Annotated in this window: 378 protein-coding genes, 1 tRNA gene, 2 other RNA genes and 10 pseudogenes; 206 read left to right on the top strand and 185 right to left on the bottom strand. The window is 59.5% G+C overall.

Translation table 11 applies throughout. The annotated features are described in order from the left end of the window. Positions 1–99 precede the first annotated feature (99 nt). On the top strand, positions 100–546 hold the full coding sequence (locus KVG88_RS17615) for a GNAT family N-acetyltransferase (RefSeq protein WP_217872138.1): 447 nt from the start codon (positions 100–102) through the stop codon (positions 544–546). A 323-nt stretch (positions 547–869) separates the two neighbouring features. Here the strand turns inward: KVG88_RS17615 and KVG88_RS17620 are convergent, their stop codons facing one another. After that, positions 870–1763: a LysR family transcriptional regulator gene (locus KVG88_RS17620; protein WP_217872139.1), complete on the bottom strand. Its 894-nt coding sequence runs from the start codon at positions 1761–1763 to the stop codon at positions 870–872. 94 nt (positions 1764–1857) lie between these two features. On the opposite strand from KVG88_RS17620, the gene KVG88_RS17625 reads away from it, so the two are divergent. Together KVG88_RS17625 and KVG88_RS31100 are read left to right on the top strand one after the other, a co-directional pair. After that, complete coding sequence (locus KVG88_RS17625; protein ID WP_217872140.1) at positions 1858–3024, top strand: MFS transporter; 1167 nt, start codon at positions 1858–1860, stop codon at positions 3022–3024. 55 nt (positions 3025–3079) lie between these two features. Continuing rightward, positions 3080–3187 (top strand): annotated as a pseudogene (locus tag KVG88_RS31100) (magnesium chelatase subunit ChlI family protein); the annotation flags it as partial. A 20-nt stretch (positions 3188–3207) separates the two neighbouring features. On the opposite strand, the gene KVG88_RS17635 reads toward KVG88_RS31100, so the two are convergent. Then, the gene (locus KVG88_RS17635) at positions 3208–4422 is read right to left on the bottom strand and encodes an aldose 1-epimerase family protein (protein ID WP_217872141.1); all 1215 of its coding nucleotides are present in this window, start codon (positions 4420–4422) and stop codon (positions 3208–3210) included. Between the two features lie 219 nt (positions 4423–4641). Between KVG88_RS17635 and KVG88_RS17640 the strand changes: the two genes are divergently transcribed. Further along, on the top strand, positions 4642–5016 hold the full coding sequence (locus tag KVG88_RS17640; protein ID WP_217872142.1) for a cytochrome c: 375 nt from the start codon (positions 4642–4644) through the stop codon (positions 5014–5016). 156 nt (positions 5017–5172) lie between these two features. On the opposite strand, the gene KVG88_RS17645 is transcribed toward KVG88_RS17640, so the two are convergent. Further along, on the bottom strand, positions 5173–5394 hold the full coding sequence (locus tag KVG88_RS17645) for a hypothetical protein (protein WP_217872143.1): 222 nt from the start codon (positions 5392–5394) through the stop codon (positions 5173–5175). Between the two features lie 384 nt (positions 5395–5778). Here KVG88_RS17645 and KVG88_RS17650 point away from each other — a divergent pair, with 384 nt between their 5' ends. Beyond that, positions 5779–7095 (top strand): MFS transporter, encoded by a 1317-nt coding sequence (locus KVG88_RS17650; RefSeq protein ID WP_217872144.1) that lies wholly within the window; start codon positions 5779–5781, stop codon positions 7093–7095. Between the two features lie 38 nt (positions 7096–7133). On the opposite strand, the gene KVG88_RS17655 is transcribed toward KVG88_RS17650, so the two are convergent. After that, entirely contained in the window at positions 7134–7433 is a 300-nt protein-coding gene (locus tag KVG88_RS17655; RefSeq protein WP_032894820.1) for a metal-sensing transcriptional repressor, read from the bottom strand. A 513-nt stretch (positions 7434–7946) separates the two neighbouring features. On the opposite strand from KVG88_RS17655, the gene KVG88_RS17660 reads away from it, so the two are divergent. The 4 genes from KVG88_RS17660 to KVG88_RS17675 all read left to right on the top strand — a co-directional run bounded on the left by KVG88_RS17660 (position 7947) and on the right by KVG88_RS17675 (position 19563). Beyond that, a complete protein-coding gene (locus KVG88_RS17660) occupies positions 7947–8684 on the top strand; it encodes a HupE/UreJ family protein (RefSeq protein ID WP_217872145.1) in 738 nt (245 codons plus the stop codon). Between the two features lie 12 nt (positions 8685–8696). Beyond that, complete coding sequence (locus KVG88_RS17665; RefSeq protein ID WP_217872146.1) at positions 8697–9392, top strand: transmembrane anchor protein; 696 nt, start codon at positions 8697–8699, stop codon at positions 9390–9392. Between the two features lie 716 nt (positions 9393–10108). After that, the gene (locus KVG88_RS17670) at positions 10109–18763 is read left to right on the top strand and encodes a glycoside hydrolase family 94 protein (RefSeq protein ID WP_217872147.1); all 8655 of its coding nucleotides are present in this window, start codon (positions 10109–10111) and stop codon (positions 18761–18763) included. A gap of 74 nt (positions 18764–18837) precedes the next feature. After that, on the top strand, positions 18838–19563 hold the full coding sequence (locus tag KVG88_RS17675) for a Crp/Fnr family transcriptional regulator (RefSeq protein WP_217872148.1): 726 nt from the start codon (positions 18838–18840) through the stop codon (positions 19561–19563). 396 nt (positions 19564–19959) lie between these two features. On the opposite strand, the gene KVG88_RS17680 is transcribed toward KVG88_RS17675, so the two are convergent. Genes KVG88_RS17680 through KVG88_RS17700 form a run of 5 tightly spaced genes read right to left on the bottom strand, consistent with a single transcriptional unit; the run spans position 19960 to position 24196 of the window. Beyond that, positions 19960–20496, bottom strand: a complete 537-nt coding sequence (locus KVG88_RS17680) for a carboxymuconolactone decarboxylase family protein (protein ID WP_217872149.1) — start codon at positions 20494–20496, stop codon at positions 19960–19962. Between the two features lie 35 nt (positions 20497–20531). Continuing rightward, complete coding sequence (locus KVG88_RS17685; protein WP_217872150.1) at positions 20532–21539, bottom strand: zinc-binding alcohol dehydrogenase family protein; 1008 nt, start codon at positions 21537–21539, stop codon at positions 20532–20534. 32 nt (positions 21540–21571) lie between these two features. Continuing rightward, positions 21572–22606 carry an alcohol dehydrogenase catalytic domain-containing protein gene (locus KVG88_RS17690; RefSeq protein WP_217872151.1) on the bottom strand — a complete coding sequence of 345 codons (1035 nt, stop codon included), beginning with the start codon at positions 22604–22606 and terminating at the stop codon, positions 21572–21574. A gap of 10 nt (positions 22607–22616) precedes the next feature. Next, a complete protein-coding gene (locus KVG88_RS17695) occupies positions 22617–23336 on the bottom strand; it encodes a hypothetical protein (RefSeq protein ID WP_217872152.1) in 720 nt (239 codons plus the stop codon). Beyond that, positions 23333–24196, bottom strand: a complete 864-nt coding sequence (locus KVG88_RS17700; protein ID WP_217872153.1) for an alpha/beta fold hydrolase — start codon at positions 24194–24196, stop codon at positions 23333–23335. The genes KVG88_RS17695 and KVG88_RS17700 overlap by 4 nt, the downstream gene beginning before the upstream one ends. A 377-nt stretch (positions 24197–24573) precedes the next feature. Between KVG88_RS17700 and KVG88_RS17705 the strand changes: the two genes are divergently transcribed. Then, positions 24574–25512, top strand: coding sequence for a GlxA family transcriptional regulator (locus tag KVG88_RS17705; protein WP_217872155.1), 939 nt, complete (start codon positions 24574–24576; stop codon positions 25510–25512). A 77-nt stretch (positions 25513–25589) separates the two neighbouring features. Here the strand turns inward: KVG88_RS17705 and KVG88_RS17710 are convergent. Both KVG88_RS17710 and KVG88_RS17715 read right to left on the bottom strand, forming a co-directional pair. Further along, positions 25590–25879: pseudogene (locus KVG88_RS17710) on the bottom strand (IS30 family transposase); the annotation flags it as partial. Positions 25880–25884: 5 nt separating this feature from the next. Beyond that, positions 25885–26859, bottom strand: coding sequence for a 2-hydroxyacid dehydrogenase (locus tag KVG88_RS17715; protein WP_217872156.1), 975 nt, complete (start codon positions 26857–26859; stop codon positions 25885–25887). Between the two features lie 35 nt (positions 26860–26894). Here KVG88_RS17715 and KVG88_RS17720 point away from each other — a divergent pair. Both KVG88_RS17720 and KVG88_RS17725 read left to right on the top strand, forming a co-directional pair. After that, positions 26895–27185, top strand: a pseudogene (locus tag KVG88_RS17720) (xanthine dehydrogenase family protein molybdopterin-binding subunit); the annotation flags it as partial. Between the two features lie 29 nt (positions 27186–27214). Beyond that, entirely contained in the window at positions 27215–28129 is a 915-nt protein-coding gene (locus KVG88_RS17725) for a LysR family transcriptional regulator (protein ID WP_217872157.1), read from the top strand. Between the two features lie 5 nt (positions 28130–28134). Here KVG88_RS17725 and KVG88_RS17730 read toward each other — a convergent pair whose 3' ends face one another. Both KVG88_RS17730 and KVG88_RS17735 read right to left on the bottom strand, forming a co-directional pair. Further along, a complete protein-coding gene (locus KVG88_RS17730) occupies positions 28135–28923 on the bottom strand; it encodes a carboxymuconolactone decarboxylase family protein (protein ID WP_217872159.1) in 789 nt (262 codons plus the stop codon). Beyond that, a complete protein-coding gene (locus tag KVG88_RS17735) occupies positions 28920–29411 on the bottom strand; it encodes a (R)-mandelonitrile lyase (RefSeq protein WP_217872160.1) in 492 nt (163 codons plus the stop codon). Before KVG88_RS17735 ends, KVG88_RS17730 begins: the two co-directional genes overlap by 4 nt. 342 nt (positions 29412–29753) lie before the next feature. Between KVG88_RS17735 and proP the strand changes: the two genes are divergently transcribed. Next, a complete protein-coding gene (gene proP / locus KVG88_RS17740) occupies positions 29754–31256 on the top strand; it encodes a glycine betaine/L-proline transporter ProP (protein ID WP_150700736.1) in 1503 nt (500 codons plus the stop codon). 252 nt (positions 31257–31508) lie between these two features. On the opposite strand, the gene KVG88_RS17745 is transcribed toward proP, so the two are convergent. Together KVG88_RS17745 and KVG88_RS17750 are read right to left on the bottom strand one after the other, a co-directional pair. Next, positions 31509–32891: an amidohydrolase family protein gene (locus KVG88_RS17745; RefSeq protein WP_217872161.1), complete on the bottom strand. Its 1383-nt coding sequence runs from the start codon at positions 32889–32891 to the stop codon at positions 31509–31511. A 42-nt stretch (positions 32892–32933) separates the two neighbouring features. After that, a complete protein-coding gene (locus tag KVG88_RS17750; RefSeq protein ID WP_217872163.1) occupies positions 32934–34307 on the bottom strand; it encodes a nucleobase:cation symporter-2 family protein in 1374 nt (457 codons plus the stop codon). Positions 34308–34384: 77 nt separating this feature from the next. On the opposite strand from KVG88_RS17750, the gene KVG88_RS17755 reads away from it, so the two are divergent. Together KVG88_RS17755 and KVG88_RS17760 are read left to right on the top strand one after the other, a co-directional pair. Further along, on the top strand, positions 34385–35380 hold the full coding sequence (locus tag KVG88_RS17755; RefSeq protein WP_224792325.1) for a LysR family transcriptional regulator: 996 nt from the start codon (positions 34385–34387) through the stop codon (positions 35378–35380). A gap of 82 nt (positions 35381–35462) precedes the next feature. Beyond that, positions 35463–35711: a hypothetical protein gene (locus tag KVG88_RS17760; protein WP_217872490.1), complete on the top strand. Its 249-nt coding sequence runs from the start codon at positions 35463–35465 to the stop codon at positions 35709–35711. A gap of 225 nt (positions 35712–35936) precedes the next feature. On the opposite strand, the gene KVG88_RS31355 is transcribed toward KVG88_RS17760, so the two are convergent. From KVG88_RS31355 to KVG88_RS17775, 3 genes are all read right to left on the bottom strand, one after another. Beyond that, a complete protein-coding gene (locus tag KVG88_RS31355) occupies positions 35937–36335 on the bottom strand; it encodes a hypothetical protein (RefSeq protein ID WP_225934057.1) in 399 nt (132 codons plus the stop codon). Between the two features lie 360 nt (positions 36336–36695). After that, positions 36696–37478 carry an SDR family NAD(P)-dependent oxidoreductase gene (locus KVG88_RS17770; RefSeq protein ID WP_217872167.1) on the bottom strand — a complete coding sequence of 261 codons (783 nt, stop codon included), beginning with the start codon at positions 37476–37478 and terminating at the stop codon, positions 36696–36698. A gap of 121 nt (positions 37479–37599) precedes the next feature. After that, positions 37600–38520 (bottom strand): LysR family transcriptional regulator, encoded by a 921-nt coding sequence (locus KVG88_RS17775; RefSeq protein WP_217872168.1) that lies wholly within the window; start codon positions 38518–38520, stop codon positions 37600–37602. 148 nt (positions 38521–38668) lie between these two features. Between KVG88_RS17775 and KVG88_RS17780 the strand changes: the two genes are divergently transcribed. Beyond that, entirely contained in the window at positions 38669–39574 is a 906-nt protein-coding gene (locus tag KVG88_RS17780) for an NAD-dependent epimerase/dehydratase family protein (RefSeq protein WP_217872169.1), read from the top strand. 221 nt (positions 39575–39795) lie between these two features. On the opposite strand, the gene KVG88_RS17785 is transcribed toward KVG88_RS17780, so the two are convergent. From KVG88_RS17785 to KVG88_RS17820, 8 genes are all read right to left on the bottom strand, one after another. Next, positions 39796–40776 (bottom strand): transketolase family protein, encoded by a 981-nt coding sequence (locus KVG88_RS17785; protein ID WP_217872170.1) that lies wholly within the window; start codon positions 40774–40776, stop codon positions 39796–39798. Between the two features lie 3 nt (positions 40777–40779). Next, positions 40780–41664, bottom strand: coding sequence for a transketolase (locus KVG88_RS17790; protein WP_217872172.1), 885 nt, complete (start codon positions 41662–41664; stop codon positions 40780–40782). A gap of 79 nt (positions 41665–41743) precedes the next feature. After that, positions 41744–42847 (bottom strand): LLM class flavin-dependent oxidoreductase, encoded by a 1104-nt coding sequence (locus KVG88_RS17795; RefSeq protein ID WP_217872174.1) that lies wholly within the window; start codon positions 42845–42847, stop codon positions 41744–41746. Positions 42848–43049: 202 nt separating this feature from the next. Further along, positions 43050–43847, bottom strand: coding sequence for an SDR family NAD(P)-dependent oxidoreductase (locus KVG88_RS17800; RefSeq protein WP_217872175.1), 798 nt, complete (start codon positions 43845–43847; stop codon positions 43050–43052). A gap of 29 nt (positions 43848–43876) precedes the next feature. Next, on the bottom strand, positions 43877–45376 hold the full coding sequence (locus KVG88_RS17805) for a sugar ABC transporter ATP-binding protein (protein ID WP_217872176.1): 1500 nt from the start codon (positions 45374–45376) through the stop codon (positions 43877–43879). 23 nt (positions 45377–45399) lie between these two features. After that, positions 45400–46350: a sugar ABC transporter substrate-binding protein gene (locus tag KVG88_RS17810; protein ID WP_217872177.1), complete on the bottom strand. Its 951-nt coding sequence runs from the start codon at positions 46348–46350 to the stop codon at positions 45400–45402. 58 nt (positions 46351–46408) lie between these two features. Beyond that, the gene (locus KVG88_RS17815; RefSeq protein WP_217872179.1) at positions 46409–47395 is read right to left on the bottom strand and encodes an ABC transporter permease; all 987 of its coding nucleotides are present in this window, start codon (positions 47393–47395) and stop codon (positions 46409–46411) included. Between the two features lie 59 nt (positions 47396–47454). After that, positions 47455–47970 (bottom strand): flavin reductase family protein, encoded by a 516-nt coding sequence (locus KVG88_RS17820; protein WP_217872180.1) that lies wholly within the window; start codon positions 47968–47970, stop codon positions 47455–47457. Positions 47971–48243: 273 nt separating this feature from the next. On the opposite strand from KVG88_RS17820, the gene KVG88_RS17825 reads away from it, so the two are divergent. The 9 genes from KVG88_RS17825 to KVG88_RS17865 all read left to right on the top strand — a co-directional run bounded on the left by KVG88_RS17825 (position 48244) and on the right by KVG88_RS17865 (position 56821). Further along, on the top strand, positions 48244–49185 hold the full coding sequence (locus KVG88_RS17825; RefSeq protein ID WP_225934058.1) for a LysR family transcriptional regulator: 942 nt from the start codon (positions 48244–48246) through the stop codon (positions 49183–49185). Positions 49186–49337: 152 nt separating this feature from the next. Next, positions 49338–49697, top strand: coding sequence for a hypothetical protein (locus KVG88_RS17830; protein WP_217872181.1), 360 nt, complete (start codon positions 49338–49340; stop codon positions 49695–49697). Positions 49698–49699: 2 nt separating this feature from the next. After that, the gene (locus tag KVG88_RS17835; protein ID WP_217872185.1) at positions 49700–49879 is read left to right on the top strand and encodes a DUF1289 domain-containing protein; all 180 of its coding nucleotides are present in this window, start codon (positions 49700–49702) and stop codon (positions 49877–49879) included. Further along, complete coding sequence (locus KVG88_RS31360; protein ID WP_217872505.1) at positions 49795–50031, top strand: hypothetical protein; 237 nt, start codon at positions 49795–49797, stop codon at positions 50029–50031. Before KVG88_RS17835 ends, KVG88_RS31360 begins: the two co-directional genes overlap by 85 nt. Before the next feature lie 212 nt (positions 50032–50243). Beyond that, positions 50244–50681: a nuclear transport factor 2 family protein gene (locus KVG88_RS17845; RefSeq protein WP_217872186.1), complete on the top strand. Its 438-nt coding sequence runs from the start codon at positions 50244–50246 to the stop codon at positions 50679–50681. Between the two features lie 358 nt (positions 50682–51039). Beyond that, positions 51040–52233: an ABC transporter substrate-binding protein gene (locus KVG88_RS17850; protein WP_217872187.1), complete on the top strand. Its 1194-nt coding sequence runs from the start codon at positions 51040–51042 to the stop codon at positions 52231–52233. A 3-nt stretch (positions 52234–52236) separates the two neighbouring features. Next, the gene (locus KVG88_RS17855) at positions 52237–53106 is read left to right on the top strand and encodes a branched-chain amino acid ABC transporter permease (RefSeq protein ID WP_217872188.1); all 870 of its coding nucleotides are present in this window, start codon (positions 52237–52239) and stop codon (positions 53104–53106) included. Continuing rightward, positions 53103–55595, top strand: a complete 2493-nt coding sequence (locus KVG88_RS17860) for a branched-chain amino acid ABC transporter ATP-binding protein/permease (RefSeq protein ID WP_217872190.1) — start codon at positions 53103–53105, stop codon at positions 55593–55595. The genes KVG88_RS17855 and KVG88_RS17860 overlap by 4 nt, the downstream gene beginning before the upstream one ends. Further along, complete coding sequence (locus tag KVG88_RS17865) at positions 55592–56821, top strand: amidohydrolase family protein (RefSeq protein WP_217872191.1); 1230 nt, start codon at positions 55592–55594, stop codon at positions 56819–56821. The genes KVG88_RS17860 and KVG88_RS17865 overlap by 4 nt, the downstream gene beginning before the upstream one ends. On the opposite strand, the gene KVG88_RS17870 is transcribed toward KVG88_RS17865, so the two are convergent. The 3 genes from KVG88_RS17870 to KVG88_RS17880 form a co-directional block, all read right to left on the bottom strand. After that, positions 56818–57510 (bottom strand): GntR family transcriptional regulator, encoded by a 693-nt coding sequence (locus tag KVG88_RS17870; RefSeq protein ID WP_150700756.1) that lies wholly within the window; start codon positions 57508–57510, stop codon positions 56818–56820. The two genes, KVG88_RS17865 and KVG88_RS17870, sit on opposite strands and share 4 nt — an antisense overlap. A gap of 114 nt (positions 57511–57624) precedes the next feature. Then, positions 57625–59196: a gamma-glutamyltransferase family protein gene (locus KVG88_RS17875; RefSeq protein ID WP_217872192.1), complete on the bottom strand. Its 1572-nt coding sequence runs from the start codon at positions 59194–59196 to the stop codon at positions 57625–57627. A gap of 66 nt (positions 59197–59262) precedes the next feature. Beyond that, positions 59263–60477, bottom strand: a complete 1215-nt coding sequence (locus KVG88_RS17880) for an MFS transporter (RefSeq protein WP_217872193.1) — start codon at positions 60475–60477, stop codon at positions 59263–59265. Between the two features lie 155 nt (positions 60478–60632). Between KVG88_RS17880 and KVG88_RS31365 the strand changes: the two are divergent. Together KVG88_RS31365 and KVG88_RS17890 are read left to right on the top strand one after the other, a co-directional pair. After that, a pseudogene (locus KVG88_RS31365) lies at positions 60633–60716 on the top strand (LysR family transcriptional regulator); the annotation flags it as partial. A 238-nt stretch (positions 60717–60954) separates the two neighbouring features. Then, complete coding sequence (locus tag KVG88_RS17890; protein WP_217872194.1) at positions 60955–61989, top strand: sensor domain-containing diguanylate cyclase; 1035 nt, start codon at positions 60955–60957, stop codon at positions 61987–61989. A 66-nt stretch (positions 61990–62055) separates the two neighbouring features. Here KVG88_RS17890 and KVG88_RS17895 read toward each other — a convergent pair whose 3' ends face one another. The 4 genes from KVG88_RS17895 to KVG88_RS17910 all read right to left on the bottom strand — a co-directional run bounded on the left by KVG88_RS17895 (position 62056) and on the right by KVG88_RS17910 (position 67976). Further along, positions 62056–63678 (bottom strand): acyl-CoA synthetase, encoded by a 1623-nt coding sequence (locus tag KVG88_RS17895; RefSeq protein WP_217872195.1) that lies wholly within the window; start codon positions 63676–63678, stop codon positions 62056–62058. Positions 63679–63815: 137 nt separating this feature from the next. Continuing rightward, a complete protein-coding gene (gene gcvPB / locus KVG88_RS17900; RefSeq protein WP_217872196.1) occupies positions 63816–65372 on the bottom strand; it encodes an aminomethyl-transferring glycine dehydrogenase subunit GcvPB in 1557 nt (518 codons plus the stop codon). Then, the gene (gcvPA, locus tag KVG88_RS17905; protein WP_217872197.1) at positions 65369–66772 is read right to left on the bottom strand and encodes an aminomethyl-transferring glycine dehydrogenase subunit GcvPA; all 1404 of its coding nucleotides are present in this window, start codon (positions 66770–66772) and stop codon (positions 65369–65371) included. The genes gcvPB and gcvPA overlap by 4 nt, the downstream gene beginning before the upstream one ends. 37 nt (positions 66773–66809) lie before the next feature. Beyond that, entirely contained in the window at positions 66810–67976 is a 1167-nt protein-coding gene (locus KVG88_RS17910; RefSeq protein WP_217872198.1) for an ATP-NAD kinase family protein, read from the bottom strand. A 160-nt stretch (positions 67977–68136) separates the two neighbouring features. Between KVG88_RS17910 and KVG88_RS17915 the strand changes: the two genes are divergently transcribed. Continuing rightward, positions 68137–68721, top strand: coding sequence for a TetR/AcrR family transcriptional regulator (locus tag KVG88_RS17915; RefSeq protein WP_150700764.1), 585 nt, complete (start codon positions 68137–68139; stop codon positions 68719–68721). Between the two features lie 98 nt (positions 68722–68819). Here the strand turns inward: KVG88_RS17915 and KVG88_RS17920 are convergent, their stop codons facing one another. From KVG88_RS17920 to KVG88_RS17930, 3 genes are all read right to left on the bottom strand, one after another. After that, on the bottom strand, positions 68820–70598 hold the full coding sequence (locus KVG88_RS17920) for a SulP family inorganic anion transporter (RefSeq protein WP_217872199.1): 1779 nt from the start codon (positions 70596–70598) through the stop codon (positions 68820–68822). A 48-nt stretch (positions 70599–70646) separates the two neighbouring features. Then, positions 70647–71465, bottom strand: coding sequence for a polyphosphate kinase 2 (gene ppk2 / locus KVG88_RS17925; RefSeq protein WP_150700766.1), 819 nt, complete (start codon positions 71463–71465; stop codon positions 70647–70649). A 117-nt stretch (positions 71466–71582) separates the two neighbouring features. Continuing rightward, positions 71583–72356: an AraC family transcriptional regulator gene (locus tag KVG88_RS17930; protein WP_217872200.1), complete on the bottom strand. Its 774-nt coding sequence runs from the start codon at positions 72354–72356 to the stop codon at positions 71583–71585. 259 nt (positions 72357–72615) lie between these two features. Between KVG88_RS17930 and KVG88_RS17935 the strand changes: the two genes are divergently transcribed. From KVG88_RS17935 to KVG88_RS17955, 5 genes are all read left to right on the top strand, one after another. Beyond that, entirely contained in the window at positions 72616–74262 is a 1647-nt protein-coding gene (locus KVG88_RS17935; protein ID WP_217872201.1) for an APC family permease, read from the top strand. Positions 74263–74306: 44 nt separating this feature from the next. Then, positions 74307–75233, top strand: a complete 927-nt coding sequence (locus tag KVG88_RS17940; protein ID WP_217872203.1) for a 4-hydroxyproline epimerase — start codon at positions 74307–74309, stop codon at positions 75231–75233. Between the two features lie 55 nt (positions 75234–75288). Beyond that, complete coding sequence (locus KVG88_RS17945; RefSeq protein WP_217872205.1) at positions 75289–76236, top strand: dihydrodipicolinate synthase family protein; 948 nt, start codon at positions 75289–75291, stop codon at positions 76234–76236. 73 nt (positions 76237–76309) lie between these two features. Further along, entirely contained in the window at positions 76310–77887 is a 1578-nt protein-coding gene (locus KVG88_RS17950; protein WP_217872206.1) for an aldehyde dehydrogenase (NADP(+)), read from the top strand. 3 nt (positions 77888–77890) lie between these two features. Continuing rightward, complete coding sequence (locus tag KVG88_RS17955) at positions 77891–79168, top strand: FAD-dependent oxidoreductase (protein ID WP_217872207.1); 1278 nt, start codon at positions 77891–77893, stop codon at positions 79166–79168. A 60-nt stretch (positions 79169–79228) separates the two neighbouring features. Here KVG88_RS17955 and KVG88_RS17960 read toward each other — a convergent pair whose 3' ends face one another. Then, positions 79229–79852, bottom strand: a complete 624-nt coding sequence (locus KVG88_RS17960) for an NIPSNAP family protein (RefSeq protein ID WP_217872208.1) — start codon at positions 79850–79852, stop codon at positions 79229–79231. Between the two features lie 266 nt (positions 79853–80118). On the opposite strand from KVG88_RS17960, the gene KVG88_RS17965 reads away from it, so the two are divergent. Together KVG88_RS17965 and KVG88_RS17970 are read left to right on the top strand one after the other, a co-directional pair. After that, a complete protein-coding gene (locus KVG88_RS17965) occupies positions 80119–80562 on the top strand; it encodes a hypothetical protein (protein ID WP_224792326.1) in 444 nt (147 codons plus the stop codon). An 89-nt stretch (positions 80563–80651) separates the two neighbouring features. Then, on the top strand, positions 80652–80918 hold the full coding sequence (locus KVG88_RS17970) for a hypothetical protein (RefSeq protein WP_150700774.1): 267 nt from the start codon (positions 80652–80654) through the stop codon (positions 80916–80918). Between the two features lie 196 nt (positions 80919–81114). On the opposite strand, the gene KVG88_RS17975 is transcribed toward KVG88_RS17970, so the two are convergent. The 5 genes from KVG88_RS17975 to KVG88_RS17995 form a co-directional block, all read right to left on the bottom strand. After that, positions 81115–82089, bottom strand: a complete 975-nt coding sequence (locus KVG88_RS17975) for a 5-oxoprolinase subunit C family protein (protein WP_150700775.1) — start codon at positions 82087–82089, stop codon at positions 81115–81117. After that, the gene (locus KVG88_RS17980; RefSeq protein ID WP_217872209.1) at positions 82086–82958 is read right to left on the bottom strand and encodes a 5-oxoprolinase subunit B family protein; all 873 of its coding nucleotides are present in this window, start codon (positions 82956–82958) and stop codon (positions 82086–82088) included. The genes KVG88_RS17975 and KVG88_RS17980 overlap by 4 nt, the downstream gene beginning before the upstream one ends. Beyond that, positions 82955–84328, bottom strand: coding sequence for an acetyl-CoA carboxylase biotin carboxylase subunit (locus KVG88_RS17985; protein ID WP_217872210.1), 1374 nt, complete (start codon positions 84326–84328; stop codon positions 82955–82957). The genes KVG88_RS17980 and KVG88_RS17985 overlap by 4 nt, the downstream gene beginning before the upstream one ends. Positions 84329–84338: 10 nt before the next feature. Beyond that, positions 84339–84584, bottom strand: a complete 246-nt coding sequence (locus KVG88_RS17990) for an acetyl-CoA carboxylase (RefSeq protein ID WP_217872211.1) — start codon at positions 84582–84584, stop codon at positions 84339–84341. A gap of 93 nt (positions 84585–84677) precedes the next feature. Further along, complete coding sequence (locus KVG88_RS17995) at positions 84678–85436, bottom strand: 5-oxoprolinase subunit PxpA (RefSeq protein WP_217872212.1); 759 nt, start codon at positions 85434–85436, stop codon at positions 84678–84680. A 125-nt stretch (positions 85437–85561) separates the two neighbouring features. Between KVG88_RS17995 and KVG88_RS18000 the strand changes: the two genes are divergently transcribed. From KVG88_RS18000 to phnX, 5 genes are all read left to right on the top strand, one after another. Continuing rightward, positions 85562–86479, top strand: coding sequence for a LysR family transcriptional regulator (locus tag KVG88_RS18000; protein ID WP_217872213.1), 918 nt, complete (start codon positions 85562–85564; stop codon positions 86477–86479). A 145-nt stretch (positions 86480–86624) separates the two neighbouring features. Then, a complete protein-coding gene (gene psrA / locus KVG88_RS18005) occupies positions 86625–87716 on the top strand; it encodes an iron-containing alcohol dehydrogenase PsrA (RefSeq protein WP_217872215.1) in 1092 nt (363 codons plus the stop codon). A 127-nt stretch (positions 87717–87843) separates the two neighbouring features. Continuing rightward, positions 87844–89139: an MFS transporter gene (locus KVG88_RS18010; protein ID WP_150700781.1), complete on the top strand. Its 1296-nt coding sequence runs from the start codon at positions 87844–87846 to the stop codon at positions 89137–89139. Between the two features lie 54 nt (positions 89140–89193). Then, positions 89194–90066 (top strand): LysR substrate-binding domain-containing protein, encoded by an 873-nt coding sequence (locus tag KVG88_RS18015; RefSeq protein WP_150700782.1) that lies wholly within the window; start codon positions 89194–89196, stop codon positions 90064–90066. 87 nt (positions 90067–90153) lie between these two features. Next, entirely contained in the window at positions 90154–90981 is an 828-nt protein-coding gene (gene phnX, locus KVG88_RS18020) for a phosphonoacetaldehyde hydrolase (protein WP_217872216.1), read from the top strand. Positions 90982–91065: 84 nt separating this feature from the next. Here the strand turns inward: phnX and KVG88_RS18025 are convergent, their stop codons facing one another. Beyond that, positions 91066–91989, bottom strand: coding sequence for a LysR family transcriptional regulator (locus KVG88_RS18025; RefSeq protein ID WP_217872217.1), 924 nt, complete (start codon positions 91987–91989; stop codon positions 91066–91068). A gap of 184 nt (positions 91990–92173) precedes the next feature. On the opposite strand from KVG88_RS18025, the gene KVG88_RS18030 reads away from it, so the two are divergent. From KVG88_RS18030 to KVG88_RS18040, 3 genes are all read left to right on the top strand, one after another. Further along, entirely contained in the window at positions 92174–92842 is a 669-nt protein-coding gene (locus KVG88_RS18030; RefSeq protein ID WP_150700785.1) for a type 1 glutamine amidotransferase domain-containing protein, read from the top strand. A gap of 115 nt (positions 92843–92957) precedes the next feature. After that, the gene (locus KVG88_RS18035; RefSeq protein WP_217872218.1) at positions 92958–93260 is read left to right on the top strand and encodes a DUF1330 domain-containing protein; all 303 of its coding nucleotides are present in this window, start codon (positions 92958–92960) and stop codon (positions 93258–93260) included. 92 nt (positions 93261–93352) lie between these two features. Further along, positions 93353–95479, top strand: coding sequence for a TonB-dependent receptor family protein (locus KVG88_RS18040; protein ID WP_217872220.1), 2127 nt, complete (start codon positions 93353–93355; stop codon positions 95477–95479). Between the two features lie 23 nt (positions 95480–95502). On the opposite strand, the gene KVG88_RS18045 is transcribed toward KVG88_RS18040, so the two are convergent. From KVG88_RS18045 to galB, 5 genes are all read right to left on the bottom strand, one after another. Continuing rightward, positions 95503–95739: a hypothetical protein gene (locus KVG88_RS18045; protein WP_217872221.1), complete on the bottom strand. Its 237-nt coding sequence runs from the start codon at positions 95737–95739 to the stop codon at positions 95503–95505. Positions 95740–95930: 191 nt separating this feature from the next. Then, positions 95931–96179 (bottom strand): hypothetical protein, encoded by a 249-nt coding sequence (locus tag KVG88_RS18050; RefSeq protein WP_150700789.1) that lies wholly within the window; start codon positions 96177–96179, stop codon positions 95931–95933. Between the two features lie 155 nt (positions 96180–96334). Further along, positions 96335–97441 (bottom strand): 4-oxalomesaconate tautomerase, encoded by a 1107-nt coding sequence (locus KVG88_RS18055; protein WP_217872223.1) that lies wholly within the window; start codon positions 97439–97441, stop codon positions 96335–96337. Positions 97442–97443: 2 nt separating this feature from the next. Further along, positions 97444–98160, bottom strand: a complete 717-nt coding sequence (locus tag KVG88_RS18060; RefSeq protein WP_217872225.1) for a 4-carboxy-4-hydroxy-2-oxoadipate aldolase/oxaloacetate decarboxylase — start codon at positions 98158–98160, stop codon at positions 97444–97446. After that, positions 98157–98891: a 4-oxalmesaconate hydratase gene (galB, locus tag KVG88_RS18065; protein ID WP_217872227.1), complete on the bottom strand. Its 735-nt coding sequence runs from the start codon at positions 98889–98891 to the stop codon at positions 98157–98159. The genes KVG88_RS18060 and galB overlap by 4 nt, the downstream gene beginning before the upstream one ends. A 157-nt stretch (positions 98892–99048) precedes the next feature. Between galB and KVG88_RS18070 the strand changes: the two genes are divergently transcribed. Next, entirely contained in the window at positions 99049–100287 is a 1239-nt protein-coding gene (locus KVG88_RS18070; protein ID WP_217872228.1) for a LysR family transcriptional regulator, read from the top strand. An 89-nt stretch (positions 100288–100376) separates the two neighbouring features. Here the strand turns inward: KVG88_RS18070 and KVG88_RS18075 are convergent, their stop codons facing one another. The 3 genes from KVG88_RS18075 to KVG88_RS18085 form a co-directional block, all read right to left on the bottom strand. Next, entirely contained in the window at positions 100377–101624 is a 1248-nt protein-coding gene (locus KVG88_RS18075; protein ID WP_217872229.1) for an OprD family porin, read from the bottom strand. Positions 101625–101745: 121 nt separating this feature from the next. After that, on the bottom strand, positions 101746–103008 hold the full coding sequence (locus KVG88_RS18080) for a gallate dioxygenase (RefSeq protein WP_217872233.1): 1263 nt from the start codon (positions 103006–103008) through the stop codon (positions 101746–101748). Positions 103009–103033: 25 nt separating this feature from the next. After that, positions 103034–104371, bottom strand: coding sequence for an MFS transporter (locus KVG88_RS18085; protein ID WP_217872234.1), 1338 nt, complete (start codon positions 104369–104371; stop codon positions 103034–103036). Positions 104372–104759: 388 nt separating this feature from the next. Here KVG88_RS18085 and KVG88_RS18090 point away from each other — a divergent pair, with 388 nt between their 5' ends. The 6 genes from KVG88_RS18090 (at position 104760) to KVG88_RS18115 (ending at position 110448) form a co-directional block, all read left to right on the top strand. Continuing rightward, complete coding sequence (locus KVG88_RS18090; protein WP_217872235.1) at positions 104760–105776, top strand: amidohydrolase family protein; 1017 nt, start codon at positions 104760–104762, stop codon at positions 105774–105776. A gap of 210 nt (positions 105777–105986) precedes the next feature. Then, positions 105987–106976, top strand: a complete 990-nt coding sequence (locus KVG88_RS18095; RefSeq protein ID WP_217872237.1) for an aldo/keto reductase — start codon at positions 105987–105989, stop codon at positions 106974–106976. Next, complete coding sequence (locus KVG88_RS18100; RefSeq protein WP_217872238.1) at positions 106973–107464, top strand: (R)-mandelonitrile lyase; 492 nt, start codon at positions 106973–106975, stop codon at positions 107462–107464. The genes KVG88_RS18095 and KVG88_RS18100 overlap by 4 nt, the downstream gene beginning before the upstream one ends. 20 nt (positions 107465–107484) lie before the next feature. Further along, a complete protein-coding gene (locus tag KVG88_RS18105; protein ID WP_217872240.1) occupies positions 107485–108276 on the top strand; it encodes a carboxymuconolactone decarboxylase family protein in 792 nt (263 codons plus the stop codon). A 141-nt stretch (positions 108277–108417) separates the two neighbouring features. Further along, positions 108418–109473, top strand: a complete 1056-nt coding sequence (locus tag KVG88_RS18110; RefSeq protein ID WP_217872241.1) for an alpha/beta hydrolase — start codon at positions 108418–108420, stop codon at positions 109471–109473. Positions 109474–109554: 81 nt separating this feature from the next. After that, on the top strand, positions 109555–110448 hold the full coding sequence (locus KVG88_RS18115) for a LysR family transcriptional regulator (RefSeq protein ID WP_217872243.1): 894 nt from the start codon (positions 109555–109557) through the stop codon (positions 110446–110448). Between the two features lie 7 nt (positions 110449–110455). Here KVG88_RS18115 and KVG88_RS18120 read toward each other — a convergent pair whose 3' ends face one another. After that, a complete protein-coding gene (locus KVG88_RS18120) occupies positions 110456–111229 on the bottom strand; it encodes a ParA family protein (protein WP_217872244.1) in 774 nt (257 codons plus the stop codon). Positions 111230–111354: 125 nt separating this feature from the next. On the opposite strand from KVG88_RS18120, the pseudogene KVG88_RS18125 reads away from it, so the two are divergent. After that, positions 111355–112305, top strand: a pseudogene (locus KVG88_RS18125) (DUF1214 domain-containing protein); the annotation flags it as partial. Between the two features lie 19 nt (positions 112306–112324). Further along, complete coding sequence (locus tag KVG88_RS18130; RefSeq protein ID WP_217872250.1) at positions 112325–113815, top strand: DUF1254 domain-containing protein; 1491 nt, start codon at positions 112325–112327, stop codon at positions 113813–113815. A 92-nt stretch (positions 113816–113907) separates the two neighbouring features. Here the strand turns inward: KVG88_RS18130 and KVG88_RS18135 are convergent, their stop codons facing one another. The 6 genes from KVG88_RS18135 to KVG88_RS18160 form a co-directional block, all read right to left on the bottom strand. Beyond that, the gene (locus KVG88_RS18135; protein WP_217872252.1) at positions 113908–114339 is read right to left on the bottom strand and encodes a bleomycin resistance protein; all 432 of its coding nucleotides are present in this window, start codon (positions 114337–114339) and stop codon (positions 113908–113910) included. A 45-nt stretch (positions 114340–114384) separates the two neighbouring features. Then, entirely contained in the window at positions 114385–114711 is a 327-nt protein-coding gene (locus KVG88_RS18140) for an AzlD domain-containing protein (protein WP_217872253.1), read from the bottom strand. Beyond that, on the bottom strand, positions 114708–115448 hold the full coding sequence (locus tag KVG88_RS18145; protein WP_150700792.1) for an AzlC family ABC transporter permease: 741 nt from the start codon (positions 115446–115448) through the stop codon (positions 114708–114710). Before KVG88_RS18145 ends, KVG88_RS18140 begins: the two co-directional genes overlap by 4 nt. A gap of 121 nt (positions 115449–115569) precedes the next feature. Next, a complete protein-coding gene (locus KVG88_RS18150) occupies positions 115570–116100 on the bottom strand; it encodes a glyoxalase superfamily protein (protein WP_217872254.1) in 531 nt (176 codons plus the stop codon). Between the two features lie 188 nt (positions 116101–116288). Next, a complete protein-coding gene (locus KVG88_RS18155) occupies positions 116289–116996 on the bottom strand; it encodes an SDR family NAD(P)-dependent oxidoreductase (RefSeq protein WP_217872255.1) in 708 nt (235 codons plus the stop codon). Positions 116997–117336: 340 nt separating this feature from the next. Next, complete coding sequence (locus KVG88_RS18160) at positions 117337–117792, bottom strand: winged helix-turn-helix transcriptional regulator (RefSeq protein ID WP_217872256.1); 456 nt, start codon at positions 117790–117792, stop codon at positions 117337–117339. A gap of 116 nt (positions 117793–117908) precedes the next feature. Here KVG88_RS18160 and KVG88_RS18165 point away from each other — a divergent pair, with 116 nt between their 5' ends. Next, entirely contained in the window at positions 117909–119126 is a 1218-nt protein-coding gene (locus KVG88_RS18165) for an MFS transporter (protein WP_217872257.1), read from the top strand. A 12-nt stretch (positions 119127–119138) separates the two neighbouring features. Here KVG88_RS18165 and KVG88_RS18170 read toward each other — a convergent pair whose 3' ends face one another. The 6 genes from KVG88_RS18170 to KVG88_RS18195 all read right to left on the bottom strand — a co-directional run bounded on the left by KVG88_RS18170 (position 119139) and on the right by KVG88_RS18195 (position 126047). Continuing rightward, positions 119139–119705: an eCIS core domain-containing protein gene (locus tag KVG88_RS18170; protein ID WP_217872258.1), complete on the bottom strand. Its 567-nt coding sequence runs from the start codon at positions 119703–119705 to the stop codon at positions 119139–119141. A 178-nt stretch (positions 119706–119883) separates the two neighbouring features. Beyond that, the gene (locus KVG88_RS18175; protein WP_217872259.1) at positions 119884–122364 is read right to left on the bottom strand and encodes a TonB-dependent siderophore receptor; all 2481 of its coding nucleotides are present in this window, start codon (positions 122362–122364) and stop codon (positions 119884–119886) included. A 157-nt stretch (positions 122365–122521) separates the two neighbouring features. After that, the gene (locus tag KVG88_RS18180) at positions 122522–123478 is read right to left on the bottom strand and encodes a FecR domain-containing protein (RefSeq protein ID WP_150700798.1); all 957 of its coding nucleotides are present in this window, start codon (positions 123476–123478) and stop codon (positions 122522–122524) included. Next, positions 123475–123996: a sigma-70 family RNA polymerase sigma factor gene (locus tag KVG88_RS18185; protein ID WP_150700799.1), complete on the bottom strand. Its 522-nt coding sequence runs from the start codon at positions 123994–123996 to the stop codon at positions 123475–123477. The genes KVG88_RS18180 and KVG88_RS18185 overlap by 4 nt, the downstream gene beginning before the upstream one ends. A 164-nt stretch (positions 123997–124160) precedes the next feature. After that, a complete protein-coding gene (locus KVG88_RS18190) occupies positions 124161–124673 on the bottom strand; it encodes a nucleoside deaminase (RefSeq protein ID WP_150700800.1) in 513 nt (170 codons plus the stop codon). 42 nt (positions 124674–124715) lie between these two features. Beyond that, positions 124716–126047, bottom strand: coding sequence for a nucleobase:cation symporter-2 family protein (locus KVG88_RS18195; RefSeq protein ID WP_150700801.1), 1332 nt, complete (start codon positions 126045–126047; stop codon positions 124716–124718). Between the two features lie 208 nt (positions 126048–126255). Here KVG88_RS18195 and KVG88_RS18200 point away from each other — a divergent pair, with 208 nt between their 5' ends. Continuing rightward, positions 126256–127170 carry a LysR family transcriptional regulator gene (locus tag KVG88_RS18200; protein WP_217872260.1) on the top strand — a complete coding sequence of 305 codons (915 nt, stop codon included), beginning with the start codon at positions 126256–126258 and terminating at the stop codon, positions 127168–127170. Positions 127171–127285: 115 nt separating this feature from the next. On the opposite strand, the gene KVG88_RS18205 is transcribed toward KVG88_RS18200, so the two are convergent. The 5 genes from KVG88_RS18205 to KVG88_RS18225 are packed head-to-tail and all read right to left on the bottom strand — an operon-like array spanning position 127286 to position 133140. Further along, a complete protein-coding gene (locus KVG88_RS18205; RefSeq protein WP_217872261.1) occupies positions 127286–128470 on the bottom strand; it encodes an acetyl-CoA C-acyltransferase in 1185 nt (394 codons plus the stop codon). Continuing rightward, a complete protein-coding gene (locus tag KVG88_RS18210; RefSeq protein ID WP_217872262.1) occupies positions 128467–128931 on the bottom strand; it encodes an acyl-CoA thioesterase in 465 nt (154 codons plus the stop codon). The genes KVG88_RS18205 and KVG88_RS18210 overlap by 4 nt, the downstream gene beginning before the upstream one ends. After that, a complete protein-coding gene (locus tag KVG88_RS18215; protein WP_217872263.1) occupies positions 128931–130094 on the bottom strand; it encodes an iron-containing alcohol dehydrogenase in 1164 nt (387 codons plus the stop codon). Before KVG88_RS18215 ends, KVG88_RS18210 begins: the two co-directional genes overlap by 1 nt. Before the next feature lie 35 nt (positions 130095–130129). Beyond that, positions 130130–131905 carry an acyl-CoA dehydrogenase C-terminal domain-containing protein gene (locus tag KVG88_RS18220; RefSeq protein ID WP_217872264.1) on the bottom strand — a complete coding sequence of 592 codons (1776 nt, stop codon included), beginning with the start codon at positions 131903–131905 and terminating at the stop codon, positions 130130–130132. Further along, positions 131902–133140, bottom strand: a complete 1239-nt coding sequence (locus KVG88_RS18225; RefSeq protein WP_217872265.1) for a 3-hydroxyacyl-CoA dehydrogenase — start codon at positions 133138–133140, stop codon at positions 131902–131904. The genes KVG88_RS18220 and KVG88_RS18225 overlap by 4 nt, the downstream gene beginning before the upstream one ends. Before the next feature lie 80 nt (positions 133141–133220). On the opposite strand from KVG88_RS18225, the gene KVG88_RS18230 reads away from it, so the two are divergent. Then, a complete protein-coding gene (locus KVG88_RS18230; RefSeq protein ID WP_217872266.1) occupies positions 133221–134138 on the top strand; it encodes a LysR family transcriptional regulator in 918 nt (305 codons plus the stop codon). 100 nt (positions 134139–134238) lie between these two features. Then, entirely contained in the window at positions 134239–136200 is a 1962-nt protein-coding gene (locus tag KVG88_RS18235) for an alkyl/aryl-sulfatase (protein WP_217872267.1), read from the top strand. 18 nt (positions 136201–136218) lie between these two features. On the opposite strand, the gene KVG88_RS18240 is transcribed toward KVG88_RS18235, so the two are convergent. The 3 genes from KVG88_RS18240 to KVG88_RS18250 are packed head-to-tail and all read right to left on the bottom strand — an operon-like array spanning position 136219 to position 138186. After that, positions 136219–136512, bottom strand: a complete 294-nt coding sequence (locus tag KVG88_RS18240) for a DUF202 domain-containing protein (RefSeq protein ID WP_150700810.1) — start codon at positions 136510–136512, stop codon at positions 136219–136221. Beyond that, entirely contained in the window at positions 136505–136891 is a 387-nt protein-coding gene (locus tag KVG88_RS18245) for a YidH family protein (protein ID WP_217872268.1), read from the bottom strand. The genes KVG88_RS18240 and KVG88_RS18245 overlap by 8 nt, the downstream gene beginning before the upstream one ends. Beyond that, entirely contained in the window at positions 136891–138186 is a 1296-nt protein-coding gene (locus KVG88_RS18250) for a DUF1329 domain-containing protein (RefSeq protein ID WP_225934059.1), read from the bottom strand. The genes KVG88_RS18245 and KVG88_RS18250 overlap by 1 nt, the downstream gene beginning before the upstream one ends. 289 nt (positions 138187–138475) lie before the next feature. Between KVG88_RS18250 and KVG88_RS18255 the strand changes: the two genes are divergently transcribed. Further along, complete coding sequence (locus KVG88_RS18255) at positions 138476–139405, top strand: LysR family transcriptional regulator (protein ID WP_150700812.1); 930 nt, start codon at positions 138476–138478, stop codon at positions 139403–139405. Between the two features lie 60 nt (positions 139406–139465). Here KVG88_RS18255 and KVG88_RS18260 read toward each other — a convergent pair whose 3' ends face one another. The 3 genes from KVG88_RS18260 to KVG88_RS18270 form a co-directional block, all read right to left on the bottom strand. Then, positions 139466–140722 (bottom strand): MFS transporter, encoded by a 1257-nt coding sequence (locus KVG88_RS18260; RefSeq protein ID WP_217872493.1) that lies wholly within the window; start codon positions 140720–140722, stop codon positions 139466–139468. Positions 140723–140832: 110 nt separating this feature from the next. Continuing rightward, on the bottom strand, positions 140833–141996 hold the full coding sequence (locus KVG88_RS18265) for an acyl-CoA dehydrogenase family protein (RefSeq protein ID WP_217872494.1): 1164 nt from the start codon (positions 141994–141996) through the stop codon (positions 140833–140835). Positions 141997–142009: 13 nt separating this feature from the next. Continuing rightward, entirely contained in the window at positions 142010–143557 is a 1548-nt protein-coding gene (locus KVG88_RS18270; RefSeq protein ID WP_217872269.1) for an AMP-binding protein, read from the bottom strand. A 307-nt stretch (positions 143558–143864) separates the two neighbouring features. On the opposite strand from KVG88_RS18270, the gene KVG88_RS18275 reads away from it, so the two are divergent. The 8 genes from KVG88_RS18275 (at position 143865) to KVG88_RS18310 (ending at position 153708) form a co-directional block, all read left to right on the top strand. Continuing rightward, positions 143865–145718: a DUF1302 domain-containing protein gene (locus tag KVG88_RS18275; RefSeq protein WP_437179950.1), complete on the top strand. Its 1854-nt coding sequence runs from the start codon at positions 143865–143867 to the stop codon at positions 145716–145718. A 180-nt stretch (positions 145719–145898) separates the two neighbouring features. Next, positions 145899–147062, top strand: a complete 1164-nt coding sequence (locus KVG88_RS18280; RefSeq protein ID WP_367616844.1) for a serine hydrolase domain-containing protein — start codon at positions 145899–145901, stop codon at positions 147060–147062. Positions 147063–147227: 165 nt separating this feature from the next. After that, positions 147228–148361: an aminotransferase class V-fold PLP-dependent enzyme gene (locus KVG88_RS18285; protein WP_217872272.1), complete on the top strand. Its 1134-nt coding sequence runs from the start codon at positions 147228–147230 to the stop codon at positions 148359–148361. An 85-nt stretch (positions 148362–148446) separates the two neighbouring features. After that, entirely contained in the window at positions 148447–149001 is a 555-nt protein-coding gene (locus KVG88_RS18290; protein ID WP_217872273.1) for a YdeI/OmpD-associated family protein, read from the top strand. Between the two features lie 135 nt (positions 149002–149136). After that, positions 149137–149964, top strand: coding sequence for an EamA family transporter (locus KVG88_RS18295; protein ID WP_217872274.1), 828 nt, complete (start codon positions 149137–149139; stop codon positions 149962–149964). A 251-nt stretch (positions 149965–150215) separates the two neighbouring features. After that, a complete protein-coding gene (locus KVG88_RS18300) occupies positions 150216–152246 on the top strand; it encodes an alkyl/aryl-sulfatase (protein ID WP_150700819.1) in 2031 nt (676 codons plus the stop codon). A gap of 97 nt (positions 152247–152343) precedes the next feature. Next, positions 152344–153009, top strand: coding sequence for a DUF3313 domain-containing protein (locus KVG88_RS18305; RefSeq protein WP_217872275.1), 666 nt, complete (start codon positions 152344–152346; stop codon positions 153007–153009). A gap of 96 nt (positions 153010–153105) precedes the next feature. Continuing rightward, entirely contained in the window at positions 153106–153708 is a 603-nt protein-coding gene (locus KVG88_RS18310) for a hypothetical protein (RefSeq protein WP_367616845.1), read from the top strand. Positions 153709–153959: 251 nt separating this feature from the next. On the opposite strand, the gene KVG88_RS18315 is transcribed toward KVG88_RS18310, so the two are convergent. Then, on the bottom strand, positions 153960–155294 hold the full coding sequence (locus KVG88_RS18315) for an OprD family outer membrane porin (RefSeq protein WP_217872276.1): 1335 nt from the start codon (positions 155292–155294) through the stop codon (positions 153960–153962). A 347-nt stretch (positions 155295–155641) separates the two neighbouring features. Here KVG88_RS18315 and KVG88_RS18320 point away from each other — a divergent pair, with 347 nt between their 5' ends. From KVG88_RS18320 to pcaG, 6 genes are all read left to right on the top strand, one after another. Beyond that, positions 155642–156538, top strand: coding sequence for a LysR family transcriptional regulator (locus KVG88_RS18320; protein ID WP_217872277.1), 897 nt, complete (start codon positions 155642–155644; stop codon positions 156536–156538). 92 nt (positions 156539–156630) lie between these two features. Further along, entirely contained in the window at positions 156631–157815 is a 1185-nt protein-coding gene (locus KVG88_RS18325; protein WP_217872278.1) for a M20 aminoacylase family protein, read from the top strand. A gap of 27 nt (positions 157816–157842) precedes the next feature. Continuing rightward, positions 157843–159117: an MFS transporter gene (locus KVG88_RS18330; RefSeq protein WP_217872279.1), complete on the top strand. Its 1275-nt coding sequence runs from the start codon at positions 157843–157845 to the stop codon at positions 159115–159117. 478 nt (positions 159118–159595) lie between these two features. Further along, positions 159596–160525, top strand: a complete 930-nt coding sequence (gene pcaQ, locus KVG88_RS18335; protein WP_150700821.1) for a pca operon transcription factor PcaQ — start codon at positions 159596–159598, stop codon at positions 160523–160525. A gap of 126 nt (positions 160526–160651) precedes the next feature. Then, positions 160652–161371, top strand: coding sequence for a protocatechuate 3,4-dioxygenase subunit beta (pcaH, locus tag KVG88_RS18340; RefSeq protein WP_150700822.1), 720 nt, complete (start codon positions 160652–160654; stop codon positions 161369–161371). 12 nt (positions 161372–161383) lie between these two features. Continuing rightward, positions 161384–161986: a protocatechuate 3,4-dioxygenase subunit alpha gene (pcaG, locus tag KVG88_RS18345; protein ID WP_217872280.1), complete on the top strand. Its 603-nt coding sequence runs from the start codon at positions 161384–161386 to the stop codon at positions 161984–161986. Between the two features lie 54 nt (positions 161987–162040). On the opposite strand, the gene KVG88_RS18350 is transcribed toward pcaG, so the two are convergent. Further along, positions 162041–163432 carry an MFS transporter gene (locus KVG88_RS18350; protein ID WP_217872281.1) on the bottom strand — a complete coding sequence of 464 codons (1392 nt, stop codon included), beginning with the start codon at positions 163430–163432 and terminating at the stop codon, positions 162041–162043. 77 nt (positions 163433–163509) lie between these two features. After that, positions 163510–164394 carry a LysR family transcriptional regulator gene (locus KVG88_RS18355; RefSeq protein WP_217872282.1) on the bottom strand — a complete coding sequence of 295 codons (885 nt, stop codon included), beginning with the start codon at positions 164392–164394 and terminating at the stop codon, positions 163510–163512. 166 nt (positions 164395–164560) lie between these two features. On the opposite strand from KVG88_RS18355, the gene KVG88_RS18360 reads away from it, so the two are divergent. From KVG88_RS18360 to KVG88_RS18370, 3 genes are all read left to right on the top strand, one after another. Continuing rightward, positions 164561–165916, top strand: a complete 1356-nt coding sequence (locus tag KVG88_RS18360) for an MFS transporter (RefSeq protein ID WP_150700826.1) — start codon at positions 164561–164563, stop codon at positions 165914–165916. 15 nt (positions 165917–165931) lie between these two features. Then, complete coding sequence (locus KVG88_RS18365; protein ID WP_150700827.1) at positions 165932–166387, top strand: type II 3-dehydroquinate dehydratase; 456 nt, start codon at positions 165932–165934, stop codon at positions 166385–166387. Positions 166388–166517: 130 nt separating this feature from the next. After that, on the top strand, positions 166518–167813 hold the full coding sequence (locus KVG88_RS18370) for an OprD family porin (RefSeq protein ID WP_150700828.1): 1296 nt from the start codon (positions 166518–166520) through the stop codon (positions 167811–167813). Positions 167814–167986: 173 nt separating this feature from the next. On the opposite strand, the gene KVG88_RS18375 is transcribed toward KVG88_RS18370, so the two are convergent. The 13 genes from KVG88_RS18375 to KVG88_RS18435 all read right to left on the bottom strand — a co-directional run bounded on the left by KVG88_RS18375 (position 167987) and on the right by KVG88_RS18435 (position 183658). Further along, a complete protein-coding gene (locus tag KVG88_RS18375) occupies positions 167987–169636 on the bottom strand; it encodes an arylsulfatase (protein WP_217872283.1) in 1650 nt (549 codons plus the stop codon). A 56-nt stretch (positions 169637–169692) separates the two neighbouring features. After that, a complete protein-coding gene (locus KVG88_RS18380; RefSeq protein ID WP_150700830.1) occupies positions 169693–170487 on the bottom strand; it encodes a cyclase family protein in 795 nt (264 codons plus the stop codon). Further along, positions 170471–171469 carry an NAD-dependent epimerase/dehydratase family protein gene (locus KVG88_RS18385; protein WP_217872284.1) on the bottom strand — a complete coding sequence of 333 codons (999 nt, stop codon included), beginning with the start codon at positions 171467–171469 and terminating at the stop codon, positions 170471–170473. The genes KVG88_RS18380 and KVG88_RS18385 overlap by 17 nt, the downstream gene beginning before the upstream one ends. 10 nt (positions 171470–171479) lie before the next feature. After that, positions 171480–172463, bottom strand: a complete 984-nt coding sequence (locus tag KVG88_RS18390; RefSeq protein ID WP_217872285.1) for a fumarylacetoacetate hydrolase family protein — start codon at positions 172461–172463, stop codon at positions 171480–171482. Beyond that, positions 172460–173041, bottom strand: a complete 582-nt coding sequence (locus KVG88_RS18395) for a cupin domain-containing protein (protein WP_150700833.1) — start codon at positions 173039–173041, stop codon at positions 172460–172462. Before KVG88_RS18395 ends, KVG88_RS18390 begins: the two co-directional genes overlap by 4 nt. Before the next feature lie 13 nt (positions 173042–173054). After that, positions 173055–174302, bottom strand: a complete 1248-nt coding sequence (locus KVG88_RS18400; RefSeq protein WP_217872286.1) for an MFS transporter — start codon at positions 174300–174302, stop codon at positions 173055–173057. Continuing rightward, positions 174292–176763, bottom strand: a complete 2472-nt coding sequence (locus tag KVG88_RS18405; RefSeq protein ID WP_217872287.1) for an efflux RND transporter permease subunit — start codon at positions 176761–176763, stop codon at positions 174292–174294. Before KVG88_RS18405 ends, KVG88_RS18400 begins: the two co-directional genes overlap by 11 nt. A 4-nt stretch (positions 176764–176767) precedes the next feature. Continuing rightward, entirely contained in the window at positions 176768–177871 is a 1104-nt protein-coding gene (locus tag KVG88_RS18410) for a YCF48-related protein (RefSeq protein ID WP_150700836.1), read from the bottom strand. A gap of 61 nt (positions 177872–177932) precedes the next feature. Continuing rightward, positions 177933–179321, bottom strand: coding sequence for a DUF1329 domain-containing protein (locus KVG88_RS18415; protein WP_217872288.1), 1389 nt, complete (start codon positions 179319–179321; stop codon positions 177933–177935). Between the two features lie 12 nt (positions 179322–179333). Continuing rightward, on the bottom strand, positions 179334–181031 hold the full coding sequence (locus tag KVG88_RS18420; protein WP_150700838.1) for a DUF1302 domain-containing protein: 1698 nt from the start codon (positions 181029–181031) through the stop codon (positions 179334–179336). Between the two features lie 56 nt (positions 181032–181087). Then, on the bottom strand, positions 181088–182212 hold the full coding sequence (locus KVG88_RS18425) for an FAD-dependent oxidoreductase (protein ID WP_150700839.1): 1125 nt from the start codon (positions 182210–182212) through the stop codon (positions 181088–181090). Between the two features lie 87 nt (positions 182213–182299). Beyond that, entirely contained in the window at positions 182300–182710 is a 411-nt protein-coding gene (locus tag KVG88_RS18430; RefSeq protein ID WP_217872289.1) for a Rieske (2Fe-2S) protein, read from the bottom strand. A 9-nt stretch (positions 182711–182719) separates the two neighbouring features. After that, positions 182720–183658: a VOC family protein gene (locus tag KVG88_RS18435; RefSeq protein ID WP_217872290.1), complete on the bottom strand. Its 939-nt coding sequence runs from the start codon at positions 183656–183658 to the stop codon at positions 182720–182722. A gap of 277 nt (positions 183659–183935) precedes the next feature. On the opposite strand from KVG88_RS18435, the gene KVG88_RS18440 reads away from it, so the two are divergent. Both KVG88_RS18440 and KVG88_RS18445 read left to right on the top strand, forming a co-directional pair. Next, entirely contained in the window at positions 183936–184898 is a 963-nt protein-coding gene (locus tag KVG88_RS18440) for a LysR family transcriptional regulator (RefSeq protein ID WP_217872291.1), read from the top strand. A 59-nt stretch (positions 184899–184957) separates the two neighbouring features. After that, positions 184958–186115: an alpha/beta hydrolase family protein gene (locus tag KVG88_RS18445; RefSeq protein ID WP_150700843.1), complete on the top strand. Its 1158-nt coding sequence runs from the start codon at positions 184958–184960 to the stop codon at positions 186113–186115. A gap of 78 nt (positions 186116–186193) precedes the next feature. On the opposite strand, the gene KVG88_RS18450 is transcribed toward KVG88_RS18445, so the two are convergent. Next, positions 186194–186580 (bottom strand): nuclear transport factor 2 family protein, encoded by a 387-nt coding sequence (locus tag KVG88_RS18450; RefSeq protein ID WP_217872292.1) that lies wholly within the window; start codon positions 186578–186580, stop codon positions 186194–186196. Between the two features lie 259 nt (positions 186581–186839). Here KVG88_RS18450 and KVG88_RS18455 point away from each other — a divergent pair, with 259 nt between their 5' ends. Continuing rightward, positions 186840–188189, top strand: a complete 1350-nt coding sequence (locus KVG88_RS18455) for a metal-dependent hydrolase family protein (protein WP_217872293.1) — start codon at positions 186840–186842, stop codon at positions 188187–188189. 11 nt (positions 188190–188200) lie between these two features. Beyond that, complete coding sequence (locus KVG88_RS18460) at positions 188201–188647, top strand: GlcG/HbpS family heme-binding protein (RefSeq protein ID WP_217872294.1); 447 nt, start codon at positions 188201–188203, stop codon at positions 188645–188647. Here KVG88_RS18460 and KVG88_RS18465 read toward each other — a convergent pair. Both KVG88_RS18465 and KVG88_RS18470 read right to left on the bottom strand, forming a co-directional pair. Continuing rightward, complete coding sequence (locus KVG88_RS18465; protein WP_150700847.1) at positions 188632–189567, bottom strand: LysR family transcriptional regulator; 936 nt, start codon at positions 189565–189567, stop codon at positions 188632–188634. The genes KVG88_RS18460 and KVG88_RS18465 overlap by 16 nt on opposite strands. A gap of 134 nt (positions 189568–189701) precedes the next feature. Beyond that, on the bottom strand, positions 189702–190172 hold the full coding sequence (locus KVG88_RS18470) for a MarR family winged helix-turn-helix transcriptional regulator (RefSeq protein WP_150700848.1): 471 nt from the start codon (positions 190170–190172) through the stop codon (positions 189702–189704). Between the two features lie 272 nt (positions 190173–190444). On the opposite strand from KVG88_RS18470, the gene KVG88_RS18475 reads away from it, so the two are divergent. Together KVG88_RS18475 and KVG88_RS18480 are read left to right on the top strand one after the other, a co-directional pair. After that, on the top strand, positions 190445–191398 hold the full coding sequence (locus KVG88_RS18475; protein ID WP_217872295.1) for a PDR/VanB family oxidoreductase: 954 nt from the start codon (positions 190445–190447) through the stop codon (positions 191396–191398). Positions 191399–191435: 37 nt separating this feature from the next. Further along, on the top strand, positions 191436–192512 hold the full coding sequence (locus tag KVG88_RS18480; protein ID WP_217872296.1) for a Rieske 2Fe-2S domain-containing protein: 1077 nt from the start codon (positions 191436–191438) through the stop codon (positions 192510–192512). A 98-nt stretch (positions 192513–192610) separates the two neighbouring features. Here KVG88_RS18480 and KVG88_RS18485 read toward each other — a convergent pair whose 3' ends face one another. Further along, positions 192611–194647, bottom strand: a complete 2037-nt coding sequence (locus KVG88_RS18485) for an alkyl/aryl-sulfatase (RefSeq protein ID WP_217872297.1) — start codon at positions 194645–194647, stop codon at positions 192611–192613. 161 nt (positions 194648–194808) lie between these two features. Here KVG88_RS18485 and KVG88_RS18490 point away from each other — a divergent pair, with 161 nt between their 5' ends. The 5 genes from KVG88_RS18490 to KVG88_RS18510 all read left to right on the top strand — a co-directional run bounded on the left by KVG88_RS18490 (position 194809) and on the right by KVG88_RS18510 (position 200255). Then, positions 194809–195768, top strand: a complete 960-nt coding sequence (locus tag KVG88_RS18490; RefSeq protein WP_217872298.1) for a LysR family transcriptional regulator — start codon at positions 194809–194811, stop codon at positions 195766–195768. A gap of 102 nt (positions 195769–195870) precedes the next feature. Then, positions 195871–196653, top strand: coding sequence for a PaaX family transcriptional regulator C-terminal domain-containing protein (locus KVG88_RS18495; RefSeq protein ID WP_217872299.1), 783 nt, complete (start codon positions 195871–195873; stop codon positions 196651–196653). A gap of 56 nt (positions 196654–196709) precedes the next feature. Continuing rightward, entirely contained in the window at positions 196710–197699 is a 990-nt protein-coding gene (locus tag KVG88_RS18500; RefSeq protein ID WP_217872300.1) for a fatty acid desaturase family protein, read from the top strand. Positions 197700–197828: 129 nt separating this feature from the next. Beyond that, a complete protein-coding gene (locus KVG88_RS18505; RefSeq protein WP_217872301.1) occupies positions 197829–198281 on the top strand; it encodes a hypothetical protein in 453 nt (150 codons plus the stop codon). Between the two features lie 315 nt (positions 198282–198596). Continuing rightward, positions 198597–200255 carry an arylsulfatase gene (locus tag KVG88_RS18510; protein WP_150700856.1) on the top strand — a complete coding sequence of 553 codons (1659 nt, stop codon included), beginning with the start codon at positions 198597–198599 and terminating at the stop codon, positions 200253–200255. A 63-nt stretch (positions 200256–200318) separates the two neighbouring features. Here the strand turns inward: KVG88_RS18510 and KVG88_RS18515 are convergent, their stop codons facing one another. Beyond that, positions 200319–201113: a transporter gene (locus KVG88_RS18515; protein ID WP_225934073.1), complete on the bottom strand. Its 795-nt coding sequence runs from the start codon at positions 201111–201113 to the stop codon at positions 200319–200321. A 324-nt stretch (positions 201114–201437) separates the two neighbouring features. Here KVG88_RS18515 and KVG88_RS18520 point away from each other — a divergent pair, with 324 nt between their 5' ends. Both KVG88_RS18520 and KVG88_RS18525 read left to right on the top strand, forming a co-directional pair. Then, a complete protein-coding gene (locus KVG88_RS18520; RefSeq protein ID WP_217872303.1) occupies positions 201438–201866 on the top strand; it encodes a hypothetical protein in 429 nt (142 codons plus the stop codon). A 14-nt stretch (positions 201867–201880) separates the two neighbouring features. Next, positions 201881–202339, top strand: coding sequence for a glycine zipper 2TM domain-containing protein (locus tag KVG88_RS18525; protein WP_217872304.1), 459 nt, complete (start codon positions 201881–201883; stop codon positions 202337–202339). 22 nt (positions 202340–202361) lie between these two features. Here KVG88_RS18525 and KVG88_RS18530 read toward each other — a convergent pair whose 3' ends face one another. Beyond that, positions 202362–203447: an AraC family transcriptional regulator gene (locus KVG88_RS18530; protein ID WP_367616846.1), complete on the bottom strand. Its 1086-nt coding sequence runs from the start codon at positions 203445–203447 to the stop codon at positions 202362–202364. Between the two features lie 53 nt (positions 203448–203500). Between KVG88_RS18530 and KVG88_RS18535 the strand changes: the two genes are divergently transcribed. Next, positions 203501–205087, top strand: a complete 1587-nt coding sequence (locus tag KVG88_RS18535) for a GMC family oxidoreductase (protein WP_217872305.1) — start codon at positions 203501–203503, stop codon at positions 205085–205087. Between the two features lie 18 nt (positions 205088–205105). Here KVG88_RS18535 and KVG88_RS18540 read toward each other — a convergent pair whose 3' ends face one another. Beyond that, entirely contained in the window at positions 205106–205786 is a 681-nt protein-coding gene (locus KVG88_RS18540; protein ID WP_217872306.1) for a nitroreductase, read from the bottom strand. Between the two features lie 375 nt (positions 205787–206161). Between KVG88_RS18540 and KVG88_RS18545 the strand changes: the two genes are divergently transcribed. Further along, on the top strand, positions 206162–208417 hold the full coding sequence (locus KVG88_RS18545; protein WP_217872307.1) for a TonB-dependent siderophore receptor: 2256 nt from the start codon (positions 206162–206164) through the stop codon (positions 208415–208417). 264 nt (positions 208418–208681) lie between these two features. Here the strand turns inward: KVG88_RS18545 and KVG88_RS18550 are convergent, their stop codons facing one another. Then, positions 208682–210229, bottom strand: coding sequence for a phospholipase D family protein (locus tag KVG88_RS18550; RefSeq protein WP_217872308.1), 1548 nt, complete (start codon positions 210227–210229; stop codon positions 208682–208684). 264 nt (positions 210230–210493) lie between these two features. Between KVG88_RS18550 and KVG88_RS18555 the strand changes: the two genes are divergently transcribed. Continuing rightward, positions 210494–211000 carry a DMT family transporter gene (locus KVG88_RS18555; RefSeq protein ID WP_217872309.1) on the top strand — a complete coding sequence of 169 codons (507 nt, stop codon included), beginning with the start codon at positions 210494–210496 and terminating at the stop codon, positions 210998–211000. A gap of 87 nt (positions 211001–211087) precedes the next feature. After that, a complete protein-coding gene (locus KVG88_RS18560) occupies positions 211088–211504 on the top strand; it encodes a VOC family protein (RefSeq protein WP_217872310.1) in 417 nt (138 codons plus the stop codon). A gap of 7 nt (positions 211505–211511) precedes the next feature. On the opposite strand, the gene KVG88_RS18565 is transcribed toward KVG88_RS18560, so the two are convergent. Beyond that, positions 211512–212417, bottom strand: a complete 906-nt coding sequence (locus KVG88_RS18565) for a LysR family transcriptional regulator (RefSeq protein WP_217872311.1) — start codon at positions 212415–212417, stop codon at positions 211512–211514. 419 nt (positions 212418–212836) lie between these two features. On the opposite strand from KVG88_RS18565, the gene gabP reads away from it, so the two are divergent. Further along, positions 212837–214237: a GABA permease gene (gene gabP, locus KVG88_RS18570; protein ID WP_217872312.1), complete on the top strand. Its 1401-nt coding sequence runs from the start codon at positions 212837–212839 to the stop codon at positions 214235–214237. A gap of 278 nt (positions 214238–214515) precedes the next feature. Beyond that, entirely contained in the window at positions 214516–215076 is a 561-nt protein-coding gene (locus KVG88_RS18575; RefSeq protein WP_150700867.1) for a lipid-binding SYLF domain-containing protein, read from the top strand. A 30-nt stretch (positions 215077–215106) separates the two neighbouring features. On the opposite strand, the pseudogene KVG88_RS18580 reads toward KVG88_RS18575, so the two are convergent. From KVG88_RS18580 to KVG88_RS18590, 3 genes and pseudogenes are all read right to left on the bottom strand, one after another. Continuing rightward, positions 215107–215802, bottom strand: a pseudogene (locus tag KVG88_RS18580) (tRNA (adenine(22)-N(1))-methyltransferase). A gap of 185 nt (positions 215803–215987) precedes the next feature. After that, positions 215988–216491: a GNAT family N-acetyltransferase gene (locus KVG88_RS18585; RefSeq protein ID WP_217872313.1), complete on the bottom strand. Its 504-nt coding sequence runs from the start codon at positions 216489–216491 to the stop codon at positions 215988–215990. Between the two features lie 57 nt (positions 216492–216548). After that, complete coding sequence (locus tag KVG88_RS18590; protein ID WP_150700870.1) at positions 216549–216710, bottom strand: DUF2986 domain-containing protein; 162 nt, start codon at positions 216708–216710, stop codon at positions 216549–216551. Between the two features lie 227 nt (positions 216711–216937). Between KVG88_RS18590 and KVG88_RS18595 the strand changes: the two genes are divergently transcribed. Beyond that, complete coding sequence (locus KVG88_RS18595) at positions 216938–220771, top strand: autotransporter outer membrane beta-barrel domain-containing protein (RefSeq protein WP_217872314.1); 3834 nt, start codon at positions 216938–216940, stop codon at positions 220769–220771. A 54-nt stretch (positions 220772–220825) separates the two neighbouring features. Here the strand turns inward: KVG88_RS18595 and KVG88_RS18600 are convergent, their stop codons facing one another. Beyond that, positions 220826–221752 (bottom strand): Gfo/Idh/MocA family protein, encoded by a 927-nt coding sequence (locus KVG88_RS18600; protein WP_217872315.1) that lies wholly within the window; start codon positions 221750–221752, stop codon positions 220826–220828. A gap of 299 nt (positions 221753–222051) precedes the next feature. Here KVG88_RS18600 and KVG88_RS18605 point away from each other — a divergent pair, with 299 nt between their 5' ends. Continuing rightward, positions 222052–223119 (top strand): alpha/beta fold hydrolase, encoded by a 1068-nt coding sequence (locus tag KVG88_RS18605; protein ID WP_217872316.1) that lies wholly within the window; start codon positions 222052–222054, stop codon positions 223117–223119. A gap of 42 nt (positions 223120–223161) precedes the next feature. On the opposite strand, the gene KVG88_RS18610 is transcribed toward KVG88_RS18605, so the two are convergent. Then, positions 223162–223557, bottom strand: a complete 396-nt coding sequence (locus KVG88_RS18610) for a GFA family protein (protein ID WP_217872317.1) — start codon at positions 223555–223557, stop codon at positions 223162–223164. Positions 223558–223720: 163 nt separating this feature from the next. Here KVG88_RS18610 and KVG88_RS18615 point away from each other — a divergent pair, with 163 nt between their 5' ends. After that, entirely contained in the window at positions 223721–224662 is a 942-nt protein-coding gene (locus KVG88_RS18615; RefSeq protein WP_224792331.1) for an AraC family transcriptional regulator, read from the top strand. A gap of 70 nt (positions 224663–224732) precedes the next feature. On the opposite strand, the gene KVG88_RS18620 is transcribed toward KVG88_RS18615, so the two are convergent. Both KVG88_RS18620 and KVG88_RS18625 read right to left on the bottom strand, forming a co-directional pair. After that, positions 224733–226652 (bottom strand): tyrosine-protein phosphatase, encoded by a 1920-nt coding sequence (locus KVG88_RS18620; protein ID WP_217872318.1) that lies wholly within the window; start codon positions 226650–226652, stop codon positions 224733–224735. Between the two features lie 261 nt (positions 226653–226913). After that, positions 226914–226988, bottom strand: a tRNA-Gln gene (locus KVG88_RS18625). Between the two features lie 359 nt (positions 226989–227347). Here KVG88_RS18625 and KVG88_RS18630 point away from each other — a divergent pair. The 17 genes from KVG88_RS18630 to KVG88_RS18710 all read left to right on the top strand — a co-directional run bounded on the left by KVG88_RS18630 (position 227348) and on the right by KVG88_RS18710 (position 249823). After that, complete coding sequence (locus KVG88_RS18630) at positions 227348–228754, top strand: aldehyde dehydrogenase family protein (RefSeq protein ID WP_217872319.1); 1407 nt, start codon at positions 227348–227350, stop codon at positions 228752–228754. 378 nt (positions 228755–229132) lie between these two features. Further along, positions 229133–229951 (top strand): alpha/beta fold hydrolase, encoded by an 819-nt coding sequence (locus KVG88_RS18635; RefSeq protein WP_150700979.1) that lies wholly within the window; start codon positions 229133–229135, stop codon positions 229949–229951. 37 nt (positions 229952–229988) lie between these two features. Beyond that, positions 229989–231113 carry a sensor histidine kinase gene (locus KVG88_RS18640; protein WP_225934061.1) on the top strand — a complete coding sequence of 375 codons (1125 nt, stop codon included), beginning with the start codon at positions 229989–229991 and terminating at the stop codon, positions 231111–231113. Positions 231114–231340: 227 nt separating this feature from the next. After that, positions 231341–232312, top strand: a complete 972-nt coding sequence (locus tag KVG88_RS18645) for an MBL fold metallo-hydrolase (RefSeq protein ID WP_217872320.1) — start codon at positions 231341–231343, stop codon at positions 232310–232312. 132 nt (positions 232313–232444) lie between these two features. Then, positions 232445–232744, top strand: coding sequence for a hypothetical protein (locus tag KVG88_RS18650; protein WP_217872321.1), 300 nt, complete (start codon positions 232445–232447; stop codon positions 232742–232744). A gap of 161 nt (positions 232745–232905) precedes the next feature. Beyond that, positions 232906–234645, top strand: a complete 1740-nt coding sequence (locus KVG88_RS18655) for a dipeptidase (protein WP_217872322.1) — start codon at positions 232906–232908, stop codon at positions 234643–234645. A gap of 925 nt (positions 234646–235570) precedes the next feature. After that, the gene (locus tag KVG88_RS18660; protein ID WP_217872323.1) at positions 235571–237067 is read left to right on the top strand and encodes a DUF3300 domain-containing protein; all 1497 of its coding nucleotides are present in this window, start codon (positions 235571–235573) and stop codon (positions 237065–237067) included. Positions 237068–237093: 26 nt separating this feature from the next. Beyond that, entirely contained in the window at positions 237094–237981 is an 888-nt protein-coding gene (locus KVG88_RS18665) for a DUF2950 domain-containing protein (RefSeq protein ID WP_150700981.1), read from the top strand. Between the two features lie 148 nt (positions 237982–238129). Beyond that, positions 238130–238573 (top strand): tryptophan-rich sensory protein TspO, encoded by a 444-nt coding sequence (gene tspO, locus KVG88_RS18670; protein ID WP_150700882.1) that lies wholly within the window; start codon positions 238130–238132, stop codon positions 238571–238573. 130 nt (positions 238574–238703) lie between these two features. Beyond that, the gene (locus KVG88_RS18675) at positions 238704–240002 is read left to right on the top strand and encodes a sialidase family protein (RefSeq protein WP_217872498.1); all 1299 of its coding nucleotides are present in this window, start codon (positions 238704–238706) and stop codon (positions 240000–240002) included. Next, a complete protein-coding gene (locus KVG88_RS18680) occupies positions 239999–240616 on the top strand; it encodes a hypothetical protein (RefSeq protein WP_150700883.1) in 618 nt (205 codons plus the stop codon). The genes KVG88_RS18675 and KVG88_RS18680 overlap by 4 nt, the downstream gene beginning before the upstream one ends. Before the next feature lie 32 nt (positions 240617–240648). Then, entirely contained in the window at positions 240649–242685 is a 2037-nt protein-coding gene (locus tag KVG88_RS18685) for an LTA synthase family protein (protein WP_217872324.1), read from the top strand. Positions 242686–242796: 111 nt separating this feature from the next. Beyond that, positions 242797–243969 carry a GGDEF domain-containing protein gene (locus tag KVG88_RS18690; RefSeq protein ID WP_217872325.1) on the top strand — a complete coding sequence of 391 codons (1173 nt, stop codon included), beginning with the start codon at positions 242797–242799 and terminating at the stop codon, positions 243967–243969. Between the two features lie 194 nt (positions 243970–244163). Continuing rightward, positions 244164–245537, top strand: a complete 1374-nt coding sequence (locus KVG88_RS18695) for a glutamine synthetase family protein (protein WP_150700886.1) — start codon at positions 244164–244166, stop codon at positions 245535–245537. Positions 245538–245559: 22 nt separating this feature from the next. After that, entirely contained in the window at positions 245560–246951 is a 1392-nt protein-coding gene (locus tag KVG88_RS18700; protein ID WP_217872326.1) for an aldehyde dehydrogenase family protein, read from the top strand. 3 nt (positions 246952–246954) lie between these two features. Continuing rightward, entirely contained in the window at positions 246955–248115 is a 1161-nt protein-coding gene (locus KVG88_RS18705) for an iron-containing alcohol dehydrogenase (protein WP_217872327.1), read from the top strand. Positions 248116–248257: 142 nt separating this feature from the next. After that, on the top strand, positions 248258–249823 hold the full coding sequence (locus KVG88_RS18710; protein WP_150700889.1) for an amino acid permease: 1566 nt from the start codon (positions 248258–248260) through the stop codon (positions 249821–249823). Positions 249824–249903: 80 nt separating this feature from the next. On the opposite strand, the gene KVG88_RS18715 is transcribed toward KVG88_RS18710, so the two are convergent. After that, positions 249904–250392, bottom strand: a complete 489-nt coding sequence (locus KVG88_RS18715) for an Lrp/AsnC family transcriptional regulator (RefSeq protein ID WP_217872328.1) — start codon at positions 250390–250392, stop codon at positions 249904–249906. 131 nt (positions 250393–250523) lie between these two features. Here KVG88_RS18715 and KVG88_RS18720 point away from each other — a divergent pair, with 131 nt between their 5' ends. Together KVG88_RS18720 and KVG88_RS18725 are read left to right on the top strand one after the other, a co-directional pair. Further along, the gene (locus tag KVG88_RS18720) at positions 250524–251978 is read left to right on the top strand and encodes an L-lactate permease (protein WP_217872329.1); all 1455 of its coding nucleotides are present in this window, start codon (positions 250524–250526) and stop codon (positions 251976–251978) included. A gap of 180 nt (positions 251979–252158) precedes the next feature. Next, entirely contained in the window at positions 252159–252809 is a 651-nt protein-coding gene (locus KVG88_RS18725; RefSeq protein ID WP_217872330.1) for a glycosyltransferase family 2 protein, read from the top strand. On the opposite strand, the gene KVG88_RS18730 is transcribed toward KVG88_RS18725, so the two are convergent. The 7 genes and pseudogenes from KVG88_RS18730 to KVG88_RS31370 form a co-directional block, all read right to left on the bottom strand. Then, on the bottom strand, positions 252810–253409 hold the full coding sequence (locus KVG88_RS18730; protein WP_217872331.1) for a class I SAM-dependent methyltransferase: 600 nt from the start codon (positions 253407–253409) through the stop codon (positions 252810–252812). It abuts the gene before it with no gap. Then, the gene (locus KVG88_RS18735) at positions 253406–254179 is read right to left on the bottom strand and encodes a PIG-L deacetylase family protein (RefSeq protein WP_437179951.1); all 774 of its coding nucleotides are present in this window, start codon (positions 254177–254179) and stop codon (positions 253406–253408) included. Before KVG88_RS18735 ends, KVG88_RS18730 begins: the two co-directional genes overlap by 4 nt. Next, entirely contained in the window at positions 254176–255204 is a 1029-nt protein-coding gene (locus tag KVG88_RS18740) for an acyl-CoA dehydrogenase (protein ID WP_217872332.1), read from the bottom strand. The genes KVG88_RS18735 and KVG88_RS18740 overlap by 4 nt, the downstream gene beginning before the upstream one ends. A gap of 192 nt (positions 255205–255396) precedes the next feature. Continuing rightward, positions 255397–256176, bottom strand: coding sequence for a DUF72 domain-containing protein (locus KVG88_RS18745; protein WP_217872333.1), 780 nt, complete (start codon positions 256174–256176; stop codon positions 255397–255399). Between the two features lie 20 nt (positions 256177–256196). Continuing rightward, on the bottom strand, positions 256197–256439 hold the full coding sequence (locus KVG88_RS31270) for a cytochrome d ubiquinol oxidase subunit II (RefSeq protein ID WP_367616849.1): 243 nt from the start codon (positions 256437–256439) through the stop codon (positions 256197–256199). Further along, a pseudogene (locus tag KVG88_RS18755) lies at positions 256396–256827 on the bottom strand (cytochrome ubiquinol oxidase subunit I); the annotation flags it as partial. The gene KVG88_RS31270 and the pseudogene KVG88_RS18755, both read right to left, overlap by 44 nt. A gap of 341 nt (positions 256828–257168) precedes the next feature. Beyond that, positions 257169–257330, bottom strand: a pseudogene (locus KVG88_RS31370) (con-10 family general stress protein); the annotation flags it as partial. A gap of 239 nt (positions 257331–257569) precedes the next feature. Between KVG88_RS31370 and KVG88_RS18765 the strand changes: the two are divergent. Beyond that, the gene (locus KVG88_RS18765; protein WP_150700898.1) at positions 257570–258127 is read left to right on the top strand and encodes an ATP-dependent Clp protease proteolytic subunit; all 558 of its coding nucleotides are present in this window, start codon (positions 257570–257572) and stop codon (positions 258125–258127) included. Between the two features lie 98 nt (positions 258128–258225). Here the strand turns inward: KVG88_RS18765 and KVG88_RS18770 are convergent, their stop codons facing one another. The 3 genes from KVG88_RS18770 to KVG88_RS18780 are packed head-to-tail and all read right to left on the bottom strand — an operon-like array spanning position 258226 to position 260119. Beyond that, complete coding sequence (locus tag KVG88_RS18770) at positions 258226–259044, bottom strand: DUF3618 domain-containing protein (RefSeq protein WP_217872336.1); 819 nt, start codon at positions 259042–259044, stop codon at positions 258226–258228. Beyond that, positions 259041–259469: a phage holin family protein gene (locus KVG88_RS18775; protein ID WP_217872337.1), complete on the bottom strand. Its 429-nt coding sequence runs from the start codon at positions 259467–259469 to the stop codon at positions 259041–259043. Before KVG88_RS18775 ends, KVG88_RS18770 begins: the two co-directional genes overlap by 4 nt. Next, positions 259469–260119, bottom strand: coding sequence for a hypothetical protein (locus tag KVG88_RS18780; RefSeq protein WP_217872338.1), 651 nt, complete (start codon positions 260117–260119; stop codon positions 259469–259471). The genes KVG88_RS18775 and KVG88_RS18780 overlap by 1 nt, the downstream gene beginning before the upstream one ends. Before the next feature lie 368 nt (positions 260120–260487). Between KVG88_RS18780 and KVG88_RS18785 the strand changes: the two genes are divergently transcribed. Next, positions 260488–261159, top strand: a complete 672-nt coding sequence (locus KVG88_RS18785; protein ID WP_217872339.1) for a class I SAM-dependent methyltransferase — start codon at positions 260488–260490, stop codon at positions 261157–261159. 10 nt (positions 261160–261169) lie between these two features. Here KVG88_RS18785 and KVG88_RS18790 read toward each other — a convergent pair whose 3' ends face one another. After that, positions 261170–261943: an AraC family transcriptional regulator gene (locus KVG88_RS18790; RefSeq protein ID WP_150700985.1), complete on the bottom strand. Its 774-nt coding sequence runs from the start codon at positions 261941–261943 to the stop codon at positions 261170–261172. A gap of 147 nt (positions 261944–262090) precedes the next feature. Here KVG88_RS18790 and KVG88_RS18795 point away from each other — a divergent pair, with 147 nt between their 5' ends. Both KVG88_RS18795 and KVG88_RS18800 read left to right on the top strand, forming a co-directional pair. Beyond that, positions 262091–263308, top strand: coding sequence for an MFS transporter (locus KVG88_RS18795; RefSeq protein ID WP_150700902.1), 1218 nt, complete (start codon positions 262091–262093; stop codon positions 263306–263308). A gap of 90 nt (positions 263309–263398) precedes the next feature. Then, a complete protein-coding gene (locus tag KVG88_RS18800) occupies positions 263399–263539 on the top strand; it encodes a hypothetical protein (protein ID WP_191630436.1) in 141 nt (46 codons plus the stop codon). A gap of 5 nt (positions 263540–263544) precedes the next feature. On the opposite strand, the gene KVG88_RS18805 is transcribed toward KVG88_RS18800, so the two are convergent. From KVG88_RS18805 to KVG88_RS18935, 27 genes are all read right to left on the bottom strand, one after another. Next, positions 263545–264666: a carboxylate-amine ligase gene (locus KVG88_RS18805; RefSeq protein WP_217872340.1), complete on the bottom strand. Its 1122-nt coding sequence runs from the start codon at positions 264664–264666 to the stop codon at positions 263545–263547. Between the two features lie 14 nt (positions 264667–264680). Beyond that, positions 264681–265625: a methyltransferase gene (locus KVG88_RS18810; RefSeq protein WP_217872341.1), complete on the bottom strand. Its 945-nt coding sequence runs from the start codon at positions 265623–265625 to the stop codon at positions 264681–264683. A gap of 17 nt (positions 265626–265642) precedes the next feature. After that, positions 265643–267022, bottom strand: a complete 1380-nt coding sequence (locus KVG88_RS18815; protein ID WP_217872342.1) for an iron-containing redox enzyme family protein — start codon at positions 267020–267022, stop codon at positions 265643–265645. 187 nt (positions 267023–267209) lie between these two features. Next, on the bottom strand, positions 267210–267422 hold the full coding sequence (locus tag KVG88_RS18820) for a hypothetical protein (protein ID WP_217872506.1): 213 nt from the start codon (positions 267420–267422) through the stop codon (positions 267210–267212). Positions 267423–267557: 135 nt separating this feature from the next. Beyond that, positions 267558–268268: a GntR family transcriptional regulator gene (locus KVG88_RS18825; protein WP_217872343.1), complete on the bottom strand. Its 711-nt coding sequence runs from the start codon at positions 268266–268268 to the stop codon at positions 267558–267560. Positions 268269–268339: 71 nt separating this feature from the next. Beyond that, positions 268340–269362 (bottom strand): proline racemase family protein, encoded by a 1023-nt coding sequence (locus KVG88_RS18830; RefSeq protein WP_217872345.1) that lies wholly within the window; start codon positions 269360–269362, stop codon positions 268340–268342. A gap of 11 nt (positions 269363–269373) precedes the next feature. After that, positions 269374–270855, bottom strand: coding sequence for an aldehyde dehydrogenase family protein (locus KVG88_RS18835; RefSeq protein ID WP_217872347.1), 1482 nt, complete (start codon positions 270853–270855; stop codon positions 269374–269376). Next, complete coding sequence (locus tag KVG88_RS18840; RefSeq protein ID WP_217872348.1) at positions 270852–272147, bottom strand: NAD(P)/FAD-dependent oxidoreductase; 1296 nt, start codon at positions 272145–272147, stop codon at positions 270852–270854. The genes KVG88_RS18835 and KVG88_RS18840 overlap by 4 nt, the downstream gene beginning before the upstream one ends. Next, entirely contained in the window at positions 272144–273187 is a 1044-nt protein-coding gene (locus tag KVG88_RS18845; protein ID WP_217872349.1) for a 4-hydroxyproline epimerase, read from the bottom strand. Before KVG88_RS18845 ends, KVG88_RS18840 begins: the two co-directional genes overlap by 4 nt. A 58-nt stretch (positions 273188–273245) precedes the next feature. Beyond that, complete coding sequence (locus tag KVG88_RS18850; RefSeq protein WP_217872350.1) at positions 273246–274127, bottom strand: dihydrodipicolinate synthase family protein; 882 nt, start codon at positions 274125–274127, stop codon at positions 273246–273248. Positions 274128–274164: 37 nt separating this feature from the next. Next, positions 274165–274830 carry an amino acid ABC transporter permease gene (locus tag KVG88_RS18855; protein ID WP_217872352.1) on the bottom strand — a complete coding sequence of 222 codons (666 nt, stop codon included), beginning with the start codon at positions 274828–274830 and terminating at the stop codon, positions 274165–274167. A gap of 10 nt (positions 274831–274840) precedes the next feature. Beyond that, the gene (locus tag KVG88_RS18860) at positions 274841–275512 is read right to left on the bottom strand and encodes an amino acid ABC transporter permease (protein ID WP_217872353.1); all 672 of its coding nucleotides are present in this window, start codon (positions 275510–275512) and stop codon (positions 274841–274843) included. Positions 275513–275523: 11 nt separating this feature from the next. After that, entirely contained in the window at positions 275524–276345 is an 822-nt protein-coding gene (locus KVG88_RS18865) for an amino acid ABC transporter ATP-binding protein (protein WP_276530183.1), read from the bottom strand. A 52-nt stretch (positions 276346–276397) separates the two neighbouring features. Then, on the bottom strand, positions 276398–277240 hold the full coding sequence (locus KVG88_RS18870) for a transporter substrate-binding domain-containing protein (protein ID WP_217872354.1): 843 nt from the start codon (positions 277238–277240) through the stop codon (positions 276398–276400). Between the two features lie 307 nt (positions 277241–277547). Further along, complete coding sequence (locus KVG88_RS18875) at positions 277548–278690, bottom strand: acyl-CoA dehydrogenase family protein (RefSeq protein ID WP_217872355.1); 1143 nt, start codon at positions 278688–278690, stop codon at positions 277548–277550. Positions 278691–278701: 11 nt separating this feature from the next. Then, complete coding sequence (locus KVG88_RS18880; RefSeq protein ID WP_217872361.1) at positions 278702–279895, bottom strand: acyl-CoA dehydrogenase family protein; 1194 nt, start codon at positions 279893–279895, stop codon at positions 278702–278704. Between the two features lie 138 nt (positions 279896–280033). Continuing rightward, the gene (locus tag KVG88_RS18885; protein ID WP_217872362.1) at positions 280034–281116 is read right to left on the bottom strand and encodes a Zn-dependent alcohol dehydrogenase; all 1083 of its coding nucleotides are present in this window, start codon (positions 281114–281116) and stop codon (positions 280034–280036) included. Between the two features lie 28 nt (positions 281117–281144). Further along, a complete protein-coding gene (locus tag KVG88_RS18890; protein WP_225934064.1) occupies positions 281145–282575 on the bottom strand; it encodes a coniferyl aldehyde dehydrogenase in 1431 nt (476 codons plus the stop codon). 54 nt (positions 282576–282629) lie between these two features. Beyond that, positions 282630–284819 carry a LuxR C-terminal-related transcriptional regulator gene (locus KVG88_RS18895; protein ID WP_217872365.1) on the bottom strand — a complete coding sequence of 730 codons (2190 nt, stop codon included), beginning with the start codon at positions 284817–284819 and terminating at the stop codon, positions 282630–282632. Between the two features lie 129 nt (positions 284820–284948). Beyond that, positions 284949–286316 (bottom strand): DUF1329 domain-containing protein, encoded by a 1368-nt coding sequence (locus tag KVG88_RS18900; RefSeq protein WP_217872366.1) that lies wholly within the window; start codon positions 286314–286316, stop codon positions 284949–284951. A gap of 26 nt (positions 286317–286342) precedes the next feature. Then, positions 286343–288175, bottom strand: coding sequence for a DUF1302 domain-containing protein (locus tag KVG88_RS18905; RefSeq protein ID WP_217872367.1), 1833 nt, complete (start codon positions 288173–288175; stop codon positions 286343–286345). Between the two features lie 186 nt (positions 288176–288361). Next, a complete protein-coding gene (locus tag KVG88_RS18910) occupies positions 288362–289570 on the bottom strand; it encodes a lipid-transfer protein (RefSeq protein ID WP_217872369.1) in 1209 nt (402 codons plus the stop codon). 28 nt (positions 289571–289598) lie between these two features. Next, the gene (locus KVG88_RS18915; RefSeq protein WP_217872371.1) at positions 289599–290738 is read right to left on the bottom strand and encodes an acyl-CoA dehydrogenase family protein; all 1140 of its coding nucleotides are present in this window, start codon (positions 290736–290738) and stop codon (positions 289599–289601) included. Positions 290739–290968: 230 nt separating this feature from the next. After that, positions 290969–292492 carry an acyl-CoA synthetase gene (locus tag KVG88_RS18920; protein WP_217872373.1) on the bottom strand — a complete coding sequence of 508 codons (1524 nt, stop codon included), beginning with the start codon at positions 292490–292492 and terminating at the stop codon, positions 290969–290971. Between the two features lie 4 nt (positions 292493–292496). Further along, positions 292497–294053: an acyl-CoA synthetase gene (locus KVG88_RS18925; protein ID WP_217872374.1), complete on the bottom strand. Its 1557-nt coding sequence runs from the start codon at positions 294051–294053 to the stop codon at positions 292497–292499. A gap of 55 nt (positions 294054–294108) precedes the next feature. Further along, positions 294109–294912 carry an enoyl-CoA hydratase/isomerase family protein gene (locus tag KVG88_RS18930; protein WP_217872375.1) on the bottom strand — a complete coding sequence of 268 codons (804 nt, stop codon included), beginning with the start codon at positions 294910–294912 and terminating at the stop codon, positions 294109–294111. A gap of 38 nt (positions 294913–294950) precedes the next feature. Further along, entirely contained in the window at positions 294951–296105 is a 1155-nt protein-coding gene (locus KVG88_RS18935; RefSeq protein ID WP_217872377.1) for a CaiB/BaiF CoA transferase family protein, read from the bottom strand. Positions 296106–296302: 197 nt separating this feature from the next. Here KVG88_RS18935 and KVG88_RS18940 point away from each other — a divergent pair, with 197 nt between their 5' ends. The 9 genes from KVG88_RS18940 (at position 296303) to KVG88_RS18980 (ending at position 306640) form a co-directional block, all read left to right on the top strand. After that, positions 296303–299122 carry a winged helix-turn-helix domain-containing protein gene (locus tag KVG88_RS18940; RefSeq protein ID WP_217872378.1) on the top strand — a complete coding sequence of 940 codons (2820 nt, stop codon included), beginning with the start codon at positions 296303–296305 and terminating at the stop codon, positions 299120–299122. 300 nt (positions 299123–299422) lie between these two features. Then, the gene (locus KVG88_RS18945; RefSeq protein WP_225934076.1) at positions 299423–300523 is read left to right on the top strand and encodes an acyl-CoA dehydrogenase family protein; all 1101 of its coding nucleotides are present in this window, start codon (positions 299423–299425) and stop codon (positions 300521–300523) included. 27 nt (positions 300524–300550) lie between these two features. Next, positions 300551–301735, top strand: coding sequence for a lipid-transfer protein (locus KVG88_RS18950; RefSeq protein WP_217872382.1), 1185 nt, complete (start codon positions 300551–300553; stop codon positions 301733–301735). Positions 301736–301765: 30 nt separating this feature from the next. Then, complete coding sequence (locus tag KVG88_RS18955) at positions 301766–302206, top strand: MaoC family dehydratase N-terminal domain-containing protein (protein WP_217872384.1); 441 nt, start codon at positions 301766–301768, stop codon at positions 302204–302206. Between the two features lie 14 nt (positions 302207–302220). Continuing rightward, positions 302221–302637 carry a MaoC family dehydratase gene (locus tag KVG88_RS18960; RefSeq protein ID WP_217872386.1) on the top strand — a complete coding sequence of 139 codons (417 nt, stop codon included), beginning with the start codon at positions 302221–302223 and terminating at the stop codon, positions 302635–302637. A gap of 30 nt (positions 302638–302667) precedes the next feature. Continuing rightward, complete coding sequence (locus KVG88_RS18965; RefSeq protein ID WP_217872388.1) at positions 302668–303492, top strand: SDR family NAD(P)-dependent oxidoreductase; 825 nt, start codon at positions 302668–302670, stop codon at positions 303490–303492. A gap of 127 nt (positions 303493–303619) precedes the next feature. Then, positions 303620–304234 carry a TetR/AcrR family transcriptional regulator gene (locus tag KVG88_RS18970; RefSeq protein ID WP_217872389.1) on the top strand — a complete coding sequence of 205 codons (615 nt, stop codon included), beginning with the start codon at positions 303620–303622 and terminating at the stop codon, positions 304232–304234. Next, on the top strand, positions 304231–304863 hold the full coding sequence (locus KVG88_RS18975) for an SDR family NAD(P)-dependent oxidoreductase (protein WP_217872390.1): 633 nt from the start codon (positions 304231–304233) through the stop codon (positions 304861–304863). Before KVG88_RS18970 ends, KVG88_RS18975 begins: the two co-directional genes overlap by 4 nt. Positions 304864–305059: 196 nt before the next feature. Continuing rightward, a complete protein-coding gene (locus KVG88_RS18980) occupies positions 305060–306640 on the top strand; it encodes an arylsulfatase (protein WP_217872391.1) in 1581 nt (526 codons plus the stop codon). 48 nt (positions 306641–306688) lie between these two features. Here the strand turns inward: KVG88_RS18980 and KVG88_RS18985 are convergent, their stop codons facing one another. Together KVG88_RS18985 and cynS are read right to left on the bottom strand one after the other, a co-directional pair. Beyond that, complete coding sequence (locus tag KVG88_RS18985; protein WP_217872392.1) at positions 306689–307501, bottom strand: formate/nitrite transporter family protein; 813 nt, start codon at positions 307499–307501, stop codon at positions 306689–306691. A gap of 93 nt (positions 307502–307594) precedes the next feature. Continuing rightward, positions 307595–308035, bottom strand: a complete 441-nt coding sequence (gene cynS / locus KVG88_RS18990; RefSeq protein ID WP_150700908.1) for a cyanase — start codon at positions 308033–308035, stop codon at positions 307595–307597. A 227-nt stretch (positions 308036–308262) separates the two neighbouring features. Here cynS and KVG88_RS18995 point away from each other — a divergent pair, with 227 nt between their 5' ends. Continuing rightward, a complete protein-coding gene (locus KVG88_RS18995) occupies positions 308263–310164 on the top strand; it encodes a sigma 54-interacting transcriptional regulator (protein WP_217872393.1) in 1902 nt (633 codons plus the stop codon). A gap of 9 nt (positions 310165–310173) precedes the next feature. Here KVG88_RS18995 and KVG88_RS19000 read toward each other — a convergent pair whose 3' ends face one another. The 4 genes from KVG88_RS19000 to KVG88_RS19015 all read right to left on the bottom strand — a co-directional run bounded on the left by KVG88_RS19000 (position 310174) and on the right by KVG88_RS19015 (position 314622). Next, the gene (locus tag KVG88_RS19000; protein WP_217872394.1) at positions 310174–311220 is read right to left on the bottom strand and encodes an NAD(P)H-dependent flavin oxidoreductase; all 1047 of its coding nucleotides are present in this window, start codon (positions 311218–311220) and stop codon (positions 310174–310176) included. Between the two features lie 28 nt (positions 311221–311248). After that, positions 311249–311638, bottom strand: a complete 390-nt coding sequence (locus tag KVG88_RS19005; RefSeq protein ID WP_150700911.1) for a tautomerase family protein — start codon at positions 311636–311638, stop codon at positions 311249–311251. Between the two features lie 109 nt (positions 311639–311747). Further along, on the bottom strand, positions 311748–313265 hold the full coding sequence (locus KVG88_RS19010) for a CoA-acylating methylmalonate-semialdehyde dehydrogenase (protein ID WP_217872395.1): 1518 nt from the start codon (positions 313263–313265) through the stop codon (positions 311748–311750). 595 nt (positions 313266–313860) lie between these two features. Further along, on the bottom strand, positions 313861–314622 hold the full coding sequence (locus KVG88_RS19015) for an XRE family transcriptional regulator (protein WP_437179952.1): 762 nt from the start codon (positions 314620–314622) through the stop codon (positions 313861–313863). 137 nt (positions 314623–314759) lie between these two features. Between KVG88_RS19015 and KVG88_RS19020 the strand changes: the two genes are divergently transcribed. The 28 genes from KVG88_RS19020 (at position 314760) to KVG88_RS19155 (ending at position 331589) form a co-directional block, all read left to right on the top strand. Further along, complete coding sequence (locus KVG88_RS19020) at positions 314760–315098, top strand: helix-turn-helix domain-containing protein (protein ID WP_217872396.1); 339 nt, start codon at positions 314760–314762, stop codon at positions 315096–315098. Positions 315099–315100: 2 nt separating this feature from the next. After that, positions 315101–315547: a hypothetical protein gene (locus KVG88_RS19025; RefSeq protein ID WP_217872397.1), complete on the top strand. Its 447-nt coding sequence runs from the start codon at positions 315101–315103 to the stop codon at positions 315545–315547. Continuing rightward, a complete protein-coding gene (locus tag KVG88_RS19030; protein WP_217872398.1) occupies positions 315540–317570 on the top strand; it encodes a DNA-binding protein in 2031 nt (676 codons plus the stop codon). The genes KVG88_RS19025 and KVG88_RS19030 overlap by 8 nt, the downstream gene beginning before the upstream one ends. A 19-nt stretch (positions 317571–317589) precedes the next feature. Beyond that, positions 317590–318309, top strand: a complete 720-nt coding sequence (locus KVG88_RS19035; RefSeq protein WP_217872399.1) for an AAA family ATPase — start codon at positions 317590–317592, stop codon at positions 318307–318309. Positions 318310–318339: 30 nt separating this feature from the next. Beyond that, positions 318340–318924, top strand: a complete 585-nt coding sequence (locus tag KVG88_RS19040) for a hypothetical protein (protein ID WP_217872400.1) — start codon at positions 318340–318342, stop codon at positions 318922–318924. Then, complete coding sequence (locus KVG88_RS19045) at positions 318921–319301, top strand: hypothetical protein (protein WP_217872401.1); 381 nt, start codon at positions 318921–318923, stop codon at positions 319299–319301. Before KVG88_RS19040 ends, KVG88_RS19045 begins: the two co-directional genes overlap by 4 nt. After that, a complete protein-coding gene (locus KVG88_RS19050; RefSeq protein ID WP_217872402.1) occupies positions 319285–319608 on the top strand; it encodes a hypothetical protein in 324 nt (107 codons plus the stop codon). The genes KVG88_RS19045 and KVG88_RS19050 overlap by 17 nt, the downstream gene beginning before the upstream one ends. 11 nt (positions 319609–319619) lie before the next feature. Further along, entirely contained in the window at positions 319620–320243 is a 624-nt protein-coding gene (locus tag KVG88_RS19055; RefSeq protein ID WP_217872403.1) for a DUF3164 family protein, read from the top strand. A gap of 1 nt (position 320244) precedes the next feature. After that, positions 320245–320523: a host nuclease inhibitor protein gene (locus KVG88_RS19060; protein ID WP_217872404.1), complete on the top strand. Its 279-nt coding sequence runs from the start codon at positions 320245–320247 to the stop codon at positions 320521–320523. Between the two features lie 2 nt (positions 320524–320525). Next, a complete protein-coding gene (locus tag KVG88_RS19065) occupies positions 320526–320942 on the top strand; it encodes a hypothetical protein (protein ID WP_217872405.1) in 417 nt (138 codons plus the stop codon). Positions 320943–320950: 8 nt separating this feature from the next. After that, on the top strand, positions 320951–321172 hold the full coding sequence (locus tag KVG88_RS19070) for a hypothetical protein (RefSeq protein ID WP_217872406.1): 222 nt from the start codon (positions 320951–320953) through the stop codon (positions 321170–321172). After that, an RNA gene (locus KVG88_RS19075) (hammerhead ribozyme type II) lies at positions 321171–321241 on the top strand. The genes KVG88_RS19070 and KVG88_RS19075 overlap by 2 nt, the downstream gene beginning before the upstream one ends. Before the next feature lie 260 nt (positions 321242–321501). Further along, entirely contained in the window at positions 321502–322173 is a 672-nt protein-coding gene (locus KVG88_RS19080) for a DUF2786 domain-containing protein (protein ID WP_217872407.1), read from the top strand. Next, positions 322172–322242, top strand: an RNA gene (locus KVG88_RS19085) — hammerhead ribozyme type II. The genes KVG88_RS19080 and KVG88_RS19085 overlap by 2 nt, the downstream gene beginning before the upstream one ends. 1 nt (position 322243) lies before the next feature. Continuing rightward, positions 322244–322522 carry a hypothetical protein gene (locus KVG88_RS19090; protein WP_217872408.1) on the top strand — a complete coding sequence of 93 codons (279 nt, stop codon included), beginning with the start codon at positions 322244–322246 and terminating at the stop codon, positions 322520–322522. Continuing rightward, entirely contained in the window at positions 322519–322932 is a 414-nt protein-coding gene (locus KVG88_RS19095; RefSeq protein ID WP_217872409.1) for a gp16 family protein, read from the top strand. The genes KVG88_RS19090 and KVG88_RS19095 overlap by 4 nt, the downstream gene beginning before the upstream one ends. Further along, positions 322929–323366 (top strand): Mor transcription activator family protein, encoded by a 438-nt coding sequence (locus KVG88_RS19100; protein ID WP_217872410.1) that lies wholly within the window; start codon positions 322929–322931, stop codon positions 323364–323366. The genes KVG88_RS19095 and KVG88_RS19100 overlap by 4 nt, the downstream gene beginning before the upstream one ends. Next, entirely contained in the window at positions 323366–323836 is a 471-nt protein-coding gene (locus tag KVG88_RS19105) for a hypothetical protein (RefSeq protein ID WP_217872411.1), read from the top strand. The genes KVG88_RS19100 and KVG88_RS19105 overlap by 1 nt, the downstream gene beginning before the upstream one ends. Before the next feature lie 509 nt (positions 323837–324345). Then, complete coding sequence (locus KVG88_RS19110) at positions 324346–324597, top strand: putative holin (protein WP_217872412.1); 252 nt, start codon at positions 324346–324348, stop codon at positions 324595–324597. 56 nt (positions 324598–324653) lie between these two features. After that, on the top strand, positions 324654–325232 hold the full coding sequence (locus KVG88_RS19115) for a transglycosylase SLT domain-containing protein (protein WP_437179953.1): 579 nt from the start codon (positions 324654–324656) through the stop codon (positions 325230–325232). Beyond that, entirely contained in the window at positions 325229–325873 is a 645-nt protein-coding gene (locus tag KVG88_RS19120) for a DNA-packaging protein (RefSeq protein WP_217872414.1), read from the top strand. Before KVG88_RS19115 ends, KVG88_RS19120 begins: the two co-directional genes overlap by 4 nt. A gap of 115 nt (positions 325874–325988) precedes the next feature. Beyond that, complete coding sequence (locus KVG88_RS31275) at positions 325989–326081, top strand: TraR/DksA C4-type zinc finger protein (RefSeq protein WP_225934077.1); 93 nt, start codon at positions 325989–325991, stop codon at positions 326079–326081. Beyond that, positions 326078–326395 carry a hypothetical protein gene (locus KVG88_RS19130; RefSeq protein WP_217872416.1) on the top strand — a complete coding sequence of 106 codons (318 nt, stop codon included), beginning with the start codon at positions 326078–326080 and terminating at the stop codon, positions 326393–326395. Before KVG88_RS31275 ends, KVG88_RS19130 begins: the two co-directional genes overlap by 4 nt. Further along, the gene (locus KVG88_RS19135; RefSeq protein WP_217872417.1) at positions 326385–326696 is read left to right on the top strand and encodes a hypothetical protein; all 312 of its coding nucleotides are present in this window, start codon (positions 326385–326387) and stop codon (positions 326694–326696) included. The genes KVG88_RS19130 and KVG88_RS19135 overlap by 11 nt, the downstream gene beginning before the upstream one ends. A gap of 3 nt (positions 326697–326699) precedes the next feature. After that, the gene (locus tag KVG88_RS19140; RefSeq protein WP_217872418.1) at positions 326700–327212 is read left to right on the top strand and encodes a DUF3486 family protein; all 513 of its coding nucleotides are present in this window, start codon (positions 326700–326702) and stop codon (positions 327210–327212) included. After that, the gene (locus KVG88_RS19145; protein WP_217872419.1) at positions 327212–328765 is read left to right on the top strand and encodes a hypothetical protein; all 1554 of its coding nucleotides are present in this window, start codon (positions 327212–327214) and stop codon (positions 328763–328765) included. The genes KVG88_RS19140 and KVG88_RS19145 overlap by 1 nt, the downstream gene beginning before the upstream one ends. Next, the gene (locus KVG88_RS19150) at positions 328765–330321 is read left to right on the top strand and encodes a DUF935 domain-containing protein (protein ID WP_217872420.1); all 1557 of its coding nucleotides are present in this window, start codon (positions 328765–328767) and stop codon (positions 330319–330321) included. The genes KVG88_RS19145 and KVG88_RS19150 overlap by 1 nt, the downstream gene beginning before the upstream one ends. Continuing rightward, a complete protein-coding gene (locus tag KVG88_RS19155) occupies positions 330321–331589 on the top strand; it encodes a PBECR2 nuclease fold domain-containing protein (protein WP_217872421.1) in 1269 nt (422 codons plus the stop codon). The genes KVG88_RS19150 and KVG88_RS19155 overlap by 1 nt, the downstream gene beginning before the upstream one ends. Positions 331590–331713: 124 nt before the next feature. Here the strand turns inward: KVG88_RS19155 and KVG88_RS19160 are convergent, their stop codons facing one another. Further along, a complete protein-coding gene (locus KVG88_RS19160) occupies positions 331714–331953 on the bottom strand; it encodes a hypothetical protein (RefSeq protein ID WP_217872422.1) in 240 nt (79 codons plus the stop codon). A 44-nt stretch (positions 331954–331997) separates the two neighbouring features. Between KVG88_RS19160 and KVG88_RS19165 the strand changes: the two genes are divergently transcribed. The 20 genes from KVG88_RS19165 (at position 331998) to KVG88_RS19260 (ending at position 348208) form a co-directional block, all read left to right on the top strand. After that, positions 331998–332561, top strand: a complete 564-nt coding sequence (locus KVG88_RS19165; protein ID WP_217872423.1) for a phage virion morphogenesis protein — start codon at positions 331998–332000, stop codon at positions 332559–332561. Between the two features lie 251 nt (positions 332562–332812). Then, the gene (locus KVG88_RS19170) at positions 332813–333787 is read left to right on the top strand and encodes a phage protease (protein WP_217872424.1); all 975 of its coding nucleotides are present in this window, start codon (positions 332813–332815) and stop codon (positions 333785–333787) included. Positions 333788–333816: 29 nt separating this feature from the next. Further along, positions 333817–334710 carry a Mu-like prophage major head subunit gpT family protein gene (locus KVG88_RS19175; RefSeq protein WP_217872425.1) on the top strand — a complete coding sequence of 298 codons (894 nt, stop codon included), beginning with the start codon at positions 333817–333819 and terminating at the stop codon, positions 334708–334710. A gap of 10 nt (positions 334711–334720) precedes the next feature. Then, the gene (locus KVG88_RS19180; RefSeq protein WP_217872426.1) at positions 334721–335260 is read left to right on the top strand and encodes an HI1506-related protein; all 540 of its coding nucleotides are present in this window, start codon (positions 334721–334723) and stop codon (positions 335258–335260) included. Continuing rightward, entirely contained in the window at positions 335257–335748 is a 492-nt protein-coding gene (locus KVG88_RS19185; RefSeq protein WP_217872427.1) for a phage protein Gp36 family protein, read from the top strand. The genes KVG88_RS19180 and KVG88_RS19185 overlap by 4 nt, the downstream gene beginning before the upstream one ends. Then, positions 335748–336314, top strand: coding sequence for a phage protein Gp37 (locus KVG88_RS19190; protein ID WP_217872428.1), 567 nt, complete (start codon positions 335748–335750; stop codon positions 336312–336314). The genes KVG88_RS19185 and KVG88_RS19190 overlap by 1 nt, the downstream gene beginning before the upstream one ends. After that, on the top strand, positions 336314–336505 hold the full coding sequence (locus tag KVG88_RS19195) for a hypothetical protein (RefSeq protein ID WP_217872429.1): 192 nt from the start codon (positions 336314–336316) through the stop codon (positions 336503–336505). Before KVG88_RS19190 ends, KVG88_RS19195 begins: the two co-directional genes overlap by 1 nt. Then, positions 336502–337602 (top strand): phage tail sheath subtilisin-like domain-containing protein, encoded by a 1101-nt coding sequence (locus KVG88_RS19200; RefSeq protein ID WP_217872430.1) that lies wholly within the window; start codon positions 336502–336504, stop codon positions 337600–337602. Before KVG88_RS19195 ends, KVG88_RS19200 begins: the two co-directional genes overlap by 4 nt. A gap of 13 nt (positions 337603–337615) precedes the next feature. Further along, complete coding sequence (locus KVG88_RS19205; protein ID WP_217872431.1) at positions 337616–337987, top strand: phage tail protein; 372 nt, start codon at positions 337616–337618, stop codon at positions 337985–337987. A gap of 4 nt (positions 337988–337991) precedes the next feature. After that, complete coding sequence (locus KVG88_RS19210; RefSeq protein WP_217872432.1) at positions 337992–338345, top strand: hypothetical protein; 354 nt, start codon at positions 337992–337994, stop codon at positions 338343–338345. A 210-nt stretch (positions 338346–338555) separates the two neighbouring features. Then, complete coding sequence (locus KVG88_RS19215) at positions 338556–340784, top strand: phage tail tape measure protein (protein ID WP_217872433.1); 2229 nt, start codon at positions 338556–338558, stop codon at positions 340782–340784. Then, positions 340781–342106, top strand: coding sequence for a DNA circularization protein (locus KVG88_RS19220; RefSeq protein WP_217872434.1), 1326 nt, complete (start codon positions 340781–340783; stop codon positions 342104–342106). Before KVG88_RS19215 ends, KVG88_RS19220 begins: the two co-directional genes overlap by 4 nt. Continuing rightward, positions 342096–343217, top strand: coding sequence for a phage baseplate assembly protein (locus KVG88_RS19225; protein ID WP_217872502.1), 1122 nt, complete (start codon positions 342096–342098; stop codon positions 343215–343217). Before KVG88_RS19220 ends, KVG88_RS19225 begins: the two co-directional genes overlap by 11 nt. Further along, the gene (locus KVG88_RS19230) at positions 343217–343777 is read left to right on the top strand and encodes a phage baseplate assembly protein domain-containing protein (RefSeq protein ID WP_217872435.1); all 561 of its coding nucleotides are present in this window, start codon (positions 343217–343219) and stop codon (positions 343775–343777) included. The genes KVG88_RS19225 and KVG88_RS19230 overlap by 1 nt, the downstream gene beginning before the upstream one ends. Positions 343778–343823: 46 nt before the next feature. Then, on the top strand, positions 343824–344552 hold the full coding sequence (locus KVG88_RS19235; protein WP_217872436.1) for a hypothetical protein: 729 nt from the start codon (positions 343824–343826) through the stop codon (positions 344550–344552). A 49-nt stretch (positions 344553–344601) separates the two neighbouring features. Then, the gene (locus KVG88_RS19240) at positions 344602–344952 is read left to right on the top strand and encodes a phage GP46 family protein (RefSeq protein WP_217872437.1); all 351 of its coding nucleotides are present in this window, start codon (positions 344602–344604) and stop codon (positions 344950–344952) included. A gap of 1 nt (position 344953) precedes the next feature. Further along, on the top strand, positions 344954–346024 hold the full coding sequence (locus tag KVG88_RS19245; RefSeq protein WP_217872438.1) for a baseplate J/gp47 family protein: 1071 nt from the start codon (positions 344954–344956) through the stop codon (positions 346022–346024). Further along, a complete protein-coding gene (locus tag KVG88_RS19250; RefSeq protein WP_217872439.1) occupies positions 346021–346596 on the top strand; it encodes a YmfQ family protein in 576 nt (191 codons plus the stop codon). The genes KVG88_RS19245 and KVG88_RS19250 overlap by 4 nt, the downstream gene beginning before the upstream one ends. Then, on the top strand, positions 346596–347786 hold the full coding sequence (locus KVG88_RS19255) for a gp53-like domain-containing protein (protein WP_217872440.1): 1191 nt from the start codon (positions 346596–346598) through the stop codon (positions 347784–347786). The genes KVG88_RS19250 and KVG88_RS19255 overlap by 1 nt, the downstream gene beginning before the upstream one ends. Positions 347787–347791: 5 nt before the next feature. Then, positions 347792–348208, top strand: coding sequence for a tail fiber assembly protein (locus tag KVG88_RS19260; RefSeq protein ID WP_217872441.1), 417 nt, complete (start codon positions 347792–347794; stop codon positions 348206–348208). Positions 348209–349573: 1365 nt separating this feature from the next. On the opposite strand, the gene KVG88_RS19265 is transcribed toward KVG88_RS19260, so the two are convergent. Continuing rightward, a complete protein-coding gene (locus tag KVG88_RS19265) occupies positions 349574–350251 on the bottom strand; it encodes an MOSC domain-containing protein (RefSeq protein ID WP_217872442.1) in 678 nt (225 codons plus the stop codon). Between the two features lie 121 nt (positions 350252–350372). Here KVG88_RS19265 and KVG88_RS19270 point away from each other — a divergent pair, with 121 nt between their 5' ends. After that, complete coding sequence (locus KVG88_RS19270; protein ID WP_224792335.1) at positions 350373–351254, top strand: LysR family transcriptional regulator; 882 nt, start codon at positions 350373–350375, stop codon at positions 351252–351254. A 225-nt stretch (positions 351255–351479) separates the two neighbouring features. On the opposite strand, the gene KVG88_RS19275 is transcribed toward KVG88_RS19270, so the two are convergent. From KVG88_RS19275 to KVG88_RS19290, 4 genes are read right to left on the bottom strand one after another with little or no spacing between them, the layout of a single operon-like run. Next, positions 351480–352499, bottom strand: coding sequence for an NAD(P)H-dependent flavin oxidoreductase (locus tag KVG88_RS19275; RefSeq protein ID WP_217872443.1), 1020 nt, complete (start codon positions 352497–352499; stop codon positions 351480–351482). Positions 352500–352502: 3 nt separating this feature from the next. Continuing rightward, positions 352503–353057: a cytochrome b gene (locus tag KVG88_RS19280; protein ID WP_217872444.1), complete on the bottom strand. Its 555-nt coding sequence runs from the start codon at positions 353055–353057 to the stop codon at positions 352503–352505. 30 nt (positions 353058–353087) lie between these two features. Next, on the bottom strand, positions 353088–354761 hold the full coding sequence (locus tag KVG88_RS19285) for a cation acetate symporter (RefSeq protein ID WP_217872445.1): 1674 nt from the start codon (positions 354759–354761) through the stop codon (positions 353088–353090). Further along, positions 354758–355072, bottom strand: coding sequence for a DUF485 domain-containing protein (locus tag KVG88_RS19290; protein ID WP_150700919.1), 315 nt, complete (start codon positions 355070–355072; stop codon positions 354758–354760). Before KVG88_RS19290 ends, KVG88_RS19285 begins: the two co-directional genes overlap by 4 nt. Positions 355073–355332: 260 nt before the next feature. Here KVG88_RS19290 and KVG88_RS19295 point away from each other — a divergent pair, with 260 nt between their 5' ends. Continuing rightward, positions 355333–356214: a LysR family transcriptional regulator gene (locus KVG88_RS19295; RefSeq protein ID WP_217872446.1), complete on the top strand. Its 882-nt coding sequence runs from the start codon at positions 355333–355335 to the stop codon at positions 356212–356214. On the opposite strand, the gene KVG88_RS19300 is transcribed toward KVG88_RS19295, so the two are convergent. Further along, a complete protein-coding gene (locus KVG88_RS19300; protein WP_217872447.1) occupies positions 356198–357433 on the bottom strand; it encodes an MFS transporter in 1236 nt (411 codons plus the stop codon). The two genes, KVG88_RS19295 and KVG88_RS19300, sit on opposite strands and share 17 nt — an antisense overlap. Next, the gene (locus KVG88_RS19305) at positions 357430–358653 is read right to left on the bottom strand and encodes a YbfB/YjiJ family MFS transporter (RefSeq protein WP_217872448.1); all 1224 of its coding nucleotides are present in this window, start codon (positions 358651–358653) and stop codon (positions 357430–357432) included. Before KVG88_RS19305 ends, KVG88_RS19300 begins: the two co-directional genes overlap by 4 nt. Before the next feature lie 323 nt (positions 358654–358976). On the opposite strand from KVG88_RS19305, the gene KVG88_RS19310 reads away from it, so the two are divergent. Then, positions 358977–360005: a D-cysteine desulfhydrase family protein gene (locus tag KVG88_RS19310; protein ID WP_217872449.1), complete on the top strand. Its 1029-nt coding sequence runs from the start codon at positions 358977–358979 to the stop codon at positions 360003–360005. Positions 360006–360080: 75 nt separating this feature from the next. Here KVG88_RS19310 and KVG88_RS19315 read toward each other — a convergent pair whose 3' ends face one another. Beyond that, positions 360081–360542: an HvfA family oxazolone/thioamide-modified RiPP metallophore gene (locus KVG88_RS19315; protein WP_217872450.1), complete on the bottom strand. Its 462-nt coding sequence runs from the start codon at positions 360540–360542 to the stop codon at positions 360081–360083. A 643-nt stretch (positions 360543–361185) separates the two neighbouring features. Between KVG88_RS19315 and KVG88_RS19320 the strand changes: the two genes are divergently transcribed. From KVG88_RS19320 to KVG88_RS19405, 18 genes are all read left to right on the top strand, one after another. Beyond that, positions 361186–362022 carry an ABC transporter ATP-binding protein gene (locus KVG88_RS19320; protein WP_225934080.1) on the top strand — a complete coding sequence of 279 codons (837 nt, stop codon included), beginning with the start codon at positions 361186–361188 and terminating at the stop codon, positions 362020–362022. Between the two features lie 39 nt (positions 362023–362061). Beyond that, a complete protein-coding gene (locus KVG88_RS19325; protein WP_217872452.1) occupies positions 362062–363063 on the top strand; it encodes an ABC transporter substrate-binding protein in 1002 nt (333 codons plus the stop codon). A gap of 28 nt (positions 363064–363091) precedes the next feature. Next, positions 363092–363868, top strand: coding sequence for an ABC transporter permease (locus KVG88_RS19330; RefSeq protein WP_217872453.1), 777 nt, complete (start codon positions 363092–363094; stop codon positions 363866–363868). Continuing rightward, a complete protein-coding gene (locus KVG88_RS19335) occupies positions 363865–364632 on the top strand; it encodes an SDR family oxidoreductase (RefSeq protein ID WP_217872454.1) in 768 nt (255 codons plus the stop codon). Before KVG88_RS19330 ends, KVG88_RS19335 begins: the two co-directional genes overlap by 4 nt. Before the next feature lie 14 nt (positions 364633–364646). After that, positions 364647–365198 carry a cupin domain-containing protein gene (locus KVG88_RS19340; RefSeq protein WP_217872455.1) on the top strand — a complete coding sequence of 184 codons (552 nt, stop codon included), beginning with the start codon at positions 364647–364649 and terminating at the stop codon, positions 365196–365198. Positions 365199–365202: 4 nt separating this feature from the next. Next, positions 365203–366087, top strand: a complete 885-nt coding sequence (locus KVG88_RS19345) for an alpha/beta fold hydrolase (protein ID WP_217872456.1) — start codon at positions 365203–365205, stop codon at positions 366085–366087. Further along, positions 366084–366920, top strand: a complete 837-nt coding sequence (locus KVG88_RS19350; protein ID WP_217872457.1) for an IclR family transcriptional regulator — start codon at positions 366084–366086, stop codon at positions 366918–366920. The genes KVG88_RS19345 and KVG88_RS19350 overlap by 4 nt, the downstream gene beginning before the upstream one ends. 1 nt (position 366921) lies before the next feature. After that, the gene (locus KVG88_RS19355) at positions 366922–367719 is read left to right on the top strand and encodes an SDR family oxidoreductase (RefSeq protein WP_217872458.1); all 798 of its coding nucleotides are present in this window, start codon (positions 366922–366924) and stop codon (positions 367717–367719) included. Next, complete coding sequence (locus tag KVG88_RS19360) at positions 367712–369394, top strand: thiamine pyrophosphate-binding protein (protein ID WP_217872459.1); 1683 nt, start codon at positions 367712–367714, stop codon at positions 369392–369394. The genes KVG88_RS19355 and KVG88_RS19360 overlap by 8 nt, the downstream gene beginning before the upstream one ends. A 10-nt stretch (positions 369395–369404) precedes the next feature. Next, the gene (locus KVG88_RS19365) at positions 369405–370208 is read left to right on the top strand and encodes an aspartate dehydrogenase (protein WP_217872460.1); all 804 of its coding nucleotides are present in this window, start codon (positions 369405–369407) and stop codon (positions 370206–370208) included. A gap of 9 nt (positions 370209–370217) precedes the next feature. Further along, on the top strand, positions 370218–371714 hold the full coding sequence (locus KVG88_RS19370) for an aldehyde dehydrogenase (RefSeq protein ID WP_217872461.1): 1497 nt from the start codon (positions 370218–370220) through the stop codon (positions 371712–371714). Further along, positions 371711–372676, top strand: a complete 966-nt coding sequence (locus KVG88_RS19375) for a VOC family protein (protein WP_217872462.1) — start codon at positions 371711–371713, stop codon at positions 372674–372676. The genes KVG88_RS19370 and KVG88_RS19375 overlap by 4 nt, the downstream gene beginning before the upstream one ends. A gap of 13 nt (positions 372677–372689) precedes the next feature. Continuing rightward, complete coding sequence (locus KVG88_RS19380) at positions 372690–373007, top strand: hypothetical protein (protein WP_217872463.1); 318 nt, start codon at positions 372690–372692, stop codon at positions 373005–373007. A 1-nt stretch (position 373008) separates the two neighbouring features. Next, positions 373009–373236 carry a recombinase-like helix-turn-helix domain-containing protein gene (locus tag KVG88_RS19385; protein ID WP_150725541.1) on the top strand — a complete coding sequence of 76 codons (228 nt, stop codon included), beginning with the start codon at positions 373009–373011 and terminating at the stop codon, positions 373234–373236. 21 nt (positions 373237–373257) lie between these two features. Next, positions 373258–374292, top strand: coding sequence for a Rieske 2Fe-2S domain-containing protein (locus tag KVG88_RS19390; protein WP_217872464.1), 1035 nt, complete (start codon positions 373258–373260; stop codon positions 374290–374292). Then, positions 374289–374726, top strand: coding sequence for a RidA family protein (locus tag KVG88_RS19395; protein ID WP_217872465.1), 438 nt, complete (start codon positions 374289–374291; stop codon positions 374724–374726). Before KVG88_RS19390 ends, KVG88_RS19395 begins: the two co-directional genes overlap by 4 nt. Positions 374727–374729: 3 nt before the next feature. Further along, the gene (locus tag KVG88_RS19400) at positions 374730–375689 is read left to right on the top strand and encodes a PDR/VanB family oxidoreductase (RefSeq protein ID WP_217872466.1); all 960 of its coding nucleotides are present in this window, start codon (positions 374730–374732) and stop codon (positions 375687–375689) included. 389 nt (positions 375690–376078) lie between these two features. After that, positions 376079–377308, top strand: coding sequence for a putative porin (locus KVG88_RS19405; protein ID WP_217872467.1), 1230 nt, complete (start codon positions 376079–376081; stop codon positions 377306–377308). A gap of 86 nt (positions 377309–377394) precedes the next feature. On the opposite strand, the gene KVG88_RS19410 is transcribed toward KVG88_RS19405, so the two are convergent. Beyond that, a complete protein-coding gene (locus KVG88_RS19410; RefSeq protein ID WP_217872468.1) occupies positions 377395–378351 on the bottom strand; it encodes a threonine dehydratase in 957 nt (318 codons plus the stop codon). Positions 378352–378448: 97 nt separating this feature from the next. On the opposite strand from KVG88_RS19410, the gene KVG88_RS19415 reads away from it, so the two are divergent. After that, positions 378449–379315 carry a helix-turn-helix transcriptional regulator gene (locus KVG88_RS19415; RefSeq protein WP_217872503.1) on the top strand — a complete coding sequence of 289 codons (867 nt, stop codon included), beginning with the start codon at positions 378449–378451 and terminating at the stop codon, positions 379313–379315. On the opposite strand, the gene KVG88_RS19420 is transcribed toward KVG88_RS19415, so the two are convergent. The 14 genes and pseudogenes from KVG88_RS19420 to KVG88_RS19485 form a co-directional block, all read right to left on the bottom strand. Further along, the gene (locus KVG88_RS19420) at positions 379310–379762 is read right to left on the bottom strand and encodes a VOC family protein (protein ID WP_217872469.1); all 453 of its coding nucleotides are present in this window, start codon (positions 379760–379762) and stop codon (positions 379310–379312) included. The genes KVG88_RS19415 and KVG88_RS19420 overlap by 6 nt on opposite strands. A gap of 137 nt (positions 379763–379899) precedes the next feature. Further along, complete coding sequence (locus tag KVG88_RS19425) at positions 379900–380898, bottom strand: 3-hydroxybutyryl-CoA dehydrogenase (RefSeq protein WP_217872470.1); 999 nt, start codon at positions 380896–380898, stop codon at positions 379900–379902. Continuing rightward, positions 380898–382004, bottom strand: a complete 1107-nt coding sequence (locus KVG88_RS19430; protein WP_217872471.1) for an NAD/NADP-dependent octopine/nopaline dehydrogenase family protein — start codon at positions 382002–382004, stop codon at positions 380898–380900. Before KVG88_RS19430 ends, KVG88_RS19425 begins: the two co-directional genes overlap by 1 nt. Positions 382005–382099: 95 nt before the next feature. Continuing rightward, positions 382100–383074: an AraC family transcriptional regulator gene (locus KVG88_RS19435; RefSeq protein ID WP_217872472.1), complete on the bottom strand. Its 975-nt coding sequence runs from the start codon at positions 383072–383074 to the stop codon at positions 382100–382102. An 85-nt stretch (positions 383075–383159) separates the two neighbouring features. Beyond that, on the bottom strand, positions 383160–384515 hold the full coding sequence (locus KVG88_RS19440) for a spinster family MFS transporter (RefSeq protein WP_150700936.1): 1356 nt from the start codon (positions 384513–384515) through the stop codon (positions 383160–383162). Positions 384516–384674: 159 nt separating this feature from the next. Further along, positions 384675–385925 (bottom strand): OprD family outer membrane porin, encoded by a 1251-nt coding sequence (locus KVG88_RS19445; RefSeq protein ID WP_217872473.1) that lies wholly within the window; start codon positions 385923–385925, stop codon positions 384675–384677. 400 nt (positions 385926–386325) lie between these two features. Further along, positions 386326–390717 carry a response regulator gene (locus KVG88_RS19450; RefSeq protein WP_217872474.1) on the bottom strand — a complete coding sequence of 1464 codons (4392 nt, stop codon included), beginning with the start codon at positions 390715–390717 and terminating at the stop codon, positions 386326–386328. Positions 390718–390751: 34 nt separating this feature from the next. Next, positions 390752–391888: a response regulator gene (locus tag KVG88_RS19455; protein WP_217872475.1), complete on the bottom strand. Its 1137-nt coding sequence runs from the start codon at positions 391886–391888 to the stop codon at positions 390752–390754. A 415-nt stretch (positions 391889–392303) separates the two neighbouring features. Beyond that, complete coding sequence (locus KVG88_RS19460; RefSeq protein WP_217872476.1) at positions 392304–394508, bottom strand: OsmC domain/YcaO domain-containing protein; 2205 nt, start codon at positions 394506–394508, stop codon at positions 392304–392306. A 140-nt stretch (positions 394509–394648) separates the two neighbouring features. After that, entirely contained in the window at positions 394649–396067 is a 1419-nt protein-coding gene (locus KVG88_RS19465) for an efflux transporter outer membrane subunit (protein WP_217872477.1), read from the bottom strand. Continuing rightward, positions 396064–397350, bottom strand: a pseudogene (locus KVG88_RS19470) (efflux RND transporter permease subunit); the annotation flags it as partial. The gene KVG88_RS19465 and the pseudogene KVG88_RS19470, both read right to left, overlap by 4 nt. Then, positions 397263–398288 (bottom strand): MFS transporter, encoded by a 1026-nt coding sequence (locus tag KVG88_RS19475; protein WP_225934065.1) that lies wholly within the window; start codon positions 398286–398288, stop codon positions 397263–397265. The gene KVG88_RS19475 and the pseudogene KVG88_RS19470, both read right to left, overlap by 88 nt. A gap of 46 nt (positions 398289–398334) precedes the next feature. After that, positions 398335–399435 carry a sugar phosphate isomerase/epimerase family protein gene (locus KVG88_RS19480; RefSeq protein WP_217872478.1) on the bottom strand — a complete coding sequence of 367 codons (1101 nt, stop codon included), beginning with the start codon at positions 399433–399435 and terminating at the stop codon, positions 398335–398337. Further along, complete coding sequence (locus KVG88_RS19485) at positions 399432–400598, bottom strand: Gfo/Idh/MocA family protein (RefSeq protein WP_217872479.1); 1167 nt, start codon at positions 400596–400598, stop codon at positions 399432–399434. Before KVG88_RS19485 ends, KVG88_RS19480 begins: the two co-directional genes overlap by 4 nt. Before the next feature lie 177 nt (positions 400599–400775). Here KVG88_RS19485 and KVG88_RS19490 point away from each other — a divergent pair, with 177 nt between their 5' ends. Continuing rightward, positions 400776–401774, top strand: coding sequence for a LacI family DNA-binding transcriptional regulator (locus KVG88_RS19490; protein WP_217872480.1), 999 nt, complete (start codon positions 400776–400778; stop codon positions 401772–401774). Positions 401775–401861: 87 nt separating this feature from the next. Here the strand turns inward: KVG88_RS19490 and KVG88_RS19495 are convergent, their stop codons facing one another. The 3 genes from KVG88_RS19495 to KVG88_RS19505 form a co-directional block, all read right to left on the bottom strand. Continuing rightward, on the bottom strand, positions 401862–403844 hold the full coding sequence (locus tag KVG88_RS19495) for a methyl-accepting chemotaxis protein (RefSeq protein WP_150700948.1): 1983 nt from the start codon (positions 403842–403844) through the stop codon (positions 401862–401864). 253 nt (positions 403845–404097) lie between these two features. Beyond that, on the bottom strand, positions 404098–404424 hold the full coding sequence (locus KVG88_RS19500; protein ID WP_150700949.1) for a hypothetical protein: 327 nt from the start codon (positions 404422–404424) through the stop codon (positions 404098–404100). Positions 404425–404597: 173 nt separating this feature from the next. After that, positions 404598–405125 (bottom strand): winged helix-turn-helix transcriptional regulator, encoded by a 528-nt coding sequence (locus KVG88_RS19505; RefSeq protein ID WP_217872481.1) that lies wholly within the window; start codon positions 405123–405125, stop codon positions 404598–404600. 99 nt (positions 405126–405224) lie between these two features. On the opposite strand from KVG88_RS19505, the gene KVG88_RS19510 reads away from it, so the two are divergent. After that, positions 405225–405848 carry a cysteine hydrolase family protein gene (locus tag KVG88_RS19510; RefSeq protein ID WP_217872482.1) on the top strand — a complete coding sequence of 208 codons (624 nt, stop codon included), beginning with the start codon at positions 405225–405227 and terminating at the stop codon, positions 405846–405848. A 7-nt stretch (positions 405849–405855) separates the two neighbouring features. Next, positions 405856–407421, top strand: coding sequence for an aldehyde dehydrogenase (NADP(+)) (locus tag KVG88_RS19515; protein ID WP_217872483.1), 1566 nt, complete (start codon positions 405856–405858; stop codon positions 407419–407421). Positions 407422–407457: 36 nt separating this feature from the next. On the opposite strand, the gene KVG88_RS19520 is transcribed toward KVG88_RS19515, so the two are convergent. Continuing rightward, a complete protein-coding gene (locus KVG88_RS19520; RefSeq protein ID WP_217872484.1) occupies positions 407458–408525 on the bottom strand; it encodes a GGDEF domain-containing protein in 1068 nt (355 codons plus the stop codon). A gap of 242 nt (positions 408526–408767) precedes the next feature. Between KVG88_RS19520 and KVG88_RS19525 the strand changes: the two genes are divergently transcribed. Next, positions 408768–408965 carry a hypothetical protein gene (locus tag KVG88_RS19525; RefSeq protein ID WP_217872485.1) on the top strand — a complete coding sequence of 66 codons (198 nt, stop codon included), beginning with the start codon at positions 408768–408770 and terminating at the stop codon, positions 408963–408965. A 64-nt stretch (positions 408966–409029) separates the two neighbouring features. Here the strand turns inward: KVG88_RS19525 and KVG88_RS19530 are convergent, their stop codons facing one another. After that, on the bottom strand, positions 409030–409227 hold the full coding sequence (locus KVG88_RS19530) for a YbdD/YjiX family protein (protein ID WP_034150399.1): 198 nt from the start codon (positions 409225–409227) through the stop codon (positions 409030–409032). A 2-nt stretch (positions 409228–409229) separates the two neighbouring features. Continuing rightward, positions 409230–411287: a carbon starvation CstA family protein gene (locus KVG88_RS19535; RefSeq protein ID WP_150700957.1), complete on the bottom strand. Its 2058-nt coding sequence runs from the start codon at positions 411285–411287 to the stop codon at positions 409230–409232. Positions 411288–411626: 339 nt separating this feature from the next. On the opposite strand from KVG88_RS19535, the gene KVG88_RS19540 reads away from it, so the two are divergent. From KVG88_RS19540 to KVG88_RS19550, 3 genes are all read left to right on the top strand, one after another. Next, positions 411627–412994, top strand: a complete 1368-nt coding sequence (locus KVG88_RS19540; RefSeq protein ID WP_217872486.1) for a cache domain-containing protein — start codon at positions 411627–411629, stop codon at positions 412992–412994. A 28-nt stretch (positions 412995–413022) separates the two neighbouring features. Then, entirely contained in the window at positions 413023–413655 is a 633-nt protein-coding gene (locus KVG88_RS19545) for a response regulator (RefSeq protein WP_217872487.1), read from the top strand. A 168-nt stretch (positions 413656–413823) separates the two neighbouring features. Next, entirely contained in the window at positions 413824–414264 is a 441-nt protein-coding gene (locus tag KVG88_RS19550; protein ID WP_217872488.1) for a hypothetical protein, read from the top strand. An 86-nt stretch (positions 414265–414350) separates the two neighbouring features. Here KVG88_RS19550 and KVG88_RS19555 read toward each other — a convergent pair whose 3' ends face one another. The 3 genes and pseudogenes from KVG88_RS19555 to KVG88_RS19565 form a co-directional block, all read right to left on the bottom strand. Next, positions 414351–415370: an ABC transporter substrate-binding protein gene (locus KVG88_RS19555; RefSeq protein WP_217872489.1), complete on the bottom strand. Its 1020-nt coding sequence runs from the start codon at positions 415368–415370 to the stop codon at positions 414351–414353. A 137-nt stretch (positions 415371–415507) separates the two neighbouring features. Beyond that, positions 415508–415723 (bottom strand): TOBE domain-containing protein, encoded by a 216-nt coding sequence (locus KVG88_RS19560; RefSeq protein ID WP_007904463.1) that lies wholly within the window; start codon positions 415721–415723, stop codon positions 415508–415510. A gap of 96 nt (positions 415724–415819) precedes the next feature. Continuing rightward, positions 415820–416236: pseudogene (locus KVG88_RS19565) on the bottom strand (RHS repeat domain-containing protein); the annotation flags it as partial.

A 416236-nucleotide genomic window follows, 5' to 3' on the forward strand; every position in this document is an offset into this window, starting at 1 on the left:
TCCGCTATGGGTCGATAACCGCCACTTGCATATTTCATAGAGTGCACACGAAGATTCTCGACCAGCCAAAGCGGCTTAACACCGAATCAAGGACGATGCATGAAACAAGTCGAGATTCATCACATCACGCACCTGCCGCCACAGATTCTGGCTTTGGAAAAAGAGGCAGTTAAAGAGGGTTTTAGATTTCTCACTCGGCTGATTTCCGAATGGCACTCCGGAGCGAATCACTTCGATGCACCCGGAGAATGTCTCATAGCGGCGTATTTCAACCAGCAACTGATAGCCATCGGAGGCCTTTCAGTTGATCCATATGTCGAGACTAATACGGCAAGGCTGCGACGGGTTTACGTCGCAGCTTCTTCAAGGGGTCAACACGTGGGTGAAACGCTAATAAAAGCGCTGGTCGCACATGCCACTCTTCGCTTTAGGAGCGTGCGTCTTTTCACCGATACGCCCGAAGGAGACGCGTTTTACCTGCACTGCGGTTTCATGCGAACAGAGGATGCCCATGCCACTCACATCATGCTGCTAGGCGACACCTGAATCACTCTATCGACCAGCAGCACCCTGACTCGAACGTCTGCAATGGGTCGTTTTCAGTCGCTCGCGACAGACAGGAAACGCCCCATAGCTACCGGTCGTTTTGAAGGCGGCGGTGATCAAGAGCAGATTTCAAGCCAGGCTGAAACTGCCGGTCTCCCCAGTCGCCATGTACGACGTGCAGACGAGGCACCAATGCCATGGCATCCGATTGTTCCAGTCAGGCAGACCACCCCACTGATAGCGCGCCCAACGATGTGTTGATCACTACTTGCCTAATGCGAACAGCATCACGAGCTTCCGGCAGGACCAAGTGACGCCACTGCTTACATTTGGTGATGTTCCAACAAGAAGTCCACGAACAACCGCACCCGCACCGGCATTGCCGAGCCACCTACGAACACCGCATGAATCGGTTCCTGGTCGCCGGGGTTCCAGGCTTCCAGCAGCGGTATAAGGTCACCGCGTAGAAGATCCTCGCGCACGCTGAACTCGCCGATACGCGCAATGCCGGCACCTACTCGCGCGAGTTGTGCCAGCGCTTCACCACTGCTGCATTCGATGTTGCCGCTGACCTTCAAAGAAAACGCTTTTGCGTCGCGAATGAACGGCCAGTTGGTTTCGGCACGCCGGAAGTTAAAGCGCAGGCAGTTGTGCCGTAGCAGGTCTTCCGGTTCCTGGGGAATGCCGTTGCGCTGCAGATAATCGGGCGATGCCACCACTACCTGGCCGCTGTCGCCGATCCTGCGCGCGGTCAGCGGGCTGTCGGGAAGATGGCCAAAACGTACCGCGACGTCGGCCTGGCCGCCGAGAATGTCGACCACTTCGTCGCCGAGGGCGAGGTCGACGACGATGTTCGGGTAACGGGCGCTGAATGCTGCCACCAAGGGAACGATGGCCAGCCGCCCATGGCCAAGAGCGGCGCTGACGCGCAATCGGCCCTTCGGTACGCCCTGGTCGGCAATAGCTTCTTCAACCTCGTCCATGTCGGCCAAGATACGCCGGGCACCCCGCAGGAAAGCTTCACCCTCGGCGGTGAAGGTGATAGCTCGTGTGGTGCGCAACAGCAGGCGGGTGCCAAGACGTTGTTCGGCACGTGCGATGATCCGACTGACCGCGGAGGGTGTCAGCCCCAATGCACGCGCGGCGGCTGACAGGCTGCCTTCCTGCGCCACCGTGACGAATACGCTCATTTCACCTGACCTGCCATTGAAGTCCACTTGTGCCCCTTACGCAAAGGTGATTGCCGAAAATGCTATCTACCGCCTCTAAAAGTTGAATCGTAGCATTGGCGGCATAGATAAGGAGCCTTCCATGAGTATCAATCCACCTCTTGTAGCACTCGCCATTGGTGCCTTTGGCATCGGCGTTACCGAGTTCGCCCCCATGGGCATGTTGCCGGGCATTGCCGCGGATCTCGGCGTTTCCATCCCCGCCGCGGGTCTGTTGGTCAGTGCTTACGCGATGGGAGTATTGCTCGGCGCGCCGCTGATGACCCTGACCACTGGCAAGATTCCCCGGCGCTATCTGCTGATCGGTCTCATGGCGATTTTCACCTTGGGTAATCTGATGTCAGCCCTCGCCACCGATTACTACAGCCTCATGGTCGCCAGGGTGGTGACTTCACTGAACCACGGCGCGTTCTTTGGCGTTGGCTCCGTCGTCGCCGCCAGCGTTGTCGCCCCGGAGAAACGTGCCGGGGCGGTCGCGGCGATGTTCATGGGCCTGACCCTGGCAACCATCGGCGGTGTGCCGCTGGCCGCCTGGTTTGGCGAACTGTTCGGCTGGCGCACCGCATTCTGGGGTATCACCGGTCTCGGTGTGGTAGCTATGGCCTCGTTGTGGTTCGCCCTCCCCAACCTGCCGGCGCCGAAAAGCGTCGGTGTGCTGGCAGAAATTCGGGTGCTGGGCCGTGGCCCGGTACTGGGAGCGCTGGCCCTGACCGTAGTCGGGTCGGGGGCAATGTTTACCGTCTTCACCTACATCGCGCCAATCCTCAGCAGCGAGACACACGCTTCCACCGCTTACATCACCGCCATGCTGGTGCTGTTCGGTGTGGGGTTGACGCTGGGCAACATGTGGGGCGGCAAGGCCGCCGACCGATCGATAGATCGCACCCTGATCGTTTCGCTGAGCGTGCTGATTCTCGTCTTGCTGGCGTTCACCGTACTGATGCGTTGGCCGCTGCCGGCCGCCGTTGCCATCCTGATATGGGGTATCGCCAGCTTCGCCCTGGTTCCACCGCTGCAGATGCGCGTCATGGAGGCTGCCAAGGACGCTCCCAATCTGGCCTCAGCGGTAAACATCGGTGCCTTCAACTTCGGCAACGCGATTGGTGCGGCGCTGGGTGGAGCGGTGATCAATACCGGGCTGGGTTATCCGGCTATTTCCCTGGCCGGAGCGGCAATGGCGGGTCTGGGGCTGCTGATGGTGCTGGCCTTTGCTTGGCGCTCCAGAACAATTGCAGCTGCGGTGGTGTGAGGATGATGTAAGGGGGCTGTTAGTCACCATTGATGAGTGATGACTAGCGGCCAAATCGTTGCGAGCAGCCCATCGACTGCTGAAGGTCGCGCGCTCGCTGGCGGACCTTCAACAAGCCGACGGGATCAGACGCGAACATTTGGCCGAGGGGCGGCAATATCGACGGATAATATCCAGCCGGTATCACCCCTTGGTCAGATCAACCAACGGCGCCTGCCGCACCTCAGTCTCCCTCCCATCCTGAATCTCGCTGACCTGCTTCAAGGCCTTATCCACCGCCGCCTTGTCCGCCAACAAGCTGTAGCTGATGCGGAACTGCTTGTGTTCCTTGGGCCCAATTGTTGGTACCAGGTTCAGTGGACGTTGATAACGGCGGTTGTAGGAAAAACTTGTCCCCGGTTCCAGCCCCGTGACATAGCCCTGGCCTTGGGTATCGGTGTTTTTCCACAAGGAAAACACGGGCAGTGTCTGCGTATTGAAGCCGACCGAAACGCCCAGGCTGCCGGCCTTGTTATGCAACACGGTCAACGTATCGCCCTTGGCATCGGCATACGGCACCACGTTGTAAACCGTTTCGTCGTAGTCCCTGGTCGGTGCACGGTAGGTTTGCCAGTCGGACAGTTCGCCCTTGGCCTTGTCGTTGAACGGTGACACCTGTTTCACCGGCGCGGCGAAACGAGCGCCCTGCTCCAGGAACGGGGTACTGAAGTTGCTGTGATACAGCGCCTGGTATTCCTTCGGATAGTCGCCGTTGTTGGTCAGGGTGTCGTTGAGGACGAACACGACGCTGCCGGGTGCGGTGACCAGTTCGGTCGCAACCGAGAAGTCGACCTTCTTGAACGCCTGCTCTTTCAGTTCGCCGCGCAGGGTGATGGCGTACGGTGGTATTTCATCGACATGCAGGGTGACTTTGTTTGCAGGAATGTTGGCGGCTCGACCGTGCAGCGTCAGCAGTTCGCCGTTGTCGACGCCGGGGTGGCCGACCCATTCGTATCCGCAGCGAGTGACCAGCTCATTGAAACCTTCCAACCAACCCAGACCACCGCGGCCATTGAGTTCGATGAAGGATGGATTGACCACTTCTTTGACTGGCGAATCCCAGCCCATGCGCACATTGCCGACCGAGGCCTGCAAGACGTTCATTCCGCGAGTCGGCACTACCGAGAGTTTCATCGTGCCGTTATCGATGTCGACGATGCTGACGCCCTCCTGCCGACCACCGTGCAAGGTGCGCAGGGTAACGCTGAAGGGTTTGTCGGTTTTTATGCCGAGTTGCTGGCTGGTTATCTGCCAATTCTGCGCGGCTTTATCGTTATCGAGCAGAACGTAATCCCAGGCCATGGCGTGGGAGCCAGCGGACATTGCGCTAAGGGCAACAATGAGTTTGAGCGGAGTCATGGAAGCAGCCTTTCTTGGAGTTGTGCCATTTTTATAAACTTGATGAAACGGTTCAGCAAGCTAAAAAAAGCGGTCCAGCGCTGGCAATGTTGAGCTGATCGATCAAAAACGAGTCGAGCTTCAGAAATGGCTGTGAGGGCCGACGGGATGGCTGATATCTTTCCCGTGCTTCAAATCGCGTCCAATCGACGCTGATCTCATCAAGGAAGATAAAAAACAATGAAATTATTATTCATCGCTTCGCTAGGAATTTTATCGCTGACCCATCCGTTACTCTCCTTCGCGGATAACGCTAATGGAAAAAACCTCTATCAAGCGCGATGCAGCATGTGCCACGGAGTGGATCTCAAGGCAACAGGACCACTGGCCAATAAAAGTAATCCTCCAACACCTGATCTAACAACATCCGCTTTCAAAAAACGATTGAGTGATTATCCGGGCGTGATTGTATCTTCGATAATACTTCGCCCAAATGGAGACTTGATACCAAGAACCTTGCGTGAGAATGGTGTGAAGCTATCGCCACACTCGTGGAGCATCAAAGATCTGCGCGATTTGAATCAATACATAAGTGGTGTGATTTCAGTTAAATAATGACCTTTAAGGTGCTTGGTCCAATGCTGCCACCTTCGATTAGTCTGACGCCAGCGCTTGACTCTGACCCTGGGGGCAACGCGTACCCTGCCTTGTCTCCTTCATAAGCAGACTTTCACCAAATCATCTTTTTGATCGGCATCACGCAAATTCGCCCTACTTCGGCCCGGCCATGCACTCTGCTGTGCTAGAGAACAACGTCCCGGCTTGCTGAGCGAGCTTGAGCCACTCAGCGCTGGTGATCAGGCCTTCGCGCTCCATGTCATCAGCAGACCTCAACAATCTGTAGTACCTGGCCTCCGCGTCGATGCGGTTTTCGGACAGAGTAAAGAGCTGTCGCCAAGCGGTAATGGCCAGCTTTCTTTGCACCTCTTTCATCAGGCCACCCACAATTTATATGGGGGGGTAGATATCCCCGGCGCCCATACGTTCCATTTAACACACGCATAAACGCTGACAACTTAAGCAGCGATCAAAATGGCGGATTGTTTCATCAGGGCTTGTATCCGTGAGATATCTCACGTTTCGCAGCCTATGGCTCATCGCCTTCATTGGGCAAGCGACTTTCTCACTCTCTGCATGACTTTCGATGAAAGGCCGAGCGCCTATTTCTTGAGCTGTCCCTGCCTCTGGTTTAGGATGGTGGCGTATCCCCCTAGGGGGGATGTAAAAAACACCTGTAAACGAGAAACTCGTCGCTCTCTTTCTTCGAGAACTGCTCGACAACCTGATGGGCGCACGCCTCTCCATGTGAGATTTCTCATGCTGAAAATCCTGGCCAACCGAACCTACCGCCAGCTCTTTCTAGCCCAGGTTATTGCGCTCATAGGAACAGGTCTTGCCACTGTCGCGCTGGGCCTACTGGCATTCGATCTTGCAGGTGCCCAAGCGGGTGCCGTCCTTGGTACAGCGTTGGCGATTAAGATGACGGCCTACATCGGCGTTGCGCCTATTGCAGCGGCTTTTGCAGAGCGTCTCCCCCGTCGGGCAATGCTGGTTTCGCTGGATTTAGTGCGAGCCTTGGTTGCGCTGGCTCTGCCGTTCGTGACCGAGGTCTGGCAAATCTACGTACTGATTTTCGTCCTTCAGTCAGCCTCAGCAGCGTTCACTCCGACATTCCAGGCGACCATTCCAGACATACTTCCGGATGAAGAAGACTACACCCGTGCCTTGTCGCTATCGCGTCTGGCCTACGATCTCGAAAGCGTCGCCAGCCCTATGCTCGCCGCAGCACTGCTGACAGTGATCAGCTTCCACAACCTGTTCGCCGGCACTGTCATTGGGTTCCTTGCCTCAGCGGCCTTGGTCGGCAAAGTGCTGCTGCCTCAACCGAAGCAAACACCACGACGCAGCATCTATGAGCGAACCACCCGTGGCATGCGCATATTCCTGGCGACGCCGCGCCTGCGAGGGCTGCTGGCTCTAAACCTGACAGTAGCTGCTGCCAGTGCCATGGTTATCGTCAATACGGTAGTGCTGGTGCAGTCGCGCTTCGCTCTGCCGCAGAGTTCTACGGCATTGGCGCTGGCCGCGTTTGGCGGCGGCTCCATGATCGCTGCTATGGTCTTACCTCGGCTTTTGAAAGACATCAAAGACCGAACGGCCATGCTGCTTGGCGGAGGGATTTTGGTAGTAGGCTTGGCCGTTGGCATCAACCTGACCACCTACAGTTTCCTGTTGCCGTTGTGGATGTTGCTCGGTGTGGGCTATTCCCTGGCGCAAACCCCGAGCGGTCGGCTGTTGCGTCGCTCGGCGCATGCCGAAGATCGCCCGGCATTGTTCGCCGCCCAATTTGCGTTGTCCCATGCCTGCTGGTTGATTACCTACCCACTTGCGGGGTGGCTGGGTGCCAACATCAGCCTTACGGCGTCGTTTGTTGGGCTAGCTATTGTGGCCGGTGGCGCACTGGTGGTCAGTATTGTGATCTGGCGTCCGGCGCATGACCAAGAGTCGATCAAACACACCCATGAGAATTTGCCGGACGATCACACTCACTTCGACGGCCAAGAGGGTTCCGATCATGAACACCCTTATGTGATCGACGACCAGCATCGTCGATGGCCAGATAGACGACCGTAGTCCCTAAGATTTGCCAAGACTGGTTGGTCATGTCAGACCTAGAGGTACTTGGTGATTTGCTTGAAAGCTTCCAGTGGTGCGCGCTCGCCATTGCCTAGCGCCGAAACGGTGTCCTCCAGGCAGTGATCAATGTGATCCTGGATGAGCGTACGTTTGGCCTGGCACACTGCTTTTTCAACCGCATGCAGCTGCTGGGCGATGTCCACGCACTCACGACCCTCTTCGATCATGGTGATGATGCCGCGTAAATGCCCATCCGCCCGTTTGAGACGTTTGATGATCGCCTCATGACTTTGGTGGGTGTGGGGATGGCTGTGTTCGTGTTCGTGCTCACTCATGACTTGAGCCTCAGGCCTCAATGAATTACGCTGGCATCCTATCCCCCCTAGGGGGATGTGGTCAAACGCGTAAAAGCCCTATAAACCGAGTTGAAACCCTAACGCCATGTTCAGCAGAACACTGACAACGACGGTGGTAATCGCACTTGCTCTCGCCATGTTGGTGGCTTGGGCCGGGCATACCTATTCGTTATCAGTGACGTCGAAACAGCCAACCTGGGAGATCACTCAAGATGCCCATCACTCCCATGGCGAAGAGGCTTCATCCAGCTACTCAAGTCTTTCAGATCACTATCACTCGCCATTGACCCCTGACCACCAGCACGAGACACCGCAACTCTCAGCCGCATTGATGCTGGCGACATCCCCAATGCTATCCATCCGGGTCGATGCGCTTCGAGACTCTGTTCCCCTGCCGCCGATATTCTTGATCGAGCGTCCACCCCGTCCTTCGTTTGCATCCTGACCATGGCCGCACTGCGGCCTTCGATCTCTGCAACGTAGGATTGATCTATGCATTCGTACTCGATGAGCGGTGTCGGCGCGTTTACTGCGACTTCGCACCGCCCCGCTTTGCTGTTGTTTTTACTTGTCGCTGCACTTTTCCTCGGAATGCCCGAGGCGATGGCTCACGCCGTCGCGGAAGGTGACAAGGGCTTCATCCAGGAAAGCACCGGCGTCATGTTGCTGCCCTTCATCTACATGGGCGCCAAGCACATGATGACGGGCTACGACCATCTGCTGTTTTTGTTCGGGGTGATCTTCTTCCTCTATCGCCTGAAGGATGTTGGACTTTACGTCACGCTATTCGCCGTGGGCCACTCGGTCACGCTGCTGCTGGGCGTGCTGAATGAGATCAGCATCAGCGCCTACATCATCGACGCCATCATCGGTTTCTCGGTGGTTTACAAGTCGCTCGACAACCTGGGCGCGTTCCAGCGCTGGTTCGGTTTCCAACCCAACACCAAAGTGGCCACGCTGATATTTGGCTTGCTGCACGGGTTTGGTCTGGCGACGAAGATCCAGGAATACGAGATCTCACCTGATGGCCTGATTCCGAACCTGATCGCCTTCAACGTTGGTGTTGAGATCGGCCAGCTGCTGGCCCTCAGCGCGATTCTCATTCTGATGGGGTATTGGCGGCGCACCGGCAGTTTCTGGCGCCACGCCTATACCGCCAACGTCGCCATGATGAGTGCTGGTTTCCTCCTGATGGGCTACCAGATAACCGGCCTGTTTGTCTCCGCGTAAGGAATTCTGACCATGTTCAATACCCCGCTTCCAACTGTTAATGAATTGCCAAGCACTCGCAAACTGGTGCGCTCCACTGTTATTGCCCTGCTGACTGCGGTCGGATTGCTGGTGACAGTGGTCATGCCTTCGGAATATGCCGTTGACCCTACGGGTCTGGGCCGCGCGCTGGGACTGACCCAAATGGGCGAACTGAAGATCATCCTTGCTCAGGAAGCTTTGGCGGATGCCGCGCCACCTCAACCAGTTGCCCCGGCTCCAGCTCCAGCTCCAGCTCCAGCTCCAGCTCCAGCTCCAGCTCCAGCTCCAGCTCCAGCTCCGCAGGTTGCGCAACTCCAGCCTATTGCGAAAGCGGTTGTTCAGCCGGCGCCCACACCCACTCCAGCTCTGAAGACGAATCAAATGAGCGTCACGCTAAAGCCAGGTGAAGGGACGGAAATAAAGCTCGAAGTCTTGAAGGGCAAGTCTGTCAGCTATGAATGGACTGCGGTGGGTGGGCCTGTGAACTTCGACACCCATGGTGAGCCCTACAACGGTGAAAAGGGTTACTTCCACAGCTACAACAAGGGCAAGCAAGTCAAAGGGGATAAAGGTGAATTCACCGCCATTTTTGACGGCACCCATGGTTGGTTCTGGCGTAATCGCAGCAACAACGATGTGACCATCGCACTGAAAACGACCGGCGATTACTTGAACGTCAAACAGTAATCCGAAGCAGCGAGGGCTGGTCTACTGCCGAAAATTCGGCGATCAGCATGACGACGGACCATTTATCTCACCCATTTCTTGAAGAGTCTTTCCTATGAAAACCCCAACCACGATGATTCGCTCGATGCTCCTGATCTGCTTCCTGGGCCTGATGACGGCCTGCGGCGGTAGTGAGAAAGGCACAACGTCCGAGAGCGCTGAGCACGGACATTCACACGAGTAACCCCCTAAGGCCTGAATGCAGCTTCGCTACATTCGGGCCACACCTTCGATCACAGCGCCCAGTTGAATCCACAGCCGTTTTTTGCCCCTCGTGAAAAGCAGAAATCGGCCAGAAGCTGTCGTTCACAATTCCAATCGATTCGCCTTGGCTCCGAGGCGAAGCTGATGAACAATTTAAAATGTCGATCCGTCAGTACCTACCGGCGCACCACCCAAAGCCCATCTCGATGCATCCAAAAAATATGAACCGCTTTTAGCCGCGCGCGCCTAATGACCAGCTTGCGGACAGCAGCGGTCATTGCGAATGCAAGGCGTGAGCTGAGGCGCTGCGGTCCGGCTATGTTCGCCAGCGAACAGACGGGCAGCCCTCCTGGTCCTCAAACTCCAGTCTGAAAAGCTACGTCCAAAAGGCGCTGCTCGGTGCTGGCGCAATGCGTTGGCGCACTTCTCAAAATGCGCGCAATTGTATTCGTGCGTTTCAGGCGCAGGACTTTATGAACAGCATATGGACACGCATACAGAGGGCGCTTTCCCGCTCGTCCGGCTTTTGGCGAACCGGTCGCTATTCCCGTACCCGATTCGAGTACGAACCGATCTTGCGTTCGGAGCTTTTCAGCGCCGATCAGATGGCGACTCACGGCATCGCCCTTGCCGGGCAGCATCGCCTGACGGCGTTATCCGCACGGGACTCGATGCTGAGCAGACTCGATGATAACGAGCAACTGCTCAAACGCAGTTGTACCGCGCTGACCAACGCGCAAATGTCCAGTAGAAGGGTAACGCCCGCAGCAGAATGGTTGCTGGATAACTTTTTTCTGGTCGAGGATCACATCCGCACCGCCAGAACGCATCTACCCAAGGGCTACAGTCGTGAATTGCCACGTCTGCTCAATGGCCCATCTGCCGGGCTGCCGCGCGTTTATGACATTGCGCAGGAGACCATCTCCCATGGGGATGGCCGAGTCGATGAGCAAAGCCTGAGCCGCTTCATTTTTTCCTATCAGACCGTGATGCCACTGGCGCTTGGGGAGCTGTGGGCGATACCGATCATGTTGCGTCTGGCGCTGATCGAAAACCTGCGGCGAGTGGCCTCGCGGGTCATGGCCAACGCCGACGATCGCAATCTGGCCGATGACTGGGCCGAGCGTCTGATCGAAACCTCGGAGCGTGACAACAAGAATGTGGTGTTGACCGTTGCCGACATGGCCCGCTCCACGCCGCCCATGACCCCGGCCTTCGTCGCCGAATTCACCCGCCGCCTGCAGGGTCAGAGCGCTGCCCTGGCCCTACCGCTGAACTGGATTGAGCAGATGCTCAGTGAGACCGGTTCCAGCATCGAACGCCAGGTGCAACTGGATGCGCAACAACAGGCAGCAGATCAGGTGTCCATCAGCAACAGCATCGGCAGCTTGCGCTTGCTGTCGGCCACAGACTGGCGCGAGTTCGTAGAATCGATGAGTCATGTGGAACAGATCCTCAGTGAAGATCCGGCGGCGGTCTACCGGGCGATGGATTTTGGTACCCGTGACAGCTACCGACATGTCATTGAACGCCTTGCCCGAAGAAGCCCCCAGCACTCGGAAATCCAGGTCGCCCGGGTGGCGATCAATCTCGCCAGCGCCTCTACCACTTCGGTCTCCTGCAAACTGCTGGCTCGTCACGTCGGCTATTACCTGATCGGCGCAGGGCTGCCGACGCTGGAACGACGTATCAACGCCCGGGTGCCGCTGCATGAGCGCTGGAAGCGCTTATTGCAGCAGTCGCCGCTGATTTTTTATCTGTCACCCGTGGCTTTTCTGACGTTCATCTTCGCCTGGCCGCTGTTGGCCTCTGCACAACGCGACGGGATGCCGCCGATGGCGCTTCTGGTGTTGGCGATACCCTGCCTGATCATGACCAGTCGACTGGCGATCGGGCTGATCAACTGGTTGGTGACGTTCAGCCTGGTGCCGGCAGTGTTGCCGAAAATGGATTACGCCAGCGGTATTCCCGATGCCGCGAGAAGCCTGGTGGCGATCCCGACGCTGATCGCCAGCCTGGCCGATGTGGACGAGTTGGTGGAAGGCCTGGAAGTGCGCTTTCTCGCCAACCGCGACAGCAACCTGTATTTCGCCTTGCTCAGCGATTTCCTGGATGCCGCGCAAGCGTCGGAGCCTCAGGACGCCGAGCTGCTGACCCAGGCTACCCGTGCAATCACCCTGCTCAACCAAAAGTACGCAGACGGCTTGGGCGACCGGTTCTTCCTGTTGCACCGGCCGCGTCGCTGGAACGCAAGTGAACGGGTGTGGATGGGCCATGAGCGCAAACGCGGCAAGTTGATCGAGCTCAATGCCTTGTTGCGCGGCCAGGGAAAGGAACGTTTCGATGCCATTATCGGCGACATCACGCCGTTGAGCGGGGTGCGTTACGTGATCACCCTGGACACCGACACCCTGTTACCGCGCGATGTCGCCCGCCAATGCGTCGCGGCGATGATGCACCCATTGAATCGTCCGTTATTCGATAGCGCTGGCGAGCAGATCATGTCCGGCTACGCCGTGTTGCAACCCCGAGTCGGTATCAGCTTGACCAGTGCCACGCGCTCGATCTACGCCCGGCTGTTCGGTAGCGATGCCGGGGTCGATCCGTACACCCGGGCGGTGTCGGACGTTTATCAGGATCTGTTCCAACAAGGCTCGTTCATCGGCAAGGGCATCTACGATGTGGATGCGTTTACCTGCGCGTTGGAAGGTTGCTTGCCGGATAACCAGATTCTCAGCCACGACTTGATCGAAGGCTGTTACGCCCGATCCGGGCTGCTCAGCGATGTGCAACTTTACGAGCAATACCCCTCGCGCTTCGGTGCCGATGTCAAACGACGGCATCGCTGGGTTCGCGGCGACTGGCAGTTGCTGCCGTGGACACTGCCCTGGGTGCGCAACGCCGAGGGGGACTGGGTGCACAACCGGCTGAGCGTCATGGCACGCTGGAAGATTCTGGACAATCTGCGACGCAGTCTGGAACCGTTGGCGCTATTGCTGATGCTTTCATGGGGATGGTTCGCCAGCAGCGCGCCCCTCGTCTGGACGCTTACAGTCGTCGGGTTGCTGGTGATTCAGCCGTTGCTCCGTGCGGTGACCGACCTGATGCAGCCCCCCGCGAATGTGCCCTATGGGCAGTACTTGCAGGCGCTGCTGGGTGATCTGGGACAGGACCTTGTCAGGGCTGGCCTGGCGCTCGCCTGGCTGCCCTTCGAGATGTTCTATAGCGCCGATGCAGTCTTGCGTTCCCTCTGGCGAATCGTCTTCAGCCGCCGCCGGCTGTTGCAATGGCAGCCCTCGCGCGAGGTGGAGCGCAGCACTGAAAACCGGCTGTCCGGCCTCTACCGCCAGATGTGGATCGAGCCGGTATCGGCCCTGGTCTCGCTGGCCTTGCTGGCGGACCACCCGCAGACGCTGGCCATTGCCAGTCCCCTGCTGTTGTCGTGGTTCGCCGGGCCCTGGATCGCCTGGCGACTCAGCTCGGCCCCCAAACAGTCGGTGTTCGAACCCTCGGCAGAGCAATTGCGCTTCCTGCGGTTGCTGGCGCGCAAAACCTGGGCATTCTTCGATCAATACGTCGGGCCCGAGGATCACTGGTTACCACCGGACAACGTGCAGGAAGAACCCAGACCCGCCATTGCCCATCGCACCTCGCCCACCAATATGGGCATGTCTTTGCTCGCTCACTTGGCCGCTCATGACTTCGCTTACTTGAGCACCGAACGGCTGCTGACACGGTTGGCGGCGTCGCTGGACAGCATGGACGGTCTGGAGCGTTATCGGCAGCACTTCTACAACTGGTACGACACGCAGACCCTGAAGCCCCTGCACCCACTTTACGTGTCCACCGTAGACAGCGGAAATCTGGCCGGTCTGCTGCTAACCCTGAGCGCCGGCCTGACGCAGCTGGCAGACGCTCCGTTGTTCGGCCCAGCGGTGATCAAGGGCCTGCGCGACACGCTGGATATTCTTGCAGAGGCCCAGCGTGCTGCGGGCGCTGATGAAGCATCGCTCAATGAACTGCGAAAAATGCTTGAGCAGGCCCCGACAGCGATCCCCCCCGAGGCGCTGGAAGACTTGTTGCACGCGGCTTGCAAGAAGCTGGCGGACACACCCGCGGGCGTTGACGAAGAAAGTCTCTACTGGAGCGAAGTGTTCAGCCGTCAATGCATCGACTGGTCAGAAGAACTGCAGCGCTATCGACTCCCTGCCCCCTTGCTTGGCACTCACGCAGCACTGCGCAGCTTGCGACAACTGGCAGACCTGAACCTCGCCGACTGGGCAGCGGAACATCAGCTTCAAGTCGAGCGAGTGCAAAGTGCAGCCAGGAAGAGTCTGCAAACCCTGGAGCGTCTGACACAGTTATCGACCTCACTGGCGCAAATGGACTTCTCGTTGCTGTTCGACCACCAGCGTGACCTGTTCGTCATCGGTTACAACGCCGATGACCGCAGGCTCGATAGCGGTTATTACGACCTGCTGGCTTCCGAGGTACGGCTGACCAATTACGTGGCCATCGCTCAAGGGCAAATCCCCCAACGCGCCTGGTTCACCCTGGGAAGGCTGCTGGGAGAAAACGCTGGCGTACCGACGTTACTGTCCTGGTCAGGTTCAATGTTCGAATACCTGATGCCCATGCTCGTCATGCCCAACTATGACGGCAGCCTGCTGGACCAGACGTGCCGCGCCGCCGTGGCGGTGCAGATCGAACACGGCAACCTGCTGGGCATTCCCTGGGGTGTTTCAGAGTCGGGTTATTACACCCTCGATGCCCATTTCAATTATCAATATCGCGCCTTCGGTGTACAGGCCCTGGGACTCCAGCGCGGGCTGAGCAATGACGTCGTGATAGCGCCTTACGCCAGCGCCCTGGCGTTAATGGTCGATGCCGATGCGGCCTGCAAAAACCTGCAGCGACTCGCCCTGCAAGGCTCTTCGGGGCGGTTTGGGTTGTATGAGGCGGTCGACTACACCGAGGCCCGCTTGCCACGTGGCCAAAACGCCGCCGTGGTCCGCTCGTTCATGGCGCATCACCAGGGCATGAGTTTTCTGGCCTTGACCAGCCTTTTGCTCGATCAACCCATGCAACGACGCTTCGAGGCGGACCCCGCGCTGCAATCGGCGCTGCTGCTGTTGCAGGAACGCGTGCCCAAATCCGCCGCGCCGTATTTGCAAACCGCACAGTCGCCGGTGCTCGGCGATGGCGGCCAGAGCCAGGACGCCGGGCTTCGGGTGTTCGCTGACCCGGGCCGTAAACGTCCTGCCGTGCAACTGCTCTCCAACGGTCGCTTCCATGTCATGTTGACCAGCGGGGGCGGTGGATACAGCCGCCGCCACGACATGGCCGTCACCCGTTGGCAGGAGGATATTTCCCAGGACAATTGGGGGATGTTCTGTTACCTGCGCGACGTGCAGTCCAATGCGTTCTGGTCGGCCGCACATCAACCCACGTTGCGTCAGACCGAGAGCCACGAAGCGATCTTCAGCGACTCCCGGGCAGAGTTCCGGGCGCGTAACCTGGATTTCGACACGCACATGGAGATTGTCGTTTCGCCTGAAGACGACATCGAACTGCGCCGCCTGCATGTCACCAATCGAGCGTCATCATCCAAGACACTTGAAATCACCACGTATGCCGAAGTTGTGCTGACGTCCCCCGCCAGTGACGCCATGCACCCGGCGTTCAGCAAGCTGTTCGTGCAGACCGAACTGCTGCCGGAGCTCCAGGCCATTGTCTGCAGCCGCCGTCCCCGGGCCAGCGATGAACCCACGCCCTGGATGTGCCATTTGCTGGCGGCACACGGCGTGGACATCGATGCGATCTCGTATGAAACCGATCGTGCCCGCTTCATCGGTCGAGGGCGCAGCCTGGTGTCACCTGCCGCTCTCGATGCCGATTGCCTGCACTTGTCAGGCAGCGCAGGCCCGGTGCTGGACCCGGTAGTCGCGATTCGCTGCAGGATTACCTTGCAACCCGGCCAACAGGCCACCATCGACCTGGTCACCGGCGTCGCCGACAGCCGTGATGACTGCCTCTACCTGATCAACAAATACCGCGACCGCCACCTCGCCGACCGGGTGTTCGACCTGTCCTGGACCCATAGCCAGGTGTTGCTGCGCCAGCTCAACATCTCGCTGACCGACGCCCGCCTGTTCGAACAGATGGCCTCGTCGCTGCTGTATGCGAACACCTCGATGCGCGCCGACAACGCCGTGCTGATCGCCAATCGGCGCAATCAGTCGGGGCTGTGGGGTCAGGCGATCTCCGGCGACCTGCCCATTGTTTTGCTACAAATCCAGAGCCTGGACAACATCGCCCTGGTGCGGCAGTTGATTCAGGCCCACGCCTATTGGCGGCAAAAAGGACTGGTGGTCGACCTGTTGATCTGGAACGAGGACCAGGCCGGTTATCGCCAGCAACTGCAGGACGCCATCATGGGTTTGATCACTTCCGGCAGTGAAGCCACCCTGCTGGATCGTCCGGGCGGGATTTTTGTACGTGCAGTGCAACAGCTGTCGAACGAAGATCGCGTGCTGGTGCTCTCAGTTGCCAGGTTGGTGTTGAACGAAGGTTCGGGCAGCCTGGCGGAGCAGATTCATCGTCGCAAAGTATCGCCGGTACACGCGCCATTCATTGCAACGCGGCAATATCAGACGCGGCCGGCCCTCACTCAGCCCAAACCTTCGGCGCTACTTCTGGACAACGCGTATGGCGGGTTCAGCGCCGATGGCAGTGAATACATCATCAGCGGGCTGGCGGCCAATCCGACACCGGCCCCATGGGTCAACGTGATCGCTAACGCACACTTCGGTACGGTGGTCTCCGAAACCGGCAGCGCCTACACCTGGGCCGAAAATGCGCATGAGTTTCGCCTGACGCCCTGGCACAACGACCCGGTCACCGATCGAGGTGGTGAAGCCATTTATCTGCGGGATGAAGAGACCGGGCACTTCTGGTCTGCCGCACCTCAACCCTGCCCTGGAAAAGGCGCTTACCAGACGCGCCACGGTTTCGGTTACAGCGTGTTCGAACATGAAGAGGACGGTATTCACAGCGAGTTGTGGATCTATGTGGCGCTGGATGCACCGATCAAATTCTCACGGCTTTTGTTGAGCAACCGCTCGGGACGCACCCGATCACTGTCGGTCACTGGCTATGCAGAGTGGGTTTTGGGCGATCTGCGCAGCAAAGCGGCGATGCATGTGGTCACCCAGTCCGACCCGGCCACCGGCGCCCTCTTCGCCCGCAACGCCTACTCTGTGGAGTTTTCCGAGCGGGTGGCGTTTTTCGACACCGATACCGTCGATCACGGTGTGAGCGGTGATCGAACGGAATTCGTTGGCCGCAGCGGCACCCTGGCCTCCCCGGCAGCGATGCAACACGCCGGGTTGTCCGGGCGCATGGGGGGCGGCCTGGACCCTTGTGCGGCCCTGCAAGTGTCGGTCGATCTCACCGATGGCGAGACCAGGGAAGTCATCCTGCGCCTGGGGGCAGCCACTTCGAGCAACGACGCCACCCGGCTGGTGCAGCGATATCGGGGCAGCGTAACCGCCGCCGAACAGTTACAAAAGGTTCGGGAACACTGGCGCTCGTTGCTCGGGGTCATTCGTATCGAAACCGACGCTCCCGCGGTCGATGTCATGGTCAACGGCTGGCTGATGTATCAGATCATCGCCTGCCGTTTCCAGGCCCGAAGCGGCTATTACCAATCGGGAGGTGCCATCGGTTTTCGCGACCAGTTGCAGGACAGCATGGCAATGATCCACGCCGATCCGGCGGCTGTGCGCGCGCATCTGTTGCTGTGTGCCGGCCATCAGTATGTGGAGGGCGACGTGCAGCATTGGTGGCATCCGCCGATGAATCGAGGTGTTCGTACCGCCTGCTCCGATGACTTTCTATGGCTGGTAGCCGCCACCAACCGCTATGTTGAAATGACCGCGGACGTGGCTGTGCTCGAAGAGCCGGTCGGGTATCTGGAAGGACGCCAACTGGCGGCCGGAGAAGAGTCTTACTATGACCTGCCGGTGAGCTCGTCACTGCAAGAGTCGTTGTATCAGCACTGCGTACGCGCCATCGAACACAGCTTGCGCCGCGGTCATCATGGTTTGCCGTTGATGGGTTCCGGGGACTGGAACGACGGCATGAATCGCGTCGGCCAATTGGGTGAAGGTGAAAGTGTCTGGCTGGGTTTCTTCAGCTATCAGGTGTTGGAGCAATTTGCCGTGACTGCTCGCCTGTACGGTGATCACCCCTTCGCCCAACGCTGCAGCGACAGCGCAGCAACACTGCAACGCAACCTTGAACACAGTGCCTGGGATGGCGCCTGGTACCGCCGCGCCTGGTTCGATGACGGGCAACTGCTCGGCTCGGCGAGCAACGATGAGTGTCGCATTGATTCCATTGCCCAAAGCTGGTCGGTTCTGTCCACTGCCGGCTCAGCCAATCGCCAGATCAAGGCCATGCAGTCACTGGACGAACATTTGATCAAGCGCGAAATCCGCGCCGTATTGCTACTTGACCCACCCTTTGACAAGGGTGCACTGGACCCGGGCTATATCAAGGGCTACGTACCTGGCGTGCGCGAAAATGGCGGGCAGTACACCCATGCTGCCGTTTGGGCGGGCATGGCGTTCGCGCAATTGGGGGATGCCGGCAAAGCGTGGGAGGTGCTGAATCTTATCAACCCGGCTGACCCTGCCAACGTCGCTCGAATAGACACCTACAGGGTCGAGCCGTATGTCATGGCCGCCGACGTCTACGGCGCCCCACCCCATGCCGGACGAGGTGGCTGGACCTGGTACACCGGTTCGGCCGGCTGGATGTACCGGCTGATTGTCGAGTCATTGTTGGGCGTACAACGCAGCGGTCACACGCTTAGTCTCGATCCGCTGATCCCCGTCGACTGGTCGGGCTTCAAGCTGCATTACCGCTTCGGTACAACCCTGTATCACTTCGATGTGCGTCAGGGCAGTTCGCCCCTCACCTTGATGACCCTCGACGGCCAGCCGTTGAGCGGCACGGCGCTGACATTGAAAGACGACGGCCTGCAGCGCTGGATCCGAGTGGATTGTCGCGCCCGATTACCCAGGCCACAGACGCTGGAGTTCGCGCAGGCCGTCGATGAGTAGACATTGATCACCGGCGTTGGCGTGGATGGGAGTACCCTGAGGCAGTACACCCCTTCCGCCACGGTGCTCTGCTCATGTCCGCCTCACCCCAGCCAAGCCACAATCACCTGCTGGCGGCCCTCCCGGCCGACGACCTTCAGCGCCTTGTTCCGCATCTGGAGCAGGTCACCCTGGGGCTGGGGGATGTGCTGTATGAACCGGGGGATACGCTGCGGCACGTTTACTTCCCGACCGACGCCATCGTTTCGCTGCTGCATGTCACGGAAAACGGCTCATCCGCGGAAATCGCCGTGGTCGGCAACGAAGGTTTGATTGGCATCGCCCTGTTTATGGGGGGTGAAAGCACCTCCAGTCGTGCGGTGGTGCAGAGTGCCGGTATTGCGTTTCGTCTGCCCGGGCAAAAGCTCAAGAAAGAGTTCAACCGTCACGGCGATCTGCTCCTGCTGATGCTGCGTTACACCCAGGCACTGATCACGCAAATGTCACAGACCGCCCTGTGCAATCGCCATCATTCGATCGATCAGCAACTATGTCGATGGCTACTATTGTCGCTGGACCGCCTACACAGTAACCGTCTGAACATGACCCAGGAACTGATTGCAAACATGCTGGGCGTACGCCGCGAAGGCGTCACCGAAGCGGCCGGTAAACTACAGCGCCAAGGTGTCATCGAGTACAGCCGGGGACAGATCACGGTACTGGACAGGGCCAGCCTCGAAAGGCTCAGCTGCGAGTGCTACCTGGTGGTCAAGACAGAGACAGACCGGCTGTTGCATTACACCCGCCGTCAGGATGAGTGATGCGCTGACGGCGCAGGGCTTTCAGAAAAACTGCAATATCCGCGAGTGGCCGTGGCGTCGGCGTATGAGCGCTCGGCCGTTGCGATTGTGGGTCGCTCGAACTGGCGCGCTACGGTACCAGAAGCACTGTTCTGGCCGCTCAACAGCAAGTCTGTGAAGGTAGCCGCGCAATTGCTTTCACCCGCCGTTCCATGGAAATTTTCCAGCAAGTGGGGGGTAACTGCACCGACTTGCCCCCCATTTGCATTCGACCTGACCAGTCATGTGCACCGTAATTGACCAGCAAGATTCGTGGAGACATGACCGGCAGAGATCGGCCAAAAGCAGTCGTTCGAGAACAACCGCTTTAGACCCCGAACAATAGATGCCCCGGTCATCTCTGAAACGGCTTAAACCTCACGCTGGCTCAGGAAAATCGACAACAGTCTCGTTGATGCGATTGAAGACGTTGGTAAAAGTAATCACGGAGATTGCCAGGCCAATGTGAACGATCTCCTCACCACCGTATCCAGCCTCCTGAAGCGACTGCACCTGCGACTGCGCAACGGTTCCAGGATTGAGTGTCAGGCTGCGCGTGAAAGCAACCAACGTGTCTCTCCGGGTATCCCCGGTGGACTGGCCGGCACGTATCTGACGCATTGTGCTGGCGGACAGTCCCACCATTTTTCCGACCATGCTATGGGCCGCAACGCAGTAGTCACAGCCGGACAGTTCACTGAGCACCAGCTTGATCGTTTCCTGATCGGGTTTGCTCAGTGGTCCGCCCGCCAAAACTCTATCGGCGGCCAGCATCGACTTCAGCGCTTCAGGCGCAAGGGTTGCCAGTGTTGCGTAAGCGTTAGGGATTCTGCCCAACGCCTGCTTGATATTCGTGTAGACCTCAGCGGTAGCGCCGCTGGCCTGATCCGTCGGAATTGCAGTGAAGTGTGTCATTGATCAATCTCTTGGGTAACCGGTGACCGGTTGGATTAGAAGCCTTCCAGAACGATCTTGCCTTTGGATTTGCCGCTTTCGATCAGGGCATGAGCGCGTCGAAGGTTTTCAGCATTGATGGTTCCGAAGTTTTCGCCCAACGTGGTTTTCAACACCCCGCTGTCGAGCAGTTCAGCCACTCGATTCAGCAACTGATGCTGTTTGAACATCGCTTTCGTACGGTACATCGAGCGCGTGAACATGAACTCCCAATGAAGCGAGATCGACTTGCGCTTGAGCGGCATTGCATCCAATGACGCCGGATCGTCGATCAGCGCGAGATTGCCTTCTGGCTTGATCAAACCGATGAGTTGCTCGTAGTAGGTCTCGGTATGGGTCAGGCTGATCACATGATCGACCTCGCCCAGCCCCAGCGCATTTAGTTGAGGATGCAGCGGCTCGCGGTGATCAATCACGAAATGCGCGCCCAGTTCGCTGACCCACTCTTTGGTGGCCTGTCGCGAGGCGGTGCCGATAATGGTCAGTGCTGTCAGTTGGCGTGCCAGTTGCACGAGAATCGAACCCACCCCACCACCGGCCCCGATCACCAGCAGGCTTTGCCCGTTGCCAGTGCCTTGTTCGATCTTCAGGCGATCAAACAACAGCTCCCAAGCGGTGATGCTGGTCAGTGGCAAAGCAGCCGCGTGAGCCGCAGGAATCGATGATGGGCGGTGGCCGACGATACGCTCATCGACCAGACCGTATTCGGCATAACTGCCTGCACGTGTGATGTCGCCGGCGTACCAGACTTCATCGCCGACCTTGAACAGACTGACTTCAGCGCCGACTGCCTCGACTTTTCCGACGGCGTCCCAGCCCAATACGCGTGGTCCGTCGGTCGGCATGCTCAGGCGCAATTTGCTATCGACAGGATTCACCGAAATGGCCTGGATTTTTACCAGCAAGTCATGCGCCCCCGGCTGAGGTACGGGCAGTTCGATATCGTAGAGGGATTGCGGATCGTTAATGGACAATCCCGCCTGATCGTAGGCTATCGCTTTCATGGCTGTTCTCCTTAATAACGGGAATCGGACGATTACGCTTTATCCGGGGACATGACTAAAACCGCACGCAAACGCACATCGGCTCGCATCATCCGGTCATAAGCTTCTTGCGCCTGATCGAGGGAGAAGGTTTCGATCAATGGGCGGATGTTCTGCAGGCTGGCGAAAGCCAGCGTCTGCTCGTTGTCTGGCACACTGCCGGTCAGGGCACCGACCACAGAGCGAGCACCGAAGATCAGGTCGGTTGCATTCAGGGTGATGGGGTCACCCGGCACCGCGACGACAATCAACTGTCCGCGAGGCGTCAACCCTGGTACGGTCTGCGCCATTCCTTGCCCCGTGGGTGCGGTGCCCAGTACCACTTTGGCGCCACCGAGGGAGCGCAGCACGTCGGTGACATTTTCTTCGGTAGCGTCGATGTACCGATGAGCGCCCAAGGCCAGGGCTTGCTCGGCCTTGTCGGCGCCGCGTGCGATCGCCACGGTATAGAAGCCCATTTTTCGGGCGAACTGCACCCCCAGATGACCCAAACCACCGAGCCCATGGATGGCCACCACGTCGCCGGCTCGAGCGTTGGAGTTGCGTAACGCATTGAAGGTGGTCAACCCGGCGCAAAGCAACGGGGCGGCCTCGGCAGCCTCCAGTTCTTCCGGTATCCGCACCAGACCCCGGGCCTCGGCCAGCATGATTTCGGCATAACCGCCGTCGACGTTCATGCCCGTGATCACCGGGTTATGACAGTTGATCCCGTCACCCTGACGGCAGGACGGGCAACTGCCGTCTTCGCCGCCGAGAAAGCCAACCCCGACACGCTGCCCGATCTGCCAGCCGTCGACGCCTGCACCCAACGCCTCGATTCGCCCGACGACTTCGTGGCCAGGAACGCGGGGGTAGCTGATTGCGCCGGTCAAATTCTCTACCGTCGCGCTGTCGGAATGACAGACACCACAAGCCTCGACCCGGATGCGCACCTGTCCGGGAGTCGGCGTGGGGATCTGACGTTCAATCAGTTGCAGTTGTCCGGGGGCGGTTGCTACTACGGCACGGTATGTTGTACGAGTTGTCATGAATCACCTGTTATTCGAATCGGAAATCGGAGAGATCCACGCCAACGATGAGGGGCTCGGCGACGGCGAGGTTATCGCCGGTGCGTGGATAGATGCGAAAGCGCGTCGGCATGCGCAGGCCTTGCACTTCGGTGTAGTCACTGAGGTAACGGACCGCAGCGTTGCGCCCCTGAATGTCGACCTCATAGTCATGACGGCGGAGCAACCCATCGCTATCGAAATAGAACGTCTGCACCGCGCTGTGGCTGGCGATCTCGGGAGCGAATTCGACACGCAGACGACGCCATGGCAATCCGTCGACGTACCAAGGCTCAATCTCTTCGGCGCGAACACCCGCGTGGCGAAGCAAGAAGGGCGAAGTCAGGTAGGTCCACATGGTGTAGCCGGCGAAGTAAGCCAGTTGGGTGCGCGACCAAGGTGTCTCCATCTCGAAACTGTCGAAGGACGCACGCGGTTCTTCGAGCGCTTCGGCAAGACTGCCATCCTCGTGAAGGACCTCGACACGCGACGGTGTGTAAACCGAATAATCGCTGCTGGGTGCGAACGGTCCGTGGGAGACCCGCTGTTGGTGAAGTTGGACGGTCACACGCGAATGGCTGAGTACACCGTCGCACTGCTTGAGCGCCCAAAGGCCTCCGCTGTGGTGCAAGGTGGCTGAAAGGCGCTGGAAAGACTTGAATCGCTCCAGACCGCCGGCGGCACGGATGGCCAGATCGATCAGATCGCTCATTGGTCTTCCTCGACGCTGGTGCTGACGAACGCAGCGATGTGCCGTGCGGCTGCACTCGGGTGCTGCAAGTGTGGACCGTGACCGGCACTCGGGAAGGTGACGAGATGCAACGTTGGAAGTTGATCGCTGAGGCTGTACCAGTTTTCAACCGGGAAGACGATGTCGTGATCCGCGCCCAAGTGCAATACCGGGATGGGGGTGGACTTCAGCACCTGCAGCACCGCGTCTGCCGGGAACATGGGATTCTTTGGAGCGTCGCCGAGTTGTTCTCCGGCCCACGAAGGGGGCACCTCGGGGCTTGCATCCTCCCTGACGATGCTCAAACGCTGCCAAGAGCGTTCGGCGCTGGCTCTTGACGACGCGGAGTCGGGCTCGAAAAACAGCCTGGTGAAGTCCTCAAAGTCGTTTTCGCGCTTCGCCATTTCATAGAACATGGCCTCACCAGGCTTGACCAGACTCCCCGGCGGCGTCGTTGCGAGCAGCACGACATGGCTGACCAATTGCGGCGCTTGTGCCAAAACGATCTGCGCAGCAATACCCCCAAGTGACCAACCCCCGATGATCACCTTCCCCAGCTTCAAGGCAGTGATGAGTTCAATGGCGTCTTTGGCCAGCGAAGCAGGGTTGTAAGTGCGTTCGCCAGTGGACTTTCCCAAACCGCTGTAGTCAAAAATCGTGACCTGGAAACCCTGTTCAACAAGGCTGTTGAGGAAGAGCGGGTCCCAAGACTCCATCGTGCCCCGGAATCTCACGCACAGAACCAGAGGTGTGCCGCTGCCAAAGGTGCGATAAGCGAGATGTCTGCCATTGATGTCTATGAATTGTGTGACGGCTTGTGCACTGAGGAATTGTTTATTCATGTCGTAACTTTCCAATGGAGTTGCTTTAGAGTTCTGGTGACTTCAGAAGACGCTCAACAACTTGGCCAACTATTGATTATGGCGATATAGGGTTCTCACAACACTATTGGTGTGGGGGGGGGGTGATTTATTTAAATTAAATAGGCGAGCGCGGACAAGATTGGACCAATACTCCAACTAAATAACCTGGCAACAGTTAAATAAGTTCGAAGAAAATCCGTGCCATTGGTCCGGATGAATTAGCATCCAGAATATTGGATTTAACATCATTACATCCGGCTTTATGCGCTACAGGTGTCACCAATATTGCATTGCGTTGACTTGAATTGAAACGACATTTATGGTCGTGTTTTCGGACATGGTGCGGGGAAACAGACATGCATCGGATCGGCTATTTCTTGACGGATGGTTTCCAGGTGATGGCGCTTGGAACTCAGTCTGTATTCGAATTCGCTAACGTGGTGGCCAAGGAAGAAATCTACCAGATCACCAACTATTCCATACTCGGCGGCGAGATCAGGTCGTCTGTCGGCGCTACGGTCAAAACGCAGCAGGCCAGCTCAGAAACACTAGCTGATACCTGGATGGTCTCCGGCATCGTCGATCCGTCGGCTCACAAGACCTCTGATGATGAATTGAAGTTCGTCAAAGCCACCGCCGGTGGAGCGCGACGCACTGCTGGTCTTTGTACCGGGGCATTCGTATTGGCCCAGGCAGGCCTGCTCGAAGGCCGTCGTGTCACGACACATTGGGCCTATGCCGAGCTCCTCAAGGCGCAATTTCCGAACACTCGGGTAGAGTCAGATCATATTTTCATCAACGACGGTTCGATCTGGACGTCAGCCGGGCTTTCAGCGGCGATGGATTTGGCTTTGGGTATCATCGAGAAAGACCTAGGGGAGGCAATAGCCAACAAGGTGGCTCGCGTTCTGGTCATGTATCACCGTAGATCAGGCGGTCAGTCGCAACATTCCCAGATGCTCGAAATTGCGCCAAGATCGGATCGCATACAAGTCACGCTGGATTACGCTCGTTCGAACCTTTCCGGTGCCTTGACCGTAGAAAATCTGGCCAAAGTCGCGCATCTCAGTGAGCGACAGTTCAGTCGCATCTTCTATTCGGAAACCGGCCTGTCTCCGGCCAAGGCCGTCGAAAAGCTTCGAATTGAGACCGCAAGGAACATGGTGGAGCGAGGACATCACTCGCTGGAAATTATCGCAAGGGAGACAGGCTTTCGCGACAGGCGCCATTTGCGTGAAGTCTTCATTCGTAAGCTGGGAGTAACTCCACAGTCGTTGAGGAGGGAAGCAAAGTAACTTGTTATCGAGTGATTAGCGTCTACATGACCTGGCCGAAAGCATGCATTCACAAATGGCCGCTTTCGGCTGTGGATTCAACCGGTCGATGCAACAGAATGGCTAAATCGTTCAGCGGGTGTTTCGTAGTCTAGTGTTTTCCGAGGGCGGCTATTTAGCTGCCTTGCGACTTCATTGAGCGTGGCTTGCGAGTGATCCGCAAGGTCGGTCCCTTTCGGGAAGTACTGCCTTAACAACCCGTTGGTGTTCTCGTTCGATCCCCGTTGCCAAGGACGATGAGGATCGCAAAATAGACCTTTATGTCGGTAGCCACCGTAAAGCGCTTAAGGTCAGCCATCTCTTTGCCGCGATCCCACGTCAGCGATTCGGTAATCACTGACGTAACGCTTGCGAATTAACGAGATCGCGAGGCCACTGACCTTCGAGCCCCATCAGCAAGTTGTCCAAGGCACGCTTGGCCATTGCGTCGCGGGTATCACTTGTTGCCGAGCCAATGTGAGGGACCGTAACGACGTTTTTCAGCTTAAAAAGCCTGGAATCTGTTAATGGCTCTTTTACGTAGACATCCAGGCCAGCCCCCCGAATCGTCTTTTCCTCAAGCGCTTGGATGAGCGCGTCCTGATCAACCACCGGACCACGAGAAACGTTGATCAAAATGCCCTCTGCCCCGATCAGCGCCAGCTCTTTTTGGCCGATGAGGTTTCTCGTCTCTGCGGTCAATGGCACGACCGGACAGACGAAATCAGACTCGCTTAATAGCTGTTCCTGCGGGACAAATCTTGCACCGAGCTCTTCCTCCAGCTGTGGTTTACGAGTTTTGCCGCTGTACAAGATATTCATGCCGAAGCCGAAACGTCCCCTGCGGGCGATGGCCTCTCCGATTTTGCCCAGGCCGATAATGCCCAAGGTCTTTCCATGCACATCACATCCAAAATGGGAGGCGTCGATTGTTTTTGACCAATTCCCATCTTTTGTCCAATCATCAAGCTCTGGGATACGTCTCGCTGTCGCGAGGATCAGGGCAAAAGCGAGATCAGCAGTGGTTTCGTTCAGCACATCTGGTGTATTGGTCAACATGATCCCTCTGCTATTGAGATAGCTGAGGTCATAGTTATCGTAACCCACCGAAATGCTGGAGATGATCTCAAGGTTTTTAGCCGACGCCAGCTCAACTTCACCCAGACGACGATTCCCACCGATCAGTCCATGAGCGTTGGGAAGGGCCGCTTCAAACTGAGCATCCATGTCACCCATCTCTGGGCTCATGATGACGATGTCGTACTTATCTGCGTAAGGCTCTAGCATGCTGGGTGAGACTCGGCTGAAGGCCAAGATTGTCTTTTTCATGACGCTTTATTACACCTGCCTCAAGTTCAATTGGCGCCGTTATGGAAGAAATGATTGTGGATCATCGCCTGGGTTTTTTCGTCAATCACGATCTGGCCGGCTACGAAGTACCGGTGCATGCCGATATCCCTCATCAGGAGGTCATTTTCCTCGATGAAGTAGACCCCTATGCAACGCCGCTTAAAGCTAAAGGTGTCGGCGAGCTTGGTATTTCCGGAGCAGCAGCGGCGATTGCCAACGCTGTCTATAACGCTACCGGCATAAGGGTTCGCGATTATCCCATTACGCTCGATAAGCTGATTGACCACTTGCCCGCCGTGGGCTGACCTTACCGCTCTTAGCTTCGGAGTCATCAATGCAACTCAGCCGCACGAACCTGGCAGATATTGTTTATTTCCTCGCCATCGCTCGGCATCAAAGCTTCAGAAAGGCGGGTCTTGAAGTGGGAATCAGTGCGTCCGCGCTGAGCCACGCCATGAAAGGACTGGAGGCGCGGCTTGGCGTTCGACTGCTCAATCGCACCACCCGAAGTGTGACGCTCACGGCCGCTGGCGAGGAGTTGCAAGGCCTCATCAGCGCTCCGGTGAATGACATCGGGCAAGCGCTGGAGACCCTTAACCGGTTACGTGATGAGCCCGCCGGGCGTATCCGCCTGAACGTCTTGAGCGACGGTGCAAAACTGCTGCTGGGCCCCGTGCTGCCGGTTTTTGTTGATCGCTATCCGGACATTGAGGTCGACCTCACCGTCACCAATCGAATGGTCGATGTTATCGGCGACGGGCATGATGCGGGAATTCGTTTCGGTGGGACGATTCCCGAAGACATGATCGCTCAGCGGCTCTCTCCCGATGTGGCCTGGGCAGTCGTCGGAACGACTGATTACCTTGAGCGATTCGGTACCCCGAAACATCCAGAAGATCTATACCAACATCGTTGCTTGCGCGTGCGGCTGGGTAATGCCCGCATCTACCATTGGCAATTCACGAAAGAGGGTCAACAGCTGGAGTTAGATGCACCTGGCCCCATCACGATCGATGAGACCCGCGTCGGTGTAGCGATGGCGATGCGCGGTGCCGGTTTAATGTATGTTCCGGCGTGGGTAGTCGAGCGCCAGATCGCGGAAGGCTCCCTGCGGCGAGTCCTCGAGGACTGGACTCACCACGACCCCGGTTTTCACATCTACTACTCAAGCTTCAGACAGGTTCCTGTGGGCCTTCGCCTCCTCATTGACCTCATCCGCGAACTGGAACCCCTGGGGCCACTTCCCTAACAACTTCAGCTCTCCTGCCGCTTGCTGAAGACATCGCCAAATACCGGCACCGCCGAAAATGCGTTAGGCCAGCCCGCATAAAAAGCGAGGTGTGACAGCAATTCGGAGGCCTCGGTTTGCGTCAGGCCATTGTCCATCGCACGGTTGAGGTGGTAACCGATCTGGGCAACCTGACCGTTTGCCACTAGCGTCGTGACCGTAATCAGGCTGCGGTCTCGGGGCGCAAGACCCGGTCGCAGCCACAGATCGTTGAATAACGCGCTGGTGGTGTATTGCACCAAACCGGGCGAAACCGGGCCAACGGATTTGTCGACAGCCGCAACGCGTGCGTCTTCAGCAGCCTGATTGATCGGCAGCAGGACGGGCGACACCGGCGCCAGTTGATCAGACCCTATCCCGTGCTTGTTAAAGACCTCTTTGGCAATCGGAGCCGCTCCAGCGGCATTACCCCAACCTGAATAAAACGCGAGATGGTTGATTGCTTCGGATAACTCCAAAGGCGTCACACCATTCTCCAGCGCCAGATCCAGGTGAGCGGCCAGCTCGGCTGTCTGACCTCTTGCAATCAGGACGGCCACCGTCGCCAGGCTTCGATCGCGGGGAGACAACTCTGAACGTTTCCACACCTCACCAAGAAGCAGGTGGTCGGCGTTGTGAGCCATTACGGGTGAAGTAGCACGAATATCGGCTGAAGTTGCCATGTGAGGAATTTCCTTGGTCATTGCCCCTTTCGGGGCAGCGCAGGCAGACAAGCAGATGGCTAAGCTTGCTACTGCAAATTTGCGAATAATCATAAAGAAGCGCCGTACTGCGCTTCGGTGACAGGCTCAAGCCACTCGACGTTCTTGCCGTCAAGCGCCTCTTGAATGGCCATGTGAGTCACGCCGGTTGTACTCGTTGCGCCATGCCAATGCTTGACGCCCGGGGGAGTCCAGATCACGTCTCCAGGCTTGATAACCTGTTTGTCGGCGCCCTCTTGTTGAACCCATCCGGTTCCCGTCGTGACCACCAACATTTGACCCAGCGGGTGGGTATGCCACATCGATCGCGCCCCTGGTTGAAAGGTCACATACCCTGCCGAGACTTTCGACGGTGTCCGTGCGGCGAAGAGAGGGTCAATTCGTACATTGCCCACGAAATTAGTGGGAGCACCGATGACTGATGCCTGCTCACCATTTCTCACGATAGTCATGGATTGCGCAGAGGAGGCATCGGCAGCGCAGGCGTTGAATGCGACGGCGGCCATCAGGGCAACTGCGGGCATGGATGCTCTTTGGCGCATCGGTAGCTCCTTACTGAATGAATAGAGTTGTGACCAACCTAATTCATGTCTCTACATTCAACTACCGGCTTTGCGGTTGATGCACCGATGAGTGTGACTCAACAATGCTGACCAAGCGCACCGGCATCCGGGGGTTTGTTGCGGTTCGAGCAGTCGCGTTGACAGCCGTTACTGCTAGAAATAAAACGCCGAGATGTGAATTTTTTCGTGCGCTCCTGTATCTGATCAAGAAAGAAGCCGTGCTATCAAAAAGATGGCATCGGTAAAGCAGGCTCGTCTGGCCTCCGCCACATCGCAGCTCAATGGGGTGCATCCGGACAGATCAGTTATAGAGTGGCTCGCATGAAATCAGCTGAGAAAGCCGTCAATCCGATCGGATTGGAAGACATCACCATCGTCGACGACGCAAAAATGCGTAAGGCGATCACCGCCGCTGCACTCGGCAACGCGATGGAGTGGTTCGATTTCGGCGTCTATGGTTTTGTTGCCTACGTTCTCGGCAAGGTATTTTTCCCCGGCGCCGATCCCGGCGTGCAGATGATTGCGGCGTTGGCCACCTTCTCCGTTCCCTTCCTGATCAGGCCTCTAGGCGGTTTGTTTTTCGGTACGTTGGGCGATAAGTATGGTCGGCAGAAAGTTCTGGCTGCCACCATCGTCATCATGTCTCTAAGCACCTTCGCCATCGGGCTGATTCCGTCGTATGCCTCGATTGGCATCTGGGCGCCGATTCTTCTATTGCTCGCAAAAATGGCCCAAGGTTTTTCAGTGGGGGGTGAATACACCGGCGCCTCGATCTTCGTCGCCGAATATGCTCCAGATCGCAAGCGCGGTTTCCTTGGCAGCTGGCTGGATTTTGGTTCTATCGCCGGCTTCGTCTTCGGCGCAGGTCTTGTCGTGCTGATTTCCACCATTCTCGGCGAAGAGCAGTTTGAGGCATGGGGCTGGCGCCTGCCGTTCTTCCTCGCTCTGCCCCTGGGCATGATCGGGCTCTACCTGCGTCACGCACTGGAGGAGACACCGGCGTTCCAACAGCATGTCGAGCAACTGGAACAGGGTGATCGCGAAGGCCTTGCCACAGGCCCGAAAGTCTCTTTCAAGGAGGTGGCCACCCAGCATTGGCGCAGTCTGATGACCTGCATTGGCGTAGTGGTGGCCACTAACGTCACCTACTACATGCTGCTCACCTACATGCCGAGCTACCTGACACACAACTTGCATTACAGCGAAAATCACGGCGTGTTGATCATCATCGCGATCATGGTCGGCATGTTGTTCGTCCAGCCGGTAATCGGGCTCATTAGCGACAAGATTGGCCGCCGCCCCTTCATTATCTTCGGCAGCGTCGGTTTGTTCTTCCTCGCCATCCCAGCCTTCATGTTGATCACCAGTGGCAAGATCGGCCTGATCTTTTCCGGTTTACTTGTGTTGGCAGTGCTGCTCAACTTTTTCATCGGCGTAATGGCTTCCACACTTCCGGCGATGTTCCCCACACACATCCGCTACAGCGCCCTGGCCAGCGCCTTCAATGTCTCGGTGTTGATCGCGGGTCTTACCCCCGCCGCCGTAGCCTGGCTGGTGGAAAGCACGGAAGATCTGTACATGCCGGCCTACTACCTGATGGTGATAGCCGTGGTGGGGCTGATTACCGGCGTGACGATGAAAGAAACAGCGAACAAACCATTGCGTGGTGCAGCGCCGGCGGCTTCCGACATTGAGGAAGCCCACGAATTGCTTCAGGAACATCACGACAACATCGAGCAGAAGATAGAGGACATCGACAAAGAAATTGCCGAGCTGGAAGCTAAACGCGAGCATCTCGTGCAGCAGCATCCGCGAATCGAATAGCGCGGCAGTGTTGGTTACGCCCTCTCATTTCCAGCGGCTGCAAAACAAAAGATCATTCGCCATACCCAAACCCTGTTGTTTCGAGGGGATGTGGATGTAAGCGAGCTGATCGTTCGGCCCACGGCGAGCCCTTTCTGCCAGGCGGTCCAAGCCACCAACCGAGCGTGCCAGCGCCTACAGAAATGCTTCCCACGGTCAGGAAATGGGCGGAGTCTGTGGACCCGCCCCTTCCCTGCATCGCAGAGATACGCCTTATGAAGCAGCCACTCGACCAAGCTCATTGACTGATACGCCGGCTTGCTCCAGCCAGATTTTACGTCGGGCAAACAAGGCGGGAGCACTGACGTTGACCTCTGTAATCAACATGTCCAATTCGGCGTTTTTCAGTTGGCCGTTTTCAACCAGCACTCGCCCCGCCACCATGGTCATGTCGACATCGCCACCCTGAACGGCATGGACCAGGTTGTGATGAAGGTTGGCCAGCGGCCCCTTGGTGATCAGCGGGGTCATTCTTGGCGTGTCGACGCGTACCGCGATGATGTCCGCTGCCTTGCCCTTTTCCAAAGAGCCTATCTGCTTGTCCATGCCCAGGGCGCGAGCGCCGTCGATGGTTGCCATCCGGCACACCGACCAGGCGTCGAGGGCGGCGGCGTTGAGGCTGGCGAATTTGGCGAGCAGGGATGAGACTTTCATTTCCTCGAACATGTCCAGGTTGTTGTTTTCCTTTTCGCCGTCGGTGCCCAGGCCCACGGCGACACCCGCCGCCAGCAGTTTTTCCACCGGGGCGGCACCGGACGCCAGCTTCATGTTGCTGACCGGGTTGTGAGCCACGCCCACGTTGCGCTCGGCCATCAATGCGATTTCGCCGTCGTCGACCCAGACGCAGTGGGCCAGCAACACCTTTCTGGCGTCGAGCAGGCCAAATTTTTCCAGGGCCTGCACCGGTCTGATGCCGTAACGTCGCAAGGTTTCTTCGACGTCGAAGCGGCTTTCATTGCTGTGGGTATGGAAGCCCACCTGATTGGCCTTGCAGATATCGGCGATGCGCTTCCAGGCCTTGGGCACGGCATAGAACAGGTGCTCCAGGCCGACCCACACGTTGATGCGACCATTGGCTGCGCCGTGCCAGCTTTCGATCAAGGCTTCGTTGCTATCCAGGGTCTCGAAATAGTCGTGGTCCGGGTGCTCGGCCACATAGGGCACCAGCACGGCGCGTATCCCTAGCTCATTGGCCGCTTCGGCGCTGCCGTGCATGTAGCGCCACATATCGACGATGGTCGTGGTGCCGGATAACAGGGCTTCGCTATAGCAAAGCATGGACGCCAGGCGCGCTTCGGCAGGGAGCAGGACGCGGTGCATGGGGTCGATGTACTGCTGCAGCCAGTCCCACACCGGTAGCCCTTCCGCGGTGCCGCGAAGGATGCCGGAGTGGCAATGCGTGTTGACCAGGCCGGGCATCAGCAGCCGGTCGGTCAGGCGCCGGACCTTGGTCAGGGGATGCCGGGCGAGCAGTTCGCTCGCCGATCCGACCTCGGCAATCACGCCGTCGGTGATCAATACGGCGCCATCTTCGATGACGGTGTTGTGGGCGTCCATGGTGAGCACTACGTCTGCTCGCAGGAGTTCGCTGATCATCATGCTTTGACCTTTTATTGAGTGTTGTTTGAAGGATGGGTATCAGCTTTCGCCCAGTACCGCGGAACGGGCTGCATCGGCCTCGGCTTCTTCAAGCGGGGTCGGGCCGTTGAACACGAGGTTGAGGATCAGCGCCGTGACGACGGTGAGGATGATTCCGCTTTCGGTGAACACCCGGCTCCATTGGGGCAGGTGGTGAAAGTACAGCGGGGAGACCATAGGGATCATGCCGATGCCGACGCTGGTGGCGGCGATCAGCAGGTTGTAACGCGACTGCTCGAAGTCGACGGTAGCGAGAATGCGTACGCCCATCAGCGTGACCATGCCGAACATCACCATGCCGGCGGCGCCGAGCACATATTGCGGTGTGGAGGCGACGACATAGGCCAGCTTGGGGAAGAGCCCGAGGCCGATGAGGATCAGCGCACCGGCCATACACACGTAGCGGCTCTTGACCCCGGTCATGGTGATCAGGCCGATGTTCTGGGAGAACGAGGTGTAGGGAAATGCGTTGAATACGCCGCCGACGACGGCGCCCATGCCATCGGCCCGCAGGCCGCGCACCAGGCGCTCCCGAGTAGTCGGCCGGCCAACCATGTTGCCCAGCGCCAGGAACATTCCGGTCGACTCGACCATGGTCACCAGCATCACCATGCACATGGAAATCACTGCCACGGCATCGAACGTTGGCAGGCCAAAGGCAAAGGGGGTGATGGTGGAGAACCAGGGGGTTTGCGCAATGCCATCAAGAACGATATCGCCGCGAATGAAGGCAATGACGAAGCCGACCAAGACACCCAGTAAAACCGCGATATTGGCAATGAAGCCTTTGGCAAAACGGTTGAGTCCCAGGATCAACAGCAACTGGGCCAAAGAGATCGCCAGGTAGACCGGATTGCCGTAATCCGGGTTGGGTCCGCCATTAGCCAAGGTCGGTTGGCCCCCTGCGGACCAGTCGATGCCGACGCGCATCAGGCTGATGCCGATCACCAGCAGGACAGTGCCGGTCACCACCGGCGGGAAATAGCGCATGAGCCGGCCCATAACCGGCGCGAACAGCAGACCGAACAGCCCCGACGCGATGATCGCGCCATACACACCCGGCAGGCCGATGCCGGGGGTCAGGGCGATGGCAATCATCGGCGTGACTGAGGCGAAGGTCACGCCCATCATGATCGGTAGCTTGATGCCGAAGAATCGGTTACCCGCGCACTGCAAGAGCGTGGCCAGGCCCGCCGCAAACAGGTCGGCATTGATGATGAGGGTCAACTGGTCTTTGGGAAGCCTGAGTGCCGCGCCGAGAATCAGTGGCACGATGATGCACGCCGAATACATCACCAGCACATGCTGGAAACCGAGTACCGCCGTTTGTATCAATGGCAAGCGCTGATCGACTGGGTGCACGCTATGGGTCATGTGTCCTCTCCTGAAAGTGTTGTCGAGGCAGTGATGAGTTAAATAGTTATTGTGGTTATGGGTAGCGCGCAGCCAACATGCGCCTGACCGTACCCGTTGTAAAAATGGGTCCTATTGATTTTTTTAATGGAGCAGCGATGAGGTTGTCCCTCGAGCAATTGGCGGCATTTTCAGCGGTGGTCAGCGAGCGCTCGTTTTCGGCGGCGGCACGCAAACTGGGCAAGTCGCAATCCGCGGTGAGCATTTCCGTGGGCAATCTGGAAATCGATCTTGGGATCACCCTGTTCGACCGCAGCCAGCGCTATCCGCAACTGACCAATGAAGGCCGGGCTTTATTGCGTGATGCCGAGGCCATCCTGGGCCAGTGTTTCAACATGGAAAATCGTGCCAGCAGCCTGGCGGAGGAGTTAGAGACCGAGTTGGTAATCAGCATCGACGAGGCGATTCCCTATGCATCTCTCGCGCCTGTGCTGGAAGAATTTTCCCGGCGCTTCACCCATGTTGATCTGACCGTGCTTCACCCTTCCGGGCAGGACGCCCTGGCGATGATTGAAGAAAAAAAGGTCTTGTTTGGGGTGATGTGCACGCGCACCCATTACCCGAGGAACCTGCAGTTCATACGCCTGGGCAGTATCACTTTTAGCAACGTCGCCTGCCGCGACCATCCGCTGGCCGGTATGCCCACGGTCAGCTTCAACCAGTTAAGCAACTACCGTCAGTTGATCTACCTGCCCTTCCAGGACCGATTGCCCACCAGCGAATACCTCAACTCGCCCAACCATTGGCGCGTCGAAAGCTATTTGACCTTGATGGACATGCTGCGCGCTGGCATGGGCTGGGCGACAGTGCCCAGGCAATTAATGCAGGCATTGGGTCGCAATGGGGAGTTTGTGGAACTGCAGCTGGAGGCTTACCCGTGCACTGACTGGAAAGTGGGCGTCGACCTGGTCTGGTCTTCAAGTTTGCGCTCGGGTAAAGCGGGTACCTGGCTGCGTGATGCACTGGGCCGAACGTCGATAAAAATGCAAAAAATGAAGTTCATTCAAGCCATCTCCACGCATCAAAAAATTTGAACCGCTCTTGGATGCGTTCGCCTAATGATCAGCTGTTGGATAATTCCACAGGCTTGTGGCCTATACAGGCGTACTCCGAGAGGTGGTCAACGTGGCTAAAGACGACAAAAAAAGCAAAGGTGAGTCTTCAAAGACCGGCAAGGATTTGAAAGACAAAAAGTCATCATCGACGAAGAAATCAGCCGCGGCGTCGGCTCTTTCGAAATCTCCCGATAAGAAAGACAAGAAAAAAGATGCCGAACCAAAAAAATCTGCAAAAAAAGCTGATAGCAAGCCAGAGAAGGCCAAGAAATCAGACAAGGCAGAAAAGCCGGCGAAAAAGAAGAAGTGACAACTGCGACTTGCTAGGGCTTTACGCCCTAGCTTTGTCACGCTGGGTAGCTTCATTTGGCAGGCTTGTCGTTGCCGCTTGCCCGACACCAGTGCGTTTGCGCAGATTATAACCAACGTACTACAGGCCTTATGGCCTGTGCCTCCTGGCGTACTATCCACAGGAATACCCACGCCTTTTGTGGATAGCTTTTCGGCTTACGCAAGGTACTTCAGACTGCCGTGCTTATCGACGATAGTAACGGCGATCATCCTCGTAACGATGACGCATCGCTCGATCATGATGGCGCTCCCAATCACGATGGCGTTCCGCTTCTCGGCGGGCCTGCTCTCTACGCCACTGCTCTCTACGCCAATCGTCACGTCGCCAATCATCCCTGCGGTCGTGCCAACGGCCGTCACGCCAGTAGCGATCGTCATGGGCAAGCAAGGTTTCGGTTGGTGTGCCAGTCATGCCGGCAACGGTTGGCCAAGGACTCTCAGCGACCTGGACAGGAGTCTGAACGGCTGAAACTTCAGCTGCTAAATCAGGGGCTGAGGTTTTCATTTGTGTGGCGGATGCCGTGCCCACTGTTGCGAACGCGAACAGGCCGAAGAGTACCATCCGGGGGTAATGGAATCTCATGAGCGAAGACAACCTCTGATTGACTATTTGTCGTGTTGCCAACTGGCTGCAGGATGTCTGCAATGTCGCGTTTACCAGTCGGATGTGCCTATCCACATAGACCGGTAAATTGAGAAAAGTTCTAGGGATCAGTTGTTTAAAATGAGGACAACACTGGTGCTCGATTGTTCTGAAGATTGCTATCTGGTTGCGTACTGTCGGCCGAAAAGCACACCAGCTTACGCCCTTGTCTCACTCTGATACTGCCGCGGGCAGATGTTGAACCGGGCGCAAAACTCGCGGGAGAAATGCCATATCTTCACGACCGCTCCCCGATGGCAGCGGCCTCCCGCGATGATGGCGATGTTCGAGGCCCGGGGCTTAGAGAATCGAACGTATGGTGCCACCCTCAATACGCATGGCCATGCCGTTGAGCGCCGGTGAGGCGGCCAGGTGCAAAACGCTGCAGGCCACCTCGTCGGGCTCGATCATGCGTCTGATCAGGGAGGTGGGTTCGGTTTCGTCAAAATAATCGTGCACCACCTGTTGCGCCGAGATGCCCTTCTCTTGCGCTATTTCCTGGTGGTAGCGCTTGACCGCATCGGTGTAGGTCGGCCCGGGGAGTATCGAGTTGACGCGCACAGCGGTGCCCTTGGTCAACTCAGCCAAAGCTCTTGAAACACCCAGCAGGCAGGTTTTCATCGCACCGTAATGCACCATCCACGGCTGTGGCTTGACGGCGGATTCACTGCTGATAAAGACGATCGACCCATGACCGCGATCGAGCATGTCCTTCATGACGAGACGCGTCATGCGCACACCGCTCATGACATTGACGTTGAAGTAATGAAACCACTGGGCATCGTCCGTTTCGAAGAAATCCCTGACCTCGAATATCCCGACATTGTTGATCAGGAAGTCGATTGGGCCGGACTCAAGGGCCATGCTGACCAGGCGCTGCGCCGCGCCCTCTTCCGTCAGATCGGCCACCAGGCCCTTACTGCGATCGCCCAGTTCTTCAACAGCCGCTTTCACTTCGTCTGCCACAAGCCCGCTGATGACGACATTTGCACCTTCGAGGACGAAGCGTTGGGCGATGGCCTTGCCAATGCCTGTCGCCCCGCCTGTGATGAGTGCGGTTTTTCCAGCCAATTGATAATCCATGAAAGCCGCCTTGTTTGTTGTTATGCGCGAAATCATGCCCCAGGCTCGGGATGATGTCTTTCAAGGGTTGGTGAACACAGTTTCAGGGTAAATTTGAAAGTGAACACTTGACCTGCTGCGATCAAGAGGTGAGATGAGGTCCGATCCGCTCCAGCAGAAAATCGATAAATACTCGGACGCGATGGGGCAGTTGTTGTCCCGGGCCGATAAACACCGCATGAATCGCCTCGGTTTCACCACTGTTGTATTCCTCCAGCAGGGGTACCAGGCGTCCAGACTCGATATCGGCATTGATGTGAAAGCTCGCCAGCCTGGCGATCCCCAATCCAGCCAGCGCGGATTGGCGCATGCTCTCGCCATCACTGAGCAACACGTTGCCCATGGGCTCAATTTCGATGCGGCGGCCATCCGCATCAGAAAAAACCCAGGCTTGCGAATGACGATGGAAACCAAAACTGAGCCGGTTGTGTCGCTTCAGGTCATCCAGGCTTTTCGGTTGACCGAATCGTGCGATGTACGCTGGTGAAGCCACCGTGATCATCCGGCTTTCACCGAGTCGACGCTGAACCAGGCTCGACTCCCTCATCGGCCCGGTACGGATGGCGACATCGGCGCGCCGCTCCATCAGGTCCACAACCGTGTCGGTCAGCTCCACGTTCAGACTGATGTCCGGGTAAGCCGCGAGAAAATCAGGCAGTTGCGGTAGCAGGCAATGCAGACCAAAAGGCAGGTTGGCATTCACCTGAATCAACCCGCTAGGTTTGGTCACATTGGCGATGTCACGCTCGGCGGAGTCGATCAGTTCAAGAATCCGCAGGCATTCATTGTTGAATCGCTCACCTTCAGCCGTGAGTTCCAGGCGCCGTGTTGAACGATGAAGTAAACGCGCCCCCAGGCGCGTCTCCAGACGGGCGATCAACTTGCTCACCGCCGAGGGCGACATGTCCAGGCGCCGGGCGGCTTCGGAAAAGGTGCCCGCATTGACGACACGGGTGAAAACTTCCATCTCGCCAGAGCGATTAATGTCCTTGAGGTTTAGCATGAACTGTATTCACAGATACTTGTAGTTAGAGCAGTCTAGCTCATAAAGGGACCCCGTCGTATCGTGAATGGATTCCTTGACCAGGAATGGCTGCGTCTTTTTTCGAGTAAAGACCCGGCGAACTCACGATAAGAAAGGAGACAGAGCATTGAAAATTTTCGTTACTGGCGTGACGGGTTACATCGGCGGTTCCATTGCCAAATACCTGGTGGATGCGGGCCATGAAGTCAGCGGTTTGCTGCGTAACCCGGAACAGCGCGCAGCGTTGCAGGCATTGGGCATTACCCCGGTACTCGGCACCCTGGACGACGCTTTTATCCTGACCGAACAGGCACGTGCTGCCGACGCCGTTGTGAACGCGGCCAATTCGGATCACCTGGCCTCCGTCCAGACCTTTATCACAGCCCTGAGCGGCACCGGCAAAGTGCTGCTGCATACCTCCGGTTCCAGCGTGGTAGGTGATGATGCACGCGGTGCCTATGAGCGCGCCGAGATCTTCACCGACGAGACCCCCTTCACGCCCATGGACATCCGCAAGGATCGGGTCGAGATCAATCAGATTGTGCGTCGTGCCGGTGTTGAACAAGGTATTCGCAGCATCGTGTTCTGCCCGACCATGATTTACGGTGAGTCATTGGGGTTACCGGCAAAAAGCGATCAATTGCCCAAACTGTTTGCGCAATCACGCAAGTATCATGCAGGCGCCTACATGGGGGCCGGCGTGCATCGCTGGTCCAACGTGCACATTGAAGATCTGGCTGAGCTGTATCGGCTGGCAATCGAAAAGGCCCCATCGGCCTCGATTTTCTTCGCCGAAAACGGTGAGGCATCGTTCCTCGAAATCGCTGCATCAATCAGCAAATCCCTTGGCTATGGCGGCGAAGTCAAGAGCTGGCCGGCCGATGAAGCCATTGCCTTGCTCGGAGATTGGGCGCGTTTCGCCATTGGCTCCAACAGCCGTGTTCGCGCGGTTAATGCCCGGGCGCTGCTGGGCTGGAAGCCAAAGCGCGAATCGATTTTGCAATGGATCGAAAACAGCGGCGTGCAATGGTAATAACCGCTGAGTGTAGAGAGATTGAAAGCTCACTTCGGTGAGCTTTTTTTATGCCCTGGGCAATGCCCCTCGCGGAAAAATCACTCCCATAAAAAAACGTGCAACCAGGGTTTTCGTCATGAAAACCCTCGTTGCACGTCAGGCTCAAAAAGCCTAAAGGGAACAATCGTTGTTGCGTGATTGTCGGTCGCTCAAATCGGCAGCGACCCAGATATCAAGGCTTAACCCAACACCTCAAGCGCTACACTTTCGATACCCGGTCCATCCAGCCGATAGTGTCGATAGAGGTGAGTCGGCGGCGCGATGAGGCTGTATTCGTCGTAGATGCCATGACGCCGCACTTTGACGCCTATGCCTTCCTCTGCGATCACTTCACACACAGCCCCGCCCAGACCGCCAATGATGTTGTGTTCTTCAACGGTCAGAATGGCCCGGCTGTTGCGCGCGGCGGTCAATACCGCCTCGCGGTCCAACGGTTTGATGGTGGTCATGTCGATCACGCCCACCGAACGCCCCGCTGCATTCAAGGCCCTTGCCGCTTCGAGGGCCGGATGAACCGTAGAGCCAGTGGCGATGATGGTCAGTTCTTCACCCGTCAGGTGCACGGTTGCCTTGCCGAAGACAAAATCGGGAACGGTCTCGTACACCACCGGATCGCGCCCACGCTGAATGCGGAAGTAGATTGGTTGCGGGTAGTTGGCCGACGCCAGAATCGCCGCCTTGAGTTGATTGCCATCGGCGGGAGCAACCACCGTGATGTCGGCAATCGAACGCATGATCGCCAGGTCTTCGGTGGCGTGGTGCGACGTGCCGTAGAACCCTAGCGAGATCCCGGCGTGGTGGCCGATCAAACGCACTGGCAGCGCCGAATACGCCACGTCCATGCGGATCTGTTCACAGCACAGCAACGGCAGGAAAGAAGCGAAGGTCGCCACGAACGGCTTCATGCCCACCGCCGCCATACCGGCTGCGGCAGACACCATGTTCTGCTCGGAAATGCCGAACTGCACGAATCGCTCAGGGTGCAGACCCGCGAATTTTGACAGGCCGTTGGAGTACTGCAGGTCGGCGGTACCGGCAACGACCGGTTCGCCCCGCTCGACCAGTTCGATCAAGGCATCCGACAAGGCATTCAAGCTCGGTGTCTGACTGTTCAGTTCCCGGTACTGCCAGGAGTTGTTCGACAGAGGTGCAGTATTCATGAGTTAAATCACCTTGCTTTTGATTTCGTCGATAGCACGTTGCGCATCTTCGGGGTCGAGATAACCCAGGTGCCAACCCGGCTCGGTTTCCATATAGGAAACCCCTTTGCCTTTGACGGTATTGGCGATGATGCACACCGGTTGCGTGCGGGCAGTGTCGGCCTTGAGTCGGCGCAACAGACGGGTGACTGCCGCGAGATCATGGCCATCCACCACATGGGTCTCCCAACCGAAGGCAACCCACTTGTCCGCCAACGGCTCGATACCGATGACGTCGTCGACATTGCCGTCGAGCTGAAAGCCATTGCGATCGATGATCGCCACCAGGTTGGCGGTTTTATGGTGAGCGGCCGACAGCGCGGCTTCCCACACTTGCCCTTCCTGCATTTCCCCGTCGCCGAGCATCACGTAAGTGGTGAACGACTTGCCCAGCATCCGCCCGGCCAGGGCCATGCCCAGTCCGCCGGATAGCGCATGTCCAATGGAGCCGGAGGAGAAATCCACACCCGGCACTTTGCGCATATCCGGATGATCGCCCAGCGGATTGCCCAGGCGCGTGTAATTGTCGAGGATCTCTTTCGCAAAGAAGCCCCACTCCACCAACACTGGAAACAGCCCGACGGCCGCGTGCCCCTTGCCCATCATGAAGCGGTCGCGGTCGGGCCATTTGGGCTCGGCGAATCGCAGGTCCATCACGTCGTAGTACAACGCCGCGAACAGCTCGGCGGCGGAAAATACCGAGGTGTAGTGGCCGACTTTGGCGATCTCGATCAGTCGGATGGTTTCCAGGCGAATGAACTGGGCTTTCTCCCGCAGCCGAGCCAACTCTTTGTCAGTCAGTTCAAACCCGCGATCCGCGCTTTCGCGCAAGTCTGTCAAATCAGTCATATGTCGTATCCAGGCGCATTACCAAAGTTTCGGCCGCATCCGCGATGCGGCCGCACACAAGCCCAACGCAATCGGGCGATTACTGCGCTTTCAATCGTGGGGTCATGTAGTCGTTGAGGCGCGGCATGACCTGCTGCGCGGTGAGTTGCATCGAGCGCCGCCACAGCGCCTCGTCGTCCCACTCATGGAAGGTGGTCATCAAGGTGCCGAACGGCCCGGTCTGCTCACTGAACGCGACCAGTTGCTCGGTGACGGAGTTCACGTCGCCGTAAATCACCATTTCCTTGATGCAGTGATCGACCGTCACTTCCTCGTCCGTCATGTCGGGACGGGTCTTGAAGATCTTGGTGTAATGGTTGGTGGCCAAGTTATCGATCATGTAGTCGAAATAGCGCCGCAACGTGCAGCTCTCTTGTGCCAGATAGTCCTCGGCCTGAGCCTGAGAGTCGGCGACAAATACCGAGCGAGCCACGCGCCAGTTGTTGGCATCGGCCTTGATCCCGGCACTCTCTGCGCCCTGAAGATAAGCTTGCCAATGGGAAGCCACGGTGGCCGTCGGGTTGAAGTTGGCCGACATCAGATCCCAATCCTTGGCACCCGCCAGCTTCGCGGTGCCGGAAAACGGACTCATGGCCGTGGTTGCCACCCTTGGAAACGGCTTCTGGAATGGCGTCGGCATGTAGCCGATTTCCAGCTCATGATGCACTGCGTCCTTGAGGCTGACCTGGTAGTGCGGCGAGGTAAAATCATAGGGTGCGCCCGAGTTCCAGATCGCGCGGATCATCTCGTAGCACTCCACCATCATCTGCCCACGGTCCTTACCGTTGCTGCCATACACCTCAAAGTCGGAAGCCAGCCCACCCGGGCCGATGCCCATGATGAAACGCCCCTTGGACATGTGGTCGAACATCGCGGCATCTGCGGCGATACGGGCCGGGAAATGATGCGGAAGATTCAGCACGCCGGTGCACAATTTCATGCGCTGGGTCAGCGGAATCAGCGTGGAAAGAAATTGCAGCGCGTTGGTGATCGGCTCGGTGCGCTGTGACGTATGTTCACCGACCCAAAGCTCATCAAAACCGACGCTATCGGCATGGACAGCACAAGCAATGTCCTGATCGTACATCTCGTGATAGTCCCAGCCCTTGTGATGAAGTGGCTGCATGAACATGGCGAGTTTCATGTCGTTCTCCTGCTGTTTTCAATGACCGGTGCGCCGCTAATGGTTTTTCGCAACACACCGTTTTCATGACGAGCGCTCGTTTCGCAGGCGTGCCAGTGCCGGCGCTGCAAGTCGCAACGATCAAGGAATGGTTTAAATATCCGGGGCCAGTGACGCGTTACATCCGCGCGAACAACAAACCCTCAAACGTTTTATTTACGCTTCAACTTCCGTGCAGCAACCAACCGCCGTCCACCAGCAGATCGACGCCGGTCACATAGGACGAGAGCGGCGAAACCAGGAACAACACCGCATTGGCGATCTCCCAGGGCTCCGCTGCCCGGCCCAGGGCGATGTTGCCCAGCACGTTGTTCTGCCGGTGTTGCTCAAGCAGTTCCGGCGCCAGGTTGCCCGGCGTCGCGGTCAAGCCGGGTGAGATCGAATTCACCCGAATATTGAAGCTGCTCAAATCCTTTGCCAGGCTTCGGGTCATCGCCAATACCGCGCCCTTCGAGGCGTCGTAGGTGCAATGATTGGCCATGGGCCGATGACCGCAAATCGATGACAGATTGACGATCGCCCCGGCGCTGTTCAGCCGGCGCATGTGCCGCTGTGCCGCCTGAGCCCCCAGGAACACTGCGCGCACATTGATCGCATGGAGCGCATCCCAAAAATTCGCCTCGATCTCATCAATCGCCTTGAGCGGATAGACGCCAGCGTTGTTGACCCAGATGTCCAGGCCACCGAAACGCTCGATCGCGGCATTCGCCAGCCGCTCAATGTCACCCGGCTGGCTGACATCGGTGGCTTCAAAGGCCACGGCGTAACCGGCTTCGATCAATTCATCGCTGCGCTCCGGCGCCAGGCTGCCGATCAGTACATTGGCCCCGGCTTCGGCCAGGCGCCGACTGATGGCAAGGCCAATGCCGCTGCTGCCACCGGTGACGACTGCGGTTTTTCCGGACAAATCCAGCAGTTCCGCAAAGGGTCGATACGGCAGGGCCTGGTAGGGATTCGACATGTTTGAGCCTCCTCGATTAGCGCCCGTCATCAAGCGGTTGCCAGGGTCATGATGCTGTCGGGGGCGATCTGTGGCCGATGCAAGATGCCTTGGGAGCAGCCCCGCGCCATCACCATCACGCGATGAGAAAGGCCAATGACTTCCTCAAGGTCGGAACTGACTACGATCACCGACACCCCGGTTTTAGCCAGATTGATGATCAACTCGTAAATCGCCGCGCGTGCGCCCATGTCGATACCTCGGGTCGGCTCGTCGAGAATGATGACCTTCGGGTTGCGCGCGATCCATTTGGCGATCACCACTTTCTGTTGGTTGCCACCGGACAGTTTGTCGAGCATCTGCCCTGCCACGCCCTTGATGCCCAACGTTGCAATGCGCTCGCGCGCAAACGCCGCAACCCGGTGGTTGGCCATCACACCGCACGAGCTCAGGCTATCCAGGTTGCAGTAGGCCAGGTTCTCGGCAATCGTCTGGCTCAGCACCACGCCTTCCGATTTGCGGTCCTCGGGAATCAGCACGACACCCGCATTGATTGCCGCCAGTACGTTATTGGCTGGCAGTGATCGGTCCCCGAGCATCACCCTGCCCTGGCTCAACGCACTCAATCCGGCAATCGCCTGAACCAGCTCCGTACGACCCGCGCCGACGATGCCGGCAATGCCGAAAATCTCCCCGGCCTTCACGGCAAATGACACATCGTGAAAGCGCCCTGCCTTGTCCGACAGTTGCTCGACGCTCAAAACCACGGCCTCCCCAGGTGCCGGCAACTCCGGAAACAGACGGTCGATCGGGCGCCCCACCATCTGCGATACCAGAACGCTGACCTCGGCTTTTCCGCTGTCGTGACGCGCGATCAGATGGCCATCGCGCATGACCACGACCTTGTCGGCGATCCGCGCGATCTCGTCCATGCGATGACTGATGTAGATGAAGGACACGCCCTCCTTTTTCAGTTCCTCTATCTGTTTGAACAACAGGTCGGTTTCGTCCTTGCCGAGGGCCGCGGTCGGCTCGTCGAGAATCAACAGGCGCGAATTGAGCGTCAGCGCCCGGGCTATTTCCACCAACTGCTGGGCGGCGATTTTCAGTTGCCGCACCGGGGTATCCGGTGAGATGTCCAGCCCCAGTCGCCGTAGCTGTTTCTCTGTTTCACGGAACATCTTCTTGCGATCGATGATGCCGTCACGGGTCGGCAGGTGACCGAGGAAAACGTTCTCCGCCACACTCAAATCCGCCAGCAGGTGAATTTCCTGATGGATCATGTTGATCCCCAGCGCCATGGCCGCCCCCGGTCCAGTCGGTGCATACGGCTCACCGGCCAGAAACATCGTGCCTTTGGACGGTGTCAGTGCGCCGGCAACGATGGAGGAAAAAGTCGATTTACCCGCGCCGTTTTCCCCCAGCAACGCCACCACTTCTCCATAGCCGATATCCAGGCTGATATCTTCCAGCACCCTGACCGAATTGAATGACTTGCCGATGTTGCTCGCCCGGAACAGCGGCTCCTGGGGACGACTGTTCGCCTTCATGATGTGCCCTCCGTCTACCGTTCTCACGGATGCTTCTCAAGGAACGCGGCAGCGTTTTCCCGAGTCGTGACGAAGGCCGGCAACAGCTGAGTCTTGGTGACTTGCCTTCCTTGCTGCAGATCGACTGCGGTGCGCAATGCCGTACGCCCCATTTCCACCGCTTGCTGAGTAATGGTCATGTCCAGTTTGCCGTCGCGGATCGCTTCAAGGGCGGAGGGCAAACCGTCATAACCGAACACCCAAACCTTGTGATCGGTGTTCGCTACCTTTACCGCCTGGGCCGCACCGAGTGCCGGCGCATCGGATCGGCCGATGAACACGTTGATCTGCGGATTTTTTTGCAGCATGTCCTGCGCGACCTTGAAACCGTTGTCTTGCAGCCAGTCAGTCGGTTTGCGGTCGACGATCTTCATGTCCGGCGCCTCGGACAGCACTGCATCCAGGCCTTTGGCACGAGCCACTTCCGTGGAATCGCCGAGGGTGCCCTGGAGCAAGCCGATCTCTGCCTTGCCACCGGTCAACTTGATCATTTGCCGGGCGAGTTCCCCCGCCGCCGCCAGATTGTCGGTGGAGACATAGGCATCGCATTCGACGTTTTTCGGGAAGTTGTCAATGCAGATCACCGGCACACCTTGCTGCCGTGCCAAGCGCACCGGCACGGCCGAAGCGGCGCTGCCAGTGGCGGTGTACAACAACACATCGATGCCTTTACTCAACATGTCCTGAATCTGACTGACCTGGCGCGCCGGGTCGGCCTGGGCATCGGCCACCAGCACATTCTTGATACCGAGGCTCTTGGCCTGCTCCATGACGCCATCACGAACCATCAGGTAGAACACCCATTGCAAGCTGGGGATCGACATCCCTACGGTCATCTCATCCGCAGGTTTGCCTTGGGCAAAAGCACCGGCCGACATCAAGCAACCCAACAGCGGCAACCCAAAAAAACGTAGCGAAAACGTGGACAGGCTCATGTTGTTATCCTTCTTATTGTGCATAGGAGCGATGGTGAGTTTCGGCAGCCATTCGAATTCAATCAGCCTTGCGCTTGAGCAGATCGAGCATTACCGCGAAGGCGATCACCGCGCCTATAACCACTTGCTGGACGAAGGGTGAAATGCCCGCCAGGTTCAGGCCGTTTCGCAAGACACCGATGATCAACACGCCGATGATGGTGCCAACCACACTTCCCGCACCGCCCTTGAGGCTGCCTCCACCAATGACCACGGCGGCGATCACGTCCAGCTCATAGCCGACACCCGCACCGGCGCCGGCGGTGTCCAGACGGGAAGTCATGATGATGCCGCCCAGCGCCGCGCAGATGCCCGAGATGATGTACACCGCACTGGTGTAACCCTTGACCCGGATACCCGCGAGCTTGGCCACTTTGCTGCTGCCACCAATCGCATACAGGCTGCGGCCGGGAACGGTGAATTTGAGTACGAACCAAAACACCAGCGCCAGCACGACGAAGCAGCTGACAGTCAGCGACAGCACGCCGCCGTAGCGAATGACCGAGAGGTTGCTGAACCATTCCGGGAAGCCACTGACCTGCGCTCCGTCGGTGACCATATAGGCCAGGCCGCGGGCGATGGACATCATTGCCAGTGTTGCGATGAACGATGGAAGGCCTGCCCTGACAACCAGCAATGCCGTGGTCGAACCACACGCTGCGCCGACGGCCAATGCTCCAAGCATGGCCGTCCACATCGGCAAGCCGAGTACCTGTTCGAGCCAGCTCATGACCATGATCGCTACTGCCAGCACAGCCCCCACGGAGAGGTCGATGCCACCGATCAGAATCACCAGTGTCATGCCCAGCGCCATGATGCCGAGCACCGTCACCTGATCCAGCACATTGAGCAGGTTACTCAGGGTCAGGAAGCTATCGGTAAACACGGTTAATACTGCACATAACAACAACAACCCGACCATCGGGCCTGCCACGCTGGTGTCCAGGCCGATCCACTTTGGAATCGACCCGGGCAATCTTGCTTTTGCCAACAACTGATTGTTCATACCCACATCCACTTCTTATGTAATTGTTATAAGATCGAGCACTACGCGATGACTACGGCTTAACAACCCAACTCCCGATAACGTCCTCCCATATAGAGAAGTGGCTCAACCAATGGTCGTGTAATGACATCGATCACGTTGCCGATAATCACCGTGTGTGTACCGTGTTCAATCTCTTGCACAACTTCGCAAAAGATCGCCGCCTGAGCGTCGGCCAGGTAACGAATACCGTGAACACCGATGCGCCAGTCACCATCGACAAAGCGCCGTTCGCGCAGATCGGGCTGACTGAAAATCTTGCAGATGGGTTCATGTTGGCTCTGCAGCATGTTCACGCAGAAAAGCCCTGAACGCTTGATGATCGGCGAGGCGCTGGCTGTTCGGTTAACACAGATCAGCGCCGAGGCGGGCTCCATCGACACCGAGGAAAAAGCAGTCGCTGCCAGACCGTGGGGCTGCCCCTCGTCATCAAGTGTGGTGATCAGGGTTAAAGAAGAGGCAAAGCGGCCCATTGCCGATTTGAACTGGCCGACCACGTCTATCGAAGAGGCGGCCTCTTGATATTGAACGCACATAACATAAACCCTCTTTTTATTGTGACTCACAGGCACTGGATTTCATTATTAACATTCACCCCAACTTTTCTATTCGATTTTAGAAAATTCACTTTTCACCTTCTCTGAAAGATGAACTCAACAACAAACACATTTGAATTACCTTCACAGAGGCGCCGAAACACCGATTCCAAAGCGGTTTCACTTCTATTTCACACTTTGCAAACGGTTTTGATTAGATGGTTTTTGCTGAATAATTGGCTGATACTTTGTGAATAATAAAAAGCAACTTAAATGAGGCAAACCATCATGGTCGATCGATTACAAGACATGCGCCTGTTTCGTCTTGTCGTTCAGACAGGATCGCTTTCAACGGCGGGCCGCCAAATGGGTCTGTCGCCCGCTGCCATGAGCGGGCGCCTCAAGGCGATGGAGGAGTTCTATGGTCTGCGGCTGCTCAAGCGCAACACTCGAAGCTTGAGCCCCACCGCCGAAGGGCAGTTGCTTTTTGAAAACGCCCAGAAGATCCTCGAAGAGGTCGACGCACTCGACAGCATCATAAAAAACGGCCACAGCGATCTGCTCGGCACGATCGGTCTGACGTGCCCCATCGATCTGGGGCGACAGTGGATCAGCCAACTGGTCGATAGCTTCATCAGCGAAAATCCGCAGATCCGTATCCGCCTGTTTTTCACCGACCGCGTACTCGATTTTGTTGAGTCTGGCTCGGACATCGCGATCCGCTTTGGCGACCTTCCGGACAGTTCCCTTATCGCCCGCTCCCTGGGCGTTGACCGACAAATAGTTTGCTGCTCTCCCGAGTATCTTGAGCAGCACGGTGCACCGCTGAAGCCGGAAGACCTGCTGCAGCACAACTGCCTGGTGCACACGCGTGCAGATTTCACCCTGGACCGCTGGAAATTCATGAGCAAGGGTGTGGCAACCACAATTCAGGTCAAGGGCAATCGACTGGCCAATGACGGTTACACCTTGCGTCAATGGGGGGTGCAAGGCTTGGGGATTATCTGGAAATCACATTGGGAGGTGGCGGACGACATACAGGCTAAACGGCTGATTCCGCTACTCGAAGACTTTCAATGCCCGAGCACCGGGTTTCACCTTCTCACCGAGGGCGGCAAAAAGTTGCCATTACGGGTAAAGACCTTCGTCGATTTTGCGGTGCAATACTTCAAAAAACTCGACACACCTCCCCAGCACAACCTGCCATTACCGTAACAACCGATGCTCAGACGATCGATCGTAATATTCGCAGCGCGGGGTATCATCGTCGGCAAGCCTCGAAATGCCCAAGGCCATTGTGTTTGCCGTAACCAATGGCGCTTGAGTTTCGACTGGCCTTCCCTACTTTGTCTCCAAAGGAACCCGCAATGCCCCCAGGCAAACGTGAATTGGCACGGATCGAACGCCGGTTGATTACCACGCTCACCGAAGCGTGCGAAATCGCGAAAGGTGAAATCAAAGGCTTTACCTGGCTCACCCACACCGCTGACCTGAATGCGCTGGCTCAAACCCTGAAGGTAATCTGGGTGTTCGAAACCCTGGCTGACCGAAAGCTTGCCCAAGTCGACGCGAGGGCGCGCATCTTTGAGCTGACGGCCATTGCATTGAATGAGGCCAACATCGATCTGGTGCCTTCAGACCTCACTGTGCGCTTCGACTCTGAGCAAGAGTGCCAAAGCACGCACGGTGGCAATTGGCAAAAGCGCCTCGCGGCCAAAGGTGTCTGACGATGGCTAAAGAAATCGAAAACCCCTGCATTTCTGTTTGCCAACTGAGTGGTGATCTGTGTGTGAGTTGCGGGCGCAGCAAGGAAGACATCAGGAAGTGGAAACGCATGAAGCGGCCGGAAAAAATGGCCGCTGTGCAAAGGGCATCGGTGCGCTTGAAAGCGCTGAAAAAAACAAAATAGTTCGCCCCTTTTCAGCGTCATGTTTCTCGACAGTTGGCAGCAAAATGGGGAATCACGTACTCGCCCAGCTCCTGAACGACTTCGTGCGCTGGGCGGCGGCCTTATTTGAGGTTCAAGCCGACGTGCTTGACGCCGATCTCCTGTCACCATGACGGGGATGCTGCCCAATCGACGCATTTGCCCCTCCCCTCAATATCCCTCCTCCGCCTTTCGAAAAGACATACGGAATGTACGCCACTTGACATACGAAGCGAATGTTAAATAGCATGCCTGACATACGACGCGTATGGCACATCCTGTCGCACCGACACACCTGCGCGTCACCCGCAGAAAAGCCCAACCATGCAAACCAACAGGAGTACTTATGATCGACAGTCTCGCTGGGTATCAGTCGCCCTCCATGATTTCCGACACGGAGACCCGGGAATCCCTCAATGCCTTTATCACGAAAGTCCTGCAGGGCTTTTCCACGCCCGGCTCGGACGTAGCCCAGTACTTCGCTGACCCGGACGTCGCGATTGCCGGTTCCGGCCTCGACGAGTTCTTCATGGGAACCGAGGCGGTACAAAATGGCGTGACGTGGGTGACCACCCTGAACATCCGATGGGAACCCCGACTGGTGGTGTCCTGGATGCGCGGTGACATTGCCTGGGCGCAGATCCGCATCGACGGCCACACGATTGAAAACGCTGAGCCAACGGTCGTCCAGTACGTCGCGACAGGGGTCTTCCAGCGCAACGGCGACAGTTGGACCTGGCTTTACTGGGGTGGCGGCGAACCGCAAAAAGTCGCCCGGCTGTAACCCGCCACTGCTGCACGTTCGAGCAGAAACGAAGCCGGTAGCTCAAACCTGCAAACGACAGAACGTCGCTGCTCGTGTGCCAAAAGATTCGGCGGGGGCTGTACTGAATCTGGAGCCATTGATGCCTCAGTAAAATTGCTAACAATCGCTTCATCATCATTGATTTCCAAGGTCGAAAGACCGCTGATCCAGAGGATATCCCGCCGAACCAAACGCCTCCACATGGTGCGAGCCGCCTTCATTTGGAGCGTAAAAGGTAACAAGATCCCGCAAAACCTGCTGTTTGAAGCGTTGTGACGACTGGCACCCTCCTTGCTAGCAATGATTGTGTAACTGCTAGCAATCAGGAGAATCATCTATGGCCATCCGGCTTCCAAACTTGCAACGTCTGCTGTTTCCCGTGGCTGCGGCAGTCACGCTCAACATGGCCATGTTCGGTGGCGCGCAAGCGGCCGAGCCGCCGATCAAAGTCGGTCTGGTCGCCGCCCTTTCCGGGCAGTCGGCCAAATCCGGTGAAGCCCTTACCCGGGGTTTGACCATGGCCATCAATGAGGTCAACGCCGGTGGCGGCGTGCTTGGGCGTCAGCTGGAGCTGGTGCGTCGTGACGACGAAAGTAACCCGTCCAAGGGCATACTTGCTGCCCGCGAGCTGGTCCAGCGTGAAAAAGTCGCCGTGCTGTTTGGAGGTCTGGATACACCGGTTTCGCTAGCCATTGTGCCGCTGGCCAATCAGATGAAAGTGCCGTTCATGGGCATCTGGGCTGCAGGTACGAAAATCACCGAAAACGGCGCAGCCGACAATTACGTGTTCCGGGTGTCCGCTGTCGATGAACTGGTCGATGAAGCACTGGTGAAGTACGGCGTAGACCACGGCATGAAGAAGCCGGGGATGATCCTCATCAACAATCCGTGGGGCGAGTCCAATGAGGCTGGCTTCAAGCGCGCGCTGGAAAAACGTGGCATGGCCAACGCCGGTGTCGAGCGTATTCAAGACAGCGATCTCGATGTAGTGCCGCAACTGACCCGGTTGAAAAACGCCGGCGCGGACACCCTGCTGATGGTTGGTAACGTCGGCCCTTCGGCACAGGTCGTCAAGTCATTGGACCGCATGGGCTGGGACGTGCCGGTGGTCTCTCACTGGGGTCCGGCCGGTGGTCGCTTTGGCGAGCTGGCGGGTCCCAACGCATCGCGCGTGCATTTCATTCAGACCTACGTGTTCACTGAGCACAACAGTGCCAAGGGCGATGCGTTGTTGGCCGCGCTGAAAACGGCTTACCCGCAAATCAAGTCGCTGGCTGACGTGACGCCGGCAGTGGGCATTGCCAATGCTTACGACGCACTGCACCTCGCCACTTTGGCCATCGAGAAAGCGGGCAGCACCGACGGCAAGGCAGTGCGTGACGGGTTTTACGCCATCAACGAATACGACGGCTTGATCAAGCACTACAAGCAGCCGTTTACCGCTTCAAAGCATGACGCCCTGGGGCCGGACGACTATCTGTTCACGCACTTCGTCAACGACCAAATCGTGCCGCTCAAGCCTAAGGAGTAAGCCATGTTCACCGCAGCCATCGTCACCGGCCTAGGGCTCGGCAGCATGTACGCGTTGCTGGCATTGGGGTTTCACCTGACCTACGTCGTCTCGCGCACCGTCAACTTTGCCCAAGGCAGCGCCATGATGGTCGGCGCCGTGCTCGGCTACACCTTTTGCATCACGTGGGGGTGGTCGCTGTGGCTGGCCCTGCCACTGACGCTGATCCTCTGTGCGTTGTATGGCCTGGTGATCGAACGCTGGCTGGTGCGGCCCTTCCACAGTCGCGGCTCACAGGCCTGGCTGATGGCAACGGTGGCGGGCGGTATTCTGGTGGATAACCTGGCGCTGTTTACCTTCGGCAAGGAACCTCGCCAGTTTGAAAGCAGCCTGCTCAGCCTGAATGTCGAATTGTTCGGCAGTCACGTTGGCGCACTGCAATTGCTGATTCCGCTGGCAGGCGCGGCCATTGCTCTGGTGCTGTATGGGGTGCGGCGTTACACACGCCTGGGCAAGGTGCTGGAAGCCTGCGTGCAGAACCCTCGTGCGGCAATGTTGATGGGGATCAACGTCAATCGTGTGGTCGCCATCGCCTTTGCTGTCTCCACGGTATTCGCTGCCGTGGCCGGTTTGTTGATTGCGCCGCTGTTCAGCGTCAATGCGGAAATGGGCATGTTGTTCGGCCTGAAAGCGTTTGCGGTGGCCATTCTCGGCGGCATCACCAGCGCCGGCGGCGTATTCACGGCCGGGCTGCTGTTCGGTCTGACTGAAGCGCTGATTACGTTGTACTTCGGCTCCGCATTCACCCAGATCTTCACGTTTGCGCTGGTGATTCTCGCGCTGGCGATTCGTCCTAACGGTCTGTTCGGCAGCCAGGCATTGGTGAAAGTATGAAAAACATCAATTCCCTGGCCGCTCCGGCCTTCATCACCCTGCTCGCTATCGTCTGCGGCGTCGCGGCTTTCACCCTGGATAGCTACTCACTGCTGGTGTTCACCCTCTGCGCTTTGGCGACGGTGGTCGGTGTGAGCCTCAATATCCTGATTGGCCTGAGTGGGCAGATGTCCTTCGGTCATATCGCCTTCTACGCGATCGGCGCCTATGTATCGGCGCTGCTGACCATGGCGGGCTGGCCGTTGTGGCTGGCCCTGCCAATCGCCGGTACGGCCGCCGGGTTGATTGGCGCGCTGTTGGCGATCCCCGCACTTCGAGTCAGCGGCCCGTATCTGGCGATGATCACCATCGCCTTCGCCTTTGTCGTGCATCACAGCCTGATCGAATGGCGCGACGTCACGGGCGGTTCCAACGGCCTGATGGGTATCCCGATGCCGGAGTTTGCCGGCCTTGACCCGGCGATTTTCCTCGCCCTGCTGGCCGCCGCACTGATGATTGGCGCCTTGCTGTTTTATCAACGCCTGAGCCACAGCAGCTGGGGCAAGGCCATGCGCGCGGTGAAAGCCTCGGAAATTGCCGCCCGTTCGCTGGGTTTCAATCCGGTCATCAGCAAAACGCTGGCGTTTGCCTTGTCGGCGGCATTGACCGGGCTGGCCGGCGGTTTGCTCGCGCCCCTGCTGATGTTCATCAACCCTGAATCCTTCCCGTTCTCCCAGTCCATTTTGTTTGTTCTGGCCGTGATCGTCGGTGGCAGCGGCATGTTGTTCGGGCCGCTCATTGGCGCACTGCTGATTGTTTTGGTGCCGGAATTGCTGGCGGATTTCGCCGAATATCGCTTGCTGATCTTCTCCGTGCTCCTGCTGTTGGTGCTCTGGATCGCGCCCAACGGTCTGCTGGGCGCCCTCGCCCGACGCTGGATAAAACCGGTCCGCTTGTTGCCACCCACGCGCATCAATCAGGAACGCATCGCCGCACATTTGCGCAGCCGTGGTCCGTCTTTAGGCTTGCGTGTCACTGACATCGGCATCCGCTTCGGCGGCGTGCAGGCGGCGCAACACGTCAGCCTGCATGCACCTGCCGGCAGCATTACCAGCATCATCGGCCCTAACGGTGCGGGTAAAACCACCGTGCTGAATATGATCAGCGGGTTTTATGTGCCGGACAGCGGCCAGATCGAACTGCAACAGCCACTGGCCGGCCTGCCCGCCTGGAAAAGTGCCCGGGCCGGCATCGCCCGCACGTATCAGACCACCCTGCTGTTCGGCGAAATGTCGGTGCTGGACAACCTGCTGGTAGCGATGCAGAAGGGTCGACTGGGTCTGCCGTTCAGCCTGGCCACTGCCGAACAGCGAAGCCTGGCGCTGGATCTGCTGGCACTGGTGGGCTACCGCGGCGAAGTGAACATTGCCGCTGAGGACTTGCCCCATGTCGATCGCCGCCTGGTGGAAATCGCACGGGCACTGGCCACCGCGCCAGCGGTGCTGTTGCTGGATGAACCGGCCGCCGGCCTCAGTCGTCGCGACACGGATGAGCTGGCCGTGCTGCTGCGCAAACTGGCGGACTTTGGCCTCACGGTGATTCTGGTCGAGCACGACATGGCGCTGGTCATGTCGGTGTCCGAACACCTGCTGGTGCTCGACGCCGGCAAGCCGATCGCGTCAGGTCCTCCGGCTGAAGTCCGTCGCAATCAAAAAGTGATCGCCGCGTATCTGGGCGGCACCGATTATCAGGCCACGCCTCGCGAACAGGCCTGGAATGGCAGCCGCGATGCGCGGCTGTACGTCAAGGATCTGGTCATCGACTACGGCGCGTCGCCGGTGGTCGACAAGGTCAATCTGCTGGTCAATCCCGGCGAGCTGGTGGCGATTCTCGGCGCCAACGGCGCGGGTAAATCGAGCATCCTGCAATGCCTGGCAGGCCTGCATCGCGCCAGCAGCGGCAGTATCCTGCTGGACGACGAAAGCATCGAACAGGCCAACGCCAGCACGATCGCGGCGAAAGGCCTGGCGCTGGTGCCGGAAGGCCGTCAGGTATTCCCTTATCTGAGTGTGCGCGACAACCTGTTGCTAGGCGCTTACTCGCGTCGCGAGGCCTTCGATGCCGATGCTGAAATCGAGGCGATCCTCAAGCGCTTTCCGCGCCTTCGCGACCGTATCGACAACCCGGCCGGACTGCTTTCCGGTGGCGAACAACAAATGGTCGCCGTGGGTCGCGGCCTGATGGCCAAGCCAAAAATCCTCCTGCTCGATGAACCGTCACTGGGCTTGTCGCCTGCGATGATCGGCGAGCTGTACGACGCACTGGCCGCGCTGCGCGACGAAGGCGTGACCATCCTGCTGGTGGATCAAATGGCCAACCTCGCGCTGCAAGTGGCGGATCGCGCTTATGTGCTGGAAACCGGGATCATTGTCAAAGCCGCCGGCTCCGCAGAGTTGCGCGACGATAAAGAACTGGCGGCCGCGTACCTGGGTGAAGGAGTCGTCGCATGAGCGCCTTGAAAATCATCAATGCACGGCTGGGCGATGGTAACCGCTGTACCGAGCTTTATGTCGAGAACGGCCATTTCGTCGCATCCTTCAGTTCGTACACAAGCCATTGGGAAACCCTCGACCTGCACGGCCAGCTTGTGCTGCCGGGGCTGATCGAAACCCACATTCACCTGGACAAGGCTTGCATCATGCAACGCTGCCATCTGCATGAAGGCACGCTGGCCGAAGCCGTGGCCCAGACCCGGGCAGCGAAAGCCGAGTTCACCGAAGACGATGTTTATCGGCGCGGCGCTCAGGTGCTGGACAAGGCGATCGTTCAAGGCACGACGCACATGCGTACCCACGTTGAGCTGGACCCGCAGATTGGCCTGACCGGATTTAATGCCATTCGCCGCCTGCAAGCTGATTACGCCTGGGCCGTCAGCCTGGAAATCTGCGTATTCCCCCAGGAGGGCCTGCTGAACAATACGGGGACTGAAGCGCTGCTGTGCCAGGCACTGGAAAGCGGCGCAACCGTACTCGGCGGCTGCCCCTACATGGACAGTGACCCGCAGGGACAGATCCAGCGCCTGTTCGAGTTGGCGGTGCGGTACGACTGCGACCTGGACCTGCACCTGGACTTCGACCTGAACCCCGAAGGCATGACCGTCATGGAAGTGGCTCGCTGTACGCAGCTGCATGGCTGGGGTGGACGCGTGACCATCGGGCATGTGACCAAGCTGTCGACCTTGCCCAGGGAACCGCTGACGGTGCTTGGCCGGCATCTTGCCAAAGTGGGCGTACAGGTGACCTGCCTGCCCAGCACCGACCTGTTCCTGATGGGCCGCGAGGCGTTTCACAACAAGCCCAGAGGACTGGCGCCGCTGGCGCACCTGCATGCTTGCGGCGTGACCTGTTCGGTGTCGACCAACAACATCGGCAACCCGTTTACACCCTATGGCGATGCTTCGTTGGTCCGTCAGGCCAACCTGTTCGCCAACGTCAGCCAGATGGGCACGGTGGCGGAACTGCTGCAATGCCTGGCCTGGGTATCGAGCGAGTCGGCACGACTGCTGAGGTTGCCGGATTACGGCCTTCAGCCAGGCTGCCGCGCCGATTTCATTGTGTTCGATGCGCCCTCACCCGCGGCGGTCATCGCCGAAATAAGCGCACCGCTGATGGGCTTCAAGGGTGGGCGGCAGACCTTTAGCCGGCCAGCTGGAACATTGATGAAGCCGCGTGATTAATCCATCAACGCCTGTTTGAGGTTGAACTCTTCAGGCGCACTTTCTTCCAGGGCCAACTGATCTTCCAGTTCATCCAGATGTTCGAGCATGACCGCCACGGCTTTTTCGTTATCGCCATTTTCCAGCGCAGTAATGATCTCCTGATGTTCATCCGACGCACAGGATGGCACGTCGTTGCGCTGATACAGCGCAACGATCAATGAACTGCGCACCATCAGGTTGGCGAGGATGTCGCTCAGCACGGCATTGCCACTGATTTCACCGAGCATCAGGTGGAACTCGCTCAGCTCGCGGACGATGGCCCGTCGATCGGTGTCGTTGGTGGCTTTGCGTTCGCTCTTCATATGGCTGGCGACACGCTGGCGATGCTTACGCATCGCTGCCGGCGTGATGGCCTCGACAATCGCCCGTTCAATGGCGCGACGCGCGCTGAAAATATCTCGCGCTTCCCTTGCCGTCGGCTGGGCAACCATGGCGCCGCGATTGGCTTCGATGGTCACCACTTTTTGCATCGCCAGACGCTGCAACGCCACCTGCACATGATTGCGGTTGGCCTGCAGGGTTTCGACGATATGCGCTTCGATCAATCGAGTGCCGGGCGGCAGGCGATGCTGGGCGATAGCCTTGAACAGCGCATCGACGATACGTTGCACCTCAAGCTGTTTGGCGGTGACAGTGCTCAAGCCCATCCTTTCCTCTGCTGTCCAGAAAGCCTCATGCCAACACACAAGACTGCGGATGGCGGGCAATCGGCGGCATTATCCGCCAGCAGGCCCGACCCCGGCAAATGCTCGGTTCAACGATCAATCCGCCTGACCAAGGCCGGTGCCCTCGCCCCGTGGATCATGCATGGCGCTGCGCCGATCATCGGCATCAATGGCGATGATTCCGGCGTGGCCCGTCATGGGGCTGCGCACGGGGATGATTTCCACCTCATGCCCGAGCATCGCAAGGCCTTCAATCGTCTCGGCACGCATGTCGCCTTCCAGCTTGAGGTTGTCGGTGCTGTCGAAAAAGCTGCGGCCCAATAGAAAGCGCGGGGCATACAGAGCCTGATCAATGGGCTGCTGATAGTCGATCAGTTGAGTCGCCAGGACCATCTGCGTCTGCGGTTGACCATCACCGCCCTGCGTGCCGAAGAACCAGCGTCGGCCATCGTCAGCCAGATAGCAGGACGGGTTGAGCGTGTGCGCCGGACGCTTGCCGGGTGCCCAGCCGTTGACGTGCCCGGGGTTCGCGTTGAACCCGGCAGCGCGGTTCTGCCACAACACGCCGGTGTCGCCGAGAATGCAGCCCGAGCCGAAGTCATGAAACAGGCTCTGGATCAGGCAGGCCGTACGGCCCTGGGCATCGGTCGCGGCCATCCAGACGGTATCGGCGGGCCGCCCCGGCTCGTTCCACGGTGCCGCGCGCTGATCGTCGATGGCATCGGCATAGGCTTGAACCTGCACATCATCGAGACTGGCCGCAAAATCCCAAGGCTTGCTCAGCGGATCGCACAACTGTGCATTGCGCCGCAGCAGGCCCTGTTTAATGGCTTCGACCAGATAGTGATAGTAAAGCGCGCTGCCGTTGCCGACTTGCGCAAGCGGCTTGTGTTGCAGTGCAGCCATGGCCTGCAACGTGTACACGCCCTGGCATGGCGGCGCGACGTTGTAGAGTCGGCCATCGCGATAACGTACCGAAATCGGAGCGACTTCGGGGGCGCGGGTCGCGGCCAGATCGGCCGCCGTCAAGCCGCAACCGAGGCGATCAAACGCAGCCCCGAAAGCCTCGGCCAGTTCGCCGTGATAGAAATCCTCGACGCCGTGTTTCGCCAAGTGCCGAAGGGTGTTGGCCAGCTCGGGCTGGCGCAGGGTATCGCCCTCGCGAAGCCAGCGCCCGTCGGTCTTGCACAAGCGGTGCAGGTCCGGCAATTGCTCGATCAGAGGCTGACGCAGGGTTTGCCAGAACAGCTGCGATTGCGAAACCACGGTACCGGCATCGGCCATGCTCGCGGCGTCTGCCAACAGATCAGCCCAGCCCAGCCGGGAGCCCCACTCTTGGCGACTGATGTTCGCAGCGGTCTGCCAACTCGCCATCGCGCCCGCCGTGCTGGCCACCGAAGCCGGACCGCGCACGCTGATGGCTGCGCCTTCAGGCAAACGTTGCCCGGCCTGGCCGATCCCCACGATGGTGCGCACCTTGCTGTCGTGGATCATCCATAGGGCATCCCCGCCCAGACCGGTCATGTGCGGGAAAACCGCTGCAAGCATGGCACTGGCCGCCAGCATGGCGTCGATGGCCGTCCCGCCTGCATCAAGAATGCGCAGGCCTGCGGCACTGGCTTCGGCATGAGGCGTACAGATCACAGCGCGACGGGAGTTAGCGATCATGGTTGAAAGGCCCTATTTTGCTAGCTATCAATGTTTTGATTGTTAGCAAAGCAAGATGTATGCCTTCTATTGAACCCGGTTTCGCGATGTGAAAAAGGTCAAGGCTGCAGCGAGCATCAGCAAGACAGCGCTTGCGAGAAAGGTCATGCGGTAGCCGCTCGCGTCGAACAGCACCCCGCCAAGGGTCGAGCCCAGTGCAATGGATAGCTGAATGACTGCCACCATCAGGCCACCTCCGGCTTCGGCATCCTTGGGTAACGCTTTGGCCAACCACGACCACCAGCCCACGGGTGCCGCCGTCGCGATCAGGCCCCACAGCCCCAGCAATACAAACGCTGCCACCACGCCGCCGCCAAGAACGATCAAGGAAAGTGCAATGGCGGCCATCAACAGTGGAATGCCAACCAGGACCCGGTACATGCCGACTTTCAGGAAAGTGCCGATCAGGAGGGTTCCGACAAAACCCGCCACGCCGATGACCAGCAGGATCAGCGACAACCGGGAGACATCGACACCCGTGACAGTCTCCAGGAACGGGCGCAGGTAGGTGAACAATACAAACTGCCCCATGAAGAAAGTGCCCACACTCAACAGGCCAAAACGGATCAATGGGCTCTTGAACAATCGAAAGACATTGCCAGTGCCTTCTTTGCGCGGTGCCGCTTTCATGCTTGGCAGGCTGATCCATTGCCAGATCAACGCGATGATCGCTACCGGAATCAGGCAGAAAAAAGCACCGCGCCAACCGATGACACTCCCCAGATAGCTTCCCAGTGGCGCGGCCACAACGGTTGCCAAAGCATTGCCGCTGTTGAAGATGGCCAGAGCCTTGGGCACGCTGCGGGAAGGCACCAGGCGCATGGCCATGGCCGCCGACATCGACCAGAACCCACCGATCACCACGCCGATCAGCGCACGGCCAATCATGTACACCGGATAGTTTGGCGCCAGACCGATCACCAGCCCCGACACGCACATGATCGCGGTCAAAAGAAGCAACAGCGTCTTGCGGTCCATCGAGCCCGCAAGCCTGGAAATCGACAGGCTTGTCAGCACCGCGAAGGCACCGGAAATGGCGATCCCGTAGCCGGCCAGCCCTTCACTGATTTGCAGATCCAACGCAATCGGCGTAAGCAAACTGACCGGCATGAACTCCGAAGCGATCAGCGCGAATACGCACAGTGTCATCGCAAAGATGCCACTCCAGTACGCCGGCTGCTTCTGCGTCCCCGGCATGCCAAGGGCATCACTTGCCGGGGTATCGAAAACTTGAGCCGTCATCAAAAATCTCTCATCAAGCGGAACGAGGCTTCATCACTCTGGCGAATGACTTGTCTTTCTGGGACAGAGCTTGACTGATTCGTGACGACTTGATTAGTAGCCATAATCTTTATGAAGTATTGAGAAAAACTCAGCAATGACCAATACCAAAGTCAACGATCCGCGCACTTGAAGAAAAGCTGGGGATACGTTTGCTGGCCCGCACGACACGCAATGTGTCGCCCACGGAGGCGGGAGAATGACAGATGCTCTCGATCGCCCCGCTGTTTGATCAGTTCACCGTCGAGCTCGAAGCGCTGGGTGACATATAGAAGCTGAACGTTTTAGGTTCGACGCGCGTTGCGCCCCGTGCGCGTGCCCAAGAAAATACCCGACCCGTCTCGCTGGCAGTCTCTTTCAGGTTTGTGAAGTCCGACCATGTTCAGTCTCGCCGATTGGTCGATAATTGAAGTACCCCTTAGCAATCGGCACGCTCTAATGGATCAGATTCTTTCTCTTCTCTCCGATACCATCCCAAAAGCCAAGACCCTGGAACAGCTGACGCGTCCGTTGCTGACCCTGCTCAGCCAGGTCACCGGAATGGAGTCGACCTACCTGACCACCATTGATACCGACGAGGGGGTCCAGCGCATCGAGTTCGCACGCAACGTCGGTGACATGGTGATTCCTGAAGGGCTGGTCGTGCCTTGGGCAGATACGCTGTGCAAGCGCGCGCTGGATGAGAACCGCATGTACTCGGATAACGTTGCCGAGTGTTGGGGTGATTCGGAGGCTGCCGCAGCCTTGGGCATCAGGACTTACGTGAGCGCGCCGATCAAAGCCCAGGATGGGCAAGTGCTGGGGACGGTGTGTGCCGCCAGCTCGGATCAAGTGGCCCGCGCGCCTGACGTGGAACCCCTGCTGATGCTTCTGTCGGGATTGCTGGGATATTCCCTTGAACGTGAGCGGCTGGTTGAGCAACTGCAGACCGCCAACGCCGAGTTGACCAGCCTGGCCCTGACGGACCCACTCACCGGCCTGTCCAACCGGCGTGCCATTCTCAACGATGCCGCGCGGCTGTTCGCCCTGGCTCAGCGGGAGCACAAATACATTCTGATCGGTGTCATCGATCTGGATGGCTTCAAACTCATCAACGATACCCGCGGCCACCAGGCAGGCGACCAGCTACTGCGCGGTGTGGCCGCCCAGTTGCAGCATGGTCTCAGGACCAGCGACATCATCGGGCGTACGGGCGGCGATGAGTTCATCGTGATCGCCCTGGGCACCCCTTCCCAACACTCGGACCCGGAAACAGATCGGCGACATGCCGCCGAGCTGCTTCAGGATCGCCTGTCCAAAGCGACAATAGGCCGATATGAACTCGGCCACGGCCTGGATGCTATTGAATACTCCGGCGCGAGTGTCGGGGTCGTGGCAGTCACTCCCGGCAGCATGACTGTGGACGAGGCCACGAAACTGGCGGACCACGAGATGTACAAGGTGAAACAGCAACGAAACCGTCAACGGTTGTAGGGCGTCCGGCGACGCTTCAGTCGCCAGACGTGATACGTGAAATGGCAGCTGATCAAGGCACTCGTTTCAGAGTGCCTTGGCCCAATCGCGCAGCAAATACTTCTGGATCTTGCCGGTCGAGGTCTTCGGCAGTTCGCTGAACACCACGGTTTTCGGCAATTTGAAACCCGCCAGATGTTCACGACAGAACAGGATGATGTCGGCTTCCAGCGTATCCTGATAATCCTCTTTGAGCTTGACGAAGGCGCAAGGGGTTTCGCCCCACTTCTCGTCCGGACGGGCAACCACGGCGGCCTCCAGCACTGCCGGGTGGCGGTAGAGAACGTCTTCGACTTCGATGGTGGAAATGTTCTCGCCGCCCGAGATGATGATGTCCTTGAGGCGATCCTTGATTTCGACATAGCCATCAGGGTGACGAACCGCCAGGTCGCCGGTGTGGAACCAGCCACCTTTGAACGCTTCACTGGTGGCTTTGGGGTTCTTCAAATACCCCTTCATCACCGTGTTGCCGCGCATGAAGATTTCGCCAACGCTGATGCCGTCCAGGGGCACCGGTTCAAGGGTTTGCGGATCGGCAACCATCAGCCCTTCCAGGGTCGGATAACGCACGCCTTGGCGCGACTTGATCCGTGCACGCTCATTCAGCGGCTGCTCATCCCACTCGTCATGCCACGCGCAAACGGTCACCGGGCCGTAGACCTCGGTCAGCCCATAAACGTGAGTCACCTTGATGCCCATCTCCTCCACCGCGCCGATGACCTTGGCCGGTGGCGCGGCGCCTGCGAGCATGGCGTCGACCGGATGATCGAAAGTGACTTTGGCCGAGTCGGGCAAGTTGACCAGCCCATTGAGAACAATCGGCGCGCCACACAGGTGACTGACACGGTGCTCGTGAATCAACGCGAGAATTTTGTACGGGTCGACTCGGCGCAGAAACACGTGAGTCCCGGCCAGCGCCGTCACCGTCCACGGATAGCACCAGCCGTTGCAATGGAACATCGGCAAGGTCCACAGATACACCGGGTGGTGCCCCATGGCCCAGGTCATCTGATTGCCCAGTGAATTGAGATAGGCCCCGCGGTGGTGGTAAATGACACCCTTGGGATTGCCCGTGGTGCCAGAGGTGTAGTTGAGCGAGATGGCTTGCCATTCATCTTCAGGCCATTGCCAGGCGAACTGCGGGTCACCTTCAGCGAGGAAGGCTTCATAGTCCAGCGCACTCACCGCGCTGCCTTCGCCGTATTCCGGGTCGTCCACATCGACCACCAGTGGCGGATCGGAGAGCAGGCTCAAGGCCTCACGAATGACCGCGTGGAACTCACGATCAGTGATCAACACTTTGGCTTCACCATGCTCAAGCATGAAGGCAATGGCTTGCGCATCCAGGCGTACGTTCAGGGTATTGAGCACTGCGCCGATCATTGGCACGCCAAAGTGAACTTCAAGCATCGCCGGGATATTCGGCAGCATTACCGCCACGGTGTCGCCCTTGCCGATGCCTTGCTGGCTCAGTGCGCTGGCCAGGCGCCGGCAGCGCCCATAGGTCTCTTGCCAGTTGCGCCGGATGGCGCCGTGAATCACGGCAGGATACTCACCGTAGACCGAGGCCGTGCGCTCGATGAAGCTCAGCGGAGAAAGGGCGATATGGTTGACTGCCGAGGGCGCCAGGCCTGTTTCGAAAATCGACATGAGGTTTTCCTGTGGGGAGATCACCAGCCTGTTTTGCTGTGCTGGAAACCTCCGATGGCTGATTGTTAGCTCTGTTCAGGTTTCAAAACGGCCCCGCCTGATCGGTGGGGCCGCTGCAACGGTTCAAGCGTTTGGTTTCAAGCAGTTTGTTGCCTGGTTTTGCGCAAGTGCGCACGCCAGGTCATGGCCCAGTGTGCCGGGTCTTCGAGCGGCGCGCTCTTCAATCGGTGGATCGCCTGGTTATGCGGTGAAGTCTTGACGATTTCCGGGTTCGAGTAGGCCTCGTCGGAGATGTGCGCAAGCACCGCGATCCAGGTGTCCAGCGCCTCCTTGCCATACATCTCGCCCGGCTCGGGGGTAAACGGCTCCGGCACCAGCCAGGGGTGATGGCTGCTCCACATCGGGTCAATACCGAAATCGCTCATGCGATTCTGCACATCGTGCACATCGACCCCGGTGTCTTCCTTGAGCTGCTCAAGGCTGTAGCGGGTCATCTCCATTCGGTGGCTCTTGGCATCGGGGTGTGAACGGGTGACGCCACGTATCGCCAACAAGCCTTTTTCCATGTAGTTGTTGGCCAGCACCGAAATATCCGACGCCTCTGCCATGCCTTCGGCGCCCATGGAACGCGACCAGGCGTAGGCCTTGAGGATGACCGGTACGTTGCCCCAGAACTCGCGGATCTTGCCGGAGCTCTGCGGACGGTCGTAATCAAGACTGTAGCGTTCACCGTCAAAGGCCACGACCGGTGCCGGGAGGAACGGTGCCAGTTCCGCCGAGCATCCGTAGGCGCCCACTGCCGGGCCCCCTACTCCACTTTTCGGTGCGCCGAACGTCTTGTGCAGCATGAACATGCACGCATCGAAACCCAGTTCCCGCGCACGAATCTTGGTCATCGCGCCGTTGAAGTTGGCGTGGTCGTAAAAGCACAGGCCGCCCGCCTCATGCACCACGCGCACCCACTGGCGAATTTCCGGGTTGTACACACCCATGTCGTCGGGGTTGTTCACCATCAGCGCTGCCGTGCGGTTGGAAACCGCGGCCTTGAGCGATTCGAGCGACGGATAACCGTTCTCTTCGATCATCAGCGTGATGACCTTGAACCCGGCGGCAGCGGCCGTTGCGGCGCTGCTGGGGTGCGTCTGGATGGTGGTGATGATCTCGTTACGCTGCTCCAGTTCGCCACGGGAAGCATGGTAGGCACGGGTCACCGCGCAACTGGTGTACGCCGCGTCGGCGCCGCCACCTGGCTGGAAGATAAACTGATCCATCCCGGACAACTCGCGCAGGATCGTGTCCATGCCATGTACGACTTCGAGCGCGCCTTGCAGGGTGTCCTCGTCCTGATACGGATGCACATGGGTGATTTCCGGGCGCCAGGCCATCGCCTCGTTGATCTGCGCGTTGTACTTCATGGTGCAGGTGCCGAACAGGCTGATATTCATCATGCCCAACGTCTGCTGCGACAGGCGCAAGTAGTGATACAACACCTCGGGCTCGGACATTTCCGGCAACGCCGGTTTACTGGAGCGGCGCATGCTCGCGGGGATCAAGCCGTCGGCGCTGCCGACCGCCGCTTGCACGTCCGCCTCAACGTCGGAAAAGATCACACCGCGACGGCCGGGATAGCCCATCTGCAAAATGAGGGGTTCGCTCCAGACGGGAGCGTGATATTCCTTGAGTGGTGTGCTCATTGTGCGATTACCTTTTTGAGTGCAGCGGTCAGGCGTTGAATGTCGGCTTGAGTGTGAATCTCGGTGACGCAGTACAGGGCGCTGGCGCCAAGCGCTGGAAAGTCCTGTGTCAGGTCTTTGCCGCCGAAGATTCCGAGCGCCAGTAGCCGCTTGTTGATGTCCTTCACGCTCAGCCCGGTGGCGTCGAAATTCACTACGAATTCCTTGAAGAAACCGGAAGGGAACGTCACGGCCACGCCCGGAATTTCGCCCAGCAACTTCGCCGCGTAGTGAGCGCGTTGCAAGATCAGATTGCCGACATCCTCGAAACCTTTTGGCCCCATCATCGCCATGTAGACGGCGTTGGCGATGGCCCACATGTAGACCGAGTGCCCGGTCCAGTCATTGCCCTTATCGCGCAAGCCGTAGGACGATTGCTCGAACAGGCTCAGGCCAAAACCGTATTCACCGGGCTGGGTGGTTTCGGCGATGCTGATGAACAGTGTCGGGTATTGGTGGGCGTACAGTTCTTCGTCGCGGGTGGCGATGAAGCCGCTGACCCCACCACCGCAGTTCATGTGCACGCCCAGCGGCTGCGTGGTGCCGACCACGATGTCGGCGCCGAAATCAATCGGTGCGGCCAGCACGCCGAGGGAGATCGGATCGACGCCGACGATGACTTCGGCCCCCACGGCATGGGCAATGGCGGCTATCTCGGCGCCTTGTTGTTCGATCACACCGAAATACGACGGTGTTTCGAAATAGACCGCGGCCGTTTGCGCACCGATCGAGGCACGCAGGTGATCAAGATCGAGCAAGCCGGTTTTCGGGTCGAAGTCGACGAGTCGCACGACGATGTGGCCCGGCATTTCTACGGGTTCGCAGTAGTTGCGGATGATGGACAGGCGCTCCGGGTCGATGGCGCGCACCACCGCCACTTCGCTGCGCCCGGTAATGCGGGTGGCCATGCGAATGGCGTGGCCCGCCGCGCAGCCCCAACTGCGCACCGGCAGGCCGACCAGGTCCATGTTCAGCAACTCGCCAAGTTGGCTGCAGAACTCGAACCAGGCTTGATTGCGACCGTGGTCGGAGCTCGGCTCACCAAACACCGAAGTCAGCCATTCGTTGCGGCGCACGACCTCGTCGCACGCGGCTGGAACGTGATGTTGCCAACAGCCGGCGCCCAGGAAGTTAAGGTTTTGCTCGCAGGTCCTGTTCTTCGACAGCGTGCTGACCAGGTGCCGACGCAACTCGCTTTCGTTGAGCGCGGGCGGCAAATCAATCGGACGTTGCAGGCGGTGCGCATTGGGAATCTGCTGGAACAATTCCTCGATGCTGTCGACACCGATCGAGTCGAGCATCTCTCGTTTGAGCGCAGGAACAGAGTTCGCCATGTAGGGGTGGGCGACATGATTACTCATGGGGTTATCCTCGTTTTTTTTCGGATGAAACAATTGATCAGGATCGAACCCTGAAGAAGACGGACCGGTCAGGCCCGGTGTGCACGCGTATGTGGCCGCTGAGCAGGGCGTCGACTTCGGCGTCGCCCGTGTCGACGCGCAGGCAGCCGGTATCCAGGGAAAGGAGCTTGTCCAGCGAGGTGATCACGATGATGTGGTCGCGCCCTGCACGGCGGATGACCTCGGCGCTGATCTGCTGGTTACCACGGCCGAACAAGCTGCCGTGACCGCCCAGAACGCCGACGATGATTCGGGTCTCCTGCCCTTCCATCAGGCGGATCAACTCGTGTTCATTGAGGTCGGCGCCCACCAGCGCGCCGTCCATGACCGCGTCGACGCCCAGCAGCGTCGACGGCAGGCCGAGCTCGGTCATGACCCGTCGCGTGGTGGTGCCTGGTCCCAGCAGGTACAGGCAGCCGGGTTGCATTTCCCTGACAACCTGTCGGGACACGGCGTCGAGCGCCATGTTTTCGTTGCCCACGGAACCGGCCTTGGCGTTTTGCGTCAGGTGGCGTTCGTGCGGGCTGCGGGCGTAGCCATACAGCCGCGCCGACACCTGATCGCTGCGCATGGCCGCCTCGTCGATGTCCATGACCTCGGCTTCGCGAAAGCGCACCGACGATTCACCGGCAACGAAGCGCGCCGCAAGGTTTCCGGCGTTCTGCGGATTGGTGCCGAACACGGCGGAATACATCTTCACGCCCGTCGGAATACCCAGAATCGGTACGCGATCGCTGACCATTGCCAGCACGTCACGTGCAGTGCCATCGCCACCGGCGAACAAAAGCAGATCGACCGCGGCAAACGCCATCACGAGCGCGGCATTGCGGGTGTCATCGGGCCGGCTCGCTCCCGGCGACGACGTATAGACAACAATCGGGTCGAGACCGGCGGCGCGCGCGATATTTTCACCCAGCTCACCCGAGCCGGTGAGCAACCGGAATGGCGTCGTCGAAGCCGCCAGACGCTTGAGCGCGATCAAGGCCCGATCGCTGGAAACGGCTTGCGCGCCACGACGCTTTGCTTCCTGCAAAACCTCGGCACCGTCGGTGCCCTTTAACCCCACACGCCCGCCCATCCCGGCGACCGGGTTGAGGATAAATCCCAGGGTTTTTCCCTGACCTGCGGAGTGCAGTGAAATATCGGAATCGCGCTGTTCACGCATTGCTCGGTATCCTGTGCGAAATGGCGAGGCCCCAGAGGCTGAGAGCACACTACTCAGGTTCATTGCATACGACCCGTATGTGAGACACAATACGACATACGCAAAGTATGTCAACTCACATACGCAACGAATGTTAAATTCTTTATAGGGAACACGATCGATGGCGCAGAAGCGTGCGGACATGATTGCGGAGACTCGCGGAAAACTGATCAAGGCTGCGCGAGACGCCTTTGCTACGAAGGGATATGCAGAGAGTTCGATGGACGATTTCACCGCTCAAGCGGGCCTGACCCGGGGTGCGCTGTACCATCACTTCGGCGACAAAAAGGGTTTGCTGCAGGCCGTCATCGCCCAGATCGATGGAGAAATGGGCGCACGCCTGGCGGTGATTATCGAAGAGGCCAGCACCACCTGGGACGGCTTCATCGACGAGTCCATCGCCTACATCAAGATGTCCCTGGAACCGGAAATCCAGCGCATCGTGTTCTTCGACGGTCCAGCGGTACTCGGCGACCCGTCACAGTGGCCGAGCCAGAACGCGTGCATCCGCAGCACGCAACGCAGCATTCAAAAGCTGATCGACGAAGGAACGATCCGCGCGGTCGACCCCGAAGCGACGGCCCGCCTGATCATGGGCGCCCTGCTCGGCGCATCCTTGTGGATTGCACATGCTGAAGATCCTCAGGCCGCTTCTGAAAAAGCTGTCGAAAGTTTCCGGACCTTGGCGTCCGGATTGCTACTGTAAAGGCCAGCGACAGGCGTAGCGGTGTCGCACGATGCAGTTCCAATTTGCACAATGCTTAGAGAGCCGGGGCCAACGGCCCCGAGATTGCGCCGCCTCACTCACCGCCCCTCTGCCTCCCCGCCCACCGGATGGCTCTGCAGGTAACTACCGACGGCATCATCGATCGTGGGAAAGAACGCCCCTTCCCCCAGCAAGCTGTACAGCCCGAAACGCTTGAGTTTGTCCTTGACCGGGTCTTTCATTTCGGCCACGCACAAGGTGATGCCCGCTGCGCGCAGGGTTTCGTCCAATTCGGCGAGCATGTCGGCCGAGGTCACGTCCACGCTGGTGATCGGTTCGGCGGCGATGACCAGCCAGCGCACTGGCGTTGGCGACGCGGCGAGCGCGTCGATGACCCGATCATGGAACAATTCGGCGTTGGCGAAAAACAATGAGGCGTCCCAACGGAACAGCACCAGGCCTGGGATCAGGCGGGCATCGGGGTAGCGCTGGGTATCGTGAAAACCCTTGACCCCTTGCGCCTGCCCCAGCACCGCTGAATACGGGCGCCAGCCATCCCACAGAAACTCAATCACCGCGATCAGGATGGCCAGCCCGATACCTTCGATCGCGCCCAATACCGCCACCCCGACGGTGCAGACAATCGACAGCCAGAATTCCCAGCGCTGGATGCGATAGATGCGTTTGAGGTCAGTGATTTCGATCAGGCCAATGGCCGATGCGATGACCACCGCAGCCAGTGCGCTATTGGGCAGGTCGCGCAAAAGGTCAGGTGCCAGCACCAGCAACAGCGCCACGGCCACCGCGCCGACCACACCGGTCATCTGGGTTTTGGCACCCGCAGCTTCGGCCACGGGCGTGCGCGACGAACTGCTGCTGATCGCAAAACCCTGGAAAAAACCGGCGGCCAGGTTGGCCACGCCCAGGCCGACCATTTCCTGGTTCGGGTCAACGTAGGTTCGGGTCCGTGCCGCGTAGACGCGAGACAGCACGCTGGTGTCGGCGAATGAAACCAGAGCCACGGCGCAACCGCCGAGCAGCACGGGGACGATATCGGCCTGGGTAATCCAGGGGATGGCAAAACCCGGCAAGCCTTGTGGCAACGAGCCGAGGACCGACACCCCGGCGCTCGCAAGGTCCAGCGCAGCCACGGCAAGGGTTGCTGCCACCACGGCGATCAAGATGCCGGGGATGCGTTTATGGCCTTTGAGCAACAGGATGACCACCAGCGTGGCGGCGCCGACCGCAAAGGTGATCCAGTTGGTTTTGCCGTCCATGATCGACGTCACGATCGCCCACAGGTTGCGCAGCGGCCCCTCGGATTCGATTTTGAAACCAAAGAGCTTGGGCAACTGGCTGATCAGGACTGTCAGGGCGATACCGTTCATGTAGCCGTAGCGGATCGGTTTCGACAGAAGCTCGGTTACAAAGCCCAACCGAGCAATACCGGCCAGCACACACACCGCGCCCGATACGATGGCCATTGCCCCTGCCAGCGCGATGGCTCGCTGCGGATCACCGCCAGACAGTGGCAAGACCACGGCGAGAATCACCGCAGCCAGTGACGAGTCGGGACCGAGCACCAGGATCCGGCTCGGGCCGAACAGCGCATAAGCCAGCAGCGGAATGATGGTCGCGTACAGGCCATAAATGCCCGGCACCCCCGACGCCACGGCGTAGGCAATGCCGACGGGCACCAGCATCGTAGTCAGTACCAAACCGGCGACCAGGTCGTGGCGAAACCAGGCTAGTCGGTAGCCACGCAGCGTGCGCAACCCCGGTAGCCAGCGACTCCAGCCAGCCTGATCGCCTCCCGCATCCCGACGTGCAATCCGACCCGGTTCCGGGAGGGGAGACGAAGCATCCGAATCGCTCATGGGACAGTGGCCCTTCCGTATAAGACGCTGGTTCGCTGACGATTCCGATCAGAATTTCTCGGGGATTTTCTTCAGCGGGTAATCCGGCTCGCGATAACCACCGGGCTTCTGGCGCTTGGGCAACACCACCTTGTCGCGCGGCACGTCTTTGTAGGGAATGCGACTGAGCAAATCGCTGATGATGTTGAGCCGCGCCCGGCGCTTGTCGTTGGAATTGGCCACCAGCCACGGCGCGTGATCGGTGTCGGTCGCTTCGAACATGTCGTCACGTGCCCGGGAGTAGTCATACCAGCGGCTATAGGACTTGAGGTCCATGGGCGTCAGTTTCCAGATTTTCCGCCCGTCCTTGATCCGCGCTTGCAGTCGCCGGGTCTGTTCTTCAGGGCTGACTTCCAGCCAATACTTCACCAGGATCACGCCGGAGTCGACGATTGCGCGCTCCACATGCGGGACAGACTTGAGGAACGTGTCCACCTGTTCCTGGGTGCAGAAGTTCATCACGCGCTCGACGCCTGCGCGGTTGTACCAACTGCGGTCGAAGATCACCACTTCGCCCGCCGCCGGCAGGTGTGGCAGGTAGCGCTGGACATACATCTGGCTTTTTTCACGCTCGGTCGGTGCCGGCAACGCCACGACCCGAAAGACCCGTGGGCTGACCCGCTCGGTGAGTGCCTTGATGGTCCCGCCCTTGCCCGCGCCGTCGCGCCCCTCGAAAACAATGCAGATCTTGATGCCGTTGGTTTTCACCCATTCCTGCAACTTGACCAGCTCGACGTGCAATCGGCGCAGCTGTTCCAGATAGTCCTTGTTCTTCAGCTTCGGGTCTTCAACGGAACCCTTAGCGGCGTTTTTCTTACCCTTTGCCATGACCAAGACCTCGCAAATGCCCGTGCCTGGAGACTCGACGCTGTGACTGACCGCGTGAGTCTAGTCCATGGTCAATCACTCGACATGGCGGGTCCGGGGAGAAATGTCGGGCTGGTTTCAGCCTCCCGTCGCCTGCCGATACTGGCGCGGGGTAAACCCGGTCGACGCCTTGAACTGGCGGGTAAAGGCGCTGTGGTCCGTGTAGCCGCACTGCAAGGCAACCTCGGTGATTGGCATCTCGGTGTGCAGCAATCGATGGGCATGCTCCAGGCGCACTTTCTGGATCATCTGCCGGGGCGTCAGGTGGAACACACGCTTGCAGTACCTTTCCAGTTGCGCCACCGAAATGCCGGCGATGCGTGTCAGTTCGCCAAGGCTGACGCGACGATGAAAATGCGTGCGGATGTGCTCGTCCACCGCCGCCAGGCGCTGGTACGCCGGATGGGTGTCACTGGCCGATTGCAGGTCGACCGAAATGCCCACCAGGCCAATGATTTCTCCCTTGCGGTTGTACAGCGGCCGTTTGTGCGTGAGGCACCAACCGGGCTCGCGGCTCCCGTACAGGTGCAGCTCCAGTTGATCTTCCAGGACAAAGCCCTGCTCCAGCACCCGTCGATCCTGCTCGGTATAGCCAGGCCCCAGTTGTTCGGGAAAAACCTCGGCGCTGGTTCTGCCCAACAGCGGTTGCAACTGCTTGAGACCGCAGCGCTGGACCAGCGTGTGATTGGCCATGACATAGCGCGCCTGAACATCCTTGATGAAGATCGCGGCATTGGGAATTACGTCCAGCATCGGTAGTAGCAACGCGACGCCTGCGAGCAATTGCTCCATGGTTTCAGGACGATGCTGCTCGTTCCCCTGGCACAGGATCGCAAAGGCGTTCTGCGTCATGAGTCTCACTCTCCCACGGTGCGGATCGGCGAAAGCCCAGCAGCTTGCATCAAGGCCGGGACGCTGTCGAGACGAGATCCTGACTTCAAAGCGGCAATCCAGATTGTGCTGATTTCGTCATCGCGGCCCACACAAACCATCAATCGCAGCAGCCACGGCGAGTGCAATCTATCGCCATTGCTGCCTTCGGCGACACCGACGACAGCGTTATCAGTGACATCACACCTGCCTATCCAATAACCCACAAGAAGGCGACGCTATGTCAGGCAAAGGCAAGTTCAAAAAACAACTTTCGTTGATAGACCTTACGTTTATCGGACTGGGGGCCATCTTCGGTTCCGGTTGGCTGTTTGCGGCCAGCCACGTTTCCGCAATTGCGGGGCCGGCGGGGATTTTTTCCTGGCTGCTGGGCGGCTTCGCCGTGTTGCTGCTGGGCATCGTTTACTGTGAATTGGGCGCGGCGTTGCCCCGTGCCGGTGGCGTGGTTCGCTACCCGGTTTACTCCCACGGCCCTTTGCTCGGCTACTTGATGGGTTTCATCACCCTGATCGCCTTCTCCAGCCTGGTGGCGATTGAAGTGGTCGCCGCGCGCCAATACGCCGCCGCGTGGTTTCCCTCATTGACCCGGGCCGGTTCCAGCAATCCAACAGCGCTTGGCTGGCTGCTTCAATTCGGCCTGCTGTGCCTGTTCTTCATGCTCAATTACTACAGCGTGAAAACGTTCGCCAAGGCCAACAACCTGATCAGCATGTTCAAGTTCATCGTGCCGTTGCTGGTGATCGGCGTGCTGTTCACCTTTTTCAAACCGGAGAACTTCCAGTCCCAGGGTTTCATGCCGTTCGGCCTGTCCGGTGTCGAGATGGCGGTGTCTGCCGGCGGCATTATCTTCGCTTATCTGGGGCTGACGCCGATCATCTCGGTGGCCAGCGAAGTGAAGAACCCGCAACGCACCATTCCGATTGCGCTGATCCTTTCGGTGCTGCTCTCGACTGCAATTTATGTGCTGCTGCAAGTGGCATTCCTCGGTGGCGTCCCCACTGAGATGCTCGCCAACGGCTGGGCCGGCGTCACCAAGGAACTGGCATTGCCTTACCGCGACATCGCCCTGGCGCTGGGTGTGGGTTGGCTGGCGTACCTGGTCGTCGCTGACGCGGTGATCTCCCCAAGCGGTTGCGGCAACATCTACATGAACGCCACGCCCCGCGTGATCTATGGCTGGGCGCAAACCGGCACGTTCTTCAAAGTCTTCACGCGCATTGACGAAAAGTCCGGTATCCCGCGTCCGGCGCTGTGGCTGACCTTCGCGCTGTCAGTGTTCTGGACCCTGCCCTTCCCGTCCTGGGAAGCCCTGATCAACGTGGTGTCCGCCGCGCTGGTGTTGAGCTACGCCGTGGCACCAGTCTCCGTTGCCGCACTGCGCCGCAACGCGCCGGACATGCCACGCCCGTTCCGGGTCAAGCACATGGGTATCCTCGGCCCGGTCTCGTTCATCATCGCCGCGCTGATCGTCTACTGGTCTGGCTGGAACACCGTGTCCTGGCTGCTCGGCCTGCAAATCCTGATGTTCGTGATCTACCTGCTGTGCGGTCGCTTCGTGCCGACCCAACACCTGAGCCTGGCCCAACAGGTGCGTTCTTCGGCATGGCTGATCGGCTTCTACGCCGTGACCATCGTGCTCTCCTGGCTCGGCAGCTTCGGCGGCATGGGCGTCCTCACCCATCCGTTCGACACCCTGGTCGTGGCGGCCTGTGCTTTGGGCATTTACTACTGGGGCGCGGCCACCGGGGTACCGGCGCATCTGGTTCGCCTGGAAGAAGAGGATGCTGAAAGCGAAGCCGATCCTGTTCACACCAGCACGACCAAGGGCCAACGCCCTATCGGTGTATCCGCCCAGACCTCTCGCTGAAATTCAGGCCAACCCGCCTGCAGGTTCCTCAAAAGGAAAGGTTTATGAAAAAAGTACATGTCATTGATTCCCACACCGGCGGCGAGCCGACTCGCCTGGTGATGTCGGGCCTGCCCCCGTTGTCCGGCCAGACCATGGTCGAGAAGCGCGATGCCCTGCGCGACCAGCATGACCAATGGCGTCGCGCGTGCCTGCTGGAGCCCCGGGGCAACGACGTGCTGGTCGGCGCGTTGTACTGCGAACCGGTATCGTCGGACGCCACCTGCGGGGTGATTTTCTTCAACAACACGGGCTACCTCGGCATGTGCGGTCACGGCACCATCGGCCTGGTGAATTCTTTGCATTACCTGGGGCATATCCAGCCCGGTGAGCACAAGATCGACACGCCGGTCGGCCCGGTCAGCGCCACGCTGCATGAAGACGGCAACGTCACGCTGCGCAATGTGCCCGCTTACCGCTATCGCCAACAGGTGCCGGTCGAAGTGCCTGGCCACGGCCGTGTGTATGGCGACATTGCCTGGGGTGGCAACTGGTTTTTCCTGGTGTCCGACCACGGCAAGACGTTGCAGATGGACAACGTCGAAGCCCTGACTGAATACACCTGGGCGATGCTCAAGGCACTCGAAACCCAAGGCATTCACGGCGCAGACGGCGCGCTCATCGACCATGTCGAGCTGTTCGCCGAAGACGCTGAGGCCGACAGCCGCAACTTCGTCATGTGCCCCGGCAAAGCCTACGACCGCTCGCCCTGCGGCACCGGCACCAGCGCCAAATTAGCCTGCCTGGCGGCTGACGAAAAACTCGCCGCCGGTGAGCGTTGGGTCCAGTCCAGCATCACCGGCAGCCAGTTTGTCGGCAGCTACGAATGGGAAGGCGAACGCATCCGCCCTTCCATCACTGGCCGCGCCTACATGACCGCCGACGCCACGCTGCTGATCGACGAAAAGGATCCCTTTGCGTGGGGCATTTGAGCCCCTCGCCTTTTCCTTCAACACCTCTGAATGAACGCTTCAAGGAGTTACAACAATGAGCGACAACATCTTCACTGGCTGCATTCCTGCGCTGATGACCCCGTGCACCGCTGACCGCAAACCGGATTTCGACGCACTGGTGGCCAAGGGTCGCGAGCTGATCGACATTGGCATGAGCGCCGTCGTGTATTGCGGTTCCATGGGTGACTGGCCGTTGCTGACCGAAGCCGAACGCCAGGAAGGCGTGGCGCGTCTGGTGGCCGCCGGTGTTCCAACCATCGTCGGCACCGGTGCGGTCAACAGCCGTGAAGCCGTATCTCACGCGGCACATGCTGCAAAAGTCGGCGCCCATGGCCTGATGGTGATTCCTCGGGTGCTGTCCCGTGGCGCGTCGGCGACGGCGCAGAAGGCTCACTTCGCCGCGATCCTCAAGGCTGCGCCGAGTCTGCCGGCAGTGATCTACAACAGCCCCTACTACGGCTTCGCCACCCGTGCAGACCTGTTCTTTGAATTGCGCCGCGAGTACCCGAACCTGATCGGCTTCAAGGAATTCGGCGGTGCCGCCGACCTGCGCTACGCCGCTGAGCACATCACCTCCCAGGATGACGACGTGACCTTGATGGTCGGTGTCGACACCCAAGTGGTGCATGGCTTCGTCAATTGCAACGCCACCGGCGCCATCACCGGCATCGGCAACGCCTTGCCGCGCGAAGTGCTGCAATTGGTGGCCCTGAGCAAGCAAGCCGCCAAAGGGGACGCCAAGGCTCGCCGTCAGGCACGGGAATTGGAAGCGGCGCTGGCGGTGCTGTCGTCCTTCGACGAGGGCTGCGACCTGGTGTTGTATTACAAACACCTGATGGTGCTCAACGGCGACAAGGAGTACGCCCTGCACTTCAACGAAACCGATGTGCTCAGCGATGCCCAGCGTCGTTACGCCGAGAACCAGTACGCGTTGTTCCGCCAGTGGTACGAGCACTGGTCGGCCGAACAGAACGTCGCCTGACGCTCTGTACAGCGGCGCGCCAGTTCGCGCCGCTTTTGTTTTTGTCCTCATTTGTTTTTTTCAGGAAATGACCATGACTCTGACAGGCAACATGCTGATCGGTCAGCAAGCCATCACCGGCCACCGCGAAGCGATTCGGGCGATCAATCCAGCCACTGACCTGCCGCTGGAGCCGGCCTACCTCGGCGGCAGCGGCGAGCATGTCGAGCAGGCGTGCACGCTGGCATGGACGGCCTTCGACCGTTATCGCGAAACCTCACTGGCGACACGCGCCGACTTCCTCGAAACCATCGCCATTGAAATCGAAGCCCTGGGCGATGAGTTGATCGATCGGGCCGTGGCCGAAACAGGCCTGCCGCGTGCGCGCATCCAAGGCGAACGTGGCCGCACCTGCCAGCAGCTGCGCACCTTCGCCCGCACCGTGCGCGCCGGTGAATGGCTGGACGTACGGGTCGATTCGGCATTGCCGGAACGCCAGCCGCTGCCCCGCGCGGATCTGCGTCAGCGCCAGGTAGCGCTGGGGCCGGTGGCAGTGTTTGGCGCGAGCAATTTTCCGCTGGCATTCTCCGTTGCCGGGGGTGACACCGCCTCGGCGTTGGCCGCCGGTTGCCCGGTGGTGGTCAAGGCCCATAGCGCACACCCCGGCACCAGCGAACTGGTGGGCCAGGCCGTGGCGCGCGCGGTGAAAAAGTCGGCGCTGCCGGAGGGCGTGTTCTCGTTACTGTTCGGCTCCGGCCGCGAAGTGGGCATCGCGCTGGTCAGCGACCCGCGGATCAAAGCCGTGGGTTTCACCGGCTCGCGCAGCGGCGGGATGGCCTTGATCAAAGCCGCCCAATCGCGCCCCGAACCGATTCCGGTGTACGCGGAAATGAGCTCGATCAATCCGGTGCTGCTGTTTCCCGCAGCGCTTGCGTCGCGTGGCGAAGCGCTGGCGCAAGGCTTCGTCGCCTCGCTGACCCAGGGCGCCGGTCAGTTCTGTACCAACCCCGGCCTGGTGATTGCCCATCAAGGCCCGGCCCTGGACGCTTTCATCAAGGCAACCGCAGCACTCGTGCAGCGCAGCCCGGCACAAACCATGCTGACACCCGGCATCTTCAGTGCCTATGAAAACGGCGTCGGCTCGCTGGTTGAACATCCCCACGCTCAAACCCTGGCCGTCGGCTTGCAAGGCGAAACGCCGAACCAGTGCCAAGCGCACCTGTTCGTCACCCAGGCCGGGGATTTTCTGACGAACGCCGCGTTGCAGGCCGAAATGTTCGGTGCGGCTTCGCTGATTGTGCAATGTGCCAGCGACGACGAAATCCGCAAGGTCACCGAGCACCTGGAAGGTCAATTGACCGCCACCCTGCACCTGGATGACGCCGACATGCCGAGCGCCCGGGCCTTGTTGCCGGTGCTTGAGCGCAAGTCCGGGCGCCTGTTGGTCAATGGCTGGCCGACCGGGGTCGAGGTGTGCGATGCCATGGTTCATGGCGGACCGTTCCCGGCGACCTCCGATGCGCGCACGACGTCCGTCGGTACGGCCGCGATCCAGCGGTTCCTGCGGCCGGTTTGCTATCAGGATTTCCCCGACAGCCTGCTACCCGCCGCCCTCCGGCACGGCAACCCTCTGCAATTGCGTCGTCTGCTCGACGGCCAGAGAGAGGCCTGAGGCATGTCCAACGAGTCCACTGCAAACAATCGCCATGACATTACCGTCATCGGCGCCGGGATCATCGGCGTTGCCTGCGCCCTGCAACTGGCTCGCCAGGGGCTGCGTGTGGTGGTCATCGACCAGCAGGAGCCGGGTCATGGCGCCTCGTTCGGCAATGCCGGGCACCTGGCGACCGAGCAGGTGTTTCCCATCGCCGACCTGTCGATCCTCAAGCGCCTGCCCGCCATGCTCATGGACCCGATGGGGCCGTTGCGCCTGGACTGGAAGTACATGCCACGCGCCCTGCCGTGGTTCGCACGGTTGCTGTTGAACCTGCGCCCGGCGCCGTTCCAGCGCACAGTGGCCGGCATTCGCGCGCTCAACGAAAGCAGCCTGGGTGCATGGCAGCGCCTGCTTCAGGTGATCACGCGCCCCGACCTGCTCAAGGAGGACGGTTCGCTGCTGGTGTTCGAACGGCCCGAGTCGCAACCGGCCATTGAGGCGCTACAGGCGCGCATGCGTCAACAACAAGTGCCGGTCGACCTCTGGCAAGCCAACGCCGTGCGCGACGCCGCGCCGCAATTGAGCGAGCACATTCAGGGAGGATTGTTCTTTGAGCGCACCGGGCATTTTCTCGACCCTTACCGGGTGGTCTGCGAATTGGTGCATGCTGCCAAGGCCAGCGGTGTGCAATTCATCAAGGGCCGCGTGGAAGGTGGACACGTGCAGGCAAACGGCGTGTCGCTGATCACCGATCAGGGACACGTCAGCAGCCGCCAGGTCTTGATCGCCTGCGGTGCCCACTCAGCCAGGCTCACCCAAGCGCTGACCGGCAAGAAAGTGCCATTGGACACCGAGCGCGGCTATCACCTGATGCTGCCCCACGAGCATGATCGGTTGCCGTTTGCCGTCACCTCGCTGGAGCGCAAGTTCATTATGACGCCCATGGCTGACGGCCTGCGGCTGGCGGGCACCGTCGAGTTCGCCGGCCTGCAAAGCCCGCCGAGCATGCAGCGCGCCTGGCAACTGCACCGCCTCAGCAAAGGGCTGTTCCGTCGCGAGCTGAACGCTGAAGCTGCCACGCCGTGGATGGGTTTTCGCCCGTCCCTGCCGGACTCCCTGCCGATCATCGACAGTGCGTGCGACGGCAAGGTCCTGCTCGCCTTCGGCCACCAGCATCTGGGCCTGACACAAGCGGCGGTCACCGCGGAAATGATTGCTCGGCTAGTCTCCCCGGCGAACATTTTCCAGAACCATGGGTTGCCGGCCATGGACGCCTACAGGCTGGATCGTTTCTAAGCCAGATCCGGTCCATGTGCGGCAGCTCGCTTGCAATCAACCGTTGAAACGGCTGCTGCCTCACTGCAACGGTGAAAACTTCGCCGGCAGGTAAATCGTCGAGCACATGTCTTGCAGTTGAGGGCCGGAGTTTTCCGGTGGCCAGACGCCGTCGGCCACGGCTTGGGTGCGCACTTGCAGGCGTTGTTCCAGAGTGGTCCACGGCCAGATGTGCAAGTAGCGCGGCAGTGAGCCGTCGGTGGCGTAGAACGCGGCATAAACCGGTGAATACTGTTCGGCGGTTCGCGCTTCGATGGCTTTGCGCCAACCGTCCAGCGTGGGTTGCAGGCCGCTGCTGATCAGGTCGTAGACCCGCAGTTCATAGAAAGGCCCGTGCTGACTGGCACTCAAAGGCTCAAGGAATGGGAACAGGGTGTAGTTTTCGATGCGCAAATCGGTAATGAACGCATTAATGCCAAAGACCTCGCCACCCAGCACAAACCGCTCGCGCTCCGCCTGCCGCAGGCTTTCGTCCGCATAACCGCGCAGCACGGCGATCTGGTTGAGTTTGCCCAGTTCCGAAGCCCAGCACCCCATCAGCGTCCCGCCAACCTCAGGCTGTGCCAACGCGAGTTCAATGCGCGCCAGGGCATCCGCGACGGTGCGGACACGCACGGTAAAAGTGATCAATTCAAAAAAACGCATAACCCACTCCGACAATTTTCAGCCATCGACGGCTTCCCATTGCGCCAGCCTATGACAGTGCCCGCGACCGCGATATTGAGGCAAATACCCCATAAGACGGCATTTGCCGCAGTACGCTAGGTAATAGCCTTAGATCAAAGCCTTCCCCAGATCTCACGAACAGGCAGCCATGAGTCCATGCTGGGTCTGCTACGCTTTTTTATCCTTGAAGGGAATCGGTCAATCAAGGCAAAAGACGGTTTGGCTTGCCGCATGCGGGGTGAAATGTGAAAAGCAAATTGCTGGGTGCCGCCCTGACCGCGTTTGTCGTGGGCGCCGGCCTCTATGGGCTCAACCGTTGGGAGCAGGTCGAAAACCAGCGCCAGGAAGCGGTGTGCAAGGCAAATCAGGACCATTTGAAAGACCTGGAAACCCAAGTACGGGCGATGACGGCCGGCTTGACCGTTGAGGCCTATGCCGAAGCGGAAAAAGCCGAAGCCGGCAAACTGGTTCGGGCGCTCGATACTGCCAGGAATGAAGCGGAGGTCAATGCGGTGATCGACGAACACTCTGCCGCCGTTCAAGCGCAGATTGTCGCCGAAGATGCCGAGGTAAAGTCCCAGGGCGATCAGCCGTTCCTGGGCCAGGAGCTGAAGAAGCAGCGCATCACCACTGACATCAAGCAGGAACTCAAACGGGCTGAAAAAGCGGTCGCCGATGCCTGTAACTGATTGCTCATTACCGCTGGTCAGCTATTCAGCACCTTCGCGCCCTGCGCTCTTCAAACGCTGTACACCCCCTTCCCTGGAAGACGCCCATCATGAACCGTAAAGCCGCCGTGCTCCTGCTGGCGAGCCTATTGTCGACCGGCTCGCTTGTTACCTTCGCCACTGAAAAAGCCACTGAAGAGGCCACCATTCCACCGAATGCGCTGCCGGGTATCCAGGCTGAATCCAAAGAGGAAAAAGCCGACAAAATAGGCGAAGAAGCAGCGGGCTCGAATTCGGGTGCTGATTCCAAAGCCGCGGAAAAAGACGCCGCCACGTCGAGCGGCTCGCCAGACGAAGTCAAGGAGCCGAAGCCGTAGCGGCATTCGTTTGAACAGGTCGGGATGCCAATCCCGACCGTGACACAGCTTGCCCGGACTGATTCGCTTGCGATAAAGCAGCCATATGCGTGAACTCCAGAACCAGTCAAAGGTTGAAGCGCGCGCAGCCGTCACCGCACCGAAGTGCGGCGATGGCGTACCGCTTGGTATTACCCGCGCGATACGGCAGGCAGAATCAGGAAGGGAACAGCTTACTCAGGCAACTGAGTTTTTTCTTATAGGAACGACGCGCTTCCAACGCCTCTTCGAGGGTAACCGCGACAAAGCGGGCCTTCTGGTTAGGTTGCATCTGACCGATGAGGTCCAGGTCAGCACTGATCACCGTGCCGATCATGGCGTAGCCGCCGCCGGACACCGCATCACGGTGCAGCACGATGGGTTCGAGCCCCGCAGGCACCTGGATCGAGCCAATCGGGTAGCAACTGTCGACAATGTTCGACGGATCGGAGCCGGCGCCGAACGGTTGTTCACGGGGCTGAAAGCTCAGCGCGCTACCGCCCTTGAAGCGATAGCCGATACGGTCGGCTTCCGAACCGACGGTCCAGGCTTCGGCGAAAAAGCTGTCGGCCGCCGACGCCGTCAAGCGCTCGTAATACAAGCCTGGCACAACGCGCAGCGTGATTTCGCCGCCCAAGGACTGACGCAAGGCCATGGGCAGACTGGCACCGGCGCGGCTTTTGCCACTGGCGACTCCGACCGGCAATTCATCACCGGCAATCAAGCGACGGCCCTGAAAACCACCCAGCGCACCCAGCGCATAGGTCGAGCGACTGCCAAGCACCAACGGCACATCAATGCCACCGGCGACAGCCAGATAGGCCCTGGCGCCGGCCTTGGGAAAATCAAAGCGCAGCACTTGCCCGGCCTTCACGGTGAACGCGGTGTCGGGGTGCATGTCCACCCCATCGACCTTGGGCGTCATGTGCGCGCCGCACACCGCCACCAAAGCGTCTTGCTGGAACTCCAGCTCAGGGCCAAGCAACGTACACTCCAATGCCGCCGCGCCCGCCGGGTTGCCGACCAATTGGTTGGCCGCGCTCAAGGCGTATTGATCGAGTGCGCCGGAAGGCGGGATACCCAAGTGGTAATAGCCTTCGCGCCCCAGGTCCTGCACCGATGTGGCGAGACCGGGTTTGAGTACCTTGATCATGCCAGCACCTCCTGCAACGACTTGGGATAGCCAACGGGGTCGGCCAAAAATGCATCCAGCGAGAACTCCACCGGACGAATCCGCAGATCAAACCGCCCGGCTTCCACCTCGGCGACGGCCTGGTCATAAGCCTCGCGATCCATAGGCTTGAACTGCACGATGTCACCTGGACGGAAAAACACCATGTGTTCCTTGAGGTACGCCAGAGTCTGTTGCGGGTCGTAGATCGGCGCCGGCGTGACGCCGAACATCTGATAACCACCGGCACCGCGCACCGAGTAAATGCAGCCGAAACAACCGCCGTGGCCCAGGGTCAGTTTCGGTGTGTCGGTGCGTGGCCGCAGGTACTTGGGCACCTGCAACTGACGCTCGCGCTCGACCATCTGAAACATGAACGGCAGGCCTGCGACAAAACCCACCATCGAGACGAACCACGGCGCACCACTGTGGGCGGCGATGAACGCCTCGACATCCGCCAGGCCGTTGATCCGTGCGGCGTATTCCAGGTCCGTGGCGCTCGGGTCCTGATGGCGGTCGCGAAAACGCATCAGGGTTTCGTGGGTCCAGGGATCGTTGTAAAGCACTGGAATCTCGATGATCCGCGTGTGCAAGGTGCGTTCGGCGACGGCTTCGGCCTCTGCACCTTTTACCGCTTCGAGCAGTGCATAAGGGGCGATGCGGTCCGGGTCAAAACGAATCTGGAACGACGCATTGGCCAGGCACACGTCCAGTACCCCGTCGAGGGCCAGGCGTTCGACCGCGCGGGTTACTGCCATGCCCTTGAAGAACGCTTCAAGGGACATGCTGTCACTGACCTCGGCAAACAAATGTTCATCGGCGCCAAAGCTGTAGCGGATTGGATTGCTCATGCTTCACCTCCGCTACGGCGCTCGGCCAGCCAGGTTTCAAGGGTGCCGGTATGGAAATCGGCGCTGTGCAGCCATGATTGTTCCAGCAATTCGCCGTGCAGCGACAATGTGCTGGCCATACCGGTCAGCGTGGTCTGCTCCACTGCCAGCCGGGCACGGGCCAACGCTTCGGCGCGGTCGCGACCGTGGACGATCAGTTTGGCCAACAACGAGTCATAGTAAGGCGGCACGCGATAGCCTTGATAGAGATGGGTGTCGACCCGCACGCCTTCGCCTTGCGGCCAAATCAACGCATCCACTACCCCTGGGCTTGGGAAGAAATCCCTGGCCGGGTCTTCTGCGTTCAAGCGCATCTGCAAGGCAGCACCATTGAGCTGGATGTCACTTTGCTTGAGACCCAACGGCTCGCCACCGGCAATGCGCAACATCGCCTGCACCAGATCGATCCCGGTGATCAGCTCGCTAACCGGATGCTCCACCTGAATTCGCGTGTTCATTTCAATGAAGAAAAATTCGCCGGTGGCGTCGTCATACAGGTATTCCAGGGTTCCGGCGCCCTTGTAGCCCAAGGACTCGGTCAAGCGAACCGCACTGGCACAGAGTGTCTCGCGCTGCTGCTGACTGAGGACTGGCGACGGCGCTTCTTCAAAGATCTTCTGCCGCCGACGCTGTAGCGAACACTCGCGCTCGAACAGGTGCACGGCATGCTGACCATCGCCCAATACCTGCACTTCAATGTGCCGGGCCTTGCTGATAAAACGCTCCAGGTACACCGCGCCATTGCCGAATGCCGCTTGGGCATCGCGCTGGGAACGAGGGAATTCTTCGCTCAGTTGCTCGGCGTTTTCCGCCAGGCGAATTCCGCGCCCTCCACCACCGGCCGAGGCTTTGATCAACAGCGGGAAGCCAACGGATTCGGCAGCCTTGAGTGCGGACGCCAGATCAAACAGCTCACCGGGCGATCCCGGCACCACCGGTACGCCGGCCTCTTGTGCGGTACGCCGCGCTTCAGCCTTATCGCCCATGCGCCGGATTGTCTCCGGGCTCGGCCCGACAAAAATTGCCCCGGCGGCAAGAACCGCCTCGGCAAAGTCGGCGTTCTCCGACAGAAAGCCGTAACCGGGGTGAACCGCATTGGCGCCCGTGGCTTGCAGGGCGCCGAGCAAGGCTTCGACGTTCAGATAACTTTTGTCGGCGCGGGCCGGGCCGAGAATGTGGACCTCGTCAGCCAGGCGCGCCGCCTGGGAGTCAACGTCAGCCTCGCTGCACGCCGCCACCGTGGGGATCCCCAATGCCTTGGCAGCATGGATGATTCGCACGGCGATTTCGCCACGGTTGGCGATCAGTAACTTATGAATACCTTGAGTCATGATCTCGCCCTCACTCATCGTCGAGCGTTGCGATGACCTGACCCGGTTCCACCGGGTCGCCGTCTTCTACCAGAAAGGCACCAAGGCGACCCGTCGTCCCGGCGGTCAGTTCGGAAAACTGCTTCATGACTTCGATCAGTCCAATCACCGTGTCGGCAGTGACGTGCGCGCCCACTTCGACGTAGTTTGCTGATTCAGGCGTGGCTTTGCGGTAGAAGGTCCCCGGCAACGGGGTAATAACGGAGTGTTCGGCCATGTCTGTTCCTCTTGGAGTAGTTGTAGAAAGGCAGGCAAAAAATAAAACGGTGCTCAGACCCCAGCGTCTCGGGTGCCGGGTGTCCAGATGTTTTCAGCGCGGTGCGCGCACGATGATTCCGGCGTCGTCGAGGGCCTTGCGCGTGGCTTCGACCAACGCCAGCGCACCCGGCGTGTCGCTGTGCAAACAGATGGAATCGAATTCGATTGCCAGGTCCTCGCCTTCGACTGTGCGCACCACGCCTTCCTGACAGGCACGCAACACCCGAGCAGCGACTTGGGCCGGGTCGTAAGCGCGGACATTGCGGGTAAACACGATCGAGCCGCTGAGGTCGTACTCGCGGTCGGCATAGAACTCGCGGATCACCGGCTGGCCGAGCTCTTTGGCCACTCGCCAGATCACCGAATCGGGCATGCAATACAGCAGCAGTTCCGGTTCCAGACGCTGGAGGTTTTCCACCAGCAGGCGAGCCGCCTCTTCATCCCGTGCCAAGTGCATGTAGAGCGCGCCGTGGGGTTTGATGTGTTGCAGCGCTACACCTTGAACCCGGGCGAGTTCACGCAAGGCGCCCAACTGATAGAGCATGTCGTCAACCAGCTCCTGGGCCGGCGCATTGATGTGCCGGCGACCGAAACCGACCAGGTCGCGAAACCCCGGATGCGCACCGATGGCCACCCCCAGACGCTTGGCGTGTTCAACCGTGCGACGCATGGTGCCGGGATCGCCGGCATGAAAACCGGTGGCGATGTTGGCTGAACTGATGAAGCCCATCAGCTCGTTGTCGACGCCATCGCCGATGGTCCATGGACCGAAGCCTTCGCCCATGTCCGAATTGAAATCTACTGCCTGCATGACGCTTGCTCCTGACGCTTGTGACTTCATGCAGGCCACGTTAAATTCCCGCTAACCCCTTGGGAAGATCTATTAACAGATAGGGTATCTTCTGAAAATCAGATACCTCATCGACAGGAGTTTTCATGTCACTGACCCTGCGTCAGGTTCGCTATTTCGTCGCGACCGCCGAGATCGGGCAGATCTCGCAAGCGGCAATTCACCTGAACATTTCCCAATCAGCGGTGACCACCGCAATCAAGGAGCTGGAAGGCATCCTCGGCACGCTACTGTTCCAGCGCTCGGCCCAAGGCATGAGCCTGACCGATGCCGGGCGGCACTTTCTGAATCGGGCCTATGTGATTTTGCGCAGCGTCGACGACGCCCTGAACAGCCCGTTGCCCGATGTGCGTGCCAGCGGCCTGCTGCGGTTGGCGGCCAGCTACACGGTGATCGGTTACTTTCTGCCGCATCACCTGCAACGCCTGGAACACTGGCACCCTGACGTGTCCATTGAAGTGCACGAGCAAGAACGTGAGGCCATTGAACAAGGCCTGCTGGAAGGCCGATTCGACATGGCGGTGGTACTCACCGCTAACCTCACCCATCCGGACATCGGCTCGGAAACGCTGTTCAATTCCGAACGCCGGTTATGGCTGCCCAGCCATCACCCGCTGTGCGAACGTTCGGCCGTCAGCCTCGCCGATGTCGCCAGAGAACCCTACATCCTGCTGACCGTCGACGAAGCCGAACAAAGCGCGATGCGCTACTGGGAACACGCACACCAACGGCCCAACGTGAGGGTGCGCACCAGTTCCGTAGAGGCCGTTCGCAGCATGGTGGCCAACGGCAGCGGCGTGGCGATTCTCTCGGACCTTGTGCACCGTCCCTGGTCGCTGGAAGGCAAACGCATCGAAACCGTGACCATCACTGACAAAGTGACGCCCATGAGCGTCGGCCTGGCCTGGCATCGCGAGCGCGAGTTCAGCCCGGCGATGCACGCGTTTCGCAATTACTTCCACGATGCCTTTCTGGCGCCACAGCAATTGTCCGCGCGGCGCTGAAAGTAATCTAAGGAATTGAAACCAGCGCAGTTGTGGCCGATGTTATCGGTCCAGCCGATTCAAACCTGCGAATTATCGATTTGTGCAGTCGATGCCGGGCCGCGAGCATGGAGTCACTTCCAACAACAAAAACAAAGGACCCGCCATGACTGCCCGATTCCACAATCCCGTCGATACCCGTTTCGGCTGGGGTAGCCTCCAGGAACTTGTGTCGATCACCGAAAACCAGACAGTCGCCCTTGTCACTTTTCCCGAAGCCCGCGCACTGGGATTGGTCGATCGCCTCCAGGCCTTGCTCGGCGATCGGCTGGTGTATGTGATCGAAGATGTCCAGCCCAATCCGGATGTGGCTCAACTGCGCGGGACTTATGAGCGCTTTTGGCAAGAGGCTGGAGACTGCCACACCGTGCTCGCAGTCGGCGGCGGCAGTGCCATCGATACAGCCAAGGCGTTGATCGTGGGCACTGAGTCGGGGCGTTTTGATGAACTGCTCGCGTTGCTGGCCACGGGCAAGCCGTTTTCCCCGGCGCGCAGCAAGTTGCTGATCGCCGCACCGACCACGGCGGGCACCGGCAGCGAAGTCACGCCTTGGGCAACGATCTGGGACTCTGCCAGCCACAAAAAGTACTCGCTGCATCTGGAATGCACCTGGCCCAAGGTGGCAATCGTCGACCCGGAGCTGATGCTGACCGTGCCTGGCAGCGTCACGATCTCGACGGGGCTGGATGCCCTGTCCCATGCGCTGGAGTCGGTCTGGAACATCAACGCCAACCCGATTTCCGACACCTTCGCCATTTCTGCCATCTCGGACATTCTGGAGTGCTTGCCATTGCTGCGCCGTGACCTGTCCAACAAGGAACTGCGTTGCCGCATGGCCTTGGCAGCCCTGAAAGCAGGGTTGGCGTTTTCCAATACGAAGACGGCACTGGCCCATTCCATTTCCTACGAAATGACTTTGCACCACGGCCTGCCCCATGGCATCGCCTGCTCGTTTACCTTGCCGCTGGTCCTGGGTCTTGCGTGGGGGCATGACGCCGCACGTGATCGCACGCTCCAGTTCATTTTCGGCAATGACCTGCACAAAGCCCAGGACCGGCTCCGCGCATTCCTGCACAGCCTCGACGTAAAGACAGAGTTCGCCGATTACGGCGTCACGGCCGCCGAGGCGCAACAAATGATTGATTTCGCGATGCAAGGTGCGCGCGGCAAAAACTTCATCGGTTCCCAAGCGGCCTAGGGCCGCCAGCCCCACGACACAGCACTGCCAGCGGCGTAACGAGCCGCGACGATTTCCTGCAGCACCTCAAAAAGAGTGCACCCCGCGACGCAAGTTGCAGGGAACCAACAAGAATAAGGAAAAGATCATGAATCGTGCCCAAACCATGCCAGGTCTTGCCGTCCACACTTCATCGTTCCGCGTCGCCCAGTGGCGCATGCTGCTGGCCGCGATGTTCTGTTACCTGTTTTTCTACACCGGGCGGCAGACGTTCGGTTTCGCTATCCCGGGTATCCAGGCCGAATTCGGCTTTACCAAGGAACACCTCGGCTGGGTATCGGCCGCCATGCTTTGGGCGTACGCGATTGGCCAGGCCATCAACGGCAACCTGGCCGACAAATTCGGTGGCCGCCGCATCATGACCCTCGGCGCAGTGCTGTCCTGCGGCGCCAACTGGGTGACCAGCTTCGCCAGCGGCTTTGCCGGCCTGATCCTGCCCTGGGGCATCAACGGCTACTTTCAGGCATTGGGTTGGGCGCCGGGCAGTCGACTGATCTCCAATTGGTGGAGCACGGGCGAGCGCGGAAAGGTGTATGGCTTGTATGTGTTCGCGGCCGGTTGTGCGTCCGTCCTGTCCTACGTCACCTCGATCGTTGTGCTGGAAGTGATGCAACTGGAGTGGCGCTGGATCTTCCGTTTGCCGGTATTGCTGATGTTGGCCGGCGGCATCATCTTTTACCTGGTGGCCCGCGAGCGCCCGCAGGACATGGGTTTTGAACCCCTGGCCGACACGGGCGTGGCCAACGCTGATGACAAAAACCACGAAGTGGCCCACGGCGAAACCGAGACCTCGGCGCAACGTTACAAAGCGGTTCTGAAGAACTTTCGCCTGATCATCGCGGCGTTGTCCTTGGGCTTCCAGAACGCCGCCCGCTATGGCTTGATCGTTTGGGTGCCGGTGCATTTCCTGGGTGCCAACTGGAAAAGCGGCGACAGCATGATCGATCCGAAATGGATCACCGTCGCCCTGCCGGTCGGCATGGCCATCGGCGCCCTCAGCAACGGCTGGATCTCGGACAAGCTGTTCGGCTCCAAACGCTACCTGGCGATCATGCTCTATATGGTCCTCGGCGCCGCCACCAGCCTGTGGATGTGGACCCTGGCGCCGCACAGTGCAACCGGCCTTGTGGCACTGTTTCTGTGCGGGTTCTTCGTCTACGGCCCGGCTTCCAGTTTCTGGGCGCTGTGCCCCGACCTGGTGGGTGCCAAGCGCGCCGGCACAGCCACCGGTGTGATGAACTTTTCGTCCTATCTGTTCGCCGGCCTGGCGGAACCGCTGATCGGCAGTATGCTCGACACTACCGGCGATACGTCGTTGATCTTCATCGTGGTCACGACGGCTTGTTTGTGCAGCGCAGCGGTCGCGCTGTTCATCAGGCGCTGACAGCCGGCAAACCGGTTTGAACCACAAGCGACGACTCAGGAACAGGATCATTTCATGTACCAGTACCACAAGTGGCTGCGTTCCTTTCACGCGGTGGCGAAGACCGGCAGTTTTACCCTCGCCGCCGAGTACCTGAGCGTCGGCCAGCCGACCGTCAGCGAGCAGGTCAACGCGTTGGAAAAGAAGTTTTCCGTGGAGCTGTTCCATCGCCGTGGCCGCTTTATCGAAATGAGTTCGGCGGGGCATCAGCTCTACGCAATCACCCAGGGTCTGTTCGGGCAGGAGGATGAAGCCGTGCAACTGCTGCAAAGTTTCAAACAACGCAAGATCGGCATGCTGCGCCTGGGTGCGGTGTCGCCACCGATTGCGATGAACCTGACCTATGAGCTGATGCAGCGGCACCCGGACATCGAACTGGAAACCTCGTTCTCGCCTGAAAAAGAAACCTTGGACCGCCTCTTCAACTTCGATATCGACGTGGCGATTCTGGCGCTGTCCGAGTTTGATCAACGCTTCGATACCCAACTGTACCGACGCTATCCGATCATTGCCGTGGTCCGTGACGATCACCCTTGGGCACGGCAAAAGGAAGTGCACGTCGAACAGATCAGCGAAGAGAAATGGGTCATGCGCGAAAAGAGCTCACGGACCCGCCAGTTGGTTGAAGAGAGCTGCAAACAGCTTGGCGTTGCCCTGAACTGCGTCATGCAATTGAACAGCCGCGAGGCCATCGTCCATGCCATCGCCAAGGGCATCGGCATCGGTTTCGTCTCGGCGGTCGAGTACACCGAAACGCCGGGCACCAAACCGATCACCTTCGTCAATCACCCGTTTTCCATCGACTACCACCTGTGTTGCCTGGGCATTCGCCGCAACCGGCCAATGATCGCGGAACTGTTCGACTCCAGCCCAACGCCGGCCACCTGATTCCGACTCACCCTGCACCCTCTTGCAGGCTTACTTCTTGGCAACAAGAGGGACGGCCTGCCCACAACAAAAAACTGGAGAATCACCATGAACTATCAACAACCCTCACACCTGCAAGCCGTGGTCCTGGACTGGGCCGGCACCGTCGTCGATTTCGGTTCCTTTGCCCCCACGCAGATTTTCGTCGAGGCCTTTGCCGAGTTCGGTGTCGCCGTTTCGCTGGAGGAAGCACGGGGGCCGATGGGCATGGGCAAGTGGGATCACATTCGCACGCTGTGCAATCAACCGCAGATCGCCGAACGTTATCGCGCGGTGTTTGATCGCCTGCCCACCGATGACGATGTGACCGCACTCTACGAGCGGTTCATGCCGCTGCAAATCGAGAAAATCGCCCTGCACTCGGCGCTGATCCCCGGCGCCCTGGACGCCATCGGTGCCTTGCGTGAAAAAGGCCTGAAGATCGGTTCCTGCTCTGGTTACCCGGCCGTGGTGATGGCGAAAGTCGTCGAACTGGCGCGCAGCAACGGCTACGTGGCCGACCACGTTGTCGCCACCGACGAAGTTCCCAACGGACGCCCTTACCCAGCCCAGGCGTTGGCCAACGTGATTGCCCTGGGGATCAGTGACGTCGCCGCTTGCGTCAAGGTCGACGACACCTGGCCTGGCATCCTTGAAGGCCGCAGTGCCGGGATGTGGACCGTGGCGCTGACCTGCTCCGGCAACGCCTTGGGCCTGACCTACGAGCAGTACAAAGCGCTGCCTTCAGACAAACTGGCTAAAGAGCGCGAGCGCATCATCAACATGTTCGAAGGCTCGCGCCCTCACTACCTGATCGACACCATCGTCGAACTGCCGGCGGTCATCGAAGACATCAACGCCCGACTGGCGCGCGGGGAAACGCCTCAAGGTTCCTGACACCGAAACACGAGCAGGCCCGCTCTCGCAGCGGCAACGGAACAGCCGGCGTGGTCTGCTCGCCCTCCCCCCGAACAAGCGGTTTCATATCGGCGACTCATCCGGTTTCGCGATGAGCTCGGCGGCCGTTTCCACCAGCATTTGTCGAAACCACTGGTGCGCCGGATCGTTGCGGTATCGCACATGCCAGGCGATTTCCACGGGAAAGGTGCCCAGATCGACCGGCGACGACACGACTTTGAGTCGCGGGTCTTTGGCAATCTGCTTGCAAATGAGCCGCGGCAGCGTCGCGCAGTAATCGGTCACCGCGATGATTTCCGGCACTGCGAGGAAATGCGTCACGGAAATCGCCAGTTCACGCCGCAACCCCTGCCGCTCCAGCGCCTGGAAAACCCCGACCCGCAGCCGTCCCGGCGGCAAGACGTTGACATGCCGCAAGCGCTCGTATTGCTCGCGCGACATTGCCTGGTCGATATCGGGATGGTCGGCGCGCACGACACAGGCCAAGCCATCGTCCAGCAAATGTTGAACGATCACATTGTCGGGCGGATCGATGATGCGCCCCAGTGCCATGTCGGTCGTTCCGGAAATCACGCCGGTATCGGACAGGTCATTGCCGAACGGTGTGAGGGACACCTTGACCCCCGGCGCCTGCTCCCGAAGTTTGGCGATGATGCCCGGCATCAGAACGATCTCGACAAAGCTGTTCGGCGCGATGTTGAACTGGCGGGTGGACGTCGCCGGATCGAAATGCTGTCGGCCGATGATCACCTCATCAAGCCTGGCCAGGGTTTCGAGGATCACCGGGGCGATTTCCTCGGCGAACTGAGTGGGCTTGATGCCGTAGCGTTCACGGATGAACAGCGGATCGCGCAGCGTGTCACGCAGCCGGTTCAGTGCGTTCGACAACGCAGGCTGGGTGATGCCCAGGCGAACCGCCGCGCGGGTAACGCTGCGTTCCTCCATCAGCGCCATGAACACCGGCAAGAGATTGAGATCGTATCGCATGACTCATAACGCTCTGTGAATATCTAAAATCAGATAAGTAAATTTCTCGAATATCTGGGCGTGGGGCAAAGTTAGCCCATCCAAAGGGATTCGCCAAATCCCACGGAATGAGCCTTCCGGTTGAAAGCGCCCGACGCGATACGGCAGTTCGCAACAGGCGTCCCACTATTTCGAGGAGTTTTCCATGAGTATCAAACACGTTCTGTTCATCCTGACCAACACCGCTGAAATCGGCCCGAACCAGCGTCGCACCGGGTACTTCTTCCCTGAGGTCGCGCACCCTTACGAAGTGTTCGCCGAAGCAGGGGTGGCGGTGGAATACGCCTCTGTGCTGGGTGGCACGCCGCCGGAAGATGGCTACGACGAAAGCGATCCGTCACAACTGGCTTTCCGTAACAGCGCCGCGATCCGCCGTATGGCCAACAGCCGCAAATTGTCGGAAGTGGATGTGCTGGACTATGACGCGATCTTCTTCCCTGGCGGTCTTGGCCCAATGGTGGACATCGCCAACGACCCTGACGTCAAGCAAGCGGTAGAACGTGCGTGGAATGGCGGCAAGCTCGTGGCTGCGGTCTGCCATGGCCCGGCGGCCTTCCTCGGCGTCAAGCTGGAGGACGGCACGCCACTGGTTCGCGGCCGTCAGCTGACGTCTTTCTCGAACGATGAAGAGGCCGGTTATGCGCAGGCTGACGTACCGTTCAATCTGGAAGATGCGTTGCGCGCCGAGGGTGCCGAGTATTCGTCGGCCGCGGTATGGCAGGAAAAAGTCGTGGTCGACGGGCGTTTGCTGACCGGGCAGAACCCGGCGTCCGGCGGCCCATTGGCCAAAGCCATTGTTGAAGCGCTGCGCTGAACCTGTCCTGATGCGAGCCCTGTCCGATCACAGTAGCCACAGGCTGGTCGTGATCGAACAGGGCTCGAACATCACCCGCACTTGCATCGTTGTTAATTTCACAGAGGAATTCAGCATGTCCGCCTACGTCATTTTTATCCGCGAAGAAACCAAAGACGAATCCCAAATGCAGGCGTATGCGCAGAAGGCCCCCGCCGCCCGCATCGGCCACGACATCACCCGCGTGGCCTTCTACGGCCAACTCGAGGTGCTGGAAGGCCCCTCGGCGGAAGGCGTTGCGATCCTGCGTTTTCCCGACATGGCCGCAGCCCGCGCGTGGTACGAGAGCCCGGCCTATCAGGAGGCGCGTTTGCATCGCCTCAAAGGCGCCGAGTACCGGATGTTGCTGGTTGAAGGCAGCGACGTGCTACCGGTCTGACCACAATAAAAACCAATTTCCCATGTGCTCCGTTCGTTCATTGTTACGTCGCAGTGTTCACTGCCCGTATCCCTATGTCTGGAGTTCGTTCGATGCCCTCGCCCAAATCCTTCCCCGTTGCGCTGTTGGGGCTGGCCCTTGTTTGTCCGGCCATGGCTCAGGCCCAAGGCCTGGAACTGGGACAGGTGTTGATCGGGGCTGAGGATCAAAGTGGTGAAGACCTGTCGGTCGAGCAGGCTCAGGCCCGGCTTGCAGAGGTCCCCGGGGGCATTAACGTGGTCGACATGCGCCGCCCCCTGCAGGGTCGCGTAGCCAGCAATCAGGATGTGCTGGCGTACCAGCCGGGGATCTATGCCCAATCGGCGGGCAATGAAGGGGTGAAGATCTCGATTCGCGGCTCGGGGATCAACCGAGCACCGGGCGCCCACGCCTCCGGGTTGTACACCCTGCTCGACGGTCTGCCGCTGACCGGCCCGGGCGGTACGCCATACGAATTACTGGAACCGCTGTGGCTTGATCACGTGGAAGTGCTCCGCGGTGCCAACGGTTTCGACCGGGGCGCGCTGGCGTTGGGTGGCGCCATCGATTACGTCAGCCACACCGGCTACAACGCACCGAAGCTGCAAGTGCGTTATGCCACCGGCAGCCACGGTTACCAGCAACGCCAAGTCAGTTCCGGGCAGGTGTTGGGCGACTTCGATTACTACGTATCGATGACCGACTCAAATGCCGACGGCTATCAGGACCACACCGCCAGCGACAGCCAGGGTGTGATTGCCAACTTCGGTTATCGCTTCAACCCGAACCTGGAAACACGCTTCTACCTGCGCTATCGCCAGACCGACAACGACCTCGCCGGACGGGTCACCAAGCATTCCATCGAGCACGATCCACGGGCGGCCAACCCCGCCTACGTCACGCGCGACGACAGCCGCAAACAACCCGGCAGCACCTTTATCGGCAACAAGACCACCTTCTACCTCGACGATGATTCGAGCATCCAGACCGGCCTCGTGTATCACGACTACCCGATGGATTTACGCGAAGGTCCCAACCGTTTGAAAGTCGCCTACACCGACGTCAGCGGCACGTTCGACTACAAGCGTCGCGATACTCTGTGGGGCCTGCAAAGTCAAAGCACGGTGGGCCTGCGGGTGACCAAGCACCTGCCCAATGCCGGCGCAAGCGAGTTGGTGCGCATCCCCACCGGCAACACCGCCGGCTATGCGCCGGGCACGCACATGCGCAACTTCACTTATCAGGGCTCGGATAGCGTGTTGCATGTGGGCAATGATCTGGAGATCGCCGACGACTTGTGGCTGACCACCGGCCTCGCAGCCATCTACACCCGCCGCGAAAGCGCGGTGACCTACCCTGATGGCGGTGGCAAGACCAGCATGAACGATTGGGACTACGCCCCACGCATCGGGCTGCGCTATCAGCTGACACCTATCTTGCAGCTCTTCGGCAACCTCAGCCGCTCGGTTGAAGCGCCGCACCCTTGGTCGCTGATCTACAGCTCGAGCATTCGCTTCCCGCAGGGCAGCGGCCCGGCTACCGGCGCCCAGCGCGACCCGATCGAACTGAACAACCAGACCGCGACCACCCTGGAACTCGGCGGCCGTGGCGAGAGTTCATTGGGGCAATGGAGCCTGGCCTGGTACTACGCCCAGGTGCACAACGAATTGCTTTCGGTGTTGCCGGATGCCAATGCCACCACGCCCTACGAACTGAATGCCAGCCCGACCGTGCATCAGGGTGTAGAGGCCAGCCTGTTGAGCAGCCTGTGGTCAGCGGACAACGGTGGCCAGTTGAGCCTGCGCCAGAGCTACACCTTCAGCGACTTCCACTACCGCGATGACGAGCGCTTCGGCGACAACCGTTTGCCCGGCCTGCCGATGCATTATTACCAGGGCGAACTGCGCTACGACTGGCCCCAGGGTTTCTTCGCCGCAGTCAACACGCAGTGGGTGTCCAAGGTCGCCGTCGACTACGCCAACAGTTACTACGCCGACCCCTATGCGATTTTCGGTGCGACCGTAGGTTACAACGCGCCGAAGGGTGACTGGCAGACATGGCTGGACATGCGCAACCTGACAGACAAGCACTACGCCGCCACCGTCACCCCGGGCTACGACGACAACGGGCTCGACGCCGCACGCTCCACCCCAGGTGAAGGCATGGCGATGTATGTCGGGGTGTCGTGGAGCCTGCTTTGAGGCCGTGCAGCCAAACTGCCCTCTCAGCCAGGCTGGTTGGTGACTTTAATCTGTGTCAGTCCCATCAACCTTGCCTGAGCTAAAATTTCGTCAGGGGTCGATTCTGCAGAGGGCATGATCAAACTGTTTTCTGCGTCCCCAAAATGCAATTGCAGCAGGTGCATCGCTGCCTCATGAACGGGTAGCGACGACTGCTCCACCTCCAATCGTTGCGTTCGCGGTTCGCCATTGAACAGGTATTCCAGGCTGTAAATGCACATTGAGGGCCCCGACCATGAAAACCGATGATTTTCTGCACTAAGCGACTGACGACACTCACCTCTCGAAGCTCCCCGTATTGGGAGCCTGTAGTTTGGAGAGATCCTGGATTTCAAGCGTTCGATTTTTTAGCGTACCGGCTGTCGACATAAAGCCGGTCCAGGTTCTCCTCGCTACCGTGTACACAGACGCCTCAGTGATAGTCTCCTCCGGCAACTGCACGCAGGTACGCCTGATCAGCTTCGATGCGCAAATCTCGCCACTCAGTCCAGCTCACGATCCCCAGGCGATCCATCTCATCGGACTGGCGGAGCAGTTCGTCATGGTAAGCATCGGGGCAATCCATACGCAGCTGTCTGTTTTCCAGTGCGCGATGCCAGGCATCAAGCGCACGCAGTTTCATCTCTTGAACCGGTGTCAGTAGATCTTTAAAGGCATTCATCTCGGCTCGCCTACCCGAATATTTCTTGGTGGAGCGGTTGGCGCCCGAATTGGTTCATCGCTTCTGACGAGAAGCTGGTGGCGTTTTGAAGTGTTGGGTGCGTTAACGCCATTCCGACGATGGAAGAAAGTTGAGTGAGCATCCACTTTTCTTCGTTACTGGTGGTCTGAACCACGCTTAGCGGGATGACCAACCCATAGCGTCGGGGAAACACAAACGCTCCCGTCAAACAACAACCGCGCGGTTCGCATCAGGCCGCAACTGAGCAAACGGCCGTTGTCCAGACGCAACTCCACGGTGAACTCGCCCGTAGGGTGTTCAACCGAGAGTTGCTTGCTGTCGCCGTCGACCACACTCGCCACTCTCGCCGCCACACTGCCTTCGATAAGGCAGGCAACTGCCACACTGACTGCACCGAACACGCCAATGCTGGTGTGGCATCGATGCGGAATGAAAGTGCGAGTGCTGAGTGCCCCACCCGCTTGTGCCGGCGCTATCAGGCACATCTTGGGCACGTTGCGCTGGCTCACGTCGCCCAGGTTCATGCGCTGGCCGGCTTGCAGGCGGATCGATTCCAAACGGGCCTTCAACGCCTTATCGGCGTCCAGTTGCGCCGGGCTTTCATAGCCGCTCAGGCCGAGGTCTTCGGCTAGGATCAGCACCACCGGCATGCCGTTGTCGACGCAGGTGACTTCAACACCATCTAACCGATCCACAACATTGCCGGTGGGCAGCAACGCACCGCAACTGGAGCCGGCGACATCCTTGAACTCAACAACCAACGGCGCACCGCTTCCAGGCACTCCGTCAATCCGTGTGTCGCCTGAATAACTGACAGCGCCATCCGGTGTCGGTACGTGAGCAATCGCGATCTGCCCGGTGTTCTCCATGAAAATTCGCACTGGGGTGACATCACCCGTCACGGCCACCAGAGCACGTTCAATGGCGAACGCGCCGACACCGGCGAGAATGTTGCCGCAGTTCTGGCCGTAATCGACTCGCGGCTCATCCACCAGCACTTGGGCGAACAAGTAGTCGACATCGGCGTCGGCACGCGTGGAGGGTTTGATGATCGCCACCTTGCTGGTCAGCGAGTCGCCACCACCGATGCCATCGATCTGCCGCGCATCCGGCGAGCCCATGACCGCCAGCAATACGCGGTCGCGCAGTGCTTGTTCGTCAGGCAAGTCACTGGCCAGAAAGTACCCGCCTTTGGAGGTCCCGCCGCGCATCAAGAGGCAAGGAATACGTGTCTGGCCCATGTTCAGTCTCCGAGTTCATCGAGGCTGTCGACATAGCGCAGGCCTTTTTCCGCGAGCCGCTGGCGCATGTTGTAGATGTCCAGCCCCAGTTCGCCCTTGGCCAGGCGCAAGGCTTTTTGTTCCTCGAGGTCGGACCGCGCGCGACTGGCTTCGACCACCTGCGCCACTTCGCCGCGACGCACGACGACCACGCCATCGTCATCGGCCACCACCACGTCGCCCGGGTTGACCAATTGACCGCCACACACCAGCGGCAGGTTGACCGAGCCCAAGGTCTCCTTGATGGTGCCTTGGGCGCTGATGGCGCGGGACCAGACCGGGAAGCCCATCTCGCGCAGGGTGTGCGTATCGCGCACGCCGGCATCGATCACCAGCGCTCGCACGCCGTGGGCTTTCAGGGAAGTGGCGAGCAGGTCGCCGAAGTAACCGTCGGTGCACGGTGAGCTGGGCGCAACCACCAGAATATCGCCGGGGCGGCACTGCTCCACCGCCACATGGAACATCCAGTTGTCGCCCGGTGCGACCAGCACCGTGACCACTGAGCCGCTGATGGCTGTGCCCCGTTGAATGGGGGTGATCGCGGACGTCAGCAGGCCTTTGCGCCCCTGAGATTCGTGGATCGTCGCGACACCGAACCGCCCCAGCTCATCGACCAATGCCTGCTCGGCCCTGGCAATGTTGCGCACGACGATGCCGGTTTTTCCGATCAGCTCACTCATGCCAGATTCTCCGTGACGCGCGGGAAGATGCTCTGGTAGCCCTCGCCGTAAATGATGTCGCGGCTGGAGGTGATACCCACATTGCGTTTGGCCTGCACACCGCGCTGCAGAGCGACGCGCGTGTAGTACTCCCACAAGTGTTCCTGACCGGCCATGCACTGGATGGCCGCGTACTTCTTGTCCCAGACCGAGGTGATGTCCAGCAACACATCGGGGCGCCACTCGCACTGCTCGGGCTGATGCGGCTCAAAGCTGTAGACCGGTGGCGCCCCGACAATTTTCTCTCCCGGCTTGTAGCCTTCGGCCTGGGCGATGATGCGTGCCTCTTGCGTCAGGTTCATGGCCAACGGGTGATCGTAGTTGTAAGGGTCTTTCACCGAGTGGCTGAGGACGAACTCGGGCTGGACGCGACGAAACACATCCGCCAGACGAAACAGGGTTTCCTTGTCGGCACGCATCGGGTAGTCGCCGATGTCGAAGAATTCGACGCTGGCCCCCAGAATATCGGCAGCTGCCTGGGCTTCTTCACGCCGTGCGGCTTTGACTTTGTCTTCGCTCATCTCGCCCTTGCGCCACAGCTTGGCGGACTCGCCGCGTTCGCCGAAAGACAGGCAAACGATGTGCACGGCATAACCCTGTTGCGCATGCAGCGCAATGGCGCCGCCCGCGCGCCAGACGAAATCGGCAGAGTGGGCGCTGACGACCAGCGCGTTTTTCGGTGACTCGATCATTGCGGATTCTCCTCCTGCGTTTCGAACGAGGATCGCACCGCGACCCGCACCAGGAGTAATGCGTTGAGCTGTTTGAGGTATGCGTTTTTTTTATTGCCATCCCGGCAGGCCAGCGGCATAGTCCCGCTCAAGTGCCCCTTTGCAGAGCCCGTGCCCCATGGAAACCACTGAACTGCCCAGCCTGATGCACGTGCGAGCCTTCGTCCGGGTGGCCGATCACGGCAGTGTTTCCAAAGCCTCGGTGGCACTGTTTCGCGCTCAGTCCGTGGTGACCCGTTCGATTACCGAGCTCGAGGCACGGCTCGATGTACCGCTGTTCGAACGCCACGCCAACGGCATGCGCCTGACCGACTTCGGCGAGCGCTTGTTGCCTCGGGCTCGACGTGTGCTGGCTGAGCTGGACAGCGTGCCGCGGCTGCTGGGTGGCGGCGATAAACGTCCGGTCGAACCGCTTTACCTGTTCCAGGCCCGGCGCCTGCAGGTGTTCGTCAAACTCTGCGAAACCCACCACATGCAGACCGTCGCCAGCCTGCTCGGCCTCAGCCAGCCGGCCATCAGTTCGACGATCAAGGTGATGGAAAGCGGTTGCGGCCAGCCGTTGTTCGAACGCACGCCTCGCGGCTTGCAACCGACCCGTGCCAGCCATGAAATCCTTTTTCCGATCCGCCGGGCGCTGAACGAATTACGCCACATCGAGACCGACATCACCGCACTGCGCGGGACCTTGCAAGGCGTGGTGCAGGTCGGCGCCCTGCCCTTGGGCCGCACCCGAATACTGCCCGAAGCCATTGTGCGCATGATGGCCGAACACCCGGGCATTCAGGTGATCACCAACGAAAGTCCGTTTGATTTACTGGCGACAGAACTGCGTGCCGGCGATGTCGATTTCGTGTTCGGTGCCTTGCGCCCGGAGGCCTACGCCAGCGACTTGATTGGCGAATCACTGCTCACGGAAGACATGGTGGTGTTGGCGCGTCGCGGTCACCCGCTCGATTCGCAAGTTGTAGCGCACGATGAACTGAGCGCCGCCCGGTGGGTACTGCCTCGCGCTGGCTCACCCGCCCGGCAGATGCTCGAAGAATGCTTCATCCGGTTCGGCATTGCGCCGCCCCGGCCTGTAGTGGAAAGCGGCGATATGGCGATCATCCGCGGCCTGTTGTTGCGCTCGGACATGCTCGCGGCCGTGTCCGCCCATCAACTGGAACAGGAGATCGCCTCGGGCGAGCTGTGCATTTTGCCCCTGGAACTGAACCAGACCACCCGGGCTATCGGTTTGACTTATCGCAACGGCTGCCTGCACTCCCCGGTAGCCCTGGCCTTGATGAACATGATTCGCCGGGTGATCCGCGAACAGGCGACGAACGCGACGCTCAACCCCGACGCGGGAATAAGGTAGCGGCTTCAAAAAAGATCGCAGCCTGCGGCAGCTCCTACAGATACTCACATTTCCCTGTAGGAACTGCCGCAAGCTGCGATCTTTTGATGTTAGAGCAGACTGATCGGATAGCTGACGATCATCCGGTTCTCATCAAACTCATTGGTGCTGAAGCTCTTGCGAATGCTCGAATTGCGCCATTTGACGTTGAGGTTTTTCAGCGGCCCGCTCTGCACGGTGTAGCCCAGTTCACTTTCGCGGCCCCACTCCTTACCGTCGGTGATGGTCCCGGTGTGCACGTTGTCGCCGCTGATGTAGCGGTTCATCAAGGTCAGGCCGGGCACGCCGAGGGCGACGAAGTTGTAGTCGTGGCGCAACTGCCAGGATTTTTCCCGGGCGTTGTCGTAGCTGTTGTTGTAGCTGTCGTTGGCGAGGGTGCCGCCGCTGGTGCCGTTGACCCGCATCCAGGCGTCATCACCGGTGAGTTTTTGCAGACCGACGTAGAACGTGCTGCCGCCATAACGAGCCGAGAGCAGCGCTGAAACGGTACGGTTGTCGAGGTCGCCGGCACGGGCACTGCCCTCTTCACTGCCCCAGAAATAGCCGAGGTTTGCGCCCAGCGTCCAGGCGCCCAGAGGCTGGCTGTGGACCAATTGCAGGTATTGCTGCTGATAGATGTCCTTGAGCTCGGCGTTCCACAGGCCGATCATCGTGCGCTTCTCATTGAAGCTGTATTCGCCGCCAACGAAGTTGAAGCGATCGGAGGTGAACGCGGTTTTGCCCTGCATGAACATGTCTTCCATGCTCGCATCGTTGCGTGGACTGTTCTGCCGGAACTGCCCACCGTATAAGGTCAGGCCGTCGATCTCCTGCGAGGTGAGCTGGCCACCACGAAAGGTTTGCGGCAATGAGCGACCGTCGTCGGAACGCAGGATCGGCAGCACCGGCATCCACTCCCCGACCTTCAATTCGGTCTTGCTGACCTTCATTTTCCCGGCCACCGCCAGGCGACCGAAATCATCGGCGGGACGGCCATCGTCATGGATCGGCAACAGCTGTGTTCCGCCGGTGCCCTTGCCACCATCGAGCTTGACCGAGTACAGCCCCAGCGCATCCACCCCAAAACCCACCGGGCCTTGGGTAAAACCGGAGCGGATGTCGAGAATGAAGTTCTGTGTCCACTCTTCGGCCTTGCTTTGCGGATAGGCCGGGTTGGTGAAGTTGCGGTTGATGTAGAAGTTGCGCAGGTTCAGGTTGGCGCTGGCATCTTCGATGAAACCAGCAGCCGACGCGTGCAGCGGCAATGCGCAGAACGCTGCCAGCGAACAGACGGCTCGATGATTGATGACGGTTTTCATTGTTATTGTTTTCCGGTTTTTGAGGTAAAGGAAATGCCCTGCGCCCGCGCTAACCGGGCACAGCAAGATCAGAAAAAAGGGATAGCGGCCCGGGACGAGCCGCCGCATTAACCGCTGATGATCAGCGCGGGCCTTTGCCCGCCACCGAGTAGAGCACCTGCTGGTTTCGGGTTTTCATGAAGTCCTCCAGGCTCTGTCCACGCATGGCGGCGTAGACCTGCAGGTTGGGAATGCCGAGCACCGCCGCGAGCTTCTCCAGCACAAAGAAGATCGCCCCGTAGTGGATCAGCCCGCGCCAGTCACGGCGACGCAACAGATCGCGCTCTTCATCGCTCAGGCCGCCTTCCTCGAACAACGCTTCCGGCGCTTCGAGAAAACGCTGGCGCCATTGCGGCTCGATCATCCGATGCAGGAACTTGTTCAGGCGATAACCCTTGGCGCTGCGTTCCAGAGTGAACGGGTACGTGCCCTCGAGTTTTTCGATACCGGCCAACTGGTGCTGCATGTGCTGCACGTGACGCGCGTTGACGTCGGCAGGTACTGCTCGGTCCTGATTTTCCAGCAACAGGGTTGCGATGCCGGTCATGGATGGCAGGTAGTAGTCCTGGTGCAGATTCTTCACCGTGGCCGACAACGCACCCCGCATGATCAGCCAGGTGATGACCTCCGAGCCTTCCATGCCGCCCAGGGTGGCGTACTCGGCGTGGGTCAACTCGGTCAGGCGCTGCGGATCGTTAATCAGCAAATCGATGAACTGCTCATCCCACTGCGGGTTGTTGAAACCGCACCGCTCGCCATGCACCTGATGGGACACACCGCCGGTGGCGACAATGGCCACCTTCAAGTCTTCGGGATAGCTCTCAATCGCGCGGCGCAGGGCATGGCCCAACTTATAGCAGCGCAATGCGCTGGGGATCGGGAACTGCAACACCCCCACTTGTAGCGGCACAATTTGCACCGGCCACTCCGGATCACAGGGCAACAGCGCCGACATCGGCGAGAAAAACCCGTGGTCCAGCGGCTTGTCGCGGAAGAAACTCATGTCGAACTCATCGGCCATCAGGCTTTGCCCAATGTGCCGCGACAGTGCGGCATGCCCGCCGACGGCAGGCAGCGAGCGTGGATTGCCGCCTTCGTCGGCGACCTCGTAACGCTCATCGACACCGAGGGAGAACGCGCCATAGTGGTCGAAGAAGAACGACGTCACATGGTCGTTGAAGATGTAGAACAGCACATCCGGCTGTTGCTCCTTCAACCACACTTTGATCGGTTCGAAGCCTTCGAAAATCGGCGCCCACGCCGCCTCGTTCTGCTTATCGTGATCGACAGCGAAGCCGATGGTAGGTGTATGGGAGACTGCGAGGCCACCGATGATGCGTGCCATGACGAATTCCTATGTTCGAAGTAAATTATTGCGCCAGCAAGGCCCGGTTGACCCGGCGCCGTGCATGACCGTTGGCCAGGATCGCCAGTGCGGCGATGAAGGCCGGCACGCTCAACAGGGCAAACAGAAACGGCAAGCCCAACCCGAGACTGAGCACCGCACCGCCGATGAGAGAACCAAAGATACCGCCGAAACGGCCAATGCCGAGCATCCAGCTCACACCCGTTGCACGGAAATCCGTCGGGTAGTAACCCGGGGCAAACGCGTTGAGGCCAGTCTGCGCGCCGCTCATGCAGAAACCGGCGGCGATCACGCCAACCGCCAGCAGGCTCGACTCCAGGCTGAACGCCCCCAGCAGCAGGATAAACACACCACCTAATGCGTAAGAGGTGGCGATCACGCCATTCGGATTGCGTCGGTCCATGATCCAGCCCACCACGATCGCCCCGACGGTCCCGCCGATCTGGAACAGACCGGTGATGGTCGCCGCACGCTCGATGGACAAACCACCTTCGCGCAACAGGGTCGGCATCCAGCCCATGGTCAGGTAGATCACCAGCAGGCCCATGAAATAGGTCAGCCACAGCGCCAGGGTGCCGGCCCGGTAGCGTTCGGTGAACAGCATGCGCACCGGCGCTTTGTGCTGGGTCTGGGGTTCGGCGAGGATGAAGTTCGTGGCTGCGGTGAATTGACCGCCGAGCTTGTTCAGTACTTTGGCGATCTGCGCGGCGGGTGCATTGCGCGCCGCCAGGAAACGAGCGGATTCAGGCAAGAACATCCAGAGGAACGGCAGCAGCACCATGGGCAGAATCCCGCCGGCCAGCAACACCGATTTCCAGCCATACAGTGGAATCAGCCAGGCCGCCAACAAACCACCCAGCCCCGATCCCATGTTGAACCCGGTGAACATAATGGTGATGAACAGCGAGCGATTGCGCTCCGGCAGGTACTCGGCCAGCAGCGTGGTGGTGTTGGGCATCGCCGCGCCCAAGGCCACACCGGTCAATAACCGCAAGGTCGCCAGCTCATAGGGGTTACGCGCAAACGCACACGCCAGGCTCAATACACTGAACCCGGTCACCGCCAGCAGCAGCACTTTCTTGCGCCCCACGCGATCGGCGTAAGGGCCGGCGGTCAGAGCGCCGATGGCGAGCCCGACCATCCCGGCGCTCATCACCGGGCCAAACGCTGCTTTGGACAGCCCCCACTCCTGAATCAGTGAAGGCGCGATAAAACCCATGACTGCCACATCCAGCCCATCGAATAGAACAATGAAGAAGCACAGGCTCATGATGAGCCACTGGTATCCGGCAACCGGTCGGTTGTCGATCCACGCCTTGATGTCGACCGTCTCGAGACTCATGTTTTCACCTTCTTATTTTTGTAGAGATACCGACCGGCCTGGAGATTGGAGCAGGCCAAGGGCTGCCCGGTTAGCCGAACGCTGGGCGTGACTTTAAGGCTGCAGCGGCCTGCACCGCCTCTGGGAAATCCTTAATCGGGTATCTGTTTTTCTTATCGCAGGGATTTGCAGCGTAATGCCAGGATGCCCAAAGGCTTAGCTTCAAGACCCGGGCCTTATGCCCAGGTGCGGATCATGGGGAAGCCCCATAAACAAAACCGATACCTGCTTAATGAGTTCACAGACGACGCTCGGCAAGTGCTGCCTTAAGGTCGACCCACTGCCCTGACGGCGGTAGCGGTAATTGACTCTCTGTCGCTGCAAATACTAATAAAACAAGGGTTTGAACATGACCACGCGTCCCGATGACACCCGCCTGTCCCGTCGTTCACTGCTCAAAAAAAGCTCCGTTGTGCTGACAGCCAGCGCCGCGCTTGGCCTGCCGATGCTGAGCCAGGCCTCACGCAACAGCCTGCAGAACGCAGACAATCAAGGCACAGACCAATTGCCCGGTACGGTTATGGACTCCCAACTGCTCAGCCTGTTTTCGCAACCCAAGATCGATTGCCATCATCACGTGATCGATCCTGCCCAATTCCCCTATCCCGCTGACTCCACCTACCAACCGGCAGGCCCGGAGGTCGGCCCTGCGGCGTATTACGAGCAGGTGATGCAGGCCTATGGAATTCAGCACTCAGTGATCGTGCAGCCGACCTCGGCGTATGGCTACGACAACAGTTGCCTCCTGGACACGCTGGCTCGCAACAAGGGCCGCCATAAAGGGGTGGTCGTGGTGCCGAACGACGTCAGCAGCGAGACACTTGCGCAGTACAAGACGCAGGGGGTGATCGGTGTGGCGCTCAATGCTGCGCTGCTCGGTCCCGAGCGCTTTCTGAAGATCGACGCCTTGATGGGACGCCTGGCCGAGCTGGACCTGTACGCCCAGGTTCAGGTGAAGGACGATCAGTTGCTTGCGTTGTTGCCGATGCTCAAGCGCACCAACCCTCGCGTGCTGATCGACCACTCTGGCCGGCCCGATGCCAGTGCCGGCTTGCAACAGCCAGCCTTCCAGGCCTTGCTGTCTCTGGCCGGCAACGGTCGCACCTACGTCAAACTTTCCGGGCTGTCGCAATATTCCAAACAAGGCTTCCCCTACGCCGATGCCAAGCCCTTTCAACTTGCACTGCTGCAGGCGTTCACTGCCGAAAACTGTATGTGGGGCACTGACTGGCCGTTCTTGCGCGCCCGTCAAAACATGGAGTTGGGCACCGTACTGACCAATTTCGGCGAGATATTCCCGAACGCCAGCGACCGCCAGCAGATTCTTTGGGAAACCCCGAAACGCCTGTTCGGCTTTACCGCCTGACGCACAATGGCGCAGATACGCGCATAGACAAGCAATTGCTCATGACAATCATTCATGAGCAAACCTCATGAACCCTTGCCGATTTACCCGTCTAGTGAAAAAACGTTAGCGCGCTTACTGTTTTCCCAGCGGTCCCGCACCTCGACGAGCTTTAGCGACGTGCAAGTCAACCACCAGCTCCAAGCTGGAAACCAACGCCGGGAGATAGAAATGCTCAAACGCACACTGGGAAACAGCTCACTTGAAGTCTCAGCCCTGGGCCTGGGATGCATGGGCCTGAGCCACGGCTACGGTCCGGCGACCGATACCCAACAAGCCATCTCATTGATTCGCTCTGCCGTTGACCGGGGCGTCACTTTCTTCGACACCGCCGAGGTTTACGGGCCTTACCTGAATGAGCAAGTGGTCGGTGAAGCTCTGGCGCCAGTGCGCGACCAGGTGGTGATTGCCACCAAATTCGGTTTTACCTTCGGTGATGACAACAAACAGCAGATCCTCAACAGCCGTCCGGAACACATTCGGGTTGCTGTCGAGGGCTCGTTGCGCAGGCTCAAAACAGATTTCATCGATCTGCTGTACCAGCATCGAGTCGATCCGGACGTGCCCATCGAAGAGGTCGCAGGGGTGGTGAAAGCGCTCATCCAGGAAGGCAAGGTCAAGCACTTCGGCCTTTCAGAAGCAGGCGTGCAAACCATCCGTCGCGCTCATGCCGTGCAGCCTGTTACAGCGCTGCAAAGTGAGTACTCGCTATGGTGGCGTGAGCCTGAGCAGGAGATTCTTCCGACGCTGCGGGAGTTGGGCATCGGCTTCGTTCCGTTCAGTCCGTTGGGCAAGGGCTTTCTCACGGGCGCTGTTGCGGCGGATGCCTCTTTCGGCAGTGATGACTTCCGCAGCATCGTTCCCCGTTTCAGCCAAACCGCGCTGCAAACCAATCAAAACCTGGTGGTTTTGATCCGCCAGATCGCCGCGCAGAAGGAAGCCACACCGGCACAGATCGCACTGGCCTGGTTGCTCGCGCAAGCGCCGTGGATCGTGCCGATTCCGGGGACAACCAAGCTGCATCGCCTGGAAGAAAACCTCGGCGGGGCCAACATTACGCTCGATGAGGTCGAACTCCAGTCCATCGATGCGGCACTGGCGCAGATTCGCATTGAAGGCGAGCGTTACCCCGAAGCCCTCAAGGCGCGGGTCGGACGATGAACCGCATGATCGCACCACTCGTTGCTTTATCCCTCATGGCCACAGAAGCCTGCGCCCAGGCTTCCGACGAAATTCGCGTCACCCACGCGGGTTCTCAGCCGTCGATCAAGGGCGCAACAGAAAACTTCACCGGATCGGTACGAGTTGATGGCCTGTTCAAAGGCGAGCTTCCGGCCCGCATCGGCGGCGGCACTGTGACCTTCGAGCCCGGTGCTCGCACGGCCTGGCATACCCACCCGTTGGGACAAACGCTGATCGTTACCGCAGGTGTCGGCTATGTGCAGCAGGAAGGCAAATATCGTCAGGAAATCCGTCCGGGGGACATCGTCTGGATTCCACCCCACACACGCCACTGGCATGGCGCTACGTCCAGCAACGGCATGAGCCACATCGCAATCGCCGAAGCCGAAGACGGCAAGACCGTCACCTGGGCAGAACACGTCTCGGATGCGCAGTACGAAGGTCAATCGAATGGGCAAGGTTTGTAAACAGGATGGAGCCCTTCACCATGACCACCGACACACCGATCGTACATCGCAAGACTGGCGCCCTCCCCGCGCTGATTACCCTGTGTCTGAGCCTTGGGGTGATGTCTTTCGTTACCGCTCAGAAAGCTGAGGCAGCGCAACCCATGACCAGCACACCTGTCACATCAGAAACCCTGTCGACCCGGCAACAGGCGATTCCACGGATCGCCGCGTTCATGGCAACCAGTGACATGCCCAAGCTCAACACCGCCTTGAATCAAGGTCTGAACGCCGGGCTGACGGTCAGTGAGAGCAAGGAAATCCTGGTGCAGCTCTATGCCTATGTCGGCTTCCCACGCAGCCTCAATGCCCTGAATGAATTGATGTCGGTGGTGCAAGCGCGCAAACAGCGCGGCATCCACGATGAGCCCGGACGTGAGCCCGGTCATGCGATCCCGACCGGCGAGGCATTGCTCGTGGCAGGCCTGGCCAATCAAACCAGAATTTCCGGTGGCCCGGTCAAGGGGCCGGTGTTCGAGTTTGCCCCGGTCATCAACCAGTTTCTGCAAACCCACCTGTTCGGCGACATCTTCGAACGCGACAACCTCGACTGGCAGAGTCGCGAACTGGCAACCGTCGGTGCGCTGGCGGCCACACCGGGTGTGGAGTCCCAGTTGCGTTCGCACATGCTGGCGAGCATGCGGGTGGGACTGAGCTCGGCACAGTTGCGTCAAGTCATCGCGTTGCTGGCTGAGCACGGCGACGAGCAGACGGCCAAGCGTGCAAACGCGGCGCTGACGCAAGCACTGGCGGCTTCGGGGAAAGGACGATGAAAACCACCAGACTCAGGCTGGATCATGCGTGCAAATCGCAGACTTGGTGTCGAGTTTCCTAAAAGAAAAGCATCTGGACTGACCAGAGCCCACAGCCACTTTTTTTCAACTGTCCCTCTTTTGATTGTTCAGGAGCTTCACGTGAAAAACATTTTTATGAAAGCCACGCTCATGTCGGCGCTGGTTGGCCTTTCTGCGGGCGAAGCCGGTGCTGCCGACTACAAAAAAAACCCGTTCACACTGGCTTACGACGGCGCCATTACCAAGAACGAGCCCGGCAAGGTCAACATCCATCCGGTCAGCTACAAGCTCAATGGCCTGGACATCGCCGCCAACGTTTACACGCCGGCCAACTACGATGCGAAGAAGGTCTACCCGACCGTCGTGGTTGCGCATCCGAACGGTGGCGTCAAAGAGCAAGTCGCCGGCCTGTACGCCCAGCGCCTGGCCGAACAGGGCTACATCACCATCACTGCCGACGCGGCCTATCAGGGCGCCAGCGGTGGTCAGCCGCGTAGCATCGACAAGCCTGCGTATCGCATCGAAGACATCCATGGCATGGCCGACTTCATCACCCAGTATGCCGGCGTTGATGGCACGCGCCTGGGGCTGCTCGGCATCTGCGGCGGTGGTGGTTACTCGCTGGCCGCGGCGCAAACCGACAAGCGCTTCAAGTCGCTGGCAACCGTCAGCATGTTCAACTCTGGTCGGGTGCGCCGCAACGGCTACAACGATTCGCAACTGGACTCGATTCAGCAACGCCTGCAACAGGCTTCCGCTGCGCGCGCCCAGGAAGCGGCCGGCGGTGCTGTGCTTTATTCGGGTGACGCCAACCTCACCGACGAGCAAATCGCCAAGCTGCCCTTCGAACTCTATCGCCAGGGTTACGAGTACTACTGGAAAACCCACGCGCACCCGAACTCAACGTTCAAGTACACCACCAGCAGCCTGCTGGACCTGATGCGTTTCGATTCGACCAACCAGATCGAGCTGATCAATCAGCCGTTGCTGATGATCGCGGGCAGCAAAGCCGACAGCCTGTACATGACCCAGGATGCGTTTCCCAAGGCCACGGGCACCAAGGATAAGGAAATGTTCATCATCGACGGCGCCACCCACATCGAAACCTACTGGGTGCCGCGTTATGTCGACGCGGCCATTGGCAAGCTGACGGAGTTCTACGCACTCACCCTTTGATGGACGCTTCGGGGGTCGCGTCTCCAGGCGGAACCTGCTTACATGGAATAATCACGCGTCTCCCATGAGAGGTTCTCATCAATGTCTCGCGCCAATCTCAACGATCTGCAAGCCTTCGTGGTCATTACCCGCGAAGGCAGCTTCACCCGCGCGGCGGCGCAGCTGGGTGTCTCGCAGTCCGCGCTGAGCCACACCATGCGCGCACTCGAAACCCGGCTTGGGGTTCGTCTACTGACCCGTACCACACGCAGCGTCTCGCCTACCGAAGCCGGCCAGCGGCTTTATCAATCCATGGCGCCGCGCTTTGACGAGATTGAACTGGAACTGGCGGCGGTCAGCGAGTTTCGTGACACCCCGGCAGGGAACGTGCGGATTCAAGCATCAGAACATGCCGCGAACAATATCTTGTGGCCCAAGTTGCTGAAGGTGCTGCCCGACTATCCGGACATCAAGGTCGAAATCACCGTCGACTACGCCCTCTCCGACATCGTTGCGCAGCGTTACGACGCTGGCGTGCGTCTGGGGGATCAGGTGGCCAAGGACATGATCGCCATTCCTATCGGGCCGTCTTTGCGCATCGCGGTCGTGGGCTCACCCGAGTATTTCAAACAGCGCCCAGTGCCGAAGGTGCCGGGGGATCTGGCCACACATAATTGCATCAACTTGCGCCTGCCCACCCATGGCAGCCTGATGCAATGGGATTTTGAAAAAGACGGTCACGAACTCAAGGCGCGCGTCGAAGGGCAATGGACGTTCAACAGCAGCGTGCCGATTCTGCGCGCCGCCGTCGCCGGATGCGGCCTGGGTTTCCTGCCCGAAGACATGGTTGCCAAGGAGCTGGCCGAGGGCAACCTGGTGCGGGTACTGGAAGACTGGTGCCAACCCTTCGCGGGCTACCATCTTTACTACCCCAATCGCCGCGAGCAATCGTCAGCGTTTGGTGTGGTGGTGGATGCGCTGCTCTATAAGCCCTGAGTCGCAATCATCCGGCTCTTTCCAAAGCGGAAAACAGGCTGACGAATTCCAGAGAAAGCTTGTGCCGCGGCGCCAGGTGAATCATGGGCATCGAGGCTTCATGGGACTCGCGCATTTTCACCGTGCTGCTCAAATAGTCCGGCAAAACGGGCAAGCCTTCGGCCACCAGCTCGTCGATCAGTAACTGATGCAAACTGGCTCGGGCGACGAACTGGTTGACCACCACGCCCTCCACGATCAACGACTCGTTATGGTCGGCTTGCAGCTCGGCCACCTGGGCGATGACGTTGTAGAGCGCTTGACGGGAAAAGCTGTCGCAGTCGAATGGAATCAACACGCGGTCGGCGGCGATGAGTGCGCTGAACGTATAGAAATTCAGCGACGGCGGCGTATCGATATAGATGCGCTCGTAGTCTTCGGACAGCTCTACCAACAGGCGCCGCAGTTTGTTGATTTTGAATTTGGACTCAAGCTTTGGCTGCAATTCGGCCAGCTCACGGCTGGCCGTGACCAGATGCAGATTGTCGTAGCGGGTATCGGTGATCGCCACCCGGTTCATTTTGCTGGCCGGGCCACTGGATAAGGTCTGCTTGAAGAAGTCGGCGATGCCCATGGGGATGTCGTCGCCCGTCAGCCCCGTCAGATAGTGGGTCGAGTTAGCCTGTGGATCGAGATCCACCAATAACGTCCTGTAGCCCTCGGCAGCGCTGACAGCCGCCAGATTGCAGGCGATGCTGGATTTGCCAACGCCTCCTTTTTGATTGAACACAACTCGACGCATGAGAGAGAGAACCTGAAAAAGACCTCTCGAATCATAGAAGTGAAACATTTCAGTAATATTTCTACACAACAAATTTGTTTCATTTTTAAGACAGCGACTGCCAGTCACGAGCGTGCCGTTGCGCCGGCCCGGACTGGAATGGCAAGGTTCCGGCAGGCATCACCAAAGTCTTTCGCGCGCGCACCAACACCGGCTTCGTGATTCCCCGCGTGTTCCAAAACGATACCGCCGCCGACCGCGACGCTATTCAGGCGTCGCTATCGGGGGTGGACATGTATCCGCTGTCGCAATACGACGGCAAGGTCAAACAGCGCGACTGGGCGAAACTGCCGAAATTCCCGGCGCAGGCCGCGGGCACTGGCGAAACCAAATGGGTGATGCCGGAGAGGTTCTTCGACGAATTGCCAGCGCTGCTCAACGACGCCAAACCGTTGCCGGGCGAAGAAGCCCGTTACGCGCAAATGACCGCCCTCGCCGCCATCGCGAAAGCCGATCCGCAGCTAAAGGCAGCTATGATCGATGAAGCGAAAAAAGCTGACAGCGAAGTGATCGACCCGCTGCTGCAGTTCCGCAACTACGGCCTGCAACTGCTTGATCACTGGAGCACCATCAGCAACGGTGCAGCGTTTGGCACCGACTACTTCAACCGTACCGCCGTGGCGCGCTCGAACATCTTCGTCAATCAACAGAAAGAGACCAAGTACTTCTATCAGGACCTGGACAAGTCCGGCACGCGCCTCAATGGGCAGAACGGCTACACCGTAACCTTCGCCAAGGGACAACTGCCGCCGGTGAAAGGCTTCTGGTCGCTGACGCTGTACAACGAACAGCACTTCTTTTCCCCCAATGACCTCAAGCGTTACTCCATCGGCACCAAGAACAAATCACTGCAAGCCAACGCCGATGGCTCGCTGACGATTTACGTGCAGAGCGAATCGCCGGGCAAGGACAAGGAAAGCAATTGGCTGCCGACGCCCAAAGGCGCCGATTTCTCGCTGTACATCCGCGCGTACTGGCCTGAGCCGGCTGCGCTGAACGGCCAATGGATGCCGCCCGCCGTCGTAAAAGCCAATTGACCGGAACAGGATGTTCGCGATGAACAGCTTTACAAAATCACTGACTGCAACGGGCCTGGCGATTTCGATCAGCCTCAGCGCCCAGGCTGCCACGCACTATGAACAGCTGGCCGATCTGCCGTTTGCCGGCGGCTACCCGACACTGGAGGGCGTGGCGCAACTGCAACACGAATTGCTGTTCCAGCGCGCCGTGCAGTCGTACATCTGGGCATTGCCGGCGTTGAACATGTACGCCATGAAGGAAGGCTCGGAAAAAGCCTTCGGCGCCGGTTACAACGTTCTGCCGATCTGGAAGGATCGCCTTAACGCCAAGACCCGCGTCACCACGCCCAACTCCGACGTGATTTATGCCATGGGTTACCTGGATCTCAAGCAGGACGGTCCGATGGTGATCGAAGTCCCACCGGGTTTGCAGGGCATTCTCGATGACTTCTTCCATCGGCCGATCTGCTCCGAAGGCCAGATCGAAGGGCGCCAGTGGTGCGGTGATGTCGGGCTGCCGGGGCCGGACAAAGGCAAGGGCGCCAAGTATCTGGTGTTGCCGCCGGACTACCAGGGTGAAGTACCGCCGGGCTACCTGACCTACCGCTCGCGCACATATGGCGTATTCGTTTTCTGGCGCGGCTTCTTCAAAGACCCGAAACAACTGGAAGCACCGGTCGCGGTCATGGAGCAGACGCGCATCTATCCACTGGGCAAACAGGCCACGGCCAAAGCGATGTCGTTTCCCAACGCCTCGCAAACGCCGGTCAACATGCTCTATCCCACCGACGGCAGCGCGTTCGACATGTTGTCGCGGTTCATCGACCACGAATACGTTGACCCGCAAGACATGGAAATGCGCGGCATGCTCGCCGCATTGGGTATCGTCAAAGGCAAACCGTTCAATCCGGAACCGGCCACCCGCGACCTGCTCGACAAGGCCGCGAAAACCGCGAGCAAGATCGGCCATGCCATTTCCTACACGCCACAAACCATTGTCACCAACGGCACCTGGTATCCGGATCGCAAGTGGCTGAACGTCTTCCCCGGCAATGCGACGTTCACCGCCGACACCTTCAATTACATCGACCCGCGCACCGGGTTCTTCACCAATGCCTACTCGGCCAGCCCGGGCATGGCGGTGAACATGGAAAACGTCGGCGCCAAGTACCCGGCCACGTTCGTCGATGCCAACGGCCAGTTCCTGTCCGGCAGCAACAGCTACTCGCTGAGCCTGCCCAAAGGCATTCCGGCAGCGCTGTTCTGGTCGGTGACCGCGTATGACTCGATCACCGCCTCAGGCCTGGACAACGGCCAGCCCTTCCCGTCGCTGAACACCATGGATAAACCCGTCGCCAACGCCGACGGCTCAATCGACGTGCACTTCGGCCCGAACTCACCGGGCGCCGGCAAAAACTGGATCAAAACCCTGCCGGGCGAAGGCTACTTCGTGATCCTGCGGTTGTATGGCCCGACCAAGGCGTTCTTCGACAAGGCGTGGAAACCCGGGGACTTGATGAAGCAATGACTTGGTTCAGGCCTACACGCTCACCCAGCTCAGTGACCGAAAGACGGCCATCCTTCTGGTTTCTGGCAAGCTGACGGCCTGCGTGGCTCGGCTTAGACCGAACAAGCCGCCCTTTCAACCAAGCGCTGTACCAACCTGATGAGATAACCATCGGGATCCTGGACGATGAATTCGCGCTGCCCTACTTCTACATGGTCAGCGCGATACCAGGTGTCCTCGCAGGCTCGATAGAGTGGAAATCCTGCATGACCAAGGTTTTGGATGATCGGGGCGACAGCTTCCACATCAATTTGCAGATTGATGCCTCTTCCATAAGGTTTCGCCAGTGGCGCAGTCAGCCATTGGCCAGCGTCCGGATCAACCTGCTCTAACATGACTTGAGCACCCGTCAAGTCAAGGTAGGCGAACCCATCTTCCGGGCGTTGATAGGCTACTTTGAACCCCAGGCAAGAAACCCAAAAAGCCAGGCTGCCATCGAGGTCACTGACCATTAACTCTGGAACCAGTTTGTTACGTTCAAACACGAGATGACTTCCATTTCAGCAGGGTGATGTTTCGAAGGTACGCGTTCATGATCCTATCAACTTGAAAGCCCAAAGTGCTCCCATGCCTGCCGCCAATGTCAGGACAGTATTTCGAGTCTTCCAGGCGACCCAGGCAGCAACAATAGCCGCCGGGATCTGCGGATTGCCGAGCACGAATTCACTGTGCCCATTGGGATACACCACGGCTGGGAGTACCAACGCCGCCAACACACTTGCCGGGACGTATTGCAGGGCTCGACTTAGCAGGCCGGGAATTCGCCATCGGCCATAAAGCTCGACAAACGAAAGACGCATCAAAAAGGTTCCCACGCCTACCGCCAGGAACATTCCCCACAAAGACAGATCGCTCATTGTGTCTCCCTCTCGGCGTCGTCAGAACTCACCGTATTCAAAGGGCTTTTACGCATGTTCTCGATCAATACTCCTGCAAACACTCCCCCTATTGAAGCCAACACCAATCCAAGGTTGTAGGGCATATTGACGGCCAACACCGCGATCATCCCGCCGACCGCTGCGGCCCCCAGGCTGGCCGCACTCCGTAGATTGGGAACGAGAAGCGCCAGAAAAGACAAGGGAATGGCAAAGCTCAGTGACCACGATTCGGGGATACTTGCCCCCAGAAAGACCCCGGCCAAGACCGATAGCTGCCACGCCAGCCACATGGCCACAGCAGTACCGGCATAAAAGAAATGCCCGAACCGATCGGGTCCTGCAGAGGAAAACCTCAGGCTGTAAAGCGCGAAAGACTGATCGGAAAGCAGGTAGGACATTGGCCATGTCCAGCGACGACGCAAGTGATGCAGGTGAGGTGCCAACGAAGCGCTGTACATGATAAAGCGCAAATTGATGATCAGGGCTGTGACCACAATCGCCACCGGCAAGACGCCGTTATGCAGCAGCTGGAGTGCAACCATCTGAGCAGATCCAGAGTAAAACAGCAGTGTCATGCCCATCGTCATGCCTGGCGACATCCCCATTTCGATGGCCATCACACCGGTAACCAACCCGAATGGAATCACTCCGGGTGTCAATGGAAGGAGCGTTCGAACGCCGTGCATAAATGCGTCCATTCCAGTTCGATACTGCATTTGGTTTCCTTATTGCTGTGCAGCCGGTACAGGCTCTGATGAAAATTCCATCGTAAGGCTATGCGGTCATTTGTTGCTGCCGTCCAGAGCGGACTGGGATTACCCAGTCCGCAAAGTACGATCAGCTTTGGCAGAACCGGATTCGGTTGCCGAATGGGTCATACACTTCCAGAACCTGTCCCCACCCCTGCTGAACAATATCCGGACGTCCGTACCCGTAACGTTTGCCCTGCAATTCGTCCCGAAGCAATTCGATGTTTTGCATTGGGACAAACACCGTCGATCCTGGGCTCGCATCGCCATGGTGTTCGGAAAGATGGAGCTGTAGACCGTTTCGGCTGATACCCAGGTACAGCGGCAGACCGGCTTCGAATCGGTGCTCGAATTCGACGCTGAAACCGAGAAAATCAAGATAGAACTCGCGCGCCTTGGTTTCGTCAAACATCCGTAAAATCGGAATGGCTTTGTCGAATGTAATCGCGGGTTGGGTATTTTCCTGGGGGAGCATCGCTGATGCCGTGTTCCAGTCCTTGTAGCCCAACTGATGCGCTACTGTTTCCAGCGCGGTGGAATGAGTCAGCGTTTGGTTGCGCGACTCCATCGAGGCACGCAGCCTCTTCGCCATTTGCTTGGCTTGCTCGATTGAGAACATCGTTTCTCCTGCGGTCGAGGCATTCTGGTGCTCGCGTTGCCAAACCTCGACTCTCAAGAGATGCGACAGGATTTGGGAAGAGAAGAAATACTTTCACCTTTCCTTCCGGAAGCGAGCGGCAGGCAGCATCAGCCTGCGCCGATGATACACAGCGGTACCTGCCGGCGAAAGCACCTCTATCCCGTCCGTTACCGGCCGGCGCTTTGGCCGCCGTCGACGTGCAGGATTTCTCCCGTGATGAACGCTGCCGAATCCAGGAACACGATAGCACTGGCGATTTCGCTCGGTTCCCCCATACGCCCTAGCGGATGGAGTGAAGCCAACAATTCGTAGTACGCCTCAGTGTGCATGGGCGTTTTGGTGACGCCCGGTGCAACGGCGTTGACGCGGATGCCTTGCTTTGCGTACTCAATCGCCAGCGAGCGGGTAACGGCGCTCAAGCCACCTTTGGTCAGCGCGGCCAATGCCGTATGTGCGCCGCTAATGCCGTTCTCTATGCTGCCGGTCACGGTAACCACATGGCCGCTCCCATGCTTTTCCATTTCGGCGATGGCCAGTTGGGTGATATGAAAAAAGCCAGACATGTTTACATTCATGACGGCGTTGTAGTCTTCAAGGGTGTGTTCGGTGAAAGGCTTGCCGATGTAGATGCCGGCGTTGTTCACCAGCGTGTCGATCCGGCCAAATCGCGCGACAGCTTCGTTAACAATTCGCTGCGCCGTCGCCGGATCACCGATATCGCCCACCACCGTCAGGATGTCGGGATCGTCTGACGGATTGATCTTTCGGGACGTCGCGACTATCCGGTAGTTGAGCGCCCGGAATGCCTTGACTACTTCAGCACCAATACCTTGTGACGCGCCGGTAACGATGACAACTTTTTGTGGTGCGCTCATGGTTCTTCTCCAAAACATGTACCTGCTTGGCTTGGACGCCGATCAAATCGTCGACGCTGTAGCGCTCGTTTGCGCTGCCAGCGGTCATGCGACCGACCTCGAAGCGATGTAGACCCACTGTCGAAGTGTGGCCATGGCGCAAGTTTAAAGACCCGGGCGTTGGCGTCTCTCGTGCGTTGGTAAGGGCTGTAGATACATATGTATGGGTGTCTTAATACTCAAATATGAACGGCGCTGTTCAGGCAGGCATTCGAGTAGACATTGATAGGCTGTGGCGTCAGTTGCTGTAAGTATTTGAAGCCCGCTTGCAACACTCGCTGTAACGCAGGCGGGCTTCCACCTACTCACCCTCAACCACCCTCACCCTGTGACAGTCAGTCGCTTGCAGCTTTCGACCCTTTGACGAGCGAACCTCAATCGGCATCAGTGGCTGGCCGGTCTGGTTGTCCAGCAGCACAGAACGTGTCTCGTGCGGTTTGAACAGGAAGCGCTCGCCCCACTGCCGCATGCTGACCACCACCGGAAAAATCTCCCGGCCTTTGTCCGTCAGGACGTACTCCTTGTAGGCGCTTCCATCTGACGCCGGCTGGATGTCGAACACTCCGACCTCGACCAACGTTTTCAGGCGCGACGCCAGAATGTTTTTGGCCACGCCCAGGCTCTTTTGAAATTCGCTGAACCGGCGAATGTCGTCGAAAGCGTCGCGGATGATCATCAGTGACCAACGATCGCCAATGGCCTCCAGTGTTCTGGCTACCGGGCATTCGTTGCTCTGCTGAGAGGTGTCTTCGTCCATCTTTTTGACCTTCTGGAATGTAGGAGCCGCGCAACACGGTTGCATTTTGAAACCGGATGCAGCAAGAATGATATTAGGTTTTAATTTGAAACCAGTTTAGCGCCACGGAGGCGTTCATGACAGCAGATACCAGCCACTCTTTTGCCAGACAATATGAGCAAGGCCTTTCGCCGACGCTCACGTTGTTGTTTTCCGTCACCTGTGCGCTTGCGGTTGCCAACGTTTACTTCGCGCAACCGTTACTCGATTCAATGGCGCAGAGCCTCGGCGTGGCGTCATCAATGATCGGGATGGTGGTAACTGCGACTCAGGTGGGTTACGCGTTGGGGCTGCTGTTCATTGTTCCATTGGGCGATTTGTTGAACCGTAAACGGCTGGTGCTGACGCAGGTCCTGCTGTCGGCGATGGCGCTCGCGGCGATCGGTGCAGCGCAACAGTGGCTGGCCCTGTTGAGCGCGATGATCGTGATGGGTGTATTGGCCGTGGTGGTGCAGGTGCTGGTGGCCTATACCGCCACGCTGGCAACGCCATCACAACGCGGACAAGCGGTGGGGACGGTCACCAGTGGCATCGTCCTGGGCATTCTGCTGGCGCGATTTACCTCTGGCGTGATTGCGGACCTCGCGGGCTGGCGCGCCGTTTACTTTGCGTCCTCGGGGCTGATGCTGACGCTTGCAGTGGTGCTGTGGAGAGCGGTGCCCGACATCGCACTGCCAAGGCATCAGGATTCTTATCTGGCGCTCATGGGGTCGCTCTTCAAACTGTTCATCAGCGAACCCACATTGCGTGTCAGGGGACTTTTAGCCCTACTGATTTTCGCTGCTTTTTCCGTGCTATGGACAGCCATGGTGTTGCCGTTGAGCGCCCCGCCGCTGTCGCTTTCGCACACGGCCATCGGCATGTTCGGCCTGGCCGGCGTTGCGGGTGCGTTGGCGGCCAGAAGAGCCGGTCGCTGGGCCGATCAAGGTTTGGGGCAATGGGTGACCGGCATTTCGCTGGGCCTCCTGACGCTGTCCTGGTTACCCATTTCGTTTGCCGAGACGTCCCTGATCGCGCTGGTTGGCGGAGTGATCTTGCTCGACTTCGCGGTGCAGGCCGTGCACGTCACCAACCAAAGCATCATTTTTACTGCACGCCCCGACGCCCAAAGCCGCATGGTCGGTGCCTACATGTGCTTCTACTCGGTCGGCAGTGCGCTGGGCGCCGTCGCCGCGACTCAGGTTTATGCTTTATGGGGCTGGATGGCCGTCAGCTTGTTGGGCGCCTTGATCAGCGTGAGTGCCTGGGTGCTGTGGTTTGTCACGGTCCAACGCACAACGGCCGATGAAGGATGATCTGCTTCGACATCACTTAGCCGATTCCCGCATCGCCCGCCGGACCTCAGCCTGGATGGCATACGCCGGCGCCTCCACGTCGTTGAAATTGTCTGTGTAGCGCTGGGCAAATCCATCGACACCCCATTCCTGATATTGCTGCACGTGCTTCAGTTCGTGAGCCCAGAGTGCGACGTTCTGTTCTGCGTCTTGAGCGTCGCGGAAAAGGATGATGTCGATCAGCGTCACGGCGCCGACATCGGGGTTTTGCAACATGGCCGTGGCGGCGCTGAATTGGCCATTGTCGCTGACTTTATAGAGCACGGCATCGAGGACGCTGGGGGCGTACCAGCGCAGCAATGGCTCGCGGATATTCTCCGGGATGGGTTGCGTGCCGGCGATGGCGGCCTCAGCGCGGGCCTGAGTCAGCCACGCTGCCAGGGCAGGTGTCGCCATCTGGTAGAGGCCCGCAGGCACACAGATGCAGATTTCCACGCACACTTGTTTTTCACCGACCGGGCAGACGTCGGACCGGGCTGGCACGGCCAGCGTCAGGCAAAGCACAAACAGTGCAATCAGGCGCGTTGTGATCGGCGGCATGGGGCGCTCCGGAGGCGGACTCAGCGATTAACCGCATCGCTTTAGAGTACTCCCGAACCTAACGTTCCCAGAGACTACAAGCTAAATGCCCGACTCTTGCGATTCGGGCATTGCTCTCACCATCCCGACCTGGCCCCGCTATGGCCCGGACCAGCAGATTCCCGATTTTCTTTCCGAATCAGAAACTCGCTTTCACCGAAACCATGAAGTTGCGCGGATCGCCGTAGTAGCTACCGAAAGTCTCGGTGCCGATGGTGGCGTAGTAGCGCTTGTCGAACAGGTTGTTGCCATTGAGCGCGACCGACCAGGTGTCATCGATGCGGTAGCCGATGCGGCCGTTCCAGATCGCATAACCTGACTGGGTGATTTTCTCTCCACTGGCGGGAGACACACGGAAGTTATCGCTTTGCGCATTGACGCCAGCACCGAGGGTGAACCGCTCAAGCGAACCACTCAACGCATAATCGCCCCACACACGCAGCATGTGTCGCGGCACATAGGTGTTGAATGCCGCGCCGTTGAGACTGTCGTCGATGTCATCGAGGGTCTTGGTCTGGGTGTAGGTGTAGCCCGCGAGCAATTGCAGACGCTCGATAACTTCACCGCTGACCTCGGCTTCGAAGCCCTGGGCGCGCACCTTGCCGGCATTCACGTAGCAATAGCCATCGGAGGACGGGCAGGACGAGTTGTAGTCCGTCTGCGCCTGGTCTTTCTGGATCGTGCGGAACAGGTTGAAAGAGCTGTTCAAGCGACCGTCGAACCAGGCCCCCTTGATCCCCAACTCATAACTCTGCCCTACCAGTGGCTTGAGCGCTGAGCCGTCTTCTGAACGGTAGTTACCCTGCGGGGTAAAGATGTCCGAGTAGCTGGCGTAGGCCGTCAGGTTTTCGTTCAAATCCAGCAGCACGCCGGCAAATGGCGTGACCTGCCCGGTCTCCGTGGTGCTGGAGTGTTCCGAAGTGCCGGTGTTGATGAAGTCATAATCGGTGTCGGAGCTGTACCAGCTCACTCGGCTACCCGCGACAACGGTCAGCGGGTCCGCCAGTTTCAAACGAAGGATCGAGTAGATACCCTTTTGTTTGGTCACCGAATTGACCGGCCCGCCGCGAGACGAATTGGCGATGAAGTAGCTGTCGTCCGGCTCGGGAATATGTTTGTCGGGGTTGAACACATTCTGCCGCTGCGGCAGAAACGCCACCGAGTAGAAGTCGTCTTTTTTCCCGCGACTGGCATTGGCGCCCACCACCAACTCATGCTGCTGACCGAACGCGTCAAACTTGCCATCCACGTAGGCATCCAGACCGTAATCGACCTGATCGTAGTCGTACATGCTGCCCAGCATGCCGGTGGTATTGATGCCTGGCGTGACCGCGCCGGACGCAAACGCGTATTTGATGTCTTGCGTGTTCTTTGTATAAACACTGGCGATTTTCAGCGTCCAGTCTTCGTTGATCTGATGTTTCAGGTCACTGAACACGGTGGTGCGTTTGCTGCGCCAGGTGTTCCAGGACGGATCGAGACAGGTCGAACGGCTGAGCTTCAAATCACTGCGGTCCCTGTAGCGCGGCAAGCCACCCCAGCACGGATTGGCGTCCACGTCTTCATAGGCAACGCCCAGCCCGAGTGTCGTGTCGGGGCTCACATCCACATCGAGTGCGCCGTAGTACACCTGGTCCTTGCGACTCGCGTCGTCGACAAAGTAGTGCCGAGTCTGCTCGGCGACAACAGCCCGGCCGCGGATCGTGCCGGCGTCATTCAGCGGGCCGCCGGTATCGACCTGCCCACGGTAGTTGTCCCAACTGCCACCCGACAGTGTGATCTCGGTGTGCGGGGTGGCCTGGCCGCGTTTGCGCACGAAGTTGACGCCACCGGCGGTGCCCCCCGAGCCTTTCATCATGCCCGCTGCGCCACGCAGGATTTCGACCCGGTCGTAATAGGCCATGTCGCCACTGAAGCTGTCGGCCTGAACGTACAGGTTGCCCATGTCCAGCGGCACACCGTCGTATTGATACTGGCCCGACATCCGGAAACCGCGCGAGTAAAAGTACTTGCCGCCCATGGTGGAGTCATAGACGGTGATGCCCGGCGTCTTCTCCATGACTTGATCGATGGTGTTGAGGTTTTGATCATCGAGCATCTTGCGGGTCATCACCGTGATCGATTGCGGTGTTTCCTTGAGGGAGTGCTCGCCCTTATCGATGGTCACCGCGCCCGTGGTGTAGGAGCCACTGTTCTCGGTTGTTGCGCCCAGCATCTGACCGTTGATGTTGGTGGCCCCCAGCTCCAGTGCCGAGCCGAATTTAGGTGCCGGGCGCAGAACATAAGTGCCGTTGGCCTGGGGCTCCGCTTGCAGGCCGCTGCCGCCAAGAATCTGCGCGAAACCTTCAAGGACCCCAAACGCGCCTTTGAGCCCTGGGGATTTCAAGCCTTCGGTCTGACGCGCATCGAATGAAATCGCCGCACCCGCGGCACTGGCGAAATGGCTGAGCACTTCGGTCAGGCTGCCCCCGGCAATGTCGAAGGTTTGCACCGCATCCTGCTGCTGCGCCGGCACTTGTGCCGCCAGTGTTGCTGTCGACCAGGCACCCGCCGTTGCCGCGACCATCAGGCCGACCTTCACTGCAGTCGCCAGACGACCCATCTTGTACACCCGAGACATGCTTACCCTCCCCCAAAAACACGATCAATAAAAACTCATTGAGGGATGAGCCGAACGATGGGTTTAAAAAGTGCAAATGCAGGAAAACTTTTTCAGCTCGCTGCGAAAGAAAACTTGCTCGCATTGCCAAAGTGTCTGTCGACGCCCACCTGCACACTCAACTCGGATCACCGCTCGACACGTTGACCCAATAGCGGCTGTAGCGTGTCACGCGCAGGGACAGGCCACTTTCCAGCGCCGCCAACGCCCTGTCCGTATTATCGATCGGGAACGCACCGGACACTTTCAGCTGGGAAATACGCGGATCACAGCGCAGCACACCGCTGCGATAACGCGAAATGTCGGCGAGCAGTTCGCCCAACGGGCGATCAATGGCGATGATGCTGCCCTGCTGCCAGGCCCCGACCGACGCATCGTTACGCCGTAGCGTCCCCACCGAGCGAGCGTTGAAGGCCATCGATTGTCCGGCCTCCAGGCGAACCATCGCGCCACCGCCAGCCGGGCGGACCTGAACGGCTTTCTCAAGCACCGCCACCTCGCCGCCCGGTGTCTGAGACCGGACGATGAAGCGTGTCCCCAACGCCAGCACTTCGCCGTGGCGCGTGAGCACCTTGAACGGGCGCTGCAACGGATCAGCAGCGGTCGTCACCAGAATCTCACCCGACAACAACTCCAGCACCCGTTGCTTGCCGTCGAATCGCAGGTTGACGGAAGTGTCGGTGTTGAGCAGCAACGAGCTGCCATCCGCCAACCGAAACTCGCGGCGCTCACCCACGTCAGTACGAAAATCGGCCACCAGGCTCTGGGAGATTTCACTGCGCCAGCCTAACCAGCCAATCGAACTGGCGGACGCCAACAACAGCACGCTGCGAACTACCTGACGCCGGGACAGATCAGCCCCACGCAACGCGGGCGAAGCCAGGGCACCGGGCACACTCGCCATCTGCTCGCCGACGGCGGCCATGCGTTGCCAGGCTTGAAGATGGTCAGGGTCAGCGACCAGCCAGTCGTTCCAGGCGGATCGGTCAGCGTCGGTCGCGACACCGGAATGAAGCCGGGCGTACCACTGGGCCGCGACGCTGATCGCCTTCAACTCGGCGGGTGAAAGGCTCATGCCAGTTGCATCTTGATCTGCATGAGACAGCAATGCTCCATGGCCTTGGCCATGTAGTTATTGACCGTGCGCGAGCTGATACCCAGCCGCTCGGCAATCTGCGGATACGTCAGCCCCTCGAACTGAGACAAGATGAACGCCTGCTTCACCTTGGCCCCCAACCCTTGCAGCATGCGGTCGATTTCCACCAGCGCCTGCAACAGGATCGCCTGCTCTTCCAGCGACGGTTGCTGCAACTCGGGCATGGCGGCCAAGGCTTCCAGATAGGCCTGTTCCAGTGATCGACGGCGGAACAGGTCGATCAGCAAGCCCTTGGCAATCATCGACAGGTAAGGTCGCGGCTCGCGAATCTCCAACGCATTGCGCGCCTTGATGACCCGCACGAAGGTGTCCTGCGTCAGGTCAGCCGCATCGAACGCATTACCCAAACGCCTGCGCAGCCAGCTATTGAGCCAACTGTGATGGTCGCAATACAGGTCATTGACGGCGCTGCGCAGGGATAAATCGTTGGCGGGCATGACGATGGAATAATTCGCGACTGATAATGACTCTTATTGTCATGTGTTCGCCGGATGTTTTGCAAGAGCCGGTTTGAGGTGGCGAGAATTCAAGCATGAGCCACTTCATTGCTGAAGAAATGAAGCAATGGGTGGCTCATCAACCTGATAGCTGACTCCAGTTTTCAGCGTGACCAAAATCCTTTGTGCGGTTCGCAAGCCTCGGCTTCCAGCATCGGTCCCAATACGCTGACTTTGCGTTGGCCCTTGGCAAATACTTCGCGACACGGCAACGAGAACGTCGGGTTCTCGGGATGATCTCCCGTCAGCCCCAGTAACGAGTGCTCCGACAAGGCATAAACCACTCGCCCGATCCCGGTCCAATACACCGCGCCGGCACACATGCAGCAGGGTTCGGCACTGGTGTACAGGGTGCACTGTTCCAGCTCCTGCGCAGACAAAAGCTTGGCAGCGGCAGCCACCGCGACCAGCTCGGCGTGCTGCGTAGGATCGCCCTCCGGCGGCATCGAATTGTTGCCCGCTTCGACAATCACCTTGCCGTTGCGGTCAGCCACTAACGCCGCGAACGGATGACGGCCGCGCTGTTTTGATGCCTGCGACAAGGCGATGGTCTGGCGCAGCAACGCCAGATCCAGATCGCTGACGCCGGCCGGTATGAGCTGAGTGAATTGATTCATGGGGTAACTCCTGGGCAGTGGAAAAACAAAAGATCATTCGACCTATTCAGTCGCTGAGACGCCGACGCTGTCGGTCGATTTTTTTTCATTGTTGAGCAGCACGTTGAGCAGAATGGCGGTGATCGCACCGAGAAAAATGCCGCTGTCCAGCACCAGTTTCAGCGTAGGGCCGACGTGCTCGAACAACGCAGGAAAAGACATCGGCAACACGCCGACACTGACCGACACCGCGACGATGATGCCGTTACGGGTGCCTTCGAACTGCACGCGCGACAGTTCCTGAATTCCTGCCACCGTGGTCATGCCGAACATCACGATCGCGCAACCACCGAGCACGGGAGTGGGCACCGCTGCGATCAATGCACCCAGTTTGGGGAACAACCCCATCAGCACCATGATTGCCCCGGCAGCGGCCACGACGAAGCGACTCTTGACGTTCGAGAGCGCGATCAAACCGGTGTTCTGAGTGAAGGCGTTGTAGGGGAAACTGTTGAACAAGCCACCGAGCATGGTCGACAGGCCATCAGCACGGAACGCATTGCCCAGGGTTTGTTGGGTGGTTGGCTTGCCGGTCAATTTGCCGATGGCCAGGCAGTTGCCTGTGGTTTCCGCCATGATCACCAGCATCGCCAGGGTCATGATCAAAATCGGCACCAGCGAAAATTCCGGCGCACCGAACGCCATCGGAGCACTCAATTCAAACCACGCCGCTTCGCTCACTCGACTGAAATGGGTCATGCCACAGGCTGCGGCAATCAGGCTACCCACGAACAAACCGATCAGTACGCTGAGGTTGCCGATAAAGCCCTTGAATTTGGCGTAGATCACTAGCGTGACACTGACCGTGGCCAAGCCCAGCAGCAGATTGGCGGGGCTGCCGAAATCTGCCGCGTCAGGGTTGCCGCCGCCCAGCCAGATTGCGGCCGCCGGCATCAGCGAGATACCGATGATGGTGATCAGACTGCCAATCACCACTGGCGGAAAGAATCGCAACAGACGGCTGAATACCGGCGCCAGCGCAATAGTAATGAAGCCTGCGGCAATCACCGCTCCGAATATCTGACTGAGCCCAAACTCCTTGCCGATCATGATCATCGGCGCAAGGGCGATGAACGAGCAGCCTTGAATCAGCGGCAAGCGCGCACCAAATTTCCAAAACCCTATTGTCTGAATCAGCGTCGCCACGCCGGACGTCAGCAGGTTGGCGTTGATCAGCAAAATGATCTGCGCCGAGGACAACCCCATCGCACTGCCCAGAATCAGTGGCACAGCCACCGCCCCTGCGTACATCACCAGCACATGCTGCAAGCCGAAAGTGAACAGCTGGCGCAGGGGCAAAACCTCGTCCACCGGATGAATGCGTTGTGTATTCATGTCACAAGCTCCTGAAGGTGCGGCGTATGGTGTGATCGCGGACATTCCCAGGGGCATACCCTCGGATCGATTGACGCAGGGCCATATTCAAGCGCTTTTAGCGATGAAACAAATTAGCAACCATCGCTTTTTTCGATGGCGAACAAGCGGCACACTCAAGCACTCTTCTTGATATTCAAACCGCCACGTTCAACCAGGAGTTAACCGATTGCGCTTCTCACTCGATCAACTGCAGATGTTTGCCCAAGTGGTCAAAAGCGGTTCGTTCTCCGCCGCGGGACGTAAGTTGGGCAAGACGCAATCGACTATCAGCGCAGCGATCGCCAATCTCGAAACCGATTTGGGCGTTGATCTGTTCGACCGCACCAACCGCAGCCCTGCCCTCACCGCCAGCGGCCACAAACTGCTGATCCAGGCCGAAGCCGTGCTTGAGCGTTGCATGACCTTCGAGGCACACGCCGAATGCCTGTCGGATAACGTCGAACCCAGCCTGACCTTGGCCATTGAAACGCCCTACGGGCCGATCATGCCGGTGCTCAAGGCCTTCGAGCAGGCGTTTCCCTTCGTCGACCTGGTCATTCGCCATCCGGTGCACGGTGACGTCAGTGAACTGGTGAGCAGTGGAGAGGCGGAGCTTGGCGTGGCGTTTTCACAACCGGGCTATCCGAAGGAACTGGCGTTCCAGCAACTGGGCAAATTGATCATGCTGCACGTCTGCCATCCCGATCATCCGTTGGCACAACTCGACACCGTTACGTTCGAGGACCTGCACGTGCATCGACGCCTGGCATTCAGCGCGCACGCCAACAAACTGCCCAGCAGCGAATACCTGCGCTCGACCCAATTGTGGCAAGCGGAGAACTACCTGGCGTTGCTGGAAATGGTCCGCGCTGGACTCGGTTGGGCCACCCTGCCCCGGCAACTCATCCAGCGCGAGCTGGCCAGGGGCGAACTGGTAGAACTACCCCTCTCGGCCTACCCGCACACCGACTGGCAAATTGGCGTCGACCTTTTATGGGCGCGCCAACGGCCATTGGGCCAGGCTGGACGCTGGCTGAAGGAGAAACTGCAGGGCAACAAAGTGTTTGAATTGGATCGCAATGGGCAGATCACCACGTTGTGACAAATCTACTGCCGCTGCCTGACAAAGCTCACCTAAAGCACACAAAAAAGCCGATCAACTGATCGGCTTTTCTGAACGTCAGCCTTCACGCTGGCAACCCATGTTCGGGCTTCGGCTACAACACCTCGAACAATCCCGCCGCCCCCATACCGCCGCCCACGCACATCGTGATCACCACAAACTTCACCCCCCGCCGCTTTCCTTCCAGCAACGCGTGCCCAACCATTCGCGCACCGCTCATGCCATAGGGATGCCCAATGGAAATAGCGCCGCCGTTAACGTTCAGTTTCGCCGGATCGATCCCCAACTGTTCTGCGCAATACAGCACTTGGCAGGCGAAGGCTTCGTTCAATTCCCACAACCCGATATCGTCCACCTTCAACCCATGCTGACGGAGCAGCTTGGGCACTGCCAATACGGGGCCGATACCCATCTCTTCCGGTGCCAGCCCGGCGACTGCGATCCCTCGATACAGGCCCAATGGTGCAATGCCCGACCGCGCAGCCACGGCGCCCTCGAGTAAAACGCAGGCACTGGCGCCATCAGACAACTGACTGGCGTTGCCGGCCGTGACACTACCGCCTTCCACAATCGGCTTGAGCCCTTGCAGATCGGTGAGTAGCGTGGCCGGCCGGTTGCCTTCATCCTGGGAAAGCGTGACATCCTGATAGCTCACCGCCCCGCTCTCCTTGTCGACGACTCGCTTGCGTGTCGTGACCGGAACAATTTCGTCGGCGAACAAACCGGCTTCCTGCGCCGCCGCCGTGCGTAGCTGAGACTCAAGCGCATAGGCGTCCTGCGCTTCCCGACTGATGCCATACCGACGCGCAACGCGTTCGGCCGTTTGGAGCATCGGCATGTACGCATGCTCGCTCATGCGCAGCACGGTGGTATCGAACGCCTCGCTCGCCAACTGATTGTGCGCATTCTGCACCAGGCTGATCTGCTCTTGCCCGGCACCCACGGTCACCTGCATGCCATCGACGATGATCTGCTTGGCGGCGATGGCAATGGCCATCAGGCCCGATGCGCACTGACGATCGATCGTCTGCCCGCTCACCGACATCGGCAAGCCTGCCGCCAGGGCCGACAGACGCGCCGGGTTAATCGCCGCCGTGCCGCTTTGCATGGCCGTACCCAGCACCAGGTCTTCGATCTGTCCCGGCTCGATGCCTGCACGTTCCACTGCTGCGCGAATGGCAATCGCCGTCATGCTGGGCGTCTTGAGGTCATTGAATGCGCCACGCATGGCTTTGGCGATCGGCGTGCGAGCGGTGGAAACAATCACGGCGTCTTTCATGGTTCAAGGTCCTTGTTTGAAGAGGGCGGGCAGTCGCTGACCAGTTCACTCAGTGCCAGGCGCAACCGTTCGGGAATCGGCGCCGGGCGGCGTTGAAGACGGTCAACAAACACGTGCACGAAACGCCCGGTGGCACAGGCCAATGCCTGGCCTTCACGGAATACCGCAAGCTGATATTGCACGGAGCTGTTACCCAGTCTGCTGACCGCCAGCGCCACCTCGATGGGCTCCGGGAACGCAACCGGCGCGTGGTAATCGCAGCCTGAGCTCACCACCAGGCCGATCACCGGACCTACATGGATATCCAGCCCTCCATGCTCAATCAGCACGCTGTTCACGGCACTGTCGAAGAAACCGTAAAAGACGACATTGTTGACGTGTCCATACACGTCGTTGTCGTGCCATCGGGTGTTGATCGTTGTGAAGTGCCGATAGCAGGCACGCTGCCTGAGATCGGTCATCAGTACGCCGCTTCATAGATGGCCAACGCGTCGGCTTCGGTGAGTACACGCGGGTTGTTCACGAGCAGGCGCTGCTGTTGCATCGCGTCACTGGCCAGTTGGGCCAGACTTTCTTTGGGAACGCCAACAGCACGCAGCGTGATCGGTAAATCACAACGAGATCCCAATTGCGCCAACTCATGGACAAACTGATCGGCGCGAGACTGCTGATCACCTGCCTGCAGCCTTTCTCCCAGCAAAGGCTGCGCGAGTTCGGCGTAGTCCGCCATCGCTACCGGCAGGTTGAAGCGCAGCACATGAGGCAGTACCAGTGAATTCGCCAGCCCATGAGGGATGTGAAAGTGTCCGCCCAGCGGATACGCCAGCGCATGCACCGCCGCCACCGGCGCGTTGGCAAATGCCTGGCCGGCCAGACAGGCACCCAGCAACATCGCCTGGCGCGCGGCCAGGTGACTGCCGTTGTGCACGGCCTGGTCGAGGTTGGAGGCCAACAGCCGTAACGCTTCTCGCGCCAGGAGGCTGGACAGCGGATTGCGTTTGAGCTTGCTGGTGTAGGCCTCGATCGCATGCACCATGGCATCAATGCCCGTGGCCGCCGTTACGGCTGGCGGCAGGCCTAACGTGCAGACGGCGTCGAGTACGGCGAGATCCGGCAGCAACAATGGCGAGACGACGCCCATCTTGGTGGTGTCACCGGTGGTGACGATCGCGATCGGTGTCACCTCCGAGCCGGTACCGGCAGTCGTCGGCACCTGAATCAGCGGCAAACGCTGCCCCTTGGCCTTGTCAACGCCATACAACTCAGTGATCGGTTGGTCGCACTGCGGATGCGCCAGCAGCGCGACCAGTTTGGCCACGTCCATCGAGCTGCCGCCACCGAAGCCGACGATCAGGTCGGCGCCAATATGCCGTGCCCGTTCAACGGCGGCGAGCACACAGGCCTGACTCGGATCCGCCGTCACTTCACTGAAGATCGCCACGGCAACTTTGGCGAGGGTGAAACCCGGCAACACATCATCAAGCATACCCAGTCGAGCAATGCCCGGGTCGGTGACGATCAATACACGACGCGCGCCGCGTTCACTGCACAAATTGGCAAGGCGCTGCGCGGCGCCGGTTTCGCAGAGAATCTGCGCCGTAGTGGCAAAGCTGAAAGGCTGCATGACAGCGACTCCTTATTGTTGTAATACGCCTGCAATCAGCAACTGAAGTCGCTCGCTGGCATCGCCATCAAGCAATTCGCGCCACCCAACAAGGCCTCCCGGTGTGCGCTTGCACGGGGTAATACGCGTCGCCAGTAGAAGTCAGCGGTCTGCAGCTTGGCCTGATAAAAGGCGCTTTCGCCGGTCCCGTCAGTCAGGGTTTCACCCGCTCGAACCGCTGCCTGCAGCCAGAGCCCGGCGAGCAGGACGTAAGCCGAATACGCGAGGAAGTCCACAGAGACCGCGCCGATTTCCTGCGGGTCCCGCTGGCAGGCCTCGATGATGGTCTTGCCCAAAGCCCGCCATTCCTCAAGGCGCTGACTGACTGCGCCCGCCATTTCCTGCAGCCGGGGTTGATGACCAGCAGCCTCGACGTGCTGAGACAGCTCTTCGACCAGCGCGTGCAACTCGGCACCGCCATCACCCATCAGCTTGCGCCGGACCAAGTCCAGCGCCTGGATGCCATTGGTGCCTTCATAGAGCTGGGTGATGCGGCTGTCACGCATCAACTGTTCCATACCCCATTCGCGGATGTAGCCATGCCCGCCATACAGTTGCACGCCCAGGCTGGCGACCTCCTGGCCGACGTCGGTGAAGAACCCTTTGACGATCGGGATCAGTAGCGCAGCGCGGCGCATGGCTGCGCGACGGTCCTCGGGGTCTGGCGCACCGTGCTCGAGATCGAGTTGCCGAGCGGTGTAGGCGCCCAGCATCCGGCAGCCTTCGGTGAGGGATTTCTGCGTGAGCAGCATGCGCCGCACATCCGGATGGACAATGATCGGGTCGGCGACTTTATCCGGCGCTACGGCACCGGTCAGCGAACGCGATTGCAGACGCTCACGGGCGTAGGCCAGGCCACCCTGGAAAGCGGCTTCAGCGATCCCCAGTCCCTGCAAGCCGACCTGGAATCGCGCATCGTTCATCATGGTGAACATGCAGGACAGACCCTGATTCGGCTCGCCGACCAGCCAGCCCTGGGCACCGTCGAAATTCATGACGCAGGTCGACGCACCCTTGATGCCCATCTTGTGCTCCAGCGCGCCACAGCTGAGCTCGTTTCGCCGGCCATCGGTAAGGATTTTGGGTACCAGAAACAGGCTGATGCCTTTCACACCGGCCGGGGCATCGGGCAAGCGGGCCAGCACCAGATGAATGGTGTTGTCGGTCAGGTCCTGCTCGCCGCCGCTGATGAAAATCTTGTTGCCGGTGATGAGATAGCTGCCGTCGGCCTGAGGCTGCGCGCGGGTGCGCAGCAACGCCAGGTCCGTGCCGGCCTGCGGCTCGGTGAGGCACATGGTGCCGGTCCATTCGCCACTGACCATCTTGCCCAGCCAGGTTTGCCTGAGTGCTTCGCTGCCATGGCGATGCACGGCCAGGACCGCGCCTTCGGTCAACCCGGAATAGATCCGGAACGACAATGAGGCCGCCATTAACATCTCGTGGACACAGGCCGACGCCATTTGCGGCAAGCCTTGTCCCCCATAGGCCATCGGCCCGGTCATGCTCGCCCAACCGTTGTCGACGTATTGACGATAGGCCTCGCGAAAGCCATCCGGCGTGCTGACTTCAGTACCGAGCAACTGGCAGCCTTGTTCGTCGCTGTTGCGGTTGAGCGGGGCGATCACCTCTGCGGTGAAGCGCCCCGCTTCTTCCAGGATGCCGTCCAGGGTGTCGCGGTCCAGGTCCAGCCCCAAGTGCTGGCAGTGCCCGGTGACATCGAACATTTCATGCCATACGAAGCGCATATCGCGCAGCGGTGCCTGGTAGTTCATACGCGGCCCTCCACGACATCGGCAAAGCGCTTGCCGCTGGCCATCAATCGGGAGATCAGTCCGGCGGGATGCCAATGCTCGCCGAAAAGACCTTGCAGACGTTCCAGTCGAGCCAGCAGGGAATTCATGCCCTGCTCATCCGCCCAGCGCATCGGTCCTCCGGTTTCACTCGGAAAGCCATAACCGTTGAGCCAAACCTGATCGATGTCATGACTGCTGTCCGCGATGCCTTCTTCGAGGATCTTCGCGCCCTCGTTGACCAGTGCCAACAGGCAGCGATCGAGGATTTCCTGTGCGTCGATCTCGCGGCGGCGGTAGCCCAGCCCCTGAGACACCTTGAGCACCAACTCGTCGACCAACGGATCATGCTCGGCCCGGCGACTGCCGGGCGCATAACGGTAATAACCCTGGCCGGACTTCTGCCCCAGACGATTGAGTTCGCACAAGGCGTTGTCTATTTGCACCAGGGGGGCGTCCATGCCCTGCCCGGCCAGTTGACGGGCGCGCCACTCCAGGTCGATGCCGATCACGTCATACATGCGGAACGGACCCATGGCGAAACCAAATTGCTGCAGCACCTCATCCACCTGATGAGGCAGTGCGCCTTCCAGAAGTAATTTTCGCGCCTCGGCCACATAGCTGCGCAGCATGCGATTGCCGATGAAACCGGGGCAATTGCCTGCCACCACCGCTACTTTGCCGGTTCGCTGGGCGAGCCTGCGGGCCACTTCAAGCACTTGGCTGTCGGTGTCCTTGCCACGAACGATTTCCAACAGTTTCATGATGTGGGCAGGACTGAAGTAATGCAGACCCAACACCTGCCGTGAACGCCCGGTGACCGCCGCAATCGCGTCGATGTCCAGCGCCGAGGTGTTACTGGCCAGAATCGCCGTGGGCTTGAGCTGAGCATCCAGCGCGCGGAAGATTTCCTGCTTGAGCTCCAGACTTTCGTACACCGCTTCGATCACCAGGTCCGCCTCTGCCAGCGCCGCGTAATTTTGTACCGGGCGTACTCTCTGGAGATTGGCGTCAGCCTCCGCTTGCGTGATTCGCTCTTTGCCCACCTGCTGCGACCAGGTTTGCTCAAGCATCGCCAAGCCGGCGTCGAGTGTCGGGACATTGCTTTCCAGCCAAAGCACTGGCAACCCGGCGCTGGCCAGGCTGACGACAATGCCCCGGCCCATGGTGCCGGCGCCGATCACGGCGACCTGCCGGATATCAAAAGAGGTGCTCACACGCGGTGCTCCTGCATTGGGGAAAATAAACAGCCGTCACCCTAAGCAGGCCTCAAGTATTTTTGAAATTTCATTTTCATATGCCATATATTCTGAGCATGAATACATCAAACTTTGATCTGAACCTGCTGCGCGTATTCGACATGTTGCTGCGTGAGCAAAATGTCTCGCGCGCAGCGCAACGCCTGGCGTTGACCCAACCCACGGTGAGCAACGCCTTGGCACGCTTGCGCGACATGCTCGGCGACCCCCTGCTTGTGCGCGTCGGTCGGCGCATGTGCCCGACCCCTCGAGCGCTCGCGCTGGAAGGGCCTATTCGCGCCGCCTTGCAACAAATCGAGCAAACGCTGTCCACCGGTGACGCGTTCGATCCACAGCGCAGCCATCGCCAATTGAGATTTGCCCTGACCGACTTCGTTGAACAACTGTGCATGCCGTCCTTGCTGGCAAGCCTGCAGACGCAGGCGCCGAACCTGCGCATCGATGTTGCCCATCTGAGTGCCAGCTTTCCCGCTGAGGCGCTCGACAGAGGCGAACTGGACATGGTTTTGGGCCGTTTCGATCACGTACCGGCACGTTTCTCCCGCCAGCTCTGGCGCAGCGAAACACTGCGAGTGGCGGTGTGTCAGGACCATCCGCGACTGAGTGACGGCCTGGACCTGCAGCGTTTCCTGCAATTGCGCCACGTCTGGGTTCATGGTGGCCAGACCCGAGGCATGGTCGACCAATGGCTAGCGGAGCAGAACCTTGTGCGGCAGATCGTCTACACCACGCCGAATTACCTGCAAGCCGCACACTTGGTGGCCGCGACCGAACTCTGTGTCGTGTTGCCGACGCTACTGGCACAGCAATTCGCCCGGCTGCTGCCCCTGAAGCTGTATGAACTGCCGTTTGCGCTGCCGCCCTTCGATCTTGAGCTGGTACGACTGACGCATCGCCAACACGACCCGGCGCTGACCTGGCTCGAGGCGCAGGTCCTGGCGATTCAACCGGGTTGAGCCATTACCCAATGCGATGGCAGGCATGCCGCTCTGGTATTGGCTGCGACCCCAACCGCTCCCTACGATGGATCGCCCGAACAATAACAAGGACTGCTCCATGCGTTTTTCACAGCCTTTGCTCACCCTCGCCCTGCTGGTACCGCTGACGAGTCTCGCCGCCACGCCTGCCAAGGATGCGACGACCTTTACCCTGCAAAACAACCAGCAATGGCTGCAGCGACTGCCTTTCGCCGATCGTGGAGATTTCGAGGCCGCTGAGCGGGGCCTGATCGAGCGGTATGAGGGGGTCGTCAGTAATGCGGGGGGCAAAACAGTCTGGGACTTAAAGCAATACGCTTTTCTGAATCGTAAAGACGCGCCCGGAACCGTCAACCCGAGTCTGTGGCGCATCGCGCAGCTCAATACGCTTGCCGGCCTGTTCAAGGTCACCGAGGGTATCTATCAGATTCGTGGCATGGACCTGGCGAACATGACCATTGTCGAGGGCGATAACGGCCTCATCGTGCTCGACCCGCTGCTGGCGGTGGAAACCGCCAGAGCCGGCCTGGAACTGTACTTCAAACATCGTCCGCGCAAACCGGTGACTACGGTGATTTATACGCACCCGCACGTCGACCATTTCGGCGGGGTGCGCGGGGTGATCGACGAAGCGGACGTGAAGGCCGGCAAGGTTCAGGTCATCGCACCCCAAGGTTTTTTTGAACACGCCATCGGCGAGAATGTATTGGCCGGGCCGGCGATGAAACGGCGTGCCCAGTACATGTACGGAGCACCACTGCCGCGTGGTGAACGGGGCCAGGTCGACGCTGGGCTGGGCAAGGGCGTACCGGCAAACGCGACGGTCAGCCTGATCGCCCCCACCCGGGAAATCAGCAAGCCGCTGGAACGCCTGACCCTGGAGGGCATTGAAGTCGAATTCCAGCTAACGCCTGGCACCGAGGCGCCGGCAGAGATGAACATCTATTTCCCACGGTTCAAGGCGCTGTGCATGGCCGAAAACGCAACCCACGTTCAACACAACGTGCTGACCTTGCGCGGCGCGCTGGTTCGCGATCCGAAGATCTGGGCGCATTACCTTGACGAGTCCCTGGTGCGTTACGGCAATCAGGCCGAAGTGGTCTTTGCCCAGCATCACTGGCCGACCTGGGGTAGCGCGCAGATACGCGACTACCTGGCTGACCAGCGTGACATGTACGCATTCATCGACAGCCAGAGCCTGCGCCTGATCAATCAGGGCCAGACGCCAATGGAAATCGCAGAGACCCTGAGCTCATTGCCGCCACGCTTGGCCAGCAAGTGGTACAGCCGCGATTACTACGGCTCGTTGAGCCACAACGTGCGCGCCGTGTACCAGCGTTACATGGGTTTCTATGATGGCAACCCGGCGAACCTCAATCCGCTGCCGCCCCAAGCGGCTGGCAAGCGCTACGTGGCCGCCATGGGCGGGGCCGACCAGGTGCTGAGCCACGCGCGTACAGCCTTCGACGAAGGTGACTATCGCTGGGTGGCGCAACTGACCAATCATTTGGTATTTGCCGAGCCCGGCAACGCCGCTGCGCGCCAACTGCAGGCCGATGCACTGGAGCAACTGGGCTATCAGAGTGAGAACGCCACTTGGCGCAATGCCTACCTGAGCGGCGCCCAGGAACTGCGTGATGGCGTAGCCGCCGCCACTGGCAGCGGCGGCAATACCGATGACATGGTGCGGGCGCTGACACCGACGATGTTTTTCGATTATCTGGGCGTTCGAATCGATGCACTGAAAGCGGCCGACAACGACCTGACCATCAACTGGCGTTTCACCGATCTGAACGAGGATTACGCTTTGACCCTGCGCAATGGCGTACTCACCCACCGCGATCTTGCACGACATGACCAGGCCGACGTGCAAATCAGCATGAAGAAATCGACGCTGGATCGCATCGCACTCAAGCAGACGGGCTTTTTGAAAGAAGCAACGCTGGGCGATATCACGATCGAAGGTGAACGGGTTAAATTCCTGCGCTTTATGGGTGGCCTGGAGGAAGCGGACGCGCGTTTCAATATCGTCACCCCTTGAGCACGCGTGGGCGGCGCGTCAGGCGCCGCTCACCAACCCGATGATGCCGATGAGCGCGAGTAAACACACCGACGCGCCTAACGCCAGGATCGCCCGCGAGGCTGGCACTGCCCGCTCCGACTGGAGCATCGCCAATCCCTGACGATAACGGCGGCCTTGCCTTGCAAGCAACATCAGCGCAACGACACCGCCCATCCCCACCGACATCAGGTCACCGGCCCGTCCCGCCAGAACCAGCACCACCAGCAACGCCAACAACGTCCTTCGCCATGCCAACTCGGTGCGCTCCGCCTGCAGCCCCGGATCACCCATGCCAACGGGGCCAAAGCACGCTGGTGATCAGCACGACCGCCGTTAAACATCCCAATGCCAACAGCGGCGCGAGCGCCGGCAGAGGCAGCGGCTGGCGCTGACGCAGTGCTCGCTCCACCTTCAGCCAGCGCACGCATGCGCCGATGCTCACCAGCTGACTCAATACCATCAAACTGATCGCCATGACCATGCGTAGCCGAGGCTCGAAGACGTCACCGGCGAGCGCTTCGACGGCGATCCCTCCCCCCAGCAGCGCCAGTGAAGTGCGAATCCAGGCGAGAAAGGTGCGCTCATTGGCCAGAGTGAATCGCGGATCAGGCGACTCACCTGCGCCCAACAGGGTTTCCGTCAAGGTACGGCGCTTTTGCTGCATTCCCATCAGCGCACACCGAAGCTGCGCAATGCGCCCGGTGAAAAGTACGAAAGGCTGGTCGGCAAATTGAAGACGTAAGGTTTGCGCTGCTCATTGATCAAACCCGAAACGTGATAACGGCCGTTCTTCAAATCGTAGGTGACCTCCATGGCATTGACTGCGGCCTCACCGCCGGGGTGGTAAAAACTGTGCGCCCCGGACGTGCGCCACAACATTCCCCGTTGATCGTAAAGGTCAGCCTCGAGAATCGCCCAAGTGTCTTCGTCGATGTAGTAACGACGTTTGGCGTAAATGTGTTGGGCACCGGGTTTCAGGGTCGCCACGACCTCCCACACTCGGTGCAATTCGTAGCGGGTGGGTACCGGGTCGACATGCCCTGGGCGAATCAGCTCGCTGTAACGCAGGTGGGGTGAGGCCAGGCGATAGCTGTTATAGGGCACGTGCAGCAATTTCTTGCCTGCCAGGTGCCAGTCGTAACGATCCGGCGCGCCATTGAACATGTCACGACTGTCGGCCGTGCGCAGGCCCGCCGTCCCAGGCCCGGTCGTGTCATAGTCGATACCCGGAGCACGCCTGACCCGTCGCTGGCTGGAACTGTAGACCCAGGACAGTCGCGGCTCGGCGACCTGGTCGAGCGTTTCATGCACCACCATTGCGTCTCCGGCGAGCCTCGACGGCGCGGTCATGCGGTAAGTGAAGTAATAAAGAATATTGTCGCTCCCAGCGCCCGGCAGCCCCTCAGGGCGGGCGAACTCCTGACGGGCACTCATCAGGGTGAAGCGTCCGTTGCCCAATGGCGTGACGCTGTCAGAGACAAGGCTGTAACTGGCGTTGCGGTTGCGCGTCAGATGATTCCAGATGACCTCCAGGCCGTTGCGCGGAACAGGGAAAGCGATCGCCCCGCTAAAGCCGCGCAGACCATTGCCCTGATCCGCCAGTTGCGCGGACCGGGCGTTGCGAGCGGCCGATGCGGCAAGTGGCGCAGGGACGGCGACACTGCGATGGGTGGGATAGACCGGCAGTTTCATCGTCTCGGGAAAACGCTTGAGCAAAGCGATCTGCCCGGCCGACAGTTGGCTCTCATACTGCTTGTAATTGCGCGCGGTGATTTCGTACAGCGGTCGCTCGTCGGCGAAGGGGTCGACTGGCGTGCCGTTGCTTTCCAGCCGTTGCTGCGCGGCCGTGAGCCCGCCCTGCCAAGCCGGGATTCGACCGTCAGGGGAAGCAGCTCGCTGGGCGCCTATGGGCGTCAGGTCCGGGGGTAACTCGCCGGTGGCCAGCGCAGCCGTCGTCCAGGACATTCCCAGCAGCAGGCAGCAGGAAAAGGGGACCATCGACGGCCGAAAAAAACCTCGGGTGCGGGTTGTCATCACTCTTAACCTCTTATTGTGTTTATCAGAGAGTGAACAAATGTATGCCCCACCGAGTACGCGTTAATCGCATGACGGGGCGGGTGAAAGGATCAATCTTTATGGGTGTTCCGATAGCCTCTTCTTGAGTATCAATGGATACTAAGTAGGGCCTTGGGCCCCGACAAATAGCGTCTTCAGATAGTTGCCATATCAGTTCGGCATAGCCAGAGATTTGCCCATGACCTTGAAACAGCTGCGTTACTTGATCGCCATTGCAGAAGCAGGAAGTTTCTCCAATGCCGCACGCCGGGCGTTCATCGCCCAGCCTGCCCTGAGCCGCCAGATTGGTTTATTGGAAAGCGAACTGGACATGCAGTTACTGGCCCGCCAGCACGATGGCATTGAATTGACCGATGCCGGCCGACAGTTGTACGAAGTGGCTCGATCGGTGATTCAGAAGCTCGACTCGGTGAAGGACGAACTCAAATCGAGCCAGGGCAATCCGATGGGGCATGTGGCTATTTCCATCCCCGCGACAGCTTCGGCTCTGCTGCTACCCACCATCATCACGCAGGCCCAGGCCAAGTTTCCGGGGATCAAGCTAACGATTTGGGATGGCCTGAGTCGCGAAGGCGGTCAAGCGATCGAACTGGGCAAAGTGGATTTCGGCGTAGTGCCAAACGCTGAAGAACTGGAGCACGTCATTGCTGAACCGGTCTTCACCGAAGACCTGTTTTGGGTCGGCACACCTGCGCAAGAGGCTGACAACTCGCCCATTACTCTGGCTGAAGCCGCGGCGACCCGACTGGTGATGCCGCCGCGCGCCCTGCACCTGCGCCGGCGTATCGAGCAAGCGGCGATGGAAACCGGGGTGACGCTCGATTCAAGCTATGAACAACAGTCAGCTCCGGGCATTAGCAGCCTGGTGCGCGCCGGTTTGGCGGCGACCATCAGCAACTGGCCGCCGCTGACGGAACTGCTGGAACCGATATCGGCACGGCTGATCGTGGAGCCTCGGATTACCCGAACCATTTCCCTGGCTTATTCACAGCATAAGCCCCTGTCGTTTGCGGCAACGTGCATGCGCGATCTGGTGCGCGGTCTACTCATCGAAGCTGTGGTCGACGCCCGCTGGAAAGGCAGCTTGATCGAGCGCACGCCAGAGTAAGACTTGAGCCAGGTCCATGGCTGAGGGCGCTGCGCCTCAATTGCGCAGCGCCCGGCGGTGTCAACTGACCCGCGGCGCTGCGACCCCGACGACCTGATGCAGCCGCTCGCGGGTTTTCTGGGGATCCATCCGGAACAACCCGATCAGCCCCGCGACCACCAACACCGCGCCACAGACCAGGAACCCCTCCCCGTAACCGGCTGGGTGTTCGGCGCCCGCGCCCTGCACCAGTATTCCGGTGACCACTGGCGCCGACAAACCGGCCAGCGAGGCGATGCCGTTGCCAATCGCCAGGATCCCGGCGCGTTGGCTGCCTGGCGTGAACTCGGCGAGCATGGCCGGCCCCACCGAATACATCACCAGTGCCAGACCGCCGCTGAATGTCAGGCAGACGATCCGCTCAATGCTCGACAGCCCCGGCAGGAAAAGCGCGGCGCTCAGAAGACCACTGGCAATCAGGCAGAACGACACGAACGCACCTCGTGACCAGCGCGTCGCCATGCCGCCGCGCATCATGCGCTGCGATAACCAGGCCATGAACAGGCTCAGCGGCGTGGTGACCACGACGAACATCACAAATACTCGCCCGGTCATGATCGGATCGATACCCAGACCGTTCTCCAGATAGCTCGGCACCCAGGTCAGCGTCAGCGCCAACGACCAATTGGCAGCGAAATGACAGAGGTAATTACTCAGTACCGTACTGTCGGTGAGCAATCGTTTATAAGGCACGCGCGCTTCGTCCTGCGCCAGCTGGCCGGGGCGAATGCGATCAAGCGTGCCTTCCCGTCCCAGCAGCCACCACAGCACGCACCAGACCGCGCCAATTGCAGCGAGGACGATGAAGTTCATGCGCCATCCGTAATGCACACTGATCCACGGGATCATCGCGCCTGCGACCAGCAGGCCAAAGGCACTGCCGGTATGCAGCAGTGCGACTGGCAGGTTGCGACGGTCGTTGGGAAACCATTTGTACAAGGCGTGGGTGGCCACCGGTGACGCAGGCCCTTCGCCAATGCCCAGCAGCACACGACAGGCGACGATTGCCCACAAGGAGCTGACAAATAGCATCGGCAGTTGAATGAGCGCCCAGAACGCGCCCATGCCCAACAGCAGGGTGCGCGTGGGGCGGCGATTCGCCATGAAGCCGCCGATCACTGCGGAAATCGCAAAGAACCAGTGCAGTGCGCCACCTACCAGACCGAATTCGGTCGGTGACAGGCCAAGCTCTTTGGACATCGGCACGGCGACCAGGCCTATGACGACCTTGTCGAGGAAGTTGACCAGCATCAGCAGTGCCAGCAGTACCGCAACCATCCAGGCCGTGCCCAGACGTGCGGGGGTTTCAGTGTGAGTCATGGTTGTCTCTCGTTATTGTTCTTGTCAGAGCATCCGGCCATGAGCGGCCGGACGTGCGGCACGCCCTGCTAGCTCGGCATCAGGACACCCTTGGCAATGGTGTTGCGCTGAATTTCACTGGTTCCGGTGAGGATGCGCATCATACGGGTCGCGCGGAAAATCCACTCAACCGGATTGCCGCGCAGCAGCCCCGCTCCGCCATGAATCTGTACCGCGCGGTCTGCGATACGGAAAGCGGTCTCGGACACGAATAACTTGCACATGGGCGCCTGTGTACGGATATCCCCACCGGCATCATTCACCGCGGCTGTCGCATACACCATGCTGCGCGCAGCATGCAACTCGGTCGCCATGTCGGCAATCATGTGGTTGATCGACTGGAACATTGCGATCGGCTGGCCGAACTGCTTGCGCGTACGGGCGTAGTCGATCGACAGGTTCAGCGCCAAGCCTGCCAGGCCTAGCAAGGTCGGGCAATGCAGCAAGCGATTTAGGGTGATCCTCCCCATCGCCAGCTTGAATCCCTGCCCCTCTTCGCCAATGCGGTTGGCCACGGGTACCCGTACTTCGTCCAGGAAGATATCGCCATGGGCACCACCACCGGACATCACCGCATAGTCGCTCTCTATCCGCACGCCTGGCGCCTTCAGATCGATGAAGAACGCAGAAATCCCCTGGGCGCCGCCGCCGGGTCCGGTGACGGCAAGGAGCACCGCGATATCAGCATAGGGAGCACCCGAGATGAAACGCTTGCTACCGTTCAGCACATATTCTTCACCGTCGCGGCGGGCAATCGTCTTGATCGCCGTTGCATCGGAGCCGGCCTCGCTCTCGGTCAGCGCGAAGCACACGGCCTTCTCCGCACGGCACACAGGCTGCAGGAAAGTCTCGATTTGCCAAGGGCTGGCGACCTTGAACAGATGCCCGATGCGCGGCGGACCGGACAACTCACCGAGGATGTGCGGAGCCAGCATGGAACCGCTCAACACCGTGGCCTCCTTCACTGCACACAGGTCTGAAACGTTCAGCCCCGCACCTCCGATGGCCTCGGGCAGCATGATGTTGTAAAAACCCTGGTCGCAGGAACGCTGCCAGACCTGTTGCAGCACATCGCGAGGATGGGGCTCGGCCCAACTCAGACCTTCGCGCTGCTCAAGGGGCAGAATTTCGTCGCGAATGAAGCCACCGATGGCCTCGATGATTTGACTGGCTTTTTCACTTGGCTGATACATGGTGATCTCCTCGTCAGATGCGGCGGTCGCAGTTTTGCCAATAGGCATCGCGAATAAGACGGCGAACCACTTTGCCGTTGGGGTTCTTCGGTAGTTCGCTGACAAAATCCACAGCCCGGGGTTTCTTGAACCCGGCCAGTGTTTTTGCGCAGTGATCGATGACCTCGACCTCACTCAGTTCGGTGCCCGGCTTGAGTACGATGACGGCTCGCACCGCCTCGCCCCACTGCTCGTCCGGCACGCCGACGACTGCCGCCTCAAAGACTTGAGGCAAGTTGTAGAGCACCTGCTCGACTTCCGTCGGATAAATATTGAAGCCCCCGGAAATGATCATTTCCTTCTTGCGGTCGACGATGAACACATAACCCTGATCGTCGACCGTCGCCAGGTCGCCGCTCAGGTAGTAACCATCGCGCATGACCTCAGCGGTGAGCTCCGGCGCTCGCCAGTAGCCCTGCATGATGTCCGGGCCCTTGACCACGATCTCGCCGATTTCACCCGGCTTCACATCCTGGAAGTCCTCGTTGACCACGCGCAGGTCGGTCTCGAAATAACAGCGACCGCAGGAGGCGAGACGCCGATAGTCGCCGTTCTCGCACAGGTGGTCCTGCTCGGTCAGTACAGTGACCAGCGAACAGGTTTCGCCGGCGCCATATCCTTGTGCCAGGATCGGCCCGAACACTTCGATGGCGCGCTTGACCAGAGAGGGCGCCATCGGTGCAGCGCCGTACATGACCAGACGCAGGCTGCTGAGGTCGTAACGCTCCACGCCCGGGAAGTTCACCAATCGGTTGATCATCGCGGGCACCAGGAATAGCCGGGTGACACCTTCACGTTGAATGCTTTCGAGCAGCAGTTGATCGTCGTAGCGTTCCAGCAGGAAGTTGCAGGCACCGACCGCCAGCAACGGCATCAACTGCATGCCACTGGCATGGGTGATCGGGCCAACGTGGGCCATGACATCGCCCGGCGCGGCACGCCGGGTGGGGCTGGCGATGCTCTTGCGGATCAGCGCCTTGCGATTACCGACGCTGAGCATGGCGGCCTTCAGCACACCGGAGCTGCCGGAGGTGTAATGCAACACGGCCAGTGCATCGTCCGACGGATCGCAACTGACCGGCTCCTGATCGCCTTGGCGCAGCAGTGCCGAGTAGGCGACATCACCGCCCTCTTCTCCCAGCGACACTATCAGACGCAGCGCGGGGACCTGGGCCCGACGCGTGGTCAAGGCCTCGGCCAGTACCGGAGTGGTGATCAGCGCGACGCTGCAAGAGTCATTGAGGATCTGGATGACCTCTTCCAGTGACAGGCGCGCATTGACGGGCACCTTCACGAGTCCGGCCTTATAGAACGCGACTTCGGCCTCGACCAGTTCAACCCGGTTCTCGGCGAGGATGGCGACGTGCTCGCCCGTGGTGATTCCCCGGCCCAGTAACGCCGAGGCAAGCTGGTTTGTACGCTGCTCTAGCTGAGCGAAGGTCACTCGCGTGTTGCGATCAATGACGGCCATTCGCTCAGGCCAGTATTTGGCACTTCGACTGATTATTTTTCCAAGGTTCACTTTGTTGTTCTCGTCGACAGTTAAGACCGGGACGATCCTAAACAGCGGCGCAACGGCAAACGTAATATCAGTTGTTGATGCCTGGCATAGCGGTTTTAGCTGGCTCGACTTGCCGTCTCAAAACCCCGCGTCAGCCATGCCAAAGTGTTATGGCAACAATCCAAAGACGCTATTTGTGAGCGGATCCGCCGCCTACCTATTATCCCTCGCGACCGACAACGAACAAGCCAACGGCAGTCAATAGCCAGGATGTTCGCTCCGTTGTCCCATCCCCTCACTCTCTAATAAGCACAATAAGAGGTTAAGAGTGAACGCTATCTTTCCCGACCGGTTTCGGTCATCACTGCTATTGCTATCGTGCAGCCTTCTCGCTGCCCCCGTTGATGCCATGCAATTTGAACTGGGTGAGATTGAAGGCCAGTTTGATTCGGCCCTGGCATTAGGTGTCGGCGTCAGCACAGCCAATCCGGACAAGCTGCAGGTGGCGGCCGCCAACGGTAATGACGGGCGGCGTAATTATCGATCCGGGGACGTGTTCTCGACGATATTCAAAGGGACCCATGACCTGGAACTCAAACTCGACAACCTGGGCGTGTTTGTGCGCGGAACCTACTGGTACGACACCGCGCAGCGCGATCACAGCCAACGTTTCAAGGACATCGATGACAACAATCGCAAAACATCGGCAAAGACCGCTGGTTTCCAACTGCTCGATGCATTTGCCTATTACCTCTACGACATAAACGGTGAACCAGGCTCGGCACGGCTGGGTAAACAAGTGGTGAACTGGGGCGAGAGCATTTTTATCCAGGGCGGTTTGAACGTCGTAAACCCCTTTAACCAGGCCGCCCTGCGCCGCCCGGGTTCGGAGGTCAAGGATGCGCTGGTGCCGGTCAACTTGCTGTACGTGACACAGAACATCAACGAAGCATTGTCCTTTGACGCCTTCTATCAATTGGACTGGGAACAGACGCAACTGGACAACTGCGGCACATTCTTTTCGGCCAACGATTTCATACCCGAAGGTTGCGAGAGCCTCGACGTCGGCGGTCGACAGGTCAACCTCTCAACGGCAAATCGAGCCCTTGCGCCATTTGGCGTGGTCATGAACGAGGAAGGTGTACGCATCCCTCGAGCGGGCGATCAGGATGCTCGCAACAGCGGCCAGTGGGGCTTGTCCATTCGCTGGTACGTCGCGCCGCTGGATGCCGAGTTCGGTGTTTACGCCGCCAACTATCACAGCCGTTCGCCTTATCTGGGAACGGTCAGTAGCCCGTATTACAGCAATACCGGTTTCGCTCCCCAGCTATGCCGCAACCTTGGGGTGCCATCGGCCGGCTGCGGCGCCTTTCTGGCTTCCAGCTCAGGCCAGACCCTGGCAGGTGCATTGCGCATGGGCACTTCCCAGTATCTCGCGCAATACCCCGAGGATATCCGCCTGTACGGTGCGACATTTTCCACCACTCTGCGCACCGGCACGGCGCTTCAGGGCGAGCTGAGCTACCGGCCGAATATGCCCGTGCAACTCAATGGCACGGATGTGCTGCAGTCGCTGCTTAACGCCAACGGTCGCAGCCCTTTGTCCGAACCCGGGCAGCGACCCACGACCGACTCGACACTGTTCAATGGGTATCGGCGCAAGGAAGTCACCCAGGCACAGGTCTCGGCGATGCACTCTTTCGGCCAGGTCATGGGTGCGAACCAGGTGCTGTTGGTCGGTGAAGTCGGCGCCACCTATGTCGGCGGTCTGGAGGGGAACAACGGACCACGCTATGGCCGATCCGGCGCCTATAACAATGGCGAGCTGATCGACAACAGCGTCTGCCTGTCCATCTCGAACAGCCCTGAATATTGCAACGACGAAGGCTTCGTCACACCGTTCTCCTGGGGGTATCGGATGCGGGCGACCTGGAGTTATTCGGGCGTGATGCAGGGGTTGGACCTGCGACCCAACCTGTCTTGGTCGCATGACGTAAAGGGTTACTCGCCAGGCGACGGCTCGGCCTTCAACGAAGGTTCGCGCTCCGTCAGCCTCGGCCTGGACGCGACGTTCATGAGCAAGTATTCGATGAGCCTGTCTTACACCGATTACATCGATGGCACCTACGGTACGCGCGGCGATCGCGACTTCGTGTCGATCGGTGTGGGTGCCACCTTCTGAGCGTAAAGGATAACAACCATGCCTAAATGTCCCGCCCGGCCCGCATCTGGTAAGTCCACAGCCAATCTCGTACTGGGAGCCGCGCTTCTTCTCTGCAGCGCAACCTGTCCCGCCCTCGCCGCGAATGGCTCGGCTGCTAACGGCGTCATGCAAGGATTTCCCCCCACACCGGAGTTACGTGTGAACAAACTCAATGCCTTCCAACCGCCCTTCCTGCGCTGGTCAATACGTCACGCCCGTGAAGTGTCCGCGACGCGCAACATCGGTCGTGCTGCACACCCGCTGTCGTTGCTCGACGCTGCAATGCGCGATCTTGATCAAGTCACTTTCAAGGCCGGCGAGGAGGACCTGACGCTCGCCCGCTATCTGCAAGATACCTCGACCGACGGGCTGATCGTGCTCCAGCGCGGCAACGTGATCTTTGAGCGATACCTGGAAGGATTCGAACCCGGCCAGCCACACATCTGGGCGTCGATGACCAAATCGGTTACCGGCCTTTTGGCGGCGCAGTTCATCGCCGAAGGCAAGCTCGACCCGCAGGCGAAACTGGCCAGTTATGTCCCTGAGCTGAGCGGTACACCCTTCGGCGAGGCCACGGTGCAGGCCAACCTTGATATGCAGGTAGCCGTGGCATACCCCGAAGCGGTGCCACCTGACCTCGGCCTGTTCGCCGCGACCGGGTTGATCCCGCGTAACGCAACGATGCCCGGCGATATCTATGCCTTTCTGAAAATCGCGCAAATGGCCCCTGGTGAAGGCAGATTTTTTTACCAGAACGGTTCACCCGAGGCGCTGGCTTGGGCCATGCGGCGTATATCTGGATTGAATTGGGCGCAACTGGTCCAGCAACGCATCTGGTCGCGCTTCGCCCAGGAAGACGCCTATGTCCAGATCGACGAATTGGGCACCGAGATGGCCAGCGGCGGGATCAGCAGCAACCTTCGCGATACTGCGCGCTTCGCCGAACTGGTACGCCGGGAACTGGCCCAGAAGCCGAGCTCCGACAGCTTCAACCAGGCTGTGCGCAGTACCTTCCAGCCAGGCGACCCAACGATTTTCGCTCAAGGCAACCTCGCGCCAGGCCGGCCTGGTTATGCCTACCGCAACTATTGGTTTCAGCGTAATGATGGCGAAGGATCGGTGGAAGCCAGTGGTCGCTTTGGGCAAAAAATCTATATCAACCCGAAGCGCGAAGTAGTCATCGTAAAATTGTCCTCGACCGCCGATCAAGCCAGGCGTGCCACCAGCGCAGATGGCGAAGCAAAGGTTGCTGCCCGGATGATCGATTCACCGGTTACGTTCAATAACATGGTCAATGCAGTATTGGCGCAGTTGAGGGACTGAAATCCGGGTGATGGATTGGGGAGTGGCTTTTGACCGTTTTTGGCCGCCCGCAAGTGATGCCAGCCGCTCCACAGAACTCGCAATTCAATGCCTCGCAACCTTGTCATTTGCCAAGGCTTAAGGCAGGGTCGATACCACTGACATCTCTGCCAAAGGAGTCATCCCATGTCAAAGCTATACCCCAGTATCGATCCTGAGGGGCTGGTCGAGTACTCAGTGGTCTACACCGACCGCTCGCTCAACCACATGTCGCAGTCATTTCAAGCGGTGATGAAGAACATTTCCAGCACCCTGAAACAGGTCTACAACGCCCAGGCTGTGGCGGTGGTTCCGGGCAGCGGCACCTTCGGCATGGAAGCGGTGGCGCGGCAGTTTGCCACCGGCCAGCAATGCCTGGTGATACGCAACGGCTGGTTCAGTTATCGCTGGAGCCAGATCCTTGAAATGGGCAACATCCCGGCAGCCACCACGGTGCTCAAAGCCCGACCGGTCGAAACGGGTCGCCAGGCGGCCTACGCCCCGCCCCCTCTGGACGAAGTGCTGGCAGCCATTGCCGCGCAAAAGCCGCAGATTGTCTTCGCCCCCCACGTTGAAACCTCATCAGGGATTATCCTGCCCGACGATTACCTGCAGGCCGTCGGCGACGCCGTGCATGCGGTGGGTGGCTTGTTCGTGCTGGACTGCATCGCCTCAGGCACGCTTTGGGTTGATATGCACAAATGTGCCGTCGACCTGCTGATCAGCGCACCGCAGAAAGGCTGGAGCGCCTCGCCTTGCTGCGCCCTGGTGATGTTCAGTTCTTTGGCTCTTGAGCGCATCGAGCAGACGCAGAGCAGCAGCTTCGCCTGCGATCTGAAAAAGTGGCTGCAGATCATGCAGGCCTACGAACAGGGCGGACATGCCTACCATGCGACCATGCCCAGCGATTCCCTCGCGCGCTTTAATGAAGTGATGAAAGAGACGCAAGCCTACGGTTTCGACAAGGTCCGAGGTGAACAACAGGCGCTGGGCGATCGGGTGCGCGCCATGTTGACCGGCAAAGGCATCAAAAGCGTGGCCGCCGCCGGCTTTCAGGCCCCAGGCGTGGTGGTGAGCTACACCGAGGATGCCGACATCAAGAACGGCAAGAAATTTGCCGACCACGGCCTGCAGATCGCCGCCGGCGTGCCGTTGCAATGCGACGAGCCGGCCGACTTCCAGACCTTCCGTATCGGTCTGTTCGGCCTGGAAAAGCTGCGCAATATCGAGCGCACGGTCAGCACCCTCGAACAGGCACTGGACGAGGTGATGGTTAACTAAGCCCTTATCCTGGCGTCATCACTGTCGCTTTAAAACGCCACAGTGATGTCATCAGAAAGCAGGCGCATTAGTTGGAGGCGTTGCAATGACAACAGCCGATGTGAAATCCCGATTCGAAGCAAAGCTTCTTCGTCCGGCCAAGGCTGGGAACGATACGACGTGGGCGTTCGTGGTTCTGCCAAAAGACGCGAGCGAACCGCTTCCGAGGCGAGGAAGGACGACCGTTGAAGGCACAATCAATGGGCACCCTTTCCAGGCAACACTGGAGCCCGATGGTCAGCAAAGCCATTGGCTGCGGGTCAGTAGCGAGTTACTGGAAGCCGCAGGCGCGGCCGTTGGGGATATCGTTCCCATCGAACTGGCCCCTGTGAAAAAGGAACCCGAGCCTGACATCCCGGTAGACTTTGAAGAAGCACTGGCAGCCTCACCGGAAGCTCGTGAAATCTGGAACAAGACGACGACCATCGCACGCGTCGACTGGATTCACTGGATGACTTCAGCCAAGCAAGTTAAAACCCGCGCAAAACGAATAGGTGATGCCTGCGACATGCTTGCAGCCGGCAAAAAGCATGTTTGCTGTTTCGACCCGTCCGGTTACTACAGCAAGGCTTTCAGAGCGCCCGAGGCAGAAGATATTTGAATGGCCATGAGTACGCCTGGCAATGCGTTCGCCTCGTTTCCCGTGACAGGGATATCGATGAGCGACGAGGATTTTTTCTTCAAGTAATGCGAGGACTTCGCTTCAGTCGAGGCGCCCAATTGCTTAGGATGGCGCATGCCCTATCACATTATCTTGCTCGTACTTTTTGCAGCGCTCTTGCATGCCAGCTGGAATGCCGCATTGCGCGGTGGCGCCGACAGACTTTGGTCGATGACGATCATGTGCGTGGCGGTGGCCATCGCCAGCGTCGCAATCGCCTTGTTTTTGGAAGCTCCGGCCCAAACCAGCTGGTTCTACGCAGCGCTTTCAGCAGTGCTGCACGTTGGCTACAACTTGTTCCTGGTGCGCAGCTATAAGGTTGGAGACCTTGGGCAAACTTACCCTATATCTCGGGGCTCCTCGCCTATCCTGATTACCCTCGCGGCTTCGGTTTTTGCCGGAGAAACGGTTGGGCCCATCGCGATGATCGGCATTTTACTGGTGTCCGGCGGAATCATTTCGCTGGCCTTCAGAGGGCGCAAGCTTGCCGTTCCCAGTCTGCCTTACGCCCTGGGAACCGGTTGTTTCATTGCGGCTTACAGCGTGACGGATGGCATTGGCGTCCGCCTGTCCGGCGCGCCGATGGCCTACACGGTTTGGATGTGCGCCCTGTGGGGCATCCTGATGCCTCTGGTGTATATCGGCGTGCGCGACGCGAAGAGCTTATTTACCTTCCGACCCGGGTTCATGACGGCGTTCATCGGAGGGCTGATTTCACTCCTGGCCTATGGAATCGTCATCTACGCCATGTCCGCCGCGCCCATGGGAGCGGTGTCGGCATTGCGCGAAACCAGCGTGTTGTTCGCGGCAGTGATCGGATATTTGTTCTTGGGCGAAACACTGACTGTCCGAAAGATACTGGCATGCGTGGTAATTGCCATCGGCACGATCATGATTGGCTGACGGCAGGGGCGCAAAGCCGAGTCAACTATGGGGTCGGTTACTGCCCTTCGCGACAAGCAACGACCGGCCAAAAGCAGCCATTCTAATCCGGCGTCTGTACGATCGATTTACTTTGAAGTCCCCCCATTTTTTTAGCCAGTTAATCTAATTCGATCCGAATTACTCGAATTTTTTTTAATTCCTACTAGTTTTATTTGAGCCTGTCATTACCACTTTTGGTATAGCAAATTGCTACTAGAAGGAACTGGAAAATGAATCATGAGATACAGTCGAAGAGTCTCGCCCGCAATCAAGGCGAAGGGCGACCCTTCAAAGTAGCGGGAACCCTTTGCTCACTGGTTGCAGCCATTGCGCTGGCCACCCAAGCGGTTGCAGCCGATGCAGAAAAACCAAAACCAGCCTCGGAAGCGACCAAGGCCGCTAACAACGCATTGCTCCAGGAATTGCCGTTCAACGACAAGACGTCCTTTGAGCTAGCGCATAAAGGCTTCATTGCACCTCTGCCGTCGACGGTGATCAAGGGCGCGTCGGGCAACGTGATTTGGGACCCGGCGAAATATTCGTTTATCAAAGAAGGCGAAAAAGCACCGGACACCACCAACCCAAGCCTCTGGCGGCAGTCGCAGTTAATCAATATTTCCGGTCTGTTCGAGGTGACCGACGGTATCTATCAGGTTCGCAACTATGACCTGTCGAACATGACCATCGTCGAGGGTAAAGATGGGATCACCATTTTCGACCCGCTGATTTCCGCCGAAACCGCCAAGGCGGCACTCGATCTCTACTATCAGCATCGGCCGAAAAAGCCCGTTGTGGCGGTGATTTACACCCACAGTCACGTTGACCACTACGGTGGTGTGCGCGGTGTAATCAATGAAGAAGATGTGAAAGCCGGCAAGGTGAAGGTTTATGCCCCCCTTGGATTCATTGAGCATGCAGTAGCCGAAAACGTCATGGCTGGTACGGCCATGAGTCGTCGTGCCAGCTACATGTACGGCAACCTGCTGCCTCCCGCTCCGACCGGTCAGTTGGGTGCCGGCCTGGGCACCACGACCTCGGCGGGCACAGTAACGCTGATCCCACCGACCGATATCATCAAGACCACTGGCGAAACCCATGTCATTGACGGCCTGACCTACCAGTTCCTGTATGCGCCGGGCAGTGAAGCGCCGGCCGAAATGCTCTATTACATCAAGGAAAAGAAAGCGCTCAACACCGCCGAAGACTCCACCCACACCCTGCACAACACCTACTCGTTGCGCGGCGCGAAGATCCGCGAACCGTTGCCTTGGTCAAAATACCTCAACGAGGCGCTCAAGCTGTGGGGCGACGATGTCCAGGTGATGTATGCCATGCACCACTGGCCAGTCTGGGGCAACAAGGAGGTGCGCGAACAACTGTCCTCCCAGCGCGACATGTACCGCTACATCAACGATGAAACCCTGCGGATGATCAACAAGGGTTACACCATGGTCGAGATCGCCGAGCAGTTCAAACTGCCCAAGGAAATCGCCAACAAATTCTCCAACCGTGGCTATTACGGTTCGGTGAACCACAACGTCAAGGCCACCTACGTGTTGTACCTGGGCTGGTTTACCGGTAACCCGGCGCAGTTGAACGAGCTGCCACCCGAGGAAGGCGGCAAGCATTATGTGGAGATGATGGGGGGCGAAGAGGCTGTCCTGAAGAAAGCCAAGGAGTACTTCGACAAGGGCGAGTTCCGCTGGGTCGCCGAAGTAGTCAACCACGTGGTATTCGCCAACCCGAGCAACCAGGCGGCGAAAAACCTGCAGGCGGATGCCTTGGAGCAACTGGGTTACCAGGCCGAGAGCGGGCCATGGCGCAACTTCTATCTCACCGGCGCCAAGGAACTGCGCGAAGGCGTGATGAAGCTGCCGACACCCGACACTGCCAGCCCGGATACGGTGCGGGCCATGGATCTGGACTTGTTCTTTGACTTCCTGGCCATGCGTTTGAACGGGCCAAAAGCCGAGGGTAAACGTCTATCGCTCAACTTCGATTTCACCGACCTCAAGCAGAAGTACTCGGTAGAGATGGAGAATGGCGTGCTCAACCACACCGAAGGGGTTGAAGCAAAAGATGCCGATGCGAAGGTGACACTGACCCGCGACACGCTGAACAAGATCGTGTTGAAAGAGACGTCATTGAAAGATGCGCTGGCCTCGGGCGATATCAAGATCGACGGCGCGCAAGGCAAACTCGAGGAACTGGTGTCCTACATGGACAACTTCGATTTCTGGTTCAACATCGTGACGCCATAACGCGTCAATTTCAGCAGACGGCAACGTCAGAAGGCGTTGCCGTCATTCTTGATGCCGTCGAAGGTGTTTCGCTTCAAGCAATCACTCTGGAGCTTTTATGCAGATCAAACCGCTCGCAGCATGTGTATTGACCCTGGCACTCGCCGCTTGTGCCAGCCCTTATGTTGATCCTGACCACTACTCGGGGTTTCTCAAAGATTACAGCGCTCTCAAAGAGGAAAAGTCTCCGTCGGGCGAACCCGTCATGCGCTGGATCGACCAGGATGTGGACGCGAACCGCTACACCAGCGTTTTTGTCGAACATAGTCAGCTGTATCCACCACCACAACCAACCGAGAAAATCCCGCAAAGTGCCCTTAATGGCATTACGCAATTCTACGATGAAGCCTTGAAAAATGCCTTTGCCAGAGAGCTTCCCTTGGCTACCGGGCCTGGCCCGGGTGTGCTGGTCGTGCGTCCCGCCATTACGGCCGTCAGTGCCAAAACCAAAGGACTGCAACCCTACGAGATCATTCCGATTGCCTTGGTCGCCGCCGGAGTCAGTGCGGCGACCGGCATTCGCGACCAGGACACCACTCTCGCCACCGAAGCGGCATTTATCGATGGTGGTGACAATAAGGTAGTGGCCCAAGTGGTTCGCAAGGGCTCAGGGGCTGAACTGGCAAACTCCTCAGAAGTCGTGCAAGCCAAAGACTTCAGGGGAGTGCTCGATATCTGGGCGCAAGACATCGTCAAATCGTACAAAGAGCTTAAAACCAAGTAGTACCCTGAACATCCAACAGGATTGCCTTACGTAAGCTCACTGCGAGGCATGACACAGTCACGCTGAAACAAGCGCAGTCCTGTTGGTCGATTCCCCGTGGACTACCAGGCGTTTGACCTTTCCTTCGTGCCAGAGGGTCTCGTATCAGGAAGCGAAACTTTCCGCCGTACTGCTCAGGGGATCAATATGAAAGCTGTCCTGCACACGATAAAAGAAGAAGCCCTCAAGGCAATTCCGCCCACCCTTTTCTTTTTTATCATCCTGCACATAGTGGCCTTCATTCGTGCGCTGATGATCAAGGGCACAGGTATTTCGATGCCGGTGTCCGCATCGGTGCTGATAGCCTCCCTGGTGCTCGGCAAATCTGTATTGGTTGCGGACATGTTGCCCTTCATCAACCGATTTCCAGAAAAGCCTTTGATCTGGAACGTCACCTGGAAAACGCTCATGTATGCCTTGGTCGCGCTAGTCGTTCATTACCTGGAACGGCTGTACGAATACTGGAAGGAAGCACACAGCTTTCTGGATGCGAACACCCAGCTATGGACCTCCATGAACTGGCCGCAATTCTGGGCAGTGCAGATTTTGCTCATTACGTTGATTTTCATGTATTGCGTCATTTCGGAACTGTCACGCGCCATAGGAGCTGAGCGATTGAAAAAGATGTTCCTCGGTCCGCTTCCACCCTCTACACACTGAGGCCCGAAAAGAGCCGCGACCGTCCGCTTTGGGTTGAGTGCTGCCTCTCACGAAGGGTTGCAATCGGCCATTAGCAGCCATTTGTGACCGGCAGCGCTTTCATCAAACCTTTGGCACCGATGATTTCATGACCCTTTTCAAGTTGTAGCCGAGCACGGCCCGCGTACGCCGTAAATGCTCATGCGACTGCCTCTCTTGTTGTATTTCATACCCATACTTCGCACATCGAAATTTGAGCGACGCGTTAGCAATCAAAACAATTCGAAGGGCAGTGTCGTGACCAGCCGCATCTCGTCGTAGCTACCATCGACCTGACCTCCGGATGCGCGATGGTGATACCAAGTAGTACGCAAGCTACTGCCCTTCAAGACCCCTGATTGCAATACGTACCCGGCACTCAGTCCGCTCTCCCAATGGCGGGCGTCATCGAGCCCGCGCACCGCGTAACCGCGGTGCGCGCCATTGCGGTCACTGTCGTAGTGAGTGCCGTCGATATCCCACCCCCGTGCGTACCAGGCCGCGACCGTTAGCCCCGGCACGCCATACCTCGCCATGTTGAACGCGTACTTAACCATCGCCGCCTTTTCGTTGGGGCCGTTAAAATCGGAATAGAACTGCACTGGGTTGTAACTGCCCACCGTCTCTTGCGGGTAATCATAGAACTCGTTGCCGAACACCTGCTGGTAGCCCACGCTGAGTTGGTGCGGCCCATGGCTGAAGGTCTCGGCCAGGCTCGCGCTGCTGTTCTCAAGGTAACCGAGCTGCCGGGTGCCTTCATCACGAGTCCGGTAGAGGGCAATGCGGGTGCCCACGCCCCAGCTACCCAAGCTGCCGCTGTGGGCGAGCCCGGCGTACCAGCGATCCCAGACATCTTCGAAGCGGTTGAAATACAGGCTCGCGGTCATGCCGTGCCAAGGCAGGCTGTCCACACCGGCCAGGGCCATGCCGCCACCTGAATAGTCGCGATTGCCGTAGGTGCTGACGAAGCGCTGGGCATCGCTGCTTGTGCGCCCTACCACGCGCTCGAACCAGGCGGCCTGGATTGTCATGCCGGGCAGATCTGTGGTCACTAATTGGGCGCCATCAAACGTGGGCGGCAACGCACGGTTGTCCTTTGGCCTGAGCACCGGGGTATCAATGCTGAAGCGTCCGGCCTTGATCTGCGTCCCCGCTGCGCGCAGGCGCAAGTCGGCAACCCCCACATCGCTCCAGTCATCCACGGGCTCGCCATTGTTGCGCACCAGTACCCGGTCCCCGCCACCCGCCACCTGTGCCTTTCCGCGCTCCAGCACCGCGGCACCATAGAGCGAAACATCAACGCCCAAGCCGACAGCCCCTTGGGTCCACCCGCTACGCAGGTCCAGCATTGTCCCCTGCACCCAGCTTTTTCGCTGATCGACAGGATGCTTGGTATCGCCTTTGATCACACTAAACGTGCTATCTCTGCGCGCCCACTGCTGCGCGTAAAAATTGCGGAGCTTCAGCGTCAAACGCGAATCTTCGATAAACCCCGACTCACCTGCCACCACGGTCTGAATGCCAGACACGAACAAAACCAGGGATGAAACCAGCCCACGCCTTTTCATACATGCTCCTGCTGCACATACCGGAAATTGAAACTTCGGGGCAGAGCACAAGGTGTGCCTGTCAAGTACAGCTGGACGTCGTCGGACGTATTTTTGTTGTTATGACTGCGCAGTACACGGGTGGTGTGTTCTCTGAACACACCACGCTGCAGGATTGAAATATAAAGACTGAGCTGACCGCGCCAACCTTCTTATCGCCATCGCGATAACCTGTCGTTATCTCAGGAATCGACAGGTTTCTTTCGATAACCGCTGGCTATCTGGATAACCTTTTGTCATTGCGACGTCACCGTACTGCAACGTAATGTAGCGTTTCGCCTTAACTGCAGCCGGCAGGGAGCCATTTAATGAAGTTTCATCAGTTGCGTGCACTGGTTGCCGTTGCAGAGTCCGGCAGCATTCATGAAGCGGCGAAGGTGCTGCACATTTCCCAGCCCGCCCTGTCCAAGAGCGTCAAGGAACTGGAGGCCGATCTCGGCGTGCCGTTGCTGGTCCGCTCCAACCGCGGCATCACCATCACCGTCTACGGTGAGCGTCTACTGGGCCGGGCGCGGCTGATCCTCGGCGAAACCCGTCGCGCCCGTGACGACTTGGAATCGCTGCGTGGTTCACTCAATGGTCGGGTGGCCATCGGCGTCTCGCCGGTCACGCCAAGCAAAGCCTTCGTCCAGTGCATTCATCGATACCGGCGTCGGCACCCAGCGATCCAGTTGCAGATCAGCGAACTGCGCCCTGCCCATTTGCTGGCGGGCATGCGCGAGGGCACGCTCGACCTGGTGTTAACCAGCCAACCACCGCATCGCTCGATGGAAGGTTTCGAATGGCGCAAGCTCTATGATCAGGGGACCGTGCTGGCGGTTCGCCAAGGTCACCATCTGGCTGGGGCCAGGCGCCTCGAAGCACTCATGGACGAGGAGTGGCTGGTGCCAGACTCGCTTGACATTTCGCTGGCCGGGGCGATGTTCCGCAACAATGGGCTGCCGATGCCGCTGCGGGTCATCGAGTGCTCCTCGCTGATGCTCTATGCCGAAATGGCCATGACCCTCGGGGCCGTGAGTTTCTGGTCACAGCGCACGTTCGAAGTATCAATGCAGGCGCGAAACATGCAGGCACTCGAGCTTGTCGACCCCATCCCCAGCACCGATATTTCCCTGGTGTACCGGCCAAGCGCGCTGATGACGCCGCCCGCCCAAATCCTGGTCGACGACCTGCTCGACGCCTACCGCACCGCAACCGTTCGATAACCAACGGCTATCAGCATCACCAGAGGCAATTATCCAGAGCTAAATTGGCTTGGCATTCTCGGCGGAACGTCAACCGATACCTGGAAGTTGCAATGCAAACAACAGCAAAATTAGTCCCGGAGATTATCGAATTGCAGCCGGAGTTCGCTGCCCTGCGCCGTGAACTGCATCAACACCCGGAACTGGGTTTCGAAGAGCAGCGCACAAGTGAACAGGTGGCACGATTGCTGACGCTTTGGGGGTACGATGTTTGTCGTGGGCTGGGCGGTACCGGTGTGGTGGGTACACTGCGCAAGGGCACTTCGCCACGCAGTATTGGCATCCGCGCCGACATGGATGCTTTGCCGATCCACGAGGCCAGCGGCCTGCCCCACGCCAGCACCGTTGAGGGGAAAATGCATGCCTGCGGCCACGATGGCCACACCGCCACCTTGCTGTGCGCCGCCAAGTACCTGGCCGCAACCCGCCGTTTCGACGGTACCCTCAACCTGATTTTCCAGCCGGCCGAAGAACTGCTCGGCGGCGCACGCGCCATGCTGGAGGACGGCTTGTTGGAGCGTTTTCCGTGCGACAGCCTGTTCGCGCTGCACACCGCTCCGGGCCTGCCACTGGGCAATCTGCTGATCAGCGAGGGCCCGCTGACGGCATCTTCGGACCGGGTGACCATCACTCTACAAGGCAAGGGCGGCCACGGCGCGATGCCGCACAAGACCTGTGACCCGGTGGTTGCGGCCGCCGCGCTGGTGCTTTCGCTGCAGACCATCGTGTCGCGCAATGTCCCCGCCAGCGACGTCGCGGTGGTGACGGTTGGCGCTCTGCAAGCAGGCAGCGCCGCCAATGTCATCCCGGATGAAGCGCAACTACGCCTGAGCGTGCGTGCCAGCAACGCGGTCATCCGTGACTTGCTCGAAAAGCGTATCCGCCAGCTCACTGAGGGTATTGCAGCCGCTCACGGTGTGCGGGCAGAGATCCACTACGAGCGCCTGGTGCCGGTGCTGGTCAACGAAGTCGAGGCCACCCGCCGCATCGCCGCCGTAGCCGCCGATCTGATCGGCCATGAACGCATCCTCACCCGCGTGCCGGGCGGCTTCCTCGGCAGCGAGGATTTCGCCTGGATGCTCGAAGCCCGCCCAGGTTGCTATGTCGCATTGGGCAACGGTAACCAGGGAGTCCATGGCTGTTCCGTGCATAACCCCGGTTTCGACTTCAATGATCAGGCCATCGCCTATGGCGCCAGCCTATGGGCTCGGCTGGTGGAATCCGTCCTCGCCCGATAACTCACCAGACAAATAAGGACAACAGCCATGGCCAATGCTCGCCGCAACATCGTGCTGCTGCTGCTCATGTTCGTAATCATGCTCAGCATCATGGACAAAACCATCTTTGCTTTCGCCGGCCCGCAGATCATCGATGAACTTCATCTGAGCCCCTCGACCTTCGGCTTGATCGGCAGCGCTTTCTATTGTTTGTATTCGATCAGCGGCGTGCTGGTCGGCTTTCTCGCCAACCGCGTGCCCAGCCGCTGGATCCTGCTGGGCATGGCGCTGGTCTGGATGGCCTCGCAAGCCGTCACTGGCCTGAGCCAGACACTGGTTGGCCTGATCCTCGGTCGCCTGTTGCTGGGCGCCGGCACCGGTCCCGCGACAGCCATTACCCAACATGCCTGCTTCAAGTGGTTCGATGCCCGCAACCGGGTGGTGCCATCCACGTTGGTTCAAGTGTCGATAATGCTCGGTGCCTTGCTCGGCGGCATCAGCCTGCCACTGGCCGTGGACCACATCGGCTGGCGCGGCGCCTACCTTGCCTTGGGGGCGGCGAGCGTTGTGTGGATGATCGCCTGGTTGCTGTTCGGCGCCGAAGGGCAACAAGGCATGTCCGCACCGACGCAGCGTCCGGAGGAGACGCGCTACCGCAAACTGTTGCTGGACCGCACCTATGTGTGGGTTACCGTGGTCGGGTTTCTCGGCTACCTGCCCAATGCACTGGCCTATAGCTGGATTCCTGTCTACATGCAGAAAGGTCACGGCCTGACACCGCTACAAAACGGCTACCTTGCGCTCGGGGCCACCACCTTCGTGCTGCTGGTGAACGTGGCGGCATCTGTCCTGGCACGCTGGGCCGGCCGTCGCGGTGCCTCGCTGCAAACCACCATGATCCGAGTGCCGATGATTGCCGCGCTACTGGCCGGTGGCGCTTACCTGTTGCTGGCCTTGGAGCACGGTGATCGTACCCTCACCATCGCGATCTACTGTGTGGGTTGCGCTTTGGTCAACGTGGTGCCGACCTTCACCAACGCCGTGGTCGGGCACATTGCGCCACCGCAGAAGCGAGGTGCGATGCTGGCCATCCATATCGGCCTGGTCACCAGCGCAGGCATTCTGGCGCCCTGGATCGTCGGGCAGTTGATCGCCGCTCAGGGCGGCGATATAGCGCGGGGCTTCGAAACAGCCATCGCCGCCTTCGGCGTTGCCATCATGATCGCTGCCTGCCTTGCCCTGCGCTTCGTCCGCCTTGATCCGAAAGCTGCTGCTCCAGCGCCGTCGGCCGCGCACAATGGTGCGGAAACCGTGACGAGCTGAGTTGAGCGAAGAAAACTGATTCATCTACCCGTTGGCGATTGATGAAAACTCACCGCGCCGGCCCCCTGTAAGCCGGCGCTTGAGGACGTCACCATAGCGGTGCGTCGTACGTTGGTATAGCCAAATACTGCCGCCATGGCGAGGATCAGCGAGCACAGCTAGCCACTGCAACGGGATATCGCTGTATGTCTGAAGTGGCCCGTTAACGCCGATCATTGCGCGGCGCGTGGACAGCTTGGATATCTGCATCTACGCCAGTGGCGAATGCCTGCAACGTTACGGAAAACCTGCCAGCACTGACCGTTTCGGGTTGTGGATTCAACCGATCACGACAATCAGAAATCGGCCATTCGCCGTCACTCATAACGCGACGGGCAACATCAAACGCAAAAAAATCACCCACGCAGTACCCTACAACTGCCCAAACTCATCGCAATCAACAACAATAGACCCCACACCAAAAACGCAGAGCAGCCGATTGAATATCGATACCCGAATCAAATTCCGTCATCTGGTGTGTTTTCTCGAAGTGGCGCGCCAGGGCAGTCTGGCGCGTGCTTGCGACACATTGGCCATCAGCCAGCCGGCGCTTTCCAAAACGCTCAAAGAGCTGGAATCCCTGCTGCAAGCCACGCTGTTTGAACGCGGTAAAAAGGGTTCGACGCTGACCGAAGCCGGGGTGGCTTTTTTACGCTATGCAGGGCCGAGCGTGCAGTCGTTGCGCGAAGGGGTTAACAGCTTGCGCTCCGGGGCGCATGAACCGATTACTGTTCAGCTCGGGGCGCTGTCTACGGTCGAAAGCCTGTTGGTGCCTGAGGTGGTCGCTCGCCTGCACCAGCGACACCCGGCGTTGGTGGTCAGTGTTGTGACCGGGCCGAGTGCCTATTTGCTGTCCCGATTGCGGGTCGGCGAGCTGGATCTGGTGGTGGGCAGAATGACCGATAGCCCAGCGATTCTCGGGCTGGCGTTCGAACATCTCTACAGCGAATCCATGACCCTGGTGGTGCGGAACGGCCATCCCTTGCTCGCTGATCCACTGGGGCATAAAAACCTCGAAGACTATCCGCTGGTGCTGCCGTCGGCAGGAACGACGATCCGCAAATTCGCCGACAGCCTGTTTGTGCAGCACGGTATAACGCCCTCACGGCAACGCCTGGAAACCCTATCTGTGGCCCTGAGCCGACGTTACGTGCAATGCAGTCAAGCCGTCTGGGTTGCGCCTTTTGATGCGGTCAGACTGGATTTGAGGCAAGGTGATTTGGTGGAACTGGATCTGGGGATGCGTGAACCTGGCGGCTCAGTGGGGCTCTGCACCAACCCTGTGTTGCCCGTGACCACGGCGGCCCAGTGGTGCGTAGAGGCACTGCGCGAGGTCGGAGAGGAATATCGCGAGGGAACATATCCATAACCATTTGGATATGCATCAAGTCGGTTTTTTCAATTTTTGGTTGGGCGACACAAGCGGAAACTGGGTGTCACGTCGCTGCCAACGCAGCGCCCGCCTCCGTCCAACCATAAGAACAGGAAAAACGACATGTCTGATGCGCACGACAGCCGCTTCGTCATTCGTGACCGTAATTGGCATCCCAAAGCCCTGACGCCCGACTACAAGACCTCCATCCTGCGATCCCCACGTCAGGCCTTGGTCAGCATCCCCCAGTCTGTCTCGGAAAGCAGTGGCCCGGATTTTTCTCACCTGAAGATGGGCCAGTACGACAACGACTTGCTGCTGAACTTCAACCACGGCGGCCTGCCCGTCGGCGAACGCATCATCGTTGCCGGTCGTGTCTGTGATCAGTACGGCAAGCCCATTCCCCACACCCTGGTGGAGATGTGGCAGGCCAATGCCGGTGGCCGTTATCGGCATAAAAAAGACAGTTACCTGGCCCCTCTCGATCCGAATTTCGGCGGCGTCGGCCGTGCCTTGACGGACCGCGATGGCAACTACAGTTTCCGTACCGTCAAACCCGGTCCCTACCCATGGCGCAATGGTCCCAACGATTGGCGGCCGGCGCATATCCATGTGTCCATCAGTGGCCCGTCGATTGCCACGCGCTTGATTACCCAGTTGTATTTCGAAGGCGATCCGTTGATCCCCATGTGCCCGATCGTCAAGTCGATCGCCAATCAGGAAGCGGTGCAAAGCCTGATCGCCAAGCTTGATATGAGCATGGCCAATCCTATGGATTGCCTGGCGTATCGCTTTGATATCGTCCTGCGCGGTCAGCGCAAAACCCACTTCGAAAACCGCTGAGGAGGCCTGCACATGCCCGTTCAACTTCTGCCCGAAACGCCGTCGCAAACGGCCGGCCCCTATGTTCATATCGGACTGGCACTGGAGGCAGCCGGCAACGCACCACGTGAACAGGAGATCTGGAACCAGATGGCAAAACCTGGCGCGCCAGGTGAGCACATCCTATTGATGGGCCACGTTTATGACGGTAACGGCCACTTGATTCGCGATGCATTCCTGGAGTTCTGGCAGGCCAATCACGACGGTCTCTACGACAGTGGTTTCGATCTGGAAAAACCCTTCAACGGCTTCGGCCGTACCGCCACGACCGATGTTGGCGAATGGACGATCAATACCGTGAAGCCGGGCGTGGTGAAAAACGCCTCGGGCGTTCCCATGGCCGCGCACATCAACGTCTCGCTGTTTGCGCGGGGCATCAACATTCACCTGCAGACGCGACTGTATTTCGACGACGAACCCGAGGCGAATGCCGTGGATCCCGTGTTGAACCTGATCGAACAACCCCATCGGCGCGAAACTTTGGTAGCCAAGCGCTGCACCGTTGACGGCAAGTTGGCCTACCGTTTCGATATTCATGTTCAAGGCGAATCGGAAACCGTGTTCTTCGACTTCTAAGTGAGCGGGCCGGGTGTTGAGACTTTCGCGCTCAACACCCGGCCCTGCGTTTTCTCATGCCCGCTGCAAGACCGACTCGCCCGCTTTCGGCGGCAATCGCAGGTTGTCCAGCAGCGCAATCGCACCGATCGCCGCCACACACAGGAACGCCAGCTGAAAGTCCCCTGTCGCTGCTTGCCCGGCATTGCCATGGATGCTCATGGCCAGGCGCAACAGCAGCGCGCCCACGGCAACCCCCATCGCCATGCTCAGCTGGAAGAACATGCTGAACAGGGTTGAAGCATCGCTCATCTGCTCCTTGGGCACGTCCGCAAATCCCAATGTGTTGAAAGCGGTGAACTGCATCGAGCGGGACAAGCCACCGACAAACAGAATCAACAGGATAAGCGCCCTGCTCATCTGTTCATCGAGCAAGGCACAGGCCGCAATCGCCATAACGCCCAGGACGCCATTGACCATCAACACCGGGCGAAACCCCCAGCGCTGCATCACTGCCGTGGTGAACGGCTTCATGGCCAGGTTGCCTGCAAAGACTGCCAGCACCAACAGCCCCGCATCCAACGCGGAAAGACCGAAGGCTAGTTGAAACATCAGCGGCAGGAGAAACGGCAAGGCGCTGATAGCGATCCGAAAAATCGAGCCGCCGCACAGGCACACGCTGAAAGTACGGATGTCCAAAACACCCAGCGCCAGCAACGGCTGTGCATGCCGATGCATATGCCGCCACGCCAGGACACCGAGCATCAGGCCTGCACCACTGAGTAACAGTGCGTGGAGCAAATTGGCCTGGCCCTGCCCCAGCATCTCTACGCCAAACAGCAGCGCGGCACTGGCGCTGCCCGCCAGCAGGAAACCACTGAAATCGAAGGTTCGGGGAACGACGTTTTCCTTCTTGGGAATCAGGAAGAGCGCGGCCACCAATGCCAGCACACCCAACGGCAAATTGAGGTAGAAAATCCACGGCCAGGAAGCATGGGTGACGATGAAACCGCCCAAGGGCGGACCGAGCACCGGTGCCACCAGACCGGGCCAGGTAATAAAGGATATGGCCCGCACGAGGTCTTTCTTCTCGGTGGTGCGAAGCACGGCCAGGCGCCCGACCGGAACCATCATCGCGCCGCTGATCCCTTGCAGTACGCGGGCGGCGACAAAGGTTTCGAGGCTGCCACTCATTGCGCACATCAACGAGGACAGGCTGAACAGCACGATCGCCGAACTGAATACCAGGCGTGAGCCAAAGCGATCCGCCAACCAGCCGCTGATGGGGATGAACACCGCCACCGCGAGCATGTAGACGCTCATCCCGATGTTCACATCCACCACCGGCACGCCAAACGTTTTGGCCATGTCCGGCAGCGCCGTGGCGATCACCGTGGCGTCAAGGTTCTCCATGAAAAACGTGACGGCGACCAACAGGGCAATCCACATCGAACGGCGTTGAGACATAGGTCATCCCTGTTGAGTCAAGACTTCGACCGCCACTTTACTATCGACAGAGGCGCGCATCATCAGACGGATCGCGATCATCCCCATCCATGCGCCTCCTCGATGAAGTGCAGCACCGCACTGGAACGCTCATCGATGCGTGAAATCAGCGACAGTTCACTGACCATTTCCGGCTGAGCCAGCGGCACAATGCGGATGCCGGGCATGGTCAACCGGGTCATCGTTTCCGGCACGATGCTCAGGCCGATACCCGCAGCCACCAATCCTGGGATGCTCATCAGCGACGGCACATACATGATGTTCTCGGGGTGCAGCTGGTTTTGCCGGCACGCCTGGAGAGTGTGCGAGGTCAGGCCGATGCCGGCGCTGTCCTGCAAAAACACAAATTTCTCGTGACGCAGCGCCGCCAGTTCTCCGGTGAAGCTGTCCGCCAGTTCATGGTTGTCCGGGATCAGCAAAACCAGCCTCGATTGACTGAAATGATGGGTTCGCAGACGATCCGGCAGGTGATCCTTGAACACCCTGGCAAAGGCCAGGTCGAGTTTGTGGTCCAGCAACATATCGAACTGCGCGCGGATCCCCGCATCCACCAGCGACACTTTGACTTCGGGGAACGTGCTGAAGTAATGCCGCAGCAATTGCGGCAGGTTGGCTTCGAACAACGCTGAGTGGTAACCGATGTTGATCTCGCCCACTTCTCCGCGCCGAGCGCGCCGTGCGGCGGCAATCGCCAGTTCGCTGGACTCGATGGACTGCCGCGCATGGGGCAAAAACGCCTCGCCGGCTGCGGTCAACGCGACGCCCCGGTTTTCCCGACGAAACAACGCCAGCCCCAGTTCGGACTCAAGCGTACGCATCAATTGGCTCAGCGCCGGTTGCGCAATACCCAGTTGTTCCGCCGCCCGGCTGAAGTGCTGCAAGTCGGCGGCAACAACAAAGGCTTTCAGATGACGCAGCTCCATGAACCCCACCTATAAGGCTAGCTTATCTATTTATCTGGATTTCGATAATTATTCTGCGCAGGGGATGCGCTAATGTCTACTTACTTCGACGCTTCCTGCCCGCGCCGATGCCCAAACGGAACCGTATGGGTTACCCGTAACCATAAAAACAATGACGAGCACCTCAATGAGCACAACCAGTCACGAGACTCATGATTTGCGCATGCCTCGCAAAGCGGTGACCGCCGCGACCATTGGCACTGCCCTGGAATGGTTTGACTTCACCCTGTATGGCGCGGTGTCTGCGACCATTCTGCCCAAACTGTTTTTCCCGGCCATGGAGCCGACCGCCGGCCTGCTCGCCTCGCTGGCCACCTTCGGCGTGGGCCTTGCCGCTCGCCCCTTGGGCGCCATTACGTGTGGCTACCTCGGCGACAAACTGGGCCGCCGCAACCTGATGCTCGCCACCGTCACCCTGATGGGCCTGGCCTCGGTGCTGATGGGGCTGCTGCCGACTTATGGTCAGGTGGGAGTCTGGGCGCCAATCCTGTTGGTGCTGCTGCGGATTATCCAAGGCTTCGCGTTGGGCGGTGAATCCACTGGCGCACAGCTGATGGCGCTGGAGCACGCCACGCCCGATCGCCGCGGGCGTTATTCCGGCATGCTCGGCTTGTGCTCACCGCTGAGTCAGATATTGGCCAACGGTGTATTGATGGGCCTGGCAGCAACCCTTTCAAGCGAGCAGTTCGAAAGCTTTGGCTGGCGAATCCCGTTCCTGATGAGTTTCGTGCTGGTGGTGGTTGCGATCTACATCCGCCTGAAAGTCGATGAAACCCCAGCCTTCGTCGCGCTGAAAAAGACCCCGGTCAAGCAGGAAAAAAGTCCGCTTAAATCCGCCGTGGGCAGCCATTACAAAACCATCCTGCGCCTGATGTTTTTCTTCTGCTCCCCCGCTGCGCTGTTCTACCTGATCGTGATTTTCTCCCTCAGCTACCTGACCAAGCACTTGGGCTTCAGCCAGTCGACAGGCTTCATGTCGCTGATGGTGGCAAACATGTGCGCAATCTTCGGTGCACTGGCCGGTGGTTATCTGTCCGATCGTTGGGGGCGTAAAAAGGCGCTGGCGTTTGGTTCGTGCATGACCTTGCTGATCCTGTTCGTCTACTTCCCGATCCTCAACACGCTGAACGTCGCCGCCATCATGGCAATCATGGGGCTGTTCTTGGGCTTCACCCAGTTTCAAAGCGGCATCCAGCCGGTGGCATTTGCCGAAGCCTTCCCGACCCAGGTTCGTTACTCGGGCTCGGCACTGGCCTACACCGGCGCCAACCTGGTGATTGGCGGTCCGATGCCAATGATCGCGGTTTACCTGATGAGTCAGTCGAACAACTCGCCGTGGCCTCTGGTGACGTTGTGCGCTGTGATCAACCTGATCTCGCTGGCCATGATTCTCATCGGCCCAGAAACCCGCGGCATCGACCTGAACGCCGTCGCTGCACCTGACGCGGACGCAACTGCCGCTCCAGCCCTTCTTTCCAAATAACGCAACAGGACGATCATGAACCGAACCGTCTTCATCCTTAACGGCCCTAACTTGAACCTGCTGGGTCGTCGTGAGCCGCACATCTATGGCCACACAACGCTCGATCAGATTCGTCAAAGCAGTGAACGGCTGGCCGAGGAACTTGACCTGGTCTGCGACTTTCGCCAGACCAACCACGAAGGCGTGATGGTCGACTGGATTCAAGAAGCCTTCGAGCAAGGTGCAGCCTTGATCATCAACCCAGCCGGCTTGTCGTTTCATTCGATTCCGGTGCTCGATGCCCTGAAGCTGCTCAGCACACCGCTGATTGAACTGCATCTGTCGAACATCCACGCGCGGGATGAACTGCATCGCCACTCCATCATGTCTGGTGCGGTCAATGCGGTGATCTGCGGCATGGGCGCCGACGGCTATCCGCTGGCAATCAGGGCCATCGACGACTTGCTGCGTCGTCAAGTGACCAACAGCTAACCCCCTCTTCGCTCAACGCTGAAACGGCGGTCCCTCGGCAGATGCCTGCCAGGGCCGCCTGCGCCTGAAATTCAGTCGCCAACTGCAAAAAAAACGCCAAAAAAATAATAATTCACAGCGAGATCCCCTCATGCATCACTCTGTTTTTCGCCGTAACGTTCCCGCGCATTACGCATTGATTGGCCTGACAGCGGCACTCGGTGCCGGCCTGGCAACGGCCTCTCATGCTGATGAAAATAGCGGCTTTATCGAGGGCGCTACCAGCACCCTCAACCTGCGCAACGCTTACATCAACCGCAACTTCGTCAATCCCGCCTACCCTAGTCCAGCCGCCCCCCAAGGCAAAGCTGAAGAGTGGACGCAAAACTTTATCCTCGATGCCCGTTCCGGCTTTACCCAAGGCCCGATAGGGTTCGGCGTTGATGTGCTGGGGCTGTACTCGCAGAAACTCGATGGGGGCAAAGGCACGGGCGGCACGCAACTGTTGCCTATCCATGACGACGGGCGTCCAGCGGACAACTTTGGACGGCTCGGTGTTGCCGCCAAGGTCAAGGTTTCAAAAACGGTGGTGAAAGTCGGTGAATGGGTCAGCACACTGCCGATTCTCCGTTCGGATGACGGCCGCTCGTTGCCGCAGACCTTTCGTGGTGCGCAGATCACTTCCCAGGAGATCGGCGGGTTGACCTTGTACGGCGGTCAAATCCGGCAGAACAGCCCGCGCAACGATGCCAGCATGGAAGACATGTCCATGAACGGCAAAGCGGCGTTCACGTCAGACCGCTTCAACTTCGGCGGCGGTGAATACACGTTCAACGAAAAGCGCACCACGGTTGGACTCTGGTACGACGAGCTTCAAGACATCTACCAGCAACAATACTTCAGCCTCAATCACAGCCAACCGGTGGGCGACTGGACACTGGGCGCCAACATGGGCTACTTCATTGGCAAGGAAAACGGTGCCAGCCTGGCCGGCGATATGGACAACAAGACCGCTTTCGGTTTGTTCTCCGCAAAACTGGGGGGCAACACCTTTTACGTCGGCTTGCAAAAACTCACCGGCGATACCGCGTGGATGCGGGTTAACGGTGCCAGTGGCGGCACGCTGGCGAACGACAGCTACAACTCCAGTTTCGATAACGCGCAGGAACGTTCCTGGCAGGTTCGCCACGACTTCAACTTCGCAACCGTCGGTGTCCCGGGGCTGACGATGATGAACCGCTACCTGAGCGGCGATAACGTGCACACGGGCGCCATTACGGATGGCAAGGAATGGGGCCGCGAATCGGAACTGGCGTATGTGATTCAGTCTGGCACCCTGAAGAATCTGAGCGTCAAATGGCGCAACTCCAGTATCCGAAGAGACTACAGCACTAACGAGTTTGACGAGAACCGACTGTTCATCAGCTACCCGATTTCGTTGCTGTAATTCGAATCACATCGTTATCGCGATGGAACCCGCGTGATCTGAAAGTGGGGACGTAGACAAATCGCTTTGTCGAGTCCCCATACGCTACCCCTTCACGTCAACAGACAGTGCACCGCAATACATCAATGTGGAGCACAGGATCATCTGACTGTTGAGTCAGCAGTTTGGCCAAATTACTGCCCGGCAAAAACAACCCCCACCGTCTTTGCATATTTCAACCATGCCTCCTTGAGCCGTTGCACCGTCTCAGGTTGGGAGGCCGCCAGGTCTGTGGTTTCGCCGCGATCCTGTGCCACATCAAACAGTTGCCATTGCAAAGGTTGCGGGTTTTCGCCAAAGCCTGCCTGGGGTCGAAGGCCCAGCAGTTTGAGATTGCCCTCTCGATAATATGCGTTGCCAAACAGTTCGCCCGATAGGCTGTCGTCGCTGTGCGGGCTGCCACGACCGGTCAGCATTGGCAGCATTGATTTCCCGGTGATCGGGTGTTTGGCGGTAGGCGCATCGTTTGGCACTGTAATACCCGCCAGTTCCAAAAAGGTCGGCGCCAGGTCGTCTACCCGCGCGACGCCACGCTCGATACCTTGACGACGCAGTGTCTTTGGCAGTTGGAATATCGCCGGCACGCTGATGCCTCCTTCTGCGGTGGTGCCTTTGAACAATTGGAACGGGGCGGCGCTCACCTCTGCCCAGCGCAGACCATAGTCGATCTGAGAGCCCTTCTGCCCAAGGTTGGCAAGGCTGTTGTCGGTGAGCGAGCCCGGTGGATAGAACTGGGCATGGTTCTCCCCAGCTGCACCGTTGTCCGACATGAACACGATCAAGGTATTGTCGTATTGCCCGCTCTGGCGCAGATAATCGATCAATCGGCCGACGTTATGGTCGAGGTTATCGACCATGGCGGCGTAGATTTCCATCTTGCGCGCTTCAACACGCTGCTGATCAGGGCTCAACTGGTCCCAACCCGGCAGCTTGGGATTCACCGGCAGTGGCTGCGCAGGCCGGGCGTCGCTGGCCATCAGGCCGAGGGTTTTCATCCGCTCGATTCGGGCCAGGCGCACGCTGTCATAGCCCTGATCGAATCGCCCCTGGTACTTGTCGAGGTATTCCTTGGGTGCTTGCAACGGCCAGTGCGGCGAGGTGTAAGCGGCGTAAGCAAAAAACGGCTTGCCGTCCTTTTTGCTGTTTTGCAGGTAACTGATCAGCTTGTCAGTGTAGAAATCCGTGGAGTAAAAATTGTCCGGCAACGCCACGGCCTTACCGTTTTCGCGGTAATGCACCTGCTCAAGCTTGCTCGGGTTAACACTGGAAGGTTTAAAGTGCGACGCGCCGCCCTCCAGCAGGGTGAACGACTGCTCGAAGCCGCGCTGATCCGGCCCTTGATCCGCCTCCAGCCCCAAGTGCCATTTACCAACCATCAGCGTGCTGTAGCCGCCGTTCTTCAGCAACTCGGCAATCGAGTACGAGCGCTGGTTCAAATACCCCTCGTAACCCGGTTTGCCACGCTGGAACGGTTGCAATGCTTCAGCCATGGTGCCGAGGCCGGCAAGATGGTTGTCGGTGCCGGACATCAGCATCGAGCGCGTGATCGAACAGGTCGGCGCCGCGTACATGTTGGTGAACTGCAACCCGTCCCTGGCCAGTTGATCCAGGGTTGGCGTGCTGATTTCGCCGCCATAACTGCCCAGGTCGGAATAGCCCAGGTCATCGGCCATGATCAGCAAAATGTTGGGCTGTGCCGGATCAGCGCTGGCGGCCAGAACCAAGCTGCTACTCAAGGCCAGCGCAGCCGTCAGTAATGTTTGAGACAGACGCAAAAGAGGCATGTGTTTTCTCTTATTGTGTTTGATCGAGGACGTTTTCTGCTTTACCCGCAGCCGCCCTACTCTTCGAAAATCGCCACCGCCCGCACAAACCCGGCCGATGCGTGCTTGATCTTGTAAGGGAAACACGACACCACGAAGCCACTCGATGGCAGCGACTCCAGGTTGGCGAGTTTTTCCATTTGCCCATAACCGATATCGCGTCCGGCCTTGTGCCCTTCCCAGATAATCGAGGCATCGCCATCGGCAGCAAAACGTTCACGGGTGTATTTGAACGGTGCATCCCAACTCCAGGCGTCGGTGCCTACGACCCGCACCCCACGCTCAAGCAGATACAACGTGGCTTCACGACCGATGCCAACGCCCGCATCGAGATAACCCGGCTGGCCGAACAACGCGCCGGCCCGGGTGTTGATCAGCACGATGTCCAGCGGCTGCAACGTGTGGCCAATGCGTGCGAGTTCCGCTTCGATCTCGTCAGCCGTCACCACATGACCATCGGCCATGTGCCGAAAATCCAGTTTCACACCCGGTTGCAGGCACCAATCAAGCGGCAGCTCATCAATACCAAAAGCCGGCTGCCCGCCATCGGTGGTCGAAGCGTAATGCCAAGGCGCATCCATGTGCGTGCCACTGTGGGTGGTGATGTGCAGTCGTTCGGCCGCCCAGGATTCGTTGCCCGGCATCTGCTCAAGTTGCAAACCTGGAAACATCGCGGCCATTTCCGGCCAGCCCTGCTGATGATCCATGTAATCGATCTTCGGCAACAACGGTGGCGGATCGGTGTAAGGGTTATTGTCGAGCGTGACCGAGAGGTCGACGAGACGACGTTTTGGCTTAGTTGGCTGCGACATGAAAGGTGTCTCCGGTCAGCGGAAAATGTCGGGGATTGGAAGGATTGAGGGCATTGCGCACCAGCGTGGCAGCGTTGCGGTCATGGTGGAAACCGGCGGCGCGCGCCTGCGGTGTTTTCAATGGCGGCAGACGTCCGAACAATGCTTCCAGCCGGGCGTCGGGCGCATAGCTGATCAATGCGCGGCGCTGCGACCCATAACGCTCAGCCAATGCGTCGATGACTTGGGCAATCGATAAATGCAGCACCGGCAACTGCCACACCCGTTGAGCTCCAAGCACGTCGCCATCGAGCTCTGCCGCGTGGATCAGGTTGTTCACGCAACAGCGGGCGGACATCCACCACGCCGTCGCCTCTGGCGAGACCGGGCATTGATAGGGTTCACCTTCGGCGAATGCCCGCATCAGGTCGCTCATGAATGCAGAACGCAACCCGTTGGGTTCGCGAGGCCGGGCGACGATGCCTGGCAGGCGCAACACACGACCGTCCACATCTCCGCGCCGGGCCAGATCACTGATGGCGCTTTCCACCATGGCCTTGTGGGTGCCATAGGACAATTCGGGACGTAGCTCGGCAGTCTCGTTCATGCGCGGCGGAAGATCCCCGCCGTATACCGCGACGCTGCTGGCATACACCAGAACCGGCGGCCGGGTGTTGTTACGCAACTGGTTGAGCAATTCCAGGCTGGCCAGCAGGTTGACCTGGTAGCCGAGTTCGTATTGCTCTTCTGCAGCGCCACCGGGGACACTCACCAGATGGAACACCACATCAATGCCGTCGGCCAATACCCGACGCATCAAGGCCTGATCGGTCACGCTGCCGAAATGACGGCGAAGACGTGGGTCCTCCGGCAAGTCCTGCAAGTCTTTATCCAGTACCAGCAACGAACCGATGGCTCGCCCGCGCAAGCTGCCGGCCGCCAGCAGGCAACGCACCAGCTCACGTCCGACAAAACCATTGGCACCGGTAATCAACACACGCATAAGCCGTTCCTCAGCCTTGGGCCTGAACGATGCATTGATCGATTGCGCCGAACAGCGACTGGCCATCGCTGCCGGTGACATCCATGTGCACGCGATCGCCAAAGCGCATAAAGCCCGTTTGGGCGGCGCCGTGCTCAATCATCTCGATGGCGCGACGCTCGGCAATGCACGCCGAGCCCGCGCTTCTTTCGGCATTGGAGACCGTACCGGAGCCGATCAGCGTGCCCGCGCGCAACCTGCGGGTGAGCGCTGCGTGAGCGATCAACTGGCCGAAACTGAAGTTCATCTGCCCGCCATGGGGATGACCAAACCATTGGCCATTCCAGTGCACCTGCAATGGCAAATGCACTCGACCGTCGTGCCAGGCATCGCCCAGTTCGTCCGGTGTGATGGCCAGCGGCGCGAAACTGGAGGATGGCTTGGCCTGCAAGAACCCAAAACCTGTCCTCATTTCCCGAGGGGCCAGGGCGCGCAAACTGACATCGTTGATTTGCAGGATCAGCTTGATGTGTTGCAGCGCCTGCTCGGCGTCGCAGCCCATGGGCACATCATCGACCAGCACCACAAACTCGCCTTCGAAGTCGATGCCCTGGCTCTCACTCGGCAATGCAATATCGTCGCGTGCGCCAATGAAATCGTCACCGGCCCCCTGGTACATCAGCGGCGTGTGTTCGACGCCGTCGATGGGGTCAAGATTGAATGCCTTCTGCATCAGCGCACCGTGGCTGAGAAAGGCCGAGCCATCGCACCATTGATAGGCGCGGGGCAGTGGCGCCATCGCCTCGGCAGGGTCGAAGGCAAAGGCACCGGGCACCTCGCCCGCATTCAACTGATTCGACAGCTGCTGCAAGCGCGGCTCCACAAGATTCCAGTTCTCGATGGCCTCCTGCAAAGTGAGCGCCACGGAACGGGCATCCAGCGCCCAGGCAAGATCGCGCGAAACCACCACGAGCTGACCATCACGACTGCCGTTTTTCAGGGTGGCGAGTTTCATGCCGCTGCTCCCTTGCCGTTGCTCAATTCATCGGCATAGCGCCCGTCGAGCAAGATGAAAACCATGCGCGCCATCGCTTCGGTGCGATTGCTCCAGGCATGATTGGTACCGCGTTGCACCACCACGTCGCCGCGCTTGAGGTGCACTTCTTCCTCATCCAGCACCAGCCACACCTCACCTTCGGTGACGATGCCGTAATCGAGGGTTTCGGTGCGGTGCATCAATTTATGTTTGGAGTCACGTTGGCCGGTGCCTGCATGGGATTCTCCGATTTCGGCGAACACCGCCGCGGCATCTTCAGCGCTGACCTGGTTCTGCACGCTGTCCGGCGGAATATCCACCACCCGGATGACACTGCCCTGTGCCCCGGGACTGAGTTGCAGGGGTTTGCTGGTGGGGTCACTGGCGTTGTCGAGCGAAGCCGGGCTGGTCGTGCTGTTCCACAGTTCATAAAACACCGTGCCCGGCACCGCCGAAAGCGGGAACACGTTCGGCGTCGGCCCGTTGCTGGTGACGATGGCCTGGCCTTGTTGATCGTGACCGGTGACCACTCGTTTGAATTCAGGAAGCGCTTGCATGGAAAATCCTCGTTCAATTTTTCTCGGCGATGGTCGAGCCACCCGCCACAACGTTCGCGTCGTGTAACAAACCACCCAGCCTGGGCACGGCCAGACAAAACACCGCTACCAACAGTTGCAGGCCACCGACGATGGCCAATGCGTGAGGTAGTGCCGTGGCGTCACCACGGGTCATGCCGAGAACCACGAGAGGGCTGATGAATTCGCCGGCAAAAATGGCGGCGGTGAAACACCCTGCCGCCCGCCCGCGCTGATGAAAACTGACTTGCGCCATGATCCAGGTGATCAGTGTCGGCAGCATCAAGCCGATGCCCAGGCCATTGATCGTCACCGCAACCACGACCTGCGTATGGGTCGCGGCAGCCGCCATCAACAACCCGCCAATGCCAGCCAATACGTAGGCAATGAGCAGCAGGTGCTGGCCACGCATCCCGCTGAACAATCGAAAACTCAGCGCACCGACCAGCACGCCCAGTTGGTTGGCGCCCATGGTCATGCCGATTTGTTGTGGCGCATCGACGTGCAGCAGATTGAGCAGATACCCGGCCTGCACCGGCACGATGAACAGGCTCAAACCTGCCAACAACGACAACACATACAGAGGCGTGAGCGCGCGCCACGGAAATTTGCCGGTCGGCAATGCCTGTGAAGATTGCTCAGGCTGCGTACGGGCTTGCGGCTCCCACAGCTGCCAGGCCATCAGCGGCAGAAAAATCAAACCGACGGCGTACAACGCAAACGGTGTACGCCAGTCGTTCTGGCCCAGGAAGCCACCCAATGCGATGAATGCCGCCGCCGACAACGACGTCGCGACCATTTGCAAGGCAAACAGACGCTCGCGTTTGGCACCGCTGTAGTAGTCCCCCATCAGCGTGGTGCAGCAGGTCATGATGCCCGCCTCGGCCAGCCCGATGCCCGCCCGACTGAGGACGATGGCATGCAGGGAGTCGAGCCACAGCGGTAGCACGCCGCAGAGCACGTACAGCACCATGCTCGCCAGGAGTAACGGCTTGCGCCCAAGTCGATCGGCGATCAGCCCGGCGAACGGTGCCAGCAAGGCAATCACCAATGCTGGCAACGTCAATACGATGGGGACCAGCACAGCGCTGCCGTCGACGCTGGCAAAGTGCGCCTGCATCCGCGGCAGCACCGGGGCCAGCAACACGGCCCCCAGCACTGGCAAGCAACTGCCCAACAGCAGCAACAGCGATTGCGCCAATCCGGCTTGCCGCGCGGGTTTTACGAAGGTATCAGCGACCATGGCAAAGCTCCTTATTGCGCAAGTGATGAACGTCCACCACCGCGGCCTCAGCGCCAACCGTGTGGGGCACCGACGTCGCGGCTACGGCACCCTGCGGCTCTCTGCGGGCCGGTAACAGGAAGTAAGCCAACGCCGGCAGCAACACCAGGGCGCCAACCATGTTCCAGACAAACATGAACGCCAGCAGCACGCCCATGTCGGCCTGGAACTTGATCGGGGAGAACGTCCAGGTCGCCACGCCGATGGCGAGGGTGATACCGGTCAGCATCACCACCTTGCCGGTGGAAACCAGGGCGCGGTAATAGGCTTCAGACAAGCTCGCCCCTTGGCGCAGATGCCCCAGGAGAATGCTCATCACGTACAACGCATAGTCGACACCGATGCCGACACCCAAAGCGATGACCGGCAGCGTGGCGACTTTCACTCCGATGTTCAGCCAGACCATCAGCGCTTCGCAGAGGATGGAAGTCAGCATCAACGGAATCACCGCGCACAACGTCGCGCGCCAGGAGCGGAAGGTGATCAGGCACAGCAGGATCACCGCACCGTAGACCCACACCAACATCTCGCGGTTGGCTTGCTTGACCACGATATTGGTCGCGGCTTCGATGCCGGCGTTACCGGCGGCCAAAAGGAATTGCACCTCGTCGGTATTGTTCTCGGCGGCAAATTTTTCCACGTGCTCCACCAGCCGGGTCAGCGTCTCGGCCTTGTGGTCGGTGAGGTAGGCGTACAGGGTCAACAGGCTGCAATCTTCGTTGTACAACCCGCGCGGCGCGCTGGCGGTGATCATGTTGAGCATCGCCTGGTTGTTCTGCAGCTCGTACCACTTCGGGTTGCCCTCGCTGAGCCCGACCAGCATGCGCCGGTTCAGCAACGCCAGCGAGTTGGTTGAATCCACGCCCGGCAAGGCGCGCAGTTGCCAGTCCAGGGCATCGACCTTGGCCAGGATGTCGTAGCGCGCACAGCTGCTGGCCGGGGTTTTCACCATCACCGCGAACAGGTCACTGCTGGCGCCGTAATGACGGGTCAGAAAAGCATCGTCCTGGTTGTAGCGCGAGTCTGCCCGCAGTTCCGGCGCACCGGCGTCGAGGTCACCGATCTTCAATTGCAGGCTGACCACAAACCCCAGCGCGGCCAAAGCAAGGCTGATGGCGATGCACAGGCTGGCCCAGCGACGATGGGTGAACAGGTCGAGAAAGCGCCAGAAGGCATGCCTTGTCTGACCGCTTTGCTCAGCCTGTTCGCTCTTGAGGCTCAGTTGCGCAGCACGCGGTGTTACGCCGACATACGAGAGCAACACCGGCAGCAGAATCAGGTTGGTGAAGATCAACACGGCTACGCCAATGCTGGCGATCACCGCGAGGTCCTGGATGACCTGGATCCTGATCAGCATCAGCACCGCGAAACCCACGGCATCGCACAGCAGCGCCGTTAGCCCGGCGAGGAACAGCCGGCGGAAGGTGAATCGCGCAGCCACCACCCTGTGCATGCCGCGGCCGATGTCCTGCATGATGCCGTTCATTTTCTGCGCGCCATGGCTCATGCCGATGGCAAACACCAGGAACGGCACCAGCACCGAATACGGGTCCAGTTGGTAGTCCAGCAAGGGCAGCAGACCGAGCTGCCAGACCACCGCCACCAGTGAACACAGCACCACCAGCACGGTGCTGCGCAGGCAGCGGGTGTACCAGTAGAGCACGGCGGTGGTGATCAGGATCGCGACGGCGAAGAACAGCAGGATCTGCTTCAGGCCTGCAATCAAGTCACCGACTTTTTTCGCGAAACCGGTGATGCGAATATCGATGTCGGCGTTTTGATAAGTGCTGCGCAGCGTCTCCAGATGTTCGGACAGCACTGCGTAATCCAGCGGTTTGCCGTCTGGGGTGGTGGCCAGCAACGGCACATAAATGATGCTCGAGGTCTGGTCCAGAGCCACCAGTTGGCCAAGTTCGTTGGAGCGCTGCACATTGCGCCGCAGCGCTTCGAGGTTGGCGGCAGTGCCGCTGTAGTCATCGGGGATCACCGGGCCGCCGTCGAGCCCGTCTTCGGTCACGGCCACCCAGCGCGTGGCCGGTGTCCATAGCGACTTCATGTAAGCCCGGTCGACGCCCGGCAGCAGGTAGAGTTTGTCACTCAGCGCCTGCAAGGTTTTCAGGTACTCGGCGTCGTAGATATCGCCGTGTTTGTTGGCGACCACGATGCGCAGCGCGTTGCCTAACCCCGTGAGCTGCTTCTGATGCTCAAGGTAGTTCGCAATGTAGGGCTGTTGCGTGGGGATCATCTTTTCGAAGCTGGCATTGAGCTCGATACGGGTGGCCTGATAGCCGAGTACCAGAGTCGTCAGCACACACACCAGCAGCACCCACAGGCGGTGATTGAACAGCGTGCGTTCCACCACTGAACCGGAGCGTGGATCGAAATTCGCCAGGCTGGCCGTGGCGTTGTCGAAAGACTTCATAACCTCACTCCGAAGCGGTAGCGATTGACGGCGAGATGCGCGTCAACCCAGTAAAACCAGCCAGCGTCAGGCTGCCATCGGCGGCCTGGATAACACTGGCAACGGGCTTGCCGAGCGGTTTGCCGTAGGGCTGGAGCAGTGCGCCGGCCTGGCTGTTGGTGCGAAACAAGGCGCCGCTCTGATTGACCAGCAGCAACTGGCCGTCATCGGTGCGAATCGCATCGCTAAAAGACACCGGCATCGAAACCGGCGCAGGCTGGAAGGTCTCGCCAAGGTCGCTGGAGGCAAACGCATTGCCTTTCAAACCGGCCACCAGCAGCACGCCGTCATCGCGCATTTGCAGGGTGAAAAAACTGCCCGCGTAAGGACTTTCCAACTGCGTGAATGACTTGCCGGCATCCGTCGAACGCGCCAGATAACCCTGCTCGCCGGCCAGGAACCAGTGCTCGCCCTGTTGAGCGATGGCCGACAAGTGCGCGCCCATCGGGTTATCGATTTGCCCCATGATGGATTGCCAGGTGGTACCGCCATCGTCGGTGCGAAACGCCAGGCCGTACGCGCCAACAATCAGGCCGTGCCGGGCATCGACGAATTGCAGGGCGAGAAACGGTTTGTCAGCAGCCTCACCGGCAAGCCGTTCAGCCGTTTGCACGCGCGCGGCGGCGGCATCGGGATCGCTTGCAGATGGCAGTTGCTCGGTGGCGGCAGCCAACTCAAGTTGTGCCGCACGCAAACCGTCCAGTTGCACAACCCAGTGTTCACCTCCGTCGCGGGAGGCCAGCACGACGCCACCGTGTCCCACGGCCCAGCCTGTGCTGGCGTCGACAAACTGCACGGCGGTCAGGCTGACCGAAACCGGCACCGCTGCCTGACGCCAGCTCACGCCATTGTCATCGGAAAGCAGCACGATGCCCCGCTCCCCCACCGCCACCAGCCTCGCACCCGCCCTGGCCAGGTCCAGCAGCACCGCGGATTTCGCTTGCGGTGCCAGCATCGCCGGCGTATTGAGTGCGTCGCCCACCGCAGCGGCCTGCGCCAGGCTCAACGGCACCAGAGGCAGCGCCATCAACCACATCAGCCGACCAACCACCTGACAGAATCTGTTCATACCGACCTCGAAAAACCGTTTGATACCGGATCACGCTGCGCCAGCCACGACCCGGTCTGACTCAACGAACCCCGGCACCCGCCATTGCCGCAGGCGAGAACTCGGAGGCCTTGTAGCGATCCACCACGCCGTACTGTTCGGGCTGGCCGGTGTAGACGTTCTGGATAAACCAGGCGCCGGAGGTCAGGTCGTAAAAACCGGAAGACAATTGCGCTTGTGCAGGCAGGTCCGGCAGAACCGCGGGCAACGACCACAGGGTCTTGGCCAACTGGCCGTTGGCATCCCAACGGTCGCCCAACATGGCTTGCCAGGTGTCTTCATCGAGGTAATAGCGGCCCTTCGGCAACTGGTGACGCTTGCCCGGTGCCAGGTCCGCTTCCACGACCCAGACCCGGTGCAATTCCCAACGCACGTAATCCGGGTTCATGTGATGGGCGAGGAACAGATCTTCAGGTTTGGCAGCGGCTTGCACCTTGTTGGTGTTGTAGGGGATGTACATCTCCTGCTTGCCCACCAGCTTCCAGTTGAAGCGGTCCATGCGGCCCTGGAACACGCTCAACTCGTCGAACGACATCACCCCGGCAGTCGCCGGTGTCGGTGTATCGCAGCAGGCATTCGGCAGTTTGCGCACGCGACGTTGGCCGGTCAGGTAGACGTGGGCCTGGGACAGGTCGCCGTTGATGTTGGTACGGCCCATGATCTGCTCGCCGGCGCGCAACGGTGGCCCGACGTTGAGCAGGCGGAACAGCCAATAGTCACCGCCAAAAGTCTCCGGCGATCCGTCCTGGTAGTAATACGGCATCTCCTGGATGGCCTGGCCATCGGTGGTCATGACCGGTTTGCCATCGGCGGTCATCAGGTAGTGACGAAAATGCATCGACAGCGAGGTCCCGCGCCAATTCAGCACATGGTTCCACATGGCTTCGGCACCGTTTTTCGGCACCGGAAACGGAATACCGCCAAAGGCGCCTTCGGGAACGGGGCCGGCGCTGCTGTCGACCAGTTTGGCGCGGGTAGCATTTTTCAGGGTGTTGTCATACACCCACTGCGGCGCGGCGGCGGTGCGGCGGGTCTGGTACACATCGATGCGATAGGTGTCCGGGAAACGCTTGAACATTTCCTTGGTGCCATCGCTGAGTTTTCCGGCGTATTGCGCAAGGTTTTTCGAGGTGATGCTGAACAGCGGTTTGTCTGCGGCAAACGGGTCGGAACGCTTGCCGCCTTCCTTGAATGAAGGATCGACCTTGGTGTAACCACCGTCCCACGCCGGAATGGAGCCGTCGGCATTGCCGGCGCGCTCGGCGCCAAAAGGCGTCAGGTTTTTCGACAGCTTGGCCGCGTCTTCCGCCGTCGCAGCGCCCGCCATCTGGCTGCAAATGGCCAGGCTTCCCAGCAGAGCAAAGCAAAGGGTTTTGAGCTTGAAGGCTCCGGTTTTCTTGTTATGGGTCATGCGCAAGTCCTCTTAAAACGTGGTCTTGACGGAGAAAGACAGGTAGTCCCGGTCTTTCAGCGATTGCTTGTAATTGAACTGGCTGGCGGCGTTGAGGTTGGTGTCCTCGGCGCCGTAGTAATGCGTGTAGGTCAGCCCGGCGGTGACGCGATCCAGATAGGTGGCGGTGATGCCGATGTTCATATCGCCGCCGTTGTCCGGCCCGAACGAGCTGACAACCGCCGATTTGCCTAGCGGGAAATAACTGAGGCCGACCGGAATGCTGATATCGATGCCGGAGAAGAACTGGCGGTACGTCGGGGTGTAAACCACCTTGAAACCGAGGCCGTCATCGGTGGCATTGGGGTCAAGGGCGGCGCGGTTTTTAGTGACGCTCAACAGGCGGTTCCAGGCGATCTCACCGACCAGCCCGGATTCCCTGGCAAGAAAGTTCGGCCCGAACGACGCCAGGACGTTGAGGTTGACGTGGGCGGTACGACCGACGGCGTAGAGGGCGTCGTCATCGTTATCAGCGACGACGCCGGGCAGAACGGTTTGACCATTGGAAACCAACGGCATGTTCCAGCGCATCGAGGCTTCACCGGCGAAGCTGTATTCGTCGACGGTGGTGGAAAAACTGGCGCCGAAGGCACGAATGTCTTCCGGGTACACCCAGTAGTATTCGCCGATCTGGCCCGTGCCGAAGTTCGGCGCACCGGTGGAAGGTTTGAGATACAGCTTGGGTGTCTTGTCGTGATACTGGATCGCGTACAGGCCGTACTCGACCGTCTCGGCGCTGTATTTCAACTGCAGGCCGCCCTGCCCCGAACTTTTCGCTTCCTTGTCATTGCCGTGGAAGAACGCCGCCGGGCTGCCGGGATTGCCACCGAGGAAAGCAGGAAATGGCGCGCCCACGATCAAGCGTTCGTTGCCTTCACCGATGGTGTCACTGGTGGAGAAATAACTGCCGGCACCCGGCAGGCGTGTCTCTTCCCATTCCAGCTGGTAGAACGCGCCGAGCGACACGTCGTTGGTCAGTTGAAAGGTGCCCGACAGTTGATTGACCGGCCGGGTGATTTCCTTGAACTGGGTGTTGGGTACGGACTGCGCCTTCACTACGTCGACCGGCGCCATGCCACCGGCAATGCCGTTGGCCCCGAAGAACAGGCTCTCGCCCCAGATCAAGCCGTGGCGACCGGCACGCACGGACGTGGCGTGATCGGCCAGTTCGCCGTTCCAGTACACGAACGCATCGAGCAATTCGCCTTTACCGCCATGCAGATGGCGAGTGTCGTCGGTGAATTCGTCGTAGGCCACGGAACGGGCGTTGGCCCGTGCCGGGTCGTCGTTATCGTTGTCGTGCTGGTATGAGCTGTCGTACCAGGCGGCGCCACTGAGTCGCGCGCCAACGTTTTTGAACGACATGTCCAACTCGGAGAGGATGTCCGTGCGGTTGGAGATCAGGCCCTTTTTGAAAGCGCGGTCGCCGTCGTCCTGGTTGAGTGCCACTTGGCCCTCGCTCAGTTTGCTGCTGGGATTCTGCGTGCGCCAGGCGGCGCTGTACTTCACGGTGTTATCCCAACGCAGTTTGAAATCCGGATTGCCGGTGTCTACCTGAAAGGCATGGGCAGCCTGGCTGCACAGCACCAGCGCAGCGGCCAAGGTGAAACCAAAGGGTGCAGACGTGCAGACCGGGCGGCGCGCAAGCGTCGCAGTCGTGGAACTAACCATCGCGTTAACCTCTTGTTTTTATAGTGGTAACTGCTGCAGGTGACGGCCCTGTTGAATCAGATAGGCTCAGCCGTGCGCGCAAGCATTTGCTTGACCAGGCCGATGCGGTCGAACTCGCGGTCGTGCTGCATTTCCTTGTCGCCCGCCAACACCGAGCTTTCGCTGATGTACTTGCATCGCTCGAACCGGCGCGCCATGAAGCGCTGGAGAACCTGCTCAATGCTGCCGTCGCCCATCAGCTCTTCACTGAGTACGATGGCGTCTTCAATCGCCATGCCCGCGCCCTGCCCCAGATGTGGCGTGGTCGCATGGGCCGCGTCGCCGATCAACAGGACACGTCCGCGGTACCAGGGCTCGTTGACGAAGACCACCTCCATGGGCTTGTAAACCACTTGGCTGCTGTCGGTGATTTGTTCACGCAGTTGGCCGATGAGCCCGGTGAAACCTTGCAGGCGCTGACGCATTTGCTCGGCCATCGTCTGAGGGTCCATCCAGGGATTGGACGGTTCGTGGGAGGTGAGGAACAGGTACATCAAGTCACCGGCCAAGGGCACCAGGCCGGCATTGCCTTCAGCGCTCTGATAGTTGGCGAGGTGATCGATTTGAGGATCGCGAGGGAAGTTGTAGCGCCACACTGACTGGCCGGTAAACCTGGGTGTGTAGGTGTCGCCAAACAGCAGGTCGCGCACTTTGGAGAACAAACCGTCCGCTCCAACCACCAGGTCGTAACCACCGCGGCTACCATCGGTGAACAATACGTCGACGCTGTCGCCCTGGTCATTCAGGGTTTCCACACTGAGTCCAAGGCGTACTTGGGCGCCCAGCTCCAGGGCGGTTTCACTGAGGACTTTATGCAGTGCCAGACGTGAAATACCGACGTTCGCCGGGTAGGCAGGCCCCGCCAGTCGCTGACCCGGAATGCGCGCCAATTGCTGGCCGCCCGGGCCATAGATGGCGACGTCTTCGAAGGCATACGCCGCATCCAGATAACCGTCGAGCACGCCCAGTTTGGCCATCTCGCGAACAACGTTGCTTTGCTGGATGATCCCGACACCGTAAACGGTCCATTCTGACTTGAGCTCGATCAGGTCGACCTCAATACCTTTGCGACGCAATGCAATGGCCGCACACAAGCCACCAATACCACCGCCCACGATCAGAACTTTGTTCACTGCACTCATGGCTTACTCACTTTTTATTCTTGTGATTCGATGCAGCGCCGGGCACTGCGTCGTTAGGTTCAGCTTCCCGGCAAAGCAGGGATTTGACTAATCGCGAGTAGGGATGCGATGTATCGCCAAACGCGATACCTCAACTGACCCTGACATCGCCGTCGCTACAGGCATTTGCAGCACCACCCAACCCTCCTCCAGGCGCCATGGCAACGCGTCCAGCTTCTGGCCCAGACATGGGCCATAGACGCATTCGCCGGTCTGCGGAAGAAACTGCGCACCGTGGGCGTAACAGACAATCAACCGACCATCAGCCGACAAAAACCGGTCCTTGCGGTACTCCAGACGCACGTCCAGATGCGGGCAACTGTTGCGATAAATCCTTACTTGCCCCTCGTGCATCAGCGCAAAAACACTGTCCTTGCCGCGCTGCAATGGATCGAATCCACGCGCCTGTCCTTCCTTCAAATCGTCGACCCGGCACAGGGGAAAATCGCTGCGAGTCATCACCTGTGCTTAGCCCTGCTTGGGTGGCGGGCCGCCCGGTGCCCATTTTTCCTTCGAGGAAAACAGGAACAACTGCGAGTTGTCCGCCGACAGCGGCGCGCGGCGTGCCTCCCAGGCGTCATCGTGTTTGTCCATGTCGGCGTCGTATTCGATGTGGCAGCCCAGCGGACTGTTGAAGTACCAGAACCAGTTGGAGCCAAAGAGGTGACGGCCCGGGCCCCAGAAACTGGTCCAGCCTTTTTGCTCGAAGCGTGTACCGGCCAACAACACTTCAGTGCCGCTGCCCATGTGGAAGGTGAAGTGTTCGCAGCCCTTCATGTGCGGCGGGGTCTGGATCATGAACAGGCAGTGATGGTCGTCGGCCCCCGCTGGACGCATGAATGGCCCCGCCCCAATGAATGTGTCTGTGGTTCGAAAGCCCAAGCGTTCGGCGTAGAAGGCTTCGGCCTTGGCGGCATCGGGAACGAAATACACAACGTGCGACAGCGTGCGCGGCACCGCAGCCATTTCGAGGGTGATGCCCGGCTGGTTGAGCGGACGCTGTGGCGCGTGGCCGGCAGCATTGGTCAGGTCATCCGGAGCGTTGAAGGCCTTGCGAACGCTGACCTGGAAAGCAATTGCAAAACCCATGTCATCGACGCTGTGCAGCACGCCATTTTCACGGGTGACCTGACGGTCTCGCGCCAACTCATCTTCGATAGCGTCAAGGTCAGCTACGCTGGCGACGCCGTAGATGGTTTCGCGAATCGACGGCGCCGGCCCGATGGCCACCGGCAGCGTCGGATCGTCCGCACGGCGAATAATCACGGCCGTACCGTCCAATGCTTCAAAACGCCCGCCATTGTCGTCGACGTCAACCGGCGCCAGGCCGTAATCACGCAGGCAATCGGTACAGGCTTGAATGTCATCGACGCCAAAGATCAGGGCGTCAAGGCCAATGATATTCATCGCTACCACTCCATTGAAATTAGTATCCGGAAGCAGGCACCGAGGGCTCGACAGGCCCATCAGCGATGCATGGAATCCGGTGGTGGTGTCGGCAATAAGTCCGACTGCGGCGAAGATTGACTTGCGGTTTGCCAGCTGACTAATCGCAAGTGGGGATGCGACCTATCGGAAAACGCGATACCTGAATGCGCGAGACAACTGTGCATGGGCGGGGTTGACGGGACGATGAATTAACCGGAATGTATCGTGAAAATAAATACAAAAACGGACATGCCTGATGCGTTTCAACCACCTGGATTTGAATCTGCTGGTCGCACTCGACGTTTTGCTCGAAGAGCAGAACATCACCCGCGCCGCCGAACGACTGCACATGACGCAGTCCGCCACCAGCGGTGTATTGGGACGCCTGCGTACCTATTTCGAAGACGAGTTGCTGGTGCAGGTGGGGCGTAAAATGCAGCCCACGCCTTACGCGCAAGAGCTCGCCAAGCCCATCCGCGAAGTGTTGCTGACGATCCAGTCGTCGATCACTGCCAAGCCAGTGTTCGATCCCACGACCAGCAAACGTCACTTCCGCCTGGTGACTTCGGATTACTTGATCAGCGTACTGTTTGCCCAGGTGATTCAGAAGATCCATCAGGAAGCCCCCCACATCACCTTCGAAATGCTCGGCCCCGGCGACAATTCCGGTGATTTGCTGGTGCGTGGTGAGGTCGATCTGATGATCGTGCCTGAGCGTTACATCATCGAAGGCCACCCCCATAAGCTGTTGTTCGAAGAAGATCACGTCTGTGTGATCTGGCAAGGCAACACGAAGATCGGCGACAACCTGACCCTTGAGCAGTACATGGACATGGGCCACGTGTCTGTCGGCTTTGGTCGCAGCCGGCACTTGAGCATCGAAGAATGGTTCATGAACCAGTACGGTTTCAATCGCCGTATCGAAGTCATCACCAACGATTTCAACACCCTGCCGCAGCTGATCGTCGGCACCCAGCGCATCGCCACCATGCACCAGCGTCTGGCGCGGTTGTACGCCGAGCACCTGCCGCTGCGCATCCTCAATCCACCGGTGAAAATACCGGTCATGCGTGAATTCATGCTCTGGCACCGCAGCGTCGACGGCGACCCCATGCATCGCTGGCTGCGCGAACGTATCAGCGAATTCATCCAGCATGTTGAACGCGATCATATCGCCGCCCGCGATACCTCCCATCCCGAGTCACGATTGGCCAATTAGCCGGGGCGTCCTTAACGTGCCTTGTGAACGACAAGGCAACCACAAGGACAACAACAATCATGTTCCGTTACTTCCCGACCAATTACGTGTGGAATCTCTCCGTCGACCTGGCCATCGAGATGGGTGCCCGCATGGGCGAAATCGAAGAGATGTGCGCGCCGCTGCAGGAAGCCGCCCAGCAGCCAGATGCCGCTGGAACCCAGGCGTTCCGCGAAACCTGGTCGAAGATGGCCGACAAACTCTGCGGCCTGGCCGAAGAAGATGAAGGCCATGGACGCCTGCTGTCCGCCGGCGAAAAATACAATCGCGCCGCCACCTACTACCTCACCTGTGAACGTTTGCAGGCGCATGGCGCGCCGGGCCGGACAGAGCTGTACCAGCGTTTTTTGCAGACGTTCAAACGCGGCATCGAACTGTCTCGCGAGAATTGTGAGCGCGTAGAAATCCCCTACGAGGGCAAACACATTTCCGGCTTGCTGGTGCGTGCTGAAGGCGTGACCGGCCCGGCGCCAATCCTGGTGCAGGTCAATGGACTGGATTCGACCAAAGAAATGAAATATCGCGTTGGGCTACCGGCATGGTTGGCCAAGCGCGGTATTTCATCGTTGATCATCGACCAACCCGGCACGGGAGAAGCACTGCGTCTGCATAACCTGGTCGCACGTTTCGACAGCGAACATTGGGCCAGCCGGGTAGTCGACTGGCTGGAAACCCGTAGCGATGTGGATGCCAAACGTATTGGCCTGGAAGGGGTCTCGCTCGGCGGCTATTACTGCCCGCGCGCGGTGGCGTTTGAACCACGGTTTGCCTGTGGTGTGGTGTGGGGCGCCAACCATGACTGGCGCGATGTGCAAAAACGTCGCCTGGAAAAAGAAGGCAGCTTCCCCGTACCGCATTATTGGGCGCACGTGTGCTGGGTGTGGGGGGCGAAAGATATGGATGAGTTCATGGCCATCTCCGAAAACGTGCACCTCGATGGCGTGCTGGACCGTATCAAGGTTCCGTTCCTGGTGACCCACGGTGAAAAGGACTCACAGATTCCACTGAAGTGGGCGCATCGCACTTACGAGCAACTGGTCAACAGCCCAAAACGAGAACTTAAAATCTTCACCGAACGCGAAGGCGGCGTGCAACATTCCAGCTTCGACAACAGCATCAATGCGGGTCAATACATCGCCGACTGGATTGCCGAAACACTGGGCGGCCACACCGCTTAAAAAGCTTTGCGAAACACAAAAAAACGCCGGACAGCTCAAGGCTTTCCGGCGTTTTTTTTCATTGATCGCTATGCGGGTTCAGTTTGGCGCTCGGGAACCATGGAACGAGGTGATCTGCCACCCTTGCTCGCCAAACGTCCACACCTGCGTGGCAAAGCCCTCCCCGCGAATCGACTGGTCACCGCCCCGCTTACGCAACGTGTTGCACTGCGTACCGGTCATGACCGCCACGCCTTCGCCATAAAAGCGGATCAGTAATTCGCCCCGCTCGATGTCCAGATACTCTACGGCGCTTTTCGCATACTCCAGATATTGCGCCTTGCCTTGCACCAATCCCGTGGTATGCACATACACCAGATCATCGGCGAACAGCTCGGCAACACGCGAATAGTCTTCCTCTACCAATGCCCGGCGGCGCTCTTGCTCAAGTGCCAGGAGTTCAGCTGTTACAGATGCGGTGGTCATGGGGACTGCTCTCTATGGATGATGAGCGCGCACCATAGACGCGCGGTCAGGCTCATAAAAAATCGCCAATCACGATGCCTGTCATCGTCACTTGCGATACCCGGCCCTTGATCCTGACCCGCGTCGCAAAGCCCCATTTCTGCTGACGTACAGCATCTATCGACGCCATCAATACGCGAGCATTGATACAAGTTGCTGGTGGCTGCCATGGCCCTACCCTAGCTTCGCTTTGCATAACAATCAGCAAAGTGAAACTGCCATGAATGCCCTGCACCTGAAATGCCAGACCTTGTTCGACGGTACTGACCTGCAAACCCGTCAACAGCAAACCCTGATCGTGGAAAACGGACTGCTGTCCTATGTCGGGCCAACGGCCCTGGCGCCACAACCGCAACCAGGAGACACCCTGCTGGACGCCGGCGATGACTTTGTCATGCCGGGCCTGGTGGATGTGCACACCCATTTGGCTTTCGGCAACGCGCAGAGCGAAGAAGACATTGATATCTGGACCAGCGACGAATTCCGCGCACTGCGCGGCATGTTCTTCGCCCAACATGTGCTGGCGGCCGGCGTCACCAGCATGGTCTGCCCGGGCGATAGCGGCCAACTCAGCATCGCGGTGCGCAACGCAATCGCTGCGGGTTTGTTTGAAGGCCCGCGTATTGCGGCCAGCAGCCGGGTCATCACCAATCGGCAGAGCCTCAACGACTGGTTCCCAAGCCGCGTAGGCGCTCCGGAATTTTTTACTGCGCGCCTGGTTACCAGCCGCAGCGAAGCGCTGGCTGAAATTCGCAAGCAGGCCAAGGACGGCGTCGACTTGATCAAAATCGCCATGGACGGCACTCACCGACGCCCGAATGGCGAAATCATCGCCGCGTTCACCGCCGAAGAAACCCACGAGATGGTCGAAGAAGCCCATCGCCTGGGCTGCAAAGTCGCAACCCATGCCTACGGCCGCGAAGCTGTGATGTACGCCGCCCGCGCCGGTGTCGACCTGGTGTTCCATGCCTTCTACATGGACGACGCGTGCATCGAGGCCCTGCTCGACGCCGGCAGCATCCTCGCGCCGACCATGACTTTTCCGCAAAACACCGTGGACTTCTGCCAACCCCACGACCCGGCCATCACCACCGGTTACGCTGGTTACTGTGCCCGCACCCTGGAAATCGGCTCGGCGGTGCTCAAACGGGCCAAGGCCGCTGGCGTGCCTTTCGCGTGTGGCAGTGACAGCGGTTTCGCGGTAACGCCCTATGGCGAGTGGCACGCTCGGGAGCTGGAACTGCTCGTCACCCGATTGGGCTTCACCCCCGCAGAAGCGCTGTATGCCGCCACCAATGTGGGTGCGCGCTGCATGCCACGCAGTGAAACCATCGGCACCCTCGAAGTGGGCAAGCAAGCCGACTTCCTGTTGCTCGACGGTTCGCCATTGCACGACATCCGCATCCTGCAAGACCGCTCTCGCCTTAAAGCCGTGTACAAGGCTGGCCACTCCGTGCGCATGGAGCGCAGCCCCTACAACCCCAAACAGGTATCCGATTTCAACTCGTTGAAGTGGACTGACCTTTACACGCGAGACCGCGTAGCCCAATTGGGCAAGTGGGCACAATGAGGACCACCACCATGCAGCCACTCGACTTGATGACCGCCACCAACATCGCCAGTACCGCCATCCACATTGCCCGGGAAACCGGCATCAAGCCCCTGGCGGTCGCGGTGCTGGATGCTGCGGGTCATCCGCTGGCCGTCCTGCGTGATGAAGGCGCGAGTTTCCTTCGACCACAAATCGCCACCGGCAAGGCACGGGGTTGCCTGGGAATGGGTTTTGGCGGACGAGAACTTGCACGGCGAGCGCAAGCGATGCCGGCATTCTTCGACGCCATCAACAGCCTGACTGGCGGCGAAGTAATACCCGTCGCTGGCGGCGTGCTGATTCGCAACGCCGAAGGACTGATTCTGGGTGCCATTGGCGTCAGTGGCGACACCTCGGACAATGACGAACGCTGCGCCTTGCAGGCGATTGCCCAGGCTGCGCTGGTGGCGGACAACGGCGATCAGCTGTCGCGCTGATCAAGCAACGCGGCCTGCGCCGATAACAGGCCGCGAAACCACAGCATGGCCGGGTCATGGTCCTGATAAGGGTGCCATTGCAGAACCTGGACAGCGTCGGGAAATGCCAGCGGTGCCGGGTGAATACGCAACGGATAATGTTGAGCAAAGCGCTGCGCCTGTCGACGAAATACGGTGGCAATCCGCGCAGTACCGACGATGAATTCGGGCATCAACACGAAGCTTTCAAGGGCCACCGCCACTCGCCGTTGAACGCCCAACTCATGCAGGTGTGCGGCGTCCATCGCCAGGTTTCGACCATCGGCAAACTCGCGAACCACGTGCTCCGCACCGCAATAGTCGGCCAGGCTCAAGCCTTCGGCGAACCGGGGTTGCCCAGTGCAGACGATGCAACAGAGCTGGTCGGTCATCAGGGGTACATGGGGGTACGCCGGGTTCAATCGCCGTTGAGGCACAATCACACAATCACTGCGGCGATAATCGAGCGCTTCGCTGACCACGTCACCGTCACGCGGCACCGGCATATCCCGCAGACTCAAGCGCACGCCAGGTGCGACTCGGGCCAACTCAAGACTGACGGCCGGCAGCAGGACGCCAGCCACGTAGTCGGAAGCCACCAACGTGAAGTGTCGGTCGCAACTGGCCGGATCAAAGTTGACCGGTGCATCGACAATCTCACGGGTCAGTGCCAGCGCTTCACGCACCTTTGGAAGCAATTCCAGACCGAGTGCAGTCGGCTCCAGACGCCGTCCGACCTGAACCAGCAACGGATCATTGAAATGCTCACGTAAGCGTCCGAGCGCCGAACTGGTTGCCGACTGCCCCAGGCACAATCGCTCGGCAGCGCGGCTGACGCTGCATTCGCTCAACAACGCATCCAGGGCGACCAACAGGTTCAAGTCAAGACGTCGATAACGCATGGTTTGCCTGGCTTGCGTCCAGAAGGTTGTTGATGACCGACAGACTGACGTGACAGAACGAGGCTGACTAATCGCGTTCAGGGATGCGACCTATCGTCAATCGCGATACCTGGAACGTACGCGAGCGTGTGAATTCAAGCGTCCGCTGGGTCGTACTCGTTCACGTTAGCCACCTGGGAATGCAGCCGGCCCAACAACTCGATGAGGGTGTCTACTTCCGAGGCGGAAAGCCCGCTGAGCAGGCGCCGCTCTCGTTCCAGTGCAACCTTCAACACTCGCTTATGCAAGGCTTTGCCGCTGGCCGTCAGGCTCACGGTGTAGCGCCGCGCGTCGGTGGAATCCACTTGGCTGCGAATGTGCCCTGCCGCTTCCAGGGACTGGAGTGAGCGACTGACCGCGCTCTTGTCGAGGCCGATCGTCTGACAGATTCGGTTGGCAGTGATGTCATTTTCAACGGCAAGCATCGAGAGCATTCGCCACTCGACCACACCGATACCGAAGTGTTTGCGATAGCACTGCGATGCGCCTGCGGAGAGTTTGTTGGACAAAAAATTCAGCAGCGCGGGGACATAACGCGTCAGATTCAGTTGGGATTCTGCGGACATTGAATGAACACCTGGGATCGGCGGAGCCTTTTAAAATTGGTTGACACCGCAACTAAATAATCAGAGGATTTCTCCACCGAACGTCACGGGCGATTCGCTGCATGATATGCCGCCGCCCTGCCTCATAAAAATAATTATCAGGTTTTGGTCATGAACACTTTCAATCCCATCGTCTGCTCCTTTCTCGCGCCAGCGCCTGGCTGATTCGTCCCCGGCCAACGCTCGAACCAACGTTTTTTTTCAGCAGCCACTTCAGTGTGGAGGGACAAGTCATGCTTCAAGTCAACGTCACCCGCAAAGCAGACGAAGCCGACGGCATCTGCAGTTTCGAATTATGTCCCGTCGATGGCAGTACGCTGCCGGCGTTCGAGGCCGGTGCCCACATCGACACTCACATTGCCGATGGCCTCACCCGCCAATACTCCCTGTGCAACGATCCCAGGGAGCGCCACCGCTACCTGATCAGCGTGCTCAAAGACCCGAGTTCACGGGGCGGTTCCAGAGCCATGCATGAGCAGGTGCAGTCAGGGCAAACGCTCTCCATCAGCGCTCCGCGCAATCTTTTTCCGCTTGATCGCTCGGCACAACGACACCTGCTGTTTGGCGGAGGCATCGGTATCACCCCCATGCTGGCCATGGCTTGGGAGTTATCGCATCAGGGGGCCGACTTCGAATTGCACTATTGCTTTCGATCAAGCCAGCGCGCGGCGTTTGTGGAGATGCTTGCTCAAACCCGCTTCGCCGATCGCATAACGCTTCATGACGATAGCGGCCCCCAAACGCAGAAACTCGATGCGCCGGCCCTGCTGGCAGCGCCGCACGCCGACACCCATCTTTATGTGTGCGGCCCGACCGGATTCATGAACTACATCCTTGATGCCGCGCAGAACGCTGGCTGGTCACAGGACCGGGTACATAAAGAGTTCTTTGCCGCAGACCCTGTCGATCAAAGCGCCAATGTGCCCTTCGAAGTTGAACTGGCAAGCAATGGCCAGGTTTTTCGGATCCCTGCCGAACGTAGCGTATTCGAAGTGCTCGACGAGGCCGGTATCGCGATCGAGTCATCTTGCGAGCAAGGCGTCTGCGGCACCTGCGTAACCCGCGTCCTGAAGGGCATACCCGAACACCGGGACAAGTTCCTGACGGAAGCCGAACACGCGGCGAACGATCGCTTCACTCCCTGCTGCTCCCGCGCCAGGTCATCACGCCTGGTGCTCGATCTGTGAATTCAAACAACATCAACCGTGCCTTCTGGAGAACACCATGAACACCTCTACTCTCCAACAACTTGCCGAAGAAATTCCAGCGCCTGCCTTGCCCAGCTTTCCCCTCAACCAATGGTATGTCGCTGCCCTGGGTTGGGAGTTGAAGGACAAACCGGTGGGCCGGACATTGCTCAACAAACCTGTGGTGCTGTTCCGCAAAGCCAACGGCGAAGTGGCGGCACTGGAAGACCGCTGCTGTCACAGAGCATTGCCACTGTCGAATGGCACGCTCGAAGCGACGGGCATTCGTTGCGGCTATCACGGCCTGCTGTTCGATGACCATGGAAAATGCGTCGAAATTCCGGGGCAGGACAAGATTCCGAGTAAAGCCAAGGTTCCTGCGTATCACGTGCGTGAGCAGGACCAGATTGTCTGGATCTGGTTTGGCAGCGATGCTCAACCTGAGCCAAGTTGTGAGCCACCGGTTTACTCAGTTCACAGCAGCGGCAACTACCTGTTTGACGGCAACGTGTACCACTACAACGCGCCATATCAGCTGATCCACGACAATCTGATGGACTTGAGTCATTTGGGGTATGTCCACCTGCGCACCATCGGTGGCAACGCCAGCATTCACATGAATGCGCAGATGAATGTGGAAAGTGAAGACAACGTCGTACGGGTCGTGCGCCACATGCCGGACTCCGTTCCACCCCCCACCTACACCGCCGCCTACCCCTTCAAAGGCAATGTGGACCGTTGGCAGGAAATCGAATTTCACGTCAGTCATCTGCGGATCTGGACCGGTGCGGTGGATGCTGGTACCGACACACTGGACAACCCCGATCGCGGTGGCTTCCACATGCGTGGATTCCACGGCGTAACGCCAGAGACCGACACCACCAGCCACTACTTCTGGACCATTGCCACCAACCCGGCGAGCGATCCAGAAACCATCAAGGCCAAGGTCGTGGAGCAAACCATCCTGACCTTCGATGAAGACAAGGAAGTGATTGAAGCCCAGTACCGGAACATGTGCCGGTTCGGTGCACGCCCGATGATCGACATCCACGTCGATGTCGGCGCCAATCGCGCCCGCCGGATCATCGAGCAACTTCGCCAATCCAGCGTTTGATTGCTTCAATCAAACACAAGATTTACCAGCGCTTTCTCGCCCTGAGTTCCATGCCGCCGCGGAGCTGAGTCGCCGGCTCCGCGGCACTTTGTGATGAATTACTGCTGGGTGCCAGGCAGTAGTTCAAAGGTCGGGGTAAACGGGGTGATGGCGGCCATCAACCGTTCGAAAGGTTTGTGATCGCCTTCAAAGGTGGCTTTGCCGGCAGCGACGAGTTGCGCGAAGCTGGTTTTCCTTGCCATCACGCCTTCAAGATCCGATCGGTCAAGTGTGAGGGTCAGGTCAGCCTTTTTCGCTTGCTGACCCTTGATGGTAGTCAGCGTTGAATTGCTTAGCTCAACCACAAACTGCTCGCCGTTATCGGGCGTCTTGAGGTTCAGAATCAAGTGCTGATCCGCGACCTTGCTGCCATCCAAAGCGATCCCGAGGTATTCCAGCCACAACTCGGTGCTCATGGCACGAATGATGTCCGGCCCGGTGGGTTTTGGTGGCACACCCTTGGGCATGCCATGGCGTAACTCGTATGCCGCCGCGAGGAAGCTGTTGCGTACCCCGGCACTTTCCTTTTGATAGCCAACCTGCTCATAGACGTCCGCAAGCAGATCCTTGGCCTGGGTGTTCCGGGGTTCGGCGTACACCAGTTTGTTGAGGATTTCATAGGCTTCGCGGTATTTGCCCTGATCGAACAGGGATTTGCCCTTGGCCATGATCTTGTCCGCGCCCCCCATCATTTCCACGTACAACGGTGCCGAATCTTTCGGCGACAACGGCATCAGTGTCGCCGGGTTCGCATCCCAGTAACCCAGGTAGCGGTTGATCACGGCGCGGCTGTTGTGCTCTTCGGAGCCGTGGTAGCTATGAGTCGCCCAGTTGTTTTTCAAGCTTTCGGGCAACTTGTAGACGTTTTGAATTTCATTGATGGTGACGCCCTGATTGGCGGCGTGTAGTACGGCGTTGTTTAAATTGGCATAGGCATCGCGTTGCGCGCGCATGACGTCTTGAATTCGCTCATTACCCCAGCGTGGCCAACTGTGGGAGGCGAACATGACATCGGCCTGTTGTCCGTAGCGATACAAAGCATTGTTGATGTTCTTGGACCAGACCAGCGGATCTCGGACCAGAGCGCCGCGCAAGGTGTAAATGTTGTGGATGGTGCCGACAATGTTTTCGGCCGCCCAGAAAGCTTTGAATTGCGGGAACCAGGTGTTCATCTCCGCCGGCGCTTCAGTGCCGGGAGTGCTCTGGAACTCCATCTCTACGCCGTCGATGGTCAGGGTTTCGAAATCTTTCGCGATGTAGCGATTGGGTTCGATCAGGCCCATGTTGCCAATAGAGGTATTTTTTCCGATGGCCATGTCGACATGGCCATAGGGGCTGTGGGGCAACATCACGCCGTATTGGAAGAAAGCGCGTCGGGTCATGGCGTTGCCGGCGTAAACGTTTTCAGCCACGGCATGCTCCATGAAACCGGTGGGTGCGATGAGCGGGATCTTGCCGCTGCGCACATCGGCTTCATCGACCAGACCGCGGACACCACCGAAATGGTCGGCATGGGAGTGAGAGATCACTATCGCCACGACTGGGCGCTTGCCGAGTTTTTCATTGATGAAATCCAGGGCAGCCTTGGCGGTTTCCTTCGACATCAACGTGTCGAACACAATCCACCCCGTATCACCCTTGATGAACGTGATATTGGCCAGATCAAACCCACGCACTTGGTAAATTTTTTCCGGAACGACCTCATACAAACCGAAGGCCATGTTAAGGACTGCCTGGCGCTGCAAGGACGGATTGACGCTGTCGAAGTCCTTCCCATCGAGCAGGAAGTCATAGCTTCCCATGTTCCATGCGACATTCCCGGCGTCGGCCATGATCTTGTTGTAGGACGGGGCAGCGATGAAGCCTTTCCTGGCTTCTTCAAACTCGCGCTGGTCTGCGAACGGAAGTGCCTTGCGTACCGCATTCTGCGCTTCGATCGTGTAGGACGAAGGCGGTTTTCCCTTGCTGTCGAAGTGCGAATTTTGTGTCGTGGCCGAATCGGCACTTGCGCCGTTTGCATCGGCAGCAAAGAGCATGGGGCTGATGCCGCTCCCAAGGGTGATTGCCAGTGCCAGATGAAGGGTCTTGTTGTGCATGAGGGTTCCTGCGCCAGAGGCCATAAGCGTCAATGCAAAAATTGCGCTCGATTGTATTTATTGGGTACGCGTCAACTTGACCCGCCTGGCCATGAATAGCATATTCATTTCATTACGAAAAATTCCGTTTCAGCCATTTTCGATAACATAAAGGTTATGAGATGACGCCGCGTCGCTTACGTCAGTTTCTGGCATTGATAGAACATGCCCACTTTGGCCGGGCTGCAAAATCTCTGGGCGTTTCCCAGCCTGCGCTGAGCAAAAGTATCCAGTTGCTGGAGAGCGAATTGGGGGTCACGCTGTTTGATCGACGCACAGACGGCGTCGTACTGACGGCGTTTGGTCAGTTGCTTCGGGATAAAAGCCAGCGTTTGTTAGTGGCCGAAGAGGATCTGCGGCGCGACATCACCCTGTTAGCAGGAGGCGATATCGGCGCGCTGAAAGTTGCCTTGGGTCCCTATCCGAGTGTGACCAGCGGATACGCCAGCATCGCGCGCTTGCATGCCCGACATCCGCAGATCAAGGTCACTGCCCATGTCGCCGGCTGGCGCGAAGTCGCTCAACAGGTCGCCACCAGTGCCGTTGATCTGGGGATCGCTGAAATCAGCACTTTGCAAGGCCGGGAAGAGTTCACCTGTGAATTGCTGGGTGAACATGTCGGCCGCCTTTTTTGTCGCCCCGGCCATCCGTTGCTCGCGCAAAAACGCTCACCAACGATGGCGCAAACACTCGATTACCCTTGGGTGGCCTCGCGCATACCATTGCGACTGGTGACCCATTTGCTTCCGGCAACGTTGGGCTGTGCCGGCACCTACGATCCATTGACGGGTGATTTTGTACCGGCGATCGAAATAGACGTGCCCATGCAAATCGTCAAATTCGTCGAGAACAGTAATGCCCTCGCGTTAGGCAATTTATCGACTTTTGAGCAGGAAATCAGCGCAGGAACAATCGTGCCGTTGCCCGCCCATGACCCTGCCCTGCGCACCCGTTATGGCTTCATCTACCTGAAAGAGCGCTCGCTGCCACCCGCAGTAGAGATTTACATGCAGGAGGTGCGAGCTGTGGAAGCTGAAATTTGTCAGCGTGAGCGCATCCTGGCCCGGATGGGCAGTAAATGAACCGAGGGGACTTATTACCGATAAAAACGCCAATCTACATATTGTGTAATATTACTGATTAATATAGATTCCCAGTCAAATCTGTAATGACCTGGAAAGGCCATGAAACCTTGCGTAAAAAGCCTGGTGCTCGAACTCCTCGTGGCCAAGGACGGCGCTCCCTTGCAGGTCAGGGAAGCCATCGTCGCCTGTGAGCTATTCGGAATCAGTGAAAACAACGTTCGGGTGACCCTGGCGCGCCTCACCATCGAAGCATTGCTTGAAGGTGCGGGGCGCGGGAGCTATCAGCTGGGACCGCAGGCCAAGGAAATCTCCTCGCAATTGTTTGAGTGGCGCCGCGTGGAGCAGCATCTGAGGATGTGGGACGGCAGTTATCTGATGGTCGCGTGTAACGCCTTGGGACGCAGTGACCGCAACGTTTTGCGCCAGCGCGAACGCGCGCTGCACATGTTGGGCTTCGCAGAGCTGGACAAGGACTTGTACGTGCGCCCGAACAATATCGGGCCCGATACCGAGTCTTTGCGTCGACGCTTGATCGAACTTGGCCTGGAGCCCGCCGCGTTGGTTTTCCAGGCGACGGATTTCGAAGCAGCGCAGACACAGCGCATACAGGACCAATGGAACGGTGATTTGCTTAACGACAGCTATCGCCGTACTTGCCAGCAGCTGGACAGCTGGGTACTGCGCGCCGAGCAGTTGAAGCTCGATGCGGCCGCACGCGAATCATTCATCCTCGGCCGCGAAGCCATTCGCCAGATCATCTTCGATCCGCTACTGCCGGAACCGCTGGTGGACGTGGCGCTGCGCACTGAGTTCTTTGCCAGCACCAAACGTTTTGTGGACCACGGTCACCAGATCTGGCGCAGCTTTTTGCAACAGCCCTAAGACTCAACTGACTCATCACCCCAGGCCGATCAAGGCGTTTGATGTCGAGGATAACCATGCATAACAAAACCAAAATCAGCGATATTCTCAGCCGCGATGAAATCAAATCCTTTAGCGAGCGCTCAGACGCCTGGGGCGCATGGGCAGTGGGGTCAACCTGGGGCGTGCTGGCCTTGACCTTTATCGGTCTGGCCTGGGCTCGCGAACTTTTGCCGTGGTGGGGATTCAGCCTCGCCTTGATCCTGAGTGTGGTCATCATTGCCGGGCGGCAGTTGTGCTTTGGCATTTTGCAACACGACGCGGCACACGGGACGTTGTTCAAGAACAAATGGTGCAACGACGTTCTGGTCGATTGGTTGTGCGCCCGGCCCATTTGGAACGATCTGCGCAAGTACCGCCCATACCATCTGACCCATCACGCCAAAACGTCTACGGCCGACGATCCCGATCTTTGCCTGGTGGCTGGGCTACCCACGACTCGCCGCTCATTGATGCGTAAGTGTATGCGAGACCTTTCGGGTGTGACCGGACTCAAATTTTTGCTGGGCCGCCTGCTGATGGATGCCGGCGTATTACAGTGGTCGCTGACCAGCGATGTCCGACGCCTGCCGCAGGAAAGTCGTCGTTGGTGGGACTATCCACGGACGTTCTTCAGAAACGCCCGCGGCCTGTTGCTCACCAACGGTTTGCTTTTGACTGTGTTCTGGATAAGTGGAAACGGCTGGTTGTATGGCGTCTGGGTCCTGGCGTATATCACTCCGTTCCCGTTGTTCATCCGAATTCGCTCCATGGCGGAACATGCCTGCCTGGAATCAAGCCCAAACGTATTGCGCAGCACCCGCACTACACAAGCCGGTTGGATCGCTCGTGCCTGCGTGGCGCCGATACGGGTCAACTTCCACATTGAACATCATCTGATGGCCTCAGTGCCCTATTTCCGCCTGCCGAAATTACATGCACTTTTGCGGCAACGCGGCATCGTGGCACAACCACCCACCTACCTGCAGGTGCTCAAGCGTGTGAGCATGCGAACTCACGACGTCTGATTGATAGGCCGGGAAATACAGGGATTCAAGGGGCTGTAAAAAATAAGTGTCCAGGAACGCAATGTGGCGTTATTGAGCTATACCCAATAGTCCCCCCCACCGTACTTCTTCCATTATTGGAGGTTGTCAATGAAACCCTGTCTCCCCCTCTCAGCGCTATTGATCAGCGCAACTCTTTTCGGCTGTTCCAATTCTACGCACTCCCCATCAATGAATCTGCCTTTGGCAGCGACCCAGAAAAATCCTGGTCATACCGCCACGACCACACTGACCGGCGAAGGCAATCAAACCAATTTTGACTTCTACATAACTGGCGTTCCAAACGGCACCATCCTGCCGCCGCGTATCTACACCTTCATCACCAAAGGCACCTGCCAGCAGCCTGGAGCCGCCGCCTTCGCGATGAATGACAAGGTCAACACTGAACCCAATGCGGGTACCGGTGGCTGGACTTTCTACAGAAGCGCGCCGATCGCCATGCAAGAGCTGCTTTCCGGCAAGTACGCCGTTGTTGTGCGCACTTCGCCCGAGGATGGCAGCGCCGATATTTTCTGTGGCGATGTTGCGCACGCGACTCGGTGAAACGCCCGTCGTTTTCTTTATCAGCTGATGAGTACTTCAGGTAGCGATTGTGGTTAGCGCATGCAAGTGGGTGACTATCCAGTTGTAATCCTGGCGTTACATACACCAGCAACATGCTGCAATCGCCCAATCATTTTGAAAAACCGCACTAGACTCCACCTGCGCCTTAATCCGTGCACGGTCATGCAATACGGGGGAAATGATTCTGTACGCAGTACCTAGGCTAATTACTCGGTGGTCAATGCACCAAGGGGCAATGTAGATGCGCACTCGTCACCGGGTTGCCAATACCCTGATACAACGAGGAATCCTGGTATGGAACAGCTATCGGATCGTTTCAAGCTATCTATTGTGTTTGCTGCGCTTTTGTCATTAAACGGACTAGCCCAAGCGGCTCAAACGGAAAAGACCAACATTCTGTTTATCGTCTCCGACGATACCGGCTATGGCGATCTTGGCCCCTATGGCGGTGGGGTCGGTCGAGGCATGCCGACTCCCAGCATCGATGAGCTGGCGGCAGAAGGGGTCACTTTTTACTCTTTTTATGCCCAGCCAAGTTGCACACCGGGTCGGGCGGCCATGCAGACCGGACGTATCCCTAATCGTAGCGGCATGACCACCGTGGCCTTTCAGGGCCAGGGCGGCGGCTTGCCAGCCGCCGAATGGACATTGGCCTCAGTGCTGAAAACCGGCGGCTATGACACCTACTTCACCGGCAAATGGCATTTGGGCGAAGCCGATTACGCGCTACCCAATGCGCAAGGTTATGACGTGATGAAATACGTCGGCCTGTATCACCTGAACGCCTACACCTACGCTGACCCGACCTGGTTCCCGGACATGGATCCGGAAACCCGCGAGATGTTCCAGAAGGTCACCAAGGGCGCATTGTCCGGCAAGGCGGGTGAAAAACCGGTCGAAGAATTCAAGGTCAATGGTCAGTACGTCGACACGCCGGTCGTAGATGGAAAACCCGGCGTGGTCGGCATTCCGTTCTTCGATAACTACGTGGAAAAAGCCGCTCTGGAGTTTCTCGACACGGCAGCCAAATCGGACAAGCCGTTTTTCATCAACGTCAATTTCATGAAAGTGCACCAGCCGAACATGCCGGCACCGGAGTTCATTCATAAGTCCATGTCGAAGTCCAAGTACGCCGACTCTGTCGTCGAACTCGACACCCACATTGGCCGCATCATGGACAAGCTCAAGGCGCTCGGTCTGGATAAGAACACCCTGGTGGTTTACACCACTGACAACGGTGCTTGGCAAGACGTCTATCCAGACGCTGGCTACACCCCGTTCCGGGGGACCAAGGGCACCGTTCGCGAGGGCGGAAACCGGGTGCCGGCCATAGCTGTGTGGCCAGACAAGATCAAGCCGGACACGAAAAACCACGAGATACTCGGTGGCCTGGACTTGATGGCAACCTTCGCTGCTGTCGCCGGCGTGAAACTGCCGGAAAAAGATCGCGAAGGTCAGCCAATGGTCTTCGACAGTTACGACATGACTCCGGTGCTAACCGGCAGCGGACCTTCTCCACGCAAGGAATGGTTCTACTTCACCGAGAACGAACTGTCCCCGGGTGCGGCGCGTGTCGGCAACTACAAGGCTGTTTTCAACCTGCGAGGCGACAATGGCGCGCAAACAGGTGGCCTGGCAGTGGACACCAACCTGGGATGGAAAGGCGGTGAAAAGTATGTAGCGGTAGTGCCTCAGGTGTTCGACTTGTGGCAAGACCCGCAAGAGCGCTACGACCTGTTCATGAACAACTTCACCGAACGGACCTGGACCATGGTGCCGATCTCAGCCGCTATCATGAAGTTGATGAAAACCTACATCGACTACCCACCGCGCAAATTGCAAAGCATGGGCTATGACGGTCCGCTCGAATTGTCGAAGTACCAAAAATTCCAATACATACGCGACACGCTGAAAAAAGACGGCATCAATGTGCCAATGCCATCCGGCAACTGAAACAGGCGAAAAATGGCGACCTCATGGGAGGTCGCCAATTTGCCATTTAAGGTTTGCGTAGAGTTACTTGGGAAACAACAGCGTATACGCCACCCGAAACCCCCAGCCCTGCGCACCATCTTTAGGGCTGTCAGCCCAATACCGTGGGCCCACTTGCAAGCTCATGGGTTGATGACCGACTTTGAACAACTGGGTGACGAAAAGGTTGATCGGTACCGACCACTCGCGGGTCTGCCAGTCATACGTAGACTCGGTGTTGATACCGAAAGTCGTATAGGTATGGGTGGTGTAGCTGAAGAACGGTTGCAGAAAGGTCTGGTTGATTTTGTCTTTGTCGTCAGGCGGGCTGTTGTCAAGCGACCAGATGTGATTGGCCAGAATACCGCGGGTCCATCCATTGGTTTGTTTCAGGGCAACCACGGTAGGTCCAGCCCCCCATTGTTCACCACTCAATAGATCATCACTGCCGGTCGGCACAAGGATTACCGGCCCTGCACCCCAGATCCAACCACTCGCGGTTGGGTGCTTGGGTGAAAAAAAGAAGCTCTGGGTTACATCTCCGACCCCGGATTTGTCTGCCTGCCCCCCCGGTACCAGACCGTGTTGATCGATGACCGGCAAGATGGTTCGGGATATGAGATTCCACTCGTCATTGAGAGTAAAGGGCAGCACGGGCTGGATATTGGTGACGCTTTGGTAACCCTCGCCACTGGGCCCCAGCTTCTGATTCCAGTTGTACTGAATGGGCACGCTGTAAAGCGCCGCCACCGGATTCAATGATTGTTTAGCCAGCTCGGCCTGGCTATCGGCAGTTTTGCCGGTATCGGGCCAGATCATCACCAGGGCCATGACAGGCATGAGGTGGACGACTTTGCTCATCAGTAGCTCCTTCTCGATAACGAGAACATGCTCTACCACTGCGGTTGTACCGCCTCGACGCGAAGCGACCCGCAGGAGCTTAGTTCAGGTTTTCTCGACTAGGATCAATTCGACTTGAGCGCGCGGGTGGGACGCCTGCCGCTTCTCCATAGGACACGTGAAACCAGAAGATCACCACGCAGGACTTCAAGGCCGCAATCAACAAATTAAACGCTGATTTCTGGGCGTTTACCCGCAGTTGAGTGCTGTTGAATTCGCCAACCCGTTGGCGAGTGAATAAACCTGAAAAAGAGGAATACCGCCATGTGGGACCGATCATCGTTTCTGCTTTCAAGATTACAGACGCCGCTGCTCACCACAGCGCTCATCGCCAGTGTGCTCGCGCTGGCATCCTGTGCGACGGTCGATGCGCAAACAACCGCCTACGTCGGGGTCGAACACCCCGCTCCAACCCTGGCAAATGAAGTACAGATCATGCGCGTAGCACCCACTCGACCGTATGTGCGGCTCGGTGAAATCCTGATCGACGCCAGTGTTGACCCGGCGCCGCCCATCACCCAAGTCGAGGCGAAACTGCGCGAGCAAGCCGCGACGCTCGGTGCAGACGCGGTAGTCGTGGTCTACGACCAGATCCAGCCCGTGGCCGCGTACGTGTCAGGGCCGCTGTGGAGCCGCGACATAAACACGATCCAGGGACGCAAACTCAAAGGCATTGCCATCAAATATCAATAATGAGGTGCACAACAATGAAAGCTATTTTGTCCGGGCTGACGCTTATATTCGCGACTGTACTGATCAGTGCATGCTCCGCAGTGGGATCAACCGAGGGTGGCGCTGGTGAAACCGAAATTCGCGCAGGGAAGATCGAACAGATAACTCTGACGCAAATGCAGACAAATCACGACAGTGGCGTAGGCGCCGTACTCGGTGGCCTTGGCGGGCTCGGGATCGGCAGCCTGATCGGGCGCGGCACCGGGCGCGATGTTGCCATGGTCGCCGGCGCGCTTGCCGGTGCCGTCGGCGGCAATTACGCGGAGAAGAAACAGTACGACCAGCCCAAAGAGGCGCAACAGATCATTGTGCGGGTCAAGAGTGGCGTGCTGGTGTCAATCACCCAGCCTATCAATCCGTCTCTCGGTAAAGGCATGAACGTTTATATCGAAGGCTCAGGCAATGATGCTCGGGTGGTACCGCAAGGCAGTTGAAAAGGGCGAAAAAAAGCCGGTTTCATTCGAGCAACTGACGACGCCTGGCGCCCGGCGACATTAAGAACCAGCGCCGGCAAGCGCGATTGAAGACACTTTGTTCGCTATAGCCCAGAAGGCCGGCAACCTGAGACATAGGCATGTGTTTTTCCGCCAGGTAGTGGTCGGCACGCTCGCGACGCAGCGTCTCGACCACTTCGTCGAAGCTGCGCCCCTCCTCGGCCAGCCTGCGTTGCAACATACGCACGTGCATGCCGAGTTGCTCGGCAATTAAGGGCAAACGGCAGCGCTGGATCGGCATCATGCGCAGCACCAGACGCTCAACTTGTTTGACCACATCGGATGTCGCTTGCAAGTCAAACTCGTCGAAGTAGCGTTCCAGTGCGTGATGCAGGTAAGGCGCCTGCTGCTCGATCCGTTGACTCAGTTGTTTGTCACGCAGAACCAGGGCGTTGCAGGATTGGCCGGTATACACCTGCGTTTTGAAATAACGCCCGTAACGTGCCTGTGCGGGTAAGTGATGAGCTGAAAACAACACCGACTGGGCAACGAAGTTATCGCCGTACAGCACCTTCATGCCGTTATGCGCCACCCCCATCGCCAGCGCCTCCATCTGCCGCCGTGGGCTGTGTCCGGAAAGCCGGATATCGATCAGCAAACGCGGTGCCTTGGCCTCACTCAGGTCAAGATCAAGCCGAATGCCCGGACTGTGGTAACCGATAAAACGGATAATTTGCGCCAACGCTTCTCCCGCCGTCGCGCATGTTCGGGCGATCACCGCAATCGGTCCGAGTATATGCAAGTCCTGATACTCGGCCATGCGCAAACCAAAATCAGGGCATTCCAGCTCTCGCGCAGCAAACTCCAGCAGCCCTACCAACGAACGTAACGGCACACGCGCGTCTTCGTCCATCAGCAGGTCCGGGTTGAGGCGAAAGTGTTCAAGCATCAGGTCGGCATTCCCGCCGAGCTGGCTTGTCACTTCACGGAATCCGGTAAATGAGGTTGTTCTGATCAAAGATGTCATGTCATCAAAGATCAAATAAATGTCACGAAAGATCAATTTTTTTCTGAGCGTTCGAGCCAACAATCCTTGCCGGATAACCACGGTTGCTTCGTTGCGAAGTCGCCCCCTGTTCACTCGCTCGGGATCGTTCTGTGATGGAATTCGACTATGTAATCATCGGTGCCGGCTCAGCGGGCTGCGTCCTGGCTAATCGACTGAGCGCAAACCCCGATGTCACGGTGTGTTTGCTTGAGGCTGGTCCAGAAGACCGCTCGCCTCTGATCCATGCTCCCGTTGGCGTCGCTGCGATCCTGCCGAGCCGTCATGTCAACTGGGCATTCCAGACCGTACCGCAACCGGGTCTGAACGGGCGCTGCGGTTATCAACCGCGCGGCAAGGTGCTGGGTGGCAGCAGTTCTATCAATGGCATGGTTTACATCCGTGGTCATCACAGTGACTTTGATGACTGGCAGGCCATGGGAAATCCCGGATGGTCGTTTTCAGACGTCCTGCCGTACTTTCGCAAGAGTGAAATGAACCACCGCGGTGCCTGTGATTTCCATGGAGCGCAAGGCGAGTTATACGTCGGCAAGAACCCGCTACACCCAGTCACCCAAGCCTTTATCGAAGCGGGGCAGATGGCCGGACACCGGCATAATCCCGACTTCAACGGCGCCGAGCAGGAAGGCATCGGTCAGTTCGACGTAACGATCCGTGATGGTCGACGCTGGAGCACGGCCACCGCTTTCCTCAAACCCATTCGACGCACCCGCAAGAACCTCACAGTGATGACTGGCGCTGCCGCAGAGCGGATCGTGCTGGAAGGCAAGAAGGCGGTCGGCGTGGAGCTGCGTATCAGGGGGAATCGTCAGACGATCAAGGCTCGCCAGGAAGTTCTCCTCAGTGCCGGATGCTTTGGTAGTCCGCAATTGTTAATGCTCTCGGGGATTGGCCCGCAAGCCGAACTCAAGCCACAGGGAATTGCGGTGCAGCACGAACTACCCGGTGTAGGACAAAACCTGCAAGACCATCCGGATGTCGTCCTTAGCTATAAAAGTCACGATACGTCGTTGATGGGTATCTCCCTTCGCGGCAGTGCAAAAATGGGCAAGGCGTTGATTGATTACGTCCGACATCGACGCGGTCCTTTCGTCAGCAACTTCGCCGAAGGCGGCGGCTTTCTGAAAACCGACGCGAGTCTCGCGCGTCCGGATATCCAGTTGCATTCGGTCATCGCGATGATTGACGACCATAACCGCAAGTTGCACTGGGGACACGGGTTCAGTTGCCACGTCTGCGTGTTGCGCCCCAAGAGCGTCGGTAGCGTGGGTCTTCAATCGAATGACCCGAGCGCCCCACCGCGTATCGACCCCAATATATTGGGGCATGACGATGACGTGGAAACCCTGCTCACCGGTTACCGAATGACTCGGGAAATTATCCAGCAAACGCCTATGGCACGTTACGGGCTCAAGGACATGCACAGCGAAGGGATGTATGGAGATGAACAACTGATCGAGCTGTTGCGCCAGCGCACCGACACCATTTATCACCCGGTCGGCACCTGCAAGATGGGCAACGACGAGCACGCCGTGGTGGACAGCCAGTTACGGGTGCATGGTATCGAGAGGCTTCGTGTGGTGGATGCCTCTATCATGCCGACCCTCGTGGGCGGCAATACGAATGCCGCCTCGATCATGATCGCCGAACGCGCTGCTGACTGGGTTTCTGCAAGCAGGTGATCCCTGCTCTCCTGAAGATCAATTGTCGAGCCATTGCACCGTGTCTTCGGTGGATGCTCGTCTTGTGTAAAAGCCATTAGCGGGTGAATCAAGATCGGCATATCCAAAGGACACGCCGCAGACCACAAGCCGACTGTCATCGATAGCAAAATGACGTCGTACAAAAGATGAGTGGCTGGCCAGCGCAGCCTGGGCAATGGCTCCGAGACCAAAAGCCTCTGCGGCTAACAGCAGATTGGCTACATAGCCACCGCAATCAACGGCACCATAGGTGCTGAGCGCTCGATCACTGGTGATAATCGCAACATGCGGCGCACCGAATAGTGAAAAATTTCGCATTGTTTGGTGCTGGCTAGCGACTCGATCACCAGGAGCGATGCCGATACTTTCATAGAGTTGCTGTGCACACTCACGTCGGCGCTTTTGGTAAACCCCCTGATACTCGTTTGGGAACTGAAAGTCCGGGGCGGGCGTAGCCATCTTCAGCTCTTCGGCATACGCGGCACAAAAACGCTCTGTTGCTGCCCCACGCGTCACGATGACTTGCCACGGCTGAGTGTTGCACCATGAGGCAGAGCGCTGAGCCAAAGCGAATAATCGCCTGACTGATTCTTGATCGACTTGCTGCGGCAGAAAGGCGCGGCAACTCCGACGGCGCTGCATCATTTCTTCCAGAGTCTGGACAGTGATCGGGTTCATGCCTTCTCCGTTGCTTGTCGTAGGGTGCCGCTACCAACACCTATCCGACAGTTTAGGTACGAGTCACTCAATGGGTGGGCAATGAGCTGTCCACTAAGACTTGCGCCTTCCAGCACCGATATTGGTTCGGGACGCTCCTCAGCATCAACCACCGACAATGGGGGGGAAGAACGTAAAGGTGTGTGCCTGGAAGGCTGGCCGTTCAAGCGACTACTTCTGCGAAGCGGCTGATCAGCGGCCGCTTGCACTGCGCTCTTCGGGCAACCATCACATATGAGAAATTATCTCAAATAGGTACAAAACCTATTCCGCATGCAATCTCATATGCGTATGATAGTGATTCTCAAATAACACTAAATTCATATGTGAGCCCGCATGTCCGCCTCAATCCTCCTGTGTGAAGAAAACTCTGTTGCCCCGCGCTCGTCCATGGCCCTGCGGCCCCTGGCTCTCGCCGTACACATGCTCGCAGTCGGTATCGCCGTCGCGGCTCCTTCCTTGCAGGCGGCGCAAGCAACTGAGCAGAAGACGACTGAAAGCGCTCTGACCTTGAACCCCATCGCGATCACCGAGACGGCTAACGCTGAGCAAGTCGGGGTTACCGAGGGCACCAACTCTTACACCACGGATGCTGCGCGTACGGCCACGCCGTTGACCATGTCGCTGCGCGAAACACCGCAGTCAGTCAGCGTCATCACGCAACAGCGCATTCAAGATCAGGACCTGAAAACCATCCTCGATGTGGTCAACAACGCCACCGGCGTATCGGTCAATCGCTATGAAACGAGCCGCGCCCAATTCAACGCCCGTGGCTTTGAACTCAACTCGCTGATGATCGATGGCGTCCCGACCATTTATGAGCAGCCATGGAGTTCGGGGGAGATATTCAGCAGTCTGGCCATGTATGACCGCGTTGAAGTGGTACGCGGTGCCAACGGTTTGATGACCGGTGCGGGCGACCCTTCCGCGTCGCTCAATATGGTGCGCAAACGCGCCAACAGTAAGGACTTGAAGGGTTCGCTGGAGCTGAGCGCCGGCACTTGGGACACATATGGCATGGAGGCCGATGTCTCCACGGCGTTGAACGAGGAAGGTACGGTTCGTGCGCGTCTGGTTGCGGAGACCAACGAAGGCGACACCTGGATCGACATGAACTCGAACAAGCGCCAGACCCTTTACGGCACCATGGACATCGACCTGACGCCCGACACCACACTGTGGTTTGGCTTGAGTCATCAGGAAAGCAACGCCGAGTCCCCGATGTGGGGCGGCTTGCCAGTCTGGTACGCCGATGGCAGCCGCACTCACTGGAGCCGTTCGAAGACAACGTCCGCCGACTGGAGCAAGTGGGACACCACTTACAAAACCTATTTCGTCAATCTCGACCACACGTTCGCCAACGACTGGCAAGTCCACCTCAGCTACAACCGAGGCGAGCGCACCGGCGACTCTTCCCTGCTCTACCTCTCCGGCAATCCAGGCCAGAACGGGAGTTCCGGGATGTCTTCGTTCCCGGCGACCTACAAGACCGAAACCACACAAGACGACTATGGCATCCGCTTCAATGGCCCGTTCTCGCTGTTGGGCCGCGAGCATGAATTGGCCTTCGGTTATGTGGACAGCAAGCAAAAGTTCGACGCCGATGCCCTCAACGCGCAGACAGGCTTTGACGGGGTTGCCGATTTCGATAGCTACAACGGCCATTTCCCTGAGCCAATCTGGGGCCCGAGAACAGACTACGGATACAGCGAAACCCGGCAAAAAGGGCTTTACGCAGCCACCCGCCTGAATGTGACTGACGATTTGAAAGTGATTCTTGGCGCCCGTGAAAGCTGGTACGAGAAGACCGCCGATGACGTGTTCTCGGAAGTGAGCAAGACCGATGTCGATCACGAGCTGACGCCTTATGCAGGCGTGGTCTACGACCTCACCGACAACCTCTCGGCCTATGCCAGCTACACGGAAATCTTCCTGCCGCAATCGGTACGCGACCGCAGCGGCCAGGAACTGGAGCCGATCGTTGGCGAGAGCACGGAACTGGGTCTCAAGGGTGAATACTTCGGTGGCCGCTTGAACGCCTCCGCTGCGATTTTCCAGATCAAACAGGATAACCTGGGCAAGAACACCGGCGAGTTGATCGACCCTAACAACCCGGTCGGCGGCTTCGCCTACGAGGCAAGCGAAGGTGCGACCAGCAAAGGTTTCGAGCTGGAAGTTTCGGGCGAACTCGCAACCGACTGGAATGCTTCCGTGGGCTACACCCAGTTCAAGGCTGAAGATGCCAAAGGCGACGACGTCAACACCCTGTATCCGACCAAGTTGTTGCGCACCTTCACCACCTACCGTCTGCCTGGTGCATTCAACAAGCTGACCATCGGCGGCGGGGTTAACTGGCAAGACTCGATCTACACCTACGCCACCAACCCGGCCGGCGACTCGGAGAAGATCCAGCAGGATGCCTACGCGCTGGTCAACCTGATGGCTCGCTACGAGATCACCGAAAACCTCTCGGCGCAGGTGAATGCGGACAACATTACCGACGAGAAATATTTCGACATCTTCGATGCCTACGGCGCCCTGACCTACGGGGCACCACGCAGCATTACGGCTTCAGCAAAGTATCGTTTCTAAAACACAACCCGGGATGGCCAGGCACTGAGCCTGGTCTTTCTCAACCCCCATCACAATATTTTCACAACCGTCCGCGTACGGTAGATCCCACTCCTTTTGTGATTCCCAGCCCGCACTCCCCATCGCGGGCTTTTTTTTGCCTGCTATTTTGATTTCGGGGACTGGCCACTGGTGCGACCTGCGCCAACGGCTGAGCGATAGCGCCTGACTCTCATTGATCGGGGACCGTCCTGATGGCAATGCCCTCGAGGCGCCGGCCCGGATCTAGAGCATTCTCTCCAGGCCAATCGCGTCGCTGAGCCAGGCCTTGAAGCTTCGCCATTTTCCGCCGGGCTCCTTGCGCAGGGTGTACAGGCGGCCGTCGTCTTCAGCGACCCAGACGATTTCGCCGTTTTCCAGGCGAGCCTGGTAACTCAAGGCCGGCGCCATGCCCTCATGCGCCAGGCGACGCATGTAACCCGCCAATTCGGGGCTGTCGACCAGCACCCCGACTTCCGTGTTCCAAAACACTGAACGCGGGTCGAAATTGAAGGAGCCGATGAACACCTTCTGCTTGTCGAGGATCATGGCCTTGGTGTGCAAGCTGGAGTCCGAGCCACCGCTGAAGCCAAAAGAAGACCCGCCGCCGGGGTCGTCCGGCTGGCGTCGCAGTTCATACAGCTTCACGCCATGTTCGAGCAGGGTTTTGCGGTAAGGCGCATAGCCGCCATGCACCGCTGGTACGTCGGTGGCTTCCAGAGAATTGGTCAATACGCGCACGTCAACACCGGCATCGGCACGACCGAGCAGGTAGCGCATGCCCGCTTGCTGGGGAACGAAATAAGCCGAGATCAGGATCAGCTCCTTGTTGACCCTGTCGAGCTCAGGTCGCAGTTGTGTCGACATCAATAGCGCGCGGGACGGTTCATCGTCGGCAAGCACCTTGCTCGGTGCGTCCCACATCGCCTGGCCATGGGCCCAAATCAACTGCTGACGCCAGGTGGCGAGTTGCGGTTGCGTCCGGTAAGTCATCAGGTGGTCGTACAAAGCCTTGTTTTCGATACGTGTGCTTTGCAGCGATTGCTCCAGGCGTTGGCGGCTTTCGAGCAAATCTTCGGCTGTCGGCTTGTTAACCAGGAAGTCACTGATCGGCTGGCTCAGTGCGCTGTTCCAGTATTGGTCGAAGCTATGGCCCAACTGCTCAGCGACCGGGCCGATGCACAGCAGGTCCATATCGGTGAAATTGAGATCGGGCTTGGCATCGAAATACTCATCCCCCAGGTTGCGTCCGCCGACGATGGCCGCGCTGTTGTCGGCCAACCACAGTTTGTTGTGCATGCGCCGGTGTTGCTGGGAAAGATTGAGCAGACGGCCCATGGTTCGGGTCACCAGGGTGCTGCGCCCCAGATGCAAAGGGTTGAAGACACGGATATGGATGTTCGGGTGCACGGCCAGGGTCGCGATCACTTCTTCCTGGCCGTCGCTGGCAGTGTCATCGAGCAATATGCGAATTCGTACGCCGCGATCGGCAGCCAGCAGAATTTCCTGCACCAGGGCTCGGGTGCTGAGGCCGTTATGCACGATGTAGTACTGCAGATCGATGCTTTTCTGCGCATTGCGGATCAACTCGGCCCGCGCGCGGAACGCTTCGCTGCTGTTGGGCAGCAGGCGAAAACCCGAGCGCCCCTGTTGCTGGGCGGCCTGGGCCTGGATTGAGCGCCCGAAAGCCGAATCGCTAGCGGGTATTGCTTCGCTGAACTCGTGAGGCAAGCGCTTGGTGGCGCAGCCAGCCAGAAGCAGGACAAGCAACAGGACGGGGAAGGACTGGGACATGGGCAAGGACTCGTCCTCCACCTCGATGGGTGACATTTTGCAGGCTGAACGCCTTAATTCAGTAAAGTCCGTTTCAAGCGCAGCGTGTCGAAATTTTCCGGCAGCGCCACGCAGGGCGTGAAATGACGGTTCCTCCTTTACACAATCCCTGCCCCACACCATCCACCAAATGAATAGCCCACGTGCAAACATGTGATTTCCATAAAGCCAATGGATTGGAGATCATTTCCCCATCGAAAATAATTACCTCCAAAGGGGAACGTCATGTTCAGCAAGGTACTGGCTCTCGCACTCATCCCGGTGGGTACCGCATTGCTGGCAGGTGCAGTCCTGCCCTTTCAGGCAGCCAGTAACGCCGCCGTTGGCCGAGCATTAGGGCACCCGCTCTGGGGAGCGCTAACGTCGCTGCTCGTCAGTGCTGTTGTGGTGCTCGTTGCACTGTTGGTGCTGCGTGTATCGGCGCCTGATATCGGCAAGGCGTTGCAGGGTTCGTGGTGGTTATGGATCGGCGGCATTTTGGGTGCCCTGTACGTAGGCAGCGCAACGGCCATCACTCCCCTGTTAGGGGCCAGCGGTTTTCTAATGCTCGTCGTTGCGGGACAAATTGTGGCTTCTGTTCTGGTCGACCATTTTGGGCTGATGGGACTCGCCGTCAAACCGATTACCTTCACTCGTCTGGCAGGCGTCGTGCTCATCTTCGGTGGCGTGTTACTGGTACAGGGCATCGGTACGCCCACCGTTGAGAACGGCGCTACCCAAACCAGCGAGTAACCGCTCTACTTTTCCTATGTCCCGAAGGCCCTGCCGTTCGCCTAAGCTATCCAGGTGGAGTTTTCGGGTGAGTCAGGAGTGATCGTTATGCGCAGTTTTTCAATTCAACGGATCGACCATGTTGTTCTGCGGGTGCGGGACATCGAGCACAGCCTGGCCTTCTACACATCGGTGCTGGGCTGTGATGTGAAAAAACGCCGTGATGACCTTGGCATGATCCACCTGAGCGCAGGGTCATCCATGATTGACCTGGTGGATGTGAACGGGTCGATCGGGCGTCAGGGCGGGGAGCCGGCAGGCAAGCAAAGACACAACGTCGATCACTTCTGCCTACGGGTCGAGCCGTTTGATGAACAGGCCATTCTGCGCGATCTGGCTGCTGCCGGCGTAGCCGCTGAAACCGCGGCGATGCGGTACGGCGCGGAGGGAACAGGTTTGTCGATTTACCTCAGTGACCCTGATGATAATCAGATCGAGCTCAAAGGCCCTGCCCTGCAGCCCTGACGGTATGTCAGCTTGGCTGGGAGCATTCGAAAACCGCTTCTCGCAGCCAGCGATGTGCAGCATCACCCTCTTTCCTTGTGTGCCAAGCCTGCTGATAGGCGAATCGGGGGATATCAATGGGCGGTTCGAATTGCCGCAGCGATTTGTGATTTCGCATGGGGCCTACCGCGCGACTGGCAACCGTGAGAATCAAATCGGTACCGGCAAGCACGTCGACGGCAGCGCTCCAGTGGGGCAAAGCCAAGGCAATGTGACGCTTCAAACCTTGGGCGGCCAACGCCTGCTCGATCTCATCGTTCGCATCAGGGCGAAGCGCGAGCAATACGTGCGGGCGAGATAGCCATTCATCCAAGGAAAGGCCCCCGTGTGCGGGCAGTACTTTTTTATCGGCGAGACTGATGAATCCTTCGGAAAAAAGATCTTGCAGCGCAATGGCCCCCGGCACATCAGGGAAGATGCCCAATGCAAGGTCAAGTTCACCGTCCAGCAGCTGGGAAATCATCATTTCTCGACTGGCCTGGCTGATGGCCAAATCAATACCCGGCGCTTGCTGGCGGATTTTCCGGGTAAGCGGAGGCAGAAGGATCCGCGCGGCATAGTCCGACAGCGACAACCTGAAACGGCCCTTCGCCGTTGATGGCTCAAATACCGGAGCACCCAACAGCGAGTTCAAGTTGCCCAGAGCGTCCTGAAGCGGCTGAGCCAACGCTTGTGCCCTTGCCGTTAAAACCAAAGAACCGTTTCGCCGTATGAGCAAAGGATCATCGAAATGGGCTCTGAGCAAGCCGAGAGCATGGCTGACTGCCGGCTGGCTCTTATGCAACCGGACAGACGCCCGCGTGACATGTTTTTCGGCCAATAACGCATGGAGCGTGACCAACATGTTGAGGTCAATTCTGCGCAGTTCATCCATTGAATGAATACTCGTGCCGTAAACGAGGGAGTTTCATCAATCTATCACATGCGCTTTCACACCAGCAGCCATGGGCAGTGAGGGCTCTATTCCGGTCGTCACGACTTGATTAAAAAAATTTCAACGAGCCGAGATGATTGCCTTTGGCCACTTAGTGACCTATTGGTTTTAATCGAGAACACAAAGTATTCAAGTGTCGATATCAGACACGGAGGTGGCGTGATCAGGTATCTCAGTCATCGGGCAAGCCGGGTAAGGTGGCGCATCTTTTCATCGAAATAACCCCATTGCGATGATGGGTTTGATAAGAACTGCAGCGTTTGAAGGGGGCCTTTTTCGGAAAGCCCAGCAGGCAACCACGATGATCGGTTGCCCCTATCAATCCGCTTAAATGTCGATTAGCAGAGAACAAAAAACCAATGATTAGCCCGAACTCCAAGGATTCGAGTGGCCAATTGGCGCAGGGCTTCAAGCCTCGTCACGTAACAATGCTGTCAATCGCCGGTATTATCGGCGCCGGTTTGTTCGTAGGCTCAGGGCATGCCATTGCGGCGGCGGGTCCAGCGGTCCTCCTGGCCTATCTATTCTCAGGTTTGCTCGTCGTTCTGGTCATGCGCATGCTCGGTGAAATGGCGGTAGCCAATCCGGACACCGGCTCGTTCTCCACCTATGCCGACCAGGCCATCGGGCGCTGGGCCGGCTTCACCATCGGTTGGCTCTACTGGTGGTTCTGGGTCCTGGTCATTCCTATCGAAGCGCTGGCTGCCGGCCATGTGCTGAACCAATGGTTTCCCCAGATCGATGCCTGGCTGTTCGCCTTGGTGTCGATCATTGCTTTGGTAGTGACCAACCTTTTCAGTGTCTCCAAGTACGGCGAATTCGAGTTCTGGTTCGCGATGGCCAAGGTCGTGGCGATCATAGGTTTCATCGGCGTGGGTTTTGCCGTGTTGATGGGCTGGGTCCCCGACCGGGAAGTCAGTGGGTTGAGCGGCCTGATGGCGGCGCACGGCGGATTTGCGCCCAACGGCCTGTCAGCGGTAGTCGGCGCTTTCATCACCATCATGTTCAGTTTCATCGGCACCGAGGCCGTGACCATCGCGGCCGCCGAATCTGACAATCCATCGCAGAACATTGCCAAGGCCACGCGCTCGGTGATCTGGCGCATCGGCGTGTTCTACCTGCTGTCGATTTTCGTGGTCATCTCCGTGGTGCCCTGGAACGATCCGCTGCTGGCCTCGGTAGGTTCTTACCAGCGGGCCCTGGAAATCATGAACATTCCCCACGCCAAGTTCATGGTGGACGTCGTCGTACTGATTGCCGTGGCCAGTTGCATGAACTCCTCGATCTACATCGCCTCACGCATGCTGTATTCGCTGGGCCGCCGAGGCGATGCGCCCAAGGCGCTGAAGGCGACCTCCTCAGAAGGCGTGCCACGGGCAGCCGTCATCGCCAGCACCGTACTGGGCGCGGCGATCACCGTATGGAGCTACTTCATGCCCGCCGGGCTCTTTGAGTTCCTGTTGGCCAGCTCCGGTGCGATTGCCTTGCTGGTGTACCTGGCCATTGCGGTCTCGCAACTGCGCATGCGCGGCATACTGCGTCGGCAGAACGTCGAACTGACCTTTCGCATGTGGCTGTTTCCATGGCTGACGTGGCTGGTGATCGCGTTCATTTGCGCAGCGCTGGCGGTGATGATGATCACCCCGGAGCACCGCACCGAAGTGAGCACAACCATTGGGCTGGCACTGGCAATTTCCTTTATCGGCCTGGTGACGTCGCGTCATCCGGCGCAGGCTGCGCGGGTAACCTCAGCCGGGTAAACGTTCTCAGGGAGTGTTGCCCAAGCAGAGTTGAATGCTCAGCGCTGCGACACTCCTGGTTACCCTGCCCCACCCCACCCGGAACCCCGCCATCGCGCAGAGGTCACTACCCATGATGGCCTCGCATCGTTGCGCAGCCTTGAGCTGACTGCATTCAGGTGCGAAGCTGCATCTCACACACTTAGGGTGCGCCGGATAACGTTCAGTGCATTCGGTTCCTGCTTGAGGCAGGCGCTGATCGCAGTGTCCATCCAATGCTCCCTTTTCGGAGTACGGAAATGACTCAAACATCGCGATTCTTTCTGTCGTTGTTTCTCGCTGTTGCCTCACTGGCATCAGTCGGCCTCATGAACACGGCAGCAGCAGCCACCGCCGAAGACTTGAACACCGACTCTCGACAAGCGCTGCAAACGCTCTACAAAACCAACCCATTTTCCGAAACCATCTCGCATAAAGCCAAAGCCGTACTGGTCTTCCCGAAAATCATCAAGGCAGGCCTTGTATTCGGCGGCAGCTATGGCGAAGGCGTGTTGATGAAAGGCGCGAAAGTCGAGGACTATTACAACTCCGTCAGCGGCTCATGGGGCTTACAGGCAGGCGCCCAATCGTACGGGTATGTGGTGTTTCTGATGACCGACAAAGCCGTGCAATACGTGGCGGAGACCAAAGGTTGGGAAATCGGTGTAGGGCCTACGGTGGTCGTGGTCGATGAAGGGGTTTCCAAAAACCTGTCCAGCTCGACCCTCAAAGACGATGCCTACGCGTTCATCTTCGACCAGCAAGGTTTGATGGCTGGTATCAGCATTGAAGGCACGAAGATTTCCCTGATAAAACGTTGAACCGACGCCGTTCTCGCGGCCGCCCGATGATCAGGCCAGCAGCTCTGTAATCCATCGGGCTTGTCGGGTAACGTCCTGCACCTTTGCCTCGGGCACGGCTTGTCGCGCCCGGGCGAAGCTGCTGAGGGTCTTATGCTTTTGTCGCAACATTCGCTGTCATTTGCTCAGGAACACCGGGCTGCGCGCCTGCATGTGTAGCGGTCCGAAGTACAGTTCTTCGGCGGTGTACTGCACCGGCCCGGCGCGCTCGGCGACGATGATTTCGTAATAGAACCGGTTTTCTCGCAACACTTCTTCGCTGAGGATGCGATAGCCATTGTCCATCAGCCATTGGCGCAGTGGCTGCTCGCCGCCATTGGGTTGCAGGATCAGGCGCTCGCGACCACTCAGGCGTGCCTTACCGGCGTCGAGGATATCGCGGATCGTTTCACCGCCCATGCCGCAGATGCTGACGGCGGTGATGTCGTCCTGCGGCTCGATTGCCGCCAAACCATCGGCCAGTCGCACGGTGATCAATTGCTCGTGACCGTTGTCGCGCACCGTGCGCTCGGCCGCATGGAACGGCGTCAAGGCGACCTCGCCCGCCACCGCTCCCGCAATCACGCCACGACGCATCAATGCGACTGGCAAGTAGCCGTGATCCGAGCCGATATCGGCCAGTCGCGCACCTGTGGGCACTTGTGCTGCCACGCGCTCAAGACGCATGGACAATGTGTGTTCGTTCAAATGTAGCCCCTGATCGCCTCGAACGTCCGGCACCTTTGGCCGGATCGGAAGGCGATTCTGGCGAGCTATGCCGCACAATTCAAATTTATGCGACCGGAATCACTCGCGGTCCCAAAGCGCCACCAGCCCACCGAATGTGCCCACGTAGGCTGTGCCGTCCGGCGCCAGGGTGAACACAAGGGCGGTCAGAGAAGTGTAAGGACGTACCTGCACTCCGCTTCGGCTTCGCAGTGGCCAGAGGGTTGTTCAGGCAGGAATCCGCACCGGTCCAGGACTTTCTTCGAGCCCACGTTCTGCGTAAACACATAGGCCACCAGTTGCGTGAGGTCCCAGCGCGCTTGCGCCACCTGGATCAGATGCTTCAGCGCCTGGGTGGCCAGCCCCTGCCCGCAAACACGCTGATCAATCCGATAACCCACTTGCGCGGTTTTCTGCGACAAGTCGATGTCTTTCAGATTTGCCCGCCCCACTATTTCACCCTTGTCGTCTTCAATGACAAACGGATGCCAGGCGCCGACAGCAAAATCGGATAAGTAGCTTTGAATATGCTCGGCGACACCCTGCACTGAATAAAAAGAAGGCTCGCGCGCATCGATATGAGACTCGAACCAGGCGCGGTTATCGATCTCGAATGCCAGCAACAGTTCTACGTCGGTATTTTTCAGTTCGCGAACGCTAAAGGTCTTCATGGCTCACACTTCCTGTGTTTCAGCGGCGCAATAGTCGGTCTGCGGAAATCGAGCGGCTCAGCTCTCTGCGGGCGCAGATGGTTCTTGAGCGGCTTCAGCCGCCAGCTTCAAGCGGTCAGCTTTACTGATGTAGGTGTTCTTGTTTTTCGGTGCCAGTTTGGCACTGGCCTTTTTCGCCTTGGCCTTGAACAACTGCTGTAATTTCTTTTGACGATTCATGTTTTTCTACTCAGTGATACTGGGGCAACTTGATCGCCACTTTAACAAACGCGACTGATGACGGGGAAATTCAAACCGCTCACTGCACTTGTACTTCGGCGTTTCTTCTCTTCTTGGAAAATCAACTATGGTTTATGGCGAGGCGCGAAGCGACTGGTCGAGTCGGGCTGTTTTGTAAAAACCAAGCTGCATCCCTATGGATGTGGATGCAGCGACAGGGAGGTCAAATGCAAGCGGGTTACGTACTGGCACCTACGGTCAACTGTTTACACCGTCGTTGCGCTCTGTTTGTCGCCATCGCCAGTGCTGTGACGATGATGGATGCACAGGCCGCTTGCGGGCCACTGGCCGCGGGTAGCTACAACGTATCGCAGACCTGCACACCCGCGGCGGGGCTGGAAGCTTCCATCACCACCCAACCTGGCACCACCATCGATACCACCGCCGGCTCATCGATACTGGTTCGCGCCTCGAACAACAACGCGGCAGTGACGCTCAGCGGCACCACGATCAACAGCAACCCGGCCACTGCGGCCAACGCCGTGTTCTCGAACGTGATCGGGGCCGCAGGCACCGCCAGCCTGACCGTCGATGGCGGCATCAATTCGGTCAACTTGATTGGCTCGGGCCTTGACGCACTCGCCATCACCAACGCCAGCAGTGGTTCATCGGCATTCACGGTCACTGCAGGCACGACGCTGAACATTTCCAATGTGGTGGTCGGTGACGAGCACGATGGCATTGATGTCAGCGCTACGGGCGGCGGTGCGATCAGCATTAACCATAACGGCAGCGGTTCGATCTCAACGTCTGGCGGCAATGGCATCTGGGCCAAAGGGACAGGCAGCAGCAATATCAATGTCAACGTCGGCAATGGTGTAAGTATTCTCGTCGATAACACCAACGCACTGTCCGGCGGCACGCCCATCATCGACGATACATTGCCCACCGCAGGCGTAGGCAACCACGCCGGGGTCCATACGCGCGCCACCAGTGGCAACACCACCGTCGACAACGCAGCTGCCATCACTGGTCGCGGCATGAACGCCTTTGGTATTTTCACCGAAGGCGGAACCGGCACCACCCAATTGCACAACAGTGGTTCGATCAACACCAATGGGTTGAATGGCTTCGGCATACGCGCGTTCTCGACCTCCGGCAGCATCAATGTGGTCAACGACGGCACCATCACCACGACCGGGGGCGGTGGCCACGGCATCTACGCCAATGACAACGTGGGTTCGACCGGATCGATCAGCATCGAAAACAATGCCACGCTCAACGTCGGCAGCCTGAGCGACATCGTGGGCTCGCGGGCCATTTACGTGATCAAGCGCGGCATCGGCGATACCACTATCACGGGTAACGGCAACATCAATGTGCTCGGCGGGCTCACCACCACGCGCGCCTACGGCATCCTCATCAGCGCGGAAAGTGGAACCTCGACGGTGAATTACGGCGGAGATATCTCTGTCAGCGGCGCGGCTGCCGGCGGCATTCGCGTTGATTCCACGGCAGGCAATGTGCGTGTCGATTACACCGGCAACCGCATCGAGACCTTCAATGGCAACGCCAACGGCATCTTCGCGTCAACGCAGTCGACCACCGGCACGGTGGACGTCAACGCCCGCGGGACCATCACCACCCACTCCAACACCGGCGGGGGCGATGGCACAGGCATCGGCTCGTTCGGGATACAGGTCTTGAGCCAGGGCGGGAACATCAACGTGGCTTACGGTGGGCCGCGCATCGACGTCAACGGTTCCGGCGCGGCGATCGTGGCCGGCAACGCCTTCGGCTCGGGAACAGGATTGGGCAGCGTCAACATCAGCAACACCGGCGAACTCATCGCGCGGGGCAATCTACAGCAAGGCATCAGGACGTTTTCCACCACGGGACAGCAGACCGTCACCAACACCGGCGCTATTCAGACCTCGGGCGCCAGCGATAGCCAAGGGATTCGTGCCGAGGCTTCAGGCGCCGCCAGCATCGCAGTCAACAACACGGGCGCGATCACCGCCAAAGGTACCGGTTCATCAGGCATCGACGCTCAAACCCTGGGTGGCTCGGTGACTGTCAGCAACAGCGCAGCGGTTCAGGGCGGATGGGCTGACAGCAGCGGTGTCACCCTCGCCGGTGCGACACAAACGCTGAACAACACCGGCTCGATAGTTGCCCTCAGTGATTCCGCCGTTCGCGCCGATACCAATGGCCCGGGCAGTACCTTCACACTCAACAACGCCGGGCAGATGACCGGCTCGGTCACAGCCGATGGATCGGTCAGCACCGTCACCAACCAGGGCACCTGGACGCTGCGCAATTTCGCCGACAGCACCGGCAGCGGCACACGTGACACATGGGGCATTGCCGTCAGCAATCTGGGAACGGCGGTCGGCAACAGCATCGACAACACCGGTCTGATTCGTCTGGCCAATCAGCCCGCCACCGGCATCAGCAACTTCACCGCCAGCGGAGCTTATTTGCCGTTGGGTCAAACGGCCAACCAACCCACGCTCGGCGGTGCGGTGCAGGGGCAAATACTCGGTGTCAGCAGTTTTACCCACAGCGGCACGCTCGACCTGGCTGCCGGCAGTCGCACGGTCGGTAACGTCCTGGTCATCAGCGGTGCGACCACTGCCGGTGCCGATGGTGGCGGCGTTTTCGTCTCCAATGGCGGCAGCCTGCTGCTCAATACCACGTTGAATGAAGGGGCCGCGAACAGCCTCTCGGACATGTTGGTGGTGGACTCCACGTCGAGCGGCAGCGGCGGTCCGACTGCTATTGCCGTGACCAATGTCGGGGGGTTGGGTGAACTGACGCAAGGCAACGGCATCGCCGTCGTCGAGCTGACCAACAAGGCGGCAACTGCCAGCAATGCCAATGCCTTCCAACTGGCGCGCCGAGTGGTGGCCGGCCCCTACGAATACCGTCTGCAACAGGGCGCCGAGGACGGCACCGGTAAAGACACCTGGTATTTGCGCTCCGATGAGCGGCCTCCGGATGGTCCTCCCGGACCCGAACCTGGACCCGCCCCTGGACCCGCCCCTGCGCCTGTTCCGAATTATCGCCCCGAAGTGTCCCTGTACGGCGCCCTCCCGGCACTGGCGCTGGTGTATGGCCGCACGATGGTCGATACCTTGCACGAACGGGTTGGTGAAGAACGCCTCAACCCGGGCGAGCCGCTTCCGACTCAAGACCAGACAACCAATGGACCCTCGATGGGCTGGGGCCGGGTGATCTATCGCAGCGGCAAGCAGGACGGTGATCGTAAAAACGCGCTGGGTGATACGCCGCAATACAACTATGACCTGACGGCGTTTCAGGTCGGCACCGACCTCTATCGCAAGGTTCGCACCGACGGCAGCCATGAACAGGCAGGCGTGTCGCTGTCGGCCGGCACTATCGATGCGGGCGTCAGCCATTACACCGGAAGTGCCGCCGGGGAAGACACCTTGCGCGCCTACGGCATTGGCGCCTACTGGACCCATTTCGGTCCTTCCGGCTGGTACCTGGATGGCGTGCTGCAACTCAACCACTTCGACATCGAAGCCAAGCCCAACGGTCTGTCCAAACTGGAAACCAAAGGCTGGGGCTACACCGCGTCGCTGGAGAACGGCTACCCGTACGAGGTCGATAAAAACTGGTACGTCGAACCGCAGTTGCAAGCCATCTACAGCTACGTTGACCTGGACAGCAGCGATGACGTCGGCGCCAATGTCCGGTTCAAGGACGTGGAGTCATTGGTGGGTCGACTGGGCGTGCGAGTCGCCAGGGACTGGGACACCGAAGGCACTGACAAGACGGCACGGCGCACCAATGGCTGGATTCGTCCAAGCATCTGGCATGAATTCAAAGGTCAGCCGAAAACCGAGTTTTCCTCTCAGTCCGGGTACGTTCCGTTTGAGTCGGACATCCAGGGCACCTGGGGCGAAGTCAATCTGGGCGTTGATTACCAGGCCAACCAGCGCACAACATTTACAGTGTCGGCGGGCTATCGGCAGGGCTTTGACGGCGATAGCCATGGCTACGACGCCATGGTCGGGTTCAAGATCGCCTTTTAGCCGTGCACGCCAGCCATCGGGCTAACGTGCTTCGGCTTTTTTCCAAGACAGTGGTCAGTCGTAGAACGGCTCAACCGACGCTCGACTGCCGACAAAAAAACTGTCGGCAACCAGTCGCAGTGGCTGGAGGTCGAGGTCACTGGCCTTGTCGGCGATCAGCTGTTGGAAATGCCGATACACCGCCGCGTACTCGCCCTCCTCCGAGACGGTTTGCCGCACGCCGTCAATGTTCAACAGTGCGCCACCGTTGTCCAGTCGCAGGGTGCCTTCGGCGCAGACAATCTCAATGCTCCAGAGCTCGTCGTGACCGTGATCGAAATCGAACTCGGCGCGGACATCGAGCCGCTGTGCGTCAGACATTTTGATGGACGCCGCGATAGGCGACTGGCAGTTACTCGGGACGCGCAACTCGGCAGACTCGACGAACAGCGGCAACGCCAGCAAGTGGGTGACGATCGACAAGGCGTTGATACCGGGATCGAAAACCCCGAGGCCACCGGGTTGCCAGATCCATGCCTGGCCGGGGTGCCACTTGCGCACGTCTTCCTTCCAGTCGATCTGCACGCTTTGCAGGGTACGGCTGGCCAGCCAGTCACGGGCGGCTTCGATGCCGGGTGCGTAGCGTGAATGCCAGGCGAACAAGCCGCTGACGCCTTGCTCGGCAACCTGATCCACCAACGCCAGCGCTTCACCCAGCGTGGCGCAGGGTGGTTTTTCGACCAGCACGTGCTTACCCGCGGCCAACGCTTGCTGCACCAGGGCAAATCGCCCTTGTGGCGGCGTACAAAACGCAATCGCATCGACCTGCGGGCCGTTTTCAAGCAGCTCGCCAAGGGACTGGAAATTCTCTACACCGGCGCAGGGCAGGCCTTTTGTGGCGACAGACACCAACTGGAACGCGGGGTTGGCGTTGATCGCGGGAACGTGTTGGTCCTGAGCAATCTTGCCGTAGCCCACCAGACCGAGACGGATCGGTTGCATCAATGACTCCTGATGTTGTTCGTTTTATTTTGGTCAGCGAAGGGGCGAGATTACGTTTGAATCGCCAGGAAGTCATTGATGACGTGCATTGCTTGAAATCGGCCTATTCTCAAAGCCCCACGACGACGCAATCGAGCCGCTCTGTATCACTGTGTATCTGAATCCCGCTCCGATACACAGGCTTTCACCTGGCCGCCGATTCGACACAGGCCAGATACGTCAGCGCATTCAAATGCAACCAAGGTTTGAAGGGGCTCAGCCAGACCCCCTGGCCAATGGCTTGCAACGGAGACATCACCATGAAGATGGCACTGCAGAACAACACCCACGGCAAAAAAAGCCGTCGACTGGTGCGTTCGTCGATCCTCGCCTTCACCCTGCTCGGCGCTATTGGCGTAGCCCATGGGCAGACGACCGCTGCCGGGCAACCCGCTGCGGACAGTGCCGGCACCTCTTACTCGGCGCCCTCTCCGTTCGGCCCTCTCAAGCATGTCAACGCCGGGCTGCTGAGCGTGGCGTATGCCGAAACGGGTCCGGCCGATGGTCCGGTGGTGATTCTTCTGCACGGCTGGCCCTACGACATTCACAGCTATGACGACGTCGCGCCGCTGCTGGCCGCCAAGGGCTATCGCGTGTTGATGCCGTATGCACGTGGTTACGGCGACACGCACTTCCTTTCTGAAAAAACCCTGCGCAATGGCCAGCCCGCGGCCCTGGCCAGCGATGTCATCGACTTCATGGATGCCCTGCACATCAAGCAAGCCGTGCTCGGTGGCTACGATTGGGGCGCACGCTCGGCGGATATCGTCTCGGCGCTGTGGCCGGAACGGGTCAAGGCGCTGGTGTCGGTCAGCGGCTACCTGATCGGCAATCAGGCGGCGGGCAAGAATCCATTGCCCCCCCAGGCTGAACTGCAATGGTGGTATCAGTTCTACTTCGCCACCGACCGTGGCCGCGCCGGTTACGAGAAAAACACCCATGACTTCGCCAAGCTGATCTGGCAACTGGCTTCGCCGAAATGGGCGTTCGACGACGCGACCTTCGACCGCAGTGCCAAGGCCCTGGAGAACCCTGACCACGTCGACATTACCGTCTTCAACTACCGCTGGCGCCTGGGCCTGGTGCAAGGGGAAAGCCGCTACGAGGCGCTGGAGCAGAAACTGGCCACGGCGCCCTCCATCAGCGTCCCGACCATCACCCTTGAAGGCGACGCCAATGGCGCCCCGCACCCCAAGCCTGAGGACTACGCCAAACGCTTTACCGGCAAATACGAGTTCCGCCTGATCAACGGCGGCATTGGCCACAACCTGCCGCAGGAAGATCCAAAGGCCTTCGCCAAGGCGGTGATCGACGCGGATCACCTTTAACATCGAAATGGCGCGCGCAGAGATCTTGGCCTCTGCGCGGGTTCACTCGTCCTCAGTACGCCCGGTGCCGTCACGATCACGCTCGTAGCGCCGCGCGAGCGCAAACGCCGGCAACCACGACTCGCGACGAAGGGTCCAGAGCTCATAGGTGGGTTTGAATTGGTCGGGCGCATCGAGCGAACCCAGGCTCACTTCGATCTCATCGCCGGACCGACCGAAAACCGACGAGCCGCAACGCGGGCAAAAATGCCGACCGGCGTAGTCGCGCGTTTCACCCTCGACAGTCACCGCGTCCTCAGGAAAAATCGCCGCCGCGAGAAACAACGCGCCGTGGTGCTTGCGGCAGTCCAGGCAATGACAAATTCCCACCCGATAAGGGCTTCCTGCCGCCACAAACCTCACGTTGCCGCATAGGCAACCGCCGGTAAATCGTTCCATGCTGAGCCTCCTCTGACTTGCCTTGCCTTTGTCACAAACCTGTCATTCACGCCTGATAAGGTCCCGGCGCGTCCCCGCCTCCGGGGCGACGCCCTTCTTCAAGGTGACATTCCAGGTGTATTCAAGTTCGACTCGCAAACAGATCATCCTCCGATCCAGTGATATGGGCTGCGACGACTTTGGCGCGTTGTTCTCGAAAATGTTCGGCAATCTCTATTCCGATTCCCCGCCGCCACCGAAAAACATCATCATCGGTGGTGTCTACGGTCGGCACGACGGCGTCAGTTTCCGCCGCATGCACTACCGCGGCGACTTCTCGGTGGCCTTTCCCGCGCCCCTCGACGAGATCACTTTCGTCATCCCTACCGCCGGCAAGATCATCTTCAACCACGCCACCGAATCGGTCGGCATTGCCCACGTCGGCCTCGCCATCGATAAGGCCGACGTGCGCTCTGTACGCTTCGTCGACAACCATGCCCAGCACGGGGTTTCGATCAATCGCGGATTGTTGACCGAACGTCTGTCGACGTTGCTGGGCAAGCCGATCCTGAAGAAAGTGGTGTTCGAACCCGTGGTGGACTTGCAGGCTTCGGCCTTCCAGAGCATCAGGGCCTTGGTGGAACTGGCCACGGGTGCCGAGTTCGACCTGCTGATGAACACCGGTTCACTGATGCCTTCGCGCCTGAGGGAAATGTTGATTGATGCCGTGCTGGAAGCCTGGCCGCATAATTTCACGCAAGCGCTTCAGCGCCCGGCGCCACTGATTGCGCCGCGCCATGTGAAGCTTGCGGTGGAATACATTCAGGAGCATCCCGACAGCCTGGTCAGCGGTACAGAACTGGCGAGCATGACGAACGTCAGCCTGCGCGCGTTGCAGGACGGGTTTCGACATTTCGTCGGCACCTCGATCGTTGCCTACCAGCGCCAAGTGCGCCTTGAGCGCGCCTACGATGTGCTCGCCCAAGGCATCTCGCCTTCCGTGACCGATGTGGCGTTGCAGTACGGATTCAGCAATGTCGGCAGGTTTTGCCAGTACTTCCAGTCAGCTTACGGCGTCAGCCCCGCTGAGGTCCGAAAGGGTTTGCGAAGCCAACACGCGGGTTGATACCCGAACCGCCAACCCAACACACATCCCCTGTGGGAGCGAGCAGGCTCGCTCCCACATTTTTATGAGGTCAGAACTGGTAACTGGCCTTGAGCCCGCCGCTGAAACCGTGGCTGTCGCCCCCGCCACTGGCACCGACCTCGGCCCCCACGCTAAGCGCCCCGAGGTTGGCCATCAGGTTGACGCCGCCGGTGAACTGGTCGCGATTGTCGAAGGCCGCGCGCTGCTCGATATCCAGACCCAGCAGATGGCCTTCACTGTCAACCTGGTGATCGCCAAGCACATGCTCGTAACCGACCTGGACGCCCGGCACCAACTGCCAGGCCCCGACGTCCACCGCAGCAAACGAAGCGTTCAAATTAGCCACAGCACTGCGACGGGTTTCCTGAATCCCATCGACATCGAGCGCCAGGTCGCTGCCTTTTTCCTGGAAGCCCGACAGGTCCAGATGACTGATGCGCACGCCCAGGCTCGGTTCCAGAATCATGCCATTGACCGGCAAGCGATAGCCCAGCGCAAGCGTTGCGCCGGTGAGGTTGCCATGGCTGTCGCCCTTGGCCGTGCCCAGACCGCCACCGAGTTCGCGTTTGCTGTCGTAATCCAGCCAGCCGGCGCTGGCGTCCGCATCCACAAACAGGCCACGCTCCAGACCGTTCGGCGCGTAACGGGCACCCGCGCTGAAGAACGTCAGGTCGGTATCCGCCTCACCACCGGCGCCGCCGACACTGCCGCGGCTGTAGCCAAATCCGGCGTGAGCGCTGAGTTGATCGGAGAAACGCTGGGTCAGGCCTACCATCAAGCCCTGACTGTGTTCGTTGCTGCTTTGGGCATGGGATGAGCCGTCGGTGCCCAGATAACCTGCCAGGCCCGTGCTCCACAAACGGTATTGACCGACCTTGAGGTCGGTGCCGCTGGTGAACGGCGCGGCAGCTTGTTCGATCATCGCGCCCTGACGCAGCAAATAGCTGGCGGCGTCGGCGTGCACTTGGCCGCCCACGGTGGACTGCACGCCCCCGAGGTCGCCGGCATCAATGGCCGATTGCAGGTAATAGTTGTAAGCCGTGTAGCTGCCCGACAGGTTGCTGTTTTGCAATTGCTGCAGCAGCTGCGCGCCGGCGGCGGCGTTGCCCAGCAGACCTTGCTGGCCGGGCAGACTGTTGAAATACACCATCTTGCCGCGAAGTACGTAAATGGTTTCCTGGGACAAACCCAGGCCTTGCTTGAGGTAGTTGTCCATGCTGCCGTATTGCGCGGTCACTTCATCCAGGCCCGCTTGCAGGTAACTGGCCTCCACGCCGAGCAGCGGCGCATAAATGGCCGCCATGCTCGGTGGCAACGCCGCCAGGGTGGCCGCCACTCGAGCGGCGGTGTAGTCGTTGGTCGCCAGGTAATTGCTCATGATCGTCGAGCTGTCGACCCCGGCGATGCTCAGCAAGACGGCGGCGGTCCAGCCCGTGCGGTCCTTGCCGGCGGTGCAATGGAACAGCGCGGCGCCGTCCACCCCGGCCAGCTCATTGAACAGTCGGCTGAACTGGCTGCGCATTCCGGCGTCACTGACGAACGCACGGTTGGTTTCCTGCATCATCGAAATCGCTTCAGCGGCGCTGTGAAATGAAATATTGGTGATGTTCGAGCCGGACGTGGTGGCGCCAATGATGTCGATGTTGCTGTAGGTGGCGCCCGCGATCAGCGTGTCGGGGGTGGCGGCAATTTCGCTGGGCGTGCGCAGGTCGTAGATCGCTTTGATGCCCAGACCGTTGAGAGTCGCCAGGTCTGAAGCCGAGGGCGTCAGCGCATTGGAGCGATAGAACACGCCGGCGCGCATAGTGCCGTCGTTGGCCGTGGAATAAGCGCTGGTGGTGCCGGCGATATCGCGAAAGTTGTCGATGCCCTTAAGGCGCGGCGTATCGAGCGGGACGGTTTCGGCAGCCTGGGCGGCCGCGATGGAAAGGCTCAAAACCGACAGCGAACACAGTAGACGTTGAAACACGATGCTGCCTCATTCAATGCGTTGGGCTGGCCACTATCTGTGCCGAAGTGATACTGAATATGACAAATTGGCGAGCACCGGAAATCGCTGCGCGAATAGTCCGCCTGGTGCGTGTTCTGTCCTTTTACGACGCACGAACGCGCACTCCCAGCACTGACTGCCCATCACACGGAGAACGATTTGAAACCGTTTTAAAGACAATCATCCAAGACTCGCGTGCTACCTGCCGAGTGATTGAAAATCTGGATGATGAGTAGAAAATGGCAGGGGCGGCTGGATTCGAACCAACGCATGGCAGGATCAAAACCTGCTGCCTTACCGCTTGGCGACGCCCCTGTAGCTGTTGCTGTGAGTGCCTGGCACTCGTTTCTGACTTTGCAGCGTGCAAGCCCTGGGAGGGCCCCTGCGAAAGTGCGCGAAATTTAACAACTTTCGTGGCTTCTGGGAAGCCCTGCGTAAACATTTTTTGATTTAAAACAGCCAGTTATCGTCAACGGCGCGACGCCAGCCCGCTTGCAACCAGCCTGCGCACGGCATTCAACATTTTTATGCTCCCTGAGCATTCTCTAAAACAGAACAAAAGCTTCTTAATTATTCAGTTTTGCAAAAGACCACTGAAGATTACTTTGGCGTCAGGTTTGAAAGGCACACCGGCCCGCACCGGCTGCCACATTCGTTTACTTGAGGTAGGTCCCATGTCCGAACAATCCCTGGCTGTGCACTCCCCTTTTGATGGCGCTATCGTCGGCCACGTGGCCGTTTCTACCGCGGCCGATATCGAGCGGGCACTGAGCGTGGCCCATGGCATTTTCCGCGACCGCAGCCAGTGGTTGTCCAAGCCTCGGCGGATTGAAATCCTGCAGCGTGCCGCCCAATTGATCGAGTCACGCAAAGTGGCGATTGCCACCCAGGCGGCCAGCGAAGGCGGCAAGCCGTTGAAGGACTCGATCACCGAAGTCGAGCGTGGCATCGACGGCATCCTCAATTGCATTGAAGTGCTGCGCACCGAAGGCGGCCATGTGATCCCGATGGGGCTGAACGCTACGTCGGCCAACCGCGTGGCTTTTACCCAATACGAACCGATCGGTGTGGTCGCGGCTGTCTCGGCCTTCAACCACCCGTTCAACTTGATCGTCCATCAAGTGGTGCCGGCGATTGCCGTCAGTGCGCCCGTGGTCGTCAAGCCGGCGGCCAACACCCCGCTGAGCTGCCAGACTTTGCTCGATATTCTCGCCGAGGCCGGCCTGCCCAAAGGCTGGGCGCAAATGGTGCTGCCGACCGACAACGCCATCACCGGCAAACTGGTGTCGGACCCACGGGTAGGATTTTTCAGCTTCATCGGCTCGGCGGCGGTGGGCTGGATGTTGCGCTCGACCCTGGCCCCGGGCACCCGCTGCGCGCTGGAGCACGGTGGCGTGGCACCGGTGATTCTCGCGGCGGATGCCGACCTTGACGACGCCCTGCCGCGTATTGCCCGTGGCGGTTTCTGGCACGCCGGCCAGGCTTGCGTGAGCGTGCAACGGATTTTCTGCCATCGCAGCATCGCCGAGCAGGTCGCCGAGCGACTGGGCCAATCGGCCGACGCGATGTTGGTGGGTGACCCGACCGAGATGGCGACCGACGTCGGCCCGCTGATCGCCGAACGTGAAGTCAATCGTGTAGGCCAATGGGTGAACGACGCCGTTGCCGGTGGCGCCCGCTTGATCGCCGGTGGCCGCGCACTCGGCAACAACTGTTATGCGCCGACCGTGCTGCTCAATCCGGCCCTGGACTCGAACGTGATGCAAAAAGAAGTCTTCGGCCCCGTGGTAGCGGTGTACGCCTACGACGATCTGGCAGAAGCCATCCAGCTGGCCAACGCCCTGCCCTATGCCTTTCAGGCGGCGGTTTTCACTCGCGACCTGGACACTGCCATGCAGTGCTATCAGGACCTGGATGCCACGGCGGTAATGGTCAACGAAAACACTTTGTTCCGCGTCGACTGGATGCCGTTCGCCGGCGCACGCCTGTCCGGCCATGGCGTGGGCGGTATTCCTCACACCATGAAAGAGATGCAGGTCGAAAAAATGATGGTCTGGCGTTCGCGAGCGGTGCGCGGCTGAACGGCGTGCCGTTCAACTTCCACCAGTCCTTCACGCAGACCGATTGATCGGACTGCCGGCCTGGGTCGCCGGCAGATCTACATACCAAAGCGTTAGTTTCAAACACCCATGTCTGGTGGTCAGTGCCCTGCTTTGCCCATAAATTTTCCACATCCGGGGAAACATCCTCGGGCCGTGCCGGCGCTCCCTCTAGAACTCACATGAGTAATGAACATGACTGACGAGACAAGCGGAACCACACGCCGTGGTTTGATCACCACCGGAGCCATGGCTGCAGCCCTGGCGGTGACATTGCCTGCGCTGGCGGCGCAGCAGACATCGGCATCGACAACCGCCGCTGCGGGCGGCAAAAGCGACGGCAGTGCCAGTGGTTCGGGGATGATCACCGTCAAGGACGGCACGCAGATTTTCTACAAGGATTGGGGCAGCGGTCAGCCGATCGTATTCCACCACGGCTGGCCACTGTCCAGTGACGACTGGGATGCGCAAATGCTGTTCTTCCTCAGCAAGGGTTTTCGCGTCATCGCCCACGATCGCCGTGGTCATGGCCGCTCCTCCCAGACCGCTGTCGGCAACGAAATGGACACCTACGCCGCCGACGTCGCTGAACTGATGGCGCACTTGAATATCAGGAATGCCGTGCACATCGGTCACTCCACCGGTGGCGGTGAAGTGGCCCGTTATGTGGCGCGACATGGCCGTGGTCGCGTGGCCAAAGCGGTATTGATCGGTGCAGTGCCGCCGATCATGCTGCGTACCGCGAAAAATCCGGGCGGTATTCCAATGGACGTCTTCGACGGCTTGCGCAAAGCCGTGGCGGAGAATCGCACTCAGTTTTATCGCGAGTTTCCGAGCGGGCCGTTCTACGGTTTCAATCGCCCCGGCGCGAAAGTCTCCGAAGCGATCATCGACAACTGGTGGCGCCAGGGCATGACCGGCGGGATCAAGGCGCAGTACGACTGCATCAAAGCCTTCTCGGAAACCGACTTCACCGATGACCTGAAAAACATCGAGGTGCCGACCCTGGTACTGCACGGTGAAGACGACCAGATCGTACCGATCGCCGACTCGGCGCAGCTGTCGATCAAACTGCTGCGACACGGCACATTGAAAACCTACCCGGGCCTGCCCCACGGCATGTGCACGACCAATGGCGACGTGATCAACGCTGACCTCCTGGCGTTCATCAAGGCTTGATGCCCTTGGGCGGCGGCAGCACCGCAAGAGGCGGATCATGCTGAACGTCATGTCCGCCTCCCCACGCGCCACGGCAAAGTGCCTGGCGCTATGGGCAACCACGTTCGCGATATTTCTCGTCGACACCCTCACGGAACTGCATATCGCGGTGGCGGTGCTGTACGTCCTGGTCATCATGATGGCCATGGACAGCTGCTCGATTGGCGGGCTGCGCCGGGTGGCACTGACCTGCGCGGTGCTGACGGCTGCCGGGTTCTTTGTTTCCCATCACGAGCATCCGTTCAGCGCCGCACTGGCGCGCTGCCTCGTCAGCCTGACAGCTATCGGTATTGCCACCTGGCTGGCGTTGAAAAATCGGCGCACCTGCGATGAACTGCATAAGCAATTCAGTTTGTTGGCACATACCCATGATGTAGAAGCGCAGCTGCATCGCGCGCAAATCGAACTCGCCCACATCAGCCGCAATACCACGATGGGCGAACTGTCTGCGTCCATTGCCCACGAAGTGAATCAGCCTTTGGCAGCCATCACCTCCAGCGCCGAAGCCGCTCAACGCTGGCTTGACCGACCGGTTCCCGACCTCAAGGAAGCCGGCGCTGCCATCGCCAGGGCAGCCAGTAACGCGCGTCGTGCGGCCGAAGTGATAAAGCGCATTCGCGACCTGACCCGCAAAAGCGATTCGCACTACGAAGAACTGGATCTGCAATCCGTTGTTGCGGACTCACTCGCCCTGCTTGAACGGGAAATCCAGAGTCATCAGGTACGATTGTTATGCACGTTCGCGCGCCACTCCCCCAAGGTGTCAGGCGATCGCATCCAGCTCCAGCAGGTGGTGATTAACCTGATCATCAACAGCCTGCACGCCATGAGCGGCCACCGAGACTCGACGGCTGAGTTGCATGTACGCGTTCATTGGCAGAAGGACCGTGCAGTGGTGGAAGTGCACGATAACGGCCCGGGGATTGACCAACAGCACCTTGCGCTGCTGTTCGATGCGTTTTTCACCACCAAGGAAGACGGTATGGGGATCGGGTTATCCATTTGCCGCTCGATCATCGAGTTGCATGGCGGATCCATCCGGGCAGACAGTCAGCCCAATCAGGGCGCGACGTTCTCGTTCTCTCTCCCGCTTTCGACAGCGAATGGCCAACCCTCGAAATAGCGTCACGACCGGCCCTGCATGACGCTGCCCACCGGCCGTTCCGACGCGCCACGCCGCCACCTTTTGGTTGGAAACGATCACGCTAAAGCCTGAGGGTTCTATACCTGCGTATGGTATCGAACCCGGTACTTCGGGATGCACACTCTTTCTCCAGGCGATCGGTCGCTCTCGCAGCGAAACAGCCGCTTTCGCCAACGACTTTTGACCCAGGCAAACGGAGAATGAGCATGACAACGCATCTGGACTACCCCACCCAACAGGCTGGAGCACATCAGAAAGGCAACGGTCAGCAGCAGGCAACTACACTCGCCGGTGGAACGGGATTCGAGGAGTTGGTTCCTTCGCGCTATGCCGTGCGGGTCGGCGAGATTGATGTGCTGGTGATCAGCGACGGCGTGCTGCCTCTGCCAACCTCGACGATGTCCACCAACGCCGACCCGGCCGCCCGTGCGGCCTGGTTCAAGGATATGTTCCTGGGGCCGGACGCGTTCGATTGGGCCCTGAACGTCCTGGTGATACGCAGCGGCGAGCAAATCATTCTCGTCGACGCCGGGCTGGGCGGGCAATTTCCCGGCTTCCCAAGGGCCGGACAGTTTCCAAAGCGCCTGCAGGCTGCGGGTATCGATCTAGGTTCCGTGACCGACGTGGTGATCACCCACATGCACATGGACCATGTCGGCGGGCTGCTGGTCGACGAGGTGAAAAACAAGTTGCGGGCGGACGTGCGCATCCACGTTTCAGCGACCGAGGTCGCGTTCTGGGAGTCGCCCGATTTCGCCCACACCGTCATGCCAGAGCCGGTGCCGGACGTCCTGCGGGCAACCGCCAAACAGTTCATCAACGACTACCGCAGCAACGTGCGGACTTTCGAAGACGAGTATGAAGTGGCACCGGGCGTGGTCGCCAAAGTCACCGGTGGCCACACCCCTGGACACTGTGTGGTCTACGTGAACTCCGGCGGCGAACGCTTGACCTTTGCAGGTGACGCCCTGTTCCCGGTGGCCTTCGAACACCCCGACTGGCACAACGGCTTTGAACACGACCCCGAGGAGTCAGTGCGCGTTCGGGTCCGGCTGATGCAAGAAGCGGCAGCCAGCGGAGAGCTGTTTGTCGCCACGCACCTGCCGTTCCCTTCCGTTGGCCGCGTGGCCATCGATGGCAACGCGTTTCGCTGGGTCGCGGCGTTCTGGGATTTCTGACCGTTTGTAGCTGAGTCCGGCCTCTGCAACGCTCGTGCGTGGGGTGTGGAGGCCGGACGCAAACCCTGAACCCGTCTAAGCTAATCAGTACAGATTCAACACGCCTGCTGCCTCCTCTACCGGGGAAACGCGATGACGAGTAAACACACGCACTTCCGCTCGTCATGGCTGCTCCCTGCCCTGCTCGCTATCAGCCTGGTGTTGAACACCGGATGTTCAGGCAAATCGTCCACGACTCGCTATGCATCCTCAAACATCGGTTCAGCCTGCTATGCGAAAGCCCTTCCCACTGTCGGCGAAGGTGGCCTGGCCTGGGGCGACACCCTGACCATGGCGCGGCAGAAATCCCTGAGCAATTGCGCACGCTATGCCGGCCGCTCTGGCGGCACGCCAAGTACCTGCCAAGTGGTGCTGGCGGAATGCAAGCATTGAAAAAACGGATTTTTCGTTTGTGCGTCGCTTTTGCATTTCTGTGCGACACATCCCACTTGCGGGGCTCCCGTTTCACACGCTCGTGGTGTTAGTTTGGAAATGTTTCTGATTAAACGATCAGATATTTCCCACAAACTGCCTGCAAAGGAATGCCCCCAGCAATGGACTTTTCACTCAAGCAACTGGCCGCGACCACCCTGATGCTCGCCAGCCTCTCGACCTTCACCACCGCTGCCCACGCCAACATCACACCGCAACAGAGCGCGATCATCCTCAAGACGTTCAATGACGCCTCGGTCAAGGACTTCAGGCAGTTCCTTGGCAGTCTGGCCAAGAGCGACATCGCCAAGACCGACAATCTCGGCCCGGCCATCAGCGCCTTCCTCGACAACAAAACCCTGACGCCCGAGCAACAGAACGAAATCCATCGCTTGCTGGGCCTGTATGCGCGGGTGAAATACGGCAGCGCCGCCACCGAAACCCTGAAAGAACTGGTGGCCATCCCGACCATGCGCGTTGACGGTGTGGAACAGCACGAGAACCCTGAATTCATCAAGATCGCCGAGAAGATCAAGGGCCTGGCCCAAGCCTTCAACTTGAACTTCCGCAATATCGACAACCGCGTCTATGAAATCTCCCTCGAGGGCAGCGGCGCTGAAGTCGTGGGCATTCACGCCCATGCCGACGTGGTGCCGGTCACCCCGGAAAACTGGGTCCTGCAGGATGGCACCCGCCTCGATCCGTTCAAGGTCACCCTGATTGGCGACCGCATGTATGGCCGCGGCACCGAAGATGACAAGAACGGCATCGTGGTGGCGATGTACGCCATGAAAATCATCAAGGAAGAGAAGCTGCCGCTGGCGAGAAACTTCAAACTGCTGGTCGACACCACCGAAGAAACCACCGGCGACGCGATCCCCTACTACTTCGAACGCAACCCGACGCCCAACTACAACCTGGCGCTGGACGGCGGCTATCCGGTAGTGATTGCCGAGAAAGGCTACGGCACGGTCATGGCCAGTTTCGCCAAGCGTGCGGCTGAAGGCAAAGGTGCGGAAATCACGTCGATGACCGGCGGCCTGGCCACCAACCAGATTCCATCGACCTCGGTCGCCAGCCTGGTGACAGACAAACCGGAGGAACTGGCAGCGGCCCTGCAAAAGGCTGGCGCTGATTACGCCAAGCGCAACGGCGGCAACTTCGACATCGCCGCCAAAGTCGTCGGCAAGGACGTCAAACTGACGGTCACGGGCGTGTCTGCCCACTCCTCCGAGCCCGAGTCCGGCGTCAACCCGGTGGCCAGGATGCTCGACTTCATCAATGGCCTCGATGGCAAGGTTGCGCTCAAGCACAACCAGATCACCGACGCCGCCCGCTATGCTGCCGACAACTGGGGCCTGGATTACCTGGGCGGCAAACTGGGGGTTGGTTTTTCCGATGAGTTCATGGGGCCGCTGACCACGTCCCTGACCTACGTTGGGGTGGATGACAAGGCGTTCAAACTGGCCGTGAACCTGCGCGTGCCGAAGGGCAAATCTCCGGAAGCGCTCAAATCGGAAATCGCCGGAAAACTGGACGCCTGGAGCAAGAAGAGCAAGATTGCGCCGACCTTCGACCTGTCGATCGCCGAACCGATGTACCGCAACCCTGAAGGCGAATGGGTCAAGGCTCTGCTCGCTGTAGCCAGTGAAAACCTCGGCATGGAACACAAGTTCGGCACGTCCGCTGGCGCCACGTCGGTGCATGAGCTGCCTAACGGTGTGCAATTCGGCCTGGCCATGCCGGACGTCAAATACACCGGTCACAACGACAACGAGTTCAAGACCACCGAGCAGTTCTTGCTCGACTTGCAGATCGTGACCGAAATGATGGGCCGCATCGGGCAACTGCCAAAACTCTGATCCACTTCGGACCCTCCGTTCTGGCGGGTTCACTTGGCGTAAAAAGATCGCAGCCTGCGGCAGCTCCTACGCCCACCTGTAGGAGCTGACGTTCTGGCGGGTGCATTTGGCGTAAAAGATCGCAGCCTTCGGCAGCTCCTACGACCACCTTCGGACCTGCCGTTCTGGCGGGTCCATTTGGCGTAAAAAGATCGCAGCCTTCGGCAGCTCCTACGACCACCTTCGGACCTGCCGTTCTGGCGGGTCCACTTGGCGTAAAAAGATCGCAGCCTTCGGCAGCTCCTACGACCACTTTCGGACCTGCCGTTTTGGCGGGTCCATTTGGCGTAAAAAGATCGCAGCCTTCGGCAGCTCCTACGACCACCTTCGGACTTGCCGTTCTGGCGGGTCCACTTGGCGTAAAAAGATCGCAGCCTTCGGCAGCTCCTACGACCACCTTCGGACCTGCCGTTCTGGCGGGTCCGCTTGGCGTAAAAAGATCGCAGCCTGCGGCAGCTCCTACGACCACCTTCGGACCTGCCGTTCTGGCGGGTGCATTTTGGCGTAAAAAGATCGCAGCCTTCGGCAGCTCCTACGACCACCTTCGGACCTGCCGTTCTGGCGGGTCCATTTGGCGTAAAAAGATCGCAGCCTTCGGCAGCTCCTACGACCACCTTCGGACTTGCCGTTCTGGCGGGTCCACTTGGCGTAAAAAGATCGCAGCCTGCGGCAGCTCCTACGAATGACGCACCACCTGTAGGAGCTGCCGCAGGCTGCGATCTTTTAAAGTAGCCGTCGGTTATTGCGTTAAATCATGGCAATTTCCGGTTCGCTGCTACGATTAAGAAGCGCCAACGAACTGAGGTGTGCGGCTCACAAAGCCGGCATTGGCCTCCCCGTACTTGATCCACTCATTTCATGCCTGCCCGACCCCAGGGAGGGAGCAATGCGTATTCCATTGTTTTACGCGATGTCGGCTGTACTGTTTTTGAGCGGAACACCCTGCCTGGCGGAATCGGCGGAGGCCCCGGCCACTGCGCCTACGTCTGCCCCAGTCCCGGCCCCGGCAAACCCTGCCGTGGCCGCGCCTGCCGCAGCGCCCACCAAAGATGCCGTGTTTACCCAAGAACAATTGGACCAGATGCTGGCGCCCATTGCGCTTTACCCGGACCCGTTGCTGGCGCAGGTGCTGATGGCGACGACCTACCCCGGAGAAGTCGCCGAGGCGGCCACCTGGTCTAAAGCTCACCCGGACGCCAAAGGTGATGATGCGGTCAAACAAGTCGCCACCCAGACTTGGGACCCGAGCGTGCAGGCGCTGGTCGCCTTCCCGCAGGTACTGGCCACGTTGGGCCAGGATCCGGTCTGGGTACAACGCCTGGGCGATGCCTTCCTGGCGCAGCCCGACGATGTGATGGACGGCGTGCAACGCTTGCGCCATCAAGCACAAGCGGCAGGCAACCTTCAGAGCAACCAATATCAAAACGTGACGGTCCAGGCGGCACCGGCGCCGGCCCCCGCCACTCAGCCAGCAGCCCCGGCACCTGCCACCAGCACCTCCACCATCATCATTCAGCCGGCCGACCCACAAGTCGTGTACGTGCCCACCTATAACCCGACGACCACCTACGGCACCTGGGCCTACCCGGCGTCACCGCCCGTGTACTACCCGCCGCCGCCCGCCTATTACCCCGGCTCGGCACTGGTCGCTGGACTGGCGTTCGGCACCGGCGTGGCGATCATCGGTTCGTTGTGGGGCGATTGTGACTGGGACAACAACGACATCGACATTGATGTCGACCGCTACAACAACATCAATCGCAACAACCAGATCAACAATAACAAGTGGCAACACAACTCCGTTCACCGCGATGGTGTTCCCTACCGGGACAACCGCAGCCGCCAACAGTACGGTCGGCAATTGAACGGTGCCAATCAGCGTGACGCTTATCGAGGCGACAATGCCCAACGTGCCCAGGCCCGGGAAAACGCCCGTAGCTCGATGGATAAACACGGTATCGAACGCCCCGCCACCAGTAACCGCGAAGCCCGCGACCAGGCACGCCGGGCGCAATCGGGCAACACGGCCAGCAATCGGATGCAGTCCGGTACAGACAGACCGAGGACTGCTGACCGAGCACAGAACACCCCGCGAAATACTCGGGAAAACCAACAGCCCAGAAGAGAGGCCGGCCAGGTGAACCAGCGCTCGCAGGACCACTCGCAAGCGCGCCAGGCCGCGCAAAAACGCCCGGCCGCCAGCGCAGGCAGCGCCCGCAACAACGCATTTGCCGGCGCACGTTCACCGTCTCAGTCCAACGTACAAGCCGCCCGTGGCCGGGCCAGCCAGGCCTCCGCCATGCGCGGCAGTGCGGCCCGTTCTTCCGGCCATCAGATCAGTCGGCCATCCGCACCAGCACGTCAAAGAGGGGGCCGCCGTTGAAAAACCATCTTCGCGTAAAGGCACTCATGGGCCTGCTGCCTCAACTCATGGCGATCACGGCCGGCCTGGTCTGGTCGTGCATGGCGATGGCCCAGCAGGCATTTCCAACACCTGAAAAAGCCGCACAAGCCTTCGTCGAAGCGCTGGGCACCGAACACGCCGATCAGGCGCGCCTGACCCAGTTGCTGGGTGACGACTGGCGCACGTACATCCCGCGCGAAGGCGTGCAGCGCAGTGATGTCGACGCGTTCCTCAAGCAGTATCACGAGCAACACAGCATCGAAAAACCCGACGAGCGCAAAGCCATCCTGGCCGTGGGCAGTGACCACTGGACCCTGCCTATTCCCATGATCAAAGACGCCAAGGGTTGGCACTTCGACCTCAAGGCCGGCAGCGTGGAAATCCGCGCACGCCGTATCGGCCGCAATGAACTCGCCGCGGTGCAGTCGGTGCTGACCTACCACGACGCGCAGATGGACTATGCGGCGGTGGACCGCGACGGTGACGGCGCGCTGGAATATGCGCAGAAAATCCTCAGCACCCCCGGCCAGCACGACGGCCTGTACTGGGCAGACGACGACAGCGGCCAGATCAGCCCATTGGGGCCGTTGTTCGGCAAAACCATTGCCGGCGAAGACTGGCATGGCTACCACTTCCGCATCCTTGATGGCCAAGGCCCTTCGGCACCGGGTGGCGCCTACAGCTACCTGATTGGCGACAAGATGAGCCGCGGCTTTGCCCTCATCGCCTGGCCGGCGAAATACGATGACACCGGCGTGATGAGTTTCATGATCAGCCATGAAGGCCAGGTGTTCGAAAAAGACCTGGGGCCGGGTGGCGAGAAACTGGCGAAGGCAATGAAGCGTTTTGATCCGGATGACAGCTGGAAGGAAGTGACGGTGGATCACGACTAGGCAGGGACTCAGTGGCTTACTGCATAAAAGGACTGCTTCAAAGGATTACGTCCATATTCAAAACTTTTCGCGTCCCCTGGCGTCCCTTCTTTAATAAGGGCGGCAGGGTTTTGCCCCCAGAGAGCTGAATTTCCCTGAGGACGAGTGCATGTCATTTCTTGTATTTCTTCTGGCCTGCGGTGCTGCGGCAAGTACAGGCCTGATGTTCCAACCGGGCCAATGGTATGAATCTCTGGTCAAGCCCGGCTTTACCCCTCCCAAGTGGGTGTTTCCGGTTGCTTGGTCGATTATCTATTTGCTGCTCGCCTGGGCTGGCTACCGGTTGACCCTGATACCTGGAAGCCAGGAGGTGCTGGCTCTGTGGGCCGCACAGATCGCGCTCAATACGCTATGGACGCCGGTGTTCTTCGGCGCGCAGCGTCTTTTCGCTGCGATGGTCATCCTGACACTGCTGTGGCTGGTGGTAGCGGCCATGGTGGTGCTGGCATTGCGGCTTGACCTGATCACCGGGTTGATACTGTTTCCTTACCTTGTGTGGCTGTGTGTAGCGGCCGCGTTGAATTTTTCGATTCTGCGAAATAATCGTGGATAATCGAGGGGAGTGGCGCGCTAGAGCCTTTGACATATCTACTTACAAATGCGCCGCTCGCGAAAAGCCTGATTGCCTACTACAACTGATAGGTTAACGCGCTTTATCGGGCCATGAGATGCCTAGCCTTAATATGCGCATCAAACTACCCGGTATTCCCGCTCTCGGTGCCTATCTCGCACTGTCCTGCCTCTTTGTGACCGCATGGGTGCTCAACCCGGCCAACGTGCATTCTTCATTTGCCCTGATGAAACCGGCGATGGCCGTGGCCAATCAGGTCGCCAAGCCCATCTACACCAGCCGTTTCGCTTCGTCCGGGTTGGTGGATTTCGTGCACTCCTCGGCCGTTACCGCTTTGCCCGATGGCAGCCTGATGACTGCCTGGTTCGCCGGTTCACGCGAAGGCGCAGCCGATGTGGAAGTGCGTGCCGCGCGGTTTGACGTCAAAACCGGTGAATGGGGCGCAGAACAGGTACTGGCAACACGCAATTCGACCCAGCAAGGCACCCAACGCTACATCCGCAAACTGGGCAACCCGGTGATTGCCCTCGCGCCGGACAATCGCCTGTGGTTGTTCTACGTGTCCGTGTCCATGGGCGGCTGGGCCGGCAGCGCGGTCAACGTGATGGTGTCTGACGACTTCGGCGAACACTGGTCCGCTCCGCGTCAACTGATCACCTCGCCGTTTCTGAATATCAGCACCCTGGTGCGCTCGGCACCGGTGTTTCATGCCGACGGCTCCATTGGTTTACCGGTCTACCACGAGTTCCTGGGCAAGTTTGCCGAGTATCTTTACTTGAGCGCCGACGGCGATGTGATCGACAAATACCGCATCAGCCACGGCATGAACTCACTGCAGCCCACCGTCGTTCCGCTCGACGGGCAGCGCGGCATCGCCTTGTTGCGGTATGCCGGCAACACCCACCACCGTGTGCTGGCGACCCGCACCGAAGATGCCGGGCAAACCTGGAGCGAGCCGTATCCGCTCGACCCGTCGAACCCCAACTCCTCGCTGGCGGCCGTCGCGACGCCCGAGCACGGGTTGCTCGTCGCCCTCAACGACCTGCAAGAGGGGCGTTTCAAACTGAGCCTGTATGGCACCGACGCGAAAATGGACGATTGGCGTTCGCTGCGCGACCTGGACAAATCGCCTGATCCATTGGGGGCGCCGTTTTCACCCGAGGCCTACAAAGAAATCATCGGCAACGAGTTTCGCGGGTCCAGTGGTGCGCTGCGCCAACCGTTGGAGGCGCAGTTCCTGAGCAACCTCGACACCCGTGTCTGTAACTCCCTGGGGTGCGAGTTCGAATTCGAATACCCCTATTTCATCCGTAGCCCCGACGGTATGTATCACTTGGTTTATTCCTGGAACAACACCTTCATCAAACACGTCACGTTCAACGAAGCGTGGCTGTCCGAGCGTCTGAAATGATCAACCTTTGGCAAGCACACGTCAGCTTCGCGATGATCATCTTCCTGCTGCTGCCCTCTTTCGGTTTGAACCGCTACTGGCGCATCGCTGTGCTGGGCGCTTTGCTGGCGGCCAGTTTCATACCGCTGGATGGATTGTCTATGGCCGTGTATCTGCGCAGCCACATCGATGACCTTGCGATTACGACGATGGTGTTCATGGCCTGGGGTTGCTTGCGGCGATTGGGCTTTTTGGCGCCTGCGCAGCAGGACAAGACCGGCGTACTGATCCTGTTCGCGCTGTTGGGGTTGGTGCTGTACCCGGCAACGCTGGGGATGAGCGACCTGGACCCTTACCGTTTCGGCTACAGCCCGCGTCCGATGCTGGTTTTCTTTGCGCTGCTGACCCTCGGTCTGTTCTACCTGCGCAACACGCTGGCCGTGGTGATGCTGGCCTGTGCAACCCTGGCCTTCGTCGTCGGGATAAAACCTTCGCAAAACTACTGGGATTACCTGGTTGACCCGTTACTGGGTCTGTATTGCTGCGCAGCACTTGTGCTGCTGTTCGTGCGCTGGATGTATGACCGGCTGATCAATCGCCGAGACGACGCGCGAAACGCCTCCAGGCCTTCTTGAGATTCGACGACATTTTTAACAGGGGAACAGGGATGGGTTGGTTGCAATCGAGACGTTTGCACTATTGGCTGGGCGCAACAGCGATTCTGTTTGTGCTGTTCGCCTTGCTACGGGTGGTGTTCTTTTTCGGTTTTTCCGGTTTCGACGCCAAAGCCCTGAGCGGCGACAATGCCGTTCTGGAAACCTTGGGCATCGGCTTTCGTTTCGATCTGCGCCTGGCCATTCTGGTGATGCTGCCGGTGGCGCTGCTCGCCTGGATTCCTCGCTGGAACCTTGTCGGCAGCCGCCTGCTGCGCTGGGTCGCACGCCTGTACCTTGTGCTGGCGCTGGGTGCGCTGCTGCTGATCTACATCATCGATTTCGGGCACTACGCGTACCTGGGCCTGAGAATCAACGCCACCGTGCTGCGCTTTATCGAAGACGCGCAGATCTCCCGCGACATGGTCTGGCAAACCTACCCGGTGGTGTGGATTACCCTGGGCTGGCTGGCGACGGTCGTTGTGGTGATACTGGCTCTTGTGCGTCTGGAACGTGTGACGCTGGACCGCATCCGCAAGCCGATTCACCCGCTCTCCGCCACATGGGGTGGCGCGCTGATGGTCGTGTTGGTGTTGCTGGGCATTCTCGGCCGTGTCGAAAACATGAACCTGGAAAACCCTGTGCCGTTGCGCTGGAGCGATGCCTTCTTCTCGGGCAACAACCAGGTCGCGGCCCTGGGCCTGAACCCGGTCATGTTCCTTTATGACACGCTCAAGGTCGGTCAACTGCGCTATGACGAAGCGCAGGTGCGCGCGCACTATTCGGTAATGGCCAAGTACCTGGGCGTCGATCAGCCTGACGCGCAAACCCTTAATTTCGTCCGCCACCAGGCACCACAGCCCTACAAAGTGCCGGGTTCACGGCCGCCGAACGTGATGTTCGTCATGCTGGAATCGTTGGGTACCAGTGCCGTCGGCGCCTATGGCAACCCGATCAATCCGACCCCCAATATCGATCGTCTGGCCACACAGAGCTGGTTCTTCGAGCACTTCTACGTTCCGGTCACCGGCACCGCCAAAACCGTTTGGGCCAGCATTACCGGGGTCCCTGACGTCACGCGTCAGGAAACCGCGACGCGTAACCCGTTGATCACCAAACAGCACTCGCTGATCAACGCCTTCACCGGCTACGAAAAGATCTACACCATCGGTGGCAACTCCGGCTGGGCCAACATGAATGCCCTGATTCGCCAGAGCATCGACGGCGTTCGCTTGTTCGAAGAGCGGGACTGGAAATCGCCGGTCGTTGATGTCTGGGGCATTTCCGACCTGGACCTGTTCAAGGAAACCGACCGGATCCTGCAAGCGCTGCCCAAGGACAAACCGTTCTTCGCCTACGTGCAGACGGCCGGCAACCATCGCCCTTTCACCATTCCCAAGACCAATGACGGATTCGAGGTCAAGCACCCTACCCTCGAGGAAGTCCAGGCCGCCGGTTCGCGCAGTGTCGAGCAATACAACGCCGTGCGCCTGCTGGACTTCAACATCGGGCGCCTGATGGAAATCGCCAAGGCTGGCGGTTACTACGACAACACCATTTTTGTGCTGTTTGGCGACCACAACACCCGTATCGCCCAGATCCCGTTCCTGGCGCCGGCCTATGAGCAACTGGGCCTGGAAAGCAATGCCGTGCCGATGATCATCCACGCCCCGGGTTTGCTCGGCACGCGCAAAGTCGAAGAAGCGGTGGGCCTGGTGGACTTGCTGCCAACCGTGGCCGGCATGGCCGGTCTTGAGTTCCGCAACGGCGGCATGGGCCGCGATATCCAGCAGCCTGCGCCCGAGGGTGAGCGCGTGGTGCCACTGGTACTGCGTGAGGGTACGTTCCCGTTGATCGCCGGCGTGACCCAGCATTACATGGTGCAGATGGAGCACGACGGCAGCTCGCCGACGCTGCACGACCTGGCCTCGATGACGCCGCTGGACAACGTGGCGCAGCAGAATCCGCAAGAATTCAAGCGTTTGGTAGAGCTGACCCGCGCGATGCATGAAACCTCGCGCTTGATGCTGTACCAGAACGTGCGGGAATAACCGCTAACCGCGACCCGATGCCACGCGCCGAATAACAGCCTGCGCTGCGAAAAAGCAGCGCAAACGCTTACAATCCTGCCTTTTCAGCGTATTCAGAAAGGCAGCAAGGCTATGGCGCTCGACCCACCCACGATGTTGACCCTCTCGATCGCCCTGGCGGCAGCTGCCGCGCTGTACCTGGCGGTCGAGTGGCGCAGCATCCGTGAACCCTCGCTGCTGTTCTGGAGCGCAGGCTTTGCGACAATCACCGTGGGTTCGACACTCGCTTTGCTGCGCGGGATCGGACTGTTGCTGGTCGGCATCTGGTTTGCCAATGGCCTGCTGGTGCTGGCCCACTGGTTTTTCCTGCTCGGTGTGGCGCGGTTTACCCAGGCGCGCCTGTCTCGTGCCTGGTATCTGATCTTCGTCGCCTGGCTGGCGCTGCTGTTGCTGCCGGATGAGCCCTCGTGGTCAAAGATCATGTTGCTGGCCAATTCACTGCTGGTCGCCCTGCTGTCGCTGCGGGCCAGCTTCCTCCTGCGTCCCCACGGCAAATCCCTGAGTGTGGGGGCGGTTCAGCTGCGCTATGTGCTGCTGGTCCATGGCCTGTTCTATCTCATCAAATCAATAACCGCCGTGGTTCCCGGCACCTTGATCGACCTCGCGGCGTTCCGTGGCGAGATTATTCAGATTTCCCTGGTCGAAGGCGTGATGGCGATCATGTTGATCGCGCTGTCGATGACCGGCACCGAGCGCTACCGGCGCGAGAAACAAATCGCCCGGCTGGCAGAACGCGATCCGCTGACCGCCCTGTACAACCGCCGCGCCCTGGAAGTGCGCGCGCCGCGCCTGTTGAGCGATGTTTCCAGTACTCGGCCGGGCGCCGTGCTGCTGATCGACATCGACAATTTCAAACCGGTCAACGACCTGTTCGGCCATACCGCTGGCGACCGGCTGTTGGTAGCCCTGAGCGAGATGATCCGCTCGGTGTTGCCGGAAAACGCCCTCGCCGCCCGGTTGGGTGGTGACGAGTTCGTGATCTTGCTGAACAACGCCTCCAACGAACGCATCGTGGCGATGGGCAACGCCCTTCGCGAGCAGTTCCACAGCGCCGCGGCGCAGACTTTCACCACGCCGCAAGCGGTGACCCTGAGCATCGGCGCCAGCCTGTTCGACCAGCCGCCCGCCAGCCTGACGGCATTGATCGAGCAAGGCGACGCCGCGCTTTATGAATCCAAGCGCGGCGGACGCAACAGCATCCGTCTGGTTGATCGCACGCTGGCAAGCGGTGAGTCGGTGGATTAACCGGTGGTATGCGCGGCACGCCCCCGCCATCTCACACAATCAACGCGGTGAAAACTTGCGAAAAGCGACAGTAGGCTAAGCTTAGGTCAGCTTATTGCCCACGATGCTCGCGGCGGCAGTTGTTGGATTTTTCTGGAGAGCGTCTGCAACAGCTATCTCAGACAGATCCCAACAATTTGCGCAGGATTGCCGTGATGACCGAGCCGTATCTCAGTTTTGACGAACTCAAGCGCGCCGCCCTCTCTGGCGAAATCGATACCGTGCTGGTGTGCATGGTCGACATGCAGGGACGGCTGGTGGGCAAGCGTTTCCAGGTCGAGTTTTTCATCGACAGCGGCCACGAAGAAACCCACTGCTGCAACTACCTGCTGGCCGACGACATCGACATGGAGCCGGTGCCGGGCTACGCCGCCGCCAGTTGGAGCAAGGGCTACGGCGACTTTGTGCTCAAACCCGACATGCGCACCTTGCGCAAGGTGCCGTGGCTGGAATGCACGGCGCTGGTGCTGTGCGATGTGCTCGACCATCACCATCGGCAAGACTTGCCCCACAGCCCCCGGGCGATCCTGAAAAAACAGGTCGAACGCCTGCGTGAGCGCGGCTACACCGGTATGTTTGCCTCCGAACTCGAGTTTTATCTGTTCGACGAGAGTTACGAGGCCATTCACAAGCGCAACTACCACAAACCGAAAACCGCCGGGCACTACATCGAGGATTACAACATCCTGCAGACCACCCGCGAGGAACCGGTGCTGCGGGCCATTCGCAAACATCTTCAGGCCTGCGGCATCCCGGTTGAAAATTCCAAAGGCGAATGGGGGCCGGGCCAGGAAGAGATCAACATCCGCTACGCCGACGCCATGACCATGGCCGATCACCACGTCATCATCAAACATGCCTGCAAAGAGATCGCGCAGCTTCAGGGCAAGGCGATCACCTTCATGGCGAAGTGGCGCTATGACGCCGCCGGTTCGAGTAGCCACATCCACAATTCGCTGTGGGACAAGAACGCCAAGAAGCCGCTGTTCTACGATGCCAAGGCCGAGTTCGGCATGTCGAAACTGATGCGTTCCTGGGTGGCCGGACAGCTCAAGTACGCCAACGACATCACCTGCTTTCTCGCGCCTTACATCAATTCCTACAAGCGCTTTCAGGCCGGCACTTTCGCCCCGACTCGTGCGGTGTGGAGCCGGGACAACCGCACCGCCGGTTTCCGACTGTGTGCCGAAAGCAGCAAGTCCATTCGCATCGAGTGCCGCATCGGCGGTGCCGACCTCAACCCTTACCTGGCCTTCGCCGCGTTGATTGCGGCAGGGCTGGCCGGCGTCGACGAAAAGCTCACCCTCACCCCGCCCTTCGAAGGCGATGCCTACCTCGACGAGCAGTTGCCGGAAGTCTCCAAGACCCTGCGTGACGCCAGTGCCGCCCTCCAAGGTTCGAGCATGCTGCGCGAGGCGTTCGGTGATGAAGTGATCGATCACTATGTGCACACCGCCGAATGGGAGCAGAAAGAGTACGACCGGCGGATCACCGACTGGGAATTGCAGCGCGGCTTCGAGCGCTATTGAAACCACCAGGGTTGCGACCATCATGACGGCAACGATTCAACTCATCTCACCGGTCGACGGTCGGGTCTACGCCGAGCGCCCATGTGCCGACAAGGCACAGGTTGAACAGGCGCTCGCGGCGGCGGCCAGCGCCCAGGCGCAATGGAAACGCCGGCCACTGAGCGAACGCGCGGCGTTTTGCAGCGCCGCCGTCGACGCAATGCTCGCGATGAAAGCCGAGATCGTCCCGGAACTGGCCTGGCAAATGGGCCGCCCGGTGCGCTTCGGCGCCAGCGAGTTGCGGGGTTTCGAAGAGCGCGCCCGGCACATGATCGCCATCGCGCCGCAAGCGCTGGCACCGGTCGAGCCCGAGCCGGTCGCAGGGTTTCGACGGCTCATCCAGCGTGAACCACTGGGCACGGTCCTCGTGGTCGCTCCATGGAATTACCCGTACCTGACTGCGGTGAACACCATTATTCCGGCATTGATGGCCGGTAACAGCGTGATCCTCAAGCACGCGTCGCAAACGCTGCTGGTGGGCGAGCGTTTCGCCCAGGCCATGCGTCAGGCGAATCTACCCGAAGGCTTATTCCAGAATTTGCTGCTCGATCATGTGCAGACGGCCGATATCATCGCATCCGGTCGTGTGCAGCAGGTCAATTTCACCGGCTCGGTAGATGCCGGTAAAGCCATGGAAAACGCGGCCATGGGACGCTTTGTCGGCGTGGGCCTGGAGCTTGGCGGCAAGGACCCGGCGTATGTGCGAGCCGACGCCAACCTCGACCATGCCGTGGAAAATCTGGTGGACGGCAGTTTCTTCAACTCCGGGCAGAGTTGCTGCGCGGTGGAACGCATTTATGTCGACCGAAAAATTTATCCGGCCTTCGTCGACGGTTTCGTCGAGCTGACCCGCCAGTACGTGCTGGGCAACCCGCTGGACGAAGCCACCACGCTCGGCCCGCTGGTCACGCCGGGCGCGGCGTTTTTCGTCCGCGGGCAGATCGCCGAAGCACTGGCCCAAGGTGCGAAGGCGCTGATCGACCCGCAGATGTTTGCCGCGGATGTGCCGGGCAGTGCCTACCTCGCACCGCAGGTGTTGGTGGATGTCACCCATCAAATGTCGCTCATGCGTGATGAAAGCTTTGGTCCGGTGGTCGGCATCATGCCGGTGGACAGCGACGACGAAGCCATCGCCTTGATGAACGACAGTGAATTCGGGCTCAGCGCATCGATCTGGACTCAGGACCTCGCCGCTGCCGAACGCCTGGGCAACGCCATCGACACCGGCACCGTGTTCATGAATCGCTGCGACTACCTGGACCCGGCCCTGGCCTGGACCGGGGTGAAAAACAGTGGCCGCGGCGTCACCTTGTCGCGCCTGGGTTACGAACACCTGACCCGCGCCAAATCCTTCCATTTGCGCCACGAGATCTGAGCCATGAGCCTGACTGGAAACTGGAATTACCCCACCAGCATTCGCTTCGGCGTCGGCCGTATCAGCGAGCTGGCCGAAGTCTGTCGCAGCCAGGGTATCCAGCGACCGCTGCTGGTTACCGACAGCGGCCTGGGGCGGGCACCGATCACCACCGCCGCGCTGGATTCGTTGCGCGACGCCGGGTTGGGCGCGGCGCTGTTTTGCGATCTCAAACCCAACCCGGTCGAAGCCAACCTGGCCGGTGGGCTCGACGCCTGGCGCGCGGGCAACCATGATGGCGTGGTCGCTTTTGGTGGCGGCAGTGGCCTGGACATGGGCAAGCTGATTGCGTTCATGAGCGGCCAGACTCGCCCGGTCTGGGATTTCGAGGACATCGGCGACTACTGGACCCGCGCCGATGCCAACAGCATCGCCCCGGTCATCGCGGTGCCAACCACGGCGGGCACGGGCTCCGAAGTGGGCCGGGCGGCGGTGATCATCGACGATCGCACCCACACCAAACGCATCATCTTTCACCCGAAAATGATGCCGCGCGTGGTCATCAGTGACCCGGCCCTGACCGTCGGCATGCCGGCCAAAGTCACTGCCGGCACGGGCATGGATGCGTTGGCGCACTGCCTCGAATCCTACTGCGCGCCGGGCTTTCACCCGATGGCCGATGGTATCGCCGTGGAAGGCATGCGTCTGGTGGCCAATGCACTGGTGCGCGCCGTACACATGCCTTCCGACCTGGATGCACGGGGACACATGCTGGCGGCAGCAGCGATGGGCGCCACAGCCTTCCAGAAAGGTCTGGGCGGGATGCACGCCCTCGCCCACCCGATCGGCGCGCTGTACGACAGCCATCACGGCATGACCAATGCGACCCTGATGCCGTACGTGCTGAAGTTCAATCGCCCGGCCATCGAAGAGCGCATCACGCGGCTGGCGGCTTACCTGCACCTGCCCTCCCCGGGCTTCGACAGTTTCATGGCGTTCATTCTCAAGTTACGCAAGGACATCGCCGTCCCGCACACGCTGTTCGAGCTGGGTGTGGACGACAAACAGGCTGAGCTGATTGCCGACATGGCGGTCGTCGACCCTTCGGCCGGCGGCAATCCGTTGCCGTTGACCAAGGCCGGTGTTAAGGAAATTTTCGACGCGGCTTTCCACGGCCGGCTATAGAGCAGTCGACGGTCCATGGTCGAAACAGCAAGCATGGACGTGTTTTACCGCAGGCAAACGGAGCAGTACGACAAGGGGTTGAAGGCCAGCCCATCCGCAAACCCGGATGGATGCGTATCAAAACCTGAAGGGGCACACACTAATGAACCCAGCAAGCCAGCCCGGCACCGACGCGCCGCACGACGATGACGTCAAGGTGCTGCACAGCATGGGCTATGCCCAGCAGCTCTCGCGACGAATGGGGGTTTTCTCCAACTTTGCGATTTCCTTTTCGATCATCTGCATCCTCTCCGGCGGCATCAACTCACTGGCCCAAGGCACCTCGGGCGCAGGCGGTGCTTCGATCGGCATCGGCTGGCCGATCGGCTGCCTGATTTCCGGGGTGTTCGCGCTGGCCATGGCGCAGATTTCCTCGGCCTACCCCACCGCTGGCGGCCTGTACCACTGGGGCTCGATACTCGGCAACCGCTTCACTGGCTGGCTCACCGCCTGGTTCAACCTGCTGGGGCTGGTCACGGTGCTCGGGGCGATCAACGTCGGCACGTACTACTTTTTCTTCGGCGCCTTCGGCCCGGCATTGGGCATGGAGGACACCACCACGACCCGGGTGATTTTCCTGGCCATCCTCACCGGACTCCAGGCGCTGTGTAACCACTTGGGGATCGGCCTGACGGCGAAACTCACCGACTTCTCCGGCTACCTGATCTTCGCCACTGCACTGGCGCTGACCGTCGTCTGCCTGATCTCGGCCCCCAGTTACGAGTTCGCGCGGTTGGTGACATTCGGCAACTACTCCGGCGAAGCGGGCGGTAGCGTTTGGCCACAGGTGTCCAATGGCTGGGTGTTCATGCTGGGCCTGCTGTTGCCGATCTACACCATCACCGGTTATGACGCCTCGGCACACACCTCCGAAGAGACCCGCAACGCCGCCCTGTCCGTGCCCAAGGGCATGGTCATGTCGGTGGTCTGGTCGCTGCTGTTCGGCTGGGTGATGCTCAGTGCATTCGTGCTGATGCTGCCAAACATGGACGAGGCGGCGAGCAAAGGCTGGAGTGTGTTTTTCTGGGCCATGGACACCCAGGTCAACCCGACATTGAAACTCGCCTTGTACGTGGCGATTTTCATCTCGCAGGTGCTCTGCGGGTTGGCCACCGTGACCTCGGTGTCGCGAATGATCTTCGCCTTTTCCCGCGACGGTGGCCTGCCCTGCTCCAAAGCCCTGGCCTCGGTCTCGCCAACGTTCCGCAGCCCGGTAGCGGCGATCTGGACGGGTGCGACGCTGGCAGTGTTGTTCGTCTGGGGATCGTCGGTGATCTCGATCGGCGAGACACCGGTCTACACCATCGTCGTGTCCTGCACGGTGATCTTCCTGTTCTTCTCTTTCATCATTCCCATCGTGCTCGGCCTGTTTGCCTACGGAACCTCGAAGTGGCCGACCATGGGTCCCTGGAACATGGGCCGCTTCTGGTACACGGTGTTTTCCCTGCTGTCGGTGCTGTCGATGGTGATCATTTTCATCATCGGCATCCAGCCACCGAACGATTGGGCGCTGTACATCACCATCGGCTTTCTGGTGCTGACGGCCATTGTCTGGTTTGGCTTCGAGGCCCGACGCTTCCAAGGGCCGCCGATTGGTGACGTGATCGTCAGGCGCCAAGCCGAAATCGCGGCGGCTGAAGCGGCGTTGAATAAACCATCAGGGAGTTGATGCCTCGGCGAGACAAATGACTTTCGCGCAAGCAAGCCTGGCTTGTGCGAAAGCCCTCTCGACAGCGCTTGCAGCGTCGATCAAGCAGGTACGCTCGGCACCTCAAGCCCGACTTTCACACGATCGAGTGCCACGATTGTCTTGAACCAGGTCACGTTTGCGTTTTCGGCAAACAAGCGACGCGCCAACGCTTGATATTCCTGCATGCTGGCAACGGTTAACACCAGGACAAAATCCACTTCGCCGGTGACGTAGTAGCACTGCTGGACTTCGGGCACCGCAAAGTGTGCCTTCATCTTCTCCAGCTCATCGAGGCTGGTGCGCTCGGTCATCACTTCGACAATGATCGTGATCGGCCGTCCGACGGCGGTAGGATCGACGATGGCTACGTTGCCCGTGATGATTCCCTTCTCCTCCATTCGTTTGATACGGCGCTGCACAGCGGCCGTGGAGAGATTGACCTGCTCGGCTATCAGGCGCAGCGCCGTGGTGTTATCGCGCTGGACGAGTTCAAGGATCGCACGGTCGAATTTGTCCAGCGGTTCTGTAGCCGTGTGGGTATTTGCCATGGAAGACTCGCGAGAAATTTTCTCGAAAACTAGCAGAAAACCGCGCACCTTTATCTAGCCGTGAGAAATATTATCGTGCTTGCCACCTGCATACGCAGCGGGGTCGGGAACTCACACAGGATAATATTGGCATGGTCGCACTGTTTCATCTTTCCCCAGTCCTGCTGGTAACAGCCATGCTCGTGGTGCTGCGCCGCCCACCCATACATGCGGCCATCGCAGGCACTCTGCTGGTGGTGGTGCTCTGGCTCGCCGGTGCCGCCGACGCGTGGCGCCTCGACAGCATGGTGGCCGCGGCCCAGGATACCGCCGTGCTGTTTGCAAGTACGGCCTTCGTGATCGTACCAGGGCTGGCCTTCGTGATTTGCATCGAGCGCCTGGGCGTCAATCTGGCGCTTAGCCAATGGGTACGCTCACTGGGGCTGGCGCGCGGCGATCAAATCGTGTTCATCGTCCTCGGTCTGGCACCCTTGCTGGAAGCGATGACTGGCTTCGGCGTGTCGTTGATTGCAACAGTGCCTTTACTGCTCAGCCTCTTCGAACGCCGGGTTGCGCTGCGAATAGCGTTGACCGGCATGGCCATCATGCCTTGGGGAACGCTGGGTTTGGCAACGGTCATTGGGGCCTCGCTGGCTCACCTGGATACCTTCGCGCTGGCCTCGACCTCGGCGTTGACCAGCGCCCCGGTTTTTTTCGCCCTTGGCGCGATGGCACTCTATCTGGCAGGCGTTCGCGAGCGCAGGGAATGGAAAGGACTGGCCGTATTCTGGCTGCTGTTTGTGAGCGTGCTTTACGGTGCCAGTCGATGGCTTGGGCCCGAAGTGGCCGGCGTTGCCGCTGGCCTGGTCACGGCAACCTCTGTGCTGTCTACACGGATGTGGCGCCTGCGCAGTGTCGATGGTCAACGCGATGCGATGAAGTGGCCGCAGCAGGCTTGGCCGTATCTGGTACTGATCGTGTGCATTGTCACGCTGAAGGCGGTATGGACGATCACCTCCTGGCAGGACATCTGGGTCGTACAGGGCGCACAGGTCACATGGAAACCCTTGGCGTCGCCCGGCATCGCACTGCTTCTGGTGCTGATCGGACTAAGATTCTACGCCCGCGACACACAGAGCCAGGCAACCAGCAATGTGCGCATGTCGACTGCACTGGCAGCGCGTGCGAAGCGGCCCTTGGTGACCATTTTCTTTTTCCTCGCAATGTCGCAGATGATGGTGAAGGCTGGCTTTCTGGCGGGCCTGATGCAATTACTGTCGAACCTGTCACCCAATGCCGCGACGTCGCTGGTGGCCCTGCTTGGCGCTTTGTCAGGCTACATGACCGGGTCGAATGTCGGCGGCAACGCCATTTTCATGCCGGCCATTGCGATGCTGCCCGAGTCGTCACGCCTATTGTTGGCGGCGGTCCAGAACAGCACGGCAGGCCATGCTGCCATGGGGTCTCTGTCAATCGTCATGCTCATTCTGGGGCTGGCTAAAACACAGGCTTGGGAAGAAAGCGAACTGGTCAGGTTTGGCTTCGCATTGGTCTGTCTCAACACGGCGTTAGTCGCGCTGGCGGCAAGTTTGCTCGCGGCGAGTTGACAACCCTGGAACAGCCTCACCACTTCGGCAAGGACCTGCTCAGCCAGACATAGGCTCGGGACCTGTAGCCCAACAACGGGTCAATCTCCCGTTTCGCGAAGCACGCGATGGAACGGTCTCGCAGGGCTCGTGCCTAATGATGGAATCCAAAGATTGCGAGAAGGCACATGGGGAGCACATATGATTGGAGTCGTTGTCCCGGTTCATAACGAAGAACAGCTGCTCGTCCATTGCATCGAATCACTTCTGGAGGCGGCCTATCACCAGGGTCTGAACAATGAAGAAGTAAAAATCCTGATCGTTCTGGATGACTGCACGGACACCTCTTTGCACATTGCCCAGGCGTACGACGTGATGACATTGACCTGCAGCCACCGCAACGTGGGGAAAACCCGGGCGCACGGGGCCGAACACCTGTTGGGGGTTGACGCACGATGGCTGGCGTTCACCGATGCCGACAGCGTCGTTCCCGAAACATGGCTGGCCGATCAAATCAGATTCAATGTGGATGCCGTGTGCGGGCTGGTTGAAGTCAATGACTGGTCGGAACATTCAAGCAAGGTACGCGAGCGCTACCACGCCGGTTACCATCGCGTTGATGGACATCGCCACATCCATGGGGCAAACCTCGGTGTGTCCTCGTCGGCTTACCGCAAAGCAGGTGGGTTCAAGGCCTTGCCCGCCCACGAAGATGTTCAACTGGTTGCGGATCTGGAACGCAGCGGCGCGAACATCCTGTGGACAGCAAGCAACCGGGTGACCACCAGCGCACGAAAGCACTGCCGTTGCCGGGAAGGTTTTGGCGACTACCTTAAGTCGCTGGCCGAGTGATCAATCGCACGTCTGGGCAAGGTCGATCGAGGCCGGATTACGGCTCCAGTATTCGAGTAAAAAGTCCGTTTCTTCATGGCGCACAAGTCGATGCAGTCGCAGGCCATCCGAAAGCGCTTCATGCACAGCGCGACCGTCCCGCGAACAGCCTTCAATCGGATGCAGCCAGTGGCACGCCAGGACGCCACCCTCCGGGCTCAGGCTGAGCAAGGTGTTTTCGATAACGCGATTCCATTCGCTTGAGTCAAGAAAGTAACCGACCTCACTCAACACGATGAGGTCGAACGTTCCCTCAGGCCAGTCGTGGGGAACGCGCCCCAGGTCGACGCGAGCGTGCGGCACATTGCTCAATCGATGCTGCGCAAGTTGCACGGCTTTTTCGTTGATGTCCTGACACAGCAATGAGTCGCTACGTTCGGCGAGCATGGCGCTGAGTTCGCCATTGGCGCAGCCTGGCTCGAAAACGCGCTGATAACGTTGGCGTGGCAGACTTGCCAGCGTCAGCTCACGTTTGCGTTTTTCGTACCAGCGCGTTCGAAAGGACCAGGGGTCGTCGCTGGCATCGAACATTTTCTGGAAATACTCAGGCGAGACACTCATATAAACACCAGTTCAAAGGGTTGCATCAGTCGTTCAAGGGTTTCACGGTCAAGCACCGCCGTGCCCCGTCCATCCGCGTTGATCTGCGAAACATGAGCGTTGATGGCATGACGCTTTCGTGCCAATACCGGCGCATCGAGCATGAATTTACGCGCCCGTGCCCAGGGAATTCTCTGATCGTGTGGCCGCGCCCAATGCCAAGCCCAAATCGGCACCTCTAGCAAACAGGCGTTGCGCTGCGATGCCGCGTATGCCGCTGCCCGTCCAGTTGCTTCGTGATCGCAATGCCCGTCATGGCGCCACGTCGTTATCACGCGGTCCCCGCGGCGTATCAACGCCAGCAGTCGCTCAACCAACTCATCTTCTTTCTCGGCCACGCCGCTATCGGGTAAACCGAGTCTGCGCCAATTCAATGCCTGCATATTCAGGCCCAACCGGTCGAGGGCTTGCCAACTCTCCAATGGTCGCTGTTGGCGCAATCGTGTCGGTGACCACTCCTGTGAACCCGGATGACTCGCCTCACCATCGGTGACCGCCACCATCAACACGTCCGACTCCCTGCCCAACATCCCCGCCAGGATGCCTGCACAGCCCAGGACTTCGTCGTCAGGGTGCGGGGTGACCACCACCAGTCTCTGGCCTTCGGGCACCAGCTGTTGATGGGTAACGTGCGCAACCCCTGCGAGCGGAGCGCTGGCCTGCCACTCTTGCAGCGTGGTACCAGGGCCCTGTATCGGATTTTCAGTCGTGGCAATCGTCGCGATACTCACAACAACCACCCATCGTTCGATTGCGCAGCTGTGCGCTTTCCCAGTTCCGCGAGATCCTTGTGCCCATGGCTCTGTCGCAGGAACACCGGCAGGTCGGCGGCAAGCCGGGCGAAATGCGCATTCCGGCAATAAGGCGTGGCACCCAGGGCACGCCCGACCTGTTCGAGCACCACCGTGACTGCCGCTTCAACCTGGGCGCGCAAGCGTCGTACAGGAATCTCTGCCGAGCTTTGCGGGTGACCATCGATCCAGGCCGCGGTTTCTCTCATGGACGCCGCCGCTGCGCACAATGCGGCATCGACAGCGCCAAGATGGGCCGCCGCATGGGCATCGTGATAAGGGCGCGTGCAATGCTCACGCAGATAACCGGCAAACGCGCAGGCTGCACCGTACCAGCACGCGGCAATGCCGCCTCCGCCCTGCCAAAAACCTGGTCGATCAACATATTGGCCGGGCAAACCAACGCAATGACCCAGCGCTCCGTTGAATTCCACATCGACGCTGGCCGTGTGCGCCATTCCCACGGCCTGCCAGACCTCGTCGACTCTGCTGAGACTGGCTTGTTTCAGATCCACTGCAACCAACTGCGCCAGTCCTTGTTCATCCCATGTCGTGACAAGTGCCCAATCCAGTATCGCTGCACCGGAACACCAGGCTTTTCGCCCTTGCAGATACACCTGGTCGTCTTGACGATCAACAATTTCGATCCGGGCAAACGGCGGCTCGGCCGCCCATACACCCCAGAGACCGGGAGCCGGCGCTCGGTCAGGCTCCAGCTCCGTGACGATTGCCAGCGCATCGGTATGCCCTTCAAAAATCTTGGTCAATGCCAGATCGCAGGCACCGACCTTCGCCAAGCTGCGCCACCGCTCCAGTGTTCGACCTTGACCCGGCGGCGGCAGGCCGGCAAATCCACTGTCGATGAGCTTCTGCATCAAACCTTGCAGAGCGCCGTCGGTGGACTGCGTCACGGATCGAGAAGCAAACGTGTCAAGCAAGTGTTCAATGGTGTCAGCGCTGGTCATGGCCCGGCGTTCCTGATGACTGGGTCGTTGCGAAGGATTCATGAGCCTCGTACACAAAGCACGAACGGCTCTTGATGTCAGAGGCAGGTGACGTGCAAGAGTTCATAGAAGCTGATGGCCGAAACCGTCAGTGCGGCGCAATGCGACGCGAACAGGTTTTTTTCAAGTCCCCGGCATCTTCATAACGCGCTTTCAAGAAGAACTTGAACGAGCAATGGGTGTGCAGATTGATTTCCTCAGCAGGCCCTTTAGCGCCAGCGCGTTTTTCAACGCGGCACCACTGGCCGTGTTATCGAAGATGCACCACACACATCTATCGACAGCCGTCCGTTCGAGCAAAGAGGCGAGACGCTCCAAAAACAGCTGGTCATAAGGGCTGAAGTAGATGCGTGGAGAGCCGTGCAGCCGCCAGTAAGCAATGTCCCGTGCCCCTCGTGGCGATGAGTCCGTGGCGATACGCGACGGGTCGACCACCGCTTGGGCAATTGCATACGCCATCAATAAGGGTTCTGCACGAGTCCAGGATGGATGCCGAGGCTCTAGCACAACAGCCCCAGAAAACTGCGCCCTGAGTCCTCTAAAAAAGCGATGCGCCACGTGTTCCTCAAATACCAGCGACGGCGGCAGCTGCACCAGCAGACATCCCAGGCGGTCACCCAATCCTGAGCATTGAGTGAGGAACTCGGCCAACGCTTGATCGCAGTCCACCAAGTGCAACTCATGGGTGATTCGCTTGGGGACTTTCACACTGAACCGCAAATCGTGCGGTACGGAGTCGGCCCAGCGTGCATAGGTCTGCTGACGATGCGGGCGATAAAACGAGCTGTTGATTTCAACACCGTTGAATTGCCAAGCGTAACGCTGAAGGTGAGTGCCGTGTTCAGGGAACGCCGCGGCATGCTCCCGACCTACGCTCCAACCTGCACATCCCAGATAAATCGGCTGGCGACCCACGCCGTTCGAGTTGTCCATGTGGCAATCCCTCCAGCTTGTCACGGCCGCTGATGGCTCGGTTGTTCAACGGGATGAACCTTTCCGCTGAACACTTTGAAACCGTAGGTGTTGTAGATGAGTGTCACCGGGATCAAAACCGCAAAGCCAATCAGCATGAATCTTTGGGTCGCTGGGCTGGAGGTGGCGGCCTGCAACGTCAGATTGGGCGGAACGATCAGCGGATACAAAACCACAACCAAGAATCCAGAAGGCGCTGATGAAGGATCCCAGAGCGACGGCACTGGTTGCGAAAAAATGCAGACGAGGGCCGACCTTTTTCAGCCCGAAGAGCATGATGCCGACAAAGCCCGCCTCAAGAAAAAAAGCGGCAAGCACTTCGTAAAACATCAAGGGGCCGAGGATCTCACCCGCCAGGGTCGAGAGCCGCGACCAATTGAGCCCGAACTGGTATTCCAGGATCAGACCCGACGCTGTTCCGACGGCAATGTTAAGGGCAAATATTTTTAGCCAATAGCGATACACGTCCAGATAGATTTGCCGGCCCCGCCATAACCAAAGCGCCTCGAGCACCATCAAAAAAAACGCCAGACCGATCGTCAGCGCAGCCAGCACAATATGAAAACTGATGGTGATCGCGAACTGGGCGCGCGCAGCATCAAGGGCATCCATATGGGCCTCTGATCTGCGGCGGATATTTCATAACCAGGCCCCGAACATTATCGGGGCCCGGTTGGGCTCACACGTCATTAAGGTTTGCGTCCTCCGCCGCCGCTGTGATCGCCACCTTCACGCCCCGCTTGCGAGGCTTTATCCCGGTCATCGGCAAAGTTGCCGCCGCCACTGCCCTGCCTGTTGCGGTTCGATGGGTCGGCGTCAGTCGATGGGCGCCCACCTGAACCCTGGCCACCTTTCTGGCCTGGCTTGGCGGTGTTGTCCTGGTCGTCGGCGAATTCACCTCCGCGCTGGGTTCCTTGCCCCCCTCCGGACATCCGGTCAGCATCGCGTGACTGACCACCGGAAGCCTGGCCACCTTTCTGGCCTGCTTCAGAGGCACGTTGTGGATCATTGGCAAAATTGCCACTTGAGGCCTCTCCGCCTTTTTTACCGGCTTCGGATGCCTTGTCCCGGTCATTGCCAAAATTCCCGGGGTTGTTGTTTCCTGTATTGGCCATTTCAGTTCACCTCTTACATCGTTCACGAGCATTGGCTCGTATAATTCGGAGGACGCCGCCATTCGAAAGTTTGAAATGAAATCGTTAGCTCACGACGAGCGGAAACGGGCCTTTAGTTCCATTTGAATGGCAGCGTTCGACTGACGGCAATCAGCGATTCTGGTGAGAAAAGTGCTGAGTTTTTACTAGACTGAGTGTTTGGTAGAACACCCTCCAGCATTGAACCGGGAGGTCACGCCATGACGGAACACATCGTGCATTTTCACTGCCAGATCGACCAGGCAACGACGGAGCGATTCAGGGATTGCTGCCTCGAAGCCATCGATCAAGGCGCGACCTCGCTACTTCTGAACTTGTCCACCTGTGGAGGTAGCACCAATTTCGGTTTCACCCTTTACACCTTCCTCAAGTCATTGCCCGTGCCCTTGTGCGCGATCAACGCCGGTAACATCGAATCGATGGGCATCATCATGTTCCTGGCGGCAGGCAGGCGCATTACCTCTCCCCATGCACGTTTTTTGATTCACCCGATGAACTGGTATTTCAGTCAAAAGTCAGTCGATCACCAACGGCTGCGGGAATATCTGTCGAGCCTCGACAATGACCTGGCACGCTACGTAAAGATTTTCTCACTGGAGACCGCTGACGCTGCCACCCAACTGGACATTTTCCATTGCCTGTCCGCAGAGGAAAAAGTCATAGCCGCACACGAATCCCTCGCCTATGGCATTGCCCACGAGATGAAGCAAATGGTGTTTGCCGACGACGTCAAACACTGGAAAGTCAGTGGTGGATAACGGATTTTCAAATTGGGAATACCACGATAGCGATCCCCTTTTCCGCTCAATTGCCGAGAAGTCCGGAGGCCCAGGCTGGGCCTCCGCCCAGTCACCTGTCAGGAGGTTCCCAGTCCTCGGGAAAGATCCGCTGAGCCCGCAGAGGCATTTGTTTGTTCCGCATCAGGCCGAACAGGCGGCTCGGTGTGCTCGGTGGTTTTCGTCACCGTATCGCGCACCGCTTCGTAACCTTCTTGAGCCTGTTTTTTCACCTTGTCGACCAAACCCGCACTGGTACGTCCCAGATAGCGCTGTTCAGTGGCAGTCGTCGGTAACGACGCGCCAATCAATGCGCCCAAGGCGATACCCGCCGCAGCGACCACCAGCGGTTGCTCCTTGAGCAGGTGACTGAACTGCTGTCCCAGCACCTGGGAATTACGCACAAGCCGATCACTGGCCTCATGCATCGCATGGCTGACGGTCTCAGTGGCAGAGCCGACATTATCGCTGAGGTGAGTGGCCTTGTCTTTTAACGACTGGTAGCCCTCCTTCAGCGTATCGGCGGTTTGATGCAGTTGCTCGCGGGCACCGTCGAAGCCTTCTGCCACGTCATCGACCCACTCGCCCACTTGATTGGGCCCCGTTCGATAGCCCGGCTGCGATACCGGAGGCCGGTTCTGGCTCATCATCAGCCACAACAAGCCAACCGAGGTCAGGACGGCAGGAACAGGATTGTTACGGACGCTGGTACCCAGGTTGCTCAAGAATGTCGTGCCGTTGTTCTGCATCATGCCCCATGCCTGGTCGATCATCTGGCCGGGAGTGAACTTGCTCTCCAGTCGGTCGACGATGTTGCCGATGCTGGCCCGCTGCGCATCAATCTCACGCTCGATTTGTTCAGGGCTTTTTTCCGATTCGATCTCCAATTCGCTTTTCATGAGACTTTTCTCCGCAGCGCTTCCTGATCTTTATTCAAAGCGTCCAGTGTCCGGTCAGGCTTGAAGTGGGACGGCTCGAATTGTTTTTTTCCCGACTGCAACATGGCAAACCCGATGATCATCACCACCACCCCCACGATCAGGGCGGCCAGCCAAGGCGCCATGACCATACTCAGCGCATAAACGGCTGACATCAGCAGAATGATGAAACCGGCGAGCAGCACGATGGCGCCACCGGCGACCGCCGCTATCCCAGCCTTCAGGGTGGTCAGGCTGGCCTGAAGCTCGGCCTTGGCCAACGCCAGTTCCTTGGTGAACAACGCGGGTACTTCACGGGATAGCTGCCGCAGCAGACCAACGACCGAAGCGTCGTCGGGCGGGATGACCGGCCTTGTACCCGGCAGATCTTGTTCTTCTCTGTTCATCACAGTTCTCCTTTGACGTTTGGCGAAACCGTTGTCGACGCCGAGGCAAAGTCCGAAGGATGGTCATGCGCGCCTGGCGAAAACTGCGTGGTTGCGGTGGCCATTCCTGCATTGGAATCAGTGTGCGCGGGCACGGACGTTTCGTAGGGGCGATGAGCGCCAAAGCCCGCCGTTGGCGGCATCGACGTGCCTGCGGCCGGATCGCGCTCCGTCGGCACGGTCACCGCCGGCGCAGTGCCCGCCTTCAAGAACCGCGACAAACCGAAACCCAATGCGATGCTGCCCGCTATGAACAACGCGGGATTGCTGCGAGCCAGATCGACGCCGTCGTGCAACAGCTGCTCGGCACTTTTTCCGCGAAGATTTCCCGCCAGACCACTCATGGATTCCGCCATGTCGGTCAGGTAGTCAGACATACCCAGGGTGTCTTTATCCTCCAGCTCGGAGACGAAGGATTTCGCCCCTTTTGCCAGCGCTTCGATCTGGTCAGCCGCCGTGTCCCGGTATTGCCCGAATTGCTCGTCGGCCTGCTGCCTGGCCCCTCCCAAGGCCTCAGTGACGTCATCCTTCAAATGTTGAAAATCGTGCTCGGGCTTGCCGGCGTCCGGATTGCCCGACTGGGTGCCGGCACCACTGTCTGTAGTGTTCATCTTGTCCCTCACCTTTCGACGAAGTTGCTTATTGGGACTTCGCAGCAACATTGCCCTGAGCCCCTCATAGCAGAGGACGAAGGCGCCGAGGCGGGAGTTCAAAGAGGTTGATGAACGAGATGCAAAAGGTACCGACCGCGGCAAAAATCAATCGATAGCAAGACGTATAGCCGGTACCTGCGACTGGCAAAATCGATGTTTTTACGGAACGCAGTCATGCTTCAAGCTGTCACCTGTACACGGCGTCATTGTGTCGCAACCCTACGAAACAAGAGGTGAACAGCCATGAACAACATTATCTACATCGTCGGTGCAGTTGTGATCGTCCTGGTTATCCTGTCGTTTGTCGGAATCGTGTAATCACCGATATGCCTACACCCGAATCCACCCTGCTTGAAAGCTGGCACCACAACAGTCATGCCTGGATCGAAGCCATCCGCAGTGGCAGTATCGAAAGCCGCCTTCAGGTCACCGACCAGGCCATCCTGCTGGCGGTGCTCAGCCGCCAGCCTGAACGCGTGCTCGACCTCGGTTGCGGGGAAGGTTGGCTGCTCAGGTCACTGGCTGATCGTGGCATCGAAGCGGTGGGGGTTGATGGCGATACGACGCTGGTTGAAGCCGCGCGGGCTGCGGGTTCATCTGCGGTGCTTGTCGCCAGTTATGACGATCTGGTCGTTACCAAGGTCGAGATCGGGCGTGACTACAACCTGATCTGCGCCAACTTTTCCCTGCTGCACCAAGACATCATTCCCCTGCTCACGGCCATGAACGCCCTGCTCGCCCCGGGCGGCGCGCTGGTGATCCAGACGCTGCATCCGTGGACCGCGGCAGCGGGCGATTATCAAGACGGTTGGCGGGAGGAGACCTTCAGCGATTTCAAAGGGCAATGGCAACCGATGCCGTGGTACATGCGAACCTTGTCCAGCTGGGTCAACGCCCTGGACATGGCCGGGTTTCGCCTGGCGAGTTTGCAAGAGCCGCAGCATCCACAAAGCCCGGTGCCGCAATCGTTGTTGCTGGTGGCCGAGCCGCGAGGTTGAGTGCTGCGCTTCACTTGAAAAAATGGCTCGGCGTCTTGCCGAACTGTTTCTTGAACATCGTTGTGAAGGCGCTGGGGCTGTCGTAGCCCAACTCACCGGCAATGTCGATGATCTTCTCGCCGACGGCGATGCGCTCAAGCGCCAGGAGCAATCGCGCTTGTTGGCGCCATTGGCCGAACGTCATGCCGGTTTCCTTGTGAAACAGCCTCTGGATGGTTTTCTCATCGAGATTGAGCCTCACGCTCCAGTGCGCCAGGGTCGAGCCGTCGCCGGGATCGCGTTGCAACGCGGCACACACCAGATTGATGCGCGGATCGGTCGGTTGCGGCAGGTGCAGCGGCAAGGTGGGCAAGATCGTCAATTCATCGAGGATCAACCGCATGACCCGCCCCTCGCGCGACTCCGGTTCGTAAGGCGGCAGAATGTCGACCGAGACCTTGATCAATTCGCTCAGCAGCGCGGAAATACTCACCGCTCGTGGCTCACCCGGCAACTCGTCCAACGGCTCGGGACGCACGAATACGCTGCGCATCTTCAGCGGGCCCACGCAGCGGATCGAGTGAACGTGCCCGCTCGGCATCCAGATGCCACGGCTGGGCGGCACGGTCCACTGGCTTAATCCGGAGTGCACGACCATCACCCCCTCGATGGCATAGATCAGCTGATGCGCCTCGTGGGAGTGCGGTGCGATCACCCAGTTTTCCGGATAATCGGTCGCGCTGCTGCTCACCCGGCAGGGGCGTTGGTCGATCTCTTTGAGAAATTCTTCCAGCGGTTTGATGATGATGCCCTTTTTGCGATAGTCGATTCCCGGATTGCGCGAGACAGGCAAGCCAGCGAAAACCTAGGATAGCGCCGAACCCCGAAATGGGTAGCGCTTTTGTGCCTGTCACTGGCGCCCCGCCGTGCGTTTTTGTCTGGAAGACCTGCCATGTCCATCAGTACCACCGCCGCACCCGCGGCCACCGCCTCGGTGGCCAGTCAAGCCAGCCCTTTGGTGATGCGCGTCATTGGCGCCTGTGCCCTGGCACACCTGATCAATGACTTGATCCAGGCCGTGTTGCCGTCGATTTACCCGATGCTGAAAACCACTTACGGCCTGACTTTCACCCAGGTCGGGCTGATCACCCTGACCTTCCAGCTGACGGCTTCGCTGCTGCAACCCTGGGTTGGTTATTACACTGACCGCCACCCAAAACCCTGGCTGTTGCCGGCCGGCATGGTCTGCACCCTGATCGGCATCCTGATGCTGTCGATGGTCGGTAGCTTCCCGGCAATTCTGCTGGCCTCGGCGATGGTGGGCATTGGCTCGTCGACCTTCCACCCCGAAACCTCCCGCGTGGCGCGCCTGGCGTCGGGTGGCCGCTACGGGCTGGCACAGTCGACGTTCCAGGTCGGTGGCAACGCCGGCAGCGCATTCGGGCCCTTGCTGGCCGCTGCCATTGTCATTCCGTACGGCCAGGGCAATGTCGCCTGGTTTGGTCTGTTCGCGGTGTTCGCCATCCTCGTGCAATACGGCCTCAGCCGCTGGTATCGCAACCACCTGAACCTGTTCAAGCTCAAGCAAGGCAGCAAGGCCACCCACGGCCTGTCGAAAGGCCGGGTGACCTTCGCATTGGTGGTACTCGCGCTGCTGGTGTTCTCCAAGTATTTCTACATGGCCAGTTTCACCAGCTACTTCACCTTCTACCTGATCGAGAAATTCGACCTGTCGGTGGCCAGCTCGCAGCTGTATCTGTTCCTGTTCCTCGGCGCTGTCGCGGCCGGTACGTTCTTCGGTGGGCCGATTGGCGACCGGATCGGACGCAAGCAAGTGATCTGGTTTTCGATCCTCGGTGCAGCGCCTTTCACCCTCGCCCTGCCCTATGTCGACCTGTTCTGGACCGGCGTGCTGAGCATGATCATCGGCTTCATCCTGGCTTCCGCGTTCTCTGCCATCGTGGTCTTCGCCCAGGAACTGGTGCCGGGCAACGTCGGCATGATCGCCGGCGTGTTCTTCGGCCTGATGTTCGGTTTTGGCGGTATCGGCGCGGCGCTGCTTGGGCACCTGGCGGACATCCATGGCATCGAGTATGTCTACACGCTGTGTTCGTTCCTGCCATTGCTGGGCATTTTGACCATTCTGTTGCCGTCGACAAAGGGCGTTTAAGGGCCGCGACGTCCATCGGAAACACTGCCAGGTTTCTCGAACTCCCAAGCATGGGCCGCTTCCAATGATTAATCACTGGAGGCGCGTGCCATGAACGACGAAGACCGTGAAACCGCAGAAAACGAAGAGGACCTCACTCGACCCGCAGCACCTCAGACGCCGGAAGAGGAAGAAGAGGCGCGTCGCCGCAAAATCGCCGAGATAGAACGCAAAGTGGCTGACGGAAACTGATTGCGTCAGCTCGCGCTTTCCCCGAGCAAGTGGTCGACCACCGCTTGCAGATTGCGCTGAGGGTCTGGGTCTCGGGCGCAGGCCTCGGCGTGGCACGCTAGCTGACGCGTCGCGCTATTGCCGTGCTGCATCAGGGCTTTGGCGTGATCGAAAATCTGTGGCTCGCCCATAAGCTCAGCCGTTTCGGCAAACAGCAACTGTGCCCGCTGCAACCATTGACCGGCACTGAGCACGGTGCCTGCGGCATCGATTGCAAAACGTCCTTCCAGCCCGTGACGCTTGGCCTGCCAGCGATTCTCCGCGAGTAGCCAGCGCACCGTAGCGTCATGCCCGGCGCCTGGGTTCGCACAGGTTATGGCATACGCCACCATCACCCGGAACAAGTTCGCCAATAGCAGCGCGTCACTGAGTCGAGGGCAGGCATCGGTCATGCGCAGTTCCAGCGTCGGGTAGCGGCTAGCAGGGCGAAGTCCCCACCAACCATTGCCGCCCGGTTCAATCGCGCCGACTCGCTGCAGCAAATCCAGATAACGCTGATACTCGCGCTCATTCTCGAAGTGTTCCGCAATACCCATGCGTGGCCAGCCGTCACAGACCACTTGGCGATAACTCTTGAAGCCGCTGTCAGCGCCCTGCCAGAACGGAGAAGAACAACTGAGCATGAGTAATAGCGGCAACCAGGGGCTCACTTCATTCATCACCGCGATCCGGTCGATGCCCTTGGGAATTTCCACGTGCACATGCAGGCCGCCGAGCACGCTGCGTTGTGCCACCGTTTGGTATTCCTGGAACAACTGTTCGAAGTGCGGCAGCGGCGTGGCCCGCTGATCACGCCAATGCGCGAGGGGATGGGTGCCGGCGCAGAGCAAGCCCAATCCGTGGCCGCTCAATGTGTGGTTAAGTCGCGAGCGAATACCCTGAAGATAATCAGCCGCCTCAGTTATCGAGGTGAATATCGGTGACGCGACTTCAAGCTGTCCCTGGAACATCTCATAGGCAAAGCCTTTGCCGACCGCTTCCCGGCATTCGGCCAAAAGCGCGTGGCCGGGTTCAGCCAGCATCTGCCGAGTGGTCAGATCGGTGAGGAAGTACTCCTCTTCCATTCCGAAACGCGGCCCCTGCTTCATCGCGACCACTGCGGTCAATGCCGTCGGGTCACGGTCAATGCCACGACAGCGATGCGCTCTACCCGTTCGTAACCGGGTTTGAGCAATTCCTCGCCGAACACGTCCGGATCCAGCTCTCGATAAGTCCAGCCGGCCGCATGATCAGCCAGCATCGACTGGATGGCTTCAAGAAACGGGTCGCGTCCCTCAACCATCGCCACGCCGGTGTACAGCACCAGGCTGCCGGCCTTCTGCAGACGCGGTAACGATTCACGAACGATGCGTAGCGACAGGGCTTCACCCAGGGCGCCGCCGCCATGGCGATAGGCGCGTTGCTGGCTGTCGTTCATGTAGGGCGGATTGGCGATGATCAGGTCGAATTCACCGTCGACACTGCCGAGGATGTCGCTCTGGTACACGCTGATGTTGTCGACACCGGCCAGTTCGGCATTGACCGCCGAGAGGCGCAGCGCTCGCGGGTTGATGTCCACCGCCAGTACTTCGGCAGACGGGTGTGCCCGAGCGACCACCAGCGCGCCGACGCCGGCCCCGCAGCCAATGTCCACGGCCCGGCGCACAGGCTCGAAACGCTGCTGCAAATGCGCGTCGATCATTTGCGCAAAACGGTAGCTGTCCGGCCCGAAAAATACCGCGTCAGCCTGCGAGGTCGGGTACGCCGAATGGGCAAATAACGCCCCATCAAGGCTCGACCATCGCACAGTGCTGCGCCACAGCGGGCCATCTCGTTCGACGATCTCGGCCTGTTCCAGGCCAGCCAGAATTTCTCGCGCAAACAGCGTGTGATCAAACGGCATCGACCAGCCGAAAACATCGCGCAGGTTTTTGGCCAACGGTGGTGTAAAACGTTGGTACACGCGGTCGTGAGTCGCCGGGGTCGGGGTGATGAAACGATAGTCTTCACTGAGCAGATGCCTGCCCAGCTCCAGCATGGCCTGATCGGCGATGTGTTGTTTCGACATGCAAATCACTCCTGAGCTCAGCGCAAGCGGGCTACCGTTTCGATAAAACGCCGGGTAGCGTAGAGCCCCGCCGGACGGCAATGCCGCTGGGCCGAGAGCCACGGGATCAGCGTTCGAAGCTGTTGCTGCGGCGGCTGATTGCTCAGGTTTTTTCGCAACGCGATGAGTTCCGGGTCGTGGGTTTCGCCCGCGTCGAGGGCGTCACTGGCGCTATGATCCCGAGCTATCGGCTTGGGCCGTTGCGGGTCATGCCAGTCACCGGCAATCCAGTCGTGCAGCAATTGTTTTTCGTAGCCACTGAACACCCCGAACATGGCCGCAGTGTTGCCCTCGATCAAGCGCCAGAAGCGGCTGTCTTGCGGTGACCGGTTTCGCTTGATCCAGCCCTTGTGCTCCAGGGCAGCAAGAAAGTCTTCAATCTGACCAGGCGACGCCAGCCATTGATTGACGGTTTTGCCTTCGATCTGACAAAAATCAGAATGCATGTGCTGGCCGAAACAGCGTTTGCGCTCGAGCATCGCAATCACTTCCCGTTGCAACTCAAAGCCGGCAATGACCGCCGTCGAGCCCTTCCCCAGATCGTTCAGGCGATAGCCCACGGCGACACGCCGGAAAAACTCGTCCCGTCCCTGCTCCATGGGTAGCAGCTCCAACAGCGATTCAACAGCCTTGTGCCCATGACCGCTGCTGGCGTTGTCGATCGTCACGTGCAGGGTGAAATAATACGGATCGATGCCCAGCTCACGCAGTTCATAAGCGCTGATCAGCAGGTGCAGCGGCAATTGCTCATAGCCGAGGTTGTAGCCGATGACTTCCGGCATGAATGCGTCGCTGCATTGACCCAACGCGAGCTGAATCGCGCCTTGCACAAAATACTCATCGGCAAGCCCTTGTTTGTCGCCACAGTCGTGGGCGGCCAGCAGATTACGGTAGATCACCACGTGATTCTGCCGAGGATCGCCCCTGCCCAGTTCTTCCAGATAAGTGTTCAGGAGTCCGTCATAACGCACGTCCTGCCAGTGTTCCAGCACGCCCGCCAGCCAGGCGCCGTCGACCTCTTTGGTCGGTGCGACGCGTTGCAGGAAATACAGGGCATGAGCCTTGTTCGAAAAATATCGGCGCGCCCCGCCCTGCTTGCGGTCCTCAAGGTAACCGGCGTAATCCTGCGCCACTGCCGCGCAACGGGCTTGCGCCCATGCCGACAATTGCTCAGGCGCTTCGGGCAAATCACACGGCAGTTCAGCGGCGCGGGCCATTTGCTGGCGCAGAAAAACCTCCGCCTGCGGCCCGGCATCAGCGCCGTTGCTGTAGAGCAAATCGTACAGTTCTCGATAGCGCCCAGCAGCGGGGCCTGGCAGTGCTGAAGGTGTGCCGGACAGGGGTTCAAACAAAGTCATGGACGTTTCTCTCCTGGACGGTGCATTTGGCTGCGCCCCTGGAATCAGGTGCCGACAACACGAAACGCTGGCTCGTTGAACAGAAGATTTAACGGTGCGCGGAAAATTCAATCGGCTTGCGGCAAAGCGGGACAGGTGGCATGTGCCACGCGAAAAAAAGCCCGGCTCACTGACCGGGCTCCTGCTGTTACCGCCTGTCGTCCGACAACGGCGTTTGCTCGTCCGCTTCGGGGACGTCACGGGGCGGCTCGTTCCAGTCCTCTGCTCGCGCATCCTCTTCCTCGTCAGGCTGGGACAGCGGATCGTACTTGCCTGGGTCGTCCGGATTGGGCTGCGAATCATCATTGCCGGGCTCAGGTTTTGAGGGAACGGCGCCTTGCGTGTTGTTTGGGTCTTGCATGTTTTCCTGGAAACTCGAATCGCTGGACATAGCCCACCTCACAACAGAGGTCCGGATTTTCCGGGCCGTACTCTTGTGAGGTTGCCAAAGGGAATGGCGTGCGATCGAGCAGACGAGCGGCCTGCCCGTCGAGCCTCAACCCACCGACATTTTTTCAGTGAGGTTCTGCTGCATGTACGCCAGGAACCGGCGTTGAAACAGCATCGTATGTTCATGCGCGGCTTTTTCCGCTGCATCGGCGTTGCGCGCCTGTATGGCATCGACGATTTCATCGTGGTCCCGGCCGATGGACGTAGAGGGACTGGCCGAGCTGATGATGTAGTCGAAGTGAAGGTGCAGCAGGCGCTGCCCCTCACCCAACAGCTTCTCGTAGTAGTTAATGAAGTAAGGGTTTTTCCCGGCCTCGGCAATCGCCATGTGCAAGGCCTTGTTGGTTTCAGACATCGCCTGGAAATCCCCGGTACTGACGGCCTCCAGGTACGCCGCATCGGCCCCGCGGATGCGCACCAGGTCGTCATCCGTCCGGTGCAAGGCGGCCAGGCGGGTCACTGCGCGTTGAATCAGGTCGAGTGCCGAAATGTAATTGGGGAATTCTTCGATCTCGAACGGTGTCACCAACAACGTCCGGTTGGGCAGGATGGTAACCAGGCCTTCGCTGATCAAGCGGGCAAGCGCATCACGCACCGGAGAGCGGGAAAGACCAAACTGAGCGGCCAGGGATACTTCGTCCAGCGGCATGCCGGGCTTGAGCTTCAGCGTCAGGATCTGCTTGCGCAATTCTTCGTAGATATAGCGACCGCCATGGCGTTTGGCACCACTGGTAGCTTCAGTCGTTTCTTTGCTCATTGGGTCATGCTCTCGGCAATGCAGGCGGGCCATCTGGCCAGCCTGCAACTTTAACATCCGCCCGGGGATAGTTAAAAACCCTCGCCCCAGGTATCGCTCAGCATAAAACCTGCCGCCAACGGGTCATCCGGATCGACACCCAATTGATGCAGCCCGTAGACCCAGGCTCGCCCGGTGATCCTCGGCAGGACCGCCGGTTTGCCCGCCACCTCGGTAAGCCCGAGCAACTCAACCCGGAACTCGCCGCCAATGGTCGAGCGCGAGGTGAGTTGGTCGCCAACGTCGACCAGACCTCGCGCACTCAAGGTCGCCAGGTTGGCCGAACTGCCCGTCCCGCACGGTGAGCGGTCAACCCGTCCTGGCGGCAAGGTGGTGCAGGTTTGGTAGGTACTCTTGTCCAGGCGATTGCGGAACATCACATACGCCACTTCGTTGAGCTCCTTGAACAACGGGTGACAGATCTTTACCTGTGAATTGATCAGGTTTTTAAGGCTCACACCCCGGGTAGCCAGCTCGCGAGCGTTTTCGGCTGCGATGGTCAAACCGATCTGATCCACGTCCACCAAAGCGTAATACACCCCACCGAAGGCAATATCGACCTTGATCGAACCGAACTCGGTTGTCTGGATCGGCACGTCCAGTTGCTCGACAAACGATGGCACCATATCCAGCGAAACGCTCTGGCAACGTCCGTCCGCACATTGCGCCCGAGCAGTGACCAGACCTGCCGGCGTATCCAGCACCACCGTGGTCACCGGCTCGACCATCTCCAGCATGCCAAGCTCCAGTAACGCGGTGACCACGCAGATGCAATTGCTGCCGGACATCGGGTGAGCCTTGTCCGCCTGCAACACGATGAACCCGGCCTGGGCTTCCGGCCGGGTCGGTGGCAAAAGCAGGTTCACCGACATCTGCAGGCAGCCGCGCGGCTCCAAAGTCACCAGACGCCGGAGGCTGTCGTCGACCTCGTTGATGTAGTTCATCTTGTCGAGCATGGTCTTGCCGGGAACATCCAGTACGCCCCCGGTGATGACCTTGCCGACCTCACCTTCACAATGCACATCGGCGATTTGCAGCGTTTTCTTCCAGCGCATGCCGGGCTCCTTTACTTGATGTACCAGCCCCACGGCTGCTCGCTGTCGTAGCGGGTGATCTGTTTGGTTTCCAGGTAATTGTTCAAGCCCCACTCGCCCAGCTCGCGACCGATGCCGCTTTGTTTGTAGCCGCCCCATGGTGCTTCGGTGAAGGTCGGTTGCGAACAATTGATCCAGACGATCCCCGCCCGCAGGCGACGAGCCACGCGCTCGGCACGCTCAAGGTCACGGGACATCACGGCGCCGGCGAGGCCGAAGCGTGAGTCATTGGCGCTACGCACCGCATCGGCTTCGTCATCGAACGGGCGCACACACACCACAGGCCCAAAGATTTCTTCGTTCCAGATCCAGCTGTCCTCAGGCACATCGGCAAAAATCGCCGGGGTGAGGAAATAGCCTTTCTCACACTGCGCCGGACGCGTGCCGCCCGCAAGCAGCGTCGCCCCCTCCTCGCGGCCACGGGCAATGGCGGCCAACACTTTGTCGTACTGGCCGCGGTTGACCAGCGGGCCGAGCAGCACGCCTTCGTCCATTCCGTTGCCGATGCTGACACGCTGGGTCTGCTCCACCAGGCGCTTGAGCAGCGGCTCGTACAGGTCGCGCTGCACCAGAACACGGGAGGTGGCCGAACACACTTGCCCCTGGTTCCAGAAAATCCCGAACATGATCCATTCGACGGCGGCCTCGATGTCGCTGTCGTCAAAGATGATGAAAGGTGATTTGCCGCCCAGTTCCAGACTGATGTTTTTTATATCCCGGGCAGCGGCCTGCATGATCCGCGTGCCGGTGGGAACGCTGCCGGTGAACGCCAGCTTGTCTATCCCCGGATGCTCGCTGAGCGGCGCGCCAGCGTCAGGGCCAAGTCCCGTCACCACGTTCAGCACCCCGGCGGGCAAGCCGGCCTGATGGGCGATGTCGGCCAGTTCGAGGGCGGTCAATGGCGTCAGTTCCGACGGTTTGAGCACCATGCAGCAACCGGCGGCCAAGGCCGGCGCGACTTTCCAGGCCGCCATCAACATCGGGAAGTTCCACGGAATGATGGCGCCGGCAACGCCCACCGGTTCTTTGCGCGCAATGGATGTGAAGCGTTCATCGGCGAGGGCAATGCGCTGCTCGCGATGGCCATCGAGATCGTCGGCCAGGTCGCCATAAAAGTCGAAACAACCGGCCGTATCGGCGATGTCCCATTGGGCTTCAGGTAGCGGTTTGCCGTTATCGCGCACTTCCAGTTCGGCCAAACTGTCCTGGCGTTCACGAATACCGTTGGCGATGGCCCGCAGAACCGTCGCACGTTCACCGCCGGTCATTTGCGGCCAGGGACCCTCATCAAAGGCACGGCGTGCAGCGTTTACCGCCAGGTCAATGTCGTCCGCCGTCGCCGCCGCGACCCGGGTGATGACCGATTCGTTGCTCGGATCAATCGTCTCAAAGGTGCCGCCATTCTTCGGGCGAACCCACTGGCCGTCGATATAGAGCTGGTCATGGGATTTCATGCATGGCCTCCAACAAGGGCAAAGCGCTTGGCGCTAAAAGGGGTCAGGTCCTGGGCCGGTGTGCGACCGGCAACCAGGTCAGTGATCAGGCGTGCGGTGGTCGCGCCCAGTGTCAGGCCGAGCTGGCCGTGACCGAAGGCGAGGAACACGTTCGACAGGCGCGCACTGCGGTCGATCACCGGTTTGGTGTCGGGTAGAAACGGCCGGTAGCCAACGCCGTACTCAACGTTGTCCAGTTGCAACCCGGGAAGGATTTTTCGCGCCTTCTCAAGAATGATGTCGGCGCGCTTGAAGTTCGGCTCGGCGTTCGGACCGGCAAACTCGATGGTGCCGCCAATCTGCAGACCACGGGTCATCGGGCTGAAGCAGAAACCGCCATCGGCATAAATTACCGAGTGACGAATCTCCACCCCGGGAGTGGGCAGCAACACCTGATAACCGGCGATTCCCGCCAGCGGCACCTGCGCGCCGATCTGCTCGAAAAACTGTCGCGAGCCCGTGCCGGCAGCGATTACCACATGATCCGCGGCGTAGCGTTGGCCATCGCCGAGGGTGACGCCGCTGGCACGGTTGGCCACCTCATCAATGCGTTTGACCTGGCCACGGACACGCACCCCGCCCTGGTCGAGAAAGCTTTGGGTCAACGCGGCAATAAAGCCCTTGGTATCGCTGACAGAACGCCAATCCGCAAACAGCAGGCCATGGCTGAATTTGCCGGCCAATGACGGTTCGAGATCCGAGATTGCCGCGGCATCCAGCACTTCGGACTTGAAGCCCAGCGCCTGACGCAGTGCCAGGTGCTCACGTTCGTGTTCGAGGCCTGACGACGTATCAAACAGCTCGAGGATTGGCCGTTCGCCCATCAGAGTCTTGTCGGGGCACGCTTCAAGCAAGGGCGCGTAGTCCTCATAGACATGGTGAGTGAGCGTCGCCATGTCTTCGGAAATCTCGACAATTTTCGAGTGTCGGGCACAGGCCAGAAAACGCAGGAACCACGGCAGAATGCCGGGCAATGCACCGGGCCGCAGCGCCAGCGGGCCTTTCTGGTCCAGTAGCCAGCCCGGTATTTTCTTCAGGATCCCGGGTTTGGACAGCGGAATGACTTCGCTGACCGCCATCTGCCCGCAGCTCCATTTCGCGGTGCTGTCCCCCGCCGCCGCCGGATCGATCATGGTGACCGCATAGCCTTCGCGTTGCAGGTACAGCGCGCAACAGACGCCAACGATTCCACCGCCGACCACGACGGCCTTTTCCAGGGCAGGTACAGGTGCAACGGACTGCAGAGGTGTCATAGGGAAGTCTCTTGCGCGGGGGCTGGAGCGGCGAAGTCTTCCAGACTGAAGCCGTCCCACCAGGGTTGGGTATCGTCGACAATAAACTCTGCGCGCCCGGTGATCCACGCCCTTCCTTCGATACTGGGGCGAATCGCCGGATGGCCGTCTTCAAGCAGCAATTGCTGCGCCACGCGACCGACGAAGAAGCTGCCGATCAGGCTTTCATGACGGTAGGCGCCGTCTTCAGCCAACCAGCCACGGGCAAAGCGCTGCGCGACCCGGGCCGAACTGCCGGTGCCACAAGGGGAACGATCAATCAGGCTGTCGCCGGCAATCACCACGGCCCGTCCCTGGGATTGGCCTGACAAGGGCGCGCCTGTCCACATGCAATGTTTTACGCCACGGATCGCCGGGTTTTCCGGGTGAACCACGTCCACGGACCGGTTGACCAGAGCTTGCATCTCCCGGCCCCAATCCAGCAGTTGCTGCGCGCTGAAATGCTCGCAACCGGGGTAGTTCGGTTGCACCTCGATAATCGGGTAAAAGTTGCCGCCGTAGGCGATGTCGACCTTCAGCACGCCCAACGGCGGGAAGTCGATCTCCAGGTCACGGTGCAACAAGAACGACGGCACGTTGGTGAAACGCACCGAGCTGACTTTGTCACCATCGCGCACGTAGGTCGCATGGATCTGCCCCGCCGGAACATCCACCACCACGGTGCCCGGGGTTTTCGGTTCAATCAGCCCTGCCTCAAGCGCGAACGTGATCGAACCCAACGTGGCATGCCCGCACATCGGCAGACAGCCGGACGTCTCGATAAACACAAGGCTGAAGTCGCTGTCGGCGCGCAATGGCGGATAGAAAACCGTACCCGACATATGAGAATGGCCACGGGGTTCGAGCATCAGGCTACGGCGAATCCAGTCGAAGTTGGCCATGAAGTCTTCGCGACGCTCGCTCATGGTTCGACCTTTGAGCGCAGGCGCGCCGGCTATCACCATGCGCACGGGCATGCCCTCGGTATGGCCTTCGATACTGCTGAAAACGTGTCGGGTCATCTCACTCACTCCGTAGCGCCGCATCGGTCGTGCGTGGCGACCGATGCGGCAATCGCCATTAGCCCAATGCCAGTTCAAACGCCTTGCGGAAACCGGCCTTCTCTTCAGTGGTCAGCGGTTGCAGTGGCATGCGCGCATTGCCCGCGTCAAAGCCTGCGAGCTCGCAACCGTACTTGACCTTCTGGATGAACTTGCCCGACTCCATGTCCGCCAGTACCGGGAACAGCGAACGCACGATGGCCTGCGCGCCGGCCAGGTCACCGCTGGTGTATTTGCTGTAGAAATCGCACACCTGTTGAGTCAGGCAGTTGGCCGGGCCGCAGATCCAGCTCGTGGCGCCCCACAGGAAGAAGTCCAGTGCCTGGTCATCGGAGCCGCAGGACAGCTGATAGTTGTCTTTGTAGGTGTTGCCGATTTCGATGGCACGCAGCAGGTTGCCGCTGCTTTCCTTGATGGCGATCACGCGTTTGTTGTCCTTGAACGCATCCAGCACGTCAAAGCCGACTTCGACGTTGGTGCGCACCGGGTAGTTGTACAACACCAGGTCGATGTCCGGCACGGCGTCGAGAATCGCCTGGTAGTGACCGATCAACTCTTGCTGGGATGGCAACGCGTAGTAAGGCGGTGCGATCAACAGATTGGTGTAGCCGGCATCACGGGTCTGCTTGACCTGCTCGATCACTTCACGGGTGCAGGAGCCATTCGCGCCGGCAATCAGCACACCACGATCACCCACCACTTCACGCACGGTTGCCAGGATCTGGCGACGCTCTTCGTTGGTCAGGGCGTAATACTCGCCGGTGGAACCCAGTGGCACGAAACCTGTGACGCCAGCCTTGAGTTGAAACTCGATGATGTTGGAGAGCATGTCGAAATCGACTTTGCCGGCCTTGTCGAACGGGGTGACCAGAGCAGGCAAAATACCTTTGAGTTGGGTCATTGAAGACACTCCACTTGGGTTGGATGACGGGGTTGGGTTAGTACGCATAACGACGCAGCATCCGCGCTTCGATCACGCCGACCAGTCGGGTCAGCGGGAATGCCACGAGGAAATAGATCACAGCCACCGCCGAGAGAAACTCGACCGGGCGGGCCGTGCTGTTGGAGATGTTCTGGCCGACGAACATCAGGTCGGCGATGCCCACCGAAGAAATCAGCGCGCTTTCCTTGAACAGTGAAACCACGTTGGACAGCAGCGGCGGAATGCCCCGCAGCAACGCCTGGGGAAACACCACGAACACGGTTTTGTTCCATGAGGCCAGGCCCAACGCGACGCAGGCATCGTGCTGCTCGCCGGGAATCGACTTGAGCGCGCCACGGAAGGTCTCGCTGGTGATGGCGGTCATGTACAAGGTCAGCGCGAGCAATACCGACAGGTAAGGCGGAATGTCGACGCCGAACACCACCGGAAAGCAGAAGAACACCCAGAACAACTGGATCAGCAACGGCGTGCCGCGAAACAGCTCCACGTACAGACCGGCCGGCACGCTCAACCAGCGACTGCCGGAGGCCCGCAACAGGCTCAACACAAAGCCGCACAAGCTGCCGAGAATGGCGCAGCCGACCGTGAACACCAGCGTCAGCGCCAGCCCCTGCAACAGGGCCTGCCAGTAAGAAAACACCACGGTGAAATCAAGGTTCATCACAGCCTCCTCAGCGCGCGAGCGCGGTGTCCTGACGACGTTCCAGCCACTGCACGAACTGTGCGATGGGTAACGACAGGGCGAAGTAGATGAGCGCGATCAGCGAGTAGGTTTCCAGCGGTCGGTAGGCTTCGGTGGCGATGCTTTTGCCGACGTACATCAGGTCCCCCACCGCGACAATCGCCACCAGCGCACTCTGCTGGAGGATCGATATGCCGTTGGTCATCAGCACCGGAACGGCACTGCGCAGCGCTTGCGGCAGAATCACGTAGAGCGTGCTCTGCGAGGGGCGCAGGCCCAGGGCGACGCTGGCGTCCAGGTGTTCGTGCGGCACGGCCTGCACCCCGGCCCGATAAGCCTCGGCGTTGAAGGCCGTGAGGTTCAGGCCCAGGGCGAGCACGCCCATGGTGATCGGATCGATGAACACATCGAACAGCATGGGCACGCAGTAGAAGAACCAGACGATTTGCAGCAGCACCGGCGTACAGCGGAAAAACTCGATAAACAGTTGGGCCGGCCAGCGCAGGAAGAACCAGCGGCTCAAGGTCAGCAGACACAGGCCAAAACCCAGCACCAGTCCGACGATGTTCGACACCAGGGCCAATTGCAGGGTGACCTTCAATCCGTCCCACAGCAGGCCAAAATTGCCGCTGAGAAAATTGAAGTCGAATTGATAGTTCATGTTCGCGCTCCTCAGTCCAGATGCAGCACTTTTTCCAGAAACTCGCGGGTGCGCGGTTCCCTGGGCTGGGTGAACAACTGGTCGGGGTGGCCTTGCTCGACGACTTTGCCGTTGGCGCAGAACACCACACGGGTGGCGATATGCCGGGCGAAGTGCATGTCGTGGGTGACGATGATCATCGCCATCTTCTGTTCGGCCAGTTGCAGCATCACGTTCTGCACCTCGATGACCATTTCAGGGTCGAGTGCCGAGGTGACTTCGTCGAACAGCATCAGCTTGGGTTCGAGCATCAATGCCCGGGCAATCGCCACACGCTGTTTCTGGCCACCCGATAACTGGCTGGGATAAACGTTGAGCTTGCTCTCCAGGCCCAATCGGGCGAGCAGTGCCCTGGCCTTCTCGGTGGCTTGCGCTTTCGACAGGCCATGCACTTTCATCGGGGCCAGAATCAGGTTGCCCAACACCGACAAATGCGGAAACAGCGTGTAGTGCTGAAACACCATGCCCACCTGGGTTTGCAGCGTGTTGTCCATGGGCTTGCCTTTGCCTCGGGCATTGCCGTCGATGTAGGGTTTGCCCTGGAAGCGGATGGTGCCGCCCTGAATGCTTTCAAGGCCCATCATGACCCGCAGCAAAGAACTCTTGCCGCTGCCGCTGGGACCGATGATGACCAGACGGTCGTCGGCTCGCATGTCCAGGTCCAGGTGATCCATCACCACCAGGTTTTCGCCATAGGATTTGTACACATCGCGCAGCTGAATGAATTCACCGTTGTGCTTTTCGCAGGCGTGCAAAGGCCGTGGCGGCACCGCCGCCAGATTGGAAGCTTTCATCGAACATTCTCCGGGAGCGCGCAGCCCGCTACGCGCTCGACATCGGCGGGATTTACTGAGGGGTTTTGTCGGCGTTGGCCAGTTGCGAGGCCTTGTCGACCAGGGCGTCGATCTCACCTGTCTCGCGGCGTTGGGAGATGTAGATGTTCAACGTCTGCAAGTCGGCGGCGCTCACGTCCCGGCGTACACCGAAGGCCACACCTTGCTTGGCCAGCGCGGGCTTGGGCAGGACTTCTTTCGACCAGCCGGGGTTGGCCACGGCGAACAAGTGGTTGGTGTCACTGGCATCGACCAACACATCGGCGCGCTTGGACATCACCGCCAGGCGCACTTCGTCCATGCCCGGCAAGCGCATGATTTTGCCCTGCTTGATCACAGCGGAAATGGCCTTGTCCTGCGCGGTGCCGGACATGACGGCAAAGGTCACCTCAGGCTTGTCGAAATCCGCGAGGGTATTGCCGGTATTCGCCAGTTTCGGGTTGTCCTTATTGATCAGCAATGACACCTGATAGTCGGTGGCCGGCACCGAAAAGCTCACCGCCAGTGCGCGTTCGGGCGTCTGGTTGAGCGCCATGGCCATGTCCCATTTACCACCTTGCAACCCCGCCACAAGGTTGTCCCAGTTGGTGTCGACAAACTCGACTTTGACCTTGAGCACCTTCTCGCCGAAGTCCCGGCACAGGTCCACGAAATAGCCGCTGTATTCACCTGAACGGGCATCGCGCATCACGTAAGGCGCGGCGACGGCCGCTCCGCAACGCAAAACGCCTGCTTTCTGAATGTCTTTCCAGAGGGAAACGTCAGCCGCCTGGGCGGGGACCTGAGTGAGCAACGCGCCAATAGCGGATGCACAAACGAGCATGTTGCGGATGGTGCGAGGAAGGAACCGAGCCATTTTGACCTCTCCGATGATTTCGTTCTTGTAGGCAGGAAGGTACAAATCTACATCGTTGTGCGCCGTCATGTGTGCAGCGCTGTATGCAGATTAGATTCGAACGAAATGAACTGTCAACACGCGCCAGGAAAATTAATCGGGAAAGTGACTGAGCGGTCGAGTGACCGCTAATGGCAGGTAGGACCGTAAACGTGAGGTGATCAATGGGGACGTGCGTTCAAAGTGGCATCGCGGAAAAAGAAACAGCCCGGTTCAATGAACCGGGCCGCTGTGATCAGTACGTGTTGATGCCGATGCCCTCCTCGACTCAAACCACCTGCATCAACTTCGCATAAGCCCGCAAATGGTGATCGTCATCACCAAACTGACGCGCGACCATCAACAGATGTTTGGCATGGTGCGACAGCATGTATTCCCAGGTCAGGCCGATACCGCCGTGCAATTGAATGCCTTGGTCGGCGACGAACCGGCTGGCGCGGCTGACGATGAATTTGGCCGCTGCCAGAATGCGGCTGCGCTCCTCACTGTCGGCCTGGTCGGCGACGCAGGCCGCCAGTATTGTCATTGAGGTGGCCTGGTCCAGCTCGATGCGCATGTCTACCATGCGGTGTTGCAACACCTGGAATTTGCCGATCGGCTGGCCGAATTGCTGGCGGGTTTTCAGGTAGTCGAGGGTTAACGCGCAGGCCGCTTCCATGCTCCCAATCGCTTCGGCGCATTGCGCGGCGATGCAGCGACCTTGCTGGTAGCGCAGCGCCGACAAGGCTTGCCCGACCTCACCGAGTATCGCGCTGCTTTTGACAAACACATCGTCCAGGTACAGCTCGCAGGCCATCCGCCCGTCCATGGTGGCGAACGAACGCCGGCGCACGCCACTGTCTTGCGGATCGATCAGGAACAGGCTGATACCGCTCTCGTCACGAACCCCGTGGCTGGTGCGCGCCGAAACCAGTATCAGCCCCGCGCTTTGCCCGCCGACCACCACCGATTTGCGACCATTGAGTGTCCAGCCGCCGCTCACCGGCTCGGCGACGGTTTGCACATCATGCAATTGGTAATGGCTGTGCGGCTCATCCAGTGCTACCGCCAGTTGCAAACTGGCGTCGCCAATCACCGGCAGCAACGATTCCTTTTGCGCCTTGCTGCCCAATTGGTTGATCAGGCCACCGGCGAAAATCACCGATGGCAGGTACGGTTCCAGGCACAGGCCACGCCCCAACTCGGCCATGATCAACATGTTCTCGACGCCGCTGCCGCCAAAGCCACCGTAGGCTTCAGCAAACGGCACCGCGCACAGGCCAAGCTCACCCAACTGCTGCATGAACGGGCCACTGAAGCCATGTTCACGCTGACGGTAAACCTCGCGCTGCTCGAAACTGTAGGTGTCACGCACCAGCCGCGCGGCGGTGTCTTGCAGCATCAGCTGCTCTTGGGTCAGTTTAAAATCCATGGTCCAGGCCCTTACAGTTCGAGAATCATTTTGGCGATGATGTTCTTCTGGATTTCGTTGGCACCGCCGTAAATCGAGGCCTTGCGGGCATCCAGGTACTGATAGGTGGCTGCGCTGCTGTAGTCGGTATAGAGCAACGACTCATCACCGTAACCCAGCTCATCTTCAATGAACGGCAATGCATAAGGACCGACGGCTTTGCTGATCAGGTAGGTGATGGCCTGGCGAATCTCGGTGCCCTTGATCTTCAGGAACGAGCTTTCGGCGCCCGGTACGTCACCGTTTTGTGTGGCGGCCAGAGTGCGCAGGTTGCTCATTTCAGCGGCCATCAGCTGCATTTCGACTTCAGCGATCTGCAGGCGAAACAGCGGGTCTTCGAACAATGGCTGGCCGTCGCGCACTTGCTGGCTGGCGATGCGCTTGAGACGGCTGAGTAGCGCTTTGTTCTGGGCGATGCCGCCAATGCTCGTGCGTTCGTGGGTCAGCAGGTATTTGGCGCAGGTCCAGCCCTGGTTTTCCTGCCCGACCAGATTAGCCACCGGCACCCGCACGTTGTCGAAAAACACTTCGTTGACTTCATGCTCACCGTCGAGGGTGATGATGGGCCGCACGGTGATGCCCGGGGTTCTCATGTCGATCAGCAGAAAGGAAATGCCCCGCTGCTGACGCGCCTCCGGATCGGTGCGCACCAGGCAGAACATCCAGTCGGCATAGTGCGCCAGGGTGGTCCAGGTTTTCTGGCCGTTGACCACGTAATGATCGCTTTCGCGCACAGCGCGGGTTTTCAACGAGGATAAGTCAGAGCCCGCACCGGGTTCGGAATAACCCTGGCACCACCAGTCTTCACACGAAAGAATACGCGGCAGAAAGTGCGCTTTCTGTTGTTCGGTGCCGAATTTGATGATCACCGGCGCGACCATTTTCAGGCCAAACGACACCACTTTCGGCGCGCCGGCGGCAAAGCACTCTTCGTCGAAGATATGCTTTTGCACGGCACTCCAGCCAGTGCCGCCGAACTCGACCGGCCACCCCGGCGCAAGCCAGCCCTGGCGGTCGAGAATCTGCATCCATTGCACCTGATGCTCTTTGCTCAGGCGCTTGCCCAGCGAGATGCGCTCGGACAGTTCGCTTGGCAGGTTGTCGCGCAGGAACGCCCGGACATCCTCGCGAAAGGCCTGTTCGTGCAGCGTGAATTCAATGTCCATCCATTCACTCCAAAAGCATTGGGGCAACACACAATCCCTTGTGGGAGCGAGCCTGCTCGCGATGGTGTGTCGGACGACAACGATGTAGCTGGTCCACCATCGCGAGCAGGCTCGCTCCTACAGGGGGTATGAGGCGTGTCAGTCGAAGACGATGACCGAGCGCGCCAACTCGCCGCGGCGCAGCTCATCGAACGCTTCGTTGATCTGGTCCAGGCGGATGCGTTGGGAAATCATCTCGTCGAGCTTGAGCTTGCCGGCCATGTAGAAATCCACCAGGCGCGGCATGTCGACCGGGAAGCGGTTGGAACCCATCAGCGAACCCTGGATGCGTCGCTCGTGCAGCAGTTGCAACGGATCGAGTTCAATTTTCAGGCCCGGCTTGAGCATGCCGATCACCGTGGCGGTGCCGCCGCGCGCCAGCATGGCGAACGCCTGTTCGGCGGTCTGCTTGAGGCCGATGCATTCGAAGGAGTGATGCACGCCACCCCGGGTCAGTTCCATCACTTGCTTGGCGGCATCGCCGTCACGGCCGTTGATCACGTTGGTGGCGCCGAATTGCTTGGCCAGCTCCAGTTTCGAGTCAAGCATGTCGATGGCGATAATCCGCCCCGCTCCGGCCAGTGCCGCGCCGTTGATGGCGGCCAGGCCGATACCGCCGCAGCCAATCACGGCCACGGTTTCACCCGGACGCACCTTAGCGGTATTGAACACCGCGCCGGTACCGGTGGTGACGGCGCAACCGAGTAGTGCGGCGCGATCCAGCGGCATGTCGCGACGGATCGCCACGCAGGCGTTTTCGTGCACCAGCATCTGCTCGGCAAAACCGGACAAGTTGACGAATTGCGGGATCGGCTTTTGCACGTATGTCAGGCGCGACTCTTCATCCTTGCCGCGCTTGGTTTCCGGGGACACGCAGCGCGCCAGATGGCCAGTCACGCAGTGATCGCAATGGCCACAGAACACGGTCAGGCACGTGACCACATGATCACCGGGTTTGACCGAGCGCACCTCAGAACCCACCTGCTCGACCACACCCGCGGCTTCATGGCCCAACACCAACGGCCCCGGGTACGGAAACGAGCCATCGATCACATGCAAATCGGAATGGCAGACACCCACCGCTTTGGTGCGAATCAGCACTTCACGCGGGCCTGGTTTGCTGATGCCCACTTCTTCAATGACCAGCGGGGCACCAACCTGATGGAATACGGCAGCTTTCATGACAGTTCTCTCAAGAATATTGTGGGGTTCAGGCCGGGTTGGCCGCTGTGCGCAACACCGCTTTGGCGTGGCTGAACGTGCGGAAGCCGTCGATGCCGTGGTAAGCGCCCATGCCGCTCTGACCGACGCCGCCGAACGGCAGGCCTTCGGTGCTGGCATGGCTCAAGACGCCATTGAGGGTCACGCCGCCCGAACAGGTGCGCGTGAGGACCAGGGCCTCTTCGGCGGCGTCATGGCCAAAGTAATACAGCGCCAACGGCCGCGGCCGAGCGTTGATCCGGGCGACCACTTCGCTGATAGCGTCGTAAGGAATGATCGGCAGCAGCGGGCCGAAAATTTCGTCCTGCATGATCTGCAATTCGTCACCGGGATTGCGCAGCAGGGTCGGCACAATCTTGTTGCGCGCGCCCTCGTTGAAATCTTCAGCGGCGGCGTTCAATTCGATCAACTCGACACCCGCTTCACGCGCTTCACTCAGGTAGCCCTGCAAACGCTCGTAGTGCCGGGCATTGATGATCGAGGTGTACTCGGGGTTGTCCTTGAGCGTCGGGAAGAACCCGGCGACCACGGCTTTGGCCACGGCGATAAAGGCATCCACCGACTCTTGCGGCACGAACACATAGTCGGGGGCTACGCACAGCTGACCGGCGTTGAGCAGTTTGCCGATGACCACTTTGGCCACTGCGTCCTTGAAATCGGCGGTGCGGGAAATAATCGTCGGCGACTTGCCGCCCAGTTCCAGGGTCACCGGCACCAGGTTGTCCGCCGCCGCGCGCAGCACGTGTTTGCCAATGCTGGTGGCGCCAGTGAACAGCAGATGATCGAACGGCTGGCTGCAGAAGGTCTGGCCGACCTCGGCCCCGCCAACAATCACCGCCACCTCATCTTCGTCATACACCGAGCGGATCAACCGGGCTATCAATGCCGAGGTGTGCGGAGTGAATTCCGACGGCTTGATCATCACCCGGTTGCCGGCGGCCAAGGCCCCGGCCAAACCACTAAACACCATGTAGCCGGGCACGTTCCATGCGGTGACGATGCCCACCACGCCCAGCGGCTGGTATTGCACCCAGGCTTCACCAACACGGGCCTGACGTTGTTCCGGGCGCATCCATTCGGCCAGTTCGGCTTTGGTTTGCTTGAGCGTCGCGAGTGGCGACAGCACTTCGCTGCCCTTGGAGAAACCCGGGCTGCGATGACCGAAGTCCGCCGTCAGCGCCTCGACAATCTCCTGTTCATGATTGACCAGCAAGCCGATCGCCCGGTCGAGCAACTCACAACGCTCGTCGCAGCTGTAGGGTTCGCGGGCCAGGAACGCCGCCCGCTGTTTTTCCAGGATCGTGCGGATGTCGGTACTCGGCGAACTCTCGATGGCGCTCATCATTACCTCTCTTGTTTTTGTCAGGACGCGGCCGCGCTCAGGCAGCGTTGCGTAGGGTCTGGCTGCATGGTTGACCATCACTGGCGCGACGCCGCCACCCGGATCAGGTGGGTGGCGGACGCCAGCGCTGTTTCAAGCGAGGATGCCCATGGCTTTGGCGCTGTTGATGGCCTGGGTGCGGCGGCAGGCACCGAGCTTGACGTTGATGTTTTTGGCGTGGGTTTTAACGGTGTTTTCCGAGATGAACAGGCGGCTGCCGACTTCGCGTATCGACATGCCTTCGGCCAGCAACTTGAGCACCGAAACCTCGCGGGGCGTCAGGTCATCCTGATAATCCGGCACCACGTTCAAGCGGGCGGGTGCCGGTTGTTCGCGTTGCGCAATCCGGGCTTTTTGCGCGGCGATCGGCTCCTCGTAACAGGCACAGTCGATCCTGCCCCAATGCATGCGCCGCTCGGCTTCGTACAACATCAGGTGTGCCTTTTCCGGCTGGTGATTGCGTGAGGCAATTTCGGATAACAGCAGGTAGCCATTGAGTACGAATGGTGCGCAACAGTCGCGTACCTGCGCCAATCCGGCTTGCGTGGCCTCCTCTGCTTCACTGATACGGCCCTGCTGCAACAGCAATTCGCCGTGCATAAACAGCAACCGACCGAGCAACGGATACGGCTGCGCCCGGTTGCCGTTCAAGCGCTTGAGCTCGGCGCGCAACAGCGCTTGCGCCTGGTTCAAATCGCCCTGAAGCATCATCAAGCGCGCCCTGTCCGTGTTGACCAACACCTCCGACTCACAACTGCCCTGACGCCGGGCCAACTCCAGCGAAGACTGCAGAAGCGTTTGCGCCTCAGCCAGATCACCGGTTTGCATGGCGATACGCGCCAGGATGCAATGACACAGCAACACCGATAACCAGTCCTGAATGGTCAGCTCTGCAAGCGCCGCGCGGCAGTGCAGACGCGCCAGGTTGGTGTTGCCGCGCAGGGCGTGCAACGTACCGAGCAGCCCTTGCCAGTTCGCCAACAATCGCCGATTGCGCTGCGGATCGGGGAGCGGCAGAAAGTGTCCCAACCGTTGCAGGCACGTTTGGGCTTCGTCCAGCCGACCACTGAACAACAAGGCTTTGGCACATAGGTAGATCAGGCGCGGACTGCTTTGCAGCAACTGCGGCTCGATGCGTTCGCGCCAGTCCATCAGTTTGTTCAGGTGGCGCTCGCCCAGTATCCAGCTGAGCCACAAACGCTCCATGTAGTTGGCGGCGACTTCCGGCTGATCGGCGCACAGGGCTTGCTCGACCGCATCATCGACATGCCCCAGCACGCTGAGCAATTGGCAGGCGCGCAGGCGCAAGCGGGTCAGCGGTGCCCCCTTCAATTGAGCGTGCAGGGCCTGTGCCACGGCAGGCAACAAGCGGAACCAACCGGGCTGTTGATCGACCGGAACCAGAAAAGCCTGGCACGCCAGACCATCGAACACCTGACCGGCCTGTTGTCCCTCCCACAGTTGATCGCAGAGGTCGGCACTGGCCTTGGACAAATGCGCAAGACCGCACAGCACCTCCTTTTGTTTCTCACTCAGGCGCGACAACAGTTCCCGTTCGAGGTAATGGCCGAGCAGCGACGGCGTTGCATCCCCCGACGCCTGCGGCAACAACAGACGCACCCCGGCGCACCACCCGCCGGTTTCGTGCCAGAGTTTTTCCCGTGATGCGCTATCGGTATCGGGCGCCATGGCATTGATCAACGCTTTGAATTCATTCGGGCGCAAGGTCAATTGCCTGGCATCGAGTTCAAGTAGTTGGCCGTCTAGCATCAGTCGTGGCAGATTCCAGTCGGGGCGTTGGCGGCAGGTGACCAGTATGTGCAGGTGGGGGTTGTGCAGGGACAGGAGTTGATCGAACCAGTGGTTCAAGTCCGCGGGCATTTCGGCGGGCAGGTCGTCGAAGACCAGGCGAATCTTTGGATCTTCGTGGGTTGGGAAGGCCTCATCGCGAGCAGGCTCACTCCTACCGTTGACCGCGCTCCCCCGTGGGAGCGAGCCTGCGCGCGATAGCGATGGTTCTGCCACCCCATATCCCGAATCGAGAAACGCCAACACGGCATCCGCCGCCACCCCCAGCGCATTTGCCAACGCGGCGTTCAGACTTTCCAGCGTCTGCTCCCGCCCACCCAACCTCACCCACACCACCCGCCCCGCGTCTTCCAACCCATCCAGGTACTCACGCACCAACGCGGTTTTCCCGTACCCGGCTGGGGCACAAAGCAGTTGCAAACGGCGCTGCTCGCGCTTGAGCAGTTCACCCAGATGCGGCCGTGGCACAAACATGACGGACCTCGCTGATGAAGAGAGGATTCCATCATTGGGCCACGCGACGGATCAGGCGCCACCCACATCAGGTGGGCACAACGCACAACGCCCTGCGAACAGGGCGTTGTTTCAAGCGAGGTTCAAAGGTCAGCGGATGCCGGCGTTACGCAATGCCGACGGGGTGAAATCGGTCATCTTCGCCGTCATGCCGTAAGTCGTGGCGTGCTTGGACTGGTTGGTCATCGCCAGCACGTTGTAGCGACCGGCAATAAGGTCATAGATACCGAGCATGGCAAAGTTCGGCGAACCGCGCTCGTAATCGTTGATCGCATAGCCTTCCGCCACCCGCCACAGCTGACCCCGACCGTCGTAGTGATCGACTTCGGCCAGTTGCCAGGTGTCCTCATCGAAGTACATGTCGCGCTTGGCATACACATGACGCTGGCCGGGCTTGAGCGTCGCCTCGACATGCCAGACGCGATGCAACTCATAACGGGTCAAATCCTGATTGATGTGCCCCGGTTTGATGATGTCGTCATACTTCACTTTCGGCGACTGCAAGCGGTAGTTGTTGTACGGGATGTACAGTTCCTTTTTGCCCACCAGTTTCCAGTCATAACGGTCCGGCGCGCCGTTCATCATGTCGGTGTTGTCAGCGGTGCGCATGCCGTCAGAGCCGTTACCCGGGCCGTCATACGCCACTTGCGGCGCACGACGCACGCGGCGCTGGCCAGCGTTGTAGACCCACGCCAAGCGGGGTTCTTTCACTTGGTCGATGGTTTCGTGGATCAGGATCACGCTGCCGGCCATGCGCGACGGGGCGGTGATTTCCTGCTTGTAGTAGTAAAGGACGTTGTCACCCTCGCCCCCGGTGACGCCGTCCATCAACTGTGGGAACGCGAGCTTGTCATCGTACTCGACGATGGAATACGAGCCGTTGGTTTGCGGTGCGGCCTGGGCAGCCTGGCGCTCCATATTGCCGCCGCGATAGCGGTTGGTGTGGTTCCAGTACACCTCGACGCCGTTCTTCGGAATCGGGAACGGGTAGTAACGGGTCTGGGTGAAGTTGACCAGGCCGTTGCCGTCCGGGGTCAGCTCGGTGGTCACCGCACTCTTCTTGGCGATGTCGTAAATGTTCTGTGGCGAGGCAGCGGTGCGCTGGGTCTTGAATACCGGGATCTTGTAGCTGTCCGGGTAGCGCTTGAACATCGCCACCTGCCCCGGCGTCAGCTTGTCCTTGTACTGGTCGACGTTGGCCGCTGTGATCACCAATTGCGGTTTTTCACCGGCAAACGGATCACCCAGGAAGCCATTGTCGAGCGCCGCGGCGCCGGGTTTCAGGCCGCCGGTCCAGGCCGGGATGCTGCCGTTGGCATTGCCCTCTTTCTGCGCACCCAGCGGCGTCAGCGTAGTACCCAATTGCGCCGCTTCCTGCGGGGAGACAGCGGCCATCACAGCACTGGCCAGCAACGACAGACTCAGTGCGCCAGCGCGCAGAAATATACGTGCGTTCATGTTCAGTTTCCTCTGGCAGGGTTGCATCAGAAATTCACGCCGAAGCTGAGCGCAACGTAGTCGCGGTCGACGTTGGTGTTGAAATCGCCACCGAAGTAGTTGGTGTAACTCAGGCTGGCGTTGTAGGTGTTCAGGTAGTCAGCATCCACACCGAGGCTGACCGCTTTGGAGCCTTCATCGAAATTCGGACCGTAGCCTTGAACGTCATGGGACCAGGCGATGTTCGGCGACAGGTTGATACCGGCGATCACGTTCTGATAATCGAGCTTGCCGCGCAGGCGATAGCCCCAGCTGCTGCTGGTGTAGAAGCCGTCGTCGTTGCATTCCTGGGCCGGGTTACTGGCCGATGCCGTGCCTGCGGCGGTACCAAGACAGGTGGCGGCACCGGCAGCGCCCGGCAGTTCACCGGAACCGAACGCCGGGCTGCGACCGAAGCGCAGGTCCGAACCGTCGGCCTTGCCCAGGCCATTGATGTGGTTGTAACCGACCTCGCCGACCACGGTCAGGCGGCTGGCACCCAGCACCTGATCAAAGAACTGGGTGGCGGTCACTTGTGCCTGGGTCACCGGCATGCGTTTGTAGCCGTTAACCTCGGCACCGAGATTACGCCCGGCAAAACCGGTGGTGATCAGCGGCGAGGTGGCGCCAAAGGTCGCGGAAGACAACAGGTCGGCGGTGTTCAGTTGCAGCGGCATGTTCGGCCGGTAGCTGACTTCGCCCCCCAGGGACACGCCCGAGACGTTGGTCTGGAAGCTCAGGCCATAGAGGCGGATATCTTCCGGGTAGCCGACGAAGTAACGGGCACTGCGCGCCGACGCTACGCCACCTGTCGGGTTGCTCATCTGGTTGATGCTCAGGTACGGACTGCGGCTGTGGTAGTTCATCGCGTAGGCACCGAACTCGGTGTCGTTGGCTTCAGGCACGTACCAGCGCAACGCCAGGCCATACTGGCCACTGTCGCGGGCATCTTTGTCTTTCACGCGTGGAATAAAGGCATCGTCCGTCCCCGCAGCGATGGCGGCCAAACCTCCGGTGTTGCTCGCGGCGCCCGGTGGCAAATCGAGACCGGCAATCACCAGCCGGTCGTTGCAACCTTGTGGTAGGCCATCGTTGCCGAAGAACGTCCCGCAGTTATCGACCACCGACTTGTCCCACTCCAGCTGATAGAACGCTTCGGCGGTGACGTTATCGGCCAGGCCCTGAGACACGTAAAGCAGGTTGACCGGGATCAGGCCTTCTTTCACTTCAGCGCCCGGACGACGTAGCGCTGCAACGTCGATCGGGTTGATGCTGTTGATCGAGTTGCCGATGAACGTACTCTCGCCCCAGCTCACCACTTGCTTGCCCAGGCGTACGTTGCCGACCTGATCGCCGATCGTGTAGTTGTGGTAGACGAAGCTGTCGAGGAACATCGCACCGGACGATTTGGCCGCGCGATCGCGCCCACTGTCGTTGATGTCGTAGAACGGACGACTCTCGTCCATCAGCTCGAAGTCATACCAATACTTGCCGCGCACAAAGGCACCGCTATCGCCGTATTTCAGTTCCAGGTCATGCACACCCTTGAAGATCTTCGAAAAGGTTTCGCCCTTCTTGAAGTTCAGCCGGTTGTCGTCTGTGGTCCGCGAAGAGGACTCGCCACCGGTGACACCCTGGGAGTTGAAGTTGGAAATGAACTGTTTGTCGGCATCGGTGGTGGACCAACTGGCGCCGATCGACAACGACGAATCGAAGCTCCCCTGAATCTCACCGATGTTGAAATCAACAGCGTGAGCCTGGTTGCTCACGCCAGTGGCAACCATTACAGCTACGGCCAGCAAACTTGGCTGGAAGACTCCGCGCATTGTTGTTTTTGTCATGCGGTTTCTCCGGTTAGGGATAAGTGTTGGAGCGCCCATGCTAGCGGCGATCCCGTGAGGGCCTCACACCCGAACGGGTGATTTGAACCCGGGTTGTTCATGGCTGATTGCGTGGTGCAACAACCCGGTTTGAGCAGCGCTCGCCGGGCGTTACGCTCGGTGACATTCACCGGTAAAAATCGCTGATCACTGCTCGACGCCACGGGTTTTTCCGTACAGCGTCACCACGCAGGCGCCACCCAGTCCGAGGTTGTGAGCCATGGCCAAGCGAGCGCCCTCGACCTGCCGCTGCTCGGCATTGCCACGCAGCTGCTGGGTCAACTCGTAGCATTGCGCCAGGCCGGTGGCGCCCAGCGGATGGCCCTTGGAAAGCAGGCCGCCGGACGGGTTGATGACGACTTGCCCGCCGTAGGTGTTGTCGCCCTCCATGACGAATTTCTCGGCACCGCCCTCGGGGCAGAAACCCAGCGACTCGTAGCAGATCACTTCGTTCTGGGCGAAACAGTCATGCAGTTCGCAAACATCAATGTCCTGCGGGCCGATGCCGGCCTTCTCGTAGACCTGGCCGACAGCGGCGTGGGTCATGTGGGTGCCGACCCAATCGAGCATCGACGGCTTTTCGAAGTTGAAGGACTCGGGGGTGTCGGTGGTCATGGCCTGGGCGACGATTTCCACGTCGCGGCGCAGGCCGTGTTTTTTCGCAAAGCGTTCCGAGACCAGGATCGCCGCCGCACCACCGCAGGTTGGCGGGCAGGCCATCAGACGCGTCATCACGCCGGGCAGAATCACCGGATCGTTCATCACGTCTTCGACACTCAGCACTTTGCGAAACAGTGCCAGCGGATTGTTCGCCGCGTGGCGGCTGGCCTTGGCGCGCACCGCGGCGAAGGTTTCCACTTTGGTACCGTATTTCTGCATGTACTCGCGCCCGGCACCGCCAAAGGTGCGGATGGCTTGGGGCATGCCGTCCATGTCGGCGGTCAACCCGCGCAGGATCGGCAGGAAACGCTCGCGGGTTGGCGGGCGGTCGTCCCAGTGGGACTTCAAGGCGCCGGCCTGCATCTGTTCGAAGCCCACCGCCAGCACGCAATCGGCCGAGCCGGACTCAATGGCCTTGCGCGCCAGGAACAGCGCGGTGGAGCCGGTGGAGCAGTTGTTGTTGACGTTGACCACCGGAATGCCGGTCATGCCCACTTCGTAGAGAACGGTCTGGCCGCAGGTGGAATCGCCGTAGACGTAACCGGCATACGCTTCCTGGACCGAGTGGTAATCGATACCTGCATCGGCCAGCGCGCGGCGCACCGCTTCGGCGCCCATCTGCACATAGGTCGGGCTGTCGCTGGGCTTGCGGAACGGGATCATGCCGACGCCGGCAACCAGTACTTTTTCGCTCATGGTGTCACCTGAAAATGAGGGGGAAGGATCACAACTGACGCGCGATCAGTTCGCGCAGCACTTCACTGGTGCCACCAAAAATCCGCGTGACGCGCATGTCGACGAACGCACGGGCAATCGGGTACTCGAGCATGTAGCCGTAGCCGCCGTGCAGCTGGACCATGTCGTCGATGCACTGCCACAGGGTTTCGGTGGCGTACAGCTTGGCGATGGCCGATTCCTGCACGGTCAGGCGGCGGCGCATGTGTTCGGCGATGTAGTGGTCGATGGTCAGGCGCACGGCGGTGGCCTTGGCCTTGATGTCGGCGAGTTTGAATTTGGTGTTCTGGAAGTCCCACACGGTCTGGTTGAAGGCCTTGCGGTCCTTGACGTACTCGACGGTTTGCTCCAGCAGGCGTTCGAGTTTGGCGGCGCTGTACAGAGCGATCACCAGGCGCTCTTGCGGCAACTCTTCCATCAGGTGCATGAAGCCTTTGTTCTCTTCGCCCAGCAGGTTGCCCACCGGTACGCGCACGTCATCGAAGAACAGTTCGGCTGTGTCGGCGGCGTGCTGGCCGACTTTTTCCAGCTTGCGCCCGCGACGGAAACCTTCGCGGTTACACTCGACCATGATCAGGCTGCAACCCTTGGCGCCGGCGCTCGGATCGGTCTTGCACACCACCACGACCATGTCGCAGGTCAGACCGTTGCTGATGAAGGTCTTGCTGCCGTTGATCACCCACTCGTCACCGTCGCGCACGGCGGTGGTGCGGATGGCCTTAAGGTCGGAACCGGTGCCCGGCTCGGTCATCGCAACGGCAAGGACGGTTTCGCCGGAGCAGATTTTCGGCAGCCATTGCTGCTTCTGTTCTTCGGTGCCCAAACGCACGATGTACGGCGCGACGATGTCCGAGTGCACGCCCAGGCTCCAACCGGAGACACCGGCGCGGTACAGTTCTTCGATCAACACCGCCGAGTGCCCGAAGTCGCCGCCACCACCGCCGTACTCGGTCGGCACGGTGAGGCACAGCAGGTTGTGGCGCCCGGCCTTGAGCCAGGTTTCGCGGTCGACTTGCCCGGCCTCGTCCCACTGTGCCTGCTTGGGCAGGCATTCACGCTCGAAGAAACGGCGCGCGGTTTCACGCAGCATTTCGTGGTCTTCACGGTAGACGGTACGGTTGATGTGCATCGGAATCTCCAGTGGGTTGCCAGGCAAGCGAGCGCCTGGTTCGTGAGTCCACTGTATGGGCGGGGGGTGGTGGTGCAGCCACCCGGATCGGGTAGCGCTCCTGGTCGGAGCTAAAAGTGAAACCCCTCCCTGTAGGAGCTGCTGCAGGCTGCGATCTTTTGACTTTGCTTTTCAGAAACAAGATCAAAAGATCGCAGCCTGCGGCAGCTCCTACAGGGGTTGTGGTGTGGCTACTTGCGCAGTTCGCGCTTGAGGACTTTGCCGGCTGCCGAGAGCGGCAGTTCGTCGCGGAACTCGATGGTTTTCGGGCATTTGTAGGCGGCGATGAATTCGCGGCAGTACAGACGCAATTGCTCGGCATCGACTTGCGAACCGGGCTTGCACACCACCACTGCATGCACCGCCTCGCCCCACTGCGCATGGGGAATGCCGATCACCGCGCACTGGGCCACGGCCGGGTGTCGGGCGAGAACGTTTTCGACTTCAGCGGAGTAAACGTTTTCACCGCCGCTGACGATCATGTCCTTGAGCCGGTCGACGATGAACAGGTAACCCTGCTCGTCCATCCACGCGCCATCGCCGGTGTACAACCAACCGTTGCGCAACGCCTTGGCGGTTTCCTCGGGTTTGTTCCAGTAACCCTGCATGATGTTCGGCCCGCGCACGATGATCTCGCCCACCGTGCCACGCGGAACTTCGTGGCCTTGCGGATCGACAATTTTCACGTTGACGCCCAGACCGCCACGCCCCACCGAACGGGACAGTCCGCTGATGCGCGCCTCCGGCGTGTGGTTACACGGCAGGTTGCTCGACACCACCGGGCAGGCCTCGGTCAGGCCATAAGAGTGCGACAGCTCGATATCGGGAAACCTGGCGAGCACCTGCTCGACCATGTCACCGGCACTGGGCGAAGCGCCGTAGGTCAGGCGTTTCAGGCTACCCAGGTCATAGCGTTCGAAGTCTGGATGCGCCAACAAGGCAAGGATCATCGTCGGCACCAGCAACGTCTCGGTGACCCGTTCCTGTTCGATGATCTGCAGCGTTTGCAGCGCATCAAACCCGGACACCAGCACATGACTTTCGCCGGCCAGAAACTGGATCAGTGCCCGGGCCAGGCCCGCCACATGGAACAGCGGTGCGACGTGCAACAACAGGCCACCGCGTATCGGCGGCATGTCGACCATGCGCGGCATGCACGCCGACCACAGGTTCAAATGCGACTGCATCACGCCCTTGGGAAACCCGGTGGTGCCGCCGGTGTACATGATGCAGGCCAGGTCCGCGCCGCCGCGCCCGGCGTCCTCGACGGGGTGCGCCTGGGCAATCAGTTGCTCGAAACCGAGCATGCCCGCCGGCACTTCGCCTTCGCCCGCGTAGATGAACTGTGGCGCATGGCGGGTGGTCTTGCGGATCTCTTCGGCCAACGCGGCAAAGTGCTCGTCGACAATCAGGATGGCCGTGCTGCAATCGTCCAGCGAATAGACAATTTCCGGCACGCTCCAGCGCACATTCACCGGGTTGAGCACACCGCCGCCCCACCACACGCCCATGATGTATTCCAGGTAGCGGTCGGAGTTGAGCGCCAGCATGCCGACCCGCTCACCGGCCGCCATGCCCAGCGATTGCAGGGCGCCCGCCAGGCGTGCGACGCGTTCGCCAAACTCGCGGTACGTGTGGCGGCGCTCGGCGAAAATGGTTGCCAGGTGATCCGGGTTCTGTTGCAGCGTGCGCTGCAGGCATTGGGTCATGTACATGTTGTCAGCTCACGCCCCGATCCTTGCCGGCCCAGAACGGTTCGCGCAGGTCGCGCTTGAGCACTTTTCCGGCGCCGGATAATGGCAAGGCCGTGCGGAACTCGACCGACTTCGGGGTTTTGTAGCCGGCAATCTGATGGCGGCAGTGCTCGATGATTTGCGCACCGGCCACTGTGTTGTCCGGTTTGAGCACCACCACCGCATGCACCGCTTCGCCCCACTGCGCGCACGGAATACCGATCACCGCACACGCGGCGACCGCCGGGTGACTGGCGATGGCGCTTTCCACTTCGCCGGAATACACATTCTCGCCACCGCTGACAATCATGTCCTTGAAGCGGTCGACGATGTACAGATAGCCCTCTTCGTCCATGTAGGCGCCGTCACCGGTGTGCATCCAGCCGCCACGCAGGGCCTTGGCGGTTTCTTCGGGATTGTTCCAGTAGCCGAGCATGATGTTCGGGCCGCGCACCACCACTTCACCCACGGTGCCGCACGGCACTTCATTGTCTTGTTCGTCGACGATGCGCACGGTAACACCCAGACCCGGCCGCCCGGCCGAACGCAACCGGCCACTGGCGATGCCGGCGGCGTTGTGGTTTTCCGGGCCGTTGGCAGAAATCGGCGGGGCAGCTTCGGTCATGCCGTAGCCTTGAGTGAACTCCACATTCGGCAAGGCTTTAAGGGCCATTTCCAGCAAAGGCACTGCAATCGGCGAAGCGCCGTAAGTGAGGCTGCGCAGGCAACTCAGGTCATGCCTGGAAAACTCCGGGTGCATGATCAACGCTTGCAGCATGGTCGGCACGATCAGGATGTCGGTGATGCGTTCGCGCTCGATGGTACGCATCACGTCCAGCGCATCGAAGGCCGGAACGAAGATGCTCGGCAGCCCCAACAGGGAGATCAGGATCACCCGCGACAGCGCCGCCAGATGAAACATCGGTGCGATGTGTAAGGTCAGCGCATCGGACGGCACCGGCACATCGGCGGCCCGGGCCACTGCCGCCGACCACAGGTTCATGTGCGATTGCATCACGCCTTTGGGCCGGCCGGTGGTGCCACCGGTGTACATGATGCTGGCCAGGTCGTCGCCGCCGCGAAACGCATCGTCGACCGGCGACGCGTCACGGATCAGTTGCTCGTAGGACAGCATGCCGTCAGGCAATGGCCCGTCACCGATGTGAATCAGCAATGGCCGCACCTTGGCGGTGCTGGCGATGCCTTCAGCCATAGGCAGGAACGTGTCGTCGATCAGCAGGATGCGCGTGTCGCAGTCATCCAGCGAGTAGACGATTTCCGGCACGCTCCAGCGGATGTTCACCGGGTTGACCACACCGCCGCCCCACCAGGTCGCGAGGAAATATTCGAGAAATCGGTCGGAGTTCATCCCCAGCAGGCCAACCCGATCGCCAGTCTGCATGCCCAGTTCCTGCAGGGCGCCGGCCAGTCGCGCCACGCGCTCGGTCAATTCGGTGTAGGTACGACGGCGGTCGCGGAACACTGTCGCCACGGCATGGGGGCGTTGCTGCAGAACGCGGTGCAGCCCTTGAGTCAGATACATGGTGCTCTCCTGTGAATTATTGTTGTCAGGTCAGGACAAAGGCGGTGGCACGGCGTCAGGTGCCGGTGTATTTGGGTGGCCGCTGCTCGACGTGGGCTGTGCGACCTTCGGCGAGGTCCTCGCTGTCGCGCAGCAAGCCCCAGTGAAAATGCGCCTGAATGGCGAAATCCCGTGGAGGCAGGTGCGCCGTCTGCAGGGCCAGGCGCTTGATCGACTGCACCGCCAGCGGCCCATTGGCAGCAATCCGCTCGGCCAGGTTCAGGGCCGCCGAGAGCAATCGTTCCTGAGGCAACAGATCGATGATCAGGCCAATGCTCAGGGCTTGCTGGGCGCTGACCGGTTCTCCCGTCAGAGCGATTTTCATGGCATGGGCAGCGGGAATTGCCCGCAGCAGCAGCTGCACACCGCCCGCCGCCGGAATGCTCGCCTCGCGCACTTCCGGTAAGCCAAACGTGGCACTCGCGGCGGCGATTCGCAGGTCACATTGCAACGCCAGTTCCAGACCGCCGCCCAAGCAGGCGCCATTGACGGCGGCGATGATCGGTTTCCAGATGTCCAGGTCGCTGAGGTCGAACAGGCGTGTGTAGCCGCCCTCTTCGGCTTCGGTCTCGCGGCTTTTCAGGGTTCCGGCGACAAACCCGGACGCGGGCCGCAACGACTCCTTGAGGCCGGCGCCGCAGCAAAAGGCGCGCTCACCCGCGCCGGTCAGCACGATGACCCGCACCTGCTCGTCATCCTGGCAGGCACCCAACGTCTTGCGCAGGTGCATCAGGTCGCTGACGCTCAGCGCATTATTGGACTGCTGCGCATCGAGCACGATCAGCGCCACGTGATCGATGATCTTGAACTGAATGGCCATGGGCTAACTCCTGCGCTCCGTGATTTTTATGATTGTTTTCAGGCGTTGAATCCCAGACCCAGCTCACGCAAACGCTCAATGGCGTCGGCGTCGAAACCCCAATCGCGCAGGGCTTCGCCGCCGTGTTCGCCACGTTCGGGGGCCGGTTGCGGATGTGCCGAAGGCGTGCCAAGGAAGCGTGGGGCCGGCACCGGTTGCACCACACCGTCGACCTCGATGAAGCTGCCACGGGCGACACCATGGGGATGCTGCGCGGCTTCGGTCAGACCCAGCACCGGTGCCACGCAAGCGTCGCTGCCGTCGAAGGCCTCGACCCATTGCTCGCGGGTGCGGCCAAGGAATGCGGCAGTAAACGCTTCACGCAATCGGGGCCAGCCGGCCCGGTCGTGTTGCGACGGAAGGTCTGCGTTGGACAGCCCGAGGATCTCCAGCATTTGCCCATAGAACCGAGATTCCAGGGGCCCGATCGCCATGTGCTGACCATCGCGTGTTGCGTAGGTGTCGTACCACGGCGCGCCGCCGTCAAGCAGGTTGCTGCCGCGCTGTTCTTGCCAATGACCACCGGCCAGCAAACCCCAGATCACCGAACCCAATTGCGCGGCGCCCTCGGTCATGGCCGCGTCGACCACCTGGCCCGTGCCGCCGCGCTGCACATTGACCAGCGCCGCCAACGTGCCCATCGCCAGCAACATGCCGCCCCCCCCGTAATCACCGACCAGGTTCAGCGGCGGCACCGGCCGACCACCAGCCGGGCCGATACTGGACAGCACACCGGACAAGGCAATGTAGTTCAGATCATGCCCGGCACGGTCGGCCATGGGGCCGGTCTGACCCCAACCGGTCATACGGGCATAGACCAGGCGCGGATTGAGCTTGAGCGCCACATCCGGCCCCAGGCCCAGACGCTCCATGGTGCCGGGGCGAAAGCCTTCGACCAGCACATCAGCACGCTCGATCAACGCCAACGCGGCGGCGACACTGTCGGGGCGCTTGAGGTCCAGCGTCACCGAACGGCGGTTGCGACCGGTGATATCGGCGCGTTTGCCCTCAAGCTTCGGCCCCAGGTCACCGGCCTTTACCGGACGGTCGATGCGCACCACGTCAGCGCCCATGTCCGCCAGCAGCATCGTGCCAAAGGGCGCCGGCCCGATTGCCTCAAACTCCACCACTCGAATGCCGCTCAGTACGCCCATTGCCGTCGCTCCGTTGTTCTGTCGGAGCGCCGCAGCCCTCCTATTCTTGTGCCTCCCAGTAGACCAACGCACCGATCAGCGACCACCACCCGCATCGGGTGGTGGCCGCCAAAGACAGGCTCCCAGGGCCAATGGTCTGGGTTACACTCGAAGGGATTCGAGGCCCTCACAAAACAAAAAAAGAATCGGAAAGCCCCATGGACAAACCCCGCAAGTCCAATGCATCGGACCCACTTGCCAGCCAGGCCTTCAATCCGGTTCAGTCGCCGATCGTCAACACCAAACTGATCCCGCCACGCAGCGCCGGCCGCCTGATTTCGCGCGAACGGCTGCAAGACCAGATGCTCAAGGCCCGCCGCCAGCGGTGCATCGTGCTCAAGGGGCCGGCCGGCTGCGGCAAGACTTCAACGCTGATCGCCTGGCGCCAGGCGCTGTTGCCGTTGGGCTATGACGTCGCCTGGCTGACGCTGTCGGCGGACGACAACGAACTGACCCGTTTCATCGATTACCTGCTGGCCAGCCTCGGGCAGATCGACCCGGCGCTCGTCCGCGAAGCCATCCAGCTGGAAGGCCGCGGCATCGACAGCGAAGCGGTGGAACGCACCGTCATCACCCTGGTGCGCAGCATTGCCGCCCGTGGCCGTGAATTGGTGCTGGTACTCGACGATCTGCACCACTTGACCGACGTCGGCATTCATCAGGCCCTGCAATGGCTGATCGACTACGCCCCGGCCAACCTGCACCTGGCGCTGGTCTCGCGCAGTGCGGTGCCGCTGTCCCTGGCACGATTGCGCAGCCAGGAGCTGGTGCTGGAACTGAACCTGCGGGACCTGCGCTTCACCCCGACGGAATCCGAACAGTTCCTAAAGGCGCAACTGGGCGAGATCAATACCCGCGACGCCAAGCAGATGCATGAACTCACCGATGGCTGGGTCGCAGGGCTGCAACTGCTCGCGGTCAGCCACAAGAAGAACCGTCCGGCCGCTGCCGGCGGACAAGCGCAACTGCGCGACGATCAGGCCTTCGCCAAGTTTTTTGAAGTCGAAGTGCTGTCCCACCTGTCACCGACAGACCTCGACCTGATGTTGCTCATGGCCGTCTGCAACCGCTTTTGCGCCTCGCTGTGCGCGGCCCTCAGTGGCCATCCCGAGGCTGTCAGCGAGGCCAATGCGCTCTTGGCGCGGCTGGAGCGGGATAACCTGTTCCTGATTCCGGTGGACAGCGCCGAGCGCGAAACCTGGTATCGCCTGCACCCGCTGCTGCGCGAAACCCTGCTCAAGTATTTCGATTCGCGCAGCAAGGCAGAACAACAGACGGTGCACGTGCGGGCATGGAACTGGTTCCGCGAGCACCATCACCTGGATGAAGCCGTGCACCATGCCGTCATGGGCGGCGATCCTCGCGCCGCAGCCGATCTGGTGGAGCAACACGCCGAGGCGCTGTATGCCCATGGCGACTTGCGCATGTTGATCGAGCTGGTGCGGTTACTGCCGGTCGAGCACGTACAGGCGCGGGTCAAGTTGCGCATCCTAAAAACGCGGATGCAGCTGTATGCCAGGGACTTTGTGGCCTGCACCGAGAGTCTGGAGCGGTTGTTCCGGGATGTTCCCGAAAGCGAAGTGCATGACCGTTTCATGATCTCGCTGCTGCGCGCTTCATTGGCATTGCAACGCGATGACACCGACGCCGCGATGACGGTGTTGCCGCAATTGCTCAACCCGCCACCGGGCAGCAACAGCGTTGCCATAGGTTCCTGCGCCAACATCCTGTCCTGGCTGTACATGCACCGCGGCGAGTACGAAAAGGCCCGGCAAGTGCAACTCGACCGCCCTGACTTGCTGATCAATGGCGAGCCGCTGCTGGGAACCACGGCGGGCAGCCTTCAGGGGCGTTGCATGATTGGCTTGAGCCTGGCGCTGGAGGGCCAGATGACCCAGGCCGAAAGGGTTTATCGCGATGTACTGCATGAGGCCAGCCATTGCGGCAAGGCCGGTGCCGATGCCACTTACCTGTCCGCGGCACTGTTGGGCGAAGTGCTGTACGAAACCAATGACGTCGACGCGGCGTTCAAACTGCTGTCGGGCTGGATCGATATTCTGGAGAGGATCTCGATCCCCGATTCGGTGCTGCGCGTGCTGCAAGTGCTGTGGAATGTGCAATGGCTGGCGGGCAATCAGCAGGAGGCCCTGGCATTTGTCGAGCGACTGGATGAATACGCGATCAAACTCGGCCTGGAACGCCTGCAAGCGTACTGCCTGACCTGGCAGGTGCGCTGGCTATTGATCCTCGGCGAATCCGCAGCGGCCCACGCCAAACTGACGCGCCTGGAAGCCATCGACGCCCGCCACCCGGATGCCGGGCAAACGGCGCTCAAGGAAATCCACATCCTCACCGAGAACGCCCGCGCACGCTGGCAACTGGCGCAAGGCGATCTGGACGGCGCATCAACGCGCATCGAGCGCTTGATCGAAACGTGCGAACGCCACCGCCGCCAACTCGGCACCGTACGCCTGCTGGTGCTCAGTGCCGTGATCGAAGCCGAACGCGGCAACCATGAGCGGGCACGGGAAAAAATCATGGAAGCCCTGCGCCGCGGGCAACGCTTCGGCCTGGTGCGCAGTTTGCTAGACGCCCATCCGGATGGGTTGAAACTGATTACCGACATCGCCAATCGAGAAACCCTGGACCCGGTGCTGGCGTTCTATGTCGAACGGCTGCAAGCGGCTGACTTGACGGCGCCCGCCGTCTCGAAGGACAAACCGGCCACGGCGACAACCAGTAAACCGCTGGCCAGTGGCATCGAACCGTTGAGCGAACGGGAAATCGAAGTGGTGCGCCTGCTCGCCCAGGCCCTGCCCAACAAGAAAATTGCCCGCGCCCTGGGGCTGTCCCCGGAAACCGTGAAATGGCACCTGAGCCACATCTATAGCAAGCTTGGCGTCAGCAGCCGCGATGAAGCGGTGGCGCGGGTGCGCGATCTTGAGTCGCATAGCGATACCGACACCCAACCGAAATAAAACGAACATCCTGTAGGAGCTGCCGCAGGCTGCGAACTTTTGATCTGGCTTGTGAAAATCAAAAGATCGCAGCCTCGTTCCACTCGACAGCTCCTACAGGGGGAACGCAATCAACAGGGATTGTGTTTCCATCCATGGATCATTGAATTTCCAACCCGCCACCCACCTCGGGTGGCGTTCGCCCGATGCCCCCCACCTATCGTAAGCCTCATTCACAGGCGCCTGGCCCACTGCCGGCCTGCCATCGATGAGGAGTCTTGCGTGCACATCGCCCGAACCGTTTTCCGCGAAGACCATGAGATGTTCCGCACTACCGTGCGACGTTTTTTCGAGCGCGAATGCCTGCCCCGACAGGCCGAGTGGGACAAGGCCGGTCAAGTCGACCGCGAAACCTGGCTCAAGGCCGGTCGCGAAGGCTTGCTCGGCATCACCCTGCCCACCGAATACGGTGGTGGCGGTGGTGATTTCGGTCACTGCGCGGTGTTCAACGAAGAGTTCGCCCGGGCCGGTGTGAGCGGCGCCTACTTCGGCATGCACTCCGACGTCATCGCGCCCTACATCAACCGCTGCGGCAACGACGAACAAAAACAGAAGTGGCTGCCGGGCATCTGTTCCGGCGAAATCATCCTCGCCATCGCCATGACCGAACCCGGCACCGGCAGCGACCTGAAAGCCGTGCGCACCACCGCCGTGCGTGACGGCGACGAGTACGTTATCAATGGCAGCAAGACCTTCATCAGCAACGGCCTGACCGCCGACCTGGTGATCGTCGTGTGCAAGACCGACCCAAGCGCCGGCGCCAAGGGCATCAGCCTGATTGCCGTGGAAACCAACCGCCCCGGTTTCAAGCGCGGGCGCAAACTGGAAAAGGTCGGCCAGCACGCCCAGGACACCGCCGAGCTGTTCTTCGACAACGTTCGCGTGCCGGTGGGCAATCGCCTCGGTGAAGAAGGCCTGGGCTTCACCTACCTGATGGGTGAACTGCCACAGGAGCGGTTCTCCATCGCGGTATCCGCCGCCGCCAAACTGGAACGTCTGCTCAAGCAAACCATCGAGTACGTGAAAGACCGCAAGGCGTTCAACCAGACCGTGTGGGACTTTCAGAACACCAAGTTCAAGCTCGCCGACATCAAGGCCCAGGCCACCGCCATGCGCGTCATGGTCGATTACTACCTGGGCGAGCACATGCGTCGGCGCCTGACCCTCGAAGAAGCCGCGATCGCCAAGCTCTACACCACCGAAACCCTGTGGAAATGCATCGACGACATGGTCCAGCTGCATGGCGGCTACGGCTACATGCTGGAGTACCCGATTGCCCGCGCGTTCGTTGACATGCGCGTCAACCGCATCTACGGCGGCACCAGTGAAGTCATGCGCGAAATGATCGCGCGCAAGCTCTGAACCTCTCCAACAAAAAGGAAAACAACGATGAGCCAAAAAGTGTTCGTGGCTGGCGTCGGCATGATCCAGTTCAAGAAACCGGGGACCAACGAGCCCTACGACATCATGGGTGAACAGGCGATTCGCCTGGCCCTGGCCGATTGCGGCCTGGACATTCGCGACATCCAGCAGGCCTACGCCGGTTACGTTTACGGCGACTCCACCTGCGGCCAGAAAGCCCTGTACCGCGTGGGCATGACCGGCATTCCGCTGATCAACGTCAACAACAATTGCGCCACCGGCTCCAGCGCCCTGTTCCTTGCCCGTCAGGCCGTGGCCAGCGGTGCAGTCGATTGCGCCCTGGCGTTCGGCTTCGAGCAGATGAACCCGGGCGCGCTGAAGTCCGCCTGGACCGACCGCGCGCCAGCCACCGAGCGCGCGCTCAAGTTGACCAACGAACTGGTGGGCATGCCCGACCTGCCAACCGCGATCCGCCAGTTCGCCGGTGCCGGTTTCGCCCACATGCAGAAGTACGGCACCCAACTGGACACTTTCGCCAAGATCCGCGCCAAGGCCAGCCGCCACGCGGCAAACAATCCGCTGGCGGTGTTCCGCAATGTGGTCAGCACCGAAGAAGTCATGGCCGCCCCCATGCTATGGGAAGGCGTACTGACGCGCCTGATGGCCTGCCCGCCAACCTGCGGCGCCGCCGCCAGCATCGTGGTCTCCGAAGCCTTCGCGAAAAAACACGGCCTGCGCACTGACGTGTTGATCGCCGGCCAGGCCCTGACCACCGACCTGCCGAGCACCTACGACGCCAAGGACATGATCCGCGTGGTCGGTTTCGACATGACGCGCATGGCCGCCGACATCGCCTACAACCAGGCCGGCATTGGGCCGAAAGATATCGACGTGATCGAGTTACACGACTGCTTCGCCCAGAACGAGCTGCTGACCTACGAAGGCCTGGGCCTGTGCGCCGAAGGTGGCGCCGAGCAACTGGTCAACGACGGCGACAACACCTACGGCGGCGAGTGGGTGACCAATCCGTCCGGCGGCCTGCTCTCCAAGGGCCACCCGCTGGGTGCCACCGGCCTGGCGCAGTGCTACGAGCTGACCCACCAGTTGCGCGGCACCGCCGACAAACGCCAGGTGCAGGACGCGCGCATCGCCGTGCAGCACAACCTCGGCCTGGGCGGCGCCTGCGTCGTCACCGTGTACCAGAAGCACTGAAGCCGCGGGCTTTGAAAAGGAGTCATTCAGATGATCGACAAAAAACACATCGGCAGACAACTGCCCACCTTCCTCGCTACCGCTGAAGCCGGGCAATTGCGTTTCTTCGCCAAGTCCACCGGGGAAACCAACCCGATCTACTTCGACGAGCAGGCTGCTCGCGACGCGGGCCATCCGAACTTGCCATTGCCGCCGACCTTCCTGTTCTCGCTTGAATTCCAGATCCCGTCGAACGCCTGGCGTGACGAGCTGGGCATCGTCACCGCGCGCATCCTGCACGGTGAAGAGTCGTTCCGTTATCACCGCATGGCCTATGCCGGCGACACCCTGCGCTTCGATGTGCGCATCGCCGACATCTACGACAAGAAAGGTGGCGCGCTGGAATTCGTGGTGCGTGAAACCCGAGTCACCAATCAGCACGGTGAGCACGTCGCGGACTTGCGCAGCGTGCTCGTGCAGCGCAACAGCTGAAGCGGAGAACAACCATGAACGCCATAAGCCTGGAAAAAATCAACGTCGGTGACACCCTGCCACCGCTGGCCTTGCCACCAATCAACCGCACCACCCTGGCGTTGTTCGCCGGTGCGTCGGGTGACTACAACGCCATCCACATCGACACCGATTACGCACGCAAGGCAGGCATGCCCGACGTGTTCGCCCACGGCATGTTGTCGATGGCCTACCTCGGTCGCCTGCTGACCCAGTGGGTCGATCAGCGCCAGTTGCGCGAGTTCGGCGTGCGCTTTCTCGGCATCACCCACCTGGGCCACCAGATCACTTGCACCGGCACCGTGGTCGAGCGTTTTGACGTCGACGGTGAGCAACGCATCAAGGTTGAAGTGCGCACCACCAATCAATACGGCGACACCAAGATTGTTGGTGACGCTGTGATCGCTCTGTAAACAAACCCAAGAATTGAGGAGCAATACCCCATGGCAAAACTTGACGGCAAAATCGCACTGGTCACCGGTTCCGGTCGTGGCATCGGCCAGCAAATCGCCCTGAAACTGGCGAGTGAAGGCGCACGCATCGTGATCAACGACCTCGATGCCGATCCGGCCCACGAAACTGCCGAGATGATCCGCAAGCTGGGTGGCGAAGCCGCCGTGTGCCACGGCAACGTCAGCGCCCCGGATTTCGCAGAGCGCTACATCAAGACTGCGATGGACAACTTCAACGGCATCGACATTATCGTCAACAACGCCGGTTACACCTGGGACGACGTGATCCAGAAGATGAGCGACGAGCAGTGGTACGCCATTCTCGACTGCCACATGACCGCACCGTTCCGCATCCTGCGTGCGGCCTACCCGATCATTAAGGCGCAAGCCCAGGCTGACGCCGCCGCCGAACGCGAAGTGTTCCGCAAAGTGGTGAACATCTCGTCGGTGTCGGCGCTCAATGGCAACGCCGGGCAGATGAACTATTCCTCGGCCAAGGCCGGTGTGCTCGGCATGACCCGTGCGCTGGCGCGCGAATGGGGCCGCTTCAAAGTCAACGTCAACGCCGTGGCCTTCGGTTTCATCGAGACGCGCATGACCAGCGCCGACGCCCATGCCGGCGCCACGGTGAACATCGAAGGTCGTGACATTCGCGTCGGCATCAGCCCGGAAGCGGCCAAGTCGTTCGCCCAGCGCAACCCGCTGGGTCGCCCCGGCACCACCAAGGAAGCGGCCGACGCCGTGTACCTGTTCTGCTCGCCGGAATCGAACTACATCACGGCGCAGACCATCGCCGTCGCCGGCAATCTGCAATAACCCAAAACTGTAGGAGCGAGCCCTGCTCGCGATGGACGTCAGGGCAACGTGATCACTCAGACAGCCCGCGTGATCGTTGACGTCCATCGCTAGCAGGCTAGCTCCCACAGGGTCTCAGGATCACACCATGAACATGACCGAAAGCACCATCCGCCTGGCTGCCATCAAGCTGATTTCGCGTAACGGCTACGAGTCGATGAGCCTTCGTCAACTCGCGGCGGAATCGGGGATCAATGCCTCGACGCTGTACCTCTACTACAAAGGCAAAAGCGAATTGTTGCTGGAGCTGATCCTGGAATACCTCCAGGGTTTGTCCCACGAATGGAAACGGCGGCGCCCCGCTGTTGCCGCCAACGCCGCGCTCAAACTGCGAGCGTTCATTGCCTGCCATGTGCGCTATCACCTGGAACATCAGGACCAGGCCGTGCTCGGCAATCTGGAATTCAGAAGCCTGGATGAAGACTCTTTGGCGTTGGTCCGCCAAGCTCGTCGGGTTTACCTCAAAGGCTTGCAGGACCTGCTGGAACAAGGCGTCCGGGAGGGCTCGCTCAGTTGCGCCGAACCCAAGCTGATGGCCCGCACCCTGTTCAACATGCTTACCCATGCCTGCGTCTGGTATCAAGCCGACGGTCGCTGGAGCGTCGATGACGTGATCCGCCATTACTCAGACCTGGTGATGAAAATGCTCGGTGCGGTTCCTGTCGCGACACCCCGCGCCAAACCGAGGGAGGCACGCTCATGAGCGACCTCATGCAACCCTTTTCCATGGCCGGCAAAACCGTACTGGTGGCCGATGCCACCACCCGTTTGGGCGCGCATTTCGCCCGGCTGATCAGCTTCGCCGGAGCACGCGTGGCCATCGGCGCACCGCACGCTTCGCAACTGGAACAACTGGCGGCGGACCTGCGCTGGGAAGGCGGTGAAGTGTTGACCGTCAGCCTCGACAGCGCACACCGCCCCAGCATCGAGGCAGCGCTGGTGGCTGTCGAAGAGCGCTTCGGCAGTGTCGATGTGCTGATCAACAACAGCGCCGAGCGCGAGCACATTGCGCTCAACAACCAAATCGTCCATTGCACCAGCCTGCACATGATCAAGGCCGAACGAGGCGGCAGCATCGTCAACATCGACCCGCCACCGCGCCCGATCAGCGAGCCAAATCCCTGCCTGAGGCCCAACAGCAGCCTGATCCGCATGAGCCGCGCCATGGCCCAATCGCTGACGCCGCACCGGATACGCGTCAATGTCATCGCCGCCGGACGTGACAAGGACGCCGGCCTGCAAGAACTCAACGGCCCCTTGTTGTTGCTGGCCAGCGGCGCAGGCGCCAGCGTGACCGGGGCCGTACTGCATATCGACAACCGCAACTCCTGACGCCGCGCGATTCACTGTAGGAGCTGCCGCAGGCTGCGATCTTTTGATCTTGAAAAAGCCAAAGTCAAAAGATCGCAGCCTGCGGCGACTTCTACAGGTCATGGCCACCTGATGTGGGTGGCGCAAACCGTTTGATGACGCTCGAACATGGCCACTGGTCGCCCTGCGCGACGCCCGTCAACAAGGAGCCAGTCAGATGACTCGCATAACAAAGTGGCTGCCGAAACTCGCCTTCATGGCAACAACGGTCATGGCTATGGCGGCGAACGCCGCTGACAAACCCAACATTCTGGTGATCTTCGGCGACGATATCGGCCAGACCAACATCAGCGCCTATTCCATGGGCGTGGTCGGCTACAAGACGCCGAACATCGACCGCATCGCCCATGAAGGCATGATGTTCACCGACTACTACGCGGAAAACAGCTGCACCGCCGGTCGTTCGTCGTTCATCACTGGCCAGTCGCCGCTGCGCACCGGCCTGACCAAAGTCGGTGTACCCGGTGCGCCCATCGGCATTCAAAAGCGTGACATCACCATCGCACAGGCGCTCAAGTCCCAGGGTTACGCGACCGGACAATTCGGCAAGAATCACCTCGGCGACAAAGATGAGTTCCTGCCGACCAACCACGGTTTCGACGAGTTCTTCGGCAACCTCTATCACCTCAACGCCGAAGAAGAACCCGAGCGCCCCTACTGGCCCAAGGATGACCCTGACTTCGTCAAATCCCGCACGCCTCGCGGCGTGATCCACAGCTACGCCGACGGCAAGATCGAAGACACTGGCGCGCTAACCAGCAAGCGCATGGAAACCATCGACGACGAAACCACTGCCGCCGCACAAACGTTCATAGAAAAACAGGCCAAAGCCGACAGGCCGTTCTTCGTCTGGATGAACACCACGCGCATGCACGTCTTCACCCACGTACGCGACTCGATGAAAGGCCAGAGCGGCATGCCTGGCAACGAATACGCCGATGGCATGCTTGAGCACGACGGCGACGTCGGCAAACTGCTGAAAACCCTCGACGACCTGAAAATCGCCGACAACACCATCGTCGTCTACACCACCGACAACGGCCCAAACCAGTTCTCCTGGCCGGATGCGGCGACCACGCCGTTCCGCAACGAGAAAAACTCCAACTGGGAAGGCGCCTACCGCGTACCGGCCATCGTGCGCTGGCCGGGCAAGATCAAGGCCGGTGAAGTCTCCAACGAAATGTTCTCGGGCATGGACTGGTTCCCGACGCTGCTGGCCGCGGCGGGCGAAACCGATGTGAAAAACAAACTGCTCAAGGGCTGGGCACCGACGTCAGGTGCCAACACTTTCAAAGTGCACCTGGACGGCTACAACCAACTGCCATACCTGACCGGCCAACAACCGAAAGGTGAACGAAGGGAGTTCTACTACTTCAACGACGACGGCGTGCTGGTGTCCATGCGGTACGACAATTGGAAAGTGGTCTTCGCCGAGCAGCGTGAACCCGGTGGTTTTGCCGTGTGGAGCAGCCCGTTCGTGCCGTTGCGCGTGCCCAAGCTGTTCAACCTGCGCATGGACCCGTATGAGCGCGCCGACATGGTTTCGGACCAGTACAACGACTGGCTGGTGAAAAACTCGTACCTGTTGGCGGCCGGTGTGGCCAAGGCTGCGCGCTTCCTGCAGACGTTTATCGAATATCCACCGAGCCAGAAACCGGCCAGCTTCAGCATCGATCAGATTCGTGCGGCAGTGGATGCGAAGATTGAAGAAAAAATGAAAGCCCAGGCCAAACCCTGAGACGCAACCGCCGTCCACTTTCGGGTAGACGGCGGTCCCTCCCCTGCCTTAAACCAAGGCGCGCTTGGACGCCGTGCGGATGTGCGTGCTGTAGAGCGTCAACCCGGTAAAGGCCAGGCCACCGACCAGATTGCCCAGCACTGTCGGGATTTCGTTCCAGATCAGGTAGTCCATGACGGAGAACCCGCCGCCCATGATCATCGCGGACGGGAACAGGAACATGTTGACCACCGAATGCTCGAAACCCATGAAGAAGAACAGCATGATCGGCATCCACATGGCGATCACTTTGCCGCTCACCGAGGTCGAGATCATCGCCCCCACGACGCCCATCGACACCATCCAGTTGCACAGCATGCCGCGCAGGAAAATCGTGATCCAGCCTGCCACGCCATAATGCGCGTAGCCCAGGGTACGGGCCTCGCCGATACTGGCGATCTTTTCCCCGACGGCACCGGGGCCGGCGTTGAAACCGTAGGTGAAGACGAACGCCATCATGAAAGCCACCGTCAGTGCGCCGGCAAAGTTACCGACGAACACCAACCCCCAGTTGCGCAACACGCCCCGCACGGTGACGCCGGGGCGCTTGTCCAGCAACGCCAGCGGCGTGAGCACGAACACCCCGGTCAGAAGATCGAAGCCCATCAGGTACAGCATCGAAAAACCCACGGGAAACAGCACCGCACCCAACAAGGCAGAACCGCTCTGCACCGCGATGGTGACCGCGAACACCGCCGCCAGCGCCAGAATAGCCCCGGCCATGTAGCTCCTGATCAGGGTGTCGCGTGTCGACATGTGAATCTTTGATTCGCCGGCATCCAGCATCTTGGTGACAAATTCGAACGGAAGTAGATAGGACATTGTGCTTACCTCATGACTGGATGTTGAAAGAGGCGACACCGGTGCTGGCACGGGTTTTCGCCTCTTTCACGGATCGGCTTCAACGCCTGGCGATCACCACGAACGGTAAGGCAGGAACTTGCCATTGAGCGTCAGCAGGACCCGATCGCCCTTGGGGTCTTCGATCTTTTCGACGTGCATGGAAAAGTCGATGGCGCTCATGATGCCGTCACCGAATTTTTCCTGGATCACGTCTTTAAGGGTCGGACCGTACACGCCGACCACTTCGTACAAGCGATAGATCAACGGGTCTTGCGGCACAATCTTGTCCCAGCCTTTGACGGGAAACTCGGTCATGGTCAAGGCGACGTCTTCGCCCAGTTCGAGCACCTCGCAAATTCGCGCGGCGACATCCGGCGTAGCGCTGTTCATGCCGTAGCAGACCGAGGCCAGCCACACCGGGGCCTTGCCCACCAGATCGCTCAGGCGGTCCCAGGTCATTTCCTTGCGGGCCTTGGCGGCCATGACGGTGTGGTGCATTTCGAGTTTGTTCATGGTGCGAATCTCTCAGAGTGTTTGGCGACAAAAGAGCAATAGCGAGAGTCGTGCCAAGTTGAAAAACAAACTTATGCCGTTGATTTAGTTACTTATTTAGATCAATGAGACAACAGAAAAAATTAACGAAATATCGTCATTCACGAAACTTGGTTAAATTAATCACGATATTTCGTATATTTCCCGTGTCGCTTCGCCCCCGCTCGACACTCAGGACGCTCCGGATCATGCCCATCGCCATCGACGCTTCTGCCGCCGCCCACTCCCCACTCGCCATGCTGGTGGTGGACCCGGAATCGGACGCACTGGTCCAGGTCAACGCGGCCGGTCTGGCCTTGCTCGGCTATGCGCAGAACGCGAGCGCCCTTGCGCGCTTTAGCCACTTTCTGGGGAACGGGATTGCGCTATGGGTCAGCTTCACCGATGAGGTGCTGACCCAGGGCGAGGCCTGGTCCGACGACCTCGGCCTGATCGACCTGGCGCGCAAGCATCATGCGGTTGAGGTCAGCGCCCGGGCGCTGGACGATGGCCAACGCATCCTGCTGATGATTCAGGACCGCGACGTGCTGGAGACCCGCCGCAATCGCTCGGAGGCCCGCCGCCAACACCGGCTGGGGCATGTCGGCTGGGAGCGGATCACTCAGGTTTTCGAACGGATCGAACGGCAGAACCGGTTGATCCTGGGCGCTGTGGGCGAAGGCATCTACGGGCTCGACGCCCATGGGCAAACCACGTTCATCAACCCGGCGGCCGAGCGGATTCTCGGCTGGAGCGCCGGCGACATGGTGGGCCATGACGCCCACCTGCTCTTTCACCACAGCCACAGTGACGGCAGTCTTTTTGAAGTGCAGCAATGTTCCATCCACGCCTCATTCAGCGACGGTCAGGTGCACCGCGTCGATAACGAAGTGTTCTGGCACAAAAACGGCGAGGCGATCCCCGTCGAATACACCAGCACGCCAATCTTCGAGATGGGCCGACTGGTGGGCGCGGTGGTGTTGTTCCGCGACATCCGCGAACGGCAACGGGCTGAATCCCGACTGCGCGAGGCGCTGAACGAAGTCGAGCAACTGAAGCTGCGCCTGGAACTGGAAAACCAGTACCTGCAGGAAGAGATCAAGGCGGAGCGCAATCACCACGAAATTGTCGGCGACAGCCCGGCGGTGCTGCACCTGATCCGTCAGATCGAACTGGTGGCCCCGACCGACGCCAACGTATTGGTCACCGGGGAATCCGGCACCGGCAAAGAGCTGATCGCCCGGGCCATCCACGCCAGCAGCCGCCGCAGCGACCGCCCGCTGATCCGCGTCAACTGCGCAGCGATCCCGCGGGACCTGTTCGAAAGCGAGTTTTTCGGCCACGTCAAAGGCGCGTTTACCGGTGCCGTCAACGACCGCGTGGGACGTTTCGAACTGGCGGACGGCGGCACACTGTTTCTCGATGAAGTGGGCGAGATTCCGCTGGAACTGCAAAGTAAATTGCTGCGCGTACTGCAAGACCAACAGTTCGAACGCGTGGGTGACAACCTGACCCGCGCCGTGGATGTGCGGGTGATTGCCGCCACCAACCGCGACCTGCGGGAAATGATCGGGGCTGGCACGTTCCGTGAAGACCTGTACTTTCGCTTGAACGTGTTTCCGGTGCGTTCAGTGCCCCTTCGCGAACGGCTCGGCGATATCCCGTTACTGGCCGGCCACTTCCTCGAACGCGCCTGCCAGGCCTTCAACAAACCGGGGGTGCGGCTGCCACTGGCACAGGTCGAAGTGCTCAAGCGCTACCCATGGCCGGGCAACATCCGCGAACTGGAAAACGTGATCGAGCGGCAGATCATCGTCTCGCAGGATGGCCGCTTGCGCTTCGATGACCTGCTGTCGACCGGCTCACGCCTGCGCGCACCGGTAAGCGCTCAACCGCCAGAGGTCAGTGAGCCAGTGCGCGATGAAGACCTGCAACGTCAACTCAGGCTCAATGCCATGGCCATGCTCAAACGCACCGGTGGCAAAGTTTCCGGTGAAGGCGGTGCGGCTGAACTTCTGGGCCTGAAGCCGACGACGCTGGCCTCACGTCTGCGTAAATGGGGCATTGATCCTCGGCAGTACAAAACCAATCGCCGGGAAGACAGCGATTAGAGTGCTGCGCTACTTCAACTCCTGCGCTAGCAACTTCACCAATGCCGCCGCCGGCATTTCCCGAGCCAGTGGCGCGCCCTGCCCGGCCCACTGCACGGCGAAGTCCGTGTTGGTCTTGGTGGCGGCTGCGGCGTTGAGCGCTTTGTTGGCGTCGTAGGCGATTGGATAGTCCGGCAGGGCCGGGGCATTCGCCTCAAGGCTGCTGAAGTTGCGATTGACCATGCCCCGGGCAGGCCGACCGGAGATGACACTGGTCACCTGCGTCTGATGGGCACGCGGACCTTTCAGGGCTTCGCGATAGGCGCTGTTGGCGGAGGATTCGGGGCACAGGATAAACGCCGTGCCCAATTGCGCAGCACTGGCGCCCAGTTGCATGACGGCGCTGATCCCCGCGCCGTCCATGATTCCGCCCGCCGCAATCACCGGCAGCCCACACGCCTCGGTCAGCACACGCACCAGGGCAAATGTGCCCATCTCGCTGTCCCGTTGCGGATCGAACACCCCGCGATGCCCTCCCGCCTCATAACCTTGCGCCACCAGCGCGTGCACGCCGGCGCGTTCCGCCATTTGCGCTTCGGCCAAGTTGGTCACGGAACACAACAGCACGATACCGGCGTCCTTGAGTGCATCGATGGCCGGCTGCGGCGGCAAGCCGAAGTGGAAACTGATCACTGCGGGTTTTTCTTCCAGCAGCAAGTGCAGCATGTCGGTGTCTTCGACGAACGAGGTGTAGATCTCCCGCAATGCCGTTGGTGCAGGGGCGTCGAACTCCGCAAAGTACGGCGCGAGAAACGTCAGCCATTGCGTTTCGCGCTCGGCGTTCGGAACGGCAGGCTCATGACAGAACACATTCACGTTGAAGGGTTTGTCCGTCAGCGCCGCCGTCTCGCGCAGCATGGCCCGCGCCTGTTCGACGTTACTCGCGCCGATGCCGATCGAACCGAGCCCGCCGGCATTCGATACCGCTGCGGCGAGTTTTGGAGTGGAAACGCCGACCATCGGCGACTGAATGATCGGCAGTTCAATGTTCAAAAGGGACAACAGAGGATTGGACATGAAGGCACCTGGACTTGATGGGAGAGCGCTAAAGCTCTGCGGTTAAAAACTGCGCCCGCCCCCGTCCGAACGACCAGTCTGCATCGCTGTTTTCCACCAGCGAAACGATCAGGTCGTCCGGGGACAGGTCGCAATCGACTTGCAGTTGCTCGGCCAGCAAACGGTAAAAGGTGACCTTCTGCGCCTGGGAGCGCGGTCGTGAAATCACCGTCAACAGGACCACGTTGGCCGAGCGGGGGTAACCCAACCCGGTGTCGTGCAGGATCAACTCTCCCGCCGCGTGTTGCGTGACGCTTTGATAGCGATCACTGAAGGGCACCTCGAACGCATCGACCATCGCCAGGTGTGCCGCATCGAGCAAGGTGCGCAGCTGTTCATCAGTGCGACCCCGGATAACATCGAACTTGAGCAATGGCATCGCGATTCCTCTGGGAAAAAAATCGGGAGCGAAGAGCTCGCCCCCCGGGACAAGAAGAATGGCGTACAAGCCCGCGCCAGCACGCCTTCCAACCCGAAAACGTCAAAGTCTATTTGGAAGTCGGCATGGCAAATTCGGCACCCTTGGCGATGCTGTTCGGCCAGCGCTGCATGACTGATTTCTGCTTGGTGTAGAACCGCACGCCCTCTTCGCCATACGCGTGCATGTCACCGAACAGCGAGCGCTTCCAGCCGCCAAAACCGTGCCACGCCATCGGCACCGGAATCGGCACGTTGATGCCGACCATGCCCACCTGAATACGCGTGGCGAACTCACGGGCGATGTGGCCGTCACGGGTGTAGCAGGCCGTGCCGTTGCCGAATTCGTGGGCGTTGACCAGGTCGACCGCCTCGGCAAAATCCTTGACGCGCATGCACGCCAGCACCGGGCCGAAGATTTCCTCTTTGTAGATCTTCATCTCGGGCGTGACGTGGTCGAAAATCGTGCCACCGAGCCAGAAGCCGTCGGCACAATCCGCACCGGCTTGTGCGCCATCAAAGCCACGGCCGTCGACCAGCATTTCGGCGCCCTCGGCGATGCCTTGTTCGATGTAGCCGGTGATGCGTTGCAAAGCGGCAGACGAAACGATCGGACCCATTTCCGCGGCCAGGTTCATCCCTTGCAGAATCTTCAGTGTGCGGGTGCGCTCCACCAGTTTCGGCATGACCTTGTCGGCCACATCGCCGACAAACACTGCCACCGAAATTGCCATGCAGCGCTCACCGGCAGAACCGAAAGCCGCGCCGATCAAGGCATCGACCACCTGATCGATATCAGCGTCGGGCATCACCACCATGTGGTTCTTCGCCCCGCCCAGTGCCTGAACACGCTTGCCGTGGCGGGCGCCGGTTTCGTAGATGTAGTTGGCAATCGGTGTGGAGCCGACAAAGCTCACGGCTTTGACGTCCGGGTGATCGAGCAGCGCATCCACAGCTTCTTTATCGCCCTGCACCACGTTGAACACACCGTCAGGCAACCCGGCTTCCTTGAACAGCTCGGCGATCAACAGCGACGGCGAAGGGTCGATCGGGCTCGGCTTGAGCACGAAGGTGTTGCCGCAGGCGATGGCCACCGGGAACATCCACATCGGCACCATCACCGGGAAGTTGAACGGCGTGACACCGACCACCACACCCAAGGCTTGGCGCAGGGTCCAGTTGTCGATGTTGGTGGAGACCTGTTCGGTGTAGTCACCCTTGAGCAATTGCGGGATGCCACAGGCGAACTCGACCACTTCGATACCGCGGGTGACTTCACCCTGAGCATCGGTGAACACCTTGCCATGCTCCGTGGTAATCATCCGCGCCAGAGTGTCACGGTGCTCGTTGAGCAACGCCAGAAACTTGAACATGACGCGTGCACGACGCAGCGGCGGCGTTGCCGACCACGCAGGGAACGCGGCCGCTGCCGACTGCACCGCGGCGTCGACCTCAGAAACATTGGCCAGGGCCACTTTGCCGATCACCGACCCGGTGGCCGGGTTGGTGACATTCTGCGCCCGCCCGGATTGGCCCGGCACGGCGCGTCCGTGGATGTAATGTGCGATGTCTACTGGCTGGTTGCTCATGGCGGGTGTCCCCTGCTGGTGGATAAGAGCCATCTCTTGTTGTTGTGAGGCCAGCGGCTGTTGCACGCCGCCGACATCGCCAAAGTAGGCCCGCCAATGAATCATGTAAAATGATGATTAATGATCTTATGGATCATAATTTGTGAATACCAGGGGCTGAGCAGCCTTGATGAGAGCTACGAAACCTTCCTCATCTGGATGGTGGATCGCGCAATGCGCTACTTGGGTTTCCAACAGCGTAATGTTGGCGGAGATCACGGCGAATCGGGTTTTGGATTGCCGGAGTCGGAAGATCAAAAGATCGCAGCCTCGTTGCACTCGACAGCTCCTACAGGAGAATGTGTATGTGGGGAGGTTCTAGATATGGCACTGGTAGGAAGTCAGTGGGATGAGGCGGGACAAAGCGGGAGATAGTGCGGCAGGCCAGGCGGGATAGGGGTTTCAGGAAAACACTATATCCCGAACCAGTGCCAAAGCATCGCCAAGGAATAAACAGATCAAAATCAGTTCGGGCGTGAGGTCTGGGCCAATTTAGCGAACCCTTTGGCACCGGACACCAACGCCGTCTCGGTAGAGTGATATTAAACCTGGTCAGTCAAAGCCATCCGCCAGCCCAGACAACGCGACCGATTATCTCCAGATCATTCAGATGCTCCTTAGGCACAACCATATCGCGGTAGGCCTTGTTCTCGCTGATGATATGGATAGAGCCATCGAACTGCCGCTGTAGTCGCTTGGCGTAAAGATGGTCATCCAGGCGTATAACGTAGACAGCCTCACCCTCAAGCGAGCTGCGGCTGTGATCGATCATCACGGTGTCGCCGTCGCTTAGCAGCCCCTGCATCGAATCACCGTCGACGCGAATAGCCGAAAGCTGCGCTGGATCCAGGCCCTGCTTGCGAAGCGAGTAGGCGGTGAACGCCAACTGGGTCAGTACCTTTGCTCCTTCGCTCCAGGCGCCATGCCCGGCGCTACAGCGGGCGTCATACAGCGGGACATAGGCGTATTTGCCTTCTACATCCGTCTGGACGGCACCGCCCTTTAATTTGTCCCCTTCTCCCGACGCAAGCCAGCCGATGTCGACGCCTACCGCTTTTGCAATCTCTACGCACCGCGCCACCTTCGGCTCACTCTGGCCAGTGAGGTAGTACTCAAGCGTGCGGCGCGGTATGGCTGTTAGTCGCGCCAACTCATCGCCACTTCCAGCTATATCGGCACACTGCCGTATGCGCTCTGCAAGCCCCTCACTCATTTCGCTTTCTCCATTGAGCGATACGAAACGCCATCCTTGGACAAAGCGAAATTTCGCTTTCTCGATAAAGCTATATAAATCAAAGAGATAGACAAAATTAGCCACCATAAAGCCAAAATTGGAAAGCGAAACGCCATTTTTCGCTTTACCGCATAGTTGTTATTGGCTATGTTTATGCCGTAGGTGACGTTAGACACCCCAAAAAAACCACCCTTCCTGGTGGTAATGAATGGACGTTAGGCATGAACAAAACCGAAATCCCTCTTGATCCAGCCCAGCGATGGGAATGGATCAAGTACCAACTCCGCACCCGAGGCAGTTCACTCGCAATATTGGCGCGTGAGCTGGACGTTTCCGACACTGCCGTCAAAAACGCCAAACGCACCGCTTATCCGCGCATGGAGCGAGCCATTGCCCGTGCGCTGGGGCTCAAGCCTATCGACTTGTGGCCCGAGCGCTGGAATGCAAATGGCACTCCGCATCGCGTCCGGGTACAGCGCGCAGAACACAACGCAACTTCTAGCCAAGAGCATAACTCAGCTTATGCCCTTAGACACCGTAAAACCGGCACGGAGGCCTAAACATGCGCCAGGTAAAAGACGACCGGACTTTAGACATCTTCTCCGTTCCACAGCCAGTTCTGGCTATCCCCGGTAATGGCAACAATGCCGCCCAGGTCAGTGAACTGATCAGTGAGATTCTGAAAGGTTCCGATCTGGACCGGTACGAAATCGGTGCGCGCATGTCTCGCCTGTCTGGAGACGACGTTAGCAAGCACATGCTTGATGCTTGGTCGAGCCCTGCTCGAACTGACCACAACCTACCGTTCTACCGGGCGGCATTGCTGGAAGAAGTTTGCAGCAGCCACGTCCTAACCAACTGGTTGGTCGAGCAACGTGGTGGGCGCGTGGCCTATGGACGCGATGCCCTCAATGCCGAACTCGGTCGACTTGAGCGGCTGCGTGATGACGCTGGACGCAAGGCCCGCGAGCTGAAAAAGGTGCTTGGCGTCGGTGACAACCATGCATAACTGGTACTCCGCCCGTGAGTTGGCTGGCCTTCCTGGCATGCCAGGTACAGAGCGAGCAATTCAACTGCGCGCCAAACGCGAAGGCTGGGAAGGCCAAGGCCGACTCGGGAGTAAGGCCGTCGAGTACCGATTCGCCGCGCTGCCTCAAGAAACCCAAGCCGCGTTGATCACCGCAACCATCGCCGAAACGGCGCCAGAACCTTCGTCTGTAATGGAGTTGATACCTACTCAGCGTGACGCTATTTCAGCGTCACGCTTGAACGAAGATCAACGCTCGGTGATGACCGCTCGCCTGGCCTTCGTGCGTGAAATTGAGCGCATGAGCCACACCATAAGCCAGCAACGCGCCATCGACACCCTGGTATCCCTGGCAAAAGCTGAACAGCTCACACCGTACCTGACCGGACTCGTTCTGCGCGCCAACGACCGTACCACCGGCGACCGCTCCCTGAGCGAGCGCACCCTCAAACGCTGGCTTGCCGACTACCGCAAAGAGGGTGAAACCGGCCTGGCGCCAGCCCGTCGACAGAAAGACTTGAGTCTACCTGCATGGTCAGCCGCGTTCCTGACTTGCTACCAACGCCCGACCAAGCCCAGCGTCGAAGCGGCCTACGCCGAGTTCGCCCTCAAGCATCCGGCCGAACGCCCAAGCATCCATGTCGTTCGCCGCTTCCTTAATAAGCTGAGCGCCGAAGCCCGCGAGCGTGGTCGTCGTACTCCGCAGGAACTCAAAGCGCTGCAACCGTTCAAGCGCCGGACCACCAAGAACATGTATCCCTGCGACGTGTTCACCGCCGACGGCCACAAGTTCGACGCCGAGGTGTTGAACCCGCGCACCGGCAAACCTTACCGGCCGGAAGCTACCACCGTCCTCGATGTCGCCACCCGCAAGGCGCTGGGTATCTCCATCGGCGAGGCCGAGTCGACCATCGGCGTTATGGATGCGCTGCGCGATGCCATGCAACACGGCATGTTTGCCATGTTCTACGTCGACAACGGTTCCGGCTTTGCCAACGACACCGTGCGCGAAGTGGTCGACCGTCTCGGTGGCACCATGACCCACGCCTTGCCTTACAACAGCCAGGCGCGGGGACTGATTGAGCGCTCCCACCAGACGATATGGGTCAACGCTGCCAAGAAGCTGACCAGTTACATCGGCGCCGACATGGACAAGCATGCGGGCACCAAAGTGCATCGGATCGGCCGCAAAGAGCTGCGCGAAACCGGACGCACTCGCTTGATTCCGACCTTCGCCGAGTTCATGGCTGGTGTCGAATATGAGATCGACACCTATAACAACAGCCCGCACCGGGGGCTCGCCAAATTCCGCGATCCAGTCACCGGCAAGCTTCGCCACATGAGCCCCAATGAAGCCTGGGACGCTGCCCGCGCCGAAGGCTGGGAGCCGATAGTCGCTCCGGCCGAACTGCTGAATGACCTATCGCGCCCGCAAGTGATACGTCCAACGCGTCGTGGCGAAGTCACCTGGGCGGGCGAAACCTACTTCCTGGACGCCTTACGCAACTTTCATGGCGATGAAATCCGCTTGGCCTACGACGTTCGTGATGCGTCCCGCGTTTGGGTCCGCACTCTGGATGGCGACTTGATCGGCGAAGCCCTAATCGACGGCAACGCCAGCGACTACATGCCGAAAGCCATGATTGAAAAGGCATACGACAAGCGCGAAAGCGGCCAGATGAAGCGCGCCATCGACAAGATAGAAACCCTTACCGGCAAGCGCGTCGAAATGATCGCGCCAACCCCCGCCCCGTCAGCACAGCTCAGTCTTGAGCAAATGGCCGAAGCCAGACGCTTCGCCGAACTGGCAGCGCCGAAGGCCAAAACCTTCGACCTGCCAACCGACCCAACCGCCCGCTATCGCTTCTGGAATCAACTCGACGCACGCCTCACAAGCGGCGAGACGCTGACGCCCGAAGAAACGCAATGGCATTCCCGTTACCCGCAACACCCAGATTTCACATCGATACAGCAGATGTTCGCGTTCGCCGAGCAACGCGCTTAACCACCTTAAGGAGCTTCACATGAGTGTTACCAAGATTGTTCCATTGACCAATGTCGGCCTGTTGTCCGCAGCCATCGCCCGGACTCATAACCGGCCAGCGGGGTTACCTGGATTGGTGGTGATGTATGGCCCGAGTGGGTTGGGCAAAAGCGTTGGCGCTGCATTCGCCGCCAACCAGCACCGCGCCTATTACGTCGAGTGCCGCGATACCTGGAGCAAAAAAGCTTTCTTGCACGCCATTTTGCGCGAGATGAGTATCCAGCCCGCCCCGACGCTGTCGGTCATGGTTGACCAGATCGCCGAGCAGTTGTCCCGCAGCGGCCGCCCGCTGCTGATCGACGACGTCCAATACCTGCTAGAAAAGGCCGTCGCCAACGTGCTGACGGACATCTACAACGCCAGCGAAGGGACCATCGTCCTAATTGGTGAAGAGCGAGTGCCGAACAGCCTTGCCAAGCTGGAACGTCTGCATAACCGCGTATTGGAGTGGGTGCCCGCACAACGCGCCACCCTCGACGATCTGCGCGCCCTGGCCGAAGCCAGCTATCCAAAATTGCATTTTGCAGATGATCTGTTGGACGACCTGCGTAAAAAGGTCAACGGCTGTCTGCGCCGCGTTGCCGTCAACCTCTACAAGGTCTACAGCGAAGCCCAGGCCCGCTGCATCGACCGCATCGATCTTGCTGCTTGGGGCGCAGACGGCTGGTTTACCGGCGAAGCGCCGTCGCGGAGGGCTTGAGGGATGCCAAGAGTCAGAGCCGATCTAGTAATGGTTGGTGGAAAGTCCCCACGCCAGCACATTTGGGAAGCCATCCGCGCAGTAAACGCCAGCCCCAAAGAACTGACGACTTATGCGGTTGCGCGCAAATCGCAGCAAGACGATCAAGCCGTGCGTGCCTATTTCAGAGACATGGAAAAAGCAGGAATTGTCAGCAAAGTGCGTAACGTCGGTCGTCTCGATGCCGAATGGACCCTGCTGAAAGACGAAGGCGTTGAAGCCCCTAGCATCAGCCGAAGCGGCAAGGTTTCTAAGTATGCAGGCGGGGCCGAGAACATCTGGCGGGCGTTGCGCATCTTGGGTGAATTCAGCGCGGCCGAGGCCGCAGCCGCTGCCAGCGTCAACGGCGTATCAATCAGCGAGTTCGGCGCGCAGGTGTATCTGTCGGGCCTAGCGAAGGCTGGCTACCTGACACGCAGTGGCGGTACACCTGGTGTGAAAACCCGCTTCCGCTTGATCCCTTCGCGGTACACCGGCCCCAAGCATCCGATCTACCAGCGCGACTTCAATCAGGTCTACGACCCTAACTTGGACCAGGTGGTTTGGCGTAAGGCTGATCAGGAGGTCGCCGAATGAACCAAATCAACCTTGCAGCCTGGGGCCATGACGCGCCGCTGTTCGTGCGCCTGCTTGCTGCTGAAGTAGCTGCCACCAACAAGACCAAGGCCAGCCAACGCATCGGCATGAGCCGCACGGCTGTCAGCCTGATCCTTTCTAACCGTTACAGCTCTCCTAGCACTGCTGGTGTTGAGCGTCGCGTGATGGAAACGCTCGGCCGAATTGATTGTGTCGCCCTTGGCGGGACGGTCACCACCGATCAGTGCCAAAGCTATCGCGAAAAACCGGCACCGACCCACAACCCGCAGGCGATGCAGCACTGGCGCGCCTGCCAGCACTGCCCCATTAACCCCGACTGCTGCAATCAGGAGAACGCCCATGCTCGCCTCCACTAGCCGCACCCCATTGAAAGTGTTGACCCCGACGCTGGCCGACCGTCTGCGCGTCTTCAATGCTGCCGCCCGCAGCTTGCAGGCAGATGGCATTCGCGTACTGGCCTTTCACCCGGCTGACAACCTCCTGGTCATTGGCCACGAAGATGGACAGCGCTTGCTTGGTCGGGCCTCTCGCAACGGCTACACGCGTCACGCTACGGCCGGTAGCACTCGTTACAGCGTGTTGTTCCAGGGCGTGACCCTGGAATGGCGCGAACCCATTAGCGCTTCCCGACCTTCCGAATGGTCGCGTCTGACTCTCCACTAAGGAACCCTGCAATGAACGCACAACAACAATCCATCCCCGAAGGCTACCGCGTAGACGCGCAAAAGCGACTCATCCCGGAAAGCATGATCAAACCTATCGACCTGGAGCGAGACGCCTTGGTACTGGGTCTGGTTGAAAAAGCTCGCGCCGCCAGCGACGTGCTGGCGAAGTTCAAGGCTTCCGCTTTTGGTGATATCGAAGCCTTTGTCGAACTCAGCGCTGAGCAGTACGGCGCCCAGATCGGCGGCAAGAAAGGCAACGTCAGCCTGATCAGCTTCGATGGGCGCTTCAAGATCATGCGCGCCGTTCAGGAGAGCATTGCCTTTGACGAGCGTTTGCAGGCAGCCCGCGCCCTGATCGACGAGTGCCTGCGCGACTGGACCGAAGGGGCTCGCCCCGAAGTGGTCACCTTGGTGAATGACGCCTTTCGAACTGACCAGAAAGGCGATATCCGCACCGCTCGCGTGCTGGCCCTGCGTCGTATGGAAATCACCGATGAACGCTGGCAGCGCGCCATGCAGGCCATTGGCGATGCCTGCCAGGTGGTTGGCTCCAAGTCGTACATCCGCGTCTATCAGCGTGTTGGTGATACCGACCAATACGAACCTATCAGCCTCGATATCGCGGGAGTTTGAAATGAAAAAAACCATCACCGCCTATTGCTTTGCTTCCGGTCATATCGACTTCGGCGTCACCCTTCCAGAGGGAGCTATCGCGCTCGCTACAGGTGAAGAACAAACAGTCCGCGAAATCATTACTGGGAATGCTCGCCTGTCCCGCCATGACAACGAAACGCTCTTTGTTCCAGGTGTGCCAGAAGCCGAAAACCAGCGCGAAGGCATCACCGCCGTTGCGCGTTTCATCCAGTGGCTTGCCAAAAGCAATCAAGCCGGCTTCCGAGCGCTGGGGGTCTGACCATGCAGCGCTTTCACGACACAACCAAAGATCCTCTGCCGCTGCAATCGCCGCAACACGAGATCGAGCGCGCCAACCTGGAGCGTCTGACCGCCGCCTTTTTGGCAGCAGGCGGTGAGATTGAGCAAGTCGGGTATCGGATGAGCGATGCCCCTGCGACGTTCACCATCAACGCCGAGCGGTCGCCGGTTTATGCCCATCTGTTCGCTCCTGCCGCAACGTCGGTTGAGGCCATTCCTGTGCCAAACATCCCGTCAGATCTGGATGACCGGGCTGATCAAAAGGAGGCGGCACTGGTTATGGCTGCCGCCGCCTTGGGCGATGCCCCCAACTGGATCGCCCGCAAGCTTCATATGACCGAAAAGCGCGTGCGGCAGATCGCCCGCGATTACCACATTACCTTCCACAAGCAACGATAGGAGTCCCCATGGCCAAGATCACCATCACCTTTGAAGACTGTCGCGACGAACAAGGCAAGCCCTCGGTCAACGTAGATATGGCAGGCGTGCCCACTACTGCCTTCGGCCAGCATATCCAGACCGCCGCCGTACGTATGTACCGCACCGTGTTCGACCTGGTCGCAGGCGAGCGAATTCTCGGATCGATTCCAGCCTGCCGTCTGCAACCGAGTACGCAAACTCTTCATTGAGCGAAACCACCCCGGCCATCCGGGGTGGTCTGCCAGGCGTGGTTGCCTGGTACTGATGAGCAGCCGAGGAAAAGATGGAGAGAGTCATGAGCGAGCAACGAGATCCGCTGAGGCGGTCGGTAAGCGACGAAGACCAAATGAATTTACCCGAGGGAAAGACTTGCGGCGACTGCGTGCATTGCCGCCGCTGCACGTTGATGTTCGGCCACATCCCCGCTGATGAGTCTTGCGACTGGAGCCCTTCACGCTTCCGTGAGGCCGTGCCAGCCGCCGCTATCGCTTAGCCACAAACACATACCAGCACACCTGAAACCTTGAGATCGGACGTTATGGACCACAGCAAAGCCTTAGACAAAATCAAGAAGCTGCTGCGCCTGGCAGCAAGCGATAACCCGCACGAAGCCGCTACTGCAATGCGCCAGGCCCGCGCTTTGATGGAAAAGTACCGCCTTGAAGAGTCGGATATTCAACTCTCCGAGGTATTCGAATGCGCCGCCCGTAGCGGTTCAAAAATGACCCCGCCGCAATGGGAAGCCAACCTGGTGGGCGCAGTAACCCAGGCCTACGCCTGCAAAGTCCTGTTCATGGCGGGCATCGGTGAATGGCGCTTTATCGGCGAACTGGCCGAGCTGGCCAGCTACACCATGGCCTTGTTACTGCGCCAAGTCCGCCAGTCCCGCCGTGACTTCATAGGAACTCAGTTGAAGCGCTGCAAGCCTGCGACTAAGACCAAGCGCGCTGACGTGTTCTGCGGCGCCTGGGTGTCGGCAGTGCGTCAGCAGGTCATGGCGTTTGCTGGCAACGATGAGCCTTCACCGGCAACAGCGGCGTACATGCTTAAGCACCATTCCGAGACTGAAAAGCTTGATTGCCGCGACCGCAACGCCAGCAACGGTAACGGTGTGCGTGCCCTGACTGACGCTATGCGCGGCGTTCTCGCGGCAGGCGATGTCCGCCTTAACCACGGTGTCAACGGCCAAGAATTGCTAGCCCTGAACTGAGCGAAACCGACCTGGTACGCCGGGGCGGTCTGCCGGATGTGGTGATCCGGTACTGATGAGCAGCCACTTTATGACAGACGAAACACCCGCTGCACGCAAGACCCGCCTAGCCCGCGAACGTAAACAGGCCGAACGCAAACGCAATAGAGACAAACGCCAGGCCATGGGCGCCAACAAGTTGAAGATGGAAGTCTTCATTGGCACCACCCGTGCGCTGGAGCAGATCCGGCATGCGGGTGACTTCGATGAACGGGACCACGCGCTGACCATCGTGATACACCGAGTGGCAGACCTTTCCCGAAGCAACCCGGCGGCCTTTCGTAAACTGATCAAAGGGATATCCATATGAGCCGAAGAAACATGGATCTGAGCAAGATCCATATTGCAAAGAAGGACCTTGGCCTGGACGATGAAATCTATCGTTCACTGCTTTTCCGTGTCGCGGGTGTGCGCTCGGCCAAGGATCTGAACCCGCGCACGACGGGTAAAGTGCTGGCAGAATTTGAGCGGTTGGGTTGGAAGCCTTCAGCAGCCAAGCCCGGCCGAAAGAAGCCAGCCGCTGCACCAGATCGGGCAAAGCTGGTTGGCAAGATTGAGGCGTTTCTCGCCGAGGCAAAACGCTCCTGGGCGTATGCCGACGGCATGGCTATGCGCATGTTCAACGTCGAGCGCGTGGAGTGGTGTGATCCGGGTCAGCTGGTGAAACTAGTCTCAGCTTTGACCTATGACGCCAAACGCCACGGGAGGCCTGTGCGATGAGCGACGATCTGTTCCCAGGCGATATCGACAACCTAGACGCCAACAAGGTGCTGGCAAACATGCAAGACCCTACGGTGCTTTCCCGTTGGGAAGGCTCGTTGCGTGAGATGGTCGAGATTGCCGAATCGAAGCTGGTAGCTGAGATGGGGCCGGAGTCCACCGCCGCCGAGCTGGCCCGCCATGTGGTGTTCGCCATCTGTTCCGCCATGGGCGGTAGCGTGATCTACCTGCCAAGGGGAGACGCACTGAAGCGCGCCATGCGTGACGCCGCGATCTACCGCGATTGGATAGATAACGGTACTAAGATCCCTGTCCTGGTGCGTAAGTACGACCTTGCCAACCAGACGGTTTATGACATCATCCGCAGACAACGGGTTCTGCATCGTAGGAACGAGCCCGACCTATTTGGTTTTGACGAAGGGACTTTGCACTAATGAAAAGGAAAATTGTGGCGCTGGCTTTACTGCTAGGGATGAACTCAGGTGTTTACGCTCAGGAATACACAAACTCCTTTATCGCAAATGTCTTTGCAGAAAAAGACCAGGAGCGCGGCATCGCACTAACTGTCGAAAGAAAAGAACAGTTACTTGAGATGACTGAGCGTGCAACTCAGCTCTGCCATAACAATCTCTCACAGGGCCAAGAAGCAGAGAACATTGGGAACATGATCGTCATGGCGCGGAAAAAGCTGGACGCGGCCAATATTCCGATTACTCACTACGAGCTACTTGATGTGGTTTTCAGCTCTCTTGGTGACGGCAAGAAAGACTGGGATTGCGGATCTGTTCTGTCAATGTATCTGACACTTAGAATTCCAAGTGCCGGGGAAAGTGGCCTTACCCACATTGGTGCATACAAGACAATTCAATCTAGTCGGGACTCCGGCTTGCTGGGGCCGAGTTAATCCAGGATTCGTGAATACCTTTGTAGCCCCGCCACCGAGCGGGGTTTTTCTTAAACCCCGCTGATACTCACGCACCTCCTCGTACGCGCGAAGCTTGTACCGTTCCCTCAACGGCAGGTTCGCACCATGCGTTCAATACCCGCTTCCCCCAAAGTAACCCGCCCTCGGATGCCGCGTCAGTATGCGCAGCTCATTCTGTCTGCTGGGAGCGACGCCGCTCGTTCGGTGCTGTGGGACAAGGTGCCAGCCGACTGGCTGCTCCTGGTGCAGGCTCATGTAGCGCAGGGTGACGAACGCATTCGGCAGAAAGTTAGCCAGCGAGAGAAGTTACGCCCCCATGTAAGAACCGAAGCAACCCCCGCACTTGCCGACTATTGCGAGCCCGTTCGTGTGCTCGGCAATCCCGTCGTAGCAGCCCATCACTTGGCCGCACTTCGGGCGTCCATGAACTCACCGCGAGCCACTCAATGACCTTTCACTTCCCGAAGCGGCGCCCGCGTGCGCCACGTATGACCGACTGGACACTGATCACCATTGCACTGCTGGCCTGCCTGGCCATCGTCGCGCCGACTAAGCTGCCGGTCGTTCTCTATAAATGTGGCCTGGTCACGCTGGGTGGCGTGCTCGGCTACTGGATCGACCGCGCTCTGTTCCCTTATGCCCGTCCGAACATGGTGCGGCACTATGAACGCTCCTGGGCAGGTATTCGCCGCGCCCTGGTCGTCCTGGCCTGCGTCCTCGGCCTGACCTTGGGGCTCTGACGATGCGGCGAATCCTTCTATATATAGGTGCGGCATCGCTGGCCACTCTGGTTGGGATGGCAGCCTGCGTACCCGCGCATGCCGAGATCCCCGTCCAGGCCGAGCGCTATCGCCGCGACCTGACCCGCATCGCCCAGGCCGAATGGGGCCTTGATGCTCCGGTGGCAACATTTGCCGCACAGATCCACCAGGAAAGCCGCTGGCGTTTCGATGCGAAGTCGCCCGTTGGTGCGCAAGGCTTGGGCCAAGTAATGCCCACGACCGCCACCTGGCTCGCTGAGTTGTTCCCCAAGGCCCTCGGCAAAGTCGAACCGTACAACCCGGTTTGGTCTATGCAGGCTCTTGTCAGCTACGACCGCTGGCTGGCGACTCGCATCCAGGCGCGCAGCCCCTGCGAACAAGGGGCGTTGATCCTTTCTGCCTATAACGGCGGGCTGGGGTGGGTTATCCGTGACCGCAAGTTGGCATCGGCAAAGGGCGCCGATCCGCTGACCTGGTTCAACTCGGTCGAGCGTCACAACGCCGGGCGCTCGGCTTCCAACTTCAAAGAAAACCGCCAGTACCCGCAACTGATCCTGCGTCGCTGGGAGCCTTTGTACATCGCCGCCGACTGGGGCCAAGGGGTGTGCCAATGACCGGCTTGCTCGACTTACTCAAACCCGCAACCTGGTATGTGGCCGTCATTGCGGCGGTTGTACTCGGCCTGCATCTCAACTGGCAGGACGGCTACGAGCAAGGCTATGCCAAGGCTCAGGGTGAGGGAGAAACCTCCATCGCCAAGCTGCGCCTGAAGCATTCCCAGGAACAGCAAAACATCGCCGAAGCGACAGCCAAGGACGCCGCAACGGCGCTCGAAAATCTGCGCACCGAGCAAGATCGTGGTGATCAGCTCGCCACTCAGCTCGCCGATTCCAGGGCAAGGCTCCGTAAAACCACCGATCAACTCAATGGAGAGATCACCCGTGTCACAACCCTGTATCGCCGCACCCTTGAATCGCCGCCTGAGCCTCGGCCTGCTGGTGTGTTCACTGTTGGTTTTGTCCGCGTGTGGAACAACGCCAACGGAATCAACACCTCAATGCCTGCCCAGCAAACCCAGCAAGCCCCCAGCGGAGCTACTACGGCGCCCAACGGAGCCCGAGCCGCTGACAGCCTCGACTCGGGTGTTACCCAGTCCCTTGTCCTCGCCAACCAGATCCGCAATGGCGAGCTGCACAGTACCTGCCGGGTTCAGCTCAACCGCCTGATCGACTGGACACTTAATGGAAGTAACTGACTTTGCCAGCCACCTGGAGGCAATCCACAACGAAACCTCCTTGGCGGCACATTTGGCACAACGTGAAGTATTGACCGGCCCCTCGGCCGAGTTCTGCACAGGAGAGGATTGCGACATGCCAATCCCGGAACAACGCCGTGTGGCCATACCAGGTGTGCAACTTTGCGCGCAGTGCCAAACGCATCGCGAAAAACGGAGCCGCCGATGACGACGATTGAAATGCCTGCGTGGCAGTTGGTGGGCATCGCCGTAACCATTCTCGGCGCATTCGCCGGGTTGGTAAAAATGATGGTCATGCAGATGGAGCGCCGCCTGGATCAACGTTTCGCCATGGCGGATAAGGACAGCGAACGCCTGCGCACGCTGGAGATATCGTTTGAGCGGCTGCGGGGAGACATGCCTGTGCACTACGTGCGCCGGGAAGACTACGTGCGCGGCCAAACCGTGATCGAGGCCAAGCTTGATGCCTTGGCACTCAAGCTAGAAACCGTTCAATTGAAAGGACTGAAGCATGAACATTGACGCTGCCAAGGCGCGCCGGGAGTCCCTGCGCTGGTACATCATCAAAACTCTGGATACCTCCCGCCCTGTCGACCCACATGAAGTCGTTGTGTTGTCGACCATCCAGGGTATTTACCCCGACGCCACCACCATGGAACTGCGCCGAGAACTCGACTACCTGGCCGACCGTAGTCTGGTGACGCTGGATAAGAAGCCTAGCGGCGTGTGGATCTGTGGCCTGACCCACTACGGTGTGGACATTGCGGAGTACACCATCCCTTGTAATCCCGGCATTGCCCGGCCGGAAAAATACTGGAGCTAAGCCATGCCCCCGCGCAGCAAAGTCTCTAGTCTGCCCAAGGCGGTCAAAGCCTGGCTGGACAAAGCCCTGGCCGAAAACAACTTCAGCGAATATGAAAGCCTGGCCAGCGAATTGATGGCGCAGGGTTTTGCCATCAGCAAGTCCGCGCTACATCGCTACGGCCAGGACTTTGAGTCCAAACTCTCTGCACTAAAGGTCGCCAGCGAACAGGCCAAAGCGGTGGTCGAAGCGGCACCTGATGAGGAAGGGGCTGTCAACGAAGCTCTGATGCGTCTCGTCCAGGAGCACCTGTTCAAGTTGCTGATGAGTGACGGCAAAACCATGGATCTGCCCAAGGTTGCCAAGGCAGTCGCCGAACTGGGCAAAGCGTCCATTGCCCAGAAGAAATGGCAGGCCGAGTTCCGCGAGAAGGCCGAGGCAGCGGCTGCCCGCGTGGAGAAAATCGCCAAGAAAGGTGGCCTTAATCAGGAGACGGTCAACGAAATTCGCCGCGAAATCCTTGGGATGGCGGCCTAATGAGCCTTCCCCTAATCCTGGACAACACCGCCAGTACCGCAGCCCCGGCCGTCCTGCTCGATTACCAGAAAGAGTGGATCGGTATTCGTGCGCCGCTCAAGGTCGGCGAGAAGTCACGTCGTATTGGTTTGACCTGGGCGGAAGCGGCGGACAACGTTCTGGTCGCCGCCGCCGAAAAACCAGCCGGTGGCCAGACCGTGTACTACCTAGGCTACAACCAGGACATGACGGTCGAATACATCCAGGCCTGTGCCATGTGGTCGCGAGCGTTCAACTATGCGGCCGGGGAAATTGAGGAAGGCATCTGGCCGGACAGCGATCCCGACAAACACATCAAGACTTACACCATCGTGTTTCCCAGCGGACACCGCATCGTCGCACTCACCAGTCGGCCGTCCAACCTGCGTGGCCGTCAGGGCGTGGTCGTGATCGATGAGGCTGCATTCCACCAGGATCTGGCCGAGCTGCTGAAAGCCGCGCTGGCGCTGCTGATCTGGGGTGGTGAAGTCCATGTCATCAGCACCCACGACGGCACCGAAAACGCCTTCAATGAGTTGATCAACGATATCCGTGCGGGCAAACGTAAGGGCGAGCTGTTTCGTTGCGAGTTTCGCGATGCCGTGACCGATGGACTGTATCAGCGGGTCTGTCTGCGTAAAGGCATTGAATACAAGCCCAAGGAAGAGGCCGCTTGGGTCCAGGACGTCTATGACTTCTACGGCGACGCGGCCGACGAAGAGCTGGATTGTGTGCCGTCCCAGGGCGGCGGTGCATTCCTCAGCATGGCCCTGGTCGAGCAGCGCAGCAATCGCGAAGTACCTGTGCTGCGCCTGGCCTACCCGCAGGGTTACGAGATCTTGCCTGAACACTTGCGCCTGGCTGAGTCCCTGGAGTGGTGTGAAGAGCACTTGCTGCCGCTGCTCAGGGCCATTCCGCTGGATGTCCAGAGTTTCTACGGCATGGACTTTGGCCGCTCCGGCGACCTTTCGGTCTTCTGGCCGTTGCTCAAAGAACAAAACCTGCGCAAACGCACGCCCTTTGTGGTCGAGCTGCGTAACGTGCCGTTCAAGCAACAGCTCCAGATTAAGTTTTACATCATTCGTCGCCTACCCAACTTCCTCAAAGGTGCAGACGACGCCAGGGGCAACGGCTCGCAAATGTCCGAGGACACTGCCATCGAGTTCGGCTTCAACCGTATTGAAAGGGTGATGCTCACCGAGGGCTGGTATCGCGACAACATGCCGCCGTTTAAAGCCGCTTTGGAAGATGACACCTTCTACGACATCCCGGCCGACAAGGACGTGGTGAGCGACGTGCGCGCCTTTCGGATGGTCAAGGGCGTAGCCCGTATCCCGGAAAAACGCACCAACGAAAAGGGCGAGAAGTCCGGACCTAAGCGTCACGGCGACGCTGGTATCGCGGCCGTACTGGCGGACTATGCGTCCCGCCAGGATGTCGAGATCTTTGAATATCACCGAGTCCAGCCAGCCACCGAGCATGATCGTGAGATCAAACTGGGTGGCGGGTGGCGCTCCACGAAAGGCATTTGGTAATGGCTGATTCCCGCATCGTCGACCAGTACGGTCGCCCGATCCAGTACGACAAACTCACCGAAGAGTTGGCTGCAGCCCGCACTACCGGCATTCGCCAAGTTTGGCACCAGTCGGTGGCCAGCGGCCTGACACCTCAACGGTTGGCGAGTATTCTGCGCGCCGCCGCCGAAGGATCGGCCAATGACTACCTGACCCTTGCCGAGGAAATGGAAGAGCGCGACCTTCATTACGCCTCGGTGTTGGGCACCCGCAAGCTGGCAGTGGCAGGGTTGTCCGTTCGGGTCGAGGCAGCCAGCGACGATCCAGAGGACGTGCGCCGGGCCGATCAGCTCAAGGAGTTGGTTGATTCTCCCGAGTTTGGCGAGCTGCAAGCTGACCTGACGGATGCCATGGGCAAGGGCTATGCCGTCTCAGAAATCATGTGGGACCGTAGCGGCAAGACCTGGAATCCGGAGCGTTTCGAGCCCCGTGATCAACGCTTCTTCCAGTTCGACCGTGACGCCGGCCGGGAACTGCGCCTGCTCGATGAGGCTGATCCGGTCAATGGCGTTGCCTTGGCACCATACAAATTCATTGTGCATCTGCCTCGCATCCGTTCTGGCCTGCCGATCCGGGGTGGTCTGGCCCGTTTAGCAGCCGTGGGCTATATGTGTAAAGCCTGGACCTGGAAGGACTGGATGGGTTTTGCTGACATCTTCGGTATGCCGATGCGTGTTGGTCGGTATGGCGCAGGTGCCAGCAAGGAAGACATCAGCACCCTGATGTCGGCGGTGGCCAACCTCGGCAGCGATGCCGCAGCGGTGATTCCGGACAGCATGCGCATTGACTTTACCCAGGCCGCCAACGTCAGTGGCGCGGGTGACTTCTTCAAGGGCTTGGCCGAATGGTGGGATAAGCAGGTCAGCAAGGCGGTGGTCGGCCAGACCATGTCCACTGACGATGGCTCTAGCCAAGCCCAGGCTACGATCCATAACGAGGTCCGATTGGATCTGCTGCAAGCTGATGCCAAGGCCGAATCCAACACGTTGAATCGCTGGTTTGTGCGCCCCTGGTGCGATCTGAACTTTGCACCAGGTCGTCCATACCCCCGCCTAATCATCGACGTACCGCAGCCAGAAGACACCAAGTTATTGATCACGGCCCTGGAAAAGCTTGTGCCTTTAGGTTTGAAGGTCGAGCAATCCGTCATCAGGGACAAACTCAACTTGCCATCTCCGGCCGAGGGAGCAGATCTGCTCGGCGCTCCAGCACCCGATTTGACGCGACCTTTGGCGCAGGCTCTCAACAAGGAGCAGGCGCCAACGAAAGTACCCGCCGTGCGTGACATCGTGGATAACCAGGTGCGAACGCTGGAGACCGGTGCGGCAGTGCCAATTGATGACATGGTTGAGGAAATCAAGGCCTTGCTCGACCAGGTGAGCAGCTTGGAAGAGTTTCGGGATCGATTGATTGAAGTCTATCCGGCGATGACAACCAGCCAATTGAATGATGCGATTGCTGACGGCCTGACGGCTGCCAGTCTGGCGGGGCGTGATGACATCTTGAGGGGCTTGTAATGGCAGTCTCCCATGGCTCCCTGCCATTCAAGGAACAGATCGATTACTTCAAGGGCAAGGTAAACCTCCCGACCCGCGCCTGGACCGATATCTACAACGCCGAACATGACTATGCCTTTGTTGTGGCTGGTGCGGTCAAGCGTGACCTGCTGGCCGATCTGCGCGGCGCCGTCGAAAAATCCATTGCCACCGGAACCACCCTTGAGCAATTCCGCAAGGACTTCGATCAGGTCGTGGGCAAGCACGGCTGGCAGTACCGTGGCGAACGTGGCTGGCGAACAAACGTCATCTGGGAAACCAACCTGCGCCAGTCTTACAACGCTGGTCGTGAACAGCAGATGGCCGACCCAGAACTGCGCAAGCGCCGCCCCTATGGGTTGTATCGCCATGGCGACAGCGCCCACCCGAGACCTATGCATCTGTCCTGGAACGGCACCACCCTGCCGCTTGATGACGCATGGTGGTCGACACACACACCACAAAACGGCTGGGGCTGTAAGTGCAAAAAGTTCATGCTGTCGGCCAGAGATGTTGAGCGCCAAGGTCTAAAGATCGGTCCAGCGCCGGAAATTGAATGGGAAGATCGGGTCATTGGCAAGAATAGCCCCGAAGGCCCGCGCACTGTCCGTGTCCCAAAAGGCATCGATCCGGGCTTTGAATACGCACCCGGTCGCTCGCGCTTATCTGATGCTGTCCCGCCTATGCGTGCGCATGATCCGCTGCCCGAGCTGGCGAGCAAGCCCGTCAGCGCGCACGGCGCGGGTCTGCCTAATCGCCGCCCTGGTGATCTTTTACCAGCGCCTCGGTCAGTGCCTGCCAGTCAGCTACTGCCGTCCGGTCTGACTGACGATGCCTATGTAGATCGTTTCCTTAGCGAGTTCGGTGCCAAACAAAACGCACCCGCACTGTTCAAGGACGTGATCGGGGATGCAGTAGTGATCGGCCGGGATATGTTCACCGTAAAACGCACCGGCCAGCTCAAGGTGCAGAAGCGTGGGCGCGAGCAAACGTTGCTCCTAGTTGCCCAGGCATTGCGTGAGCCTGATGAGGTCTGGGTGCATCTGGAATGGATGTATGCCCAACAGAAGGCCGTCGTGCGACGGCGCTACCTTGCTCGCTTTGAAGTTGAAGGAAAGGCCGCGCCAGCACTGGCGGTGTTTGAGGTCGGTGATGACGGGTGGGATGGCGTAACGGGGTTTGTCGCTGACAGCGAAGACTACCTGGACGATTTGCGTCTGGGTGTGCGGTTGTACCGTCGACACCAATAAAAAACCCCGACGCTGTCACGCCGGGGTCGCCCCGGATGTAGGCATGGAGGCCCTGACAGGGGCTGCTCATCCGATGGGATGGATCATAGTATGGCGTTCAATTGGTCATGACAACGATCACAGGTTAACTAATTGTGGAAGTTATCTTGGCTTGAACCGTGTGATATCCCTGACGCTCAATATCAGCGATGGCTTCATCAGAACTCAACGCTACTCGAGCCTCTCCAGGCTTCAGATCCAGCTCCTTCATTTTATAGTTCGAACCAAGCATATCGACTACCTCTCGTGGCACGGACGACAGATCAGCGCTAGCTGGGATGATCACTGAAAACAGGCTTTGGTTCATATAAGACACGACTTTCACAAGCTTTCTCTCCATAGACGAATGAGTAACATCAGGAGCATCGCATGGCTGGCGCAATGCTGGAAGTAACCCTTGATCAGAGTCAGTTGGGCAAGGTTCTGGATAACCTGGCCGAACGGCTGGGCAACCTCACAACCCCGCTCAATGACATTGCGGAGTACTTGCACCAATCAACCGATGATCGCTTTCGCCAGCAGGTTGCTCCGGACGGATCGCCTTGGGCTCCACTTTCACCGTCAACCCTGGCCCGCAAGAAAGGTAACAAGATCCTGCGTGACAAGGGCACGCTCCAAGACACCCTGCGCCACAGCGTCAGCAACAATGAACTGGCCTTTGGAACTGACCGACCCTACGGTGCCATCCACCAGTTCGGCGGTAAGGTCGAACACGCAGCCAGGTCACAACAGGTCTACTTCCGCCAAGGTAAAGATGGATCGGTGGGCAATCGATTTGTGAAGAAGAGCAAATCTAACTTTTCGCAATGGGTGACACGTGGCGCTCATGACTCCGAAATCAAGGCAAGGCCTTATTTGGGACTGTCGTCAGAGGACAATATAGAGATACTGGCGATCATCCAGGACTACCTTCTGGAGTCGGTATCGGAGTGACGGCGCAAAATCCCGCAGGCACGTTGATCGTGTCTTTCGGGTACATCCGCCGCTTATGGAGTGGTTAAACAGCGTTAGACCTGCGTTAGATTCTGCGGTAGCGGTATTTACTACGCCAGCGCGAGACCGCTTTCCCCCATTCTTTATGTATAGAATGGGTTCCCGATGTATCCCCGCCCAGCTTCACACCCGCGAAAACCTTAAACCCCGCTGATACTCACTCATTCCGTCTGGCCGCACAGACTGGCGGCATGAAAACTCAACTCGCCGTTAACTCAGAAATCTACAGCTCCGTCGAGCTTTCCGATGGAAAGGCTCCCGACTGGGTTGAACTTATCCCTGCTGGTCCAACCGTCACCGGCCGCGACGGCCGTTCCTGGTTGTTCGACGACATGGCCGCCGAGCTGGTGAAGACCAATTTCATCACCCGAGCTATTGATCTGCCCATCGACTGGGAGCACGCCACACAGCGGCGCGCTTCCGTTGGCCAGGAAGCCCCAGCGGGTGCTTGGATCAAGCAGTTCGAAGTCCGCAATGGCGCTTTGTGGGGACATGTTGAATGGACGCCACGCGGCACGGCTCAGGTCGAAGCCCGTGAGTATCGCTTCCTGTCCCCGGTGTTCGACTACGACCTCGACAACCGACGCATCGTGCGCATGGTCAGCGCCGCGCTGACCAACATCCCCAATTTCCTCATGACCGCCCTCAACCAAGAAGCCCCGGAGATCACACCAGTGAAGCTTTCACCTGCGTTTTTGGCACTGCTCGGCCTGCCCGACACCGCCACTGAAGAACAGGCCATGTCGGCCGCAACTCAACTCAAAACTACCGCTCAGGCTGCTAACACCGAGCAACCAAACCTCGCGCAGTTCGTCCCGCGTGCGGACTACGACGCCCTGGTCGGCCGTGCCACCAACGCCGAGCAAGCATTGGCCAGTCAGAAAAAGGCTGAGCACGACAAGGAAGTCGATGCGGCAATTACTTCGGCCACTCAGGCCGGAAAGATCACCCCGTCCACCGTCGAGTATCACCGTGCCATGTGTCAGGACGAAGCCGGTCTGACTCGCTTCAAGGCATTCGTCGGTGCGGCACCAGTCGTTGCTGACCCCAGCGGACTGAGCGAGCGCAAGCCAGACAACGTTGCCACCGCGCTCAATTCGGAAGAGCAACAGGTTGCCAAGCTGCTGGGTATGAGCGAAGCGGAATTCATCAAGGGCAAGGTGTAACTCCCCCCTCTATATAAAGGAAGCGATTCATGATCATTACTACGGGTGCCTTGACCGCGCTGTTCACAGCCTTCAAGGCCGAGTTTCAAAATGCGCAGGCCGCGACTCCAACCGACTGGCAGCGTATCGCAACGTTGGTGCCGTCGTCGTCCGCCAGTAACACCTACGGCTGGCTGGGCCAGTTCCCCACCTTCCGCGAGTGGATTGGCGACCGTGTACTCAAAAACATGGCAGCGCACAGCTACTCCATCACCAACAAGAAATTCGAATCGTCGGTCGGCGTGCCCCGCGACTCCATCGAAGACGACGAGATCGGCGTCTATAAACCGCTGTTCGCTGAAATGGGGCGAGCCTCCAGCGCCCATCCTGACGAACTGGTCTTCGGCCTGCTGAAAGCCGGACTGACGACTTTGTGCTACGACGGCCAGAACTTCTTCGACATTGACCATCCGGTCTACCCGCAAACCGATGGCACCGGCACAGCAGTCTCTGTCAGCAACTACCAGGACGGCACTGGTCCTGCCTGGTATCTGCTCGATGTAAGTCGAGCTGTCAAACCGCTGATTTTCCAGAAGCGGCGCGAGTATGCGTTGAAAGCGATGACCAGCCTCGACGACGAAAACGTCTTCATGCGTGACGAATACCGTTACGGCGTCGACGCTCGGACCAACGTAGGCTTTGGTTTCTGGCAGTTCGCGTACTGCTCGAAAGCCCCTCTGACCGCTGAAAACTATGGCCTCGCCCGTGCAGCCATGAAGAACTTCCGTGCGGATGGTGGCCGACCGCTCGGCGTCAATCCGGGTCTGTTGGTTGTTCCGTCTCAACTGGAAGGTGCTGCCCGCAAGATCCTGGTCAAGGACGCCGACAACGGCAACGAATGGGCAGGCACGGCCGAAGTACTGTCGCCAAGCTGGCTGGGATAAAGGGGGCGCCATGGCTATCGTGATCACCTCAAAACGCGACGGCTTCCGCCGTTGCGGTATCGCTCACACCAGCAAGGCGGTCCGCTACCCGGATGATTATTTCTCGGAAGCGCAGTTGCGGGCTCTGGTAAAGGAGCCTCAGTTGACCCTCGCTTATGAGGAGGACGAACTCGACCAGGTACAGGACAGCAGCGATGAAAGCCTCCAGGAAGTCGATCCATCGAAAGCGCCCGACACCGCACAAAACGCCCAGTCGCAGGCGCCTGAAGCAAACGCTACAACTCTGGGTGATGCAGTGGTTCTGCCCATCACCCCGCTCGTGGGCAACAGTGAGCCAGGATCTGACGGTTCGGGACTTGCTCCAGGCGCATCGGTGATCGCGCCGGACAAAGAGCAACTGAAAGAGGACGGCATTGATTTCGATGACGCTCTCTGGGAAGAGGCCCACCAGGAAGAGCTGGCACGTGAAGCGGCCAAAGCACAGGACGCAAAACCTCCCGCGAAACCCGGTAAACCCAAAGCCACTAAGGTCGAGGGCGAAGGTAAATGAACCTCTCACTGCCGTCCGCCAGCCAGCTCCTGGTGCGCTTCGGCGCACGTGATATCACCCAGGTTGCTGTGCCTGATGACAAGCGTCCTATCGAGCCCGAACTGTTGGTGGCCGCTGCATCTGGCGAGCCACTTGACGGCTGGGAGAGTGAGGATATTGCAGTCGTCGTCGTGACATTGGCCCGGATCGCCGACGCCGTGACTCGGGCGCGCAGTGAGGTTTCGTTCTACCTACGTTTTCGCCCAGCCGGAGAAGATGCCCCGGATTGGGTGACCGATGACCTCGCGGAAATCGCTCGTTATCACCTGTATGACGATGCTGGTAAGGAAGAGTCGACCGTGCGGGTGCTTTACAAGGACGTGATCAAACGCCTGGAAACCCTGGCCAATGAGGACAAGGAACGCGGTGCGGCCGAGGCTGGCCGGTCGGGCATGCAGCTCACCAGTCAGCCACGGCTGATGTCACGCAATACCTTGAGGTCGCTCTGATGTTGGGCGAACTGGAGGATCTGATTGAGGCGCGCCTGAAGGAGCTGGTCGCCAAGATCCCGCGTCTGGCCGTGGAAAGCTACGGCGGTGAATTGAGCGACCCGGACATGGTGTCCGAGTTGATCAAACGCTGTCCGGCGATTCTGGTGATGGTGCCAAAGGTGACGTTCCAGCGCCGCAGTCAGGGCCGTTACACCGTGCCGATCACGTTCCGCCTGGTCATTGCCACACGTCATCCCCGTGGTGAGCGGGAAACCCGACGCGGTAGCGGCCCCAAGGACATCGGCAGTTACGACCTGTGGGAAGCCTGCATGCACCAACTGGTGGACTGGCAGCCCTGGGTGGATAGAGCGTCGGTCCGGCCGACGGAGCTTTCCAACCTGGTCAACGGCAAGTTGGCGAGTGACCACCTGTCAGTCCTCGGGCAGTCATTCGTCATCGAGCTGGACTGGCAAAAGCCGGAGCTGGATCTACCTGATTTGCTCGGCATCGACATGCAGTACCACAGCCCATCGGACAACCCCGAGCCGGTGGCCAACGACAACATCGAATTGAGGGACATGTAATGCACGTTATCGCCGCACCTGGTCATCGGGTGCCCACGGAAGAAAATCCGTACCAGTACATCGAAGGGACCGAGGCCGTCGACGTGCCAGCTACCTCCTACTACCGGCGCCGTGTGGCGACGGGTGAACTGCTGGCCGCGAAGAAGCCACGCGGCAGTGCCAAACAACCCGCACAGGAATCCGCTGAATGAGCATTCCCTTTGACACCATCCCGGCGTCGATTCGCAAACCGGGCGTTTACATGGAGTTCAACACCAGCTTGGCGGTACGGACACTGCCGACCAATAAGCAGAGCGTGTGCCTGATTGTGCCTCTGGGCGAAGGTGCGACGGTTGCGGCCAACGTACCAACACCGTTTTACAGTGCGGCAGAAGCCAAAGCCTTGTTCGGCGGAACCGTGGCCGAAGAAATGGCTGACGCGTTTATCACGGCCTATCGATATGCCTCGCTCTCGGCCGTGGGCGTGGTGGTCGAAGGCGAAACCGAACCCGACATCGAGGACGCGCTGGACTCCACGGCAATGGGCGGTTTCACCATTCTGGTGCCTGCCTGGTTTAGCCAGATTGCGCTCACTGCACTGCGTACGCACATTCAGACCTACACCAGTTCGATGGAGCAACAAGGCATCATCGGTGTGGCCGCGCTAACCAGCACGTTGTCCGCCGCGACCACTTTGGCCACTTCGTTGAACTCGGGCGCAATCAGCCTGGCAGTGCTGCCTGGTACTGCCTCGACTGCGCGCCAGGTCGCCGCCGCTTATGCCGCGATGATCGCCTCGGAAGAAGATCCTGCGCGACCGTTGAATACCTTGGTGCTGACCGGCATCAAGGTTCCATCCGTCACGCAGCGCCTTGGTCGAACCGAGCAGGAAACTGCCCTGGCCAATGGCGTCACTCCGCTGGAAGTCGCAGCCGGTGATGTCATCCAGATCGTCCGTGCTGTGACCACCTACACCAAGTCAGCGGCCGGTGCCACGGACGTGTCGTTGCTCGACCTGACCACCATCCGGACCCTGTACTACGTGCGCATGGCCTGCCGTGACCGCATCCGCCTGCGGTTCCCACGCTCCAAGCTTTCCAAGAAAACCCCGGAAGCCGTGCGTGGCGAACTGATGGACGTATTGCTCAAGCTGGAAGAGCTGGAGATTGTCGAGGAGGTCGAGGCCAATGCAGCCGGACTGGTGGTCGAGCGTTCGCTCCAGGACGTCAACCGCCTCGACGCAACCATTCCCACCGATGTGGTCAACGGCCTGCATGTGTTCGCCGGTCGCATCGACCTGCTCTTGTAAGAGGTGATTTTAGATGGCTGATAACTACGTAGGGCAGATCGTCCTGGAGATCAACGGCACCGACTATGAGGTATCGAGCGTCGAGCCGAGCCTCAAGACCGGGCGCAAAGTGGTCAAGACGATGAACCGCACTGGTCGACCGTCGGGTACGGCGAAGGGCATTGAAGAGCACGAGCTGAAAATCTCGGTGCCCATTCCGAAAACGGGTGAGCCGGATTGGCGCGCACTGATGGACGCAAAGTTGACCATTTACCCGCAGGACGGTGGCAGCAAGCGCCAGACCTGGACGGGTTGCTCCCTGATGGAGATGGGCAGCAAGTACCAGGTAGAAGGTGAAGCCACCCGCGACCTGACCATCGCCGCCCTCAACTACTACACGGAGTAACACGATGACCGAGCAATCAAGCAAGCGCTGGGAAGGCTTGAGCATCACCCGCGAACTCCAAATGGGTGTCTATTACTCCGGCCTCCGCCACAAGACCTTTACCTTGCGCGTTCCAGTTGCGGGCGATCTGGTGGCCGCGCAGGAACTGCATCCCGGTGCTCCGTTTCAGTTGATCACCCTGGAAGTGTATCGCCGCCAGTTGTTGTCCCTGGGCGAGATCCCGCCCGAGGCTATAACCACTGAATTACTCCTGGGCGAGCTGACCGAAACCGACCTTGCCATCATTGCCGACGCCGATGCTGAACTGGAAAAAAAGCTCGCGCCGCCGAGCGCGGCAACGCCGACTGGCGACGAATAGAGCATGCCTTTGTCCGCCACGGCTATCGACTAGAAGAGCTGCGACGGATGACCAGGGCCGAGATCGATGCACGTATTGATCTGATTGTCGGCAAGGTCAAGGGTGTGCGCTACGTCAGTCAGCGTCAGCGCAAGGCTCTGCCAAAAACCAGATGACAGGCCCGCCAACGGGCCTTTCCTGTCCCTGTAAGACCATAACCGGGAGCACTTCATGTCCGATCTGCGCGTCGCGCTTCGTTTTCAGGCCCATGCAGGCAACAGTCGGCGCGAGATTGAGCAGATCAACCGCGACCTACGCAAGGCTGGGAAAGAAGGCGCCAAATCCCTCGCTGATGAAAGCTGGAAGGCGTCGTCGGCCATCACCAAAGTCGGCCAAGTCGGGGCCAACAGCTACAAAGTCATCCGCAGTGCCATGCGCGAAACCGCCCAGGCTGGTTCCGGCACGCGCATTGAGGTCAGTAAGACGTCTGCCGAACTCAAGGAGATGGCCACCGCCGCTCGCAAAGCAGCACGGGATGCCAAAACCGAGCTGATTAGTACCGACCGCCAGGGTGTGCAGCCGCTTCGTCAGAGCGTAGATCGCACGGAGACGTCCTTTCGGCGCCTGGCACAGAACGGTGGCCGTAACCTTCGCGCTTTGAAAACCATTGCCATGGGCGTGCGCCAGGAGTTCGACCGGATAAAGGGTCTAGGCGGCAGTATGCAAGGGCAACTGGCCGGATTGGGCGTTGGGGTTGGTGTCGCATCCGGTTTGACCGGAAGCGCACGTCTAGACCGCCAGCTGATTCGTACTCAGCAAACTGCTGGCATGTCTGGCGAGCAGCGAGAGGAATGGCGTGGTGAACAATGGCGGCTGGCGAAGACCTATGGCATTGAACGGGAACAGGTTCAAACGGGGTTCGACACGTTAATTGCAAGTGGTCTTTCTTACGAAAAAGCCAAAGCAAGTTCCGAAGCCATTGCTCAAGCTACTGCGGTTACAGGAGCAGATTCCGGGATTCTAGCGAAAGCTCTGGTAACTGGTTCGAGTGCTTTTGATATTGACCTTTCTAAGCCCAGTGCCGCTGTAGATATACTGCAAAAAATGATTGTGGCTGGCCGCTTGGGCAATGCTGAGCTTGAGAACTTATCAAGCATTTTCCCTAAAGTCGGGCAAGATGCGAAGTCGGCGGGTATGTCCATGGCTCAGTCTCTATCGTTTGTAGAAACTTTGTCGCTGATTGAGTTAGAGCCTGACCGTTTGGGTACGCTGGCGCAATCTACTTTACGTGCATTCAACAATGGCACTTACCGAAAAAGCGTTACGGAAAACACTGGCGTTGAGTTTTTCAACAAGGATAAGTCTGTAAGGAATACGCAGGATGTATTCCTTGATCTACAGCGCAAATACAAATCTCTTGAGAATGACAAAGATCGTGCCCGTTTCATGGATGTAGTGTTCGGCAAAATGGATCAAGATACGCAAAAGGGAGTTAAAGCGTTCTTAACGGGTGACAGGCTAGAAAAGTTTGCTGAAAGCTCTGGGGATATTAATAACGCAAAGGGAGTTATTGAGAAGGATCTGGCCGACAACCTTAATAGTTCCACAGCTGTCGGCTCTCGTATGAAGGCTGCCCTGGGCGAAGCTATCGACCGCATGGCAACGCCATTGAACAAGGGTTTTGCCGACATGGGCAGTTACCTGCTCGATGACTTGAATCTTTCCGGTGAGCAGATGCTGGCTGGTGGTGCAGCTCTGGGTGTCGGTGGTTATTACGCAGGGCGTGGTGCCAAAACTGGCGCTGGGGCACTACTCGACAAATTCATGGGTGGCCCTGAAACTCTGAAAAACATCGCCGTGGGCAAAGTACTGGAAGAAGCGACGGGTGTTACATCAGTGTTCGTCACCAACTGGCCGGGCGCGGGTATTAACCTCGGCGGTCCTGGTCTAACTGACCTTCCTGGCGCATCGTCTGAAAAAGGCAAGCCTGGTGGTCTTATCGCGCCTTGGTTGGCTCCTGTCGCCCTCGCTGCAAGTGCGGCTCAGATCAGTGGTTCAACAGGTCAAAACACTGATGAGGATCGCTTGGCCATGGTGGCTCGCAACAAGCTGATTAACGATGAGCAACGCACTTATCAGTCGGCGTTCTACCGCAATCGAATCGCCTTAGCGGGCCAGAACCCGGACCAGCCCCAAAACTGGCTGTCGTCGCAAGCCCAGCGTTTGGCGCACCAACAGACCGGCCTGACTTCATCGGGGTTGCCGATCGATGGCGCCAATCAATGGGCGGCGGGTATTGCCAATCGCGCCGCCAACGCAGGTGTAGAAACCCCCGCGGCAATGGCTCGCCTACAGCGGTTGCTTGATCAGCCCCTGGTCATCGAACTGCGCATGGATTCAAACATGATCCAGGCTGAGGTCGAACGCCGTACTGACATCCAGATGAGGCGTGGTCGATGAGTTGGGCTGAAACGTTACTGGACGCCTCCTTTCGTGGCGTCCCACTCCAGGTGCTCGACGAAAGCCTACAGTGGCAGCGGGCACTATCCGAACACGGCACGCCCTTTAAGGACGGCGACAGCGTGGTCGATTTGGGCCGGGGCGCTCGACGCTTCCCCATGCAGATCATCATCTACGGCGTTAACTACGAGATCGAACTACAGAACCTTCTGTCAGCGCTCGGTCAGCGTGGCCCCGGCGAACTGATCCATCCGATCTATGGCAGCCTGAGCGTCGTCTCGCAGAACGTCGAGGTGAAGCATGTCGCCGACAGCCCTGACGCGGCCCAGGTCAGTCTGTTGTTCGTAGAAGACACACCCGACCTGCCATTTTTCGACCGGCAGTTTGAGTTCGTCGATATCGGCGTCCTGGAACAGGAGGATGAATACCGCTGGCAGGACGGCATCTTTGATCTGTTCGGCCGCATCGACTCCCTGGTCAGCGAGATTCAGTCGTGGATCGGTGGGGGCTGGGTGGGCCTAATTGAAAAGGCCCTGGGCCTGCCGGGAATTTTCCTTCGCGTGCAGCAGCTGCGTTCACAGATCCTCGGCGTGGTGTCCGGTGTCGTCTCCATGGCCCAGAATCCTTCGGCGGCATACGATCCACTGGTCGACCTATTCCGCACGCCGACGCAGATCCGAAGTTCCATTCAGGACAGCACACCCAGTTCGTCAACGGCGCTTCTGTCTCGATCCGGTGTCCCGGCAACCATGCCGGGCGGCGACGGCTTGACCACTGAACCGGTGCGGGCAGCCAATGCCTTTTTGATCAGCGCCCGCCAAGGAGTTGCGCCTGATGCCAGTCTACTGCCCGACCGCATGCCCGACGATCCAGTCGAGGCCAGTGGGTTTGCCTTGGTTGTCCTGGTGATCACCGAGCTTGCCGTCGCCCATTCGCAGGCGGTTGCCATCGTGATCGAGGACGAAAGCAAAAAGCCGACGCTGAGTCCCATTGAACTGGAAGGATTGGTCAACCTGGTGCGCTCGCTTTTGCAGTCCGCCATTCTGCTCCAACGCCGACTCTACGACGTGGAGACATCCCGTCCAGTGATTGAGGCCCTGCGCAACACCGCTGCACTGATCCAGGCCCGTGCCCGCCAGGTCATTTTGCAAAGCCCACCAATGATCGAACGCGAAGTTGAATCACCCGCCAGCCTGCGTCTGTTGGCCCACCGATGGTACGGCGACCATTCCCGAGCCCTCGAACTGACCCGGCTGAATCCCGGCCTTAAAGCACCCCACAACATCCCGGCCGGAGAGATATTGCGTGCTTATGCCGAATGACCCTATTCCATCTATCCGGCTATCCATCGGCGGCCTGGCTCATGACACCTGGGACGGCTGGTCGGTTGAATCGGACCTGTTGACCCCGGCCGACGCCTTTGAACTTGAGCTGCACACAAAGAATGCCATCCGCTTGCCGGATGTGGTCAAAGAGGGCGCGCCTTGTTCGTTAACGCTCGACGGTGACCGCGTGTTGACGGGCCAGATCGATGAGTTTGAACATGATGTATCGCGTCAGGGTATCTCCATGCGCATCAATGGCCGAGATCGAGCGGCGCCTCTGGTCGACTGCTCAGCTCCGTTCGTGTCCATGCGTGAGGCGTCACTGGCGCAGATTCTCGACCAGGTGGTGAAACCGTTGGGGGCATACCAGGTAGAGATCCGTGCCGACCAGGCTAAGACCCGGCGCCGCATTCAGATCGAGCCGGGACAAACCGCCTGGGAAGCGTTGCTCCAGGTCGCCGAGGCCAACGGGTTATGGCCATGGATAGAGCCGGACGGCCGTTTGATCATCGGCGGGCCAGACTATACGGCGGCACCAGTGGGAGCCCTGGTGATGCGAGAAGATGGAGTGGGCAACAACGTGCAACGCCTGAGCGTGCGCCGCTCCATTGCGAACCGTTACAGCCAGATCACTGTACTTGGCCAGCATGGGCAGTACGATAATGATGGCCTCGACACCAAGCGTTCCCACCTTCGGTCAATCATTCAGGACGATACATTGGCCCGCCGTGGGATCTTTCGGCCAAAGGTGATCATTGATAGTGCCAGCGAGAACCAGGACATGGCCACCACCCGTGCCCGCAAGTTGCTGGCCGACAGCCGCTTGGAAGGTTTCGAGATCCGGGCCATCGTCAAAGGTCATCGAGCTGATAATGGTCAAGTCTGGAATCCGGGACAACGGGTTATCGTCCGTAGCGAACCCCATGATCTGGATGCCACCTATTTCCTGATGTCCCGCACCTTGCGCCTATCCCGTGGCGAGGGAGCCATCACTGAACTGCGCTTGCGCGAAGACCGGATGTGGGTGCTGGACGCCAAACAACAGAAGAAGCACAAGGGCAAGTCAAATCCCGATGCTGCTTTCATTGAAATGATAAAGGCTCTCTGATGAATAACATGGCGCGCCTGGTGCGCGATCAAGTTGCGAGGGTGATGCGTGGGTTTCGCCTGCCGTTTCGCGCAGTGTCGGCACGCAACATCCATGGGAAACTGATCGGTGTGCAGATGGAAGGTCTGTCTGGCGAGTCAGTATCGGGAGAGCTGTTCCAGCACTATGGATTCAGCTCCGCACCACAGCCCGGCGCCGAGTACCTGGTTGTTGCAGTTGGCGGTAAGAGCAGCCACTCCGTTGTGGTCGCCAGCGAGGATGGCCGCTATCGACTCAAACTTCGGGACGGCGAAGTGTCGCTCTACACGGATGAAGGTGACTACGTGCATATGAAGCGCGGTCGAGTGATTGAGGTTGTGACGGATGACCTTGTGTTCAAGGTCAAAAACAAGGTGCGTTTTGAAACGCCCTTGGTTGAAATGTCCGGCGATCAACACACCGAAGGCAGCATCAAGGCTGATGGCGAAATTGCAGACCACACACGAGCAATGAAAAAAGACAGGGATATCTATAACTCCCACGATCATGGGGGAGGTGCAAAACCCTCTCCATTGCAGTAGTTTCTGCTGTTAATACCAACAGAATACGCCCATCAATAGGTACAGCATGGCAGCTACAGTTTATGCACTTGTCCGCTTTTTTAAGACGGAATCTCATCGCGAGGATTTTCTGCGTGGTGATCTGTATATGCAGCGCCTGAAGTATTTTAAGCAGTACGAAGAGTCGGACAAATGCAATATCGGGGATAGGCACGAAGGGCTTTCGGGCTGGCTACAGCCCGATGATATTGTCAAGCTAACAATTGAAAATAACGAAACCGGAGAGATCATTCATTTGGACGGGCTCGCTGGGCCTCTACGATTCGGCTATAACCATCATGCTGAATACCATGTCTATTGCATGTCAGCTATGTACGCCTACGACGATTCTGATGTTGATAATCTTGACGCGCTGAGATCTGAGGTAATGCTCGATGTCAGTAAAGGCGACCTTGGAGACTACTGCTCTGTTGTTTTCGGAATGAATCAGTTTTTCTCCCGTTTGAATGAGACACTTAACGGTTTGGAGGGGGTTCGTGTGGGGCATGGCATTGTCGAGTACTACGACCCAGACTCATTCAGTGGCACCTTTAACGGGGATGAAGCGGTTTTTAGAAAGTCCAACTACTTCAGCCATCAAAAAGAATTTCGCATTTTTGCCTGGGATGGAACCGAGGGTGAAAATCCTCGAAGGCTCAACATAGGCGATCTTTCCGATATCGTCTTCAACTGCCATAAAACCGAGCTCAACACCCTTGTCTCCTTGGATTATTCGGCTCCCAGCGAGAAACCTTAAACCGAGCTGAAATACACTCCCCCCGCACAACCCTGCACCATGCACCCCCATGGACGCAGGCATAAACCCAACTACAGGCGACTTGACGGGCCAGCGTATCAATACGCTGGCAAACGCCGTCTACATCCGCCTTATGACCCCCCTCGCCACTTGGTGGAAAGATCCCACCTTGGGTTCCCGCCTGCACGAACTTCGACGTGAAAAAGACCGCCCTCGGGTGGGCATCCTTGCTCAGCAATACGCAAAGCAGGCACTCAAGCCTCTGCTCGATGACGGTCGCGCCAAGAAGATCACCATCTCCGCTGACCAGCCCCATAACGGCTGGCTCACGCTACAAATTGAAATTGTTGACGCCACCGGCAATCCGCAGGTGTTTCGCCAACCTTTAAGGGTGATTTGACATGGCCTATTCGTCCCCGCCGCTGGAGAGCATTCTTGCGAACATCTTGCGGGACATTCGCAACCTTCAGGCGGAAGCTGATATCGGCACGGACAGCGACAACTATGTCCGCTCAGCTGCGGTCGCGGCAGCTATTGAAGGCCTCTATCAAAAAATCGGCTGGGTGTTCCGGCAAATTTTTCCAGACACCGCTGATGAAGAGGAGCTAGTCCATGCAGCGACTATTCGTGGAGTGCCACGCAAACACCCGGTAGCGGCCACTGGCACTGCTTCGCTGAGCGGTGCACCTGATGTCGAGCTGCTGGTGGGGGCGGCACTGAAGCACATCGTCACGGGTGAGCAGTTTACCGCTCTGTCTAGTGCAACACTTGGCATTGATGGGACAGCTACTTTGGTTGTCAAAGCGCAGACAACAGGCAGCGCACTGAATCACCTAACAGGCGACCTCATCATCGTCAGTCCGCCCCTGGGCATGGATTCCGCCGCGACATTCATCGGTGAGACTGCTGGTGGAGAGGATCTGGAAAAGGTCGAATCGCTACTGGCTAGGCTGCTAGACATCATCCAGAACCCGCCAGCAGGTGGTGCCGTCTATGACTACGTTCGTTGGGCCAAGGAGGTCGATGGAGTAACTGATGTCTTGCCGTTGCCGAAGCGTCGCGGTGCTGGCACCGTAGATCTTGTCATCACCGCCAGCGGCGGCCTGCCCTCGGCCGAAGTGGTCGACAACTGCTTGGAACACATCCTGAGTCTCTGCTCGGTCATCGCTGATATTTGGGTCTACGTCCCAACCGTTCACATCGTCAACTCAACTGCATTGGTTGAGCTGGCGTCCGGCTACCTGCTTGCCGACGTTCAGATAGCCGCACAAAAGGCATATGACGCATTGCTTGGCACTCTTAAGCCTCTCGACATGCTCAAGCGCTCACAGATAGAGGCCATGATTAGCAACCTTGCAGGCGTCATCGACCGCTCGGTATCAACGCCTCCTGGAAATGTAAACGCCTCAGAAGATCCGGCGCTTGTTGGCTGGATCCGTCCCGGCACTATCACTTTGGGGTTGTTGGAATGAGCGGTCTCGGCAACCAGCTGAGGTTGTTGCTACCACCTGTCTCGTATGACGGATCGGCACCCAACCTTTCGGCTGCGATAGAGGCCGAAGCAAATGCCTTGAACCTTTCGGATGCTCAGGCGGATGAGGTCTATGGCGCAATATTCCCAGACTCAGGCCAAGCACTGAGTGACTGGGAGCGTGTCTTGGCACTGCCTGATCCGTGTTTGATCGGTGTCTCCCAGTCTGTGGGACAACGCGTACAAGCTGTTATCAGCAAGATGCAGGGGCGTGGTGGTCAGAGCAAGCCGTTCTTTATTGCACTGGCTAAGTCCCTTGGCTACGACATCACCATCACCACTTTCAGGCCTCCGCGCGCGGGCCTTGCTCGTGCTGGCGATCCTCTCTATGGCGGCGACTGGGCGTTTACGTGGCGTGTGAATGCGCCCGCCGTGACCGTCAGCTATGCGCGAGCAGGTATCGCTGGAGCGGGTGATCCATTAGCCGCGTGGGGCAATAAATCCCTTGAATGTCGACTCAGCCAAATGAAACCGGCTGAGTCGATCTTGCTATTTGGATACGGAGACAACTAATGCAAAAAATCGGGGACATCACCAATACGGCGAATGATGTCGGTGAGTACACAGATGGAAATCCGGGTGCGGGTGTCGAGCCAACTCTCATCAAGGCTCGCTGGCTTAACGTGATTCAGCGTGAACTGGCAGCAGTTGTTGAGGGCGCGGGTTTCGTGCTTGACCCTGGGCGCGATGACCAGGTGCTGCATGCGATACAGATTTTGGCCCGATTGGTCCCTGGTGCATACGCTCTGGACCAAGGGACAGCGAATGTGTATGCCGTCGACTTTACGCCGCCGATCACTGCGTTAACTGACGGCATGGTGGTCCGCTTCAAGGCCAAAACGGCTAACTCCGGTGACAGTACCTTCAATCCAAATGGCCTTGGCGCGAAACCACTCATGGGTGGTGCCCACAACAATTTGCTTGGTGGCGAAATTGCTGCCAATGGCGATGTGTGGGTTCAGTGGAACAGCTCGATAGGCGGGGGCTCATGGGTCATCATTGCCAGCAGTGGCGGGGCTTTGCAGATTGCTCCAGGGGTTGCCCTTGGCCATGCAGCATCACTTCTTCAAGTTCAGGCGGACTCCAGTCGATACGCCCTCGATACTGGCGCTGCCAATGTGTATGCCGTCGCCTATACCCCTGCTTTGATTACCCCAGTCGACGGAATGACGTTGAAGTTCAAGGCAAAGACGGCGAACTCAGGAGCCAGCACTTTCAGCCCCAACGGAACAGGAGCTAAACCCATTGTTGGCGCTGCACATTCACCACTTCAAGGTGGTGAGATTGCTGCGAACGGTGACGTTTGGGTCCAATACAACAGCTCTATTGGCACTGGATCGTGGGTATTGATTGACAGCACCGGGGGCGCCGTTCAAGTAGCGCCCGCAACTGCCAGCAATCACGCAGTCAGCCTTGGGCAGTTCGTTACGTCATTCGGATTGAGCGGTTACGTAAAATTTCCAAATGGTTTCATCATCCAATGGGGTCGAGTCACAACCACGGCCCAATTGATCGGGGCCACTTGGAACTTCCCAATGATCTTCCCGAATAGATGCGCTTTTTGGGGCGCGTTTACAAACAACTCGTCCTCACAAAGCTTCTACTCAAACGTAGGAGACCCGAGTGCATCCAATGCCGGGTGCATCGTTTCTTCGACCTTTAGCGGGTCCGCCGTCAACATTTGCTTTGCTTTCGGGTACTAAATCTCATGGGACAAAAACTCGCAGCCTTTAACACTAATCATGCATTTGTCGGCTACCACGACACACAGGACAGCCCGCCACCTAGCGGCAGGCGGGTGATTGAAATAAGTGATGAGCAGTGGCAAGAACTGATGGCTGAGCAGTCGATAGGCAGGGTCTTAACCGTTTCCGAAGGTGGCATGATACTCGTGTCTGATCCTCCGCTACCGACGGTTGAGGAAATCACAGCATCGAATGCCTACGTTCGCGATGGTCTACTCGACACGGCTACGCGTGCGATCAACCCTTTACAAGACGCGGTGGATACCCAGTCCGCAACGCCCGCCGAGGAGTCGCTACTGTTGAAGTGGAAGGTCTATCGGAGAGACGTCAACCGAGTCGACCTGACCCAGGTCGCTCCCGCTTGGCCTGAGCAACCCTAAGGTTCAGGAAGTCTTTCTTAGGCTGTGCCAAAGCTAGTGCAAGTACTGGTTTTGATTTTCATCTGAGACGGTGCCAAAAATCCCGCAAGGCGGTGCCAAATCCGGCGCGCGCTTACAGTGTACGAGCTAAGGACCAGGCCGGCCGGTAGGCCGCCTCGCGGTGCTGTGGCGGTATTCGCCCCCTCGTGAGGCCGAGCGCAGGTTCTGCGCAGTGGGCAACCCGGCAAGGATGCCGGGTTAGCCGCCCCCGGCCATGGATGGCCGATGGCGGCGGGCCCACGGAGCAGGACCGGAGCGAGGGCATGCCGAGCCTAGGCGAGGCACCGAACGAAAGGGGCAAGAGCCCTTTGGTTACTTTGGGGCTTTTCCAAAAGTGACCCGCTGTAAGAGCGGAACCCTAAGCAACCGTTACCGCAGCAATGGATATGTACTCGGTCAGCAACATCGAGGTCGGCTGTCAGGCCGCCATCGCTGGCAAGCCAGCTCCCACAGAAATCGGGTACGGCCGCAACATCGAGGTCGGCTGTCAGGCCGCCTCGCTTTTGATTTGGCTTTTGATTTTCTTGCCCCCTCGTGAGGCCGAGCGCAGGTTCTGCGCAGTGGGCAACCCGGCATGGATGCCGGGTTAGCCGCCCCCGGCCATGGATGGCCGATGGCGGCGGGCCCACGGAGCAGGACCGGAGCGAGGGCATGCCGAGCCTAGGCGAGGCACCGAACGAAAGCGGCAAGAGCGCTTGGTTACTTGGCGCTTTTCCAAGTGACCCGCTGTAAGAGCGGAACCCTAAGCAACCGTTACCGCAGCAATGGATATGTACTCGGTCAGCAACATCGAGATCGGCTGTCAGGCCGCCATCGCTGGCAAGCCAGCTCCCACAGAAATCGGGTACGGCCGCAACATCGAGGTCGGCTGTCAGGCCGCCTCGCTTTTGATTTGGCTTTTGATTTTCTTGCCCCCTCGTGAGGCCGAGCGCAGGTTCTGCGCAGTGGGCAACCCGGCATGGATGCCGGGTTAGCCGCCCCCGGCCATGGATGGCCGATGGCGGCGGGCCCACGGAGCAGGGCCGGAGCGAGGGCATGCCGAGCCTAGGCGAGGCACCGAACGAAAGGGGCAAGAGCGCTTGGTTACTTGGCGCTTTTCCAAGTGACCCGCTGTAAGAGCGGAACCCTAAGCAGCCGTAACCGCAGCAATGGATATGTACCCGGCCAGCAGCATCGAGGTCGGCTTCCAGGCCGTCATCGCTGGCAGGCCAGCTCCCACAGCAATTGGGTACGGCCGCAGCATCGAGGTTGGCTGTCAGGGCGTCATCGCTGGCAGGCCAGCTCCCACAGGAATCGGGTATGGCTGCAGCATCGAGGTCGACTGGATCAACCGACGCTAGCCGCATGTTTGCGCAAATACTTCGCCCGCTCCGACAAACGCCGCTGCCAGTCCGGCGCCAAACCATGGGTCACTGCCAACGCCAGCAAATCATCAATCACCGGTCGGTGCGACAACTGCACCTGCCAGAACTGGTCGATGGAAAACCGTTCAGTGTGCCGCTCCAAAAGTTCGATCCCATCCCCTTCTTCGAGATAGCCCGGCTGGAGGACCCGGTAGTACCAACCGGTGATGCGCTCTTTGGCGACAAACATCGACAGGTGCTCGGCATCAAAGCGGTGATTGATTTTCCAGCACGGGCTGCGGGGCTGGGACACCTGCAGAATGGCGCTGCCGACCTGGAACACGTCACCGATGTGCACGTTGAGTTCACTGAGCCCGACCGCCGAGATGTTTTCACCAAGGCTGCCCGCCTTCAACTCGGCGGCACTGTCGGGAAAGGCTTGAGCCAAACGCTCATAGTTTTGCGCGGCGTACTGGTGCACGGCCTTTTCCGGGCCGCCGTGCACACGTCTATCGCCATGCTGATCGCCGACTATGCCGTGCAGCGCTACACGCACGGGACTTGTATGACGCTGTTTGTAAATGCCGGTTTGCTGGCCTTCGGGGTGCAGCACTGCCAAACCTCCGGCGTAGACATGGTCAATTTTTGAAATCAGTTTCATGGTCGATCTACGCTCGTTTCATCTCGTTTCGAGCACTTTACTAATCTGCAGAAAAGCTCGTAAAGTGATCATTAGATATGTCCACAATCACTTTTCATGATAGGTGGTAACGAATATGGAAATGCGCCAACTGAAAATTTTCTGCGCCGTGGCCGAGCTGGGCAGCTTCACCGCCGCCGCCGTGCAGGTGAATACGGTGCAGTCCAACGTCACCATGCGCGTGAAAGAGCTGGAAGCGGAACTCAACCGCGAGCTGTTCATCCGCAAGAAATCCGGGGTGGTGCTGACATCGGCAGGCCAAACCTTCCTCGGTTACGCGCGAAGGATTTTGCAGCTGACCGAAGAGAGCCGCAGCGCGCTGATGGACACCGGCAGCCCGACCGGCCTGCTGCGCCTGGGCTCGATGGAGACCACCGCTGCCATCCGTTTGCCGCAGGTGCTGACCAAGTACCGCGAGCAGTTTCCCGAGGTGCAGTTATCGCTGTTGACCGGCACCACGGTTGAGCTGATCAAAGCGATTGAATCGCACCGGCTCGATGGCGCGTTTGTCGGCGGGTTTCATCAGAACTCGGCGTTAGCACAAGAAGAAGTGTTCAACGAAGAGCTGGTGCTGGTCAGCAGCAACCAATTTGAAACTTTACCTGCGCTGATCGAAAAAATGCCGCAGCAGACTGTGCTGGTGTTTCGCACCGGGTGTTTTTATCGCTCGACGTTGGAGAACTGGTTTTATCAGGTGGGGTTGGTGCCGAACCAGATCATGGAATTGGGCACGCTCGACGGCATTCTGTCGTGCGTTGCTGCGGGCATGGGCGTGACGTTGTTGCCCAAGGCCATCGCGGAAAATTGCAGCGTGCGCCACGCGATCCGCTGCCACACGTTGCCGTCGGAATTCGCCAATGTGTCCACGGTGTTCATTCGCCGCAACGACACGATGATCACGTCGGCGATGAGCGCCTTCATTGGCCTGGCACAACAGCAGATCGCCCGACCGGCAACGGCGTGATTCAAAACCTGCAGGAGTGAGCCTGCTCGCGATAGCGTTGACTCAGGCGACATTGATGTCGAATTTTACGCCGCCATCGCTAGCAGGCTAGCTCCCACAGGGGGGGGGGGTAATGTGCGGATTCTGGGCCAGCAAATAACCAGTGTGGGAGCTAGCCTGCTAGCGATAGGGTTGGATCAGGCAACGGGGATGCCGCCATCGCTAGCAGGCTCACGTCTACATTGGTTATTGCCAGCCGAGTGATCTCCTTTGTTCACTCAAGAACCGCCCGGTCGCGGCATAGTCGGTGAAGCCGGTCGCCGTCTCCGGCACCGGCAGCAACCCGCGCGCCAGTTCCGCCACGCGCTCTGCCGCTGGTACAACGCTGTGGATCTTGCCCACGCCCTGCCCCGCATACAGCGACAGTTTTTCGGCCATCCGCGGCTTGTCGATTGCCCGGGCGCCGCCGCCGATGAAGCGCAGCAGGTTCCATTTGTCCCGATTGGGAATCACCCGGTGCGGGGTGCCGTAGGTCCAGCCGAACGAATAACCGGTGCGGTATTCAGTGTCGTCGGTGGTCGCCTCGACGATCTTCTGTTTGTACAACGGATGGGCATTCGATTCATCGGTAGCGATGAACGCCGTGCCCACCACCACCCCGGATGCACCGAGGGACATCAGCGCCCGCACGTCATCGCGCTGGGTGATGCCGCCCGCCGCCAACACCGGCCGCCCCTGCGCAACCGCAAGGATTGAGGTCAACAACGGCATGATGCCAATCGTGCCGCGATTGAGATGGCCGCCACTCTCACTGCCTTGGGCGATGATGATGTCGGCGCCCTGGGCGATGGCAATGTTGGCCAACTCCACCGACCCCGCTTGCACCATCACGATGATCCCGGCGTCCTTGGCCCGTGGAATCATGTCGGCGGCATACTTCTCGGCATAGAACAGCGACAGCAGTTTGGGCTTCTCCTTGAGAATCACCTGAAACTGCGCTTCGAACACATCCGGGCCACCGAACTGCGGCACCAGGTTCACGCCGAAGGGTCGGTCGGTGAGTGCGCGGGTTTCCTGGATCCAGCGGCGTAAAGCCAAGGGCGGCAAGCGCAACCCGCCGATGACGCCCATGCCCCCGGCATTCGCCACCGCACCCACCAGTTGCGGCCCGGAAATGGCTGCCATCCCGCCGAGAAAAATCGGGTACTTCACACCGCAGAGCCGGGTAATGGCGTTACCGGCAAAATCAAGACTGTCCTGGTTCATGACTCACAGCTCCACATGTTTGCCCAGCATTCGCTTGAGCGTGTTGTTCTTCAGGAGGAAGTGATTTTTCACCGCGCCGAAGATGTGCAGCGCGAGCCCGGCAAGGAACGCCGAGGCACCGATGTTGAACAGCACATCGACCACGTGCTTCAAGGTTGGATTGGTCGGCAGGATGCTCGGAATCCAGAATCCACCGGGCAGCATCACCACCTCACCGGCGGCTGCGCGTGAAGCCCACACCGCTATTGGCAACAGCACCAATGCAAGGGCGAGCGACACCGCCACCGAGCGGCTGATGATCACTTCGATAGGATTGGGCGTACCGACGGGCAGCGGATGATAGGACGTGATCCGCGCCCAGAACCGATAGCTCGAAACGAGGAACAGCATCAGCCCCAGCAGGTTTTGTACCCGGCCAAGTTCCAGTTGTTGCGCCTCGCTGGAGGCTTGGCCGATCAACAGTTGCAGGCCGAAAATCGCCAGCAGTGAAAACGCCACGATCCAGTGCAGTGCGACGGTGATGGGTGAAAATCCAAGGCCATTGTCTCTAAGTTGCATGGCTGACTCCTTTTGCAGAGTGCGAAGGGCTTAGTGATTGACCGCCTGCGCGGCCCCGACTCCCGTCTGGGCACGGATCAACTGATCATCGAAACGTTCGCGTTCAAGCCTTGCTCCGTGACTGCGATCAGTGACCGAGCCCAGCCAGGTGAAAAAGAACGCCACGTTCATCGAGATGATCGCCGGGTAGTCATACGGGAAGATCGCATCGGTATTGCCCAGCACCTTGACCCACACCGCGGGCGAGAGAACGACCAGCCCCACCGCACTCACCAACCCGGCAATCCCGCCGATCAGCGCACCGCGGGTCGTCAGCCCTTTCCAGTACATCGAGAGCACCAGAATCGGGAAGTTGACCGACGCCGCCACACCAAAGGTCAGCGCCACGAGAAAGGCGATGTTCTGATCCTTGAACAAAATCCCCAGCACCACAGCGACGATCCCGATGCCCACCGAAGCGATACGCGACACCCGACGCTCATCGCGGGCATCGGCTTTGCCCTTGCGGACCACCATCACATACAGGTCATGGGAAATCGCCGACGTGCCGGCCATGGTCAGGCCGGACACCACCGCCAGAATGGTCGCGAACGCCACGGCGGAAATGAAGCCCAGCAGCAGGTCGCCGCCCACGGCTTTGGCCAGGTGCATCACCGGCATGTTGCCGCCGCCGATCAATTTACCCGCCAGATTCCCGCCCTCGTAGAAAGCCGGGTCCTGCCCGACGATGACAATCGCGGCCAACCCCAACACCGCCACGATCAGGTAGAAAAACCCGATGAAACCGGTGGCGACGAACACCGATTTACGCGCCTGTTTGGCGTCGGGCACGGTGAAGAAGCGCATGAGAATGTGCGGCAACCCCGCCGTGCCAAACACCAGCCCGAGTGCCAGCGAGATCAGCGAAAGCGGATCGGCCACCAGTTTGCTCGGCAGCAGAATCCGCTCGCCATCGCGGTGCGCGGCCACGGCTTTTTCGAACAACAGATCGAACGAAAAGCCGAACTTGCTCAACGCCAGAAACGCCAGCAACGTCCCGCCCAACAGCAACAACCCGGCCTTGATGATCTGCACCCACGTCGTCGCGACCATGCCGCCAAAGGTCACGTACACCGCCATCAACAGGCCCACGGCAATCACTGCATAGTTGTAAGGCAAGCCAAACAGCAGCTGAATCAACTGCCCTGCCCCCACCATCTGCACCACCAGATAGAAGCACACCACCGTCAATGAACCGAACGCGGTCATCGTGCGGATGCGGTTTTGATCGAGGCGAAATGATGCGATGTCGGAGATGGTGATGCGCCCCAGGTTGCGGATGCGCTCGGCGAACAAAAACAACAGCAACGGCCAGGCGACAAAGAAGCTGATCGAGTACAGCACGCCATCGAAGCCGTTGAAGAAGATCATGCTGGTGACCCCCAGCAACGCCGCCGCCGACATGTAGTCCCCGGCCAGTGCCAGACCGTTCTGGAAGCCGCTGATGCCGCCGCCCGCCGTGTAAAAATCGTCCATGGATTTGGTCTTGGACGCAGCCCAGTACGTGATGCCCAGGGTCGTTACGACGAAGACCAGGAACATGCTGATGGCGGTGATGTTGATCGGTTGTTTTTCGACGCTCTGTATGACGTCGCCGGCCATGGCGCGAGCCGCGAATGTGCTCAACAGAACAGGCAGGATGAAGTTCCGCAGGCGCTGTTTCATACGATCGCCCCCGCACGGATTTCTGCGGTCAGGTCATCGAATTCACCATTGGCGCGATGAATGTAGAGCCCGGTGAACAACCAGGCCCCGACAATGAACACCGCACCCAAAGGCCAACCGATGCTGATGATGCTGGTAGCGGATAGCTTCGTTGCCAATAGCTGAGGGGCGAAAGCGGCGACCAGGATGAAGGTGAAATACGGAACAAGGGTGGCGGCGGTCAGGCAGGTGACGAACCTTCGCTGCCGTGAGACCAAATCCTTGTACCGGGGGTGGTTACGGATTCTGGCTGACTCGGTTGCATGATTCACGTTGACTCCGTGTAGCAGTGGTTGCGTTATTGTTGTTCCACAGCCTCAGATTCAGACTCGATCCGCCACTGGCTGCGGTATCTGTGCCCCCTCAACCTATGCCCCGCACATGATCATGTAAAATGATCATTTATGATTCGATTGATCGTTTTTGGTGAATCCAACAACAACCTGATTTGCCTTTCAAGCGCTGCCAGCACTAATCTCTTCAAGGCTTTATCTTGTGACTTGGCTATTACTTTTTGAGATAGGTGACTTTGATGGATGTAGCGGATCTCAGGGTTGTAGACGCGGTGGCGCGCCACGGCAGCATGAACAAGGCTGCCAGCGAGCTGAACACTGTGCAGTCCAACGTTTCGGCGCGGATTCGCTCGCTGGAAGATGAGCTCGGGGTCGCGTTGTTTCAGCGCAGCGCCAAAGGTGTGCAGGTGACACCCGCTGGTCGGCGCATCCTGCCTTTCGCTGCGCGGTTATCGAAACTGCTGCTCGACGCCTCCAGTGCTGCCCGCGATGACGGCCACCCAAAAGGTGTGATGGAAATCGGCACGCTGGAAACCACCCTTGCCCTGCGTCTGCCCCAGTTGATCGCCCGGTTCGCCAAGGCTTACCCCGAGGTGCGCCCGGTGGTCCGCACTGGCACTACGTGCAGCCTGATCCAAGGCGTTATCGACTGTAAGCTGGAAGGTGCGTTTGTGGTCGGGCCGGTCAATCATCCGGAGCTGCACACGGAAATCGCCTTTCGCGAAGAATTGGTGTTGATCACCGCACCCTCAGTGCTGCACATGGACGACATCGCCCGTATCGACAACCTCAAAACCGTGGTGTTTCGCCTCGGCTGCTCCTATCGCCAACGCCTGGATACATTGCTGACAGACCTCGGTGTATTGGCTCCCGAACCGCTGGAGTTCGGCTCGATCGAAGCCATCATCGCCTGCGTTTCCGCCGGGGTTGGCATCACGCTGTTGCCCAAAGGCGTGATCGCCAACGCAGCGCGCGAGGGGCTGGTGGCCGTGCATGAATTGCCACCGGAGCTGGCCCACGTGGAGACCGTGTTCGTGCGCCGCAACGACGGTTATTATTCCAGTGCACTGGCGACGTTTTTGCAAAGCGTGCGCGAGGAAGGTGTCATCGCCCCGCTGTAACGGCCGGCACCGCATAGAACCGGGCTCTGACCCAGCCATTGACGGCGGCACACAGCACCAGTAGCACTGCGGTGACCAGAAACACATGATGCAAGCCGAAATGCGCACCGATCTGGCCTCCGATCAATGGCCCGATCACCTGCCCCGAGAATTGCGCCGATTGCAGATAACCGAGAATTTTGCCGGTGTTATGCTCCGCCACCGAATGACGGATCAGCTTGGCGATGGCCGGCAACAGCCCAGCAATGGTCATGCCCATCAGCCCGCGCAATACCGCCAGTTGCCACCATTGCGTGACGTACGCCTGCGGCACCATGACCAGGCCAGTCAACAGCAAACACCCAATAATCACGTTCCAGCTACCGACCCGGTCGGCCAATGCACCCAGTTTGGCGGCGGTCAGAATGCTGCCCAGCGCCGAACAGGCCATCACCACGCCGGCGATCCGCGCCTGGTCATCGAGCGCCACACCCAGGTCGCCAATGTAGACGGTGATGATCGGCTCAATGGACATATTGGCGAGCAGTACCATCATCGCCGTCACCAGCAGTGCGCCGATGATGGGCCAGCGAGAACGGTCAGCCGGCGACAGGGTGTGGTCGACCCGTCGAACGCCATCCGATTGCCGATGGAAGTCTTCACGAATGAGTACCATCGTCGTAATCGCCGCCAGCGCAATCATGGCGCCACCGACAAAAAAAGTGCCGCGGATACCGGCCCACTGCGGCAAGAATCCACCCACCAATGGCCCGATCAAGTTGCCGGACAAGGCGCCCGTCGAGAGCACACCCAAGGCCCAACCGGCCTTTTCCTTGGGCACCTGGGAGCCGATCATGACAATAGAGGCCGATGCATAGCCGCCGATAAGCCCGGCGATCAAGCGCAGCGCTACCAGGTCGGTGACGTCCCGCGCCAGCCCGATCAGCGACATCACGATGGCCATGCCGATGGCCGCCCGAACCAGCATCGGTTTGCGCCCGAAGCGGTCGGCCAACCGCCCCCAGAGCGGCGCGGTAATCGCCGTACCAAAAAACGTCGCGCCGAACGCCACGGCCGACCATTGCACCACATCGGCCTGGTTCGTCACGCCCAGTTGTTGCACGTACAGCGGCAGGAACGGCAGCAGCATGCTCAGGCTCACCAGCGTGGTGAACGAGCCAAACACGCACACAGCCAGGTTTCGACGCCAGTAAAAACGATTGCGCTCGGCATAATTCACTTCAGTCCATGCCCCGCAGCCGAACGCCGAACCACCGCCACCACATCGATCACAAACGCAAGCAACATGGCCGATGCACCGATGAGAAACAGCAGGCTGTAATTGCCGCCGCTGGAGGAAAACAGGAACGACAAACCATAGGCGGCGACTGCCTGGAACAGCGCAAATCCGACCGTTGCGGTTTGCCAGGCTGAGGTCTGTTGCGCAGGATGATGGGCGAGGATTTCATGCACCCGGCCCAGCACCAGCGGCACGGTGCCGGTGACGAACGCGCCGACGATCACACTGGACGCCATCAGCCAGACACTGCCTGGGCCGAATGCCGGCACGGCAACACAAATGGCTTCGATGATGAACGACACCCGCAAGGCGCGGCCGAAGCCGACTCGATCAGCCAGCAGCCCTGCGAGCAGCGGCCCGACGGTGGCGCCAAGGCCGAACAGCACCCAATATTGCGCCCCGATTTGCAGGCCCTGGCCCAAACCCCGTGCAACAAAATCCACCAGAAAAATCATGTGCGGCACCCAACCGGCAGCGTTGAGTGCGTACTCGACATACAGCGCCTTGAGGGTGCCGTTGGGTGGCGAGTGACGCGGATGTGGGGTGGCGGCCGTTGGCGCGTCGGCTGTCGGCCATCCCCACCAGGCCAACGCGGTCAGCAACAGGGAAATCAGGCCGAGACCGAGCCAGGTTTGTTCAAGCCCCTGCTGCAACAGCAGCGGTACCAGCGTTCCGGATGCGGCGATCCCGACACCCACGCCCATGAAAATCAATCCACCCACCAGCCCCCGGCGCGATGGCGAAACGTGCGCCAGAACCGTGGGCGCGGCCAGGACCATCAACGCCCCGCCGGCAATGCCCGACAAAAAACGCCAAGCGAAAAACCAGGCAAACGACACCGGCCAGGCACAGGCAAAGAACGCGATGCTCGCCAGCAGCATCATCGCGCGCAAAGTAACCCGGGTTGAAGTTTTCGCCGCCAGCGAACGGCCGAACATGGCGCCAGCCAAATACCCGGCAAGGTTTGCCGCACCGAGGTAAGCGGCCCTGGATGCATCGAACCAGTGCGCCCCGACAATCGCCGGCAGCAACGGCGTATAGGCAAAACGCGCCAGACCGATCCCTACAAGGCTTGCGGAAAAACCGGCTACGGTGCCCCGCCACGCGCTGGCAGGTTGTGGCGCGATGCCGGCAATCGTTGGCTTAACACTGTTCATCATCTGCCCTTCCGTTCTTCAGTCGGGCCGACTGTACGCGCGAGCAAGGTATCTCAATAAACGAATTAATCTGACAGCCCATATCTGAATTAAAGATATGCGACCCCCTTTAGGAGCGAGCCTGCTCGCGATTACGTCAACCCATTCAACGCTGAGGTGTTCTGACACGCCGCCATCGCGAGCAGGCTCACGCCTACAAAATTTCTAGAGGGCCTGTTAGTTACACGGTGTATCAACAGTAATTCCCCAATCACCGTATATCTTCACCAGGTGCCTTTTTAGAGTGTTCGATGCCCTGCGTTCTTTCACTCCACGAGCGAACCTATATGCCCGACCACTTGAATCAACTTGATGCCGCACTGGCGGCGTATCCACGGGCAGACCTGCTCGAAGGCCCGACACCGATCCAGAAACTCGCCCGCCTGAGCCGCTTGCCCGAACTCAATGGCTGCAACCTCTACGTCAAACGTGATGACCTTACCGGCCTCGGGGGTGGCGGCAACAAGCTGCGCAAACTGGAATTCCTGCTGGGTGAAGCCCTGGCGGAAAATGCTGACACGCTGGTGACATGGGGTGGTTTTCAATCCAACCATGCGCGCCTGACCGCCGCCGTCGCGGCGCGCCATGGCCTGGCGTGCGAACTGATCCTGACCCCGTCAGCCGTGCGCACCGACAATGATTTCTGCCACAACGGCAACGTCCTGCTCGACGGTCTGTTTGGCGCGAAGGTGCATCGGTTATCGCGTGGCGTGACACCGGATTCCTATGCCACTGAGTTGGTGGCGAAGCTCAAGCAACAGGGTAAAAAGCCTTTTGTCATGCCATTGGGTGGCTCCAGCCCCCGAGGCAGTCTGGGTTACGCCGCCTGCGCAGCCGAAATCCTCCACCAGGCTGATGCCCTTGACCTGCAGTTCGATCGGATCATCGTGCCCAACGGCAGTGCCGGCACCCACTCGGGATTGCTGGCCGGTATGACGCTTGCAGGTTGCGCAACGAAGATTGTCGGCTACTCGGTATTGGCCAGCGAAGAACAAGCCATGGCGACGACTCTGGAAAAAACCCGCCAGACCTTGCACCTGCTCGACTCCAACGCAACGCTGAACGAAGGCACGATCAACGTCGATGGCAGCGAACGCGGCGACGCCTACGGTGCGCCCACCGAAGCAATGCTTGAAGCGGTGCGCCTGCTGGCCTCCCATGAAGGTTTGCTCACCGATCCGGTTTACGGCGGCAAGGCATTCGCCGGGCTGCTGGCCGCCGTGCGCCGGGGCGACTACCCGGCCGGCAGTCATCTGCTGTTCGTCATGACCGGCGGCTTGCCCGGCCTGTTCGCCTACCGCAGTGCCTTCGATTGATCTGAATTTGAGTGGCCATAAAAAAACCTCTCCGGGCGATAACCCGCAGAGGTTTTAATGGCTTGCATCGATCGATCAGCTCTTGGCTTTGCTCATCTGAGTGAACAATTCGGTAGGGACTTTCTTGCCGTTGGAGGTGAACTGGTTGGTGCGGAACTTGTAGACCTCGCCTTCAGAGAGGAAACCGTCGTTGTTGGTGTCCATCGCCTTGAACTCTTCACCACCCTGCGGGGCAACGGTCAGCAGTTCGTTGAGCGAGACACGGCCGTCGTGGTCGGTGTCAGTACGGGCGAACGAAGCGTCGCCGCATTTGCCTTCACCACATTTACCTTCGCCGGCCTTGGTCACTTTGGCGCCGGTTTCACCTGCACCACACTTGCCTTCGCCGCATTTGCCTTCACTGGTTTTTTCCGCGGAGGCCAGTTGGTAGCCCTGAGGCAGCGCGTCGGCGGCGAAAGCGGTCGAAGCGAGGTTCATGCTGCCGGCCAGTGCAACAGCGATCAGGCCAATACGGGATTTGTTCGACATACGGGACATAGTGATTCTCCGGATACGGTGTGCGGCCAGGCCGCTAAGGTCATTGCCACTAAGGGCGATAAGCCGTGGTGCGAGGGCGTTTGCTTTCTCGCTAAGGCAGGGCTATTTGACTGCAACCGTGTATCCCGGATGTATCCGTTTCGAGGGGCATTTGTAAGCCAGTCTCCGCACAGCGTGTTGGGATACACAGCGATACATTTGCTGCGTTACCGCTTCACATCGAACTGCACCGAGCCACTATAGAGCTCCTTTCTTTTGCCCAATGGCCGGTACATCGGCGTCACTCCACCTATATAAGCCATTTGAACCGGGCGCCATATCGCGCCCGTTTTTATACGGTGGCCGATCTTGTTTCACATTTAAAACAAATCCATCGGTTCTTCACTTTCAGCGTTACCAAAAAAAGCACCGCGTACTCGCACATCAACGGGCATCGCACAATCGATGTGCAATTTCGTGCCATACAAGAAACCACGTTTCATATATGAAACATCATCAAGAGCGGAAATTATCTATAAGCCATTAATTTATAAAGATTTTTAAACATAAAATCGACTTGGCAAATCTCTGGCATTGTTCATGCAATAAACACCGTATCACCTATAAAACAGACCAGAGACCCTTCCCAATGGCTGTGAAAGAGATGTACGCCGTCGCCCCTCAATGGAACAAACTCGCTCCCAAGGAAGACCTGGAGCCCACTGAAATTGAATTTCGCAATGTCGGTAAATGTTTCCCGGCCAAGGGAAAGCCGGAAGCGCCGTTTGCCATTCGCGGGGTTAACTTCAAGATTCGCCGTGGTGAAGTGGTATCGATCATCGGCCCTTCCGGTTGCGGTAAGAGCACCATCCTAAACATGGGTTCCGGTCTCTATCGTCCTTCCGAGGGCGAAGTGTTCGTCGGTGGCGAAGCCGTCACCGGCCCGGTCCGTCAGGTCGCGTTCATGTTGCAAAAAGACCTGTTGATGCCGTGGCGCAGTATTCGTCGCAACGTTGAACTGGGCCTGGAAATACAAGGTGTGGCGGCCGCCAAGCGACAAGCTGTGGCCAAAGATCTGCTTGATCGTTGCCACCTTCAAGGCTTTGCCGACCATTACCCGTTCCAGCTGTCGGGAGGCATGCGTCAACGCGCGGCCCTGGCCCGCACGCTGGCAATCGACCCGCAGGTGCTGTTCCTCGACGAGCCGTTCTCGGCGCTGGATGCGCAGACCAAGATGATCCTGCAACAGGACATGGCGCGGATGCTGTTCGATGAAAAGAAAACTGCGCTGTTCATTACCCATGACCTGATCGAAGGCATCGCCATGTCGGACCGGCTGCTGGTCATGAGCGCCCGCCCTGGCACCATCATCGAAGAAATCAACATTGACCTGCCGTTCCGCGACAACCCGCTGGAACGCCGCAAGCTGCCAGAAATCGGCCCGCTGGTCGGCCGTCTGATGGAGTTGCTGCAGGTCAGCGAAGACACCGAACTGCATTGATCAACGCCCCTGCGGCCATCCATCGATTGAGGAGTACGCATGTTCAAGTCTCTGTTTCAACGTTTCAGCCAGGTCACCGGCATTGCGCTCGGCCTGGGCATGGCTTTCGCCGCTCAGGCGCAGTCGACCGATGTGACCTACCTGTTGCCGGCGCCACCGAACTCTCCGGCGTTCGCCCCGTGGATCATCGCTCAGCAAAAGGGCTACTACACCGCCCAGAACCTGAACATGACCTTCATTGCCGCCAAGGGCGGCGTAGATGTGGCGAAACAGATCGGCGCCGGTAACGCCATGCTCGGCGGTGCCATTGGCGATACCCCGATCGTGGTGCGGGCCAACGGGATTCCAGTGCGCGCCGTGGCGGTGCTGGGTGCCGGTGGTGTGACCATGATTGCCACCAATGCGGCGGAAAACATCAACTCCATCACCGACCTCAAGGGCAAGACCATGACGGTGATGTCCTACTCGGACACCACCTACTACGCCCTGCTCGCCTCGTTGCGCAAAGCCGGCCTGAGCAAGACCGATGTGAACATTCAAGCGGCCGGTCCCTCGGGCGTCTGGCAATTGTTCTCGGCCGACAAATCCCAAGCGATGGCCGGGGTGCCGGACTGGGTGGTCAACGCCGAAGAAGCCGGGGTGAAGATCAAGTTGATCCCGCAGGCACAGATTTTCGAAAGCATGGCCCAGGCGATTCTCGCCTCCGACGACGCCATCAAAAACCACCCGCAAATTGTCCGCGGCGTGGTCCAGGCCACCCTGCAAGGCATGAACGACATCATTGCCGATCCCAAGGCCGCAGCGGCCACATTCGCCAAGGCAGTCCCGGCCTATGCCGGCAAGGAAGCGCAATTGGAGAAGGTCTTCAAGCTGTATGTCGAGCATGTCTACGCCAACCAGGTGATACCGGGGCGCATCGATCCGGCGCGACTTGAAGCGGTGCGCCAGTTCTATGTCAGCGAAGGCATCGTTACCCAGGAGCCGAAGCTCGACGACCTGTACACCAACCAGTTCATCGACACCCAAACAGCCGCGCAATGACGGCCAGTGACAACAAGGTACCGACACGATGAAAAACCTCAATAACTCCATGCTCGGCAGCGTCGCCCTGCTGGTCCTGTTCCTGGTGCTCTGGCAATGGGGCCCGGGAATGCTCGGCATGCCCGAATTCGTCATGCCGCAACTCAGCCGCGTGACCCAGGAAAGCCTGGTGATGTGGCACACCGGCGGCCTGTTGCAACACACCCTGATTACCGCCTTCGAAATCATTGTCGGCTTTGGCCTGGGTGCCCTGCTCGGCGTGGTGATCGGTGTGTCGCTGGGACTCTCGCCCGCCGCCGAGGCCATGCTGTCGCCGTACATTCTGGCACTGCAGATCGCCCCGAAGGTCGCCTTTGCCCCGCTGTTCGTCATGTGGCTGGGCTACACGATTTATCCGAAGATTCTGATCGCCATCCTGATCGTGTTCTTCCCGGTGATGATCAACGTACTGTCGGCGATCCGTACGGTGGACCCGGACATGATCAACCTCGTGCGGACCATGAACGCCAGCCGCTGGCAGATCTTCCGCCTGGTGGAGTTCCCCTCGGCCATGGCCGCGCTGTTCTCCGGCCTGCGCATTGCTTCGACCCTGGCCGTCATCGGTGTCACCGTCGGTGAATTGGTCGGCGGCAATCAGGGCCTCGGCTTCCTGCTGGTCGATGCCGAAGGTCAGGGCAATACCGCGGGCGTGTTCGTGGCCATCGTCATGCTTACGCTGATCGGTGTGCTCGCTTACGGCGCGGTGGTCTGGGCCGAAAAACGTGTCCTGCACTACATGCCAAAAGCCATGCTGAGCACCCAATGATGACGACCTTCAATCGCTTGCTCGAAGGCCGTCGCGTGCTGGTCACCGGTGGCGCCCGCGGCTTGGGTTACGCCTTTGCCCAGGCCATCGGCCGGGCCGGTGCCCACGTGGTCATCGCCGACATTCTTGCCGAACGCGTGCAGCAATCGGCCGCCGAACTGGTGGCTGAAGGTCTGACCGTGCACGGCGTGACGGTCGACCTCGCCCAACCGGATTCCATTGCTGCCTGCATCGCTGAAACCACCCGTTTGCTCGGTGGGCTCGACGGTCTGGTGAATAACGCCTCGATCACCAATTCCGGCGGCAAGACCTGCGAAGAGCTGAGCCTGGACACTTGGGATCAGGTCATGCAGGTCAACGTGCGCGGCACCTGGTTGATGACCAAGGCCTGTCTGCCGGCACTGCGCGCCAGCGGGCATGGCGCCATCGTCAACCTGGCCTCCGACACCCCGCTGTGGGGCGCGCCGAACCTGCTGGCGTATGTCGCGAGCAAAGGCGCAATCATCGCCATGACCCGCAGCCTGGCCCGCGAACTGGGGACCGACAACATCACGGTCAATGCCATTGCGCCCGGCCTGGTACTGGTCGAGGCCACGGCCTATGTGCCTGAAGCCCGCCACCGTTTGTACAACGACCAACGGGCCATCCAACGCCCACAACTTCCCGAAGACGTCAGCGGTGCCGTGCTGTTTGCGCTGTCCGACCTCGCTCGCTTCATCACTGGACAAACCTTGCCGGTCAACGGCGGGTTCGTCATGCCTTGATACTGGAGATTGCCATGACCGACCTTTCTGCAAACCTGAATACACAGCACAACGCTCCGAAAAGCTGGGAGCAGCCAGCGGGCAGCGATCTCGCAGGCTGGATGCAAACCCGCATCGCCCGCTACGAAACCCGCAAGTACGACTGGAACGCCTTGAAATTCCAGGCCGATTACGACCCGAAATTCGGTCGTGCACAAATGCGCTACATCGGTACCGGTGGCACCGGCGTGACCTCGGACATGAACACCATCCCGTCGGAAAACTTCACGTTTTCCACCATGGTGATTCCGGCCGGTCACGAAGGCCCGCCGCACCTGCACACCGATGTTGAAGAAGTGTTCTTCGTGCTGCGCGGCAAACTCAAAGTGGTCATCGAGAAGGACGGCGAGCGTTTCGAAACCATCCTCACTGACCGCGACGTGATTTCCGTGCCGCCCGGCGTGTACCGCGAAGAAATCAACATCGGCGATGAAGATGCGCTGATGTGCGTGATGCTCGGTGCGAAAAAACCGCTGACCCCTACCTACCCGCCAGAACATCCTCTGGCCTCGATCAAGCGCGGATAAGCCCATGTCGTACGCCATCGATAATCGCGCTCCGTCGCTCACCGCCGACCTTCAGGCGCAACTGGCCCTGCACTTCCCGCAGCGCACGCTGGAGATCGCCGGTGCTCGCCAGGCCTTTCGCGAATGCGGAACCGGGCCTGCCATTGTGTTGTTGCACGGGATTGGCTCGGGCTCGGCATCGTGGTTAGAGGTGGCGCAGGAACTGGGCCGCCGTGCGCGGGTGATCGCCTGGGATGCGCCGGGCTACGGCGACTCCACGCCACTGCGCGCGTTGGCCCCCGATGCGTCGGATTATGCCGAGCGCCTGCTGCAGATGCTCGACGCACTGGGCATCCAGCGTTGCGTGCTGGTGGGGCATTCACTCGGCGCAATTACCGCCATTGCGTTCGCCAGCGGCGTGCATCAACAGCGCGTCAGCCGCCTGGTACTGATCAGCCCGGCGCAGGGCTACGGTCATCCATCGCGCGCCTTGCAGCGCCAGGAAGTACGTAGCAAGCGCCTGCGCTCCCTGGAGCAAATGGGCATTCAACACATGGCCGAACAGCGCAGCCCCTACATGCTCTCGCCCGCTGCCACCCCTCAGGCACAGGCTTGGGTGCAGTGGAACATGGCGCGCCTCAACCCCGACGGTTACCGCCAGGCCATTGAACTGCTGTGCGGCGAGGACCTGCTGCGCCATGCACCGCTGTCAATGCCGTGCGACGTGTATTGCGGCGAAGCCGACGGCATCACCGCGCCCGCAAGTTGCCAGACCCTGGCCAAGGCCCTGGGCGGTACTTTCGACCTTATCCAAGATGCCGGGCACGCCAGCCCCATCGAACAACCTTGTGTAGTCGCGGGCCGTCTGGCCCGCGCTATCGAAGAATCCCTGACAGGTGCATCGCTATGAACGATTCAGATCTGCTGAAGGACGCTCAGGACAAATACATCGTGCCAGGACTGGAGCGCGGCCTGCTGCTGTTGTGCGAATTCAGCCGGCGCAATCGCACGTTGACCGCGCCGGAACTGGCCCGACGCCTGTCGCTGCCGCGCTCGACGATCTTTCGCCTGCTGACGACGCTCGAAACCATGGGCTTCGTGACCCGCAGCGGCAACGAATACCGCCTCGGCATGTCGGTGCTGCGCCTGGGCTTCGAGTACCTCGCCTCACTGGAATTGACCGAACTCGGTCAACCGCTGCTGGCCCGTTTGTGCGACCGCCTCAACTACCCAAGCAATCTGGTGGTGCGCGACGGCCGTTCGATCGTCTACGTGGCCAAGGTTTCGCCACCGTCGGTGTTCTCCACTGCAGTGAATGTCGGCACTCGCCTGCCCGCCCACGCCACCGTCCTCGGGCGCATCCTGCTCGAAGACCTGTCGCTGGCCGAGTTGCGCGAACTGTACCCGGAAGATCACCTGGAACAGTTCTCACCCTGCACACCGAAGACCGTGATGGAACTGTTCGACATGGTGCAGGCCGACCGTCAGCGCGGATTTGTCAGCGGTGAAGGATTCTTCGAATCGGCGATCTCCACCGTCGCAGCGCCGGTGCGTGATCAATCCGGGCAGATCGTCGCTGCCCTGGGCGTGACCATTCCGACCACACAGATCGCTCACGTCAACTTCAACGAATTGCTCCTGCAAGTACGTCGCAGTGCCGACGAGCTGTCGCGGCTGCTCGATTACAACAGCGCGACTGGCCATGACGGCCACAACCGCGTAACGGCTCTGATGAGGGATTGAGATGAGTCTCTATCAACTGCAAGGCAGTACGGCGATTGTGACCGGTGGCTCTTCCGGCATCGGCCTGGCCTGTGTCGAGTTGTTGCTCGAAGCCGGCGCGGCCGTGGCCTTCTGCGGACGCGACGAAGATCGCCTGCGCAGCGCCGAAGAAAAACTGCGTCAACGCTTTCCCGAGGCGCGATTACTGGCGCACGTCTGCAACGTGCTCGATGCCGACTCGGTCAACGCCTTTTCCGCCGCCAGCCTTGCTGCATTGGGGCCAGCCAGCGTGCTGATCAACAATGCCGGGCAAGGCCGCGTATCGACCTTCGCCGACACTACCGACAGCGCCTGGACCGAAGAACTGAACCTGAAGTTTTTTTCGGTGATTAACCCGGTTCGCGCGTTCAAGGCACAGCTGCAAAACGAAGCGAACGCGGCCATTGTCTGCGTCAACTCGCTGCTGGCCAGCCAGCCAGAACCGCACATGGTCGCCACCTCGGCCGCTCGCGCCGGGGTGATGAACCTGGTGCGCTCGATGGCCACCGAATTTGCCGCCGAAGGCATTCGGGTCAACGGCATCCTCATTGGCCTGGTCGAGTCCGGGCAATGGCGCCGGCGTTTCGAAGCCCGTGAAGAACGGGATCTGGACTGGAGCCAATGGACCGCCCAGCTGGCTCGAAAAAAACACATTCCCTTGGGGCGCCTGGGCCTGCCGATTGAAGCGGCCCGCGCGATCCTGTTTCTGGCCTCGCCTTTGTCGGCTTACACCACGGGCAGCCATATCGATGTTTCTGGAGGCCTGTCCCGCCATGCGTAATGAAAATACTGTCACCGTTGGCGCTGCCATCACCGCGTTTCTCGAGCAATGTGACGTCAAGGCCGCGTTCGGTGTGATCTCGATCCACAACATGCCGATCCTCGATGCGTTCGCCGTACGCGGCAACATCCGTTTCGTCATGGCCCGCGGTGAAGCCGGCGCCACCAACATGGCCGATGCCTATGCCCGCACCACGGGTGGCCTGGGTGTGTGCCTGACGTCCACCGGCACCGCAGCCGGTAACGCCGCCGGGGCAATGGTCGAAGCGCTGACCGCTGGCACGCCGTTGCTGCACATCACCGGACAAATCGAAACGCCGTATCTGGACCAGGAATTCGCTTACATCCACGAAGCCCGCGACCAGCTGACCATGCTCAAGGCTGTGTCGAAGGCCGCGTTCCGCGTGCGCAGCGTCGAAACCGCGATCAGCACCCTGAAGCTGGCGGTGCAGACTGCGTTGACCGCGCCAACCGGGCCGGTGAGCGTTGAAATCCCGATCGACATCCAGTCGACGTTTATCCCGATGCCGACCGACCTGTCGCCGCTGCCGATTCCGGTGGCCGTGCCCGCACCGGAAGCGCTGGATCTGGTGGCCGAGCGACTGGCCTCGGCCACTCGCCCGCTGTTGTGGCTCGGCGGCGGTGCGCGGCACGCCGGCCCGCAAGTCAAACGCTTGCTGGACATGGGCGTCGGCGTGATCACCTCGACCCAGGGTCGCGGTGTCGTCAACGAAGACGACGAGCGCTGCCTCGGTGCATTTTCGCAAAACAAACTGGTCGAGCAGTTCCTGCAAAGTTGCGATGCCCTGCTGATCGCCGGTTCCCGCCTGCGCAGCAACGAGACGTTCAAGTACGCGCTGAAGTTGCCACGCAATACCCTGCGCATCGACGCCAACCCGGCCATCGAAGGTCGCAGCTACAACAGCGAACTGTTTATTTGCGGTGATTCGGCACTGGCGCTGGAAGGCCTGGCTGATCGTCTCGAAGGTCGCCTGCAGATCGACCCGACGTTCCTCGCCGAGCTCAAGCAAGTGCGCGATAAATCCCGTACGCAACTGGTCGCCGACCTCGGCCCGTACTCGGCCATGGTTGAACAGCTGCAAGCCCTGACCGGGCGCAACTTTTCCTGGGTGCGCGACGTGACGCTGTCCAACAGCATCTGGGGCAACCGCCTGCTGACCCTGTTCCACCCGCGTTCCGGCGTGCATGCATTGGGCGGCGGCATCGGTCAGGGGTTGTCGATGGGCATTGGCGCGGCCGTTGCGGCAGCGGAAACGGCTCCTGAGCGCAAAGTCTTCGCGCTGGCCGGTGACGGTGGGTTCATTCTCAACCTCGGCGAATTGGCGACGCTGGTGCAAGAGAACGCCAACGTGGTGATTCTGCTGATGAACGATCAACGCTACGGCGTTATCCGCAACATTCAGGACGCGGTGTACGGCAGTCGCCATTGCTACGTCGACCTGCACACGCCGGATTACTCCAAGCTGGCCGAGTCGCTGAACCTGCGCCATGGCCTGGTTACCGACCTCAAGGATTTCGGCAAGGTCGTCGACGGCGCGCTGGCGCAACCCGGCCCGTTCCTGCTGGAAGTCGACATGCTCGCCGTCGGCAGCTTCGCCACCCAGTTCGCCGGTCCGCCGAACAGCGAAACCAAAGCGCAAAAAGCCACGGCCTGAGGACTTCGCCATGTTGCATATCACCATGATCGGCTGCGGCGCCATTGGCGTCGGCGTGCTCGAACTGCTGGAGAAAGACCCGCAGCTGTGCGTCGACTACGTCATCGCCTCGACCGGCTCCGAAGAACTGGTGCGCCAACGCTTGGCCAGTTTCAAACAACCGCCGCAGGTACTGACGGCTCTCCCGGCCGACGCGCGCCCCGACCTGCTGGTCGAGTGCGCCGGCCATAAAGCCATCGAAGAACATGTGCTGCCGGCACTGGAGCGTGGCATTGCGTGTCTGATCGTCTCGGTCGGCGCGCTGTCCGAAGTCGGCCTGGTAGAACGCCTTGAGGCCGCTGCTGAACGCGGCAAGACCCGCATCGAATTGCTGCCCGGCGCCATCGGCGGCATCGATGCTTTGTCGGCGGCCAAGGTTGGCGGCCTGGACTCGGTCAAATACACCGGACGCAAACCGGCGCGGGCCTGGAAAAACACCCCGGCTGAACAGGCCTTTGACCTGGACAGCCTCACCGAAGCCACGGTGATTTTCCAGGGCAGTGCCCGCGAGGCGGCGCACCTCTACCCGAAAAACGCCAACGTCGCCGCAACTTTGTCACTGGCCGGGCTCGGCCTGGATCGCACCCACGTAACGCTGATCGCCGATCCGCAAAGCGAAGAGAACGTCCATCACTTCGAAGCCCGCGGTGCCTTTGGCGGTTTCGAACTGAGCCTGCGTGGCAAACCGCTGCTGGCCAACCCGAAGACCTCGGCGTTGACCGTCTACAGCGTCGTCCGCGCTTTGGGCAACCACGCCCATGCGATTTCGATTTAGGGGATTGCGATGACTTTCGAACAAACTTTACCCATCTGCATCGCCGGCGAATGGCGATTGGGCCGCGGTGATCGCTATGCCACGTGCTACCCCGCCACCGGCGAAACCGTTGCCTGGCTCAATGCGGCGAGCGTTGAAGACGTTGAAGAGGCCGTGCAAGGCGCCCATCAGGCGTTTTTGCACAGCGGCTGGGCGCAGCGCAAACCCCATGAACGGGCCAGCGTGCTGTATCGCATTGCCGAGTTGATCCGTGAGCGCAGCGAAGAACTCGCGCAATTGCAACGCCAGGACAATGGCAAGCCGATCAACGAAACCCGTGCTCTGGTGGCCAGTGCCGCCGGCACTTTCCAGTTCTTCGCGTCGGCTTGTGAAACCCTCGAAGAAACCATCACGCCGTCCCGTGGTGATTTCGTCAGCATGAGTGTTTACGAGCCGATGGGTGTGATCGCCGCGATTACACCGTGGAACTCGCCGATTGCCAGTGAAGCGCAGAAAGTCGCTCCGGCGCTGGCGGCCGGCAATGCCGTGGTCATCAAACCGGCGGAAATCACGCCATTGATGGCCTTGCAACTGGCGCGTATCTGCGAAGACGCAGGGTTGCCCAAAGGCCTGCTCAGCGTGCTACCGGGCAAAGGTTCGCTGCTTGGCGATGCACTGACCCGTCATCCGCTGGTCAAGCGTGTGTCGTTCACGGGTGGCACCAAGACCGGTAAACACATTGCCCACATCGCTGCCGACAAGATGATGCCAGTGTCACTGGAGTTGGGCGGCAAATCGCCGACCATCGTCCTTGATGACGCCGACCTCGACCATGCCGTGGCCGGCGTGTTGTACGGCATTTTCAGTTCTTCGGGCGAAGCCTGCATCGCCGGTTCACGGCTGTTCGTCGCTCGCGCGCTGTACGAACCGTTCATGGCGCGCCTGGTAGCCGCCGCGGCCGAGTTGCGCGTCGGCGATCCGGCGGACGAGCGGACGCAAATGGGCCCGCTGATCAGCGCCGCTCACCGCGAGTCAGTAGAACGCTATGTGGCGCTCGGGCTGGCCGAAGGCGGCCGTCTGCTGCTCGGTGGCACGCGCCCCACTGGCGGCGTTTACGACCAGGGTTACTACTACCCGCCGACCATCCTCGAAGGTTTGAACAACAGCCAGCAAGTGTGCCAGGAAGAAATATTTGGTCCGGTGCTGGTGGCCATGCCGTTTGACGACGAAGCGCAATTGCTCGAGCAGGCCAACGACAGCTTGTACGCCCTCGCCGCTGGCATCTGGACCGGCGATTACAAGCGCGCCTGGGCCCTGGGTCGAAAAATCCAGGCCGGTACGGTGTGGATCAACACCTACAAGCAGTTCTCGATTTCCACCCCGATCGGTGGCTGGCGCGACAGCGGCCTGGGCCGTGAAAAAGGCCGCCTGGGCATCCTGCAGTACATGGAACAGAAAAGCCTTTATTGGGGCATGAATGAACAGCCACTGGCCTGGGCCGGTGTGCAACGAGAGGTAGGGTTATGAGCGTTTTAGGCATTGATGAAGTCACCTACGGTGTCGAGGACCTGGAAACCAGCGCACGGTTTTTCAGTGACTGGGGCCTGAGCAAAGTCAGCGAACAACCTGACGAAGTGATCTTCGAAACCCTCAACGGCTGCCGCGTGGTGCTCGCCGACATCAACAAAGCCAGCCTGCCGCCGGCCATCGAGCCGGGCTCGACGGTGCGCGAAGTGGTGTGGGGCGTCGAAAGCGATGCCGACCTGAAACTTTACAGCGAACGAATCGCCAACGATCCGGGCTTCATCGAAGCCAACGGCCGTATCGGTTGCACTGACCCCAATGGCCTGGCGATCCGCCTGCAAGTGACCCGCAAGCGCGAACTGCAGATCGAATGCAGCGGCCATAACACCTGGCAAACCAAGGGCCGGATCAACAAGGCTGCGCCGATCTACGAACGCGCTACACCGATCGAGGTCGGGCATGTGGTGTTTTTCGTCAAGGACGTCAACGCCTGCGAAGCCTTCTATCACGAGCGGTTCGGCTTTCAGGCCTCGGATCGCTATCCGGATCGAGGTGCGTTCCTGCGCACCGCTGAAGAAGGCGGCCACCACGACCTGTTCATGCTGCAACTGCCCGCCCCTCGCGCCGGCCTGAATCACGTCGCTTTCACCGTGCGCGATGTTCACGAAGTATTCGGTGGCGGCATGCACATTTCCCGCAGCGGCTGGGCTACGGAAATCGGCCCCGGCCGCCATCCGGTGTCTTCGGCGTTCTTCTGGTACTTCAAGAACCCGGCCGGTGCGCTGGTCGAGTACTACGCCGACGAAGACCAACTGACCGGTGAATGGGAACCGCGCACCTTCGAACCCGGCCCGACCGTTTTCGCCGAATGGGCGATTGCCGGCGGCATCGATGGCAATACGCGCCGCCAGCAAAACGTCGAGGCGCCGCAAGGCAAGTTCCTGACTGACAAACCGAAGCCCTGAGCGGGCCACGAGCATGAGCGAATCATTGCTGGTGACCGTGCTGCTCAAGCACGACCAATCGAAGAACCTGGAAGACATTCAGCGACACATGAAACAGCAGGACTGGTGGGAGCGCTTTCCCCCGCAAGGCGTCGAAGTGGTGTCCTGGACCGTGGCCATGGGCCTGGGCCAGATCGTCACCCTGCGTTTGCCGCCAAGCCTGCTGCCGACCCTCAACGTCGAGCTCGAACGCTCGGCCTGGGGTGTGTTCAGCACCGAAGTGTTCCCGACTTATGACTTTATCCCCGTGCGCGAAACGATCCGCGAACGGGTACGCAACGGAGGTCAATGACATGAGCAATACCGAACCCTATCTGCAGCCCAATCAGGCCCGCAAGCGCCCCAACACCCAGTTCGAAGAGTTGCTGGGCGACTCCATCGAACGCGCCTTCGGCAATGGCGTGACCGAGTTGCCCGACCTGCTCGCGCACCTCAACCTGGCGGGTCCGCCCTGCCCGCTGACCACCGGCGAGTGGACGCCGGACGCCTATAAAACCCTGATGGCTCGACTGGGCGAATGACCCGCCAGAGGTAAATAAGAAATGAACATGAACACAACCGTTGATCCTGTAGAAAACCTCCTGGCAAATGGCTTGAAGAACCTCTGGTTCCCGGTCCTGCCGAGCGACCAACTGGGCGAGAAGCCGGTGTCGATCCGTCGACTGGGCTACAAGATTGCCCTGTGGCGTGACAATGACGGCAGCGTGCATGCCCTGGAAGACCACTGCCCGCATCGCGGCGCGCCGCTGTCCCAGGGCCCGGTATTGGGCGATCGTCTGCAATGCCCTTATCACGGCGTCGAAGTGCGTTGCGACGGCACTGTCACCAAAGTGCCCGGCAGCCCTGGTTGCAAACTCGAAGGCAGCCGCCCGACCCGGATGTTTCACACCCGTGAAGCCGCCGGCGCGATCTTTCTCTACAACGCTGCCGAACCGCACGTTGAAACGCCGCCGGAACTGGTGCTGCCCGAGCAGCTGACTTCCCCGCAGTGGAGCAGTTTCGTCTGCTACGCCGAGTGGAAAGGCGACTACCGCTACGTCATCGACAACGTCATGGACCCGATGCACGGCACCTACCTGCACAAGATGTCGCACTCCATGAGCGAAGGCGAAGCCACCGCCAAGTTCGTCACCCGCGACACCGAGAAAGGCTTCTTCTTCGAGAAGGAAGGCCAGCGAGGGGTGAACTTCGACTGGACCGAATTCATGGACGACAGCTGCCATTGGCTGCGCCTGGAAATCCCTTATCCGAAAACCGGTGGCCCGGGCGGCAACTTCACCATCATCGGCAGCTACACGCCAAGCAGCCCTTCCTTGTCGGCGGTGTTCCACTGGCGTTGCCGCCCGTTGACCGGCTGGCAACGCGATACCTGGCGGTTCCTCTACAAGAATCGTCTGGAAGCACGCCACTGGGCGGTGCTGGAACAGGACCGGACGCTGCTCGAATTCATGGAGCCGGACGCCAACCAACGGGAAAACCTCTACCAGCATGACCTCGGTGTGGTGCGTCTGCGCCGCTACCTGAAAAACGCAGCCAAGGCCCAACTGGAACTGATCGACGCGAAGCAATTGTCATGAATGCAGCGGTGCAACGTGTTCAGGCCGACTCGCTGAACGAGCCGGCCAGTAACAGCTGGTCGAATGCCTTGCTGATCGGCAATGAAGTGGTGATGTCCGGCATGACCGGTCATCCCGCCACGCGCCTGGCCGCTGAAACCGGAGCACCGCTCGACACCTATGCCCAGACCCTGGTGGTACTGGGCAAGGTTCGGGCGCTGGTCGAAGCGGCCGGTGGTCATGTCGGCAATATCTTCCGGCTCACCGTGTATGTCACCGCCATCGCCGACAAGGACGAAGTGGGCCGCGCCCGTCGCGACTTCTTCGCCGGTCAGGCGCTGTTCCCGACCTCCACGCTGGTCGAAGTGAGCGCGCTGGTGTTTCCTGAACTGCGGGTGGAGATCGAGGCCGGCGCGCGTCTCGATCTCGATTTGCGAACTGTCGAAAAGAGGTGACCGATGTCCCATTCCTCTCCAATCACCGCGCTCGTGCACACCCTGCGCTATGAAGCAGAAGGCATCATCAGTGTCGAACTGCGGCCTTATGGCGATACCGTGTTCGCGCCGTTCGAAGCCGGATCGCACATTGATCTGCATCTGCCCAACGGTCTGGTGCGCAGCTACTCATTGCTCAACTCGCCGAGCGATCAGGGTCGTTATGTGGTCGGCATCCTGCGCGATCGCAAAAGCCGTGGCGGTTCGGAATATGTGCACGGCCAATTGCGGGTCGGTATGCAATTGCCGATCTCGTCGCCGCGCAACAACTTCGAGCTCGACCTGAGTGCCAAACACAGCGTGCTGGTGGCCGGCGGTATCGGCATCACGCCGATTTACTGCATGTTCCGTCAATTGCTGGCATTGGGAAAATCCGCCGAACTGATCTACTGCGCCCGTTCTCGGCAGGAAGCGGCATTGGTGGAAGAACTCAGCGGCCTGAGTGCCAAGGTGGTTTACCACTTCAATGACGAAAAAGGCATGCCGCCGGACCTGAGCGCCTATCTGGCAGGCCAGCCCGACGACACACATTTTTATTGCTGCGGTCCGACGCCGATGCTCGATGCTTTCGAAAGCACCTGCGAAGGCCTCGGTTACCCTCATGCGCATATCGAACGATTCACCGCGGCTGAACTGCCACCGTCCGAAGACGCGCAAAGCAGTTACAGCGTCGAGCTGAAAAAGTCCGGCAAGACACTGTCGATCGAACCGGGTTTGAGTTTGCTCGATGTGTTGCTGGAGGCCGGGTGTGACATCGAGCACAGCTGCCGCGAAGGTGTGTGTGGTTCGTGCGAAACGCGGGTATTGGAGGGTGATGTCGACCACCGTGACGGTGTGCTGACCAAAGCCGAGCGTGCCGCGAACAAATCAATGATGGTGTGTGTATCCGGCTGCAAGAGTCGGCGGTTGGTACTCGACCTGTAACACTTTGCTCCACTTCATCTATTGAACAGGCCGACAACATTGTCGGCCTTTTTTTATGCGCGTGAAGTTAAGACGCACAGTTAACGTGCACTTTGGTTACCCCTGAAGGCTAGCGTTTCACGGGCAATACAAAAAAATCCGCTTCCCATATAAACAATTGTTTTCAATGGATTTATTTCAGAATAAAGGCACCACCAGCAGTTGGCATACTTTCTGCTCTTTCCCTGTCAGGTTCATAGGTCAGACACCGTATTGCCTATGAAACAGCCAATATAAAAACGCTCTCTACTTAGCAACATTTGAATGTTTTCAGCCATTGCCACTTTCAAGGCAAGCGCAGAAGTGTTGCCGGTCACTTTGTAGGGCTCAACATTGCAGGGGAAGTCAGCATGAAGAATTACGTGATAGGTCTGGGACTGATGTTGGGCAGTTGCATCAGTTTGGCGGGCGAACCCGGGCCTGCTGCGCCAGAGACACCGGCCAACGTGAAAAAGCCGTTCCCGCATATCGCCTGGCGTAGCGATGACGGCCAAAGCAGCCTGGACATCGGCGGCGCCTTGCGCACCAATTACCGCGACGAGCATTGGGACACCACCGAAAACAATGGCCGGTTTCTGTTCGACACCTTCCGTATCGATGTGCAAGCGACTTACAAGAACCTCTACAGCGATGTCGGCTACTGGTTTCAGGACGACGGCAAACGCTCCATCGATCGCGGCTTCGTTGGCTACCGCTTCAACAGCAACTCCAACCTGCAAGCAGGAGCACCGTTCAAACCGTTCGGGCTGGAACCTTACCCGCAATTCGGCTGGAGTTATCACCTGCCCTTCTTCATGGGTTACGGGGTCAGCGCGGGTACCGGTTTGAAGTACAGCTACAAGGACAAGGAGTGGGATCTGCAGCTGGGCTACTTCCCGCGCATGCTGCCTACCGACATCCGCTACTCGCCGGAAGTTGGCCGTTATGCCGACCTGAAGGACAACGCGATTCCTTTCACCCAGTCGCGCCAGGATAACGAGAAGCACAACCAGATAAACGCCCGCGTCGCGCGGACTTTCGTCAACGACGGCTGGAAAACCGAGATCGGCGCCTCGCTGGCCACCGCACAACTGTATAACGCCACGACCAAAGATGACGGCGATTACTGGGCCGGCGGCATCCACGCCATCATCAACGCCGGCCAGTGGACCGTCAGCACCCAAGGCATTCGTTACGAGTACGACCCGAAAAACCCGACCGGCGTCAGCGATGACTCGATACTCATGGGCAGCAACGGGCTGACACCCGCTTACCTGATTGCCGCCAAAGCCACGGTCGCTTCGTTGAACGTCAGCTACGACATCCCCACGCCAAAACTGGGACAGCTGAAGAAAATCAAGCTGTACAACGACTACAGCCGCATGATGAAAGACGAAAACGGTTGGGATGACTCGCAGATGTACACCGTGGGCGCGCAATTCCTGGCGATGCCGATCATGGCATGGGTCGACTTGACCTGGGCGAAGAACGCCAACCCCTACGGCGGAGCGGAAAATGGTACGGGGTTCACCAATACCAATTCAATCGGCAGCAATCAGTGGTACTACCGAACCAACGTCAATATCGGTTACTACTTTTGATTCACCGGTAAAGGTCCGGGTCGACGGTTGCCCTTTGCAAACGGCAACCATCGACCCACTGATCGAGCGTCAAGACGTTTTCAGGTTCACGCAATCACTGTCGCATACACCGATTTGTCCACATTTGCCCCGGACAGAATCACCCCAACGCTTTTCCCCTGCATGGCTTCACGCTCCTGCATCAGCGCTGCCAAGGCCGCCGCGCCGGCCCCTTCCGCGAGGTTATGGGTGTCGGTGTAGTACACGCGCATGGCCTCGGCGATTTGCTCGTCAGTGACCGAGACGATCCGCGATGCACCCTCTGCGTAGACGGCAAAGGCTTCCGGCACGGGTTTGCGCACCGCAAGGCCATCGGCAAAGGTGTTCGCCGTGGCGGTTTCGCGGATGTCTCGCGCATCGAACGATAACTGTGCCGCCGCTGCTTCAGTGGAAACCACACCCACCACGCGGGTGTTCAGGCCCAGCGCATCTCGGGCGGCGATTACCCCGCAAATGCCCGATCCACAACCGATCGGCACGTAGACGGTGTCCAGTGGCGGCGCCGCCTGGAACAGCTCCAGCGCATACGTGGCCACGCCTTTGACCAGCTCTGGATGGAACGGTGGAACCAGATACAGGCCATGGATTTGTGCCAGGCGTGCCGCCTCTTCGCGGGCCTCGTCGAAATCGCGGCCGTACTCCACCACTTCGCCGCCGAAGCCGCGCATGGCGTTGTTTTTCTCCACCGAGTTCCCTTGCGGCACGACGATCAAGGCGCGCAAACCTACCGCGGCGGCGGCCAGCGCCAGGCTCTGCCCGTGATTGCCACGGGTCGCGCTGACAATGCCCTTCACGTCCGGGTGTTCGCGCTTGAGCCAATGCATGAAGGTGATGCCACCGCGCACTTTGAACGCACCGGTCGGCGTGTGGTTTTCGTGCTTGACCCACACCGTGCAGCCCAGCCGCTCAGCCAGCAAGGGCCAAGGGTACTGGGCGGTCGCAGGCATGACCTGATAGACGCGCTGCGCCGCTTGTTCGATATCGTCACGAGTCAGTCTGTGCATGAGCAATTCCCCCAGAGGTTTTGCCCAGTCTAGACATGGCGACCCTCTGCCGGCTTTCAGAAAACTGACCTGACTTTTGTGCCCACTCTTGATTAGTATGGTTTTCATGAGCCATCGAACCCGCCCGCCATCACCACCGCCAGAACCGGTCCGCCGTGTCGAGGCCGGGCCGTGGGCGATCGAATTGCTTCCCGGCGCTGCCTATTCCGCCCGCTATGTCGCCAGCCAATCGGCGATCGGCTTTGCCTACGACAGCCAACGGGGCCTGCACGCGATCGGCAGCGACCGGGTTCTGCCCTTCGATGCCATACCCAACGGCCTGGCGTTTGTCCCTGCCGGGTGTGACGTACTGTCCGAATCCCCCAGGGGCGGTGAGTACCTGCGCGTCGTACGCACTGATGGCGTGGCGTTGGTTGGCGACCGTGCATTCAACAACCGCATCGACCCGCAAGCGACCCTTCTCGCCCTGCGAATCCGCAGCGCATTGTTGCAGGGTTCTGTGGAGGAAGACTGGGAAGCCTGGGCGTTCGCATTGGCAGAACGGACCACCGGCAATGAAACGGCCTCACCGCCAACCCACGGCTCGATAACCGGCAGCCGGATGCGCTTGCTCGATGAGTTCATCGACGCAGGCCTCGACGGCCCGCTCGGTGTGCCGGCCATGGCGCAGTTGCTGGGGTTGTCCGAAGGCTATTTCATGCGTGCCTTCAAAAACGCCACAGGCAAAAGCCCGCATAGCTATCTGATTGACCGCCGCCTGGCCAAGGCCCGCGCCTTGATGCAAGACTGCGCAGCCACACTGACGGAAATCGCCTACCGCTGCGGTTTCAACTCTCAGGCGCACATGGCGACCGTGTTCAAGCAACGCCTTGGCGTAAGTCCGGCGCAATTGCGCAAAAGTTCGCGGTTTGGTGAGTGTCCGAGGCTGGACACGCTCGGCATCGACTGCGAAAAACGCTCATGATGGGGCTTGATGCCCGAGCTCTTGGGCAAGGCCAATGAGAATGCCTTCAGGGCCGCGGATGTAGCAGAGCCGATACGCGTTTTCGTACTGGACCACTTCGCCGACCAATTGCGCACCGCGTTTGTGAAGCCTGCCGAGGGTGTCGTCGATGTCCTCGACAGTGAACATCACGCGCAGGTAACCGAGCGCGTTCACCGGAGCATTGCGATGGTCGGCGACCACAGGCGGCGCGAGAAAGCGGGAAATCTCCAACCGGCTATGACCGTCCGGTGTACGCATCATGGCAATCTCGACGCGCATGCCGCGCAACCCGGTGACGCCATCGGCCCAATCGCCTTCGATGGGCGCACGGCCTTCAAGCTCAAGGCCTAGTTCGGTGAAAAATTCAATGGCGGCTTCGAGGTCGTCTACCACGATGCCGACGTTGTCCATACGCTTGACTGTCATGATGTTTTAACCTCGCCGGACGATGCATCGGGAATCTCCGGGAACAATAATAGGCCGTGTGCACGCTTTCGTGATGCGAAACAGCAGGCAGGAAAAGGGCCTCATGTGATCAAGGCCAGACTTCCCTGCCCTGATGCTCAACCCTCCTTCAACGCGCCATCGAACGCGGGCGTCAGCCCCGACAGCTCCAGCTTGCGCACAAAGTCGCCGAGCCGTTGCTGCTTGTAGGCGTCGACGTCCAGGTCACGGTAATCGTAGAAGCCCTGGCCATCGCGCAAGCCATTGCGGCCGTTTTGCATGTTGTCGGCGATCACCTGTGGCGACTCGAAACGCGGTGCCAGCGCGCCACTCAGGTAGCGCGAGGCGTAGTAGAGAATGTCGCCCCCGCCCCAGTCGATGAACTCAAGCAGGCCCAGTACCGAGAAGCGCAAGCCAAAGCCGACGCGCACGGCGGTGTCGATGTCTTCGGCACTGGCTACGCCTTCTTCCACCATGCGTGCGGCTTCGTTCATTGCCAGGGCCTGGATGCGCGGCACGATGTAGCCGGCCACCGGATTGCACACCACCGGCACCTTGCCGATGCGTTTGAGCAATTGCAGCAGACGCTCGACCACTTGCGGGCAAGTGGCTTCGCTGCGGCTGACCTCCACCAGCGGCATCAGGTACGCGGGGTTGAGCCAGTGGGCGTTCACGAAGCGCTGCGGCTCGTCGACCATTTCGCTCAGTTCGGTCACCAGAAAGGTCGAGGTAGTCGACGCAATGATGGTCGACGCCGGGACATGCTCGCTGACCCAGGCGAAGGTTTCCTGCTTGACCGCGATGACTTCCGGCACGGCTTCGAACACCAGGTCACACCGGCGCAATGCCTCGGAGCCCAGGGATTTGCTTTGCAGGGTCAACCGCAACAGCGCGATCTCGGCCCGTTCCGGTTCAAGCATGCCCAGGCGTACCAGCATCTGCAATTCACTGCGAATGTTGTTGCGCACGCGCTCGAAGTAGCCGTGCCGTTCTTCCTCGGCGCGGTCCTTGATGTCGATGAGGGTCACCGGCAGGCCGGCATGGATGAACGCCAGGGCAATGCCCTCGCCCATCCGCCCGGCGCCGACCACGCTGACTTGAGGCAGCGCGGCGTTCATCAGTTGCAGCCCTGGGTCAGGAGTTCGGTCATCTGTGCCCGAGTCAGCGTGGCCAGGCCGAGGTTTTCCAGGGTGCGGCCTTCGGCGTAGAGATCACGCGCAGCCACCACCGAGGCAATGCTCAACAGACCTTGCGCCACCGGCGTCGGCACACCGGCCCAGCGACCGACAGACACCAGGAAGGACAGGCCCAGACGTGTATCTTCGAGCATGTAGCGATGTTTTTGCAGGTCGATGTCTTCGCGCCAGTCGCCGCTGTCGGTCAACTTGCCGTGGGCACCGCGACCGTACATCCATTCATCACCTTCGGTGGTGTTGTAGTGATCGGCCAACGGGAAGTGCGGCGCGCCGTAGGTCAGTGCTTCGCGCACGGCCATGCGCTCGGCATCGAGCTGGTTGGTCACGCGGCGGATCGACGGTTGGGTGCCTTCGTTGTGAATATCCCAGGCCTCGAAATGCTCCAGGGGACCGGCGTTCATCATGATCAGCGGCGGGTGAATGATGGGACCTGCGTTCATCAACGCACCGCTCAGGGCGTCTTCAATCGGCTCGACACTCGGGTAGGCCTCGCGCAAGACCGCGAAGGCGTGCTCGGACAGATTGCTCGGGAATACGCCGGTTGGCAGGCGGGTGGCGTAGCAACTGATCACCAGGTCGCTGGCGCCGTGTTTGCGCACCAGGTACGGCAGCGTGCCAGTTTCGGCGAAGGCAACCTTGCTTGGGTTGCCCGCATCGGCCATGGCCTTGGCGAATACGTAGCTGCCGAATGTGCCCGGCGGCAGGAACACCACTTGGCCATCGTGCAGGTGCGGTGCCACCTGTTTAGCCAGGTCTTCGTGAGAGGTCGACGGCAGCGGGATAATCACCAGTTGCGCGTCGCACAGGGCTTCGGCCAGATCGTCGGTGAGCGACAGCTTGTCGCCCTGCTTGCCGACGGACAACTGGCGAGTGCCTTGATAGTCCCTGATGGTCAAGGTGCCGATCGCCAGCAGTTCCTTGAGCGCTGCACCGTCGCGACGCCACAGGCGAGTCTGGTGTCCCTTTTCAGCCATTTCAACCGCCGCGGCATAACAGCCGTGTCCACCACCCAGCACTGTAATTTTCATGGAGCCACTCCTCTTGTTAGTGACTCGATGCTAGCGAGGCGTAACGCCACAGGCTTATCCGATTGCGCAACGGTGTTACGGATTGCGCAGAAGTCTCAGTGCTTGCGTCGTCGCAGGGTGTCCGAGGGCAGGCAGCCATAGCGTTGCCGGTAGGCGCTGGAAAAATGCCCGAAGCTGTTGATGCCGTGACGCAACAGGATATCGGTGACGGTTTCGCCGGCCTGGCCCTGTTTCAGCGATTCATGGATGACCGCCAGGCGCCGGTCGCGGATGTATTCGACCGGTGCTTGCTGGAGGAACTGATTGAAACCGTTCTGCAAGGTGCGCACCGAGACACCGCACAATTCGCTCAGGGTGGTCAGGCTGATCGGTTGGTCGAGGTGTTCCTCGATGTAGTCACGGGCCTTTTTCACGTGGTGCGGCAGCGGCGCGCGCGTGTCGGTCAACAGATCGGCCGAGTAGTTGTGCGGCAGCTGAGTCAGCAGCAATTGCATCAGGTATTCGGACAGTCCGCTGGCGAGACGCGAACCGTCCACGCCACTGCCGTACAGTCGGCAGATGTAGTCCAGGGTGTGATAGAGGCTGACGACACCGGCGCCCAAGTGGTCGACGCTGACATCAAAGATCACCGATTGCCGCAGGCTGCGACCGAGCAGGCGTTGCAGTTGCGTCTCCAGGGCATCACGGTCGACGCGCAGGATCAGGTTGCGGCACTCGCCATCGGTGACGATGCGGCTTTGCGCAAACGGTGAGGACACGCTCAGGTAGCCCGATTGCATCGCCGCACTGCGCCGCCCGTGGGCCACTTCGCAATGCCCCTGCAAGGTGATGCGAAACAGGTATTGGTCGGCAATGTCGCCGATGGTGATCTCCACCGGCGCGCCATAGCGCAGGTCGAGCAGCGCCGAGTCGCCGAAGAACACGCCATTGAGCCGGGTGTAGATCGGCTCGTCACGCAGCACATTGAAACTGTGCGGGCACAGATAATGGCTGACCTTGTCCTTGATCTCACGGTAATCGGTCGAGCTGAGCAGGCTGTGCCGCTCCAGCAGGTGTACGTCATTCAACATCAAGGCTTCTCCTGACCTGGAGCGTCAAGGCCCCGCTCCCGTGTAAAGGAGCGAGGCCCAGACGCCGATCATGGACTATGACCCATCAAGCGTGGGTCGGATATTCCCGAGCATAGCTTTCGCGGAAACGACGGCAACCGCGCCATAGCAGAAGCACGGTCAACACCGAGGCACCGGCGATCACCACCGACATCGAAGAGCCCACCGCCGCTGGCGTGCCGAAGTAACGGTCGGTCAACAACGCCACCAGAGTGGTACCCAACCCCAGTCCCAGCAGATTGCTGATCAGCAGAAACACGGCCGAGACCTGGGCGCGCACCTGATTCGGCGCGAGGATCTGCATGGCCGCCGTGGACGCTGGCATCGGGAACGAGGCGAAGAACATCGCCGGCACCAACAGCGTCACCGACAGCCACAGTTGATCGACTTGCGAGAACAGCACGGCCGGCACCGCCATACCGAGGGCACCGATGACGCCGGTGCGCATGGCGGCGTCCTGATGGCCTTTTTTGGCCAGGTAATCGGTGAGCCAGCCACCGAACAGCACGCCGGTGGTGTTCGCCACCAACAGCACGGTGCCGAGCATGTAGCCCGCCTCCATCGGCGACAGGCCGAACTTGCGGATGTACAGCGCCGGGCTCCAGCTCATCAGGCAGAACAGCGCCATGGCATAGAACGAAAAGCCAAGGTAATGGCAGGTGAAAGTGGCACGGTGGCGACCGAGGAAACGCAAGCCATCGCTCAGGGCAACCTTCTTCGCCTTGCCCTGCGCATCGACTTGCAGGCCTTTGCGCGCCGGATCACGCACGGTGAGCCAGATCAGCAGGCCGACCACGATTCCGGGCAGGCCGACAATGAAGAACGCCAGTTGCCAGGCTTTCATGGCGCCGAGAAAGGCCACCTCGATGGTGTTCATGTCCTTGAGCATGGCGATCACATAACCACCCACCAGGAAGGCCAGGCCACCGCCGACGAACGAGCCGATCGAGTAGATGCCCACGGCGCGACCGAGTTTTTCCTTGGGGAACATGTCGCTGAACATCGAGTAGGCCGAAGGCGACAGGGCCGCTTCACCGACGCCGACACCGATGCGCGCAAGGAACATGTGCAGGAAGTTTTTGCTCAGGCCGCAAGCGGCCGTCGCCAGGCTCCAGAACACCACGCCAACGGCGATGATTTTTGGCCGGGAGAAACGGTCGGCCAGGTAAGCGATGGGCATGCCCATGAACGCGTAGAACAGTGAAAATGCCAGCCCGTGCAGCAAACTGAACTGGGTGTCGCTGATCTGCAGGTCGGCTTTGATCGGCTCGATCATCAGCGCGAGGATCTGCCGATCCACAAATGAAAAGATGTAGGCGACCATGCACAGGCCCACCACGTACCACTCGTACAGGTAGGTTTTCTTCTTTTGCAGGACCGCTTCGTCGACCTGAATATTCACTGGATTTGCTCCTTTGGGAATCCGCTCATGCGCGCAGCGCGCCGGGTGACGGTGCACAGCACACCGACTGGGAAGTTGCGGGGCAGATGTAAAGGACAAGGGTTTGGAACATGGTCGGGCCTCTTATTGTTATGGGGTCGAACCCTGGGTGGACCGGGTTTACCAGAACTTCCAGGTGTAGGTGGTGGCGACACGGAATTCGTTGTAGTCGTAGCCGTACTTTTGTTTCACGTCGATGTTACGCACGTCCAGCCCAAGGCCTTGCAGCGCCCCGCTTTGCACCACGTAGCTGAGCCCCAGAAAGCGCTCGCTTTCCTGGTTGTCACTCAGGTTGCCGCCACGGTCCCAGTTGGTCCCCTTGATGTAGCGGGTGTAGAACTTCAGCCCCGGCATGCCCATCCCGGCAAAGTCATAGCTGTAGCGCGCGCCCCAGGACTTTTCATCCGGGCGCACAAACCCCAGCGACGACCAGTGCACCAGATAGGGTTGCGGGATGTAGCCGTTCATGGTCGGGAACACGCTGTCACCGAGCATGCGCTGGTAACTGACGCCAAACATATGAGCGCCCTTGAGCAAACTGAACAACGCACCGTAGGAACGGTTGTCGATCTCACCGTTCAGCGCATTGCCATCTTCCTTGTTATTGAAGTAGCGCAAGTCGGTCTTGAGTTTGTAGCCATTGCCCAGATCAGCCATGTGCATCAGGCCAAAATAGTGCTGCTTGTAAATATCGTGCAGTACGCCATAGAAGTAACTGGCTTGCAGGTTTTTGCTGATGTCGTAAGTCACGCCACCGAAGTCCAGGCCATCGCTGTCGAGATTATCGGTGGACCCGTATTTGTAGAGCTTTTCGTGGTTGGAAGACTCGCGTGTCACGGCCGACCAGAAACGCCCGCCGGTCATCGTCAGCCCATCGATCTCCTTGGACTCGACCACGGCGCCTTGGTAAATGGTATCCAACTGCCGACTGGTGTCATCGAACGCCACCGGCAATTGCGGGCGAAGATCGCCGACCTTCAACTCGGTCTTGCTGTAGCGCATCTTGAAGGTGGCGCCGGCGCGGCTGTAGTCATCGGCTGTTTGCTGGTCGCGGACGCTGTACGGCAGCGAGCCGTCGTTGCCCGAAGAGTCCAGGCGCACGGCGTATTGCGCATCGACGTCGAGGCCGATGGCCAAGGCTGTGTCGGTGTAACCGGAAGTGAATTGCGCATCGAAACCCTGAGACCAGCTGTGCACTTCAGAGTCCACGGCATTGGTATTGGTGTAGTTACGGTGCAAATAGAAATTACGCGTATCCACTTTGAAGTGACTGTCGTCAATCACATCGGCCTGTACCGCCAAGGGTGAACAGATCACCCCCAACACGCTGGCCATACCGAGCCCGCGGCAAGATTGCTTTACCTGTTGCATCTAACATCTCCACATCTGTATGTGCCTGGGCACTGTTTTTATAGGAGCAGATTTGAACTAAGGACAAAACACGCCGGCAGCCGAACACCGAGCCCTCTTGCGCGCAAAGCGGATTGCAGGAGGGAACCAAAGGCGGATGGGTTCGAGCATGGCCTGGCCTATTGTTGTTATGGGGTAAAGACCGGGCAGAGCCAATGGAGCTGCTCGCCAGGACGACACGCCTCTTGTCCATGCAAGGTAAGTCAGTAGGCGCCGCGCCGGTATTAAGACGAACAGCATCCATAAGGGGGAAATCTCCCGCCCGGCTAAAGGTTTCCCTTAGTCGATTCGGGAGAGAAACATCGTGCGCAGGACGCGCCGATGAAACAGGCAGGGGGTTAAAGCGAAGGGCTGGTGATGCTCAGGATAGGTTCTCCAGCAACGCCAGAGCCTCATCGAAATCGAAGCGCTCGGCGCGCTGGACAATCCGACGCAGTTGCTCGGCCAGCTCGGGCTCCAAGGTCAATCCTTGCAGTTCGTGCAGTGCCGTCAGCACTTGGGTATCACTCTCGACCAGCAGTTGCCGAATGCCGGCCAATCGCGCTTGCCAATCGCCATTGGCAGTTGAAGCGGGTACGGGATCAGCAGGCGGTAATGCCTCGGGTAGGCTGGCCAAGCCTTGCAGGACCGGCGCCAGACAGCGTTCGACCTCTGCCAGTCGCTCAGCCAGCAGCGGTTCCCCGGCATCGTCCAGGCAAGCCTGTTCCAGCGCGGTGGCCGCGTTCGCAAGTTCCATGGCACCGATATTGCCTGCCGTTCCGCGCAGGCTGTGGGCCAGGCGCGCCGCGGCTGAAGGGTCACTGTCAGCACGGAAGTCGAAGAAGTCTTGGCGAAAGGCCTGCTGGCTGTCTCGGAACTTGCGCAAGAGGCGTATGTAGAGCTCGACCTTGCCCATGCAGGTGGCCAGACCGGCTGTTGAGTCAATGCCCGGAAGGCTGGCAGGCAAGCCTACAGCTATCGGCAAATCAACGGCTTCATGCACCTTGCGGCCGGGCCGGGGACGGATCCATTTGGCTAGCGTTGTGAACATCCCTTCGACATTCAAGGGTTTGGAGATGTGATCGGTCATGCCGCACTCAAGCGCCCGCTCGCGATCCCCCGCCATGGCGTTGGCCGTCATCGCGATGATCGGCAGATCCGCCCAACGCGGTTGTTGGCGAATCAGGCGGGTGGCGGTGTAGCCGTCCATCACCGGCATCTGGCAGTCCATCAACACACCGTCGAAATCGCCGTCGCGCGCCAGTTGATCAAGGGCCTCCTCGCCATGAACAGCCAGGCACAACTCTACGCCAGCACTCTCCAGCAGTTCGCTGGCCAACTCTCGATTCAACTCATTGTCTTCCACCAGCAGCAGGCGCGCGCCACGCAGACTGGCCATGGCACTGTTGCTCTGGCCGGTTCGCTCGCTGAAGCGGGTGTCTGCCTGGGGCGCCTTGCCGAGCACGGTGCCAAGGGCTTCGAGCAAGGTCGACGAGGTGACCGGCTTGGTCAGCGTCACCGGCAGTTGCAAACCGTACCGGCGAGCCTCCTCGTGCGCCTCCTCGCGACCGAAAGCGGTCACCATGATCACCGACGGTATGCGCTCCAGGTTGGCGGCATGCATGTGCCGCACCGTTTGCACACCGTCCATGCCCGGCATGCGCCAATCCATCAGCACCAGGTCATAGGGCAAGGCCTTGCCCTCGGCTTCTACCAGCATCGCCAGCGCGACACGCCCGCTGTGCGCCACATCCACTTCTATCCCGAAACTGCGCGCCATGCTGGAGAGAATCTCCCGAGCACTGGCATTGTCGTCCACCACCAACACGCGAACGCCCAACAGTTCATCGGCGGTAAACATCCTTCGCGACTGAACCTCGCGCTGCACGCCGAAACGCACATCGAAATGAAAAGTGGACCCTTGCCCCGGTTCACTTTCCACCCAGATCGATCCGCCCATCAGTTCCACCAGGTGCCGGGAGATGGCCAGGCCCAGCCCCGTACCGCCGTATTTGCGAGTCGTGGAGCTATCCGCCTGGCTGAACGGCTGGAACAGTCGGGCGCACTGTTCGGTGTTCATGCCGATGCCGCTGTCACGCACCCAGAAATGCAATATGGCCTGGTCTTCATTGCCCACGCGCTGCTCGACGCCCACGACGATCTCCCCTTGCTCGGTGAACTTCGCCGCGTTGTTGCCCAGGTTGATCAGCACCTGGCCCAGGCGCAGTGGATCGCCGACCAGCGCCGTGGGCAACCCTGGCTGCGTGCTGAACAACAGCTCCAGGCCTTTGTCTTCGGTTTTCAGGCCGATCATGTTGGCGAAGTTGTCGAGCACATCCTCAAGGTGGAAGCCGACCTGTTCCAGTTGCATCTTGCCGGCTTCGATTTTGGAAAAGTCGAGGATGTCGTTGATGATCCCCAGCAGGTTCTCCGCCGAGCGATGGACCTTCTCGATGTAGTTGCGCTGGCGGTTGTCGAGTGCCGTGCGCAGGGCCAGGTGGCTCATGCCGATGATCGCGTTCATCGGCGTGCGGATCTCGTGACTCATGTTGGCCAGGAAATCGCTCTTGGCGCGGGTCGCTTCCTCTGCCGTTTCGCGTGCGCGTTGAACCTCGACCTCGGCGGCCTTGCGGTCGGTGATGTCGAAGTACCAATCGGCACCAATCCCCCGCTCGCCTAATGTCAGGGTCATCGCCGAAACCAGTACGTCGAAGCGTTCGCCTTCAGTGCGCTGCAGGGTCGCTTCGAAGTTCAGCACATCGCCTTGCAGGGCAGCGTCGGCGAAGCGCTGGTAGGCCTGTTGATCGACCCAGAAGCGGCTCGCCCCCGTGCCGTCGAGACGAGCCAAAGGCGTCGCGAACAGGCTTTCAAATTGTGGGTTGCAGTACGTCGGACGGCCATCCATGTCGCGGATCAACATGGCAACGGGGCTGCTGTCGAGTACTGCGCGCAACTGCGTTTCGCTGGTCTTGAGCGCCGCTTGCAGCTGACGACGTTCACTGACGTCACGCACAGAGGCGCACACGCAGATACCACCCTCGCCTTCCAGGCTCGGCAGGCGTGACAGACTGATTTCAGCCGAGAACAGACTGCCGTCCTTGCGCACGCCGTGCAGGTCGTCGAGGTTGGCGCCCATTTGCCGAGTGGTGCCATGGGCCAGGAAACCATTGCGTTGTTCAACGTGGTGACCCCGATAAGCCGTCGGTACCAAGCGTTCGATGGCTTCGCCAATCAACTCACCGGCGGCGTAGCCGAACAACTGATCCAATTGCCGATTGGTGCGCAGGATGATGCCTTGGGCATCAACGACCAGCATGCCGTCAGGCGCTGCTTCGATGATCCCGCGGTACCACGCTTCGGTCGCGCGCAATGCCGCTTGCCGGGCTTCAAGTTCCTGCGCCTGCTGTTCCAGCTGCAACGCCTGCTCGGCCATTTCGTCGGCCTGGCGACGGGTTTCCGCCAACAACGACTTGACCGCCTGATTGCGCTCCAGGATAGCCATGGCCGCCGCCAGGCGCGGTGTGGCTTCCTGCAACAGCAGGGATTCGCGTTCGCCCAACGGTTGCAGACTCGCCAGCTCAAGCACGCCGAGCAGCCGCTCGCCATGCACAATGGGCTGCAACAACAGGCAAGTGGCGGGGATCTCACCGAGCGGCGAGCGCAAACGCCAGTACGGCTCCGGCAACCCTTGAAGCTGACGCGGCTGGCGGTCCACCGCGCATTGCCCCAACAGGCCGTCGCCGAAATTGACTTGCGCCTCCGGCCCTCGCTCCGGGTCGGTGGCATAGCGGCCCATCAACCGTAATTGGCGAGTGTCTTCGTTGGCGCTGTACAGCACGCCCTGGCAGATACCCTGCACGCTTGCCATATGCCGCAGGAACACCTGAGCCAGCTCGGTGGACGTTTCTGCCTGTTGCAGGTCGACCTGTAGCTGCGAAGTGTGCGCCTTGATCCAGCGCTGGCGTTCAAGCTGACGCGATTCGGTCTGCAATTGGGCGATGGCGCGCGCCAGATCGCCCGTCTCGTTGTTCATGTCAGTGTGGGGAATCACCCGATCAAGCTCACCCGCGGCCAACTGATCCACGGCTACCCGCACCCGGTTCAGCGGATTGCGAATCGACTGACTGACCAACCAGGACAACAGCAGCGCCAACGACAAGCCGCCCAACAACAGGATGTAGGTCCACGTGGTACTGCGCTCGGCAAAGTCGGCAATCTCTTTGGCGGTATCGCGAATGGAGGCTTCCTTGATCTGGGCGACCGCATACAACAGCGCATCGGCCTGCTGATCCAGATGCTGGAACTCGCCGCTGTTGAGCAGTAGCAGCGCCTGGCCCTGACGGCCCTGATCAATCAACTGAAAAGCCTGTTCGCCATCCCGTTGCAGCTGCTGCAAGATCCCGTCGAGTTCGGCCAGGCGCGCCAGGTTCTCGGGGCGACGCAGGGTTGCTTTGGCTTCGGCAAGTGAAAGGCGCAGGCGCTCTTGGGAGTCGCGCAATTTCTGCAGTGATTCGATGCGGATCTCTGCACTGTTGGTGCCGACCGCACGCTGCATTGCCTGAACCAGGTGCGGCAGTTGCACCCGCGCCTCATGCAGATGCTCCATGCCGACCAGTTCCTGAAGATAGAGATTCTGCATCTCATGTTTCAGCGACTGCTGGGTACGCAAGCTTTGCAGGCCGAGCACCAGCACCAGCAGCGACAGCGCAGAAAAGCCGAGGATCAGTTTGTGACGAAGTGCAAGACGCTCAAGCAGGGTGCGCAATCTGATCATGGCTCAAACCCGAATGAAAACACCGATCCCACTATTACTGGGCAACCCGTTTGCTGGCCAAGTCCTGGTCGCTGTCGACGAAGCGTTCGGCGATCGCATGGAACTGCTCATTGTTCGCCAGGAACGCATCGCAGATGTCCGGATCGAAGTGCGTCCCTCGGCCCTGGCGGATGATCTCCACGGCCTGGGCGTGGGGCATTCCCGGTTTGTAGACCCGCCGACAAATCAACGCGTCATAGACATCGGCCACCGCCATCAACCTCGCGCTGATGGGAATGTCGTCACCGGCCAGCCCCTGCGGATAGCCGCTGCCGTCCCATTTTTCCTGGTGACTGTAGGCGATTTCCTTGGCCAGGCTGAGGAAGTCGACGCGCATGCCCAGACGATCCTCGGCTTGCTGAATGGCGTCACGCCCCAGTGTGGTGTGGGATTTCATGATTTCGAATTCCTCCTCGGTAAAACGCCCCGGCTTGAGGAGGATATGGTCGGGAATGCCGATCTTGCCGATGTCGTGCAGCGGTGCCGACTTGAACAGCACCTGAATGATCTCGTCGCTGAGAAAATGGCTGAAACGCGGGTGGTCCTGCATCAGCCCCGCCAGCACCTTGATGTAATGCTGGGTACGGCGGATATGGTTACCCGTCTCGTTGTCGCGGGTTTCCGCCAGTGACGCCATGGCCTGGATGGTCACATCCTGGATGGCGGTCACCTCCCGGGTCCGGCGCTGTACTTCTTGCTCCAGGTATTCGTTCTGATCCCGCAGGAAATCGGCCGCAGCCTTGATCTTCAGTTGGGTACTGACCCGGGCCAGCAGCAAGGGTGGCCTGATCGGCTTGGCGATGTAATCGACGGCACCCAGTTCCAGGCCGAGAATTTCGTCTTCGGTCGCGGTCATGGCAGTCAGGAAGATGATCGGGATGTCACGGGTTCGCGGGTCGCGCTTGAGCTGGGCCGCCACTTCGTGACCGGATAGGCCGGGCATCATCACGTCCAGCAGAATCAGGTCCGGCAACGTATCGCCTTGCAACACCCGCAAGGCCTTCTCGCCACTGTTGGCCGCTTTGACCCGGTAGAGGTCCTTGAGCAAGTCGGTCATCAGCATCAGATTGTCGGGTATGTCATCCACCACCAGTATGACCGGCGGACTGTATTGACTCTGTTCGGCGCTCATGTCGGCTCCCCTGCCCAGCGTTATCGTCCCCGGAGATCGCAATTCCGGCGCTGAGGAGCTTAGTTGCAGTTTTCAGGTTGCGGGGGCTGCTCGCGCTTTTTTCTCAAGGTGATCGCATCGGGTAAATGCCCTGTTTCCGGGTGCCGCCGAACCGTTGCTCAACGCGCTCAACGGCAAGGTGACCAACGACGGCCCCATTTGGCGAAACCCGATCAACCGCGGCCCCGTAGCAGCTGTCGAGCGCAGCGAGGCTGCGCAGCAGACGCAATCCCATTGCATCGCGAAAACCACGAGGACTGCGTCCCCGAACGCAGGCTTCGCCAGCTGCTACAGGATCACGCCACCCCCGTAGCAGCTGTCGAGCGCAGCGAGGCTGCGTTCGGCTGCGCAGCAGACGCCAGCGCCACACGCGTTTTTACTTGGACAAAGCCGTCACATTGGCCCGCGCCGCGTGCAGCTTTTTGTAGCTGTCGATCAGGCGCTGGTGACGGTCGAGCCCTTCGAGCTTCATGCTGGTCGGCGTCAACCCGTAGAAACGCACGCTGCTTTCCACCGAACCGATCGCGGCGTCCATCCGCTCGTTGCCGAACATCCGGCGGAAGTTGGCTTCGTAGTCTTCCAGCTCCAGGTCTTCGTCCAGCTTCATTTCCAGCACTGCGTTGACGGCCTGATAGAACAAGCCGCGCTCGACCGTGTTGTCGTTGTATTGCAGGAACATTTCCACCGCTTCTTTCGCCTCTTCATACTTTTGCAGGGCGAGATAAATCAGCAGCTTCAACTCCAGGATGGTCAACTGACCCCACGCGGTGTTGTCGTCAAACTCGATGCCGATCAGCGTGGTGATGTCGGTGTAGTCATCCAGCTCGCTGTCTTCCAGACGCTTGACCAGCGCCTTCAAGCCAGCCTTGTCGAGGCTGTGCAGGTTCAGAATGTCGGCACGGAAGAACAACGCTTTGTTGGTGTTATCCCAAATCAGGTCGTCGTGCGGATAAATTTCCGAATAGTCCGGCACCAGAATGCGACAGGCCGTGGCACCGATGTGCTCATACACCGCCATGTACACTTCTTTGCCCATGCTTTCGAGAATGCCGAACAGGGTGGCGGCCTCTTCGGCGTTGGAGTTTTCACCCTGGCCGGAGAAGTCCCACTCGACGAACTCGTAATCCGATTTGGCACTGAAGAAGCGCCAGGACACCACGCCGCTGGAGTCGATGAAGTGCTCGACAAAGTTGTTCGGCTCAGTCACCGCATGGCCTTCAAACGTCGGCTGAGGCAGGTCGTTCAAACCTTCGAAACTGCGGCCCTGAAGCAATTCCGTCAGGCTGCGTTCCAGCGCCACTTCCAGGCTCGGGTGTGCGCCAAACGAAGCGAACACGCCACCGGTACGCGGGTTCATCAAGGTCACGCACATCACCGGGAATTCGCCGCCCAGCGAGGCATCCTTCACCAGCACCGGGAAGCCCTGCTCCTCCAGTGCCTGAATACCGGCCAGAATGCCCGGGTACTTAGCCAACACCTCGGCTGGTACATCCGGCAAGGCAAACTCGCCTTCGATGATTTCGCGTTTGACCGCGCGTTCGAAGATTTCCGACAGGCACTGCACCTGTGCTTCGGCCAGCGTGTTGCCGGCGCTCATGCCGTTGCTCAGGAACAGGTTTTCGATCAGGTTGGACGGGAAATACACCACCTCACCGTCCGACTGGCGCACATACGGCAGCGAACAGATGCCGCGCTCTTCATTGCCCGAGTTGGTGTCGTACAGATGCGAGCCGCGCAACTCGCCATCGCGGTTGTAAATCTTCAGGCAATAGGCATCGAGAATTTCGCTCGGCAGCTCGTCTTTGGGGCCAGGCTGGAACCAGCGCTCGTCCGGGTAGTGCACGAACGCCGCGTTGGCGAGATCCTCACCCCAGAACTGATCGTTGTAGAAGAAGTTACAGTTCAACCGCTCGATAAACTCGCCCAACGCCGACGCCAGTGCGCCTTCTTTGGTCGCACCCTTGCCATTGGTGAAACACATCGGCGAGTGCGCATCGCGGATGTGCAGCGACCAGACATTGGGAACGATGTTGCGCCACGAAGCGATTTCGATCTTCATGCCCAGACCGGCCAGAATGCCCGACATGTTGGCGATGGTTTGCTCCAGCGGCAGGTCCTTGCCGGCGATGTAGGTGCCCGACTCGGACAGTGAAGCAGGCATCAACAATGCCTGGGCATCGGCGTCGAGGTTTTCCACCTCTTCAATCACGAACTCAGGCCCGGCCTGCACCACCTTCTTCACCGTGCAACGGTCGATGGAGCGCAAAATGCCCTGGCGATCCTTGTCGGAGATGTCAGCAGGCAACTCGACCTGAATCTTGAAGATCTGGTTGTAGCGGTTTTCCGGGTCAACAATATTGTTCTGGGACAGGCGGATATTGTCGGTAGGAATGTCGCGAGTCTGGCAGTACAACTTCACAAAGTAAGCCGCACACAAGGCCGACGAAGCCAGGAAGTAATCGAATGGACCCGGTGCCGAACCATCGCCCTTGTAGCGGATGGGTTGGTCGGCCACCACGGTGAAGTCATCGAACTTGGCTTCAAGTCGAAGGTTGTCGAGAAAGTTGACCTTGATTTCCATGCGGATTTACCAGAATACGAGCTAAACGAATGGCGGCCATTATCCGGCTTTTCAGCCGCAAGTCTTGTGCTTTTCGGTAATGACCGCTGAGCGGACCGGGTTCACCAGTGCGCCTCGAGTGACGATTTACACGTCGCGCATCACTTGTTGGCCACCACCTTGTTGCCACCGCTGTCCCATCCGCCGCCCAGCGCTTTATAGATGGCGACGATGCCCCGGTACTGATCGATTTCGCCTTGGGCCTGCGCATCCTCGGCGTTCAAGCGTTCGCGTTCGGCATCGAGCAACACCAGATAATCGACCGAGCCTTCACGGTACTGGATGCCCGCCAGGTCGGCCGCGGCACGGCTCGATTCGCTTTGCCTGATCAACGACAGCAGGCGCTGCTGGCGTTTGCCGTAGTCGCTGAAGGCGTTCTCCGATTCTTCCAGTGCCAGCAACACTTGCTGCTCGTAGGTGGCAAGTGCGCCTTCCGCCTCGGCATTAGCCCCGCGAATACGCGCGCGCACGCTGCCCAGATCGAACGCCGCCCATGTGATGCTTGGCCCCAAGCCCCAGGCGCGTGCGGCACTGGAGCCGATTTGCGAACCACGCCCGGCGGTGAAACCCAGGAAACCGCTCAGGCTGACCCGGGGAAACAGATCAGCAGTGGCCACGCCGACATCCGCCGTGGCCGACGCCAGCCTGCGCTCTGCGGCCAGGACATCCGGTCGACGGTGCAGCAACTCGCCGGGGTCACCGATCGGCAGCGCCTTGGCGATGGCCGGCAAATCTGCCGGGCTCAACGACACGCTCAGTTGATCCGGACGCTCACCCAGCAACGTCGCGATGCGATTTTTCTGCCGCACCTGCTCCGCTTGCAGTTGCGGCACGCTCGCTTCCACCGCCGCCAGTCGCGCATCGGCACGCACCACATCCAGTTCATTGCCGACACCGGCATCGCGCAGGCTGACTGTGACGCTGCGCGAATCGCTCTGATTCTTCAGGTTGGCCAGGGCAATTTTTTCCCGCAGTTGCGCCCCGCGCAGTTGCCCGTAGGCATCGACCAGCTCGGCAATCATGGTTACACGCAGTTGATAAAGATCGGCCGCGGCCGCGTCTTCCTGCGCGTTGCTCGACTCAAGCTGACGCTGGATGCGCCCGAACAGGTCGACTTCCCAAGCCATGTCCAGCCCCAGATCGTAGCGTTCGAGATTGACCCGGCTCTCGGTTTGGCCGGGCACTTGCGCGCGACCTTGCTGGCTGCTGACGCGGCTGGTGACCACTGGCAAATTGTCGTTGCTGATGTCGTCACGAATCGCCCGTGCGGCCTTCCAGCGGGCAAACGCCACACGCAGGTCACGGTTGCCCTCCAGGGACTTGCTCACCAGCTGATTAAGCGTGGGATCGTCGAATTGCTGCCACCACACTCGCTCGAATCGCGACTGATCGTAGTTGGCCGCCTTCGCATACACGCTATGGGCCGGTGCGGTGTCCGGCGTCTTGTAATCCGGCCCGACCGTGCACGCTGCCAGCGCAGCGACCAGAAGGCTGGGGAGGAAAAGCTTCAGGGCACTCATGGTTGCATCTCCAGTTTCAGCGCATGGGCTTGTCTGCGCGCCTGCTTGCGCTCGATGTAGCGGCGGATCAGAACGAAGAACACCGGGGTCAGCAGCAGGCCGAAGAAGGTCACGCCGAGCATGCCGGAGAACACCGCCACCCCCATGGCCCGACGCATTTCCGAGCCGGCGCCGGTGGAAGTCACCAGTGGAATCACGCCCATGATGAACGCGAACGAGGTCATCAGGATCGGCCGCAGACGCATGCGGCAAGCATCCAGCACGGCGTCCAGCGGTGACAGGCCCTGGTCCTGTTTGTCCTTGGCAAACTCGACGATCAGGATCGCGTTTTTGCACGCCAGCCCGACCAGTACGATCAAGCCGATCTGGGTGAAGATGTTGTTGTCACCCTTGGAGATGATCACCCCGGCAATCGCCGACAACAGGGTCATCGGTACGATCAGGATCACCGCCAGCGGCAGGCTCCAGCTTTCGTACAACGCCGCCAGCACCAGGAACGCCAGCAGTACGCAGAGCGGGAACACCAGCAACGCGGTGTTGCCGGACAGGATCTGTTGATAGGTCAGGTCGGTCCATTCGTAGGTCATGCCGTTGGGCAATTCCTCTTTGAGCAGTTTTTCAATCGCAGCCTGTGCCTGACCGGAGCTGTAGCCCGGTGCCGCACTGCCGTTGATTTCGGCGGTGACGAAACCGTTGTAGTGCGAAACCCGGTCAGGTCCCGACGTCGGGCTGACCTTGACGAAAGTCGCCAGCGGGACCATCTCGCCGCGATCGTTACGCACTTTCAACTGACCGATCTGCTCCGGTTCCTGGCGGAACTGTTGCTCGGCCTGCACGTTGACCTGGTAAGTCCGGCCAAAACGGTTGAAGTCGTTGGCGTACAGCGAGCCCAGGTACACCTGCAAGGTGTCGAAGATGTCGTTGATCGCCACGCCGTGGGTCTTGGCTTTTTCGCGGTCGATGGCTGCTTCGACCTGCGGCACATTCACCGTGTAACTGGTGAACAGATTGGCCAACGCCGGAACACTGCGGCTCTTGGTAATGATGTTCATGGTCTCTTTGTACAGCTCGTCGTACCCGAGGTTGCCGCGGTCTTCGATCTGCAAGCGGAAACCGCCGATGGTGCCCAAGCCTTGCACCGGGGGTGGCGGGAACACTGCGATGTAGGCGTCCTGAATGCCGCCGAACTTGGCGTTCAACGAAGCAGAAATCGCTCCGGCAGACAGGCTTGGGTCCTTGCGCTCATCAAAGGGGCGCAAACCGATGAAGGCGATGCCCGCGTTCGAGCGATGCCCGTGAACAGCATGAACGCCAGGTCACCGTTGTTGCCGTAGGCGAACAACAGATAGCGCAAGGCCCACGCCAGCATGCCCACCAACAGCGCAAGCTTGATGCCGAAGCGATGGATGAACAGCGGCAGAAGCAGCATGAACAGCACTTCGGACACCTGCCCGATGGCCATTTTCGCCGTGGGGTTGGTCACGCCGATTTCCGCCAGGAACGGGTTGGCATTCTGGTAATAAAACGCCAGTGGGATGCAGATCAGAATCGAGGCGATGAAGAACACCAGATAGCTACGGTCCTTGAGCAAACCCAAAGCGTCCAGCCCGAGCATCTGCTTGAGCCCGCCTTGGCCGGCTTCGGGCTTCAACGGCGCGGTGCGCGGCAAGGTGAAACTGTAGAGCCCCAACAGCAGCGAGGCGATGGCCGACATCAGGAAGGTATTGCGCAAACCGCCCGACGTGATCGCCGCTTGCGAATCCCAGGCGAACACAAAACTGATCACCACACCGGCCACGATCCAGCCGATGGTGCCCCACACACGAATGCGCGAAAACTCCAGGGCCGGGTCACTCATCTGGCGGAAGGCGACCGAGTTCACCAGGGCCAGGGTCGGCATGTAGATCATCATGTAGGCCAGCACAAACGGGTAGAACGTGCTGAAGTCCGGCGCGCGATACAGTTGATACAGCAACACCGCGCCCACCAGATGCAACACCGCCAGAATGCGCTCGGCATTGAAGAAACGGTCGGCGATCAAACCGATCACAAACGGCGCAATGATCGCGCCCCATGACTGGGTCGAAAACGCCATGCCGATCTGCCCGCCCGTGGCGCCCAGATTGCTGGCGAGAAACGTACCGAGGGTGACGAACCAGCCGCCCCAGATAAAGAACTGCAGGAACATCATTGCGCTGAGTCGCGCGGTCATCAGAGTCATTACAGTCACCGTTTTATTGTTGTTTTTTGCGAGCAATGGAACAGCGTCAGGCGTCGGGCAACCCCAACAGGCGTCGATTGAAACGTTCGTCAGAAGACACGCCGGCAAAATCGTCGAAGGCTTTGCGCGTCTTGGTGATCATGTGCCGCTCGATGAACGCTGCGCCTTCAGCGGCACCCTGCGCGGCATCCTTCAGGCAGCACTCCCACTCCAGCACGGCCCAACCGGCGAAGTCGTATTGGGTGAGCTTGCTGAAAATCGATTTGAAATCGATCTGGCCATCGCCCAACGAACGAAAACGACCCGGCCGCTCGACCCAACCTTGATAACCGCCATAGACACCGGAACGGGCATCGGGGCGGAACTCGGCGTCCTTGACGTGGAACATGCGGATGCGCTCGTGGTAGCGATCGATGAAACCCAGATAGTCCATCTGCTGCAGCAACAGATGGCTCGGGTCATAGAGGATGGCGGCGCGGGGATGGTGATCGACCGCTTCAAGAAAACGCTCGAACGAGGCGCCGTCATGCAGGTCTTCGCCGGGATGAATTTCGTAGCACAGGTCGACACCGGCCTCCTCAAAGCAATCGAGGATCGGCAACCAGCGCTTGGCCAATTCAGCAAAACCCTGTTCGACCAGACCCGCCGGGCGCTGCGGCCACGGGTACATATAGGGCCAGAGCAGCGCACCGGAAAACGTCGCGTGAGCTTTCAGGCCCAGGCGCTGACTGGCGCGCGCCGCCAGTTTCAACTGGTCGATGGCCCACGCCGTTCGCGCCTCGGGCTGCCCGCGCAAGTGCTCCGGTGCGAAGTCATCGAACAGCGTGTCGAACGCCGGGTGCACCGCCACCAGTTGGCCTTGCAGATGGGTCGACAGCTCACTGATTTCGACGCCCGCCTCGGCGCACACAGCCTTCAATTCGTCGCAGTAACTCTGGCTTTCGGCTGCGCGCGCCAGGTCGATGAATTGCGTCCCCAGTGTTGGCAACTGAATGCCCTTGTACCCTTGGGATGCCGCCCATTGGGCGATGTTGGCCAAGGTATCGAACGGCGCCTCGGCGGACATGAACTGCGCGAGGAAAATCCCCGGGCCGCGCATGCCGTTAGTGGATTGAGCGGTGTTGGTCACGGGATTCTCCAGAGTCATGGGGTGCAGACCAGTTCGGTCCACTTGGCGTCGCCGCGATGGTTGGCGATGACGGTTTCAATGAACGCCATGCCCCGCAGACCGACGTCGATGCCAGGCACACCGGGAGCGTCATGGCCGGCAACCTCGCCACGAATTGCGTTGGCAAAGTCGCCGTAAAGGTTGGCCATGGCTTCGAGATAGCCTTCGGGATGCCCGGCGGGCAAGCGCATGCGCTGGCTGGCGGCTTCGCACAACCACGGCTGGCCGACACCGGACCGCAGGATGCGCAGCGGTTGATCGAGGGCACGATGGACCAGACTGGCGGGTTCTTCCTGCCGCCACTCCAGCCCGCCCTTGTCGCCGTAGACCCGAATCTTCAGCGGGTTCTCTTCGCCCGCGCAGACTTGACTGGCTATCAGCACGCCGCTGGCGCCATCGGCCATTTTGAACAGCATCGAAGCGTCATCGTCCAACTGTCGGCCTTCGATGTGCACGCCCAGCATCGCGCACAGATGCTGGATGGGTTGATCCGCGACAAACTCGGCCAAGGAAAAGGCATGGGTACCGATATCACCGATGCATCCACCCAAACCGGACTGCTCGGGCAGGTCTCGCCACGCGGCCTGCTTGTTGCCCTGCCCGGCCACATCCTGGCTCAGCCAGCCTTGCGGATACTCGACGATCACCTTGCGCACCGCGCCAATCACGCCGCTGCGCAACATCGCGCGCGCCTGCCAGACCATCGGGTAACCCAGATAAGTGTGGGCGAGGCCGTAAAGACGCTGGCTGCGCTCGACCACGTTTTTGAGGTCAAGCAGTTCAGCGAGATTGAGCGCCGCAGGTTTTTCGCTGAACACATGAAAACCCGCACTCAGGGCCTGGCTGGCCACCGGCGCGTGCAAATGATTGGGGGTGACGATCACCACCAGCTCCATGCGCTGCTCGGCCGGCAATGCGCGCTCGGCTTCGATCATTTGCTGCCAGTCGCTGTAACAGCGTGAAGGCGTCAGGCCCAGCGCTGCACCAGTGTTCTGGTTGTTTTGGGCGTTACGGCTAAACGCCCCGCACACCAGTTCAAAGCGCCCATCGAGGCCGGCGGCCTGACGATGAGCCTGGGCAATGAAAGCCCCCTCACCGCCTCCGACAAAACCCATTCTTATTTTTGGCACGGCAGCGTTCATTGCATTTTTTCTCGAATTGGATTGAAATCCGGCCATGATGTAACCGGTTACATCGTGGCGGAAATTTAGGCTCAGTTGCGTGTCGTGTCAAACCCCGGTTAATCCTCCAGGAACATTTCAGCCCATGGCCGACCTGCGGTAAGCTCGCCGGCCGTGCTGTTTGAAAACGAGGTGGTCTTGTCCAATATCCGCGAAGTAGCCCGGCTGGCCGGTGTCTCGGTGGCCACGGTGTCCCGAACATTGAAGTCACCCGAGCGCGTGCTCCCCGAAACCCGGGACAAGGTCAACACCGCCGTGGAACAGGCAGGTTATCGACCCAACCTGATGGCGGTGCAGTTTCGCTCACGCCGGACTGGCAACCTGGTGATTCTGGTACCGGCCATCGCCAACACTTTTTTTGCACGGGTTATCAGCGGTGCGCAGCAAGCCGCCCAGGCCGCGAACTATCGCTTGCTGTTGTGCGACACCCAGGGGCGCGAGGAAATCGAACGGGAATTCGCCGAGCTGGTGTACAACCACCAGGCCGACGGCGTGATCCAGTTGCGCGCCTACGACCCGTTCGCAGCGCCGTTCCCCAGCGCCGAACTGCCGCCCATCGTCAACGCCTGCGAGGTGATTCAGGGTGGGCGTCATCCCACGATCAGCCTCGACAACCACGCTGCCGCCAAGGCCATGACCGAACATTTGATCGAACTCGGCCACCGCCGCATCGGCCTGATCAAAGGCCCGAAAAGCAGCCCGCTGACCCGCGACCGTGTGGCTGGTTATCAGGATGCCCTGCATCTGGCCGGCATCGCCTCGGATGCGGCATTGATCTGCCACGGAGATTTCAGTCTGAAAGCCGGGTATGACGGCGCGGCAGCGATGCTGAAACTCGCCGACCGCCCCACGGCGTTGTTTTGCGAAAACGACGAGATGGCCATCGGCGCGTTGAAGCACATCAAGCAACAGGGCTTGCGCGTTCCCGAGGACGTTTCGCTGGTGGGTTTCGACGACATTCCTTTCGCGGCCTACTGCGACCCGCCGCTGACGACCATCGCGCAACCGGCGGAAATGTTCGGCCGCAAAGCCGTCGAGATGCTGATCACGTTGATCGAAAAAAAGCCGCTGGCCCAACGGCATGTGGTGCTGCCGTTCGAGCTGACGCTGCGCAACAGCACCTCCGCGCGACAATAATCTCCTTGAAGGTGCCGGCTTGCTGGCGATGTCGACTGTTCGGTCGCCATCGCCAGCAAGCCGGTTCCTACAGTGAAAATTTGAGCATCAGTCGCGGAATTGCGTCAGTTGCTGATTCAAGGAACCCGCCTGATCACGCAGTTGCTGCGATTGATCGAGCAGGCTGCGAATCGCATGGTCATTCTGCTCAGAAATGCGACTCACACCCTGGATCGCGACCGATAGCTGTTCACCGGTGGCCGCCTGGCTTTGGGTCTGGCGTGCCACTTCGCTGATGCGCGCCAGAATATCCTGGGCATGCTGGCGAATCTGGTCCACGCCCTGGGCAGACGTGGTCAGTTGCACCACGCCCTGACGCACCGCTTCGCCGACCTGATGGACGTTGGCCACCGTGTTGCGCACGTCCGAACCAATGGCGCCGATCATCTCGCCAATTTCACCGGTTGAGCGACTGGTGCGCTCTGCCAACTGCCGCACTTCGTCCGCCACCACGGCGAACCCTCGGCCCTGCTCCCCTGCCCGCGCCGCTTCGATTGCGGCGTTGAGGGCCAACAGGTTGGTCTGATCGGCGATGCTGCGGATCACCGCGATGATGCCGGCGATCTGTTGCGAACGTTTCTCTAGATCACCCACGGCACCGGCCACCACGTCCATGGTTTGGTCGATGTGGGTAATGCCGGCCAGGGTCTGGCTCATGTCGCCGGAAATATTGGTGGTCAACACTTCGGTGTTGCGAGCCAGTTGCTCCACGTCTTCGGCTTGCTGCGACATCTCGGTCACCGAGTGCGCCAGTGCCGTAACGCCACTGGCCATTTCTTCGGTGGCGGTGTGTTGCGAGGTTGCACGCTCGGCGACCGCTTGGGTGGTATCGCCCAAGTGATTGGAGATCTGCATCAGTGCGGTGCTGCTATGACGAATCGAACCCACAAGATCCCCCAGACGCTGAATGAATTGATTGAAAGCCCCGGCCAATTTCCCGGTTTCATCGCCACTGCGTTGTTCGAAGCGCAGTCCCAGTTCGCCGCCCCAGGCCTGGATGCCCACGGTGAGACCGGACAGCGGACGGATCTGCCACGCCAGCAAATGCCACAGCACAATGGCCAGGACCAGCAACGCCACCAGACCAATGACCACTGCCGTGTAAAGGAACTGATTGATGCCGGCCATGGCTTCAGCCAGCGGATAAGCGACCATCAGCGCCCAGTTGTTTGGCGACTTGCCGATGTGCACTGGTTGCAATACATAACCCCAGCCATCGCGCTCAAAACTGTAAGACTGGCCCGCCTTGATCGCGTCTTTGGCAGCCGTCGGCAACTCGTCCGCAGGTTGGCTCAAGCGCTTGGCATCGGGGTGGCTGGCGTAAAGGCCATCGCTGGAAATCAGCGCGCCATAACCTTTATAGGCATCGATGGTCGAGAGTTGACGGGTGATGCTTTCAAGCGGGATATCCACCCCTGCCACACCCAATGCTTTGCCACCTTGCAACAGCGGCACCATGATCGACATCAGCATCACCTTCTGCCCACTGCCGATGCCGTACGCATAGGGTTCAGAGGCCCACGGCTGGCGGGTGCGCAGCGGTCGGTAGTAATACTGGTTGTCCGCGTTTTCCGGTACGTAACCACTCAACACTTCGGACTTCACCCCGCCACTGGCACGGTTCCAATAGGTCAGGTAACGACCCGTGGCATCATGGTTTGGCTGGTTGGCAAACTCGCTGTCCTTGCCGTCGAACGCGTTCGGTTCCCAGTACTGACCAAGCCCCAACAACGTCGGGTTGGCCTCGAACAATTGGCGCGTCATTGCATCGGCGGTTTTGCGATCTACCTGCTGTTGTTGCATGGCGGTCGCAACACTGGCCAGGGATTCGGCCACGGTAAAACCGACACCGAGTTCAACTTCCACTTCCTTGGCGTTGGCCTTGACGATGGTATCGACCAGGGCAAACGTTTCTTTGACGGACGAACCATAGGCGATGTACGCAATGGACCCCAGCAGCAGCGCCATGACGACGACGGTACCCATCAGTGCCGTCCAGAACAATTTGAAGTGCAGAGAGCGATTAGGCATGAACATTCTCGAATGAACGATTCGTCAACCAGCAAACAGACCACGCAAAAACGAGAGTGCCGCAGCCCTGCTGGCAGGTGATTTATAGTTGATATTATTTAGCCACTATATCGAGGCGAATACCTCCGACGCAACCCAATTGAACACTTGATCAGTATTAAAAGACGCAAAGAAAAACCGGGGCGACAAACAGCATCGATACGTTCGTCAGATGCGTGTCGATGAGAAGGAAACGGGCGGGTTAGACAGTTGCCTAGAGGCATTCCTGCGCGGCGCGTTCGAGCCGCGAAGGGCCGAAGGTCGACGCCAGCAAGGTACGTTCATACAAGAACACCTTGCCCTTGTAGGCCTCCAGGACATCGTTGGCAGCGACCTTGCTCGAAACCACAATCCGGTAGCTGCGCGCGTTTTCCGAGACGGTGGTGTGCAGCGCGCCTTCATGCAGTTTTGGCAGCACACACTGAGCGTAATCCTCAGGTGCTTTTTTCGTCTGCAAGGTCAGCGTTGGGTCGTTTGGCGTTGAGGCACAGCCTGCCAACAGCAAGGTTGCCAAAAGAGCCGATCGAGTAAAAATATTCATCGCGCCGATTCCGGTAGAAGCATTTCAGATGGGCGCGATTTTCCTTGTTTGCCGCAAGCAACAGAACTTGTGATCGGTGATGGTCACTATTATGCGAACGAATAGTAAACGTCAGGACATAACGTGATCCGTAGCAGCTGGCGTAGCCAGCTGCTACAAAAGCCATCGGTGCGTCACGTTTCCTGCTTGTCTGCCATCGCCCCACGATTGCCCTTGAAGGCTTCACGTCGTGATTTGCGTTCCTCGGCATAGGCCGGCGCAGGCTCGCTGATCAACTCTTCCCGGCGCAACAACTCACCGCAATGCTCGCACAACGGCCCCAGCCCCGCAGGCTGGCCGCAGGTCTTGTGGGTGTAACGCACGGCCAGGCCCTCATCCGCGGATTTGCACCACGTCTCACCCCAGGCGCGCAACGCTAATACCACCGAGTAAAACGCCTCACCCTTGCCGGTGAGGTGGTACTCGTAGCGCGGCGGCCGCTCGCTGTAGGCGAGGCGCTCGACCATGCCGTCAGCCTCCAGACTTTTAAGACGCGCCGCGACCATTTGCGGGGTGCCGCCCGTCTGCGCCTGAATCTCGTCATAACGATGATTGCGCATGAACAATTCGCGTAAAACCAGCACGGTCCAGCGATCGCCGACGATGTCCTCGGCCCGTGCAATCGGGCACAACGTTTCAGGACTATTCTTCTTTACCGCCATACGGGCTTGCCTCTTTCCTAGTTACTATGATTATCATATTAACACCATGCAGGGGCAAGCCCATCGCATGGGTCAGTCTAAATCCCTGGAGAATTAGTCATGTCCAACGCAGCCTACCCGCTTGATCGAACCGCTTACCTGCTGGTCGATCCCTACAACGATTTCCTGTCCGAAGGCGGCAAAATCTTCCCCCTGCTCGAACCCATCGCCAACCAGGTCGGCCTGCTCGATAACCTGCGCAGCCTCGACCGCACCGTCCGCGCCCTCGACATCCAGGTGGTCATCGTACCGCACCGTCGCTGGGAACAAGGCGACTACGAAAACTGGGATCACCCGAGCCCTACCCAATGCAAGATCCAGCACATGCACCACTTCGCACGCGGCGAATGGGGCGGCGAATGGCATCCCGATTTTGCGCCGCAGGACGGCGACATCATCGTTCAGGAGCATTGGGGTTCCAGCGGCTTTGCCAATACCGACCTGGATTTCCGGCTCAAGCAGAAAGGCATTACCCACGTGATCATCGTCGGCCTGCTCGCCAACACCTGCATCGAAGCCACTGCCCGTTACGCACAAGAGCTCGGCTACCACGTCACCCTGGTGCGCGACGCTACCGCCGCTTTCAAGCCGGAAATGATGCACGCCGCCCATGAACTCAACGGCCCGACGTACGCCCATTCGATTGTGACGACCGAGCAACTGATCGCCACCCTCAAGTCGTGAGCTGAAAATGAAACTGACCGGAAACCTGTTAATCGGCGCCAACGAAGTCCCCGCCAGTGCCGGGACCATGAAAGCGCTTAATCCCTCGACCAATCAGCTCATCGAGCCGGACTTCGCCTTCGGTGGCGTGGTGGAAGTGGACATGGCGGCAAACCTCGCCGACGAAGCGTTCGATCAGTACAGCCATACCTCGCTGACTGAACGGGCAGCGTTCCTCGAGCGCATCGCCGATAACCTCGATACAGTCGCCCTGCCCTTGGCAGCACGGGCCGCGCTGGAAACCGGCCTGCCCGAGGCGCAACTTCAGGGCGAAGCGGCGAAGGCCGCCACCCAGTTTCGCCAGTTCGCCGATGTGGTGCGCAAAGGCCGGTTCCTGCAACTGGCTATCGACCCGGCGCAGCCTGATCGCCAACCGCGACCGCGCATGGACCACCGTTTGCAGAAAATCGCCCTCGGCCCGGTGGCGATATTCGGCGCGAGTAACTTTCCCATCAGTTACTCGGTGGCCGGTGGCGATACCGCTTCGGCACTGGCGGCGGGCGCGACGGTGATCGTCAAGGCTCACAACGCCCACCCTGGCGCCTCGGAAATTCAGGCCAGGGCCATTCGCAAAGCAGTGCAGGACAGCGGCTTGCCGGAAGGCGTGTTCTCCATGGTGCGGGGCGGTGGCAATGCCATCGGCGAAGCGTTGGTCGACCATCCGCTGATCAAGGCCGTGACCTTCACCGGTTCCGAACAAGGAGGCATGGCACTGTATCGCCGCGCCCAACTGCGCCCCGACCCGATCCCGGTGTTTACCGAGATGACCAGTGTTAACCCGACGTTCATCCTGCCCCAGGCATTGGCTGTTCGCGGTGCACAGATTGGCGACGGGTTTACCGAACGCATGTTGGTCAACGTCGGCCAGGCCTGTCTCAAACCGGCGATCCTGATTGCAATCGAAGGCACCGGATTCGACGCCATGCGCACGGCCATGATCCAACGGGTGGCAGATGCGCCGGCACGTCCGATGTTGACGCCGGGTATTCACGCGTCCTACCTCAGCGGTCTGGACCAACTGCAAAGCGCGGGTGCCCAGCCTGTCGTCGAGGGCTTGTCGGCGGTGGCGGATCTCGATGGTCAGTCAGCCTTGCTGGAAGTGGACGGCGAACGTTTCCTCGGCGAGTCGGCACTCGCACATGAAGTGTTTGGTCCGGCAGCGCTGCTGGTGAAGGTCAAGGATGAGGCGCAAATGCTCGCAGTCGCTCGCGCGCTGCCCGGTCAGCTCAGCGCGGCAATGCATCTGGAAGAGGAAGATTTCGATCTGGCCCGGCAACTACTGCCGATTCTGGAACGGCGGACCGGGCGGATTGTGGTCAACGCCTTTGCCCATCCGCAGGAAGTGTCATACGCGACCATTCACGGCGGACCGTTTCCGGCATCGTCAGACAGCCGCTTCACCTCTGTGGGCATGACGTCGATCGAACGCTTTTTGCGTCCGTTGACCTATCAGGGCTTCCCTGACGCGCTGTTGCCCGAGGTCCTACGAGACAGCAACCCCCTCGGCGTGCCGCGCAGCGTGGACGGTCAGTAACAGCCCTTCAAAGTCCGGCGCAACGCAATCGCAGGTTTACAACTGCAGTGCCGGGCTTTGATGCAGGGCTTGCACTTGATTGCGACCGTTGCGCTTGGCTTCATACAACGCGTCGTCGGCGCGGGTCACCAGGCTTTCCAGGTTGTCGCAGGGCTCGGCGAAGGCGACACCGAAAGACGCGGTGATGGTATCGAGCACCGTGTCGGTGCCACGCGCCTTGATCCGCAACGATTGCACTTTCAGGCGCAGCTGTTCGGCGTAGGCGCGGGCGCGGGCCAGATCGGCGCAGCCTTCCAGCACGACGCAGAACTCCTCCCCGCCGTAACGTCCGGCGAACGCATGGGCTGGCAGCGCGCCGCGCAACACCTGCCCGACGTGCTGCAAAACGCGATCGCCCAAGGGGTGGCCGTACTGATCGTTGAACTGCTTGAAATGGTCGATGTCCAGCATCACCAGCGCTACTCGCCGGGAGGCCTTGCCCAGCGCCTGCTCCAGCAAGCGCGTAAACGCGGTGCGGTTGAGCAGTTCGGTCAAGCCATCGAGGGTCGCGGCCCGTTGGGCGCGTTCCAGCTTGTCGCGCAGGGTCTTGATTTCGTTTTGCGCCGACTGCAACTGGCCGAGGAAGCGCTCCTGCTGGCTCTGCATCACGCGGGTGCTCTGCTGCAGCTCACTGAGAATGCCCGGCAAACGGTCGCTGACCGGTTCGTCGAGCATTTCCAGGCACTGCCCCAAGCGGTTCTGGAAGGTCTGGCTGCCCATCACGCTGCGCGAAACGTCACGCTCCATACCATCAACCAGACTGAAGACCTGTTGCTGCTCGGCGCGAGCGTCTTCGAGTTCGTCACGAATGATGTATTCGCGAAACAGCCGGGACGCGGATTCCGGCGGGCAACCGTCGAAGTCGCGGAGAACCCTGTCCAGGTGCCGGTTGAGCTCCGGATCCTGACCTTTGCTGTAGGTGTACCAGAGTGCGTAATGCACAGGATTGGGCGGAATGTTATGGCGAACCATCAAAGGAACGGCTTGCTTGAGCAACGCCGCCGCCTCGCGGGAGTCTTCCGGATACAGCGCTAGAACATTCGCACGCGATTCTGATTGGCTCATGGCATCACTGTAGTTATTAATCGATGGCATTCAGACGACGCGCAGAGCATACCGATACCCCCGACAAACGGCTATCCCGCTTTGGTTTGGGAAGTAACGGGCACATGGCAATTCCTACAAAATTTTCATGCTGAAGCACAACAATCAACATTATTTGCCACAAAAAGATGTCACAATGACATTACACCACTGCCGTACAGATTCGGCAGTCACGAAAAACGTCGGCCGCGTGAGAAAACGCCATGTCCCTGAAAGCGCTGTTCATTTACTGGCCACTGTTGTCCATCGCCACGGCCGCCGTGCTGTGTCGCCTGATTCACAAAGCCAAACTGGCGGATCGGGCAATGCAAGCACAACAGCGAGACTCCGCGACTCGCGATTGCAGGGTCGGGGTTCAGCGTTCGCACAGTGATGATGACTCGGATCGCCTTGCGGCGTAATCCGAGGGTTTTACAACATCGCGCATAAAAAAACCGGCCTGTTCAGGCCGGTTTTTTTATTCACTCAACAACACTTCGGTCCAGCCTTACTGCCGTAACGGGCCTCCTGGCGTTCGCGAAAGAACGCCTCGTAGTCCATCAGCGGCTTGTCCGGGTGCTTGGTCTGCATGTGCTCGACGTAGTTGTCGTAGTCGGGCATGCCCACCATCAGGCGTGCGGCCTGACCGAGGTATTTGCCCAGACGACTCAGGTCATTGAACATGATCAGGCATCCGGCAGCGCTTGGTATGGCGCTTCTTTATCCGTGCGTTCCTTGGTGCCCCAGGCGGCGACGCCGACTTTGAGGGCAAAGAACAGGATGCTGAACACCACGAACAGAAACAAAGCGGTCAGCGTTGCGTTGGTGTAGGCGTTGAAAATCACGTGCTGCATCTGATCAACGCTCTTCGCCGGGGCCAGCACCTGACCATTGGCCAGCGCATCGCTGTACTTCTTGGCCAAGGCCAGGAAGCCGATTGCCGGATTGGCGTCGAACAGCTTGATGAAGCCCGCGGTTGTGGTGCAGATCAACAGCCAAACGGCCGGCAGCAACGTCACCCAGACATAACGCTGACGTTTCATCTTGATCAGCACGACAGTGCCAAGCATCAACGCGATACCGGCCAGCATCTGGTTAGAGATACCGAACAGCGGCCACAGGGTATTGATGCCGCCCAGTGGGTCGATCACGCCTTGGTACAACAGGTAACCCCACATCGCCACGCAACCTGCGGTGGCCACCAGGTTGGCGGTCCAGGATTCGGTGCGTTTCAGCGCCGGCACGAACGAGCCGAGCAAGTCCTGCAGCATGAAGCGACCGGCACGGGTACCGGCGTCTACCGCGGTCAGGATGAACAGCGCTTCGAACAGGATCGCGAAGTGGTACCAGAACGCCATGGTGTTTTCACCCGGCAACACACTGTGCAGGATCTGCGCGATACCGACCGCCAGGGTCGGCGCACCACCGGCACGGGCCAGGATGGTGGTTTCGCCGATGTCATGGGCGACTGCCTGCAGCGCTTCCGGGGTGATTGCAAAGCCCCAGCTGCTGACGGTTTGCGCGACGGTCACAGCATCGGCACCGACGACGGCGGCCGGACTGTTCATGGCGAAGTACACACCCGGATCGATCACCGAGGCAGCTACCATGGCCATGATCGCCACGAACGATTCCATCAGCATGCCGCCGTAACCGATGTAGCGGGCATGACCTTCACTGGCCAGCAACTTCGGCGTGGTACCGGAAGCAATCAGCGAGTGGAAACCGGAGACCGCGCCACAGGCGATGGTGATGAACAGGAACGGGAACAGACCGCCCTTCCATACCGGACCGGTGCCATCGACGAATTGGGTCAACGCCGGCATTCTCAACTCCGGCATGGTCACCAGAATACCGATGGCCAGGGCGACGATGGTGCCGATTTTCAGGAACGTGGAGAGGTAGTCACGTGGTGCCAGAATCAGCCATACCGGCAGAACCGCAGCGACAAACCCGTAGCCGATCAGCATCCAGGTAATTTGCACGCCGGTGAAGCTGAAGGCCTTGGCCCACACTGGATCGGCAGCAATCTGCCCGCCCAACCAGATCGAACCCAGCAGCAGCAATACGCCGATGACGGAAATTTCACCAATACGGCCCGGACGGATGTAGCGCATGTAGATGCCCATGAACATCGCGATCGGAATAGTCGCCATGACGGTGAACATGCCCCACGGGCTTTCAGCCAGAGCCTTCACCACGATCAGCGCCAGCACCGCGAGGATGATGATCATGATCAGGAAGCAGCCGAACAGCGCGATGGTGCCGGGGATGCGGCCCATTTCTTCCCGGACCATGTCGCCCAGGGAGCGACCGTTGCGGCGGGTGGACATGAACAGGACCATGAAGTCCTGAACGGCACCGGCCAGCACCACGCCGGCGATCAGCCACAACGTGCCGGGCAGATACCCCATTTGCGCCGCCAACACCGGACCGACCAGCGGCCCCGCGCCGGCAATGGCCGCAAAGTGGTGACCAAAAAGCACGTGTTTGTTGGTCGGCACGTAGTCCAGACCATCGTTATTGAGTACAGCGGGAGTGGCGCGATTGGGGTCCAGCTGCATCACCTTGTTGGCGATGAACAGGCTGTAATAGCGGTAGGCAACGAGATAGATGGCAACAGCTGCGACTACGATCCACAGGGCGTTGATCGCTTCGCCGCGGCGCAAGGCCACGACACTCAGCGCAATCGCTCCCAGGACAGCCACGGCAAACCAGCCGAGGTGTTTAGCCAGACGGGGCATAGAGGGTCTCCTGCCACAGCCAGTGAACTGCGGCGGTAATTTTTATAATTGTGTCCGCTGTGCGGAGCTGGCCCAATATCCGCGCATGCCGTCCACAAATAAATCCGCGTTACTACGTACGTAGCGCCTACGTAGTTCTACGTAGACAACACTCCCGTAGGAGCTGCCGAAGGCTGCGATCTTTTGATTTTTTAAAGCCGCACCGCAGAAAGATCAAAAGATCGCAGCCTTCGGCAGCTCCTACAGGGACCGGAGTTCGATGGTCATTCCGTCCACCAGCGCTACAGGCCAGGCGTATCTTTGGCATATGATCCCGACCCTTCGCGCGCAGGAGTCAGCATGCAACTCAAACACAAGATCGTCGCCCTCGGGATTCTGCCGCTGGTGCTGGCCATTGCCGTCATTTGCGCGCTGGTGATTTCCCTGAATCGCCAACTCGGTGATCAGCAGGCTCAGTTGATCGAAGACAGCATTCTGGCGAGCAAACGCGCGGAACTGAAAAACTACGTCGAAATGGCGCAAAGCCTGATCGAGCCGCTTTACGACGACGGTCACGGTGACGTCCACGCCCAGCAAAAAGTGCTCGAAGAGCTGCGCAAACTCAGCTTCGGTATCAACGGCTACTTCTTCGTGTACGACCACGAGGGCCGCAGCCTGATGCACGCGCGCCAGTCGGACCTGGTGGGCAAATACCTCTGGGATATGAAAGACCCCCATGGCCTGCCGGTGATCCAGGCGCTGCTCAAAAGTGCGCAGTCGGGCGAAGGTTTTCAACGCTATGCCTGGAACAAACCGTCCTCCGGTCAAGTGACCGACAAACTGGCCTACGTGGTGATGCTCGATCGCTGGGGCTGGATGCTCGGCACCGGCATCTACCTCGAAGACGTCGAGCGCGCCACCCAGCAAGCCCGAGACGAAGTGGCGATGGGCATCCGCAAGACCATGATGGCGATTGCCGTGGTCGCCCTCGTCGCGGTGCTGTTCGTGTTTGCCACCGGCATGACCCTTAACGTCAGCGAGCACCGTTTGGCGGACAAAAAACTGCAACGCCTGACCCAGCGTATCGTCAGCCTCCAGGAAGAAGAACGCTCACGGGTGTCCCGCGAGCTGCACGACGGCATCAGCCAGGTACTCGTATCGATCAAGTTTCAATTCGAACTGGCCAGCCATTTGCTGGAAAACGGTCAGGCTCACGACAAAGGCCTGGGCACGTTGAGAGACGCCACCGAACGCCTGGGCGAAGCGATTGGCGAGGTGCGTAGCCTGTCCCACGATTTGCGTTCATCCTTGCTCGACACGCTCGGCCTATCGGCGGCGATTGGCCAACTGGCCGCTGAATTCGAGCAACGCAGCGGGCTGACGGTGACCTACAACGACAACGAGTTCGACTGCCAATTGGTCGATGGCGCCGCTGTTTCGCTGTTCCGCATCGTGCAGGAAGGCCTGACCAATATCGAACGTCACGCCGGGGCAAAAAACGTTTCCATTACACTGCGCGGCTGTGAACAGTCGGTTCGGCTGACAGTGGTCGATGACGGCGTGGGGTTTAACGTCGCTCAGGTCGAACGCCGTCACAGCGGTATCGGTTTGCGCAACATCCGTGAACGCGTCGAACATTTTGGTGGTCGCTTCGAGTTGACCTCCGCGGCGGGCCACAGTGAGCTGGACGTTTTATTACCAATGCGACTGCCCACGAGCAAACGCTGATTACCAGAACACAAGAGTGAAGCCTTGCATGAACCTGCCCTCCCCGATCCGCGTCGCCCTGGTCGACGATCACTCCCTGGTCCGCGACGGCATCAAGGCGCTGCTGGCCGTCATGTCGCCACTGGAAATGGTCGGCGAAGCGGAAAACGGCGCGCAGGCCATCGAAATGGTCGGACGCTGCCAGCCGGACTTGCTGCTGGTGGACATCAGCCTGCCGGACATGAACGGCCTCGAGCTGACCCGCGTGCTGCGCAGTCAGTACCCGTCACTCAAGGTGCTGGTGCTGAGCATGTACGACAATTACGAGTACGTCAGTGAATCGGTGCGTTCCGGTGCCAGCGGCTATGTGCTAAAGAACGCTCCGTCACGGGAGATCATCGCCGCCATCGAAGCCATCACCAGCGGCGGCACGTTCTACAGCGCTGAAATCGCCCAGCGTTTAATCGCCGACAAGAACACCGACAACGAGCTGACGCCCCGGGAAAGCCAGGTGCTCTCGAAGATGGCGCAAGGTCTGAACAACAAGGAAATGGCCCGGGAACTGGACATCAGCGTACGCACGGTGGAAACCCATCGGCTGAGCATTCGCCGCAAACTCAACATCGACAAGCCGGCGGCGCTGGTCAAATACGCCCTGGATCACGGGCTTATTTCTCGCTAGCCCCCAGTTTGTAATCACAAACCCTGTAGGAGCGAGCCTGCTCGCGCCTACGGGGTCGCAACCATTGACTGCGTCAATAGTCACCATTAACTCAATGAAGTTCTCTTAAAAAATCCACGGCGTAACATCAGCTCCATACCAACCAACAACACCCCGGAGCACACGATCATGAAACGCCAAACCATCCTCAGCATCGCTTTCTCGATCTTCGCCGTTAACGCTTTTGCCGCCACCTCTGCTCAACCTGTCGTCGCTGAAGGCGGCTCGGATCGACTGATTGAAAGTCGTGTGGCTGAAGGTGGTTCGGATCGTCTGATTGAAAATCGTGTCGCTGCCGATGGTTCGGATCGTTTGAAAGGCAACGAAGTGGCCGCTGATGGCTCCGACCGCCTGCAAGGCAACACCGTCGCTGCCGATGGCTCCGACCGTCTGCAAGGCAACACCGTTGCTGCCGATGGCTCCGACCGCCTGCAAGGCAACACCGTCGCTGCCGATGGCTCCGACCGTCTGCAAGGCAACACCGTTGCTGCCGATGGCTCCGACCGCCTGCAAGGCAACACCGTTGCTGCCGATGGCTCCGACCGCCTGCAAGGCAACACTGTCGCCTGAACATATTGCGACACCGTAACACCCACAAAAAACCCGGCCTGATCAGCCGGGTTTTTTTATGGTTTTTTTAGGCGAATAAAGGCAACTCAGCTGCCCGCCCCACCGTGTGCCTCTTCAAAAAAGTAGTCCTTCCAGCTTTCAGCCTTGTTTTTCAGCACGCCTAAGGCCTGCAATTTCTCGGCATAAACAGCCGTGCGTTGTGGCGTAATCGTGAAGTCAATTTCGGGATCGTTGACGATTTTCTCAACCAGCGGCAACGGTAACTTCGATTGCTCGACCCGAATGTAGGTCGCGGCCGCAGCGGACTTGTCGGCCTTGATGATTTTTTCAGCCTCGGCCAGTGCGTCGTAGAACGCTTTGTAGGTTTTCGGGTTTTCGTCGTGAAATTTTTCAGTGGTGTAAAGCACGTTGAATGTCGCCTGGCCACCCAACACGTCGTAGGAACTCAGCACTTTGTGCACGTTGGGACTCTGCAACTCCTGATACTGGAACGGCGGACTGGAAAAGTGCGAGCTGATTTCCGAACCACCGGCGATCAGCGCGGCCGTCGCATCCGGGTGCGCGAGGCTGATGGAGATGTCGTCGAACTTCTTGAAATGCTCATCGCCAAACTGTTTCGCCGTTTCAATCTGCAACGTTCGCGACTGGAACCCAACGCCCGCCGCTGGCACTGCAATGCGGTCCTTTTCGGTGAAATCCTTGAGGTTCTTAACATTCGGATTATTGGTCAGCAGGTAATTGGGCATTGAGCCCAGTGACGCAATCGCCTTGACGTTCTGCTTGCCCTTGGTCCGATCCCAGATCGTCAGCATCGGTGGCACACCCGCCGACACCACATCCAGTGCACCGGCCAACAACGCCTCGTTCATCGCCGTAGCACCGGAAATGCTGTTCCAGTCGACCACAATATCCAGGCCCTGCGCCTTACCCTGCTTCTCGATCAACTGCTGATCGCGCACCACATCCAGAATCAGGTAACCGATACCGAATTGCTGGGCAATGCTGATCTTGCCTTCCGCCTGTGCACCCGGGCTGAGCAATACACCCACCGCCGCAATGGATGCCGCCAACAACGTTAAACCTGAATTCTTGAAACGACCCACCATGAAAACCTCATCTATAAATAAACGAACAAAAGTCTTCACGCGATCCGTAGCAGCTGGCGAAGCCCTCAGAAATGACGACTGCTGCGCAGCCGAACGCAGGCTCTGCCAGCTGCTACAAAAAAGCGTTGAGGCCGGACTCAGAGTTTGGCGATCGAGACTTCGGTTGATTTCACAAAGGCAATGACTTCGCTCCCGACCTTCAATTCCAGGTCACGCACCGAACGGGTGGTAATCACCGAAGTGACAATCCCCGACGCCGTTTGCACGTCGATTTCGGAGACCACTTCGCCTTCGAGAATTTCCTTGATGACGCCCTTGAACTGGTTACGGACGTTGATCGCTTTGATGGTCATGGTGAGGCTTCCTGTCTGAGGTCGAGCCCTTCCGCATGGATGGGCAGGCCCTCAAAGTGCACTGCCTTTGACGACAACAAAAGGAATATATAATTATCTATTTATATCTTTATAGAATATGAGTGCATTCCTTGGCACCCAATCAAGTTGGATTCCGGGGTTGTGCAGGCGCGAGAGTTTTTCCGCTGGCAGGCGCGAAGCAAACTGCCAACTCTTGCGCCCCAGGGCGTCGTAGCCGAAACAGCTGGTGAGCGCGCCCTGGGTGCGCAGGACTTCGCGGTGCAGGTCGTCGCGCTCGATGTCGCTGATCAACTCACCGTCGAGGTTGAGTTGGTGCAGGTGGCCGCTGCCTTAGTACAGATGGTTGAGGTGTTGGCCGGTGGGCAACGTCAGCGTGGTGAGGTTGCTCAGTGGGTCGTACTCGTAGGACAAGGCGCCCTGAGCCGTCGTCTCCTCGATCAGCCTGCCGAGCGGGTCGTAGGAGAATTCCAGCGTTTCTTCGCTGACACCCAG

It is taken from the genome of Pseudomonas azerbaijanoccidentalis (assembly GCF_019145495.1).
Lineage (GTDB): Bacteria > Pseudomonadota > Gammaproteobacteria > Pseudomonadales > Pseudomonadaceae > Aquipseudomonas > Aquipseudomonas azerbaijanoccidentalis.

Excerpts from the sequence above, each read along its gene's own strand:
- psrA (WP_217872215.1), top strand. The coding sequence starts at position 86,625 with ATGACTGCCCGATTCCACAATCCCGTCGATACCCGTTTCGGCTGGGGT.
- KVG88_RS18720 (WP_217872329.1), top strand. The coding sequence starts at position 250,524 with ATGGTCGCACTGTTTCATCTTTCCCCAGTCCTGCTGGTAACAGCCATG.
- KVG88_RS19310 (WP_217872449.1), top strand. The coding sequence starts at position 358,977 with ATGCCCGACCACTTGAATCAACTTGATGCCGCACTGGCGGCGTATCCA.
- KVG88_RS17735 (WP_217872160.1), bottom strand. The coding sequence starts at position 29,411 with ATGCGCCAAAGAGCATCCATGCCCGCAGTTGCCCTGATGGCCGCCGTC.
- KVG88_RS19235 (WP_217872436.1), top strand. The coding sequence starts at position 343,824 with ATGGCAGCTACAGTTTATGCACTTGTCCGCTTTTTTAAGACGGAATCT.
- KVG88_RS19000 (WP_217872394.1), bottom strand. The coding sequence starts at position 311,220 with ATGTCCAATCCTCTGTTGTCCCTTTTGAACATTGAACTGCCGATCATT.
- KVG88_RS18395 (WP_150700833.1), bottom strand. The coding sequence starts at position 173,041 with ATGCAAGCGCTTCCTGAATTCAAACGAGTGGTCACCGGTCACGATCAA.
- KVG88_RS19020 (WP_217872396.1), top strand. The coding sequence starts at position 314,760 with ATGAACAAAACCGAAATCCCTCTTGATCCAGCCCAGCGATGGGAATGG.
- KVG88_RS19095 (WP_217872409.1), top strand. The coding sequence starts at position 322,519 with ATGAGCCGAAGAAACATGGATCTGAGCAAGATCCATATTGCAAAGAAG.
- KVG88_RS18390 (WP_217872285.1), bottom strand. The coding sequence starts at position 172,463 with ATGAAACTCGCCACCCTGAAAAACGGCAGTCGTGATGGTCAGCTCGTG.
- KVG88_RS18855 (WP_217872352.1), bottom strand. The coding sequence starts at position 274,830 with ATGAACCTTGATTTCACCGTGGTGTTTTCTTACTGGCAGGCCCTGTTG.
- KVG88_RS18725 (WP_217872330.1), top strand. The coding sequence starts at position 252,159 with ATGATTGGAGTCGTTGTCCCGGTTCATAACGAAGAACAGCTGCTCGTC.
- KVG88_RS18850 (WP_217872350.1), bottom strand. The coding sequence starts at position 274,127 with ATGACCCAACTCAAAGGTATTTTGCCTGCTCTGGTCACCCCGTTCGAC.
- KVG88_RS19430 (WP_217872471.1), bottom strand. The coding sequence starts at position 382,004 with ATGAAAATTACAGTGCTGGGTGGTGGACACGGCTGTTATGCCGCGGCG.
- KVG88_RS19225 (WP_217872502.1), top strand. The coding sequence starts at position 342,096 with ATGCCGAATGACCCTATTCCATCTATCCGGCTATCCATCGGCGGCCTG.
- KVG88_RS18730 (WP_217872331.1), bottom strand. The coding sequence starts at position 253,409 with ATGAGTGTCTCGCCTGAGTATTTCCAGAAAATGTTCGATGCCAGCGAC.
- KVG88_RS18465 (WP_150700847.1), bottom strand. The coding sequence starts at position 189,567 with ATGCGTTATCGACGTCTTGACTTGAACCTGTTGGTCGCCCTGGATGCG.
- KVG88_RS17915 (WP_150700764.1), top strand. The coding sequence starts at position 68,137 with ATGGCGCAGAAGCGTGCGGACATGATTGCGGAGACTCGCGGAAAACTG.
- KVG88_RS17785 (WP_217872170.1), bottom strand. The coding sequence starts at position 40,776 with ATGAATACTGCACCTCTGTCGAACAACTCCTGGCAGTACCGGGAACTG.
- KVG88_RS19420 (WP_217872469.1), bottom strand. The coding sequence starts at position 379,762 with ATGACAGTCAAGCGTATGGACAACGTCGGCATCGTGGTAGACGACCTC.
- KVG88_RS18555 (WP_217872309.1), top strand. The coding sequence starts at position 210,494 with ATGTTCAGCAAGGTACTGGCTCTCGCACTCATCCCGGTGGGTACCGCA.
- KVG88_RS19555 (WP_217872489.1), bottom strand. The coding sequence starts at position 415,370 with ATGGTGGGTCGTTTCAAGAATTCAGGTTTAACGTTGTTGGCGGCATCC.
- KVG88_RS18695 (WP_150700886.1), top strand. The coding sequence starts at position 244,164 with ATGACCGAGCCGTATCTCAGTTTTGACGAACTCAAGCGCGCCGCCCTC.
- KVG88_RS18385 (WP_217872284.1), bottom strand. The coding sequence starts at position 171,469 with ATGCGTGTGTTGATTACCGGTGCCAATGGTTTTGTCGGACGTGAGCTG.
- KVG88_RS19280 (WP_217872444.1), bottom strand. The coding sequence starts at position 353,057 with ATGCAACTTAGAGACAATGGCCTTGGATTTTCACCCATCACCGTCGCA.
- KVG88_RS17625 (WP_217872140.1), top strand. The coding sequence starts at position 1,858 with ATGAGTATCAATCCACCTCTTGTAGCACTCGCCATTGGTGCCTTTGGC.
- KVG88_RS18230 (WP_217872266.1), top strand. The coding sequence starts at position 133,221 with ATGCCATATATTCTGAGCATGAATACATCAAACTTTGATCTGAACCTG.
- KVG88_RS17890 (WP_217872194.1), top strand. The coding sequence starts at position 60,955 with ATGGATCAGATTCTTTCTCTTCTCTCCGATACCATCCCAAAAGCCAAG.
- KVG88_RS18540 (WP_217872306.1), bottom strand. The coding sequence starts at position 205,786 with ATGAACCCGATCACTGTCCAGACTCTGGAAGAAATGATGCAGCGCCGT.
- KVG88_RS18895 (WP_217872365.1), bottom strand. The coding sequence starts at position 284,819 with ATGTTTGTGCCACGGCCGCATCTGGGTGAACTGCTCAAGCGCGAGCAG.
- KVG88_RS17960 (WP_217872208.1), bottom strand. The coding sequence starts at position 79,852 with ATGCGTTTTTTTGAATTGATCACTTTTACCGTGCGTGTCCGCACCGTC.
- KVG88_RS18265 (WP_217872494.1), bottom strand. The coding sequence starts at position 141,996 with ATGTATCAGCCAAGTGAAAAAGCCAGTCAAATCATCGAGGCCATCGGT.
- KVG88_RS19210 (WP_217872432.1), top strand. The coding sequence starts at position 337,992 with ATGACCGAGCAATCAAGCAAGCGCTGGGAAGGCTTGAGCATCACCCGC.
- KVG88_RS19450 (WP_217872474.1), bottom strand. The coding sequence starts at position 390,717 with ATGATCAGATTGCGCACCCTGCTTGAGCGTCTTGCACTTCGTCACAAA.
- KVG88_RS18770 (WP_217872336.1), bottom strand. The coding sequence starts at position 259,044 with ATGAAAAGCGAATTGGAGATCGAATCGGAAAAAAGCCCTGAACAAATC.
- KVG88_RS19345 (WP_217872456.1), top strand. The coding sequence starts at position 365,203 with ATGTCGTACGCCATCGATAATCGCGCTCCGTCGCTCACCGCCGACCTT.
- KVG88_RS18155 (WP_217872255.1), bottom strand. The coding sequence starts at position 116,996 with ATGAGCGCACCACAAAAAGTTGTCATCGTTACCGGCGCGTCACAAGGT.
- KVG88_RS19175 (WP_217872425.1), top strand. The coding sequence starts at position 333,817 with ATGATCATTACTACGGGTGCCTTGACCGCGCTGTTCACAGCCTTCAAG.
- KVG88_RS18705 (WP_217872327.1), top strand. The coding sequence starts at position 246,955 with ATGAGCCTGACTGGAAACTGGAATTACCCCACCAGCATTCGCTTCGGC.
- KVG88_RS18375 (WP_217872283.1), bottom strand. The coding sequence starts at position 169,636 with ATGCCTCTTTTGCGTCTGTCTCAAACATTACTGACGGCTGCGCTGGCC.
- KVG88_RS18025 (WP_217872217.1), bottom strand. The coding sequence starts at position 91,989 with ATGCGATACGATCTCAATCTCTTGCCGGTGTTCATGGCGCTGATGGAG.
- KVG88_RS19370 (WP_217872461.1), top strand. The coding sequence starts at position 370,218 with ATGACTTTCGAACAAACTTTACCCATCTGCATCGCCGGCGAATGGCGA.
- KVG88_RS19400 (WP_217872466.1), top strand. The coding sequence starts at position 374,730 with ATGTCCCATTCCTCTCCAATCACCGCGCTCGTGCACACCCTGCGCTAT.
- KVG88_RS19415 (WP_217872503.1), top strand. The coding sequence starts at position 378,449 with ATGGTTTTCATGAGCCATCGAACCCGCCCGCCATCACCACCGCCAGAA.
- KVG88_RS19060 (WP_217872404.1), top strand. The coding sequence starts at position 320,245 with ATGAAAAAAACCATCACCGCCTATTGCTTTGCTTCCGGTCATATCGAC.
- KVG88_RS18460 (WP_217872294.1), top strand. The coding sequence starts at position 188,201 with ATGCAGCCACTCGACTTGATGACCGCCACCAACATCGCCAGTACCGCC.
- KVG88_RS17805 (WP_217872176.1), bottom strand. The coding sequence starts at position 45,376 with ATGAAGGCGAACAGTCGTCCCCAGGAGCCGCTGTTCCGGGCGAGCAAC.
- KVG88_RS18845 (WP_217872349.1), bottom strand. The coding sequence starts at position 273,187 with ATGACCCGACACGTTTTCAGCAGTATCGAAGGCCATACCGAGGGCATG.
- KVG88_RS17680 (WP_217872149.1), bottom strand. The coding sequence starts at position 20,496 with ATGACACACTTCACTGCAATTCCGACGGATCAGGCCAGCGGCGCTACC.
- KVG88_RS19525 (WP_217872485.1), top strand. The coding sequence starts at position 408,768 with ATGTCCCTGAAAGCGCTGTTCATTTACTGGCCACTGTTGTCCATCGCC.
- KVG88_RS18910 (WP_217872369.1), bottom strand. The coding sequence starts at position 289,570 with ATGAGCGAAAAAGTACTGGTTGCCGGCGTCGGCATGATCCCGTTCCGC.
- KVG88_RS19315 (WP_217872450.1), bottom strand. The coding sequence starts at position 360,542 with ATGTCCCGTATGTCGAACAAATCCCGTATTGGCCTGATCGCTGTTGCA.
- KVG88_RS18510 (WP_150700856.1), top strand. The coding sequence starts at position 198,597 with ATGGAACAGCTATCGGATCGTTTCAAGCTATCTATTGTGTTTGCTGCG.
- KVG88_RS18740 (WP_217872332.1), bottom strand. The coding sequence starts at position 255,204 with ATGACCAGCGCTGACACCATTGAACACTTGCTTGACACGTTTGCTTCT.
- KVG88_RS19050 (WP_217872402.1), top strand. The coding sequence starts at position 319,285 with ATGCTCGCCTCCACTAGCCGCACCCCATTGAAAGTGTTGACCCCGACG.
- KVG88_RS17725 (WP_217872157.1), top strand. The coding sequence starts at position 27,215 with ATGCAACTCAGCCGCACGAACCTGGCAGATATTGTTTATTTCCTCGCC.
- KVG88_RS18440 (WP_217872291.1), top strand. The coding sequence starts at position 183,936 with ATGCGTTTCAACCACCTGGATTTGAATCTGCTGGTCGCACTCGACGTT.
- KVG88_RS18805 (WP_217872340.1), bottom strand. The coding sequence starts at position 264,666 with ATGAAGCAGGGGCCGCGTTTCGGAATGGAAGAGGAGTACTTCCTCACC.
- KVG88_RS18710 (WP_150700889.1), top strand. The coding sequence starts at position 248,258 with ATGAACCCAGCAAGCCAGCCCGGCACCGACGCGCCGCACGACGATGAC.
- KVG88_RS18765 (WP_150700898.1), top strand. The coding sequence starts at position 257,570 with ATGACGGAACACATCGTGCATTTTCACTGCCAGATCGACCAGGCAACG.
- KVG88_RS31275 (WP_225934077.1), top strand. The coding sequence starts at position 325,989 with ATGCCAATCCCGGAACAACGCCGTGTGGCCATACCAGGTGTGCAACTT.
- KVG88_RS18425 (WP_150700839.1), bottom strand. The coding sequence starts at position 182,212 with ATGAGTGCAGTGAACAAAGTTCTGATCGTGGGCGGTGGTATTGGTGGC.
- KVG88_RS19195 (WP_217872429.1), top strand. The coding sequence starts at position 336,314 with ATGCACGTTATCGCCGCACCTGGTCATCGGGTGCCCACGGAAGAAAAT.
- KVG88_RS17790 (WP_217872172.1), bottom strand. The coding sequence starts at position 41,664 with ATGACTGATTTGACAGACTTGCGCGAAAGCGCGGATCGCGGGTTTGAA.
- KVG88_RS19155 (WP_217872421.1), top strand. The coding sequence starts at position 330,321 with ATGGCAGTCTCCCATGGCTCCCTGCCATTCAAGGAACAGATCGATTAC.
- KVG88_RS18630 (WP_217872319.1), top strand. The coding sequence starts at position 227,348 with ATGTCCGAACAATCCCTGGCTGTGCACTCCCCTTTTGATGGCGCTATC.
- KVG88_RS19270 (WP_224792335.1), top strand. The coding sequence starts at position 350,373 with ATGCGCCAACTGAAAATTTTCTGCGCCGTGGCCGAGCTGGGCAGCTTC.
- KVG88_RS19130 (WP_217872416.1), top strand. The coding sequence starts at position 326,078 with ATGACGACGATTGAAATGCCTGCGTGGCAGTTGGTGGGCATCGCCGTA.
- KVG88_RS17975 (WP_150700775.1), bottom strand. The coding sequence starts at position 82,089 with ATGATCAAGGTACTCAAACCCGGTCTCGCCACATCGGTGCAGGACCTG.
- KVG88_RS18515 (WP_225934073.1), bottom strand. The coding sequence starts at position 201,113 with ATGCCTGTCATGGCCCTGGTGATGATCTGGCCCGATACCGGCAAAACT.
- KVG88_RS18175 (WP_217872259.1), bottom strand. The coding sequence starts at position 122,364 with ATGTCTCGGGTGTACAAGATGGGTCGTCTGGCGACTGCAGTGAAGGTC.
- KVG88_RS18980 (WP_217872391.1), top strand. The coding sequence starts at position 305,060 with ATGACTCGCATAACAAAGTGGCTGCCGAAACTCGCCTTCATGGCAACA.
- KVG88_RS18295 (WP_217872274.1), top strand. The coding sequence starts at position 149,137 with ATGCCCTATCACATTATCTTGCTCGTACTTTTTGCAGCGCTCTTGCAT.
- pcaH (WP_150700822.1), top strand. The coding sequence starts at position 160,652 with ATGTCTGATGCGCACGACAGCCGCTTCGTCATTCGTGACCGTAATTGG.
- KVG88_RS19510 (WP_217872482.1), top strand. The coding sequence starts at position 405,225 with ATGTCCAACGCAGCCTACCCGCTTGATCGAACCGCTTACCTGCTGGTC.
- KVG88_RS18455 (WP_217872293.1), top strand. The coding sequence starts at position 186,840 with ATGAATGCCCTGCACCTGAAATGCCAGACCTTGTTCGACGGTACTGAC.
- KVG88_RS17860 (WP_217872190.1), top strand. The coding sequence starts at position 53,103 with ATGAAAAACATCAATTCCCTGGCCGCTCCGGCCTTCATCACCCTGCTC.
- KVG88_RS19185 (WP_217872427.1), top strand. The coding sequence starts at position 335,257 with ATGAACCTCTCACTGCCGTCCGCCAGCCAGCTCCTGGTGCGCTTCGGC.
- KVG88_RS18095 (WP_217872237.1), top strand. The coding sequence starts at position 105,987 with ATGCTCAAACGCACACTGGGAAACAGCTCACTTGAAGTCTCAGCCCTG.
- KVG88_RS18675 (WP_217872498.1), top strand. The coding sequence starts at position 238,704 with ATGCGCATCAAACTACCCGGTATTCCCGCTCTCGGTGCCTATCTCGCA.
- KVG88_RS18235 (WP_217872267.1), top strand. The coding sequence starts at position 134,239 with ATGCGTTTTTCACAGCCTTTGCTCACCCTCGCCCTGCTGGTACCGCTG.
- KVG88_RS17655 (WP_032894820.1), bottom strand. The coding sequence starts at position 7,433 with ATGAGTGAGCACGAACACGAACACAGCCATCCCCACACCCACCAAAGT.
- KVG88_RS19360 (WP_217872459.1), top strand. The coding sequence starts at position 367,712 with ATGCGTAATGAAAATACTGTCACCGTTGGCGCTGCCATCACCGCGTTT.
- KVG88_RS18885 (WP_217872362.1), bottom strand. The coding sequence starts at position 281,116 with ATGAAAGCTGCCGTATTCCATCAGGTTGGTGCCCCGCTGGTCATTGAA.
- KVG88_RS18400 (WP_217872286.1), bottom strand. The coding sequence starts at position 174,302 with ATGGTCGCTGATACCTTCGTAAAACCCGCGCGGCAAGCCGGATTGGCG.
- KVG88_RS17815 (WP_217872179.1), bottom strand. The coding sequence starts at position 47,395 with ATGAACAATCAGTTGTTGGCAAAAGCAAGATTGCCCGGGTCGATTCCA.
- KVG88_RS18615 (WP_224792331.1), top strand. The coding sequence starts at position 223,721 with ATGGGCTGCGACGACTTTGGCGCGTTGTTCTCGAAAATGTTCGGCAAT.
- KVG88_RS19425 (WP_217872470.1), bottom strand. The coding sequence starts at position 380,898 with ATGAACGCCGCGCTGCCTCAAGTCAGCGTGGTCGGCGCCGGGCGGATG.
- KVG88_RS18870 (WP_217872354.1), bottom strand. The coding sequence starts at position 277,240 with ATGGCTCGGTTCCTTCCTCGCACCATCCGCAACATGCTCGTTTGTGCA.
- KVG88_RS18090 (WP_217872235.1), top strand. The coding sequence starts at position 104,760 with ATGACCACGCGTCCCGATGACACCCGCCTGTCCCGTCGTTCACTGCTC.
- KVG88_RS18945 (WP_225934076.1), top strand. The coding sequence starts at position 299,423 with ATGTTCCGCACTACCGTGCGACGTTTTTTCGAGCGCGAATGCCTGCCC.
- KVG88_RS18715 (WP_217872328.1), bottom strand. The coding sequence starts at position 250,392 with ATGGCAAATACCCACACGGCTACAGAACCGCTGGACAAATTCGACCGT.
- KVG88_RS18000 (WP_217872213.1), top strand. The coding sequence starts at position 85,562 with ATGTCACTGACCCTGCGTCAGGTTCGCTATTTCGTCGCGACCGCCGAG.
- KVG88_RS18480 (WP_217872296.1), top strand. The coding sequence starts at position 191,436 with ATGAACACCTCTACTCTCCAACAACTTGCCGAAGAAATTCCAGCGCCT.
- KVG88_RS19340 (WP_217872455.1), top strand. The coding sequence starts at position 364,647 with ATGACCGACCTTTCTGCAAACCTGAATACACAGCACAACGCTCCGAAA.
- KVG88_RS19250 (WP_217872439.1), top strand. The coding sequence starts at position 346,021 with ATGAGCGGTCTCGGCAACCAGCTGAGGTTGTTGCTACCACCTGTCTCG.
- KVG88_RS19180 (WP_217872426.1), top strand. The coding sequence starts at position 334,721 with ATGGCTATCGTGATCACCTCAAAACGCGACGGCTTCCGCCGTTGCGGT.
- KVG88_RS17775 (WP_217872168.1), bottom strand. The coding sequence starts at position 38,520 with ATGCTAAACCTCAAGGACATTAATCGCTCTGGCGAGATGGAAGTTTTC.
- KVG88_RS17825 (WP_225934058.1), top strand. The coding sequence starts at position 48,244 with ATGAGGCAAACCATCATGGTCGATCGATTACAAGACATGCGCCTGTTT.
- KVG88_RS17705 (WP_217872155.1), top strand. The coding sequence starts at position 24,574 with ATGCATCGGATCGGCTATTTCTTGACGGATGGTTTCCAGGTGATGGCG.
- KVG88_RS18650 (WP_217872321.1), top strand. The coding sequence starts at position 232,445 with ATGACGAGTAAACACACGCACTTCCGCTCGTCATGGCTGCTCCCTGCC.
- galB (WP_217872227.1), bottom strand. The coding sequence starts at position 98,891 with ATGATCGAGTCACCGAAAAACGCGCTGGTCGTCAGCGCCCACTCTGCC.
- KVG88_RS19135 (WP_217872417.1), top strand. The coding sequence starts at position 326,385 with ATGAACATTGACGCTGCCAAGGCGCGCCGGGAGTCCCTGCGCTGGTAC.
- KVG88_RS18685 (WP_217872324.1), top strand. The coding sequence starts at position 240,649 with ATGGGTTGGTTGCAATCGAGACGTTTGCACTATTGGCTGGGCGCAACA.
- KVG88_RS18360 (WP_150700826.1), top strand. The coding sequence starts at position 164,561 with ATGAGCACAACCAGTCACGAGACTCATGATTTGCGCATGCCTCGCAAA.
- KVG88_RS18170 (WP_217872258.1), bottom strand. The coding sequence starts at position 119,705 with ATGCCGCCGATCACAACGCGCCTGATTGCACTGTTTGTGCTTTGCCTG.
- KVG88_RS17880 (WP_217872193.1), bottom strand. The coding sequence starts at position 60,477 with ATGACGGCTCAAGTTTTCGATACCCCGGCAAGTGATGCCCTTGGCATG.
- KVG88_RS19500 (WP_150700949.1), bottom strand. The coding sequence starts at position 404,424 with ATGAATATTTTTACTCGATCGGCTCTTTTGGCAACCTTGCTGTTGGCA.
- KVG88_RS18330 (WP_217872279.1), top strand. The coding sequence starts at position 157,843 with ATGGCCAATGCTCGCCGCAACATCGTGCTGCTGCTGCTCATGTTCGTA.
- KVG88_RS19035 (WP_217872399.1), top strand. The coding sequence starts at position 317,590 with ATGAGTGTTACCAAGATTGTTCCATTGACCAATGTCGGCCTGTTGTCC.
- KVG88_RS19390 (WP_217872464.1), top strand. The coding sequence starts at position 373,258 with ATGAACATGAACACAACCGTTGATCCTGTAGAAAACCTCCTGGCAAAT.
- KVG88_RS17985 (WP_217872210.1), bottom strand. The coding sequence starts at position 84,328 with ATGACTCAAGGTATTCATAAGTTACTGATCGCCAACCGTGGCGAAATC.
- KVG88_RS19245 (WP_217872438.1), top strand. The coding sequence starts at position 344,954 with ATGGCCTATTCGTCCCCGCCGCTGGAGAGCATTCTTGCGAACATCTTG.
- KVG88_RS18780 (WP_217872338.1), bottom strand. The coding sequence starts at position 260,119 with ATGAACACTACAGACAGTGGTGCCGGCACCCAGTCGGGCAATCCGGAC.
- KVG88_RS19145 (WP_217872419.1), top strand. The coding sequence starts at position 327,212 with ATGAGCCTTCCCCTAATCCTGGACAACACCGCCAGTACCGCAGCCCCG.
- KVG88_RS19485 (WP_217872479.1), bottom strand. The coding sequence starts at position 400,598 with ATGAACGCTGCCGTGCCAAAAATAAGAATGGGTTTTGTCGGAGGCGGT.
- KVG88_RS18810 (WP_217872341.1), bottom strand. The coding sequence starts at position 265,625 with ATGTCGAAACAACACATCGCCGATCAGGCCATGCTGGAGCTGGGCAGG.
- KVG88_RS17675 (WP_217872148.1), top strand. The coding sequence starts at position 18,838 with ATGTCCGCCTCACCCCAGCCAAGCCACAATCACCTGCTGGCGGCCCTC.
- KVG88_RS18665 (WP_150700981.1), top strand. The coding sequence starts at position 237,094 with ATGGGCCTGCTGCCTCAACTCATGGCGATCACGGCCGGCCTGGTCTGG.
- KVG88_RS18320 (WP_217872277.1), top strand. The coding sequence starts at position 155,642 with ATGAAGTTTCATCAGTTGCGTGCACTGGTTGCCGTTGCAGAGTCCGGC.
- KVG88_RS18115 (WP_217872243.1), top strand. The coding sequence starts at position 109,555 with ATGTCTCGCGCCAATCTCAACGATCTGCAAGCCTTCGTGGTCATTACC.
- KVG88_RS19365 (WP_217872460.1), top strand. The coding sequence starts at position 369,405 with ATGTTGCATATCACCATGATCGGCTGCGGCGCCATTGGCGTCGGCGTG.
- KVG88_RS18105 (WP_217872240.1), top strand. The coding sequence starts at position 107,485 with ATGACCACCGACACACCGATCGTACATCGCAAGACTGGCGCCCTCCCC.
- KVG88_RS19495 (WP_150700948.1), bottom strand. The coding sequence starts at position 403,844 with ATGCCTAATCGCTCTCTGCACTTCAAATTGTTCTGGACGGCACTGATG.
- KVG88_RS19520 (WP_217872484.1), bottom strand. The coding sequence starts at position 408,525 with ATGAGCCAATCAGAATCGCGTGCGAATGTTCTAGCGCTGTATCCGGAA.
- KVG88_RS19325 (WP_217872452.1), top strand. The coding sequence starts at position 362,062 with ATGTTCAAGTCTCTGTTTCAACGTTTCAGCCAGGTCACCGGCATTGCG.
- KVG88_RS19150 (WP_217872420.1), top strand. The coding sequence starts at position 328,765 with ATGGCTGATTCCCGCATCGTCGACCAGTACGGTCGCCCGATCCAGTAC.
- KVG88_RS18445 (WP_150700843.1), top strand. The coding sequence starts at position 184,958 with ATGTTCCGTTACTTCCCGACCAATTACGTGTGGAATCTCTCCGTCGAC.
- KVG88_RS18560 (WP_217872310.1), top strand. The coding sequence starts at position 211,088 with ATGCGCAGTTTTTCAATTCAACGGATCGACCATGTTGTTCTGCGGGTG.
- KVG88_RS19120 (WP_217872414.1), top strand. The coding sequence starts at position 325,229 with ATGACCGGCTTGCTCGACTTACTCAAACCCGCAACCTGGTATGTGGCC.
- KVG88_RS19305 (WP_217872448.1), bottom strand. The coding sequence starts at position 358,653 with ATGATGAACAGTGTTAAGCCAACGATTGCCGGCATCGCGCCACAACCT.
- KVG88_RS18660 (WP_217872323.1), top strand. The coding sequence starts at position 235,571 with ATGCGTATTCCATTGTTTTACGCGATGTCGGCTGTACTGTTTTTGAGC.
- KVG88_RS18040 (WP_217872220.1), top strand. The coding sequence starts at position 93,353 with ATGCCCTCGCCCAAATCCTTCCCCGTTGCGCTGTTGGGGCTGGCCCTT.
- KVG88_RS17950 (WP_217872206.1), top strand. The coding sequence starts at position 76,310 with ATGACTCTGACAGGCAACATGCTGATCGGTCAGCAAGCCATCACCGGC.
- KVG88_RS17940 (WP_217872203.1), top strand. The coding sequence starts at position 74,307 with ATGAAAAAAGTACATGTCATTGATTCCCACACCGGCGGCGAGCCGACT.
- KVG88_RS17920 (WP_217872199.1), bottom strand. The coding sequence starts at position 70,598 with ATGAGCGATTCGGATGCTTCGTCTCCCCTCCCGGAACCGGGTCGGATT.
- KVG88_RS18550 (WP_217872308.1), bottom strand. The coding sequence starts at position 210,229 with ATGTCCCAGTCCTTCCCCGTCCTGTTGCTTGTCCTGCTTCTGGCTGGC.
- KVG88_RS18285 (WP_217872272.1), top strand. The coding sequence starts at position 147,228 with ATGTCAAAGCTATACCCCAGTATCGATCCTGAGGGGCTGGTCGAGTAC.
- KVG88_RS19330 (WP_217872453.1), top strand. The coding sequence starts at position 363,092 with ATGAAAAACCTCAATAACTCCATGCTCGGCAGCGTCGCCCTGCTGGTC.
- KVG88_RS17955 (WP_217872207.1), top strand. The coding sequence starts at position 77,891 with ATGTCCAACGAGTCCACTGCAAACAATCGCCATGACATTACCGTCATC.
- KVG88_RS19190 (WP_217872428.1), top strand. The coding sequence starts at position 335,748 with ATGTTGGGCGAACTGGAGGATCTGATTGAGGCGCGCCTGAAGGAGCTG.
- KVG88_RS17650 (WP_217872144.1), top strand. The coding sequence starts at position 5,779 with ATGCTGAAAATCCTGGCCAACCGAACCTACCGCCAGCTCTTTCTAGCC.
- KVG88_RS18260 (WP_217872493.1), bottom strand. The coding sequence starts at position 140,722 with ATGGTTGCGGTACTGCTGGCACTGCTGATGCTGGTCAACTTCCTCGAC.
- KVG88_RS18475 (WP_217872295.1), top strand. The coding sequence starts at position 190,445 with ATGCTTCAAGTCAACGTCACCCGCAAAGCAGACGAAGCCGACGGCATC.
- KVG88_RS19545 (WP_217872487.1), top strand. The coding sequence starts at position 413,023 with ATGAACCTGCCCTCCCCGATCCGCGTCGCCCTGGTCGACGATCACTCC.
- KVG88_RS19110 (WP_217872412.1), top strand. The coding sequence starts at position 324,346 with ATGACCGACTGGACACTGATCACCATTGCACTGCTGGCCTGCCTGGCC.
- KVG88_RS18130 (WP_217872250.1), top strand. The coding sequence starts at position 112,325 with ATGAACAGCTTTACAAAATCACTGACTGCAACGGGCCTGGCGATTTCG.
- KVG88_RS17645 (WP_217872143.1), bottom strand. The coding sequence starts at position 5,394 with ATGAAAGAGGTGCAAAGAAAGCTGGCCATTACCGCTTGGCGACAGCTC.
- KVG88_RS18055 (WP_217872223.1), bottom strand. The coding sequence starts at position 97,441 with ATGGGCCAGACACGTATTCCTTGCCTCTTGATGCGCGGCGGGACCTCC.
- KVG88_RS18985 (WP_217872392.1), bottom strand. The coding sequence starts at position 307,501 with ATGTCCTATCTACTTCCGTTCGAATTTGTCACCAAGATGCTGGATGCC.
- KVG88_RS18525 (WP_217872304.1), top strand. The coding sequence starts at position 201,881 with ATGAAAGCTATTTTGTCCGGGCTGACGCTTATATTCGCGACTGTACTG.
- KVG88_RS18250 (WP_225934059.1), bottom strand. The coding sequence starts at position 138,186 with ATGTCCTGGACGACGGCTGCGCTGGCCACCGGCGAGTTACCCCCGGAC.
- KVG88_RS18185 (WP_150700799.1), bottom strand. The coding sequence starts at position 123,996 with ATGCCCGCCAACGATTTATCCCTGCGCAGCGCCGTCAATGACCTGTAT.
- KVG88_RS18365 (WP_150700827.1), top strand. The coding sequence starts at position 165,932 with ATGAACCGAACCGTCTTCATCCTTAACGGCCCTAACTTGAACCTGCTG.
- KVG88_RS18825 (WP_217872343.1), bottom strand. The coding sequence starts at position 268,268 with ATGAGCAAAGAAACGACTGAAGCTACCAGTGGTGCCAAACGCCATGGC.
- phnX (WP_217872216.1), top strand. The coding sequence starts at position 90,154 with ATGAACTATCAACAACCCTCACACCTGCAAGCCGTGGTCCTGGACTGG.
- KVG88_RS19255 (WP_217872440.1), top strand. The coding sequence starts at position 346,596 with ATGCAAAAAATCGGGGACATCACCAATACGGCGAATGATGTCGGTGAG.
- KVG88_RS19320 (WP_225934080.1), top strand. The coding sequence starts at position 361,186 with ATGTACGCCGTCGCCCCTCAATGGAACAAACTCGCTCCCAAGGAAGAC.
- KVG88_RS18060 (WP_217872225.1), bottom strand. The coding sequence starts at position 98,160 with ATGAGTGAGCTGATCGGAAAAACCGGCATCGTCGTGCGCAACATTGCC.
- KVG88_RS17970 (WP_150700774.1), top strand. The coding sequence starts at position 80,652 with ATGAACCGTAAAGCCGCCGTGCTCCTGCTGGCGAGCCTATTGTCGACC.
- gabP (WP_217872312.1), top strand. The coding sequence starts at position 212,837 with ATGATTAGCCCGAACTCCAAGGATTCGAGTGGCCAATTGGCGCAGGGC.
- KVG88_RS17855 (WP_217872188.1), top strand. The coding sequence starts at position 52,237 with ATGTTCACCGCAGCCATCGTCACCGGCCTAGGGCTCGGCAGCATGTAC.
- KVG88_RS19295 (WP_217872446.1), top strand. The coding sequence starts at position 355,333 with ATGGATGTAGCGGATCTCAGGGTTGTAGACGCGGTGGCGCGCCACGGC.
- KVG88_RS18925 (WP_217872374.1), bottom strand. The coding sequence starts at position 294,053 with ATGTATCTGACTCAAGGGCTGCACCGCGTTCTGCAGCAACGCCCCCAT.
- KVG88_RS18290 (WP_217872273.1), top strand. The coding sequence starts at position 148,447 with ATGACAACAGCCGATGTGAAATCCCGATTCGAAGCAAAGCTTCTTCGT.
- KVG88_RS18370 (WP_150700828.1), top strand. The coding sequence starts at position 166,518 with ATGCATCACTCTGTTTTTCGCCGTAACGTTCCCGCGCATTACGCATTG.
- KVG88_RS19445 (WP_217872473.1), bottom strand. The coding sequence starts at position 385,925 with ATGCAACAGGTAAAGCAATCTTGCCGCGGGCTCGGTATGGCCAGCGTG.
- KVG88_RS18075 (WP_217872229.1), bottom strand. The coding sequence starts at position 101,624 with ATGAAAACCGTCATCAATCATCGAGCCGTCTGTTCGCTGGCAGCGTTC.
- KVG88_RS19220 (WP_217872434.1), top strand. The coding sequence starts at position 340,781 with ATGAGTTGGGCTGAAACGTTACTGGACGCCTCCTTTCGTGGCGTCCCA.
- KVG88_RS19105 (WP_217872411.1), top strand. The coding sequence starts at position 323,366 with ATGAAAAGGAAAATTGTGGCGCTGGCTTTACTGCTAGGGATGAACTCA.
- KVG88_RS17830 (WP_217872181.1), top strand. The coding sequence starts at position 49,338 with ATGCCCCCAGGCAAACGTGAATTGGCACGGATCGAACGCCGGTTGATT.
- KVG88_RS18350 (WP_217872281.1), bottom strand. The coding sequence starts at position 163,432 with ATGTCTCAACGCCGTTCGATGTGGATTGCCCTGTTGGTCGCCGTCACG.
- KVG88_RS19005 (WP_150700911.1), bottom strand. The coding sequence starts at position 311,638 with ATGCCATTGCTCAAGTTCGATGTTATCCGGGGTCGCACTGATGAACAG.
- KVG88_RS19275 (WP_217872443.1), bottom strand. The coding sequence starts at position 352,499 with ATGAACCAGGACAGTCTTGATTTTGCCGGTAACGCCATTACCCGGCTC.
- KVG88_RS19030 (WP_217872398.1), top strand. The coding sequence starts at position 315,540 with ATGCATAACTGGTACTCCGCCCGTGAGTTGGCTGGCCTTCCTGGCATG.
- KVG88_RS18645 (WP_217872320.1), top strand. The coding sequence starts at position 231,341 with ATGACAACGCATCTGGACTACCCCACCCAACAGGCTGGAGCACATCAG.
- KVG88_RS18080 (WP_217872233.1), bottom strand. The coding sequence starts at position 103,008 with ATGGCACGCATCATCGGTGGCCTCGCAGTCTCCCATACACCTACCATC.
- ppk2 (WP_150700766.1), bottom strand. The coding sequence starts at position 71,465 with ATGGCAAAGGGTAAGAAAAACGCCGCTAAGGGTTCCGTTGAAGACCCG.
- proP (WP_150700736.1), top strand. The coding sequence starts at position 29,754 with ATGAAATCAGCTGAGAAAGCCGTCAATCCGATCGGATTGGAAGACATC.
- KVG88_RS19040 (WP_217872400.1), top strand. The coding sequence starts at position 318,340 with ATGGTTGGTGGAAAGTCCCCACGCCAGCACATTTGGGAAGCCATCCGC.
- KVG88_RS17715 (WP_217872156.1), bottom strand. The coding sequence starts at position 26,859 with ATGAAAAAGACAATCTTGGCCTTCAGCCGAGTCTCACCCAGCATGCTA.
- KVG88_RS18520 (WP_217872303.1), top strand. The coding sequence starts at position 201,438 with ATGTGGGACCGATCATCGTTTCTGCTTTCAAGATTACAGACGCCGCTG.
- KVG88_RS17615 (WP_217872138.1), top strand. The coding sequence starts at position 100 with ATGAAACAAGTCGAGATTCATCACATCACGCACCTGCCGCCACAGATT.
- KVG88_RS17730 (WP_217872159.1), bottom strand. The coding sequence starts at position 28,923 with ATGATTATTCGCAAATTTGCAGTAGCAAGCTTAGCCATCTGCTTGTCT.
- KVG88_RS19205 (WP_217872431.1), top strand. The coding sequence starts at position 337,616 with ATGGCTGATAACTACGTAGGGCAGATCGTCCTGGAGATCAACGGCACC.
- KVG88_RS18160 (WP_217872256.1), bottom strand. The coding sequence starts at position 117,792 with ATGGACGAAGACACCTCTCAGCAGAGCAACGAATGCCCGGTAGCCAGA.
- KVG88_RS18635 (WP_150700979.1), top strand. The coding sequence starts at position 229,133 with ATGATCACCGTCAAGGACGGCACGCAGATTTTCTACAAGGATTGGGGC.
- KVG88_RS18565 (WP_217872311.1), bottom strand. The coding sequence starts at position 212,417 with ATGGATGAACTGCGCAGAATTGACCTCAACATGTTGGTCACGCTCCAT.
- KVG88_RS18100 (WP_217872238.1), top strand. The coding sequence starts at position 106,973 with ATGAACCGCATGATCGCACCACTCGTTGCTTTATCCCTCATGGCCACA.
- KVG88_RS18010 (WP_150700781.1), top strand. The coding sequence starts at position 87,844 with ATGAATCGTGCCCAAACCATGCCAGGTCTTGCCGTCCACACTTCATCG.
- KVG88_RS18860 (WP_217872353.1), bottom strand. The coding sequence starts at position 275,512 with ATGAACTATCAATTCGACTTCAATTTTCTCAGCGGCAATTTTGGCCTG.
- KVG88_RS17935 (WP_217872201.1), top strand. The coding sequence starts at position 72,616 with ATGTCAGGCAAAGGCAAGTTCAAAAAACAACTTTCGTTGATAGACCTT.
- KVG88_RS18195 (WP_150700801.1), bottom strand. The coding sequence starts at position 126,047 with ATGAATACACAACGCATTCATCCGGTGGACGAGGTTTTGCCCCTGCGC.
- KVG88_RS19045 (WP_217872401.1), top strand. The coding sequence starts at position 318,921 with ATGAACCAAATCAACCTTGCAGCCTGGGGCCATGACGCGCCGCTGTTC.
- KVG88_RS18585 (WP_217872313.1), bottom strand. The coding sequence starts at position 216,491 with ATGAAGACCTTTAGCGTTCGCGAACTGAAAAATACCGACGTAGAACTG.
- KVG88_RS19455 (WP_217872475.1), bottom strand. The coding sequence starts at position 391,888 with ATGAGCGCCGAACAGAGTCAATACAGTCCGCCGGTCATACTGGTGGTG.
- KVG88_RS18035 (WP_217872218.1), top strand. The coding sequence starts at position 92,958 with ATGTCCGCCTACGTCATTTTTATCCGCGAAGAAACCAAAGACGAATCC.
- KVG88_RS18430 (WP_217872289.1), bottom strand. The coding sequence starts at position 182,710 with ATGACTCGCAGCGATTTTCCCCTGTGCCGGGTCGACGATTTGAAGGAA.
- KVG88_RS19215 (WP_217872433.1), top strand. The coding sequence starts at position 338,556 with ATGTCCGATCTGCGCGTCGCGCTTCGTTTTCAGGCCCATGCAGGCAAC.
- KVG88_RS18930 (WP_217872375.1), bottom strand. The coding sequence starts at position 294,912 with ATGGCCATTCAGTTCAAGATCATCGATCACGTGGCGCTGATCGTGCTC.
- KVG88_RS19170 (WP_217872424.1), top strand. The coding sequence starts at position 332,813 with ATGAAAACTCAACTCGCCGTTAACTCAGAAATCTACAGCTCCGTCGAG.
- KVG88_RS19385 (WP_150725541.1), top strand. The coding sequence starts at position 373,009 with ATGAGCAATACCGAACCCTATCTGCAGCCCAATCAGGCCCGCAAGCGC.
- KVG88_RS17750 (WP_217872163.1), bottom strand. The coding sequence starts at position 34,307 with ATGACCCATAGCGTGCACCCAGTCGATCAGCGCTTGCCATTGATACAA.
- KVG88_RS17800 (WP_217872175.1), bottom strand. The coding sequence starts at position 43,847 with ATGTCGAATCCCTACCAGGCCCTGCCGTATCGACCCTTTGCGGAACTG.
- KVG88_RS19240 (WP_217872437.1), top strand. The coding sequence starts at position 344,602 with ATGGACGCAGGCATAAACCCAACTACAGGCGACTTGACGGGCCAGCGT.
- KVG88_RS18410 (WP_150700836.1), bottom strand. The coding sequence starts at position 177,871 with ATGAACAGATTCTGTCAGGTGGTTGGTCGGCTGATGTGGTTGATGGCG.
- KVG88_RS18950 (WP_217872382.1), top strand. The coding sequence starts at position 300,551 with ATGAGCCAAAAAGTGTTCGTGGCTGGCGTCGGCATGATCCAGTTCAAG.
- KVG88_RS18015 (WP_150700782.1), top strand. The coding sequence starts at position 89,194 with ATGTACCAGTACCACAAGTGGCTGCGTTCCTTTCACGCGGTGGCGAAG.
- KVG88_RS19410 (WP_217872468.1), bottom strand. The coding sequence starts at position 378,351 with ATGCACAGACTGACTCGTGACGATATCGAACAAGCGGCGCAGCGCGTC.
- KVG88_RS18355 (WP_217872282.1), bottom strand. The coding sequence starts at position 164,394 with ATGGAGCTGCGTCATCTGAAAGCCTTTGTTGTTGCCGCCGACTTGCAG.
- KVG88_RS19460 (WP_217872476.1), bottom strand. The coding sequence starts at position 394,508 with ATGGAAATCAAGGTCAACTTTCTCGACAACCTTCGACTTGAAGCCAAG.
- KVG88_RS18485 (WP_217872297.1), bottom strand. The coding sequence starts at position 194,647 with ATGCACAACAAGACCCTTCATCTGGCACTGGCAATCACCCTTGGGAGC.
- KVG88_RS18955 (WP_217872384.1), top strand. The coding sequence starts at position 301,766 with ATGATCGACAAAAAACACATCGGCAGACAACTGCCCACCTTCCTCGCT.
- KVG88_RS19010 (WP_217872395.1), bottom strand. The coding sequence starts at position 313,265 with ATGAGCAACCAGCCAGTAGACATCGCACATTACATCCACGGACGCGCC.
- gcvPB (WP_217872196.1), bottom strand. The coding sequence starts at position 65,372 with ATGAGCACACCACTCAAGGAATATCACGCTCCCGTCTGGAGCGAACCC.
- KVG88_RS18140 (WP_217872253.1), bottom strand. The coding sequence starts at position 114,711 with ATGAGCGATCTGTCTTTGTGGGGAATGTTCCTGGCGGTAGGCGTGGGA.
- KVG88_RS18045 (WP_217872221.1), bottom strand. The coding sequence starts at position 95,739 with ATGTGCATTTACAGCCTGGAATACCTGTTCAATGGCGAACCGCGAACG.
- KVG88_RS18205 (WP_217872261.1), bottom strand. The coding sequence starts at position 128,470 with ATGAAAGACGCCGTGATTGTTTCCACCGCTCGCACGCCGATCGCCAAA.
- KVG88_RS18875 (WP_217872355.1), bottom strand. The coding sequence starts at position 278,690 with ATGGATTTTAAACTGACCCAAGAGCAGCTGATGCTGCAAGACACCGCC.
- KVG88_RS17930 (WP_217872200.1), bottom strand. The coding sequence starts at position 72,356 with ATGACGCAGAACGCCTTTGCGATCCTGTGCCAGGGGAACGAGCAGCAT.
- KVG88_RS18785 (WP_217872339.1), top strand. The coding sequence starts at position 260,488 with ATGCCTACACCCGAATCCACCCTGCTTGAAAGCTGGCACCACAACAGT.
- KVG88_RS18820 (WP_217872506.1), bottom strand. The coding sequence starts at position 267,422 with ATGCAAGACCCAAACAACACGCAAGGCGCCGTTCCCTCAAAACCTGAG.
- KVG88_RS19350 (WP_217872457.1), top strand. The coding sequence starts at position 366,084 with ATGAACGATTCAGATCTGCTGAAGGACGCTCAGGACAAATACATCGTG.
- KVG88_RS18210 (WP_217872262.1), bottom strand. The coding sequence starts at position 128,931 with ATGACCGATCTCAGGCAGCGTGCCTGCTATCGGCACTTCACAACGATC.
- KVG88_RS17865 (WP_217872191.1), top strand. The coding sequence starts at position 55,592 with ATGAGCGCCTTGAAAATCATCAATGCACGGCTGGGCGATGGTAACCGC.
- KVG88_RS18030 (WP_150700785.1), top strand. The coding sequence starts at position 92,174 with ATGAGTATCAAACACGTTCTGTTCATCCTGACCAACACCGCTGAAATC.
- KVG88_RS18415 (WP_217872288.1), bottom strand. The coding sequence starts at position 179,321 with ATGACCCATAACAAGAAAACCGGAGCCTTCAAGCTCAAAACCCTTTGC.
- KVG88_RS18745 (WP_217872333.1), bottom strand. The coding sequence starts at position 256,176 with ATGGACAACTCGAACGGCGTGGGTCGCCAGCCGATTTATCTGGGATGT.
- KVG88_RS18150 (WP_217872254.1), bottom strand. The coding sequence starts at position 116,100 with ATGTTCTCAATCGAGCAAGCCAAGCAAATGGCGAAGAGGCTGCGTGCC.
- KVG88_RS18900 (WP_217872366.1), bottom strand. The coding sequence starts at position 286,316 with ATGAACGCACGTATATTTCTGCGCGCTGGCGCACTGAGTCTGTCGTTG.
- KVG88_RS19200 (WP_217872430.1), top strand. The coding sequence starts at position 336,502 with ATGAGCATTCCCTTTGACACCATCCCGGCGTCGATTCGCAAACCGGGC.
- KVG88_RS17945 (WP_217872205.1), top strand. The coding sequence starts at position 75,289 with ATGAGCGACAACATCTTCACTGGCTGCATTCCTGCGCTGATGACCCCG.
- pcaG (WP_217872280.1), top strand. The coding sequence starts at position 161,384 with ATGCCCGTTCAACTTCTGCCCGAAACGCCGTCGCAAACGGCCGGCCCC.
- KVG88_RS19100 (WP_217872410.1), top strand. The coding sequence starts at position 322,929 with ATGAGCGACGATCTGTTCCCAGGCGATATCGACAACCTAGACGCCAAC.
- KVG88_RS17700 (WP_217872153.1), bottom strand. The coding sequence starts at position 24,196 with ATGAATAAACAATTCCTCAGTGCACAAGCCGTCACACAATTCATAGAC.
- KVG88_RS18965 (WP_217872388.1), top strand. The coding sequence starts at position 302,668 with ATGGCAAAACTTGACGGCAAAATCGCACTGGTCACCGGTTCCGGTCGT.
- KVG88_RS18655 (WP_217872322.1), top strand. The coding sequence starts at position 232,906 with ATGGACTTTTCACTCAAGCAACTGGCCGCGACCACCCTGATGCTCGCC.
- KVG88_RS17670 (WP_217872147.1), top strand. The coding sequence starts at position 10,109 with ATGAACAGCATATGGACACGCATACAGAGGGCGCTTTCCCGCTCGTCC.
- KVG88_RS17910 (WP_217872198.1), bottom strand. The coding sequence starts at position 67,976 with ATGCGTGAACAGCGCGATTCCGATATTTCACTGCACTCCGCAGGTCAG.
- KVG88_RS31355 (WP_225934057.1), bottom strand. The coding sequence starts at position 36,335 with ATGAGATTCCATTACCCCCGGATGGTACTCTTCGGCCTGTTCGCGTTC.
- KVG88_RS18180 (WP_150700798.1), bottom strand. The coding sequence starts at position 123,478 with ATGAGCCTTTCACCCGCCGAGTTGAAGGCGATCAGCGTCGCGGCCCAG.
- KVG88_RS18215 (WP_217872263.1), bottom strand. The coding sequence starts at position 130,094 with ATGCAGCCTTTCAGCTTTGCCACTACGGCGCAGATTCTCTGCGAAACC.
- KVG88_RS18490 (WP_217872298.1), top strand. The coding sequence starts at position 194,809 with ATGACGCCGCGTCGCTTACGTCAGTTTCTGGCATTGATAGAACATGCC.
- KVG88_RS17640 (WP_217872142.1), top strand. The coding sequence starts at position 4,642 with ATGAAATTATTATTCATCGCTTCGCTAGGAATTTTATCGCTGACCCAT.
- KVG88_RS17980 (WP_217872209.1), bottom strand. The coding sequence starts at position 82,958 with ATGAGCAATCCAATCCGCTACAGCTTTGGCGCCGATGAACATTTGTTT.
- KVG88_RS19515 (WP_217872483.1), top strand. The coding sequence starts at position 405,856 with ATGAAACTGACCGGAAACCTGTTAATCGGCGCCAACGAAGTCCCCGCC.
- KVG88_RS19065 (WP_217872405.1), top strand. The coding sequence starts at position 320,526 with ATGCAGCGCTTTCACGACACAACCAAAGATCCTCTGCCGCTGCAATCG.
- KVG88_RS19230 (WP_217872435.1), top strand. The coding sequence starts at position 343,217 with ATGAATAACATGGCGCGCCTGGTGCGCGATCAAGTTGCGAGGGTGATG.
- KVG88_RS17895 (WP_217872195.1), bottom strand. The coding sequence starts at position 63,678 with ATGTCGATTTTCGAAACAGGCCTGGCGCCCTCGGCAGTCAACCATATC.
- KVG88_RS19355 (WP_217872458.1), top strand. The coding sequence starts at position 366,922 with ATGAGTCTCTATCAACTGCAAGGCAGTACGGCGATTGTGACCGGTGGC.
- KVG88_RS18920 (WP_217872373.1), bottom strand. The coding sequence starts at position 292,492 with ATGTACATGACCCAATGCCTGCAGCGCACGCTGCAACAGAACCCGGAT.
- KVG88_RS18600 (WP_217872315.1), bottom strand. The coding sequence starts at position 221,752 with ATGCAACCGATCCGTCTCGGTCTGGTGGGCTACGGCAAGATTGCTCAG.
- KVG88_RS19090 (WP_217872408.1), top strand. The coding sequence starts at position 322,244 with ATGACAGACGAAACACCCGCTGCACGCAAGACCCGCCTAGCCCGCGAA.
- KVG88_RS18545 (WP_217872307.1), top strand. The coding sequence starts at position 206,162 with ATGTCCGCCTCAATCCTCCTGTGTGAAGAAAACTCTGTTGCCCCGCGC.
- KVG88_RS18240 (WP_150700810.1), bottom strand. The coding sequence starts at position 136,512 with ATGGGTGATCCGGGGCTGCAGGCGGAGCGCACCGAGTTGGCATGGCGA.
- KVG88_RS18835 (WP_217872347.1), bottom strand. The coding sequence starts at position 270,855 with ATGAAATCCCATGACCAGCTCTATATCGACGGCCAGTGGGTTCGCCCG.
- KVG88_RS17665 (WP_217872146.1), top strand. The coding sequence starts at position 8,697 with ATGTTCAATACCCCGCTTCCAACTGTTAATGAATTGCCAAGCACTCGC.
- KVG88_RS18915 (WP_217872371.1), bottom strand. The coding sequence starts at position 290,738 with ATGCACATCAACCGTACCGTCTACCGTGAAGACCACGAAATGCTGCGT.
- KVG88_RS18905 (WP_217872367.1), bottom strand. The coding sequence starts at position 288,175 with ATGACAAAAACAACAATGCGCGGAGTCTTCCAGCCAAGTTTGCTGGCC.
- KVG88_RS18795 (WP_150700902.1), top strand. The coding sequence starts at position 262,091 with ATGTCCATCAGTACCACCGCCGCACCCGCGGCCACCGCCTCGGTGGCC.
- KVG88_RS18435 (WP_217872290.1), bottom strand. The coding sequence starts at position 183,658 with ATGAATATCATTGGCCTTGACGCCCTGATCTTTGGCGTCGATGACATT.
- KVG88_RS17990 (WP_217872211.1), bottom strand. The coding sequence starts at position 84,584 with ATGGCCGAACACTCCGTTATTACCCCGTTGCCGGGGACCTTCTACCGC.
- KVG88_RS18700 (WP_217872326.1), top strand. The coding sequence starts at position 245,560 with ATGACGGCAACGATTCAACTCATCTCACCGGTCGACGGTCGGGTCTAC.
- KVG88_RS18450 (WP_217872292.1), bottom strand. The coding sequence starts at position 186,580 with ATGACCACCGCATCTGTAACAGCTGAACTCCTGGCACTTGAGCAAGAG.
- KVG88_RS18500 (WP_217872300.1), top strand. The coding sequence starts at position 196,710 with ATGCATAACAAAACCAAAATCAGCGATATTCTCAGCCGCGATGAAATC.
- KVG88_RS18085 (WP_217872234.1), bottom strand. The coding sequence starts at position 104,371 with ATGAGTCTCGAGACGGTCGACATCAAGGCGTGGATCGACAACCGACCG.
- KVG88_RS19260 (WP_217872441.1), top strand. The coding sequence starts at position 347,792 with ATGGGACAAAAACTCGCAGCCTTTAACACTAATCATGCATTTGTCGGC.
- KVG88_RS18420 (WP_150700838.1), bottom strand. The coding sequence starts at position 181,031 with ATGGTTAGTTCCACGACTGCGACGCTTGCGCGCCGCCCGGTCTGCACG.
- KVG88_RS19540 (WP_217872486.1), top strand. The coding sequence starts at position 411,627 with ATGCAACTCAAACACAAGATCGTCGCCCTCGGGATTCTGCCGCTGGTG.
- KVG88_RS19165 (WP_217872423.1), top strand. The coding sequence starts at position 331,998 with ATGGCTGGCGCAATGCTGGAAGTAACCCTTGATCAGAGTCAGTTGGGC.
- KVG88_RS18380 (WP_150700830.1), bottom strand. The coding sequence starts at position 170,487 with ATGTCGCAGCCAACTAAGCCAAAACGTCGTCTCGTCGACCTCTCGGTC.
- KVG88_RS17995 (WP_217872212.1), bottom strand. The coding sequence starts at position 85,436 with ATGCAGGCAGTAGATTTCAATTCGGACATGGGCGAAGGCTTCGGTCCA.
- KVG88_RS18865 (WP_276530183.1), bottom strand. The coding sequence starts at position 276,345 with ATGAAAGCTTCCAATCTGGCGGCGGTGCCGCCACGGCCTTTGCACGCC.
- KVG88_RS19140 (WP_217872418.1), top strand. The coding sequence starts at position 326,700 with ATGCCCCCGCGCAGCAAAGTCTCTAGTCTGCCCAAGGCGGTCAAAGCC.
- KVG88_RS18595 (WP_217872314.1), top strand. The coding sequence starts at position 216,938 with ATGCAAGCGGGTTACGTACTGGCACCTACGGTCAACTGTTTACACCGT.
- KVG88_RS17820 (WP_217872180.1), bottom strand. The coding sequence starts at position 47,970 with ATGTGCGTTCAATATCAAGAGGCCGCCTCTTCGATAGACGTGGTCGGC.
- KVG88_RS18575 (WP_150700867.1), top strand. The coding sequence starts at position 214,516 with ATGACTCAAACATCGCGATTCTTTCTGTCGTTGTTTCTCGCTGTTGCC.
- KVG88_RS18470 (WP_150700848.1), bottom strand. The coding sequence starts at position 190,172 with ATGTCCGCAGAATCCCAACTGAATCTGACGCGTTATGTCCCCGCGCTG.
- KVG88_RS19025 (WP_217872397.1), top strand. The coding sequence starts at position 315,101 with ATGCGCCAGGTAAAAGACGACCGGACTTTAGACATCTTCTCCGTTCCA.
- KVG88_RS18300 (WP_150700819.1), top strand. The coding sequence starts at position 150,216 with ATGAATCATGAGATACAGTCGAAGAGTCTCGCCCGCAATCAAGGCGAA.
- KVG88_RS17810 (WP_217872177.1), bottom strand. The coding sequence starts at position 46,350 with ATGAGCCTGTCCACGTTTTCGCTACGTTTTTTTGGGTTGCCGCTGTTG.
- KVG88_RS17845 (WP_217872186.1), top strand. The coding sequence starts at position 50,244 with ATGATCGACAGTCTCGCTGGGTATCAGTCGCCCTCCATGATTTCCGAC.
- KVG88_RS18610 (WP_217872317.1), bottom strand. The coding sequence starts at position 223,557 with ATGGAACGATTTACCGGCGGTTGCCTATGCGGCAACGTGAGGTTTGTG.
- cynS (WP_150700908.1), bottom strand. The coding sequence starts at position 308,035 with ATGAACAAACTCGAAATGCACCACACCGTCATGGCCGCCAAGGCCCGC.
- KVG88_RS19375 (WP_217872462.1), top strand. The coding sequence starts at position 371,711 with ATGAGCGTTTTAGGCATTGATGAAGTCACCTACGGTGTCGAGGACCTG.
- KVG88_RS19475 (WP_225934065.1), bottom strand. The coding sequence starts at position 398,288 with ATGACTCTGATGACCGCGCGACTCAGCGCAATGATGTTCCTGCAGTTC.
- KVG88_RS19560 (WP_007904463.1), bottom strand. The coding sequence starts at position 415,723 with ATGACCATCAAAGCGATCAACGTCCGTAACCAGTTCAAGGGCGTCATC.
- KVG88_RS19405 (WP_217872467.1), top strand. The coding sequence starts at position 376,079 with ATGAAGAATTACGTGATAGGTCTGGGACTGATGTTGGGCAGTTGCATC.
- KVG88_RS18505 (WP_217872301.1), top strand. The coding sequence starts at position 197,829 with ATGAAACCCTGTCTCCCCCTCTCAGCGCTATTGATCAGCGCAACTCTT.
- KVG88_RS17770 (WP_217872167.1), bottom strand. The coding sequence starts at position 37,478 with ATGGATTATCAATTGGCTGGAAAAACCGCACTCATCACAGGCGGGGCG.
- KVG88_RS18190 (WP_150700800.1), bottom strand. The coding sequence starts at position 124,673 with ATGAATCAATTCACTCAGCTCATACCGGCCGGCGTCAGCGATCTGGAT.
- KVG88_RS18050 (WP_150700789.1), bottom strand. The coding sequence starts at position 96,179 with ATGAATGCCTTTAAAGATCTACTGACACCGGTTCAAGAGATGAAACTG.
- KVG88_RS18815 (WP_217872342.1), bottom strand. The coding sequence starts at position 267,022 with ATGACTTTGTTTGAACCCCTGTCCGGCACACCTTCAGCACTGCCAGGC.
- KVG88_RS18840 (WP_217872348.1), bottom strand. The coding sequence starts at position 272,147 with ATGACACCTCTGCAGTCCGTTGCACCTGTACCTGCCCTGGAAAAGGCC.
- KVG88_RS19395 (WP_217872465.1), top strand. The coding sequence starts at position 374,289 with ATGAATGCAGCGGTGCAACGTGTTCAGGCCGACTCGCTGAACGAGCCG.
- KVG88_RS18995 (WP_217872393.1), top strand. The coding sequence starts at position 308,263 with ATGCCCATCGCCATCGACGCTTCTGCCGCCGCCCACTCCCCACTCGCC.
- KVG88_RS19265 (WP_217872442.1), bottom strand. The coding sequence starts at position 350,251 with ATGAAACTGATTTCAAAAATTGACCATGTCTACGCCGGAGGTTTGGCA.
- KVG88_RS19435 (WP_217872472.1), bottom strand. The coding sequence starts at position 383,074 with ATGTTGAATGACGTACACCTGCTGGAGCGGCACAGCCTGCTCAGCTCG.
- KVG88_RS19480 (WP_217872478.1), bottom strand. The coding sequence starts at position 399,435 with ATGACTCTGGAGAATCCCGTGACCAACACCGCTCAATCCACTAACGGC.
- KVG88_RS18605 (WP_217872316.1), top strand. The coding sequence starts at position 222,052 with ATGAAGATGGCACTGCAGAACAACACCCACGGCAAAAAAAGCCGTCGA.
- KVG88_RS19335 (WP_217872454.1), top strand. The coding sequence starts at position 363,865 with ATGATGACGACCTTCAATCGCTTGCTCGAAGGCCGTCGCGTGCTGGTC.
- KVG88_RS18315 (WP_217872276.1), bottom strand. The coding sequence starts at position 155,294 with ATGAAAAGGCGTGGGCTGGTTTCATCCCTGGTTTTGTTCGTGTCTGGC.
- KVG88_RS18590 (WP_150700870.1), bottom strand. The coding sequence starts at position 216,710 with ATGAATCGTCAAAAGAAATTACAGCAGTTGTTCAAGGCCAAGGCGAAA.
- KVG88_RS17850 (WP_217872187.1), top strand. The coding sequence starts at position 51,040 with ATGGCCATCCGGCTTCCAAACTTGCAACGTCTGCTGTTTCCCGTGGCT.
- KVG88_RS18495 (WP_217872299.1), top strand. The coding sequence starts at position 195,871 with ATGAAACCTTGCGTAAAAAGCCTGGTGCTCGAACTCCTCGTGGCCAAG.
- KVG88_RS18145 (WP_150700792.1), bottom strand. The coding sequence starts at position 115,448 with ATGCAGTATCGAACTGGAATGGACGCATTTATGCACGGCGTTCGAACG.
- KVG88_RS18775 (WP_217872337.1), bottom strand. The coding sequence starts at position 259,469 with ATGAACAGAGAAGAACAAGATCTGCCGGGTACAAGGCCGGTCATCCCG.
- gcvPA (WP_217872197.1), bottom strand. The coding sequence starts at position 66,772 with ATGAGTAATCATGTCGCCCACCCCTACATGGCGAACTCTGTTCCTGCG.
- KVG88_RS18890 (WP_225934064.1), bottom strand. The coding sequence starts at position 282,575 with ATGGTCAACCATGCAGCCAGACCCTACGCAACGCTGCCTGAGCGCGGC.
- KVG88_RS18405 (WP_217872287.1), bottom strand. The coding sequence starts at position 176,763 with ATGAAGTCTTTCGACAACGCCACGGCCAGCCTGGCGAATTTCGATCCA.
- KVG88_RS18325 (WP_217872278.1), top strand. The coding sequence starts at position 156,631 with ATGCAAACAACAGCAAAATTAGTCCCGGAGATTATCGAATTGCAGCCG.
- KVG88_RS18800 (WP_191630436.1), top strand. The coding sequence starts at position 263,399 with ATGAACGACGAAGACCGTGAAACCGCAGAAAACGAAGAGGACCTCACT.
- KVG88_RS18690 (WP_217872325.1), top strand. The coding sequence starts at position 242,797 with ATGGCGCTCGACCCACCCACGATGTTGACCCTCTCGATCGCCCTGGCG.
- KVG88_RS18305 (WP_217872275.1), top strand. The coding sequence starts at position 152,344 with ATGCAGATCAAACCGCTCGCAGCATGTGTATTGACCCTGGCACTCGCC.
- KVG88_RS18940 (WP_217872378.1), top strand. The coding sequence starts at position 296,303 with ATGGACAAACCCCGCAAGTCCAATGCATCGGACCCACTTGCCAGCCAG.
- KVG88_RS19550 (WP_217872488.1), top strand. The coding sequence starts at position 413,824 with ATGAAACGCCAAACCATCCTCAGCATCGCTTTCTCGATCTTCGCCGTT.
- KVG88_RS18220 (WP_217872264.1), bottom strand. The coding sequence starts at position 131,905 with ATGAACTACCAGGCACCGCTGCGCGATATGCGCTTCGTATGGCATGAA.
- KVG88_RS17690 (WP_217872151.1), bottom strand. The coding sequence starts at position 22,606 with ATGACAACTCGTACAACATACCGTGCCGTAGTAGCAACCGCCCCCGGA.
- KVG88_RS18535 (WP_217872305.1), top strand. The coding sequence starts at position 203,501 with ATGGAATTCGACTATGTAATCATCGGTGCCGGCTCAGCGGGCTGCGTC.
- KVG88_RS18245 (WP_217872268.1), bottom strand. The coding sequence starts at position 136,891 with ATGGGAATGCAGCAAAAGCGCCGTACCTTGACGGAAACCCTGTTGGGC.
- KVG88_RS19115 (WP_437179953.1), top strand. The coding sequence starts at position 324,654 with ATGGCAGCCTGCGTACCCGCGCATGCCGAGATCCCCGTCCAGGCCGAG.
- KVG88_RS19535 (WP_150700957.1), bottom strand. The coding sequence starts at position 411,287 with ATGCCCCGTCTGGCTAAACACCTCGGCTGGTTTGCCGTGGCTGTCCTG.
- KVG88_RS19465 (WP_217872477.1), bottom strand. The coding sequence starts at position 396,067 with ATGAGTGCCCTGAAGCTTTTCCTCCCCAGCCTTCTGGTCGCTGCGCTG.
- KVG88_RS18070 (WP_217872228.1), top strand. The coding sequence starts at position 99,049 with ATGGAAACCACTGAACTGCCCAGCCTGATGCACGTGCGAGCCTTCGTC.
- KVG88_RS18120 (WP_217872244.1), bottom strand. The coding sequence starts at position 111,229 with ATGCGTCGAGTTGTGTTCAATCAAAAAGGAGGCGTTGGCAAATCCAGC.
- KVG88_RS17755 (WP_224792325.1), top strand. The coding sequence starts at position 34,385 with ATGCGCCTGACCGTACCCGTTGTAAAAATGGGTCCTATTGATTTTTTT.
- KVG88_RS19070 (WP_217872406.1), top strand. The coding sequence starts at position 320,951 with ATGGCCAAGATCACCATCACCTTTGAAGACTGTCGCGACGAACAAGGC.
- KVG88_RS18880 (WP_217872361.1), bottom strand. The coding sequence starts at position 279,895 with ATGGACATTGAATTCACGCTGCACGAACAGGCCTTTCGCGAGGATGTC.
- KVG88_RS19285 (WP_217872445.1), bottom strand. The coding sequence starts at position 354,761 with ATGAAACAGCGCCTGCGGAACTTCATCCTGCCTGTTCTGTTGAGCACA.
- KVG88_RS19055 (WP_217872403.1), top strand. The coding sequence starts at position 319,620 with ATGAACGCACAACAACAATCCATCCCCGAAGGCTACCGCGTAGACGCG.
- KVG88_RS17685 (WP_217872150.1), bottom strand. The coding sequence starts at position 21,539 with ATGAAAGCGATAGCCTACGATCAGGCGGGATTGTCCATTAACGATCCG.
- KVG88_RS18255 (WP_150700812.1), top strand. The coding sequence starts at position 138,476 with ATGACCTTGAAACAGCTGCGTTACTTGATCGCCATTGCAGAAGCAGGA.
- KVG88_RS17660 (WP_217872145.1), top strand. The coding sequence starts at position 7,947 with ATGCATTCGTACTCGATGAGCGGTGTCGGCGCGTTTACTGCGACTTCG.
- KVG88_RS19530 (WP_034150399.1), bottom strand. The coding sequence starts at position 409,227 with ATGTTCAATGACCTGAGTCGTCTGGGCAAATACCTCGGTCAGGCCGCA.
- KVG88_RS17795 (WP_217872174.1), bottom strand. The coding sequence starts at position 42,847 with ATGAAACTCGCCATGTTCATGCAGCCACTTCATCACAAGGGCTGGGAC.
- KVG88_RS17745 (WP_217872161.1), bottom strand. The coding sequence starts at position 32,891 with ATGATCAGCGAACTCCTGCGAGCAGACGTAGTGCTCACCATGGACGCC.
- KVG88_RS17635 (WP_217872141.1), bottom strand. The coding sequence starts at position 4,422 with ATGACTCCGCTCAAACTCATTGTTGCCCTTAGCGCAATGTCCGCTGGC.
- KVG88_RS18165 (WP_217872257.1), top strand. The coding sequence starts at position 117,909 with ATGACAGCAGATACCAGCCACTCTTTTGCCAGACAATATGAGCAAGGC.
- KVG88_RS18970 (WP_217872389.1), top strand. The coding sequence starts at position 303,620 with ATGAACATGACCGAAAGCACCATCCGCCTGGCTGCCATCAAGCTGATT.
- KVG88_RS18680 (WP_150700883.1), top strand. The coding sequence starts at position 239,999 with ATGATCAACCTTTGGCAAGCACACGTCAGCTTCGCGATGATCATCTTC.
- KVG88_RS19080 (WP_217872407.1), top strand. The coding sequence starts at position 321,502 with ATGGACCACAGCAAAGCCTTAGACAAAATCAAGAAGCTGCTGCGCCTG.
- KVG88_RS17870 (WP_150700756.1), bottom strand. The coding sequence starts at position 57,510 with ATGGGCTTGAGCACTGTCACCGCCAAACAGCTTGAGGTGCAACGTATC.
- KVG88_RS18935 (WP_217872377.1), bottom strand. The coding sequence starts at position 296,105 with ATGGGCGTACTGAGCGGCATTCGAGTGGTGGAGTTTGAGGCAATCGGG.
- KVG88_RS18960 (WP_217872386.1), top strand. The coding sequence starts at position 302,221 with ATGAACGCCATAAGCCTGGAAAAAATCAACGTCGGTGACACCCTGCCA.
- KVG88_RS19380 (WP_217872463.1), top strand. The coding sequence starts at position 372,690 with ATGAGCGAATCATTGCTGGTGACCGTGCTGCTCAAGCACGACCAATCG.
- KVG88_RS17835 (WP_217872185.1), top strand. The coding sequence starts at position 49,700 with ATGGCTAAAGAAATCGAAAACCCCTGCATTTCTGTTTGCCAACTGAGT.
- KVG88_RS18640 (WP_225934061.1), top strand. The coding sequence starts at position 229,989 with ATGCTGAACGTCATGTCCGCCTCCCCACGCGCCACGGCAAAGTGCCTG.
- KVG88_RS18830 (WP_217872345.1), bottom strand. The coding sequence starts at position 269,362 with ATGCGCTGGAAGAAAACGCTGCAAATCGCCGATGTGCATTGTGAAGGT.
- KVG88_RS18975 (WP_217872390.1), top strand. The coding sequence starts at position 304,231 with ATGAGCGACCTCATGCAACCCTTTTCCATGGCCGGCAAAACCGTACTG.
- KVG88_RS19505 (WP_217872481.1), bottom strand. The coding sequence starts at position 405,125 with ATGGCGGTAAAGAAGAATAGTCCTGAAACGTTGTGCCCGATTGCACGG.
- KVG88_RS17875 (WP_217872192.1), bottom strand. The coding sequence starts at position 59,196 with ATGATCGCTAACTCCCGTCGCGCTGTGATCTGTACGCCTCATGCCGAA.
- tspO (WP_150700882.1), top strand. The coding sequence starts at position 238,130 with ATGTCATTTCTTGTATTTCTTCTGGCCTGCGGTGCTGCGGCAAGTACA.
- KVG88_RS17695 (WP_217872152.1), bottom strand. The coding sequence starts at position 23,336 with ATGAGCGATCTGATCGATCTGGCCATCCGTGCCGCCGGCGGTCTGGAG.